Here is a 376,261-nt window from a genome sequence, read left to right as displayed (position 1 = left end):
GCGGCCCTGTTCATGTCCGTGGTCGTCGTATCGGCCGTCGTCGCCGGGGTCGACGTCGGCACGGCGCGGGCCCTGTCCCCCTCCGAGGCCGCGCCCCCCCCCCCCCCCCCAAAACACCCCCCCCCCCCCCCCCCCCCCCCCCCCCCCCCCCCCCCCCGCGCCGCGGGGGGGCCCCCCCCCCCCCCCCCCGCCCCCCCCCCCCCCACCGCCGTTCCCCCCCCCCCCCGGGCCCGGCGCGGCCACCGCGGTCCCCCCCCCGGCCGCGACACCGCCGCCCCCCCGGCCGCGACACCGCCGCCCCCCCGGCCTTGTATGACACCGCGTGCTCCCGACCGGTCCTCCGTTCCGGTCCGGACCGCGGTGTCGCGGTGCGGTCAGCCGTTCGCCAGGGCCTGGACTCGGTCCAGGGCGCCGTTGAAACGGTTGTGGTCGCCGACGATGGGGCCCGTCGAGGTGTACTGCCAGATCGTCTGGAAGCCCCAGCCCGCCGGCAGCTCGCCGATCGTGGTGTCGTAGCGGGCGATCCAGAGCGGGTTCGTGGAGCCGAAGCCGGTGTAGTTGCCGGTGCACGCCTTCCACCAGCTCGTGGCCGTGTAGATCACCGCGTCGCGGCTGGTGCGTGCCTTGTAGGTGGTCAGGAAGTCGCGGATCCAGGCGATCATCTGGTCCTGGGTCTTGCCGTAGCACTGCGCGCCGTACGGGTTCCACTCGATGTCCAGCACGCCGGGCAGGGTCTTGCCGTCGCGGGACCAGCTGCCGCCGCCGTCCACGAAGTAGTTGGCCTGGTTGGCGCCGCTGGAGTCGTTCGGCGTACCGAAGTGGTACGCGCCGCGGATCATGCCGATGTTGTAGGAGCCGTTGTACTGCTGCGTGAAGGAGGGGTTCTTGTAGTAGTTCCCCTCGGTGGCCTTGACGTAGGCCCACTTCACGCCGCTGTTCCACAGGGACGCCCAGTCGACGTTTCCCTGATGGCCGGAGACGTCCACGCCTTCCGTCTGGACGACGCGGTCCGCGCGGGGCAGACCGCCCTGGCCGTCGTGCTCGATGACGCCCATGCCCATGTGGGCCGAGCCGCGTTCGGGGATGCCGGCCGGTGGGTCGGCCGGGGTGGTGGCGCCCGCCGCACCCGGGAGGGTGAGCAGGAGCGCGAGACTTGCGAGGAGAGCGCCGGTCGCGGTGGCGAACGAACGACCGGTCGTTCCGGATCTGTGCACGGGCATTGCGTGCCTCCGAAGACCTCGGTGGGGGGATCTCATGACGGGTCTGACACGTCGACATGCAGTGCAATGGACATGCCAGTATTGACGCTACGCACGTAGACCCTTACGACGGAAGAGCGCCACGCGGCTTCCGTTGGTATAAACCTGCGAAATACTGGCGGAGCTGCGGCAACGGCCGTCGGCGAAAGAAACTTTCAGGAGCGGAAAAGCGCGCGATGGGTGCTGACGTGCACAGAAATGGTACGGCGAAAGATCCCGCCCTCGACGGAAGCAGTGGTGTGGACCACGAATTCCTGGCACTGGAACGGGAACTGGCGGTCTTTTTGCGCCGCGCTCGCGCCAGCTCCGGAGAAATGGCGCGCGAGGTCCACCCCGAGCTGGAGCCCGCCGCGTACGGACTGCTCGTACGGCTGGAGGAGAACAGCTGTCAGCGGGCCACCGAACTCGCCGCCTATTTCGGGGTGGGCAAGGCGACGATAAGCCGTCAGCTGCGCGCCCTGGAGGAACTGGGACTGGTGACGCGCGAGCCCGATCCGGCCGACGGGCGCGCCTCGCTCGTCCGGATCACCGACGAGGGCCGTACCCGCTTCCGGCGTGTGCGCGACGCGCGCCGTGAGCGGTATGTGCGGAAGCTCGCCGACTGGGACCGCGGCGAGGTCGCCGAACTGGCCCGGCTGCTCCACCAGCTGAACGCCCGCGCCGAGAGCTGACCGGGGACGGCGGAGGAGGGGACGGGGAGGAGAAGGCGGCGGAGGAGAGGACGGGGGAGGAGAGGGCGGCGGAGGAGGGGCAGGAGGGGCGAGGGGGGCAGAAGGGGTGCGCGCAGGTGCCCCGCGGGGCGGGCCCCGCGTCCGCGCCCCTACAGCTCCACGTACGTCACCGTCGCGTCATCGCTCGCCTTCCCCCGCCGGAACGCCACTCCGTCCGGGTCCGCCGACTCCGAGGCCCTCACCCGGTCGATCAGCTCCTGCGCGCCGTTCTTGCGCACCAGCGCCAGACAGTCCGCCCAGCCGCCCTCCCGGAAGACCTCCACCCAGCGGGTCGCGCCGTCCGTCAGCGCCAGCAGGGCGCGCACCTCGGCCGCCGGCGTACGGCCCGTCACCGCCCTCGCCGCGACCGCCGGGTCCGCCGCCGCCGTGAAGAAGCCGCCCTCCGTGTTGCGCAGCGCGTCCGCCGTGGTCACCGAGCGCAGCGCCTCGCGCGGGACCCGGTCCAGACGGTCGTCCAGCACCGCGCGCACCTCGCCGTCCGGCGACTCCATCAGCAGCGCCGAGTCGGAGAGCACCAGATGTTCGACGGTGTCCGAACCCCAGCGCGCGAGGACGACGGTCGCCTGAGGAGTGCGTACGTGAGAAAGGTCACAGGTTTCACGATGGGCATCCGCCGTACGCGCGATGGACGCCGCGAGGATCTCTGCCAGTGGCATATCCCGTCGTGAACCGGACAGTTCGGCGAGCGCGCCGCCCAGTCTGGCGGTGAACCAGGGCACGCCGTGTACACATCCGTCGTCCCCGGCCGGGGGCGTCACTCCGTCCAGGACGACCAGCGCACCCCCCTCGCCCCCGGCGGGCAGGACCACGGAAGTCCAGTCCTCATTGGGCCGTACGGCGGTGCCGGGCCTGGTGGCGAGTTCGATACGCATGCGCACCAGTGTGCATGACTCTCCCGGCTATCCGCATGAACTCTTCACGCTGTCTGCACGCCGTGCCGATCGGTCCGTTCCGCCAGGTCAACCGCTCTCATTCGGTCAGAATGAGTCCCGGACGAAGCCGGACGAGGACAGGGAGGGGGCCGCATTGAGGGGACAGGGGAAGCTGCGGGCGCGCATCCTGCCAAAGCGCGCGCGGAAGGTCCACCCGGCACGCCATGTTCACGAGGGCCCCCGAGTGGGAAGAGTTGTTCGTCAACTCCTTCTTGATGTTCACTCGTTCAGGTGGCGGAGCGGCCGATGCGCGCCTTCCTCCCAAGGGCGCTGGAATGGTCGACAGCCGTGCCAGGGGTGGGGGTTCTCATGCAGTGACCGGTCGTCACCTCTGCTTCATGGGCGGACGAATCAAGAATGCGAGCACCGGTGCAGAAGAAGCGGCCTCGGGGTAACGGTGTCGGGCGGGACGAGGCCACCTCGGACACCACGGCCGGGACCAGTTCGACCACTTCGGTCACTTCCTCCTCTCCGGCCACGAAGGCCGGCGCGAAGGCCGGAAAGAAGAAGTCCGGAAAGAAGAAAGCCGGAAACTCTCAGGCCGCGAACGCCACGGCCGGTGAGATGACGGCCCGGAACGCCATGGCTCACCACGCCACAGCACAGAACGCCACGCCCGGGAATTCCATGAACGATGCCGCCAAGGCTCAGGAAGGACGCCGAGTGCGGGTACGCAACCGGCTGGTGGCCGGTGTCGCGGTCCTGGGGGTCACCGTCATCGCGGCAGGCACCCCCGCCGTACTCACCGCCTCCACCGAGCTGAACGATGCCCAGAACCTGGTCGTCCTCGCCGAATTGAACCGGCAGGCCGTGATCCTCAGCCACTCCCTCGCGGACGAGCGCGACGAGGTCATCGTCTATATCGCCGCGGGCCGCGACGAGCAGCCCGGTGGGAGCGGCGGCAAGGGCGACAAGGGCAAGCACACGATCTCGGACACCCGCAGTGCCCGGGTCGACCGGCAGATCGACGAGATGCGGGCCACCGCGTCCGCCTCTCCCGGCCTGCTCCGCGACCTCTCCACCGTCCCCTCCATCCGCCGCACCGCCCTCACCGGCGAGGGCTCCGCGCTGGAGGCGTACCGCGCGTACTCCGAGGTCATCGCCAAGCTCCAGGCCCTCGCCGACGAACTGGCCGAGCGGACTCCGGCCGAGGCCGCCGACGGCACCCGCGCCCCCGGCGCGCTCTCCCGCGCCGTCGAGCAGGCCTCCGCCACCCGCGGACTGCTGCTGGCCGCCCTCGCCGTGCCCGGCCCGACCGACACCGCGCCGCAGTACGACCCGATCACGGGCCTCCCCGTCGAGTCCGGGACCGGCTCGGACAGCGAGAAGAGCGACCAGCTCCGCGACGACCTCAGCGCCGACGCGCAGAAGGCACACGTACGGGAACTGGGCGCGCTCGCCGACTTCGACCAGAGCGCGGACACCCAGGCGCGCGAGTCCCTCACCGGCACCGTCACCGGGCCCGAGATCAAGACCGCCGAGGGGTATCTGACCCGGCTCACCGACCGGCCCGAACTCTCCGACTCCGACCGCGAGGCCGACCAGGAGAAGGTCGAATCCGCGCTCACCGCCAGGATCGACCAGATGCGCGGCGTCGAGTCGGGCCTCGGCACCAGCCAGGTGGAGCGGCTCGAAAAGCTGCGCGACGACGCCGTCACCGGCCTCGAACTGCGGATCGCGCTGCTCGGCGGCTGTCTGCTGATCGCCGTCGGGGTCTCCACCGCCGTCGCCCGGACGCTCACCCGCCCGCTCGCGGTCGTACGGATCGGCGCGGCCCGCCTCTCGGCGGCGCCGGAGACCGAGGAACCGGTCCGGTTCACCGGCCGCAACGACGAGTTCGCGCAGGTCGTACGGTCCCTCAACAGCCTGCACAGCAAGCTCCTCGACCTCTCCACCCGCGCCGGGGAGCTGGACAGGGAGCGGCTCGGCCTGATCGGCGCGCGCGAGAAGATCGTCGCCCAGCGCGCCGAACTCCAGGAGCGCACCGCCGAACTCGCCGCCCAGCTCCAGCGGTTGCGTCACACCGTGCACCACACCTTCGTCAACCTCTCGCTGCGCAACCTCGGACTCGTGGAGCGCCAGCTCGGTGTCATCGAGGGCCTGGAGGAGTGCGAGCAGGACCCCGAGCAGCTCGCGACCCTGTTCAAGCTCGACCACATGGCCACCGTCATGCGGCGGCACAGCGAGAACCTGCTCGTGCTCGCCGGCCACGAGCACGGCCACGGCTCGACCGGGCCCGTACCGCTCGTGGACGTACTGCGCGCGGCCGTCAGCGAGATCGAACGGTACGAGCGGGTCACCATCCAGTCCCTGCCGCCGCACGCGCAGGTGGCCGGGTTCGCCGCGGACGACCTCAGCCATCTCGTGGCCGAGTTGCTGGAGAACGCCACCTCCTTCTCGCCGCCTGAGGCCGAGGTCCAGCTCTCCGGCTGGCTGCTGGAGACCGGCGAGGTGATGCTCTCCGTACAGGACCAGGGCATCGGCATGTCCGCGGACCGGCTCACCGCGCTCAACGCGCGGCTCGCCGACCCGGACGTCCGCGCGGGGGGCGACAGCGCTCCGCGCGAGCCGTACGTGAGCGAGCCGGAGGGCGAGGGGCTCGGCCTGCGCGTCGCCGGGCTGCTCGCGGCGCGCCACGGCGTACGGGTCGAGCTGCGCGAGCACGAGCAGGGCGGCGTGGCCGCGGTCGTCGTCCTGCCGCAGGCGCTGCTGCCGGCGTCCCCGGCCGCCTCGCCGCAGCACCGGGCGGGAGCCGGGGCCGGGTCCCCGGCGCTCCATCTGCCGGGCTCGACCGCGGAGGCCAACTCCAACACGCTCCGGGGCCGTTCGGAGCTGAAGGGCCCGACGGCGGATGCCGGGAGTCCCGCGGATGCCGGAAAGCCCGCGGACGCGGGAACGTCCGCGGACCCCGGGAAGCCCGTGGAACCCGCGGGTCCCGCCGAAGCCGCGGCTCCGGAAGTCGACCCGATGGTGCTGGCCGCCGAGGCGGCGATCCGCAGGGCCGAGGCCGAGGACACCCTTGAGGTGAGCGCGCCGGAGCGCGAACGTACGGCCGACAGCACCAGCGACAGCGGCACCGACAGCGACAGCAGCACCGACTCCGGCGTCGGCACCGGAGTCGTCGCCGCGTACGGGGCGACCACCCCGGACGCGGCCGTCGGTCCGTATGCCATCGGCCCCGACTCCCACGAGCGTGTCCATGACGGCGAGCCGCTGACCACCGGCCCCGACCAGGACACGTTCACGATGCGGCTGCCCCGGCAGCCGCGATCCGCCGAGGCCGAGCCGGACGCGCCGGACGACGAGGACGGACCGGAGAGCATCACCGACAAGGGGCTGCCCAAGCGCACCCCCAAGATCGTCAGACCTGCCGCCGCGCCCACCGCGCGTACCGGCAGTGTGGACGCGGAAGCACTGCGCCGCAGGCTCGGCGGCTTCCACCGGGGGGCGAAGGAAGGCCGGCGCGATGTCGAGGCCGAACTGACCGAGCAGTCGGAGCAGTCGGAGCGGTCTGACCGGGCCGAGCACGCGGAGCCCAGAGCCTCCGCGGCACGGACCGAGGAACATACCGGACAGTCGGGGGAGACAGTCGAGGAGGCACGCAGTTGACTGCGACCGGCACATTCGGACTGAGCAGCGAAGCACGTAATCTGCACTGGCTGTTGAGCAACCTCGTCGAGGAGGTGCCAGGGGTGCACTCGGTCGCCGTCGTCTCGTCCGACGGACTCCTGTTGCTCTCCTCCGACCCGGGGCTGAACACCGAGGCGGCCACTCCCGTGCGCAGAAAGGGCCCTCGCGGCTCCAGCGCCGATCTGGCCACCATCGTCTCGGGCATCGGCAGCCTCACCATCGGAGCGGCGAAGCTGATGGAGGGCGGCGGGGTCAAACAGACCATGGTCGCCATGGAGGAGGGCAGCGTCTTCGTCATGGCGATCAGCGACGGCTCGCTGCTCGGGGTGCACGCCACCCCCGACTGCGACATGAGCGTGGTGGCCTACCACATGGCGCTCTTCGTCGGCCGCGCCGGACACGTACTGACGCCCGAACTCCGCGACGAGTTGCGCAAGTCGATGGAGAGCACGAAGTGACCCCGTCCGCCGAACCCGCGCGCAGGCTGCCGGTGCGCGGCTCCGACCGCAGGCCCGCCCGGGTGCGTCCGTACTCGCTCACGGGCGGACGTACCCGGTTCGGCCATGTCCTGCTGGTCGAGACCTTCGTCGCCGCCCTCGAAGCGGCCGAGGAACGCAGGGAGCTGACGGACGGTTCGGGCGCGTCGCGCGTCATGCCGGAGATGCTCGCCATCGTCGAGCTGTGCCGGCGGATGCGTACCGTCGCCGAGGTGTCGGCGCTGCTCAAGATACCGCTGGGGGTGGTGAGGGTGCTGCTGAGCGACCTCGCCGACCAGGGAAAGATCCGTGTGTACGGGACCGGGCACGACACCGGACAGCCCGACCACGCACTGCTGGAAAGGGTGTTGAGTGGACTCCGCCGCCTCTGACGTCATCGCCGCGTTCGGCGTCGCCGGTTCGGTCGGCTCGGCCGGTTCCGCCGGTTCGACGCGGACCGCCGTCGAAGCCGCACGCGAACCCGAACGTGAAGAGGATCTCAAACCCTGGCAGCTGGACCGTACGCGTGCCCCGATCGCCACCAAGATCGTGGTCGCGGGCGGCTTCGGGGTCGGCAAGACGACCTTCGTCGGGTCGGTCTCGGAGATCCCGCCGCTCCAGACCGAGGCGCTGATGACCCAGGCCAGCGCCGAGATCGACGATCTCAGCGCGACGCCCGACAAGCTCACCACGACCGTGGCGATGGACTACGGGCGTATCACCCTCGACGACGACCTCGTCCTGTACCTCTTCGGTACCCCGGGCCAGAAGCGCTTCTGGTTCATGTGGGACGACCTGGTGCGCGGTGCGATCGGCGCCGTCGTACTGGCCGATACCCGACGGCTGCCCGACTGCTTCCCGGCGCTCGACTACTTCGAGAGCTGCGGACTGCCGTATGTCGTGGCGGTCAACCACTTCGAGGGAACACCGGCGTTCCAGCCGGCGGATGTGCGTGATGCCTTGACGATTCCGCCGAGCGTGCCTGTACTGATCATGGACGCACGCAAACGGAATACGGCCGTCGAGTCGCTGCTCGCGCTGGTGCGGCATGCGCTCGAAACCTCTCCGGAGTAGCCGAGTAGCCTGAGCCGACGTCAGTTATCAGCCACGTCAGCCCACGTCGGTCGTCGGTACGCGCGCGCCGCGTCACCGCGCCGCACGTCGTCTTTCGGCGCTGTCTGTCGCACATGTCGCGTACGTGGCGTACGTCCCCGTAATTCCCCATGCCACCCCCGTCATCCACACTGCACCAGCCGCCACGTACGCCACACCAGGCGCCACACGTAGCATCACGTACGCAAACGGAGAACCCGCCATGCGGAAGATACTCATCGTCGGAGCAGGCCAGTCCGGGCTCCAGCTCGCCCTCGGGCTCCAGTCGCAGGGGTACGAGATCACCCTGATGTCCAACCGCACGGCGGACGAGATCCGGTCCGGCCGGGTCATGTCCACGCAGTGCATGTTCCACACCGCGCTCCAGCACGAACGCGATCTCAAGCTGGGCTTCTGGGAGTCCCAGGCGCCGAGGATCGAGGGCCTCGGCGTCTCGGTCGCCGCCCCCGACTCCTCCCGGGCCGTGGACTGGGTCGGCACGCTGGACGGCTACGCCCAGTCCGTCGACCAGCGGGTCAAGATGGCCGGCTGGATGGAGACCTTCGCGCAGCGCGGCGGCCAGCTGGTGATCCATGGGGCGGCAGTCTCCGACCTGGACTTCTTCTCCCGTACGTACGACCTGGTGCTGGTCTCGGCGGGCAAGGGCGAACTGGTCTCGATGTTCGGCCGCGACGCCTCGCGCTCCCCGTACGACGCGCCGCAGCGCGCGCTCGCCGTCTCCTACGTCCACGGTCTCGGCCCGCGCCCCGAGCACCCGGAGTACGACGCGGTCCGCTGCAATCTGGTGCCGGGTGTCGGCGAGCTGTTCGTGATGCCCACCCTCACCACCTCCGGACGCGCGGACATCCTTTTCTGGGAGGGCATACCCGGCGGCCCGCTCGATGCCTTCCAGGGCATCAAGGACCCCGCCGAGCATCTCTCGCTGACCCTGAAGCTGATGGAACGCTTCACGCCCTGGGAGTACGCGCGCGCCACGAAGGCCGAGCTGACGGACGCCAACGCGACGCTGTCCGGGCGGTACGCGCCGACCGTACGCAAGCCGGTCGGGCGGCTGCCGGGCGGCGGTCTCGTGCTCGGTGTCGCCGATGTCGTCGTCGCCAACGACCCGATCACCGGACAGGGCTCCAACTCGGCCTCCAAGTGCGCCGCTTCGTATCTGGACTCGATCGTGAGCCATGGCGACCGGCCGTTCGACGAGGCGTGGATGCGGTCGGCGTTCGACCGTTACTGGGACACCGCGCGGCATGTCACCAAGTGGACGAACGCGATGCTGGGCGTGCCGCCGGAGCATGTCCTGAACCTGATCGGCGCGGCGGGGCAGTTGCCGCGGGTCGCCGACCGGTTCGCGAACGGCTTCAACGACCCGGCGGACTTCGAGAACTTCTTCTACGAGCCGGAGAAGACGAACGCGTTTCTGGCGGAGGCGGCGGAGGCGGCGGGCTCGGCCTGACGCCGGGCCCGCCGCCCGACTCGGCTCGGTTCAGGCCTCCGGTGCGGCCTCCTCGCCGTAACCGGAGTCCGAGCCGTCCAGCGCGCCCGGGGGCAGTGCGGGCGGCTCGTACACCCCCGGGGCCAGCGCCCCGGCCTCCGGGTCCGGACGCACCGCGCCCAGCAGGGGATTCGCCGCGATGGGGGAGACCTTGACGTTGGTGCCGGGGCGCGGTGCCTGGATCACCATCCCGTCGCCCAGATAGATCGCCACATGCGTGGCCCCCGGGAAGTAGACCACCAGATCGCCGGGGCGCAGCTCGCGCAGCGAGACCTTGGGGAGTTCGCTCCACTGCTCCTGGCTGGTGCGCGGGATGGCGAGACCCGCGCGCGCCCAGGCCCGCGAGGTCAGCCCGGAACAGTCGAACGAGTCGGGCCCCTCGGCGCCCCACTCGTACGGTTTGCCGATCTGCGCGACGGCGTACTCCAGGGCCGCCTGGCCCGCCCGGGAAGGCGCCATACGGACCGACGTGCCGGCCGGACCGCCCGCGCCCTGCGGACCGCCCGCGCCCTGGGGTGTGCCGTCGCCGAGGGCGCCGGAGGCGAGCAGTTCGCGCTGGGCCTTGTCCGTACCGGCCCGTTCGAGAGCGTTGAGCGCCGTGATCTGAGCACGACTGAGGGAGGCGAGCAGCTTCTCGACCTCCTGGAGCCGGGATCTGACCATGTCGCGCTGTCGCTTCTGCTTCGTGGCGAGCGCCTGCTGCCGGGCGAGGGCCTCGCGGGACTCCCGGGCGAGGGCCTGGGCGCGCTGCTCGCCGCCCGTCAGCCGGTGCAGCGTCTCGGCCCTGCCGCGTGCCGCGCGCGCCAGCAGATACGTCTCGTCCAGGGCGCTCTGCGGGTCGCGGGCGAGCAACAGCCGCAGATAGCCGGAGAGACCGGACTGCCCCTGGTACTGCTCACGGGCCAGCCGCCCGGCGTTGACGCGGCTGAGGGCCAGCGCGGAGCGGGTCCGCGCGAGTTCGGCGTCCACCCTCCTGGTCTCCGCGCGCTGCCGGGTCAGCTCGGCGGCGGTGGCGTTGTACTCCTCGGTGGCCTTCTCGGCCTCGCGGTAGAGCTGTTGGAGCCGGGTGAGCATCTCCGCGACGGTACGGGGCGGGGCGTCGTCGGTGACGCCGGGTCCGCCGAGGCCGCCGGGTCCGCCGAGGCCGCCGGGTCCGCCGAGGCCGCCCGGCCCGGCGGAAGCCGACGGGGAGGGGGCGGCCGACGGAACAGCCGAGGGGACGGCCGCCGGGACGGGTGGGGGAGACGGCGACGCCGACGCCGACGCGATCGGCACCGCCGCGAAGACCGTCGCGGCGGCCAGCGCCGCCGTACAGACGGATTGCGACACTCTGCCTGACACGTCATCACCTCCGGTTGCGGGACGGGCAGTCCAGCACTAGGCGATGATGAGGTGATATGGCATGTGAAGAGCGCATTAATGGGCGGAGTGGCGCAACAGCATCATCCTTGTGAGGGACGGTCGCCCTGGTCCGTAGCGCCGCCCCGGTCCGTAGCGTCGCCGGGCTCCGTGCCGTTGTCCCGGTCCGTACGGCCGCCGGGCTTCGACCAGGGCCACTTCAGCGTGTGCCGCTCGCGGCCCTCGGCCACGTACTCGTACTTCCAGCCGCGCTGGATCCCGAGCCGCTTGGTGTAGCCGGCCGGGGCGCGACGGTAGGCGAAGACGGTGGGCGGCCCGCCGTCCGCGTCCGGCACCGGGACCTCGTACCACTTGGGCGGCTGCCCGGTCGGTCCCGTCAGTACGGGCAGTACGCGCCCGTCCAGCGGGCCGCCGACAAAGGGAGTGTCTTCGCTTCTCACGCCCCCAGTCTTATCCACGGGCCCCGTCCCGTCCGCGCGGGGCGCGCGCCCCTGTGAGGCGCGCCCCTATGTGAGATGCGCCCCTACGTGAGGTGCGCCGCCGCGTTGACCAGGGGCAGCACCCGGCGGGCCAGCGCTCCCACCGGTCCGTCCGGGTGTTCGTACGCCACGAGCGCGCCGACGGCCGTCGCCGTGTCCTCGTCGGTGGCGGCCGTGACCACCAGCAGCGCGATCAGATGGTCGACCAGCCAGTCGCGCAGCTCGTCGGCGGCCGGGCGCTTCTCCTCGTCCAGCCATATGAGCGAGGCGGATTCGACGGCCGCGATCCAGGTGCGCACCAGCATCCGCAGCCGCGCGCCGGGCGCCGCAGTGCCGTCGCCCATGCCGTCGCCCGTTCCGCCGCCCGTTCCGAGGTGCAGCAGGATCTGTTCGGCCGCGGCCCGCCGTACCTCGTCGACGATCGCGCTCGTCCGGGACGTCTCGCAGACGCTGCCGCCCCGGAGCAGCGCGCTGAACCCGGTGTCGTGCTGGTCGACGAAGGCGAGATAGCGGTCGAGGACGCGCCCCAGCCGCTCGGTCGGCGGCCCCACCGGGGGCTCGGTGAAGCACCGTTCCAGTTCGTCGGCGGCGGAGCGCAGCGCTTCCTCGTACAACTGCTGCTTGCCGCCGCTGAAGTAGCGGTAGACGAGCGGCCTGGACACCCCGGCCGCCACGGCGACGTCGTCGAGAGAGACCTCCTCCGGCGCCCGGTGCGCGAACAGGCCGAGGGCCGCGTCGAGGAGTTGCGTACGGCGCTCCTCGACGCTGAGCCTTCGGTACGCGGGCGTTGCGGGCGCGGTCATGTCCGCAGCGTAACCGCCGGGCGGCCGGGCCGGATGGGGAATGGCGCGGCAGCGGGCGCGACCGTGGGGAAGCGGCGAGGGAGGCGGCAAGGGAGGCCGGCGGAAGGCGTCGGGGCGGCGGTCAGGCGAGGAGGCCCGAGGACTTCCAGAGCCTGCGCCCCGCCCCGCGCAGCACACCGATGTCGTCCAGGAAGTCGGTGAGCCGCCTGGCACCCGACTGCATCACCTCCCGGCGGTGACCGCTCTCGCGCACCTGCGCGACGGCCTGCCGGCGGTCGAGGCCGACGTTCTCGTACACCTGCGGATTGATGAAGCAGACCGAGAAGACGCGGGCGGCCTCACCACAGCTGAGCCGGGTGAACTCCCGCTCCCAGCGCGGCGCGGTCACCATCTGGCGGCGCAGCTCCTCGCGGGCGTACCGGACATGGCGCGCCTCCTCGATGACATGGATACGGGTCACCCCGCGCACGAGGGTCTGGACCCGCTCGTCCGGGAAGGTCAGCCGCTGCATCCAGTCGAGGATCTCCTCACCGAGGAGCGTGGCGGCGAACGAACCCGGGGTGGTGGAGACGGTCTTCAGGATGCGCGCGAGATTGTGGTAGTAGCGCGGCACGGGATACGCCGGGCCGCCGCCCGTGTTGATGAGCCGCGCGAACATCATCGAGTGTCGGCACTCGTCCGCGATCTCGGTGAGGGCGTAGCGGACGTGGTTGCTGGTCACCGGCTTGTCGTAGATGTGACGGACCAGCAGCTGCATCAGGATGATCTCGAACCAGATACCGAGCGAGGCGAGCGACGCGGCCTCGTGCCTGGCCAGCTCCCTCCGCCGCTCCTCGGACATCGTCCGCCAGAGCGGGGTGTCGTAGAGGGAGACCAGTTCCGGCGGCCAGAACCACTTGCCGTCCTCGACCGGTGCGTCCCAGTCGATGTCCTTGTCGGGGTCGAAGGAGTGCTTGGCGGAGGATTCGAGCAGCCGCTCGGCGACCTGTTCGCGGTCCCGGAGCGGGCCGAGTGCGTCGCGGAGCAGCTGTACGTCGCGTTCGGTCACTGTCGTCATGGCTGAGCGCACCTCATGGCTGGAGTACGGGCTGTGTGTGACGCGCCGGGGCACCGGGCCGGGTCGCCGAGCCGGTGCACGGTCGCCGGGGCCGGGGCACGGTCGCCGGGCCGGGTCGCGGGGGCGGGGCGCCGGGCCAGGGCGCCACGTCGGTTCGCCGGCCGGGTCATCGAGCGGTGTTACCGGCGGTCACCCCTTATGAGACCGCTCGTCAACAAGGGCGTCAATCCCTTGCGCGCGACTTGTTGACATCACGTCTACCAACGGATGGGTCCCTCGGCGGCCGACCGCGGCATGCTCATGGCGGATATACGCCCGAATCCCCCGCGTAACACCGCGCTGCACGGCACGATGGCGCGTATGACCGCCCCACACCCCGGTGCCGACCGCGCAGCCGCCCGCCGCAGCCTCGAAGGACTCGCTCTGGGCGACGCCTTCGGCGAACGCTGGTTCCCTCTCTTCCGCGAACGTCAGCGCGCGTACGCGGAGATCAGGGCCAGGATCACCCCGCCGGAGCTGGAGTGGCACTGGACGGACGACACCGCGATGGCCCTCGCCGTCCAACGCGTCCTCGACGAACGCGGCGCCATCGACCAGGACCGGCTCGCGCTCTGCTTCGCCCTCACGTACGACGCCGATCCGGCCCGGGGCTACGGGCACGGTATGCACATGCTGCTGCCGGCCCTGCTGGCGGAGCCCGCGAACTGGCGCACCCTGGCCCCCGGCCTGTTCGAGGGCGGCAGCCTGGGCAACGGCGCGGCGATGCGGGTGGCGCCGCTCGGCGCCTGGTTCGCGGCCGACCTGGACCGCGTGGCCGAACAGGCCGTGCTGTCGGCCGAGGTGACCCACGCGCACCCGCAGGGCATAGCGGGCGCGGTGGCGGTCGCGACGGCGGCGGCGCTGTCGGTACGGTCCGAGCTTTCCGTGGCGGCGGTGGCGGAGGCCACGCCCGAGGGCCCGGTACGGGACGGCCTGGCGCGGGCGGCGGAGCTGTCCTTCACCACCGAGCCCTGGAAGGCGGCGGATCTGCTCGGCAACGGCCAGCGGATCCGCGCCGACGACACCGTGCCGTTCGCGGTATGGACGGCGGCCCGGCACCGCGACGATCTGGCCGCCGCGCTCTGGTCGACGGCGGAGGGCTTCGGCGACGTCGACACGACCTGTGCGATCACGGCGGGCATCGTCGCCGCCCGCACCGGAACGGGCTCGGTCCCTACGGCGTGGCGCGAGCGCCGGGAGGCGCTGACGACATAGGCGGCTGACGAGCAGGGGCAGGCGCGGGGGCGGGAGCGGGGGCGGAGCCAGAGAGAGGAGGGGGCGGGGCAGGGGCGGGGGCGGGGAAGGCAGGCGCCGCGAGGGCGATGTCGGCGAGCGAGACGTCCGCCCCGCGCGCCGCCACCAGTTGCAGCCCCACCGGACATCCGTCCGCCGTGAAACCGGCCGGAATGCTCGCCGCGGGATGCCCGCTCAGATTGAACGCCCAGGTCAGAGCGGTGGAGTACAGCTCGCCCGGACCTTCGTGCCCATGCGGCCTGTTGGGGGTGACCGGGGTGAGCAGCAGCGGCGTACGGGCGAAGAGCGCGTCGAGCCGCCGGTCGTTCTCCGCCCGCACCCCCGCCGCCTTCTCCGGGCCGCCGCCTCCCCGTATCGCCGTCCAGGCCTCGCGCGGATCCAGCAGCGTGAACGGCCGCCGCGCCGGCACGAGGCGTACGACCCCCGCCGCCACCAGCCGGTCCACCGCCGCGCGTACCACCGCCGCCACTTCCGGGTCCGGCCGCGCGTACCCCAGGTCGGGGGAGAAGACGGCGGGCACCGGGAAGGCGGGCGGCGGCGCCTCGTCACCGCCCACCACACACCGCAGATACGCCCGCGCCTCCGCCGCCGAACGGGCCAGCACCCCCGCCGAGGCCAGGCCGGTACGGTCCGGGGACGGCAGCAGTCCGTTGGTCGTCTTGAGCCCGAACACCCCGCACCAGGCCGCCGGGATCCGGACGGAACCCGCGCCGTCGCTGCCGGTCGCCAGCGGCACCATGCCCGCCGCGACCGCCACCGCCGACCCGGCGGAGGACCCGCCGGGGGTGCGGTCCGCGCGGTACGGGTTGACCGTACGGCCGTGCCTGCCCTGCCCCCAGGTCTGCCAGTACGTGCCGGGCCCCGGCACCGCCGTCGACCCCACCGGCACCGCACCCGCCGCGATCAGCCGCCCCGCCGCGTACGACCGGAGGCCGGACGGTCCCTTCACCGCGAACGGCAGCCCCGCGAGCGGCAGTCGGCGGTCCACCGTCCGCGCCCGTTCCCTGGCTTCCGCGTCCCATACCTCGATGAAGGCGCACAGAGAGGGATCGAGCCGTTCGATCCGCGCCAGCGCCTCCGCGACCCCGTCCACCACAGACATCCCCCAGCCATTCCCCGGCGATTTCCCCGGCCATTCCCCCGGCCGTTCCCTCACCGGACGGCGCTGCTTTCGCAACAGGCCCTAGTCTCGCAGCGCCTCCCGCATCACCGCCCGCGCGATCGGCGCCGCGTCGCCGCCGCCGCTGATGTCCGACCGCTTCGCCTCCGCGGACTCCACGACCACCGCCACCGCGACCGCCGGTCTGCTCGAATTGCCCGCCTGCGCCCAGGCGATGAACCAGGCGTACGGCGTACCGGCGTTGTCCACCCCGTGCTGCGCCGTCCCCGTCTTCCCGCCGACCGTCGCCCCGTCGATCGCCGCGTTCGCCCCCGTCCCGTCCTCCACGACCCCGATCATCATCCGCCGCAGCGACTGCGCCGTGGCGGGTTCCATCGCACGCCGGTAGGAGCGCTCGCCGGTACGGGAGACGATGTCGCCGTCCGCGTCCGTGGTCCGGTCCACCAGGAAGGGGTACTTCAGCTCTCCGCCGTTCGCGACCGCCGACGCGACCATCGCCATCTGGAGCGGAGTGGCCCGCGTGTCGAACTGCCCGATCGACGACAGCGCCAGCTGATCGTCGCTCATGCGGGTGTCGAAGCGGGACGCGGCGACCCCCGAAGGGATCGTGATGCCGGTGTCGTTGAAGCCGAACTTCTCCGCCGTCCCCACCATCGCGGACAGCCCGGTCTTCACCCCGAGCCCGGCCAGCACCGTGTTGCAGGACCATCTGATCGCGTAGTCCAGTGACTCTTTGTCGCACCCGTCGGCCTCGTTGGGCAGTTCGGTCCGTGTGCCCGGCAGGACATACGGCTCGGGGATGTCCGTGGGGGCGTCGACATCGGTGACGGTCCCGGAGTCCAGCGTCGCCGCCGCCGTCACGATCTTGAAGGCGGAACCGGGCGGATACGTCTGCCGGATGGCCCGGTTGAGCAGCGGCTGCGCGTCCGCGCCGGTCAGCCGCGCCCAGGCGTCGTCGACGGCCCCGCCGGTGCCCGACAGCTGCCCGGGGTCGTACGACGGACTGCTGACCAGCGCCAGGATCCTGCCGCTGAACGGCTCGATGGCCGCGACCGCGCCACGTCTGCCGGCCAGTCCGTCGTACGCGGCCCGCTGCATGGACGCCTTGATCGTGGTGGCGACGTGCCCGCCGGGGCGCCGGCCGCGGGTGATCTCGTTCCAGAAGGGGAACGGGGCGAGCATCGGGTCCGTACCGGAGAGGATGCCGTCCTCGGCGTTCTCCAGCAGTGTCGTGCCGTATGTCTGGGAGGCGTAGCCGGTGACGGGCGCGTACAGCGGGCCCCGCGTATAGGTGCGTTCGTAACGCAGCTGCTGTCCGCTGTCCCGGGAGCCGGTGACCGCTCGGCCGCCGATGAGGATGGTGCCGCGCGGCTGCGAGTAACGGGCCACGGTGTCCCGGCGGTTGGCGGGGTTGTGATCGAGGGAGTGCGCCTCGATGACCTGGATTCTGGCCGCGTTGACCAGCAGGGCGAGCAGGAGGAGGAGACAGAAGGCGGCGGTCCGTCGGATATAGCGAGTCACCGTTGCTCTCCTTGTCGGTAGTACTCTCCCTGTCGGTGTGGCTCTTCCTGTCGCTTGTGCCGGGTCACCACTGGTTCCTCCAGGCGTTCCCGTTCTCCTCGGCCGGCGCGATGACACCCGGCTCCGCGTTCTCCGGGCGCGGGCTGCGGGCCGAGTCGCTCAGCCGGATGAGCAGCGCGACCATCACCCAGTTGGTGACGACGGACGAGCCGCCCTGGGCGAGGAAGGGCATCGCCATGCCGGTCAGCGGGATGAGCCCCGTCACCCCGCCCGCGATGACGAAGACCTGGAGGGCGAGGATCGCGGAGAGGCCGACGGCGAGCAGCCGGCCGAAGGGGTCGAGCACGGCGAGGGCGGTGCGGTAGCCGCGGGCGACCAGCAGGGCGTACAGCAGGAAGAGAGCGGTCAGGCCGACCAGGCCCAGTTCCTCGCCCGCCGTGGCCAGGATGAAGTCGGACTTGGCGGCGAAACCGATCAGGATGGACCGGCCGAGCCCGAGTCCGGTGCCGAGCATCCCTCCCGCGGCGAAGGCGAAGAGCGACTGCGCGAGCTGGCCGGGCCCGCGGCCGGCGGCGATGGAGGCGTACGGGTCGAGCCAGTCCTGTACCCGGCTGTGGACATGCGGCTCCAGCGAACCGACGGCGAACGCCCCGAGCGCGGCGAGCAGCAGCCCGACGGCGATCCAGCCGGTGCGCCCGGTCGCGACGTAGAGCAGGATCACGAAGAGCCCGAAGAAGAGCAGCGATGTCCCCAGATCCCGTTCGATGACGAGGACGAAGACGCTGAGCAGCCAGATCGCCACGATCGGGCCGAGCACCCGGCCGGTGGGCAGTTGGAGCCGCCAGACCTTGCGGCCGGTGTAGGCGAGGGCGTTGCGGTTGGCGGCGAGATACGCGGCGAAGAAGACCGCCAGCAGGATCTTGGCGAACTCGCCGGGCTGGAAGGACAGTCCGTCGATCCGGATCCAGATCTTGGCCCCGTTCACGGCGGGGAAGAAGATCGGCACGATCATCAGCACCAGCGCGGTGGCGACCGACAGATAGGCGTACCGCTGAAGCACCCGGTGGTCGACCAGGAACACGACGACGACGATGAACAGCGTGACACCGAGCGTGGACCAGACCAGCTGGGTGGGCGCGGCCTTGTCGCCCGGGGTCTCCAGGTCGAGGCGGTAGATCAGTACCAGACCGAGGCCGTTGAGCAGCACCGCGATGGGCAGCAGCAGGGGATCCGCGTACGGTGCGCGCAGCCGGACGGCGATATGCGCGAGGAGGGCGAGCATGCCCAGACCGGCGCCGTATCCGGCCGCGTCGGGCGGTACGGCGTGGTTCCTGCCGAGGCCGACGGCGATGTAGCCGAAGACGGAGATGAGGACGGCGCAGACGAGGAGGGAGAGTTCGACTCCCCGGCGCTTGGGGCGGCGAATCGCGGGTGGGGGAGCGTCCGCCGTCGTTGCGGTCATGCGTCGAAACGTAGCAAGGTGACGTGCCTTATGTCCGTTTATGTAGGGACGTAAGGCATGCCGGACTCCTCAGGCGGGCTCCCTGCCCGTTCTCGTTCTCCCTCTAGCTCAGCGCTGGTAGGGATTCTGCTGCTGCGGCTGCCCGTACGGCTGGCCGCCGCCCTGCCCGTACCCCTGTCCGCCCGCCTGGCCGGTGCCCTGGGCCATGAGCTGGTCGGCCTGCTCCTTGGTCACCTGCCGCTCCGCGCCGCAGAACGTGCACTGGGTCGCGAATTTGGTGGAGAACGGGAACAGCGGCACGAAGAACAGCGTGAATTTGCTGACGCGCTTGCGGAGCGTGTGCGCCGACGGGTTGCCGCACTGGCCGCAGACCAGCGTCAGTATCGCCAGTTGGTAGAGGTAGCCCTTGGTGCCGAAGATGATCATGAGTGGGTTTCCTTAGGGAGGATCGGCGCGTGCCGAGGGGGCGCGTACTCGCGTACTGAGGGGGCGCGTGCTCGCGTGCTCGCGTACTCGCGTACTCGCGTACTGAGAAGAGTCTGCCGCACGGGGGTGAATTCTGGCCCGCGCTACGGGACGGAATGGTCGGAGAGGCCCGCCGGGGCCGGAGGGTCGCGACCGTGAGGCTGCCGCGGCCGAAGGCTCTTGCCCCCGTGGCCCAGGTGCTGTTCCCATGGTCGTGGGGGTGGTGGGGCATGAGCCGATTACGCGTCACGCCGACGCGCGGGCAGGGCCGGGACCGGCTGTACGTCAGCCTCAGGGACGGTACGACCGTCGCCTGGTACGACAAGGACACCGGCCGGGTGAGTGTGCTCTCCGGGGCGGGGCGCGACGAGGTGCTGTCCGCTCTGGCGCCGTATCTCACCGGCGAGGTGACCGTAGGGCCACCGCGAGTGCCGACGCCGGCGGATCTCGACCGGCTCTCGCTCCACCCCGATGACGACCTGGCTCCGAACCGTCCGGGCGAGGCGCTCCACGCGGAATTGGCGGAGCTGGACGCGCCGTGGACCGGAGGCGCTGCCCGGTCCTCAGGGTCCTCGGGGTTCTCAGGGTCTTCCTCGTCCCCCTCCTTCCTCTCCTCTCCCTCGTCTCCCTTGTGGCGCCGATGGCATCAGGACCCCCGGCAGGCGGAACTGCTGGCCCAGGAGACCGTCGGTGACCGGCTCGACGGGCTGGAGGGCGCGGGCTGGCGGGTGCTGCACTCGATACCGCTCCCCGGCGCCGCCCGCATCGACCATCTGGCGATCGGCCCGGCCGGTGTCCTGGCCGTACGGACGCTCCCGGCCCGGAAGCGCCGGGTCGGTGTCGACGACCCGCTGGTCCGCGTGGGGCGCGCCGCGCCCGCGCCCCATCTCCGCTGGGCCCGCCGCGCCGCGGAACGCGCCTCGCGCGCCCTGGCGGCCGACGTACGCCCCGTACTGGCCGTGGTCGAGCCCGGACGCCTGGACGCCCTGCCGGCGCCGGCGGACGTACGGATCCTGCGCGACACCGAGCTGGCGTCCCTGGCGTCGCTCGGGGGCGTACTGAAACCGGCGGACATCGAGTCCCTGTACGCGACGGCGCGGGACCGCCACAGCTGGCTGCGCGTCTAGGGCGTGTCTCCGAAGCAGCGCCGTCCGCCCGCCCGGCTCAGGGCAGCGGCGCGGCGCTGGCGGGGTCGGTTAGCGGGCCGAGGAGGTCTCCGTACCGCTCCAGCCGCCCCTCGATGTCCCCCAGCCGGAAGACCAGCTGCCCGGCGTCCGTACAGCCCGCGACCTCCCCCCAGGTCAGGGGGGTGGAGACGGTCGGCTCCGCTCTGGCGCGCAGCGTGTAGGGCGCCGCGGTGGTCTTCGCGGCGGCGTTCTGGCTGTGGTCGACGAAGACCTTCCCGGGCCGCAGCGAGCGCCGCATCCGGTGCACCACCAGCTCCGGCATCGCCGCCTCCGCCTCGACGGCCAGCCCCTTCGCGTACGCCGAGACCTCGGCGGACGGGGCGCGCTCCAGCGGTACGAGGAGGTGCAGGCCCTTCGACCCCGAGGTCTTCACGTATGCCTCCAGCCCGTCCGTACCCAGCCGCTCGCGCAGCCAGAGTGCCACCGTGCAGCACTCCACGGCGGTGGCGGGCGCCCCGGGGTCCAGGTCGAGGATGAGCCTGTCGGCGTGCTCGGGTGCGTCCGCGCGCCACTGGTGCGTATGGAACTCCACGACCAGGTTCGCCGCCCACATCAGCGATGCCAGGTCCTCGACCACCACCTGCCGGCCGGTGTCGGCCGTCCGTCTGGGCACCTCGGCGATCCGTACCCAGTCGGGCGTACCGGGCGGTGGGTTCTTGGTGAAGAAGAGCTGCCCGTCGGGCCCGTCCGGATAGCGGAGGAAGGAGACGGGGCGGTCGGCGAGATGGGCCAGCAGAGGGGCCGCCGCACGGGCGTAGTAGTGCAGGACCTCGCCCTTGGTGGTGCCGGTGGCGGTGTACAGGACCTTGTCCAGGTTGCTGAGCGCCAGGCGTCGCCCCTCCACCTCTGTGATCGGCGTCATACGATGAGAATCCCATATATTTCGTGAATCTCAGATGAAAGGGATGGAACGTGCGATCCATATGGAACGGCGCGATATCCTTCGGGCTGGTCAGCATCCCGATCAAACTCGTCAACGCCACCGAGAACCACTCGATCTCCTTCCGGCAGATCCACAAGGCGGACGGCGGCCGTATCCGCTACCGGAAAGTCTGCGAACTGGACGGCGAGGAGGTGTCGACGCCGGAGATCGGCAAGGCGTACGAGGACGGGGACGGGTCCATGATCCCGATCACCGACGACGATCTGGCCGCGCTGCCGCTGCCGACGGCGAAGACGATCGAGATCGTCGCGTTCGTACCGGCGGACTCGATCGATCCGCTCCAGATGGACACGGCGTACTACCTCTCCGCCGCCGGCGTGCCCGCGGCCAAGCCGTACACCCTGCTGCGTGAGGCGCTGAAGCGCAGCCAGAAGGTGGCCGTCGCCAAGTTCGCCCTGCGGGGGCGGGAGCGGCTCGGGATGCTGCGGGTGGTCGACGACGTGATCGCGATGCACGGCCTGCTCTGGCCGGACGAGATCCGCGCCCCGGAGGGCGTCGCGCCGGAGACGGACGTCACCGTACGGGAGGCCGAACTCGACCTGGCCGACGCCCTGATGGACACACTCGGCTCCGTCGACCTGGACTCGCTGCACGACGACTACCGGGAGGCGGTCGAGGAAATGATCGCGGCCAAGGCGGAGGGCGGGCCGGTACCGGAACGCGAGCCGGCGGCGGGCGGGGGAGGGAAGGTCCTCGACCTGATGGCGGCGCTGGAGAACAGCGTGCGGGCGGCGAAGGAGGGCCGGGCCGAGGGCGACGAGGTGGCGGAGGTGACGCAACTTCCGGCGAAGAAGACGGCGAAGAGGGCGCCGGCGAAGAAGACGGCGGCGGCGAAGAAGACCGCGTCCGAGCCGGCGTCGGGCACCACCGCGAAAACCGCGGCGAAGACGACGTCCAAGACGGCGAAGACCTCGAAGACGGCGGCCAAGTCGGCGAAGAAGACGGCCTCGAAGGCCGCCTCGAAGACGGCCTCGAAGACGGCCTCCGGAGCCCGGAAGCGCGCCTCGGCCTGAGCGGTGTCCCCTGAGCGGTGTCCCCGGGCCAGGCGGTGACCCCGGGCCGGGCGGTGTCCCCGACGGCGCCCTCACCCCGGATGGCACACTGCGGGAGTGGACCGAACGCTGCGTATCGTGCTGGCCGAGGACAGCGTGCTGCTCCGAGAAGGCCTGATCGCCCTGCTGGACCGCTTCGGCCACCAGGTCGCCGCGGCGGTGGGCGACGCGCCCGCCCTGCTGACGGCGGTGGCGGAGCACGCCCCGGACATCGTGGTCACCGACGTACGGATGCCCCCGGACTTCCAGGACGAGGGCCTCCACGCGGCCGTCCGCCTCCGCGAGCGCCAGCCGTCCCTTCCCGTGCTCGTCCTCAGCCAGTACGTCCAGCGCACCTACGCGGCCGAACTCCTCGACACGGGCGACGGCTCCGGTGTCGGCTACCTCCTCAAGGACCGCGTGGGCCAGGTGGAGGACTTCGAGGCCGCCCTCCAGTCCGTGGCCTCCGGCGGCACGGTCGTCGACCCGGAAGTGGTCCGCCACCTGCTCCGCCGCCGCAGAGACCCCCTGGAACGCCTGACCCCCCGCGAACGCGAGGTCCTGGCCCTGGTCGCCGAGGGCAAGTCCAACGCGGCGACAGCCCGCCAACTCGTCGTCTCCGAGGCGGCCGTGGGCAAACACATCGGCAGCATCCTCGCCAAACTGGACCTCCCCCCGGCGGACGACACCCACCGCCGCGTCTTGGCGGTCCTCACCTACCTCCGCGCCTGACCCCGTCTCCCGGCCCCGCCGCTGCCCCACACCTGCCTCTGCCCCCGCCCCGCCCCTGCCCCCCTGCCCCCGCCCCACCCGACCTGGAAATACCTGTTCACGGCCACCCCGCCGAAGCTGGTAGGGTTTCCTTCGTCGCCAAGCACCACAGCGAAGCGCCCCCGTAGCTCAGGGGATAGAGCAACGGCCTCCGGAGCCGTGTGCGCAGGTTCGAATCCTGCCGGGGGCACACTGTGCAAGTGTGTCCAAGACCCCGTCACCAGCGGAAACGCTGAGGCCGGGGTCTTCGCGTATGCGCAGCCGTATGCGCCGAACGCAGGCGTTTGCCAGTGATCACGCTGTCATGGCGTTGGGATCGGCCCCGGGCGGGGTGGGGCGGCGGGTACATCGACCACGTCGCGCCCGGCAGCATCCCGACGGCCGCGACATGGCCGTCCCTGGCCGGATACGTCTGGCCGGGACCGTCTGGGCGCGGTTCGTCTTCGGCCGCGCCGTCAAGCGATGAGTGCCGCTGCCCACAAGCCACTTCGCTCCGATGGAACGACAGGTCACGCCGGATCGTGACAGATTCACCGCGCGTGACAGTTCACCTCACCCGGCCGCATCGCGCAGTTCAGCGCGCGTCGCTCTCCACGGAGGACACCATGCAGCACGAACCGTCAACCCGACCCGAGGCCATGAAGACCGCCGAGGCAAGCGCACCCGAGGGGCTTCCCACGGGGCGCTCCGCCAGCTGCCCCTTCGACCCCCCGGCCGGACTGGCGCGACTGCGCGAGGCGAGGCCCCTCGGGACGATGACGTACCCCGACGGGCACGTCGGCCGGCTCGCCACCGGCTACTCCACGGTTCGCGAGATCATGGCCGACCCCCGCTTCAGCTCGCGGTACGAGCTGATCCACTACCCATTCCCCGGTGGGCCCGAGGGGCCGCTGCCGCCCGCCCCCGTCGGGGACATGATCGGCATGGACGCGCCCGAGCACACCCGCCTCCGGCGGCTGCTCATGGGCAGGTTCACGGTCCGCCGGATGCGTCAACTCGCCGAGCGGGTCGAGCAGATCACCATGGAGCACCTGGACGCACTGGAGCGTCAGGGGCCCGGTACGGACCTGGTCGTGGCGTTCGCGCAGCCCATTCCCGCGCTGGTGATCTGCGAGCTCCTCGGTGTGCCCTACGCCGACCACGAGCGCTTCCAGAACTACGCCCACACGCTGACGAACATGGATGTGAGTCCCGAGGAACGGCACGCCGCGATGGCCGGGCTCCAGGAGTACATGGCGGGGCTGGTCGCGGCCAAGCGTGCCGAACCCTCCGACGACCTGCTCGGCGACCTCTCCAGGGACTCGGACCTCACCGACGAGGAACTGGTGGGCGTGGGCGGCTTCCTGCTCGCCGCCGGACTCGACACCACGGCCAACATGATCGCCCACGGGACGTTCGCCCTGCTGAGCAATCCGGCCCAGGCCGAGGCCCTGCGCTCGGAGCCGGACCTCGCCGCCCAGGCGGTCGAGGAGCTGATGCGCTATCTGACCATCGCCCACACCACCGTGAGGTCCGCGCTGGAGGACGTCGAGCTGAACGGCCAGGTCATCAAGGCGGGGGAGAGCGTCACCATCTCGCTGGAGGCCGCCAACCGGGACCCCGAGCGGTTCGCCGAGCCGGACGTCCTCGACCTGCGTCGCAAGGCCACGGGACATCTGGGCTTCGGGCACGGCGTCCACCAGTGCCTGGGTCAGCAGCTGGCCCGCGTCGAGATGGCGGTGGCCCTGCCCGCCCTGTTCACCCGGTTCCCCACGCTGCGGCTGGACGTTCCCGCCGAGGAGGTGCCGCTGCGGACCAACATGAACATCTACGGCGTGCACCGGCTGCCGGTCGCCTGGGACGCGGACTGACCCCTTCACCCCCTTGACGCGCTTGACCTGCTTGACCCGCTTGACGTCCGTGTCGATCGTCTCCGTCGGCGGAGGGCCTCTCACGCGCGTGCGTGATTTCCGGCGTTCCGCCGGGCAGGCTGCCGTGGCCGCCTTCCGGGTGAGGGGAGAACGTTTCGGCGGCTGCCGTTCGAGCGGCGGACCGCTTGATGCGGAAACGGCTGGGCCATGCTGACGGCGCTTTGAACCGAACGAGAAAGGGATCACCTATGCGCCGTATCACCACCGCACTCCTCGGAGCCGTCGCGCTGCTCGGTGTCGCGACCATCACCGCCCCGGCGGCCACGGCCCACAGCGCCACCACTGCTCACAGCACGGCCACTGCCCACAGCACCGCCGGGGTCGCCAAGGGCGGCATCAGCGATGACGGCCTCGGAGAGCTGGGCGACATCATCGGCGACCTCCTCGGCAGCTGACCCGGCCCGGACGACCAGCCCTCCCCACTCGCACGCCCGCACACCCGCACGCCCGCCTGCCCGTACTCGTCTGCCGGCGAGTCGCGGGCGGCGGGCGTTTTTGCTGGTCAGGCGGGTGGCACTGATCTGCCACGGGAGTGCCACTCCACTGCCACAGCCACCGTCCAGCATGAAGTCATCGGCACAACGGCGACATGGACGGCAGGAGGGCAAGTGAACAGTGATGGCTGGTACTTCATCGCGCTTCCGGACTGTGCGGGAGGCGAGCGGGTGGCCCGGCGGGTTGGTTCGGATGCTCAGCTGATCTGCCGTCACGCGTCGGGCCGGCCGCTGCTGCTGGCTCGCGGGCCGGCGCGGCAGCGGGTGGTGGTGGAGGGAGGGGCCGTACAGGTCGCCGTCATCGGGGGATCCTCCGCCACGGAGGAGGGGCTGCGGGGGCAGCTCGGGCGGCCGGGGGGTGTCCGGCTGCTGGAGGAGCTCGGGCACTCCCTGGCCGGCAGCTTCCATCTGGTGGCCGCCGATGGCGAGCGGCTCCGGGTGCAGGGGTCCGCGAGCGGGCTGCGGCGCGTGTTCCACACGGTGATCGACGGGGTGCGTGTGGTGTCCGACCGGGCGGATGTCCTGGCCGGGCTCGGCGGGTTCGCCCTCGATGACACCGCGTTGGCGATCAGGCTCTTGCGGGTGCTTCCGCATCCACTGGCCGAGGAGCCGATGTGGCGGGAGGTCGAGGCCGTACCGCCCGGGTCGGCGTTGCTCGTCGAGGACGGTGGGCGGCGGGTACGTACGGTCGTCTGGTGGCGAAGGCCCGCGCCCGAGCTGTCCAGGCGGGAGGGCGCCGAGCGGTTGCGGGGGGCGCTCGAAGCCGCTGTGGACGTCAGGACCGGCGTCGGCGGGACGGTGCACTGTGATCTGTCCGGCGGTCTGGACTCGACGCCGCTGTGCCGTCTCGCGGCGAGGGGGCCGGCCGAGATCGTCGCGACGACGATGTACAACGACGACCCGGGCGGCCTGGAGGATCTGATCTGGGCGCGTCGCGCCCTGCCGAGCATGCCGAACGTCCGGCATGACGTGGGCCGTCTCGATGACATGCCGCAGTTCTTCGAAGGCATGGGCGATGTCGTGGAGCGGCTGGACGAGCCGTCGCAGGCCTATCTGACCGCGCCCCGCATCCGCTACAGCGTCGAGGCGGCGAAGGCGCGGGGGGCCACGACGTACGTCAACGGTCTGGGTGGCGACCATCTGCTGCACGGGCTGCCGGTGTGGGACCACGCGCTGTTCCGCCGCCGCCCGTTGACGGCCCTGCGGCGCGTCAGAACCACCAGGATGCTCGACGACCGTCCGCTGATTCCCGTACTGCGCGAACTGCTGGACTCCGAGAGCTATCGCGCATGGCTACGGCGGACCGTACGGGAGGCCCGGCGCGTCCGCGAGGTGAAATCGGATCTGCGGATGGAGTGGGACCAGCCCGTCGCCCTGCCGCGCTGGCTGAGCCGGGACGCCGCCGCGGCGCTGCTGGCCAGACTGGGGGAGCTGGCCGCGTCGGCCGAACCGCTCGGCGCCGACCGGGCGCTCCACGCCGAGCTGGCCATGGTGCGGGACGGCAGCAGGATCATCCGTGGCACGCAGCAGTACGCGGCCACTCTCGGAATGCCCTTCGAGGCCCCGTTCTTCGACGACCGCGTGGTGGAGGCGTGTTTCGCCGTACGCCACGAGGAACGCGACTCCCCCATGGAATTCAAGCCGCTGATCAAAGCGGCGATGCGCGGACTGCTGCCCGATGAATTCCTGCGGCGCGGCTCGAAGATGGGCGGAAGTGTCCAGGCGGCACGCGGGCTGCGGGACCACTGGCCCACCCTTCTCGAACTCTGCGAGCAGTCGCCGCTGACCACACGCGGCGTCATCGACTTCGACGCACTCGCCACCGGTGAGTCGCCACAGCACATGGGGACGCGGGACGCGTTCCTCGACGCCACCGTCAATTGCGCGGTGTTCGCCAGGAATCAGCCGGCGGGCGACCGCCGCCATGACAGGGAGGAGCCGGTTCATGGGCCTGCGGCTGCATGACCATGTCTCCACGACCGAGACCGAATACGGACTGGTCGTACTCGACGAACGCACCGGCCGTTACTGGCAGCTCAGCTCCTCCGCGGGGCTCGTGCTCTCCACCCTCGCGCAGGGCGCCTCGGTCGACGAGGCGGTCACCGCGCTCACCGACCGGTACGACGTCGACGAGGCGCGAGCGCGGAGGGACATCGACACCCTTCTGGTCTCGCTGCGTTCCGCCGGGCTGGTGAAGCGATGAGCATCCCCGTACTGCCGGCCGACGCGGTGACGGTGTCCTTCCGGCAGCGGCTGGTCACCCGTGCGGTGGTCGGTGTGGCCCGGGTCCTCGCCCGTCGGCAGCCCCGGCACATCAGGGCCGTACTCCTACGGGTACGACGGGGAGCGCGCCCGGCGACGGTGGCCGAGGCCGGACGCGCACGCGACACCGTCCTCACCGTCAGCCCGCGCTGCTGCGGTGCCCGCGCCTGTCTCGTGCGGTCGATCGCCACGGCCCTGCTGTGCCGTACCCGCTCGGTCTGGCCGACCTGGTGCGTGGGCGTGCTCAAAGCGCCCCCCTTCGCCGCGCACGCCTGGGTGGAGGCGGAGGGCCGCATGGTCGACGAGGCCACGGAAGCCGGTTACTACACCCGGCTCATCACCATCGAGGCTTCTGGCGAACTGCCCGCGCCAGGAAAGGAATACGGACCGCGGAGAGGAGGTGACAACGATGGAGAAGGAGAGCTACGAGGCTCCCGTCGTGATGGAGCTCGGCTCGTTCGGCGAGGAGACCGGGGTTTTCGGTATCCGTAACGGGGACGAGATCACCTGGTTCTTCGACACCTGGCAGTAATCGCCTCCGGCGTGTCCGGAAAACGGGGAGGGGAGGTGACCACCATGGACAAGGAAATGTACGAGGCTCCCGCGCTCATCGAGCTCGGGGAATTCACCGAGGAGACGGGCTTCTTCCGTAACGGAGCGAACGAGGCCTACTTCTTCTTCCAGAACCAGAACGACTGATCTCCAGTCGTCGGGTCAACGGATCACCAGGTGCGGCGAGCGGTCGCGCGAGCGTCCTCGCCGCACCTGGTGGCGACAGAGAGACGGGTTGGGGGGACAGATGCGCGAGAGTGACCGACTGCTGGCCGGAACGGTGAGCCGGGACAAGGGACTGTTCGCCGCGGTGGCGGCGCTGCACCTGTTCCAGAGCGTCGCCGGTCTGCTGCTGCCGCTCGCACTGTCCGGCGCGATCGACGCGGTTCTCGGGCAGACCGGCAACAGCGTCCCGTTCCTGCTGGTGTGCTCCCTGCTGGTGACGATGACGGTCGCCGAGATCGCCGTTCAGATCACCGAGGCCAGGATGCGGGCCACGGCCACCGCACGGCTCAGGCATGACACCTTCTCCCGGATCTTCCGCCTCGGCCTGTCCGCCCGGAGCAGGTTCACGCCCGGGGACCTGCTGAGCCGGTCACTGGAGAGCACCGCCGAGGCCGGTGGGGCGGGGCCGAACCTCCTCAACGCGGCCTTCGCCGCGCTGACCGCCTTCGGCGGGCTGGTCGCGCTGTTCCTCATCGACTGGCGGCTGGTCCTCGTCTTCGTCCTCGGCGTTCCCGCCGTCTGGCTGCTCGCCCGGATGCTCATCCGCAGGACCACCACGCTCACCGGCGAATACCAGCGAGCACACGGGGAGTTGTCCGACCGCTTCGTCGACGCCGTAGGCGGAGCCCGCACCATCCGCGCGTCGGCCACCCTCGACCGGGAGGTGGAGCGCGTGCTCCGCCCGCTGCCCCGGCTGCGAGCCGCCGGAACCGGCTTCTGGGAGGCACAGCGCCGAGCGGGCTGGTACCTGTCGCTGCTCGCGCCCGGCCTGCACATCGGCGTGCTGGCGACGGCGGGATACGGGGTGGTGGCCGGGCGGCTGACTCCCGGCCAGATGCTGGCGGCACAGCTCTACTTGACGTATGCGATGCGGCTCCTGTCGCAGGTCGGCATCTTCGCCGAACTGGGCAGGGCGCGAGGTTCGGCCGAGCGGCTTCAGGAGGTGTTCGCCGCGCCCCTGCCCCGCCAGGGGGACCGGCCCCTGCCGCCGGGGGAGGGGGCCCTCACGCTGCGCGACATCACCGTAAGGGCCGACGACCGGCGCGTACTCGACCGGCTGACGCTCGACATCCCCGCCGGCTCCACCATGGCGGTGGTCGGCGCCTCGGGGTCGGGCAAGACGACGCTGGCGCTCGTCGCCGGGGCGGCGCTGCCACCGGACGGGGGAGAAGTACGACTGGACGGCGCCGACCTCGCCGAGACCGACCGGGGCGAGGTGCGCGACGCCATCGCGTACGCCTTCGAGCGCCCCCATCCACTGGGCGACACCGTGGCCGATCTGATCGGGTACGGCGACCGGCCGGTGACCGCGACCGCCGTACGGGAAGCGGCGCGTGCGGCCCACGCCGACGGCTTCATCAGCCGGCTTCCCCGTGCCTATCGGACACCCGTCGCCGAACTCCGGCTGTCGGGAGGCGAATTGCAGCGGCTCGGGCTGGCGCGCGCGGTCTGCCGGCGGGCCAGGGTCGTGATCTTCGATGACGCGATGTCCAGCGTGGACACGGCGACCGAGAACGAGATCGGCCGGGCCATGGACGAGTCGCTGCGCGGCACCACCCGCATCGTGGTGGCCCATCGGATCACCACCGCCGCCGGCGCCGATCTGGTCGCCTGGCTGGAGCGGGGCCGCGTGCGCGCGGTCGGCCCGCACCGGACGCTGCTGGCAGACCCCGCCTATCGGGCCGTCTTCGGCGCAGGCCGGGACCGACCAGCTCCGGACGGAGACGGCACAGATCGAGACGGCACGGACAGAGGCGGCACGGACAGAGGCGGCAGGAACAGACATGGCCCGGACCGCGACGATCCGGACCGCGAGGGACCGTACGGAGACCGGCCGGACCGCGAGCGGCCGGACGCGGCAGGGCTCGACGTGGCAGGACCGGACCGCGCGGGCGGCAGGGCACGCGACCCGGTAGACGGCCCGGCTCACGGCCCGGCACAGAGCCCGACGCAGGGCCCGGCTCGTGCCAACGGCCGAGAGCGTTCGGGGGCGGCGTGATGGCGTCGGAGACCATGCGGCTCGTACGACCCGTTCTGCGTGCCCATCGCCGCGATCTCGGCGCGCTCGCCGCCTGGTCGCTTGTCGAGACCCTGCCGGTGCTGCTCTCCGGGACCCTGGTGGCGGCGGCCCTCGACCACGGCTTCCTGGACGGCCGCGTCCCGCACGGGCTGCTGCTCCTGCTCGCGTATGGCGTCACCATGGTGATCGGGACGCTCGGGACCAGACAGGCCATGCCGCACACGGCGGCCATGGTGGAATCACTGCGCGACGCGCTCATCGGCCAGGTGGTCCGAGCCGGACTGCACCGCGCCGTCTATCCGGAGAGCGGCGCCGGACACTCCGGCGGACCGATCACCGATGTCTCGACCGTCGCCCGGCTCACCCGGCAGGTGGAGACGGTCCGTCAGATCTCCGGCGGGCTGCTGCTCTCCCTGCGCGGGGTCGTGCTGGCCATGGTGGCGGCCATGATCGGTCTGTGCGCGCTGGATCCGCTGCTCGCGCTGATCACGGGCGGGGCGGTGCTCACGGCGGCCGCGCTGACGGCTCTGCTCTCCCGGGTGCTCAGGCGACGCCATGTCGCCCTGCTCCGGGCGCAGGAGGAGCTGGCGCGGCGGGCCGGTCCTCACCTGACCGGGATCCGGGACGTCGTGACGTGCGGTGCCTGGAAGACGGCGGGGCGGACGGTGGGCACGGGGGTGGATGCCGAAGCCGCGGCGGCCGTGGCCAGTGCCCGCGCGGGCGCCGGGCGCATCGCCGTGGTCGCGGTGGGCACCCGGCTGCCGTTCGCGATCATCCTGCTCTCCTCGCCGTGGCTCGTCTCCTCGGCCGTACTGACACCCGGCGCGCTGGTCGGCGCCATGGTCTATTTGCTCCAGGGAATCGAGCCGGCGCTGCGTGCCATGGTGCAGACGGTGTCGAACATGGGGCTCCAGCTCTCCGTCACCCTGCACAGGCTCACCGATTTCATCGACGTCCCGCCCCGCCCGCCGTCCGGGACCGCCTCGCTCACAGGGGCGGGCGCGGAAGCCGGCGTCGGCAAGGGCACCGACATCGCGCTGCGCGATGTCCTCTTCGCCTATGGGCCGCACACCGAACCGCTCTTCTCCCGTCTCAGCCTCGATATCCCCTACGGCTCGCATCTGGCGATCGTCGGGCCGAGCGGTATCGGCAAGTCCACCCTGGCCTGTCTGGCCGGCGGCCTGGAGCGGGCGCGGCGCGGGGTGGTGACGGTCGGCGGGATACCGGTGCCGGAGCTGGCCGAGGACGAACTGCGCCGACAGGTCGCCGTCGTACCGCAGGAGTCGTACGTCTTCGCCGGCACACTCCGTGAGAACCTCGCCCTCCTGCGCCCCGATGTGCCGGAGAGCGAGCTGGACGCGGCGGCCGTGGCGCTGGGCCTGGGGGAGACCGTGCGCAGGCTGGGCGGTTACGACGCGGTGATCGGCTCACCCGGCGTGCTCTCCCAGGGGGAGCGTCAACTGATCACGCTGGCCCGGGTGTACGTCAGTGAGGCGCGCGTCGTGATCCTGGACGAGGCGACCTGTCATCTGGACCGGACGGGAGAGGAACGGGTCGAGGACGCGTTCATAGCGCGGCCCGGCACGCTGATCGTGGTGGCCCACCGCATCACCTCGGCCCTGCGCGCCGAGCGGATCGCCGTCGTCGGGCAGGACTCACTGACCGTGGGGAGCCATGACGAACTCCTGCGGAAGTCGGCCGAGTACGCCGAGCTGATCGGGTACTGGTCGTCCGCCGGAGAGGGTGCGGAGCCTGCGGGGGAGAGCACGGAGCCCGCCGGAGAGGGTGCGGAGGCCGTCACCTCCCGCCCGTACCCGCTCGTCCGAGGCGAGCGGCCGTACCTGAAGCCCTGAAGCGAGCGCCCGCACCCGGAGCTTCGGCACGGGCGCGGCGGCGCCCACGCGTGCGGTGGCCCCGTTGACGCGGGTTCTCGTGGGTGAAGCGGTCCCGTGTGAGGCGTCGCTCAGGTGACGGGACGTGAGAGGCCATCCGGGGTGGCTATCCCGAGGGGCCACATCCATGCGGATATGGCCACTATGCGCCATGTGGGTCGAATGACCGTCACACCCTCCGGATCGCAAACGGTAAATTTCGTTGTGTCCTGGATGGCGGTGCCGCTGACCCCGGCCCGGCCGTCAGGCAGACGACGTGCGGCCGGCGGCACACGCCGGGTGCACACACAAGGGGGAATACCGAGTGCACAGGATCGATGTGCGCCTGCTCGGCGCATTTGAAGTGACCCACGGGGCCGCACGACTCACCGTATCGGCCGGGCGGCAGCAGACGCTGCTGGCCGCACTGGCACTGCACCACGGGCAGATCGTGCCGGTGGACGACATCGCCGAATGCCTCTGGGGGATCGACCCCCCGGCATCGGCGCGGACAACCATCCGCAGCTATATCAAACGCCTGCGCCGTGTGCTGGACGAGGCTCGCGGCACCGAAGAGTCCGTCATCGAAGCGCAGCGGGGTGGATACCGGCTGAGCCGTGAGCTGGTCTCCGTGGACACCACCGAGTTCCGCGAACGGACCGAACGCGCCGCGGCGGTGGCCGTCACGGCGGGCCCGGACGCCGAGGCCGCGGCGCTCGACAGCGCCCTCGCCCTCTGGCGCGGCCCGGCCCTCTCCGGGATCCATGGCCCGTCGCTGCACCGCGACGTTCTCCCCTCCCTGGAGGAGGCGAGGCTCCGGGCCGTACACCGCAGGATCGCCATCGGACTGGAGCTGGAGGACCCGGGCGACCATATTCCGCTGCTGCGGCGGACGCTGGCCCTGGACCCGCTCCAGGAACGGTTCTGGGCTCAGCTGATGCTCGCGCTCTACCGGACAGGGCGGTCGGCCGAGGCGCTGCGCGAGTACGAGCGGTGCCGTCGCCTGCTGGGCGATCGGCTCGGCGTCGACCCCGGCCCCGAACTGCGCGAACTGCACCAGCAGATGCTGGTCGCGAGCCCTGGTCTCACCGCGTCGACGGGCCGGGCCCGTGCCAGGACCCGTGTCCCGGTCGGAATGCGGGCGGGCGGGCCGAGCCGGTACGTGCCACGCCAGCTTCCGGCGGGCGACGTCCCGTTCACCGGCCGGACGGACGAGCTCGCCATGATCGACGGGCAGTTGCCCGATCTGCGGCGCGACGTACCGGGCTGCGCGGGCAACGTACTGCTGCTGGACGGCCCCGCCGGAGTGGGCAAGACGGCCCTCGCGATCCACTGGGCCAACGGGCGGCAGGAGCGCTATCCCGGGGGCCAGATCTATCTGGATCTCGAAGGGTTCAGCACCCGTGATCCGCTGAGCCCGGCGGATGCCCTGCGCGCCCTGCTGATCGGCCTCGGGGTGGCCGACGACGAGGTGCCCGGCAGCGTCGGTGAGCGCAGTGCGCTGTTGCGCAGTGAACTGGCCGGCCGCCGCACGCTGCTGCTCCTGGACAATGTGATGTGCCCCGAGCAGATCAGACCACTGCTGCCGGGACCGGCGGGCACCGCGCTGGTCACGAGCCGCAATCAGCTGCGGGGCCTGGTCGTCAGGAACGGCGCCCGGCGTCTGACGCTCGCGCCGTTCGACCACGAGCGGTCGGCCGATCTGCTGAACCGGCTGCTGGGCGGCCGGCGCCTGGCGGAACGCGCCGCGCTGGACGAACTCGCCGCGCTCTGCGGCGGTCTGCCGCTCGCCCTGCGCATCCTCGCCGAGCGGGCCGCGCGCCAGCCGGAGGTGAGCCTGCGGCGGTTGGTGACGGACATCCGCGGCGAGCAGCCGCTCAACGCGTTCCGGCTGAGCGAGGACGGCACCGACCTGGACACCGTGCTCTCCTGGTCGCTCAAGGGGCTGACCGAAGCGGCGGCCCGGCTGTACGGAGTGCTCGCGGCGGGCGCGAGCGCGTGGACCCTCGCGGGCATGGCCCCGGGCGCGGAGGAGGAGAAGGGGATCGGACCGGCGGACGCGGCGGCGCTGCTGGGCGTCTCCCGGGAGGAAGCGGTGTGCCTGCTCGATGAACTCGTACAGGTTCATCTGGTGGAGCGGCACGGATCGGATCGGTTCGGGCTGCCGGCGGCCTGTCTGACCCGCGTCCCGCGCGTGCTTGCCGGCGCGTTGCCCGTACCGGCCCTGCCCGTCTCCGTTCCGGGTTCTGTCTCCGTACCCGGTCCTGCCCCCGTACCTGTCCCTGTTCCCGTCCCCGTGCCCTGACGGCGCTGTGCGCGGCCGTACGGACGGTCCCGCGCGCACCCCTGCCCACCCCCATGAGGCAGGTGTGCGCGCGGCCAACGCGACCGCTCCCCCACCTCGCGGAAGCGTCGGCACAGTGACCAAAGAAACGCTATCGCTGGAGCTCTTCGGCATGTGACGGTCAATCGACCGACAAACCGACGAGGCACGGCGACAGGTGGGGCACCGAGTGGCACATGAGCCGGACGATTCTCAGGCCCCGCCCGAACCCGCCGAAAGAACCGGGCCCGCCGGGTCCGCCGGGCGCGCGGGGCCCGCGGAGCGGGAGTTCGTGCGGTTCGCGTACCGCTACGCGTACCGGATCCGGGTGGTGGTGGTCTGCTCCTGCGCGGTTCTGGCCGTACCGGCGATGCCCGCCGACCGCATGGCCATCGCCTCGGTCATCTCCTGTGTCGTGCTCGGCTGGAGCGTTCTGCACTACCGGCTGGGGATGGCGGGGACCCGCCCCGGGCCGCTGCTCGCCGCCGACATGGCGGTGCTGACCGGCCTCTGCCTCACCCAGGAACTGACGATTCCGGACAGCCAGTCCATGTACGGCAGCACCTGGCTGCTGGTGGTGGTCAGCATCGTGGCGGTCGGGTACCAGATGATGTACCCGGCGGGGCTCGCGCTGGCGATGGCGCTGCTGCTCTCCGTCGTGGATCTGGCCGGTGCCATGCTCGACCGCCCCGACGGCTGGGACTACGCGGTGCCCAATGTCAGCTGGCTGCTGGTGCAGAGCCTGCTCGCCCAGGGGCTCTACCGGCTGGTGCTGCGCGCGAGCAGAGCCGCCGACGCCGTCGGTACGCGGGCGGCCGCCGCCCGGCGCCGGCACGAAGTAGCCCAGGCGCAGCACTCGGCGGAGCGCGAGCATCTGGCGACCCTGCACGACACCGCGTGCGCGACGATGCTGATGGTCTCCGCCCACGGTCAGTCCCTCCGGCCGGAAATACTGCGCACCCAGGCGGCCAAGGACCTGCGGCGCCTGGCGTCGGAGCGGGCGACGTCCGGTGAGACGGATGTGGCACAGGAGCTGTTCGCGGAGACCGGCGACCACCGGCTCGTCGTACGCGCCGAGTTCGACGGCTCGCTCGGTCTGATCTGGCGGCCGGCCGTCGAGGCGCTGCGCGGCAGCCTCGGCGAGGCGCTGCGCAACGTCGCGCGCCACGCGGGCGTCAACTCCGCGACCGTGACCGCGAGCCGGGAGGGTGACACCGTCACGGTCGTCATCCGCGACGACGGCGCCGGATTCGATGTGACGCGGGTGCCGCCGCACTGCCAGGGCCTGGCCCGCTCGGTCGTCGAGCGCATGGCCGCCGTCGGGGGCAGGGCGACGGTCGACTCGCGGCCGGGCCACGGCACCGCCGTACGGCTGGAGTGGCCGCATGTGTGACGACCGTCAGCCTTCCGGTCCGCCCGTGCCTGATCCACCGGCGCCCGGTGCGCACCCGCCGGGGACGGATTCGCGACCGTCCGACGTGCATCCGCCCGACTGGCGACCGTCCGACGTGCAGCCGCCCGGCTCGCGCCCGTCCGACGTGCAGCCACCCGACTGGCGACCCTCCGATGTACAGCCGCCCGGCTCGCGCCCGCCCGGCTCGCGCCCGCCCCATTCGAGGCCGCTCGACTCACGACCGCTCGATTCACCACCGCCGGACGCACGACCGCCGGACTCGCTACCGCTCGACTCGGGATCGTCCTACGCGGGGCCGTCCGACTCGGGACCGTCCGACCCCCTCGACGGCGAACGGCCGCCGTCCGATCCGCTGACGGACCGTATCGCCGCCGGCATGCTCGGCGCGCTGCGGCTGGCAGGGCTCGGCATCCTCTCCGCGGTTCACTTCGGACTCGCGCTCCCCGCCCTGCTGTCCAACCTCGACGGTTACCGGCACCCCTGGGTGCAGCTCACCGCGTTCGGCCTGCTGACGCTCATCATCGTGGTCGACGCGCTCCTCGGAATGGCCGGCCGGCGCCGCCCCCGCCGCTGGGTCGCGGCCGGGCTGCTGTGCTCGCTCGCGGCGGCCGTCGTCGCCACCAGCCAGCTCCCCGGCGATCACTTCCTCGCCACCCCGCACTGGACGTTTCTGGAGATCGGCTGGTTCGGCGTCCTGCTGCTGTTCGACGCGGGTCTGAACGCGACGCTGCTCTTCGTCGCGCTCCATGTCGTCGTCACGCTCGGACAGTTGCTGCTCGCCGGGATCCCGTCCCGGCAGGCCGCGGCAGGCATGGCCGTCAGCGCCCTCGCCATCTGCGCGTTCCAGATCGCCGCCGCGGTGATGGCCAGGCTGCTGCGGGGGTGCGCGACCGCGGCCGGTGCCACGGCACGGGAGCAGGAGCGGGTACGCACCGAGGCGGCGGTCTCCGCCCAGGTCCACGCCGACCAGCGGTCGCGCTACCGCGATCTCGGCCGCTCGGTACTGCCGCTGCTGACCGGGCTGGCCGACGGAACGCTCGACCCCGGGGACGAGCGGGTACGCCGCCGGTGCGCCTTCGAGGCCGCCCGGATGCGACGTCTCTTCGCGGAACGGGACCACGCGTCGGACCCGCTGCTCCATGAACTACGCGCGGGTATCGGGGTGGCCGAACGCCACGGAGTGGATGTGCAGCTCGCCGTACGGGGCGCGTCCGCTCCGGTGCCCCGGCATCTGCGCCGCGCGCTGACCGAGCCCGTACTCGCCGCGCTCGCGACCGCCGAGCGCAGCGCGCGGGCGACCGTCGTGCGCGGCGGCGGGCAGGTACGGGTCAGTGTGGTGACGGACGCGCCCGAGACGGACATCCCGGAACCGACCGAGCGCGGTATCCGCCTACGTACGGTGCACAGCGAGGGCCGGCTCCTCGTCGAGGCGTCGTACACGCTGCTCGCGCCGTCACCGTCCGGCGCCGCCCGCCCGCGCGACCACGACACCCCCGAGACCGCCTGGAACGCTCAGAGTTCGTCCAGCGAGGTCAGCCCGTCCTGAATGGCCCTCGCGACCAGATTCGCCTTGGTCGTCGCGGGCCGCCCCGCGTTCGCGTACTTGATCCGTACCCGCTCCAGATACGTGTTCACCGTACGGACGGAGATCCCGAGGCTCTCCCCGACCATCGCCTTGGACTCCGACTGGAACCACTCCAGCAGCACCTCCACCTCACGCGGGGTCAGCGCGGGGCGGCCCTTTCTGGCGTCGCTGCCGAAAGCACCGGCGAGAGCGGGCGGAGTGTAGGGCCGGCAGTCGGCGGCGGCCAGGGTGGCCGCCATGAGGTGCCGCTCGCCCTCGGCCTTCGTCAGATAGGTGAACGCGCCCAGATCCAGACAGGTCAGCGCCGTTTCCTGGCTTTCCTGCATGGTGTAGACGATCACCTGGCGCTCCTGCGCGACCAGGTGTTTCAGCTCGGGGTACGCGGGCACCCCGTGGGACAGCTGGAGATCGAGCACCACCACATCCGCCGCCCGGCCGGGCCCGGTTGTCGCGACGGAGAGATCCGGGCCCTTGGCCGTGACGGTGATCGGCCGTTCCGACGCGGCGTACCAGGATTCGATCCCCGCGAGCACCACGGGATGGTCGTCGATCAGCGCCACGCTCACGGACTCGTTTTCCGGCATACCCGTCATCCTCCCCCCAACCGGCGACGCGCCGCCATACCCCGCTGCACCGCCATACCCCGCTGCGCCGCCATACCCCACCGTGCCCGCTACGCCCCGCTCCCCGCCGGGTGGACGGGCGGACGGGCGGACGGGCAACGCGGGCCCGCTGCCCGCCCGCGGGCTTCGTCGTCCTGCTCCCGCGCCGCCCGTGGCGCACCCCTCCCCGGGCGTCGGAGGATCCCTCCCCGGCCTCAGCGCACCGGAGCCCCTGGGCCCAGGGGGATCCCGAGCAGCCACCAGACGAAGAACAGCGCCGTCCAGGCGACCAGCATCGCCATCGCCACCGGGAGCGTGCAGGAGACGAGCGTGCCGATGCCCGCGCTCTTCTTGCGGGTCTGGAGGAAACCGACCGTCAGCATGAACGTGGTGCTCATCGGCGTGATCGAGTTCGTACAGGAGTCGGCTATCCGATAGAGCGCCATCGTCGTCGCCGGATTGATGTCCAGCAGCATCAGCATCGGCACCAGGACCGGCGCGACCAGGGCCCACAGCGCCTGGCCGCTGGTGATGAGCAGGTTCATGCACGCGACGGCGACGATGAGGACCGCGAAGAGGACGAGGGTCGGCGCGCCCAGGCCGCGGATGGCGTCCGCGCCCGTCACCGCGACCCAGGTCCCGATGTTCGTCCACTTGAAGAGCGCCACGAACTGCGAGACCGCGAAGAAGATCACCAGCAGCGGCGCGATGGAGCGCAGCCCGTCCGCCATGAAGGCCGGCACGTCGTGGTCGGAGACGATCGCGCGGGTGAGCCTGCCGTACAGCACCCCGATGACGAGGAAGAACACCGCGAGGAAGATCGCGATGTTGTCGAAGAGCGGGGATTCGATGATCCCGCCGTCCTCGGCCCGCAGCGGCGAGCCGCCGGGGACCGTGGCGAGGGCGACCAGGGCCCAGTAGCCCAGCGCGGCCCAGCCCGTCACCCGCAGCGCGCGGGTCTCGCGGGGGCCGGGTGCCGGGCGGGCGGTGTCGTCCGTCGCGGCCTCGGGGCCGTGCCGCAGCGTTCCGGGCTCGTGAGGCCGCGCCTCGGGAGTGTCGGGCAGCGCCTCGGGCTCGTCGGGCAGCAGGGTGTGCTCGCGCCGGGCCAGTACCCGTTCGACCACGAAGGTGATGACCAAGGCGAGGACGAGCGCCGACACGGTCGTGAAGTACATGTTGTCCGTCGGACGCACGACCGCGTGCGGCGAGACCGTCTGCGCCGCCTCGGTCGCCATCGCCGCGAACGCCGCGTCGCCCGGCGCGATCAGCGGATTGGCGTCACCGGCCGCGTTGATGGAGACGAAGGCCACGATCATGCCGAGGAGCGGCGAGCGGCCCACCGTTCGGAAGGCGATCGCGCCGAGCGGTATCAGGATGATGTACGCCGAGTCGGAGAGGAACTTCGACAGCGCGCCCGCGAGCGCCACGGCCAGCACCACGTACTTGCCGGGCACCCGGGCCAGGGACTTGCGCGCCAGCGTCTCGAAGAAGCCCGCGCGCTCGGCGACGGCGACGCCCAGCATGACGATCGTGACGGTCCCGAGCGGACCGAAGGTCACGAAGTTCTCCTCGATCATCGAGAGGAACTCGCGGGACCCCGGCACGGAGAGCACCGTCCGCACGGCGACCCGCTCGCCGGTCCCGGGGTCCGTGACCTGGAGCCCGCCCGACGCCATCGCCCAGCTCGCCACCGCCGTGACCGCGAAGAGGATCCAGAAGAGCCAGAAGGGGTGCGGCAACCGGTTTCCGGTGCGCTCGATCACGCCCAGGAATCTGATGAGTCTCGGCGGTACGGGGTCGACGGCTGTGGTGTCCACGGCTGCCATGGGTCCCTCCTTCTGCGGTGCGACTGCTGTGGACGGACGCCTCGTCGACGGGGCGGCCGAGCCGGTGACGGTCTGTGGTGCGGTGACCTTACGAGCAGCCGGGAGAAGTCTGACCAGGGTTACCTGGGGCGCGGTAATCGGGGCCCGGCGGGGCCGCCGGGGCCGCAGTCTCGGCGTATACCGCCGCGCCTCACGCGGCGGCGCCCGGTCACGCGGCGCCCTTCGGCGCCCGTGGCTCACCTCGCACCACGGGAGTCCTCTTGTCCGCTGCCGCCCCCACGCCGCAGTCCCCGCAGTCCCCACACCCAGCGCGGTCCCCGCTGCCCCCACAGCCCGCGCAGCCTGCGCTGTCCCCACAGCCCGCGCCGTCCGTGCGGGGGCTCGCTTCGGAGATCGCCGCGCTGCGCCCGCGCATGGAGCGCGTCAGCCGCGCGATCCACGCCAGACCGGAGCTGAAGTTCGAAGAGGTGCACGCCCAGGAGGTACTGACCGGCTGGCTGGCCGAGACCGGCTTCACGGTGACGGCCGGGGCCGGCGGGATCGGTACGGCGTTCGTGGCGGTCCACGAGGGGAGCGCGCCCGGACCGTACGTCGCCGTGCTCGCCGAGTACGACGCCCTGCCCGGCATCGGCCACGGCTGCGGCCACAACCTGATCGCGGCGGGCGGCGCGGCGGCCGCGATCGCCGCCGTACGCGCGCTGCCCGGCCACCCCGGGACCATCGCCGTGATCGGCACCCCGGGCGAGGAGATGGGCGGCGCGGGGAAGATCAAGCTGGCCGACGCGGGGGTCTTCGACGGCGTGGACGCGGCCGTGATGTTCCACCCGGCGGACCGCTCCCTGACCACCCGGCACGGTCTGGCGGCGGCGCATCTGCGGGTCGCTTTCAGCGGCGTCGGCGCGCACGCCGCCAAGTCCCCGTGGGAGGGCAGGAGCGCGCTGGCGGGCGCGCAGCTCTTCCTCAACGCGCTCGACGCCATGCGGCAGTTCATGCCGCCCACCGCGCGGATCCACGGGATCATCACCGACGGCGGCCAGGCCCCGAATGTGGTCCCGGCCCATGCCGCGGTGGATCTGTATGTGCGGGACCGTACGGCGGAGTCCGCCGAGGCGCTGGTCGCCCGGGTCCGCAAGGCGGCGCAGGGGGCGGCCCTGGCCACCGAGACCGAGGCCGAGGTGTCCGAGACGGGCCCGATGTACGCCGACCGCCGGAACAACACCGTGCTCGCCGAACGTTTCGGCGAGACGGTACGGGCGCTCGGCCTGGACATCGTGCCGGGAGATCCGGCCACCCCCGCGGGCTCCTCGGACATCGGCAACCTCTCACAGCTGCTGCCGGTCATCCATCCGTACGTCCAGATCGCCGAGACGGGCACGCCGAGCCACTCGGAGGCGATGCGCGAGGCCGCGGCGACGGCGCACGCGCACGACCGTACGGCGATCGCGGCGACGGGACTTGCCCGGGTGGTGTGCGACCTCGTCGGCGACCCGGCGTTCCTGGCGGCGGCGCGGGCGGAGTTCGCGGGCGCGTCCGGGGGAGCGTGCGAGGGGCCCGTCCGTACGTAAACTCCCCGTATGTCGGTCGTCATCGTCCTGGAGGGGGCCGGACCCGGCTCCTTCACGGTGGCGGTGTCCCCGCTCGCGGAACTCTCCGCCTGTCTGCACGCGCTGACCGAGACCGCCCACCACCCGGAGCTGCGGGACTGGGGGCGCGCGGTCACCGCGAACGCGTCGGCGGAACTGCGGGCCGGGCTGCGCCGGTTCTCGCCGCTCTGGTCGGCGCTGCGCTGGCGCGGTTTCTATCCCGGGCTCGACGGTACGAGACCCGCGGGCCCCGGCTCCGGCTCCGGCTCCGGCCCCACCTCAGGCCCTGCCCCCGGCCCCGGCGCTGGTCAGGGCTCCGGCGTGGGTCAGGGCTCCGCCCTGGAGGAGCAGCTCCGTACCGTCGCGCGCCTGCCGATCGACCGGTTCGCCGAACTGACCGCCTTCGCCTGTGTCAACGGTTACACCCGCTTCGACTTCTCCCGGCTGCTGCGCTCCGCCGCTCAGCGGGCGGCGCTCGAACACGCCGCCACCGCGCTGTCCGCCGGACGGCGGGAGCTCGCCGCGCAGCTGCTGCGCGACCCCGAGACCTGCCGCGCCGACCTGCTCGCCTTCCTCGACCGCTGCCGGTCGGAGTTCTTCGCGGAAGTGTGGGCCGGGGCCGAGCCCGAACTCACCCGCTCCGCGCTCGCGGTACGCGGACGCCTGGCATCGGGCGCGGGACGGGCCGTCGGCGGCGGCAGCGGAAACAGCCGCCTCCTGAGCGCCGCCCACGCCACTAACCCCACCCACACCACCCACGCCACTCGCACCACCGAAGACCTGGCCGAGGCCCTCGCCTCGCTCAGCCCCGACTCCTCCCGCCTCGGCGCCCCGCCGCGCGTCGTCTTCGACAAGCTGCACCACTCGGTGATCACCCCGGCCCGCACCCCGGTCGTCCTCGTACCCACCCGCTACAACGCGCCGCATCTGGTGGTCAAGAACGAGCCCGGCCTGCCGCCCGTACTGCACTACCCCGTGGACGCCCCCGAGGTCGGCGTCACGCTCGCCCGCAGCCGGATGCTCGCGCTGACCGACCCGCACCGGGTCCGGCTGTGCCGATTGATCGCCAGGGAGCCGATGACCACCCTGGACCTGGCGGCGAGACTCTCCATGACCCAGCCCCAGGTCTCCCGCCATCTGCGGGCGCTGCGCGATCTCGGCCTGGTCAGAGCGGAGCGCAGCGGCCGGTTCGTGCATTACCGTCTCGATCTCGCGGCGGTCGAGCGCATCGGCCAGGACGTCGTGAGAGCGCTCCAGCACTGAGACCGAGGAGGCAGCCAGATGGACGGTACGGACGGTACGGACGCCACGGACCGTACGAACCGCCGGCCGATGGATCTCACGGCGTACGAGGAACGGACCAGGAGCGGCCCCTGCTTCGTCTGCGCGTTCCTCGCCGGGGACCCCGCGTTCCGGCACGAAACGGTGTACGAGGACGAGGACCATGTCGCCTTCCTCGACCGCTACCCCACCCTGCCGGGGAAGCTCCTGGTCGCGCCGAAGGCCCACGTCGAACAGGTCGTCGGCGACTTGGACGAGACCGCGTACATCCGGCTGATGCTGTTCGTACGGACGGTCGCGCTGGCGATGGAGGACGTCCTGGCGCCCGAGCGCACGTATCTGCTCTCACTGGGGAGCGGGCAGGGCAACGCGCATCTGCACTGGCACATCGCCGGGCTGCCGCCGGGGGTGCCGTACGAGCGGCAGCAGTACCACGCGCTCATGGCCGAGAACGGCGTACTGACCGCGTCCCCCGAGCAGAACGCGGCCCTGGCCGAGCGGTTGCGCCACGCGGTGCGGGAAAGGCTGGGGCATGGACCTCGATGACCTCCGGCGCCGCGCCCCGCGCACGAACCGGCCGGTCGCTCAGCGGGCCCGGCCGTCCGCCCCCGCCCCCATTACCGCTTCCGCCCCGGCTACACCGCGTCGTTCGGACGGGACATCCGGAGCGCCAGCTCCCGCAGCAGATCCTCCGAGGTGATGTCCGTACGGCCGCTGTCGTGGACCTCGGCCAGTTGCGCGAAGACATACGTGAACGCGCCGATCAGCTGCATCATCGGCGGCAGCGCCGCCGCGGTCACCGCGTGCGCCGCTTCGAGCGGGGTGGACTCCGGTGAGACCGTGAAGGAGGGGAAGACCTCGGCGAGCAGCGATCCGATCTGCCCCTCGCCCGAGCCCCGCTCGGGCGAGGAGCCCTCCGCGCCGGTGCCCCCGCCCGCCTGCCCGCCCGCCTGCCCGTCCGTCTCCCCGCCCGCGTCCCGGTTGGCGGTCCGGATCCACTCCGCGGACTGCGTGAGAATGCCGATGGCCCTGAGAACGACTTCGCTCTGCTCCATACCCCGAGCCTATGGGGGCGCACCGCGGTCCGTGGCCGGTCCACGGCTCTTCATGGCGCGGTCAAGACGAGGTCAAGGCGCGGGCGCCCGCTCGGGCGCCGTGCTCGCGTCGCCCGCGCGAGGTGGAAGTGGGCAAAACCCGGACGCGACACCGGGTTCGGACCTACCCTCAAGTGGTGTCGGGCGAGTCCGGCCGGGTGCTTGTTGTCGATGACAACAGGGTCATCAGGCAGTTGATCAGGGTCAATCTCGAACTAGAGGGGTTCGAGGTCGTGACCGCGGCCGATGGTGCCGAGTGCCTGGAAGTGGTCCACGATGTGATGCCCGACGCCATCACCCTCGATGTGGTGATGCCCCGCCTCGACGGTGTCCGTACCGCCCAGCGGCTGCGTGCCGACCCCCGCACCAGCGATCTGCCGGTCGCGATCATCAGTGCCTGTACGCAGTACGAGGTGGAGTCCGGCATAGCCGCCGGAGTGGACGCCTTCCTCGCCAAGCCCTTCGAGCCGGCCGAGCTGGTCCGGCTCGTACGGCGGCTGACGCACCGAGAGGGCCCGCCGCCCCTGGACGGCAGACACGGCGCCGGGCGGGCCGGAAGCGCCCGCGGCTGACCGCATCGCGAAACCGGTTCGCGAAGAGGCCCCCCTCCTCCCCTACGCTTGTCCCGTGACCCCCGCCGAGCTCTCCCGAACCGTACGGCGCGCCGTGTGCCGCGCGGTCGAGGACGACGCCCTTCCCGGGCCCGTGCCCGAACGGGTCACGGTCGAACGGCCCCGGCCCGGCGGCCGGGGGGACTACGCCAGCAACATCGCGCTGAAGCTCGCGGGCCCGGCCGGGCGCCCGCCCCGGGAGATCGCCGAGATCGTACGCGCGCACATCCTGCGCTCCGTGACCAGCTCCCTGACCGCCTCCGCGACCGCCTCCGAGGCCGGTTCCCCGACCACCTCCCCGACCGACGCGGCGCCCGGCACCAGCACCAGCCCCGGCATCGACCGCATCGAGATCACCGGCCCCGGCTTCCTGAACTTCACCCTGGCCCGCGACACCCGCACCGAACTGGTCCGTACGATCCTGCGCGAGGGACCGCGCTACGGGCACGGCGACGCGCTCGCCGGTACGACCGTGGCCCTCGCCGCCTCCGACGAGCCGCGGGCCGCCCTCTGGACCGACACGGTCGTGGGGCTGCTCCGCAGCCAGGGCGCGCGGGCGGAGGTCGTGCCCGAAACGGACGGAGCCGACGGAGCGGGCGGAGCGTACGAGAGGCCGCGTCCGCTTCCCGCCCCCGCGGGCGACGATCTCTTCGCCCGGCTGGGCCCCGACGCGGCCCGCTGGGGGCTGCTGCGGCCCGCCGCCCACGACCGCCCGTACACCGGCGCCGAGTTGCTCGTACAGCGCGAGAGCAACCCCCTCTTCCGGGTGCGGTACGCGTACGCCCGTACGCGCGCCCTCGCACGCAACGCGGCGGAACTCGGCATCCCCCCCGACCCGGCCCCCGCCCAGGCCCTCGCCGGCACCCCCGACGGCACCCCCGGGGCCACCGGCCACGACAGTGCCACCGCGCTCCTCCTCACCGCCCTCGGCGACCACCCCGCCGTCCTCGAAGCCGCCGCCCGGCTGCGCGCGCCCGACCGGCTCGCCCGCCATCTCGAACACACCGCGGACGCGTTCCTGCGCTTCCAGGAGAGCTGCCGCCCGCTGCCCCTCGGTGACGAGAAACCCTCGGCCGCCCACCGCTCCCGGCTCGCGCTCGCCGACGCCGCCGGGGCCGTGCTGGCCGGCGGCCTGTCCCTGCTCGGCATCGATGCCCCCGCGTACCTCTGAAGAGATCCAAGAGAGCCAAGAACATGAGCCGTTCCGCACACCCCGCAGGCCCCCGTCACGCGGATGTCCTCCCCGAGGGGCACTACACCGCGCCCGCCGCCGACCTCAACGTCCTCGACGAGAAGGTCTGGTCGCGAACCGTCCGCAGGAACGAGGACGGGGTGGCGACCGTCGCGGGGATCGAAGTGACGCGGCTCGCCGAGGAGTTCGGCACCCCCGCGTACTTCCTCGACGAGGCGGACTTCCGTGCCCGCTGCCGCGCCTGGGCCGACGCCTTCGGCAAGGACGCCGACGTGTTCTACGCGGGCAAGGCGTTCCTCTCCCGGGCCGTCGTCCGCTGGCTCGACGAAGAGGGCCTCAACCTCGATGTCTGCTCCGGCGGTGAACTCGCCACCGCGCTCGCGGCCGGTATGCCCGCCGAGCGGATCGCCTTCCACGGCAACAACAAGTCCGTCCAGGAGATCGAGCGTGCCGTCTCCGTCGGCGTCGGCCGTATCGTCCTCGACTCCTTCCAGGAGATCGTGCAGGTCGCCCATGTCGCGCAGCGCCTCGGCAGGCGCCAGCCCGTCCAGATCCGGGTCACGGTCGGCGTCGAGGCGCATACGCACGAGTTCATCGCCACCGCGCACGAGGACCAGAAGTTCGGGGTCGCCCTCGCCGGCGGCCAGGCCGCCGAGGCCGTCAGGCGGGCCCTCAAGCTCGACGGGCTCGAACTGATCGGCATCCACTCCCACATCGGCTCGCAGATCTTCGACATGGCCGGCTTCGAGGTCTCCGCCCGCCGCGTCGTCCAGCTGCTCGCCGAGGTACGCGACGAGCACGGCGTGGAGCTGCCCGAGATCGATCTCGGCGGCGGCCTCGGAATCGCGTACACCTCCGAGGACGATCCGCGCGAGCCGCACGACATCGCGAAGGCCCTCAACGACATCGTCACCCGTGAGTGTGAGTCCGCCGGGCTGCGCACCCCGCGGATCTCCGTCGAACCGGGGCGCGCGATCGTGGGTCCCACGGCCTTCACCCTGTACGAGGTCGGCACCATCAAGCCGCTCGAAGGGCTTCGTACGTATGTCAGTGTGGACGGTGGCATGTCCGACAACATCCGTACGGCCCTGTACGACGCCGAGTACAGCGTGGCGCTCGTCTCCCGCCGCTCCGACGCCGAGGCGATGCTGACACGCGTCGTCGGCAAGCACTGCGAGAGCGGCGACATCGTCGTACGGGACGCGTTCCTGCCCGCCGACCTGGCGCCCGGCGACCTGATCGCCGTGCCCGCCACCGGCGCGTACTGCCGCTCGATGGCGAGCAATTACAACCACGCGCTGCGACCGCCCGTGGTCGCCGTCAGGGACGGCGAGGCCCGGGTGATCGTCCGGCGTGAGACGGAGGAAGATCTTCTGCGTCTCGATGTCGGTCACTGAAATACATGTCTCGCAATCTGGACGAGGCACAGAAACTCCCGTCCGGTGAGTGAGACTGGTTCGGATTCCTGCTCTAAACAGCTGTGATGGATGAAAGGCGTAAGTCGGATGATGCGTACGCGTCCGCTGAAGGTGGCGCTGCTGGGCTGTGGTGTGGTCGGCTCAGAGGTGGCGCGCATCATGACGACGCACGCCGACGACCTCGAAGCGCGGATCGGCGCCCCGGTCGAGCTGACCGGGGTGGCCGTCCGGCGCCCCTCCAAGGTGCGTGAGGGCATCGACCCCGCACTGATCACCACCGACGCGACCGCGCTGGTCAAGCGCGGCGACATAGATGTGGTGGTCGAGGTCATCGGCGGGATCGAGCCCGCCCGTACGCTCATCACCACCGCGTTCGAGCACGGCGCCTCCGTCGTCTCCGCCAACAAGGCGCTGCTGGCCGAGGACGGCGCGACGCTCTACGCGGCGGCCGAGCGCCACGGCCGGGACCTGTACTTCGAGGCGGCCGTCGCCGGGGCCATCCCGCTGATCAGGCCGCTGCGCGAGTCCCTCGCCGGGGACAAGGTGAACCGGGTCCTCGGCATCGTCAACGGCACCACCAACTTCATCCTCGACCGGATGGACACCGCCGGCTCCGGCTACTCCGAGGCGCTCGACGAGGCCACCGCCCTCGGCTACGCGGAAGCCGATCCGACCGCGGACGTCGAGGGCTTCGACGCCGCCGCCAAGGCCGCGATCCTCGCCGGGATCGCCTTCCACACCCGGGTACGCCTCGACGACGTACACCGCGAGGGCATCACGGAGGTCACCTCCGCCGATCTCGCCTCGGCGAAACGCATGGGCTGCACCGTCAAACTCCTCGCCATCTGCGAGCGCGCCGCCGACGGCCGGTCCGTCACCGCGCGGGTCCACCCGGCGATGATCCCGCTCAGCCATCCGCTCGCCTCCGTGCGCGAGGCGTACAACGCGGTCTTCGTCGAGGCCGAGGCGGCCGGACAGCTGATGTTCTACGGCCCCGGCGCGGGCGGCTCCCCGACGGCCTCCGCCGTGCTCGGCGACCTCGTCGCCGTCTGCCGCAACAAGCTCAACGAGGCCACGGGCCCCGGCGAGTCGGCGTACACGCAACTGCCCGTGAGCTCCATGGGCGAGGTCGTGACGCGCTACCACATCAGCCTCGACGTGGCCGACAAACCGGGCGTACTCGCCCAGGTCGCGACGGTCTTCGCCGAGCACGGCGTATCGATCGACACCGTACGTCAGAAAGGCCGACAGGACGGCGGCGGCGAGGCCGCCCTCGTCGTCGTCACCCACCGCGCGCCGGACGCCGCCCTCTCAGGGACCGTCGAAGCGCTGCGGAAGCTCGACACCGTGCGCGGTGTCGCCAGCATCATGCGTGTTGAAGGGGAGTAAGGGACCCATGACCAGCATCGGCACCCGCCAGGGCACCCACCAGTGGCGCGGCATCATCGAGGAGTACCGGGACCGCCTCCCGGTGACGGAGAAGACGCAGGTCGTCACCCTTCGTGAGGGTGGTACGCCGCTCGTCCCCGCGCAGGTGCTGTCCGAGCGCACGGGGTGTGAGGTTCATCTCAAGGTCGAGGGCGCGAACCCCACCGGGTCCTTCAAGGACCGTGGCATGACCATGGCCATCACCCGGGCCAAGGAGGAGGGCGCCCAGGCGGTCATCTGCGCCTCCACCGGCAACACCTCGGCCTCGGCCGCCGCCTACGCGGTACGCGCCGGAATGGTCTGCGCCGTGCTCGTGCCCCAGGGGAAGATCGCCCTGGGCAAGATGGGCCAGGCGCTGGTCCACGGCGCGCGCATCCTCCAGGTCGAGGGCAACTTCGACGACTGTCTGACGCTGGCGCGCTCGCTGTCCGACAACTTCCCGGTGGCGCTGGTCAATTCGGTCAATCCGGTCCGTATCGAGGGCCAGAAGACCGCCGCCTTCGAAATCGTGGACGCGCTGGGCGACGCCCCCGACATCCATGTGCTGCCCGTCGGGAACGCCGGCAACATCACGGCGTACTGGAAGGGGTACACCCAGTACGCCGCCGACGGCCCCGCCGCGAACACCCCGCGTATGTGGGGCTACCAGGCGTCCGGCTCCGCGCCGATCGTGCGCGGCGAGATCGTCAAGGACCCGCACACCGTCGCCACCGCGATCCGGATCGGCAACCCCGCGTCCTGGCAGTACGCGCTGGCGGCCCGTGACGAGTCCGGCGGCTTCATCGACGAGGTGACGGACCGGCAGATCCTGGCCGCCTACCGGCTGTTGGCCTCCCAGGAGGGCGTCTTCGTCGAGCCCGCCTCGGCCGCCTCGGTGGCCGGTCTGCTCAAGGCCGCGGAGGAGGGCAAGGTCGATCCCGGCCAGCGCATCGTCTGCACCGTCACCGGAAACGGTCTCAAGGACCCGGACTGGGCGGTCGCGGGAGCACCGCAGCCGGTCACCGTGCCGGTGGACGCCGTCGCGGCGGCGCAGCGCCTGGGCCTGGCATAACGGACTGGCATAGGCGCCCGGCACGGTAACGGTCCGGGGAGCCGGCCATGGCGTCGGCGCACAGGAGCCATGCGACACGCATCGTGCGCCTCCTGTGCGCCCTATGTCGCCATGGAACCTTCCTTCGATAGGCTGTACCCAACCCGCCCCGCCGCATATGCCGCGGTGTTGCCCCTGTGGCCCTCGGGTGTTCCGTATGTCCTCGAACGTCTCGCAGCCGCCTCTGTCTCGCAGCCGAATCCCGCAGTCCCGCAAGTCACCACCTCTGTAGTCCTGTCGTCCCGCAGCCACAAGGAGAGTCGTCAGAGCGATGGCCGGTCCCGCGTTCCGCGCCGCCGCCGTACGGGTGCGCACCCCCGCCACCAGCGCCAATCTCGGTCCGGGCTTCGACGCCTTCGGCCTGTCGCTGGGGCTCTACGACGACGTGGTCGTCCGCGTCGCCGACTCCGGCCTGCACGTCGACATCGCGGGTGAGGGCGCCGAGACGCTTCCCCGTGACGAAACTCATCTGCTCGTACGGTCCCTGCGTACGGCCTTCGAACTGCTCGGCGGGCAGCCGCGCGGCCTGGAGGTCGTCTGCGCCAACCGCATCCCGCACGGCCGCGGCCTGGGCTCCTCGTCCGCCGCGATCTGCGCCGGGATCGTGGCGGCCCGCGCGGTGACCATAGGCGGCGACGCCCGGCTCGACGACGCGGCACTGCTCGAACTGGCCACCGAGATCGAGGGCCACCCCGACAATGTCGCCGCCTGCCTGCTCGGCGGATTCACGGTGGCCTGGATGGACGGCGGAGCGGCGCGCGCCATCAGGATGAAGCCCGCCGATTCCATCGTTCCGGTGGTTTTCGTGCCCAGCAGCCCGGTTCTCACCGAGACCGCGCGCGGCCTGCTGCCGCGCACCGTCCCCCATGTGGACGCGGCGGTCAACGCCGGCCGCGCGGCCCTGCTCGTCGAGGCGCTGACCAGGCGCCCCGAGCTGCTGCTGCCGGCCACCGAGGACCGGCTCCACCAGGACTACCGGACACCGGCGATGCCGCAGAGCGTCGCGCTTGTCAACCGACTGCGCGCGGACGGCGTCCCGGCGGTCATCTCCGGCGCGGGCCCCACGGTCCTCGCGCTGGTCGAGGACGGTGCGGCCGACAAGGTCGCACGGCTGGCGGGCGAGGGGTGGGCGGCCAATCGGCTCTCCCTCGACGCCGCGGGGACGAGCGTTCTGCCGCTCGGCTCGTAGCCACAGGAGATTGCCGGTGAGTGAGAGGGGGAATGTTTGTTGGAGCCGGTAGTGTTAACCTCAAGTCTGCTACCGACGTCTTTGCGGCGCGGTGCTTCGTGTCCCGCTTCGGGACCACCCTTCTTCCGGGAGCCTCCCCAACTGCCTGAGCAGCCTGCCTGAGCAGTTTTGAGCACGCACCGGAACCGGCACGACACCCCCCGTTTTTCCCAGCGGTGGGCCGAGCAGGGGGACCTCGGGCCGGACCCATTGCACGTACGCACGTTTGCAGATCTCTCCGCCATACCCGGCGGGACCACCGCCCCGGCACGGTCCACAAGACAGGACCGCAGTCGGACAGCACAACCGGTCGCCGAGCCAGAAGGCCGACGTCCGCTCCAGGGAAGGACCCTTCGTGAGCGACACCACCGATCTGATGGGCGTGACTGCCGACAGCACTGTCGACACGACCGCGCCCGCCGAAGGTGCTGCCACTGGCACCACCGCACGGCGCCGCCGCTCCGGCACCGGCCTCGAGGGCATGGTCCTGGCCGAGCTGCAGCAGGTCGCGTCAGGCCTCGGCATCAGGGGCACCGCGCGGATGCGCAAGAGCCAGCTGATCGAGGTCATCAAGGAGGCGCAGGCCGGGGGCTCGTCCGCCGCCAAGAGCGCCGACTCCGGCAGCGCAGACGCCGAGACCAAGCCGAAGCGGCGCGCGACCTCCAAGGCCCGTACGGGCGAGGCCGCCGAGGAGAAGTCCGGCAAGGCAGAGAAGACCGTGGCCCAGCAGCAGATCGACATCCCCGGTCAGCCCGCCAGTGACGACCAGCCCACGGGCGAGCGCCGCCGTCGCAGGGCCACCGCGCAGGCGGGAAGCCCCGAGACCGCCACGGACGCCAGGGCCGAGGCCCCGGCCGACGTGAAGGTCGAGGCCCAGCCCGACGCCAAGGCCGAGGCGGCCGTCTCCGCGTCCGCCGGCGGCTCGGCGCAGGCCGAGACCGACGGCCGGCGCGGCGAGCGCCAGGACCGCGGCCAGCGCGGCGACCGTGACCGCGGCGAGCGCGGCGACCGCCGTGACCGCCAGCGCGACCGCCGGGGCAAGGGCGACGACCAGCAGGGCGGCCAGGGCGGTCAGCAGCAGGGCGGTGGCCGCCAGCAGCGCGACAACCGCGGCGGCGGCCAGGGCCAGAGCCAGGGCGGCGGCCAGAACACCGGCCCGCAGGACGACTTCGACGACGAGGCGGGCGGCCGTCGCGGCCGTCGCGGGCGCTACCGCGACCGCCGGGGCCGCCGTGGCCGCGACGAGTTCGGGCCCGGCGAGCCGCAGGTCGCCGACGACGATGTGCTGATCCCCGTCGCGGGCATCCTCGACATCCTCGACAACTACGCGTTCATCAGGACCTCCGGCTACCTGCCCGGTCCGAACGACGTGTACGTCTCGCTCGCCCAGGTCCGCAAGAACGGCCTGCGCAAGGGTGACCATGTCACCGGCGCGGTGCGCCAGCCCAAGGAAGGCGAGCGCCGCGAGAAGTTCAACGCGCTGGTCCGCCTCGACTCCGTCAACGGCATGGCGCCCGAAACCGGCCGCGGCCGACCGGAGTTCCAGAAGCTGACGCCGCTCTACCCGCAGGACCGGCTCCGGCTGGAGACCGACCCGGGTGTGCTGACGACGCGGATCATCGACCTGGTCGCCCCCATCGGCAAGGGCCAGCGCGGTCTGATCGTGGCCCCGCCGAAGACCGGTAAGACCATGATCCTCCAGGCCATCGCCAACGCGATCACGGTCAACAGCCCCGAGTGCCATCTGATGGTCGTCCTCGTCGACGAGCGGCCCGAAGAGGTCACCGACATGCAGCGGTCGGTCAAGGGCGAGGTCATCTCCTCGACCTTCGACCGCCCGGCCGAGGACCACACCACGGTCGCCGAGCTGGCCATCGAGCGCGCCAAGCGTCTCGTCGAGCTGGGTCACGACGTGGTCGTCCTGCTGGACTCCATCACCCGTCTGGGCCGTGCGTACAACCTCGCGGCTCCCGCCTCCGGACGCATCCTGTCCGGTGGTGTCGACTCGACCGCGCTCTACCCGCCGAAGCGCTTCTTCGGCGCGGCGCGCAACATCGAGGACGGCGGTTCGCTGACCATCCTGGCCACCGCGCTGGTCGAGACCGGCTCGCGCATGGACGAGGTGATCTTCGAGGAGTTCAAGGGCACCGGCAACATGGAGCTCAAGCTCGACCGGAAGCTCTCCGACAAGCGCATCTTCCCGGCGGTGGACGTGGACGCGTCCAGCACCCGTAAGGAAGAGATCCTGCTCGGCAGCGACGAGCTCGCCGTCGTCTGGAAGCTGCGCCGGGTGCTGCACGCCCTCGACCAGCAGCAGGCGATCGAGCTGCTGCTGGACAAGATGAAGCAGACGAAGTCGAACGCGGAGTTCCTGCTCCAGATCCAGAAGACGACGCCGGGCCCCGGAAACGGCAACGGCAACGACTGACGGGCACCGACCGACGGGAACCGACCGACCTGGCCGGAACAGATCCGACCAGGTCGGATGGACACGGAAACCGCCCTCTCGCTCCGGCGAGGGGGCGGTTTTCCGTCTCCGGGCCCCGGCTTTCGCCGGTGACGGCCGCCGGAGACCTTCGCCACAGCCCCTGGACCGGCCCTGGCCCGCCCGTGAGCGGCCCCGTACGCCGAAGACGCAGGTGACCACGGGTGCCGCCACCCGGTCGGCGCAGCGCCCCGGCAGGCGCCGCCGCCCGTTCCACCGGGCCGGCCACAGCATGCTGTGCAACCCTTCTTGGTGCTTCACTGTCTGTACAAGTGGCGACGAAACGTCCCACATCGCACGGCGGGAGGTCACGGAACCGGCACGACGGACAGAGGGAGACCATGACCGACCGGAGCGACAGCCGAATACGTGGCGGCGGCAAGCGCCGCAAGACCTCGGGCAAGCGCCGGCGCACGACCGCCATCGTGGCGTGGTCGGCGGCGGGGCTGGTCCTCCTCGGCGGATCCGGGCTCGGTTACGTCTACTACAAGCTCAACGGCAACCTCCTGGGCGTCGACATCAACGCCCAGCTCGGCCGCGACCGCCCGGCCGACGCCGACAACGGCTCCCAGGACATCCTCGTCCTCGGCTCGGACTCCCGGTCCGGCGCGAACGCCGCGTACGGCACCGACGGCGGCGGCGCCCGCTCCGACACCGCGATGATCGTCCACGTCTACAAGGGCCACAAGACGGCCAGCGTCGTCTCCATACCGCGGGACACCCTGATCGACCGCCCCGAGTGCACCGACTCCAAGGGCGCCGCCGTGCCCGCCGCGCCGATGGCCATGTTCAACACGGCGTACGAGGTCGGCGGCCCCGCCTGCGCCGTGAAGACCGTCGAGAAGATGTCCGGCATCCGCATGGACCACTACATCGAGGTCGACTTCACCGGCTTCAAGAAGCTCGTCGACCAGCTCGGCGGCGTGAAGATCACCACCACGCAGGCCATCGACGACCCCAAGAGCCATCTGAAGCTGGCGCCCGGCACCCACACCCTCGACGGTGAGCAGTCCCTCGGTCTCGTACGGACCCGCCACAGCGTCGGCGACGGCAGCGACCTGGGGCGCATAGAGCTCCAGCAGGCGTTCATCAAGGCGCTGATCGAGCAGGTCAAGAGCATCGGCGTGTTCAGCAACCCGAAGAAGCTCTACGACCTCGCCGACACCGCCACCCGCGCGATCACCCCCGACACCCAGCTCGATTCGGTCGACGAACTGATCGGATTCGCCGACGGGCTCAAGGACCTCGGGGCCAAGGACGTCAAGATGATCACGCTCCCGGTCCAGTACGACCCCGCCGACCCGAACCGCGTACTGCCCCTCCAGGCCCCCTCCCGGTTGGTCTGGACGGCGCTCAGGCAGGACAAGCCCATCCCCGCCTCCGCGACCAAGGACTCCGCGGGCGACCAGGGCGACGCGAACGGCGTGGTCAGGAACGGCTGACCGGCCCCGCGCCACCCGGCCGGCACCGGCTTTCCACGGGTGTGCGGCGGAATCCGGAATACTTTCCGCCGCACCCCGGTTTTGGGAGATACGGCCGGTCCTGGCAGACTGGTACGTCGGTCCCGGTTCACGCACGCGCACTCCGCACGTGCGACCCGGCGCCATCCCCGCCTCCGCGCGGGGATGTTCCCTAGGAGAACCCCTTGAAGCGCGACATCCACCCCGCGTACGTCGAGACCCAGGTCAGCTGCACCTGCGGTGCGTCGTTCACCACCCGGAGCACCATCGAGTCCGGCACCATCCGTGCCGACCTCTGCTCCGAGTGCCACCCGTTCTACACGGGCAAGCAGAAGATCCTCGACACCGGTGGCCGCGTGGCCCGCTTCGAGGCCCGCTTCGGCAAGGCCGCCGCCTCCGCCAAGAAGTAGCGAGCACCCCGCGCCGGTCCTCGGCGCCCCGCATCCGGGGCGCCGAGACCGGCGCTTTGGCGTCCCGAAGCACCTTACGTACGAAACCAGGAGCCCCCGATGTTCGAGGCGGTCGAGGAACTGATCGGCGAGCACGCCGATCTGGAGAAGAAGCTCGCCGACCCGTCGGTCCACGCGGACCAGGGACACGCGCGCAAGCTCAACAAGCGTTACGCCGAACTCACCCCGATCATCGGCACCTACCGCTCCTGGAAGCAGACCGGCGAGGACATCGTGACCGCCCGCGAGTTCGTGGCCGACGATCCCGATTTCGCCGCCGAGGTCAAGGAACTGGAGAAGCAGCGCGACGAGCTGACCGAGAAGCTCCGCCTGCTGCTCGTACCGCGCGACCCCAGCGACGACAAGGACGTCATCCTCGAGGTCAAGGCCGGCGCGGGCGGCGACGAGTCCGCGCTCTTCGCCGGCGACCTGCTGCGCATGTACCTGCGGTACGCGGAGCGCGTCGGCTGGAAGACCGAGATCATCGACGCCACCGAATCCGAGCTGGGCGGCTACAAGGACGTCCAGGTCGCGGTGAAGACCAAGGGCGGCAACGGCGCCACCGAGCCGGGACAGGGCGTCTGGGCGCGGCTGAAGTACGAGGGCGGGGTGCACCGCGTCCAGCGCGTGCCGTCCACCGAGTCGCAGGGCCGTATCCACACCTCCGCCGCCGGTGTGCTCGTCACGCCCGAGGCCGAGGAGGTCGACGTCGAGATCCACGCGAACGATCTGCGGATCGACGTCTACCGCTCCTCGGGACCCGGCGGCCAGTCCGTCAACACCACCGACTCCGCCGTACGCATCACCCATCTGCCGACCGGAGTCGTCGCCTCCTGCCAGAACGAGAAGAGCCAGCTCCAGAACAAGGAGCAGGCACTGCGTATCCTTCGCTCGCGGCTTCTCGCGGCCGCGCAGGAGGAGGCGGAGAAGAACGCGGCGGACGCCCGGCGCAGCCAGGTGCGGACGGTCGACAGGTCCGAGAAGATCCGGACGTACAACTTCCCGGAAAACCGGATCTCCGACCACCGCGTCGGGTTCAAGGCGTACAACTTGGACCAGGTGCTCGACGGAGACCTGGACGCGGTCATCCAGGCCTGTGTCGACGCCGACTCCGCAGCGAAGCTCGCCGCCGCCCAGTAACCACTCTCGCAGTCCGGAGGAACCAGCGTGCAGCCACTTCCCGGTGGGCACAGCGACCCTCAGCGGCTCCGTCGCGGGCCCGCCGGCCGCGGCAGCCTGCTGCTCGCCGAGGTGGCGCAGGCCACCCAGCGGCTGGCGGACGCGGGCGTCCCCTCGCCGCGCTTCGACGCGGAGGAACTCGCCGCGTACGTGCACGGCGTCAAGCGGGGGGAGCTGCACCACGTCAAGGACCCGGACTTCGACGCACGCTACTGGGAGGCCGTGGCCCGCCGTGAGGCCCGCGAGCCCCTCCAGCACATCACCGGACGCGCCTTCTTCCGCTATCTGGAACTCCAGGTGGGCCCCGGCGTGTTCGTGCCGCGCCCGGAGACCGAGTCGGTCGTCGGCTGGGCGATAGACGCCGTACGCGCCATGGACGTCGTCGAGCCGCTGATCGTCGACCTGTGCTCGGGCTCCGGCGCCATCGCGCTCGCCATGGCGCAGGAGGTGCCGCGCTCGCGCGTACACGCCGTGGAACTGTCCGAGCAGGCCCTCACCTGGACGCGGAAGAACGCGGAGGGGTCCAGGGTCACCGTCCACCGGGGAGACGCTCTGAGCGCCCTTCCCGAGTTCGACGGCCAGGTCGACCTGGTCATCTCCAACCCGCCGTACATCCCGCTGACCGAGTGGGAGTACGTCGCCCCCGAGGCCCGTGACCACGATCCGGAGATGGCCCTCTTCTCCGGCGAGGACGGCCTCGACACGATCCGCGGCATCGAACGCACCGCGCACCGGCTGCTGCGGCCCGGCGGCCTGGTCGTCGTCGAACACGCGGACACCCAGGGCGGTCAGGTGCCGTGGATCTTCAGCGAGGAATCCGGCTGGGCGGACGCCGCCGACCACCCCGATCTGAACAAGCGACCGCGCTTCGCGACAGCCCGTAAGGCCATGCCGTGACAGCGCCGGCCACACCGGGCGCCGCACGGACAGCCGCCGCGAGCGCCGCACGGACAGCCACACCGGGCGCCGCACGGGCGGCCGTCCCGGCGGCGAACCGGGCATCACACCACCGGGCATCACACCAGAGGAGGGCCGGCTAAATGGCACGGCGATACGACTGCAACGACGCGACCGACCGTACGACGGGTCTGCGCGAGGCCGCGTCGGCCGTCCGCCGTGGTGAACTGGTCGTGCTGCCCACCGACACCGTCTACGGGATCGGCGCGGACGCCTTCAGCTCCGAGGCCGTCGTCGATCTGCTGGAGGCCAAGGGGCGCGGCCGCAATATGCCCACCCCTGTCCTGATCGGCTCCCCGAACACCCTGCACGGCCTCGTCACCGACTTCTCCGAGCAGGCCTGGGAACTGGTCGACGCGTTCTGGCCCGGCGCCCTCACCCTCGTCGCCAAGCACCAGCCGTCCCTCCAGTGGGACCTCGGCGACACCCGCGGCACCGTCGCCATCCGGATGCCGCTCCACCCCGTCGCCATCGAACTGCTCACCGAGGTCGGCCCGATGGCCGTCTCCAGCGCCAACCTCACGGGACACCCGGCTCCCGAGGACTGCGACGCCGCACAGGAGATGCTCGGCGACGCCGTCTCCGTCTATCTCGACGGCGGCCCGACACCCGGCAACGTCCCCTCCTCGATCGTCGACGTCACCGGCAAGGTCCCGGTGCTGCTGCGGGCCGGCGCCCTCGACGCGGAGGAGCTCCGCAAGGTGGTACCCGACCTTGAGGTGGCCAATTGACCGCCCCTGAGGGGCGTGGCATAGCGGAGACCGCATTCACCGGCAACACCTTCCGCATCCTCCACGTCAGCACCGGCAACGTCTGCCGCTCGCCCATCACCGAGCGGCTGAACAGGCATGCCCTGACCGTCCGCCTCGGCGAGCGGCTCACCGGCGGCCTGATCGTGGAGAGCGCGGGCACCTGGGGGCACGAGGGCGCCGCCATGGAGGCCAACGCCGAAGCCGTACTGGCCGACTTCGGCGCGGACGCCTCCGGTTTCGTCGGCCGCGAACTGCTCGACGAACACGTCATCCGCGCCGACCTGGTCCTCACCGCGACCCGCGACCACCGCGCCCAGGTGATCTCCATGGGGCACTCCGCGGGACTGCGCACCTTCACGCTCAAGGAGTTCACCCGGCTGGTGCGCGCCATAGACCCGGCGACGCTGCCGGACCCCCTCGACGAGGGGGTCGTCGAACGCGCCCGCGCGCTGGTCCGCGCGGCGGCGGCGCTCCGCGGCTGGCTGCTGGCGCCCACGGCGGAGGCGGACGAGGTCTACGACCCGTACGGCGCGCCCATCACGTTCTTCCGCTCGATCGGCGAGGAGATCCACCAGGCGCTGGACCCGGTCGTGACGGCACTGACGGGAGTCCCGGCGCGGCCGCCTCTTCTTTGAGGGCTCGGTTCGCCTCCGGGGCGCTTTGAGCCAACGTCGACGGTCGACCGTGCTCGATTCGCTCGTTCCTCACGAACCTCCGCGCGCTCTCCCTTACGACGTCGGCGCGCCCCTTCGGCTCACTCGCCGGCGGTCGTGCGTAGCCGGAACGTATGGGCACCCGGGACACTCGGGGCACCGCGCGTCACCCGTCCGTGGGCACCGGGAACGGATCGGTACCCGGGACACCGCGCGTCACCCGTCCGTGGGCACCGGGAACGGACCGGTACCCGGGACACCGCGCGTCACCCGTCTGTGGGCGGCCGGAACGGATCGGTACCCGGGGCACCCGCGTCACCCGTCGCGCATCAGAGGGTCCGCCCGCCTACATTGGAAGGCACGCACCCCCTCCGAGGTCCGGAGCCCGCCATGGCCGTCGTCACCGCCCCCCGAACGACAGCGCCGGACGTCCTGCGGCGGCAGGACCCCGAGATGGCCGAGGTGATCCTCGGGGAGGCGCGACGGCAGGCGGACAGCCTTCAGCTCATCGCCGCGGAGAACTTCACCTCACCCGCCGTCCTCGCCGCCCTCGGCTCCCCGCTCGCCAACAAGTACGCCGAGGGCTATCCCGGCGCCCGCCACCACGGCGGCTGTGAGCTGGTCGACGCCGCCGAGCGGATCGCCGTCGCGCGGGCCAAGGCGCTCTTCGGGGCCGAGCACGCCAACGTACAGCCGCACTCCGGCTCCTCCGCCGTCCTCGCCACGTACGCCGCCCTGCTGCGGCCGGGAGACACCGTGCTGGCCATGGGGCTGCCGTACGGCGGCCATCTCACCCATGGCGCGCCCGTGAACTTCTCCGGACGCTGGTTCGACTTCGTCGGGTACGGCGTCGACGCGGAGAGCGGGATCATCGACTACGCGCAGGTGCACCAGCTGGCGCGGACGCACCGGCCCAAGGCCATCGTCTGCGGGTCGATCTCCTATCCCCGCCATATCGACTACGCCACGTTCCGTGAGATCGCCGACGACGTCGGCGCGTATCTGATCGCGGACGCCGCCCATCCGATCGGGCTGGTCGCCGGGGGAGCGGCGCCCAATCCCGTGCCGTACGCCGATGTCGTGTGCGCGACGACGCACAAGGTGCTGCGCGGGCCGCGCGGCGGAATGATCCTGTGCGGTGAGGAGTACGCGGAGCGCGTCGACCGGGCGGTGTTCCCGTTCACGCAGGGCGGCGCGCAGATGCACACCATCGCCGCCAAGGGGGTCGCCTTCGGAGAGGCGTCGGCGCCCGCGTTCACGGCGTACGCGCACCGGGTCGTCGCCAACGCACGTGCGCTGGCCGAGGCGTTGGCCACGGAGGGTCTCCTCATCACCACGGGCGGTACCGACACGCATCTGATCACCGCCGACCCGTCGCCCCTGGGAGTGGACGGCAGAGCGGCCCGCGGTCGGCTGGCCGCCGCCGGTGTGGTGCTGGACACCTGCGCGCTGCCCCACGCGGACGGGCGGGGCATCCGGCTGGGCACCGCCGCCGTGACCACGCAGGGCATGGGAGAGGCGGAAATGCGCCGGATCGCGGCCCTCTTCGCCGCGGCGCTGGGTGAGGATGTTGCGAAGACGCGGGGGATCCGCGGTGAAGTGCGGAGTCTGACCGGGCGTTTTCCGCCGTATGCAACCCTTTCCTGAATGAAACATCCGGGGGCGGGAAGCCGTGCAACCATCTCGTCCCGTGCGTTGTCCTCGCTCATAAGGCGACTCGGTTTCCATCGGCGGATCCGGAGCGGGCTAGTGTGTGGGGCTGAGATGGCCAGCGATTCCTGTGGGGCAGCCCGTGCGTGATTACCTGCTGACGCTCTGTGTGACGGCTGCGGTGACCTATCTGCTGACCGGCCCGGTGCGGAAGTTCGCCATCGCGACCGGAGCGATGCCGGAGATCCGCGCCCGCGACGTGCACCGCGAACCGACGCCGAGGCTCGGCGGCATCGCCATGTTCTTCGGCCTCTGCGCCGGACTGCTCGTCGCCGACAACCTGCAGAACCTCAACGGGGTCTTCGAACTCTCCAACGAACCGCGTGCACTGCTCTCCGGTGCCGCGCTGATCTGGCTGATCGGTGTCCTCGACGACAAGTTCGAGATCGACGCCCTGATCAAGCTGGGCGCCCAGATGATCGCCGCGGGTGTGATGGTCATGCAGGGTCTGACGATCCTGTGGATCCCGGTGCCCGGAATCGGCATGGTCTCGCTGACCTCCTGGCAGGGCACGCTGCTCACCGTCGCGCTGGTGGTGATCACCATCAACGCGGTCAACTTCGTGGACGGTCTCGACGGGCTCGCGGCCGGCATGGTCTGCATCGCCGCCACCGCCTTCTTCCTCTACACCTACCGGCTCTGGTACGGGTACGGCATCGAGGCCGCCGCCCCCGCCACCCTCTTCGCCGTCATCCTGATGGGCATGTGCGTGGGCTTCCTGCCGCACAACATGCATCCGGCGCGCATCTTCATGGGCGACTCCGGATCGATGCTGATCGGTCTGGTGCTCTCGGCGGGCGCGATCTCCGTGACGGGCCAGGTCGATCTGGACGTCCTGAAGGTCTTCGAGGGCTCGGGGCGCGCGGCCACGCACGCGGCCCTGCCGGTCTTCATCCCGCTGCTGCTGCCGCTGACGATCATCGCGATCCCGTTCGCTGACCTGGTGCTGGCCGTCGTACGCCGTGCCTGGAACGGCCAGTCGCCGTTCGCCGCCGACCGGGGCCATCTCCATCACCGGCTGCTGGAGATCGGCCACTCGCACAGCAGGTCCGTCCTGATCATGTACTTCTGGTCGGCGCTGATCGCGTTCGGAGTGGTCCTGTACTCGGTGCACTCGGCGTCGATGTGGATCCTGCCGGTCGTCGTCGTCCTGAGCGCCGTGGGCCTGGTGCTTCTGCTGCTGCCGCGGTTCACGCCGCGGGCCCCGCTCTGGGCGCAGGCCTTCGTACCGCCGCGCTACCGCCGCCGCAAGCGGGCGGCGGCCGGGCCGGACGGATCGCATGAGGAGATCGTTCCCGAGCCGGTCCCCGAGCCGGTGGGGGCGCAGGGGATGGCGGGGGAGCGTACGCGTGTTCCCGCCGGCGTCAACGGGGCGACTGCCCTCGGCGCTCGTTCGCGTTTTTCCGACAGAAGTAAGGCCGATTCCAGTCGCTGAGCCTGGTGCCATTACACTCGTCGGGGCCTAATACCAGACACAACGCCTGCTGTCCCGCGCACACGCGCGGGGTAACTCTCATGTGTGACAGTCAGCACACCGTCATGGTAAAGACCTCATCAAATAGTTTGTGATACTGTTCACGAGACCCGGCGACAGAGCCGAAGGACCGTAGTGCGACGGTCCGTTGGCCCGAGAAACCCTCTCTCGGACCGGGCCTACGCTCGTCCATGACGACACCATCTGCCCCACCCATTCAGCGGAGCTGCCGCCATGCCGTCCAACGACGTCCGGAACCTCCTTCACACCGCCGTGCCCACTGCTGCCGTCGGCGTTGTCGCCGCTGTGGTCAGCGGTGTGGTCGCGGGAGGCAAGGGAGCTCTGGGAGCCGCCGTCGGCACACTGGTGGTCATCTTCTTCATGGGGATGGGGCTCTGGGTTCTCCAGCGCACGGCGAAGTCGTTGCCGCAGTTGTTCCAGGCGATGGGCCTGATGCTCTACACAGCCCAGCTGTTGCTGGTTCTGATCTTCGTGGCCGCCTTCAAGGACACCACGTTGTTCCATCCGAAGGCGTTCGCTCTCACGCTCGTTGTGACGACCCTCGTCTGGGTCGCCGCGCAGGCTCGCGCACACATGAAGGCCAAGATCCTCTACGTCGACCCCGAGTCCTCGTCGGCCGGTAAGGCCGAGAAGACGGGATCGTCGGCGTGAGAGGTAGGGCCGGGATAAGTGCCCGTTCGGGATCCTGCTATCGTCCGGTGCCAACTGCGGCATTGCGGGCGCGGGCATCCGAGCTGACGCCTGTTCTCACGCGAGGCTCAACGCCCGACCGCCGTCCCCACATCCGTAACACCAGTCCAGTGCCGAACCGCGGCTGCGCGCCGCGCCGACACAACGAGGTTGCCGTACCTATGCGCCATGCTGAAGGAGCCCGCGGTGAGTGCTGACCCGACGCAGGTGCTCGCCTTCGAGACCGACTGCCACATCTTCGCTGACTGTGGCTTCCCGGCACCCGGCCTGCACTCGTTCCTGTTCAAGCCGATCTTCGGCAACGCGGACAGCAACTTGTACTTCAACAAGACGATGCTGCTGGCCCTTCTCGGCTCCATCATCATCGTGGGCTTTTTCTGGGCCGCTTTCCGTAAGCCGAAGGTTGTCCCGGGCAAGCTTCAGATGGTGGCCGAGGCCGGCTACGACTTCGTACGCCGCGGCGTCGTCTACGAGATCATCGGCAAGAAGGAAGGCGAGAAGTACGTACCTCTGGTCGTCTCGCTGTTCTTCTTCGTCTGGGTGATGAACATCTGGTCGATCGTCCCACTCGCGCAGTTCCCGGTGACGTCGATCATCGCCTACCCGGCGGGTCTCGCTCTGATCGTCTACGTGCTCTGGGTGTCGCTCACGTTCAAGAGGCACGGCTTCGTCGGCGCCTTCAAGAACTTCAGCGGCTATGACAAATCGCTCGGCCCGGTCCTCCCGCTCTCGATGGCTATCGAGCTGTTCTCGACCCTGCTGGTCCGGCCGTTCACCCACGCGGTGCGACTCTTCGCGAACATGTTCGCGGGCCACACGCTGCTGCTGCTCTTCACGATCGCGAGCTGGTACCTGCTCAACGGCATCGGCATCGCCTACGCGAGCGTCTCGTTCGTGATGGTCCTCGTGATGACGGTCTTCGAGCTCTTCATCCAGGCCGTCCAGGCGTATGTGTTCGTGCTCTTGACGTGCAACTTCATCCAGGGCGCGCTGGCCGAGAACCACTGAGTCCCCGCCCCCCAGACCCCCAAGACGTCCGGTGGCCAACCCCCACCGGTCCGTGAAAGAGAAGGAAGAACTGGCATGTCCCAGACCCTTGCTGCTGTCACCGGCTCCCTCAGCTCCGTCGGTTATGGCCTTTCCGCCATCGGTCCCGGTGTCGGCGTCGGCATCATCTTCGGTAACGGAACCCAGGCGCTCGCCCGTCAGCCCGAGGCGGCCGGTCTGATCCGTACCAACCAGATCCTCGGCTTCGCCTTCTGTGAGGCGCTGGCCCTTATCGGCCTGGTCATGCCGTTCGTCTACCCGTAAGACGAACCGCGACAGCCAGCTTTACCTAGACGAAAGGCACTGATGTGAACCCTCTGGTTCAGCTCGCGGCGGAGGAGGAAGCGCAGAACCCGCTGATTCCCCCGGTCCCCGAGCTCGTCATCGGCCTGATCGCTTTCGTCATCGTCTTCGGCTTCCTTGCCAAGAAGCTCCTTCCGAACATCAACAAGGTTCTGGAAGAGCGTCGCGAGGCCATCGAGGGCGGTATCGAGAAGGCCGACGCCGCCAAGACCGAGGCGGAGAGCGTCCTTGAGCAGTACAAGGCGCAGCTCGCCGAGGCTCGGCACGAGGCCGCCAGGCTCCGCCAGGAGGCGACCGAGCAGGGCACCGCGATCATCCAGGAGATGAGGGCGGAGGGTCAGCGGCAGCGTGAGGAGATCGTCGCCGCCGGTCACGCCCAGATCGAGGCCGACCGCAAGGCCGCGGCCAGCGCGCTGCGTCAGGACGTGGGCAAGCTCGCCACCGAACTGGCCGGCAAGCTGGTCGGGGAGTCCCTCGAGGACCACGCCCGGCAGAGCCGCACCATCGACCGCTTCCTCGACGAGCTCGAGGACGGCGCTTCGAAGGCAGAGGCCACGCGATGAACGGAGCGAGCCGCGAGGCGCTGGCCGCCGCGCGTGAGCGTCTCGACGCGCTGACCGACAGCACGTCGGTCGACGCGGCGAAGCTCGCCGAGGAGCTGGCCGCCGTGACCGCGCTGCTCGACCGTGAGGTCTCGCTGCGTCGGGTCCTGACCGACCCGGCGCAGGCCGGTGAGGCCAAGGCCGAGCTGGCCGGACGGCTGCTGAGCGGCCAGGTGGGCGGTCCTGCCGCCGATCTGGTCTCCGGCATGGTCCGTTCCCGCTGGTCGCAGCCGCGTGACCTGGTCGACTCGGTGGAGGAGCTCTCGGCGACCGCCGAGCTGACCGCCGCGCAGCAGACCGGTTCGCTGGACGACGTGGAGGACGAGCTGTTCCGGTTCGGCCGGATCGTCGAGTCCAGTCCCGCACTGCGCTCCGCGCTGACCGACAGGTCGGCGACGGCCACCGCCAAGACCGGGCTCCTCGCCGGTCTGCTGGGCGGCCGGGCCAACCCGGCCACCGAGCGTCTGGTTGTGCGTCTCGTGACCCGGCCCCGGGGACGTAGCCTGGAAGCGGGTCTCCAGACCCTGTCCCGGCTCGCCGCGGCGCGCCGGGACCGGATGGTCGCCGTCGTCACCTCGGCCGTTCCGCTCAGCGACGGACAGAAGCAGCGTCTCGGCGCCGCTCTGGCCAGGCTGTACGGCCACTCGATGCATCTGAACCTGGACGTGGACCCCGAGGTCCTCGGCGGGATCTCGGTGCGCGTCGGCGACGAGGTCATCAACGGCACCGTCGCGGACCGTCTCGAAGAGGCGGAACGGCGGCTCGCGGGCTGACCACGAGCGGCGGAGCCGCCCGCGGACGCGGACACAGCGGACGCGGGCAGACGCAGGCAACAGAACAGAGCAACACCAGCGGCCCGGTTGGGCCGTGCAGAGATTGCAGAAGATTCCTGGGGGTCGCCCCCAGACCCGCAGACCCCCAAAGAAACTTCGGGCCCAACAAGGAGAGCAGGGAACCCAGATGGCGGAGCTCACGATCCGGCCGGAGGAGATCCGGGACGCGCTGGAGAACTTTGTCCAGTCGTACAAGCCGGACGCGGCCTCGCGCGAGGAGGTCGGTACGGTCAGCGTGGCCGGTGACGGCATCGCGAAGGTCGAGGGTCTGCCCTCGGCCATGGCGAACGAACTGCTGAAGTTCGAGGACGGCACCCTCGGCCTCGCCCTCAACCTCGAGGAACGCGAGATCGGTTCGATCATCCTCGGCGAGTTCAGCGGTATCGAGGAGGGTCAGTCGGTCACCCGTACCGGCGAGGTCCTCTCCGTCGCCGTCGGCGAGGGCTACCTGGGTCGCGTCGTCGACCCGCTCGGCAACCCGATCGACGGCCTCGGCGAGATCGAGACCGAAGGCCGCCGCGCCCTGGAGCTGCAGGCCCCGGGCGTCATGGTCCGCAAGTCGGTCCACGAGCCGATGCAGACCGGCTACAAGGCTGTCGACGCCATGGTGCCGATCGGCCGTGGCCAGCGTCAGCTGATCATCGGCGACCGGCAGACCGGCAAGACCGCTCTGGCCGTCGACACGATCATCAACCAGCGCGACAACTGGCGCTCGGGCGACACCAACAAGCAGGTCCGCTGCATCTACGTCGCCATCGGCCAGAAGGGCTCCACCATCGCGGGCGTCCGCGGTGCGCTGGAGGAGGCGGGCGCCCTCGAGTACACGACGATCGTCGCCGCCCCCGCGTCCGACCCGGCCGGCTTCAAGTACCTGGCGCCGTACACCGGCTCGGCCATCGGCCAGCACTGGATGTACCAGGGCAAGCACGTCCTGATCATCTTCGACGACCTCTCGAAGCAGGCCGACGCCTACCGCGCCGTGTCCCTGCTGCTGCGCCGTCCGCCGGGCCGTGAGGCCTACCCGGGCGACGTCTTCTACCTGCACTCGCGTCTGCTGGAGCGCTGCGCCAAGCTCTCCGACGACATGGGCGCCGGTTCGATGACGGGTCTCCCGATCGTCGAGACGAAGGCCAACGACGTGTCGGCGTTCATTCCGACCAACGTCATCTCCATCACCGACGGCCAGTGCTTCCTGGAGTCCGACCTGTTCAACGCCGGCCAGCGGCCCGCGCTGAACGTCGGTATCTCGGTCTCCCGAGTCGGTGGCTCCGCCCAGCACAGGGCCATGCGGCAGGTCTCCGGCCGACTGCGTGTGGACCTCGCCCAGTACCGTGAGCTGGAGGCGTTCGCGTCCTTCGGTTCCGACCTGGACGCGGCCTCCAAGGCGTCCCTGGAGCGCGGTAAGCGCATGGTCGAGCTGCTGAAGCAGCCGCAGTACGCGCCGTTCCCGGTGGAGGAGCAGGTCGTCTCCGTCTGGGCCGGCACCAACGGCAAGATGGACGACGTACCGGTCGCCGACATCCGCCGCTTCGAGAGCGAGCTGCTGGAGTACCTGCGCCGTGAGCGCAAGGACCTGCTGACCAGCATCGCCGAGGGCGGCAAGATGTCCGACGACACGATCCAGTCGATCGCGGACGCCATCACCGCCTTCAAGCGGCAGTTCGAGACCTCGGACGGCAAGCTCCTCGGCGACGACGCGCCGGCCGTCAACGTCTCCAAGTGACGACGGAAGGGACCTGACTCATGGGAGCCCAGCTCCGGGTCTACAAGCGTCGCATCAAATCCGTCACCGCGACCAAGAAGATCACCAAGGCGATGGAGATGATCGCCGCCTCGCGCATCGTCAAGGCGCAGCGCCAGGTGGCGGCCTCCACCCCGTACGCGACCGAGCTGACCCGCGCGGTCACCGCGGTCGCGACGGGGTCGACGACCAAGCACCCCCTGACCACCGAGGCGGAGACGCCGACCCGCGCCGCGGTCCTGCTCGTCACGAGCGACCGCGGTCTGGCCGGCGGCTACTCCTCGAACGCCATCAAGGCGGCGGAGCGGCTCACCGAGCGGCTCCGCGGTGAGGGCAAGGAGGTCGACACGTACATCGTCGGCCGCAAGGGTGTCGCCTACTACGGCTTCCGTGAGCGCAAGGTCACGGACTCGTGGAGCGGCTTCACCGACAGCCCGACGTACGCGGACGCCAAGCAGGTCGCGGCGCCGCTGATCGCGGCCGTCCAGCAGGACACGGCCGAGGGCGGCGTGGACGAGCTCCACATCGTCTTCACCGAGTTCGTGTCGATGCTGACGCAGACGCCGGTGCAGCACCGGCTGCTGCCGCTCAGCCTGGACAAGGCGGCCGAGGAGTCGGGCACGAAGGGCGAGATCCTTCCGCTCTTCGACTTCGAGCCGTCGGCGGAGGACGTCCTCGACGCCCTGCTGCCGCGCTACGTCGAGAGCCGTATCTACAACGCGCTGCTCCAGGCCGCCGCTTCCAAGCACGCTGCCACCCGCCGCGCGATGAAGTCGGCGACCGACAACGCCGGGGACCTCATCAAGAGCCTCTCCCGGCTTGCCAACGCGGCCCGCCAGGCCGAAATCACCCAGGAAATCAGCGAGATCGTCGGTGGCGCGAGCGCCCTGGCCGACGCGACCGCGGGGAGTGAAAATTAATGACGACCACTGTTGAGACGGCCGCAGCCACGGGCCGCGTTGCCCGGGTCATCGGCCCGGTCGTCGACGTGGAGTTCCCCGTCGACGCGATGCCGGACATCTACAACGCGCTGCACGTCGAGGTCGCCGACCCGGCCGAGGAGGGCAAGCTCAAGACGCTGACCCTCGAAGTCGCCCAGCACCTGGGTGACGGTGTGGTCCGCGCGGTCTCGATGCAGCCCACCGACGGTCTGGTGCGCCAGGCCCCGGTGACCGACACGGGCAACGGCATCACCGTCCCGGTCGGCGATGTGACCAAGGGCAAGGTGTTCAACACCCTCGGTCAGATCCTGAACGAGCCCGAGGCCGAGTCCCAGATCACGGAGCGCTGGCCGATCCACCGCAAGGCCCCGGCCTTCGACCAGCTCGAGTCCAAGACCGAGATGTTCGAGACCGGCCTGAAGGTCGTCGACCTGCTGACCCCGTACGTCAAGGGCGGCAAGATCGGTCTGTTCGGTGGTGCGGGCGTCGGCAAGACCGTCCTCATCCAGGAAATGATCATGCGTGTGGCCAAGCTGCACGACGGTGTTTCCGTGTTCGCCGGTGTCGGTGAGCGCACCCGTGAGGGCAACGACCTCATCGACGAGATGACCGACTCCGGCGTGCTGGACAAGACCGCGCTGGTCTTCGGCCAGATGGACGAGCCGCCGGGCACGCGTCTGCGGGTGGCGCTCTCCGCGCTGACCATGGCGGAGTACTTCCGCGATGTGCAGAAGCAGGACGTGCTGCTCTTCATCGACAACATCTTCCGCTTCACCCAGGCCGGTTCCGAGGTCTCCACGCTGCTCGGCCGTATGCCGTCCGCGGTGGGTTACCAGCCGACCCTGGCGGACGAGATGGGTGTGCTCCAGGAGCGCATCACCTCGACCCGCGGTCACTCGATCACCTCGATGCAGGCGATCTACGTCCCCGCGGACGACCTGACCGACCCGGCGCCCGCCACGACCTTCGCGCACCTCGACGCGACGACCGTGCTGTCGCGTCCGATCTCGGAGAAGGGCATCTACCCGGCGGTGGACCCGCTGGACTCGACGTCCCGCATCCTGGACCCGCGCTACATCTCGCAGGCCCACTACGACGCGGCCAGCCGCGTCAAGGGAATCCTGCAGAAGTACAAGGACCTCCAGGACATCATCGCGATCCTCGGTATCGACGAGCTGGGCGAGGAGGACAAGCTCGTTGTCCACCGTGCCCGTCGCGTCGAGCGCTTCCTGTCGCAGAACACCCACGCCGCCAAGCAGTTCACCGGCCTGGACGGTTCCGACGTGCCGCTCGACGAGTCGATCGCCGCGTTCAACGCGATCTGTGACGGGGAGTACGACCACTTCCCCGAGCAGGCGTTCTTCATGTGCGGTGGCATCGAGGACCTGAAGGCCAAGGCCAAGGAACTCGGCGTCTCCTGACCCGTCGGCGCATGGAGGGGGGCGGGTACCTCCCGCCCCCCTCCGTCGCTCTTATCGACACCCCATAGAATTGAAGCCAACACCCGGCGATACGGCCGGGTGGTGACCCGAGGAGCCACCCTTGGCTGCTGAGCTGCATGTCGAGCTGGTCGCCGCTGACCGCAGTATCTGGTCCGGCGAGGCCACCCTGGTCGTCGCGCGCACCGCGTCCGGCGACATCGGCGTCATGCCCGGTCACCAGCCGCTGCTCGGTGTGCTGGAGTCGGGCCCGGTGACCATTCGTACGAGTGAGGGCGAAACGGTCGTGGCCGCTGTGCACGGCGGTTTCCTCTCGTTCGCCGACAACAAGCTTTCGCTGCTGGCGGAGATCGCCGAGCTGGCGGATGAGATCGACACCCAGCGCGCCGAGCGCGCGCTGGAACGCGCGAAGTCGGGTGACGACGACGCCGCCGAACGGCGCGCCGACGTCCGACTGCGTGCGGTGGCGGTGCGCTGAGCGCTGCCACCACTGATTTATCCTCAGCCGCGGCTCGTTCCGGATCCCTCCGGACCGGGTCGCGGCTGAGGCGATGCGGCTGCGGTTCCTGTTCCGGTACTGAATGAGGCGAGGAGGTCGGTGTTTGATGGTCCTCGCTCTGCTCATTTGCGGACTGGTCGTCGTACTGGTTGCGGTGGGGCTCTTCGTCTTCGGTCTGCGCCGGCGGCTGATCCAGCGCTCCGGCGGGACGTTCGACTGCAGTCTGCGCTGGAACGTACCGGCGGAGCCCGATCTCTCCGGCAAGGGCTGGGTGTACGGCGTCGCCCGCTACAACGGGGACCGCATCAACTGGTTCCGGGTCTTCTCCTATGCCCCGCGCCCGCGCCGTACGCTGGAACGCTCCGCTATCGAGGTGCTGTCGCGCCGCGCGCCCGAGGGCGAGGAGGAGCTGGCACTGCTCTCCGACGCGGTCATCCTGGGCTGCGCGCACCGCGATGTCCGGCTGGAGCTGGCGATGAGTGATGACGCCCTCACCGGCTTCCTCGCCTGGCTGGAGGCGGCTCCCCCGGGGCAGCGGGTGAACGTGGCCTGAGCCCCGGCGGCCTGGCGGGACCTCAGCGGACGTGAAGACCTCCGCACGTGAAGACCTCGGTGCACGTGAAAAAGGGGGCGGCGCTCGGGCGCCGCCCCCTTCAGTGTGCCGTTCGGGTCACTGTGCCGTTCTGGCTATCCGAGACCGCTGTTGATCGCGGTCACCAGCTCGCCGTTGGCGGTGTCACCCGTGAAGTCCCAGAAGAAGGCGCCTCCCAGGCTCTGCTGATTCGCCCAGGCCATCTTGGACGTGATGGTGGCCGGGGTGTCGTAACTCCACCAGTTGCTGCCGCACTTGGCGTACGAGGTGCCCGCGATGGTGCCGGTGGGCGGGCAGGTGTTCTTGAGGACCTTGTAGTCCTCGATGCCGGGCTCGTACGTACCGGGAGCGGCGCCGGTCGCGGTGCCGCCCGGGGTCGCCTGGGTCACGCCGGTCCAGCCGCGCCCGTAGAAGCCGATACCGAGCAGCAGCTTGTTGGCCGGTACGCCCTGCGCCTTGAACTTGGCTATCGCCTCGGCGGAGTTGAAGCCCGCCTGCGGGATGCCCGGGTACGAGGTGAGCGGGGAGTGCGGAGCCGTCGGGCCCTGCGCGGCGAAGGCGCCGAAGAAGTCGTACGTCATGACGTTGAACCAGTCCATGTACTGGGCCGCGCCCGCGTAGTCGACCTTGTCGATCTTGCCGCCGGCCGAGGCGTCCGCCGTGGTGGCCGCCGTGACCAGGTTGTTGGCGCCGAACTTGGCGCGCATGGCCTGCATCATGTTCTTGAACGACGCCGGGCCGCTGGTGTCACAGGTCAGACCGCAGGCGTTGGGGTACTCCCAGTCCAGGTCGATGCCGTCGAAGACATCGGCCCAGCGCGGGTCCTCCACCAGGTCGTAGCAGGACTGCGCGAAGGCGGCCGGGTTCTGCACGGCCTGGCCGAAGCCGCCGGACCAGGTCCAGCCGCCGAACGACCAGAGGACCTTGATGTGCGGGTACTTGGCCTTGAGCTTGCGCAGCTGATTGAAGCTGCCGCGCAGCGGCTGGTCCCAGGTGTCGGCGACGCCGTCGACGGACTGGTCGGCGGTGTACGCCTTCTCGTAGTCGGCGTAGGAGTCACCGACCGTGCACTTGCCGCCGGTCACATTGCCGAAGGCGTAGTTGATGTGGGTGATCTTGGCGGCGGAACCGGAGGTGTCCAGGTTCTTGACGTGGTAGTTCCGGCCGTAGACGCCCCACTCGGTGAAGTACCCGAGCTTGACCTTGCTGCCGGGACCCGGGCCGGGGCCCGTGTCGCCACCGGTGGTGCGGACCGCGCGGGCGCCGCTGACCGGGCCCGTCTGGTCGGCCGTGTCACGGGCCTGGACGGTGTACGAGTAGTCGGTGCCCGCGGTCAGACCGGTGTTGGTGTACGTCGTACCGGTGACCGTGGCGACCTTCGCGCCGTCCCGCAGGACGTCGTAGTTCTTGATGCCCTTGTCGTCGGTGGCCGCGGTCCAGCTCAGCTTGACCGAGGTGTTGGTGATCTCGCTCGCGGCCGGGGTGCCGGGCGCCGAGGGCGGGTTGTCGCCCGGGACGCTCGGGCCGCCGTCGCACGAGCCGCCATTGAGCTTGCAGCCGGTCGGGGCGCCCGTACCGGTGCCGTTGAAGCCGAAGGTGACGGTCGCCCCGGGGGCGAGCGTGCCGTTCCAGGTCTTGTTCTTGGCGGTCCAGTGGTTGGCCGCTCCGGTGATGTCGGCGTCCCAGCCGGAGGTGACCGCCGTACCGGCGGGGAAGTCCCACTCGACGGTCCAGGAGCTGAGGCTGGTGGTTCCGGTGTTCTTCACCGTCCACTTGCCCTCGAAGCCCGAGCCCCAGTCGGAGGCTTTGGTGTACGTGGCGGTGGCCGAGGTGGCGGCCTGCGCGGGGGTGGCCAGCCCGACGAGCGCGGCGAGAGGCAGCAGCAGCGCGGTGAGACCCGCGACGGCTCTGGATCTGAACCGGGCTCTCGGGAGGGCGGATTGGGAGTTCAAGCGTGCTCCTCAGATGAGTACAGGACAAAACGGGGTGGTCCGTGCACTGCTCACCCTGCGACGGCTCACCGCAGTGTGTGCGGTGAGAGTAGGAAGGTCTGGACCACTCGTCAATAGGTCCAGACCAAAGGTGGGAGTCGCCGGTCAGATTCCCAGCTCCTGCGCGAGGACGGCTGCCTGCACCCGGCTGCGCAGTCCCAACTTGGCCAGCAGCCTGCTCACATGGGTTTTCACGGTCGCCTCGGCCATCGTGAGACGCCCCGCGATCTCGGCGTTCGACAGCCCCTCACCGAGGCACGAAAGCACTTCGCGCTCGCGACGCGTGAGCGGGTTCAGGATCTCCGGACCGGGCGCATCGGCGGCGCGTACGGGGGTCGGCGCAGCGAATTCGGCGATGAGCCTGCGGGTGACCGCCGGGGCGATCAGGCCCTCGCCGCGCGCCACCGTACGGACCGCCGCCAGCAGCTCACCTGCCTCCGCGTTCTTCAGCAGAAAGCCCGAGGCCCCGGCCCGCAGCGCCCCGAAGACATACTCGTCCAGATCGAAGGTGGTCAGCACCAGCACATCGGCCAGCCGCTCCGCGACCACCTTCGCGGTCGCCGACACCCCGTCGAGCCGTGGCATCTGCACATCCATCAGCACCAGATCGGGCCGCAGCTCCCGGGCCAGCGCGACCGCCTCCTCGCCGTCCGACGCCTCCCCGACGACCTCGATGTCCGGCGCGCTGCGCAGAATGAGCACCAGCCCCGCGCGTACCGCCGACTGGTCCTCCGCGACCAGCACTCGGATCGTCATGCTCTCTCCCGCCCTTCCACGACCGGCAGTTCGGCCCTCACCAGCCAGATCTTCCCCCCGTCGGCGCCCGTGACGGGACCCGCCTCGAACTCTCCGTCCAGCAGCTCGACCCGTTCGCGCATCCCGATCAGACCGGCGCCCGACCCCGGTGCGCGCGGCCCCGGCCGGTCACCGAACGGGCTGCGGATCCGTACCGTCAGCGCGCGCTCCGATCCGTCCAGCTCGACGGTGGTCGTCCCGGGGACCGCGTGCTTGAGGGCGTTGGTCAGCGACTCCTGGATGATGCGGTACGCGGCCAGATCGATGGGCGCGGGCAGCGCGACGTCCTCGCCGCGCCGGTCGTCCAGAGTGAACCGCAGCCCGCTGGAGGCACCGTTCGTACGGGCCTGCTCCAGCAGTGTGTCCACCGCCCGCAGTGTCGGCGCCGCGGAGACCGTGCCGGTGTCGCCGCGCTCCCGCAGCAGCCCGATCAGCCGGCGCATCTCGGCCAGCCCCTCGACGCTGTTCTCCCGGATGACACCGAGCGCGTCCCGGGTCGTGCGCTCGTCGTCCAGCGAGAGTGCGGCCGTCGAGTGGATGGCGATCGCCGAGAGATGGTTGGCGACCATGTCATGCAGCTCCCGGGCCATCCGCGCGCGCTCCGCCGCCACCGCCTGGGTCCGGTCCATCTCGGCCAGCAGCGCCGTCTGTTCGGCCCGCAGCCTGGCCGACTCGGCGGCGTCCCGGTGGTTGCGTACGAGAACACCGGTACTGGCCGGGAAGAAGCCGACCAGCGCGGTGACCACTCCGAGCAGCAGCGCCTCGGGCGTACGCAGCCAGGTCACGGACCCGATCGTCACCGCGACCGTGATCAGCCCGGCGGTCCAGGGGATACGGCGGGCGGAGGCCGGTGTCCCGTAGAGCACGGCCGCGTAGATCACATCCGTGAACATCACCACCGTCGCCAGACTGCCCCGCGTGAACTGATCGGCCACCAGCGCGAGCGTGCCGACGACCAGCGCGGTCTGCGGCGCCGACCTGCGCAGCAGCTCCACTCCCGCCATGACGGCCAGCGGCAGCAGCACCCAGGCCCCGGGCAGCAGGCGGCCCCCCTGGGTGTGCAGCCCCACGGCCCACAGGGCGATGCCGCCGGCCAGACCGGCGAGGGCGATCAGCACATCGACGCGGTGCGGCCCGCGGGAGGGGGAGGACCCGGGCCGGCGCGGGGGGACGGACGCGGCAGACCGGGGAGAGGCGATCATCCCTCCATCCAACACGGCCCGTCGGGCACCGTCCTCCCCATCCCGGGCGAGCGCCGGGTACATCGAAGGATGCAGTCGCGGTTCGTCACTGACGACGACGTGTCGTGTCCCCGCCGACGGGAGGCTGGAACCGACAGAAAGGAGAGGCGCCGTGATCGTCACACTGATCGTCGCCTGCGAGGTCGGTTTCTGGGTGCTGCTGGCCGCCGGGCTGACCCTGCGCTACCTGGCCAGGATGCCGAGGCTCGGCGCGGCGGTCCTGCTGATGGAACCGCTGCTGGAGGTCGTGCTGCTGGTGGTCACGACCATCGACCTCAGGAACGGCGCGGAGCCGGACTGGAAGCACGGTCTGGCCGCGATGTACATCGGCTTCACCATCGGCTACGGCCACTACACGATCAAGCGGATCGACGGCTGGGTCGCCCACCGCTTCGCCGGCGGCCCCCCGCCGGTCGCGCCGCCGAAGTACGGCATGGCCCGCGCCCGGCACGAGGGCCGGCTGTGGCTCCGTACGGTCGTGGCCGCCGCCGTCGCGGCCGTCCTGCTCCAGATCGCCATCTGGTACGTGGGCGACGCGGGCAGTACGGACTCGCTGGTGGCGTGGCAGCTCAACGCCGCGCGCGTCGCCGGCATCCACGGCGTGATCGCCCTGACGTACACGCTCTGGCCGAAGAAGCCCCCGGCGGACGCGGAGGAACCCACCCGCGTGGAACGCCATCCGTCCGCCGACGCGCGGGGCTGACCTCAGCGCTCCCCGCCGGGGACCCAGAGCACGTCTCCGACCTCCTTGTTGGCCACGCGGGCCAGGATGAACAGGAGGTCGGAGAGCCGGTTCAGATACGTGGCCGTGAGCGCGTTCATGGTCGCGCCGTGCACGTCGAGCGCCGCCCAGGTGGAGCGCTCGGCGCGCCGGACGACCGTGCACGCCTGGTGCAGCAGCGCCGCGCCAGGGGTGCCGCCGGGGAGGATGAAGCTGCGCAGCTTCTCCAGCTCCGCCAAGTGCTCGTCGCAGTCCGCCTCCAGCTTGTCGATGTACTGCTGCTCGACGCGCAGCGGCGGGAACTCCGGCTTCTCCACCACCGGGGCGGAGAGATCCGCGCCCACGTCGAACAGGTCGTTCTGGACCCGGACGAGGATCTTCACGAGCTCGGGGGACAGCCGCCCCAGGGCGATCGCCGTCCCGATGGCGGCGTTGGCCTCGTTGGCGTCGGCGTACGCGGCGATCCTCAGGTCGGTCTTGGCGGTACGGCTCATGTCGCCGAGCGCCGTCGTGCCGTCGTCGCCGGTGCGGGTGTAGATGCGTGTCAGATTGACCATATGGCCAGAGTAGTTACGCCCCGGCCTTCCGGAAGACCCGCGTACCGACGGTGACGGACACGGCGGTGAGCGCGACCGCCATCAGGACCCCGTGGAGCATGGCCGTACCGGCGTAGTCGCCCACGTAGCCGGCCCGGACCGCGTCCACCAGATAGCGGAACGGGACGAAGTGCGACAGCACGTCCAGCCAGCCCGGCGCGAGCGCCATCGGCAGCATCAGGCCGGAGAGCAGCATCGAGGGCATGCTCACGGCGTTGATGGCGGGCCCGAACTCCTGCGGCGAGCCGACCTTCAGGGCGAGGGCGTACGAGAGCGAGGCCAGCGCGACCGCCAGCACGGCCACGAACACGAAGCCGACGAGGACGCCGGCGAGCGGCGCGCGCAACCCCATCAGCAGCGCGGCCAGTACCAGCAGCACCGCCTGGAGGACGAGCAGCGCGGCGTCCCGCAGCACCCGCCCCAGCAGCAGCGCCAGGCGGCTGACGGGCGTGACCCGCATCCGCTCCACCACCCCGAGCTGCTTCTCGACGATGACCGAGAAACCGGCGAAGAGCGCGCCGAACAGAGCGAGCTGGAGCAGCAGGCCGGGGACGAGGACCTGCCAGGAGTCACCCGCGCCGCCGAGCGGCAGCCCGGTCAGCAGTGGACCGAAGAAGAGCAGATAGAGCAGCGGCATCAGCACGCCGAAGAGGATCTGGAAGCGGGAGCGCAGGGTCTGGCGGGCGTAGCGCCCGAAGACCAGCGCGGTGTCGGACAGCAGCGCGGTCATCACGTACCTCCTGAGGCCGGACGGTGGTGGGCGGAGCGGGGGACGGCGGTCATACGGCCACGGGCGCGGTGTCCCCCGGGGTGATCCCGCGCCCCGTGATCGCGAGGAAGGTGTCCTGGAGGGTGGCGTCGGGGGAGCCCGCGTACGTGTGTTTGAGCGCGCTCGGGGTGCCCTCGGCGGCCACCACACCCCGGTCGACCACGATCAGCCGGTCGGACAGCTCGTCCGCCTCGTCCAGATAGTGCGTGGTCAGGAAGACGGTCGTGCCGTACCGCTCGCGAACGGAGCGGATCAGATCCCACAGGTCGGCGCGGCTGCCCGGATCGAGTCCGGTGGTCGGCTCGTCGAGGAAGAGCACCTCGGGGCGGTGGATGAGCCCCAGCGCGATGTCGAGCCGGCGCCGCTGGCCGCCGGAGAGCGCGCCGCACGGGCGGTCGAGCAGCTCCACGAGGCCGAGATCGCGGGCCAGTTCCCCGGCCCGGTCGACGGCGGCCGGCTTGCCGAGGCGGTAGAGCCGCCCCTGGGTGACCAGTTCCTCGCGTACGGAGATCTGCGGGTCGACGCCGCCGGCCTGGGCGACGTACCCGATCTTCCGCCGGACGGCGTCCGGTTCGCGCTCCAGGTCGAAGCCCGCGACGGTCGCCGCGCCCCCGGTCGGCGGCAGCAGGGTGGTGAGCATCCGCAGGGTGGTGGTCTTGCCGGCGCCGTTGGGTCCGAGGAAGCCGATGATCTCGCCGGTCCTGACGGTCAGATCGATACCGCGAACGGCCTCGACGGGTCCGTTCCTGGTCGGGAAGGTCCGGGCGAGCCCGGCCGTACTGATGATGGGCATGGCCCCAGAAAAACAGAATCTCTTAAAGTTTGCAATGACTCCAAGTTTTCATCGGTTGCGGCGAAGCCTAGGATGGGGGCATGTCCGAGGGCCTCAGGGAACGGAAGAAGCGGCAGACCAGGCAGCACATCTCGGATGTGGCCACGGGTCTCTTCCTGGAACGCGGCTTCGACGCGGTGACGATCGCGGAGGTGGCCGAGGCGGCGGACGTCTCCGTCAACACCGTCTACAACTACTTCGAGGCGAAGGAAGACCTCTTCCTCGACCGCAGCACGTCCATCGTGGACCGGCTCTCCCGCTACGTACGGGGCCGGCGCGGGGGCGAGTCCGCCTCGGACGCCGTCTTCCGCGAGCTGCGCGAACTGGTCGAGGCCGTGTCACCCGTCGTCGGGCTCTCGGAGGGGTACGCGCGCTTCATGGAGGTCGTACACGGCTCGCACGTCCTCGGCTCGCGGCTCGGACTCCTCCAGCACGAAGTCCTCGTCGATCTCGACAGGACGCTGCGGGAGGAGACCGGCGCCGACGAGGACGACACGCTCCCCACACTGGTGGCCGGGCAGCTCTCCTGGGTGCACGGGACGCTCATGGGGCGGATCGCCCAGCGGATGATGGAGGGCGGGAAGCCGGGCCCGGTGTCGCGCGAAGCGCTCGCTCTGCTGGACGACATGGAAGCGGTGCTGGGGGGGAAGGTGCTCAAGTACGCGGTGCGCGACGCCTGATGGTCCCCATCGGTGTGATGTCCGTCATGTGAGACGTGACGCGCATCTCTTCGCCGTCACTTGGCCGTCCGCGACCGCTAACCTCCGGCAGAGAGCTCGCATGTAAACAGGTGTTAAGGCTGAACAGAAGCCGAACAGGAATCGTGGGGTGCGTCGTGGCAAAGAAGCTCGCCGTCATCGGGGCCGGACTCATGGGGTCCGGTATCGCGCAGGTCTCGGCGCAGGCGGGCTGGGACGTCGTCCTGCGGGATGTCACCGACGCGGCGCTGGCCCGGGGCATCGACGGGATCAGGGCCTCGTACGGCAAGTTCGTCGCCAAGGGCAAGCTCGAGGAGGCCGACGCCGACGCGGCGCTCGCCCGGATCACCACGACCACCGACCTGGACGCCGTCGCCGACGCGGACGTCGTCGTCGAGGCCGTCTTCGAGAAGCTCGACGTCAAGCACGAGATCTTCCGTACGCTCGACAAGCTCGTACGGGACGACGCCGTCCTCGCCTCCAACACCTCGGCGATCCCGATCACCAAGATCGCCGCCGTGACCGGGCGTCCGGAGAGCGTCGTCGGTACGCACTTCTTCTCGCCGGTGCCGATGATGCGCCTGTGCGAGCTGGTGCGCGGCTACAAGACGAGCGACGAAACCCTCGCCGCCGCGCGGGAGTTCGCCGAATCGGTGGGCAAGACGTGCATCGTCGTCAACCGCGATGTGGCGGGCTTCGTGACCACGCGGCTGATCTCCGCCCTCGTCGTCGAGGCCGCCAAGCTCTACGAGTCGGGCGTCGCGTCGGCCGAGGACATCGACACCGCCTGCAAGCTGGGGTTCGGGCACGCCATGGGCCCGCTCGCCACCGCCGACCTGACGGGCGTCGACATCCTGCTGCACGCGGCCGGCAACATCTACACCGAGTCGCAGGACGAGAAGTTCGCACCGCCGGAGCTGATGCGCCGGATGGTGGACGCGGGTGACATCGGACGCAAGAGCGGGCAGGGGTTCTACAAGCACTGAGCCGCGTCACACCGGTACCCGCACCGCACCCCTCAGGGTGAATTCGATATCGGTTCGCTTACAGACGGCAACTTCTTGGGCCGCGTGGCAGTCAGTTGTTGGAAGACCGGAACAGACTACGGAGCACGGAAAGCACTCTCGGGGAGCGCATATGCACATCAGGGGCGACCACGCCGAGCTGGTCGTCGGGGGCCGCCTCGACGTACGCAGCGCGGCGGACGCCCGTACGGTCCTGCACTCGGCGGTCGACGACGGAGTCGGCGATCTGGTGCTCGACCTGACCGCACTGGACTCCTGGGACGCCACGGGACTCGGCGTCATCATGGGAGCCCACCGACGCGCGGGGCGGTGCGGCCGTAGGCTTGTGCTGCGCGGTGTCCCGCCGCAGATGCAGCGACTGCTGGTGGCGACCCGATTGCACCGCATTCTCGCCATCGAGGGTGGAATCGCCGCAGAATCGCTCCCTCGGGTCTGACCGTCCCACATCGCACAATTCTCATGAGATCGTGATGTCTTGGACGGCGTGGTACCCCGGCTGGACGCGGATACCCTGCGGAGGTCTAGGGTTCGGCCGTCTGCCGATTGACTGACCCGTAGGCGCAGACACCGGCACCAGAAGCGACAGATGGGCGTGTGAGGCCGGGGGGCATCGCACGCCACGATCTGGGGAGCTTTTCACCATGGACCCGATAGACCGGGGACCGGAAGAGTACGGTCACGACGAACGCGCGGGCGAGAGCGCGGATTCGGCACGTCCGCCGGGCACCGAGATCGTGCCCGCGGCCGTGCCCGCGATCCCTTCCCACACCGGCCCCGCGCACATCACCCCTGCCCAGGTCACCCCGGCCCTCGCGCATCTCAAGGGCGCCGGTCCCGTGACCACCCCACCGCCCGTCCGCACCGTCCAGCTCATCTCCGGCGAGTACCTGCTGACGGTCAACCCCGTCGACGGCAGCGAGATCGAGCTCTGCCCGCCCGGCAGACAGCCCGACGCCCCCACGCGGCGCACCGCCGCCGAACGCGCCGATCTCCAGCGCGCGGGCCGGCCCTCCGTACCGCCGGGACCCGCCGCACCGCCCCTTCCGCTGCTGGAGCGTGGCGCGGAACGGGAGCGGCTGGCGGGGCTGCTGGGGCGCGGCAGGTCCGTACGTCTCACCGGCGCCCCCGGCTCGGGACGTACCGCACTGCTCGAAGCCGTCGCCGCGGACTGCGCGGATCTCGCGCCCGACGGGGTCGTACGCCTCTCCGGCCACCGGCGCACCACCACCGAGCTGTTGTACGAGCTGTACGCGGCCGTTCACCACTCCGCGCGCTGCCGCCCCGACCGCGCGGGACTGCTCGAACTCGTCCATGGCATCGGTGCGGTCGTCGTCCTGGACGATCTGGAACTGGGCGGGGACGCGCTGGACGAACTCCTCGCCGCGACGCCCGAATGCGCCTATCTGCTCGCCGCGACCCCCGACACCGACCCGGCGTCCGCGGACGCGGGCCTGGAAGAGGTCGCGCTCGGCGGCCTCGGCCGCGGCTCCTCGCTGGAACTGCTGGAGCGCGTCGTCGAACGCCCCCTCACCGACGAGGAGGCGAACTGGGCGGGCGACCTCTGGTTCGAGTCCGAGGGCCTTCCCGTGCGCTTCGTCCAGGCGGGCGCGCTGCTGCGACAGCGCGACCAACTGCGCGGCAGCTCCGAGGCCTCCGACGAGTTCGAGCCCTTTGTCCGGCCCTTCGAGCGGGTCTCCGACGACGCGCCTGCGCTCACCGCCGGGACCCCCGACGGCTACGACATTCCGCTGCCCACCCTCGGCGAGGGCGCCGCGCCCGCGGTCCTGCTCGCCTCCCGGCTGACCGAGGCCGCCCGCGCCACCCTGCGCTTCGCCGTCGCGCTCGGCGGTGAGGTCCCGCACCAGGCGCATCTGCCGGCCCTGGTGGGCGACACCCACGCGGACGCCGCGCTCGGCGAACTGATGAGCTGCGGCCTCCTCACCCCGGTCGGCGCGCGCTACCGGCTCGCGCCGGGCGTCGTCACGCAGTTGGAGGCGAAGGGGTACGCGGACGACGCCGTGGCCCACGCGCACACCGCCGCCCAGCACTACGCCTGGTGGGCGGCGCACCCGTCGGTCACCCCCGAACGCGTCGCCGCCGAGGCGGACGCCATCCTCGCGGCGATGGGTCCGCTGGTCCCGGGACAGGAGGCGGGACACCCGAGCGCGGCCGTCCTGCTGGCCCGCAGCGCCGCGCCCGCCTTCCTGGCGGGGCTCCACTGGGGCGCCTGGGAACGCGTCCTGCGGTCCGGCTCCGAGGCCGCCAGGATCGCCGGAGAGGTCGCGGAAGAGGCCTACTTCCACCACGAGTTGGGCGTCCTCGCGCTCTGCGTCGGCAACCTGGACCGGGCCCGCGCGGAGCTGGAGGCGTCGATCGGCATGCGCGGGGCCGTCGCCGACAAGGTCGGCACGGTCGCGGGACGCAGGGCGCTGGCACTGGTCACGGACCGCGAGTCCGGCCGGCCGGGCACGTCCGTGCCGCTGGCGTTGCCACCGGGTGTGGGGCCGGGGTCCGGCCCCGAGGTCTCCTCGGCCCCGGCATCGGGCCCGGTCCCGGCCTCGTTCTCGGACGAGAACGTGACGCTGGTCAGCCGGCAGGAGCCCCCGGCGCCCGGCCCCGGACACAGGACCGTTCCGGTGCCCGTACCGCACCGCCGCCGCCCGGCACTCGGCGCCCGCCGCAACCTGGTCGCGGCGGGAGCGGGCGCGGTGCTCGCGGCCGTCCTGGGCACGGTGGTGACGCTCGGCGCGACCTCGGGCAGCGACAACGCCCCTACGGACGAGGTCCGTACGGGACAGTCCCCGGACGCGGACAACGGCGAGGGCGACCTGCCGGCCGACCAGCCCGTCGACGACGCGCCCCCGAACCCGGACGTCCAACTCCCCGCGCCGAGCACCTCGGGAAGCGCCGTCCCCTCGGACAGCGCGAGCCCGTCCGACTCGGCGTCACCGTCGGGCACACCGTCGGACAGCGCGTCGTCCCCCGACGACACCCCGTCGAAGCCGGGCAGCCCGTCCACACCGCCGTCGAAGCCCCCGACCTCATCGAGCAAGCCACCGACCAGCCCGTCGTCCCCGCCGTCGACCCCGTCGACCCCGCCGCCGAGCGACGACCCGACGGAGGACCCCACGGACACCGCGCCACCACCGTCATCCCCACAGACGACGGTGAGCGGCCCCAACCCATCGCTATCGGAAACGTCCACGGAGCCGACGGTCGCGTAGCGGGTCGCGTTTTGGCTGGGGCCGGTGGTCGGGGTGCGGGTTGTCGCCGGGGTGCGCTCCGGGCCTCGCGCCCGGGACGGCATGCTGTGCTTTCCCCGGGGGACACCCCCGGACCCCCGTACGGCGCGCAGCTGCCCTGACGACGGTTCGGGCGTTCGCGCACGCCACACATCACGCTCTACCTCCCGGACACGCCCCCTGCGCGCGCCCCTTCACTGCCCGCCACCGACGACCCGGCCGTGCGCGGGGGCGACGGCACCGTCCCGCGCCGGCCCGCGGGTCACCCGCCAGAATCGGTGTGCCGTGAGTTGGTAGTACTCGTGGCCGGGGTTGTCGGCGGCGTGGTTCAGCGCCCACGCCTCGGTAATCCGCCGGACGTCGTCCACCGGGTCGGAGGTGTCGTGGCAGTCCTCGCACTCCACCATGAAGCGGGCCGCGGGCTTATCGGAGCTGCTGTCCGATCGCAGTACCAGGGACCCGAGACAGTGGATCACCTTGGGCGGCCGAGGTTCTTCAAGCCGGGGTGTCACAGGTTGCCCAATCCTTCCAAGACGCGCTGCATCAGTGCGGTCTCGACCCTCTCTTTGGCCGGCCCGTCCGGCACGCGCAGGCTGCCCGGCACACGATGCGGTAGAGGCGCGGATTCGGTGAACGGCTCTGGTTGAGGTGAAAGTGTCAGCTCAGCCCAGACGATCTTTCCTCCGGCTGGCGCCCCACAGGTGCCCCAGCGCTTGGCGAATCCCTCTACGAGACACAGGCCGCGGCCGATCTCGGCGTTCGCACTGGGCTCTTTCAGCACGGGGAGAGCCGGGCTGTCGTCCCAGACCTCGACAAGCACGCTGTCGTCAATGATCTGAAGCTGCACCCCGATGATGTGCTTCGCCTCGGTGGCCTGAACAGCGTTCGTGACCAACTCGGAGGTCACGAGTAGGGCTTCGTCGAGGATGTGGGGCGCTCTCCACCATCCCAGCATCACTTTGGTGAACGCCCGCGCGCAGCCCACTGCTGTGGGCAGCGCAACGAGTGTCAGCCGGTCCCAGGCCCGGAGCTGATCACTGGCTGGGCCGCGGTGTTCATCAAGCGTATGCACCTCGGTTGAGAAGCTGAATTCCAGCCGGTCCAACAACGCCCTCCGGAGCGCACCGTTCTCGCTGAGGTGCCCGAGGGACGGCAGGATCACGGTGCCCGCACCAGTGCATCTGAGTACTTCGACCATCTCGTTGAAGGCGTCGAGTGAGCCGCTGACGAATTCGTGGTAGATGCAGCCGAGGTGGAGATCGTTGGCCTCGGCATAGCGCCGCAGGCTTCGCTCCACCTCGTATGCTTCCTGGCCGGTTACATCAGAGAAGACGCGCATATAGCCGTAGGCGAACTTCTTGTCGTCGTTCACTGCTGTGCCCCCTGGATGATCCAGATCCGCGCGCCGATTTCCTGCTCGATGTGTTCTTGCATCGCTCTTTGCAGACCGGGAAGCCGGGCGAAGTGCCAAAGAGACGGCACGATTACGTCGCGGATGCGGCTCGTTCTGAGTGCGTCCGTCAAGCTGTCGAAGGCAGGTTCGTTGGAGCGAAGCTGCTCGATGAAGACTCGCTCCAACGCGAAGCCCTCACGTTCGGCGTGCGCCGCCATCTCGCTTTGCAAGGTGTCGTCTTCGGGGCCGTATTCATCGGACGCGGCCAACCTCATATATCCATACATTCCAAGTCGCATCCATTCCTCCTGGTGGGGCGTGAGGACTCGACCGGCGATGGGTATCCACTGCGCCGTCGGTCGGCCCGATGGTGAGGAAACCGGTTTGACCTGGGGAAATCCACAGCACGATTGCCGCGCGAATGTCGCATCCACGCCGCATCCGACCGACTGGCCTGCGGAGACGTCACTCGATTGGCTAGGCTGTTTCCCGCCCCGCGTCAGTCGGAGGGATGGGCGATGGCCGCGAAGCGGATACGGCTCGTTCAGCGTCGTAAATCGGCAGGCTTCACACAGGAGTCCCTTGCTGAATACCTGGGTGTCGAGCGTTCGACAGTGGGTCGCTGGGAGAGTGCTGAAACAGAGCCGCAGGCCTGGTTACGGCCGAAGATCGCTCGTGCGTTCCAAGTCAGCCGTGACGAACTACAAGCTGCTCTGGATGACGTGACGATCATTCAAGCGCAATCAAGCGAACGTGTGAACTATGCGCTTGAAAACTCGGCTTCGGCCGACCTGCTGGTTGTCGCCTATCTGCACGAGCGCCTGCGACAGGTGGACGAATCCTACGATCAAGCGTCGTCCACCAGCTTGCTGGGCCCCGCCGGTGTCATTCACGGGCAAGTGAGGTTCCTCCGTGAGAACGCCGCCAATCCGCGCGTGCGTAGGGCTCTGTATGAGGTGGAAGCAGACTCGGCGACGCTCATGGGGCAACTGGTCTGGGACGTCAGCCAACGACGCGACCACCGAGCATCGCTCGGCTACTTCGAGGAAGCGGTGAGCGCCGCGCGCCATGTGCGTGATCCCTCGATCGAGTCGTACGCCACGCTGCGCATGAGCTTCGTGGCCCTCTACGGCGAGAAGAAACCAGCACGGGGCGTGCTGCTTGCGCGGCAGGCTGCCGAAGTCGCCGAGCCGGCCAGTCCGTCCCTGACCGGGCTGAGCCTGTTGCACGTTGCCGAGGGGTACGCCATGACCGGCGCGCTCAAGGAGTGCGAGGACGCGCTGAAAAGGGCGGAGGCCCAGTTCGACCGCGTGAACGACGACGATGTGTCGGCCGAGTACTACACGATCAATGAGTTCAACCGTCTCGCTGGATCGTGCTACCTGTTCCTCGACCGACCGGAACTGGCCGAGCCGATCCTCCGTACGACCACCCGTGCGCTGGTCTCCAAGAAGAAGAGTCAGGCCATCGCGCTCGGGAACCTGACGCTCGCACTCCTCCGTCAAGGAAAGCTGGACGAGGCGGCGGGCACCATGCACCGGACGATCGATGCCGTGGAACTGACGCATGGCGGTGGAGGTCTCAACCTGGCGTTCTCGGCCGGTCGGGAGCTTCGGCAGTGGAAGCGAGAGCCGTGGGCGCAGGACATCAACGATCGTCTTCTCGCCCTGATGGCAGCGATGTGAGGACAGGTGGAGCGCGTGCGGAAGATCGACCAGGACAAGCAGGCCGTACGGGAGATGGTGTGGCGTCGTCTCATAGCCGGAGGCGGCGCCCCCGGGGACTCGTACGGCAAGATTCCCGGCTTCTACGGAGCTGAAGCGACGGCGGAAGGGCTCGCCGGGCTGGATGTCTGGCAGCGAGCCGCCACCGTCAAGGCCAACCCCGACTATGCGCAGCTGCCGGTACGTGTCCGCGCGCTGAAGGATGGCAAGCGGGTCTATATGGCCGTGCCGAGGATGGCGACGCTCCAGCCGTTCTACCTGCTCGATTCCGAGTCCCTCGGAATCCCGGCCGAGGAAGCCGCCGGGAAGCAGGGTGCGTCACAGGTCGCTCGTCGCGTCGGTGTTGACGAAATGCGGCCGATCGATGTGGTGGTGTGCGGCAGCGTCGCGGTCAACCGGTCGGGCGCGCGTATCGGGAAGGGGGCGGGGTACTCCGACCTTGAGGTGGCACTTTTGATCGAGGCGGGCCTGGTGACGGATCGAACGGTGATCGTCGCCCCGGTGCACGGGCTTCAGGTGATCGAGGAGGACATCCCGGAGACGGAGCACGACTTCAGCGTCGACTTCATCGTCACGCCCGACGAGGTGATCTCCTGCACCAACCGCCGTCGGCCGCGCGGTCTCGTATGGGGCGACCTGACGCCCGAGAAGATCGCGGCGATCCCGGTACTGGCAGAGCGGCAGCGCACCCAGTAGTACGGCACCCGAGCGCCGACAGACCGATGGCCGGAGGCCCCGGCCCCCGGCCCAGCCACGACAACCGCACACCCCGCCGGAGGCGCACCGCACCGCACCCCGCCCCGGAGGCAGAGGCGACCCGTCAGAACAGACGCAGCTTGTCGTCCTCGATGCCCCTCATGCCGTTGTAGTCCAGCACCACACATCCGATGCCCCGGTCCGTCGCCAGCACCCGCGCCTGCGGTTTGATCTCCTGCGCCGCGAACACCCCCCGTACCGGCGCCAGATGCGGGTCCCGGTTCAGCAGGTCCAGGTAGCGCGTCAGCTGTTCCACGCCGTCGATCTCGCCGCGGCGCTTGATCTCGACCGCCACCGTCACGCCGTCCGCGTCACGGCACAGGATGTCCACCGGGCCGATCGCCGTCGGGTACTCGCGGCGGATCAGGGTGTAGCCCTCGCCGAGCGTCTCGATCCGGTCGGCGAGCAGCTCCTGGAGGTGTGCTTCCACGCCGTCTTTGATGAGGCCGGGATCAACGCCCAGTTCGTGCGAGGAATCATGGAGGACCTCCTCCATGGTGATGATCAATTTCTCGCCCGCCTTGTTCACCACGGTCCACACACCGGCGTCCGCGTCGGCGCCTTCCTTCAGTGTGCAGGGCGGTGACATCCAGTTGAGGGGTTTGTACGCCCGGTCATCGGCGTGGATCGAGACACTGCCGTCGGCCTTGACCAGGATGAGACGGGGTGCGGAGGGCAGGTGGGCGGTGAGCCGGCCCGCGTAGTCGACGGAGCAGCGGGCAATGACGAGACGCATGGTCGGCAACGCTACTCGACTGCCGCCGCCGCGCGCGATTCGCCCCGGAAGCCCCCTTCGTTATTGGCCGGTTGTGTTCCCATTCTGCTGGTGTGGTCCGGACAGCGCGCCTAACGTGGATGCAGGAGGTCGCCGGTCGTGCACGCTGCGTCGTCGTCCCCTCCTTCCCTGCCCGTAAGACCCCGCCTCCCGGGGTCGCGAGAGGAGAACCCATGTCGCTCGACGTCTCACCGGCGCTGTTGGATCAGGCCGAGCGAGGCGAGGTCGACGAAGCGGCTTTCGTCGACTGCGTCCGGACCTCCCTGCCTTACGCATGGGAGATGATCAGTTCTCTGGTGGCACAGCTGAAGGTGGACGGTGGACAGTTCGCCGACAACCAGACGCCCCCGCCGGACGAGCAAGCACGTGGTCAGCTGTTGCGCGCGCTCGCGAGTGATGCCATTCGCGGCGCGCTGCAGCGTCACTTCGGGGTGCGTCTCGCATTCCAGAACTGCCACCGCGTCGCGGTGTTCCCGCTGGACTCCTCGGTCGACGAGCGGCTGACCCGATTCACCTCGGTGCGGGCTCAGTTGCTCAACCAGTCACCCGAACTCCGGGACTGCTGACGCCTCTTGCTGCCGCTCCGCACCGTGTCCGACGGTGTCGGAGCGGCAGCGTCCCTCAGGCGAGTCGGGGCAGTACGTCCGCGCCCAGCCGCCGTACGTTCTCCTCCGTCGTCGCCAGATCGCCCGAGCCCTCCATGAGCAGGGCGAAGCGGGTGATGCCGGTGCGCTCCGCGGTGGCCGCCAGCCGGTCCGCGGCCAGCTCGGGCGGGCCCACCGGATGGAGGTCGCAGAGCAGTTCGGTGTACTCCACCGGGTCGCGCATCGCCCGGATTCTGTCGTCGACCGTGACATGGGCGCCGAGGCCCTGGCGCAGCCAGCCGGGCATGGCCTTGACGAGTGTCTCGCTCGCCTCCGCGCGGCTGTCGGCGATCTGCGCCACCCCGGCCGATACATGCGCGGCGCCGGCGATCTCGTCCGCGGGACGACCCGCCGCGCGGGCGTGCGTACGCCACAGGGCGACCATCTCCGCCTTCTCCTCGTCGCCGCAGTGCATGCCGAGGAGCATCGGCAGGCCGTGCGCGGCGGCCAGTTCGACGCTCCTGGGCGAGGTGCAGGCCATGAGCGTCTCGGGGCCCGTGCTCGGTTCGATCAGTTCGTCGGGGCGCGGTACGACGGCGACCTCGCGGAAGCGGAAGCGTTCCCCCGACGCCCCCACGCGCGGCTCACGCAGCCAGCGCAACAGCAGGGCGAGGGACTCCGGGAAGTCCTCCTCGTAGGCCCGCAGGCCGGTGCCGAAGACCTCCAGATCGACCCAGGGCCCGCCGCGCCCCACGCCGAGCGTGAACCGGCCGCCGGAGACGAGATGCAGCAGCGCCGCCTGCTCGCCGAGCGCCACCGGATGTACGTTCGGCAACACGCTGACCGCCGTACCCACCCGGATGTGGCGGGTCCGGCCGAGCAGCACCCCGGCCAGGGTCACCGCCGACGGACAGACGCCGTACGGCACGAAATGGTGCTCGGCGAGCCAGACCGAGTCGAGCCCGGATTCCTCCGCCAGCTCCGTGGTCCGCACCGCACGGTGCAGTGCCTCCCCTTGTCCCTGGCCCGGGAACTGGGCGGCCAGTACAAAAGCTCCAACACGCATCGCCTTCTGCCTCCTTGCGGCCGACGCGACTCCCCCTACGGGCAACAACGCCTGACACGTGCCAAAGGCACGGTCCGGTCTGGAAATTCTTGCGATTGTCCGGTCAGTGCCTTCCGCGCGCGTGGCGGACTCACGCCGCGAGGTACGTGTACCCCATGTCGTGGGCCGTAGGCTGGAACGGAACCGTGCTGTCTGCCCCGTGAGGTGTCCTGTGTCCCCGCGCCGCAACCGCCCCCGAGGCGGCGAGAACCCGACCGAGCGAGCAGGCGAGGCGGGCGACCGGTACGGAGGCTTCCAACGGTCGGAGCTCTGGCAGGGCGAGAGCTGGTCGGTGCGCCATGTCGCCGGGGCGAGTGCCGCGGGCAAGCGCTACCGCTGCCCCGGCTGCGACCAGGAGATCCCCGCCGCGGTGCCGCATGTGGTGGCCTGGCCCGAGTACGGCGGGGTCGACGACCGGCGGCACTGGCACCAGGCGTGCTGGAACGCGAAGGACCGCCGCACCACGCGGGTGCAGCGGTCCCGTAACGCGCCGAAGTACTGAGCGGCGCCCCGAAGCGGGGACGCGGGACGGCTCAGACGTCGCGCTTGTCCAGCGAGAAGAACGCCGCGAGCATCGCGACCGCCGTCACGCCCAGCAGGATCCACAGCGGCTCCCAGCCCGAGGGCCCGGTGACGCGAGCACTGCTCTCGTAGAACGCCGACAGCTGGTTCGGGACCGAGTAGTCGAACAGCGCCTCGCGCACCGCTGTGAGCGAATCCGAGAACATGAACATCGCCAGCACCAGCGGCACCAGCAGCACCCCGATCATGACGGTGATCGCCCCGGCGGAGTGCCGGATCAGCGTGCCGACCGCCAGCGAGAGCAGCCCGAGTGTCGCCAGGTAGAGGCTGACCCCGGCCGTGGCCCGCAGCCAGTCCGCACCGGCGGGCGACTCCGCGCCCAGGATCGAGAGCTGGAGCGCCGACACCGTCATCGTGATCACCAGTGAGATCACGAAGACCAGCAGGAAGAAGACCAGCGACTTCGCCGCCAGCACCCTGCCCCGGCTCGGGCAGGCCGTGAGGGTCGTACGGATCATGCCCGTGCCGTACTCCGACGTGATCGTCAGCACGCCCAGCGTGATCACGCACATCGAGCCGAGCAGCACGCCGAAGAAGCCGAGGGAGAGCACTTCCTGGCCACCCGGGACCTCCGGCTCGCCCGAGACGGAGGAGACCACCAGGGCTGTGAGCAGTCCGACGCCCAGCATCAGCACGATCATCACGCCGAGAGTCCACATCGTGGACCGCACGGAACGGAGCTTGGTCCACTCGGAGGCCAGGGCGTCGCCGAGATGGGCCCGGCGGGCCGGGATCGGCGAGGTGTAACCGGAGAGACCGTTGCCCTGCCACTGCGGGGCCTGCTGCGGCGCCTGGGACTGCGGAGGCTGCTGATACGGGGTCGTCATCGGGCGTCCTCGTTGGTGTCGCGCTTCGTCATGTCTGCGGCGGGAGCCGTCGCGGGAGCGGCCGGCGGCGCGGCCGCCGGTGCCGGTGCGGCTGCCGGTGCCGGGGCCGCCGGTGTCGGGGCGGCCGGTGCCGGTGCGGCCGTCGGGGCCGCCGCCGGGGGAGCGCCCGCGTACGGGTTGGCCCCGGGCGGCGGCGGGGCGTACCAGCCCTGCTGCGGCACCTCCGGGACGACGGGAGCCACGGGGCCCTGCGGCGGCCCGTAGCCGGGCTGGTGGGGCGGCTCGAAGCCGGCCAGCGCGTCGGCCGTCGAACGGTAGTCCACGGCGTTCTGGGTCATCCGCATGTACGCCTCCTCCAGCGAGGCCTGGTGCGGCGAGAGCTCCCAGAGCCGGACCTCCGCCTCGTACGCCAGATCGCTGATCCGGGACAGCGGCAGCCCCGTGACCCGCAGCGCCCCGTCCGGCTCGGAGAGCACCTGACCGCCCGCCTCGGCGAGCGCCGTGGTCAGCTTCTCGCGCCGCTGCGGATCGGTCTCCGGGGTACGCACCCGCGCGAAGTCCGCCGAGTTGGCCGAGATGAAATCCTTGATCGTCATATCGGCGAGCAGCTGACCGCGCCCGATCACGATCAGATGGTCGGCGGTCACCGCCATCTCGCTCATCAGATGGGACGAGACGAAGACGGTACGGCCCTCGGAGGCCAGCTGCTTCATCAGGTTCCGGACCCAGAGGATCCCCTCGGGGTCGAGACCGTTCACCGGCTCGTCGAACAGCAGCACCTGGGGATCGCCGAGCAGCGCCGCCGCGATACCGAGCCGCTGGCCCATACCGAGCGAGAAGCCCTTGGAGCGCTTCTTGGCCACGTCCTGGAGGCCGACGACCCCGAGCACCTCGTCGACCCGTGAGGCCGGGATCCCGGAGAGCTGGGCCAGCGACAGCAGGTGATTGCGCGCGCTGCGCCCGCCGTGCACCGCCTTGGCGTCGAGCAGCGCGCCCACCTGGCGCGGTGCGTTCGGCAGCTGCCGGAAGGGATGCCCGCCGACCCGTACCTGCCCGGCGGTCGGCCGGTCCAGCCCGAGGATCATCCGCATCGTGGTCGATTTGCCGGAACCGTTGGGGCCCAGGAACCCGGTGACGTATCCGGGCCGCACCTGGAAGGAAAGGTTGTACACGGCCGTCTTGGCGCCGTAGCGCTTCGTCAGGCCGACTGCCTCGATCATTCTCCAGCCCCATCGACAGGTCAGGTCGTCGGGGCAGTGGCCGTTCCTGACCTAAAGCCCCCGTAAGAGTTACGAGGATATCCGTGCCTTGACGGTTCCAGCCAAGTCGTTACGGCGGGGAGTCGCCGGGTGAATTCCTCGTGCGAGGTGCCGCGAAATGCCGCGAACCGCTGTGAAACGCCGCGGGGAGCCGATCCCCTCGCCATGAGCCTACGCGTCCCGCTTCCGCATGACCGCGTAGCCGCCCGCCAGAGCGGCCAGCACCCACAGGGCCATGATCCCGAGACCGCCCCATGGCCCGTAGGGGGCCGGACTGGAGCTCACCGCGTTGGGGACGACCTGGGTGATCTGGCGGCCGGCCTGGTCGGGGAAGTACCGGGCGACTTCCTTGGCGCCGGGAACGGCCGCCAGGATCTGCGAGACCAGGAAGAAGAACGGCATCAGGATGCCGAGCGAGAGGACGGAGCTCCGCAGCATCGCCGCGACCCCCATCGAGAAGAGCGCGATCAGCGTCATGTACAGCCCGCTGCCGATCACCGCGCGCAGCACGTTCGGCTCGCCGATGGTCGTACCGTGCGCGCCGAGCAGCGCCTGGCCCACGAAGAACGCCAGGAACCCGGTCAGCACCGCGACCGCCAGTGCCAGCACCCCGGCCACCAGGATCTTGCAGAAGAGGAACGTGCCGCGGCGCGGTACGGCGGCCAGCGAGGTGCGGATCATGCCCGAGGTGTACTCGGAGCCGACCACCAGCACCCCGAAGACCACCATCGCCAGCTGACCGAGAACCATCCCCGAGAAGCTGGTGTACGTCGGGTCGAAAGTGGCCCGCTCCTCCAGGGAGAGATCACCGAACTGGGAGTTCAGCACGGCGGACAGCGCGGCTCCCAGGGCGACGGTCACCACCAGGGCGCTGATCAGCGTCCAGGTGGTGGAGGAGACCGTACGGATCTTGGTCCACTCGGACCGGAGGACCGCCGGAACCGATGCCATGTCAGGCCCCCTCGCCCCGCCGGTCCTCGCCGTGCGGGCCTGTGCCTCGCGGGCCTGTGGCTCGCGGGTCCGCGCTCCGCCGGTCCTCGCCCCACCGCGGGCCCGCGTGGGCGTGGTACTCCACCGACTCCGCCGTCATCCGCATGAACGCCTCTTCGAGCGAGGCGCGCCGCGAACTCAGCTCGTGCAGCACGATCCCGTGCCGCGCGGCCAGCTCCCCCAGCTCCTCGGTGGACGCCCCGTCGACCTCCAGTACGTCGCCCTCCGCCTCGACGACGGTGAACCCCCCGTCGCGCAGGATGTCTTCGAGCCGCGCGCGCTCCGGCGAACGCAGTCGCGTGTAGCCGCGGGAGTTCTCCCGGATGAAGTCGGCCATCGAGGTGTTCGCGAGCAGCCGGCCCTGGCCGATCACGATCAAATGGTCGGCGGTCAGCGCCATTTCGCTCATCAGATGACTGGAAACGAAGACCGTGCGTCCCTCGCGGGCCAGAGCCTTCATCAGATTGCGTACCCAGTGGATGCCTTCGGGGTCCAGACCATTCACCGGTTCGTCGAACATCAGGATCTCGGGATCGCCCAGAAGCGCCGAGGCGATCCCGAGCCGCTGCCCCATTCCGAGGGAGAAACCTTTCGGCTTCTTCTTCGCCACGGCGCTCAGTCCGACCATGTCCAGCACCTCGGTCACCCGGCTCGCCGGGATGCGATTGCTCTGCGCCAGACAGAGAAGATTGTTGTACGCGGTGCGCCCGCCGTGCATGGCCCCGGCCTCCAGCAGCGCCCCGATGTGCTTGAGCGGCTCGGCCAGCTCGCGGTAGCGCCTGCCATCGATCCGTACCGAACCGCCGGTCGGATTGTCCAGATCGAGCATCATCCGCATCGTGGTCGACTTGCCCGCGCCGTTGGGGCCCAGAAAGCCCGTCACCACCCCCGGTCTCACCCGGAAGGAGAGCCGATCGACCGCCACCGTGCGGCCGAAGCGTTTGGTGAGCCCGTGGACCTCGATCATGCGGACCAACCTAGGACGGCACAAAGCCCCCCGCCACCGGAGTGGCGAGGGGCTGGGCGTGCGTACTGATCACGATCGTCGTCCGGCCGGAAGAACCTTCCCGGCCGGACGGCCGCCGTGGGTCAGCGGGACTGCTGGGCCGGGACGCCGCGCGAGATCGGCTCGTCGTCGGCCGGGGTGCCGGCGGCGGCCACCGCGGCACCGGTCAGCGTGGCCAGCATCTCGCGGACGTTGGTCAGCTGGGCGTTGATCGAGTCGCGGCGGTTGGTGAGCGCCGCCAGCTCGCGCTCCGACTCGCTGCGGATCCGGTCGGCCTTGGCGTTCGCGTCCGCCACGATGTCCTCGGACTGACGCTGGGCCGTCTCGACGGTCTGACGGGCCCGGCGCTCCGCGTCCGTACGCAGCTTCTCGGCCTCCAGACGCAGCTGCTCGGCGCGGTGCTCGATCTCGGCCAGACGCTTCTCGGCCTTCGCCTGACGCGACGCCAGATCGCGCTCCGACTGCTCACGCCGCTTGGCGAGGTTCGTCTCGAAGTCCGCGGCGGCCTGGGCGGCCTTGGCGCGGGTCTCCTCGAAGAGCGCGTCGGCCTCCTCACGCTTGGACTGCGCGTCCTTCTGCGCCTCCGAGCGCAGCGTGGCGGCGTCACCCTTCGCCTTCTCGACGATACGGACGCCCTCGTCCTCGGCCTTGGCCTTGCGCTCCGAGGCGAACGACTCGGCGTCGTTGCGCACCTGCTGCGCCGCCGACTCGGCCAGCTCGCGGTGCTGCTCGGCCGCGCGGCGGGCCTCCTCGCGCAGGTCCTTCGCCTCCTCCTCGGCGAGGCGGAGGATCTTCTCGACGCGGGCGCCGAGGCCGGCGTACGACGGCTCCGCGTCGCTGACCTGGGCCTGGGCGTTCTGCGTTTCGAGGTGCAGCTCCTCGATGCGCTTTTCCAGAGAGGTGATGCGGGCCAGAGCACTGTCACGGTCGGCGACGAGTTTGGTAATGCGGTCGTCCACCTGACCGCGGTCGTAACCACGCCGCACGAGCTCGAAGCCGAATGGGGAGGAAGTGTCGCTCATGGGGTTCCTGTCGAATGAGACCGGTGAGGTGATAGAGGGAATCCTAGGGGCCGAAGCGGCGTGTCATCGAGCCGATGCAGGTTTGATATGGAGAATGTCCAGCCTTTTGAGTGGCCAGTGCCTCTCCCGGCCATGTCGGCCGCGTCGCGGCACTAGCTATCGGAAGATTTTCCACTCGAACGGGTGGTACCCGCCGCCGCACCCGCCTTCACGGGGTTGTCCTTCGCGGGCACGGCAGGTGCCTCGAACGACTCCAACGCTTCGAGTACGTCCTGAACGCGGGAGATCTCGGCCTGGATGTCCTCCCGTCTGCGGACCAGCACGTCGAGTTCGCGTTTGCCCTCGTCGACGGTCTGCTTGGCCTGTTGGGCGGCGTCCGCACGCAACTTCTCGGCTTCCCTGATGAGTTCGGCCTTCTTCAGCTCGGCTTCCTTGAGCAGCCCCTCGGCCTTCTTCACGGCGGCGATACGGACCTTGCTCGCCTCCGAACCGGCCTCGGCCACCAGCTCCTTGGCCTTCGCCTCGGCCTCCGCGCGCTGCTCGTTGGCCGCCTTCATCAGGTTGTCGACGCGCTCGCCCGCGGTTCTCAGCTGCTCGGACGTCTCGCGCCTGGCCCGCTCGTGCAGTTGCTCGATCTCGGCCTCGACGCGCACGCGCAGCTCCTCGGCCCGTTCCCGGACCGCCGTCGCGTCCCTGCGCGCGCCGACGAGCAGCTCGTCCGCGTCCGTACGGGCCCTCTCCACCAGGGAGTTGCCCTCGACGGTGGCGTCCGCGGTGATACGGCCCGCCTCCGTGCGGGCGGCCCCCACCATCCTATCGGCCTGCGTCTCGGCCTCGGTGGCGGCCCGAAGCGCCTCTTCCTGGGCCTTGTTGATGAGCTGGTCGGCCTGTTCGGCGGCGTCCGAGCGGCGCTTGGCCGCGTCCTTGCGCGCCTCGTCCAGGAGCCAGTCCGTCTCCTCCTGGGCCTCGCTCCTGAGCCGTTCCGCGTCGGCCTCGGTCTCCCGCTTGAACTGCTCGGCGTCGATCCGCAGCCGCTCGGCGGCCTGCTGTGCGGCGCCCACCGTCTCGGCGGCCTCCGCGCGCATCCGCTCGGCCTCGCTCGTGGCCTCCCCGATGAGCCGGTCGGCCTGGCCGGCGGCGTCGCCGCGGATCCGGTTGGCGTCCTCGCGGGCCTCGGCACGGGCACGGGCCGCGTCCTGCTCCGCCGAGGCGAGCGAGTCCGACGCCTCGGTCCGTACCCGCTGCGCGTACTCGGCGGTGTCGGAACGCAGCCGCTCCGCCTCCGCGATCGCCTCGCCGACCGTGCGCTCGGCGAGCGCCTGCGCGGCGTCCGCCTCCTCCTGGGCCCGCAGCCGGATCCGGTTGGAGTCCTCGGCGGCGCGCTCCCGCTCGGCGTACGCGTCGGCGCGCAGCCGGTCGGCCTCCTCCTGCGCCTCCGTCCTCGTCCGCTCCGCCGCGTGCTCGGCGGCGGCCCGCAGTCCGGTGATCTCCTGCTCGGCCTGTTCCTGGAGACCGGCGACGGAGTCCCGTACCTGCTGGGCGGTCTGCTCGGCGGCGGCCACCAGTTCCGTGGCGCGGTAGTCCGCCTCCGAGACCAGCCGCTGCGCCTCGGTCTGGGCCTCCTCGACCCGGTTACGGGCCGACGCGAGCAGCTCCTCGCTCTGCTCGCGGGCCCGCTCGCGCTCCTGCTCCGCCTCCGCGCGGGCGGCCGTCAGCGTCTCCTCGGCCTCGCGGCGGCGGCGGGTCGCCTCCTCCTGCGCGGCGGCCAGCGCCTCGGCGGCCTCGGTGCCGACCCGCTCGGCGGCGGCGGCGGCCTCGGTCCTGATCCGGTCGGCGCTCTCCTGTGCCTCGGTCTTGAGCCGCTCGGCCTCCGTGGCGGCCTCGGAGCGCAGCCGCACGGCCGCGGTCTCCGCCTCGGCGCGCGACTGCGAGGCGTCGGCCGCGGCCTCGTCACGCAGCCGCTCCGCCTCCTGCTCGGCCTGCGCCTGGAGCGTACGGATCCGCTCCGCCGCCTCGGCGCGCAGCCGGTCGGTCTCCTCGCCGGCCTCCCGCCGGATCCGCTCGCTCTCGGCGCGCGCGTCGGTGAGCGCCTCCTCGGCGGAGGACAGCCGCTGCTCCGCCTCCGTGTGCAGCCGCGTCAGCTCGCCGGCCGCCTCGGCCTTACGGGACTCGACGCCCCGCTCGGTCTCCTCGCGCAGCTCGGCCGCGGCCTGCTCGGCGGCGGCCGTGGTGGCCGCGGCCTGCTCCTCGCCCTCCGCGCGCAGCCGGTCGGCCTCGGCGCGGGTGCGCTCCAGGGTCTCCTCGGCCTGCCGGCGCAGCGTCGTGGCGCGCTCGATGGCTTCGGTGCGTACCCGCTCGCTCTCGGCGGTGGCGCCCGAGCGCACCTCGTCGGCGTCCGCCTTGGCCTTCGTCAGCAGTTCCTCGGCGGACTTGGCCGCCTCTTCGATCTTCTGGACGGCCTCGCGGCGCGCCTCGCCGCGGATCCGCTCGCCCTCCGCGACCGCCTCGGCCCGCAGCTGCTCGGCCTCGCCGCGCAGCCTGCGCGCCTCCTCCTGGAGCTCGACCGTCTTGGCGCGGTACTCCTTGGTGTCGTCCTTGGCCGCGCCCTTGAGCTGGTCGGCCTGTTCCGCGGCCTCGCCGCGCAGCCGGTCCGCCTCGGCCTCGGCCTCGCGGCGGATCCGCTCGGCCTCCTCGCTCGCGGACCTGGTGGTGGCCTTCGCGTCGTCGGACGCCTTGGTCAGCACCTCTTCCGCGGTACGGGCCGCCTTGGCCAGCTGGGCCGCGGTGTCCTCGGCGGCGACCGTACGGGCCTTCTCCGCGGCCTCCGCGACCAGTTTCTCGGCCTCCGCGCGGGCGTCGGCGAGCGCCTGCTCGGCCTCGGCCTTGGTCGCCTCGGCCTCCTGCGTCGCCTCGCCGACCAGCCGCGCGATCTCCGACTTGGCGGTACGCGTGCGCTGCTCGTTCTGCGACTCGGCGGCGGCCAGCCGCTTGACCGCGGCCTCCTTGGCCTCCGCGGCGACCTTCTCCGCCTCGGCGCGGGCCTCGCGCAGCCGCTCCTGCGCCTCCTGCATCCGCTGCTCGGCCGCGCGGCCCAGCTCGGCGGCCTGCTGGCGGGCCTGGTCGGCCTCGGCGGTGGTGGACGTACGGAGCTGCTCGGCGTGGCTGGTGGCCTCCTGCGCCTGCGAGGAGGCGGCGTTCAGCAGCCGCTCGGCGTCCCTGCGGGCGCGCAGCAGGATCGCTTCGGCTTCCGAGCGGGCCGTCTCGGACTCCGCGCCCAGCCGCCGCCGCGCCTCCTCGGTGACCCGGGCGGCCTCCGCGCGGGCCGCGGCCAGGGACTGCTCCGCCTCGGCGCGGGACTCGTCGAGCAGCCGTCGGGCCTGGGATTCGGTACGGGCACGCAGCTGCTCGGCCCAGGCGACGTTCTCGTTGACATGCGACTCGACGGTCTGCCGGCGCTCCGCCAGCTCCTGGTCGAGCCGCTGCCTGCGCTGGACGGCCTCGGCGTGCAGCTCGGCCTGGAGCCTGGCCTGGTGCTCGGCGTGCTCCTGGAGGATGCGCTGCGTCTGGGCGCGCGCGTCCCGCAGCTCGCGCTCGGCGTCCGCGCGCATCTGCTCCGCCTGCATCTGGGCGTTCCGCAGGTGCTGTTCGGCCTGATAGCCGAGGTCCCCGCTGTCGTACGACGAGGGACGGGTCGCCAGCGTACGGCGTGCCTCGTGGAGCTTGGCGCGCAAGACCTCGACCTGGTAACCGAGGTCCTCGGCGTGCTGGACGGCCTTCTCCCGCGCGGTCTTCAGCCGGTCCATCTCGGCTTCGAACCGCGAGAGGTGGTCGTCGTCAGCTCGGTGGCTCTCCTGGCGTTCGTAGCCCCGCACTGCGCGGTCCCATCCGTCCCCTGGTCGCAACTGCCCAATTGAGCACCGTTCGCGGCGAACGGCCCCCCGGGGAATGGTGACAGATCTTCGGCAGGGGCGCGGCCCCGGCCCGGCCCCGGCCCGGAGCGCCCCACTCTACCGGGCCGGGAATCCTTAAGGTCAGTGCTCCGGGCGGGAGGTGACCAGTTCTGTGAGTACGCCGTGGCAGTCCTTGGGGTGGAGGAACGTGATGCGGGAGCCCATGGACCCGGTGCGCGGCTCGTCGTACAGAACGCGTACGCCCTTGTCACGGACCGACTGGGCGTCACCGTCGACGTCCGCCGTACCGAACGCGATGTGGTGAACGCCCTCGCCGTTCTTCGCCAGCCATTTCCCGACGGCCGAATCCTCCCGGATGGATTCGAGGAGCTGAAGGTACGAAGCCCCGCCGTCGGACGTCTCGTTGATCTTGAGCATGGCCTCCCGGACGCCCTGCTCCTCGTTGACCTCGGTGTGGAAGACCTCGAAGCCGTAGGTCGCCCGGTAGAACTCGACGGTCTTGTCGAGGTCGAAGCAGGCGATTCCGATGTGGTCGATTCGCGTCAGCATGGAGACAGTGCAGCGCCACCACGGTGATTACGCAACGTGCGCGCGATCACACGCGCTGCCTGGTGACCCGTGGGAGAACCGCTCAGTACATTGAAAGTAAACCCTCGTTCACTCCTCAAGCTGTACGCAAAGGGGATCGCGTCTCATGTCGGATACGAACACCACCAGATCTGTGATCGTCGCGGGCGCCCGCACCCCCATGGGGCGGCTCCTGGGCTCGCTGAAGTCCTTCTCCGGTGCGGAGCTGGGCGGCTTCGCGATCAAGGCGGCGCTGGACCGGGCCGGGATCACCGGCGAGCAGGTGCAGTACGTGATCATGGGCCAGGTGCTCCAGGCCGGGGCAGGGCAGATCCCGGCACGCCAGGCCGCGGTCAAGGGCGGAATCCCGATGAGCGTCCCCGCGCTCACCGTCAACAAGGTCTGTCTCTCCGGACTCGACGCGATCGCGCTGGCCGACCAGCTGATCCGCGCCGGCGAGTTCGAGGTGGTGGTCGCGGGCGGCCAGGAGTCGATGACCAACGCCCCGCACCTGCTGCCGAAGTCCCGGGAGGGCTACAAGTACGGCGCCATGGAGATGCTCGACTCGATGGCGTACGACGGACTGACCGACTCGTTCGAGGACATCGCCATGGGCGCCTCGACGGAGAAGCACAACACCCGGCTGGGCATCGCGCGCGCCCCGCAGGACGAGTTCGGCGCGCTCTCCCACCAGCGGGCCGCGGCGGCGCAGAAGAACGGCGTCTTCGAGGCCGAGATCACGCCCGTCGAGATCCCGCAGCGCAAGGGCGACCCCGTGCTCTTCGCACAGGACGAGGGCATCCGCGCCGAGACGACCGTGGAGTCCCTGGCCAGGCTGCGGCCCGCGTTCTCCAAGGACGGCACGATCACGGCCGGCACGTCCTCGCAGATCTCCGACGGCGCCGCCGCGGTCGTGGTGATGAGCAAGGCCAAGGCCCTGGAGCTGGGTCTCGACTGGATCGCGGAGATCGGCGCGCACGGCAATGTGGCGGGCCCGGACAACTCGCTCCAGTCCCAGCCGTCGAACGCGATCCAGCACGCCCTGAAGAAGGAGGGCATCGGCGTCGACGACCTCGACCTCATCGAGATCAACGAGGCGTTCGCGGCCGTCGCGGTGCAGTCAATGAAGGACCTCGGGGTTTCCCCGGAAAAGGTGAATGTGAACGGCGGCGCGATCGCCCTCGGGCACCCGATCGGCATGTCCGGCGCCCGGCTCGTCCTCCATCTCGCGCTGGAGCTGAAGCGGCGCGGCGGCGGGACCGGCGTGGCGGCGCTGTGCGGTGGCGGCGGCCAGGGCGACGCGCTGATCGTGCGGGTGGCCGGGTAGGACCCCGGACGCGGACGGGGACCCGGGCGGGCGGCGACCGGGCGGGGCCCAGCCGGTGCGGGTACGGAGCGGTGCGAGTACGGGTACGGACCGAAGGAACGGAGCTGTGATGCAGGACGTCCCCGAGCTGGTGGCTCAGGCGCGAGAGGGCCGGCCGCGGGCCGTGGCCCGGCTGATCTCACTGGTCGAGGGGGCGTCTCCGCAGCTGCGCGAGGTGATGGCCGCGCTGGCACCGCTCGCGGGCAACGCGTATGTCATCGGGGTGACCGGATCGCCCGGTGTCGGCAAGTCGACATCGACCTCCGCGCTGGTCTCCGCGTACCGGAAGGCGGGCAAGCGGGTCGCGGTGCTGGCCGTCGACCCCTCGTCCCCCTTCTCCGGCGGAGCGCTGCTCGGCGACCGCGTCCGGATGTCCGAGCACGCCTCCGACCCCGGTGTCTATATCCGCTCCATGGCCACGCGCGGCCATCTCGGCGGACTGGCCTGGGCCGCGCCGCAGGCGATCAGGGTGCTGGACGCGGCGGGGTGCGACGTGATCCTGGTGGAGACCGTCGGGGTCGGCCAGTCGGAGGTCGAGATCGCCTCGCAGGCCGACACCTCGGTGGTGCTGCTCGCGCCGGGCATGGGCGACGGCATCCAGGCGGCGAAGGCCGGGATCCTGGAGATCGGCGACGTGTACGTGGTCAACAAGGCGGACCGTGACGGCGCCGACGCGACGGCCCGCGAGCTCCACCACATGCTGGGCCTCGGCGAATCGCGGGGCCCCGGCGACTGGCGGCCGCCCATCGTCAAGACCGTCGCCGCGCGGGGCGAGGGCATCGACGAGGTGGTGGAGGCCCTGGAGAAGCACCGCGCCTGGCTGGAGGAGCACGACGCCCTCGCGCTCCGCCGCGCCCGCCGCGCGGCCCGCGAGGTGGAGACCATCGCGGTCACCACGCTCCGCGAGCGCATCGGCGATCTGCACGGCGACCGGCGGCTCGGCGCGCTGGCGGAGCGGATCGTGGCGGGGGAGCTGGATCCGTACACGGCGGCCGACGAGCTGGTGGCGGGGCTGACGGACGGGGCCTGACGCGCCGGGCCCGACCGGACGGCCCGACGCACCGAACCGCCCGGCCGCGGTGGCCGGGCGGCGGCGCGGGTGGCCGTGCCGGTGGGGCGGCTCGGCCGTCCGGGCGGACGATTCAGTCGTCGTCACGGTCGTCGCCGTGGTCATCGCGGTCGTCATGGCGGTCGCGGCCGTCGTCGTCACCGTGGTCGTCACGGCTGTCGTCGTCGCGGTCCGCGGTGACCTTGCCGGTCGTGGCGTGCACGTTCAGCTCGTGCGTACGGCCGTCCTCGCCCCGTACGTCGATCTCCCAGCGGCCGTCGTGGTCGTCGTCGATCTCGGCGGAGGTCACCGTCCCGGGCACGGACGCGAGGGCGGCGGCCATCGCGCGCCGGACGTCCACGGAGGCGGCGCGCAGCGCGGCGCGGTCGTCGCCGTGGTCGTCGTCCCGATCGTCGTCCCCGTCGTCGTCGCGGTCGACCCGTACCGTGCCGGTGGCCGCGTCGACGCGCAGTTCGTGCCGGCGGTTGTCCTTGCCGAACAGGTCGATCTCCCAGTGGCGGTCACCGTCGTCGTCCCGCTCGACGGAGGCCACGGCGCCCGGGTGCTCCTTCAGGGCCGCGGCGGCGGCCTCGCCCGCGGTCAGCCCCGTACCGCTCCCGCCGGCCGGCTGCCGCTCCACCTGCGCACGGTCGTCCTTCCCGCCGTTCCGGGAGTCGTCCCTGCCGTCGTCCTTCCCGTCGTCCTGGGAGTCGTCGAGGACGTCGTTCCCGGAGTCGTCCGACACCACCCCGAGCTGCGCGACCGGCGCGGGCAGCGACGCCGTACCCGTGGTTCCCCGGCTGTCGTCGCCTCCCATGGCGACCGCCGTGTAGGTGCCGCCGCCGATCAGTGCCGCCGCGGTGATGGCTGCGATGACGAGATTGCGCTTCATGAGGGGTCCTCCCCGAGTCGGTCCGTGTGGAACGACTTCAATGTGGCGGAGGGAAGCTGAAGCCAGCCTGAAGCCACCTGAAGTGATCTTCAGGTTCCGTTTGGGAAGCTGGGGCCATGCGTTTGTTGATCGTGGAGGACGAGAAGCGGCTCGCGGTGTCGCTCGCCAAGGGGCTGCGGGCCGAGGGCTTCGCCGTCGACGTCGTCCACGACGGCCTCGAAGGGCTGCACCGGGCGGGCGAGGGCGTGTACGACCTGGTCGTGCTCGACATCATGCTGCCCGGCATGAACGGCTACCGCGTCTGCGCCGCCCTGCGCGCGGCCGGTCATGACGTACCGATCCTGATGCTCACCGCGAAGGACGGCGAGTACGACGAGGCGGAGGGGCTGGACACCGGCGCCGACGACTATCTGACCAAGCCGTTCTCGTACGTCGTGCTCGTCGCCCGGGTCAAGGCCCTGCTGCGCCGCCGCGGCTCGTCCGGTGCCTCGCCCGTGCTGCGGATCGGCAGCCTCACCGTCGACACCGCCGCCCGCCGCGTCTTCCGGGACGGGACCGAAGTGGCGCTCACCGCCAAGGAGTTCGCGGTGCTCGAACAGCTGGCGGTCAGGGCCGGCGAGGTGGTCGGCAAACCGGAGATCCTGGAGCACGTCTGGGACTTCGCCTACGACGGCGACCCCAACATCATCGAGGTCTACATCAGCGCCCTGCGGCGCAAGCTCGGCGCCGCGGCCATCCAGACGGTGCGCGGCGCCGGGTACCGGCTGGTCGCGTCATGAGCCCGCGCGGGCGCCGGTTCGCGTCCTCCGTACGCGCCAGGGCCTCGCTCGGCGCGACGGCCGTCGTGGCGGTCGCGCTGGTGGCCGCCGGGATCGCGGTCGTCCTCTCGCTCCGCTCGAACCTGACCGACCAGGCCGGCCGGAGCGCCGACACGGCGGCGCGCGAAGTCGCCCTGGACATCGCCTCCCTGGTACCGGACCAGACGTCGTACGCGGGGCTCGACCTGCCGGACGACTCCGGACACCCCGTACAGGTGTCCGACGAGCGCGGCCGGCTGCTCAGGGCGAGCGAGGACCTCCAGCGGATCAGCGGTACGGGGGTGTCCGCGGTGACCCCCGCGAAGAGCCCCGCGGCGAGCCCCGCCCCGGGCGGCACCACCGCCCCGGGCGATGACGAGGACAGTGCCGACGACGACAGCGGTGCGGACGACAACGGGAGTGACGACCACGGGAGTGACGACCACGGGGGCGACGACAAGGGCGGGGACGACGACGCGAGCGGGGACGACGATCCCGCGGTCGGTGAGATCAGCGACGGCACCTCCTACAGCGACGGCAGCGCGACGGTCGACGGCACGACCGGTGACTACCGCTTCGCCGCGGTCGAGGTGACCGACCGCGCGGGCCGGACGGTCGTCGTCCACGCCGGCGCCTCGCTCGCGGACCGGCAGGCCGCGGTCAGCACGACCACCGTCACCATGCTGCTGGGGCTCCCCGTCCTGCTGCTGGTGGTCGGGGGAGTGACCTGGCTGGTGACCCGGCGGGCGTTCCGGCCCGTGGAGGGCATCCGGCGCGAGATGGCGGCCATCACCGCCTCGACGGATCTCTCCCGGCGGGTGCCCGAGCCGGCCACGGACGACGAGGTCGCCAGGCTGGCCCGTACGACCAACGAGACGCTCACCGCGCTGGAGGCCGCCGTCGAGCGCCAGCGCCGCTTCGTCGCGGACGCCTCGCACGAACTGCGCAGCCCCATCGCCTCGCTCCGCACCCAGCTCGAAGTGGGCGACGCCCACCCGGAGTTGCTGGACGTGCCGGGCGCGGTCGCGGACACCGTACGGCTCCAGCAACTCGCCGCGGATCTGCTGCTGCTGGCCCGGCTGGACGCGGGGGAGCGGCCGGGGCGGGCCCGGTTCGACCTGAGCGCGATGGTCCGTGAGGAGGTCTCGCAGCGGACCACGGACCGTGTCCCGGTCACGCTCGATGTCCGGACGGGGCTCGAAGCGGCCGGGTCACGCGGCCAGTTGGCCCGGGTGCTGGGGAATCTGCTCGACAACGCCCAGCGCCACGCGCACGCGTCGGTCACCGCGTCCGTGTACCGGTCGGGCGGTCAGGTGGTGCTCGCGGTCGCCGACGACGGCTCCGGGGTGCCGGAGGCGGAGCGCGAGCGGATCTTCGAGCGGTTCGTACGGCTCGACGACGCGCGCAGCCGTGACGACGGTGGCGCCGGTCTCGGTCTGGCCATCGCGCGCGATGTGGCCGCGCGCCATGACGGCACGCTCACGGTCGGCCGGGCCCCCGAGGGCGGCGCCCTGTTCGAGCTGCGCCTGCCCAGGCCGGACGGCGCGAGCCCCGGCAGCACCGGCTGCACCGACAGCCCAAGCGGCACCGACAGCCCAGGCACCACCAGCAGCCCCGACGCCGGTCACGCCGCCTGAGCCGGGGCGGCCCGCCGGCCGGGCAGCCCGCCCCGCCCCGACCGGCTCAGCTCTTGCCGCGCCGTCCGCGCAACTGCTCGGCCACCGGCGTCAGCGACGCCCGCAGCTCCGCCAGCGCCTCGGGCGTCAGCAGATCGATGAAGTGCTTCCGTACGGACGCGACATGGTGCGGCGCGACCTTCTGCATGGTCTCCATCCCCTGGTCCGTGAGGACCGCGTAGAGCCCGCGCCGGTCCGACTCGCAGTTCTCCCGGCGGACCAGCCCCGCGGCCTCCATCCTGGTGATCTGATGGGAGAGCCGGCTCTTGGACTGGAGCGTGGTGGCCGCGAGGTCACTCATCCGCATACGCCGGTCCGACGACTCCGAGAGGTTCACCAGGATCTCGTAGTCGTTCATGGTCAGGCCGAATGGCTGGAGGTCCTTCTCCAGCTGGTGCGTCAGCAGTTTGTTGACATCCAGATGGGTGCGCCAGGCGCACTGCTCCGCGTCGGTCAGCCAGCGGGTGGCGGTCTCGGTCTCCATGTATGGATTCTACCTAAGAAGTTGAAATCTGTACGAAGCGTCCGGATGTGACACCGCGCACCCGATCACCGGCCGGGGGCGCAGGCGTTCGACGTCACACTCCGCAGACTACCGCTCACAGACCGAAGCGACGCTGGAGATCGCCGAGCTGCCCCGGCATCCGGGGCGTGGACCCCTGCGATCCCTGATGTCCGGAGTGTCCCGGGGAGGCGCCGCCGCCCGGCACCCCGGGCTCCGGCGCGATCGCGCCCAACGGCTGCTCCGCCATCAGCAGTTCCGTCGACTGCAACAGCACCGTCCCGGCCCCGACGAACTCGAACTGGTGCTCCTCGCCCGACGTACCGCCGATCCCCGTCAACGACCTGAGCCCGCCCAGCACTCCGGACATATAGCCATGATCGTAGTGGTGACAGGGGGACGGGCAGTCCGCCCAGCCCACCAGCGCCTGCGGGTCCACCCGCAGCGGCGGCTCCATGAAGACCACGGGCCCGTTGGACGCCGCCACGAACTTCCCCGTACCGATCAGCGTCAGAAAGCCCGGCACGATCGACTGCTTCAGCGCCAGCGTCGGCTGGTACGCCAGCAGATTCCCGGACCGGATCGTCAGATTGCCGTCCTCCAGATCGAACGAGTTGACGTCGAAGGCGCGGTCGGCGAGCAGCATCTTGCCGCTGCCCTCCGCCACCACCCAGTCACTGGCGTGCAGCGGTGAGTGGAAGCTCGTCCGCACCAGCCGCTCGAACCGGCCGTGGCCGATGCCGTCGAAGTTGATCTGCCCGTAGTAGGCGATCATCTTCCCCTTCTGCAGGAACCACTGGCTCCCCTTCAACTCCACACAGAAGGTGTACGCGTTGACGTTGTCGTCGCTCGGCAGCGTCATCGGGTCATGGATCACGGGCGTGCTCACAGCTTCTCCTCCGACGCCTGGACGTACACCGCGCCACTGCCGCTCAGCTCCAGCTGGAACGCCTCGCCGGAGCCGCGCCCGACCATGTCGCGCCAGCCGAGCGCCGTGGACAGCTTGTTCCGTACGTCGCCGTGGTGCGCGACATACGCCTGCGGGTCCACATGGATCTCCCGGCCCGGCGTGATGGGCACCTCGATCACCCCGCCGTGCGCCATCACCGCGACCGCGCCATGGCCCTTGAGGGTGGTGGTGAACAGGCCCTGTCCTGTCACCTGTCCGCGCACCATGCCCATGACGCCGCCCTGCGAGCCCATGAACATCGTGCCCTGCTGGAGGGTCCCGTCGAAGGCGAGCAGCCGGTCCGCCTCGACGTACAGGGTGTCGCCCGCCAGATTGATGACCTGGATGTGATGGCCGCCGTGGCCGAACATGACCGTGCCGCTCCCCTCGACGGTCATCAGCGGGGTCGCCTCATTGGCCACCCGCCGCCCGATCATGGACATCAGACCGCCCTGGCCGCCCTGGATGTTGGGGGTGAAGCCGACATCGCCGCGGTACGCGAGCATCGCGCCGCGCTGGCTGAACATCTTCTGGCCGGGCAGGATCGTCGCCTCGACCATCTTCGAGTTGATCTCGCGGAACGGCATCAGACATCGCCCCCGATCGTGTTCCGCTCGCTGGGCTGGACGTAGACGAGCCCGTCGCCCTCGAAGCGGATCTGGAACGCCTCGCCCGATCCCTCTCCCATGAACGTACGGAAGTTGACGCCGGACTGGAACTTCTGCTGGAGATTGCCCTGATGGGCGATGTACGCGCCGGGGTCGACATGGAGCGGGTACTGCGGCGTCACCCGCAGGATCACCGCCTCGCCGTCCGACATGATGGCGGCCTGGCCCATGCCCTCGACGGTGGTGGTGAACAGGCCGCTCCCGGTCGCCCCGCCCCGCAGACCGGTGAACGACGTGCCGGTGCGCAGCCCCGCGTCCGCGCAGAGCAGATTGCTCGCCTCGACGAAGAGCTTGTCGCCGTGCAGCGAGACGAGGCTGATCTCGCTCGCGCGGTCGGCGAAATAGCAGGTGCCCTCGCCCTTCACCTCCATCACGGTCATCTGTTCGCCGGTGAGCCGGCGGGTCACCATCCCGCGCAGACCCTCACCGCCGCCGGACATCTTCTTGAACGCCATCCGGCCGTCGTACGCGACCATCGAGCCGTTCTTCGCCTTGACGGCGTCGCCGGTCATGTCGACGGCGAGCACCTTGCTGCCTTGCAGTCGGAACTGAGCCACGGATCGAAGGTAACGGGCGGCACCGACAGGGAACAGGGCCCATGGTCCGCGACCGCCCCCGACCCGGACCCTGATAACGGTCGGGCAAAGCCGTGCTGCCACAATGAGACCGCGCTTGTGCACACATTCACAAGATCACGTCTGCCCCCGACGCCGAAGGTGCCTCCCCGTGGACATCAAGACCGCCTCCTCCCTCCATCGCCTCCGTCTGGTCTCCGCCCCGGAGGCCGTGTCGTTCCTGCTGCTCCTCGTCTGCTCGGTGCTCAAGCGCACGACGGACTTCAACGCGGTCCCCGTCATGGGCGCCGTCCACGGTCTGCTCTTCGTGCTGTACGTGGTCTTCTGGCTGGACGCCTGGAACCGCACCAAGTGGTCCTTCGGCACCGCGGCCCTCTACTTCGTGCTCTCGGTCCTGCCGGCCGGCGGCTTCTTCGCCGAGCGCAAGCTCAAGCGCGCCGCCGACGACGCGGTCATCGCCTCCCGCGCGCGCCGCGAGGGTACGGTGAGCGCATGATCGTCGCCTTCTCGGTGAGCCCGCTGGGCGTGGGGGAGGACGTCGGGGAGTACGTCGCCGACGCCGTCCGTGTCGTCCGCGAGTCGGGGCTGCCCAACCGTACGGACGCCATGTTCACCTCCATCGAGGGCGAGTGGGACGAGGTGATGGACGTCGTGAAGCGGGCCGTCGCCGCGGTCGAGGCCCGTGCCGGGCGCGTCTCGCTCGTCCTCAAGGCCGACATCCGGCCGGGGGTCACGGACGGTCTCACCTCGAAGGTCGAGACCGTGGAGCGCCACCTCGCCGGCTGAGCGCCACCTCGCCGGCTGAGCGCCACCTCGCCGGCTGAGCCCCGCCCCTCCCGCGAACCGCGTCGACGCGTACCTCTCGGCGTCAACCCGTGGCGCCCCGCGTCAACCCGTACGCAGTAACCTCCGCGCACAGCACCGCCCGCACGGACGCCTCCAGTCGACACGCCGATCAATGTCCCCTTTTGTGGGGATATCAATCTGGTGCGACAGCTGGAGGCATCCGTGCGGCCGGAGGGTTCCGAGTACGACTACGACTATGACGTCCACAGCTGCCTGGCCGGTCCGCTCACGGAACCGGACCGGGCCGTGGCCTACCGGGTGCGCTACCGGAGTCTGCTCGCGCGGGAACCCCACCGAATAAGAGCCGTCCTGCTGATGGCCCTGGCGCCGCTGCTCTCCGGCGCGCTGCTGGTCTATCTGGTCTGGCCCACCCATCGCACCGAGCGCGAGGGCGGCGACCGCCTGCTGGTGGTCCTCGATCATGTGATGCTCGGCTCGATCGGGCTCATCGCCCTCTTCATGCTCGTCAACGTCACGTCGGTCGCCCACGCCACGATGGTCGCCAGGGACCCCATACCCGTCCCCGCCGAACCCGGCACCCGCGTCGCGTTCCTCACCACGTACGTCCCGGGCAAGGAGCCGCTCGCCATGGTGCGGGCCACGCTCGAAGGAGCCGTACGGCTGCGCCACAGCGGCCCGCTCGACATCTGGCTGCTGGACGAGGGCGACGACACCGCCGCCAGGGCGCTCTGCGAGGAGCTGGGGGTCCGCCACTTCACCCGGCACGGCATACCGGAGTGGAACCGCCGGAAGGGCGTGCACAAGGCGCGCACCAAGCACGGCAACTACAACGCCTGGCTGGCCGCGCACGGCGAGGAGTACGACTTCTTCGCCTCCGTCGACACCGACCACGTACCGCTCCCGAACTTCCTGGAGCGGATGATGGGCTACTTCCGCGACCCGGACACCGCCTTCGTCGTCGGCCCGCAGGTGTACGGCAACTACAGCTCACCGGTCACCAAGGCCGCCGAGTCCCAGCAGTTCCTCTTCCACGCGCTGATCCAGCGGGCCGGCAACCGCTATCACGCCCCGATGTTCGTCGGTACGAACAATGTCGTCCGGGTCAGGGCGGTCCTCCAGATAGGCGGGCTGTACGACTCGATCACCGAGGACATGGCCACCGGGTTCGAGCTGCACCGCACCAGGAACCCCGTCACCGGCCGGTTCTGGCGCTCCGTCTACACCCCCGACGTCCTGGCCGTGGGCGAGGGCCCCGCCTCCTGGACCGACTTCTTCACGCAGCAGCTGCGCTGGTCGCGGGGGACGTACGAGACGCTGCTCACGCAGTACTGGAAGGCGCCGTTCCGGGTGCCGCCCGGACGGCTGCTCAGCTACACGCTGATGCTCGTCTACTACCCGATGACCGCCGTCAACTGGTTCCTCGGCATTCTCAGCTGCGTTCTCTTCCTCTGGTACGGCGCCTCGGGCACCCAGGTCTCGTCCTCGGTCCTGCTGATGCTCTACAGCGATGCCGCCGCGCTCCAGATAGGGCTCTACCTCTGGAACCGGCGGCACAACGTCTCGCCCCACGAGCCGCGCGGCTCGGGCGGTCTCGCCGGAATGGCGATGTCCGCGCTCTCCGCGCCGGTCTATCTCAGGTCGCTGGCCTCGGCGCTCCTCCGTACCCGCGGCCGGTTCGTGGTCACCCCCAAGGGCGGCCGGGCGAGTCCCGACCGGCTGATGACCTTCCGGCTCCATCTCTTCTGGGCCGTGGTGCTGACCGGCTCGCTCGTCGCGTCGGTGGTCCTCGGCCACACGCACGCGGCGATGCGCACCTGGGCGGTCCTGGCGCTGGCGATCGCGCTCGCCCCGGTCGGCGTCTGGTGCTGGACGCTGTGGGCCGGGCGCGCCGGCGACACCGTACCGGCGTCCGTCCGTACGTCCGTGGAAGCCGTCGAGAACCCGGACGCGGACCTGGACGCGGACCTGGACCTGGACCTGGTCCCGGACCTGGATCCGGACCTGGAGCCCGCGTCGGCCTACGCCGCGTCGGCCGTGACGTCTGTGCCATCCGTGACGCCTGCGACGATGACAGGAGGGAACTGACCCATGCCCCAGCGGTACCGGCCGCGCAACAGGCCGTCGGAGAAGTTCAAGAGGACACTGCTCGGCGGCGGAGCACTGGTGGTGCTGGCCGCCCTCAACGCCCCCGCGGCCTTCTCGTTCGCCGAGGAGAAGTACCACGCGTACAAGATCGCGCAGCCGGGCTACAAGCGGCAGTACGGCTCCTGGGAGGTCCTCGACGTCCCGAAGGAATACCGTACGAACGCGATCCACGCGGCCCTGCTGCACACCGGCAAGGTGCTGATCATCGCCGGCTCCGGCAACAACCAGAAGAAGTTCGACGAGGGGTCGTTCGACACGATCCTCTGGAACCCGGCCGACAACTCCTTCAAGAAGATCCCCACCCCGGAGGACTTCTTCTGCTCCGGCCACTCCCAACTCCCCGACGGGCGGCTGCTGGTGGCGGGCGGCACGGCGCGCTACGAGGTCCTCGACGGCGAGGTGGAGCGGGCCGGCGGCCGGATGCGCGTCAAGAACGAGAACCCGGACCGGGCCCACACCTTCAAGAAGGGCACCCGCTTCCGCTCCCCCTCGGGCGTCGAGTTCATCAGCAAGTTCGATGTCACCGTGCCCCGGGCGAAGAAGGAGCTGAAGGTCGGGTACGGCAAGGGCGGCCGGATGCTGCCGTGGCGTACGAAGGTGACGGCCGGCGAGGCGCGGGTGTTCGTGGAGGCGGCCGAGAAGGGGCCGCGGGGACTGACCACCCAGGCCGCGCAGTACGAGATCGTCGGGCTCAAGGGCAAGGACGCGGACAACCTCTACGGCCTGGCGCAGAAACTCACCACGGAGAAGCAGGACTTCCAGGGCATCAGATCCGCGTACGAATTCGACCCCACGGCCGAGAAGTACGTGCCCGTGAACCCGATGAAGGAGGCCCGCTGGTACCCCACGCTGGTGACCCTGGACGACGGGAGGGTGCTCGCGGTCTCCGGCCTCGACGACGTGGGCGCCGTACTCACCGGGGACAACGAGCTGTACGACCCGAGGACCAAGGAGTGGTCCAAGGGCCCCACCCGCTACTTCCCGACCTATCCCGCGCTCTTCCTCACCAAGGGCGGCAAGCTCTTCTACTCGGGCTCCAACGCGGGGTACGGGCCCGCCGACAAGGGCCGGCGGCCGGGGATCTGGGACCTCACGAAGAACACCTTCACCGAGGTCGGCGGGCTCACCGATGCCGACCAGACGGAGACCTCGGCCTCCCTGATGCTGCCGCCGGCGCAGGACCAGCGGGTGATGCTGCTCGGCGGCGGAGGCGTCGGTGAGTCCTCCAAGGCCACCGCGCGCACGGCGATCGTCGACCTCACCCGGGACAGCCCGGCCTTCCAGGAGGGGCCCAGACTGCCCAAGGGCACGCGCTATCTGAGCAGTGTGCTGCTCCCGGACGACACGGTGTTCACCACCGGCGGCTCCTCCGACTACCGCGGGCGCAGCGCCAGCGACATCCTCAAGGCGCAGTTCTACGAGCCGAGGACCAACACCTTCCGGCCGGCCGCCGACCCGACCGTGGGGCGCGACTACCACTCGGAGGCGCTGCTGCTGCCCGACGGGCGTGTGGTCACGTTCGGATCCGACCCGCTCTTCCGCGACGCCGACAACACCAAGCTCGGGACCTTCGAGCAGCGTGTGGAGATCTACACGCCGCCCTACCTCCAGGGCGACGGAGCCGGTGAGAACAGACCGGCGCTGGGGGAGGGGCCGCGGGCGGTCGACGGGAACGGCCGGGCCACCTTCCGCGCCGCCCGTCCCGACCGGATCGCGAAGGCGCGGCTGATGCGGCCGAGCGCCGTGACGCACACGACGGATGTCGAGCAGCGCTCGGTCGAGCTGGCGCTGACGAGGACGAAGGACACGGTGACGGTGGAGGTGCCGAAGGACCGGGCGCTGGTACCGCCCGGCTGGTACATGCTCTTCGTCACCGACTCCGCCGGTGTCCCGTCCGAGGCGAAGTGGGTCCGGGTCGACTGAGCCCGGGGACCTGGCCCTGGGGCCTGTCCCTGGCCGGACAGTCCCTCAAGCGGTGGTGTCCCCGCTTCTGCGGGCGAGGCCCAGCGCGTAGTCGGGCCACCAGGTACCGGCCGCGGGGCCGCCGCGGCACGGGCCGTCCGAGTCGCCGGGGCGCTTGATCCAGAGATAGGCGTCCAGCAGCTCGTTGCCGGTGTTGGTGGTGGGCGCCGAACCGAGTGCCCTGCCCGGCGGGTTGCACCACGCCTCGTCCCTGTCGCCGCGCAGCGGACCCGCGCCGTTCCTGCTGGTGTCGATGGTGAAGTGGATATCGCCCAGCAGTCCGGAGAGCCGCGTGCCGTACGCCTTGACCGCGTCGGTCGTCTGGAAGTTGGACACATTGAGCGAGAAGCCGTCGGCCGTGGCGATCCCGGCCCGCCGGAGCGGCTCGGTGAGCTTGGCGGGGTCGGCGATCCAGTCCGGGTTGCCGGCGTCCAGATAGACCCGGGTACGCGGCTGCCGCTTGAGCCTGCCGATGGCGTGGGCGAGCAGCTCGTACCGCTCGTCGTGGTACTCCGCCGGGGTGCAGCCGTCCGTCAGATGCGGGACGGCGTCCGGCTCCAGGATCACGACGGCCTCGGCGTCGCCGAGGGCCGTGGCGAAGGAGTCGATCCAGCCGCGGTACGACTCGGCGTCGTGCGCGCCGCCCGCGGAGTAGAGCCCGCAGTCGCGGTGGGGGATGTTGTACGCGACGAAGACGGCCGTGCGCTTGGCGGCCTTCGCGCCGCGCACGGCCCGCTGGATCCCGGGCTCGGGGTTGTCACCGGCCGGCCAGTCGGCCACCGCGCGCTCGGAGATCCGCCGCAGCGCCTTCGCGTCGTCCTTACGCCCCTGCTGCTCCCACTCCCTGACCTGGCGGGCCGCGTCGCTCTCCGGATCGACCCAGAACGGCGAGGACGCGGTGGGGACTTCGCCCCGGAGCGCGGAGGGTCCGGTCCGGCCGGCGCGCTCGGCCCGCTCCGTCCGCTCGACGGAGTCCTGACGGGATTCGGGGGAGCAGCCGGCCGCCGTCAGCGCGAGCGCCGCCGCGAGGGCGGCCGAGGCGAGCGGGCACGGGCGGCGGTGTCGTGCGCGCGTGCGGTGCGGTGCGTACGGACGGTGTGGTCTGCGGCCGGACATCCAGCCCCCTCGGAAGACGACTGGGCAACGGGCGACGACGAGAAGGGTAATACCGGCATATCGTTACATAATGTTCAGTCGGTCGCGCTCTGCGACACCGACAGCGCGATACCGAGCGGCGTCCGCTCGTACAGCACCTGATGTCCGTACCGACGCGACGTCAGCAGCCCCGCCCCGCGCAGCGCCGAGAGGTGCGCCGACACGGAGGACGGGGCCAGGCCCAGCAGTCGCGCGAGCGCCGTCGTCCCGGCCGGTTCGTCCAGCGCGCACAGGACGTCCGCCCGCGCCCGGCCCAGCAGCCGGGCCAGCGCCTCGGGCGTACGGTCCGACGGCCGTGTCCACAGGCCGCCGATGCCGCGCGCCGGATAGATCACGGCCGGCTGCCACGGCGGCAGGTAACCGCTGACGACGTTCGGCCAGCAGAACACACTCGGCATCAGGATCAGCCCGTCGCCGCCGAGGACCCGCGTATGGCTGCCGTGCGTCCCCGTGATCGTCAGCGTGGAGCCGTCGGTCCAGCCGAGCTGCGGACTCAGCTCCCCCAGCAGCCCGTGCAGCCCCTTCTCCGCCAACCGCCGCGAGTGGTACGCCACATCGGCCTCCAGCAGGGTGCGCAGCCGGGGCCAGTCGGGCTCGACCAGCTCGTGCCACACCCGCTCCAGCAGCCCGGCGAGCTTCCGCAGGGCCGCTGCCGGATCCGCCGCCATCGCCCGGCCCTCGGGGCTCGCCGCGGCGCCCGGGGTGTCCGCGAGCGCCAGGGTGATGTCCGTCCTGACCAGCTCCGGGTCGGTGGCGCGTACGGCCGCGATCTCCTCCTCGAAGGTGGGGAGCGGGACCGACGGCGGACGGCTGAGGAAGTCCGGGTTGTGCCCGCGCTCGGGCATCAGGAGATGCAGCGGCGCGAGGTCGATCGCCGCCGCCGCGGTCCGGATCCCGCGCAGCCACGGCAGGTGGTAGCCGTGCCGCTCGGGGCGCGCGAGGGTACGGACCGCCTCCTGCGTCTCCCAGAGCGGAGACACGGCGAACCGGCAGCGGAGCAGATCGCTCTCGTCGAAGTGAAGCTGGAACGGCATGGCGCGTACGGCCCCCTGTGCCGAAGATTCGGACTCACCCGAATGTCTGTCCCGGGATCGGCTGTCCCGTCAGTCTGCCTCCATGCCCAAGAACGCTTCCCGGGGGTACGGCGCCGTCTTCGCCGTCCGCGAGTTCCGGTTCGTCTTCGCCGCGCACCTCCTCTCGCTGCTCGGGGTGGTCGTCAGCGAGATCGCGCTGACCTTCCTCGTCTACGACCTCACCGGATCCCCGCTGCTCAGCGCCCTCACCTTCGCCCTCGGCCTGCTTCCGTACCTCGTCGGCGGGACCCTCCTCGCCGGGGTCGCCGACCGCTACCCCGCCCGGCGGGTGCTGGTGGTCTGCGATCTGCTGTGCGCCGCGTGCGTCGGGGTGATGGTGCTGCCCGGCACACCGATCGCCGGGCTGCTGGCCCTGCGCTGCGTCGTCGCCGCGATCGCGCCCGTCTTCACCGGGACGAGGATGGCCGCGCTGACCGACATCCTCGGCGAGGGCGATCTGTACGTACTCGGCCGCTCCCTGCTGCGGATCGTCTCGCAGAGCGCGCAGCTCGCCGGGTTCGGGGTGGGCGGGGTGCTGCTCGCCGTCGTGCCCGCGCGGGGCGCGATCTGCATCACCGTCGGTACGTTCCTCTGCTCGGCCGCGCTGCTGCGCTTCGGGACCCGCGACCGGCCCGCCCGCGCCACCCGTCGGGAGGGCGGGCAGGAGACCGCGCGGGGCGGCGCGCTGCTGAGGGATTCGCTCGGCGGGGCCCGGCTGCTGCTCGGCGACCGGCGCACGCGGGCGCTGCTGCTGCTCTTCTGGGTGCCCGCGATGTTCGTCGTCGCGCCCGAGGCCCTGGCGGCACCGTACGCGGACTCCCTCGGCCTCGGCCCCGCCGCGCTGGGACTGCTGATGTGCGCGATGCCCGTGGGACACATCGTGGCGGAGCTGTACGTCGGTACGGCTCTCTCCCCGAGCGCCCGCTCCCGTCTCGTCCTGCCGGTCGCCGGCTTCGGCCTGCTGCCGCTGCTGGTGTACGGGGCCGAGCCCGGCCTCGGCTGGGCGCTGACCGCGCTCGTCCTGGCCGGGGCGGGGGCCGCGTACGTCATCGGACTCGACCAGTGGTTCGTCGCGGCGGTCCCCGAGGAACTGCGCGGCCGGGCCATGACATTGCTCACGGCCGGTCTGATGACGATCCAGGGACTCGGCATGGCCGCCGCGGGGCTGGCCGCGGAGTTCCTGCCCGTGCATGAGGTCGTCGCGGGGGCGGGCGTTATCGGCACGCTCTGCTGCCTTGTCCTGGTACGGGAGGTCCACCGCTCCGCGCCGCACGGCCCGGAGGGGCGGGCGAAGGATCAGATCGTACGACCGAAATCCGAGACAGGGCCGTCCGCCTGGTGACCTCTGGGTAGGGTCGGAGCCGTGCCGAAACCGCTCAGCCTTCCCTTCGATCCCATCGCCCGCGCCGACGAACTGTGGCAGCAGCGCTGGGGGCCCATGCCGTCCATGGCGGCCATCACCTCGATCATGCGCGCGCAGCAGATCCTGCTGGCCGGCGTGGACGCGGTGGTCAAGCCGTACGGGCTGACGTTCGCCAGATACGAGGCGCTGGTGCTGCTCACCTTCTCCAAGGAGGGCGAGCTGCCGATGTCCAAGATCGGCGAGCGGCTGATGGTCCACCCGACATCGGTCACCAACACCGTGGACCGGCTGGTGAGATCCGGCCTGGTCGACAAGCGGCCCAATCCGAACGACGGCCGCGGCACGCTCGCGTCCATCACGGACAAGGGCCGCGAGGTGGTGGAGTCGGCCACCCGCGATCTGGCGGAGATGGACTTCGGGCTCGGGGCGTACGACGCCGAGGAGTGTGTGGAGATCTTCGCGATGCTCCGCCCGCTGCGGGTGGCGGCCAGGGACTTCGACGACGCGGGCTGAGCCGGGAGCCGGGAGCCGGGAGCCGGGAGCCGGGAGCCGGGAGCCGGGAGCCGGGAACTGCGGGGCGAGGTCTGAGGGCCGGGGGCCCCGCAGGCGCCGGAAGGGCCCGGGATACGCTCGATGCCATGAAACAGAGCGTGCTGTCCCGCTACCGGGTGATGGCGTACGTCACCGCCGTATGGCTGCTGGTCTTCACGGTGGCGATCATCCTGAAGTACGGATTCGACACCGGCGACACGATGCTGATCTCCCAGATCCACGGTGTGCTGTTCATCGTGTACGTCGTCTTCGCCTTCGACCTGGGCACCAAGGCGAAGTGGCCCTTCGGCAAGCTCCTCTGGGTGCTGGCCGCGGGCTGTATCCCCGTCGCGTCGTTCTTCGTCGAGCCGAAGATCACCCGCGAGGCCCGGCCGCTGGTCACGGACCGCGAGCCCGCCACGGCCAAGGCCTGACGGGCCCGCTCGGGCCCCGTTCCGCCCCGCCCGCACGAGCCGCGGGCGGTTTGGCATCGACATTTACTTGGACGTCCTAGTAAATTTGACGGCATGGACGTCATGGAGGAGGGCCGCCGGCGCTGGCAGGCCCGCTACGACAAGGCTCGTAAGCGCGACGCGGATTTCGGCACGCTCTCCGGTGACCCGGTGGAGCCGGTCTACGGGCCCCGGCCCGGCGACACCTACGAGGGCTTCGAACGGATCGGCTGGCCGGGGGAGTACCCCTTCACCCGGGGACTGCACCCCACCGGCTACCGGGGCCGGACCTGGACCATCCGCCAGTTCGCCGGATTCGGCAACGCCCGGCAGACCAATGAGCGCTACAAGAAGATCCTGGCCAACGGCGGTGGCGGGCTCTCCGTCGCCTTCGACATGCCGACGCTCATGGGCCGCGACTCCGACGACCCGCGCTCGCTCGGCGAGGTCGGCCACTGCGGGGTCGCCATCGACTCCGCCGCCGACATGGAGGTCCTCTTCGACGGCATCCCGCTCGGCGAGGTCACCACCTCGATGACCATCAGCGGTCCCGCGGTCCCGGTCTTCTGCATGTATCTGGTCGCGGCGGAGCGCCAGGGCGTCGATCCGGCCATCCTCAACGGCACGCTCCAGACCGACATCTTCAAGGAGTACATCGCGCAGAAGGAGTGGCTCTTCCAGCCCGAGCCGCATCTGCGTCTGATCGGCGATCTGATGGAGCACTGCGCCGCCTCCATCCCCGCGTACAAGCCGCTGTCGGTCTCCGGCTACCACATCCGCGAGGCCGGGGCGACGGCCGCGCAGGAGCTGGCGTACACCCTCGCGGACGGCTTCGGCTATGTGGAGCTGGGGCTGAGCCGGGGGCTGGACGTGGACGCCTTCGCGTCCGGTCTCTCCTTCTTCTTCGACGCCCATGTCGACTTCTTCGAGGAGATCGCCAAGTTCCGCGCGGCCCGCAGGATCTGGGCGCGCTGGATGAAGGAGGTGTACGGAGCGCGGACCGACAAGGCGCAGTGGCTGCGCTTCCACACCCAGACGGCGGGCGTCTCGCTCACCGCGCAGCAGCCGTACAACAACGTCGTACGGACGGCGGTGGAGGCGCTGGCGGCCGTCCTCGGCGGCACGAACTCCCTGCACACGAACGCGCTGGACGAGACCCTCGCCCTGCCGAGCGAGCAGGCCGCCGAGATCGCGCTCCGTACCCAGCAGGTGCTGATGGAGGAGACGGGCGTCGCCAATGTGGCCGATCCGCTCGGCGGCTCCTGGTACATCGAGCAGCTGACCGACCGGATGGAGGCCGACGCCGAGAAGATCTTCGAGCAGATCAAGGAGCGCGGCCTGCGGTCCCACCCGGACGGGCAGCACCCGATCGGCCCCGTCACCTCCGGCATTCTGCGCGGTATCGAGGACGGCTGGTTCACCGGCGAGATCGCCGAGTCCGCGTTCCGGTACCAGCGGGCGCTGGAGAAGGGCGACAAGCGGGTCGTCGGCGTCAATGTCCACCACGGCTCGGTCACCGGCGATCTGGAGATCCTGCGGGTCAGCCACGAGGTCGAGCGCGACCAGGTCCAGGTCCTGGCGGAGCGCAAGGGCGCCCGGGACGACGCCCGGGTCCGTACGGCCCTGGAGGCCATGCTGAGCGCCGCCCGTGACGGTTCGAACATGATCGGGCCGATGCTGGAGGCGGTACGGGCCGAGGCGACGCTCGGCGAGATCTGCGGGGTACTGCGCGACGAGTGGGGGACGTACACGGAGCCGCCCGGCTTCTAGAACCAGAGGGGGTACGCGGGCAGGCGGCCGCCCCCGGCCCAGGCAGAGGGGGGCGGCCGTCCGTCGTTTCCTTCGGGTGCCCTCCTGCTCGCTGCTCGTCGCTCGCCGCTCGCAGATACCTCTGAGTGAGAGCTAAAATGGAGCGGTGGCCACGGAAGAGTTCCCCGACTCGCTCGCCGTCGTCCTCGCGGGCGTCCAGCGGTTGATGCGGCGGCGGCTGCGTGAGGGCTTTCCCGTACCGCCGCTGCGCGGCGCGCAGATCGAGCTGTTGCGGCTGGTCTCGGCCCGTCCGGGGATCCGGGTGTCGGACGCCGCCAAGGAGCTGTATCTCGCCGGCAATTCGGTCTCCACCCTGGTCAATCAGCTCAGCCGGGCCGGATATCTCCTCCGTGAGACCGACCCCGACGACCGGCGTTCCGCGCGGCTGCTGCCCACCCCGGCGGTCGAGGCGCGGCTGGGCGAATGGGACGTCCGCCGCCGCGCGCTCATGCGCGAGCAGGTGGAGCATCTGTCGGACGAGGACCGCGAGGCGCTGGCGGCGGCCCTCCCGGCGCTGCGCAGGCTCGCCGCGAACCTGCGTGAGGAGGGGGGAGCGGCGGCGGAGGGAACGGGGGGACAGGGAGCAGCGGGGGGACAGGGAGTGGAGGGGGGACAGGGAGTGGAGGGAACATGACCGGCACACCGTTCACCGGCGACGCGGGCCCGGACGGCGCGCGGCCCGCTGGGGCCGCTCCTCCGGCGGCCGGCCGCCCGGACCCCGCCGGGCCCGACGCCGTCAGCTGCCGCGGACTGGACTACGCCTTCGGTGAGACCAAGGCCGTCCAGGACCTCGACCTCTCGGTCGCCGCCGGCGAGGTCTTCGGGCTGCTCGGTCCGAACGGCGCGGGCAAGACCACCGCGATCCGCTGCATCACCACCCTGCTGCCCGTCCCGGCGGGCATGGTGCGGGTGTTCGGCCACGACGCGGCGAAGGAGAAGATGGCGGTACGCCGCCTGCTGGGCTACGTCCCCCAGCAGCTGTCCGCCGACGCCTCGCTGACGGGACGCGAGAACGTGACGCTGTTCGCCCGCGTCTTCGACGTCCCGCGCCGCGAGCGGTCCGCACGTGTCGCGCAGGCGCTGGCGGCCGTCGATCTGACCGGCGCGGCCGACCGGATGGCCAAGACGTACTCCGGCGGCATGATCCGCCGGCTCGAACTCGCCCAGGCGCTGGTCAGCGCGCCGAGACTGCTCATGCTCGACGAGCCGACGATCGGCCTCGACCCGATCGCCCGTACCAGCGTCTGGGAGCACATCAACGCCGTACGGCACGCCACGGGCATGACCGTGCTGGTGACCACGCACTACATGGACGAGGCCGATCAGTACTGCGACCGCGTCGCGCTGATGCACCGCGGGCGGATTCACGCGCTCGGCACCCCGGGCGAGCTGCGGGCCGAGCTGCGCGAGCGCCGGGCGGCGGCGGGCACCCCGGGCGGCGCTTCCGGCAACGCGCCGAGCGGTGCTTCAGGCGGCTCCGGCGGTGCTTCCGGCGGTGCTTCCGGTCACGCTTCGGGCGAGAAGGGCGCGCTGCCGACGCTGGAGGACGTCTTCAGGGACGTGGCGGGCAGCGGCCTCGACGAGGAGGGAGGCGACTTCCGTGATGTCAGGAGCACCCGCCGCACCGCGACCCGCGTCGGCTGAGGGGACCGGCCCCGGCCGGCTGGACCTGCTGCTCGTACCGCCCCGTGCCCGTACCGGCTGGCGCGTGCTGCCCGCCAGGGTCGTCGCGATGTGCGTGGTCGAGTTGCAGAAGCTGCGCCACGACCGGACCGAGCTGTACACCCGGGCCGTTCAGCCCGCCCTGTGGCTGCTGATCTTCGGTGAGACCTTCACCCGGATCAAGGCCATCCCCACCGGCGGCATCCCGTACATCGACTTTCTCGCGCCCGGCATCATCGCCCAGTCCGCGATGTTCATCGCGATCTTCTACGGCATCATGATCATCTGGGAGCGGGACGCCGGCATCCTGACCAAACTGCTGGTCACCCCGACCCCGAGAGCCGCGCTCATCAGCGGCAAGGCGTTCGCCTCCGGGGTGAAGGCGCTGATCCAGGCGGTGGTGGTGATCGTCATCGCCGCGGCCCTGGGCGTCGGTCTGACCTGGAACCCGCTGCGGCTGCTCGGGGTGGCCGTCGTGGTGGTCCTCGGCTCGGCGTTCTTCTCCTGTCTGTCGATGACGATCGCGGGGATCGTGCTGACGCGCGACCGGCTGATGGGCATCGGCCAGGCCATCACCATGCCGCTCTTCTTCGCCTCGAACGCGCTCTATCCGGTGGCGATCATGCCCGGCTGGCTCCAGGTGGTCAGCAAGATCAACCCGCTGAGTTACCAAGTCGACGCGCTGCGCGGGCTGTTGCTCGGTACGCCGTCCCATCTGCTGCTCGACTTCGGCGTCCTGGTGCTGGCGGCGGCCGTGGGTATCGCGGCGGCCTCGTCGCTGCTGGGGCGGCTGGCGCGATGACGCGGCACGGGCGCGCCGGACCCCGGCTCGCTCAGCCGTGCGCGCCGGACCCCGGCTCGCTCAGCCGTGCGCGGCGGCCAGTCCGTCGAGCAGCAGGGTCGTGAACGTACGCGCCCACTCCTGGTCGACCGGCTCCGCGCTGACCAGGGCCCGGTGGACCACCGCGCCGGCGATCACGTCGAAGATCAGGTCCGCGGTACGGGACGCCTTCGCGGCGTCCGGCTCGCGGGGGAGTTCACCACGGGCCTGGGCGCGCTCGCGGCCCAGCAGCACCAGCCGTTTCTGGCGGTCGACGATCGAGGCGCGGATACGGGTCCGCAGCGCCTCGTCCCGGGTGGACTCCGCGATCACCGCCATGAGTGCCGTCTTGGTCTCGGGCCGTTCCAGCAGCGCCGCGAACTGGAGCACCACGCCCTCGACATCGGCCGCCAGGCTGCCGCGGTCCGGCAGCTCCAGCTCGTCGAAGAGGACGGCGACCGCGTCCACGACCAGCTCGCTCTTGGCCGTCCACCGCCGGTAGAGGGTGGTCTTGGCGACGCCCGCCCGGGTCGCCACGTCGCCCATCGTCAGCTTGGACCAGCCCAGCTCACCCAGCGCGGCCCGGGTCGCTTCCAGGATGGCGGAGTCGGCATCGGCGCTGCGGGGGCGCCCCTTTCGACTGGACATGACGGCGACCATACCGGCCGGTAAGGCGTGCGCTGTGAGTCAGTTCACCGGAGGGATCTTCCCCGTCGCACCGTCCGGCAGTTACGCTACGAGGCGTAGCGAAAGCGGGGAGCGGCCGTCCCGTCACGCGGTGGTGCGCGTACCGCTTTTCAGAAGTGCGCGCGGAGGGGGGAGGATGTACTCATGCAGCCTAGGAACATGTCCATGAGCGGCGTCGTCGACCTCGCCGCGGTGAAGGCGGCCGGTGAGGCCAAGGCGAAGGCGGAGCAGGCCCGCGCCGAGGCGGCCCGTCAGGGCGGCACCGGTGCCGTACCCCCCTCCAGCCTCGTGATCGACGTCGATGAGGCGGGCTTCGAGCGCGATGTCCTCCAGCGGTCCACCGAGGTCCCGGTCGTCATCGACTTCTGGGCCGAGTGGTGCGAGCCGTGCAAGCAGCTCAGCCCGGTGCTCGAACGACTGGCGCGCGAGTACAACGGCCGGTTCGTCCTCGCCAAGATCGACGTCGACGCCAATCAGATGCTGATGCAGCAGTTCGGGATCCAGGGCATCCCCGCGGTCTTCGCGGTGGTGGCGGGACAGGCGCTGCCGCTCTTCCAGGGCGCGGCCCCGGAGACCCAGATCCGACAGACCCTCGACCAGTTGATCCAGGTCGGCGAGGAGCGCTTCGGGCTGACCGGGATCGCGGTCGACCCCGGCGCGGAGACGGACGCGGCGGACGGCGCCGAGCAGGAGGTCGTCGAACCGGTGGGACCGTACGACGCCCTGCTGGAAGCGGCCGTACGCGCGCTGGACGCCAATGACTTCGCCGCCGCCTCGCAGGCGTACCGCGATGTGCTGGCCGACGACCCCGGCAACTCGGAGGCCAGGCTCGGCCTCGCGCAGGCCGAACTGCTCGCACGCGTACAGGACATGGACCAGGCGCGGGTACGCAAGGACGCGGCGGACAAGCCGGGCGATGTGGCGGCGCAGATCGCGGCGGCCGACCTCGATCTGGTCGGCGGACATGTGGAGGACGCCTTCGGCCGGCTGGTCGAGGCCGTGCGCCGGACGGCCGGGGACGACCGGGAGGCGGCGCGGGTGCGGCTGCTGGAGCTGTTCGAAGTGATCGGCGGGGACGACCCCAGGGTGACGGCGGCGCGTTCCGCTCTGGCGAGGGTCCTTTTCTGATGCGCTGAGGTAGTTGAGGTATTCGCCGTTTTCCCGGTCGCCAACTCCTTGGCGCGCTCGCGGATTCGGTGAAGCGACGATGACAGTGGCCGCGCTTTACCAAAACTTGGTAAAAGCGGCTGCTGTTACTCGCAGTAAATCGCCCCCCTTGTTCTGTCCCGCTATGCGTGACAATCGCCGCTTCTGCCGCACCGTGGGGCCACACCCTGTGTGGCTGCCCGATGCCGGCGGGTCGCCCGCTGGTTATCGGGCCGTTACTAGCCAGTAACGAACCCCCTTGTGTCCCGGGCGCGAATGCACCACGATCGGCGACGCTCGGTCCAATTCCGCACCAGCACGGCAGCCAGCCGCGCGCCGTCGGGTCTGGGTCCCCACCGAGCGGACCGGCGGCAGCGTCCGCCGGCCCGGACAGGGGGGTTCCTGCCTACCCGGCAGGGCCTGTCCAGAGGTTGCGCGAAGGCGTGGCCAGTGGTTGTCGCTCGGGGGTGATCGCCGGTGGTTCCGGACGCGGTTGGCGCCTCGGGCACGGGCGCTCTCCTTCCCGAGGACGTAGCACTTCTCCCATCCCAGGACGGGGTCTCACCCGATCCGGAGATGTACGTCCGAGAAGGAGGAAATTCATGGAGTCCCAAGTACGTGGCGGGACCAGATGGAAGCGGTTCGCGGTCGTCATGGTGCCGAGCGTGGCCGCGACGGCAGCGATAGGTGTCGCCCTCTCGCAGGGGGCGCTGGCCGCGTCGTTCAGCGTGTCGGGGCAGAGCTTCAAGGTGAGGGCCGAGAAGCTGGTCGGCTACAACTTCGTGCAGTACGGGGGCGTTGCCAAGGGGGTCGACTCCAAGGGCAACGAAGCAGTCCACCCCGTGGCTGTCTCCGGGTTCAAGACCGCCGACATCACGAACATGTGCCAGTCCGTGGTGACGCCGCTGCCGTGGGGCAGCAGCGTGACGCTGGTGCTGAAGGCCGGCAACAAGGGCACGGACATCAAGGCGGAGAACCTCTACCTCGACGTCGAATCGCTCGACGCCGACGCGGAGTTCAAGAACATCGACATCGGTGTCGCGGCCGGCTCCACCAAGACCCCCGGCATCCAGCCGGGGACGCAGGCGGACCCGAACGGCTTCGCCCAGCAGGCCGACGAGGCCGTTCTGAGGGACGTGAAGCAGACCGCGTGGGCGACCACCGCGGGCACGTTCAAGCTGCCTGACCTCAATCTGAGGCTCAACATCGGCAACCCCAAGAAATACGAGTGCTACTAGGCACCGCCGGCGGGTGGGCCGGGCGGTCCCCGGACTGTTCGGCCCGCTCGTCCCCCCGTCTCTGATCGCACCACCGCATACCGCTTTCCAGGGAGCTGTTTTCCATGAGCGCCGAGTCCACAGGTTCCCGCGGATTCACGTACTGGCGGCTTCGGTTCCGCGCCTGGCGAGGCGCCCGGCCGTTCTGGGCGGGCCTGTTCACTCTTCTCGGCGGACTGCCGATCGCCTATTTCCCCTACGCCCAACTCCATTTCGGAAACCTGACACTGGCCATGTCCACCACGGCCGGAGCGGGTTCGCTGATCATCGGCGTACTGCTGGTGACCCTGGGCCTGACGATGTGGTTCCAGGCCATCGTCCGGGTCTTCGCCGGTGTCGCCGCCATTCTGCTGGCGCTGGTGTCGATCCCGGTCTCCAACATCGGCGGCTTCCTGCTGGGCTTCCTGCTCGCCATGGTCGGCGGCGCGCTCTCGATCTCCTGGGCCCCTGACAAGTGGGTCAGGCCGGCGCCCGCCGAGCTCGACACCCCCCACGGGGCACCGGAGCCCGACGGCGACGGCGACCCCTTCTTCCCCGGTCCGCGCGACGGGGAGGACCCGAACGTGACGGATACGACTGCCCATGCCAACGGCGGGAGGAACAGTGCGGGGTGACGACACGCAACGAGTCGCGGCCGGAGGCGATGATTCCCGGGTGAGAAGAGGGCCGCGTCACGCGGCCCCGAGAAAGTCGCTCCTGACCAAGCTTCAGATACCCGCGGGCAAGGCGATGGCGCTGGCGGCGATGCCGACGGCCGTCTTCGTGGGCATGGGGCTCACGCCCCGGCTCGCACTGGCCGACGACGGCAAGGACATCCCGTTCGCGCCGGGCCCGTGCGTGACCCGCTCGGACGAGCCGTCCGCGTCGGCGTCCGAGTCGCCCACGTCCACGCCGTCCGCGTCGGAATCGGAGTCGGAGTCGGGGTCCGAGTCGCCGGAGTCGCCGAAACCGAGCGAGTCACCGTCGGCGACACCGGACCCGACGGCGAGCGGGAGTTCGGCACCGGATTCCGGGGATTCAGGTTCCTCGGACACCGGGGCTTCGGACTCCAAGGAGCCCGCCGACGCGCCGTCCGGACCGGCGCCGGCACCGACCTCCACGAAGTCCAGGAACCCGCTGGACCCGCTGGGGCTGGGAGACGCGCTGGGAGACCTCCTCGGCGTACCGGACAAGGACGAGCCGAGCGGCCCGGAACCGAGCGGCTCCACCACGGGGAAGCCGGACGCCGATCCGTCCACGAAGCCGACGTCCGGGCCGGGGAGTTCCGAGCCGGGCGGTTCCGCGGACGGCAAGGGCACGGACGGCAAGGGCACGGACGGCGAGGGCACGGACGACACGGCCGCCGACGGAACCAAGGACGCCATCAGGGAGGCGGCGGGCAAGGTCGGCGCCGAGGTCGAGGAGCTGGACGAGGACGCCAAGGGTCTCGACGCCCGTAAGGACGACGACATCCCCGCGGGCGCGGACGGCAAGGAGCCCTTCCCCTGCCCGACGGCCGACCCCGAGGCCCTCGCCGCGGCGAAGGAGGAGCAGGGCCTCCCGCTCCTGCCCGACGACCCGTGGACGCTGCACAGTTCACTGCTGACCCTGCGGGGCCTGGACTACAAGGGCATCGTCGAGGTGCGGACGGGCAGCGGCAAGGTCAAGAAGGCGCTGAAGTTCACCTCCACCTCGGTGGACATCAAGGACCTGCACCAGACCGTCGTCTACCCCCTGGGCAGGACGGGCCATGTGCAGGCGCGCGAAGGCTCCACGTCCACGATCCGCGACGGCGAGGTGACGATGTACACGGAACGGCTGAAGGGCAACCTCTTCGGCCTCATCCCGATCACCTTCAGCCCGGAGACCCCGCCCCCGCTGAACATCCCGTTCGCCTTCTTCACCGACGTCGAGGTCACCCAGGCGGGCCAGTTCGGCGGCACGCTCACGGTCCCCGGCCTCCAGAACTACCTCACGAACTGACACGGATCCCCGTGAGCCGCGGGAAAGACCGTGGCCCCCGCCAACGAGTTGGCGGGGGCCACGGCCACGTGGTCATCGCGGCGGGCGGAGGACGCCTCAGTCGCGGGCGCCGACGCCCAGGTGGTGGACGCGGACCATGTTCGTGGTGCCGGGGACGCCGGGAGGGGAGCCCGCCGTGATGATCATGGCGTCGCCCTCGTTGTAGCGCTGGAGCTTCAGCAGCTCCTCGTCGACCAGATCGACCATCTCGTCCGTGCTGCTCACCCAGGGCACGATGAAGGACTCCACGCCCCAGCTCAGGGCGAGCTGGTTGCGCGTCGACTCGTCCGTCGTGAAGGCCAGGATCGGCTGGGCCGCGCGGTAGCGGGAGAGGCGGCGGGCCGTGTCGCCGGACTGGGTGAAGGCGACCAGCGCCTTGCCGCCCAGGAAGTCCGCGATCTCGCAGGCGGCGCGGGCCACCGAACCGCCCTGGGTGCGCGGCTTCTTGCCCGGGACCAGCGGCTGGAGGCCCTTGGAGAGCAGCTCCTCCTCGGCCGCGACCACGATCTTCGACATCGTCTTGACCGTCTCGACCGGGTACGCGCCCACCGAGGACTCGGCGGAGAGCATGACCGCGTCCGCGCCGTCCAGGATCGCGTTCGCGACATCGGACGCCTCGGCGCGGGTGGGGCGGGAGTTGGTGATCATCGACTCCATCATCTGGGTCGCCACGATCACCGGCTTGGCGTTGCGGCGGCACAGCTCGATCAGCCGCTTCTGCACCATCGGGACCTTTTCGAGCGGGTACTCGACGGCCAGGTCGCCACGCGCCACCATGACGCTGTCGAAGGCCGCGACCACGGCCTCCATGTTGGCGACCGCCTGCGGCTTCTCGACCTTGGCGATGATGGGGACCCGGCGGCCCTCCTCGTCCATGATCTTGTGGACGTCCAGCACGTCGTGCGCGTCACGGACGAACGAGAGCGCGACCATGTCGCAGCCCATCCGCAGACCGAAACGCAGGTCCTCGATGTCCTTCTCGGACAGGGCGGGGACATTGACCGCCGCGCCCGGCAGGTTGATCCCCTTGTGGTCGGAGATCACCCCGCCCTCGATGACGATGGACTTGACCTGGGGGCCGTCGACCTCGACCACCCGCAGCTCGACGTTGCCGTCGTTGATCAGGATCTGGTCGCCCTTGGAGACATCCCCGGGCAGGCCCTTGTAGGTGGTGCCGCAGATGGACTTGTCGCCGGCGACATCCTCGGTGGTGATGGTGAACTCATCACCGCGCACCAGCTCGACCGGGCCCTCGGCGAAGGTCTCCAGACGGATCTTGGGGCCCTGGAGGTCGACGAGGACACCCACGGCGCGGCCGGTGTCCTTGGCCGCCTTCCGCACGCGGTTGTACCGCTCCTGGTGCTCCGGGTGGCTCCCGTGGCTCATGTTGAGTCGGGCCACATTCATACCGGCCTCGATGAGCGACTTCAGCTGCTCGTACGAGTCGACGGCGGGGCCCAGTGTGCAGACGATTTTGGAACGGCGCATGAGGCGGATCCTATCGGTTTGTTTCGATGCGGAATATTCCGTCTGGTGGAAAGTACAAATGGGCGGGTGGCCGCTCAGGCGTCGACCGTTCGATCCTCGCCGACCAGTGCGAAGGTCTGCCGCGCGATCTCCAGCTCCTCGTCCGTCGGGACCACGGCCACCACGGTCCCCGCCGAGTCCGGCGAGATGATCCGCGGCTCGTCGGAACGTACGGCATTGCGCTCCGCGTCCACCGCCAGGCCCAGACTCTCCAGACCTGCGACGGCAGCTTCCCGTACCGGCGCGGCGTTCTCACCCACACCCGCCGTGAAGGCCACCGCGTCCACCCGCCCGAGCACCGCGGTGTAGGCGCCGATGTACTTCTTCAACCGGTGGATATAGATGTCGAACGCGAGCGCGGCCCGCTCGTCTCCCGCGTCGACCCGGCGGCGGATTTCCCGCATGTCGTTGTCCCCGCAGAGGCCGACCAGACCACTCTTCTTGTTCAGAAGTTCATCGATCTCGTCAACGGACATTCCGGCGACACGCTTCAGATGGAATGTGACCGCGGGATCGATGTCCCCGGAACGCGTCCCCATCACCAACCCCTCCAGCGGCGTCAGCCCCATCGAGGTGTCCACGCACCGCCCGCCCTCGACGGCGGACGCCGACGCGCCGTTGCCGAGGTGCAGGACGATCACATTCACCTCGGACGGATCCCTGCCGAGCAACTCGGCGGTCTTCCACGAGACATACGCGTGCGAGGTGCCGTGGAAGCCGTAGCGGCGGATACGGTGCGCGTCGGCCGTCGCGGTGTCGATCGCGTACCGCGCGGCGTACTCCGGCATCGTCGTGTGGAACGCGGTGTCGAAGACCGCGACCTGCGGCAGATCGGGACGCAGCCGCCGCGCGATACGGATACCGGTGAGATTCGCCGGATTGTGCAACGGCGCCACCGGCACCAGCCGCTCGATCTCCTTCAGCACGTCGTCGTCGATGACCGTCGGCTCGCTGAACCTCAGCCCGCCGTGGACGACCCGGTGGCCGATGGCCGCCAGCCCGGGGGAGTCGATCCCCAGCCCGTCGTGGGCCAGTTCCTCCGTGACGGCCTCCAGCGCCGCCGCGTGGTCGGCGATCCTCCCCGTACGCTCACGCTTCCCGCCGAGCCCGTCGGCCAGCGGGGTGTGCACGAGCCGTGAGGTCTCCTCACCGATGCGCTCCACCAGGCCGGCCGCGAGCCGGGAGCCGTCCCGCATCTCCAGCAGCTGGTACTTCACCGATGAGGAACCGGAGTTGAGGACGAGGACACGGGTGGCGGGGGAGTGCGCGGTCACGGGCTGTCGGCCTTCTGTCGTAGTCATGGAGTCGTGGTCATGGAGTCGTGGTCCTGCGTGGAATCGTGGTCCTGCGTGGGGTCGTCGCGGGAGCGGCGGGGCTCACACGTTCTCGCCCTGCGCCTGGATCGCCGTGATCGCCACCGTATTCACAATGTCCTGCACGAGCGCCCCGCGCGAAAGGTCGTTGACCGGCTTGCGCAGCCCCTGGAGCACGGGGCCCACGGCCACGGCGCCCGCCGAGCGCTGCACGGCCTTGTAGGTGTTGTTGCCGGTGTTCAGGTCCGGGAAGATCAGCACCGTCGCCCGGCCCGCCACCTCCGACTCGGGCAGTTTGGTCGCCGCGACGGACGGCTCGACCGCCGCGTCGTACTGGATCGGCCCCTCGATCCGCAGATCCGGCCGCGCCCCGCGCACCAGCTCGGTGGCCTCGCGCACCTTGTCGACATCCGCGCCTGAGCCCGACGTACCCGTGGAGTACGAGAGCATCGCGATCCGCGGCTCGACCCCGAAGCGGGCGGCGGTGGCGGCGGACTGGACGGCGATGTCCGAGAGCTGTGCCGCGTCCGGATCCGGGTTCACCGCGCAGTCGCCGTACACCAGCACCTTGTCGGCGAGGCACATGAAGAAGACCGACGAGACGATGGAGGCGTCCGTCCTGGTCTTGATGATCTCGAAGGCCGGGCGGATGGTGGCGGCCGTGGAGTGCACGGACCCGGAGACCATGCCGTCGGCCAGTCCCTCGCCCACCATCAGCGTCCCGAAGTAGTTGACGTCCGCCACCACGTCGTACGCCAGCTCCACCGACACGCCCTTGTGGGCCCGCAGTTCCGCGTACCGCTCGGCGAAGCGCTGCCGCAGCTCCGAGGTGGCCGGATCGATCAGTTGCGTCGCCGAGAGATCGATACCGAGGTCGGCCGCCTTCTTCCGGATGACATCCGTGTCGCCGAGGAGCGTCAGCTCGCACACATCGCGGCGCAGCAGCACATCGGCGGCGCGCAGCACCCGTTCCTCGGCGCCCTCGGGCAGTACGACACGACGGCGGTGCGCGCGCGCCTGCTCCAGCAGTTCGTGCTCGAACATCATCGGCGTCACCCGGCCGCTGCGGGCCACCGACATCCGGGCCAGCAGCGCGGAGGTGTCCACATGACGCTCGAACAGGCCCAGCGCGGTCTCCGCCTTGCGTGGCGTCGCCGCGTTCAACTTCCCTTCCAGACCGAAGAGTTCGGCGGCGGTGGGGAAGGAGCGGCCGGGCACCGAGACCACCGGCGTACCGGGTGCGAGCCGCGCGGCCAGGGTCAGTATGGAGTCCCCGGGACGCTCGTCGAGGGTGAGCAGCACCCCCGCTATGGGCGGTGTGCCCGCGGAGTGGGCGGCGAGCGCCCCCACGACCAGATCGGCGCGGTCGCCCGGCGTGACCACCATGCAGCCCGGGGTCAGCGCGCCCAGGAAGTTCGGCAGCATCGCCCCGCCGAAGACGAAGTCCAGCGCGTCCCTGGCCAGACCCGAATCGTCCCCGAGCAGCACCGTGCCCCCCAGGGCCGTGGTGATCTGCGCGACCGTCGGGGCCGCCAGCGCCGGCTCGTCGGGCAGGACGTAGCAGGGGACCGGCAGCTGGGGCGCCAGCCCCTCGGCGATCGCCTCACGGTCCTCGGCGGCCACCCGGTTGACGACCATGGTCAGCACATCGCAGCCCAGCACCTGGTACGCGCGATGGGCGTTGCGCGCCTCGGCCCGTACGGACTCGGCGGTCTGCCCCTTGCCGCCCACCACGGGTATCACGGACGCCCCGAACTCGTTGGCGAGCCGGGCGTTGAGCGACAGCTCGTCGGGCAGCTGCGTCGCCGCGAAGTCCGTACCGAGCACGAGCACGATCTCGTACTCCCGCGCCACCTGGTGGAACCGCTCCACCAGCCGCGAGACCAACTCGTCGGTGCCCCGCTCGGCCTGGAGCGCGGACGCCTCGTGATAGTCGAGCCCGTACACCGTCGCCGGATCCTGTGACAGCCGGTAGCGGGCCCGCAGCAGATCGAAGAGCCGGTCGGGGCCGTCATGGACCAGCGGACGGAAGACCCCCACCCGGTCCACCTGCCGGGTCAGCAGCTCCATGACTCCCAGCTCCACGACCTGGCGGCCGTCCCCGCGGTCGATCCCGGTCACGTACACGCTGCGCGTCACGTGTGCTCTCCCGTCCCTGCTCATGGGACGTCCCGCTCCGACGGGGCGGCCCCGCGGCCGTAGGGAGATCCCGGCTCCTGTGAACTGCAATTCCCGTTAGGGTGGCAATGCCCTCTTGACAATACCTCCGGGGGTGGTTAGGCCGCCCGGGGAGTACGAGATGCCGCCCGGCGCCCGAAAACCGCAGGTCGGACCGGTCCCGCCGGTCGAACGGACCCCCTTGACCGGGTATCCGGGCATCGCCCGGCGAAACCGCCGGAGCCACGATCGCCGCCCGAGCGGTCGGCACGTGACCCCGATCACCCGTGGGAGGATCGGACCGCTCAAGCCCGGGGCTCTCCTTTCCCGGACAAACCCAGCACTGGCGAGCACTAGCGAGCAGGAGACACAGCACGATGCGTATCGGAGTTCTCACCGCAGGCGGCGACTGTCCGGGCCTCAACGCAGTGATCCGTTCGGTCGTGCACCGGGCCATGACCGGGCACGGAGACGAGGTCATCGGCTTCGAGGACGGCTTCAAGGGGCTGCTCGACGGCCACTTCCGGCCACTCGACCTGAACGCCGTCAGCGGCATCCTGGCCCGTGGCGGTACGATCCTCGGCTCGGCCCGGCTGGAGCGCGGCCGGCTCCGCGAAGCGGCGGAGAACTGCGCCGAGTTGGCCCGCCGGTACGGCATCGACGCGCTCATCCCGATCGGCGGCGAAGGCACGCTCACCGCCGCCCGGCTGCTCTCCGACGCCGGGATGCCCGTCGTCGGTGTCCCCAAGACCATCGACAACGACATCTACTCCACGGACCGCACCTTCGGCTTCGACACCGCGGTGACGGTCGCGACGGAGGCGATCGACCGGCTCAAGACCACCGCCGAGTCCCACCAGCGGGTCATGGTCGTCGAGGTCATGGGCCGGCACGCGGGCTGGATCGCGCTGGAGTCCGGGATGGCGGGCGGCGCGCACGGGATCTGCCTGCCGGAGCGGCCCTTCGAGGTCGACAGCCTGGTCAAGATGGTCGAGGCGAGGTTCTCGCGGGGCAAGAAGTTCGCGGTCATCTGCGTCGCGGAGGGCGCGCATCCGGCGCAGGACTCCATGGAGTACGGCAAGGGCGAGATCGACCAGTTCGGCCACGAGCGCTTCCGGGGCATCGGCAACGTACTGGCGGCGGAGCTGGAGCGCCGCCTCGGCAAGGAGGCCCGGCCGGTGATCCTGGGCCATGTGCAGCGCGGGGGTACGCCGACGGCGTACGACCGGGTGCTGGCGACGCGGTTCGGCTGGCACGCGGTGGAGGCGGCCCACCGGGGGGAGTTCGGGCGGATGACGGCGCTGCGGGGGACGGCGGTGGAGATGGTGCCGCTGGCGGAGGCGGTGACACAGCTCAAGACGGTGCCGGAGAACAGGATGTTCGAGGCGGAGTCTGTTTTCTAGGGGCTCGGTTCGCCTCCGGGGCGCCTTGTGCCGGTGCCGACGGTCGACCGTGCTCGATTCGTTCGTTCCTCACGAACCTCCGCGCGCTCTCCCTCTCGGCACCGACGCGCCCCTTCGGCTCACTCGCCCCCGGCACGACCGAGCCCGGAACGGTGGGCACCCCGCGCCCCCGCCGGACGGCGGACCGTCACCCCTTCACCGCGCCTCCCAGCGCGAACCCGCCCCCCAGACGCCGGGAGATCAGCACGTACAGGATCAGCACCGGCGCCGAGTACAGGATCGAGAACGCCGCCAGCTGTCCGTAGATCACCGATCCGTAGTTGCCGAAGAACGTGAAGATCGAGACGGACGCGGGCAGTTGGTCCGGTGTGAGCAGCAGCATGAACGGTACGAAGAAGTTCCCCCACAGCTGGATGAAGGTGTAGATCGTCACCACGGTCACCCCCGGCCCCATCAGCGGCAGCACCACCCGCATCAGCGTCTGGAAGTTCGACGCCCCGTCCGTCCAGGCCGCCTCTTCGAGGACCGTCGGCACCCCGTCCATGAAGTTCTTCATCAGCCAGATGGAGAACGGCAGCTGGGACGTGGCGAGAAAGAGGGACGTGCCGTACGTGGTGTCGATGAGGTCGACCTGGACGAACAGCCCGTACACCGGCACCATGATCGCCGTGATCGGGAGGCAGGTCGTGAACAGGATCGTCAGCAGATACGGCCGGTTGAAGCGCGAGCGGTAGCGGGAGAGCGGGTACGCCGCCAGTGCCGCGCAGACCACGGTCAGGATCGTCGCGCTGCCGCACAGCACCAGGCTGTTGAGCATCGGCGTGAAGGTGATCTCGTCGGTGAGGACCGCGCTGAAGTTGTCGCCGGTGAGCGACGAGGGGACCCGTACGCGCAGATCCGCGTCGGCGTCCACCGAGGCGAGCGTCAGCCAGAGCAGCGGCAGCGCGAACGCGGCGGCGGTCAGGAGCAGGGCGGCGTCCGCCGAGAGGCGGGTGCGGGCGCGTCGGCTCAGCACGTCAGACCTCCACCCTCATCAGGCGCAGATAGACGAGGGAGAAGAGCGAGCCGACCAGCAGGAGGAGCAGCGCGACCGCCGTTCCGTAGCCGATCAGGCTCTTCTGGAACGCCTGGTCGTACATGAAGACCGGGAGGGTCTGGCTGCGGTTGCCGGGGCCGCCGCGCGTCATCGCCCAGATGAGGCCGAAGACGGAGAGGGTGGAGAGCGTGTTGAGCATCAGGTTCGTGCCGATGGAGCGGCGGATCATCGGCAGGGTGATGTGCCAGAGCCTGCGCACCCCGCTCGCGCCGTCGACCTGTGCCGCCTCGGTGACGTCCTTGGGGATCTCGGAGAGCGCGGCGGAGTAGATCAGCATCGAGAACGCGGTGCCGCGCCAGACGTTGGCGAAGGACACCGCCAGGATCGGCAGGGTGTACAGCCAGTTCTGGGAGGGGAGCTGGAGCCAGTCCAGGATCGCGTTGAGTGTGCCCTCGCGGCGGAAGAAGGCGTAGAGCAGGAACGCCGCGACGATCTCCGGCAGCACCCACGCGGCGATGACGAGGGCGCCGGTGAGCGTACGGACCGGGCGGGACGCGGCCCGCATCAGCCCGGCGAGGGCGAGTCCCAGGGTGTTCTGGCCGACGATGGAGGAGACGAAGGTGAACACCAGCGTCAGCCAGACCGCGTTGCGGAAGTTCTCGTCGCTGAAGGCCCGGCGGAAGTTCGCCAGGCCCACGAAGTCCGAGGAGGACGAGCCGGTCAGCTGGGCGTTGGTGAAGGCGATCCAGACGCAGTAGGCGATGGGGCCGGCCAGGAAGAGCACCAGCAGGAGCGTGGCGGGCGCCAGGGGCACCCAGCGCCACAGCCGCCCCTGGCCGCGGCCCGCGTGCGCGGTGCTCACCTGCTGACCACCGCGCCGTCGGTGAGGGTCTTCAGCTGGTCGTCGTACTCCTTCGCCGCCTGTTCCGGCGTGCCGTCACCCGTCGTCACCGTCTCCATCGCCTCGCCGATCGCCGTGGAGACCTGCGGATAGACGGGCAGCGCGGGGCGGTAGTGCGTGAACTCGACCAGCCCGGTGAAGAATTCGATGCCCGGCATGGACGAGAGGTAGCGCGGGTCGGCCGCCACGTCCTTCCGTACGGCGATCTGCGCGCCGACGATGTCCCACTCGGCCGCGTTCTCCCTGGTCTGCTGTGTTGTGACGAACTCCCAGGCGAGATCGGGGTTCTGGGCCTTCGACGGGATCGCCCACGCCCAGCCGCCCGACATCGACACCTTGCCCGGCGCCTGGCCGTGCTGTGTCGGCATCGGTGTCTGCGCGAGATCCTTCGACCAGTCCGGCCACTCCTTGGGGCCCTTGTTGATCCAGTTCTGGCCCATCCAGGATCCGTCCAGCGAGATCGCCAGCTTCCCTTCCGGGAACCACTCCGTGGCGACGCGCGTGCCGAGGTTGGGGTCGAGGGCGTCGGAGACATCCGGGCCGAGTTTCTCGCCGAACACCGTCTGTACGAAGCCCAGCGCGTCCCGGAAGCCCTGGCCGCCCGCCACCCACTTCTTCGCGGAGGCGTCGTAGAGCGGGTCGGCGCCCGTGCCGTACAGGAGCATCTCGAAGCCCTGCATCACCGCGGCCTCGCCGAGGCCCTTGCCGGTGTAGACGTTGAGCGGGATGACCCCGGGGACCTTCCGCTTGACCGTACGGGCCGCGTCCAGGATCTCCGCCCAGTTCCTGGGCTGCCAGTCGGCGGGCAGGCCCGCCTCGGCGAAGATCTCCTTGTTGAACCAGAGGCCACGGGTGTCGGTGCCGTCGGGGACCCCGTATGTCCTGCCGTCCTCGGCCTTGGCCGCCGACTTCGCCGAGTCGACGAACTGGTCCCAGTCGGCCCACTCCGCCAGATAGTCGTCCAGCGGGCGCAGATAGCCGGCCTTGATGTCGGAGTTGATGCGGAAGGTGTCCTCGTAGACCAGATCGGGGGCGGTCTTCGGGGAGCGCATCATCTGCTGCGCCTTGGTGGCGTAGTCGTTGTCCGGGGCCTGGATCGGGATCAGCTCGACCTTCTTGCCCGGATGCTCCTTCTCGAACTGCCGCTTCACGGACTCCAGATAGGTGTCCTTGAAGCGGATCTTGTTGTCCGTGGAGCGGTTGTAGGCGACCTTGATGGTGTCGGGATCGCTTCCTGAACCGCCGCCGCACGCCGTGAGCGAACCGGCGGCGAGCACGGCGACGAGGATGAGCGGGGCGGTGGGGCGCACGGGCACGACCTCCTCTGAGCCACAGTGGGCTGCCCGGCGACCGTAGGACTGGGCCATTACCAAGGTCAATCCCCGTGCAGGGTCGATTAGTTGGCGCCCCGGCGTAACGGTGACGGGGGTGGCTTCCGGTACGGCTCGCGCGGAGGGCGGGTCGGTCAGTGGGTCGCGGGGAGCCAGCGGTACTGGAGTTCCGGGCGCCCGACCTGCCCGTACTGGGGACTGCGCTGCGCCCGCCCGTTGGTGACCAGATGTTCCAGATAGCGGCGCGCGGTGATCCGGGAGATCCCGACCTTGGTCCCGGCCTCGGTGGCGGTGAGTCCGTCGGCCGACGCGCGCAGCGTACGGGTCACCGCTTCCAGCGTGGGGGCGCTCAGCCCCTTCGGCAGCGAGGAGGGCTGCGGCGCCCGGAGCGCGCCGAGCGCGCGGTCCACCTCCTCCTGGCCGCTCGCCTCGCCGGCCGCCGCCCGGAACTCCGCGTACCGTACGAGCCGGTCGCGGAGGGTGGCGAAGGTGAAGGGCTTCAGTACGTACTGGACGACCCCGAGCGACACGCCTTCCCGTACCACCGCGAGGTCGCGCGCCGAGGTGACCGCGATGACATCCGCGTGGTGCCCGCCGGCCCGCAGGCTGCGCAGGAGCTGGAGGCCGTGCCCGTCCGGGAGGTACAGGTCGAGGAGGATCAGATCGATGTCCGTACGCTCCAGCAGCCGGCCGGCCTCCACCCGGGAGTGGGCGACGCCCGCGACGGTGAAGCCGGGCACCCGGCCGACGTACAGCTGATGGGCGTCCGCCGCGACCGGATCGTCCTCGACCACGAGGACACGGATCGCCGTCTCTCCGGGGCCCGTGGGCCCGGCTGGTCCGGCCGGTCCCGAGGGGCCGGCCGAGCCTGGGTGGCCGGTGGGGCCTGTGTGGCCCGGATGGCCGGCCGGAACCGTCGGGTCCGTGGGGCCGGGGCTCACCGCGCCGCCTCGATCCCGTCGTCGGCGGTCCCGGCGGCGACGACCGGCCGCCGCCCGGCCAGCGGCAGCCGTACGGTGAACTCCGCGCCGCCCTCCGGGCCCTCCGCGAGCTTCACCGTCCCGTTCGCGCGGTGCACCGCCTGCCGTACGAGCGCCAGGCCGAGACCGCGCCCGGGGCCCCGGGTCGACCAGCCGCGCCGGAACACCTCGTCCATGTCGCCGGGAGCGACCCCGGCCCCGGTGTCCCGCACGCCCAGGAGCAGCTCGTCGTCCTCCACCAGGGCCGTCACGATGATCCGCGCGCCCTCGCCGCCCTGCGCCGCGTCCATCGCGTTGTCGATCAGATTGCCCAGGATGGTCACCAGATCGCGCGCCGGGAGCGTCGACGGGAGAACGCCGTCGTCGATCCGGCTGTCCTCGGCCAGCTCCAGCTCCACACCGCGTTCATTGGCCTGCGCCGCCTTCCCCAGCAGCAGGGCCGCGAGGACCGGCTCGCCGACCGCGCCCACCACCCGGTCCGTGAGCGCCTGTGCCAGCTCCAGCTCCGCCGTGGCGAACTCCACCGCCTGCTCCACCCGTCCCAGTTCGATCAGCGAAACCACCGTGTGCAGCCGGTTGGCCGCCTCGTGCGCCTGTGACCTCAGGGCCTGGGTGAAGCCCCGCTCCGAGTCCAACTCGCCGGACAGCGCCTGGAGTTCGGTGTGGTCGCGCAAGGTGACGACCGTACCGCGCTGCTCCCCGCCGACCACCGGGCGCGTGTTCACGACCACGATCCGGTCGGCGGTCATATGCGCCTCGTCCACTCTCGGCTCCGAGGCCAGCAGCGCGCCGGTGAGCGGTGCGGGCAGCCCCAGCTCGGCGATGGGACGGCCCACCGCGGAGTCGTCCAGACCGAGCAGCTCGCGCCCGCCGTCGTTCATCAGCGCGATCCTGCGCCCGCCGTCGAGCATCAGCAGCCCTTCGCTCACGGCGTGCAGCGCCGCCTCGTGGTAGTCGTGCATCCGGCTCAGCTCCGCCGCGTTCATCCCGTGGGTGTGCCGGCGCAGCCGCGCGTTGATCACATACGTACCCAGTCCGCCGATCGCCAAGGCCGCGCCCGCGGCCATGGCCAGCACTCTGACCTGCTGGGTGATCTCGTCGGAGATCCGGTCCACGGTGATCCCGACGCTGACCAGACCGGTGATCCGGTCGCCGTCCCGCACCGGGGTGACCGCGCGGACCGACGGGCCGAGCGTGCCGGTGTACGTCTCGGTGAAGGTCTCGCCGCGCAGGGCCGGCGCTCTGCCGCCCAGGAAGGGCATCCCTATCTGCGCCGGATCGGGGTGCGTCCAGCGGATCCCCTCCGGGTTCATGATCGTGATGAAGTCGAGGCCGGTGTCGCGACGCACACGCTCCGCGTACGGCTGGAGTGCGGCGCTCGGATCCGGGGTACGGATCGCCTCGCGTACCGATGGTGAGTCGGCGAGCGCGTGCGCCGTGGCCAGAACCTGCTTGCGTGCGGTCTCGTCCGTATGGGCGCGACCGGTGACGTACGCGAAGACCGCGCACCCCGCGACGACGGCCGCGACCAGCACGACCTGCATCGCGAAGAGCTGGGCGGCGAGACTGCGGGGGCGCGGCAGATGCATGAAACAAGAATGCCTGGCCGGATTCATATGAACGAAATGAACGTAAGGGTGACCGGCGTCACACGGTGGTGGATAGTCACCGGGACCCCTCGGGACAGGGACGGGGGATTCGCAGGAGACGAGTCAAGGAGGACCCGTGGCCGCAAGGCGGGACCGTACCCACTATCTGTACATCGCGGTGATCGTCGCCGTGGCGCTCGGCATTCTGGTGGGCTTCGCGGCTCCTGGTGTGGCCGTCGAGCTGAAGCCGATCGGTACCGGCTTCGTGAACCTCATCAAGATGATGATCTCGCCCGTGATCTTCTGCACGATCGTGCTGGGAGTCGGGTCGGTCAGGAAGGCCGCCAAGGTCGGCGCGGTCGGCGGGCTCGCCCTCGGCTACTTCATGCTGATGTCGACCGTCGCCCTGGCCATCGGCCTGGTCGTCGGGAACATCCTGGAGCCCGGTTCCGGCCTCCACCTCACCGAGGCCACCCGTGAGGCGGGCGCGGCCCAGGCGAGCGGCGCGAGCGAGTCCACCGCGGACTTCCTGCTCGGCATCATCCCGACGACGATCGTCTCCGCCTTCACCGAGGGCTCGGTCCTCCAGACGCTGATGGTCGCGCTGCTGGCGGGCTTCGCGCTCCAGGCCATGGGCTCCTCCGGCGAACCGGTGCTGCGTGGTATCGGACACATCCAGCGCCTGGTCTTCCGCATGCTCGCGATGATCATGTGGGCCGCGCCGGTGGGTGCCTTCGGCGCCATCGCGGCGGTGGTCGGCGAGACCGGCCTCGACGCCCTGAAGTCGCTCGCGATCATCATGATCGGCTTCTACATCACCTGCGCGCTCTTCGTCTTCCTCGTCCTCGGCGCGCTGCTGCGGCTGATCGCGGGCGTGAACATCTTCTCGCTGCTGAAGTACCTGGGCCGCGAGTTCCTGCTCATCCTCTCGACCTCCTCCTCCGAGTCGGCGCTGCCGCGGCTCATCGCGAAGATGGAGCACCTGGGTGTCAGCAAGCCCGTCGTCGGCATCACCGTCCCGACCGGTTACTCCTTCAACCTGGACGGCACGGCCATCTATCTGACGATGGCCTCGCTCTTCATCGCCGAGGGCATGGGCGACCCGCTCTCGATCGGTGAGCAGGTGTCGCTGCTCCTCTTCATGATCATCGCCTCCAAGGGCGCGGCGGGTGTCACCGGCGCGGGTCTGGCGACCCTGGCCGGTGGCCTCCAGTCGCACCGGCCCGAGCTGGTCGACGGTGTCGGTCTGATCGTCGGCATCGACCGCTTCATGAGTGAGGCGCGCGCCATGACGAACTTCGCGGGCAACGCGGTCGCCACGGTCCTGATCGGTACGTGGACCAAGGAGATCGACAAGGGCCGCGTCGACGAGGTGCTGGCCGGACACATCCCGTTCGACGAGAAGACCCTGGTGGACGACCACGGTGGTCCGGCGGACGCGCCGGACGACGTCGCGAAGGACGTGCCCGAGTCCCGCGCCGCCACCCAGACGGACAAGGCCGGGGTCTGATCCCCGCACTCGCACCATGATCCCGGCCGGGGTCACACCCCCCCCACAGCCCCGGCCCCTGAAGACCGGCCGTACGGAGGCGCTTCCGTGCGGCCGGTCAGTTTTGTGTGGGCGGGTGCCTTCCGTACCGCTGCCGTCCGTACCGATGTGATCGGGCACCGGTACGGACGGCAGCGGTACGGACGACTGTCCGGGACCGTGCGGGGTTGTGCGTGCGGGACTGCGGGGGCTTGTGCGACGTGCGGGGCTGCGAGGGCTCTCCGGGGGCGGGAGGGCCGTCTACCAGGCCACCGGCAGCTCGTGCGGGAAGCGCCGGATCGTCTCCGTGTCCCAGCGCAGCTCCTCGGCCGGGACCGCGAGCCGCAGCCCCGGGAAGCGGTCCACCAGACGCCCGATGGCGGCCTCCAGCTCCGCCATGGCCAGGGGAGCGGCGATGCAGCGGTGGCCGCCCCAGCCGAACGTCATGTGCGGAGTGGGCGGACGGTGCGGGTCGATGACATCGGGGTCGGCGAACCGCTCCGGATCGCGGTTCGCCGTCAGATACGAGACATGGACGAAGTCACCGGCCCGGATCCGCACCCCGCCCATCTCCACGTCCTCGGTCGCGACACGCGGAATGCCCACCCCCTTGCGGAACGGGATGTACCGGAGAAGCTCGTCCAGCACCGGCGTGAGCGACTCGCGCCGGCTCCGCACCAGGTCCATCAGCTCCGGGCGGGTGAGCAGGAGGTACGCGATATTGCTGATCTGGCAGGTCGCCGTGTCATGGCCGCTCAGCATGAGCGTCAGCGACATGACCGCCAGGTCCTTGTCGTCCAGGACGTCGTCGCCGTCCTTGGCGGCGGCCAGCGCGCTGATCAGATCGTCCCCGGGGGTGCGCCGCCGCTCCGCCACCAGCCCGCCGAAGTACTCACGCAGCCGCGCCTTGGCGTCCGCGGCGGCCTGACGCGAGTCCGGGGCCGTGGACAGCAGCTGGTGGGCGTACTCCTGCATCCGCGGCCTGTCCGGCGGCGCGATGCCCAGCAGCTCGCAGACGGTGTGCTGGGGGAGCTTGTTCGACAGATGGGCGGCGAGGTCGGCCGGCGGGCCTTCCCGTTCCATCTCGTCGAGGAGCTGGTCGACGATCCCCTCGACGGCGGGCCGCATCCGGTCCACATGCCGCGGCGTGAACGCCTGCGAGGCCAGCCGCCGCAGCCGGCTGCTGATGGGCGGGTCCATCACATTGATCGACTCGGGGGAGACGATCGGTTCCGGGGTCATCCTGGGGTAGTCGTGGCTCATGATGCCCGCGCGGCTGAACCGGGGGTCGGTCGTCACCTGTCGCACCCCGTCGAAATTCGTGACCAGCCACGCGTCCGCCTCGCCGTAGGGCAGCCGGATCCGGGTGACGGGCCCCTGGGACATGAGGTCCCCGAGCGAGGGGTCGAAGTCCAGACCGGTGCTGAAGTCGAACGGACAGGTGGTCGTTTCCCCGATTTCGGTCATCGCGTACTCCCGGACGTGCGCGGACGTGGTGGGCGAGAGATAAGTACCTCGCCCATTTCGGGGATATGCCTACCGCCCGGCAAATGGGTACGGACCGCGCGGGAGCGTGCGCGGGGGTGTCCAGGGGTGTACGGGAGCGTCCGCACGAGGAAGCCTCCGTCGGCGGACCGGGTGGCAGGATGAGCGCAACCATCGGGAAAGGGGCCAGACATGGCTGTCATCCACCGCACCACCATGACACCCGGCAAGCTCGAACTCCTCGCCTCGTGGCTGCCCGCCCAGCCCTGGAACCTCGGCGGCGGGCATGAGCCCCGGCTCGCCAAGGCCGGCGGCTTCCGGCTCGACGACCCGCAGGGCGAGGTGGGGATCGAGTTCATGGCGGTCACCGACGAGTCCGGAGACCGGCCGATCACCTATCAGGTGCCCCTCGGCTACCGCGGAGCACCGCTCCCCGGCGCCGATCACGCGCTCATCGGCACGTCGGAGCACGGCGTGCTGGGGCGGCGGTGGATCTACGACGGGGCCCACGACCCGGTGCTCGTCGCCCAGTTGTTCGCTCTCGTACTCGGCGAGGCCGAACCGCAGGCCCAGAGCGTGGACAACACCCCGGACCCGTCCGTCACCGCCCACTTCGCCGGGGCCGGCCACACGGCCCCGATCAGCTCCGTGGACGTGACCGACGGGCCGCACGGTACGGATCTGCGCCTGATGACCGCCGCCGCGCCCGGGGCGCCGAGTGGACCGGCCAGGCAGCTGACCATCCGGGTGAACCGCGTACTGCGGCCGGAGCCGGCCGAGTCGACCACCCACGCCGCAGGGGTCCGTGGCCATGTCACCGCCGACTGGCTTCTGCCGAACGGCGCCAAGGCGCGCGGCCCGTACGCCGTCGTGCGTGACGGCGCGCCTGAATGACCATGACCAGCCATATGGCCCGGCGGAGCGGCGCCCGGCGGGGGGAGGTCCGGGCATGAGTTTCCGGCTGGCGGCGTACGCCGTGTGCGTCGAGAACGGGCGCGTGCTGCTCGCCCATCACGTCTCGGGAACCTGGACTCTTCCAGGTGGCAGGGTCGAGCACGGGGAGGATCCGTTCGACGCGGTGATCCGGGAGGTCGCCGAGGAGACCGGCTGCGACGCGGTGGCCGAACGCCTGCTGGGCGTGGACTCACGGGTGATCCCCGCCGCCGAACGCACCGTCCCCGGCGGACCGGAGCACCAGAATGTCGGCGTCTTCTACCAGGTCCGCGTCACCGGCGGTCGACTCCGGCCCGAGCCGAACGGTGAAACCGCCGCGTCCGTCTGGACTCCGGTCCCCGACGTCGCCGGTCTGCGCAGATCGTCGCTGGTCGACATCGGCCTCGCTCTGGCGCGGACCCTTCCGGCGACCGGCCACGTCGCTCCCGTCCCGGTCGGCGGCCTGATCCAGCACTGAGGCCGCCGCCGATTCGGGGACGGCCTCCATGGGCTCATCGACGGCGTCCATGGGCCCATCGTCCATGGGCCCATCGTCCATGGGCCCATCGTCCAGGGGACCGTCAGAGAGGCACGCTCTCGTCGGAGGTGCCGGCCGTGCGGGCCCGGACACCCCGCCGTCCTGCCAGCCGGCACCCGCGGCAGTTCGTGTGCCCCTCGCGCGCGGAGCGGTCCCGCACCATGAGTCCCCGCCGGCCGACGCTTCGCGGGTGGGGCGGCTTGCCCCAGCCCGCGAGGTGCAGGCCCCACGTGGCCGGCGCCGCCGCCACCAGGGCTATCAGCCCCCACCAGATTCCCGGGCGCCAGCCGATGACGCCCACACCGATGGCCAGGGACCCGGCCATGGCGACGGCGGACCCGACCCATCCCGCGAGGGTGTGCCCCTCGTCGTGGTGTCCACTCACGTACCTGCCTCCCAGCGCTGCGGGGATATGATGTCTTAGCAAGTGAGGAATTTATCTTACGTACTAAGGAATATCAATGGAGGGCAAGCCGCGCCCCACCGCCTCCGCCGCGGACGCGATCGGCGCGCTGGACGATCTCGTCGCGACGAACCTCGTCGGCCGTCAGGAGTTCGCCCGGAACCTGGGGCTGAGCGTCAAGGACCTCGTCTGCTTCGCGCACGTCATGGAGGCCGAGGGTGCCCTGGTCACCGCCGGTGACCTGGCCGCGCGCGCACAGGTCACGACGGGTGCGGTGACCGGCATTCTCAACCGCCTGGAGCGCGGCGGCTTCGTGGTCCGCCGACCGGACCCCGCCGACCGGCGCCGGGTGCGCGTCACCGCGGTCCCGGACGCCGCCGAGCGGGTGCGCGCCGTCTACGGGCCGTACTACACGCTGCTCGCCGAACTCTGCGCGGACTACTCGCCGGACGAGATCGCCGTACTCACCGACTGGCTCACCCGCGCCGGCGCGCTGGCGCGCACGTACCTGGAGGAGTCCTGTTAGGGCGGGACTTCGAAGACGCGGGGCGCGTCCGCGCCGCGTGAGGCTTCGTCCGGGGCGCGCCCATCGGCGCTGACGGACCCGATCGGGTGGTTGTTGTGCGTTCTCCCGCGCGGCATGGCGCTGTCTGCGATCCAGGGCCGGTACGGATATGGCGGCCCGTACCGGCCTTCTCGCGCCGCGCCGGCTCAGGCGAACGGGATCCGGATCACCGACTGGTTGCCGATGCCCAGCGTGCTCGCGCCGGTGCCGATGGCGTTCCAGACCTCGATCCGTACCTTCCCGTTGACCAGGTCGCCGTGCGATCCGGTGGCCGATCTCAGGCCCCTGGCCTGGGTGTAGTGCTCATAGCCGGGGACGGGGTCGGTCGCGAAGTACGCGTAGGTCTCCGTACGGTCCCAGGTGCCGTCCCCCGTGCGGTCGTAACTCACCCTGACCTGCTGGCCGTTGCCGACCGACGTGCCCGCGTCGACGAACAGGTCGAACTGTGTGGCACCGCCGTTGTACGCACGGGTGATCCCGCTGGAGGTGAAGACCTGCGGGGTGTGCGGTGTGCCGTCGTAGTTGGCGCCGCCCGCCGTGGCGAGGGCGGCCGACGCGGCCGAACCGGCGGAGTCGCCGAGTCCGGCGCCCGTCCGCGCGTACAGCGTCGAGGAGCCCGAGGGCGGCGGATCGGTCGGCGGGTCCGTCGGCGGGTCCGTCGGGGGTGTGCCGCCACGGGTCCATACCGCCACGTAGTCGACGAGCATGGGGCGGCCCGGAACCGTCGCGGCGGTCGGGGTCCGGCCGCCGAGCGCGTCGGGGAACGCGCCGCCGATGGCCACGTTGAGGAGGATGAAGTACCCGGCGTGGTCGGTCATGTTGGCCCAGGTACCGGCGTCCATCTGGTTCTGCCGCACGGTGTGGAAGAGCTGGTCGTCCACGTACCAGCGCAGTTCGTTGGGGGTGACCGCGCGGTCCCACTCGAAGCGGTAGGTGTGGAACGCGGACTGGCAACTGGCGCCGGGGCAGGCGCGGTTGGCGCCGAGTCCGGTGGTCTCGTTGCACGGACCGCCCGGGTTCACACCGCAGTGCAGCACGCCCCAGACGGAGTTGATCCCGTTGACGTTCTCCATGATGTCGAACTCACCGATGCCCGGCCAGTTCCAGTAGTTGCCCCGGTACGGCGAGCCGAGGGCCCAGAAGGCGGGCCAGTAGCCGAGCGCGGCGTCGCCCGTCACGTTCGGCATCTGGATACGGCCCTCGATACGGAGGGTGCCGCCCGCCGGAGCCTTGAAGTCGGCGCGGCGGGTCTCGACCCGGGCCGAGGTCCAGTTGCCCGCGCCGTCCCTGAGCGGGGTGATCCGGAGGTTTCCGTTGCCGTCGAGGCTCAGATTGTCCGGGCTCGCGGTGTAGTTCTGGATCTCGCCCGTGCCCCAGTTGCCCGGCCCGCCGGGGTAGCCGTGGCCGGTGTCGGTCTGCCAGTTGGCGGCGGAGGGCGGAGTGCGGTCCGCGCCGTTGAAGTCGTCGCCCCACTGGAGGTTCCAGCCGGGCGCGGGCGGTATCGCGCCCTGGGCCGTACCGGCGCCGGTCACGCCGACGAACCCGGCCAGTGCGACGGCCATGGCGAGGAACGCGGCGATGAGGGGCGTACGGGGCGTACGGGGCGTGCGGGACGTACGGGGTGTACGGGGCGCGAAACGGGGAGGGGTGGTGCGGGGAGCGGATCTGATGCGACTGGTTCTCAAGGAACACCTCCGGTGCGGATGGTGCCGAGGAGCGGGACGGGAGAGCGGGGACGGAGCCTGGAGCTGGAGCCTGAGAGCGCTCTCAGTACGTCTTGTAACGGCGCCGGGGCACACCGTCAATGCCTCTCTCGTGGCCTTGTCCCCGCGCCTTGACTGCCTCGCCCCGGCTCCCTTGCCTTGACCTGGGCGTCAAGGATTACGGTCGAAGACATGCGAATCGGCGAGCTGGCGGAGCGGGCGGGGACGACCACGCGGACTCTGCGTTACTACGAGTCACGCGGGCTGCTGCCCGCCCGGCGCGCGGTGAACGGCTACCGCACGTACGACGAGAGCGATCTGCGGCTTCTCCGGCAGATCAGGACCCTTCAGGACTTCGGGTTCGATCTGGAGGAGACGCGGCCGTTCGTGGAGTGCCTGCGCGCCGGGCATCCGGCCGGGGACTCCTGTCCCGCCTCGCTCGCCGTCTACCGCCGCAAGCTCGGCGAGCTGGACGGGCTGATCGGTGAGCTCCAGTCGGTACGTGCCCAGGTCGGGGCGCAGCTCGCGCAGGCCGAGGCGGCGCGGGCCGGGCTGGCGGCCCAGGCGGAGGTGCCGGGCGGCCCCGAGCCGCGGTGCGAACTGACACCACACACGAGCGCGCGTGAATTCGGCCGTACCCATCGAGGAGAGACAGAGAAATGATCGTGATAGACGGTGTCGACGCCGTGACGGACACGGACTTCGACGAAGAGGTGCTCAAGGCCGGACTCCCCGTGCTCGTGGAGTTCACGGCCGACTGGTGCGGCCCCTGCCGGCAGCTCGCGCCGGTGCTGAGCGCCGTGGCGGGGGAGCAGGCGGGCCGGCTCAAGGTCGTCCAGCTCGATGTGGACAGCAACCCCGAGGTCACGGCCCGGTACGGGGTCCTCGCGATGCCGACGCTGATGGTGTTCCGCGCGGGCGAACCGGTGAAGTCCATGGTCGGAGCCCGCCCGAAGCGCAAGCTTCTCCAGGAGCTGGAAGAGGTGGTCTGACGCTTCGAGGGGAGCGGGGGAATCCCGTACGGGTCCCACCCCGGCCCCTCCCCAAAGGCGCCGAAGGCGCCACCGCGCCCACGCGGGCTCAGCCGATGGGCGCCGGCATCCGCACCACGTCGTAGGCCAGCTCGATCACGTCACCGGTGGCCGGGTCGCCCAGCTCGACCCGCCAGCGGTCGGCGAACTGGTCCACGCCCTCGGCCATCGGGATCGTGCCGGAGATCAGCACCGTACCGGGCAGCAGATCACCGCGCTCCCGCAGCACCTCGGCCCAGTAGCCCGGGGTGAGCAGCTCCGCCAGCGTGCCGTCCTGGATGACGGTCTCCTTCCCGAAGCCACCCGAGCCCCCGGCGCCGCCCGAGCCATCAGAGCCCGCGCCGTCCCCAGACCCCGCGCCGTCCCCAGACCCCGAGCCGTCAGAGCCCGCGCCGTCCCCAGAGCCCCCGGAGGCGGCGTGGCTCACCCATGCCCGCAGGGTCAGCGTGTCCAGCCGCTCCTGTACGTCGGCCAGCCGCCAGGCGCGCCGAGCGAGGACGTCCGGGCCCGCGTTCTTGCTCCACGCCACACCGTGCACCTCCAGCTCACGGTCGGTGTGGTCACAGGCGGCCGTCAGCAGCAGCTCCCCGTCGCCGTCCACCACCAGAGCCCATTCCGCTTCGCCCGAGGTGCGCCCGTGCTGGACGCTGACCCGGTCGGTGTGCTGGGCCAGATACGGGGAGACCGGGTAGAGCGCGGGCGTCACGGACGGCGCCGGCACCCCCAGCTCGGCCAGCTCCGCCACATGCGCGGCGACATCGTCCTGGCTGCGTCCGGCGTAGCCGGCGTTGAGCACCTGGACGACATCGACGCGCCTGGTGGTGCCGTCGGGCAGTTCGAAGGTCAGCAGCGCCATGGGGTTCTCCACATCGATCGCGGTATCGGCGAGGTTAACTTTGCGCGGAAGGCTTGCGCATACGACCTGTATACAAGAAGTATGCCGGAAGGTCGATAGCGCACCTCAGCAAGGACGGACATCGTGAAGAACAGCACGAACATGGACACGGGCAGGGGTAAGGGAATGGAAACGCAATCGTTCGGCGGGTCCGCGGTCCGCCGCGCCTTCTTCGCCAGCCTCACCGGGACCGCCCTGGAGTGGTACGACTTCGCCATCTACTCCGTGGCCGCCGCGCTGGTCTTCGGCGATGTCTTCTTCCCCTCCGAGGACCCCGCCACCGGCACTCTCCTCGCCTTCTCCACCTACGCCGTCGGCTATGTCTCCCGGCCCCTGGGCGGCTTCGTCTTCGGCCGTCTCGGCGACAAGATCGGCCGCAAGAAGGTCCTCATCGCGACCCTCGTACTGATCGGGGCCGCGACCCTCCTGATCGGTCTGCTGCCCTCCTACGCCACGATCGGTGTGGCCGCGCCCATCGCCCTCGTCATCCTCCGCTTCGCCCAGGGCGTCGGTGTCGGCGGCGAGTGGGGCGGGGCCGTACTGCTCTCCAGCGAGTTCGGCGATCCGCGCCGGCGCGGCTTCTTCGCCTCGGCCGCGCAGATCGGCCCGCCCGCGGGCAACCTGATGGCCAACGGTGTACTCGCCGCCCTCGGCGCCCTGCTGACGGAAGCCCAGTTCACCTCCTGGGGCTGGCGTGTGGCCTTCCTGCTCTCCGGCGTCCTGGTCGTCTTCGGGCTGTGGATCCGCGCGAAGCTGGAGGAGACCCCGGTCTTCAAGGCGATGGAGGCCGAGCAGAAGCGCCCCGAGGCGCCGATCCGCGAGGTCTTCACCACGCATCCCCGCGCGCTGACGGCCGCGATCCTCAGCCGCGTCGCCCCGGACGTGCTGTACGCGCTGTTCACCGTCTTCGTCCTGACCTACGCGACCGGCGAACTGGGCATGTCGCGCGGGTCCGCGCTGGCCGCCGTCCTGATCGGCTCCTCGTTCCAGGTCTTCCTGATCCCGCTGGCCGGCGCCCTCTCCGACCGGATCAACCGGCGTCTGCTGTACGGCGTCTCCGCCGTGGCCGCCGGCGTATGGCCGTTCCTGTTCTTCCCGATGACCAGCGGCGGCAACTGGCCGCTGCTCGCGCTCGGGGTCGTGGTGGCGCTGGCCATCCACTCGCTGATGTACGGGCCGCAGGCCGCCTTCATCGCCGAGCAGTTCTCCGCGCGCCTGCGCTACACCGGCTCCTCGCTCGCGTACACGCTGGCCGGGGTCATCGGCGGAGCCGTCGCGCCGCTGCTGTTCACCGCGCTGCTCGACGCGTACGACTCATGGATCCCGCTGGCCCTCTACGTCGCGCTGACCGCGGTGGTCACGATCGTCGGCCTGTGTCTGGGGCGGGACGGGAACCCCGCCGACGACGAGGACCTGAACGGTACGGAACAGCCCGCCCGCGCGGGGGCGTAGCCCGTACACCGGCACGCACGCACACCCCCCACCCCGGCCCGGCACCCGCCGCCCCCACTCACCGCACCGCACCGGACCCGCGCCAGCACCCGCCACCCTCTGACCCCGCACCCGCACCCGCACGCCGGACCCGCCGCCCCCTGACCCCGCACCCGCACCCGCACCCGCACGCCGGACCCGCCGCCCCCTGACCCCGCACCCGCATCCGCGCCCGAGAAGGGAACCACCTCATGCGCATCGCGCTGAGCCAGCTCACCACCGGCCCCGACCCCGAGCGGAATCTCGCGCTCCTCCGCTCCGAGGCCCACCGCGCCGCCGACGAGGGCGCCCGCGTCATCGTGTTCCCCGAGGCCGCGATGGCCTGCTTCGGCACCCCCCTGGCGCCGCTGGCGGAACCGCTCGACGGACCCTGGGCCACGGCGGTGCGCCGGCTCGCCGAGGAGACCGGACTCGTCGTGGTCGCGGGCATGTTCACCCCGGCCCCGGACGGCAAGGTGGCCAACACCCTGCTCGCCACGGGTCCGGGCGTCGAGGCGTCCTACGACAAGATCCACCTCTACGACGCCTTCGGCTTCGCCGAGTCCGACACCGTCGCGGCCGGCTCCGAGGTCGTCACCATCGAGGTGGACGGGGTCGGGATCGGCCTCGCCACCTGCTACGACGTCCGTTTCCCCGAACTGTTCCGGGCGCACGCCGACGCCGGAGCGGTGCTCTCCGTGCTCCCCGCCTCCTGGGGCGCCGGCCCCGGCAAGCGCGAGCAGTGGGAACTGCTCACGCGCGCACGGGCGTTGGACGCCACGCTCTGGCTCGCCGCCGTGGGCCAGGCCGATCCGGCGGCGTCCGGTACGGGACCGGCGGACGGCGCCGTGACGTCGCCCGCCCCCACCGGGATCGGCCACAGCGCGCTCATCGGCCCCGACGGGACCGTACGCCGGAGCCTCGGAGCCGGCCCGGGGACGCTGCTCGCGGACGTGGATCCGGACGAGGTGGCCGCGGTGCGCCGTGCCATACCGGTGCTGGCCAACCGCAGACTGAACAAGACGAGTTGACGGAAGCGGAAGCGCGTCCGAACCCAACTCGTTTTCGGACGCCTTCCCTTCGGCATGCTTCACTTCGGCGTCCTCTGCCGTCACACTTCACTCAGCGTGTAACTCCCGTCTCCTCCACCCCCCTCGGTATTGGCTGACCCTTCATCGCTCCGACATCCGGCGATGCGCGACGCGTCAACGAGGGCGGGGGAAGGTGATCCGGGCATGTCAACCGGACCGCGTACCCCACGTCGCGGCCGATCAGGAGGACGCAGTGAAGAAAAGCTCGCGCATCCGCAAGGTCTCGCTCATCTTCGGCAGCGCCATCGCGCTGGTCATCGCCGTGCCGGGCAGCGCGCTCGCCGATCCCCCCGGGGCCCTGCCCGGCAACGCGGACGGGATGGAGCAGACGTTCCAGCCGGCCTTCGACTACGACACGGACGGCTGCTACCCCACCCCCGCCATCGGCCCCGACGGGACCATAGCCCCCGGCCTCAACACGACAGGGGCCGTCAACGGTTCGTGCCGCGACTCCTGGGACCTCGACAACACCAACGGATACGCGCGGTCCAAGTGCAACAACGGCTGGTGCGCGATCATGTACGGCCTCTACTTCGAGAAGGACCAGGCCGTGGCCGGCAGCGGGCTCGGCGGGCACCGTCACGACTGGGAGCATGTCGTGGTGTGGGTGCAGAACAACGAGGTGCAGTACGTCTCCACCTCCGCCCACGGCAACTTCAACATCCACACCCGTGACCAGATCCGCTGGGACGGCACGCACGCCAAGGTCGTCTACCACAAGGACGGCATCGGCACGCACGCCTTCCGCGCCGCGAACTCCAACGACGAGCCGCCGGAGAACCACTACGGCACCTGGCGGTTCCCCACGCTGGTCGGCTGGAACGGCTACCCGGCCGGTCTCCGCGACAAGCTGAGCCAGGCCAACTTCGGCAGCGCCGTCTTCGGCCTCAAGGACGGCAACTTCAACGGCCACCTGCAGAAGGCCAAGCCGGTCGGCATCCCGTTCGACCCCAACGCCTGACGGACAACGCCGGACGTACCTAACCGGCGAGCAGGACCTTGAGCGTCGTCTCCAGGTGACCGTCGATCGCGCTGTGCGCGGCCGGCCGGTCACCGGAGGCGATCGCCGCCAGAATCGCGCGGTGCTCGGTCAGTACGGACTCCTGCCGCCCCTGCTGGTTGTAGAGCGCCACCACGCCGGCCCGGATCTGCCGGCTGCGCAGCCCGTCGTAGTGCCGGTTGAGCAGCGAGTTGCCCGCGGCGGCCACGATCGTCGCGTGGAAGAGATGGTCCACCGCGATGAACTCCTTGGCGTGCTCGGGCCCGCTCAGGGTCCGCTGCCGCTCCAGGAGCCCGGTCAGATCGGCCACCAGCGCGTCCCGGTCCCCGGGGACGACCTGCTCCGCGGCGTACCGCTCGACGATGCCGCGCAGCTCCATCAGTTCGGTGATCTCCCGCCCCGACAGCGGAACGATCTGCGCCCCGCGCTTGGGGACCAGCCGTACGAGATCCTCGGCGGCGAGCAGCAGCAGCGCCTCACGGATGGGGGTACGGGAGACCCCGATGCGGTTCGCCAGCTCCTGTTCGGAGAGGAACTCGCCCTGCCTGTCCGGGTCGGTGAGTACGTTCTCCTTGAGGAACGCGTACGCCTTCTCCCTGCCCGACGTCATGACTTCCCCCACAGCGAAGGTTGCATACAACGAGTATACAGATTCCCCCGGCCGCGTGGTGCGCGCGAAAGGGGGTGCGGGGCACACGAAAAGCACACAAAAAAACCCCGGAACCGAATTGACGGCCGGGGTGCTGCTCTGCGTATATTGATTGTTTCCACGTCTTGAAATTAATGACATGGACCAGGTCACTGGAAAGCAGCGTATCGGACAGGGGCTGAATTGTCAACCGAGGAATTGCAGAACGAGCAGCAATTCGTCTCCCTCCTCTATGAGCGCCTCGATGCCTTGAGGGAGCAGGCCGAGACCGCCATGGAGGCGTCGATCGGCCAGGTCAACACGGTGCGGCAGGCCCGCGTCGAGCGCGATATCAGTGTCGCGGAACACTCGGTCCGCTTGTCCGCGCTGAATGCGGTCGAGTCCGGTCTCTGTTTCGGCCGGATCGATCTCGGCGAGGGGACGAACCATCACATCGGACGCATCGGAATGCGAAGGGACGACCCGGAACACACCCCGCTGCTGATCGACTGGCGGGCCCCCGTGGCACGCCCCTTTTATCTCGCCACCGGCCATTCCCCGATGGGGCTGCGCAGACGACGCCATCTCACCACCCAGGGACGCCGCGTCACCGCGCTCCATGACGAGATCATGGACCTCACCGACACCACCCGCACCGGCTACGAGGACCCGGACGGTGACGCCGTCCTGCTCTCCGCGCTGAACTCCGCGCGTACCGGGCGGATGAGCGACATCGTGCAGACCATCCAGGCCGAGCAGGACCGCATCATCCGCGCCCCGCACCGCGGTGTGCTGGTGGTCGAGGGCGGTCCCGGCACCGGCAAGACCGCCGTGGCGCTGCACCGGGCGGCGTATCTGCTCTACGCGTACCGCGAGCAACTGGCCCGCCGCGCCGTGCTGATCGTCGGCCCGAACCCCGCCTTCCTCGGCTATATCGGCGAGGTGCTGCCCTCGCTCGGTGAGACCGGCGTGCTGCTGTCGGCCGTGGGGGAGCTGTTCCCGGGCGTACGGGCCACCGGTCAGGACACCCCCGAGGCGGCCGAGGTCAAGGGCCGGGCCGACATGGCCCGCGTACTGGCCGAGGAACTGCGCGGCCGGCAGTCGCTGCCCCGTCCAGTCATGGAGATCGAGCACGCCGAGTACGGCACGCTCGTGCTCGACCGCGACACGGTGTACGAGGCACGGCAGCGCGCCCGGGACACCGGACTGCCGCACAACCGCGCCCGGCCGACGTTCGCCTTCCGGATCATCGACGCGCTCACCTCCCAGCTCGCCGGCCGGATCGGCGCCGACCCGCTCGGCGGTGCCAACCTCCTCGACCCGGCGGACATCGCCCAGCTCGGCAAGGAGATCGCCACCAGTCCCGAGGTGCAGGCGGCCATCGACACGCTGTGGCCGACGCTCACCCCGGAGCAGCTCGTCTCCGACTTCCTGGCGGATCCGGGCGCCCTGCTCGGCTCACGCGACGCCGCCGCCGTACGCCGCTCCGGGGCCCGGACCGGCACCGACGCCAGGATCGACTGGACCCCCGCCGACGTACCGCTGCTGGACGAGGCGGCCGAACTGCTCGGCGAGGACGACAGCGCGGCCCGCGCCGCCGCCGCGCTGGAGCGCCAGGAGCGGATCGCCTACGCGCAGGGCGTGCTCGAACTGTCCTACGGCTCCCGTACCCAGGAGTTCGAGGACAGGGACGACGACGAATCGGAGGTCCTCGCCGCGCACGACATCATCGACGCCGAGCGGTTCGCGGAGCGGCACGAGGAGGCCGACACCCGCAGCGCCGCCGAACGGGCCGCCGCCGACCGCACCTGGGCCTTCGGCCATATCGTCGTGGACGAGGCACAGGAACTGTCCGCGATGGCCTGGCGGTTGCTGATGCGCCGCTGCCCGAGCCGGTCCATGACCCTGGTCGGCGACCCCGCGCAGACCGGGGACGCGGCCGGCTGCGACTCCTGGCAGCAGATCCTGGAGCCGTACGTGGGGCAGCGCTGGGAGCTGACCAAGCTGGGCGTCAACTACCGTACGCCCGCCGAGATCATGGAGGTCGCGGCCGAGGTACGGCGTCTGACGGACCCGCTCTTCGAGCCGCCGAGGTCCGTGCGCGCGACGGGCGAGGGACCGCTCGTACGCTCCGCGAGGCCGGGGGATCTGGCCCGTACGGCGGCCGGACTGGTGGCCGACCACCCGGGCGAGGGGCGTCTCGCGGTGATCGCCCCGGCCGCGCTGCTGCCCGGCCTCGCGGCCGAACTGCCCGACGCCTCCTGGGGCATCGCGCCCGATCTGACCCGGCCCGTCGTCCTGCTCGACGCCCGGCAGGCGAAGGGGCTCGAGTTCGACACCGTGATCGTCGTCGACCCGGAGAGGATCATGGACGGCTCGCCGCGCGGGACCAACGATCTGTATGTGGCGCTGACCCGGGCGACCCAGCGGCTCGGAATCGTCCGCGACGCGGAGGTCCCGTCCCGGCTGAAGACGGCGACATCGTAGGCCCCCGCTCATGACGCGGGCGGCCCGCGCGCACTGGTGCGCGGGCCGCCCCGTGCGGTCCCTGTTCACCGGAGTCCCGCTCCGGTCACCGCGGCGATGGCCAGATGAAGAGGCCGCTCCTAAAGTGACCCGGATGAGCACTCGCCCCTATCGCTCCTCCGTACGGGACCAGGCCGCCGAGCTGACCCGGACGGCGATCCTCGACGCCGCCGAGCGGCTGTTCGCGGAGCACGGCTACGCGCGGATCACCGTCGCACGTGTCGCCGAGGCGGCGGACGTGGCCGTCAACACCGTGTACGCGGCCTTCGGCACCAAGGCCGGACTGGTCGTCGCCCTGATGGAACGGGGCGCGGCCGAGCCGGCCATCGCCCGCGCGCTCGACCGCGTGAGCACGGCGGCCGACGGCACCGAGGCCGTCCGATGGGCCGTCAGGGGAACGGGCGAGACGGTCCGCCGCCATGTGCGCACGATGACGGTCCTGTACGACAACGAGACGGCCGATCCGCTGATCGCCGAGGCGGCCCGGCGCGCGGACGACCTGGCACGCGCCCGGCTCGCCGAGATCTCCGGCCGGCTGGCGGAGCTGGACGCGCTCCGGGACGGAATCGGCTGTGCCGAGGCCGCCGACATCCTCTGGTACTACCTGAGTCCGTGCTCCTGGCGGCGGCTGCGCCGGATGGGGTGGAGCCGGCAGCGCGCCGAGGAGTGGCTGGCGGGCCAGCTGGCCACCACACTGCTGCGACGATGACACCGCAGCGACCATGACACCGCAGCGACCATGACACCGCTCCGGCCGTGACCGGCGGGCTGTCCGGATTCCGCTCCTGTGAATTCGGTGGAGCAATACCCTGATCAATATGCGGATACTCTTCTCAAGCACCCCTGCCCATGGCCATCTGCTCCCGCAACTCCCCCTCGCCCGCGCGTTCCGTGAGCGAGGTGACGACGTGGTGTTCCTGACCGCGGGCGGCCTCGCCCCCGTACTGGCCCGGGAAGGCTTCGACGTACTGCCGGCGGGACCGACCATGGACGTGATGGTGGCGGACTTCGCGCGCAGGACGGGCCTGACGCCGGGGGGCGAGCCGGATCCGGAAATGGTCGCCGAGCTCTTCGCCGGAGTACGGGTCGACCTCACCGTGGACGAGGCGCTGGCCGCCGCCCGGGACTGGCGGCCCGAGCTGATCGTCACCGAACTCGCCGACTGCGTGGGCCCGTTGGTCGCCGCCGCCCTCGACGTGCCGGTGGCGAACCTCGCGTACGGCCCCGCCCTGCCGGACGACTTCGCCACGGCCATGGACGCGAACGTCGCGAGCCGCTACGCCGCACGCGGTGTGACTCCCCGACCCGCCGCCCACTACCTGGACACCTGCCCGCCCGCGATGCAGCAGGACGGCTGGCGGCCTCCGGCGGGACGGCTGGCACTGCGCCCGGAGCCCCACGGGCAGACACCGGCCGGACAGAGTCCGTCGGACCGGGCCGGGACGGCGGCGCCGGCCGATCCGCAGCGGCGGCCCCGCGTGCTGGTGACCTTCGGCACCGTCTTCTCCGCGCCCGAGGTGCTCAGCCCGATCCTGCGTGAACTGTCCAAGGAGGACATGGAGCTGAGGGTCACCCTGGGCCTCACCGCGTCCGCCGAGGACTTCGACGTCGACCACGACCGGGTGACCTTCGTCGGCTTCACCCCGCTGAGCGAGCTGCTGCGCGACACGGACCTGGTGGTGGCCCACGGAGGCGCCGGCACCACGCTCGGCACGCTCGCCGCGGGCATCCCCATGGTGATCGCCCCCCAGGGCGCCGACCAGTTCATCCAGGCCGACCGCGTGGCCGCCGCGGGCGCGGGACTCGGTCTCCCGGGAGATACGGCCACTCCCGAGGGGGTCGCCAAGGCCGCCTCCGCCGTCCTGGCGGACCAGGGCTTCCGGGCCGCCGCGCGTACGGTCGCCGACCAGATCGCCGCGATGCCGTCCCCCGCCGAGGTGGCCGCGGCACTGGCGGCGGAGCCGGTGCCGGCGGCCTGAGCCGGGGCTTCCGGCCGGAACGTGACGAGGTGGCGCCGCCCGACGTCCCGGGCGGCGCCACCTCGTCATCCGTCGGAACGGCCCGGAGCCGCCCGGGAGAGCCGGGTGTCAGACCGGCCGCAGCCAGACCGTCGCCAGCGGCGGCAGCGTCAGCTGGAGGGACACCGGCCGGCCGTGCGCCGCCACCGCCTCGGGCTTCAGCGGGTCCGCGTTGAGCACATCGCCGCCGCCGTAACGCGCCGCGTCCGTGTTGAGGACCTCCGTCCAGGCGGCGAACTCCTCGGGCACGCCGAGCCGGTACTGATGGCGCACCACCGGTGAGAAGTGCGAGACCGCCAGCAGTGGCGAACCGTCCGCGTCGAACCGCAGGAACGCGAAGACGTTGTCCTCGCCCGCGTCACCGTCCACCCACGCGAAGCCCTCGGGCACGGTGTCCCGCTGCCAGAGCGCGGGCGTCGCGCCGTACACCGCGTTGAGATCGCGGACCAGATCGCGCACCCCCCGGTGGTCGGCCTCCGCCTCGTACGACGGATCGAGCAGCCACCAGTCCGGCCCATGGCCCTCCGACCACTCCGCTCCCTGGGCGAACTCCTGCCCCATGAAGAGCAGTTGCTTGCCGGGGTGGGCCCACATGAAGCCGAGATACGCCCGCTCGTTGGCGCGCTGCTGCCACCAGTCACCCGGCATCTTGGAGACCAGCGCGCGCTTGCCGTGCACCACCTCGTCGTGCGAGATCGGCAGCACGTAGTTCTCGCTGTACGCGTACACCATGGAGAAGGTCATCTCGCCGTGGTGGTACTTGCGGTGGACGGGCTCCTTGGAGACGTAGTCCAGGGAGTCGTGCATCCAGCCCATGTTCCACTTCAGGCCGAAACCGAGCCCGCCGAAGCCGTCGGGGCCGACATGGTGGGTGGCGCGCGTGACCCCGTTCCAGGCGGTGGACTCCTCGGCGATGGTCACCGCGCCGGGACAGCGCCGGTAGACGGTGGCGTTCATCTCCTGGAGGAAGGCGACGGCGTCCGGATTCTCCCGGCCGCCGTGCTCGTTCGGGGTCCACTGCCCTTCCTCGCGCGAGTAGTCGAGGTAGAGCATCGAGGCGACGGCGTCGACCCGGAGTCCGTCGACATGGAACTCCTCGCACCAGTACACGGCGTTGGAGACCAGGAAGTTACGGACCTCCTTGCGGCCGTAGTCGAACTCCAGCGTGCCCCAGTCGGGGTGTTCGGCCCGCTGCGGATCGCTGTGCTCGTACAGCGGACGGCCGTCGAACTGGGCCAGTGCCCATTCGTCCTTCGGGAAGTGCGCGGGCACCCAGTCGACCAGCACCCCGATCCCCGCGCGGTGCAGGGAGTCCACGAGATACCGGAAGTCGTCCGGGGTGCCCATCCGGGACGTCGGCGCGTAGAAGCCGGTGACCTGATAGCCCCAGGAGCCGCCGAAGGGGTGCTCGGCGATCGGCATCAGCTCGACATGGGTGAAGCCGAGGTCCTTGACGTACGCGGGCAGCTGCGAGGCGAGCTGACGATACGTCAGACCGGGGCGCCAGGAAGGCAGATGGACCTCGTACACCGAGAACGGCGCCTCGTGCACGGGACGGTCGGCGCGGTGCGCGAGCCACTCCTCGTCCTGCCAGACATGGTGGGACTCGGTGACGATGGACGCGGTCGCGGGCGGTACTTCCGCGCGCCGTGCCATCGGGTCGGCGCGCAGGGTGTGCGAACCGTCGGGGCGTGTGATGTCGAACTTGTAGAGCGCGCCCTCGCCGACCCCCGGCACGAACAGCTCCCACACCCCGGTGGAGCCGAGCGAGCGCATCGGGAGGCTCGTCCCGTCCCAGTAGTTGAAGTCGCCGGCGATCCGGACGCCCCGGGCGTTGGGTGCCCAGACGGTGAAGCGGGTGCCGGCGACGCCCTGGTGCGTCATGACCCGGGCGCCGAGGGCTTTCCACAGCTCCTCGTGCCTGCCCTCGCCGATCAGATGCAGATCCACGTCCCCCAGCGCGGGCAGGAAGCCGTACGGATCGCGCACCTCCAGCTCGTCCAGCTCCTGCGTGGCGTCGCTGTAGCGGACCCGGAGTGTGTACGAGGGAACCGCGCGCAGTGGCAGCACACCGGAGAAGAAGCCGTCGCCGTCGTCGTTCAGCGTGGCTCTGACCTCGGGCCCCTCGGTGACGACGGTGACGGCGCGCGCGTACGGGCGCAGCGTCCGGAAGACGACGCCGTTCGACACGGGATGCGCCCCCAGCAGCCCGTGCGGATCGTGGTGCGAGCCGGAGAGCAGCCGCTCCCGGTCACCGTCGCCCAGCGGTCGCGCGGCCCGTGCCCGACGGCCGCCACCCGGCTCCACCCGCGGCCGGGGCGCTGTGCGGGCCCCCGGCTTCTTGGCAGCGGGGGAAGCGGTGGTGGCGCCGGCCGGGGCGGGGGAGGCGGCCGGCGCGGGCGCGGTCTGTGATGCCTTGCGGCGCGCGGGCTGCTTCTTCCCCTTCTTCCCGGCGGACTTGCCCGCGCCCGCACCCGCACCGGCGCGCGCCGCGGCCTCGGCGGCGGGCGCCGGGACGGGGAGCGAGGCGGTGGGAAGCTCGGGCGGGGACGAGCTGTCGGACGAACGGTCGGACGGCGTGCGGGGGGTCACGGGGGCTGCCTCCTCGGCTGGGCTTCGCTGCTGGACGGTCGATACGGGTGGAGAGAGCGGGACCATGGGGGACAGAGCGGGAACGGGGCGGGGACGGGGGAGCGGAGAGTCGGGGGAGGCTGCCGGGCTCCGGCCCGGACGCGTCAGGCGCCCTCGGCCAGCCGGCGGATCGCCGCCATCGGGACCGGCAGCCAGTCGGGGCGGTGCCTCGCCTCGTACAGGACCTCGTAGATCGCCTTGTCCGTCTCGTACGCGCGCAGCAACTCGGGCTCCGCGCGCGGATCGGTGCCGGCGGCCGTCGCGTACCCCTCGCAGTACGCGTCCCGGCAGCGCGTCGCCCAGTCCGGGCGCCACGGCTCGTGGGAGCGGGCCGCGTAGTCGAAGGAGCGCAGCATGCCCGCCACATCGCGGACCGGGGGCTGCGGGCGGCGGCGTTCGGCGAGCGGTCTCGCGGGCTCACCCTCGAAGTCGATGACCGACCAGCGGCCGTCCGGCGTCCGCAGGGTCTGGCCCAGATGCAGATCGCCGTGGACGCGCTGCGCGGGCCGGCCGCGCCCCGCCTCGTCGAGTCCGGCGAGCGCGTCGAAGGCGGTCCGCAGTCCGGCGGCGTACGGCATGAGCGAGGGCACCGCGCGCGCCGCCGACTCCAGGCGCTCGGCCATCCCGTCGGCCATCTGCGCGGTCTGCCTGCGGCCCAGCGTCACGGTCGGCAGCGCGGCGGCGAGCGCGGTGTGCACCTCGGCGGTGGCCCGCCCCAGCGCGCGGGCCTCCGCGGTGAACTCCCGGCCGTGGGCGAGCGAGGAGAGCGCCAGCTGCCAGCCGTCCTGGGAACCGCGCAGATAGGGCTGGAGGACGCCGAGTGTGAGCGCGTCACCGCTGCCGGAAGGGTCGGCGGCCTCGAACCAGCCGACCGGCGCGGGCACCCGCTCGCATCCCTCCGCGGCCAGGGCCAGCGGCAGTTCCAGATCGGGGTGCGGGCCGGGGAAGACCCGGCGCAGGATCTTGAGGATGTAGGCGTCCCCGTAGACCAGGGAGGAGTTGGACTGCTCGGCGTCGAGCAGCCGGCCGCTCAGCCCGGCCGGGACGGTGCTCGCCCGGTCGAACCGCAGCGGCCCCAGCGCGCCGGGGGAGCGCAATCGTTCCAGCAGCAGTTCGGCCAGGTGGGGATCGTGCAGGCCCTCGTAGACGGTACGGCCGGCCAGCGGCCCCTGGGTGGCGTGGCCGATCAGCGCGGACGCGAGGCGCGGCGGCAGCGCCTTCCGTACCCCGAGCAGCAGCTGATAGCAGTCACCGGCGGGCGACGAGACGCCGGAGGGCGTGGACGACGGCGAGGAGGGGATCGACAGCGGCGGCCCGGACGGGCCGCGCTGCTCGACCCGTACGAGCAGATGCAGCAGACCCGGACCGCTCGCGTCCACCGGCAGCAGTTCGGTGACCGTCACCGGCACGAAGCCGGTGACCGGACGGCCCTTGCCCGCGAACCAGCGCTGGCGGGGCAGCCAGTCATGGAGCAGCGGGGCGAGCGAGCCGACCAGCGTTCTCGCGTCGGCGGGCGACAGGGCGGGCGACACGGGCGGTGCGACGGGCGGTGCGACAGGCGAAGCAGTTGCGGGGCGCGGCGTAATCCGGGTGGATGCAGCCTTCGACATGGCATCGCGTCCTTTCCCCGGGCACACCACAGGATGCGCAGAGTGTCCCGGATTGCGGCAATGGCTGTCCGGCTGTGCGGGACGTGTCGGGTGAGGATGATCCGTACGGATCGATTCCGTACGAACTCAATACGAATTTGATCGAATCGATCGAACTAGATGTGGAGGAGCGTGCCCCGTGCGGGGCGGTGGAAACCGCCCGGCACGGGACCGCGGTCAACACCGCGTGAACGAGTGAGCGGTGGTGTTACACCGCGGTGTCCTTGCGCAGCCGGAACCAGTAGAAGCCGTGGCCGGCCAGGGTGAGCAGATAGGGCCACTCCCCGATCGCGGGGAACCGCACCCCGCCGATCAGCTCGACCGGATGGCGCCCGCTGAACTCCTTCAGATCCAGTTCGGTGGGCTGCGCGAAGCGCGAGAAGTTGTGCACGCAGAGCACCAGATCGTCGCCCTCGCCCTGCTGGGAGGGTGCCTCACGGAGAAAGGCGAGCACGGCCGGGTTCGACGACGGCAGCTCGGTGTACGAGCCGAGGCCGAAGGCCGGGTTTTGCTTCCTGATCTCGATCATCCGCCGCGTCCAGTGCAGCAGCGAGGACGGCGACGCCATCGCCGCCTCCACATTGGTGACCTGGTAGCCATAGACCGGGTCCATGATCGTCGGCAGATAGAGCCGGCCGGGATCGCTCGACGAGAAGCCCGCGTTCCGGTCGGGCGTCCACTGCATCGGGGTCCGTACGGCGTCCCGGTCACCCAGCCAGATGTTGTCGCCCATCCCGATCTCGTCCCCGTAGTAGAGGATCGGGGATCCCGGCAGCGACAGCAGCAGGGCGGTGAACAGCTCGATCTGGTTGCGGTCGTTGTCCAGCAGCGGGGCGAGCCGGCGCCGGATGCCGATGTTGGCGCGCATCCGCGGATCCTTGGCGTACTCCGCGTACATGTAGTCGCGCTCTTCGTCCGTGACCATTTCGAGGGTCAGCTCGTCGTGGTTGCGCAGGAAGATGCCCCACTGGCAGCTGGTCGGGATCGCCGGGGTCTTGGCCAGGATTTCCGAGACCGGGTAGCGGGACTCGCGCCGCACGGCCATGAAGATCCGCGGCATCACCGGGAAGTGGAACGCCATATGGCATTCGTCGCCGCCCGCCGCGTAGTCGCCGAAGTAGTCGACGACATCCTCCGGCCACTGGTTCGCCTCGGCGAGGATCACCGTGTCCGGGTAGTTGGCGTCGATCTCCTTCCGTACCCGCTTGAGGAACTCGTGGGTGGCCGGGAGGTTCTCGCAGTTGGTGTTCTCCTGCTGGTACAGGTACGGCACGGCGTCCAGCCGGAAGCCGTCGATGCCCAGGTCCAGCCAGAAGCGCAGCGCCGAGATGATCTCCTCCTGCACCGCCGGGTTCTCGTAGTTGAGATCCGGCTGGTGCGAGAAGAAGCGGTGCCAGTAGTACTGCTTGCGCACCGGGTCGAAGGTCCAGTTCGACGTCTCCGTGTCGACGAAGATGATCCGGGCGTCCTGGTACTGCTTGTCGTCGTCGGCCCAGACGTAGTAGTCGCCGTACGGTCCGTCAGGGTCCTTGCGGGACTCCTGGAACCAGTCGTGCTGATCACTCGTGTGGTTCATGACGAAGTCGATGATCACGCGCATACCGCGCTGGTGCGCGGCGTCGACGAACTCCACGAAGTCCGCGAGATCCCCGAATTCGGGGAGCACCGCCGTGTAGTCCGAGACGTCGTAGCCGCCGTCGCGCAGCGGTGACTTGAAGAACGGCGGCAGCCAGAGGCAGTCCACTCCGAGCCACTGGAGATAGTCCAGCTTGGCCGTGATGCCCTTGAGGTCGCCGATGCCGTCGCCGTTGCTGTCCTGGAACGAACGCACCAGGACCTCGTAGAAGACGGCACGCTTGAACCAGTCGGGATCGCGGTCCTTGGCCGGGGTGTCCTCGAACGTGTCGTGGACGGGCTCATTGACGATCATGATGTGGGTGACCCTCCGATCGGCGGGGACGGTCGCAGAACCACGACGTGCGCGGGCGTGACGCCCGGCTCTAGGCGCACGTAGGTGGAGCTGCCCCAGTGATAGGTCTCGCCGGTGAGCTCGTCGCGCACCGGGGCGGTCTCGTGCCGGTCGAGGCCGAGCCGCTCCATGTCCAACGAGACCGTCGCCTCCTGGGTGTGGTGAGGGTCGAGGTTGACGACCACCAGAACGATGTTCGTGCCCGACCGTTTGCTGTACGCGATGACCGCGTCGTTGTCGACGTGGTGGAAGTGGATGTCGCGCAGCTGCTGGAGGGCGGGGTGCCGCCGTCTGATCCGGTTGAGCGTGGTGATCAGCGGGGCGATGGTCCGGCCCTCGCGTTCGGCCGCTTCCCAGTCCCGGGGCCGCAGCTGGTATTTCTCCGAGTCAAGGTACTCCTCGCTGCCGGGCTTCGCGGGGGTGTTCTCGCAGAGTTCGTAGCCCGCGTAGACGCCCCAGGCGGGCGCCATCGTGGCGGCCAGCACCGCCCGTACCTCGAAGGCCGGCCGTCCGCCCTCCTGAAGATAGGCGTGCAGGATGTCGGGCGTGTTGACGAAGAGATTCGGCCGCATGTACGCCGCGGACTCACCCGACAGCTCCGTCAGATAGTCGGTGAGCTCCTGCTTCGTGTTCCGCCAGGTGAAGTACGTGTACGACTGCTGGAAGCCGATCGCGCCGAGCGTGCGCATCATCGCGGGCCGGGTGAACGCCTCGGCCAGGAAGATGACATCGGGGTCGGTGCGGTTGATGTTCGCGATGACCTTCTCCCAGAAGACCACCGGCTTCGTGTGCGGATTGTCGACGCGGAAGACGCGTACACCGTGGGTCATCCAGTAGCGCAGGATCCGGCTGGTCTCCCGGACCAGACCGCGCAGATCGCTGTCGAAGGCGATCGGATAGATGTCCTGGTACTTCTTCGGCGGGTTCTCCGCGTAGGCGATGGAGCCGTCGGCGCGGTGGTGGAACCACTCGGGGTGCTTCGTGACCCAGGGGTGGTCGGGGGAGCACTGGAGCGCGAAGTCGAGGGCGACCTCCATCCGCAGGGCGCGGGCCGTCTCCACGAAGTGGTCGAAGTCCTCGATCGTGCCCAGGCCGGGGTGGATCGCGTCATGGCCGCCGTCGGCCGAGCCGATCGCCCAGGGCACACCGACATCCCCGGCCCCGGGGGTGAGGGAGTTGTTGGGGCCCTTGCGGTGCGTGGTGCCGATGGGGTGGACCGGCGGGAGATACACGATGTCGAACCCCATCGCGGCGACGGCGGGCAGCCGTTCGGCGGCCGTCCTGAACGTGCCGCTCACCGGCGGCTCGCCGTTCTTGACGACCGCGCCCTCCGAGCGCGGGAACAGCTCGTACCACGAACCGAACAGTGCCCGCCTGCGCTCCACCAGCAGGGGAGCGGGGCGCGAGGAGCTGACCAGATCGCGCAGCGGATGGCGGGCGAGGACGGCGTCGACCTCGGGGGCGAGCGCGGCGTCGAGCCGGGCCCGCGCGGGCAGTGTCCCGTCGCGCAGGGTGTCCGCGGCGGCGAGCACGGCCTCCCGGCCGTCACGTTTCGGCACGCCGTCGGCGGCCCGCTCGTACAGCGCGGCGCCCTCCGCGAGGACGAGGGCGATGTCGTGCTCGTCGGCGGCTGCCGGGATCTTGATGCTCGCGGCGTGGCGCCAGGTGGCGACCGGATCGCTCCACGCCTCGACGGTGTAGGTCCAGCGGCCTTCCTCGGTGGGCGTGACCTCCGCGCCCCAGCGGTCTGTGCCGGGGGCGAGTTCACGCATCGGGGTCCAGGGGCCGGGGCGGCCACTGGGGTCCATGAGGACGACGTTCGCCGCGACGGCGTCATGGCCCTCGCGGAAGACGGTCGCGGTGACCTGGAAGGACTCACCGCTCACCGCCTTCGCGGGGCGTCTGCCGCAGTCGACGAGCGGGTGTACGTCCAGGACGGGAATGCGACCAATCAGCGGTTTCACTGGATCACCTGAGGGCTGTGCGGGCGTGACAGGCAGGGCGGGTGGTGCTGACCGATCGGGGTGACCGGGTCGGGTGGGTGGGACCGGTGGATCGGTTGGGGCCGGTGGTGCGAGTGGATCTGGTGGTGCGAGTGGATCTGAGGGTGCGAGCGGATCGGGTGGTGTGGGTTCAGAGGATCTGCTTCCCTCGAAAGATCTGCTGTCTTTGCGAGGTTTTGATGTTCTTTGTAGCTGCTCGGTAGACGACTGGGAGGCTGCGGGCATGGCCGCTCCTGTCCGCGTTCACTCGAATAGCGCTGGAATCGTCCTCAATTGTGTGGGGACGCGCTCGTGTGCGGTGCGATGAGCATGCGTACGTGCCGGCTGTACCGGTGGAGCCTTCCCACTCTTTTCGGGTGGGCAATCCGGCGGATTGTTAAGTCCTGGGGCGTACAAGAACCGCCGGGGCGCACGGTTACTAACGGCAAGGTTCAGGCCACGAATTGGGGGCAGGGCGCGGACACCCCCGGGTGAGTGCGCGTGTGCGCCGTGGTTGCGGAGGGTGAGGTGGGGCTACCGTCAAAGGGACGGCGGGTCGCACAACGTGGTGCGTCCCCTGTGGCTCGTATGTCCCCTGCGAAGGTGGAACACGTGAAGGCAATCCGTCGGTTCACCGTCCGCCCCGTCCTGCCCGAACCACTCCAACCGCTCAGCGACCTCGCCCGCAATCTGCGCTGGTCCTGGCATACCGAGACCCGTGAACTCTTCGAATCCGCCGACCCCGCCGGCTGGCGGGCCACCGGCCGCGATCCCGTACGGCTGCTCGGGGCGGTGTCCGCCGCGCGCCTCGCCGAGCTGGCCGGGGACCGCCCCTTCCTGGACCGGCTGACCGCCGCCGCGGCCGATCTCGACACCTATCTGCACGGCGATCGCTGGTACCAGGAGCGGGTGGGCCAGGGCGCCGAGCTGCCCGCGGCCGTTGGCTATTTCTCGCCGGAGTTCGGGGTCACCGCGGCCCTGCCGCAGTACTCCGGCGGCCTCGGCATCCTCGCCGGTGACCATCTCAAGGCGGCCAGCGATCTCGGCGTACCGCTGATCGGCGTCGGGCTGCTCTACCGGCACGGCTACTTCCGCCAGTCGCTCTCCCGGGACGGCTGGCAGCAGGAGCACTATCCGCTCCTCGACCCCAACGAACTCCCGCTGACACTGCTGCGCGAGCCGGACGGCACCCCCGCCCACGTCGCCCTCACCCTGCCGGGACGGCGCTCGCTGCGCGCCTGCGTCTGGCAGGCACAGGTCGGGCGGGTCCCGCTGCTGATGCTCGACTCGGACGTCGAGGAGAACGGGCCGGGCGAACGCGAGGTCACCGACCGGCTGTACGGCGGCGGCAGCGAACACCGCCTCCTCCAGGAGATGCTGCTCGGCATCGGCGGGGTCCGGGCGGTCCGTACGTACTGCCGGCTCACCGGCCACCCCGCGCCCGAGGTGTTCCACACCAACGAGGGCCATGCCGGATTCCTCGGCCTGGAGCGCATCGGCGAGCTGGTGGCGACCGGCCTCGGATTCGAGGCGTCCCTGGAGGCCGTCCGGGCCGGCACGGTCTTCACCACCCACACCCCGGTGCCCGCCGGGATCGACCGCTTCGACCGCGATCTGGTGGCCCGCCACTTCGGGGACGACGGGGAACTGCCCGGTGTGCCCGCCGAGCGCGTCCTCGGACTCGGCATGGAGACCTACCCGGGCGGCGAGCCGAACCTCTTCAACATGGCCGCGATGGGCCTGCGGCTCGCCCAGCGCGCCAACGGCGTCTCCACCCTGCACGGCGCCGTCAGCCGCCGGATGTTCGCCGGGCTCTGGCCCGGCTTCGACCCCTCGGAGGTGCCCATCACCTCCGTCACCAACGGGGTGCACGCACCGACCTGGGTGGCTCCCGAGATGGCCCGCCTCGGCGACGCCGAGCGTGTCCCGGACGCCGATGTCTGGGCCGTACGGCGCGCCCTGCGCGAGCAGTTGGTGACCGAGGTGCGCACACGCCTGCACGCCTCCTGGCGCCAGCGCGGTGCCGAGGCCGCCGAGCTGGGCTGGATCGACGGCGTCCTCGACCCGGACGTCCTCACCATCGGCTTCGCCCGCCGGGTCCCCTCCTACAAGCGCCTCACGCTCATGCTGCGCGACCGCGAGCGGCTGACGGACCTGCTGCTCCACCCCGAGCGGCCGGTCCAGATCGTCGTCGCGGGCAAGGCCCATCCGGCGGACGACGGCGGCAAGCGGCTGGTGCGCGAGCTGGTGCGGTTCGCCGACGATCCGCGGGTGCGCCACCGCATCGTCTTCCTGCCCGACTACGGGATGGGCATGGCCCAGAAGCTCTATCCCGGCTGTGACGTCTGGCTGAACAATCCGCTGCGGCCCCTGGAGGCGTGCGGCACCAGCGGAATGAAGGCCGCGCTCAACGGCTGTCTCAATCTGTCCGTCCTGGACGGCTGGTGGGACGAGTGGTTCGAACCGGACTTCGGCTGGGCCATCCCCACCGCCGACGGCTCGGCCGCCGACGAGAACCGCCGGGACGAACTGGAGGCGAACGCCCTCTACGAACTGATCGAGGACCGCGTCGCCCCCCGCTTCTACGACCGCGGCGGGAGCGGACTGCCGGACCGCTGGATCGAGATGGTCCGGCGCACGCTGGTGTCCCTCGGGCCCAAGGTGCTCGCGGGACGGATGGTGCGTGAGTATGTGGAGCGGCTCTACGCCCCGGCCGCCGCCGCCCATCGCGCGCTGGACGCCGACACCGCCTCGGAGCTGGCGGCCTGGAAGTACCGCACACGCACGCTCTGGCCGTATGTGTCGGTCGACCATGTCGAGGCGGTCGCGGCGACCGGCGCCGGCGGCGGTGCGGGCGGCGGCGCCGAGCTGGGCTCCACGCTCTCGCTGCGGGTGGGCGTCGGCCTCGGGGAACTGCGCCCGGAGGATGTGGACGTGCAGGCGGTCGCGGGGAGGGTGGGCTCCGACGACACGATCGTGGACGCCCAGACCTTCCCGCTCAAGCCGGCCGGCGGGCCCGACCTGGACGGCCGGTGGGTGTACGAGGGCCCGCTCGCCCTGGACCGTACGGGCCCGTACGGCTATACGGTCCGGGTGCTGCCCGCCCATCCACTGCTCGCGACCAGCGCGGATCTGGGACTGGTCACGCTGCCGACGGAGGCGACGGGGGAGGGCGCGGGCGTGCTGATGCGGTGAGGCGTGCGGACGCGCGCCGGGGCCGGACATCTTCGGGTGTCCGGCCCCTTGCCGTGCGGGCCCGGCGGGTGTCGCGCCGCCGGTGCCCTGCGGGTCCGGCGGGTGTCCCACCGCCGTGCGGTGTCCAATGGTCCAGACCTTGACGTGTCCATGGGATGGTTCTACGTTCCTCACTCAACAACGGGTTCACAGCTCAAGCCCGCATTCATGTGGGTGAATCGAGTTGAGGAACGTCCAGCGACCGGAAGGCACCCCCACATGCGCCCCGGATCCATCCCGAGAGTCCTCGGACTCGCCACCGCTCTCGCCGGCGTACTCAGCGCCGCCTTCATGGCACCCGCCTCCGCCGAGAAGGCGCCGGACGCCGCACCGGCCAAGCCCGCCACCGCCGCGGTCGCCGCCGCGCCCGCCAACTTCACCCACCCCGGGGTGAACCTCAACACCGCCCAACTCGACTTCATCCGCGGCAAGGTGCAGGCCGGGGCACAGCCCTGGAAGAGCGCCTACGACCAGATGATGGCCAGCAAGTACGCCAGCCTCTCGCGCACGGCCAAGCCCCGCGCGGTCGTCGAGTGCGGCTCGTACTCCAACCCCAACAACGGCTGCACCGACGAGCGCGAGGACGCGATCGCCGCGTACACCGACGCCCTCGCCTGGTACATCACGCGCGACGACCGCTACGCGCAGAAGGCGATCCAGCTCATGGACGCCTGGTCCAACTCCATCAAGGACCACACCAACAGCAACGCCCCGCTCCAGACCGGCTGGGCCGGATCCTCCTGGCCCAAGGCCGCCGAGATCATCAAGCATGTGTACGGGAACTGGCCGAACGCCGGCCGGTTCAGCACGATGCTGCGCACGGTCTATCTGCCCGAGATCATCAACGGCTCCAACTCCAACGGCAACTGGGAGCTGACCATGATGGAGGCGGCGGTCAGCATCTCCGTCTTCCTCGACGACGGGGCGAGCTACGACAAGGCGATCAGCAAGTACCTCGTCCGGGTGCCCGCCTACATCTATCTCTCCTCCGACGGCGCGCTGCCCAAGACCGTCCCGAGCCAGAACCTCAACACCCGGGACAAGATCGTCAGTTACTGGCAGGGCCAGGGGACCTTCATCACCGGGCTGACCCAGGAGACCTGCCGCGACTTCGTGCACACCGGCTACGGCATCTCGTCCGTCGGCCATGTCTACGAGACCGCGCGCCTCCAGGGCCAGGACCTGTTCCCGCAGGTCGGCGAGCGGCTGCGGCAGGCGCTGGGCTTCCAGGCCAAGTACGAGCTCCAGGCCGAGCCCGTACCGTCCTCGCTCTGCGGCGGCAGTGTGGTGCGCGGCCTCGGGCCGATCACCGAGGTCGGCTACAACGCGCTCAACACCCGGCTGGGCTACGCGATGACCAACACCCAGCGGCTCACGGAGCAGCAGCGGCCGTCGGGGACGAACAATCTGTTCGTGGCCTGGGAGACGCTGACGAACGCGAGCAACCCCAACTAGGTCCTGCGCTGGGGCCCGCTCGGTGGGCGGTTCTCCTCGTTGTCGACATCGACGACGACCGCCTTGTCCGACAGCCGGCCGTCCGTGAAGCACAGCCGGTACAGCGGAGTCGCGTTCCACTTCTCGGTCCGGTAGTACTCGCAGGTGCCGGCCCCGGCGGGCTCGGGGCCGACACCTTCGGGCCGGCCGTCCACCGTGTAGCCGGGCAGCAGCGTCCGCGTCTGGGCGCGGGTGTCGCCGATCCTCAGCCGGTCGAACTGCTCGCGGTCCAGGACGGAACGCGACGTGGCGTAGAAGTCGAAGGCCACCATCAGCACACCGAGGACGGCGACCGCCGCCACCGGGGCCACGATCGCCTGCCGCAGTCCTCGCCGTACCCGCCGTCTGGCCCGGTCCAACTCCCGCGCGGAGGTGGGCGCCTCGGGCCCGGCGGCGGGTACCGGTGTGTGGCGGGCCGCCAGCGGCAGCCGCGCGCTCACCTCGAAACCGCCGTCGGCGGCGGGGCCGTGGGTGAGTGTTCCGCCGACGAGCCGTACCCGCTCGTCCAGGCCCACCAGACCCGTACCGCCGGAGGCCGGGACCGGCGCTCCCCGCTCGGGGCGCGCGTTGACCACGGCGACCGCGACCGACTCCTCGTCCCGTACGAGCCGTACCGCGACCCGCGTGCCCGGCGCGTGCTTGGCGGCGTTGGTCAGCGCCTCCTGCGTCACCCGGTACACCGCGCGGTCCGTCATCGGCGCGAGCGGCGACCGGGGCCCCGACTCGGTCAGTGTCACCTCCACTCCCGAGTCCGCGGCCCGCTCGACGAGCGCGGCCACCGACTCACCGGCGGGCGAGGTCGGCGCCGCCTCCCCGTCGGCCCGCAGGACGCCGATGATGTCCCGCAGCCGGGCGGTGGCGTCGGCGGCGGCCTGGCGCACCTCCCCCGCGGCCCTCTGCTGGCGGTCATCGAGCACGGGATCGACCTCCAGCGCGGCGGCCCGTACCGCGATCAGCGCCAGATCGTGCCCCAGCGAGTCATGCATGTCCCCGGCGATCCGTGACCGCTCGCGCAGCCGCTCCCGGTCCGCGACCGCCCGCTGCTCGCGCTCCATCCGGTCGGCGAGCTGCCAGCCCGCGCCGACCAGCTCGGCGTACTGCCGTACATACCGGCCCACCAGCCAGGGCACGACGACCGCGAAGAGCAGGGTGCTCAGGAAGGTGAACCAGCTCCACAGACCGTCGTCGGCGACGGACGACAGCAGCAGACCGGCCGCGGCGATCGCCGCGAAGGTGTGCGGCGCGTGCCGGGCCCGCTCCGCACGGCGGCCCGACAGATAGCCGAAGACGACCAGCGCCATGGTGTACGAGACGGTGAACAGCTCCGCGTTCACGGTGGCGCTCAGTGCCACCGCGATACCGAGCGAGACCAGCGGCCAGGCGCGGCAGAGCAGGACGGCGACGCCCAGGAGCCCCACTCCGAGGACGACCGACCAGGGGGAGTGACCGCCGTCCGGATAGCCCTTGAGCAGGACGAAGCCGCTCAGCATCGCCCAGAGGGCCAGGTCGGCGACCCACTGCCGGGTCCGTTCTCTTCGCAGTCTCCTCCGCATGGATCCAGCCTGCCGGAGGCGGGCAGGCGGAGTCCCTGGCCGAAAGTAGGGGGCGGAGGGGCGAGGGCGGAGGAGTACGAGGGGCTTGGGGGTCGAGGGGCTTGGGGGTACGAGGGCCTGAGGTACGAGGCGGGGAGCGCGTGCGCGGTCAGCCGGACTCGGTGGCCCGCGCGTCGTCGACGAGACCGGCTTCGTACGCCAGGATCGCCAGCTGTACGCGGTTCTTGAGCCCGAGCCTGCCGAGGACGGCGCTGACATGGGCCTTGACCGTGCCCTCGACGACATACAGCCGCTGGGCGATCTCCGCGTTCGACAGCCCGGACCCGACCAGGGCCACCACCTCGCGCTCGCGCGCGGTCAGCGGCTCCAGGGTGGCGCGCGCCTCGGCGGCCCGGGAGAGCCGTCCGGTGCCGAGCTGCGTGATCACGCGCCGGGCCACGACGGGGGACAGGAACGCGGCCCCGTCGGCGACCGCCCGCAGGCCCGCGATCAGCTCGCGCGGGTCGCCGGACTTGAGCAGGAAACCGCTGACCCCGGACCCGAGCGCCTGCGTGATGTAGGCGTCCTCGGAGAAGGTGGTGAGCATGACGAGCGCGGTGTCGGGCGCCGTACGCCGCAGCTCCTCGGCGGCGCGCAGTCCGTCGAGCCGCGGCATGCGGATGTCGAGCACCGCCACATCGGGCCGGTGCCTCAGCGTCAGCTCCACCGCCTCGTGCCCGTCGGCGGCCTCGGCGACGACCTCGATTCCGGGGGCCGCGTCCAGGATGGCCCGTACTCCGGCCCGGATCATCGCCTCGTCGTCGGCGAGGAGGACGCGTATCGGCGGGCGCGCGCCGTGGGGATCGGTCATGGGGCCCAGATTAGGACCCGGGCGGACGGCCCACGGATCCGGCGGGCCGACGCGGGGGGAGGCGGAGACGCGGGTATTCGCCGGGATGCGGGCGGCGGGGGGCCACGGATAATGGACGGGGAGGGCGCCGGGGGCAGAAGCCGTGGGCGCCGACCGGGGACACCGGGGGCAGCCGCGCGGGGCCGCGGGCGCGCCGTCGCACGCCGGCGCCACCGCACTCTCGGACGGGAAGTGCACGCCATGACGAAGGCCGGCGGAATCTCGGGTGACAGGCGGCCGTTGTCGCCGCGGGAGCGGGCGGACCGGGGCAGGGCGGCCCGCAAGAAGGCGCCGAGGTCCGGCCACGCCGGGTTCGGTCCCGCCGAGGGACGTCCGGACCCGGTGGACGTGATCGAGGAACAGTCGGCCGCGCGCGTACCGGACCTCATCCCGCTCCGCTACGGACGGATGACGGAGTCGCCGTTCCGCTTCTACCGGGGCGCTGCCGCGATCATGGCCGGCGATCTGGCCACCACCCCCACCTCCGGCATCAGGGCGCAGCTGTGCGGAGACGCGCATCTGGTGAACTTCCGGCTGCTCGGCTCGCCCGAGCGGCGGCTGGTGTTCGACATCAACGACTTCGACGAGACCCTGCCGGGCCCCTGGGAATGGGATGTCAAACGGCTGGCCGCGAGCCTGGTGATCGCGGGACGCGAGAACGGCTACTCGGCCAAGCAGCGGGCGGAGATCGTCCGGGCCGCCGTACGCGCGTACCGCGAGCGGATGCGGCACTACGCGGGGATGGGCCATCTCGCGGTGTGGTACGACAGCGCCGACACGGAACAGCTCCAGCGGCTGGCGGCCAGGCGGCTCAGCGCGAAGGGCCGGGGGCGCGTGTCGAGAACCGTGGCGAAGGCGCGTACCAAGGACAGCCTCCAGGCGTTCGCGAAACTCACCCGGCTCGTCGGCGGCGAACGCCGGTTCGTCGCCGACCCGCCGTTGGTCGTGCCGATCGACGACCTGCTGGCGGGCGCCGAGCGGGACCGGATCTCCCGTGAGCTGCACGCACTCGTCGAACGGTACGGACGCAGCCTGTCCACGGAACGCGCGCATCTGCTCAGGCAGTACCGGGTCGCCGACATCGCGCGCAAGGTCGTGGGCGTGGGCAGCGTCGGTACCCGCTGCTGGATCCTGCTGCTGCTGGGCAGGGACGACGAGGACCCCCTGATCCTCCAGGCCAAGGAGGCCGACCACTCGGTGCTCGCCGCACATGTCGGGGAGAGCGAGTACGACAACCAGGGACAGCGCGTGGTCGCGGGGCAGCGGCTGATGCAGGCCGTCGGCGATGTCTTCCTGGGCTGGGACCGGGTGCTGGGGACCGACGGCCGCCAACGGGACTTCTACGTACGCCAGTTGCGCGACTGGAAGGCCATCATGGTGCCGCAGATCATGGTGCCGAGGGGGATGCGGGTATTCGGCGAACTCTGCGGAGAAACCCTGTCCCGCGCCCACGCCAGGTCGGGCGACCGCATCGCCATCGCCGCCTATCTGGGCAGGGGCGAGGTGTTCGACGCCGCCCTGGCGGAGTTCGCGGAGAGCTACGCCGACCAGAACGAGCGCGACCACCGTGCGCTGGTGGACGCGGTGCGGCGGGGAAGGGTGCGGGCGGAGGCGGGGTGAGGCCGCGGTCCCCGCCCGCCACCGGCCGTGGACGGCCGGTGGCGCGGGGGAGCGGGCTTCGGCCGCGGGTCGGGTGGTCGCGGGTCAGCTGTTCGGCTGGGTGAAGCGGATGCTGTTGCCGAACGGGTCGCGCAGGCCGCAGTCGGTTCCGTACGGGCGCTCCGTGGGTTCGTCGGTGAACTCGACGCCCAGCGCCAGCAGCTTCTCGTACGTCTTGCGGCAGTCGTCCGTGCTGAAGAAGAGCGAGCCGCCCGTCGCGCCCTTGGCCACCAGCTCGCGGACCTGCTGTGCCGTCTCCTCGGACATCGAGGGCGGGCCCGGCTTCTCCAGCAGGATCTGGCGGTCCGGGTGGCCGGGGACGTTCACGGTCAGCCAGCGCATGAAGCCCAGGTCGACATCGGCGTTGACCTCCAGGCCGAGCTTGCCGACGTAGAAGTCGAGGGCCTCGTCCTGGTCGAGTACGTAGATCTGTGAGTGTGTGATCGCGTTGAACATGTGCATCACGCTACCGAGCGAGTCCGGCGAAAACTTATCCAAAACTGCTCAGTCCCGACGCGGGGCGCGAGGCGCCGGATGGCCGGGCGCGGGGCGCCGGACAAGGGGCGCGCGGCAGCGCGAGTGGTCCGTGTGCGGGCGGTCAGGTGTGCGGGCGCGTCCACGCCTTCGTGAAGCACGTCGGTACGTTCGCGGCCGTCGCTTCCTTGCGGTACGCCCTCGGCGACCGGCCGACGATGTCGCGGAACGTACGGCTGAAGGTTCCCGGACTGCCGAAGCCGACCTGGTAGCAGATGTCGGTCACACCGCGGTCGGTCTCCCGCAGCAGGTACATCGCGCGCTCGACACGGCGGCGCTGGAGGTAGCGGTGCGGTGTCTCGCCGAACGTGGCCCGGAAGGTGCGTGTGAAGTGTGCCTCCGACACATGCGCGATCCGGGCCAGGGCCGGGACGTCCAGCGGCTGCGCGTAGGCGCGGTCCATCGCGTCCCGTGCCCGCAGCATGTGGCGGTTGGTCTCCTCCGCGGCGCGGCTCACTCTGCCATCACACCACGGACCCCCGTCGGCCGGTCACTCACGATCGGCCGGTCGCTCACGCGCTCCCGTCCGGCCCCGCCAGCGACGCCACGTCCGTGTTCGCCCCGCACAGCACCACGCAGATCCGTTCGCCCTCGACGGGCCGGTACCCGTACCCCTCACCCTCCACGGTCAGCGCGGCGAGAGCCGTCGCCGCGGCGTGTTCGACCGCGAGGCGGTAGTCCGCCCACAGCGCGCGGCGCGCGCGGATGATCTCCGCGTCCGGCACCAGCACCGAGCGCACGCCGTCGTGCCGCGCGGCGCGCAGCGCGAGCGTGGTGGCGCGGGAGGCGCCCAGGGAGTCCGAGGCCACGGAGTCGACCGGGGTGTCGACCACCCGGCCCGCTCCGAGCGCGGCGTTCAGGGCGCGGCAGTTCTCCGGCTCGACCGCCACCGTCCGGATGCCGTGGTGCCGCGCGGCGGTGGCCACCCCGGCGAAGAGCCCGCCGCCGCCCACCGAGACCACCACGGTGTCCAGCTCCGGGATCCGCTGGTGGATCTCCTCCAGCAGGGTGCCCGCGCCCGCGGCGATCAGCGGGTTGTCGTACGCGTGCGAGGCGAGCGCACCGGTCGTCGCGGCGAAGTCCTGGCAGGCGGCCAGCGCCTCGGCGTACGACGCGCCGGTCAGCCGTACATCGGCACCGTACGAGCGGAGCCGCGCGACCTTCACCCGCGGCGCGGTCTCCGGCAGGAACACCGTGGCGGTCACGTCCTGCTGCCGGGCGGCCCACGCGCAGGCGAGTCCGGCGTTGCCGCCCGAGGCGATGGTCACGCCCGCGTCGGGGAGGGTGCCCTCCTCGCGGTGCGCGCGCACGAAGTTCTGGGCACCGCGCGCCTTGAAGCTGCCGGTGTGCTGAAGGTGCTCCAGGGCCAGCCACACCTGGGCGGCGCCGGGATCGGCGGGCGCGACCGCCACCGGGCGCACATGTCCCGTGATGCGGTCGGTGGCCTGCTTGATGTCGTCGTGGCTGAGTTCTCGCACCGGCTGCTCCTCGTATCGATACGGTGTACCGTACGCTGGCTCGCATGCCCCGGCAATCCGCGTCCCTCGACTCCGCCACCCCCGGCCGCATCGCCGCGACAGCGCTCGCGCTGGTCGACGAGGAAGGGCCGGAAGCCCTGAGTTTCCGTACGCTGGCCGCCCGCCTCGGTGTCGCCCACGCCACCGTCCAGCGCCGCTGCACGGATCTCGCCGGGCTGCTCGACCTCTGCGCCGACCACCTCGCGGCCGATCTGCCGGACATCCCGCCCGGCACCGACTGGGCCCGTGCCACCGAGGCGCGCTTCCGCCGGCTCTACGCGTCGCTGACCGCCCATCCGGGACTGCTCGCCCTGCGCGGCGGCCGGCCGTGGCTCGGGCCTCAGCTGCTGGGGCGGCTGGTGGAGCCACAGCTCGCCGACAGCATCCGGGCCGGCATGACACCCGAGGAGGCGGTCACCGCGTACCGCCGCATGTATCTGCTCACCCTCGGCAGCGCGACCTTCGTCGATCACCGCGATCCCCAGTCCTCGCTGGCGGTGACCCGTAGCGCGCTGGCGGCGCTGGACCCGGACGAGTTCCCCGTGCTGACCGGGCATCTCGCCGCCATCCTGCCCGCCGTCGTGGACCACGAGGTCTTCTACGGCGCGCTGCGCCAGCTCGTCCGCGCCGCCGACCCGGCTCGTCACGACCGGCGGCGGAACGAGCCACGCGCGGACGTGTGACCGGCTCCCCTGCACCGCGAACGCGTCCTCCCCACCTGCCCCACAGCGGCCCCGGACCGCTTCCGTAGGATCGGGCCGTGACAACGAGTACGGACAAGGCCACGGATACGGACACCCGTTGGGCGCCACCGACCGAGACCGAGCGGCTGCTGTACGAGGCGACCGCGCGCGACGACGGGGACGCCGTACTCGACGTGCTCTCCCGTTCCCCGCTCTACGTGCTCGTCGCCCGGCTGCACGCCGACACCCCCGGCTACACCGCGCCGCTCCCGTCACAGCCCGACCCCGCGACAGGCCGCACCCTCGTCCCCGTCCTGACCCCCGGCATGCTGCCGCCCTGGCATCCGGAGTGGGTGTTCCGCCGCACCACCCTCGCCCAACTCGCCGCGTCCTGGCCGGACAACAAGTGGTGGCTCGGGGTCAACCCGGGCACGCCCTGCGCGACGAGCGTCAAGGCCCGGCCGGCCCACCGCAGGGCGTGGCTGAAGGCCGTCGCCGCGTCCGGCGGCCCCCGGCAGAACCGGCTGGTCACACACAGCGGCGGTCCGCTGCACGGGCCGGTCGCGCACGGACTGGCCCTCGGCGCCCATCTCGCCGTCAACAACGGCATCGCCTGGAACCAGCTCGGCGCCGCGTATCTCGACTACGAGACGGACATCGCCCGGCTGTACCGCCCCTGGCACATCGGCAACCGCGCCGCGTACCGGCAGACGCTCGACGCGCTGATGGCCACCCGGCTCATCGGCCGCACCCACGAGTTCGTCCTCCGCACCCGGCTCGGTCTCGTCGGACGGCTGAAGCGGGAGCCCTCGCGGCGGGAGTGGTCCGAGAGCGTCACCGCCGCGCTGAACCGGCGCGGCGCGTCCCAGGCCGAGCTGATGGAGGCCGGTGAGTCCCTGCGGCGCGTCGTCCGGTACGAGGACCGCTTCCGCGCCGACGGCATCCTCGCGCCCGGCGGACGGATCGACACCCTGGCCGCCTTCGACCACGGGCGCGCGGTCAACGTCGTCCGGCTGGCGCTGGGCGCGCGCTACTGCGATCCGCACGAGGCCGAGACGGCCGTTCTGCGGATCGGTGAACTGGCGCGGCGGGCCTACGGATCCTGGGAGGAATTCTCCCTCGGCTACGCGCTGACCCGGCTGATCCACTTCGACGGGGACGACGACTCCGACGTCAGGTACCAGGAGTCGCTCACGCACCACCGCATCCTCGTCCAGGACCCCACCAGTCCCTACCGGAACATCCCCTGGTCATGAGCCCACCTCTCCCTCATCACCCCGGCAGCCCGGCGTACGGCGCCCCGTGGACAGCGCCCTCCGAGACCGAACGCCTGCTGTACGAGGCCGGGGCGCGCGGCGACACCGAGGCACAGCTACGGGTACTGGCCGGCGCGGAGCTGTACATCGGCGCGCCGAGGGCCGAGGTCGACGCGGAGCCCGACCGGGTGCGCTGGCGCCCGCACCGCGACGAGGCGGGACGCAGCTGCAAGCCCGTCCTCACCCGCGGGATGCTGCCGCCGTGGCACCCCGAGTGGGTGTTCCACGGCGTCTCCCTCCAGTGGATCGCCGAGTTCGAGTGGCGGGACCCGCAGCAGCTGCTCGCGGTCAACGCCGGTACCCCGGCGCAGCTTCTGCTGCCCGCCATGCCCCAGCACCGCGCGCTGTGGCTCCGCTACTACGCGGAGAACGACCGCCCGTCCGACGACCGGCTGACCGCCCTCTGGCACGGCCCGCTGCACGGACCGCTCGCCTACGGCCTGGCGTGCGGCGCGCATCTGGCGGTCGGGAACGGTGTGCCGTGGAACGAGGTCGGCACCGCCTACCACGACTACGCCACCGAACGCGCACAGCTCCGCGACTCCTGGGGCATCACCGAACGCACCGGCTGGCAGGGGCAGTTGAACGCACTGCTGGACGCGCGCAACAGCCCGCCCGAGCCCGATTTCACCCTCCGGGTGCGCGAGCAGCTGCGGGCCGGTCTCGGCGGGCCGCCGTCCGCCGACCTGTGGCGCGAGACGGCCGCCGGGCACGCCCAGGACCTCGGGGCCGGCCATGACACGGTCCGGGGCATCGAGGAACTGGTGCGGCGCATCCTCCGGTACGAGGCCCGGTTCCGCGCCGACGGGCTGCTGCCCCCGGACGGCAGGGTGACCACCACGGTCGCCTATGACTACGGGCGTGCGGTGAATCTGGCCCGCTGGGGGCTGTCGGCACGCTTCTGCGATCCGTACGAGGCCCAGCAGGCGATCGTGCACGCCGGAGCGCTGAGCAAGCCGGCCTACCGCTCGTGGGAGGACTTCTCCGCGGCGTACGCGCTCGGCAGGGTGCTGCGTTTCGACGGCGAGGAGTACGGCTCGTTCTACGAGCAGAACGTCGTCGCCCACCGTCTGCTGACGGAGAACGAGGGCAGCCCGTGGCGGAACATTCCCTGGCGCTGAGCGGCGGGGCCCGGCGCTCGGCGGCCGGGCGCGGGACGGCGTGGCGCGGGACGGCGTGGCGCGGGACGGCGGGCGGCGATGCGGACAGGGAACCGCCCGGGGTGTCGTCACACCCCGGGCGGTTCCGCCGTTCGGTCGTGCGGCCGTACGGTCGTACGACCGAACGGCTCGGATCAGCTCGTCGGGAAGGTGAGCTTGAAGCTGTTGATACGGCCCGTGTCCTGCGCCGCGACATCCTGGACCTTCAGCTGCCAGGTGCCGTTGGCCACCTCGGACGACGCGTTCACGGAGAAGGTCTCCGTGACGTTGTCGGCGGAGTCGCTGCCGCTGGAGTTCTTCAGCCGGTACGCGGTGCCGTCCGGGGCGACCAGGTCGATGACCAGGTCACCGCGCCAGGTGTGCGTGATGTCCACGCCGACCAGCAGGTTGGACGGGGCGTTGCCCGTGACTCCGGTGACGTTGACCGACGAGGTCACCGCCGCGCCGTTGTCCGGGATGGCGACCGCTCCGGCGTTCTCGAAGACCGTGCCGCCCCCGCCGCCGCCACCGGGGCGGGTGCCGACCGAGATACCGGCCCAGGCGTTCGCCACGGCCGTGTACTCGGGGCTGGTGGTGCCGTACAGCTCACCGGCGACCGCGAGCGTGCCGGTGCGGGCCGCCGCGTAGTTGGTCGTGGAGGTGAACTTCGTGGTGAGCGCCTTGAACCAGATCTGCTCGGCCTTCGCCCGGCCGATGCCGGTCACCGGCAGACCGTCCGAGGTCGGGGAGTCGTACGAGACACCGTTGACGACCTTGGCGCCGCTGCCCTCGGAGAGCAGGTAGAACCAGTGGTTCGCCGGGCCCGAGGAGTAGTGGACGTCGACGTTGCCGATACCGGAGTACCAGTAGTCCTTGGACGCGCCGTCCTTGCTCGGCTTGTCCATGTAACGCAGCGGGGTGCCGTTGCCGTTGATGTCGATCTTCTCGCCGACGAGGTAGTCACCCGGGTCCTGCGGGCTGTTGGCGTAGAACTCGACCGCCGCGGCGAAGATGTCCGAGGTGGCCTCGTTCAGACCGCCGGACTCGCCGCTGTAGACCAGACCGGCGGTGGCGGCGGTGACGCCGTGGGACATCTCGTGCGCGGCCACGTCGATGGAGGTCAGCGGCTTGGCGTTGCCCGATCCGTCGCCGTACGTCATGCAGAAGCAGCTGTCCTGCCAGAACGCGTTGACGTAGTTGTTGCCGTAGTGGACGCGGGAGTACGCGCCGACGCCGTCACCGCGGATGCCGGTGCGGCCGTGCACGTTCTTGAAGTAGTCCCAGGTCTCCCCGGCGCCGTAGGCGGCGTCGGCGCCCGCGGTCTCCGCGTTGGACGCGGCGCCGTTGCCCCAGACGTCGTCGGGACCGGAGAAGAGCGTGCCGGTGCCGGACGAGCCGCGGTTCAGGTTGTACGTCTTGTGGCTGCCGCGGCCGGTGTCGGTCAGGTTGTACGTCGAGCCCGACTGGACGGAGCCGAGGGTGACCTGACCGCTGTACTGGGTGTTGCCGACACCGTTGTTGACGGCCTGCCACTCGTACAGCTTCTTGCCGGTGGCGGCGTCGGTGACGACATGCAGCTCGTTCGGGGTGCCGTCGTGCTGGAGTCCGCCGACGACGGTCTCGTAGGCGAGGGTCGGCGAACCCTGCGCCATCCAGACCACCTTGCGCGGCGCGCGCTCGGCCTCGGTCTTCTTCGAACCGTCGGCGGCGGCGGCGCTCAGCGCCTGCTTCTCGGCGACGGCCGGCGCGATGTCGGCCGCGGTGGCGACGTTCTTGAGCGCGGACGCGGACGCCTTGCTGACGGACTGGGTCGCGCCCGCCTTCGTCGCCGCGACGATGAGGTCACCGCCGAGGACCGGAAGGCCCTGGTACGTGCGCTCGTACCGGGTGTGCGTGGTGCCGTCGACGTCCTGGACGACATCGCGGACGACGAGCTTCTCCTGTGCCCCGAGGCCGAGTTCCTCGGCGGTGGCCGCCTTGGTCGCGTCGGCCTCGCGTATCAGCGCGGCGCGCTGGGCGGGGGAGAGGGTGCGCGGCAGCGCTCCGGGGTCGGCCTTGCCCGCGACGGGCGCGGCGGGCGCGCTGTCGGGCTGGGCGGAGGCGGTGCCGGCCTGGACGCCGACGGTGAGGAGAGCTGCTGCGGCGATCAGAGCGCCGGTCGCGGTGGCGCGGCGGCTGAGCGTGGGTCTCACGCGAACTCCTTCTGCGAGGGGGGTACCGGGCAGCTCGATGGGCCGTCCGGACAGTGCACGCGGAGCAGAGTGGTGCTGAGAACGGGGGAAGAGTGGCAGGTGTGACGGCTCGCTGTCAGGAGCGCGTCAACAAGTTGGCCGGAATTCGTCCGCTGCCCGAAAGGTCCTGTTCGTTAAGCGGACGTTTCGTGGATCATTGCGGCGGTGTTGCGGGAGGTTCGCACCGGCCGGACCGGGCTGGATCCGGACAGGGTGAGGACAGGGTGCGGCGCTGGGGTGGCCGACTCGCGGCGTTGTGGATTGTGAACGGGGTGTGGTGCGTGGGGCCGCTGTGCCCTGGCCCGGCCGCGGGGGATTGTGGCTCGTTTCGTACCACCGCTTGTACGTGACGGACCCGGCCCGCGGCGCGCGGCGTGTGATGGGCGGCGTGTGGTGCGCGGCGTGCGGCGTGTGGCGTGTGGTGAGCGGCGCGTGGTGCGCGGTCTCCCGTGTGCCGCCCGGACCGCTCCGGCTCAGGCGGGCCGGTACGAGGTGATCAGCCGGGCCAGATGCGTCCCCGCCGTGCGCAGCGGCTCGTCGCTCCTGGACACCTGGGCCGCCAGTTCGGCGCCCTCCAGCGTGCTGATCACCGTATGGCCCAGGCTCCGCGCGTCCTCGTCGGGGATCCCCGCGCGGCGGAGCGCGTCGGTCACGAGCCCGCGCCAGTGCGCGAAGGCCAGCGCGGCGGCCCGCTGGATGTCGGGTGCGCGGCCGGCCGTACCGAGGGCGGTGGCCGTGACCGGGCAGCCGTCGATCCAGTCGGAGGTGCGCAGGCCCGTCGCGAGACTGTCGGCGCAGGCGATGACCGCCTTGGCCGGGTCCTCCTCGCTGTCCAGCACCTCGCGCAGGATCGTGGCGAACTCGCGGTCGCCGTGGTCGATCGCGGCGACGGCCAACTCCTGCTTCCCGCCGGGGAAGAAGTGGTAGACGGAGCCCAGTGTGGCGTTGGCCTCCTGGGCGATCTGCTTGATCCCGGCCCCGTCGTACCCCTGCCGCTGCATCAGCCGTGAGGCCGCCCTGACGACCCGTTCGCGGGTGCTGAGTGCGGCCTGCGGGTCCCGGTCCGAGTGGTGCCGCGCGGTGGTCTTCACCGGGTCAGGGTATCGGATAGAGCGTTCGTTCCAGAAGCGTGCTACGTTCTGCATCGATCGCTGGATAGAGCGTTCGTTCTAGTGACGCGTTCTCGTGACGCGCTGTGACGCATTCTCGTGACGCGTTCTCATGACGCGTTCACGCGACGCGTTGCGAAGATGCCGTTCCGGAGGGGAAGTCCCATGAGCAAGCAGACAGTCACGCCGGGCACGTCGGCCGCACCGGCCACACCGGTCACGCCGACCGCCTCGGCCACGCCCGTCACCGTCATCGGGCTGGGGCCGATGGGCCAGGCCATGGTCGGCGCGTTCCTGGACGGCGGCCATCAGGTCACCGTGTGGAACCGGACCGCGAGCAGAGCCGACGAACTGGTGGCGCGGGGAGCGGTCCGCGCGGCCACGGTCGACGAGGCGCTGGCCGCCCATGAGCTGGTGATCCTCAGCCTGACGGATTACGACGCGATGTACGCCCTCCTCGGGCCCGCCACCGGCGCGCTCGCCGGCCGGGTCCTCGTCAACCTCAGCTCCGACACCCCCAAGAGGGCCCAGGAGGCCGCCGCCTGGGCGGCCGGGCACGGCGCCCGTCATCTCAGCGGCGGGGTGCAGGTGCCGCCCTCGGGCATCGGGAAGCCGGAGTCGGCCACCTTCTACAGCGGCCCCAAGGACGTCTTCGAGGAGCACGCGGCCACCCTCGGCGTTCTCACCGGCACGAACTACCTCGGCGAGGACCCGGCCCTGGCGCCGCTGTACTACCAGCTCCAGATGGACATCTTCTGGACCGCCATGACGAGTTCCCTGCACGCCCTCGCCGTCGCCCGCGCGCACGGCATCTCCGCCGGGGACTTCCTGCCGTACGCCGTCCCCACGCTCGCGTCGCTGCCCGGCTTCCTCGCGTTCTACGCGCCGAGGATCGACCGCGGTGCGTACCCGGGCGATGTGGACCGGCTCGCCATGGGGGCGGCGAGTGTCGACCACGTCCTCCACACCACCCGGGACGCGGGGGTCGACACGACGCTTCCGGCGGCGGTCCTCGACCTGTTCCGGCGCGGGGTGACGGCTGGTCACGCCGCCGACAGCTTCACCAGCCTGATCGAGGTCCTCGCGGACGGACCGGTCACCACGGGGGTGTGACCGGGAGTCAGGCCGTGGGCCGAGCGACCCTGACTCCCGCGGACAGGGGGGATGGGGCGGGAGTCAGGGTCGGGCTCGGCCCATGGTCGGAGGCGCTGTCGGGCCGCCTCGCCTAGCGTCGTCGGCATGAAGCGACTTCACCGTACGGCGACCGCCGCGGCACTCGCGCTCCCGATCGTCGCGGCCGGTACCGCCTCGGCGTTTCCGGCGTCCGTGCCCGTCACCGCGCCCGCCACGCCCGGTTCCCCGGCCAGAGCCGAGGCGCCCCAACTGCCCCGGCCCACCGGCCCGTACGCGGTCGGCCGCCACACGCTGCACCTCACCGACCACTCCCGCCCCGACCCCTGGGTGCCGTTGGCGGGCGCCCGGGAACTGATGGTCACCCTGTACTACCCCGCGCACGCCGGTACGGGCACGCCTGCCCGGTACGCCACCACGGAGGAAATCCGGCTGCTCATCGAGTTCCAGAATCTGGAGGACGCCGCTCCGCCGGAGACGGTGAGCGCGACCGGCGTCCACAGCCGTGTCAACGCCCGCCCCGCAGAACGCGGTCTTCATCCCCTAGTGGTGCTCTCCCCGGGCTTCACCGTCGCCCGCTACACCCTCACCAGCCTCGCGGAGGACCTGGCGAGCCGCGGGTACGTGGTCGCCACGGTGGACCACGCCTACGAGGCCGCCGGCGCCGCCTTCCCGGGCGGCCGGACGCTGACCTGCGCCGCCTGCGACGTGCTCGACGAGTCCGAGGACCACGGCGTCGCCACCGCGGTCCGCGCCCGGGACGTGTCCTTCCTCCTGGACCGGCTGACCGGCAGCCGGCCGGCCTGGCGGTACGCCCATCTGATCGACAAGAAGAAGATCGGCATGGCCGGACACTCGCTCGGGGGCGCGAGCGCGGGCTCCGCCATGGCGGGTGACAGCCGCGTCCGGGCGGGCGTCAACATGGACGGGTCCTTCCAAGGCTCCGTACCCGACCAGGGGCTCGACGGCCGCCCCTTCATGATGCTGGGCAGCGACCGGACCCACCGGCCCGGCGGCGGGGACGAGAGCTGGGACACCACCTGGGACCGCCTGGACGGCTGGAAGCGCTGGCTGACCGTCGCGGGCGCGGACCACTTCACCTTCACCGACGCCCCGTTCCTCGCCGGGAAGCTCGGCCTCCCCGAGCCGGAGGTGCCCGCCACGCGCTCGATCGATCTCACCCGCGCCTATGTCGGCGCCTTCTTCGACCAGCATCTGCGGGGCATTCCACGGCCCCTGCTGGACGGCCCGACGGCGGCCCACCCGGAGGTGCGGTTCAACAACCCCTGACCGGCGCGGGGAGAGCCGAGCCGGAGCGCGTCAGCGGGGGGTGAGCACCATCCGGAAGCGGGCCGCGCCGGAGAGCATCCTCTCGTAGGCCTCGGCCGTCCGGTCCAGCGGAAGGACCTCGGTCATCGGGCGGATGCCGTGCAGGACACTGAACTCCATGGTGTCCTGCACGTCCCGCGCCGTGCCCGCCGGATGGCCGCGGATGATCCGGCCGCGCATCAGCAGCGGGCCCGCGGCGACGCTCAACGGCTCGGGGGCCGCGCCGATGAGGACCAGCTCGCCCCGGTGGGACAACCCGTCGAGGGTCGCCGTCATGGCGTCGGCGTTGGCCGCGGTGGCCAGCACGACCTTGGCGCCGCCGAGCGCCTGGAGCGCGTCCGCGACGGTGGTGTCCGCCGTGCTGTCGATGTAGTGGTGCGCGCCGAGCTGCCCGGCGAAGTCCGCCTTGGCGGCTCCGCGGGCGATCGCCACGGTCTCGAAGCCCATCGCCGCCGCGTACTGCACCCCCAGATGGCCCAGGCCGCCGATACCCAGGACGGCGACCAGGTCACCCGCCCGCGCGGAGCTGCGCCGCAGCCCGTTGTACGTGGTCACCCCGGCACAGGCCATGGGCCCCGCGTCCGTCGCCGCCAGCGCGTCGGGGATCCGGGCCAGGGCGTCGGCCGGGGCGATGACCGACTCGGCGAAACCGCCCTCGTACGTCCACCCGGGGACCTTCAGGTTCTCGCACACCATGAAGTCGCCCTGGCGGCACGGCACGCAGTGGTGGCAGCTGCCGCCGAACCACCCCACCGCCACCCGGTCGCCCACCCGCCAGGCGTCTTCCGTCCCCTCGCCCAGCTCCTCGACACGCCCGGCGATCTCATGCCCGGGGACCACCGGGAACCGTACGCCGGGCAGTTGGGCGTCCACGAAAGCGCTGTCGCTGTGACAGACCCCGCAGGCATCCACCACCACCCGGACCTGCCCCGGGCCCGGCCGCGCGACCTCGCGCTCGACGATCTCGAACGGCCCGCCGGCGGCGGCGACCTGCGCGACTCGATAGCTGCTCATCTGGATCTCTCCGGGGAGGACGGAGGGGTACGGACACGACGCCCCCGGACCAGCAGACCAGCTCGGCCCCGGCCACGCGCGCTGGGTGAAGCAGCCGAGTTCACCCGGCGCGCGTCCCCGTCAGGCCAGGCTGTCGCGCCAGGCGCGGTGGAGGCCCGCGAAGCGGCCCGTGCCGGCGATCAGGTCCTTCGGGGTGCCGTCCTCGACGACGCGGCCGTGTTCCATCACCAGCACCCGGTCCGCGATCTCGACCGTCGACAGCCGGTGCGCGATGACCACCGCCGTACGGCCGCGCAGGACCGTGTCCATCGCGCGCTGGACCGCGCGTTCGCCCGGGATGTCCAGGGAGCTGGTCGCCTCGTCCAGGATCAGGACCGCCGGATTCGCCAGCAGCGCGCGGGCGAAGGCGACCAACTGGCGCTGGCCCGCGGAGATCCGGCCGCCGCGCTTGCGCACGTCCGTGTCGTAGCCGTCGGGCAGGCCGCGGATGAACTCGTCGGCGCCGATGGCCCTCGCCGCGCGTTCGATGTCCTCGCGGGAGGCGTCCGGGCGGCCCAGGGCGATGTTCTCGGCGACCGTGCCGGAGAACAGGAACGCCTCCTGGGTCACCATCACCACCCCGCGCCGGAGCTCGGGGGTGTCCAGCTCCCGCAGGTCGACGCCGTCGAGGAGGATCCGGCCCTCCGTCGGGTCGTAGAACCGCGCCAGCAGCTTCGCCAGCGTGGACTTGCCGGCGCCCGTCGAGCCCACGACCGCGACCGTCTGCCCGGCCGGGATCGTCAGGTCGAAGCGGGGCAGGACCTCGCCGCCCGTACGGTACGTGAAGCTCACCCCGTCGAAGACGGCCTCACGGCCCGGGAACTCGCCGGTGAGCGCGGGCAGCGTCCGGGGGTTCGACGCCTCGGGCACCGAGGGCGTCTGGGCCAGCAGACCCGCGATCTTCTCCATCGAGGCCGCCGCCGACTGGTACGAGTTGAGGAACATCCCCAGCCGGTCGATCGGGTCGTACAGCCTGCGCAGATACAGCACGGCCGCGGCCAGCACACCGAGCGCGAGCGTGCCGTCCGCCACCCGGTAGGCGCCCCACAGGACGATCGCGGCGACGGCGGTGTTGGCGACGAACCGGGAGCCGACCACATAGCGGGCCATCTCCAGCAGCGCGTCGCCGTTGCTGCGTTCATGGCGGTGGTTGAGCGTGTGGAAGTCCGCGTCATTGGCGCGCTCGCGCCGGAACGCCTGCACCGGCCTGATGCCGTTCATCGTCTCCGCGAACTTCACGATCACGGCCGCGATCGCCGTGGAGCGCCGGCCGAAGACCACCCCCGCCCGCCGCTGGTAGATCCGCACCAGCAGATACAGCGGTACGAAGGAGACCACGGCCAGCGACCCGATGCCCACGTCCAGGTAGAGCAGCATCGCCGAGATGTAGACGAAGGCCAGCACCACGCCGATGAGTTCCTGGAGGCCCTCGCCGAGCAGCTCGCGCAGGGACTCCACATCGGTGGTCGACCGGGAGATCAGCCGCCCGGAGGTGTAGCGCTCGTGGAAGTCCAGGCTCAGCGCCTGGGCATGGCGGAAGATCCGGCCGCGCAGATCGAGCAGTACGTCCTGGTTGACCCGGGCGGCGACCCGGATGAAGGCGTACTGGAACGCCCCCGAGCCCACCGCGCAGATCAGGTATCCCGCCCCGACGGCGTACAGCGGCCCGTTGTCGCCGTCGCGGAAGGCGGGCACACCGCGGTCGATGGCGTACGCGACGATCAGCGGGCCCGCCTGGGAGGCGGCCTGCTGGAGCAGCAGGAGCAGCGCGGCCAGCGCGACCCGCCCGCGCCGGACCGTCAGCAGGGACCGCAGCAGAGCGCCGGTCGCGCCCGGGGGCGCGGGCAGGGCGTCCTGGCCGAACGGGTCGTCGGGCGCCGCGGCGAGGGCCTCGGTGGCGCCGGGCTCGGTGGGTGACGCGGGGGAGTCCTTGCCGCCGGGCCCGGACGGGCCGTTCGCGTCCCGGCCGTTCGCGTCCGGGCGCGGCGCGTCCTGGCCCGTGGTGGTCGACGTCGTCATCGGATGCTCTCCTCAACAGCCCCTGAAGCGGCCCCGGCCCCGGACTCCGCCGCGGTCCCGGCTCCGTACTCCGCGGCGGCCCCGGCCCGGGGATCCCGCTCCGCCCCGGACATCAGCCACGCGTACTCCTCGCTGCTCCGCAGCAGCTCCTGATGGGTGCCGACGGCGGCGATCCGGCCGCCCGAGATCAGCGCCACCCGGTCGGCGAGCAGCACCGTCGACGGCCGGTGCGCCACCACCAGCGCCGTGGTCTCCTTGAGTACCTGCCGCAGCGCGGCCTCCACCAGCGCTTCCGTATGCACGTCCAGCGCGGACAGCGGATCGTCGAGCACCAGGAAGCGCGGCCGGCCGACCACCGCCCGTGCCAGCGCGAGCCGTTGGCGCTGTCCGCCGGAGAGGCTGAGTCCCTGCTCGCCGACCTCCGTCCCGGTGCCGCGCGGCAGATGCTCGACGAAGCCCGCCTGGGCCACGTCGAGCGCCCGCCGCAGCGCGTCCTCGCCGGCGTCCTCCGCGCCCATCAGTACGTTCTCCCCGACCGTCGCCGAGAACAGCGTCGGCTCCTCGAACGCCACCGACACCAGCTCCCGCAGCCGCTCGCGCGGCATCAGCGCGATGTCCTCGCCGTCCAGCGTGATCCGCCCGGCGGTCACTTCGTGCAGTCGCGGTACGAGGGCGGTCAGCGTGGTCTTGCCCGAACCGGTGGCCCCGACGACGGCCATGGTCTCGCCGGGCCTGATGTGCAGATCGATCCGCTCCAGGACGGGCGTGGAGCCCGCCTCCGCGTCCGGGTACCGGAACGTCACCCCCTCGAAGCGCAGCCCGCCGCCCGCTTCCTGACCCGAGGTCTCCCCGGACGCGTTCCCCGACGCGTCCTCCGCTTCCTCCGGTACGTCCATCACCTCGAAGAACCGCTCGGTGGCCGTCGCCGACTCCTGGCTCATCGCCAGCAGGAACCCGATCGACTCCACCGGCCATCGCAGCGCCAGCGCCGTCGACAGGAACGCGACCAGCGTGCCCGTCGAGAGTCCGCCGTCCGCGACCTGGACCGTGCCGAGCACCAGCGCGGCGGCGATGGCCAGTTCGGGAATGGCCATGATCAGGGCCCAGATGCCCGCCAGCAGCCGCGCCTTCTCCAGCTCCGTCTCGCGCAGCCGCCGCGTGAGCGCGCGGAACGCGAGGGACTGGCTGCGGTGGCGGCCGAACCCCTTGATGATCCGGATGCCGAGCACGCCCTCCTCGACCACCGTGGTCAGATCGCCCACCTGGTCCTGCGCCCGGCGCGCGACCAGCGCGAACCGCGACTCGAAGAACGAGCAGGCGATCACCAGCGGGACCACCGGGATCATCAGCACCAGCCCCAGCGACCAGTCCTGCATCAGCAGAATCAGGAAACCCACCAGGATCGTTGTGGCGTTCACCAGCAGAAACGTCAGCGGGAACGCCAGGAACATCCGCAACAGCATCAGGTCCGTCGTCCCGCGCGAGAGCAGCTGACCCGACGGCCACCGGTCATGGAAGGCCACCGGCAGCCGTTGCAGATGGCGGTAGAGATCCGCCCGCATCGCCGCCTCCACACCGGCCAGTGGCCGCGCCACCAGCCAGCGGCGGAAACCGAACAGCACCGCCTCGACGATCCCCAGCCCCAGCAGCATCAGCGCCCCGAGCCAGATGCCCCCGGTGTCCCGGTCCGCGACGGGACCGTCCACCATCCACTTCAGTACGAGGGGGAACACCAGCCCGAGACAGGACGCGACGATCGCGACGAAAGCCGCACTGGCCAGCCGTGCGCGCACCGGTCGCACGTACGGCCACAGCCGCAGCAGGGAGCGAACGGAGGACCGGTCCTTGGTGTCTGCATGTGTTTCGGACATCAGGAGCGAGCCTACGGTTCACCACTGACATCGCTCATGTGATTTTCCCGTCACCCCGGCCGTCGCCGCCACCCGGGGGCGGAGCCGTCACCCTCACCCCCGCATCCTCACTCTGACCCCCGCACCCTCACTCTGACCCCCGCACCCTCACCCCTTCACCCGGAACACCAGCACCGCCCGTGCCGGGACCGTGACCTTCGCCCCTCCCTCGTACACCGTGCCCGGCGCCTCCGTCTGCTCCTCCCGCGCGGTGTCGACCACCAGTTCGTACGCCTGCCCCCACGGCGGCCCCGGCAGCGTGAACTCCACTGGCCGGCCATCCGCGTGCAGGACCGTCAGGAAGCTGTCGTCCGTGATCTTCTCGCCACGCGCGTCCCGGCCGGGGATGTCCCGCCCGGACAGGAAGAGCCCGAGCGTCCGGGCGGGCGCGTACCAGTCCTCCTCCGTCATCTCCGAGCCCTGCCGGGTGAACCACGCCAGGTCGCGCAGCCCGTCCGGGGCCTGCGGCCGGCCGGAGAAGAAGGCGCGGCGGCGCAGTACGGGATGGGCGTGGCGCAGGGCGAGCAGCCGGGCGGTCAGCGCGTGCAGCCCCTGCCCGTCGGGGTCCGCGAGCAGGGACCAGTCCAGCCAGCTGACCTCGCTGTCCTGGCAGTACGCGTTGTTGTTGCCGCCCTGCGTACGGCCCATCTCGTCGCCCGCGACCAGCATCGGCACGCCCGTCGACACCAGCAGGGTGGTGAGCAGATTGCGCGACTGCCGCCGCCGCAGGGCGTTGACCGCGGCGTTGTCCGTCTCTCCCTCCACCCCGCAGTTCCAGGCGCGGTTGCCGTTCGTCCCGTCCCTGTTGCCCTCGCCGTTGGCCTCGTTGTGCTTCCGCTCGTACGACACCAGATCGCGCAGCGTGAAGCCGTCGTGCGCGGTGACGAAGTTGATGGAGGCGTACGGCCGCCGGCCGCCCCACGCGTACAGATCGCTCGACCCCGACAGCCGGTAGCCGAGATCCCGCACATCGGGCAGCGCGCCGCGCCAGAAGTCCCGTACGGCGTCGCGGTAGCGGTCGTTCCACTCCGTCCACAGCGGGGGGAACGACCCGACCTGGTAGCCGCCGTTGCCCACATCCCACGGCTCGGCGATCAGCTTCACCCGGCGCAGGACCGGGTCCTGGGCGATCACCGCGAGGAACGGCGAGAGCATGTCGACGTCGTGCATGGAGCGGGCCAGCGCCGCCGCGAGGTCGAAGCGGAAGCCGTCGACACCCATCTCCGTGACCCAGTAGCGCAGCGAGTCGGTGATCAGCCGCAGTACCTGGGGCTGGACCACATGGAGGGTGTTCCCGCAGCCGGTGTAGTCGGTGTATCTGCGCGCGTCGGAGGGCAGCCGGTAGTAGCCGCGGTTGTCGATACCGCGCAGGGACAGCGTCGGCCCCTGTTCCCCGCCCTCCGCCGTGTGGTTGTAGACCACGTCGAGGATGACCTCTATCCCCGCGGCGTGCAGCGCGCGCACCATCCCCTTGAACTCCGCGACCTGCTGCCCCCGGGTGCCGCTCGCCGCGTAGCCCGCGTGCGGCGCGAAGTAGCCGATGGAGTTGTAGCCCCAGTAGTTGCGCAGCCCGCGCCGCAGCAGATGGTCCTCATGGGCGAACTGGTGTACGGGCAGCAGCTCGACCGCCGTCACCCCGAGCCGCCGCAGATGGCCGATGGCCGCCGGGTGCGCGAGTCCCGCGTACGTACCGCGCAGGTTCTCCGGGATCCCCGGGTGGAGCTTGGTGAAGCCCCGCACATGCAGCTCGTAGATGACCGAATCGGCCCACGGCGTCTTGGGCCGGCGGTCGTCGGCCCACTCGTCGTCGGGCGCGCTGTCGTGGACGACGACCCCCTTGGGGACGTGCGGAGCGGAGTCGCGGCCGTCCCGCACGGTGTCGGCCACCTCCCGCTGCGGCCAGTCGCGCACATGGCCGTAGACCTCCGGAGGCAGCCCGAAATCTCCGTCCACCGCACGGGCGTACGGGTCGAGCAGCAGCTTCGCCGGATTCCAGCGGGCGCCCGTCCAGGGGTCCCAGCGGCCGTGGACCCGGTACCCGTAGCGCTGTCCCGGCCGGATGTCGGGCACGAAGCCGTGCCAGATCTCATGGGTCAGCTCGGTCAGCGACAACCGGGTCTCGGCGCCGCTGTCGTCGAACAGACAGACCTCGACCGCCTCGGCGCCGCCCGCCCAGAGGGCGAAGTTGGTGCCCGCCACGCCGTCGGGGCCCACTCGGTAGCGCGCTCCCAGCGGGGTCGGCGTGCCCGGCCAGACCACGGGCCTCGGGGCGCCGGGCTCGCGGCGGTGACCGTTGCCGTCCCGGATCTCCCTCCTCTGCTCCCGCCCCTTCTCCGCGACCTTCTCGGCGACCTTCTCGGCGACCTTCTCGGCGACCTTCTCCGTGTCCCTCCCCTCGCTCTCCTCCTTCCGCTTCTCCTGCACTGCCTTCTGCTCGGCTGCGCTCGCCACTGACCGGCCTCCCGCGGCTCGTCGGCCTCGCGGATCGGGCGCACGACGTCCCGGCCGTGGCTCCCCTCGCGTGGTCCTCCCACCTGTTCTGCCCGCAAGAGGCCCCGCCCTCACGTTTCCCCCGGAGGGGCGTGGTCGTTGGGCGGGACGTGAGACACGTACTGAAGCGGACAGAGCCCAAGCGGGCGGGGACCGGCGCGGTCGCCGTCCTGACATGGGCAGGACTGATGACCGGCCTGCTGGCCGGCCTGGCGGGATGCGCGGGCACCGAATCGTTCACGGAGGGCAAGTCGCGCGCTCCCGGGGACACGATCCGGATCACCCCCGAGGACGGTACGAAGGGCATCGGCCGGTCCGATCCGATCGCGGTGCGGGTGCCGGACGGCCGGCTGGAGCGCGTCAAGGTCGTACAGGTGGAGGACGCGCAACCCACCGAGCTGCGCGGCCGGATCTCCGCGGACGGCCGCTCCTGGACGCCGGAGAGCGGCGCGCGGGTCGCGCTGGCCGCCAAATACAGCGTCGACGCGGTGGCCGTGGACGGCGCGGGCCGCCGCTCGGCACGCCACACCACCTTCATGACGGCGGTCCCCACCGACCGGTTCATCGGCTACTTCTCCCCGGAGAACCGCGCCACCGTCGGCACCGGCATGATCATCTCCTTCCGCTTCAACCGCACGATCCAGAACCGGGCGGCCGTCGAACGCGCCATCACCGTGACGGCGGATCCGCCGGTGGAGATCGCCGGGCACTGGTTCGGCCACGACCGTCTCGACTTCCGGCCCCGCGAATACTGGGAGCCGGGCACGGAAGTGACGATCGATCTGGCCCTGCGCGACGTCCAGGCGGCACCGGGGGTCTTCGGCATCCAGGAGAAGAGGGTCGGCTTCACCGTCGGCCGCTCCCAGGTCTCGCTGGTCGACGCCGAGGAGCACACCATGGAGGTACGGCGCGACGGGGAGCTGATCTCGACCGTCCCGATCACCGCCGGCGCGGCCAAGACCACCACGTACAACGGGAAGATGGTGGTCACCGAGTTGTACGACGTCACCCGCATGAACGGCAGGACGGTCGGCTTCGGCGGTGAGTACGACATCAAGGACGTGCCGCACGCGGTACGGCTCACCACGTCCGGGACGTTCCTGCACGGCAACTACTGGGCGCCCGCGACCACGTTCGGCTCCCAGAACGTCAGCCACGGCTGTGTCGGACTGCGGGACGTGAAGGGCGGCGGCCCCGACACCCCGGCCGGCTGGTTCTTCGACCGGACCCTGATCGGCGATGTCGTCGAGGTGGTCAACTCCCACGACCGTACGGTCGCACCCGACAACGGTCTGGGCGGCTGGAACCTGGACTGGAAGCGCTGGAAGGCGGGTTCGGCGGTCTCGGGCTCCCGCGCCGACTGACGCCGCCGGCCACCCGCCAGGGCTCCCCCGGAGCCCCTCGGCACCCGGCCGTCCCCTCGTACGGCCCGTATGACCTGCACCGTCCCGGCCTGTTGGGACCGAATGGTGACAGACGCGAGATCACCGTAAGGCTTCCGGTGTGATTATCTGTCGCGAGCGCGTGCACTCGACGCGCGGGAGTGCGGGCCGTGGCGGGGCCAGGCCGTGCGAGGGGAGACGACCATAGTGAATGGGCTGCCGATATCGGGGACATCGGCCGGGTCGGGCCGGGCGCCGCGGGGCGAGGGACCGGAACGGCGCACGGGACGACGGGGACACGGGGGAACGGGGCCGCTGGCCCTGATGCTCGGGGGGCTGCTCCTGGTGGTCACGGCGTGCGGCGGAGGCGGTGCTTCCGGCACGGGTGACAGTGGCAAGAACGGCGAGGGCGCGGGGAAGGTGGAGAACGCGGCCTCGGCGGCCGTCGTGACGATCGCTCCGGAGGACAGGGCGAAGGCGGTCGCGACCACGGGCGCCCTCAAGGTCTCGGCCGGCAAGGGCAAACTGACCACGGTCACCGTCCAGGACGACAAGGGCAAGCCGGTCGAGGGCAAGCTGGCCGCGGACGGCGCGAGCTGGGAGCCGCTCCAGCATCTCGCCGGCGCCACCAAGTACAAGGTGCACGCGATCGCCAAGGACGCCGACGGCCGCGAGTCCGCCAAGGACACCACCTTCACCACGCTCGTACCCAAGAACACCTTCATCGGCCACTACACGCCCGAGGACCGTTCCACGGTCGGTGTCGGAATGCCGGTCTCGATCAACTTCACCCGGGGCATCACCGAGCCCGAGGCGGTGGAGCAGGCGATCACGGTCACGGCGGAGCCGTCCGTACCGATCGAGGGCCACTGGTTCGGCAACGACCGCCTCGACTTCCGCCCCGAGAAGTACTGGGCGGCGGGCACGAAGGTGACCGTGAAGCTCAACCTGGACGGCGTCGAGGGCCGGCCGGGCGTGTACGGCGAGCAGGCGAAGTCCTTCACGTTCACGATCGGCCGCAGCCAGGTCTCCACCGTGGACGCGAGCGCCAAGACGATGAAGGTCGTACGGGACGGCAAGCAGATCAAGAACATCCCGATCACCGCGGGCGCCCCGTCGACCACCACGTACAACGGTCAGATGGTCATCAGCGAGAAGTACGAGGTGACCAGGATGAACGGCGCGACGGTGGGCTTCGGCGGTGAGTACGACATCAAGGACGTGCCGCACGCGATGCGGCTGTCCACCTCGGGCACCTTCGTCCACGGCAACTACTGGGCGTCCCCGGGCACGTTCGGCTCCGCGAACGTCAGCCATGGCTGTGTGGGGCTGCGGGACATCCGCGGCGGCGGGAACAACGGCACTCCGTCGGCGTGGTTCTACAACTCCTCGCTCATCGGTGACGTGGTGATCGTGAAGAACTCGAAGGACAAGCAGATCGCCCCGGACAACGGCCTGAACGGCTGGAACATGTCCTGGTCGGAGTGGACCGCGTAGGACCTCCGCCGAGGCCCTCGCAGGGGATACGGGCCCGGTGCGCCGCGACTGAGCGCACCGGGCCCGTCCGCGTCTCCCCGCCGGTACTCCGGGCCCGTACGCGTACCGGCGCCGGAATCCGCACCTGTGCCCGTACCCGTACCCGTGCCCGTACTCGTACCGGAACCCCTGCCCGTACCGGTGCCGGTGTCGCCGTCGGTTAGCGCCGGTTAACCTGCCCGTATGGCATTCGTGAACCTTGAGGTCTCCGGCGGCGTCGGCACGATCCGGCTCGACCGCCCCCCGATGAACGCACTCGACTCCTCCATCCAGGACCGGCTGCGCGAGCTGGCCGACGAAGCGGGCCGGCGCGACGACGTACGGTCCGTGATCCTGTACGGCGGCGAGAAGGTCTTCGCGGCCGGCGCCGACATCAAGGAGATGCGGGGGTGGGACCACGCGGCGATGGTCGCGCGCTCCCGGGCGCTCCAGGAGTCGTTCACCGCCGTCGCCCGTATCCCCAAGCCCGTCGTCGCGGCGGTCACCGGCTACGCGCTGGGCGGCGGCTGCGAACTGGCCCTCTGCGCCGATTTCCGGATCGCCGGGGCCAACGCCAAGCTCGGCCAGCCCGAGATCCTGCTCGGCCTGATCCCGGGCGCCGGCGGTACGCAGCGGCTCGCGCGGCTGATCGGCCCTTCCCGGGCCAAGGACCTCATCTTCACGGGCCGTCAGGTGAAGGCCGACGAGGCGCTGACGCTCGGTCTGGTCGACCGGGTGGTCCCGCCGGAAGAGGTGTACGAGCAGGCGCACGCCTGGGCCGCGCGGCTCGCCCAGGGACCCGCGCTCGCGCTGCGGGCCGCCAAGGAATCGGTCGACGCGGGTCTGGAGACGGATCTGGAGACCGGTCTGACGATCGAACGGAACTGGTTCGCGGGCCTGTTCGCCACGGAGGACCGCGAGCGCGGCATGCGGTCGTTCGTGGAGGACGGCCCCGGGAAGGCCAAGTTCCTCTGAAAGCCGCCCTGTTGGCGGTGGGAACAGGGCGGCGTCAACCCGGCGCCCGGCTTAGCTCAACCTTAAGGGAACCTTAAGATATTTGCCGTGATCGCTCTTGGTGATCATCCAATTGCGGGTCGTCATTGCAGGTCAGGGTGGTTGTGCAAGCCCAAGTTCTGCCCTTGGCATATGCCGTTCGCGCCCCCTGGAATGACTCATTCCGGGGGGTCGATTCACCCGGAACGGCCCCCGGGAGGGGTCTGGGCGGCCATGATGGGGGACATGGCGGGCCTGGAGGGTGTGGAGCAACCGCGGCAGCGCGGCGACGCGGCCGCAGCGCGGTGGATACCGTCCGTCGACGACGAACAGGCGCACAAGGCGCTGGAATTGTTCGGCAATCCGACGGAGGCGGAAGTCCGCCTGCCCTCCCGCCCGGAATCCGCCCTCGCCGCCCGCCGGATCACCCACTGCGTGGTGCTGGAACAGTGGGCGCTCTCACCGCAGACCGCCGAGTACGCCGTACTGCTCGTCTCGGAACTCGTCGGCAACGCCGTGCGGCACACCGGCGCCCGGGTCTTCGGGTTACGGATGCTGCGCCGCCGGGGCTGGATCAGGATCGAGGTGCGGGACCCCTCGCGCGGACTGCCCTGTCTGATGCCGGTGCAGGAGATGGACACCAGCGGGCGCGGCCTCTTCCTGGTGGACCGGCTCTCCGACCGGTGGGGGGTGGATCTGCTGCCACGCGGCAAGAACACCTGGTTCGAGATGCGGGTCTCCGACCGCCAGCTGCCCTGACGGGGGCGACCCGGACGATGCCCCGGCGATGACCTGACGGGGCGACCCCTGATGATCGCCCTGACGGGGCGGCCCTGGCGATCGCTCTCATGGGGCGCCCCCCGAGGATGGCCCTGAAGGTGACGACCCGTAAGGTCACTCAACCGGTCAATCGTCACCTTTCGCCCTCCTTCCCCCTTAAATGGGGGCGTGATTCCGATCGACCGGCGCAGTGCACTGCGCGCAGGAGCCGGTGCGGCCGTGGCGGGCGTCCTCGCCACCGGCTGTACGGACAGCGCCCCCGCCACCCCCACCGGTTCCGTGTCCGGTCCGCCGCGCGGATCCGCCGCCGGATCAGCGGCCGGAACGTCCGCGGGACCCAGCCCGGGGAACGGTCGGCCCGCCGTCCGTACGGCACCCGCGCCGCGCCGGTTCCCCGGGCAGCCCGCCGAGATCGCGCACGGCCCACGCGACCGCGCGCGGGTCGCCCTCACCTTCCACGGGCAGGGCGACCCCGCCACCGCCACCGCGGTGCTGGCGGAGGCGGAACGCGCCGGAGCCCGGATCACCGTCCTCGCCGTGGGCGGCTGGCTCGACGAACACCCGGCCCTCGCCCGCCGGATCCTGGACGGCGGCCACGATCTCGGCAACCACACGCTGCGCCACATCGACATCTCCGACCTGGACGAGGCCGCGGCGTACGCGGAGATCACCGGCTGCGCCCAGCGGCTGCGCAAGCTCACCGGCTCGATCGGCAGCTGGTTCCGCCCCTCCCGTACGCAGTACGCCACCCCGCTCGTCCAGCGGCTGGCGCGGAAGGCCGGCTACCCGCACGTCCTCTCGTACGACGTCGACTCGCTCGACTTCACCTCGCCCGGCGCCGCGGCCGTCACCCGCACCGTCACCGGACAGATCCGCAACGGCTCCGTGGTGAGCCTGCACTTCGGTTACGCGGACACCGTCGCCGCGCTGCCCGCCCTCCTCGACGCACTGGAACGCCGCGGCCTGCGCGCGGTGACGACCACGGAGCTGCTGACCTGATGCTTCCCCCCACACCACGGACCACCGAGCGGCCCGCTCCCAGCACCCCGCGGGCCGCCGGCCGGATCGCCCGGCGCACCGCCGCCCTGCTGGGAACCGCCGCCCTCGCCCTGCTCGCGAGCTGTGCGAGCCAGGACACCGGGCGGCCCGCGCCGAAGGCGACCAAGGCCGCCGCCCGGCCCGTCGTACCCGAGCGGAGCGTGCCGGCCGGACTGCCGGGCATGCCGCCCGTACTCGACCCCAAGGACATCTACGCCGCCGACCGGCCGGGCATGCTCTCGCCCATCGTGAAGGGCTTCCCGTCCCGGGTGTATGTGCCCAACACCCACTCCGACACGGTCTCGGTGATCGACCCCGCGACCTACAAGGTCATCGAGACCATCGACGTCGGCAGACAGCCACAGCATGTCGTGCCCTCCTGGGACCTCAAGACCCTCTGGGTCAACAACAACCGCGGCCATACGCTCACCCCCATCGACCCCGCCACCGGCAAGGCGGGCGAACCGGTCGACGTACACGATCCGTACAACCTCTACTTCACGCCCAACGGCAAGTACGCGATCGTCATGGCCTCGCTCGACCGCCAGCTGGTCTTCCGCGATCCGCACACCATGAAGGTGAAGAAGACCGAGCCGGTGACCTGCGCGGGCGTCAACCACGCCGACTTCTCGGCGGACGGCCGGTACTTCATCGTGTCGTGCGAGTTCTCCGGTGAACTCCTCAAGGTCGACACGGAGCACATGAAGGTCGTCTCCCAGCAGAAGCTGCCCTTCCAGGGCGCCATGCCGCAGGACGTGAAGATCTCGCCGGACGGCAAGACGTTCTACATCGCCGACATGATGGCCCACGGCGTGTGGGTGCTGAACGGGGAGAAGTTCACCACCCCGAAGCTGCTGCCGACGGGCGAGGGCTGTCACGGCCTGTACGTCAGCCGGGATTCGAAGGAGATGTACATCTCCAACCGCGGTGAGGGCACCATCTCCGTCTTCGACTTCGCGAAGAACAAGCTGGCGAAGAAGTGGTATCTGCCGGACGGCGGCAGTCCCGACATGGGCGGGGTCTCGTCGGACGGCAAGGTCCTGTGGCTGGCGGGGCGTTACGACTCCGAGGTGTACGCGATCGACACGCGCAGCGGCAAGGAGATCGCCCGGATCCCGGTCGGCGGCGGTCCGCACGGACTCGCGGTCTATCCGCAGCCCGGCCGTTACTCGCTCGGGCACACGGGGGTCTTCCGCTGACACCGACCGGGCGCGGAGGCGGCGGAGCCGACGCGGAGTTGATGTCAGGCCGACGTCAACTCGTCGTGGGGCGGGCAAGGTTACGGACGACACGCCCCCGGACGGGTGACGGTCCACGGCCCGCCGCCGTACAGCGGGGAGGGTGCATCCCATGATCACCTCTCGCTCGCGGCGGCGGGCCGCCGCCGTCGCCCTGTCCGTCACCGCCGTCCTGATTCCGGCCTCCGCCACCGAGGCCGCGTCCACGCGGTCCCCGGCCGGGTCCGCCCCGGTCATGTCCGCCCCCGCGCACGCCGCCTCCTTCAAGGCCGCCGAAACCTGCCCCCGCGTCGAGGACCCGATGTTCGCGGCGGCGGACCACACGGTCGAGGTGAACCGGATCACCCCGACGCCCGCCTGGCGCACCGACTGCCGGCAGCTCTACCGCGCCGACAGCCGGAAGCCGGAGGTCATCTTCGAGCAGGGCTTCCAGCCCAAGGCGCCGCTGGACGGGCAGTACGACGTGGAGAAGTACGTCCTGGTCAACCAGCCCTCGCCCTATGTCTCCACCAGCTATGACCACGACCTGTACAAGCAGTGGTACAAGAGCGGATTCAACTACTACATCGACGCCCCCGGCGGCATCGACGTCAACAAGACGATCGGTGACACGCACAAGTGGGCCGATCAGGTGGAGGTCGCCTTCCCCGGTGGGATCTCCCGGGAGCGGATCGTCGGCGTCTGCCCGGTCGACAAGGTGAAGAAGACCGAGATCATGTCGGGGTGCCTGGACAATCCGCACTACCAGCCGTGGCGCGGCTGACGGACGTACGCGTTTTCTCCGCCGGGACCGGACGCCCGCACACCGCGGGCGTCCGGTCCCGGCGGCGTTTCCCGGCGGCGTTTCTCCGGGGCGTTCCCGGGCTGCCGCCGTTCGGGTGAACGCGTACGGATAATCTGACTCCGTCAGCAGGCATCACGAAGGGGCGGAACAGTGGCGGACATTGACGAGGCGCGCAAGGCGTTCGAGCGGTTCGACGCGAACGGCGACGGACTCATCACGGCGGCGGAGTACAAGAGCGTGATGGCGCAGCTCGGCGACTTCCATGTGACCGAGACGGTCGCGCAGGCCGTGATCAACGCGCACGACGGCAACGGGGACGGGCTGTTGACGTTCGACGAGTTCCTGGCCTCGCGCAAGGGCTGAGTCCCGGGGCGGTGGTGCGGGTCGGAGCGCCCGGTACGGCCCGGACCATCAGCCGCTCGCCCCGCTCGCGTTGCCGGAAGACGCGCCGGGCAGAGAAGATCAAACGGTGATATATCCGGGTTCGTCCGCCGAGGAAGCCACCGGCTCGGCCGGCCGCAGGGCCGCCCTGATAGCCGGTGGTGTCCTGTTCGCCGTGCTGGTCATACCGCTCGGCCTGGCCATGGTCTCGCGCGGGACCGGTGAGCTGCGCATACCCGGCGCGGGAGGCATCACCGCGCTGCGGTTCGCCGTCTTCGCCGGGCTCGCGCTGCACCTCGGTGAGCTGGCCGGAGCCAGGCTCGCCCGTACCGGCCCCGCGCCCCGCGGCTGGGCCCTCGCCGCCGCGCTGACCGGCGCGGCCGCCTCGGCGGGGCAGATCATCCTGCTCGCGTCCGTGAGCGGCCTCGACATCACCACCGTGTACGGCACCGTCGAGGGCCGTCTGCTGCTCTTCATGGCCAACGGCTTTCTGCTGGCGGCCGGTTGTGTCGCCGTGAACCGACCCCTGGCGGCCCTCGCGCCGCTGGCCGTGGTCGTCGGCGCGGAGGCCCTGCGGGCGCACCCGGAGCCGTACACCCCGATGCTGGGCACCGCCCTCACCACCGTCCATCTGACCGCGGCCTCGCTGTGGACCGGTGGCCTGCTGTACGTACTGCGCACGATGTGGCTGCGCCGGGAGGACCCGGCGGAGGCCCGCCAGGTGCTCGCCCGTTACGCCCGGCTCGCCGGCTGGCTCTTCGCCGCGCTCGCCGCCACCGGAACGCTCTCCACCCTGCGCAGACTCCCCGCCGACGTCGTGTTCAGCACGGCGTACGGCCGTGTGCTGATCGCCAAACTGCTGCTGGTCGCGGTCGTGAGCGGCCTCGCCCTGACCGCCAGAAACCGGCTGCGCCGCGGCGCGGACGCCGGGCCCCCCGCGCGGGCGGAGCTGGCCGTACTGGCAGCGATCGTCCTGCTGTCGGCGATCCTGACGGTGGTCCCCGACCCGCACTGGCTCAGCACCCGGTGACGCGTCACGCGACGGTCTCCAGGGCTGTCCGGCCTACCCGTCCCCACCCGTACGCGGCCCGACCCCGGCCCGCCCGCGCCCGCGTCAGGGGGCGGGGGCGAAGTAGGGGCCGCTGGTGTCGAAGTCGGACTTGTGCGCGAGGACGAACTGTTCGACGGACAGGGGTGCGTGACCGCCGATCCGCTCGACGTTGTCGTTCGTGCCGGCGAACACACCGTTCCGGTAGTCGACGGCGACGTTGCTCAAGTGCTGGACGAGGTGCGTGGGCAGCCCGCGCCGCGTCATGGCCGAGGCGAACTCCTCCACACCGATCGGTTCGTAGCGCACCGGGATGCCGAGCGTCGTGGAGATGGTCCGGGCGATCTCGTGGTGGTTCAGTTCGACCGGGCCGTGCAGGGTGTAGAGCGCGCGGTCGTGCGGCTCGGGGTCGACCAGCAGGGCGGCGATCACCCGGGACTGGTCGGCCGCGGTGATCGGGGCGTGGCGGCCGTCGCCGAACGGCAGCCGCAGGTGGCCCTCGCCGTCCCGCCTCTCCCACCACAGCGTGAGCCACTCGGCGAAGAAGGTCGGCCGGATGTGCACGGTCAGCAGGCCGGTCCGGTCCAGCAGGCGCTCGCACACCCAGTGCTGCCGGGCGGCGTCGCTGGCGGCGTCGCGGCGGGCGGAGATCTGCGACATGTTGACCACGGAGCGGACCCCCGCCTCGGTCGCCGCCTGGGCGAAGTAGGCGGTCGCCTCGATCAGGCCGGGGAGGATCGGATGGCACAGGTACGCGCCGGTGACGCCCCGCACGGCCGCGGCCATGCCGTCGAGGTCGTGCAGGTCCGCCAGGGCGATCTCGGCTCCGGCCTCGGCCAGCGCGCGGGAGCGCTCGTCCTCACGGTGCACCAGGGCGCGGACGCGGTGACCACGCTCCAGCAGCAGATGGACGGTCCCGGCCCCGGTTCTGCCGGTCGCGCCGGTGATCAGGAAAAGCCTGTCGTCGGTGGTCATCCGCATACCTTCCGTAGAACTCCGTGTGCTGTCGGAGGGAGACCGGAGTGAGGAACGGCGCGTCGCCCGGCCGTCGTGCGCGCACCGGGTCGCCGTGCGCACGGCGAAAGGGCCGGGGCCCCGGTCATCCGTGCGCTCCGGTGTCCCGTACGCCCCTGCCGGAGGTGCCGCGGATGCCCCGGACGAAATCCGCCAGCGCGGCACCGACCGGATCCGGGCTGTCCTCCTGGACGAAGTGCGCGCCCGGCACCGTCACCTCGGTCTGGTGGGGCCAGGTGCGGCAGAACGCGCGCGGGCCCCGGATCAGGATCGCGCCCGGGTCCGCGTCGACGAACAGCTTGGGCACCGCGGAGGTGCTGAGCCAGCGGCCGTAGTCGTCGACGATCCGCACCACCTCGGCGGGTTCGCCGTCGATCGGCAGCTGGCGCGGCCAGCTGAGCGTGGGGCGGCGGCTCTCGCCCGGTACGAGGTAGGGAGCACGGTAGACCGCCGTCTCCGCCTCGCTCAGCTCCCGCAGGATCCCCGTCGGCAGCACCTGCTCGACGAACATGTTGTCGGTGAGGACCATCGACTCGCCGGCCGGGGAACGGAGATCCTGAAAGGTCCGCCGGGAACCGTCGCGCCAGTCGTCCCAGCTCATCGGAGCCACGATCGCTTCCATATAGGCGATTCCGGCGACCCGGTCCTGGTGCTGGTACGCCCAGTCGAAACCGAGCGCCGAGCCCCAGTCGTGCAGGACGAACACGACGTTGTCACCGAGGCCGAGGTGTTCCCACAGCGCGAACAGGTACTCCCGGTGCTCCAGGTAGGAGTAGCGGTCCGGGCCGGACGGTGCCAGCCGGCCGGAGTCGCCCATCCCGACGAGATCGCAGGCGATCAGCCGGCCCAGACCCTCCAGATGGGGCATCACGTTGCGCCACAGATAGGACGAGGTCGGATTGCCGTGCTGGAAGACGACCGGATCGCCCTCACCCTCGTCGAGGTAGGCCATCCGCACACCGTTGATCTCGGCGAACTTCTTCTCCGCGTAGGGCCGCTCGTTCATCGTCCTCTCCCACCGGTCGAGGTCACCGCCGGCGGCCGGTACCGGATCGACCGGTCCGGTACCTCGGGTCGTTTCACCATCCCGCCCCTTCTCCGTGCCGTGCCGCCGCTGACGGTTCGGGCAGTTCGGGCAGTTCGGATAGTTCGGTCAATGAACCGTGCTACCGTAACACGGGTCAGTTCAGTGAGCGAACTATCGAGGCGGAGGTGTGACCCGGTATGACCCTTCCCAGCACCTACGCGGACCGCAACTGCTCGCTGGCACGCACGCTGGAGGTCGTCGGAGAGCGGTGGACCCTGCTCATCGTCCGTAACGCGTTCTTCGGGGTCCGCCGGTTCGGAGACCTGGCCGGCCAGCTCGGGATCCCGCGCGCCGTCCTGGCCGGCCGGCTGAAGCTCCTGGTACGGGAGGGTGTGCTCACCCGGGACGACGACGGGGCCGGCACCGTCGAGTACCGGCTGACCGCCAAGGGCATAGCGCTCTGGCCCATCCTGCGCGCCATGATGGCCTGGGGCGACGCCCACTACTCGCCGGCCGGGGCGAAGCGCGACCTGCGCCATGACCGGGACGGCGGTCTGCTCGACCCCGAGGGGCGCTGCGAGGAGTGCGGTGCGGCCCCGCCGGTCCCGGAGATCCGGATCGAGCCGGGCCCCGGGTTCGACGCGGCGCACTCCGGTCCCGATCCCGTATCCGCCGTGCTCAGCGCGCCGCGACGGCTTCTCGAACCGCTCGCGACCTCGCGTACGCGCCAGGCCGGCTGACCGGCCCGCGATACCGGCGCCGGTCGTCAGCCGCGACCGGCACCCCCCTCTGTCAGCCTGTCAGCACTCGATGATGTTCACCGCGAGCCCGCCGCGCGCGGTCTCCTTGTACTTGACGGACATGTCCGCGCCCGTCTCCTTCATGGTCTTGATGACCTTGTCCAGGGAGACCTTGTGGCTGCCGTCGCCGCGCAGCGCCATCTTCGCCGCCGTGACCGCCTTCACCGCGGCCATGCCGTTCCGTTCGATGCACGGGATCTGGACCAGGCCGCCGACCGGGTCGCAGGTCAGGCCGAGGTTGTGTTCCATGCCGATCTCGGCCGCGTTCTCGACCTGTTCGGCGCTGCCGCCCAGGACCTCCGCGAGGGCGCCCGCGGCCATGGAGCAGGCCGAGCCGACCTCGCCCTGGCAGCCGACCTCGGCGCCGGAGATGGAGGCGTTCTCCTTGAAGAGCATGCCGATGGCGCCCGCGGCGAGCAGGAAGCGGACGACGTTCTCGTCCTTCTCCTCCGCCGTGGCGCCGCCGGCCGCGAAGTTCATGTAGTAGTGCAGTACGGCCGGGATGATGCCCGCGGCGCCGTTGGTGGGGGCGGTGACGACGCGCCCGCCCGCGGCGTTCTCCTCGTTCACCGCCATCGCGTAGAGCGTGATCCACTCCATGGCGTGCGTCTGCGGATCGCCCTCGGCGCGCAGCTGGCGCGCCGAATGGGCGGCGCGGCGGCGGACCTTGAGGCCGCCCGGCAGGATGCCCTCGCGGGCCATCCCGCGTGAGACACACGCCTGCATGACCCGCCAGATCTCCAGCAGCCCGGTGCGGATCTCGTCCTCCGTGCGCCAGGCCTTCTCGTTCTCCAGCATCAGCGCGGAGATCGACAGACCGGTCTCGGCCGACAGCCGCAGCAGCTCGTCGCCGGTGCGGAAGGGGTACTTCAGCACGGTGTCGTCGAGCTTGATCCGGTCCTCGCCCACCGCGTCCTCGTCCACGACGAAGCCGCCGCCCACGGAGTAGTAGGTCTTCTCCAGGAGTACGGCGCCTGCCGCGTCGTACGCGAGGACGGTCATGCCGTTGGCGTGGTACGGCAGGGTCTTGCGGCGGTGCAGGACCAGGTCCTCACCGGCGTCGAAGGCGATCTCGTGCATGCCGAGCACATGGAGCCGGCCGCTGCTGCGGATACGTTCCGCCTGATCGTCCGCGCTCTCCACGTCGACGGTGCGCGGCGAGTTGCCCTCCAGGCCGAGGAGCACGGCCTTGGGCGTGCCGTGGCCGTGGCCGGTCGCGCCGAGCGATCCGTACAGCTCCGCCCGGATCGAGACCGTATGGGCGATCAGGCCCTCGTTCTTGAGGCGGCGCGCGAACATCCGCGCCGCGCGCATCGGGCCGACCGTATGGGAGCTGGACGGGCCGATTCCGATCGAGAACAGGTCGAAGACCGAGATGGCCACGGGTGACTCCTTGCTGGTTGGTAGACGCCGTTGTCTGCCGGGGTGGTGCGGAGATGACGGTGACACGCGGGGGTACGTGGTGCGGGGAAACGTGGTGCGGGGCACCGCGCCGCACGGTCCAGTGTGCGCGGTGCCCCGTAACTCAGGCCGTACGGATGGCTACAGGCCCGGGTACAGCGGGTGCTTCTCGGCCAGCGCGGTGACCCGGCCGGCCAGCTCCTCGCGGTCGAAGGAGGGCTTCAGGGCCGCCGCGATGATCTCGGCGACCTCGGTGAAGTCCTCGGTGGTGAAGCCGCGGGTGGCCAGGGCGGGCGTGCCGATCCGCAGGCCCGAGGTGACCATCGGGGGGCGCGGGTCGTTCGGGACGGCGTTCCGGTTGACCGTGATGCCGATCTCGTGGAGCCGGTCCTCGGCCTGCTGGCCGTCCAGCTCCGAGTTCCGCAGATCGACGAGAACGAGGTGTACATCCGTGCCGCCGGAGAGTACGGAAACACCGGCCTCGGTGACGTCCGGACGGCCCAGCCGCTCGGCGAGGATCCGGGCGCCGTCCAGCGTGCGCTGCTGGCGCTCCTTGAACTCGTCCGTGGCCGCCACCTTGAAGGAGACCGCCTTGCCCGCGATGACATGCTCCAGCGGGCCGCCCTGCTGGCCCGGGAAGACCGCCGAGTTGATCTTCTTCGCCAGTTCCTTGGTGGAGAGGATCACACCACCGCGCGGGCCGCCGAGGGTCTTGTGCGTGGTGGTCGTGACGACGTGCGCGTGCGGCACCGGGTTGGGGTGCAGGCCCGCGGCGACCAGACCGGCGAAGTGCGCCATGTCGACCATCAGATACGCGCCGACCTCGTCCGCGATCCGGCGGAAGGCCGCGAAGTCCAGCTGGCGGGGGTACGCCGACCAGCCGGCCACGATCAGCTTCGGACGGGACTCCTTGGCCAGCCGCTCGACCTCGGCCATGTCGACCTGGCCGGTCTTGTCGTCGACGTGGTACGCGACGACGTTGTAGAGCTTGCCGGAGAAGTTGATCTTCATCCCGTGGGTCAGGTGCCCGCCGTGGGCGAGGTTCAGACCCATGATCGTGTCGCCGGGGGAGAGCAGCGCGAACATCGCCGCCGCGTTCGCCTGGGCGCCGGAGTGCGGCTGTACGTTGGCGTGCTCGGCGCCGAAGAGCGCCTTCACCCGGTCGATGGCGATCTGCTCGATCACATCGACGTGCTCACAGCCGCCGTAGTAGCGGCGGCCGGGGTAGCCCTCGGCGTACTTGTTGGTCAGTACGGAGCCCTGCGCCTCCATGACCGCGACCGGAGCGAAGTTCTCCGAGGCGATCATTTCGAGCGTGGACTGCTGACGGTGGAGCTCGGCGTCGACGGCGGCGGCGACGTCGGGGTCGAGCTCATGGAGCGAGGCGTTCAGAAGCGACTTCGAAGACATCACGGTCCCTGGGGTCTCAGTTGCCGGAAAACTGTGTGTACTCATCGGCGGTGAGCAGGTCATCGGGCTCCTGCGCGACACGTACCTTGAACAGCCAGCCGCCCTCGAACGGGGCGGAGTTCACCAGTGAGGGATCGTCCACGACGTCCTGGTTCGTCTCGGTGACCTCACCGGTCACCGGGGCGTACAGATCGCTGACCGACTTGGTGGACTCCAGCTCTCCGCAGGTCTCGCCCGCGGTCACCGTGTCACCGACCTCAGGAAGCTGGGCGAACACGACGTCGCCGAGGGCGTTCGCCGCGTACTCCGTGATGCCGACCGTCGACACACCGTCCTCGGCGGCCGTCAGCCACTCGTGCTCCTTGCTGTAGCGCAGCTGCTGGGGGTTGCTCATGACCTGAATTCTCCTGTACGCGAGGGTGTGGTGCGGAACAGCTGTCTTACGGACCGAGACGGCGCCGAAGCGCGTGCTGACGTCGGTATCACTTCTGGCGCTTGTAGAACGGCAGCGCCACGACCTCGTACGGCTCGTGGGAGCCGCGGATGTCGACCCCGACGCCCGCCGTGCCGGGCGCGGCGTGCGCGGCGTCGACGTACGCCATGGCGATCGGCCTGCCCAGGGTCGGGGAGGGCGCGCCCGAGGTGACCTCGCCCACGACGGCGCCCCCGGCGACCACCTGGTACCCGGCGCGCGGGACCCGGCGGCCCTCGGCGATCAGGCCGACGAGCTTGCGGGGCGGGGCGGACGCGGCGCGCTCGGCGGCGTCCTGGAGGGCCTCGCGGCCGACGAAGGCGCCGCCGTTCGAGGTCTTCTCGAACTTCACGACCCGGCCGAGGCCGGCGTCGAACGGGGTCAGGGCGGTGGACAGCTCGTTCCCGTACAGCGGCATGCCGGCCTCCAGACGGAGGGTGTCGCGGCAGGACAGCCCGCAGGGCACCAGCCCGACGCCCTCGCCGGCCTCGGTCAGCGCCTGCCACAGTCGCGTGGCGTACCGGGGCTCGACGAACAGCTCGAAGCCGTCCTCGCCGGTGTAGCCCGTACGCGCGATCAGCGCGGGGACACCGGCGACGGTGCCCGGCAGGCCCGCGTAGTACTTGAGGCCGTCGAGATCGGCGTCCGTCAGCGACTTCAGGATGCCCGGGGACTCGGGCCCCTGGACCGCCAGCAGCGCGTACGCGTCACGGTCGTCGCGTACCGCCGCGTCGAACCCCTCGGCGCGTGCGGTCAGCGCGTCCAGCACGGTCTGGGCGTTGGAGGCGTTGGCGACCACCATGAAGGTGTCCTCGCCGAGGCGGTAGACGATCAGGTCGTCCAGGATCCCGCCGTCCTCCCGGCAGATCATGGTGTAGCGGGCGCGGCCCACGGCGACGGCGCCGATGTTGCCGACGAGCGCGTAGTCGAGGAGATCCCCGGCCGCCGGTCCCGAGACGGTGATCTCACCCATGTGGGAGAGATCGAACAGACCGGCGCGGGTGCGGACGGCGTGGTGCTCGTCGCGCTCGCTCGCGTACCGCAGCGGCATGTCCCAGCCCGCGAAGTCGGTCATGGTCGCGCCCAGTGCGCGGTGCGTGGCGTCGAGGGCGGTGAGACGCGGGACGCCGGGGGCGGAGGTGCCGGGCGTGCTGGTGCTGCTCGGGGGGACATGGCTCATCGGTGTGACTCCCAGGGCATGACGGCGAGGACGATCCTCCCCATCTGTCATCGGAACCTGAGAGGTTCATCACGGCCACACGTGGGAGCGGACATGACTTGCACCTTGGGTGGAGCCGCAGAGCTGCGGCCCGCTTTTCAGATCTGCCTCATCCACGCGGTACGGGGCCTGAGAGATTCAAGGGAGGGACTTGCTCCTTCGGCGCCCGGCGCACACACGGTGACCGGGACTCTCCCGCGCGGATTCAAACGGCCGGTATGCAGTTGGCGGGCACATCATCGCACGCATCGCCGCCGAACGGGGAGCCCGGTCCTCAACTCGCCGGGCCCCGGAAAAAGCTTGTGGCGCATTACCATTTCTTTACACTTCTTGGGCAAGGGTCATGGACCAGGTCGACTGAGCTGACAGGGGGACGGCGATGATGTCGCAGGGGTCCGGTACGTACACGACGACCGCGGGGGTGCCGCCGCAGACGGCCGCGGCCGCACAGCCCGGCGCACCCGGCCTGGACGCGGCGGTCCTGGACGGCGTGGTCCTGGACGGCGCGGCTCGCGTGGCGCGGGTCGTCCGGGATATGCGGGGGCGGGGGCCCGCGGCCGGCCGGGCGCGGGGCCGCGGCACGAAGGGTCTCGTCTTCGCCGAAGGGGATCTGGTGGTCGTCTCCGGGCTGCCGGGCAGCGGCAAATCCACCCTGATCCGGCGGGCCGCCGAGGCCACCGGCATCGACTCCCAGGACACCAGGGACCGCTGGGCGCGCCGGCTGCCGGGCGCCCTGCCCTACGCCGTCTACCGCCCGCTCGTCCGGCTGGCCCACTACGCGGGGCTGCGGCGCGCGCTCGGCGCGGGCGGGAGCGTCGTCGTCCACGACTGCGGTACGCAGACGTGGGTACGGAGCTGGCTGGCCCGTGAGGCCCGGCGGCGTGGCCGCCGGCTCCATCTCGTCCTGCTGGACGTCCCGCCCGAGGTGGCGCGCGAGGGCCAGCGGGAGCGCGGCCGGGGTGTGTCCGGCTACGCGTTCGCCCGGCACCGCCGCGCGGTCCGCCGTCTGCTCGCCGACGCCGAGACCGGCCGCCTTCCCCGGGGCTGCGCCTCGGCGGTCCTCCTGGACCGGGACGCGGCGGGGGCCCTGGAGCGGATCGCCTTCCCGGCCACCCTGGCGGATTGAGCCACGGCGGGCCCACCGCGGACGGTGTGCCGGCCCGTGGGCCGACCGGTGTGCCCGGCCCCGGGCCAACCGGTGGGCCGGGCGGAGCCGTTCGGTGGCGGCGCCGGGGCCCGGCCTCGGTTTAAGGTGCTGCCGCGGGGGCGAGGGTGGCGAAGGAGAGCACGGTGAACACAGCATGGCCGGGCAACGAGCTGGAAGAGGTGCTCGTGGCCTCGCTCGGTGCCGACGCGGCGGGCGGACGGCTGATAGAGGTCCTGGGACGCAGTGAGGTCTGGGTGCCGCTGCCCCAGGGGGGCGGTCCCGACAGCCCCCATCTCGATCTGCCGACGATGGAGATCGAGGGCCTCCCGTATGTGCCGGTGTTCAGCTCCGAGCAGCAGTTCCTCCAGTGCGTCGGCGCCCATATGGCCTTCGCCGTCGCGCCCGCCCGTGACTTCGCCCGGGGCCTGCCCCCGCAGCTCGGCATCGCGGTGAACCCGGGCGGCGTCGTCGGGATGCCGCTGCCGCCGCCGGCCGTCGCCGAGCTGTGCCGGGCGGGGCGTACGCCGCTCGACGGCCCGGCGAGCGGGGGCCGGGTGCGGCTCTTTGAGCCGGACTGGCAGGAAGAACCGGTCGAGTTCCTCTCCGCCGCCGGGGCCGAGTTCGAGGCGTCCGGCGTGGTGCTCTCCGCCCGCCGCGCGCTCGCCAGCGTCGAGGGCGATCCCCCGGCGCTCTTCATCGGGGTCCAGCTCTCCTCCTGGGAGGCGGCGGACCGCAACGCCCCCATGGACGCGCTCGGCCGGGCGCTGGGGCGGGTGGCGGTGGCCTGGCCCGTGAATCTCATCCTGCTGGACGTGGCCCAGGACCCGGTCGGCGACTGGCTGCTGGAGAAGGTGCGGCCGTTCTATCAGCGCGGCTGACCCGTTCTATCAGCGCGGCTGACCCGTGCCCGCCGCATAGTCCGGGACGGAACGGGCAGTCGCGGGTACGAGCCCGCGGCCACGGGCAGGACAGGGACGGAGACCGGGCCCGCCCGCACCGTCACGGCGGGCGCGCCGGTCGTCAAGTCTGTGTCAGGAAGCCCCTCTAAGCTGGTTTGATGGCTGGACCGTCGCATCGTGTGCCCGGCGGGTCGCCCCTCCCGCGGCGGACCGCGGCGGGCGTGCGGGGACGCGCGGACTTCGGGGGGCTGGACGAGTGGTGGATCGAAGAGGGGCGGGACCCAGAGTGAGCGCGTCAGGCACCGCGGCGGCCGGGCAGGTCGAGCACATGCTGCGCCAGGTGACGCCGGGACGTTACGACGCGTACGAGGCGCTGCTCCAGGCGCTCGCCGACGACAGTGTCTGGATGCTGCTCTGGCACGGCCGCGCCGGAACGCCCGACGCCCAGTACGGGAACATGGAGATCGACGGCCTGGGGTACGCCCCGTGCGTCACCTCCGCCCAGGAGCTGGCGGTCAGTGGCTGGAACCGCGCCCACGAAGTGGTCCCGGGACGCGACATCGCCCGCGCCCTCTACCCCGACCGCTGGGGGATCTGGCTCAATCCGCACGCCCCCGCCGGCGGTGTCGGCATCCCCTGGCTCGATCTGCGCCGGATCGCCACCGGTCTCGACCGGATGCCCGCGGGACCGCTCAGGCTCTCCGAGCCCGCCATCGAACTCCCGCAGTTCTACGCCCAGCTCACCCACAACGCGCACCGCACGCCCGCCGTGCGCTCCCTGCGCCGCGCCTGGGTGCAGCCGTCCCTCGGCGCCCCGTATCTGGCGATCGGTCTCGACCTGTACGACACGGGCTCCGGCTCCGTCGACTCCGTGCACACGATGATGCGGCAGTCGATCGCCGCGATCCCGGACGGACTGCCGGTCTCGACCGTCGCGATGTCCGACGAGTACGACCCGGTCACGATGTGGCTGCGCGCCAACACCAGGCCGTTCTACGACCGCGAGGCGCATGCCGGGCCGGCGCCCGCCACGGGATACGGCTACCCGCCGCCCGCCACCCGCACGTACTGACCGACGCCGTACGGGGCTGTTCACTCTGTGGACAGCCCCGTACGCGTGTCAGGCCGGCGCCGGACGCCGGCCAGGATGCGTCCCCCGGGAAGGACTGGACCAATGGGCGACCGCACATCCTTTTGAGCCGCCCGGACGCGCGTAGAACCGTCCATTACCGGGCAGTTGATGGGTGATGGGCGCTCTGCCCGAGAGACGCCGTATGGGGCATCTCGGTCCCCTCGTCCCTAATGGCAGTCGTCCGTACATGGCTACCCGCCGTCCGGATAACGGAACACCTCTAAGAGCATCACGGTTGAGCATCCATTCACCGGCAGGGCTGGCGGGTGATCACGCACGCGATGAAGACTCCCCGCATGCATGGCCTTTTCGGGCCTCTGTGCGAGTGGCCGGACGTGCGTGACGGAGTCACGGCGTCGCTCGCGATGCTGATGGGAACAGGCCGCTACAGCGGCAAGTGGGGGCCGGTGACCGCCGGTTGAGAGGGGTTCTTGCCACGATGACGGCACCACTGCACGAGCCGACCACGGAAGCGGCCCCGAGCGCGACGGAGGAAGTCGCCGTCGCTCAAGGGGTGTCGGTCCAGGGTCGCTCCCTCGGTCGTATTGCCTGGGAGCGCCTGAAGCGGGACAAAATGGCGCTCGCCGGCGGCTCCGTCGTGCTCGTGCTGATCGTGATCGCGCTCCTGGCGCCACTGATCACGAGCCTGTCCGGGCAGTCTCCCGACGAGTACCACGAGGATCTGATCGACCCGCTCTTCTCGACGCCCATCGGTTCCTGGGGCGGTATCAGTTCGGAACACTGGTTCGGAGTCGAGCCGGTCAGTGGCCGCGACATCTTCGCCCGGATCGTCTACGGCGCGCAGGTCTCCCTGCTCGTCGGCTTCCTGTCCGCCGTGGTCGCGGTCGTCTTCGGCACCGTTCTGGGCGTGATCGCGGGCTACTTCGGCGGCTGGCTGGACGCGCTCATCAGCCGTGTGATGGACATGCTTCTGTCCTTCCCGCAGCTGCTCTTCATCATCGCCCTGGTGTCCGTCATGCCGAACGACATGCTCGGTCTGTCCGGGAGCGGTGTCCGGCTGCTGGTGATGATCCTGGTGATCGGTTTCTTCGGCTGGCCGTACGTCGGCCGGGTCGTCCGCGGCCAGACTCTCTCGCTGCGTGAGCGCGAATACGTGGAGGCGGCCAGGAGCCTGGGGGCCGGGCAGGTATACATCCTGTTCAAGGAGTTGCTGCCCAACATCATCGCCCCGATCATCGTGTACTCGACGATGATGATCCCCACCAACATCCTCACCGAGGCGGCCCTCAGCTTCCTGGGTGTCGGCGTCAAGCCGCCCACCGCCTCGTGGGGCCAGATGCTCTCCTCCGCGGTGAGTTACTACGACTCGGATCCCATGTACATGCTGATCCCGGGTCTGGCCATCTTCATCACCGTGCTCTCCTTCAACCTCTTCGGCGACGGCGTTCGTGACGCGCTCGACCCGAAGGGCTCGCGCTGATTTGCGTGCCGGCTGGTTCGCGTTGCAGCTGATTCGCGTTACATCGGGGCCCGCGTTTCCACGGGCCGCTACTCACACCGGAGGATCCGAGATCGTGACTACCAATCGCACCACTGGGCGGCGTAAGCAGGCCCTGGCCGCTGCTGCCGTGGTCGCGGCGTTGCTGACCACAGCGGCGTGTGGCGGCGGCGGTGGAAGCAAGGACGACAAGAGTGGTGCCCCCGGCTTCGACGCGGGCAACAACAAGGTCGCCAACGCCTCCACGAAGAAGGGCGGCACGCTCAAGTTCGCGGGCGCCCAGGACGCCGACTCGTGGGACACCACCCGTGGCTACTACGGCTTCGCGTGGAACTTCATGCGCTACTACAGCCGTCAGCTGGTCACCAGCAAGACGGAGCCGGGCAAGACCGGTTCGGAGCTCACCCCGGACCTCGCCACCGAGCGCGCGAAGGTCTCGGACGACGGCAAGACCTACACGTTCACCCTGCGTGACGGCATCACCTGGGAGGATGGCAAGCCCATCACCTCCGAGGACGTGAAGTACGGCATCGAGCGCCAGTGGGCGCAGGATGTGCTCTCCGGCGGTCCGGTCTACCTGAAGGACATCCTCGACCCGGAGAGCAAGTACAAGGGCCCGTACAAGGACACCTCCAAGGAGGGTCTGAAGGCCATCGAGACGCCGGACGCGAAGACCATCATCTTCAAGCTGCCGACCGCGAACAGTGACTTCGAGGAGATCCTCGCGCTCACGTCGTCCTCGCCGGTGCGCAAGGACAAGGACACCAAGTCCAAGTACGGTCTGCACCCGTTCTCCTCCGGCCCGTACAAGTTCCAGTCGTACTCGCCGAACAAGTCCCTGGTGCTCGTCCGCAACGAGAACTGGAAGCAGTCCTCGGACCCGGTCCGCAAGGCGCTCCCGGACAAGATCACCCTGAACCTGTTCAGCAACGCCGACGACATGGACAACCGTCTGATCGCCGGCGACTACGACCTGGACATCAACCAGACCGGTCTCTCCCCGCAGGGTCGCAACAAGGCCCTGAAGGAGAACAAGGAGAACCTGGACAACCCGGTCTCCGGCTACATCCGTTACGCGGTCTTCCCGCAGAACGTGAAGCCGTTCGACAACATCGAGTGCCGCAAGGCCGTCATCTACGGCGCCGACCACAAGTCCCTCCAGACCGCGCGCGGCGGCCCGCTCGCGGGTGGTGACATCGGCACCAACATGCTGCCGCCGTCGGTCCCGGGCTCCGAGGGCCAGAAGTACGACCCGTACGGCACGGCGAAGAACGGCGGCGCGCCGGACATCACCAAGGCCAAGGAAGCGCTCAAGGCCTGCGGCAAGCCGGACGGATTCAAGACCACCATCGCGGTCCGTAACAACAAGCCGGTCGAGGTGGCCACCGCGCAGTCGCTCCAGGCGTCGCTGAAGAAGATCAACATCGATGTCGAGATCGACCAGTTCGACGGCTCGCAGACCGGCGGCATCATCGGTAACCCGAAGGTCGTCCAGCAGAAGAACTACGGCATCATCATCATGGGCTGGGGTCCGGACTTCCCGTCGGTCCAGGGCTACGGTCTGCCGCTGTGGGGCAGCAAGTACATCCTTGAGAGCGGAAACAACAACTTCGCGATGATCAAGGACAAGGCGATCGACGCCAACTTCGCCAAGTTCGTCACCGAACTGGACCCCGCGAAGAAGGAGCAGCTCGCCACCGCGATCAACCACCAGGTGATGGAGGGCGCTTACTACCTGCCCTTCGTCTTCGAGAAGTTCATCAACTGGCGCTCCAGCCGGCTGACGAACGTCTACACCACGGACGCGTACAGCGGTCAGTACGACTTCACCAGCCTCGGCGTTGTGAAGTAACACCACCCGGCACACCCGCCGTACGGCACGAAAGGCAGGTGAAGGCCGGCGCGGTGTGACCGTGGGCCACCGGGTGAACCCCGGTGGCCCACGGTCCGCCGCAGGCCGAGAGCAGTGCTCGCATACCTCATCAGGCGGCTCATGGCCGTCGCCGCGATGCTAGTGGTCATCATGCTGGTGGTCTTCTGCATCTTCTTCATCATCCCCAAGTGGGCGGGCGTCGACCCGGCCACGATGTACGTGGGCAAGACGTCCGACGCCGCGGCCGTGGAGGCCATCCGGCAGAAGCTCCAGCTGGGCGACCCGATCTTCGTTCAGCTCTGGGAGTTCTTCAAGGGCATCTTCGTCGGTCGTACGTACTCGGCGGGCGGAGACGTCACGCACTGCTCTGCTCCCTGCTTCGGCTACTCCTTCCGCAGCGAGCAGGCCATCTGGCCGGTGCTCACCGACCGGCTGCCGGTGACCCTGGCGCTGGCGATCGGTGCCGCTGTCCTGTGGCTGATATTCGGCCTCGCCGCCGGTGTGCTCTCCGCGCTCAAGCGGGGCACGCTGTGGGACCGCGGCGCGATGCTGGTCGCCCTGGCCGGCGTCTCGCTGCCCATCTACTTCACCGGTCTGCTCTCGCTGGCGATCTTCAGCTACGGCCTCGGCTGGCTCGACGCCCAGTACGTACCCCTGGAGGAGAGCGTCGGCGGCTGGTTCGGCGGCCTGCTCCTGCCCTGGATCACCCTCGCCTTCCTCTACGCGGCGATGTACGCCCGGATCACCCGGGCCACCATGCTGGAAGTGATGGGCGAGGACTACATCCGCACGGCCAGGGCCAAGGGACTCAGTGAGCCCGTCGTCATCGGCAAGCACGCCATGCGCTCCACGATGACGCCGATCCTCACCCTCCTCGGCATGGACCTCGGCGCCCTCATCGGCGGTGCGATCCTCACCGAGACCACGTTCAGTCTTCCCGGTCTCGGCCAGGCCGTACTCAAGGCGATCAACGATCGCGACCTGCCGGTGATCCTCGGCGTCACTCTGATCACGTCGCTCGCGGTGATCGTCGCGAACCTCGTCGTGGACATTCTGTACGCAGTGATCGACCCCCGAGTGAGGCTCGCATGACCGACCTGAGCAAGAGCGGCGCAGCCCTGGGGGAGCCGGTCGCCGCGGACACCCGCCCCTCCGAGGCGTTCCTGGAAGTGCGCGACCTGCGCGTGCACTTCCCCACGGACGACGGCATCGTCAAGTCCGTCGACGGGCTCAGCTTCCAGCTGGAGAAGGGCAAGACCCTCGGCATCGTCGGCGAGTCGGGCTCCGGCAAGTCCGTCACCTCCATGGGCATCATGGGGCTGCACACCACCGGCCAGTACGGGAAGCGCAAGGCGCAGGTCTCCGGCGAGATCTGGCTGAAGGGCCAGGAACTGCTCACCGCCGACCCGGACACGGTGCGCAAGATGCGCGGCCGCGACATGGCGATGATCTTCCAGGACCCGCTGTCGGCGCTGCACCCGTACTACACGATCGGCAAGCAGATCGTGGAGGCCTACCAGGTCCATCACCAGGTGGACAAGAAGGCGGCGCGGCGCCGCGCCGTCGAGATGCTCGACCGCGTCGGCATCCCGCAGCCCGACAAGCGGGTGGACTCGTATCCGCACGAGTTCTCGGGCGGTATGCGCCAGCGCGCGATGATCGCCATGTCGCTGGTCAACAACCCCGACCTGCTGATCGCCGACGAGCCGACCACGGCTCTGGACGTGACGGTCCAGGCGCAGATCCTGGACCTGATCCGCGATCTCCAGAAGGAGTTCGGCTCCGCCGTCATCATCATCACGCACGACCTGGGCGTCGTCGCCGAGCTGGCCGACGACATCCTGGTGATGTACGGCGGCCGCTGCATCGAGCGCGGCCCCGCGGAGAAGGTCTTCTACGAGCCGCGCCACCCGTACACCTGGGGCCTGCTCGGTTCGATGCCGCGCATCGACCGTGAGGAGACCGAGCGTCTCATCCCGGTCAAGGGTTCCCCGCCCTCCCTGATCAACCTCCCGTCCGGCTGCGCCTTCAACCCGCGCTGTCCCTACGCCGACGTGCCCAAGGGCGGCATCACCCGTACCACGCGCCCCGAGTTGACCCAGGCGGCGGCCGGACACTGGGCCGCCTGCCACATGCCGGAGCCGGACCGGAAGCGCATCTGGACCGAAGAGATTGCGCCCCAGCTGTGAGCGAGGACAAAAGCGAGGACAAAGACGTGACGATTCCCGCCCAGAGCGCCGGTGCCGGCCTTCTCAACAAGGACGCCGCCCCGGGGGAGACGCTGCTCAAGGTCTCCGGCCTGCAGAAGCACTTCCCCATCAGGAAGGGCCTGCTGAAGCGGCAGGTCGCCTCGGTCAAGGCCGTGGACGGCATCGACTTCGATGTGCGTTCCGGTGAGACGCTGGGCGTGGTGGGCGAGTCGGGCTGCGGCAAGTCGACGATGGGCCGGCTGATCACCCGGCTGCTCGAACCGACCGCGGGGCAGATCGAGTTCGAGGGCCACGACATCTCGCATCTGGGTGTGCGGGGTATGCGCCCGCTGCGGCGTGACGTCCAGATGATCTTCCAGGACCCGTACTCGTCGCTGAACCCCCGGCACACCATCGGCACGATCGTCAGCGCGCCGTTCAAGCTCCAGGGTGTGACGCCCGAGGGGGGCGTCAAGAAGAAGGTCCAGAACCTGCTGGAACTGGTGGGCCTCAACCCCGAGCACTTCAACCGCTACCCGCACGAGTTCTCCGGCGGCCAGCGGCAGCGCATCGGGATCGCCCGCGCCCTCGCGCTCAACCCGAAGCTCGTGGTCGCCGACGAGCCGGTCTCCGCGCTGGACGTGTCGATCCAGGCGCAGGTGGTCAACCTGCTGGACGACCTCCAGGACGAGCTGGGCCTGACGTACGTGATCATCGCGCACGACCTGTCCGTCATCCGCCATGTCTCGGACCGCATCGCGGTCATGTACCTCGGCAAGATCGTGGAGCTGGCGGACCGCAAGTCGCTGTACTCGGCGCCGATGCACCCGTACACCAAGGCGCTCATGTCGGCGGTGCCGGTGCCGGACCCCAGGCGCCGCGGCGCCAAGAGCGACCGCATTCTGCTCAAGGGCGATGTGCCGTCGCCGATCTCGCCGCCGACCGGCTGCCGGTTCCACACCCGGTGCTGGAAGGCGACGCAGATCTGCACGACGGTGGACCCGCCGATGCAGATGCTGAAGCCCGGCCAGCAGGTGGCCTGCCACCACCCGGAGAACGCGCCCGACCAGCACCCGGAGGACACGGTGTCGGTGGCGGCGCGGGAGACGGTGGAGCTGGCGGCGGGGACATCGGTCGCCGACGCGGCCTCCGGGGCGCCGTCCGAGGCCACGGAGGCCGAGGCCGCGGAAGGCCCGGCCAAGGAGTAGCGGCGGGTCACCCGTCCCAGGGCTCACGACCCAGAGCCCACGGCCCGGGACCCACGCGCGCATGACCGGGACCGCCGGGGCCTTCCTTCGGGAGGTGCCCCGGCGATCCCGCACAATGTCCGAGTGCTCCACGACCTCTTCACGCCCTCCGTCCAGCATGCGCTCGACCTCGCCGGGATCTTCGTCTTCGCGATATCCGGCGCCCTGCTCGCCGTACGCAAGAACTTCGACGTCTTCGGTATGGCGGTACTGGCCGAGATCACCGCGCTGGGCGGGGGGCTGCTCCGTGATCTGATCATCGGGGCCGTCCCGCCGGCCGCCTTCACCGACCTCGGCTACTTCTCCATGCCGCTGGTGGCCACCGCGCTGGTGTTCTTCCTCCACCCCCAGGTGGAACGCATCCAGGGCGCGGTCAACGTCTTCGACGCGGCGGGACTCGGCCTCTTCTGCGTCACCGGCACCACCAAGGCGTACGAGTACGGTCTCGGCCTCACCGCCTCGGCGGCGCTCGGACTCGCCACGGCGGTCGGCGGCGGTGTGCTCCGTGACGTCCTCGCCAACGAGGTGCCCTCGCTGCTGCGCTGGGACCGTGATCTGTACGCCGTCCCCGCCATCGTCGGCGCCACGATGGTGGCGCTCTGTATCCGCTTCGACGCGCTCAACGGGCTGACCAGCGGGTTCGCCGTGCTGACCGCGTTCGTGCTGCGGCTGCTCGCGATGCGGTTCCACTGGCGGGCGCCCCGCGCCTGGAACCGGCGCTCGGCCGCGGCCGAGGAACCCTCACCTTCGTAAGCTACCGCTTAGTACAATCCTGTTGTACGTTGAGTGTCATGGCACAGGCAACCATCGGGGACAGCGACTTCGACCGCGGCACCGCCGTCACCCTCCGCGAACCGGGCGTCTACGACGCACAGCTCTCCCCGGGCTGGACGATCATGAACGCCGCCAACGGCGGCTATCTGCTGGCGCTGATCGGCCGCGCCCTCGGCGACGCGCTGCCGCACTCCGACCCCTTCGCCGTCTCGGCCCACTACCTCACGCCGTCGACGCCCGGCCCCGCCGTGGTGCGTACCGTCACCGTGCGGACGGGCCGGACGCTCTCCACCGGACAGGCGTCCCTCTTCCAGACCGGCGAGGACGGCCGCGAGGTCGAGCGGCTCCGGGTCATCGCCTCCTACGGGGACCTGGACGCGCTGCCCGACGACGTACGGACGGCCGCGAAGCCGCCCGCCATCCCGCCGCTGGAGCGGTGCGTCGGCACGGACGCGGGACCGCCGCCGCCCGGCGACTTCTCGATGCTCGACCGCCTCGCCATGCGGATCGATCCGGCCACGGTCGGCTGGGCGCTGGGCGCGCCGTCGGGACAGGGCGAGATGCGCGCGTGGTTCAGGTTCGCGGACGGCCGCGACGCCGATCCGTACTCCCTGCTCCTCACCGTGGACGCCCTGCCGCCGACCTCCTTCGATCTGGGGCTGAAGGGCTGGACCCCGACCATCGAACTGACCACGCACGTCCGCGCCCGTCCGGCACCGGGCCCCCTCCGGGTGGCGATCACCACCCGCAATCTGGCCGGTGGCTTCCTGGAGGAGGACGCGGAGGTCTGGGACACCGCGGACCGGCTGGTGGCCCAGTCGCGCCAACTGGCCCGCGCGCCCCGGGAGTGACGGGACCCGGCGCGGGCCCGCGCGCCACCGCCGTTATCGAGCCGTATGCCGGGGGTCCGGGCGGACCGGCTGCGTGCCCGGCCGGTCCCGGCTCGTAGAATCGGGACCACCATGGCTTACCTCGACCACGCCGCGACCACTCCGATGCTGCCGGAGGCGATCGAGGCGATGACCGCCCAGTTCGGCCTCGCCGGCAACGCGTCCTCGCTCCACGCCGCCGGGCGCCGGGCCCGCCGTACCGTCGAGGAGGCCCGCGAGGCACTCGCGGAGGCCCTCGGCGCGCGGCCCAGCGAGGTGGTGTTCACCTCGGGCGGTACGGAGGCCGACAACCTCGCCGTGAAGGGCCTGTACTGGTCGCGCCGCGCCGCCGACCCGGCCAGGACCCGGGTGCTCGCCAGCCCCGTCGAGCACCACGCCGTCCTCGACGCGGTGGAGTGGCTGGCGGAGCACGAGGGCGCGACCGTCGAGTATCTGCCGGTCGACGCCTACGGCCGGGTGCTTCCCGGGACGCTGCGCGAGGCCATCGCGCGCAACCCGCTGGATGTCGCCCTCGCCACCGTGATGTGGGCCAACAACGAGATCGGCACCATCCTGCCGGTCCGTGAACTGGCCGAGGTGGCGGCCGAGTTCGACATCCCGCTGCACTCCGACGCGGTCCAGGCCCTCGGCCAGACGGAGCTGGACTTCGGTGCCTCCGGGCTCGCCGCGATGACCGTCTCCGGCCACAAGGTCGGCGGCCCGTACGGCATCGGCGCCCTGCTGCTCGGCCGTCAGCACACCCCCGTACCGGTCCTGCACGGCGGTGGCCAGGAGCGGCATGTGCGCTCCGGGACGCTCGATGTCCCGGCGATCGCCGCCTTCGCCGTCGCCGGGCGGCTCGCCGCCGAGCGGCGCGAGGACTTCGCCCGCGACATCGGCGCCCTGCGGGACGAGCTGATCGCGGCGGTACGCGCGGCCGTCCCCGACGCGGTCCTCGGCGGCGCCCCGGACCACCGGCTGCCCGCCAACGCGCACTTCAGCTTCCCCGGCTGCGAGGGCGACTCGCTGCTCCTGCTGCTGGACGCCCAGGGCATCGAGTGCTCAACGGGCTCCGCCTGTACGGCGGGTGTGGCCCAGCCGAGCCATGTCCTGCTGGCCACCGGCAGCGATCCGGACCTGGCCAGGGGCACGCTGCGGTTCTCCCTCGGCCACACGTCCACGGCGGCGGACGTGGAGGCGGTGGCGAAGGCCATCGGCCCGGCCGTGGACCGCGCCAGGAGCGCGGGCCTCAGCTGAGCCGGGCCGTTTCGGGTGCGTGGGGGCGGTCCGCCGGCTACGGCAGCCGGCGCTCCAGTGCCATGTCGGCGATGTCCTTGAGTTCGTCGCGGCCGAGGCCGTCGGCGGCCTGGACGGCGATACCGAACGACACCGTCATGACATAGCGGGCGAGCCGCCGGGGGTCGGTGTCGCGCGGAAGATCGCCCTCGTCGACGGCCCGCCGGAAGCGCTCCTCAAGGCGTAGACCCGAATCGTTCCGCCACTCGGCCAGCAGGTCGTGCGCGGGCCGGCCCGCATCGCTCGACGCCAGCGCGCCCTGCACGACCAGGCATCCCGCAGGGCCTCCGGGACGCGTCGTGGTCCGAACCGCTCCGCGGAGAATCGCCTCGGCCACGCCTCGCGCGGTCGGCTCCTCCAGGGCGCGCGTCCCGTAGTCGGCCGGACCCTCGGTGTAGCGCTCCAGCGCTTTGCGGAACAGCTCCTCCTTGTTGCCGAAGGCCGCGTACAGGCTTGGCTTCGTGATGCCCATGGCCTTGGTCAGATCGGTGAGGCTGACCCCCTCGTATCCCCGTTCCCAGAACACCCGCATGGCGCGTTCGAGCGCCTCGTCGATATCGAATTCCCGAGGCCGACCCATGACGGCGCTCCGTGAACCAGCCATGTGTGCAGCGTACTCCCGAGTGGCCGATCCGCAGGACTTCTATACCGATCGGAATAGAAATCTTGTACTCTCGGTTCCTGGCCACGACGGCGGTCACCATGGCGCGTTCATGGAAGGGCGTCGTCGCAGGCCGGTCATCGTCCGCATGCACGCCCCGCGGTTCGGGGCAGGGGAGGGGTCGGCGTGTCCGAGAAGGAAGTACGCGAAGTCTTCGAGCGCTACATCGAGGCGCTCAACGCCCATGAGTTCGACCGGATGACCGAGTTCATTCATGACGAGCTGACCGAGAACGGCAGGCCGGTCACGCGGGACGACGTCATCGCGGAGCTGAAGGGGCACGGGGACGCGGTGCCGGACTTCACCTGGCGGGTACGGGACGTGGCCATCGACGGTGACCGCGTCGCGGCCCGGCTGTTCAACAAGGGCACCCCCGCGAAGGAGTGGTTCGGCGTCGCTCCGACCGGCGAAACGATCGAGTACGCCGAGTACTCCTTCCACAGGGTGCGTGACGGACGCTTCTACGAGATGAACTACCTGATCGACGCCGAGGCCGTACGGCGGCAACTCGGCGTCTGACCTCCGGAAGCGACCCTCGCCCGCGGACCCTCGCCCGCGGCTGAAGTCACCGCACCTCCGAGAGCCCGGCCACCGGCCGGGCTCTCGTTGTGTGCCGGCCATGCCGCGGCTCGGATGTCTCCCGCGGCCCCGGAGGGATGCCGCCTACAGGCGGAAGCCGCCGGTGGCGTCGATGAGCTGGCCCGTGATCCACCGGGCGTCGTGGGAGGCGAGAAGGGCGACTACGTCGGCGACGTCGGCGGGTTCGCCGATGCGGCCGAGGGCGTTCTGTGCGGCGATGGTGGCGATGAGTTCGGAGTTGCCGCGCAACCAGGACGCGTTCATGTCGGTGTCGGTGGTGGCGGGGACGACGGTGTTGACGGTGATGCCGCGGGGGCCGAGGTGCTGGGCGAGGGGCAGGGTGAGGGCGTCGAGGGCTCCCTTGGTCATGGTGTAGCCGATGAGATCGGGGAGGGCGACGCGGGAGGTGCCCGAGGAGATGTTCACGATGCGTCCGCCGTCGGCCAGGCGCGGCAGGGCGGCCTGGATGATCAGGAACGGCGCGGTGGTGTTGATCTGCTGCTGGCGGATGAAGTCCTCGGCGCCGAACTCCTCGATGGAACCGTGCAAAGCGATCCCGGCGTTGTTCACCAGCACCCGCACGGGCGCGTCGCGCAGCGGGCCCGCGGCAGCGTCGTAGGCCGTCCAGAACGCGGTGCCGGTATCGGGTGCGGCCAGGTCGGCGGCGAAGGAGAACGCCGTGCCGCCGGCCGCAGTGATCTTCTCGACGACATCGGCCGCGGCGGCCGAGTCCTGGCGGTAGTGAACCGCGACGGTGTACCCGTCGGCGCCGAGACGGCCGGCGATGGCCGCCCCGATGCCACGGCTGGCGCCGGTGACAACGGCGATGCGGCCGGACTCACGGGCGTCGGGCGTTTCGGTGTCGCGCGGGTCGGTGTCAGACATGATGCCCTTCTGTCGCCCCGGATCGGGCGGTGTTGGGTGCTGGTGACGGGCGACGCCCTCCCGCGCTCTCGTCGCGGTGGCTGTCACGGAGGGGAACCTCGACCCCGCGACTTATATTCCGAGCGGTACATAAGTGGCCGCGTCGGCGACGCGGGTCAGGCCGCCGTCGCCATCGCCTCCACCGCCGGTGTGCGCAGTGTCCTGTGCGCCGTACCGAGAGAGGTGACCAGCGTCGCCGCGGCGGCGACCGCCGTGACCCCCAGCCAGATCCCCGGCCCCTGACCCGGCAGGACCTCGTCGGTACGCACCAGGCTGAACGCCACGCTCCCCGCGAGCCCCGCCACCGTGCCGAAGAACACCCCGGTCAGCGTCAGCGCCAGCCCCTCGACGCCGACCATCCCCAGCACCTGGCCCGGGGTCGCCCCCACGAGACGCTGCTGCCCGAACTCGCGGCGGCGGTACGAGGTCGCCGCGTACAGGCTGTTGATCAGCGTGACGCAGGAGAAGACCACGATGATGCCGACGACCACGAGGTTCACGGTCTCCAGGTTCTTGTCCTCGACGGACCGGGTGAGACCGGACGCCGCGATCGCGTCGTTCTCCAGCGCCTGCATGGTGAGCGTGGCCGTCGCGATACCGGTGAAGAGGGTCAGCGGCATCAGCACACCGGACAGCTGCGCCGCGCGGTGCCGCATGGTGTGCACGGTGAGATAGCCGCTCGCCCCGGTGAGCGCGGAGAGAGGCCGCTCCAGCGCGCTCAGCACGGCCCGCAGCAGCACCGGTGCGAAGAGCGCGAGGCCGACGGCGAGCAGGATGGCGCCACAGGCCGGAGCCGCCATCAGCGCGGGCTCCGTCGGCTCGATCGTGAAGGTGACGCCCACCCCCGCCGTACCGGCGACGAGCGCGGCGGCCCCGGCGGCGTTCCGGCCGCGGCCCCGGGGCTCGGCGGCCCCCGCCAGGGCCCTCGTCGCCCGGCGCACCGCGAGGAACGCGGCGCCCGTCGCCGCCACCAGCGTGATGGCCGGGCCGGAACCGAGCGCGATGGGCCCGAAGACGTACGCGACCTCGTCGGCGACCTGGCCGGTGTCCTGGAACACCCCGAGCAGCGCCCGCCCGCCGAGCATCGCGGGACCGATGGCCAGCACCGCCCCGGCCAGGGCGACCACGGCCGATTCGCCCACGATCATGCGCGTGATCTGCGCCGGGGTGGCGCCGGCGCTGCGCAGCAGGGCGATCTCCGTACCGCGCTGCCGTACGTTCACGGTCAGAGTGGACGCGACGGCGAAGAAGACCAGCAGCGCGCCGTACCCACCGACGACGTTCGCCACCAGCCCGAGCGTCGCCGTGCTGGCGGAGTCGATGCCCCGGGCGCCCGCGGTGTCATGCATCGAGTGGAACGCCATGATGATCGTCGCGCCGAGGAAGGCGGACAGCAGGGTGGCGAGAAAGCGCCCGGGGCGCGTCGCGATGGACCGCATGGCCAGCGAGAACATGGCTCACACCCCGGCCGTCAGGTCGTGGTGCTCCGGGCCCGTGCCGTGATGCACCGCGTCGCCCAGATGCGCGAGCCGCTCGGCGACCGCGTCCACGGTGGGCGCGGTCAGCCGGCCGGCCAGCCGGCCGTCCGCGAGGAACAGCACGGCGTCGGCGTACGAGGCGGCGACCGGGTCGTGCGTCACCATCACGACCGTCCCGCCGTTGACGCGTACGGTCCGCTGGAGCAGCCGCAGCACATCCCGCGCGCTGCGGGTGTCCAGCGCGCCGGTCGGCTCGTCCGCGAAGATCACCGCGGGCTCCGTGACCAGCGCGCGGGCGATGGCGACGCGCTGGCGCTGACCGCCGGAGAGCTGGTCGGGCCGGTGCTCCGCCCGGTCGCCGAGGCCGACCTGGGTGAGGATCTCGCGGGCGCGTGCCCGGTCGACGCGGCGCCCGGCCAGCTTCAGCGGCAGGGTGGTGTTCCGCTCCACCGTGAGCGCGGGCAGCAGGTTGTACTGCTGGAAGACGAAACCGATCCGGCGGCGGCGGAACCTGGTCAGCGCGGTCTCGCTGCCCCCGGTCATCTCCTCGCCGTCCACCATGACCAGCCCGCTGTCCGGCCGGTCGAGCCCGGCCGCGCACTGCAACAGGGTCGACTTGCCGGAACCGGAGGGCCCCATGACCGCGGTGAAGCTCCCGGCCGGAAGGCTCAGCGACACATCGTCCAGCGCGGTCACCGCGTTCCCGGCGGACCCGTAGACCTTGCGGACCTTGACCAGACGCAGCGCCTCGGCGCTCCTGGCGCGCTCAGGTGTGCTCGTACGACGGAACATGGTGTTTCCCTCCCCGTTCGGACGCCTCATGCGTCCATCCATGACGCTACGGACGGGGGAGGGCGGGCACACGGGGCGTAGCGCCCGGACGCGGGGGTGGTGCTGGCTACACCCCGCTGTCCGCCGGTCCGCGCGGGGCTCAGGAGTCCTGTACGAACTTCATGTAGCGGTCCCAGTCCCACTTCGTCCCCGGGTCCGTGTGGTCCGTGCCCGGGACCTCCACATGCCCGATGATGTGCTCGCGGTCGACCGGTATCGCGTACCGCCTGCATATGTCGGCGGTCAGCCGCGCCGAGGAGCGGTACATCGCGTCCGTGAACGACGCGGCGTTGTCCACCCAGCCCTCGTGCTCGATGCCGATGGAGCGTTCGTTGTACTCGCGGTTGCCCGCGTGGTACGCCACGTCCAGCTCGCGGATCATCTGGGCCACATGGCCGTCCTTGCGGACCACGTAGTGCGAGGCCGCGCCGTGGCCGGGGTCGCGGAAGACCTTCAGCGCGATCTGGTAGCTGCCCTGGACGACATGGATCACCACCCGGTCGATCGTGTAGTCGTCCGGCCGGTCCGCCCGGCGCCAGTTCGCGGAGGACGCCGCCACCCACTCGGAGCCCGCGTAGTCCAGCTCACCCTCCTTGCGCGGCTTCGCGACGCCGGGAACGCGGTACCACAGGTGCCCCAGCTCCTCCCGCGCCAGCACGCCCCCGCCGAGCACGGCCGCCGCCCCGCCGATCAGCACGGCCCGGCGGCGGACCTTCGCGCCGTCCGCGGGCGCGCGACGGCTGCCGCCCGCGCGACGGCCCCCGCTCCCGCCCGCGCGGCGGTTTCCGCCACCGCCGCCGCCCGTCGTGCCCTGTGTGTTCTCGCCCATGTGATCGTCAACGCATACGCGCGCGACTGTGGTTCCCCCGGGCCGTACCCTGGTTGAGCTATGACTCAGAATTCCCAGCGCCCTCGCCCTCTTCGCGTGCTCGCCGCCATGTCGGGCGGCGTGGACTCCGCCGTCGCCGCCGCCCGTGCCGCCGAGGCGGGCCATGACGTGACCGGCGTGCATCTCGCGCTCTCCGCGAATCCGCAGTCCTTCCGCACCGGCGCGCGCGGCTGCTGCACCATCGAGGACTCCCGCGACGCGCGCCGCGCCGCCGATGTCATCGGCATCCCGTTCTATGTCTGGGATCTCGCCGAGCGCTTCCGCGAGGACGTCGTCGAGGACTTCGTCGCGGAGTACGAGGCCGGCCGCACCCCGAACCCGTGCCTGCGCTGCAACGAGAAGATCAAGTTCGCGGCGCTGCTCGACAAGGCGCTCGCGCTCGGCTTCGACGCCGTGTGCACCGGCCACTACGCGACGGTCGTCATGGGCCCCGACGGCGCCCGGGAACTGCACCGCGCGAGCGACATGGCCAAGGACCAGTCGTACGTACTGGGCGTCCTCGACGAGCGGCAGCTCGCCCACGCGATGTTCCCGCTCGGCGACACGCTCACCACCAAGGACGAGATCCGGGCGGAGGCCGAGCGCCGGGGCCTGGCGGTGGCGAAGAAGCCCGACAGCCACGACATCTGCTTCATCGCCGACGGCGACACCCAGGGCTTCCTGGCGGACCGGCTCGGCCGGGCGGAGGGCGACATCGTCGACGAGTCCGGTACGAAGGTGGGCAGCCACGACGGCGCGTTCGGCTTCACCATCGGCCAGCGCAAGGGCCTGCGCATCGGCCACCCGGCCCCCGACGGCAAGCCGCGCTACGTACTGGACATCTCCCCGGTCGACAACACCGTGACGGTGGGACCGGCCGCCGCGCTGGACGTCACGGCCCTGACCGCCATCAAGCCCCGCTGGTGCGGCACCGCCCCCACCGGCCCCGGCGACTACACCGCCCAGCTGCGCGCCCACGGCGGGGAGACGCCGGTGACGGCGGAGCCGGTCGACGGCACGCTCCACGTCCGCTTCGAGGAGCCCGTGCGCGGGGTGGCGCCGGGCCAGGCGATCGTGCTGTACGACGGCACGCGCGTGGTCGGCTCGGCGACGATCGCGACGACGGAACGCCGTACGGGAGCCCTGGCCGGCTGACCGGCCGGCCGGGGCCACCGCTCAGCCGGCCTGCTCCCCGGGTGTGAGGTCGAACACCCCGTACGCGAAGCCCTGGGCCGTGATCGTGCGGCCGTCCACCGCCACGCCGTCCACCGCCACGCCGTCCACCGTCACGCCGGAGACTTCGAGCGCGCGTGCGCGCGTGGTGTCGACGGCGTCCGCCGCGCAGGCCGCCGGGGTCGCGCGGGGGTTGACGACGACGAGATGGCGCCCGCCCCGGACGTAGACGAACGGGTAGCCGGAGTGGAGCACCTCGACGCCGCCCGCCGGGCCGAGTTCCGGTGTCGCCCGGCGCAGGGCGATCAGACGGCGTACGAGATGGAGCAGCGAGCCCTCGTCGGCCCGCTGGGCGGCGACCGTGGGGCGGTCCGGGCTCGGGTCGAGGGGGAGGTAGAGGCTGTCCGGGTCGGAGACGGCCGAGAAGCCCGCGTTCGGGCTGTCGTCCCACTGCATGGGGGTGCGGGAGCCCGCCCGGTTGTAGCGCGGGCCCAGCACGCTGCCCTCGGTGTCGGGCAGGCCGGGGAGGAAGCGCATGCCGATCTCGTCGCCGTAGTAGATCGCCGGCAGCGTCGGCCAGGTGAGCTGGAAGGCGAAGGCGGCGGGGAGCTGTTCCGCCGTACGCGCGCCGCAGTTGAGGCGCGCGAAGTCGTGGTTCGCGGTGGGCAGGGCGACATGGCCGCCGTCGCCGATGACGGAGACGGCCTCCCGCCAGGCGTCCACGAAGACGTCCGGTGAGCCCTGGCCGCCGGGGTCGAAGAAGCAGTCGACCGGGTCCCAGCCGTCGTTGTCGGTGCCCTGACGGTTGTTCCACAGGGAGCGCAGCGGACGTCCCTCGGCCGGGCCGCCGAACTGGAGGAAGAAGTCCGTGTGGAACCCGGCGGGGACCGAGACGGCCGGGTCGCCCCACTCCGCGAGCAGGACCGCCTCGGGATGGGCGGCGTCGAGCCAGTGGCGCAGCTCGGTCCAGAGCGCGCGGGTCTCCGTCCGGCCGGGGTCGTCCTTGACGAGCGAGGCGGCCATGTCGACGCGGAATCCGGCCAGTCCGAGACCGAGCCAGTGGCCCATGATCTCCCGCAGGGCGGCGCGGTTGGCCAGGGGCCCCGGGGCGTCGGGGGCCTGGCGCCAGGGCTCGGCCGGATCGCTGCGGGCGTACCCGAAGTTGAGCGCGGGCTGCGAGTCGAAGAAGTTCGGCAGATAGGCACCGGGGCGGGTGCCGGGCGAGGCCACGAACCCGGCGGGCGGCGGCGCGTCCGTCCCGGATCCGGTGTGCGCGGTGTGGGGACCGGCCCAGATGTAGCGGTGGTCCGCCGGGTCGTTCGCGGAGGCGGTGAACCACGGGTGCTGGTCCGAGGTGTGTCCGGCGACGAGGTCGAGCAGGACGCGTATGCCGCGCCTGCGGGCCTCGTCCACCAGCCGGGCGAGGTCGTCGTCGGTGCCGTAGCGGGGCGCGACGGAGAGGTAGTCGCTGACGTCGTATCCGGCGTCGCGGAAGGGCGAGGCGAAACAGGGGTTGAGCCAGACCGTGTTCACGCCCAGCCAGGCGAGATGGTCGAGGCGTCCGGTGATGCCGGCGAAGTCACCGATGCCGTCGCCGTCGGAGTCGGCGAACGACTGCGGATAGATCTGGTAGAAGACGGCGTCGGCCAGCCAGGCGGGGGCGGGGCGGAACGGAGTCACGGGTCGGTACGGAGTCACGGGTCGGTACGGAGTCATGCGTCGGCACGGCCTTTCCCTGGGATGGAGGGCTCTGTCCGTTACGGAAGCGTAACCAGGCGGACTCTTGTGAGGGGTGAAGAGCCTGTCCCAGGGTTCTGTATGCGCATACAGACAGCGCATACATGCTGCCATCCGCTCCGCCGAACCGCCACCCGTTCTCTTCCACCGAGGAAGTACGAGCCATGACGCCTGTCCCCGCACCACGCCGCCGCACGGTCCTGGGCGGCGCCGCCCTCGGCACACTCGCCACCGCGGGCCTCTCCGCGCAGGCCGCCCCGGCCGCGTACGCGGCACAGGCGGCGCGGGGCGCGCCCGCCGGTCCGGCCCCGGCCGGCTCCGTCTCGTACCGGGACAAACAGCTCTTCATCGACGGCGAACCCGCGCTCGTCCTCGCCGGTGAGATCCACTACTTCCGGCTGAAGCGGGCGGACTGGCAGTCACGGCTCGACCGGGCGAAGGCCGCCGGCCTCAACACCATCGCCTCGTACATCCCCTGGATGTGGCACGAACTCCCGGACGGCACCATCGATGTCACCGGCCGCACCCGCCCCGAGCGCGACCTCGGCGCCTTCATCGATCTCTGCCACCGCAACGGTTTCCTCTTCATCGCCCGCCCCGGCCCCTTCACCATGGCCGAACTCAAGGGCGAGGGAGTCCCCGACCGGGTGCGCGAGGACCACCCGGAGATCGTCTCCACCGGCTGGTACGACGCCCCCGCCACCACCCCCACCGTCGACTACCTCGCGCCCGCCTTCCTCCAGGAGGTACGCCGCTGGTACGCGGCGGTGATGCCGGTGCTCGCGCAGCGGCTGCACGGCAGAGGCGGCCCCGTCGTCTCCGTACAACTGGACAACGAGATCGGCATGCTGGCCTGGGTCAGCAACTCGCCCGATCTGACGGACCATCTGACGGCCGACTTCGACGGCTGGCTGCGCGAGGAGTACGGGGACGGGCTGGCGGACCGCTACCCGTTCGCCGGCGCGGACCCGGCCGGGCGGCGCAAGGCCATCCGCCACCCCGAGGACGCGTACGGCGCGGCCCTGATGCACGATCTGGGCCGGTTCATGCGAGGACGCTTCGCGCGGTACGTCACCGAGCTGCGCCGGGCCGCCGAGACGCACGGCGTGACGGGCGTCCCGTTCGTCATCAACATCCACGGGACCTCCGACAGCCGCGCCGAGCCGTTCCCCATCGGCATCAGCCAGCTGATGGAGACCTACGCGGGGGTCGGGGGGACGATCTCCGGCGCGGACTTCTATCTGGGCGATCTGACCTTGCGCAATGTCACCGACCTGTATCTGATCAATGCCTTCATGGACGCGGTCAACGACAAGGACCAGCCCGTCACGGCGCTGGAGTTCGACGCGGGGCACGCCGACTACGGGCAGAACATGGACAGTCAGACCAGCCCGTCCGGAGTCGATCTGAAGACCCGGCTCTGTATCGCACAGGGCGCGAAAATGATCAACTACTACCTGTTCGCGGGCGGGTTCAACCCGAAGCTCGACAAGCCGGCGGGCGACGGGAACGACCGCATCGGCATCACGGGCGAACGGCACGGCTTCGCGGCACCGGTCGATCCGGAGGGCCGGCCGGGGGTCAGCTACGCGTCGACGCGGCGCGCGGTACGTGCCGTGGGCGGGCCGGCCGAGGTGCTCGCGCCGATGCGGACGACCTACGACGACGTGGCGCTCGGGTTCGTCCCCGATCACTATCTGACCGAGTACCACCCGCCGGAGCTGGCATCGGTCCAGCGCGTGCTGGACGAAGCGGTGAACACGCGCGGCGCCGGACCCCGGGGCTCGCTGGCCCGCGCGATGCTGCTCGGCGGCTTCCGCTACCGGAGCGTGAACCTCCAGGCGGGTGACCTCGATCCGGCGCGCGTACCGGTGCTCGCGCTGGCGACGGGCGAGCATCTGGGGGCGGAGCTCCAGCGCCGACTGGTCCGCTATCTCGAAGCGGGCGGGAAGCTGCTGCTGTCCGGCAGGCTCCCGGTCAAGGACATGGCCGACCGGCGGTGCACCGTGCTCGCGGAGGCGCTGGGGCTCACGGCCGGCGAGACGATGACGGACGCGAACCGCTTCTGGCTCTCGGTCACCGCCCACGGCTGGGCGGCGCCGCTCCCGGAAGTACGCCTCTCACGCGCCCAGTTGTGCGCGCCCGCGCGCGGAACGACGGTGCTGCGCGAGCTCTCCACCGGCAAGGGCTGCGGCTTCGACATCCCCGTGGGCCGGGGGCGGGCCGTGGTGATCACCACGGACTACCAGTGCGATCTGACCTTCTGGGGCCGCGCCTTCCGCGCGCTGGACGCCGCCCCCGCCTTCCGGCACAGCGCGACCGACCCGGGGGTCTTCCTGCTGACGACGGCGGACGGCGAGCGCGGACGGCTGCTGCACGCCTTCAACGTCTCCTCCGGCTACGACCAGGACTTCACGGTCACCGAACACGGCAAACCCCTCTTCGGCGGGGAGAAGCTGCGTCTGCCGGGGCGTACGGCGGCGATGCTGCCGCTCGGGCTCACGGCGGGCGGGCTCCGGATCGCGTACGCGACGGCGGAACTGACCGGCGTCGCCGACGGCCGGGCGACCTTCCGCGCGCTGGGCGCGCTCGGCGGGGACGGCGGCGGGGAGCCGGTGGCCGGGGAGTCGGTGGTCGCGGTGGAGGGCAGGGCGGCCTGCGACGGCGCGCGCGTGTCGACGGAGGGCGGACGGACCGTCCTGCGTGTACGGCGCGCCGAGTTCACCGTCCGCCGTGCCTGACGCGCCGCGCGGCCCCGGGGAAAGCCCGGGGCCGCGCGGTCGGAGTGGTCGGAGTGGTCGGAGAGGTTGCGGCGGTCGGTGTGGTCGCGGTAGTCGGAGTGGTCGGGGCGACTGTCGCGACCGGATTCGGACGGACCGCCTGCCGGACCGCCTGCCGGACGACCTACCGGCCCGCTTGCAGGACCGTCTACCGGCCCGTCTACCGGCCCGCCTGGAGCGCCGACCATGTCGCGGGACCGGCTATGCCGTCCGCGGTCAGGCCACGGCCGCTCTGGTAGTCGCGGACGGCCTGCGTCGTGTTCGCTCCGAACTGGCCGTCGATGGACACGGTCCGGCCGAGAGCCGCCGTCAACGCGCGCTGAAGACGCTCCACCACGGGACCCGTGCTCCCCTCCCGCACCACGGAGGCGGTCCCCGCGGCGAGCAGGGCCGTCCAGGTGCGGGCGCCGACAACGCCGTCCGCGGGCAGCCCGCGGCCGTTCTGGAAGGCACTGACCGCGCTCGCGGTCCGTGTGCCGAAGACGCCGTCCGCGGTGCCGGCGTCGTGCCCCTGCTGGTTCAGCAGGGTCTGAGCGGCCGTCACCTGGGGACCGGTGGAACCGCTGCGCAGCGTGTTGTACGAGGGGAAGCCCAACTGGACGTTCCCGCCCCCGCCGCCGGTGCTGCCGCCCACCAGCTGCATGAAGTAGTTCCAGTTCCAGTTCGGTCCCGGGTCGGTGTGGTCGTTGCCCGGCACCTCCGCGTGGCCGACGATGTGCGCCCGGTCCTTGGGGATGCCGTAGCGGTCGCACAGGTACTTGGTGAGGGCGGCGGACGACCGGTACATCGAGTCGGTGAACCAGCTCGGGTCGGCGACGAAGCCTTCGTGCTCGATCCCCAGGCTGGAGGAGTTGGCCGAGCGGGCGTGGTACGCGGTGTCGCTGTCGCGGACCATCTGCGTGACGGCGCCGTCCGAGGAGCGGACCACGTAGTGGGAGCTGACCTGCGAGGCCGGGTTCTGGAACCAGCTGATGGTCCCGGCGTACGAACCCTGCGTGACATGCATGACCACGCTGGTGATCGAAGCCGACCGGCCGGCCGCGTAGTTGGCCGCGTTGGCCGGCACCCACGCCGCGGCCGGGTAGTCGGGGGAGAGCGCGGCGCGCCGCCGGTCCGTCTCCGTGGGCGCGTACGCGCCCCGCTCGGGCTCGACGGCGCGCGGCCGTACGGTGACGCTCTCGCCACCCGCGACGTCCGCGTCGATGCCCTGCGCGAGGAGCGTGTAGACGGTGTCGGCGTAGAGCCGCGCGGTGCGGACGTCGGACGCCCCGCCGTACCGGGCGACCACCGGGTACCACTCGTCGATGCTGCCGCGCTCGGCGGTGTCCAGCCCCAGCCCGTCGGCGTAGGCGCGCAGGACGGCCGCGCCGCCGCGGATGTTCGCCGCCGTGTCCGCGCGCAGCTCGGCGCTCGGCTCGCCGGTCAGCTCGGCGGCCTTCTCCAGGCTGCGGTTCGTGGGGTTGCTCACGAGGTGCATCACGCCGTAGCCATTGGCCTGGCTGGGTTCGCCCCGGTGCCCGTCGAGGTGTGTCTCGCCGTATCCGACGGCCACCAACAGATCGCGGGGGACCTCGAATTCGGCCGCGGCCCGGGTGAAGGCCCGGCTCATGCCGTCCCGGTCCGACGGGGCGACGGGCGCGGCGCCGACGGGGTGGGCCGTGACGAGGAGCACCGTGGCGACCAGGCCACCGAGTGCGGACAGCGCCGTTCTCTTCGACGCCGTTCTCTTCGACACCGTCCTCTTCGACGGTGTGATCTGCCACGGCCTGTTCACCGGCGGTCTGTTCCCCGGCGTCGATCGTCGGTACATGCTTCCTCCTGGCCGTTTCGCGGTCTCCGCCTGAGCGGGTCTGTGGGGGGTCTACGCGAGTTGAACGCACCACTCCTATCGAGTGGTCATGCTCACGTCAAGCCCCACGGTCGCGTACGCCACGCAAGTGACTCATCAGCCAGAAAAGGCGCGTACCAGCGAAAAGCCGTACGCGAACCCCGTCGGAAAGCCCGAAATGCCCTGCGCCGCGAGCCCTGCGCCGTCAAGCCCTGCGCCGCGAAGCCCTACGGCGCGGAGCCTTACGGCGGGAAGCCCTATGCCGCGAAGAACTCCTCCAGGACCGGTGCCAGCACATGGGGCGCCACCTCATGCGTCTGGCCCGTCAGTGTGCGGTGCCTGCCCCGGGGCAGGGCCGTGGCCACCGCGCGCGCCGCGTCCCGCAGCGGCGACGGGCTGGCGCCGCCGTCCACGACCATCGCGCGCGTCCTGATCGCCGCCAGCCGGTCGGCCGGGATCAGCCCCGGCCCCAGGACGGCGTTGTCGTACGCCAGGGTGTGCGCCAGCGCCGCCAGATCCGGCCACATCGGCGACCGGCGCATCCGGGCGATCATCTCGGGCACCATTCCCACCAGCGACAGGAACAGCTCCACCGCCTCGCCCCGCCGCTCCCGCGCCAGCAGGTCCGTGAGCCGCTCGCGGTAGGCGGCCGTCACCGGCAGATCGGCCGGATCGGTCGCGTACGGAGGCTCGTACAGGGCGAATTGGGTGATCGGCAGGCCCGCGGCCGTCGCCTCCAGGACCAGGGCCGCGCCCGAGGACACCCCGTACACGGACGCGCTCCCGCCCGCCTCGTCGAGGAGCGCTGCCAGATCCTCGGTCTCCCGCTCCACGGCGTACGGGCCGCTCTCACCGCTGGCGCCGCGCCCGCGCCGGTCGTAGGTGATCACGTCGAAACGCGGCGCGAGCAGCTTTGCCAGCGGGGCGTCGGATTCGGCGGTGTTGAGCGCGCCCCCCACCAGAATCACCGGCGGGCCGTCCCCCGACCGCCGGTACGCGATCGGGGTGCCGTCCCCCGATGTCACCGTGCACACATTGTTCATACCGACTCAGACCGGTGTGCCCGGCGCAACTCATCGCTCGTGAAGGAAGTTTTTTCTCAGGCCGCGACGACCTCCGGGTCGTAGAAGCAGAAGTGGTCCTTGATCTGGGCGACTTCGGCCTTGGGTGTGGGGTACGCCCAGACGAGATCCGGCGCGTCGGGCAGCGACCAGTACGAGGCGTCGCCCTTGAACGGGCAGTGGGTGGAGGTGTCGGAAGGCGTCAGCAGTTCGGTACGCACGTCCTCCGGCGGGAGGTAGTAGCGGACCGGACAGCCGGTCTCGCGCAGCAGGAGCGGAGTGCGGCTCTCCGCGATGATCTGCCCGTCGTGCACGACGCGTACATGCTCCGTGCCCCGCTCGATCGTGATGTGGTGTCCCGTGCTCACGGTGCTCATGATGGTCTGCCCCTTCGCTGGTGCGGGTCGTCGCCCCGCCCAATACCTCTGCTGCTTCTCTGCTCGGTGCCTCCCCATGTTCAGCAACGGGGCACGGCGTGCTCTTCCCGTCGTACCGTTTGCCTCATGAATATCTGTGTCTTCCTCTCCGCCGCTGATCTCCCCGAGCACTACACGCGGCCCGCCCGTGAATTCGCCGAGCTGATCGGCAAGGGCGGCCACACCCTCGTATGGGGCGGTTCCGACAGCGGGCTGATGAAGGTCGTCGCCGACGGTGTGCAGGAGGCGGGCGGGCGGCTGGTCGGGGTCTCGGTCGGCTTCCTGAGCAGCGTCGCCCGGCCGAACGCCGACGAGATGGTGGTCGCCGAGGACCTAGCCGAGCGCAAGGCCCTGCTGCTCGCCAAGTCCGACGCGGTCGTGATCATGGTCGGCGGTACGGGGACGCTCGACGAGGCCACCGAGATCCTGGAGCTCAAGAAGCACGCCCTGCACACCAAGCCCGTGGTGCTGCTCAACACGGCCGGTTTCTACGACGGACTCAAGCAGCAGTTCCGGCGGATGGACGAGGACGGCTTCCTGCCGCTGCCCCTCACCGACCTGGTGTTCTTCGCCGAGGACGGGGTGAGCGCCCTCGCCTACCTGGAGGAGTCCGCGGGCGTTCAGTGATCGGGGCGCGGTGATGCGACCATGACCGCATGGCTACCCATCTGATCACCGGTGCGGGCTCCGGCATCGGCGCCGCTGTCGCGCGCCGGCTGCACGAGCGCGGCGACGACCTGATCCTGTTCGCCCGTGACGCCGGCCGCGCCAGGGAACTCGGATCCGCGTTCCCCGGCGCCCGTACCCTCGTCGGCGACCTCGCCAACCCGGACCGGCTCTCCTGGGCGCTCGCCCAGCAGACGCTTCCCGACCGGCTCGACTCGCTGCTGCACATCGCGGGCGTCGTCGACCTGGGGCCGATCGGCGACCTGACCCCCAAGACCTGGCACGAGCAGCTGAACGTGAACCTCGTCGCCCCCGCCGAGCTGACCCGGCTCCTGCTGCCCCAGCTCCGGATCTCCCACGGCCAGGTGATCTTCGTCAACTCGGGCGCCGGGCTCAGCGCGCACGCCGAGTGGGGCGCGTACGCCGCGTCCAAGCACGGCCTCAAGGCGCTCGCCGACGCGCTGCGCGAGGAGGAGCGGGACAGCGGTCTGCGGGTGACCTCCGTCTATCCGGGCCGTACGGCGAGCCCCATGCAGGTCAAGGTCCACCAGCAGGAGGGCAAGGAGTACGACGCCGGCCGCTGGATCGACCCCGGGTCCGTGGCGACGACGATCCTCACGGCGCTCGACCTGCCGCGCGACGCGCGGATCGACGACGTGACCGTACGGCCGGGCCGGTGAGCGAGCGGATGGACGCGGCGCGGAACGCATCCCGGGGCGACGCGCGGAACGAGCCGGTCCCGGCACCGCGGGCCGAGCCGGCCGGAAGGGTCTGGGGAGCCGCCACGGGGATCGGCTCGATGCCCGGCGGCGACGCGCGGGAGACCGCCAAGGCCGTCACCGGCAGCTTCGAGGACTTCCCGTATCTGGCCGAGCTGCCCGCCCGTGGCCCCGGCGCCGACATGATCGGCCGGACGGCGGGGCTCCTCGTCGAGGTCTACGCGCGTGTGGAGCCCAGCGGCTGGCGGATCGGCGACCGGCCGGGCCGTGACACCAAACGGGCCTGGTCCTGGATGGGCGAGGACCTGGACGCCCTGGAGGAGTTCACCCAGGGGTACGTGGGTCCGCTCAAGGTCCAGGCCGTCGGGCCGTGGACGCTGGCCGCCTCCCTGGAGCTGCGCAACGGCGAGTCGGCGCTGAGCGACCCGGGCGCGTGCCGGGACCTGACCGGCTCGCTGGTGGAGGGGCTGACCGCGCATCTCGCGGAGGTACGGCGCCGGGTGCCCGGCGCCGTACCGGTGCTCCAGATCGACGAGCCGTCCCTCACCGCCGTACTGCGCGGACACGTGAGGACGGCCAGCGGCTACCGCACCCACCGCGCCGTGGACCGCCAGGTCGTGGAGAGCGCGCTGCGCGAGGTGACCGCGCTGAGCGCGGGGACGGCGGTCGTGCACTCCTGCGCGCCCGACGTCCCCTTCGCGCTGCTGCGTCGGGCCGGCGCCGCCGCGGTCTCGTTCGATGCCGGTCTGCTCACCGAACGTGACGAGGAGACCATCGGTGAGGCGGTCGAGGGCGGAACGAAACTCTTCGCCGGAATCGTGCCGGGCACTGACGGCCCATTGTCGGACCCTGCCGGTAGCGTCATGGGTGTCAGGACGCTGTGGCGCAGGCTGGGGCTGAATCCGGGGACTCTCGCGGAGTCCGTGGTGCTCACCCCGTCGTGCGGGCTCGCGGGGGCCTCTCCCGCGTACGCGCGCGCCGCGATGGCGCACTGCGTCAGGGCCGCGAGATCCCTCGTGGACAACCCTGAGTGACGATCCGGATGCCGGGTCATGGTGAACGGGAGGACGAGACGATGGCTGGCGAACAGCGGACGGCGGTGCCCGCGGAGGCACGGGAGCGGCATGCCCAACTCGCCGAGCAGATCGAGGAGCACCGCTTCCGGTACTACGTGAAGGACCAGCCGGTCATCAGCGACGGCGAGTTCGACAGGCTGCTGCGGTCGCTGGAGGCGCTGGAGGAGGAGTATCCGGAGCTGCGCACGCCCGACTCGCCGACCCAGAAGGTCGCGGGGGCGTACGAGACGGACTTCACCGCGGTCCAGCACCGCGAGCGGATGCTCTCCCTGGACAACGCGTTCGACGACACCGAGCTGGCCGCCTGGGCGGACCGGGTCGCCAAGGACGTGGGCACGCCCGACTTCCACTTCCTGTGCGAGCTGAAGGTCGACGGGCTCGCGGTCAACCTCACCTATGAGCACGGCAGGCTGACCCGCGCCGCCACCCGCGGCGACGGCCGTACGGGCGAGGACATTACGCCCAACGTCCGTACGATCGCCGAGATCCCGCACCGGCTGGCGGGCGAGCGCGTCCCGGATCTGGTGGAGGTCCGCGGCGAGGTCTACTTCCCGATGGAGGCGTTCCAGGAGCTGAACGCGCGTCTGGTGGCCGCGGGGGACAAGCCGTTCGCCAACCCGCGCAACGCGGCGGCGGGTTCACTGCGCCAGAAGGACCCCAAGATCACCGCGACCCGCCCGCTGCACATGGTGGTGCACGGCATCGGGGCCCGCGACGGCTTCGACATCGACTGCCTCTCGCACGCGTACGGCCTGCTGCGCGAATGGGGGCTGCCGACCGCCCGGCACAACAAGGTGGTCGGATCGATCGAGGAGGTGCGGGAGTTCATCGCGTACTTCGGCGAGCACCGGCACTCCGTGGAGCACGAGATCGACGGTGTGGTCGTCAAGCTCGACGAGATCCCGCTCCAGGGCCGGCTGGGCTCCACCTCGCGCGCCCCTCGCTGGGCGATCGCGTGGAAGTACGCGCCCGAGGAGGTCAACACCAAGCTGGTGAACATCCGGGTGGGCGTCGGCCGCACCGGACGTGTCACGCCGTACGCGCAGGTGGAGCCGGTCACGGTCGCCGGTTCCGAGGTCGAGTTCGCCACGCTGCACAACCAGGACGTGGTGAAGGCCAAGGGCGTCTGGATCGGTGACACGGTCGTGATCCGCAAGGCCGGCGATGTCATCCCGGAGATCCTCGGCCCGGTCATCGATCTGCGCCCCGAGGACGCGTACGAGTTCGAGATGCCCGCGGTGTGTCCCGAGTGCGGTACGGAGCTGCGGGCCATGAAGGAGGGCGACATCGACCTCCGCTGCCCCAACGCCCGCACATGCCCGGCCCAGTTGCGGGAGCGGCTGTTCTATCTCGGTGGCCGCAAGTGCCTGGACATCGAGAACTTCGGCTATGTGGCCGCCGCCGCCCTGACCAGACCACTGGAGCCGGAGACACCGCCGCTGCTGGACGAGGGCGATCTCTTCGACCTGACGGTCGAACAACTGCTGCCCATCAAGGCGTATGTGCTCGACCAGGACAGCGGGCTGCCCAAGCGCGACCCGAAGACGGGTGACGAGAAGGTCGTCACGGTCTTCGCCAATCAGGAGGGCGAGCCGAAGAAGAACGCCCTGGCGATGCTTCAGCACATCGCGGCGGCCAAGGAGCGTCCGCTGGCCCGGGTCATCGCCGGGCTCTCCGTCCGCCATGTCGGACCGGTCGCCGCCGAGGCGCTGGCCAGGGAGTTCCGCTCGATCGACCGGATCGAGCAGGCCACGGAAGAGGAGCTGGCGGCGGTCGACGGAGTCGGGGCGATCATCGCCACCTCCGTCAAGGAATGGTTCGAGGTCGACTGGCACCGCGAGATTCTGCGCAAGTGGCGGGCCGCCGGGGTACGTATGGAGGAGGAGGGCACCGGCGAGGACGACGCACCAAGGCCGTTGGAGGGCCTGACGGTCGTTGTCACGGGCACGCTGGAGCGCTACACGAGGGATGGCGCGAAAGAGGCGCTTCAAACCCGTGGCGCGAAGGTGACCGGGGCCGTCTCGAAGAAGACCGGCTTCGTGGTGGTCGGGGAGAACCCCGGTTCGAAGTACGACAAAGCGATGCAACTGAAGGTTCCGGTGCTGGACGAGCAGGGGTTCACCATCCTGCTCGAACAGGGTCCGGACGCGGCCAGGGGGGCCGCTGTCAGGCCCGAAGAGCCATCGGCCACCCCCGAGGAGTAGCGCGAAATCCCCCGGAAAGCGGAGTCCCACACCGTCGAATTCGGGCCGCAAAGCTCACCCGTTCGGCGCATACCAGATGGATACGGATGGGCAGGTCGCATTCGGGCAACAGCTGTAGAGCGCTGCCCGTCGGAGCGTTCCGCGGCCTACTGTTGAGAGGTGCGCCTGTCGTGAACGGCTGAGTGGTGTGATTCCGGCCGTGTGTGCATGACAACGTGACATCGCGTGGCATCGGCTTCGCCGGCTGTGAGAGGGACGGGAATGAAACCGACCGAGAGCGCCGCCCCGGTCTCACCCCCGCGCGGATTCGCGCGCATTGCGGGCCTTGCGGCCAGGACGCCCGCTCTTGTGGTGGGACTCGCCGTCGTCGTCCTGGCGACCGGACTCTTCCATACGGTGCGCGACGGCCACGCGCTCTTCCCCGGTGGCACATCGGGATGGGCGCTGGCCGTGCTGACCGGCATCATCGTGGGCCATCTGGTCGCCCTCGGCCGGGACCGCTGGTGGGGCGGCACGGGCTCCGGCGCCGCCCTCACCCTGGCCGTCCTGCTGCTCTACGGCTGGGTGGCCGCCGGACTGGTCTCCGTCGCCGTCGTGGTGCTGGTCGGGGTGGCCCGCAGGCACCGCTGGCGGCTGGGCGTCCTGCACGGCGCGGCGGACATGCTGGGCATCGCCGCCGCCGCGCTCGTCCTCGCCGCCTTCGATGTGGTCCCCACCGTCGAGGAACCCTGGCAGCCGCTCGACTGGGGGTTCGCCAGCGTCGTCGAGATCGTGCTGGCCGCCTCCGCCCACCTCGTGGTCACCCGGCTGCTGCTCTGGTACGCGCTCTCCCCGCAGGGCGGCGGACTGCCGACCGTCGCCCGAACGGCCCTGTACCGGCAAGGTCTGGTCGCGGTCGCCCTGCTCGGCATCGCTCCGCTGATCTGTGTGGTGGCGATGTCCCTGCCCGTCCTGCTGCCGCTCTTCGCGATCCCGCTGATCGCCCTCGACTCCACGCTGTGGATCGCCAGGGCACGGGCCGAGGAGCAGCTGCGCGACCCGCTGACCAAACTGCCCAACAGGCAGTGGCTGCTGGAGCGCACCTGGTCGGCGCTGGAGGAGGCGGAGGGCCTGGGCGCCAGGGCCGGACTGGTCCTGATCGACCTCGACCGGTTCCGCTCGGTCAATGACACGCTCGGTCACCTCGCGGGAGACCGGCTGCTGTTGCAGATAGCCGACCGGCTCCGGCTGGCCCTGCCACGCGGCGCGGAGGCCGCGCGGCTCGGCGGTGACGAGTTCGCGGTGCTGCTGCCGACCTGCGACTCCACGACCAGCGCCCAGCGGGTCGCCCGCCATCTCGTGGCCGAGCTGTCCTCGCCGCTGGACCTCGACGGGCTGACACTCGTCCTGGAGGCGAGCGCCGGGGTCGCCGTCTACCCCGAGCACGCGGTGGACGCCGAAGGGCTGCTGCGGCGCGCGGACGTCGCGATGTACCAGGCGAAGCGGGACCGTACGGGCGTCGAGGTCTACGAGTCCAAGCGGGACTCCAACACCCCCGACCGGCTCGGCCTGCTGGGCGATCTGCGCCGCGCGCTGGACGCGGGCGAGGTGGAGCTGCACTACCAGCCCAAGGTCCGGTTCGACGGCCAGGTCGCCGGGCTGGAGGCGCTGGTGCGCTGGGTGCACCCGGAGCGCGGCCGGGTCCCTCCCGACGATTTCATCGCGATCGCCGAGTCCTCCGGTCTGATGCCTCATCTCACCGAGTACGTACTGGAGATGGCGCTCGCCCAGGTCGCCCGCTGGCGGGCCCAGGGCCTGATGGTGCCGGTGGCGGTCAATGTCTCCCCGCGGGACGTGCACACCCCCGGTTTCGCGGGCGCGGTGGCGGCGAGACTGGCCCGGCACGGCGTACCGGCCGGCTCCCTCCAGCTGGAGATAACGGAACACGTCCTGCTGGAGGACCCCCAGCGGGCGGCCGACACCCTCGCGGGCCTGACCGGTCACGGCGTGAAGATGTCCCTCGACGACTTCGGCACGGGGTACTCCTCGCTGGTGCACCTGCGGCGTCTGCCGGTCAGTGAGCTGAAGATCGACCGCTCTTTCGTGGCCAGGCTCGCCGTCGACACCGAGGACGGGGAGATCGTCCGCTGCACGGTGGACCTCGCGCACTCGCTGGGCCTGCTGGTCGTCGCGGAGGGCGTCGAGGACGACGAGACCTGGGAGCGGCTGCGGGATCTGGGCTGCGACGCGGTACAGGGCTGGCTGGTGGCCGCCGCGATGCCGCCGCACGAGGCGACGGCCTGGCTGCTGGCCAGGGGCGAGCGCGGCTGGCAGCGCCCGGCGGAGCTGGAGGCGGCGCGCGCCCGCGAGCTGGCCGTCGAGCGCGCGCGGGAGCAGTCGGGCCAGGTCGTCCAGTGACGGCCGCCGGGCCGGCCGTCCGCTGACGGGAACGGCTGATGGGAACGGCTGCCGGAAGGGGAGCGGAGGGGGACGGGGGAGCGGTGGGCGGCGGCCCCCGGGACGGGGTTCCCGGGGCCTCCGGGACCGGGTGAGGGCAACCGTTTCGTGGCCAGGGGCCCCGGCCCCATAGGATTGGGCCACAACCCATCGCACTCACCCCTGAGGATCGCTGCATGCCTGGCATTACGCGCGAGGAGGTCGCCCACCTCGCCCGGCTGGCGCGTCTGGAGCTGAAGGCCGAAGAGCTCGACCACTTCGCCGGACAGCTCGACGACATCATCGGCGCGGTCGCCCGCGTATCCGAGGTAGCCGACCAAGACGTACCGCCGACCTCCCACCCGCTGCCGCTGACCAATGTCATGCGCGCGGACGAGGTCCGTCCTTCGCTCACCCCCGAGCAGGCGCTCTCCGGCGCCCCTGCCCAGGAACAGCAGCGTTTCAAGGTGCCGCAGATCCTGGGGGAGGACTAACAGCCATGACGGTCAACAGCAAGATCGAGAACTGCGTCAAGCTCACCGCCGCCGAGATCGCCGCGAAGATCGCCTCCGGCGAACTCACGGCGGTCGAGGTCACCGAGGCCCATCTCGCCAGGATCGAGGCCGTCGACGAGAAGGTCCACGCCTTCCTCCACGTCGACCGCGAGGGCGCGCTGGCCCAGGCCCGCGCCGTGGATGCGAAGCGGGCGGCGGGCGAGAAGCTCGGACCGCTGGCCGGTGTCCCGCTCGCGCTCAAGGACATCTTCACCACCGAGGGCGTGCCGACCACCGTCGGTTCCAAGATCCTCGAAGGCTGGATCCCGCCCTACGACGCGACGCTCACGAAGCGGCTCAAGGCGGCCGACGTCATCATCCTGGGCAAGACCAACATGGACGAGTTCGCCATGGGGTCGTCCACGGAGAACAGCGCGTACGGCCCCACCGGCAACCCCTGGGACCTGACCCGGGTGCCCGGCGGCTCCGGCGGTGGTTCGTCCGCCTCGCTCGCCTCGTACCAGGCGCCGCTCGCCATCGGCACGGACACCGGCGGCTCGATCCGTCAGCCCGCGGCCCTGACCGGCACGGTCGGCGTCAAGCCGACGTACGGCGGGGTCTCCCGCTACGGCATGGTCGCCTTCTCGTCCTCCCTGGACCAGGGCGGCCCCTGTGCCCGTACGGTCCTGGACGCCGCCCTGCTGCACGAGGCGATCGCCGGACACGACCCGCTCGACTCGACCTCCATCGACGCCCCGGTCCCGCCGGTCGTCGAGGCGGCCCGCAACGGCTCGGTCGCCGGGATGCGCGTCGGTGTCGTCAAGCAGTTCCGCGGCGAGGGCTACCAGGCCGGTGTCGTCCAGCGCTTCGACGAGTCCGTGGAACTGCTCAAGGGGCTCGGCGCCGAGATCGTCGAGCTGGACTGCCCGTCCTTCGACCTCGGACTCGCCGCGTACTACCTGATCGCGCCGTCCGAGTGCTCCTCGAACCTCGCCCGCTTCGACGCCATGCGCTACGGCCTGCGGGTCGGCGACGACGGTACGAGGTCCGCCGAGGACGTCACGGCCCTGACCCGCGAGGCCGGCTTCGGCGACGAGGTCAAGCGCCGCATCATGCTCGGTACGTACGCGCTCAGCTCCGGCTACTACGACGCGTACTACGGCTCGGCACAGAAGGTCCGCACCCTCATCACCCGGGACTTCGAGAAGGCGTTCGAGCAGGTCGATGTGATCGTCTCGCCGACGACCCCGACCACCGCCTTCCCGATCGGCGAGCGCGCCGACGACCCGATGGCGATGTACCTCGCGGATCTGTGCACCATCCCGACCAACCTGGCCGGCAACGCGGCCATGTCGCTGCCCTGCGGTCTCGCGCCGGAGGACGGGCTCCCGGTCGGACTCCAGATCATCGCCCCCGCCATGAAGGACGACCGGCTCTACAAGGTCGGTGCCGCGGTCGAGGCCGCCTTCGTGGAAAAGTGGGGACACCCGCTGCTTGAGGAGGCTCCGTCACTATGACCAGTGCAATGAGCAAGGCCAAGGGCTTCAAGAAGTCCAAGGCCGGCACATATCTGTCGATCGGGTCGAGCGCGTTCGGCGCGATCAGCGTCGTCAAGCAGGCCAGGACGGCCCGCAAGGACAACGACACGCTCCGGCTGGTCGACGCGGTCGTCTCCGCCGCCGCCCTCGTCACGGGCGTCGCTCTGCTCCTGCGGGAGCTGAAGCGCCTGGGCGACGACGACGTCCTGCTGGGCTGACCGGCTGCCGGGGGCCCGCTCAGGGCGGGCTCCCCGGCACCCCACCGCGGCGTTCCGCCGCTGTTGCCACCGTTGCCACGGAAGGAGGTGACCCGGTGATCACCCGCATCGAGATCGACGGCTTCAAGTCGTTCGTCGGCTTCGCCCTGGACGTACGGCCCTGCACCGTGCTGATGGGCGTCAACGGCGCGGGCAAGTCGAACCTGCTGGACGCCCTGGACTTCGTCCGGCGGACGGTCACCATGGGGCTTCCGAGGGTCTTCGACGGCGACAACCCCCGGCTCGCGGCGCGGGATCTCTTCCATCACGCCGACGGGCCCGGCGGCGCTTACACGGCATCCGAACTGACGATCAAGATCGGCATGATCGCGCCGAGCGCCCACGGGCCGCTCCCGCTGGTCGTACGGCTCGTGGTGGACCGCGAGGGCGAACCGTCGGGACCTGTGAAGGCCACGGTCCGCCGTGGGCGCAGCGGGGTGTGGGTGAGCAGCCTCGCGCGCACGGACTGGATGGACCGTCTGGAGCTTCCGCAGCCGCTGCGCACGGCTCTTCTCACCGCGCGGAAGTCGTTCGTGGAGAGCATGGGGATCGACTGGGTCTCCCTCAAGGACAAGGTGCCCTCCACCGAGGGGACGGCAGCGCTGCTCTCGCATCTCCTCCGCGAAATCGAGACCTGGGAACGGATCGCACTCGATCCGGCCGCCATGCGCAGGCCCTTCGGCGGCAGCGACGAACTGACGCTCCTGCCGGACGGGAGCAATCTGGCGGCCGTGCTGGGGCGCCTCGGTCCCGGAGAACTGCGCGACATGGAGGCCGACCTGGCCGCGCTGATCCCGGAGGCGTCCGGGATCAGGCCACTGTTCGACGACCGGCGCGGCGAGTACGACTTCGACGTACGGTTCCGGCACACCGGCTGGACGTCCCCGCCGATGCTGTCCGACGGCACGATGCGCGTCCTCGCTCTCCTGGCGGCCTGGTACGACGACCGGCGGGCCGGGCTGCTGGCCGTCGAGGAGATCGAGAACGGCCTGCATCCGACCCGGATCGCCGAGCTGGTCAGGCGGTTGCGCAGAGACGTGGACGACTTCCCCGGCCTCGCCGACCGGACCACCCGGACGTACGGGTTCCGCCAGCTGATCGCGACCACGCACTCTCCCGTCCTGCTCTCCGCCCTGCGCGACGACGCTTCGGGAAGCCTGGTCTTCCTGGAGCAGGCGTCGCACATCGACCCGGCACGCACCGGCGTCTCGACCGTGACCCGGGCCCGTCCCGTCCGTACGCCCGTGGCGGACGAGGAGCCGGGCGACACGGTCACGGCCGAGCAGGTGAAACGTCTGCTGGAGTCCATGGGACAGGTGGTCGCGTGAGCCGCGTACGCCTGCTCAGGTTCGGGCTGCTCGCCGAGGGGCCGAGCGATCTGCCGTTCCTCGAACGGCTGGTCATCCGGCAGCTGGAGGAAACCCTGCACGCCAGGGCGCTCAAGGCCACCGAGGTACTCACTCCCTGCGAAAAGAGCGAGGTCCACAGCACAGCCGAGCCGAAGGTTCTCCTCGAAGCCGCCACGGAACTGGCCGGCCGGTGCGACGTACTCTTCGTGCACCGGGACCACAAGGAGATTCCGGATGCCCAGGGGCTGCTGGAGGCGCTTTCCGCGCTCCCGAAGCAGTCGGCGGCGCCCGTGCTGCTCGGTCCCCGGGTGATGACCGAGTCGTGGGTACTGGCGGACCGGGCCGCGCTGACCCGGGTGCAGCCGGCCGCCGACCTGTCGGCGCATCCGCATCCGCACCCCGCCGATGTGGAACACGGAAACCCGGCGCCCGGCCATCCCGCTCACCCGAAGCGCGTGCTGGCGAACGTACTGAAGAAGGCCCGGCGGTCCGACCCCGGCGATTACTTCGCCCGCCTCGCCGACGAAGTGGATCTCTCCGTACTCGGAAAGCTGCCGTCCTACCAGCGCTGGCTGGCCGACACCGATGAAGCATTGATGAGGAAGAAGTACCTGTGACCGTCACTGAACTCGTGCCGTACGAGGACGCCCTCGCGACGTACGACCCCGTCATGGGCCTGGAGGTCCATGTCGAGCTCGGCACCAGGACCAAGATGTTCTGCGGCTGCTCGACCGAGCTGGGCGCCGAGCCCAACTCGCAGACCTGCCCGACCTGTCTGGGCATGCCGGGCTCGCTCCCGGTCGTCAACGCGATCGGCGTCGAGTCGGCCGTCAAGATCGGCCTCGCGCTCAACTGCGAGATCGCCGAATGGTGCCGCTTCGCCCGGAAGAACTACTTCTATCCGGACATGCCGAAGAACTTCCAGACCTCCCAGTACGACGAGCCGATCGCCTTCAACGGCTATCTGGACGTCCAGCTGGAGGACGGCGAGATCTTCCGCGTCGAGATCGAGCGCGCCCACATGGAGGAGGACACCGGCAAGTCGCTGCACGTCGGCGGCGCCACCGGCCGGATCCACGGCGCGTCACACTCCCTGCTCGACTACAACCGCGCGGGCATCCCGCTCATCGAGATCGTCACCAAGCCCATCGAGGGCGCGGGCGAGCGCGCCCCCGAGGTCGCCAAGGCGTACGTCGCCGAACTGCGCGAGCTGATCAAGGCGCTCGACGTGTCCGAGGCCCGCATGGAGATGGGCCAGATGCGGTGCGACGTGAACCTCTCGCTGCGCCCGCACGGGCGGGAGAAGTTCGGTACGCGCTCCGAGACGAAGAACGTCAACTCGCTGCGCAGTGTGGAGCGCGCGGCCCGCTACGAGATCCAGCGCCACGCCGCGGTGCTGAACTCCGGCGGCACGATCATCCAGGAGACCCGCCACTTCCACGAGGAGGACGGCTCCACCACCTCGGGACGGGTGAAGGAGGAGGCCGAGGACTACCGGTACTTCCCGGAGCCCGACCTCGTGCCCATCGCCCCGCCCCGTGACTGGGTGGAGCAGCTCAGGCAGGCCCTGCCCGAGCTGCCGCGGACGCGGCGCAACCGGCTCCGCGAGGAGTGGGGCGTCTCCGAGCACGACATGCAGTCGATCCTGAACGCGGGCGCGATCGCCTCGATCGTCGCCACGATCGACGCGGGCGCCCCGGCCGACCAGGCCCGTAAGTGGTGGATGGGCGAACTGGCCCGGCACGCCAACGAGTCGGGCCGCGGGCTCGACGAACTGCCCATCACCCCGCGGCAGGTGGCGCGGGTCGCGGAGCTCGTCACGGCCGGCGACCTCAACGACAAGCTGGCCCGCCAGGTGCTGGAGGGCGTGCTCGCGGGCGAGGGCGACCCGGACACCGTCGTGGAGAAGCGCGGCCTCAAGGTCGTCTCCGACGAGGGCGCGCTCGGCGCGGCCGTGGACGAGGCCATCGCGGGCAACGCGGCCATCGCCGACAAGATCCGCGCGGGCAAGGTGGCCGCGGCGGGCGCGCTGGTCGGCGCGGTCATGAAGGCCACGCGCGGCCAGGCGGACGCGGCCCGGGTGCGTGAGCTGATCCTGGAGCGGCTCGCTCCGGCGGAATGACCGGGCGCGGCGGGCGCGGCGCGGAGAAGCCGGACGTCGAGGGCTGACGCCGGTTCGTGTGGGCGCCCCTCGCCGCCCTTGGACGCCAGTGGGGGCGGCGTACCCGTCGGGTGCGCCGCCCCCGCTTGTTCGTCGCGGCATGGTCCGCGAAGTGCCGGCGGCATCCGACGTATCCGCGGCACCCCGAAACACTCGAAGCAGAGGCCGGCTTTTCCCCGTGAACGTCCCGGAACGTGACCGCCCGTGAACTCCGTCGTCGCCGAGATCGTCTCCGTCGGGCTGCTGCTCGCCGTGCTGGCGTTCGCCGTCGTACGGCCGCGCGGACTGCCCGAGGCGGTCGCGGCCGTGCCCGCGGCGCTGCTGGTCATCGCTCTCGGCGCGGTCTCGCCCGGGGACGCCCGCGCGCAGACGTCCACACTGCTGCCCGTCGTCGTCTTCCTCGCGGCGGTGCTGGTGCTGGCTCAGCTCTGCGACGAGGAAGGGCTGTTCACGGCGGCGGGCGATCTGGTGGCGCGGTTCTGCGGCGGCCGGCCGCGGCGGCTGCTCGGCGGGGTCTTCGCCGTCGCCGCCGTCATCACCGCCGTACTGAGCCTGGACGCCACGGTGGTGCTGCTGACCCCGGTCGTCTTCGCGACCGCCGCGCGGGTCGGTGCCCGGCCCCGGCCGCATGTCTACGCCTGTACGCATCTCGCGAACTCCGCGTCCCTGCTGCTGCCGGTCTCCAACCTCACCAATCTGCTGGCGTTCACGGCGAGCGGGCTGTCCTTCACCCGGTTCGCCGCGCTGATGGCGTTGCCGTGGCTGGCCGCGATCGCCGTCGAGTACGCCGTCTTCCGCCGCTTCTTCGCCGCCGATCTGGCCGCGGGGGCGCATCCCCCGGGCACGGACGAGCCGCGCGAGGTACCGGTGTTCACGCTGGTCGTGCTGGGGCTGACCCTGGCCGGGTTCGTGGTCACCTCGTTCGCCGGGATCGAACCGCTGTGGGCGGCCGTCGCCGGTGCGGCCGTACTGGCGGCCCGCGCCCTGCGGCAGCGGCGGACGACCGTCACGGGGCTGGTCCGGGCCGCCAACCCGCTGTTCTGCCTCTTCGTCCTGGCGCTCGGCGTGGTCGTCAAGGCGGTCGTCGACAACGGCCTGGACACCGGGATCAGCCGGCTGCTGCCGGACGGCTCGTCCCTCTCCTCGCTGCTGGCGATCGCGGCGATCGCCGCCGTACTGTCCAACCTGATCAACAACCTGCCGGCGATCCTGGCGCTGCTGCCGGTCGTCGCGCCCGCGGGGCCGGGACCGGTGCTCGCCGCGCTGATCGGTGTCAACCTCGGGCCGAATCTCACGTATGTCGGTTCGCTCGCGACGCTGCTGTGGCGGCGCATCCTGCACGAGCACGACTCGGCGCCCGCGCTGGGCCACTTCACCCGGCTCGGTCTGCTGACCGTGCCCGCCACGCTCGTCGTCTCGACCGTGGCTCTGTGGGGGACGCTGCTACTCATCGGAGGCTGACCGCTGTGACCGTACCGCCGCCCGGTCCACCGAGGACCGACCCCGCGGGGACCGTGCCCGCGCGGACCGTCGTCGTCTGGATCATCGAATCCACCTGGCCCGCCTGTGTCGACGCGGCGCGCGAGCGCGCTCCGCACGACGACGTGGTGCTGCTCCATGTGGGCGACGACGAGATCGCCGCCGCCGCGCACCAGGCGTATACGGGGCTGCTCGGCCGCGGCCACCGGACCGACCGTGACCCCGGCGCCCGGCTCGAAGCCCTCTCCGGTACGGCCGCGGCCGACCTGCTGGAGGCCGCGGCGCACCGGCTCGGCAGGCCCTGCCAACTGCTCGACCACCACGGGCGCGTGGAGCACGAGGTGGTACGCGCGGCGGCCGGCGCGGCGCTGCTGATCTGCGCGCGCGACGGGGAGCGGGACCGGCCGGGGCCGCACAGCCTGGGCCGGGCGACCCGGTTCGTGGTGGACCACGCGGAGTGCCCGGTGCTGCTGGTGTGGCCGTACGGGGAGTAGGGCGCCGGGGCGGACGCCGGTGTGCGGGGCCCGGTCCTGTGTATGGAGCCCGGTCCTGTGTGTGGGCCGGGTCCTGGCGCCGGGGCCCGGTCCGGTCACTTCCGCAGGGTGGGAGTGCCCAGAGCGACCGTGCCCGCGTCGCAGGTCTCCGTGTCCGTCGCGGTGTACGAGATCACCAGCCGCAGCCCGTTCTTGACGCTGAGGGACCGGTTCCGCGGCTTGCCCAGCTCGATCTTCTCCTCGAACAGGGGCGTTCCGTCGAGGGTGATATGGAGCCGGGCGGTGCCCTCGACGCTGTTGTCCTCGATGCCCGCGACGAGATCGAGGGTCGACCAGGCACGGCCGAGGTTGAACTCCATGTACCCACCGCAGTCGTAGTCGGAGACGAAGGCGTCGCTGTGGTTCTCGCTGTTGATCACCGCCTCTTTCACCGAGAACATGTCGTCCCCGTCGACCTGCGGGAAGCCGGTGAGCGACACGGCGTCGGCGCCGGCCACGCTGCCGGGTTCACCGGACTCGTCGGGGCTTTCGCTCGCGGACGGATCCGGGGCCGGCGGGGCGGCCGTCTCGGTCTCCGTCGCCGTGACGGTCTCGGTAACTGACGGCGCCCCGTTGTTCTCGTCGTCGCCCCCCGCCGACATCCACTGAGCGGCGATCACGGTCAGCGCGCCCGCCAGCGCCACCGCGAGCACGGCGACGGCCGGGCGGCGCTTACGGGCCGGGGCGGGGGTGATCACCAGCGGGCCCGGCCGGAGCCCGGGGGCGTCCCGGCGGGGCGGTACGGCGTCCTGCACGGAGTGGACCGGGGGAGGCGAGGGGCTGGGGGCGGGGGCCGGTGGGGTCCTGACGGGCGGTGGGGCCGCCGCGGCGGGTGGGGTCTTCGCGGGCGGCGGAGGCGGCAGCACCGGTGGGGGCGGCACCGCTGGGGGCGGGACCGGGCGAGCGGAGGTCACGGTCGGGGCGGAGGGCGTGGGGGTGCCCGGGGCGACGGGTGTGGCGGAGGCGGCGGCAGAGGCGGAGGCGGCGGAAGGGGCGGCGGAAGGGGCGGCGAAGGCCGAGGCGGAGGACGTGGACACCACCGCGTCACGCACGTCCTTCAGCCACCCCGCCAGGCTCTCCGGACGCTGCTCCGGAGCCGTCGCGCAGACGGCGAGCACGCGCTCCTTGCGCTCCGGAGGCAGCGACGAGAGCTGCGGCAGCGCCCGTATGGCGTGGCGCAGCTGCTCCGGGGTGTTCGGCGGCGCCTGGCCGCTCAGCAGGAAGTACGCGATCGCCCCGAACGCGTACCGGTCCGTCGCGGGGGTACGCCTGCCGTCGAAGACCTCGGGGGCGGCGTACCCGGGCGTGAACCAGACCTCCGCCGTCTCGTGGTCCGCCGTCAGCTTGCTCAGGCCGAAGTCGACGAGGGTGGCCTGACCGTGGACGTTCACCATGACGTTGCCGGGGGACAGGTCGCCGTGCACGACCACGCGCCCGGAGGTCGTGGCCCGGCCGGAGTGCAGCCAGTCCAGTACGTCGGCGAGCTGGGCGAGCGTCCCCATCACGGCACGCCGCTCGGCGGGCGTCGTGAGGGTCCGCTCGAACCGCCAGTCGCGCAGATCGACGCCCTCGACATGGTTCATCACCAGCGCGAGCGCCCGGCCCGACACGGTGGAGGCGCCGCCCGGCGCGTGGATCGGCGCCCCCTCGAAGTGCTCGCGCACCCCGACGACGCCGGGGCGGTTCGCGAAGCGCAGCAGCTCCGCCTGCTCGTTCCACTTCGCGCTCAGCCGGGCGAACTGCCCGGGACCGAGCGCGGACTTGGAGTCGAGCACCTTGACGACCACCGTCTCAGGCGCCCCGTCCAGCTCGATCTCCGCCCGGTAGAGCACGGCTTCGCCGCCGCGCCCGATGGAGCTGAGCAGCCGGTAGCGGTCCGGCGCCGTGTCCGGTCCGATGTGGTGTGCCGCACTGTTCACCTGTCCCCCCGTCAGAGCGCGTTGCCCGGTAACCGGACGTATCCGGCGTTACGGCCGAACGCCAGTGTTTCCGGCCCCGAACTCCCCGGTCAACGAAGAGCCCGCGCCCGCTCGGCTTCCGCCCGGCAATCGCCCAGATCCCGCCCTGGCGGGGCATTTCGCTGCCTCTCGACGTGCCCTGGAGGGCGTCCGTCGGCGTATCCGCGCGTCGGTGGGCGGACAGGGGTCCGCGCTCGCCGTGACCCACCCCGTCGGCACCCACCCCGTCGGCACACGCCCCGGCTCACCGCCCCGGCTCACCGCCCCGGCTCACCGCCCCGGCTCACCGTCCTTGAAGACGCGGTCCAAGTGGTGTTCCAGGACGGTGGCCGCCGACTCGGGACCGCGCTGGCCGACGAGGATGGCGGTGCCGAGTCCCGCGGACATGGCCAGCAGGCCGGCCGCCTCCAGCCGCGGGTCCACGCCGGGGCGGAGCAGCTCGGCCTCCTGCGCCTGACGGAGGAGTCCGGCCACGGTGTCCTCGGCGGCGTCGGGGTCCTTGATGAAGGGCTGGGCGGCGAGCGCGGCGTCGTTGACGGCCAGCAGGGCGTACGAGGTGAGCACGTAGTGGAACGTGCGGCTCACCTCGTCCGTGGGCAGGGCCACCATCAGCAGCGCCTCGATCGTGGCGCGCGGTCCTGGGCGGTCCCCCGTGGCCTTGAGCCGGGCGGTGACCCGTTCCCCGAACTTCCCCGTCAGATGCTGGAGTCCGAAGAGCAGGAGCTTCTCCTTGGTCTCGAAGTAGTACTGCACCAGCCGCAGTGACACACCCGCCTCGGCCGCCACATCGCGCATCCCCACGGTATGCAGCCCATGCCTCCCGGCGACCCGGACGAGCGCCTCGGCGATCTCCGTACGGCGCTCCGCATGATCCACGCGCTTGGGCATCGGCCTTTTCTCCGTTCGTCGTTCCGCTAGGCGCGTCCCTGCCGGGACCCGTTGATGGTACAGCGGTATCATTATGGTGATACGCTCGTACCGTAAAGGATCCGGACCCGGAGGTGCTTGTGCCCGAAACCGCTGCCCGCCCTCAGGCCGACGTCGGCCGTTATGTGAGCGAAGCCAGGCGTGACCGCCACTTCGCGGCCTGCGACGCCGTCTACGCCCTGGGGGCGCCGGCCCGCGCGGAACGGGACGTGGAGACCTCTTTCGGCACCACACACGTCTACCTGTACGGCCCCACCGACCCCGCCGCCCGGTCCCGCACCCCCGTCGTCCTGGTGCATGGGGCCAGCTCCTGCTCCGCCATGTGGTACCCGAACACCCCCGCGCTCAGCGCCGACCGCCCCGTCTACGCCATCGACACCCCGGGCGACCCCGGACGCAGCGTCCAGCGCGAACCCATCCACCAGCCCGAACGGGCCGCCCAGTGGCTGGACGAGACGCTCGCCGGGCTCGGTCTCGACCGCGTCCATCTCGTCGGCTCCTCGTACGGAGGCTGGCTCGCCGTGAACCAGGCGCACCGCGCACCCGGCCGCCTCGCCTCCGCCACCCTGCTCGACCCCGGCGGCCTGGAGAAGGTGGGCCTGCGCTTCTTCGTCTGGATCTTCGTCAGCCTGTTCGCGACCTCCGCTCCCAAGGCCCTCCGTCCACGACTGGCGGCCTGGCTGGAACAGCCGGTCCTCGTCGTGCCGGAGCTGCGCACCATGATCAGGACAGCCGTCCGCGCCTACCGCGTACGGCGCCCGGCTCCCCGCCCGCTGACCGACGATGAACTGTCCACCATCCGCACCCCGCTCTACCTCGTGCTCGGCAAGCGCAGCCTGCTCGTGCACCCGCGGCGGCAGGTGGAGCGTGTGCCCCGGCTGATACCGGGAACCCGGGCCGAGATCATCTCCGGCACGGGCCACGGACCACAGATCGACCATGCGGACGAGGTCAACCGCCGGATGCTGGAGTTCATGGACTCCGTCGACTGACCAGCGCGGCCGATGAACTGACCAGCGCGGCCGATGAGGCGGGTCGCCCGCCCCGGCCCCGTCGGCCCCGTGGCGTCGGCCGCGGCCCGTGCCCCCGGCCGCGCCCGACGCCCTCGTCCCGGACCCGCGCGCTCCCCTTGGACGTTCACTCCTCGGCCGTTGCGGGGTCTTCTCTCGGACACCGGGCTTCATTACCGTCCCCAAGCATGTCTCCGGAGATATCGCGCAGAAGAATGCTCGCCCTCGGCACCGGCGCCCTGGGAGCAGCAGCGGTGGGGTCGGTGCTGCCGCCGACCCTCCAGGCCGCGCTGGCCGCCGAGCCGGCCGCCGGCGGTTTGCGGGCGATCAAGCATGTGGTGATCCTGATGCAGGAGAACCGCTCCTTCGACCACTACTTCGGCACGCTGCGCGGCGTGCGGGGCTTCGGGGACCGCAACGCCGTCGAGCTGCCGTCCGGGAAGCCCGTCTTCGAGCAGCCGGGGCCGCTGGAGACCGTCCTGCCCTTCCCCATCCGGGACGCGGCCGAGGCACAGCAGAAGGACCTCCAGTACATCGGGGACCTGGACCACTCCTGGAACGGCGGCGCCGCGGCCTGGAACAACGGATGGATGGACGGCTGGGTCTCCGCCAAGACCGCCGCCACCATGGCGTACTACGACCGCCACGACCTGCCGCTGCACTACGAGCTGGCGGACACGTTCACCATCTGCGACGCCTACCACTCCTCCGTCCATACGTCGACGAGTCCCAACCGCAACCATCTGTGGAGCGGCTGGACCGGGTACGAGGCCGACGGACGGCGGGCCGTGGGGAACGACGCGTACGACGAGGCCACCCACCCCGGCTATCCGTGGCCGACCTACGCCGAGCGGCTGGAGAAGGCCGGGCGGAGCTGGCAGACGTACACGGAGTGGGAGAACTTCACCGACAACAACATCGAGTTCTTCACCACCTTCAAGGACATCGCCCGCAAGGCGCTCACCACGGCGCGTGCGCTGCCCGGCCGGCCGGGGGCGGCCGGCTTTACGTACATGGAGGCCTTCTACGCCGCCGTGCGCGACACCGAGGACGCCGCCGAGCGCGAGCGGCTGCTCGCCGCGCTGGACGCGGGCGTCGCCGCGCTGACCCCGCGCGAGCGGTCGCTCTTCGAGCGCGGGCTGCGGCGGGTCGAGAGCGGCACCCTGGCCGAGCGGTTCCGGGCCGACGTGGCCGCCGGGACGCTGCCCGAGGTGTCCTATCTGGTGCCGTCGGCCGTCGACTCCGAGCATCCCGGGTCGTCGTCGCCGATCGCCAGCGCCACGCTCGTCTACAAGGTGCTCGACGCGCTGGGCGCGCACCCCGATGTCTGGAAGCACACCGTCGTACTCATCAACTACGACGAGAACGACGGCTTCTTCGACCACGTACCGCCGCCCGTCCCGCCCGCCGAGGGTCCCTCCGGCTCCGCCGAGCGCTGGCAGGGACGGCCGACCGGGCTCGGTGTGCGCGTCCCGCTGCTGGTCGTCTCGCCCTGGACCGTGGGCGGTTATGTCTGCTCGCAGGTCTTCGACCACACCTCCGTGGTCCGCTTCCTGGAGAAGTGGACCGGTGTGGACGAGCCCAACATCACCGCGTGGCGGCGCAATGTCACCGGCGATCTGACCTCCGCCTTCGACTTCCAGCGCGGGCGCAGGCTGCCCGAGGTCGAACAGCCGGGGGAGATCCCGCCGTTCACCGGCCGCTGGCGGCCCGTACCCCCCGACGAGCAGCGAATGCCCGTACAGGAGAAGGGCGTACGCCCGGCCAGGCCGCTGCCGTACCAGACCGACGCGTACGGCCGGGTCGAGGGGAAGGGCGACGGGCGGGTGTTCAAGGTCGCGCTCAGCAACACCGGGCGCGCGAGCGCGCACTTCGCGCTGTATCCGTACGCCGGGGAGTTCGCGATCCCGCAGCACCGCGATGTAAGGGGCACGGCGCAATGGACGGTGCCCCTTACCGGGCTCACCGGTGACGCGTACCGCTTCACGATCACCGGACCCAACGGTTTCCGCCGCGAGTTCGAGGGACCGGTGGCCGGACACGGCGCGGAGGTCTCCTCGACCGTCGACCACCACGACCGCGATCTCCATCTCGACCTGCGCAACAGCGGCGACCGTCCGATCACGTTCACACTGCGGCCCCTGGGATACGTCGACGAGGCCGACCTCGACGGCTGGACCCGGCAGATCACGGTGAAGCCCGGCCGCAGCAGGACCGTCGTGCACTCGGCGGCGGACGCGCACGGCTGGTACGACATCGAGATCACCACCGACATCGAGATCACCACCGACAGTGACAGCGACAGCGGCGACACCGGCGGTGGCGACGGCACAGGGACGGCGTTCCGGCGCCGTCTGATGGGCCACATCGAGAACGGGCGGGTGAGCGTCTCCGGCTGAGGCGCCGGACCCGCGCGCAGTCCCCACGCGTCTCCGGCGTGCGGAGTTCCCGCGCGCCGCACACTGTGAGTAAACCCACCAAACGGACAATCGATCACTATTCGCTGCGACAGTGAATCTCCCACGAGTGACCCGGAGTGACCCAGGGAGCGGATCCGTTGGCAGCCCTCGCACGGTGGTGCATCAGACACCGTCTCCTCGCCGTTCTCCTCTGGCTGCTCGCCCTCGGCGGTGTCTCGACCGCCGCGGGCGTGCTGGGATCCTCGTACTCCAACGACTACGAGGCCCCGGGCACCGAGTCGGGCCGCGCCGCCCAGCTCCTCGACGACGGCTTCCGGGGGCTCGGCGGCGACGACAACACCATCGTCTGGCACGCGGACCGCGCCTCCGGCACCGGTCCCGGCTTCGGCTCCGTCCGTACGCCCGAGGTCCAGCAGCGCATGGGGGAGATGCTCGACAAGGTCGGGAAGCTGCCCGGTGTCTCCTCCGTCGCGGGCCCCTACGCCCCCGACGGCGCCGCGCAGATCAGCGCGGACGGACGGACCGCCTACGCGCGGATCACCTTCGAGCGGCCGACCGACGACCTCCCCCTGTCGCAGGCGGAAGCGGTCGTCGACACCGCGAGGGCCGCCGCCGACGACGGACTGGACGTGCAGCTCGGCGGCAGCGCCGTCGCGCTCACCGAATCCACCTCGGTGCACACCGCCGAGATCGTGGGTGTGGCGGTCGCCGCCGTCGTCCTCTTCCTCGCCTTCGGCTCGCTCGCCGCGAGCCTGCTGCCCCTGGCCACCGCGCTGGTCTCGGTCGGCACGGCGTACGCGGGCATCGCACTGCTCGGCCATGTGATGACGGTCGCCGACTTCGCCCCGATGCTCGGTCTGCTGATCGGCCTCGGAGTCGGTATCGACTACGCGCTGTTCATCGTGACCCGGCACCGTACGGGCCTCAAACGCGGCCTGAGTGTCCACGAGGCGGCGGTCAACGCGGTCGCCACCACCGGCAGAGCCGTCGTCTTCGCGGGGGCCACCGTCTGTATCGCCCTGCTGGGCATGCTGATCCTGGGGCTGAGCTTCCTCAACGGCGTCGCGATCGCCGCCTCGCTCACGGTCGTCCTGACCGTCGCCGCGTCCGTGACCCTGCTGCCCGCCCTGCTCTCGTACATCGGTCCGCGGGCGCTGAACCGGCGCGAACGCGAGCGGCTCGCCGCGCACGGCCCCGAGCCCGACCGGCCCACGACCTTCGCCGCCCGCTGGTCCCTCTTCGTCGAACGCCACCCCAGGCTGCTCGGCGCCGTGGCCGCCGCGGTCATGCTGGTCCTCGCCCTGCCCACCTTCTCGCTGCATCTGGGCACCTCCGACCAGGGCAACAACCCCGCCTCCTCCACCACCCGGCAGGCGTACGACCGGCTCGCGGAAGGGTTCGGCCCCGGCGTCAACGGCCCATTGACGTTGGTGGCACACCTGGAGGGCGCGGACGACCGGCTCGCCATGGACCAGCTGCCCGGCACGCTGCGTACGACGGAAGGCGTCGCGTCCGTCGGCCCGATCACGTTCAACGGCAGCGGCGACACGGCGGCGCTCACCGTCGTACCGGACTCCTCGCCCCAGTCGAAGGACACCAGCGCCCTGGTCGACCGGCTGCGTACGGACGTCCTGCCCGAGGCCGAGGCCGGCACCTCCCTGGACGTGCACGTGGGCGGGCTCACCGCGAGCTACGACGACTTCGCGGAGATCATCATCGGCAAACTGCCGCTCTTCATCGGGGTCGTCATCACCCTCGGCTGTCTGCTTCTGCTGCTCGCCTTCCGGTCCGTGGGCATCCCGGTCAAGGCCGCGCTGATGAACGTGGCCGCCGTCGCCTCGTCCTTCGGGGTCGTCGTCGCGGTCTTCCAGTGGGGGTGGGGGAGTGAGCTGCTGGGGCTCGGCAGCGCGGGCCCGATCGAACCCTTCCTGCCCGTGATCATGGTCTCGGTGCTCTTCGGGCTCTCCATGGACTACCAGGTCTTCCTGGTCGGCCGGATGTACGAGGAGTGGCTGGAGACGGGGGACAACCGCCGGGCGGTCCGTGTCGGCCTCGCCGAGACCGGGCGGGTGATCAACTCCGCGGCGGTCATCATGATCTCGGTCTTCCTCGCGTTCGTCCTGAGCGGTGAGCGGGTCATCGCCATGTTCGGCATCGCGCTGGCGACGGCGGTGGCTCTGGACGCCTTCGTCCTCCGTACGCTGCTGGTCCCGGCCCTGATGCATATGCTCGGCGGCGCCAACTGGTGGCTGCCGCGCCGGCTCGACCGCTGGCTGCCGCGGATCAGTATCGAGGCGCCCGAACAGCGCGCGGACGCGGAGATCCCCGAGCCGCGCGCCGAGCCGCGCGCCGAGCCGCGCGCCGAGCCGCGCGCCGAGCCGCGCGCCGAGCCGCGCGCTGAGCCGGGCGCGACGGAGAACAGCGGGACCGAGGACAGCGTGCTCGCGCGGTGAACCCCCGCACGTCGCCGGGAAACGCTCTCTCGGCCACGAGTTCCGGCGTTCTCAGGAAGTTCTCAGACTGGGCCCCTAGCGTGCGCCGTATGAACCCGACCCCCGAGACCGAGACCGCCGACCAGACCACCGACCCGAAGACGGCCGGGACCGCCGCCTCCGGCGCCGAGCCGACGGCGGAGACCACCACCGGCCCCAAGGCCGACCTCACGAAGGGGTCCGCCGCCGAGCCCGCCGACAAGGACGCCACCCCGGCCGAAGGCCCGGAGGGCGCCGTGGCGGAGGACGCGGAGGACACCGACGACCTGGACGATGACGAGGCCGCCGCGGTGAGCCGCCCGTCCGGTCTCGGCTCCGCCGCCGCCTCCATCGTCGCCGTCTGCCTCGGGATCGTCGCCCTCACCGGCACCTGGACGAGCCGGGTCCTCGCCGAGCGCCAGGGCCTGGTGGGACAGCTCAAGACCGGCCAGTCCAGCACCGCCGAGCAGCAGATCTCCGCGATCTACGCCGACGGCTGGCACCTCACCGCCGCGGTCAACGGCGGCGTGGCCCTGGTGGCGATGCTCGTCGGAGTGATCGTGCTGGCCCTGCCGCAGCGCACCGGCTGGGTGCGCCCCTTCGCGCTGGCCGGGGCGATCCTCGGCTTCCTGGGGCTGCTGGTCTCCTTCGGCATGTACTTCGACCTCTTCGCGGCCCTGCCCACGCCCCCCGCCGCGCCCGCGCCCACCCCCTGAGCCCGCACGCTCCCCGCGATCCGTCCCCCCTCCCGGTCTAAGGTCCGCCCGGCGTCACAGCCGGGGCCTTAGGCCGTACGTATGTCCGCGCCCCTGTTTCTAAGGCACCGGGGGCCGTCAGGATGCGGCACTCTCCCGATGTGGCCGCACCCCCTGGGAGACGAAGGTGGAGGCATCACCAGACGCCAGACATCTTCATCAGGGGGACCCGATGTTCGCGTACGAACTCCAGAAGATCAACGAGGCCGAACTGATCCGCAGGGCCGAGGAGCAGCGGCTCGTACGGGAGGTCCGCGCCGCCCGCCGGGAGGCCAGGCGAGCGGCCAGGGAAGCACGGGAGGGGCGGGTGAACACATGGCACGACCGGTTCACGCGCGCCGCGTGACCTGACACGTGACGTGAGGTGACGCGATGGCACTCCGCCCGATCACCGGTGCCGCGAGCGGCGGCGCCGCGACCGGCGGCGCCGCCAAAACCGGTGCCGCGAAATCCAGTGCCGCGCTGTCAGACCCCTGTGCGATGCTCGGGCCCGTGGAGACCAGGTCAGTCAGCCCCGTGTTCGTCGGCAGATCCGGCGAGCTCACCGCCCTCACCCAAGCGCTCGCCCGCGCCACCGCGGGCGAGCCGCAGGCGTTGCTCATCGGCGGCGAGGCCGGGGTCGGCAAGACGCGGCTCGTCGAGGAGCTGCACGAAGTGGCCTGCGCCCAGAAGGCCGTCGTCGCGGTCGGCGGCTGCGTCGAAATCGGCGCGGACGGACTGCCGTTCGCGCCCTTCTCCACCGCGCTGCGCTCCCTGCGGCGCCAACTGCCCGACGAACTGAAGGCGGCGGCCGAGGGCCAGGAGGACGAACTGGCGCGGATCCTCCCCGAGCTGGGGCAGTCCGACCGCGGCGCGCTAGGGGAGGACGGCACCGCCCGGCTCTTCGAACTCACCGCGCGGCTGCTCGAACGGCTGGCGGCCGACCGTACGGTCGTGCTCGTCCTGGAGGATCTGCACTGGGCGGACGCCTCCACCCGCCATCTCCTCGCCTATCTCTTCCGCGCGCTGCGCCGCGGCCGGCTCGTCGTCCTCGCCACGTACCGCGCCGACGACATCCACCGCCGCCATCCGCTGCGCCCGCTCCTGGCCGAGCTGGACCGGCTGCGTTCCGTCCGCCGTATCGAGCTCTCCCGCTTCAGCCGCGCCGAGGTACGGAGCCAGCTCGCGGGCATCCTCGCGGCCGAACCGGACCCGGCCGTGCTGGACCAGATCTTCGAACGCTCCGACGGCAACGCGTTCTTCGTGGAGGAGCTGGCCTGCTCCATCGGGACGGGGCGCAGCACCGGTCTGAGCGACTCCCTGCGCGATCTGCTGCTCGTCAGGGTCGAGGCGCTGCCCGAGGACGCCCAACGGGTCGCCAGGATCGTCGCGGAGGGCGGCACGACCGTCGAATACCGGCTGCTGGCGGCCGTCGGCCGGCTCGCGGAGGACGAGCTGATCGAGGCGCTGCGGGCCGCCGTCGGCGCCAACATCCTGCTGCCCACGGCGGACGGGGACGGCTACCGCTTCCGGCACTCCCTGGTGCGCGAGGCGGTCAGCGACGATCTGCTCCCGGGCGAGCGCTCCCGGATCAACCGCCGCTACGCCGAGGTGCTGGAGGCCGATCCCTCGCTCGTACGGGCCGATGAGCGCACCACGCGCCTCGCGAGCCACTGGTACCACGCGCATGACGCCGCCAAGGCCCTCCCCGCCGTGCTGAGCGCCGCCGTGGAGGCGCGCAGGCGCTACGCCTACTCCGAGCAACTGAGGCTGCTCGAACGGGCCATGGAGCTGTGGGACGACACCCCCGAGGAAGTGCGTGGCACGCTGCGGCCACCGGACGACGTCGAGGTCTATCCGCCCTGCGGCGGCGATCCGGCCTCCGCGCCGCTGCGCTATCTGGACCTGATGGCGGAGGCGGCGGTCGCCGCACGCTTCGGCGGTGAACGCGAACGCGCCCTGGCGATCTCCAAGAAGGCCCTGCGGGTCCTGGAGGGCGAGGACGGCGGGAAGGATCCGCTGCGCGCCGCCTGGTTCTGGATCCAGCGCTCCCGGCTGGTGCAGGACCTCACACGCGGCGACGGCTGGCAGGAGCTGGCCACCGCCCAGGAGCTGGTGCGCGGCATGCGGCCGTCCGCCGTGCACGCGGAGGTCCTCGCCACGGTCGCGAGCTGGGGCGCCCTGCACCACCCGGGCCCCGACAGCCTGGCCGCCGCCGACCGGGCCGTGGAGTACGCGCGGCTGGTCGGCGCCGAACTGACCGAGCTGCACGCCCGTCTCACCCGCGGCTGGCTCACCGCCGACGCGGGGGGTGTCGAGGAGGGCATCGCCGAGATCTACGAGGCCCGTGACCGGGCCGTCGAGCTGGGCGCCGCCGGGATCCTGGGGCGGGCCAGTGTCAATCTGCCGTCCACGCTGGAGAGCATGGGCCGCTCAGGGGAAGCGGTGACCGCCGCGGAACAGGGCGTCGCCTTCACCCATCAGCGGGGGCTCGCCGACACGGAGGCCTGGGTGCGGCACAATCTCGCGCACTCCCTCTTCTCCCTCGGGCGCTGGTCCGAGGCGGACGCCGTCCTCGATGACACGGTGGCGCTCGCCCAGTCCCACAAGGCACGCGGTCTGGTCGCCGGACGCCGCGCCGAACTGGCCCTGGTACGCGGCGACTTCGACGAGGCCCAGCGCCAGGTGGAGCTGGCCAGGGGCTTCTTCGGCACCCATGACTTCCAGCCGCAGCACCTCATACCGCCGGCCCGGCTCGCGATGTGTATCGCCGCGCGAAGGGGCGCGCTGGCCGATGCCAGGGCCGAGTTCGAGCGGATCACCGAACACGGCTTCCCGCCGGGCACCCGGCAGTACGCACTGCCGCTGCTGTGCACGGCCGCCTCGATCGAGGCGGACGCCCGGGGGCTGCCGGACGCGGAGGCGGGACGCGCGGCGATCCTCGCGGCCATACGCGTCCACGCCAAGCGGATGCCCACGCTCGTGCCCGTCTGGCAGGCGTACGGCCTCCTGCTCGAAGCCGAGCTGGCGCGGGCGGAGGGCAGGATGGCGCCGGAGCTGTGGGCGCGTGCCGTCGCCGCCTTCGAGGCGACGGAGCGGCCCTTCGAACTGGCTCTCGCACGGCAGCGCTGGGCCGCCGCGCTGCTGGACCATCACGCCGACCGCGGCGAGGCCGCGGACCTGCTCGTCCTGGCCCATACGGCGGCGCGCGGTCTCGGCGCGCGCCCGCTGACCGAGGAGATCGAACTGCTCGCAGGCCGGGCCCGGATCAGCCTTGCGCCGACACCCGCCGGGGTCCGTACGGCCGCCGGCTCCGGCCCGGATCCGGACCCGGCCCGCTCACTGGGCCTGACCCCCCGGGAGCAGGACGTCCTGCGGCTGGTCGCCGCCGGTCACAGCAATCGCGCCATCGCCGAGGAGCTGTACATCTCGCCCAAGACGGCGAGTGTCCATGTCTCCAACATCCTGGCCAAGTTGGGGGTGTCCGGCCGTACGGAAGCGGCGGCCCTCACACACCGGCTGCGCCTTTTCCCCGATGCGGCGGCTTAGCGAAACAGGGCCTGTCCGGTGAACTCCGCGGCCCCGCGGAGTTCACCGGACAGGCCCTGGGCTCGTCACTCCCCGTGCGGGGCGGGCGGCCTTATCGTGACCTTTCCCGAGGCGAGATCTATCGGTCCCCGGCCCGGATCGTTGTCATCGACATCGACCCTGGTCAGTTCCAGCCTCTTCCGTTCCTCGTCGGTGTGCTTGCGGCCCGGGGCGAAAAGCTCCTCGATCAGGTTGAACACGGACTGCCCACCCTCTTCGCTACACGTCGCGGCGCGTATCGCTACGCGACTTCCAGCAGGAGGATCCTGTCGTCCCCCGGCTTCGGTGTGCCCCGGCCATCCGTCGAGCTGGTCATCAGCCACACCTTGTTCCCGCCCGCCGAAAGGACCGTGCGCAGGCGGCCGTACTCCGTATTCAACAACGCCTGGGGAGCAGCCGCGGATTCCCGTCCCGCCAGCGGAATCCGCCAGAGCCGCTCGCCGCGCAGCGCGGCGATCCAGATCGAGCCCTCCGCGTACGCGATACCGCTCGGCGACGCCTCGTCCGTCTTCCACTGCGCGACCGGGTCGACGAAGCCGGGCTCACCGGCCTTTCCCTCCGCGTCGGGCCAGCCGTAATTCTTGCCGGGCTCGATGAGATTCAGTTCGTCCCAGGTGTTCTGGCCGAACTCCGAGGCCCACAGCCGCTTCTCGGAATCCCAGGCCAGACCCTGCACATTGCGGTGGCCCAGGGAATAGACGACCGAATCCGCCTCCGGATTTCCGTGTACGGGCTGCCCGTCCGGAGTCATCCGGAGGATCTTTCCGGCCAGCGACTTCCTGTCCTGCGCGAGGCCCGTCTCACCGGTCTCGCCGGTGCCCACGTACAGCATCTTGTCCGGGCCGAACGCGATCCGGCCGCCATTGTGAATACTGCCCTTCGGAATACCCCGGAGCACCGTGTCCGGCGCCCCCAGCTGCTGTCCGGCCGGCTTCTTCTCGTCGTAGAACATCCGCGCGACGCGATTGTCCCCCTCGGTCGTGAAATACGCGTACACCTGATGGTCCGAGGCGTACGCGGGAGAGAGCGCGATGCCCAGCAGTCCGCCCTCGCCCGCAGGGGAGACCCCGGGCACATCGCCGATCACGGTCTTCCGCCCGCTCTCCGCGTCCACCCGGGTGATCGTCCCCTCGTCGCGCGAGGACACCAGCAGATCACCGTCGGGCAGAGCGGCCAGGCCCCATGGCGACGCGAGCCCTGCCGCGACAGTGGACACCACCCTCACCGAGCCCTTGGCGGGCGCGGCCGACGGGCTGGGCGGCGCGTCCCGCGACGTGGCGGCGGCCGGGGTCGTCGGGGTGCTCCGGCCGGGCACGGCGCCCGTGTCGCCGCCCGAGGAGCATCCCGTCAACACGAGAAGGGCGACAGCGGCCCCCACGGCCGTCACTGCTGAACGTTGCACGGTTCGATCCCTTCGAAGGCTGCGATTCCCCTGTGCTGACTCACTGCGCTGATTCCTGCGCCGATTCCATGGGCTGATCCCCCGCGCCGATCGCTCCGCGCCGATCCGTCCGCGCCGATCCGTCCGCGCCGAATCCCCTGTGCTCCACTGTGCTCCACCGATACCGCACCGCGGCTGTTCCTACCCCACGGGCGCGCTCAGTCCCACGACTCCCGCACCGGCGGCAGCTCCGCGATCTCGGCCAGATCCCGCGCCGTCAGCGTCAGCCCCGCCGCCCGCGCGTTCTCCACCGCCCACCGCTCCCGCTTCGTCCCCGGCAGCGGCACCACATGCCGCCCCCGGCTCAGCACCCACGCCAGCGCCACCTGCGCCGGGGTCGCGCCGTGCCGCGCCGCGATCCGGCGCAGCCCCACCACCAGTGGCTGGTTCGCGGCCATCATCTCCGCAGTGAACCGCGGATGCCGCGCCCGTACGTCGTCCGGCTCGAAGCCCTGCCCCGGCGTGAGCGTGCCGGTCAGGAAGCCGTTGCCCAGCGGCATCGCCGCCAGGAACCCGATCCCGCGCGCCTCGCACCACGGCAGCAGCCGCTCCAGCGCCTCCGGCGACCACACCGAGAGTTCCGCCTCCACCGCGCTCACCGGAAAGACCTGCTGCACCCGCTCCAGCTGGCGGATCGTCGACTCGTGCAGATGCGCCCCCGATCTGCGCCGGGACGCGCGCGCCCCCACCGCGCACAGCCCGAGCGCCCGCACCTTCCCCGCGGTCACCAGCTCCGCCATCGCACCCCAGGTCTCCTCGACCGGTATCTCGGGGTCGGCGCGGTGCAGCTGGTAGAGATCGATCACATCGGTCTGGAGCCGCCGCAGCGAGGCGTCACAGGCCCGCCGCACATAGCCGGGGCGGCCGTTGGCGACGATGTGCTGATCACCGACGAGCAGTCCGCACTTGGTCGAGACGAAGACATCCGCCCGCCGCTGCCCGAGCACCCGCCCCAGCAGCAGCTCGTTGGTGAAGGGGCCGTACATGTCGGCCGTGTCGAGCAGACTCGTACCGGCGTCGAGCGCCGCGTGCACCGTACGGAGCGAACGGTCGCCGTGCTGCTGCGAGCCGGTGTAGGCCCAGTGCATCGGCATACAGCCGAGGCCGATCGCGCCCACTTCGAGCGCCGCCGCACCGATTGTCCTGCGCTCCAACGCCGTACCCCTCCTCATGCCGCCCTCAAGCTAACCCCATCGGTCCGGCGCACTTCGCATAGCCTCCTGACCATGACTTCAGACGTATGGCTCCCCTTCCAGGCCGACGCGATAGAGGGACTTCCCGAGGGACCGCGTTATCGGTTCTGGGACGGCGGCGAGGAGTACCCCGCCGACCCCGCCGACTGCGCCTTCTACGCCGTCCCGTACATGAAGGGACCCGAGGTCGCGGTACGGCCGCTCGCCGCCATGACCTCCGTACGCGTGGTCCAGACCCTCTCGGCGGGCATCGACCATGTGACCCCCGCGCTCGGCACGCTGCCCGCCGGCGTACGCCTGTGCAACGCCAAGGGCGTCCACGAGGCCAGCACCGCCGAACTCACCCTGGCGCTGATCCTCGCCTCCCTGCGCGGCATCCCCGGCTTCGTCACCGGCCAGCAGCGGGAGGAGTGGCGCTCCGGCTTCTACCCGGCGCTCGCCGACAAGTCCGTACTGATCGTCGGGTACGGATCGATCGGCGCGGCCATCGAGGACCGGCTCGCGCCCTTCGAGTGCGCGCGGGTGGTGCGCGTCGCCCGCTCCGCCCGCACGACGGAGCGCGGCGCCGTCCACGCGTTCACCGATCTTCCCGAACTGCTCCCCGGCGCCGATGTGGTGATCCTCTCCACCCCGCTCACCGAGGGGACGAGGGGGCTGGCGGGACCGGAGTTCCTGACGCGGATGAAGGACGGCGCACTTCTGGTCAACGTCGCGCGCGGCGCCGTCGTCGACACCAAGGCGCTGCTCGCCGAGACCGGGAGCGGACGGATCACGGCCGCCCTGGACGTCACCGACCCGGAACCGCTGCCCGCCGGCCATCCGCTCTGGCACACCCCGGGCGTCCTCATCAGCCCCCATGTCGGCGGCTCCACTTCGGCGTTCCTGCCGCGTGCCCACCGGCTGCTGGCCGGCCAGCTCACCCGGTTCGCCGCCGGGGAGGAGCTGCGCAACATCGTCCTCACCACCGGCTGACCCCCGGCCGCGGCACCCCGCCCCACGACCCGGAAGGCACCCCCCGGACACGCTCCGCAGCCGACCGGACACCCTCGTGGCCGACAACTCCCCTGATCGTCACGGAGAGTAGAAGAACTATGTCCCTGAGTGACGAGACTGGTGTATCGTCCCGATCTGGGGGCTGCGGCGCGCCTGGGGCGGCGCAGCGGAGTGAACAGAATGCGAGGGGGGCGACGGGCGATGTACGGCCAATGGACGAACGATCCGACGCAGCAGGGACGCCGGCGGCGGCCTCCGGACATCCCGATCGACAGGCAGGTTCCCCCGGCGGTGACAGCGACACCCCCCGGGGTGCTCCGGTGAGCGCCGACGGAGTGCTCCTCGGCAGGCGGACGGTCACGGGCAGCGGCTCGGGGCTGGTCGCACAGCTCCTGCTCGCCCTGATCTGCGGAGGCTACGCGGCCGGCGCGGCGCTGGGCTGGGGCTCGCACGAACTGGCCTTGTTCATGGGTGACTTCGGTCTCAGCCTGGCCGCCGCGATCGCCGCGGTCTCCTGCTTCTTCTACGCGCGCGGCCGTGGCAGCCGCTTCAAGCCCGCCTGGCTGCTGTTCTCGTTCTCCTCCGCCATGGCCTCGGGAGGGAACGCCGTCTGGGGCTGGTACGAGGTCATCCTCGACGAGCCGGTGCCCAGTCCCTCACTCGCCGATCTCTTCTTCCTCTGCTTCGCGCCACCCGCCATCGTGGGGCTGCTCGTGCTCGCCAAACGCCCGGTCAGCAGGGCCGGCTGGCTCTGTCTGGCGCTCGACTCCTGGCTGATCGGCGGCTCACTGCTCACGCTCTCCTGGAGCCTCGCCCTCGCGCGGACGGCGCATTTCCAGGGCGAGAGCGTGACCCAGGCGGCGCTCTCCCTCGCCTATCCGCTGCTCGACATCGTGCTGGTCAGCATGGTGCTCGCGCTGCACTTCCGACGGGCCACGGGGAGCCGGTCCGCCGTCAACACCGCCATCGCCGCGCTCGCCCTGACGGTGCTGTGCGACGCCCTGTTCACGTCCCCGCTGCTGCGGGAGACCTATCGCTCGGGACAGCTCCTGGACGCCGGCTGGTTCGCCGGCTCGCTGCTCCTGGCGTACGCGCCATGGGGGATGCGCCGGGTCCCGGAGAGCCCTCCACCGCCACGGCACCCCCGTACCCCCAGCCGTCCCATCGCCGGCTCGCTCGCCGCGCTCACGCCGTATCTGGCGGCCGCCGTCTGCACGCTGGGCATCCTCTACAACGTGATCGAGGGGAGGCGGGTCGACCGGGTGGTGGTCCTCACCGGCTGCGCGGTCGTGCTCGCGCTGGTCGTACGGCAGGGCATCATGCTCGTCGACAACATCGCGCTCACCCATGAACTGGCCCAGAAGGAGAACCACTTCCGGTCCCTGGTGCAGGGCTCCAGCGATGTGATCATGATCGCCGCGCCCTCCGGCATACTCCGCTACGTCAGCCCCGCCGCCACGGGCGTGTACGGCCGCGAGGCCGAGGATCTCGTCGGCGCGGAGCTGGCCTCGATCATCCACCCCGACGACCTCGGCAGGGTGGTCCACGAAGTACGGCGCTTCCTGGCCGCACCCCCCTCCGAGGAACCCACCACCCGCATCGAGTGCCGGTTCAGATCAGGCGCCGGTGACTGGCTCAACGTGGAATCCACCGTCAACCGCCACCAGGGCGGGCTGATCTTCAACAGCCGGGACGTCACCGAACGGGTGCGCCTCCAGGCGCAGCTCCAGCACAACGCCGAGCACGACCCGCTCACCGACCTGCCCAACCGCGCCCTGTTCACCGAGCGGGTACGACAGGCCCTCTCCGGCCGCCGTACGACCGATCCGGGCACCGCCGTGCTCTTCATCGACCTCGACGGCTTCAAGGGCGTCAACGACCGCCTGGGGCACCAGGTCGGGGACGAACTGCTGATCCTCGCCGCGCACCGGCTCCAGGACTCCGTACGGGCCGGTGACACCGCCGCCCGGCTCGGCGGCGACGAGTTCGCCGCCATCGTCCTCGGCGACGGGAACGACGATCTGACCGCCCGCGAGCACCAGGTGCACGAGATCGCCGACCGGCTCCGCCTCACGCTCTCGCAGCCGTATCGCATCGACGGCAACGATGTCCGGGTCGCCGCCTCCATCGGGATCGCCTTCGCGGAACCGGGCATAACCCCCACCGAGCTCATGCGCAACGCGGACCTCGCCATGTACCGGGCCAAGGCCGCGGGCAAGAACCGCGTCGAGCTCTACGCGCCCCAGATGCAGGCCGACGTCGTCCGCAAGACCGAGCTGGCGACCCGGCTGCGCACCGCCCTGCACGACGGCGAATTCGCCCTGCTGCACCAGCCCGTGGTGCATCTCACCACCGGCCGGGTCTCCGCCGTCGCCGCCCAGGCCCGCTGGCGCTCCGCCCAGGGCATCCTGTTCACCCCCGCGGAGTTCCTGCGCACCGGCGACGACAGCGACCGCACCGCGGAGCTCGGTCGCTGGCTGTTGGAAGAGGCCGTTTCCCATGCCGTGGAACGGGCGAGAATCGGCCATCCTGTGCCCGTCGCCGTACGGCTCCCGGCCCGCAGGCTGCTCGACAAGTCCCTGCCGCTCGGTTCCATCGAGTCCCTGCTCAGCCGCCATGGGCTGCCGTCGGGGGCCCTGATGATAGAGCTCTCCGACAGCGATCCGCGCGCCTCGCTCGACGAGCTGGAACACCGGCTCATCGCGCTGCGCCGGCTGGGCGTACGGATCGCCCTCGACGGCTTCGGCAGCGGCTACGCCGCGATCAGCGCCCTGCGCAGGCTCCCCGTGGACGTACTGAAACTGGACCGCGGTCTGGTGGAGGGCGTCGTGGAGTCCGCGCGGCTGCACAAGATCACGGCGGGACTGCTGCGGATCGCCGGTGATCTGGGCATGCAGTCCGTGGCCGACGGCGTCGACGTCCCCGAGCAGGTCCTCGCGCTGCGCGCCATGGGGTGTACGCACGGCCAGGGGATGGCCTTCTCCGGGCCGCTGGACGAATACCGGCTGCGCCGCGCCCTGCTGGCAGGCACGTACCCGCTGCCGGACGGTGCGGCCCAGCCCGTGCTGACGGGCAGCGCGCTGCCCGGAAGCGGGCTTCCCGTCAGGTCTTCCCGGCCGTCTCCGGGTGACCGAATCCCACACCCTTCGATGCCCCTCGATCCGCTCAAATAGTGAGACTCCCGTCCCACCCACTTGACAGCCATGGCGCGCCGGAGGGATGGTCAGTGCCATGCGCACCCGAATTCTCGTACTTGGAAAGCGCGTCGGCTGAAGCAGAGCACGAACCGCTCCGCACACCCCACCGACGCGCTCCCCTCGCCTGCCTTATGGCACGAGGGGTTTTTTGTTGCACCGGCACACCCCAAACCCTCGCAAAAACCCTCAGCCTCGAGAAGAGAATGCCGATGACCGAGCAGGCCACCGGGGCCCACCATCCGCAGCCGCGGGCCCGTAACGGCGGACCGTCCCCCGCCTCCGTCGAGCACGTCACGGGCGCGCAGTCCCTCATCCGCTCTCTTGAGGAAGTGGGAGCCGACACGGTATTCGGCATCCCCGGCGGCGCCATCCTCCCCGCGTACGACCCGATGATGGACTCCACCCGGGTCCGCCACATCCTCGTCCGCCACGAGCAGGGCGCGGGCCACGCGGCCGAGGGCTACGCCCAGGCCACCGGCAAGGTGGGCGTCTGCATGGCCACCTCGGGCCCCGGCGCCACCAACCTGGTCACCCCGATCGCCGACGCGCACATGGACTCCGTGCCGCTGGTCGCGATCACCGGCCAGGTGGCGAGCAAGGCCATCGGGACGGACGCCTTCCAGGAGGCGGACATCTGCGGCATCACCATGCCGATCACCAAGCACAACTTCCTGGTCACCAGGGCCGAGGACATCCCGCGCACCATCGCGGAGGCCTTCCACATCGCCTCCACCGGGCGCCCGGGACCCGTCCTGGTGGACATCGCGAAGGACGCGCTCCAGGCGGAGACGACCTTCAGCTGGCCGCCCACCCAGGACCTGCCCGGCTACCGCCCGGTGACCAAGCCGCACGCCAAGCAGATCCGCGAGGCCGCCAAGCTGATCACGCAGGCCAGGCGCCCGGTGCTGTACGTCGGAGGCGGCGTCCTCAAGGCCGGCGCCACCGCCGAGCTGAAGGTCCTCGCCGAGCTCACCGGCGCCCCCGTCACCACCACCCTGATGGCGCTGGGCGCGTTCCCCGACAGCCACCCGCTGCACGTGGGGATGCCGGGCATGCACGGATCGGTCACCGCCGTCACCGCGCTCCAGAAGGCCGACCTGATCGTCGCCCTCGGAGCCCGTTTCGACGACCGCGTCACCGGCAAGCTGGACAGCTTCGCGCCGCACGCCAAGGTCGTCCACGCCGATATCGACCCGGCCGAGATCGGCAAGAACCGCACCGCGGACGTGCCGATCGTCGGCGACGCCCGCGAGGTCCTCGCCGATCTGGTCCAGGCCGTCCAGGCCGAGCACACCGACGGCCACGTCGGTGACTACACCGCCTGGTGGCAGGACCTCAACCGCTGGCGCGAGACCTACCCCCTCGGCTACAGCCAGCCCGCGGACGGCACCCTCTCGCCGCAGCAGGTCATCCAGCGCATCGGCGAACTCGCCCCCGAGGACACCATCTACGCGGCGGGCGTCGGCCAGCACCAGATGTGGGCCGCGCACTTCATCGACTACGAGAAGCCCGCCACGTGGCTGAACTCCGGCGGCGCCGGGACCATGGGATACGCCGTGCCGGCCGCCATGGGAGCCAAGGCCGGGCAGCCGGACCGCACCGTCTGGGCCATCGACGGCGACGGCTGCTTCCAGATGACCAACCAGGAACTCACCACCTGCGCGCTCAACAACATCCCGATCAAGGTCGCGGTCATCAACAACGGCGCGCTGGGCATGGTCCGCCAGTGGCAGACCCTCTTCTACAACCAGCGCTACTCCAACACCGTGCTGCACTCCGGCCAGGACGCGGCCGACGGCCCCACCGGCGGCACCCGCGTGCCGGACTTCGTCAAGCTGTCCGAGGCCATGGGCTGTGTCGCGATGCGCTGCGAGTCCCCGGACGAGCTGGACGCGGTGATCGCCAAGGCCAACGCCATCAACGACCGCCCCGTCGTGGTCGACTTCATCGTCCACGAGGACGCCCAGGTCTGGCCGATGGTCGCCGCGGGCACCTCCAACGACGAGGTCATGGCCGCCCTGGGCGTCCGCCCCGACTTCGGCGACGGCGCGGACGACTGAGCCGCGGAACGAGAGCCCGAGAGACCGAGAGAAGAGACCGACACATGACCAGGCACACGCTCTCCGTTCTGGTGGAGAACACCCCCGGCATCCTCGCCCGGATCGCCGCGCTGTTCTCCCGCCGCGGTTTCAACATCGACTCGCTCGCCGTCGGTGTCACCGAGCACCCCGACATCTCCCGCATCACCATCGTGGTCAATGTCGAGGAACTGCCCCTGGAGCAGGTGACGAAGCAGCTCAACAAGCTGGTGAACGTCCTGAAGATCGTCGAACTCGAGCCCGGCGCCGCGATCCAGCGCGAGCTCGTCCTGGTGAAGGTCCGCGCCGACAACGAGACCCGTTCCCAGATCGTCGAGATCGTCCAGCTGTTCCGCGCCAAGACCGTGGACGTCTCACCCGAGGCCGTCACGATCGAGGCCACGGGATCGAGCGACAAGCTCGACGCCATGCTGAAGATGCTGGAGCAGTACGGCATCAAGGAGCTGGTGCAGTCCGGCACGATCGCCATAGGACGTGGCGCGCGGTCCATCACCGACCGCAGCCTGCGCGCACTCGACCGCAGCGCGTAACCTCCCCGTCCCCGCCCGTACGCACACCCCGTCCGGTTCCGCTCGTATGGCGAGACCGGGAGACCGCAGCGACCGTCCCGCCGTACGGTGGGTGGGACGCGAGCTGCGACATTTTCAAAGCCGCCCGCACCCCAAGCAGCGCACACCAAGGAGAAGACCCAGTGGCCGAGCTGTTCTACGACGACGACGCCGACCTGTCCATCATCCAGAACCGCAAGGTCGCGGTCATCGGCTACGGCAGCCAGGGCCACGCCCACGCGCTGTCGCTGCGTGACTCGGGTGTCGACGTCCGGGTCGGTCTGCACGAGGGCTCCAAGTCCAAGGCCAAGGCCGAGGAGCAGGGCCTGCGCGTGGTGACGCCCGCCGAGGCCGCCGCCGAGGCCGACGTCATCATGATCCTGGTGCCGGACCCGATCCAGGGCCAGGTCTACGAGGAGTCCATCAAGGACAACCTGAAGGACGGCGACGCGCTGTTCTTCGGCCACGGCCTCAACATCCGCTACGGCTTCATCAAGCCGCCGGCCAATGTCGATGTCGCGATGGTCGCCCCCAAGGGCCCCGGCCACCTGGTCCGCCGCCAGTACGAGGAGGGCCGCGGCGTGCCGTGCATCGCGGCCGTCGAGCAGGACTTCTCCGGCAGCGCCTTCGCGCTGGCCCTCTCGTACGCGAAGGGCATCGGCGGCACCCGCGCCGGCGTCATCAAGACGACCTTCACCGAGGAGACCGAGACCGACCTGTTCGGTGAGCAGGCCGTGCTCTGCGGCGGCACCGCCGCGCTGGTCAAGGCGGGCTTCGAGACGCTGACCGAGGCCGGCTACCAGCCGGAGATCGCGTACTTCGAGTGCCTCCACGAGCTGAAGCTGATCGTGGACCTGATGTACGAGGGCGGCCTGGAGAAGATGCGCTGGTCGGTCTCCGAGACCGCCGAGTGGGGCGACTACGTCAGCGGCCCGCGCGTCATCACCGACCAGACCAAGGTCGAGATGAAGAAGATCCTGGCCGAGATCCAGGACGGCACCTTCGCCAAGAACTGGATGGAGGAGTACCACGGCGGTCTGAAGAAGTACAACGAGTACAAGAAGGCCGACAGCGACAGCCTGCTCGCCACCACCGGCGCCGAGCTGCGCAAGCTCATGAGCTGGGTCGACAACGAGGACGCGTAACACCGCGCGCGGGCGGCCCCGGCCAGGGATGAGCCGGGGCCGCCCGTACGGAACGCCGACGCGGGACCGCACGTACGGGTGATCCTGCCGCCGGGGCGGAAAACGCCCCGGTGACAGCACTAGACTGCTCAGCACATACGCGTCAGGCCCACAGCGTCGTGCGTCTTCCACGCGGCCAGAACCCTCCACCGCATGCGGCCGTCGGGACGGCCGTCCGCTATGGGACTTGTGAGGACTCACGTGAGCTCGAAACCTGTCGTACTCATCGCCGAAGAGCTTTCGCCCGCCACCGTCGACGCGCTCGGTCCGGACTTCGAGATCCGGCACTGCAACGGCGCCGACCGCGCGGAGCTGCTGCCCGCCATCGTCGGCGTGGACGCGATCCTGGTGCGCTCCGCGACCAAGGTCGACGCGGAGGCCATCGCCGCCGCGGGCAAGCTGAGGGTGGTCGCCCGTGCCGGCGTCGGCCTCGACAACGTGGATGTCTCCGCCGCCACCAAGGCAGGCGTGATGGTCGTGAACGCGCCGACCTCGAACATCGTCACCGCCGCCGAGCTGGCCTGCGGTCTGCTGGTCGCCACCGCGCGCAATATCCCGCAGGCCAACACCGCCCTCAAGAACGGCGAGTGGAAGCGCTCCAAGTACACGGGCGTCGAGCTGAGCGAGAAGACGCTGGGCGTGGTCGGCCTCGGCCGCATCGGCGTGCTGGTGGCCCAGCGCATGTCCGCCTTCGGTATGAAGATCGTCGCGTACGACCCCTATGTGCAGCCGGCCCGCGCCGCGCAGATGGGCGTCAAGCTGCTGACGCTGGACGAGCTGCTGGAAGTCTCCGACTTCATCACCGTGCACCTGCCGAAGACCCCCGAGACGCTCGGTCTGATCGGCGACGAGGCGCTGCACAAGGTCAAGCCGACGGTGCGGATCGTGAACGCCGCGCGCGGCGGGATCGTGGACGAGGAGGCGCTCGCCTCCGCGCTCAAGGAGGGCCGGGTCGCCGGCGCCGGTCTGGACGTGTACTCCAAGGAGCCCTGTACGGACTCCCCGCTCTTCCAGTTCGACCAGGTCGTCTGCACGCCGCACCTCGGCGCGTCCACCGACGAGGCCCAGGAGAAGGCGGGCATCGCGGTCGCCAGGTCCGTACGGCTCGCGCTCGCGGGCGAGTTGGTGCCGGACGCGGTCAACGTCCAGGGCGGGGTCATCGCCGAGGACGTACGCCCGGGGCTGCCGCTCGCCGAGAAGCTCGGCCGGATCTTCACCGCCCTCGCGGGCGAGGTCGCGGTCCGGCTCGATGTCGAGGTGTACGGCGAGATCACCCAGCACGATGTGAAGGTGCTCGAACTGTCCGCGCTCAAGGGCGTGTTCGAGGATGTCGTCGCCGAGACCGTGTCGTATGTCAACGCGCCGCTGTTCGCGCAGGAGCGTGGCGTCGAGGTCCGGCTGACCACGTCGAGCGAGTCCCCGAACCACCGCAATGTGGTGACCGTGCGCGGCACGCTCTCCGGTGGCGAGGAGGTCTCGGTCTCCGGCACGCTGGCCGGGCCCAAGAACCTCCAGAAGATCGTCGCGATCGGTGAGTACGACGTGGAGCTGGCGCTGGCCGAGCACATGATCGTGCTGCGCTACGAGGACCGCCCCGGCGTGGTCGGCACGGTCGGCCGGATCCTCGGCGAGGCCGGGCTCAACATCGCGGGGATGCAGGTCTCGCGGGCGGAGGAGGGCGGCGAGGCGCTCGTCGTGCTCACCGTCGACGACAACGTACCGCCGGCCGTGCTGGCGGAGATCTCGGAGGAGATCGGCGCGGCCTCGGCGCGCTCGGTGGATCTGACCGACTGATCCGACCGCCCGGGTCCTGTCCGCGCCCGGCCCGTGCGTCAGAGCCGGGTCGCCTTCAGGGCCATATGGAGAAGCAGCCGGTCCTCGCCGTCGTCCAGCTCCAGACCGGTCAGCTGCTCGATCCGGGAGAGCCGGTAGTAGAGCGTCTGACGGTGGATGCCGAGAGCCGACGCCGTACGCCCCGCCTGGCCCGCATGGTCGAGGAACACCTCGGCGGTGTGGGCCAGTTCGGTGTGTACGGGGTCGAGCAGCGGCCGGATCACGGGGTCGGGCTCGGTGGGGAGCGCGGTCAGCAGACGGTACGGGCCGATCGACGTCCACCGCGCCACCGGGCCGAAACGGGGCTGGGCCACCGAGGCACGGGCCGCCGAGACCGCCTCCCGCCAGGCCGCGGGCAGCTCGGCCAGACCGCGGCGCGGCGCGCAGGAACCGGCGGCGGCCCCCGGGCCCGCGTCCTCGCACAGCCGGGCGACGGCCGCGAGGACGGGCGCGAGCGCGTCCGGTGAGCGGAGCCGTACGAGCAGAGCGAGCGTGTCCGCCTCACCCGGGCCGCTCCCCGAGCCGTTCCCCCGGCCGTCCCCCGGGCTCACGGTCCCCGAGCGGCTTCCTCGGCCGGTCGTCGCGCCCGTCGACGAGCCGTTCGGGCGCCCGGCCGCCGGGCCGGCCGCCGGGACCGTCGCCGGGCGGCCCCCGGCCACCGCCCCGTACGGCAGTGTGCACAGCGCCGCCGTCCCCGGCACCGCCCGTACCCGTGGTTCCTCACCGCGCCAGGGCGCCACGCAGAGCACCACATGCGGTCCGTCCGCGCTCGGCCCCAGCGCGGCGCGCAGCGCGCCCAGCGCCATGTCCCGCTGCCAGCCCGGCTCCGCCGTCAGCACGGCGCGCAGCTCGCGGGCCAGATCCGCGCCCGCCCGCACCTCGTCGGCGAGCAGATCGCCGATCCGCGAGGTCACCTCCATGGCCGCCGCGAGCCGGGAGGCGCTCGGCCCCGGATCGGAGTCGTCGAGCAGCCAGACATAGCCGAGCACCGTGCCCCGGTGCCGTACGGGCAGACAGATCCGGCCCCGGAAGACGCCCGCGTCCGGGGCGGCGGGGATACGGACCGGTTCCGTCGCGCGGGTGATGCCGAAGCCCTCGAACCAGGCGCGGACCGCCGGGGTGGACTTCCTGGTCAGGATCGAACGCGTCCTGACCGGGTCCATGGCCGTGTCGTCCTCGCTGTCGTGCGCACCGAAGGCGATCAGTCCGAAGTCCCGGTTCTCCAGCGTCGCGGGGACACCGAGCAGCGCCGAGATCTCGTCGACCAGCTCCTGATAATCGTCCTTCACCCGGACATTCTCCCACTGCTTTCAGACATATGTCTGAGATCCGGGCCACGGATGCGTGACAGCTGTCGATGGCTGCGGAACGGACCGGTCCTTAAATTTCACAGTGGTTCTCCTTGCTGTACTGAACTGATCGATTCTGTTTCGCTGATGTTCGGCGGAGGTTCGGTCGTTCGGTGACGGCTCTCTCGATCTCACCGTGGAGGTGCCCCGTGCTGGGTCCCGTGATCCTCGCCGCGTCGCGGAGCGACGGAATGCGCCGTGTCGTCTCGGCCGCCCCGGTCACCAAGCCCGTGGTGAACCGTTTCATCGCCGGTGAGTCGGTCCAGGAGACGGTCCCGGTGATCAAGAACATGGCCGGCCGCGGTCTGGAGATCACCCTCGACGTCCTCGGCGAGGACATCTCCGACCCGACCGAGGCGCTGGCCGCCCGGGACGCGTATCTGGAGCTGATCGAGGCCCTCGCCCCGCTGGAGCTGGGCGCCCGCGCCGAGATGTCGGTCAAGCTCTCCTCCTTCGGGCAGGCCCTGCCCGGCGGACACGACCTCGCGCTGAAGAACGTCACCGCCGTCGTCGAGGCCGCCGCCGAGATCGGCACCACGGTCACCCTCGACATGGAGGACCACACCACCATCGACTCGACGCTCGCCATCCACGGCGAGCTGCGCGAGCGCTTCCCGCAGACCGGCGCGGTCGTCCAGTCGTACCTCTTCCGCACCGAGGAGGACTGCCGGAGGCTCGCCGAGGCCGGCTCGCGCGTGCGGCTCGTCAAGGGCGCCTACAAGGAGCCCGCGTCCGTCGCGTACCAGGACAAGAGAGAGGTCGACCGGGCGTATGTCCGCTGCCTCGGGATCCTGATGAACGGCGGCGGCTACCCGATGGTCGGCTCCCACGACCCGCGCCTGATCGCGATCGCCCAGCACCTCGCCCGCCGCGCCGGACGTAAGCTCGATGAGTACGAGTTCCAGATGCTGTACGGCATCCGGGAGGCCGAGCAGGACCGGCTGGCCGCCGAGGGACACCGGATGCGTGTCTACATCGCGTACGGCACCGACTGGTACGGGTATTTCATGCGCCGCCTCGCCGAGCGCCCCGCCAACCTCGCGTTCTTCCTGCGTTCGCTGGTCAGCCGCGGCTGAACCGCCGCCACCGAAACCGACCGCCCCTGACCTACTGATGAAGGAGATTCGGCACTCATGGACGCTGTGACCCAGGTTCCCGCGCCGGTCAACGAGCCGGTGCACGGCTACGCCCCGGGCTCCCCGGAGCTGGCCCGTCTTGAGGTCAAGCTCAAGGAGCTGGCCGAGAACCCCGTCGATCTGCCGATGACGATCGGCGGCGAGAAGCGGATGGGCGGGGGCGAGCGCGTCGACGTCGTACAGCCGCACAACCACCGGGCCGTGCTCGGTACGTTCGCGGGCGCCACCCAGCAGGACGCGCGCGACGCGATCGACGCCGCCCTCGCCGCCGCCCCCGGCTGGCGCGCCATGTCCTTCGACGACCGCGCCGCGATCATCCTGCGCGCCGCCGAACTGCTCGCGGGACCGTGGCGCGAGACGCTGGCCGCCGCGACCATGCTCGGCCAGTCGAAGACCGCCCAGCAGGCCGAGATCGACACCCCCTGCGAGCTGGTCGACTTCTGGCGCTTCAACGTCAAGTACGCCCGCGACCTGCTCGCCGAGCAGCCGCCGGCCAACTCGCCCGGCGTCTGGAACCGGCTCGACCACCGGCCGCTCGAAGGGTTCGTCTACGCGATCACCCCGTTCAACTTCACGGCGATCGCGGGCAACCTGCCGACCGCGCCCGCGCTCATGGGCAATGTCGTGGTCTGGAAGCCGTCCCCGACGCAGACCCTCGCCGCCGTGCTGCTGATGGAGCTGCTGGAGGAGGCCGGCCTGCCCAAGGGCGTCATCAACCTGGTGACGGGCGACGGCATCGCCGTCTCCGAGGTGGCCCTGAACCACCGCGACCTGGCGGGCATTCACTTCACCGGCTCGACCAGGACCTTCCAGCACCTGTGGAAGACCGTCGGCAACAACATCGAGACGTACCGCTCCTACCCGCGGATCGTCGGCGAGACCGGCGGCAAGGACTTCGTCGTCGCCCACCCGAGCGCCGACCGCGCGGTCCTCAAGACGGCGCTGACCCGGGGCTCCTTCGAGTACCAGGGCCAGAAGTGCTCCGCCTCCTCGCGCGCCTACGTCCCGGCGTCGATCTGGAACGACGGGTTCGAGGAGGAGTTCGCGACCGAGGTCGACGGGATCGCCATGGGCGATGTCACCGACCTCTCGAACTTCATCGGCGCCGTCATCGACGAGCGCGCCTTCGCCAAGAACAAGGCCGCCATCGACCGCGCCGCCGCCGACCCGACGTGCACGATCGTCGCGGGCGGTACGTACGACGACTCCGTCGGCTACTTCGTCAGGCCGACCGTCATCGCCTGCACCGACCCCGAGAACGAGGTCTTCACGACCGAGTACTTCGGCCCGATCCTCGCGGTGCACGTGTACGACGACGCCGACTACGAGACGGTCCTCGCGCAGATGGAGTCCGTCTCGGCGTACGCCCTGACCGGCTCGATCATCGCCGGTGACCGCGCCGCCGCGGCCGACGCGATGGAGAAGCTGCGCTACGCGGCGGGCAACTTCTACATCAACGACAAGTCGACCGGCGCCGTCGTCGGCCAGCAGCCCTTCGGCGGTGGCCGCGCGTCCGGTACGAACGACAAGGCGGGCGCCCCGCAGAACCTGATGCGCTGGACACTGACCCGCGCCATCAAGGAGACGCTGGTCCCGCCGACCGACTACCGCTACCCGCACATGGGCTGACGGCCCCGCGAACTCCGCCCCCGTACCGGCAACCCCCCTTCGCCGGTACGGGGGCGGCTCCATGCCCGGAGCGTCAGACCCTGCGCCAGCGGGCCATCATGAACGAGAAGATCCCGAACAGCGCCAGCCCCACCGCGACCACCGCGAGCAGCCAGGGCCCCGCCGGGGTGTCGGTGAAGGAGCGCAGGGTGTCGTCGACCCCCTTGGCCTTGTCCGGCTCGTACGCGACGGCCGCCTGGACGACGAACACCCCCAGGGCGGTGAAGAGAACGCCCCGCGCGGCCCCGCCCGCGACGCCGGTCACATCGAGGAACCGCCGTGCCCCGCGGGACATCCGGCCGAGCTTCAGATGCTTGTGGTACTTCCGCAGCACCGCGCGGGCACCGACCCAGAGCCCCGCGGCGGCGATGCCCACCCCGGCGGCCCCCACGATCCACTGCCCGCCCGGCAGTTCCAGCGCCTTGGCGGTGACATCCCGCGACTGACGGTCACCGGACCCGCTGCCGCTGCCCTTGTCACCGGCGGCGAAGGCCAGCACGGAGTAGGCGACGAATCCGTAGAAGACCGCCCGTCCCGCCGACAGCAGCCGCTTGTGCGTCTTGTGGCCGTCGGGTCCCGCCGCGCCGAACAGCGCCTCGGAGAGCCGCCAGAGCGCCATGCCCGCCAGCCCGATGCCCAGGGCCCAGAGGAGGACGACACCCCATGGCTGCCCCGCGATCTCCGCCAGCGCGCCGCCGCGGTCGGCCTCCTGGCCGCCACCGCCGAACGCGACCCGGAGCGCGAGCACGCCGATGAGCAGATAGATCACCCCGCGCGCGGCGAAGCCCCAGCGGGCCGCCCCGTCCATGGCCTGGCTGTTCGCCGCCTTTCGCGCCTTGCCTCGTCCGTTGAGTGACGCCGTGTGTACGTTCATGTGGGCCTCCGCTGCTCGACTGCCCCGGCCCTCCGCCGGGAAACAGCGGGCCCCGTGGCGTGCGCCGGGGACGCGCGGCGGCGGCCGGGTCCTGGGAGAGTGGCGCGTATGACCGAAATCCTGCGCACCGCCCACACCTTCGAGCTGTCCCGAGCCGAACTCGCCGAGATCCGCGCCCTGTTGGACGCCGCCTTCGACGGCGGGTTCTCCGACGAGGACTGGGACCACGGGCTCGGCGGTGTGCACGCCCTCGTACGGGACCCGGACGGCACGCTCCTCGCGCACGGCAGTGTGGTCCAGCGCCGGATGCTGCACGACGGCCGCTCCTACCGCGTCGGCTACGTCGAGGCCGTGGGCGTACGGGCCGACCGGCGCAGACGGGGTCTCGGCGACCGGGTGATGGAGGCGCTGGAGCGCGTGATCGACGGCGCGTACGACGCCGGGGCGCTCTCCGCCTCGGAGGACGGGGCGCGGCTCTACCGGGCGCGCGGCTGGCGGCCCTGGCCGCACCGGATCGAGGTGCTGGCGCCCGGGGGAGTGGTCCGGCTGCCGGACGAGGAGGGCTCCACGTATCTGCGTGCGGCGGCGGGACGGCCCCTCCCGGGACCGGCGTCCCCCGGGGACGGCACGGCGCTGGTCTTCGACTGGCGCGACGGCGATGTGATGTAGGGCGCGTCCGGTGGATCTTCGCGGGCCCACGGGGGATTTCCGCAGGTCGGAGTGATCACCGTCTCAGATAGTAGGAAGTCCGAGTAATCGTGGGGACAGAGCGCCGATCCTCGCTTAGCTTGGAATGAGCCGAACGTCTCGCTCGATCCAGCGAATGGCGGTTGTTGGCACGCGCCCGCACACAGGCAACCCCTGTCGCGTATGCCCCCGCCCCTTCCGGCCGCGCCCCTTCAGGCAGCGCTGACGCACCCCGCGGTTCCGCCGCGTGGCTCAGCTATTCCAAGGAGTCGATCATCATGGCCGAGACGACTGTCCGCCGCCGCGTCCGTCACACCTCCCGCACCAGCGAATCCGACCGCAAGAACGCCGCCGCCGCCCTCCAGCGTGCTCTCGACCGCAGGGACAACGGCGGCTCGACCGGCCACTGACCCGCGCCGTTCACTGACTCGCGCCGGCCACTGACCCGCGCCGGTCACTGATCCGCGCCGGCCACCGGCCGGCGCGGGAGTCAGCGCGTGATGGTGAAGTGGTCCACGCGCTCGCCGCTCTCGGCGAGCGCGGAGACCTTCAGCGCCGGGCGGTGCCCCGTCGTCACCTCGACGGCGAGGAACGAGAACCCGGTGTAGCGCACGCGCGACCACTCCACGGTCTCGGTGACCTTGGCGCCGCCCCGCTCCCAGTGGTACGACGGCACGCTCTCGACCTCGGCGACATGGCCCTCGTAGCTGTCCGGCACCGGGAAGTCGTACAGCGCCTTGCCCGCGCCGCCCGCCGTGACGTACACGATGCCGTCGCGTACCGAACTGACAGACTCGCCGACCGGCACCCGGCGTCCGACGACGCCGCCGCGCAGCGCGTCGGTGCGCTCGTACACATGGTTGTGGCCGTTGACGACCAGATCGACGCGGTGCTTGTCGAAGAGCGGCACCCACGCGTCGCGCACCCCGCCGTCCGAGGCATGGGCGTTCGTGGTCGAGAAGGCGCAGTGGTGGAAGAACACCACGATGAAGTCGACGTCCTCGTCCGCGCGCAGCTCGCCGAGCCGCCGGTCCAGCCAGCGCGTCTGGGCGCCGTCGGTGTAACCGGCGTTGGCCCGGATCTCGTGGGAGACATCGTTCGCGTCGAGGGCGACCACGCCGACATTGCCGTACCGGAACGAGTAGACGCCCGGCGACTTCACCGGGTCGAGCCCGCCGCCCGGCAGGGACCAGCGCGCGTTCTGGCCGCCGTACCCGTCGGGGGAGTACCAGGCCTCCATGTCGTGGTTGCCGGTGGTCACCATCCACGGCACCCGCGAGGCCACCGACTCGGTCTGGGCCAGGAACTGGTCCCAGACCCGCGCGTCGTAGGTGTCCGCGGGCAGCCCCTGGCCGCTGCTGTCCGCGTAGCAGATGTCCCCGGCGTGCAGATGGAAGGCCGGGTTCTGGCCCAGGATCACCTGGTCGTTGGCGAGGGCGTCGTAGGAGACGCCCTGGTCGCCGAAGGCGGTGAAGACGAACGACTCGGCGCGCGCCGGGGCGGTACGGAACGTACCGACCGTGCCCAGGTTGCGCGCGTCCGCCGGGTCGAAGCCCTCGTGGCCCACGCCGTAGTAGTAGGTCGTCCCGGGGCGCAGCCGCTCCAGCGGGACATGCAGGTAGTACTGGTCCACCGCGGGCAGCGCGGCCGACAGCGACGGGGTGTGCAGCGAGCGCACCTCCGCCGTGATCCGCTGGCTCAGGTCCCAGGGCTTCAGGCCCACCCGGACGTAGGGGTTCCGCACCGCGAACGGCACCTGCCACGAGACGGACATCGTGGTCCTCGGGTCGGCGCCGAAGGCCAGGTGCCGGCCGAACGGGGCCACCAGCGATCCGTCGACCCGTACGGCGGCCGACGACGGCAGGAAGGCGGGCGCGGTGGCCGTGGTGCCGCCCGCGGTGGCGGCGCTGGAGCCGAGCAGGCCGGCGCCCGCCACCGTCCCGGCGGCGAACGTGCCCGCCCGCAGCAGGCCGCGTCGGCCGATCTTTTCGCGCAGGTACGCGTGCTGCTCCGGCATGGTCATACGGGAGGCGAGAGGGTCGGGAATCCCGACGCGGGGAGTTTCCATGTGCCGACCGTGACACCAATGGGTGGCGGATGCATGTATCGCGGGCGTCCAGTTGACGACCGATTCGCCATCTGTCCACAGAATGGACACGCGATGTCATGCACTGGGACGAGGGGTAGGGTGCCCCCATGTCTCGCAGCCTCAATCTCGCAGTGATCCCCGGTGACGGCATCGGTCAGGAGGTCGTGGCCCAGGGCCTGAAGGTCCTGCGCGCGGTCCTTCCCCAGGATGTGAAGCTGGAGACCAAGGAGTACGACCTCGGCGCGAGCCGCTGGCACCGCACCGGGGAGACCCTCCCGGACGCGGAGCTGGAGGCCCTCAAGGGACATGACGCGATCCTGCTCGGCGCGATCGGCGACCCGACCGTGCCGTCCGGCGTCCTGGAGCGCGGACTGCTGCTCAAGCTGCGCTTCGCCTTCGACCACTACGTGAACCTGCGGCCGTCGAAGCTCTTCCCCAACACGGCCACGCCGCTGGCGGGCCGCCCGGACATCGACTTCGTCGTCGTCCGTGAGGGCACCGAGGGCCCGTACACCGGCAACGGAGGCTCGCTGCGCACGGGCACGCCCGCCGAGGTGGCCACCGAGGTGAGTCTCAATACGGCGTACGGCGTGGAGCGGGTCGTCCGTGACGCGTACGAGCGCGCCAACTCCCGTCCGCGCAAGAAGCTGACGCTGGTCCACAAGAACAACGTCCTCGTCTACGCCGGCCACATGTGGAAGAACATCTTCGACCGCGTGGGCCAGGAGTACCCCGACGTCGCCACCGACTATCTGCATGTCGACGCCGCGACGATCTTCTTCGTCACCCAGCCCGACCGCTTCGACGTGATCGTCACCGACAACCTCTTCGGTGACATCCTCACCGACCTGGCCGCCGCCGTGACCGGCGGTATCGGCCTGGCCGCGTCCGCGAACATCAATCCGGACCGTACGTTCCCGTCCATGTTCGAGCCGGTCCACGGGTCGGCGCCGGACATCGCGGGCCAGGGGAAGGCCGACCCCACGGCCACCATCCTCTCCGTCGCCCTGCTGCTGCGACACCTCGGCTTCGACGCCGAGGCCGTCCGGGTGGAGGAGGCCGTCGCGGCCGATCTCGCCGGGCGTGACGGTACGGCGGCCACCGCGCGTACGACCGACCAGATCGGTGACGCGCTCGCCGTACGAGTAGCGAGCTGACCCGTCGACTCCTCACAGCCGCCGGGTCTTCGGAGCCCGGCGGCTGTTCTTTTGCGGCCTCCGGGTGCCACCATCATCCAAGGGCCGCTTTCACCCCGTTTCATGCATCCGTCCCGACCCGCGCGATAATCGCCGTGGGCCGCGCACGCGGGAATGCTCGGACGTCCTAGTAGTCGTAGCGACGTGAACGCGGTCCGTCACATCAACCGGTGAAGGACGAGTATTCATGACCACGCCCACGATCGAACTCAAGCCCTCCTCGAACCCGCTGTCCGACGCGGAGCGCGAGGCGATCCTGGCCAACCCGGGGTTCGGCCGCCACTTCACCGACAACATGGTGACGATCCGGTGGACGGAGGGACGCGGCTGGCACGACGCGCAGCTCGTCCCGTACGGGCCCCTCTCACTCGACCCGGCGAACATGACCCTGCACTACGCGCAGGAGATCTTCGAGGGGCTCAAGGCCTACCGCCGCCCCGACGGCTCGGTCGCCACCTTCCGGCCCGAGGCCAACGCCGAGCGCTTCCGGGTCTCGGCCCGCCGGCTCGCCATGCCGGAGCTGCCCGTCGAGACCTTCATCGCCGCGTGCGACGCGCTGGTCCAGCAGGACAAGGGGTGGGTGCCCGCGCACGGCGGGGAGGCCTCCCTCTATCTGCGCCCGTTCATGATCGCCACCGAGGTCGGGCTCGGCGTCCGGCCGGCGAACGAGTATCTGTTCCTGGTCATCGCCTCGCCCGCCGGCGCGTACTTCCCCGGCGGGGTGAAGCCGGTCTCGGTCTGGCTCTCGGAGAACTACGTCCGCGCGGTGCCCGGCGGCATCGGCTTCGCCAAGACCGGCGGCAACTACGCGGCGTCCCTGCTCGCCCAGGCCGAGGCGGCGCAGAAGGGCTGCGAGCAGGTGGTCTACCTGGACGCGGTGGAGCACCGCTGGGTCGAGGAACTGGGCGGGATGAATCTGTACTTCGTGTACGGCGACCGCATCGTCACCCCCGAGCTGACCGGCTCCCTGCTGGCGGGCATCACCCGTGACTCGCTGCTGCGGCTGGCGGCCGACCTCGGCTACAGCTCCGAGGAGGGCCGGATCTCCAAGGAGGACTGGCGCCGCGACACCGAGAACGGGACCCTCACCGAGGTCTTCGCCTGCGGTACGGCCGCGGTGATCACCCCGGTCGGTGTGGTCAAGTCCACAGGCGGCGAGTGGACCCAGTCCGGCGGCGAGCCGGGCGAGGTCACGCTGAGGCTGCGCGAGGCCCTGCTGGACATCCAGACGGGCCGGGCGGCCGACCCCCACGGCTGGATGCACGAGCTGGGCTGACGGCCCCTGCCCCGAGAACGGCCGCCGAGGCCCCGGGCGCGGGTCTCGGCGGCTGTCCCATGGCACACCGTCGTCACACACCGCTCATCTGTCCTGACCGCATCGTGAGACGGGCCTTCCCCCGCGCGCCAGACATGCAAAAATCGCTCTGTGCTCTCGTTCGCCACGATTATTGGCAGCAGGCGCGCCGGTCCGCAGTGATCGCCTCGTACCACCATGTACGGCGCGGCCACCGTGCCCCAGACCCGCGCGCAGACCTCTCGCACCCGCGAGAGGTTTTTTCGTTTTCCGGCCCCATCATCGCCGGAGAGAGGCGCGAGCGATGATGGGGGCAAGTGGAGCCAGTCCTTCCACTCGACAGGAGCTACACACCATGACCACTGAGTCCACTGGGCCCACGGTGCACCACGACAGCTTTCATGTCTTCGACACGACGCTGCGCGACGGCGCCCAGCGTGAGGGCATCAACCTGACCGTCGCCGACAAGCTGGCCATCGCCCGGTACCTGGACGACTTCGGCGTGGGCTTCATCGAGGGCGGCTGGCCCGGCGCCAACCCGCGCGACACCGAGTTCTTCGCCCGCGCCCAGCAGGAGATCGACTTCAAGAACGCCCAGCTCGTGGCCTTCGGCTCCACCCGGAGGCCAGGGGCCAGAGCGGCGGAGGACCCACAGGTCAGGGCGCTGGTCGAGTCCGGCGCCCCGGTGGTCACCCTGGTCGCCAAGTCGCATGACCGCCATGTCGAGCTGGCGCTGCGCACCACCCTCGACGAGAACGTCGAGATGGTCCGCGACACCGTCTCCTACCTGCGTGAACAGGGCCGCCGCGTATTCGTGGACTGCGAGCACTTCTTCGACGGCTACCGCGCCAACCCCGAATACGCCAAGTCCGTCGTACGGGCCGCCACCGAAGCGGGCGCCGATGTCGTCGTCCTCTGTGACACCAACGGCGGCATGCTGCCCGCGCAGATCCAGGCCGTCGTCACCACCGTGCTCGCCGACACCGGAGCCCGGCTCGGCATCCACGCCCAGGACGACACCGGCTGCGCCGTCGCCAACACCCTCGCCGCCGTCGACGCCGGCGCCACCCATGTCCAGTGCACGGCCAACGGCTACGGCGAGCGCGTCGGCAACGCCAACCTGTTCCCGGTCGTCGCCGCGCTGGAGCTGAAGTACGGCAAGCGTGTCCTGCCCGAGGGCGCGCTCGCCGAGATGACCCGGATCTCGCACGCCATCGCGGAGATCGTCAATCTCGCGCCCTCCACCCACCAGCCGTATGTCGGCGTCTCCGCCTTCGCGCACAAGGGCGGACTCCACGCCTCCGCGATCAAGGTCGATCCCGACCTCTACCAGCACATCGACCCCGAGCGGGTCGGCAACACCATGCGGATGCTCGTCTCCGACATGGCGGGCCGCGCCTCCATCGAGCTGAAGGGCCGGGAGCTGGGCATCGACCTCGGCGATGACCGCGATCTGGTCGGCCGGGTCGTCCGCCGGGTCAAGGAGCACGAGCTCAAGGGGTACACCTACGAGGCGGCCGACGCGTCCTTCGAACTGCTGCTGCGCGAGGAGGTCGAGGGCCGGCCCCGCAGCTACTTCCGTACGGAGTCCTGGCGCGCGATCGTCGAGGACCGGCCGGACGGTACGCACGCCAACGAGGCCACCGTGAAGCTGTGGGCCAAGGGCGAGCGGATCGTCGCCACCGCCGAGGGAAACGGCCCGGTCAACGCCCTGGACCGGGCCATGCGGGTCGGTCTGGAGCGGATCTATCCGCAGCTCGCCAAGCTGGAGCTGGTGGACTACAAGGTCCGCATCCTGGAAGGCAGGCACGGTACGGAGTCCACCACCCGTGTGCTGATCACCACGGGCGACGGGGTCGGCGACTGGTCCACGGTCGGGGTCGGCGAGAACGTGATCGCGGCGTCCTGGCAGGCGCTGGAGGACGCGTACACGTACGGACTGCTGCGGGCCGGGGTCGAACCGGCGGAGTAGTCACCCGCTCCGCGCGGTCCGCCCCCGGCCCGTCCGGGCTCCCGGACGGCTGGTCTAGCTCTGGAGCCGCCACTTCTGGTTGGCGGCTCCGGTGCAGGTCCAGATCTGGGCGCGGGCGCCGTTGGCCGGGGAGTTGTCCGTCACATCGAGGCACTTGTCCGCCGCGGTGTTGACGATGTCACCGGTCCCGGCGTTGTACGTCCACTGCTGGGCGCCGCTTCCGTTGCAGTCGTACAACTGCACCTTGGCGCCGTTCGCCGTCGAGGCCGAGGTCACGTCCAGGCACTTGCCGAGTGACCTGATCGTCGAGTCCGTGCCGACCGTCCAGCGCTGGGCCGTCGAGCTGTTGCAGTCGTAGAGCTGGACGGCCGTGCCGTTGGCGCTCGCGCCGGCCGCCACGTCCAGGCACTTGCCGCCGAGCCCGGTGAAGGTGCCCGAGGTGCCGGTGCCGCCACCGCCGGACTGGGTGCCGGACCAGGTGAACGTCGCCGAGGTCTTGCCCGGCAGCGAGTAACTGAAGTTCTGCCCGCCCCAGTTGACCCGCAGCTCACGGGCGGCCGACGCGTCGTTGTACGCGATCAGCGCCTTGGAGCCGTCCGGGTTGCGCCAGGCCACATTGGGCACCGCGGAGCTGGCGGTGGAGGCGATGCGCGCCGCGCCCGGCTTCACGAACTTCGTGAGATGACCCATCGTGTAGTACTCGATGGTGTAGTCGACCTGGCCGTGCCGGCCGTCACCGTTGTGGACCGTGATCAGCCCGTCGCAGGTGCCGCAGCCGCCGTTGTGCGGACCGCGGTTCTGGTCCACCGCCAGCGACCACTTGGTCACCGACTTCGCCCAGTTGCGGGTGTAGTCGATGATGTTCAGCATGTCCTCGCGCTGCTGATTGGCGATCCAGGTGCCGCCGGAGTGCTCGGTCTGGAAGGCGTTCAGCTGCGGATACTGGTTGTGGACGTCCGTCTGCTTCTGGACGTTGCCGCCGTAGCCGTGCCAGGCGACGCCGCCGAAGTTGGGGTGGTCGCGGACGGCCGCGTCGTTCACGGTCTCGGCCGCGTACGCGTCGTACGTGTCCCAGTTCCAGTCGTGCGCGAGCACCTTGGAGGACAGACCCGCGCTCTGGAGCTTGGGCAGCAGCTCGCTCTTGGTGAAGTACGCGAGACCCGAGGCGTTCCAGCTCATCGACGGGTAACCGGCGCAGCAGGTCGGCTCGTTCTGCACCGAGACGTAGTCGACCGGGATGCCCTGGTCGCGGTAGCCCTGGAGATACTTCACGAAGTAGTCGGCGTACGTGCCGTAGTTCTCCGCCTTCAGCCAGCCGCCGTTGAGCTGGCCGTTGTCCTTCATCCAGGCCGGCGCCGTCCACGGCGAGGCCATGGTCGTCAGCGCCGGGTTGAGCTGCTTGGCCTGCTTGGTCAGCGGCAGCACATCGGCCAGATCGTGCGCGAGGGAGAACCGCGCGAGACCGGGGTCGGTCTGGCCCGCCGGGATGTCGTTGTAGGTGTAGCCGAAGCGGGCGAGGTCGGAGCCGCCCATGGGGTTGCGGATGAAGGAGAGCCCGATGCCCTCGGTGGGCGAGAAGAGCTTCTTCATCGTGTCGTCACGGGTCGCCTGGGAGAGCGCGCCGCTGCCCTTCATCAGCCAGGCAGCGGTGTCCGTGAAGGACGCGCCGCCGCCCGTGAAGGTCTGATAGCGGGCGCCCTCGTCGACGCTGACGTTCGTACCGCTGCCGCCGTTGCCCGGCTGGAAGGTGACGGGGGTCTGCTGCTGGAGACCGCGGGTGACATGGCGTCCTCCGCTGTCGTCGGTGGTCGTCAGCCAGATGCTGACCTGCTCGCCGGCGGCTTGCGCCGTACCGGCGGAGAGGCCGGTGAGTCCGGCGGTGGCCAGGGCGCCCGCGAGGAGCGTCCTCGTCAGCCGCCGCCCGATGCCAGTCGATCTCGACATAAGTCTGCTGCCCTTCATCGGCAGTGCTGTGGGGGGTGATGCCGTGCGGCGTGAGTGAACTGCCGTTACGAACGTCCGTCAAGAGGCCGGGTATTCACAAACTGAACGCACAACGCCCCCGCGTCATCCCTGACCTGCGGCCGGCCTGGTACGTAACAAAGGTGCGGACCAATCTCGGTGTGAAGTGTTGACGGCGGTCCTGCGCGCCGGTTAACTCACCGCCGAGCACCGGTACCGGTTCCGGGACCGGTACCGGCCTGTGGGGCCGCGACCGGTTCCCCACCTCTTCGGGGAGGCCACGATGCGTGTCACCATCGCCGATGTGGCCCGTGAGGCCGGCGTCAGCAAGACGACCGTGTCGCGGGTGATCAATACCAAAGGTGAAGTCGACCGGGGCACGGCCGCCCGCGTCCGGGCCGTGATCGCCCGGCTCGGCTACGTCCCCAGCTCGGGCGCCGTCGGACTGGCCCGCGGCAGCAGCCATACGATCGGCATGCTGGTGCCCGCGCTCAGCTGGCCCTGGATGAGCGAGGTCCTCCAGGGGGTCGTGGACACCGTCGAGGCGGCCGGCTACGGCCTGCTGCTCTTCACCTGCAACCGCGGCCCCGAATCGGTGGAGCACTTCGTCACCCAGGTCTCCGCCCGAGCCTTCGACGGACTGCTCGTCGTGGAGCCGGAGAACACCCTCGACACCATCGTCGGACTGCACCGCAAGGGGCTGCCCGTCGTACTGATCGACGACCGGGGCAGCCGCCCCGTGGGCTTTCCGTCCGTGGAGACGACCAACCACGAGGGCGGCGCCTCCGCGGCCCGCCATCTGCTGGCCGGCGGGCGCCGCAGACCGCTCGTGATCACCGGGCCCTCGCACTTCGGGTGCGTACGCGACCGGCTCAGGGGCTTCGTCGAGGTCCTGCCCACCGAACTCGTCATGGTGGGGGACTTCACCGAGCTGTCGGGACGGCTCGCGGTGGAGAGACTCCTCAACAACAAGGTCCGTTTCGACTCCGTGTTCGCGCACAACGACATCAGCGCGGCCGGCGCGCTGCGGGCCCTGCGGGCGGCGGGGCGCAAGGTCCCCGACGATGTCGCGGTGGTCGGCTTCGACAACGTTCCGCTGGCCCGGCACACGGAGCCACCGCTGACCACCGTCCGCCAGCCCACCCAGCGGATGGGGGAGACGGCGGCGCGGCTGCTGCTCGGACATCTGGCCGGGACGTCGTCAGGGCCCGGCGGGCCGGTCGTCCTGCCCACCGAGATCATCGTCCGCGAGTCGGCGCCGTAAGCGCTCGCTTCCGTTGGACCCCGTTCCCGTAGGCGCTCGTTCCCGTTGGACCCCGTTCCCGCAGGCGCTCGTTCCCGTTCCGTCATGTCCTCGCCCGTCCGGTCCGGCCGTACTTCGGGTAGCGTCAATATGTATGAGGACGAGGCTGATTTCCCTTCTGTCCGGGCTGCTTCTCGCCTTTCTCGCCACGGTCTTCCTGGTGGCGCCGGGCGCGGGCGCGGCCACCGACGCCCCGGCCGCCACCGGCCCTCAGGCCGTCGGCGAGGCCCTCAAGAAGAGTCCGGTCTATGTGGACCCACGGGCCGCCGGGCAGCTCTCGGCGTCCGAGGCCGGGGCCCTGGCGAAGAAGATCAAGGACGCGGACAAACCGCTCTTCGTGGCGGTCCTGCCGGCGAACGCCCAGTTCCCGGCGTCGGACGTGCTGAGGAACGTACGGACCGAGACCGGCGTGACGGGGCTGTACGCCATCCGTCTGGGCGACGGGTTCAACGCGGGCGCCGACGCCTCGGTGCTGCCGAGCCGGGCCGTCGGCAATCTCACGGACGCGGTCAAGGCGGGCGGCCCGGTCGACGCCGCGACCGAGCTGAACAACTTCGTCGACCAGGCCCTGCCGCAGATCCGTGGCCAGGCCCCGGCCTCCTGGGACACCGGGTCGGGCTCGGGCGGCGCGGGCAGCTCGTCCACCGGGCTGATCGTGCTCGGCTCCGTCGTCGTGCTGGGCGGCGCGGGCGCGTACACCGTGGCGCGCGTCAACCGCCGCAAGCGTGACGAACGCACCCGTGAGGCGCTGGAGAAGCTGCGGGTCGTCGTGGACGAGGACATCACCGCGTTCGGCGAGGAGCTGGACCGGCTGGACTTCCACCCCGGCGAGCCGGGTGCCGACGACGCGATGCGCGCGGACTACGAACGTTCCCTGGACTCCTACGAGAAGGCCAAGTCCCTGATGGGCGCGGCCGAACGGCCCGAGGACGTACGGGGCGTGACCGAGGCGCTGGAGGACGGCCGGTTCGCACTGGCCACACTGGCCGCCCGCAGGACGGGCGCCCCGCTCCCGGAGCGCCGTTCACCCTGCTTCTTCGATCCGCGGCACGGCCCTTCGGTGACGGACGCGGAGTGGGCGCCGCCCGCCGGTGTCCGGCGTACGGTCCCGGTCTGCGCGGCCGACGCCGCCCGGCTGGCGGACGGTGCGGACCCGCAGACCCGTACGGTCGAGACCGAGCACGGCCGCCGCCCCTACTGGGAGGCGGGACCGGCGTACGGACCGTGGGCCGGCGGCTACTTCGGCGGCGGGCTGCTGCCGGGGCTGCTGGTGGGCACGATGCTCGGCTCCGTGATGGCGACCCCCGCCTATGCCGCGGACTTCGGCGGCGGTGACCCGTCCGGCTTCGGCGGCGGAGACTACTCGGGTTCGGACTTCGACCCGGGCGACTTCGGCGGCGGAGGGGACTTCGGCGGGGGCGGCGGGTTCGACGGCGGCGGCGGGTTCTAGATCCCGCGCGGTCCTGTGGATCGCGGACCTGTCGATCTCAGGCCTTCTTGATGGCGGAGATGTCGAAGCTCAGCTTGACCTTGTCGCTGACCATCACACCGCCGGTCTCCAGCGCGGCGTTCCAGGTCAGGCCCCAGTCGGAGCGCAGGATCGTGGCGCTGCCCTCGAAACCGACGCGCTCGTTGCCGTACACGTCGGTGGCCGAGCCGTTGAACTCCAGGTCGATGGTGAGCGGCCGGGTGACGTCCTTGATGGAGAGGTCACCGGTCAGCCGGTAGGTCTCCGCGTCCAGCTGCTCGACGGCGGTGGAGCGGAAGGACATCTTCGGGAACGTCTCGGCGTCGAAGAAGTCGGCGCTGCGCAGATGACCGTCGCGGTCCGCGATCCCGGTGTCGACACTGGCGATCGCGACCTCGATCAGCGCCGAGGAGGCGGTCGGGTCCGTACCGTCCAGGCTCAGCGATCCCTCGTGCTCCGTGAAGGTGCCCCGGACGTTGGTGACCATCGCGTGCCGGACGGTGAAGCTGATCGTGCTGTGCGCCGGGTCGATGGTGTATTCGCCGGTCAGCGCGGCGAGCGCCGGGTCCACCGTGGCGGTCGCGGTGCCCGCGGAGGCCGAGGTCTGAGCGGAGTCGTTCTTGCGGCCGAAGATTCCCATGACTGCTCCTGAGGTAGTGGTGTGCGGTTGTTGTTTAACGTTCAACGACACTCACCATAGACGGGTCTGGTTCAGATTTCAACAATGTCATCCGATCGAGTTCTCCTGAGGGCGCCGCCCTCTGGCGGACGCGCGTAGACATCGGGCACCATCTCCCTGTTCCACCTGCCCCACCGCCCAATTGGCCCCACCGCCCATCGGCACCATCGCCCATCGGCACCAATCGGCTCCATGGTCTTCAGCAGGAGAGGGAATCCCCCCAATGAAAATCCGCTCGGTTCTCAGCGCGCTCGCCCTTGTGCTCGGCGCGCTCTTCGCCCCCGGATTCGGTGTTCTGAGCGCGGCCACGGACGCACAGGCCGCCACCAAGATCACCCACGCCACCGCCACCTCGATGTTCCGGTCGTCGGCGATCACCTGGTCCTCGTCCGGTGGCTGCTCCGACCGCAACACCCCGACCTGTACGTCGTTCGACCAGCTCAACCTGGACTCGGCCAAGGGGGCGCAGACGCTGAAGAGCGCCAGCGGCTGCGGCCTCAACATCACGGGCGGTACGGAGACCGGCCACGCGGGCGGCACGTACTCGCACTGGAACGGCTACAAGCTCGACTTCGGCAAGGCCACCTGCGTCACCAACTACATCAAGAACACCTTCACGTACATCGGGGTGCGCGGTGACGGCGCTCCGCAGTGGCAGTCCGGCGCCGGCAACGTCTACGCCGACGAGGGCAACCACTGGGACGTGACGTTCTACAACTGCGGCGGCTGCTGACGCCGTTGGCGCTCCGTACACAGGACGGTGCCCCGCCCTCCCGGTCCTGGGAGGGCGGGGCACCGTCGTCGTACGGAAGCTCCCGCGCGGGAGTTCTCCCGCGGGTGCCGGGCCGGAAGGCCGGGTCAGGAACCGACCGACACCGTCCAGCGGCGCGGGTTGCCGTCGTGCGCCGCGCCCGAGACATCCGGCTGGCCGTCCGGCTGCACGTCGTCGTACGGGAAGGCGTAACCGATCGGGGTGTTGGCGTGCACCACCCGGGCGAAGTGGTTGGTGACCGGGTCCTTGTAGTAGTCGGCCGCCGTGGCGCCGTTCGGCTGGTCCGCGTGGCTGAGCACCGTCGAGCGGTTGAAGGCGGCCCCGAGCCGGGCGAGCAGGCCCTTCTTGTCGTCCGAGTCGGCGGGGTTGTTGGCGAACGGCCCGCTGTTGCAGGTGAAGATGTCCATCGAGGTCGGCTTGGCGAAGGTGTGGCCCCCGTTGAAGGTGAGCGTGTCACCGCTGACCCGGCCGGTGAACACGCCGCGCCCGCCCTGGAGATCGATCCGCAGATCCGTGGAGCGGTATTTCTCCCAGACCTGGTCGACATAGCTGTCGAAGACATTCGCGAACGGCGTCTGGCCCGCCAGGTTCTGCGGCGAGATGACCCGCAGGACCCGCCCGTCCCCGCCCCGCAGGACCAGCTGGTCCCAGGGGTGGCCGTCCACGCCCGCCTGGGCGGTGAGCCCGTCCGCGATCCGCTCCAGGGCGCCTTCGGGCAGCGGGGCGACCGTATGGGTGGCGTCGCCATCCAGCGTGATGCCGATGGGCAGGGCCGTCACCAGGTCGACATAGCTGATGTTGGAGAACAGCTGGTCCTGGTTGAAGGTGAACTCGCAGAACGACCAGGTGCGGCCGTAGTTGGGGTCGGAGGGGGTCGCGAAGGCCGGCTCGACCAGGGCCGGGCCCGGGTTGAGGAAGAAGTCCAGCTTGTCGTCGCGTACGAAGTAGACGCGGGCGCCGAACATCCGCGGCAGCGTCAGGACGACCGGCGCGCCGCCCGCGGGGTTCAGCGGGATCGCGCAGTCGACCGGCAGCGGGGTCTGCGGCGCCCCGGGCGACTCCGGCCGGTAGACGCTGCCGTCGGGACGCAGCAGTACCCAGCCGTTGGTGGCCTGGTCGTGGCCGGTGACATACGCGTTGACCGCGCCCGGCAGCGACGTGTTCCGAAGGGCCAGCTCGCAGGTCTCCGGGGCGGCCGACGCCTGGGGGCTGAGAGCGCTTCCCCAGGCGGGATAGGTGAGCGCTGTCGCGGCCGCGGCCGTACCGGTGAGGAACAGTCTGCGGGATATCACGAATGTTCTCCTGAAATGTGGGGGAACGCAGGGAGTAACGCGGTATGTGGGGGCCGCGCCTGCGTGGGCAACCACTCTCGCGACGCGTGGGGAACGCGTCAAGAGTTGAGCTTGAGAGCGCTCTCATAATCTTCCGGTCTTCACAACATGGCGGACACGGACGGTGGTTGGGCACATCCGTCCGCGTGGGGGCGCCAGCATCCGACCGCGTCGGAACCGTTGTAAGTGGCCGCACGTGCTGCTACACCAACGGGCAGCCGGTCTACACCACTTCCGACTCCGACCGCGGGGGTTTCCGTGTCGCTGCTGTCCGCCTGGTCCCGTCGTGCCTTTCTGACCGTCACCGGAGCGGGCGCCCTCTCGCTCCCCCTCCCGCTCGCGCTCTCCCGCCCGGCCGCCGCCGGACAGCGGGCCGCCGCAGACGAGTTCGAGGAGCTGCGGAGGCGCTGGGTGGACCTCCAGCTCGGCACCGGCTACGACCCGGCCGTCGAGCCGTACGCCTCCCGGCTCGCGCGGACCGGTGAACTGGCCGCGCGCTTCCGGCGGTCGATGGCCCCGGCCGCCGCCTCCCTCTGGCCGGACCGCCCCTTCGACCCGCCGTCCGGGATCACCCAGAGCTACAGCAGGCTGTGGACGATGGCCCAGGCGTACGCACAGCCGGGCACCGGGCTCACGGGCGACGCGGCGCTCCTCGCCGAGGTCGTCCGCGGCCTCGGCCATCTCTCCGCGACCGTCTACCGTCCCGCGACCACCCCGTACGGCAACTGGTGGGAGTGGCAGATCGGCTCTCCCCGGCTCCTCATGGATCTCGTGGCCGTCCTGTACGAGCACCTCACCGAGGAGCAGCGGGCCGCGGCCTGCGCCGCCGTCGACCACTTCGTCCCCGACGCGCTGCTCGCCGACTACTCGGGCACCAGCACCGGCGCCAACCGGGTCGACCTCTGCCGCTCCGTCGCCCTGCGCGGGGTGCTCGGCCGGGCCCCCGCCAAGCTCGCCCTCGCCCGGGACGCCCTCTCGCCCGTCTTCCCGTATGTCACGAAGGGCGACGGCCTCTACGCCGACGGCTCCTTCGTCCAGCACACCTGGGTCGCCTATTCCGGTACGTACGGGCAGGTCATGCTGGACGGCCTCGGCCGGCTGTTCACCCTGCTCGCCGGCTCCACCTGGGCCGTCACCGACCCCGGCCGGCAGGTCATCCTCGACAGCGTGGAGCGCGCCTACGCCCCGCTGATCTACAACGGGCTGATGATGGACGGCGTCAACGGCCGGGCCATCAGCCGCGGTTATCTCCTGAGCGACGACCAGGGGGTGATGCGGAGTGATCACTTCCATGGCCAGGGGCTGATCGCGGCGATCCCGCTACTCGCGGGCGGCGCCGCTCCGGCCGAGCGGGAGCGCTGGACCGCCCTGGTCAAGGGGTGGATCGAGCGGGACACCGTCTCACCGGTCCTCACCGCCCGCCAGTTCGACGTCGCCGATCTCGCCCGGCTGCACGCCGTCGCCGCCTCGCCCGTACCCGCCGCCCCCGAGCCGGTCGGCCACACGCTCTTCGCCGCGATGGACCGCGCCGTGCACCGGCGGCCCGGCTGGGCCGCCGCGCTCTCCATGGCCTCCGACCGGATCACGCACTACGAGTGCGGCAACGGCGAGAATCCGCGCGGCTGGCACACCGGCGCCGGAATGCTCTACTGGTGGGGCGCGGAGCGGGGCAACGACCAGTACACGGACTGGTTCTGGCCCACGGTCGACCCGTACCGGCTGCCGGGCACGACGGTCTCCACCAAGCGGCTCGCGGACCGGGCCGGCGGCGAGTGGGGCGCCCCCAAACCGGCCGTACGGTGGGTCGGCGGCGTGACCGACGGGGAGTTCGCCGCCGTCGGCCAGCATCTCAAGGGCCTCGGCTCGACCCTCGAAGCCCGGAAGTCGTGGTTCTTCGCGGCCGACGCCGTCATCTGTCTGGGCGCGGGCATCAGCGCCACCGACGGGGTGCCCGCCGAGACGGTCGTGGACAACCGCAACCTCGGTGAGAACGGCGCCGACGCCTTCACGCTCGACGACGGGCCCCGCCCCCGCTGGGCCCATCTGGAGGGCCACGGCGGCTGGGTCTTCCCCGGCGGCGCCGGCGTACACACCCTCGTGGAGGCACGCACGGGCGCCTGGAGCGATATCAACACCACCAGTTCCACCGAACGGCGTACCCGCCGCTATCGGACTCTCTGGCTGGACCACGGCACCGACCCGGTGGACGCCTCGTACGCCTATCTGCTGCTGCCCGGCGCCTCACGGCGTACCGTGGCGGCCCGCGCCGCCGACCGCCACTGGCTCGGGATCCTCGCCAATACGGCGGCCCGGCAGGCGGTGGAGATCCGCTCACTCGGCTGTACCGCCGCGAACTTCTGGGAGCCGGGGACGGCGGGGCCGCTCACCGCGTCCGCTCCCGCGAGCGTGCTCGTCGTGGTCCGCGGCCGTACGGCGGTGCTCCGCGTGAGCGGGCCCACCCGCACGGGGGAGCCGCTGGAGATCGTCTGGGACCGGCCGGTACGCCGGGTGACCGGCCACGACCCGGCCGTCGAGGTGCTCGCGGCGGGCCGTGGCGTACGTCTGAGGGTCACTCCGGGCACAGCGGGCGCGAGTCATCGCTGTGAGTTTGCCGTGGGCTGACATCTAGGGGAATCCCACAAGAGCCGGGGGTAGCTTGCTGTTCAGGAACCCCGCAACGGGCCGGGTTCTGTCCAGGCCCACCAGGAATACCGCCAGGAGACTGTGTGGAGTCGACGGCGCGATTCCTTGGTGCTCTTCGTAGGGTTGGGACATGACCGTAGTGGACGAGACGCCGGGCGAGCCCGTAGATGCCCGGGGCCGTGTGGCCGAATTGCACGCCCTGCGCGAGGAGGCCCGTCGCGGGCCGAGCGACCGGGCGACCGAGGCACAGCGGGCGAAGGGCAAGCTGACCGCTCGGGAGCGTATCGAGCTGCTGCTCGACGAAGGATCGTTCAAGGAGGTCGAACAGCTGCGCAGGCATCGCGCCAGCGGCTTCGGCCTGGAGGCCAGGAAGCCGTACACCGACGGTGTCATCACCGGCTGGGGCACGGTCGAGGGCCGCACGGTCTTCGTGTACGCGCACGACTTCCGGATCTTCGGCGGCGCCCTGGGCGAGGCCCACGCCACGAAGATTCACAAGATCATGGACATGGCCATCGCGGCCGGTGCGCCGCTGGTCTCGCTGAACGACGGGGCGGGGGCCCGGATCCAGGAGGGCGTGTCCGCGCTCGCCGGTTACGGCGGGATCTTCCAGCGCAACACGCGTGCCTCCGGTGTCATCCCGCAGATCAGCGTGATGCTCGGGCCGTGCGCGGGCGGCGCCGCCTACAGCCCGGCCCTCACGGACTTCGTCTTCATGGTCCGCGAGACCTCGCAGATGTTCATCACGGGCCCCGATGTGGTCAAGGCCGTCACGGGTGAGGAGATCACCCAGAACGGTCTGGGCGGCGCCGATGTGCACGCGGAGACCTCGGGCGTCGCGCACTTCGCGTACGACGACGAGGAGACCTGCATCGCCGAGGTGCGCTACCTCCTGTCGATGCTTCCGCAGAACAACCGGGAGAACCCGCCCACGGTCGCCTCCGAGGACCCGGCGGACCGCCGCTCCGACGTGCTGCTCGACCTGGTGCCGGCGGACGGCAACCGCCCGTACGACATGCACAAGGTCATCGAGGAACTCGTCGACGAGGGCGACTTCCTGGAGATCCACGAGCGCTGGGCCCGTAACATCATCTGCGCGCTGGCGCGACTGGACGGGCAGGTCATCGGGATCGTCGCCAACCAGCCGCAGTCGCTGGCGGGCGTCCTGGACATCGAGGCGTCGGAGAAAGCTGCGCGCTTTGTCCAGATGTGCGACGCTTTCAATATCCCCATCGTCACGCTGCTGGATGTGCCCGGCTTCCTGCCGGGTGTCGACCAGGAGCACGGCGGGATCATCCGGCACGGCGCCAAACTCCTGTACGCCTACTGCAACGCCACGGTGCCGAGGATTTCCCTGATCCTGCGCAAGGCGTACGGGGGGGCCTACATCGTGATGGACTCCCAGTCCATCGGGGCCGACCTGACCTATGCCTGGCCGACCAACGAGATCGCGGTGATGGGCGCCGAGGGTGCCGCCAATGTCATCTTCCGCAAGCAGATCGCCGAGGCCGAGGATTCCGAGGCCATGCGTGCCCGCATGGTCAAGGAGTACAAGGCCGAGCTGATGCACCCCTACTACGCGGCGGAGCGCGGACTGGTCGATGACGTCATCGACCCCGCGGAGACCCGTGAGGTGCTCGCGAGCGCGCTCGCGATGCTCCGCACCAAGCACGCCGACCTGCCGTCCCGCAAGCACGGCAACCCCCCGCAGTAATCCCTGCGGCCCGCGCCCTCCCGCCGAGAAGACGGAGACACGACTCCATGAGCGATATCACGAACGAATCCCTGCTGCGCGTCGAGAAGGGCCAGGCCGGCCCCGAGGAGCTGGCCGCCATCACGGCGGTGCTGATGGCCCGCGCCGCCGCGCAGCCCGAGGCCCCCGCCCACCGGGGCCGCTCCACCGCGGGCTGGCGCCGGCTGGAGCGCACGCCCGGCTTCCGCGCCCCGCACAGCTGGCAGGGCTGAGCACCACGCCGTAGCCCACGCCCTGGCACGGCACCGACGAAGGCCCCCGCACTCCTGGCGAGTGCGGGGGCCTTCGTATGACCGTCACGGTTACCGGAGTCGGGCCATGAGGGCGTGTTCGACGAGGGTGATGAGTCCGCTTTTGGCGTCGGCGCGGTGGCGGGCGTCGGTGGTGATGATGGGGGTGTCGGGGCCGATCTGGAGTGCTTCGCGTACTTCGTCGGGGGTGTAGGGCTGGTGTCCGTCGAAGCCGTTGAGGGCGATGACGAAGGGGAGTCCTGAGTTTTCGAAGTAGTCGACGGCGGGGAAGCAGTCGGCGAGGCGGCGGGTGTCGACGAGGACGACGGCGCCGATGGCGCCGCGGACGAGGTCGTCCCACATGAACCAGAAGCGGTCCTGTCCTGGGGTGCCGAAGAGGTACAGGATGAGGTCTTGGTCGAGGGTGATGCGGCCGAAGTCCATGGCCACGGTGGTGGTGGTCTTGTCTCCGGTGTGGGTGAGGTCGTCGATGCCGGCGGATGCGCTGGTCATGACGGCTTCGGTACGCAGCGGGTTGATCTCCGAGACGGCGCCGACGAACGTGGTCTTGCCCACGCCGAAGCCGCCCGCCACCACGATCTTCGCGCTGGTGGTTGAGCGGGCTGCACCGCCGCTAGAGCTTGCGAAGTCCACTGAGCACCCTTTCGAGCAGTGTCACGTCTGGCTGGCCCCCGACGGCCTCGTCGCCGCCGGGCTGATGGATGGCGACAAGTCCCGCCTCCGCCAGGTCGGCTACGAGGATCCGGGCCACGCCGAGGGGGATGGAGAGGAGCGCCGAAATCTCGGCGACCGATTTGATCTCGAAACACAACTGGCAGATCCGCTGATGCTCGGGCAACTGCCCGTGCAACTGGGACGGATCGGCCGTCGTACTGACCAGCGCCTCGATGGCGAGCTGGTACCGCGGCCTCGTCCGGCCGCCGGTCATGGCGTACGGACGCACCAACGGGTTGTGCGTGCCCATGGGTTCTGGCTCGGGCGTGTGCCGCGGCTGCACCGGCTGGATGCGGGGCCGCTGCGGCTGCTCGTACGGCTGTTGCGGTGGGGGATGGGGCTGCTGCCGCGGCGCGCGCTGTGGTGGGCGCGTACCTTCCTGGTCCCCCTGGCCGACCTGACTGCTCGGCGTCGAGGGAAAGTTGAAGCGGTTCCGGGCATGCTCACCCGGGTACCGCGCGCCATCGTCATAAGGATGTCCGCCTGGGGGTGTAGCCACGTTTCCTCCTCCGACTGCCGGTCGCCGGGCCCTATGGTGACGGACCTGTGGAATCCGCGCCACCGAACCCTAATGGTGCGGCGGCGGCAGCGCACTGTCTGTCAGTTGAGCAGACTTCCCTGGAGCTCGGCGCGGAGGTCCGGGGTGAGGACCGTGCCCGCGCGGTCGACCAGGAGGGCCATCTCGTAGCCCACCAGGCCGATATCGGCCTCTGGGTGGGCGAGGACGGCCAGTGACGAACCGTCCGAGATGGACATCAGGAAGAGGAAGCCACGCTCCATCTCGACAACGGTCTGGTTGACCGCGCCCCCTTCGAAGATCCGGGAAGCCCCCGCGGTGAGCGAGGTCAGACCGGACGCCACGGCCGCGAGCTGATCGGCGCGGTCGCGGGGGAAACCTTCGGACATGGCCAGCAGGAGTCCGTCGGCGGAGACCACCACGGTGTGGGACACCCCAGGGGTGTTGTCCACAAAGTTGGTGATCAACCAGTTCAGATTCTGCGCCGCCTGGCTCATCGGGCTCACACTAACGCTCCTGGTTGTAGGTACTGCCCGAGCCGAAGCCCGGTCCGTTCGTGTCCGCTCCCGCGTTGCGTCCCCGCTGGACACCGCGTCGCAGGTTGCTCAACCTGCCACGAATGTCCTCCGGGGCGCGGGAAACCTGGGTACCGCCCTGCGGGGTCTGCTCCGCCGCCCCCTCGACCAGATTGGCCTTGGGCACGCGGCGGGGGAGACCGGACGAGGTGACTCCGCCGGCTTTGGGCTCACGCAGCTTCTCGGCCCGCTGCCAGCGGTCGTCGTTCGTGGAACGCCAGTCCTCGGAGCCGGCCGCCTCGCTCCGGCCGATGCCGTTGCTGCTGCCGTCGCCGCCCCCGCCGAGCAGCGGGGCCTGACCGGTCCGGCCGGCCTGACCGGTCAGGTTGGACTGACCGGTCTGATTGGCCTGACCAGTCTGATTGGTCTGGCCGCTCTGGTTGGTCTGGCCGGTCGCACCAGTCTGGCCGGTCCGACCAGTCTGGCCCGTCTGTCCTTCGTCCTGTCCTGTGGGTTGCCACCCCTGCGGTTGCTGGCTGCTCCCCCGGCGCGGCAGGCCCGCATCCGTCAGCGCGTGGCTCGCGCTCGGGGAAGGGCCCGGACGGTCGAAGCCTACGCGTTCCCGGGCCTTCTCGGGAGCGCCCCCGGCAGATTCCGTTTCGGTCCGCGACTCGGGTGCGTACGTGCCCTGGTAGCCGTTCTGAGCGGGCCACTCTTCCTGGTGGGGCTGGGCGCCGAAGGCGTTCTCGTACGTTCCCTCGGAGCTCTGCGGAGACTGGTAGGACGCCTCCGTATAAGCCTGCTGCCCAGGGAACGCGCCGGGCGCGCGGTACTCCTCGTAACCGCCGCCCTGGTACGCCGTCCCGTTCTCCTCGGGCCGTGCCGCGTAGCCGGGGTCGTACGACGCCTGCTGGGGCGCGTACCGGCCGTCGACCTCCTCGCGGTACTGGCCGTCGACCTGGTCGGCGAAGAGCGGCTGCGAAGCGTCCTGTGCGCCGCCCAGCGCGGCCCGCCGCTCCTCGCGCCGCAGCGTGCGGTTGACGGGATCCAGCGTGCGGGAGCCGTCCGCCTCCGCATCCGGCTGCCGCTCGTAGCGGGAGTCGTCGAAACCGAGTTCGGCGGCGGTCAGCATCGGAGCGGTCGGGAAGACCTGCTCCTCCGGCGGCGCCGCCGGCTGGTCGGGCATGATCTGCGAGACGGTGAAGTCGTCGGTCACGGCCGGTTCGCCGCCACCGCCGCCGTGCGTGATCGGGTCGGGGAGCATGACCAGCGAGGTCGTTCCCGCCTGCTCGCCCGAGGGGCGCAACTGGACGCGGATACCGTGCCGGTCGGCGAGCCGGCCGACCACGAAGAGCCCCATGCGCTGGGAGACGGCGGCGTCCACGGTCGGCGGGTTGGCCAGCTTGTGGTTGATGTCCGCGAAGTCCTCGGCGGTCAGGCCGATGCCCTTGTCGTGGATCTCGATCATCACCCGGCCGTCGGGCAGCCGGGTCGCGGTGACCCGCACCTTGGTCTGCGGCGAGGAGAACGTGGTGGCGTTCTCCAGCAGCTCCGCCAGCAGATGCACGAGGTCGGTCACGGACTGGCCGTGGATCTCGGTCTCGGGTACGCCGGACAGCTCGATGCGCTCGTACGACTCCACCTCGGAGGAGGCGGCGCGCAGCACGTCCACCAGCGGCACCGGCTGGTTCCAGCGGCGGCCCGGCTCCTCGCCCGCGAGGACGAGCAGGTTCTCGCCGTTGCGCCGCATACGGGTCGCCAGATGGTCCAGCTTGAAGAGGTTCTCCAGCTGGTCCGGGTCGCCCTCGTTGTTCTCCAGATCGGAGATCAGGGACAACTGGCCCTCGATCAGCGACTGGTTGCGGCGCGAGAGGTTCGTGAAGATCGCGTTGACGTTGCCGCGGAGCATGGCCTGTTCGGCGGCGAGCCTGACCGCCTCGCGGTGGACCTGGTCGAAGGCGCGGGCGACTTCGCCGATCTCGTCGCGCGAATCGATCGGGATGGGCTGGACCCGGGTGTCGACCCGGCCCGGGTCGGTCCGGGAGAGCTGGTCGACCAGCATCGGCAGCCGCTGCTCGGCGATCCCGAACGCGGCCGTACGCAGCGAGCGCATCGAACGGCTCATCTGCCTGGCCATCATGCCCGCCAGGATGAACGCGGCCAGCAGCGCGATCACCACGATGGCGCCGTTGGTGATCGCGGCGTTCCTGGCGTCGTCCGAGATCTGCGCGGCGTCGGCGACGGCCTTGTCGACGAGATCCCTCTCGATCACCGTGTAGCCGTCGAACGTGGCGGTGGAGGCGGCCATCCACGCCTCGGGCGTGACCCCGCGCGACGCGAGCCGCTCGGGGCTGTCCCCGGTGGCGATGGCCGCGACCATGCCGTCCAGGACCGAACCGTCCTTGCTCGGCGGCGCCTTGAAGTCCTCACCGGCGGCCATGGCCTGCTGCTGCGCGGTGGCGAGCTTCCTCGCCCCGGCCGCCGCCTGCTCCTTCATCACGTCCTGGAGCTTGACGGTGTCCTCGGCGGTGCCGCCGGACACGTACTCGCCGACGGCGATGTCCTCCAGGTACGCGTACGAGGAGAACGCGACCGACTGGCCGGTCCTGACGTCGTCCTTCTGGCTCGGCCTGACCAGCAGATGCATCCCGATGGAGCGCTGGAGCGACTCCGCGGCCTTGGCGAGCTGGATCGCGTAGACGGTACGGCCGTAGCTGGTGATGTTGCCCGTGCCGAGCCCGAGTTCGTTGGCGAACTCCATGAGGGAGTGCTGCACCAGCACATAGCCCTCCTCGGTCGCCACGGGACCGCCGTTGTCGCCGTTCTTGTCCGGCGTCTCGACGCCCGCGGTGTACGCGGTCTTCCGGATGTTCTCCAGCTTGGGCTCTTCGCCGCGGAACAGGCTGAGCCGGCGCTCCAGGCCCTGCTTCGCGGGCATGTCCCGCACGGCCACGTCGAACTTCTTCTTCGCGGCGTCCGTGGCCGCGCGGGCCCGGACGACGCTCTCGGCGTCGCGCTTGTTGGTCAGCAGCGGCTGCGCGGTGAGGTCGCGCTCGTTGAGGAGGGCCTGGCCGTACTCCGAGGCGGCCCGTACGACGAGCGCCGTCTTCTCGGCGTCCTGCGCCTCCTGCCAGGTGTCGACGGACCCCTTGACCTGGAAACCGCCCATGACGAGGCCGACCAGCACGGGAACGAGCAGAATGGCGTTCAGCCGGGTGGGTACACGCCAGTTGCGCGGCGAGAACCGGCTGGAGCTGCCCGTCACCGGTGGTGAGCCGGTCGCGACCGCAGGCGGCACCGCTGCGCGCGGCGGCGGGGTGAAGTTGCCCCGCGCCTGCTGCTCCGCGGAGCTCGTCTTGCTTCGCCTCACTCGACCAACAACCTCTCGGCGTCGGCACCTACGTTTGTGCCGTGTTCTGTTCAGGGCCGTACTACTCGGGAGTTGTCGAATTCCAGCACGGGGAAGGGTCGCATTCCAAACAGCAGGAATCAGCCATTCCGAGTGGTACAAGCCTCACGTAAAACGGGCATAAAGAACGAGCCCCGTCAAAAGGCGGGGCTGATGTGAGCGCAGCGGCACCGGACGAGTGCGTCGGGTGTCCGGAGACCGTGAATTCTCTGTCGAAATGTTATGAACGTGGAGGCGGGCCGTGTCGAAGAACATAGCCCGCCTCTCAACTCTCCTACGCCAACTACCGTAGCGGGCCGTCTACTTGAGTCGGGCCATGAGGGCGTGTTCGACGAGGGTGATGAGTCCGCTTTTGGCGTCGGCGCGGTGGCGGGCGTCGGTGGTGATGATGGGGGTGTCGGGGCCGATCTGGAGTGCTTCGCGTACTTCGTCGGGGGTGTAGGGCTGGTGTCCGTCGAAGCCGTTGAGGGCGATGACGAAGGGGAGTCCTGAGTTTTCGAAGTAGTCGACGGCGGGGAAGCAGTCGGCGAGGCGGCGGGTGTCGACGAGGACGACGGCGCCGATGGCGCCGCGGACGAGGTCGTCCCACATGAACCAGAAGCGGTCCTGTCCTGGGGTGCCGAAGAGGTACAGGATGAGGTCTTGGTCGAGGGTGATGCGGCCGAAGTCCATGGCCACGGTGGTGGTGGTCTTGTCTCCGGTGTGGGTGAGGTCGTCGATGCCGGCGGATGCGCTGGTCATGACGGCTTCGGTACGCAGCGGGTTGATCTCCGAGACGGCGCCGACGAACGTGGTCTTGCCCACGCCGAAGCCGCCCGCCACCACGATCTTCGCGCTGGTGGTCGACCGGGCCGCTCCGCCGCTAGAGCTTGCGAAGTCCACTGAGCACCCTTTCGAGCAGTGTCACATCCGGCGTGCCGCCGGCCTCTCCGTTACCCGGCTGGTGGATCGCGACCATGCCCGCTTCCGCCAGGTCGGCCACGAGAATGCGCGCGACGCCCAGCGGCATCGTCAGCAGCGCCGAGACCTCGGCCACCGACTTGACCTCACGGCACAGGTGGCAGATCCGCTGGTGCTCGGGGAGCAGGGTGGCGAGATGCGCCGGGTCTGCTGTCGTACTCACCAGCGCCTCGATGGCGAGCTGGTACCGCGGCCTCGTCCGGCCGCCGGTCATGGCGTACGGACGTACCAGCGGCTGATCGCCTTCAGGACCGTACGACGCGTCGACCGAGGCGCCGTACGGATCGTGAGAGGCGGGTGGCGGGGTCATGAATCCTCCGGGCGTGACAGCAGGGTGTCTGCGTGCCGTCTGACTTGGCCGGTGGGGGGCCGGTTGGGCGGCCTGACGGTGATGGGGCTTGGGGCGGTCCTCGGGAGCCTCAGTGCAACAGACTTCCCTGGAGCTCGGCGCGCAGGTCCGGGGTGAGGACCGTACCGGCGCGATCGACCAGGAGGGCCATTTCGTACCCCACCAGGCCGATGTCGCACTCGGGGTGCGCGAGCACGGCCAGGGAGGAACCGTCGGAGACGGACATGAGGAAGAGGAAGCCGCGCTCCATCTCCACCACGGTCTGGTTGACCGGGCCGCCTTCGAAGATCCGGGAAGCCCCCGCGGTGAGCGAGGTCAGACCGGACGCCACGGCCGCGAGCTGATCGGCGCGGTCGCGGGGGAAGCCCTCGGACATGGCCAGCAGAAGTCCGTCGGCGGAGACCACGACCGTGTGGGACACCCCAGGGGTGTTGTCCACGAAGTTGGTGATCAACCAGTTCAGATTCTGCGCAGCCTGACTCATCGGACTCAACTAACGCTCCTGCTGGTGAGAGGTGCCGAGGTTGAAGCCGCTGTTCGTCGGGCCGGTGTTGCCCGCCTGACGACCCTGCTGGATACCCCGACGGAGATTGGTCAGCCGGCCGCGTACGTCTGCCGGCGCACGCGAGACCTGCGGACCGGCCTGGTTGTTCTGTTCCTGCGCGGTCCCCGGCACCAGATTGGCGCGCGGGACCCGGCGGGGCAGACCGGAGGTGGTGATGCCGCCGGCCTGGGGCTTTTTGACCCTCTCGGCCTGGCGCACCAGCTCGTCGTTGGGCGACGTACGCCAGGAGGACGTGATGCCGGCGCCGTTGGTCCCGGAGCCGTTCGCCCCCGGGGCGCCGAAACCGGAACCGTTCGTCCCGGACATCTGGAAGCCGGAGCCGTCGGTGCCCTGGCCGCCCGGCCCCGAACCGTTGGCGGGCTCGCGCCGCGGCATCGGTTCGCGCTGCTGCGCGGGCGGTACGGGGGACTGCGCGGCCGGACCGCGGTCCTGTGGCTGCTGGCCGCCGCCCTGCTGCGAACCGTGGAACCAGTTGGTCTCCAGGGTGTCGTACAGCGGGGTACGGCCGTCACCGGGACCGGCCGGGGGCAGCGCCTCCGGCTGCGGCTGCGGCGGCAGGCTCGGCGGACGGTAGCCGCCCTCGGAACCGGGCGCCGGAGCGGGTGCCGGGGGCCGCGGGGCGTTGAAGCCCTGCTGCGGAGCGCCGTACTCCGACGACGGGTACTCCGCCGGCGGGCGGAAGCCGGACTGCGCGTTCTGGCCCTGCGGTGCGCTGTACTCCCCGGAGCCGTAGCCCGCCGGGGCCGGCGCGTCGAAGTCGGGACGCGGGAACGCGGCCGTGGACGCCGGGTCCTGCGGGCCACCGCGCTGCGCCGGATTCTGGTCGGGCCGGGGCCCGTTGAAGTCCGGGCGCGGGAACTCCGCCGTGGTGCCGGGGCCCTGCTGCTCGGCCGTGGGCCGGGCGAACTGGCCCGTGGACTCGTGCTCCTCGTGACCACGCGGGGTGTCCAGCGAGGGACGCGGCGGGACGGCCTGCTGCTCGCTGCCCCAACTCGTCGTCTGCGAGCGCTGGGACGGGGGCTGCGGGTTGCCGCCGGGCAGCTCGGCGCGCGGTCCGCCGGGCGGCGGGAGCTGCCGGCCGCGGTCGGGGGCGCCGCCCTGCTGGCCCTGGTGGAAGGCGTTCTGGGCGTGGCCGCTGAAGCCGTTCTGACCGCCCTGGCCGGCCCGGACGCCCTGGTCCTGCCCGCTGTTCGGTCCGCTCTGCGCGCCGGGACGGTCCGTACGGCCCTGGCCGCTCTGTCCCTGGCCGCCGTGGCCGGGACCGTTCTGGCCCGGACCGTTCTGCGGCGGCGCGCCGAAGGCGTTCTGGCTGAAGACACTGGGCTGGCCGGAACCGGACCCCTGACGCTGCGGATCCCGCGACCCACCGCCCTGGGAGCCGTCGCCGCGGGACGGCAGCGCGGCGCGCGGGCCCGTACCGGCGCCCACCTGGCCACGCGGCGCACCCGCGCCGAGGAGTCCGCCGCCGGTTCCGGCGGCGAGGCCGGGACGGCTGCCCCCCGCGGCGCCGGGAGCACCGGTCAACTGGCCGCCCGCACCGGCGGGAGCCTGGCCCGCGCCGTTCTGGCCACCGGGACCGACGCCCGCGCCCGGCCGGCCCACCGGGCCCTTCTTGCCGCCATGGGCGACATCGACCGGCAGCATGACCAGCGCGGTCGTACCGCCCGAGTCGGAGGGGCGCAGCTGGATCCGGATGCCGTGACGCAGCGAGAGCCGGCCGACCACGAACAGACCCATGCGGCGCGAGACCGAGACGTCCACGGTGGGCGGCGAGGCGAGCCGCTCGTTGATCGCCGCGAGGTCCTCGGGCGAGAGGCCGATACCGGTGTCGTGGATCTCGACGAGCACCCGCCCGTCGGGCAGCGCGTGACCGGTGACCCGGACCTTGGTCTGCGGCGAGGAGAACGACGTGGCGTTCTCCAGCAGCTCGGCGAGGAGGTGGACGAGGTCGTTGACGACCCGGCCCGCGACCTCGGTCGTGGGAACCGAGGCCAGTTCGATGCGCTCGTACTGCTCCACCTCGGAGGCGGCGGCACGGAGCACGTCGACCAGCGGGACGGGGCGCGTCCAGCGGCGGCCCGGCTCCTCGCCCGCGAGGACGAGGAGGTTCTCGCCGTTACGGCGCATACGGGTCGCGAGGTGGTCGAGCTTGAAGAGCGAGGAGAGCTGGTCCGGGTCCGCCTCGCGGGACTCCAGCTCGGAGATGAGGGACAGCTGGCGCTGGATGAGGCCCTGGCTGCGGCGCGAGAGGTTGGTGAACATCGCGTTGACGTTGCCTCGCAGGAGGGCCTGCTCGGCGGCGAGCCTGACCGCCTCGCGGTGCACGTCGTCGAAGGCCGCGGCGACCTTTCCGATCTCGTCCTTGGAGTGCACACCGACCGACTCGACCGAGGTGTCGACGTCCTGCGGGTCCGAGTCGGAGAGCTGCTTGACCAGCTCGGGCAGCCGGTCCTGGGCGACCCGCGTCGCGGTGTCCTGGAGCCGGCGCAGCGAGCGGATCATGGAGCGGGCCACCACGAAGGCGCCGACCAGCGAGACCCCGAGCACGAGGAGGATCACGGCGGCGTTGATGATCGCGTCCTGCTGCGAACTGGTGCGCAGCTCGCGGGCCTTGCCCTCCATCTCGCCCAGCAGCGTGGCCTCGATGGTCTTCATCGCGTCGATCCGCGTAGAAGCCTGGTCCGTCCAGTCCAGATACGAGCGGTTGGGCTGTGTCTGGAGCCCGTCGGTGGTGCCGAGGACGCGGTCCGCGTACTTCTCGGACGCCTGGATCTCCGGGTTGCCCTGGCCGTTGAGCGGAGCCATCAGCTCTTCGGCGTCGCCGCCCATCGACTCGTAGAGCCGGCTGAAGGAGGTGAGGGCGTTCTTCTCCTTGGTCGCCGCGGCCAGACCGTAGAGGCGGTCGTTGTCGGTGAGCTTGCCCTTGGTCTTCGGGTCGGCCGGCAGCGCGGCGGCGATGATCGCCCGCTGGATCGACGCGTACTCCTTGGCGGACGAGAACGCGGCCAGCGCGCGGGTCCGCTTGATCATGTCCGGGTTGCTGGTCGCCTGCGCCATGTCCTGCGAGAGGCTCAGCAGCGAGTCGATCAGTCCGCTGTACGCGTCGACCGTCAGCGAGTGCGCGTCCGACGTGTAGGCGTCCTTGCGGATCTCGTTGATCTTGTTGACCTGGGTGGCGATCTGGTTGACGTTGGAGCGGATGCTCTCCAGCGCCTGGTCGCCGTCGGTGTTGCCGATGTCGACCGTGGCGTCGAGGAACGCCCTCTTCGCGCGGTCGGTCGAGGTACGGCGGTCCTGGACCTTGAAGTCCTTGGCGTTGACACCGTTGTTGAGCGGACCCGCCGACTCGTCACGCTCCAGCTGGAGCGCGGCGGCCAGGCTGGTCGCCTCCTTGGTCATCTTGGTGAGCAGCTGCATGTGCTCCAGCTGCTGCATGTCGTTCAACGACTCGTTGATCCGGAGTCCACCCAGTGTGGTGGCCGCGACCACGGGGAGGGTGAGCAGCGCCACCAGGCGCGTGCTGATGCGCCAGTTGCGCAGCGCTATTCGTGACCCCGCGTCAGTCGGCGCCGCTGCCTTGGGCGCTGACTGGGGCGTGGCCGGGGCTCCCGCGCCGCCCGGAGCCGTCCCGGGGCGTCCGGCACGTCCGCCGGTCTCGCCGGACGATGCCGGGCCCGGGTTCTGGGTGTGCTGGGGCGAGGAGCCGCGGTCGGTTCCGCCACGGGACTCCTGCTCCGCCGCAGCGCTGCTATCCCTCTTGAAACGTCCCTGCACTAGCGTCGCAACCTCTGGACCAGGCGTCCCCCCGCGAACGGCGGGACGGTGTCGGCGTCGTGGGGCGCTGAGCGCTCCCCATGGCGGTCGTGAGTGACCGGCGCTTGCTCCCCTTCCCCACCGCCACTCGGCGCTGCGTCGCGCCCTTGCGCGCCGGTGCTTGAAACCCGCGGCGGTGGGGGGAATTCCAGCACAGTGCAGGATCTCCAACAAGGGCAGACGGCTGCCCTGTGACCTGAATGACACGGTGTGAGCGGCGCGTCACAAGCCGTAGAAAGGGTTCGCGGAGGAAAGGGACTTTTATTGACGAGCCACTTACGGGTGGGGGGTGTCCCAGACCTGATGATCAGGAGCGGAATGTAACGTTCAGTAACGCATTGTCCGTTTCCTTGACTGGTGACCGCTGCCCGTAATGCGCGAAATGCCGGGTGAGTCGTGAGCAAACTCACACGATGATCGCCGTTGGATGCCCGCCCCGGTGGGGAATTGGCTGTTTAGCCTGACGCTTTACAGGGATGGCATATCCGACAAGCGGCGCCCCGGCGCCCGTACACCGACAGGGTCTGACAGCAGAGATGAAGACGACGATGATCTTCCGCACCACCGCCAACCCCCGGCGCACCACGCTGGCGCATCTGAAGGACGCCGAGGAACTGGTCCCCGTGGAGCACCCGGAGCACGCCGTCGAGCTGCCGAACCGGACCGCCAACCCCCGCCGTACGACTCTCATGGACGCGCCCGTCGCCCAGTAGGTTCCCGCCGGGCCCGAATCCGGCTGATCCACCCGCCCCCTCCTCTCGTCTAGCCTGGAGTATCAGTCTCCAGACCAGCGAGCAAGAGTGAGGGGCGACAGCATCCCGTGCGCATCGCCAGATTCTCCATCGACGGCAATGTCGCCTTCGGCGCGGTCGAGGGCGACGGCAGCGGTGACCCCGCCGGCCTCGTCCTCGACATCATCAAGGGCATTCCGTACGCCGACTTCGAGCTCTCCGGTACCAAGGTCCCGCTGAGCAAGGTCCGGCTCCTGCCGCCCGTGATCGGCAACAAGATCCTGGGCATCGGCCGCAACTACGCCGACCACGCGGCGGAACTGGGCAACGCCGTACCGGAAGTCCCCGTCGTCTTCCTCAAGCCGACCACCGCGCTGATCGGCACCGGCGACGCCATCGAGTACCCCTCCTTCTCCACGGAGGTGCACTACGAGGCCGAACTCGCCGTCGTCATCGGCCGGATGTGCCGCGAGGTCCCGCGCGAGCGCGTGAAGGACGTCATCTTCGGCTACACCTGCGCCAACGACGTCACGGCCCGCGACGCCCAGCGCAGCGAGAACCAGTGGTCCCGCGCCAAGGGCTTCGACACCTCGTGCCCGCTCGGCCCCTGGGTGGAGACCGATCTCGACCCCTCCGACCTCACCCTCCAGTGCACGGTCAACGGCGAGCAGCGGCAACTGGGCCGGACGAGCGAGATGATCCGCTCCATCGAGGACGTGATCGTCCACATCACCGAGGCCATGACACTGCTCCCGGGCGACGTCATCCTCACGGGCACCCCCGCCGGGGTCGGCCCCCTCAGCGTCGGCGACGAGGTCGCCGTCACCATCGAAGGCATCGGCACTCTCACCAACAAGGTGATCAAGCGTGGCTAACGGACCCGTCCGTGTACGTTTCTGTCCCTCGCCGACCGGCAACCCCCATGTGGGACTGGTCCGCACCGCCCTGTTCAACTGGGCGTTCGCCCGTCACAGCGGCGGCACCATGGTCTTCCGTATCGAGGACACCGACGCGGCGCGCGACTCCGAGGAGTCGTACGAGCAGCTGCTCGACTCGATGCGCTGGCTGGGGCTCGACTGGGACGAGGGCCCCGAGATCGGCGGTCCGCACGCGCCGTACCGCCAGTCGCAGCGGATGGACCTCTACCGCGACGCCGCCGGGAAGCTGCTCGCCGCGGGCCACGCGTACCACTGCTACTGCACCACCGAGGAGCTGGACGCGCGCCGCGAGGCGGCCCGCGCGGCCGGCCGGCCCTCCGGGTACGACGGCCACTGCCGCGATCTGACCGACGAGCGCAAGGCGGCGTACGAAGCGGAGGGCCGCACCTCGATCGTCCGCTTCCGGATGCCCGACGAGCCGATCACCTTCACGGACCTGGTCCGCGGTGAGCTGACCTTCACCCCGGAGAACGTCCCGGACTACGGGATCGTGCGCGCCAACGGCGCCCCGCTCTACACGCTCGTCAACCCGGTCGACGACGCGCTGATGGAGATCACCCACGTCCTGCGCGGCGAGGACCTGCTCTCCTCCACCCCGCGCCAGGTCGCGCTCTACAAGGCGCTGATCGAGCTGGGCATCGCCAAGGAGATCCCGGCGTTCGGACACCTCCCGTACGTCATGGGCGAGGGCAACAAGAAGCTCTCCAAGCGCGACCCGCAGGCGTCCCTCAACCTCTACCGCGAGCGCGGCTTCCTGCCCGAGGGGCTGCTCAACTACCTCTCGCTGCTGGGCTGGTCGCTCGCCGCGGACCGCGACATCTTCTCGATGGAGGAGATGGTCGCCGCGTTCGACATCGCGGACGTCAACGCCAATCCGGCCCGCTTCGACCTGAAGAAGGCCGAGGCGATCAACGCCGACCACATCCGGCTGCTGGACGTGAAGACGTTCATCGAGGCGTGCGGCCCCTGGCTGAAGGCCCCGCACGCGCCCTGGGCGCCGGAGTCCTTCGACACCACGGCCTTCGAAGCGCTGGCCCCGCTGGCCCAGACCCGGGTCACGGTCCTCTCGGACATCACCGCCAATGTCGACTTCCTCTTCCTCGACGCGCCGGTGGAGGACGAGGCGTCCTGGGCGAAGGCGATGAAGCCGGGCGCGGACGCGCTGCTGGCCACGGCCCGTACGAAGATCGCCGAGGCCGAGTGGAACGCCGAAGCGCTCAAGAACGCGGTACTCGCGGCGGGCGAGGAGCACGGCCTCAAACTGGGCAAGGCGCAGGCCCCGGTCCGCGTCGCGGTCACGGGCCGCACGGTGGGCCTGCCGCTCTTCGAGTCCCTGGAGATCCTGGGCCGCGAGCGCACGCTGTCCCGGATCGACGCGGCACTGGCGAAGCTGACGTCCTGAGGCGGGGGCCGGGACCGGGAGCCGGGGATCGCCCCGTATCCCCGGCCCGGCCGGCCGCCGCGGAGTACCGTCGGTGCCATGCCGATCCGTGCCGTCCTCTGGGACATCGACGACACCCTCTTCGACTACACCAGCGCGGACCGCGCCGGCATGCACGATCATCTCGCCGCCGAGGGCCTGGCCGACCGATTTCCCACGGTCGACCAGGCCCTCGGGCGCTGGCGGGAGATCACCGATCTGAACTGGGGCCGGTTCGCCGCGGGGGAGACGGACTTCCAGGGCCAGCGGCGCGACCGCGTACGGATGTTCCTCGGGGCCGAGCTGAGCGACGCGGAGGCGGACGCCTGGTTCCAGCGGTACATCGTTCACTTCGAGTCCGCCTGGTCGCTGTTTCCCGACAGCCTCGCCGTGCTGGACGTGCTGGCCGCCGACTACCGGCAGGCCGTCCTGTCGAACTCCAGCCTCCGCAACCAGGACCGCAAGCTGCGCGTCCTCGGGGTACGTGATCACTTCGAGGCCGTGGTCTGCGCGGTCGAGCTGGGAGTCGCCAAGCCCGACGCCGCCGCCTTCCACGCCGCCTGCGACGCGATGGCGCTGGACCCCCGGGAGGTGGCGTACGTGGGCAACGAGCCGGACATCGACGCCGGCGGGGCGGTGGCCGCGGGGCTCGCCGGCGTCTGGCTGGACCGGCACGGGACGGGCGGGCGCCCCGAGCTGGTGCGGATCACCGATCTCGGCCAGCTTCCCGGCCTGCTGCGCGGCGATACCCGTTTTGGAGCGCTGTCCGCGATCGGGTAATGTTCTTCCTGCGCCGCCCAAGAAGACCGAAAGGTCCGGCCGGGAGGCGCAAGCCAGACAAACCCCCGTCCGGGGGTTCAGTTTTGGTGGGCTATGGTGTAATTGGCAGCACGACGGTTTCTGGTTCCGTTAGTCTAGGTTCGAGTCCTGGTAGCCCAGCGCAGATGTTTCTGCAACGCCCCCGTTGTGTAGCGGCCTAGCACGCTGCCCTCTCACGGCAGTAGCGCCGGTTCGAATCCGGTCGGGGGTACAGATCCTTCTCTCCGACGACTTCGGGTCGCACCCGGACACGTCGATGCAGGATCGCTAGGGCCCCCGTTGTGTAGCGGCCTAGCACGCCGCCCTCTCAAGGCGGTAGCGCCGGTTCGAATCCGGTCGGGGGTACTGGTCTAAACCACCTATGGGCTATGGTGTAATTGGCAACACGACGGTTTCTGGTTCCGTTGTTCTAGGTTCGAGTCCTGGTAGCCCAGCTGGACTTCGGTCCATGCCCCCGTTGTGTAGCGGCCTAGCACGCTGCCCTCTCACGGCAGTAGCGCCGGTTCGAATCCGGTCGGGGGTACATCGAGCAGTACGAGAAGGCCCTTCCGTTCGCGGGAGGGCCTTTGTGCTGTCCATGGTTATCGCCGCCGCGCCGTCAACCGCCGCCGCTCGACCTCCTGTTGGACTCCACCGCGCCATCTCCACGGGATGCGCGGGAGTCCGGCCTCGGCCCGGCCGCTGCGGCGCTGGAGCGGCCTGCCGGTGGAGGAACGTACGGAACGGGAAGTGCGGCGGGAGCGTACGGAGAACGGGAGCGTACGGAAGAGAAGGGCCCCGGTGGTGAGGGGCGCCGGATCAGCCGCTGCGGCGCAGGGCCTCGCTCAGCCGGCCCGCCGCGTCGATCACGGCCTGGGCGTGCATCCGGCCCGGGTGCCGGGTGAGCCGCTCGATCGGTCCGGATACCGAGACCGCCGCGACCACGCGGTTGGACGGCCCCCGTACCGGCGCGGAGACCGAGGCCACGCCCGGCTCGCGCTCGCCGATCGACTGGGCCCAGCCCCTGCGCCGCACGCCCGAGAGCGCCGTCGCCGTGAACCTGGCTCCCTGGAGACCGCGGTGCAGCCGCTCGGGCTCCTCCCAGGCCATCAGGATCTGGGCCGAGGAGCCCGCCTTCATCGTGAGCGTGGAGCCGACCGGGACCGTGTCCCGCAGTCCGGAGAGCCGCTCGGCCGCCGCCACGCATATCCGCATGTCGCCCTGGCGTCGGTAGAGCTGCGCGCTCTCGCCCGTCATGTCCCGCAGATGTGTGAGTACGGGTCCGGCCGTGGCCAGCAGGCGGTCCTCACCGGCCGCGGCGGCCAGCTCGGCCAGCCGCGGGCCGAGAATGAACCGGCCCTGCATATCCCTCGCCACCAGCCGGTGATGTTCCAGTGCCACGGCCAGTCTGTGTGCCGTGGGCCGTGCGAGCCCGGTCGCCGCGACCAGTCCGGCGAGGGTGGCCGGACCGGACTCCAGGGCGCTCAATACCAGAGCAGCCTTGTCGAGAACGCCGACGCCGCTAGAGTTGTCCATGAAACGATACTCGCGTCTCACTCTGTGAAACGCAAGTTCAATTTCCCAAGGAACTTGCGAACCTGTATGGACGGGCCCGCGGACCGACGGGTCTCCAGTCGACGTCCGGTGCGTGGGGAACGGACGTGGGCCCACATATCTCTAGGAGTGCCGGCTGTGAGAGCCGGTCGGAGGGAAAGCGATGGGTAGGACACTCGCGGAGAAGGTCTGGGACGATCATGTCGTCCGGCGCGCAGAGGGCGAGCCCGACCTCCTCTTCATCGATCTGCACCTGCTGCACGAGGTGACCAGCCCCCAGGCATTCGACGGCCTCCGGATGAGCGACCGCAAGGTCCGGCGGCTCGACCTCACCATCGCGACCGAGGACCACAACACCCCCACCCTCGACATCGACAAGCCCATCGCCGACCCCGTCTCCCGTGTCCAGTTGGAGACGCTGCGCAAGAACTGCGCCGACTTCGGTGTACGGCTGCACCCGCTGGGCGATGTCGAGCAGGGCGTGGTCCATGTCGTGGGCCCGCAGCTGGGGCTGACCCAGCCCGGCACCACCGTGGTCTGCGGCGACAGCCACACCTCCACGCACGGAGCCTTCGGCGCGCTGGCGTTCGGCATCGGCACCAGCCAGGTCGAGCACGTCCTGGCCACCCAGACGCTGCCGCTGGCCCGCCCCAAGACCATGGCGATCACGGTCGAGGGCGAACTGCCCGCCGATGTCACCGCCAAGGACCTGATCCTCGCGATCATCGCCAGGATCGGCACCGGCGGCGGCCAGGGCTACATCCTCGAATACCGCGGCTCCGCCATCGAGAAGCTCTCGATGGAAGCGCGGATGACCATCTGCAACATGTCCATCGAGGCCGGGGCCAGGGCGGGCATGATCGCCCCCGACGCGACCACCTTCGCCTATCTCGAAGGCCGTGACCACGCCCCCGAGGGCGCGGACTGGGACGCGGCGGTCGCCTACTGGCGGACCCTGCGCACCGACGACGACGCGGTCTTCGACGCCGAGGTCTTCATCGACGCCTCGGAACTGGCCCCGTTCGTCACCTGGGGCACCAACCCCGGCCAGGGGGCGCCGCTCTCCTCGCACGTCCCCGACCCGGCTTCGTACGAGGACGCCTCGGAGCGCCACGCCGCTGAAAAGGCCCTGGAATACATGGGGTTGACCGCCGGGCAGGCGCTGCGCGACATCCGGGTCGACACCGTCTTCGTAGGCTCCTGCACCAACGGCCGTATCGAGGACCTGCGCTCGGCGGCCTCGCTGCTCGACGGCCGCAAAGTCGCCGACGGCGTACGGATGCTGGTGGTCCCCGGTTCGGTACGGGTCGCCCTCCAGGCCGTCGCGGAGGGCCTGGACAAGGTCTTCACCGCCGCGGGAGCGGAGTGGCGGCACGCGGGCTGCTCGATGTGTCTGGGCATGAACCCCGACCAACTCGCGCCCGGCGAGCGCTCCGCGTCCACCTCCAACCGCAACTTCGAGGGCCGGCAGGGCAAGGGCGGCCGTACCCACCTGGTCTCCCCCCAGGTCGCCGCCGCCACCGCCGTGCTCGGCCACCTGGCCTCGCCCGCCGATCTGTCCGACACCGATGCCGGCGCCCGTACGCCCGCTGGAGCGCGATAACCATGGAAGCCTTCACCACCCACACCGGCCGGGCCGTACCGCTGCGCCGCAGCAACGTGGACACCGACCAGATCATCCCGGCCCACTGGCTCAAGAAGGTCACCCGCGACGGCTTCGAGGACGGGCTCTTCGAGGCCTGGCGCAAGGACCCCGAGTTCGTTCTCAACCGTCCCGAGTACGCCGGGGCCACGGTGCTGGTCGCGGGACCGGACTTCGGCACGGGGTCGTCGCGTGAACACGCCGTCTGGGCCTTGCAGAACTTCGGTTTCAAGGCCGTCATCTCCTCCCGGTTCGCCGATATCTTCCGCGGCAACTCGCTCAAGAACGGTCTGCTGACCGTGGTTCTGGAGCAGCCGGTCGTGGACGCCCTCTGGAAGATCACGGAGAGCGACCCCACGGCCGAGATCGCCGTCGACCTGGAGCAGCGCCAGGTGCGGGCGACCTCCCCCGACGGAGCAACGTTGACGGCTGATTTCGAGCTTGACGAGAACGCCCGCTGGAGGTTGCTGAACGGGCTCGACGACATCAGCCTCACCCTTCAGAACGAAGCGGAGATCGCCGCGTACGAGGCCGCCAGGCCGTCCTTCAAACCGCGCACAATTACCGCCTGAGCAGCGCTTTTCCCCTACTGCACCCCCTGCCTCCCGGCAGGGGGTGCAGTTGCTTGTTGAGCCCCCGTCGGGCGACAACTCGCCCCAGATGGCACAATCGGTGCATGGAACGCGACAGCCAACTCAAGCTCTACGGGTTAGTCGCCGAACAACTCAAAGAAGCGCACGCGAGGGTGCGTGCTCTGCAAGTCCCGGATGGCGTACGGATGGCGCTCTCCCGGAAGCTGCTGGTCATCACGGCCGCGGCGAAACATGATCTCCCGGAAGCGGCACGGCGTCTGGACCGCTTGATGAAGGACCTGGACGAGGGTCGATTTCCGGAAGGCGACTGACCTCCGCGGATCTCCGCCAGGTCGACTTCGTTGCGGCACTAGGGTGATTAGCCCGTTTCGTGTTTGATTTGCGGTATATATCTGCCTAACGTGCGAAAAAGCTTGAACACTTTCGTTCTGGCAATGTCTCCGAAGGGGAAGACGTGAACAAGGCGCAGCTCGTAGAAGCGATTGCGGACAAGGTCGGCGGCCGTCAGCAGGCCGCGGACGCGGTCGACGCGGTACTCGACGCGATCGTCCGCGCGGTGGTCGCCGGTGACCGGGTCTCGGTCACCGGATTCGGCTCGTTCGAGAAGGTCGACCGCCCGGCCCGTTACGCCCGTAACCCGCAGACCGGTGAGCGCGTCCGGGTCAAGAAGACCTCCGTGCCGCGTTTCCGCGCGGGGCAGGGCTTCAAGGACCTGGTCAGCGGCTCGAAGAAGCTCCCGAAGAACGATGTGGCCGTCAAGAAGGCCCCCAAGGGCAGCCTCTCGGGCGGCGTTTCCGCCCGGACGACCGTGAAGGCCGCGGCCAAGAAGGCCACCGCCAAGACCGCGGCGGCCCGCAAGACCGCGGCGAAGAAGGCCACCGCCACCAAGAAGACGGCGGCCAAGAAGACCTCCACCGCCAAGAAGGCCACCGCGAAGAAGGCCGCACCGGCGAAGAAGACCGCCAAGACGGCCGCGGCCAAGAAGGCCACGGCGAAGAAGACCGCGCCGGCCAAGAAGGCGACGGCCAAGAAGGCCCCCGCGCGAAAGGCCACCGCGCGCACCACCACCGCGAAGAAGACCGCCGCCAGGAAGAAGTAGGCAGAAGCGGCACAGGGCCACACGCGCCGGGCCGGGCTCCCCTCGGGGAGCCCGGCCCGCGGCGTTGTACCGGCGGCCGGAAGGCCCGCGCGCGACGCGTCAGAGCGTCTGGAGCGTCACCAGCGTGATCCGGAGGGACGCGCCCTCGCCCTCGGTCTCGATCCGCACGCGCTGTCCCGGCCGGAGCAGCCGCAGCCCGCCGGCGTCGAAGGCGGTCGCGTCGAACTCCACCGGGGTGCCGTCGTCCAGCAGCACACTCCCGGCGCGGGTCTCGGAATCGTATGTGTACGAGGTCGCCTGCATCACCGCAGCGTAGCGGTCCTCCGCCGGCCCGCGGAGGCCGCCGGTGCCCGCTGTACGGCCCGCCGGCCACGCCGCGGGCAGCGGCCCGTGCGTCGCGTACCTGCGGGCCGTGTACGGGCCCAGGCCCAGCGCCGCCGCCGCCCGCAGATCATCGCCCGTGTCCACGTCCCGCCGTACGGAATCGACCCCGGTCAGGACTATTTCCACCGCGCCCGAGGACAAATGCCGATGCCGGGAGGGGCCGCCGAAAGCCGGATTCAATTCGGTACCGGGAGCGGCCGTCAGCAATGTCGTGCCGATTTCGGCGGCATCCGCGAGAAAGGCGCGCGGAAATGCGTCCGCGGCGGAGAGCACCCGGGCCAGTTCGGCGGGCCGCAGGGCCGGCAGATCCGCGTTGAGCGCGGCCACGGCCGCCCGCGGCCGTACCGCCCTGACGGCCCGCGCGCCGTGCGCCAGCGCCGCGTTGAGACCGTCCGCAGGGGAGTCGGGCACGATACGGGCTCCCAGTCCGGCCAGTTCCGCGCCCGCCGTCGGGTCGTCCGTGACGACCACCACATCCCGGACGGCGGGGCTGGCCAGCGCGGCTGCCACGGTGTCCTGCGCGAACGCGAGGGCGAGCCGCGGGCGCAGGGCGTCGCCCGCCGTCCCGGCGAGCCTGCTCTTCGCCAGCCGGAGCGGTTTGAGGGGGACGACCAGAGACCAGCGGGCGGTCGGGTCGGTGTTCGTGGCGGACTCTCCGTCCATGCTGTGGCGGCCCAGGTGTATCCGCCCTCTATTGTGGCCCGGCACCGTCCCGGCCCACAGAGGTGGTCCCGGAGGCGAGGCGTACGGTGTTCTCGACAGAGCAGGGGCCCGGGGCCACACTTGACCCCCGGCAGCCGGGCATGAGCCGGGCGAGAAAGAGGAAGGTGTCCGAGTGTCCCGCCGCAGAATCGGCTTCTGGTACCGCCTGGCGGCGGCCATCGCGAAACCGCCGCTGATCGTGCTGCTCAAGCGGGACTGGAAGGGTGCGGAGCACATTCCTGCCGACGGTGGATTCATCACCGCGGTGAACCACAATTCGCATGTCGACCCGTTCGCGTACGCGCACTTCCAGTACAACACCGGCCGTGTTCCGCGCTTCCTCGCCAAGCACAGCCTATTCACCAAGGGATTCATCGGGTCCGTGATGCGCGGCACCGGCCAGATTCCCGTCTACCGCGAGACCAGCGACGCGCTGAGCGCCTTCCGCGCCGCCATCGACGCCGTCGAGCGCGGCGAGTGCGTGGCCTTCTACCCCGAGGGCACCCTCACCCGCGACCCCGGCCTGTGGCCCATGACCGCCAAGACCGGCGTCGCCCGGGTCGCTCTCCAGACCAAGTGCCCGGTCATCCCCATCGCGCAGTGGGGCGCCAACCTGCTGCTGCCGCCGTACGCGAAGAAGCCGCACCTCTTCCCGCGCAAGACGCACCATGTGCTGGTCGGACCGCCCGTGGACCTGGCGCGCTACTACGGCAGGGACATCACCCCCGAATTGCTGCGCGAGGTCACCGAGGTCATCATGGCCGCGATCACGGAACTGCTCTCCGAGCTGCGCGGAGAGCCGGTGCCCACGGCCGCCGCGTACGACCATCGCAAGGCCAGGGCGGAACAGCGGCGCAAGGCCGCGGAAGAGGGGTCGAAGTGACGCGGGTCGCCGTCTTCGGAGCGGGTTCGTGGGGTACGGCGTTCGCCATGGTCCTCGCCGACGCGGGGTGCGACGTGACGGTCTGGGGCCGTCGCCAGGAGGTCGCCGAGGCGATCAACACCTCGCGCACCAACCCGGACTATCTGCCCGGCTTCGAACTGCCCGCCGGCGTACGGGCCACCACGGACCCCGCGGAGGCCGCCCGCGGCGCCGAGTTCACGGTGCTCACCGTGCCCTCGCAGACGCTGCGCGGCAATCTCGCCGAGTGGGCGCCCGTACTGCCCGCGGACACCGTGCTCGTCTCGCTGATGAAGGGTGTCGAACTCGGCACGGCGAAGCGGATGAGCGAGGTGATCGAGGAGGTCGCCAAGGCACCGGCCGAGCGGGTCGCCGTCATCACCGGCCCCAACCTCGCCAAGGAGATCGCCGGACGGATGCCGGCCGCCGCCGTCGTCGCGTGCCGGGACGAGGCCGTCGCGCGACGGCTTCAGTCCGCCTGCCACACCCCGTACTTCCGCCCGTACACCAATACCGACGTCGTCGGCTGCGAACTCGGCGGCGCGGTCAAGAACGTCATCGGTCTCGCCGTCGGCATCGCCGACGGCATGGGCCTCGGTGACAACACCAAGGCGTCCCTGATGACCCGCGGTCTCGCGGAGACCACCCGGCTCGGCCTCGCCATGGGCGCCGACCCGCACACCTTCTCCGGCCTCGCCGGCATGGGCGATCTGATCGCCACCTGCTCCTCGCCGCTCTCCCGCAACCACACCTTCGGCACCAACCTCGGCCGCGGAATGACCCTCCAGGAGACCATCGCGGTCACCAAACAGACCGCCGAGGGCGTCAAATCCTGTGAGTCCGTGCTGGATCTCGCCCGCCGCCACGGCGTCGACATGCCGCTCACGGAGACCGTCGTGGACATCGTGCACAGCGGCAAGCCGCCGCTCGTCGCGCTCAAGGAACTGATGTCGCGCAGCGCCAAGTCCGAGCGCGGCTGACTTCGCGCGACCGGCGCCGACCCGGCCGCGACCAACGCTGACTCGGGCGCTACCACCAGGTACTCTCATCGCGATATGAGCAGCGAGAACTCCCCCCAGAGCCCTGAGCAGCAGCTCCGCAAGCCGCGCGTGGCCGTCGTCTTCGGCGGCCGGAGCTCCGAGCACGCCATTTCCGTGGTCACGGCCGGGGCCGTGCTGCGGTCCATCGACCGGACGAAGTACGACGTCCTGCCCATCGGCATCACCACCGACGGCCGCTGGGCGCTCACCGCCGACGATCCGGAGCGGATGGCCATCGCCGACCGTGTGCTGCCGAGCGTCGACCGGATCGCCGAGTCCACCGACGGCGGCGTCGTCCTCTCCGTCGACCCGGGCAATCGCGAGGTCGTCTACAGCGAGCCGGGTTCCGTGCCCAAGGCGCTGGGCGAGGTCGATGTCGTCTTCCCCGTACTGCACGGCCCGTACGGAGAGGACGGCACCCTCCAGGGCCTGCTGGAACTCTCCGGTGTCCCGTACGTCGGCGCCGGCGTCCTCGCCTCCGCCGTCGGGCAGGACAAGGAGTACATGAAGCGGGTGTTCACCTCGTTCGGGCTGCCCGTCGGCCCGTATCTGGTGATCCGCCCCCGCGAATGGGAGCAGGGCCCCGAAGGAGCCAAGGGCGCCGCCGCCCGCGCGAAGATCACCGGCTTCGCCGCCGAGCACGGCTGGCCGCTCTTCGTGAAGCCCGCCCGCGCCGGATCCTCCATGGGGATCACCAAGGTCGAGGACGCCTCGGGGCTCGACGAGGCGATCATCGAGGCCCAGCGCCACGACCCCAAGATCCTGGTGGAGTCGCTGCTGCGGGGCCGCGAGATCGAGTGCGGGGTGCTGGAGTTCGAGGACGGCCCCCGGGCCAGCGTGCCCGCCGAGATCCCGCCGGTCACGGCGCACGACTTCTACGACTTCGAGGCCAAGTACATCGACTCGGCCACCGGCCTGGTGCCCGCGCCCCTCACCGAGGAGCAGACGGCCGAGGTACAGCGGCTCGCCGTCGAGGCGTTCGAGGCCGCCTCCTGCGAGGGCCTCGTCCGCGCGGACTTCTTCCTCACCGAGGACGGCGAGTTCGTCATCAACGAGATCAATACGCTGCCGGGCTTCACCCCGATCTCGATGTTCCCGCGGATGTGGCAGGAGAGCGGGGTCGGTTACCCGGAGCTGATCGACCGGCTGATCCAGGCGGCGCTGCGCCGGCCCACCGGCCTGCGCTGACCCCCGTATCCGGCCCTCGTCGGAGGCCCCGCAGGACGCGTCCGGTCACGCTCGGTCGCGCCCGGTCACAGACTGGACGGGATCGTCCTGCTGACCGGCGCGGCCAGCTCGGCGAGCGGGGTGGAGTCATGCGTGAACCGCTCGTCCATGGTGACCTCGACATACGTCTTGCGGTACGTGGTGGTGAAGCGGGGCCCCGAGTCCCGTTCCTCCAGCATCCAGTTGACGCCGTTCGCCTCCACCGCGTCCGACTGGGCATCGCTCATCCCCTCGGGCCGGGGGACACCGCAGCGCAGTACGATCGCGGCGTCCCCCCACCCGGCGGTCAGTTCGGAAGAGGGCTCGGGATCAGCCCGGCCCAGGTCGGAGACGGTCTTCGGCAGCTCCTTGTGGAGAGCCCGGCACAGCGCGGCCTCGTCCGCGGGCGGACGGGGAACCTCGACCGACACCTTCGCGTCGGTGGAGGAACAGCCCGCCACCGCCGCCAGCAGAACGACGGCGGACAGGCGGACGAGCGGACGGCCGGATAGCCTGCGGCGGGACGGCGGGCGACAGGAAATGGTCACCGGCCAAGGGTAGACGGGGGCTACAAGTGCACGACCGGGCAGGTCAGGGTGCGGGTGATGCCTTCCACTTGCTGGATTTTCGCGACCACCATGCGGCCCAGCTCATCGACGGTGTCCGCCTGAGCGCGCACGATCACGTCATAGGGACCGGTGACGTCCTCGGCCTGGATAACTCCCGGAATCTTGGCGATGGTCTCGGCGACGGTCGTCGCCTTGCCCACCTCGGTCTGGATAAGGATGTACGCCTGTACCACGGAACCTCCAGGGCGGCCACGAGGATCATGTGGGGGAAAGAGACGCCACGGTATCGCGTCGCCGAGTGCGGCGGGGAGACCCGGGTCCCGGGTGGCGCCCGCAGGGTGGCGTACGGAAGACGAAGTTGACGCGACTCATGACGGTACCGACAGCAGTGAAGGACCGCGACCGCGCGTGCGGCCCGGTGATGAGAGGGGAGACTCGGTGAAGGGAACCGTGGGCGAGTTGGGGGAGTTCGGTCTCATCAGAGAACTCACCTCCCGGCTCACCACCACCCCGGCGGTCCGGCTCGGGCCGGGCGACGACGCCGCGGTCGTGGCCGCGCCCGACCGCAGGGTCGTGGCGAGTACGGACCTGTTGCTGGAGGGGCGGCACTTCCGCCGTGACTGGTCGACGGCGTACGACGTCGGCCGGAAGGCGGCCGCGCAGAACCTCGCCGATATCGCGGCGATGGGCGCGGTTCCCACCGCGCTGCTCCTCGGCCTGGTCGTCCCGGCCGAACTCCCGGTCACCTGGCCCACCGAGCTGATGGACGGCATCCGCGACGAGTGCCAGGTCGCGGGCGCCGCCGTGGTCGGCGGTGATGTCGTACGCGGCGACACGATCACGATCGCCATCACGGCGCTCGGTGATCTCCGTAATCACGAGCCGGTCACCCGGTCCGGTGCCCGGCCGGGCGATGTCATCGCCTACACCGGCTGGTTGGGCTGGTCGGCGGCCGGGCACGCGGTGCTCTCGCGCGGCTTCCGCTCGCCCCGTGCCTTCGTGGAGGCGCACCGCAGGCCGGAGCCGCCGTACCACGCGGGCCCCGCGGCGGCCGGGCTCGGCGCCACCGCCATGACCGACGTCAGTGACGGACTCGTCGCGGACATCGGCCATATCGCCGAGGCCAGCAAGGTCCGTATCGATCTGCGCTCCGGTCTGATCGACATCCCCTCGCAGATGAACGACATCGGCCAGGCGGTCGGGATCGACCCGCTCCAGTGGGTGCTGACGGGCGGCGAGGACCACGCGATCGTCGCCACGTTCCCGCCGGACGTGAAGCTGCCGGCCCGCTGGAAGGTGATCGGGGAGGTGCTCAACCCGTCCGCACTGCCCCAGGTGACGGTCGACGGGGCGCCCTGGACCAGCAAGGGCGGCTGGGACCACTTCGGAGACATCGAGGACGCCCAGTAGATTCGGCACCATGCCGACAGCCGAGAGTGTGACGCCACCGTCCGTACCACCGCGCGTGCTCACCGTCGCCGGATCGGACTCCGGCGGCGGTGCGGGCATCCAGGCGGATCTGAAGACCATGCTGGCGTTCGGTGTGCACGGTATGAGCGTGCTCACGGCGGTGACGGCACAGAACTCCCTGGGCGTGCACGGCGCCTGGGAGCTGCCGGTGGAGGCCGTACGGGCCCAGTACCGCGCGGTCGTCGACGACATCGGCGTGCAGGCCGTGAAGACCGGCATGCTCTCCTCCGCCGAACTGGTCGCGGCCGTCGCGGAACTGCTCACCGGGACCGACGCCCCCGTGGTCGTCGACCCCGTCGGCGTCTCCAAGCACGGTGATCCGCTGCTGGCCGCCTCGGCGCTGGACGGCGTACGGACGAGGCTGCTGCCGGTCGCGACCGTCGCCACCCCGAATCTCGACGAGGTGGCGCAGCTCACCGGCGTACGGGTGGAGGACGAGACGGGGCTGCGGCGCGCGGCCCGCGCGGTCCTCGAATTCGGGCCCCGCTGGGCGCTGATCAAGGGCGGGCATCTGCCGGGGGACGCGGTGGATCTGCTGACCGACGGCAGCGAGGAACACTGGCTGCGGGCACCGCGCCACGACAACCGGCATACGCACGGGACGGGCTGCACCTACGCGTCGGCGATCGCCTCGGGCCTGGCCCGGGGGCAGGGCGTCGTGGCGGCCGTCAGGGCGGCCAAGGAGTATGTGACGGGCGCGATCGCGCACGGCTTTCCGCTGGGCGCGGGGATCGGCCCGGTGGATCACCTGTGGCGTCTTCGCTGACGGTGCCGCGGTGCGGCGCCGTCGCGGGACGGCACGCCCGAGCACGGCAAAAAGCCGGCCCACCGAGGTGGACCGGCTTTTCAAGGCAACCGCAGGGGCTGCGCTACGACGCAGGCGTCAGCGCGAGACCTTGCCGGCCTTGATGCACGATGTGCAGACGTTGAGCCGCTTCGGCGTCCGACCGACCACGGCACGCACGCGCTGGATGTTCGGGTTCCAGCGACGGGGCGTACGGCGGTGCGAGTGCGAAATGTTGTTGCCGAAGCCCGGCCCCTTGCCGCAGACGTCGCAGTTGGCAGCCACGGGTCACTCCAAAGACTTCAGATGCTCGTACAGAGAAATCCGGCGTGCCGGGAATCAGTGACTGATGTGGCGTTGCCGGGGGATTGACCCGACTTTCATCGGGCAACCGCAGCAGCATACAACGCCTGCCTCGGTACAAGAAAACTACCATGACGCGCAGCGGCTCCGTTCCCCCAGGTTGGCCCGCTGTTCGCCTCGCGTCCGCGGGCTACCCTGCGTGCAGCCCGCATCCAGGCCGCTCAAGGAGGACCCTCAGGTGCCGCAGACCCTCGACGCAGCAGCGGTACGGAGCTGGTGCTCGCTGGCGCTGGAGGCCCTCGGCCGGGAGCGCGAGGAGATCGACGCGATCAATGTCTATCCGGTCGCGGACGGTGACACGGGCACCAATCTCTATCTGACCGTGGAATCCGCGGCGCAGGCGGTCGAGGCCGTCTTCGCGGCCCACGAGACCGGCGCTTCCGTGCCCGCGCCCGCCGATGCCGTACGGGCCATGGCGCACGGCGCGCTGATCGGTGCCCGGGGGAATTCCGGGACGATCCTGGCGCAGCTGCTGCGCGGGATGGCGGAGGTACTGGCGGACGCGGACCCGGCGGATCCCGGGGAGACCGGCGGGGAGCGGCTCGCGCCGGCGCTGCGCCGGGCCGCGGGGCTGGCCCGCGAGGCCGTCGCCCACCCCGTCGAGGGCACGATCCTCAGCGTGGCCTCCGCCGCCGCGGACGCGGCGGAACGGAGCGGGCCGGCGGACGCGGGAGTGACCGTACGCGCGGCGTACGCGGGAGCGCGCGCCGCGCTCGCCGCCACCCCCGACCAGCTGCCCGTGCTCGGACGCGCCGGGGTCGTCGACGCCGGCGGGCGCGGGCTGCTCGCCGTCCTGGGCGCTCTGGTGCGCTCCCTCACGGGCGAGACCCCGGCCGCCTTTCCGATGGGCCGGCGCCGGTACGAGGACCCGGCCGAGGTCGAGCCGGCGATCGAGTACTGCGCCCCCGAGGGCGGCCCCGCCTTCGAGGTGATCTATCTGCTGGAGGCGGACGACCGCGCCGTGGCCCGGCTCCGCACCAGGCTCGACGGGCTGGGGGACTCCCTGGTCGTCGTCGGCGGCGACGGGCTGTGGAACGTACACATCCACGCCGACGACGCGGGCGCCGCCGTGGAGGCCGGGGTCGAGGCGGGACGCCCGTACCGCATCCGCATCACCCACTTCGGCGCCGCCGAGGAGGCGCCCGAGCGGGTCCAGCGGGCCGTCGTCGCGGTGGTCCCCGGTGAGGGGCTCGCGGGGGTGTGCGCCGAGGCCGGCGCGACGACCGTCCTCGCGCGCCCCGGGGAGCCGCCCGCCAGCGGCGAGCTGGTCGAGGCGATCCGGCGGGCCCACGCGCGCGAGGTGGTGCTCCTGCCGAACGACGCCGCGCTGCGGCACACCGCCGCCGCGGCCGCGGAACAGGCCCGTACCGAGGGCGTACGGGTCGCCCTCATCCCGACCCGGGCCGCCGTCCAGGGCATCGCCGCGCTCGCCGTGCACCAGCCCGAGCGCCGTTTCGACGAGGACGTGGTCGCCATGACCACCGCGGCCGGCGCCACCCGCTACGCCGAACTGGCCGTCGCCGAACGGCAGTCCTGGACCATGGCGGGAATCTGCCAGGCCGGGGACGTCCTCGGCCTGATCGACGGCGACGTGGCGGTGATCGGCGCCGATCTCGCCGCCACCGCCGAGGCGGTGCTCTCCCGGATGCTCGCGGCCGGCGGTGAACTGGTGACGCTGGTGCTCGGCGACGAGGCGCCGGACGCGCTGGCCGACCGCCTGGAGCGCTACGTACGGGACGGCCATCTGGCCGTCGACACCGTGGTGTACCGGGGCGGCAGGCAGTCCGTTCCGCTGCTCATCGGCGTGGAGTAGCAGCCTGTCAGTGGCGTGGTGTGCAATGGATCGCGTGCCCGCGCTGGATGAATCCCTCAAGAAGACGCTCGGCCCCGCCACCGCGAAGGTGATGGCCGAACACCTCGGCCTGCACACGGTCGGCGATCTGCTGCACCACTACCCGAGGCGGTACGAGGAGCGCGGCCAGCTCACCAAACTGGCCGATCTGCCGCTGGACGAGGACGTCACGGTGGTCGCGCAGGTCGCCGACTCCCGGATCCTGACGTTCAACCACGGCCGGGGCCAGCGGCTGGAGATCACCCTCACCGACGGCAGCGGCCGGCTCCAACTGGTCTTCTTCGGCAGGGGAATCCACAAGCCGCACAAGGAGCTGCCACCGGGCAGCCGCGGGATGTTCGCGGGCAAGGTCTCCGTCTTCAACCGCAAGCTCCAGCTCGCGCACCCCACCTATGTGCCGCTCGGCAGGGCCACCGGCGACGACGAGTCCACGGAGGACACCGCGGAGGCCGTGGACGCCTTCGCGGGCAAGCTGATCCCGATCTATCCGGCCTGCAAGGGGCTGGAGTCCTGGAAGATCACCAAAGCGGTCGACGCGGTGCTGCCCAGAGCCGCGGAGGCCGTCGATCCGCTGCCGCCCGCGCTGCGCGAGGGCCGGGGGTTCTCCTCGCTGCCCGAGGCCCTGCTCAAGGTCCACCGGCCCGAGAGCCGGGCGGACATCGAGTCCGCCAGACAGCGGCTGAAGTGGGACGAGGCGTTCGTCCTCCAGGTGGCGCTGGCGCGGCGGCGGTACGCGGACACGCAGCTGCCCGCCGTGGCGCGCAGACCCGTACGGGACGGACTGCTGGACGCCTTCGACGCCGACCTGCCCTTCACGCTCACCGAAGGCCAGCGGAAGGTCACCGGCGAGATCTTCGCGGACCTCGCCACCGAACACCCGATGCACCGGCTGCTCCAGGGCGAGGTCGGCTCGGGCAAGACGCTGGTCGCGCTCCGGGCGATGCTCGCGGTCGTCGACGCGGGCGGGCAGGCCGCCATGCTGGCGCCCACGGAGGTGCTCGCGCAGCAGCACCACCGTTCGATCACGGACATGATGGGCGAGCTGGCGCACGGAGGGATGCTCGGCGGCGCCGAGCACGGCACGAAGGTCGTGCTGCTCACCGGCTCCATGGGCATGGCCGCGCGGCGTCAGGCGCTGCTCGATCTGGTCACCGGCGAGGCCGGGATCGTGATCGGCACGCACGCGCTGATCGAGGACAAGGTGCGGTTCCACGACCTCGGACTGGTCGTGGTGGACGAACAGCACCGCTTCGGCGTGGAGCAGCGGGACGCGCTCCGCTCCAAGGGCAAGCAGCCCCCGCATCTGCTGGTCATGACGGCCACCCCCATTCCCCGTACGGTCGCGATGACCGTCTTCGGCGATCTGGAGACCTCCGTCCTGGACCAGCTCCCGGCGGGGCGCTCGCCGATCGCCAGCCATGTGGTCCCGGCCCAGGACAAGCCGCACTTCCTCGCACGCGCCTGGGAACGGGTGCGGGAGGAGGTCGGCAAGGGGCATCAGGCGTATGTCGTCTGCCCCCGGATCGGTGACGACGAGGAGGACGACAAGGCGGGCCTGAAGTCCAAGGCGTCCAAGCCGTCCAAGCCGTCCAAGGCGTCCAAGCCGTCCGAGGAGGACGAGGCGGAGAAGCGGCCCCCGCTCGCGGTCGTGGAGGTCGCCGGGCAGCTCACCGAGGGACCGCTCCAGGGGCTGCGCGTCGAGATCCTGCACGGCCGGATGCAGCCCGACGACAAGGACGCCGTGATGCGCCGCTTCGCCGCGGGCGAGGTGGACGTGCTCGTCGCGACCACGGTCATCGAGGTCGGGGTGAACGTCCCGAACGCCACCGCCATGGTGATCATGGACGCGGACCGGTTCGGCGTCTCCCAACTGCACCAGCTGCGCGGACGCGTCGGCCGCGGCTCGGCCCCCGGCCTCTGCCTGCTGGTCACGGACATGCCCGAGGCCAGTCCTGCCAGGGCCCGGCTCGGCGCCGTCGCCGCCACGCTCGACGGCTTCGAGCTGTCCCGTATCGACCTCGAACAGCGCCGTGAGGGCGACGTCCTCGGCCAGGCCCAGTCCGGGGTGCGCTCCTCGCTGCGGATGCTCGCGGTCATCGAGGACGAGGAGATCATCGCCGCCGCCCGCGAGGAGGCCGCCGCGGTGGTCGCCGAGGACCCCGAGCTGACCGGGTCGCCGGAGCTGCGCACGGCGCTGGACGCCCTGCTGGACACCGAACGCGAGCAGTACCTCGACAAGGGCTGACCCGGGTACGGGCACCGGGCCGGGCCCGCCCGGGGCATACGCCATATCGTGGGGTCAGAACCACTCCCCGGGCCCCGCGCGGACCCGTGGCACGCCCCATCGAGCAGCAGACCCGTACACGACCCGTCGAGTACACGACCCCATCGAACCGAGGACCCGACTCCCATGACCCGCGTGATCGCCGGTGCCGCCGGCGGACGCCGTCTCGCCGTACCGCCCGGCACCGGCACCCGCCCCACCTCCGACCGGGCGCGTGAGGGCCTCTTCTCCAGCTGGGAGTCGCTCCTCGGCACCCTCGACGGCATCCGGATCGCCGATCTCTACGCGGGATCCGGCGCCGTGGGCCTGGAGGCGCTCTCCCGCGGCGCCGCGCACGCGCTGCTCGTCGAGGCCGACAGCCGCGCCGCCCGTACGGTCCGCGCGAACGTCACGACGCTCGGACTGCCCGGCGCGGAGGTCCGTACCGGCAAGGCCGAGCAGATCATCACGGGACCGGTCCCGGACACCCCCTACGACGTGGTCTTCCTCGACCCGCCGTACGCCGTCACCGACGACGATCTTCGGGAGATACTCCTCACACTCCGCACAAGGGGGTGGCTCAGCGGCGATGCCGTCGCCACCGTGGAACGCAGCACCAGGGGCGGGGAATTCGACTGGCCGGAGGGTTTCGAGCCTCTGCGGTCCCGTCGCTACGGCGAAGGGACGCTTTGGTACGGTCGCGCCGCCTCTACGAGTGAAGACGCACCATGACCGGACCGGAGAGCGAGGGAATCAAGTTGCGCCGCGCCGTCTGTCCGGGGTCCTTCGACCCCATCACCAATGGACATCTCGACATCATCGCCCGTGCCTCCAAGCTGTACGACGTCGTCCATGTCGCAGTGATGATCAACCAGTCCAAGAAGGGGCTGTTCACGATCGAGGAACGGATCGGTCTGATCCGCGAGGTCACCGCCGAGTTCGGCAACGTGGAGGTCGAGGCGTTCCACGGACTGCTCGTCGACTTCTGCAAGCAGCGCGACATCCCGGCCATCGTCAAGGGCCTGCGTGCCGTCAGCGACTTCGACTACGAGCTGCAAATGGCCCAGATGAACAACGGGCTCTCCGGAGTGGAGACCCTGTTCGTCCCCACCAACCCCACCTACAGCTTCCTCTCCTCCTCCCTGGTCAAAGAGGTCGCGACCTGGGGCGGGGACGTCTCCCACCTGCTCCCCGCGGCCGTCCACTCGGCCCTGTTGGCGCGCCTCGGCGAGCGCTGAGGAACTGACGGCCCGTCATCCGGTGTCGGACGGGCTCGAACTGGCCGTACAGTCGTTGCGTCCGTCTCCAAACCAGCTGAGAGAGTGGCGAGCACACGGTGGACGTACAGAAGAAGCTCGACGAGATCGTCGACTCGGTGGGCAGCGCCCGCTCCATGCCCATGTCGGCGTCCTGCGTGGTGAACCGCGCCGAGCTGCTCGCGATGCTGGAAGAGGTACGGGAGGCGCTCCCGGGCTCGCTGGCCCAGGCCCAGGAGCTGATCGGCGGCCGTGAGCAGCTCGCCGAGCAGGCCCGCCAGGAGGCCGAGCGCATCATCGAGGCGGCGCACGCCCAGCGCTCCGGGCTGATCTCCGACACCGCGGTCGCCCGGCAGTCCCAGGAGGAGGCCGACCGCATCCTCGCCGAGGCGCGCAGGGACGCCGAGGAGATCCGCGCCGAGGCCGACGACTACGTCGACTCCAAGCTCGCCAACTTCGAGGTCGTCCTCACCAAGACCATCGGCTCCGTCGACCGGGGCCGCGAGAAGCTGCTCGGCCGCGCCACCGGCGGTGACGACGACGACGCCCCCGAGTACAGCGACGACCCCGGCACCCTGATCCGGCGGGCCGACGAGTACATCGACGCCAAGTTCGGCGCCTTCGAGGCCGTCCTGTCCAAGACCCTCGAAGCGGTCGGCCGCGGCAGGCAGAAACTCCACGGCCGCACCGACTCGGACGACCTCGGGGCGCACATGGCCGCCCAGGACGCCGCGGGCCCGCAGGGGCGCACCAGCGACGCGGACTATCTGGCGGACCTCGCGGGGAGCCCCCGGGAAGGCGTCCAGGAGCCCGTGGCGGAGCAGCGGCCCCCGGTGCCGGTCCAGCAGCCCTACGCCGAGCCCGCGTACCCGCAGACGCCGCCCCAGGCCCCGCCGCAGCCCCAGTACGCCGAGGCCGGCTACCAGGACCCCGCGTATGCCGCGCAGGGCGGCTACGGCGGTTACCAGCAGCAGGACGCGTACGGCTACCAGCAGGACCCGTACGCGTACCCGCAGCAGGGATACGGCCAGGACCAGGGCCACGGCCAGGCACAGGGGTACGACCCGAACTACGGCTGGCAGCAGCAGCCCGAGGTCCAGCCCCAGCAGCACGCGCTGCCCCCGGCCCACGAGCCGCAGAGCGCCCTCGACGAGACCAGCCTCTTCGACACCAGCATGATCGACCTCGAACAGCTGCGCCGGTACGAGCAAGGGCACTGAGACCGCGCGGCCGGGAGACCGGAGCCGCGCGGGGGACGGGGCGCCGGGACCGCGCGCCCCGTCCGGATCTCCCCCAGGGGCCGGATTGGGCCTACGGCGGCCTGTCCAGTACCCTGGCTCTTCGGCCGCGTGTATGTCCGCGACCCATGCCGCCCGCTCGCCTCCGCGACGGTGGCGGCCCCCCTCACGATCCGAAAGCGGGAAAAGCCCTGAACGCGCGCCTCGACCACCGCGACCCCCTCGTGTTCGACACACACGAGCTGGGGCGGCGTCCTGGTGCGCTCCAGAAGCTCACCCGCTCGGTGCCCGCCCCCAAGGACTTCGGTATCGCGGGGGTGATCGGGACGCCCGAGGAGGCGCCCGTGGAGCTGACCCTCCGCCTCGAATCCGTCATGGAGGGCGTGCTCGTCACAGGCACCGCCCGTGCGGTGGCCGAGGGGGAGTGCGTAAGGTGTCTGGAGCCGCTCAGCCAGGAAGTGGCGGCGGACTTCCAGGAGATGTTCTCGTACCACGACGCCGACGACCGGGGCCGCACCCGTGCGGAGCCGGCCGCTGACGCCGAGTACAGCGAGGACGACGACAGACTCTTCATCGAAGATGGCCTGTTCGACCTCGAACCGGTGCTGCGTGATGCGGTGGTGCTCGCACTGCCGATGCAGCCGGTGTGCCGGGAGACCTGTGCCGGTCTGTGTTCCACATGTGGGATCAGGCTGGACGAGAACCCGGACCACCACCACGACGCCGTCGACATCCGTTGGGCGGCACTGCAGGGACTCGCCGAGACCGTCAAGGACGGCGAGAAGGACAACATGGGCGGCGCCGAAGCGGGCGTCGACGAGAAGCAGGAGAAGTAGCCGTGGCTGTTCCGAAGCGGAAGATGTCGCGCAGCAACACGCGCCACCGCCGGTCGCAGTGGAAGGCTGCGGTCCCCACCCTGGTTTCGTGCGAGCGTTGCCAGGAGCCGAAGCTGCAGCACATCGCGTGCCCGAGCTGCGGCACCTATAACAAGCGCCAGGTCCTCGAGGTCTGAGCGGCTGGTGAGAGGCGCGATGTCTGAACTGTCCCATGCCAAGAAGCAGACAGACAATGTCAGCACAGCCTCGTCCCACACGCTTCTGGAAGGGCGGCTCGGGTATCAGCTCGAGACCGCCCTTCTGGTGCGTGCGCTGACCCATCGTTCGTACGCGTACGAGAACGGCGGTCTGCCCACCAACGAGCGGCTCGAATTCCTCGGGGATTCGGTGCTCGGCCTGGTGGTCACGGACACGCTGTACCGCACCCACCCCGATCTGCCCGAAGGCCAGCTGGCCAAATTGCGGGCCGCGGTGGTCAACTCGCGTGCGCTTGCGGAAGTGGGCCGCGGCCTGGAACTCGGCTCCTTCATCCGGCTCGGCCGGGGCGAAGAGGGCACGGGCGGCCGGGACAAGGCGTCCATCCTCGCCGACACCCTCGAAGCGGTGATCGGCGCTGTCTATCTCGACCAGGGCCTCGACGCGGCGTCCGAGCTGGTGCACCGGCTCTTCGACCCGTTGATCGAGAAGTCCTCGAATCTCGGGGCCGGCCTGGACTGGAAGACCAGTCTCCAGGAGCTGACCGCGGCGGAGAGCCTCGGCGTGCCCGAGTATCTCGTCACGGAAACGGGCCCTGACCACGAGAAGACCTTCACTGCTGCCGCCCGCGTCGGTGGTGTCTCGTACGGCACCGGCACCGGCCGCAGCAAGAAGGAAGCGGAGCAGCAGGCGGCGGAGTCCGCCTGGCGGTCCATCCGGGCCGCGGCGGACGAACGGGAGGCGGCGGGGAAGACCGACGCCGACGGCGACGTTGACGTGGACGACAGCGTCGACGCCGAGGCTGGAGAGGCCGCCGACACCTCTTCCGCCCCGTCGGAGCCGACTCCCGCGGACGCCGCCAACGCCTGAGCGTCCCTGCTCTCTCCTTCGGGTGCGCCCCTCGCGTCGTCGTACGGCGTGAGGGGCGCGTCCCGTTCCGGCCCTCTCACCCCCAGGAGCGTCCCGTGCCCGAGCTGCCCGAGGTCGAAGTCGTCCGGCGTGGACTCGAACGCTGGGTCAGCGGCCGGACCATCGCCGAGACCGAGGTCCTGCATCCGCGCGCGGTACGGCGGCACACCGCCGGCGGCGAGGACTTCGCGGCTCAGCTCAAGGGGCACACCATCGGTACGGCGCGGCGGCGCGGCAAGTACCTCTGGCTGCCCCTCGCCGACACGGACGCCTCGATCCTCGGCCATCTCGGGATGAGCGGCCAGCTGCTGGTCCAGCCCGAGAGCGCCCCCGACGAGAAGCATCTGCGCATCCGGATCCGCTTCGCCGACAGCCTCGCGACCGAGCTGCGCTTCGTCGACCAGCGAACCTTCGGCGGACTCTCCCTCCACGAGAACACCCCCGACGGACTGCCCGACGTCATCGCGCACATCGCCAGGGACCCGCTGGACCCGGCCTTCGACGACGCCGCCTTCCTCACCGCGCTGAAGCTGCGCCGTACGACGGTCAAGCGCGCCCTGCTCGACCAGTCGCTGATCAGCGGTGTCGGCAATATCTACGCGGACGAGGCGCTCTGGCGCAGCCGCCTTCATTACGAACGCCCCACGGCCACGCTGCCCCGGCCGCGCGCCGTCGAGCTGCTTGGTCATGTACGGGACGTGATGAACGCGGCCCTCGACGTCGGCGGCACCAGCTTCGACAGCCTGTACGTCAATGTGAACGGCGAATCGGGGTACTTCGACCGGTCGCTGGACGCGTACGGACGTGAGGACGAGCCGTGCCGGCGCTGCGGCACACCGATACGCCGGCGGCCCTGGATGAACCGGTCCAGCTACTTCTGCCCCCGCTGTCAGAGGGCTCCGCGCGTCGCGTCGTAACGCTCGCGCGCCGAGATCACCTCGGGCATCCGCCCCTCCACCAGCTGGATCAGCCCGAGCAGCCGCTCGGCGACCTCCCGGCCCAGCGGCGTCAGCTCGTAATCCACCCACGGCGGATTGACCGGCCGCGCCTCGCGCACCACCAGACCGTCACGCTCCAGCGTGTGCAGGGTCTGGGAGAGCATCTTCTCGCTCACGCCGTCCACGCGCCGCCGCAGCTCGTTGAAGCGGAGGCGGCTCTCGTACAGGGCGCCGACCGTCAGGCTGCCCCAGCGGCCCGTCACATGCTCCAGCGTGGCGCGCGAGGGGCACTGCCGGGAGAAGACATCGAAGGCGTCCATGGCGGTGACTTTACAACCGAAAGCGCCATCCGGTAGATGGCGCTTTCGTCTGGTAAGTGAATCTCGCCGGGGATCTCTCCGGGGCGGGCCGGGCTCAGAAGCCGAAGTCCTGCGTCCACCACGGGCCGCCGGAGCCGGTGTGGACACCGACACCCAGCCGGGTGTAGTCGCAGTTCAATATGTTCGCGCGATGACCCTCGCTGTTCATCCACGAATCCATCACGGACTGGGCGCTGGCCTGCCCCCTGGCTATGTTCTCGCCGCCCAGATTCTTGACGCCCGCGGTGTCGGCGCGGTCCCAGGGCGTCTTGCCGTCCGGGTCCGTGTGGTCGAAGAACCCGCGCTCCGCCATGTCGTCACTGAAGTTCTGGGCCAGCCTGCCGAGTGAGGCATCGGCCCGCAGCGGGCTGCACCCCACCTTCGCGCGCTCCTTGTTGACCAGGGAGAGCACGGCCGCCTCGGAGGAACTGGAACCGGGAGCCGCGGGTGCTTCCACGGCGCGCTCGGTGGTCTGCTCGGGCGCCGGGGCCTCGCTGGAGCGGGTCGGTATCTCGGTCTTCGGCTTCGGCGGGGCCGCGGCGGGCTTCGTCTTCTTCTCCGGCCGCGCGGCCGTCGACTCGGTCGATTCCTTCGAAGGAGTGACGGACGGCTTCCGCGGAGTGGGCGACGTGGACGCCGACGGCGGCTGGGTCCGCTCGGTGCCACGGCTCGGCGAGGCCGGGCTCTCGCGCGTCGGATCGGCGGACGAGCCGCCCTGCTGCTGAAGCTCCGGAGCACCCTCGGTACGTATCTGCCCGCCGTTGGCGCTGCCGCCGACCGTGAAGTGGTCGCCGCCGCCGGGCAGCAGGCCCGAGGCGACGGCTACGGCTCCGACGGCCATGGCGGCGGAGGCACCCAGCAGACCGGTGCGTACAGGGGTGGCGATCCGCCTCTTCCGGCGCGCACCGTCCACGTGGTCCTCGACGGGCGGGGCGGCGGCTGAGCGGCGGTGGCGTCCCATGTGCCTTCCTCATGCTCTCGACGGCAACGTGTCCGTGTCTCACCCGTACGAGTGAGACTATTGCGACGGGACTGTACGGCATGGTCTGCGGGGGCGCCGGGTACGGGAAGCAATTGGCCGGTTAGCTTGCGTGCATGAAAGATGACGCACGACTGACGGCCTGGGTACGCGGCAGAGTGCAGGGAGTGGGCTTTCGCTGGTTCACCAGGGCAAACGCTCTGGAGATCGGCGGTCTCACCGGATTCGCCCTCAATCTGGACGACGGCAGGGTGCAGGTCGTCGCGGAGGGGCCACGTGAGAATTGCCACCGTCTGCTGGAATGGCTGCGCTCCGCCGACACACCCGGGCGTGTGGACGGAGTCACTGAGATCTGGGACACCCCGCGCGGCGGCTACGAGACCTTCGCGATCCGCTGAGATCGCGCCGCCGGGGGCGCCGCGAGAGGCCCCGGGAATGCCGATGGCACATGCGCGGGTCGGCGGTGACCTGGTGGTTGCCAAGAACCGCCAGTCGTGCCAGGCTGCCCGGACAGGGATGATCTCCACACTCCGGGGACCCCGTGGAAGAGCCGGCGCCGCACCCTTCGCGGGCGCCCGCCGCCGGGCCGCCCGCCCCTGCGGGCTGTGATCGTGTTGACCGTCAAACTTTTTGGTGAGACTCTGGAGTCCCCGCGCACCTTAGCTGTTTGGCAGTAAGAACCGCAGTGAAGAACAAGCACTGCCAGGCACCGCGGGTGCGATTTCCCTCACGACCCACACCGCATTCGGTCGGTCACTCAGTGTGGAGGACCATTCATCATGGCAAAGGCGCTTCTCGGTTATGTCGGCGGCTCCGACCCGCGACTCCTCGCCGAGATGCGACGGCTCCAGCAGCGCGTCCAGGACCTCGAATCCGAACTTGTACGGATCCAGTCCGAGAACGACGTGCTGAACGCCGCCGTCGCACAGCACCCCGGAGAGTCGCTGCTCAATGGCATCGACATTGATGTACCCCAGGCGGAGCCCGCGCTCACCTGACAACAGCCCCCCTCGGGGTCGGGTGAGAAACACTCTCGCAAGATATGCAAGGGACGCTTCGGCGTCCCTTCTTTCTTTCCATCTTCCGCTGTACGAAGCATTGTTGGCGCTGCCACGCCTTTCTTAACGTCTGATGTGCCCTGCGCGTTCGGCGGTGAAACCGGCGAGGGACGATCGGAGCCGGGTAGAGTCCGGCGGCGTGCATCTCAAGGCCATGACCCTGCGCGGGTTCAAATCCTTCGCCTCCGCCACGACGCTGCGCTTCGAGCCGGGGATCACCTGCGTGGTGGGCCCGAACGGCTCCGGTAAGTCCAATGTCGTGGACGCGCTCTCCTGGGTCATGGGCGAGCAGGGGGCGAAATCCCTGCGCGGCGGCAAGATGGAAGACGTGATCTTCGCCGGGACGACCGGACGCCCGCCGCTCGGCCGCGCCGAGGTCTCCCTGACCATCGACAACTCCGACGGTGCGCTGCCCATCGACTACGCGGAAGTCACCATTACGCGGATCATGTTCCGCAACGGCGGCAGCGAATACCAGCTCAACGGCGATACCTGCCGTCTGCTCGATATCCAGGAACTGCTGTCCGACAGCGGTATCGGCCGCGAGATGCATGTCATCGTCGGCCAGGGCCAGCTCGACTCCGTACTGCACGCCGACCCGATGGGACGCCGGGCGTTCATCGAGGAGGCCGCCGGAGTCCTCAAACACCGCAAGCGCAAGGAGAAGGCGCTGCGGAAGCTGGACTCGATGCAGGCGAATCTGGCGCGCGTCCAGGACCTCACCGACGAGCTGCGCCGCCAGCTCAAACCCCTCGGACGGCAGGCGGCGGTCGCCCGGCGGGCCGCCGTCATACAGGCGGATCTGCGCGACGCGCGGCTGCGGCTGCTCGCCGACGATCTGGTCAGGATGCGCGACGCGCTCCGTACGGAGATCGCGGACGAGGCCGAGCTGAAGCAGCGCAAGGAGGACGCCGAGGGCCGGCTCAAGGCCGCCCTGACCCGGGAAGCCGAGCTGGAGGACGAGGTGCGCCGGCTGGCGCCGCGCCTCCAGCGGGCCCAGCAGACCTGGTACGAACTGTCCCAGCTCGCCGAACGGGTACGGGGCACGGTCTCGCTGGCCGACGCGCGGGTGAAGAGCGCGATCGCGGCCCCCACGGACGAGCGGCGTGGCCGCGACCCCGAGGACATGGAGCGCGAGGCCGCCCGCATCCGGGAGCAGGAGGCGGAGCTGGAGGCCGCGCTGGAGGCGGCCGAGCACGCCCGCGAGGACACCGTCGCGCACCGCGCCGAGCTGGAACGGCAACTCGCCGCGGAGGAACGCCGGCTCAAGGACGCCGCACGGGCGATCGCCGACCGCCGCGAGGGCCTCGCCCGGCTGCACGGCCAGGTGAACGCCGCCCGCGGCCGGGCGGCTTCGGCCCAGGCCGAGATCGGCCGCCTCGCCGCGTCCCGTGACGAGGCGCGCGAGCGCGCGGTCACCGCCCAGGAGGAGTACGAACAGCTCAAGGCCGAGGTGGACGGCCTGGACGCCGAGGACCATGAACTGGGCGAACGGTACGACAGCGCACGCGAAGCCCTGTCCGGGGCGGAGGCCGCGCTGACGGCGGCGCGCGAGGCCGCCACCACGGCCGAACGCGAACGCGCCGCCCTCGCGGCCCGCCATGAGGCGCTCGCCCTCGGCCTGCGCCGCAAGGACGGCACCGGCGCGCTGCTCGCCGCCCGTGACAGCCTCTCCGGTCTGCTCGGCCCCGCCGCCGAACTGCTCACCGTCACCCCCGGATACGAGATCCCGGTGGCCGCGGCCCTCGGCGCCGCCGCGGACGCGATCGCCGTCGCCGGTCCGACGACGGCGGCCGAGGCCATCCGGCTGCTGCGCGCACGGGACGCGGGCCGGGCGGCCCTGCTGCTGGCCGGCCCTCCCGGCGAGGAGGAGCCCGGCCCCCCGGTCCGCTCGGGGACGGCCCCCGGTGTGCCCGGCCAGGCGGCGGCGGAGGGACGCGGTACGGACGCCGACGCCGACCGTTCCGTACGTACCGCGACCGCCGTCGGCGCCGTGCCGCACGTCATCGACCTGGTGAGCGGACCCGCCGAGCTGCTGGGCGCCGTACGCCGGCTCGTACGGGACACGGTGGTCGTCGGGACGCTGGAGGACGCCGAGGACCTGGTCGCCGCGCGGCCCTCGCTCACCGCCGTGACCGCCGAGGGCGATGTGCTCGGGGCGCACTTCGCGCACGGCGGCTCGGCGGGCGCGCCGAGCCTGCTGGAGGTACAGGCCTCCGTCGACCAGGCCGCCGCCGACCTGGCGGAACTGGCCGTACGGTGCGAGGAACTGGCGGGCGCACAGCGCCGGGCCACCGAGCGGCGCGCGGAGTGCGCGGCACTGGTGGAGGAGTTGGGGGAGCGGCGCAGGGCCGCCGACCGCGAGAAGTCCGCCGTGTCCGGACAGCTGGGACGGCTCTCCGGGCAGGCCCGCGCGGCGGCCGGCGAGGCCGAGCGTACGACCGCTGCCGCCGCCAAGGCCCAGGAGGCGCTGGAGCGCGCCACCGACGAGGCGGAGGAGCTCGCGGAACGGCTGCTGGTCGCCGAGGAGGCCCCGGTCCAGGAGGAACCGGACACCTCCGTACGGGACCGGCTCGCCGCCGACGGCGCCAACGCCCGGCAGACCGAGATGGAGGCCCGGCTCCAGGTCCGCACCCACGAGGAACGGGTGAAGGGGCTCGCCGGCCGGGCCGACGCGCTCGACCGGGGCGCGCGGGCCGAACGCGAGGCGCGGGCCCGCGCGGAACAGCGGCGCGCGCGGCTGCGCCACGAGGCCCACGTGGCCGGGGCCGTGGCGGCCGGCGCCCGGCAGCTGCTGGCGCATGTGGAGGTGTCGGTCGTACGCGCCGAGGCCGAGCGCGTCGCCGCCGAGGCGGCCAAGGCCGCGCGTGAACGCGAACTGGCCGCCGAACGCAACCAGGGCCGCGACCTCAAGGCCGAACTGGACAAGCTCACCGACTCCGTGCACCGGGGCGAGGTACTCGGCGCCGAGAAGCGGATGCGGATCGAGCAGCTGGAGGCGAAGGCGCTGGAGGAGCTGGGGGTGGAACCGGCCGGGCTGATCGCGGAGTACGGCCCCGATCAGCTCGTACCGCCGTCCCCGCCCGCGGAGGGCGAACAGCTGCCCGAGGACCCGGCGGATCCGCGCAACCAGCCCCGGCCGTATGTACGGGCCGAGCAGGAGAAGCGGCTCAAGGCGGCCGAACGGGCGCATCAGCAGCTCGGAAAGGTGAATCCGCTCGCCCTGGAGGAGTTCGCGGCGCTGGAGGAGCGCCACAAGTTCCTCTCCGAGCAGCTCGAGGATCTGAAGAAGACCCGGGCGGATCTGCTGCTCGTGGTGAAGGAGGTCGACGAACGCGTCGAGCAGGTCTTCACCGAGGCGTACCGGGACACGGCGGAACAGTTCGAGGGGGTCTTCTCCCGGCTCTTCCCCGGCGGCGAGGGGCGGCTCATCCTCACCGACCCCGAGAACATGCTCACCACCGGGGTGGACGTGGAGGCCAGACCGCCGGGCAAGAAGGTCAAGCGGCTGTCGCTGCTCTCCGGCGGCGAACGGTCCCTGACGGCGGTGGCGTTGCTGGTGTCGATCTTCAAGGCGCGGCCGAGCCCGTTCTATGTGATGGACGAGGTCGAGGCGGCGCTCGACGACACCAACCTCCAGCGGCTGATCCGCATCATGCAGGAGCTCCAGGAGAGCTCCCAGCTGATCGTGATCACGCATCAGAAGCGGACGATGGAGGTCGCGGACGCGCTGTACGGGGTCTCCATGCAGGGCGACGGGGTCTCCAAGGTCATCAGCCAGCGGCTGCGCTGACCCCGTATCACCCGCGGATCCGTGCCGGGCACGCGTACAAGTGGTGGCCGGGGGCAAGGTGTGACCCACTGGAAAGGCTCGCCCACCCCACGCCCGGCACAGGCAGCCGGGCGGCACCAGGAGTACACGTGACCGACACAGCGCAGGTACCGCCGTCCGGAGGCCGCGCGGCCTCACCGGAACACCTCGGCCATGTCATCTTCATCACGGCCGCGGCCGCGATGGGCGGCTTCCTCTTCGGCTACGACAGCTCGGTGATCAACGGCGCCGTCGAAGCCATCAGGAGCAGATACGACATCGGCTCGGCGGCACTCGCGCAGGTCATCGCCATCGCCCTGATCGGCTGTGCGATCGGCGCCGCAACGGCGGGCCGGATCGCCGACCGGATCGGCCGCATCCGCTGTATGCAGATCTCCGCGGGCCTCTTCACCATCAGCGCCGTCGGGTCCGCGCTGCCGTTCGACATCTACGACCTGGCGGCGTGGCGGATCATCGGCGGCTTCGCGATCGGCATGGCGTCGGTGATCGGCCCCGCGTACATCGCGGAGGTCTCCCCGGCCGCCTACCGGGGCCGGCTCGGCTCCTTCCAGCAGGCCGCGATCGTGATCGGTATCGCCGTCTCCCAGCTGGTGAACTTCGGCATCCTCCAGCTTGCCGACGGCGACCAGCGCGGCGAGCTGCTGGGCCTGGAGGCCTGGCAGTGGATGCTCGGCGTGATGGTCGTCCCGGCGCTCCTGTACGGCCTGCTCTCCCTCGCGATCCCCGAGTCACCGCGGTATCTGATCTCCGTGGGCAAGGTGGACCGCGCCAAGAAGGTGCTCGCCGAGGTCGAGAACAAGGACGTCGATCTGGACGCCCGGGTCGCCGAGATCGACCACGCCATGCGCCGTGAGCACAAGTCGACCTTCAAGGACCTGAAGGGCAGCCGCTTCTTCTTCCTGCCCATCGTGTGGGTCGGCATCGGACTGTCGATGTTCCAGCAGCTCGTCGGCATCAACGTCGCCTTCTACTACTCGGCGACGCTCTGGCAGTCGGTCGGCATCAACCCGTCCAGCTCGTTCTTCTACTCGTTCACCACGTCGATCGTGAACATCATCGGCACCGTGATCGCGATGGTCCTGGTGGACAAGGCCGGCCGGAAGCCCCTCGCGCTCGTCGGCTCGGCGGGCATGGCGGTCGCGCTCGCCTTCGAGGCATGGGCGTTCTCCGCGCCGCTGGTGAACGGCAAGCTGCCGGCCACGGAGGGGACGGTCGCCCTGATCGCGGCCCATGTGTTCGTACTCTTCTTCGCGCTGTCCTGGGGCGTCGTCGTCTGGGTCTTCCTCGGCGAGATGTTCCCGAACAGGATCCGCGCCGCCGCGCTCGGTGTGGCGGCCTCGGCGCAGTGGATCGCCAACTGGGCCATCACCGCGAGCTTCCCGAGCCTCGCCGACTGGAACCTCTCGGGCACGTACGTCATCTACGCCTGCTTCGCCGTGCTCTCGATCCCGTTCGTGCTGCTGTTCGTGAAGGAGACGAAGGGCAGGACGCTCGAAGAGATGGGCTAGACGGCCAGTCTCTCCTCCTCGGACCGCTCGCCGGCCGGGGCCGTGCTCCGGTCGCGCGGCAGGACGGCGTAGAGAGCCGCCGCCACGACGGTCGTGATGACCCAGCCCAGCCCGTTCTCCCCGGGCCAGGTCCCGGCGAGCGGTCCCGAGAACCAGTCCACCCCGGTGAACAGCAGCCCCACCACCAGCGCGGTGCCCCAGGCGGCCATCGCCGACCACGCGAAGCCGCCCCGGTACCAGTAGGCGCTGGTCCGCGTGGTGTCCATCAGCGCCGCGCCGTCGTATGTACGCCGCCGCAGCATGTCCACCCCGAAGACGCCGATCCACGCCGAGAACGCCACCGCGAGCAGCGTCAGGAACGAGATGAACGAGCCGATGAAGCTGGTGGCCACCACCATCAGCAGGAAGCCGAGGATCAGACTGATCACCGCGTTCACGCTGACCGCCCAGGCGCGCGGCACCTTGATGCCCAGGGTCTGCGCGGTGAAGCCCGCCGAGTACATCGACATCGAGTTGATCAGCAACATACCGACCAGCGCGATCAGCAGATACGGCACCGAGATCCAGGCGGGCAGCAGCTCGCCGATGAACGACACCGGGTCCTGCGCCTTGGCGAGGCCCGGGGTGCCGACCGCCATCACCGCGCCCATCAGCACCATCGGGAGCACCACGATCCCCGCGCCGCCGACGGTCGAGCCGACCATCGCCCGGCCGGAGGCGGACCGGGGCAGATACCGCGTGAAGTCCGGGCCCGAGGGCACCCAGCTGATCCCGCCCGCCGCGACGGTCCCGATCCCCGCGATCATCATCGCCGTCGATCCCGCGGGCCGGCCGAAGACCGCGGACCAGTCCGTGTGGATCACCAGATACACCAGTACCAGCACGCTGAAGGCACCGAAGAGATACGTCGACCACGTACTGCAGACCCGCAGCGCCTTGATGCCCAGCCCCGAGACCAGGAAGGTGCAGGCCACGAAGAGCAGCAACGTGATCACGATCAGCGGAGTGTTGCGCTTGACGCCGAAGAGCAAGTCGAGAACCGTCAGCACGGCATAGGCGCCGGTGACCGCGTTGATCGTCTCCCAGCCCCAGCGGGCGACCCAGATCAGCGTGCCGGGGAAGAGGTTCCCCCGCTGGCCGAAGACAGCCCGGGAGAGCGCCATACCCGGGGAGCCGCCGCGCTTCCCGGCGAGGGAGACCAGCCCCACGATGCCGTACGACACGACGGGCGCCGCGACGGCGACGGTCAGCACCTGCCAGAAGTTCAGACCGTTGAAGACGATCAGACCGGCGCCCATCGTGAGCAGCAGCACGCTGATGTTCGCCGCCACCCAGGTGGGGAAGAGTTGGCGGACATGGCCGGTGCGCTCGTCATCGGGGACGGGTTCCAGACCGCGGGTCTCTATCGCGCCTTCGGAGGCGTGGGGCATGAAGAGGCTCCGTACAGAGGTGGGGGGTCCACAGTGGGGAGTCCGGGCGAACCCAGAACCCCCAGCATCGTACGTTCAGCCCAAAAGGTCCAAATCGTAGCGAGGATCTTCGTGTGATCCTCTGAAGCCAGGGCCGGTCCCGGCCGTGGCCGATACTGGGAGCGTTATGGAAATCGTCATCCTTGTAGTAGTCATCGCCCTGGTCGCGGTCGGCCTGATCAGCGGGCTCGTGGTCGGCAGCCGCAAGAAGAAGAAGCTGCCGCCCGAGGCGCCGTCGAGCACGCCGACCCTCACAGCTCCTCCTGCCGAGCCACATGTCGGTGACGAGGCGGAGGCGCCCCGCGACGAATCCCGCCGCACGATCGAGGAGGTCGGCCTCCCGGGCGCCACGGAGACGCCGGTCGCCGTCGAGGATCCGGTCGTCGCCGCGCCGCCCGCGCCCGCGATCGAGATCCCCGAGCCGTCCGCCGGCCGGCTGATCCGGCTGCGCGCCCGGCTCGCCCGCTCGCAGAACTCCCTCGGCAAGGGACTGCTCACGCTGCTCTCGCGCGAGCACCTCGACGAGGAGACCTGGGAGGAGATCGAGGAGACCCTCCTCATCGCGGACGTCGGTGTCACACCGACCCAGGAACTGGTCGAGCGGCTGCGCGAGCGGGTACGGGTCCTCGGTACGCGGACGCCGGAGGAACTGCGCACGCTCCTCAAGGAGGAGCTGGTCACCCTCCTCGACACGGACTTCGACCGCGCGGTGAAGACCGAGAGCGGTCTGGACACCCCGGCCGTCGTGATGGTCGTCGGCGTCAACGGCACCGGCAAGACCACGACCACCGGCAAGCTGGCACGCGTACTGATCGCGGACGGCCGCTCGGTCGTCCTGGGCGCGGCGGACACGTTCCGCGCCGCCGCCGCCGACCAGCTCCAGACGTGGGGCGAGCGCGTCGGCGCGCGTACGGTACGAGGCCCCGAGGGCGGCGACCCCGCGTCGATCGCCTTCGACGCGGTCAAGGAGGGCATCGCGGAGGGCGCGGACGTCGTCCTCATCGACACGGCGGGCCGGCTGCACACCAAGACCGGGCTGATGGACGAGCTGGGCAAGGTCAAGCGGGTCGTGGAGAAGCACGGTCCGCTGGACGAGGTACTGCTCGTCCTGGACGCCACGACCGGCCAGAACGGGCTGGTGCAGGCGCGGGTGTTCGCGGAGGTCGTGGACATCACGGGCATCGTCCTCACGAAGCTGGACGGCACGGCCAAGGGGGGCATCGTGATCGCGGTCCAGCGGGAGCTGGGGGTGCCGGTGAAGCTGGTGGGGCTGGGCGAGGGAGCGGATGACTTGGCGCCGTTCGAACCCGAGGCGTTCGTGAACGCGCTGATCGGGGACTAGGTCCTGTCCGGTCGATCTTCGTGGATCAGCCCGGGACGTCTGGCGCGGTGGATCGCAAGGCGGAGGATCGGCCTCGTACTGGACGTACTTGGCCGACTCCGACAACGCGGCGAGGCGCCGTGCCAGGCGTTCCGGGCCCACGAAGATCGGCCGGACAGGGCCTAGGGGGCGTTTCGGCGGGGGCCGGTCTCCGGTTTCCGGGTTGCGGTCTCGTTGTCGCGGGCCGGGTCCGGGGGCCCGGAAAGCACGCAGTCCCGGACGCGAGGCCGGAGCGCCACCCGGCCACAACGCGCAGACAGCCAACCGGCCCCAGCCGAACGCACCCCGGACAACGACCCCCCCGCCGGACGCGCACCGCCGGACGGCGGCTCCCGTCAGGCCAGGCGGTGGCAGATATACGCCAGCGTGCCCAGGAGCAGCCGCGCCGGTGGGGGTTCCGCCGCCGTGTCCAGGCAGGGCGGGCGCAGCCATCGCACCGGGCCCAGGCCCGCCACCTCCGACGGCGGCGCCATCACATACGCCCCCGGCCCCAGGCCGTGCAGGTCCAGGTCCGCGTCGTCCCAGCCCATCCGGTACAGCAGCTCCGGCAGTTCCGCCGCCGCGCCCGGTGCCACGAAGAAGTGGGCGCGGCCCGCGGGCGTCGCCATGACCGGGCCCAGCGGGAGCCCCATCCGTTCGAGCCGTACCAGGGCCCGGCTCCCCGCCGGTTCCGCCACGTCGATGATGTCGAAGCCGCGGCCCACCGGCAGCAGTACCGCCGCGCCCGGCACCTCCGACCACGCCTTGGTGACGTCGTCGAGGGTGGCGCCCGCCGACACCTCGGGGCTGAACGCCAGGGGATGGGCGCCCGGCGACGCGCAGCCGGGCTCGCCGCAGGAGCACCGCTCGCCCGAGGCCCGCGCCGCGGGAACCGCCTCGGGAACACCGGGAATCACGTCCCAGCCCCACAGGCCCGTGTACTCCGCCACCGTGGTGCACTCCGTGGTGCGGCCGCGGCGGCGCGCGCCGGACCGCATCTCCCGGATGCCGCCGATCGTGAAGCCCATGCCCCCTCCAACGGGTCGAACTCGCCGGTGGTTACGTCTCGCAGTGTGCCCGTGACACTCCGTCGCCATCGGGGCGGTCGAGGCGGCGCGAAGTGGCATTGGGAGTAGTGGGACCGGATTCGCGCGCCCCGGCGTACAGCGCTTCGGTCCGCTCCGGTCGACGTGCGTCAAGTCAATCGCGCCCCGCCGGGGGCGAGTTCATTCGAAGGGGTGGCGAATGGTGGCGATTGTGGAATCACCCTCGCTGGGGCAGTGATCGTAGGATTACTTTCAGTACACGAACCCGGGGCAGGCACTCCCGTGGGTATGCCAAGGGCAACTCGGTTTCCTGTTCGAAGGGGCGCAACCGGCGGACAGGCACCCCGTGCTCGCGGCATTCTGATACCGGTTCGCGCGACAAATGGCTTCAGCGGATGGGGGCGTTCCAGTGGGCGGCAGTGGCGCAGGCGGTACGCATACCGGCAAGCGCCCGAATGGGCAGCTCGGCTCGTGGTTCCTGCGCAGTGGCTGGTCGAAGGGCGAACTGGCGCGCCAGGTCAACCGCAGGGCACGTCAGATGGGCGCGCACCACATCAGCACGGACACCTCGCGGGTGCGCCGCTGGCTCGACGGCGAGCAGCCGCGCGAGCCGATCCCGCGCATCCTCGCCGAGCTGTTCTCCGAGCGCTTCGGCGCCGTCGTCGCCGTCGAGGAGCTGGGGCTGCGCTCCGCGCACCAGTCGCCCTCGGTGTCCGGGGTCGATCTGCCCTGGGCGGGCCCGCAGACCGTGGCGCTGATCAGTGAGTTCTCCCGCAGCGATCTGATGCTGGCGCGGCGCGGCTTCCTCGGCACCTCACTGGCGCTGGCCGCCGGACCCGCGCTGGTGGAGCCCATGCAGCGCTGGCTGGTGCCCACATCGGCGGGCGGCCAGGAGCAGCCCGACGAGCCCGTCGCCGCCCCGTCCCGCGCCGGCCGGCTCTCCGCGCCCGAGCTGGATCTGCTGGAGTCGACCACCGCGATGTTCCGGCTCTGGGACGCGCAGTGCGGCGGCGGACTCCGGCGCAAGGCGGTCGTCGGCCAGCTCCACGAGGTCACCGACCTGCTCCAGGAGCCTCAGCCCGAGGCCACCTCGCGACGGCTCTTCCGGTGCGCGGCCGAACTGGCCGAGCTGGCGGGGTGGATGAGTTACGACGTCGGCCTCCAGCCCAACGCCCAGAAGTACTTCGTCCTCGCCCTGCACGCCGCGAAGGAGGCCGGGGACAAGCCGCTCGGCTCGTACATCCTCTCGTCCATGAGCCGCCAGATGATCCATCTCGGCCGGCCCGACGACGCGCTGGAGCTGATCCATCTCGCGCAGTACGGCAGCCGCGACTGCGCCACCCCGCGGACCCAGGCCATGCTGTATGCGATGGAGGCGCGCGCGTACGCCAACATGGGGCAGCCGAGCAAGACGAAGCGGGCCGTCAGGATGGCCGAGGACACCTTCTCCGACGCCGGGCTCGACGGCGAGGTGGAGCCCGACTGGATCCGCTTCTTCTCCGAGGCCGAACTCAACGGCGAGAACGCCCACTCGTACCGCGACCTCGCCTATGTCGCCGGCCGCAGCCCCACCTACGCCTCCCTCGCCGAACCCGTCATGCGGCGCGCCGTCGACCTGTTCGCCCAGGACACCGACCACCAGCGGTCGTATGCGCTCAACCTCATCGGCCTGGCCACCGTCCATCTCCTCAAGAGGGAGCCCGAGCAGTCCACGGCCCTTGCGGAGAAGGCCCTCAAGGTGGCGGAGAGCGTCCGTTCCGAGCGGGTCAACACCCGGCTCCGCAAGACGCTCGACACCGCCGCCAGGGAGTTCGGCGATGTCACCGGTGTCGTCGATCTCACCGAGCGGCTCACCGCCCAGCTGCCCGAGTCCGCGGAGGCCGTCTGAGCGGCGGACGTGCCCCGGCCGCCCGGCCGGACCCGCCCACCGCCCCGCCGAAAGCCCCGGCCGCGGCAGTCACCCCGTACAGCCCGACACGGCTCCCCCGCCGCCAGGACACAGGGTGACCGCCGCGGCCGGTTTCCGATGTCCGCAGAGGGTATCCAGGCCGGCGGCCGGGATCCGCCGGTTCATCGGCACGTAACACACAGGACGTCTTCGTCACTGCCGCGAAACATCGAGCGGCATTGGCCGAAACCGCGCTGCGCCAATCTCCTCAGCACAGTCGGCCCACACCTAGCTTGAGCATCCCGCACGGGCCGTTCCGACCACGAGGAGACGCTGGCCTTGAATGGCGCAGATACCGCATTCGTATTGATCAGTGCCGCGCTCGTCATGCTGATGACGCCCGGCCTGGCATTCTTCTACGGCGGCATGGTGCGGGTGAAGAGCGCCCTCAACATGCTCATGATGTCCTTGATCTCGCTCGGGATCGTCAGCGTGCTGTGGGTGCTCTACGGGTACTCGCTGACCTTCGGTGACGACATCGGTGCCGGCCTGCTGGGCAACTTCGACCACATCGGCCTCAAGGGCATCACGGTCGACACCCTGACCGGAGGCACGGAAGGCATTCCGGTCTTCGCCTTCGCCCTCTTCCAGCTGATGTTCGCCGTCCTCACCCCCGCGCTGATGAGCGGTGCCCTCGCGGACCGCGTGAAGTTCAGCGCCTGGGCGCTGTTCATCGCGCTCTGGGTCTCCGTCGTGTACTTCCCGATCGCGCACTGGGTCTGGCAGTCCGACGGCTGGCTCTTCAAGCTCGGGGTGATCGACTTCGCCGGTGGTACGGCGGTCCACATCAACGCGGGTGTCGGAGCGCTCGCCGCGGTCCTCGTCGTCGGCAAGCGGATCGGATTCAAGAAGGACCCGATGCGGCCGCACAACCTGCCGCTCGTCGTCCTCGGCGCCGGACTGCTCTGGTTCGGCTGGTTCGGCTTCAACGCCGGATCGGCGCTGGCCGCCAACGGCACCGCCGCCCTCATGGCCTTCAACACACAGATCGCCACCGGCGCCGCGATGCTCGGCTGGCTGATCTACGAGCGCATCCGGCACGGCGCGTTCACCACGCTGGGCGCCGCCTCCGGCGCCGTCGCGGGCCTCGTCGCGATCACCCCGTCCGGTGCGGCCGTCAACCCCTTCGGCGCCCTGCTCATCGGTGTCGTCGCCGGCGCGATCTGCTCCTGGGCCGTCAGCCTCAAGTTCAAGCTGGGCTACGACGACTCCCTCGACGTGGTCGGCGTCCACCTCGTCGGCGGTGTCATCGGCACCCTGCTCGTGGGTGTCCTCGCCACCGGCGGGGTCGGCGGACTCTCGCAGCTGGGCAAGCAGGCCGTCGGTGCCTTCGCGGTGATGGCCTACTCCTTCGTGGTCTCCTGGATCCTCGCCAAGATCGTCGACGCCACGATCGGCTTCCGGGCCTCCGAGGACGACGAGACGAGCGGCGTCGACATGGCGTACCACGCCGAGTCCGCCTACGACTTCAGCGCGGTCGGGGGTTCGCCGTCGGGCCGTAGTAGCGTCGCCGCCGCCAGCCAGGACGAGAACGTCGCCGTCGCGGCGAAGACCAAGAAGGTGGACGCATGAAGCTCATCACCGCAGTCGTGAAGCCACACCGGCTGGACGAGATCAAGGAGGCCCTGCAGGCCTTCGGCGTCCAGGGGCTCACGGTCACGGAGGCCAGTGGCTACGGCCGCCAGCGCGGCCACACCGAGGTCTACCGCGGTGCCGAGTACACCGTCGACCTCGTACCGAAGATCCGCATCGAGGTGCTGGTCGAGGACGGCGACGCCGAACAGCTCATCGATGTGGTGGTCAAGGCCGCCCGCACCGGCAAGATCGGTGACGGGAAGGTATGGAGCGTGCCGGTCGACACGGCGGTCCGGGTACGGACCGGCGAGCGCGGCCCGGACGCACTCTAGAGATAGGAACGACTGGGTGACGAGCCTCGAAGAGACGACCGAACAGGCAGACTCGGGACCCAGCGGCTACGCGGCGGCCCGGCTGCGCCTCCTCCAGGAGAAGGCGCGGTCCGGGCCGCCGCGCCGTGCCGCGCTGGCCAGACTGACCGACGACTGGCTGAACGCGCTGTTCACCACCGCCGCCAGGGAAGCCGGGGTACGGGGCGCCGCGCTCGTCGCCGTCGGCGGCTACGGCCGGGGTGAACTGTCGCCGCGCAGCGACCTCGACCTGCTGCTCCTGCACGACGGCAGCTCCGGTCCCGCCGCGATCGCCGCACTCGCCGACCGCGTCTGGTACCCGGTGTGGGACCTCGGGCTCGCCCTCGACCACTCCGTACGCACCCCGGCCGAGGCGCGCAGGACCGCGGGCGAGGACCTCAAGGCACAGCTCGGGCTGCTCGACGCCCGGCATGTCGCCGGGGACCTGGGCCTGGTCAGCGGCGTACGCACCGCGATCCTCGCCGACTGGCGCAACAGCGCCCTCAAACGCCTCCCCGAGCTGGACGAACTCTGCCGGGAGCGCGCCGAGCGCCAGGGCGAGCTCCAGTTCCTGCTGGAACCCGACCTCAAGGAGGCCAGGGGCGGACTGCGCGACGCCACCGCGCTGCGCGCCATCGCCGCCTCCTGGCTCGCCGACGCGCCCCGCGAAGGGCTCTACGAGGCCCGGCGCCGGCTCCTCGACGCCCGCGACGCCCTGCATCTGACCACCGGCCGCGCCACCGACCGGCTCGCCCTCCAGGAACAGGACCCGGTCGCCGCGGAACTCGGCCTGCTCGACGCCGACGCGCTGCTGCGGCAGGTGTACGAGGCGGCGCGCACCGTCTCGTACGCCTCCGACGTCACCTGGCGCGAGGTCAACCGCGTACTGCGCTCCCGGGCCGTACGCCCCCGGCTGCGGGCCATGCTCGGCGCCAAGCCGGCCCCGGACCGCAGCCCGCTCGCCGAAGGCGTCGTCGAGCAGGACGGCGAGGTCGTCCTCGCCCGTACCGCCCGCCCGGAGCGCGACCTCGTGCTGCCCCTGCGGGCGGCGGCCGCCGCCGCCCAGGCCGGTCTGCCGATCTCGCTGCACGCCGTCCGCCGGCTGGCCGCCGCCGCGAAGCCGCTGCCCGTGCCCTGGCCCGCCGAGGCGCGCCAGGAACTGATCACCCTGCTCGGCGCCGGCGAGTCGACCGTCCCCGTCTGGGAGGCGCTGGAGGCCGAGGGCCTGATCAGCCAGTTCCTGCCCGACTGGGAGCGGGTCCGCTGCCGGCCGCAGCGCAACCCCGTCCACACCTGGACCGTCGACCGCCATCTCGTGGAGACCGCCGTCCAGGCGTCCTCGCTGACCCGCCGCGTGGGCCGTCCCGACCTGCTGCTGATCTGCGCCCTGCTGCACGACATCGGCAAGGGCTGGCCCGGCGACCACTCCGTGGCCGGTGAGGTCATCGCCCGCGACGTCGCCTCCCGGATCGGCTTCGACCGTGAGGACATGGGCGTCGTCGCCACGGTCGTACGCCACCACCTGCTGCTCATCGACACCGCGACCCGGCGCGACCTCGACGACCCCGCGACCGTCAGCGCGGTCGCCACCCGGGTCGGTTCGCTCGCCACCCTGGAACTGCTGCACGCCCTCACCGAGGCCGACGCGCTCGCCACCGGCCCCGCGGCCTGGTCCTCCTGGCGCGCCTCGCTCGTCGACGACCTCGTCGCGCGCGTGGCCGCCGTCCTCGCGGGCGACGCCGTCACCGAGCCGGAACCCGCCGCGCCCAGCGCCGAGCAGGAACGGCTGGCCGTGGAGGCGCTGCGCACCGGCGGTCCCGTACTGGCGCTGCACGCCCAGGCCGAGGCCCCGCAGGACGACGGCGAACCCGAACCCGTCGGCGTCGAGCTGCTCATCGCCCTCCCCGACCAGCCGGGCGTCCTGCCCGCCGCGGCCGGGGTGCTCGCCCTGCACCGGCTGACCGTACGCGCCGCCGATCTGCGCGCCGTCGAGCTGCCCGCCGAGCTGGGCAAGGACGCGGAACGGAAGGGGACCACCGAGGTCCTGCTGCTGAGCTGGCGGGTGGCCGCCGAATACGGCTCCCTGCCGCAGGCCGCCCGGCTCCGCGCCGATCTCGTACGGGCCCTCGACGGCTCGCTCGACATCCCGTCCCGGCTCGCCGAACGGGAGGCCGCGTATCCGCGCCGCCGGGGAGTCACGGCTCCACCGCCCCGCGTCACCGTCGCGCCGACCGCCTCCCAGCTCGCGACGGTCATCGAGGTACGCGCCCAGGACGCACCGGGGCTGCTGCACCGCATCGGCCGCGCCCTGGAGGAGGCGAGGGTACGGGTGCGCAGCGCGCATGTGTCGACGCTGGGCGCCAACGCGGTCGACGCGTTCTACGTCACGAACGAGCGGGGCCGGCCGCTGCCCGAGAAGGCCGCCGCCGAGCTGGCCGGCGCCGTGGAGGCCGCGCTGCGCTGACGACGCGGCCGGGGGCTCGGCCGAACGGCCGAGCCCCCACAGGGCAGACCGCACCGCGCGCGGCCGGATACCCTGGGGAACGGTCTGTCCTTCATAGCGCGAAGCTGTAGCGGGACAGCCCCCTCATCCGCCCCCGACCTGAGGATCCGCGACCGCCGTGTTCGACACTCTCTCCGACCGCCTCGCAGCCACATTCAAGAGCCTCCGGGGCAAAGGGCGCCTCAGCCCGGAGGACATCGACGCCACGGCCCGCGAGATCCGTATCGCCCTGCTCGAAGCCGACGTGGCGCTGCCCGTCGTCCGCGCCTTCATCGCCAAGGTCAAGGAGCGCGCGGCCGGCGCCGAGGTCTCCCAGGCGCTGAACCCGGCGCAGCAGGTCATCAAGATCGTCAACGAGGAGCTCATCGGCATCCTCGGCGGCGAGACCCGCGTCCTGCGCTTCGCCAAGCAGCCGCCCACCGTGATCATGCTCGCGGGTCTCCAGGGCGCCGGTAAGACCACCCTCGCCGGAAAGCTCGGCCTCTGGCTCAAGGGCCAGGGCCACACCCCGCTGCTCGTCGCCTGTGACCTCCAGCGCCCCAACGCCGTCACCCAGCTCTCCGTGGTCGCCGACCGCGCGGGCGTCTCGGTGTACGCGCCCGAGCCGGGCAACGGGGTCGGCGACCCGGTCAAGGTCGCCAAGGACTCCGTCGAGTACGCGAAGACCAAGCAGCACGACGTCGTGATCGTCGACACCGCGGGCCGCCTCGGCATCGACGAGGAGCTGATGAAGCAGGCCGCGGACATCCGCGACGCCGTCAGCCCGGACGAGGTCCTGTTCGTCGTCGACGCGATGATCGGCCAGGACGCGGTCAACACCGCGGAAGCCTTCCGCGACGGTGTCGGCTTCGACGGCGTGGTCCTCTCCAAGCTCGACGGCGACGCCCGCGGCGGCGCGGCCCTCTCCATCGCGCACGTCACCGGCAAGCAGATCATGTTCGCCTCGAACGGCGAGAAGCTGGACGAGTTCGACGCGTTCCACCCGGACCGCATGGCGTCCCGCATCCTCGACATGGGTGACCTGCTCACCCTCATCGAGCAGGCGGAGAAGACGTTCAGCCAGGCCGAGGCCGAGAAGATGGCCTCCAAGCTGGCGAGCAGCAAGGGCAAGGACTTCACGCTCGACGACTTCCTGGCGCAGATGGAGCAGGTCAGGAAGATGGGCAGCATCAGCAAGCTGCTCGGCATGCTCCCGGGCATGGGGCAGATCAAGGACCAGATCAACAGCATCGACGAGAAGGACGTGGACCGCACCGCCGCGATCATCAAGTCGATGACCCCGGGGGAGCGTCAGGACCCGGTCATCATCAACGGCTCACGCCGGGCCCGGATCGCGCGGGGTTCCGGTGTCGAGGTCAGCGCCGTGAAGAACCTGGTGGAGCGGTTCTTCGACGCCCGCAAGATGATGTCGAAGATGGCGCAGGGCGGCGGGATGCCGGGGATGCCGGGCATTCCGGGGATGGGCGGCGGGCCCGGCCGTGCGAAGAAGAAGACGAAGCAGGCGAAGGGCAAGCAGCGGTCGGGCAACCCGATGAAGCGCAAGGCGGAGGAGCAGGCGGCGCTGGCGCGGCGGGAAGAGGCGGCGAACGGCCTGCCGGCCGGGGGGCAGGACAAGTCGTTCGAACTCCCGGACGAGTTCAAGAAGTTCATGAGCTGACTCCTGGGCGGGGTGCGGTGCGGTGAGCCTCCGGCGGGAGGCGTGGTGCCGTGCGCCGTTGTGGCGGCGGGTGCCGGGGCCGAACCGGCCCCGGCCTCAGCCCGAGACCACCTCGAACCCGCGTACACCGTGGCGAAGCCACGCCCACGCGTCCGCTCCCACGGACGCCAGCGTCCCCGCGTCCGCCCGTAGTTCCGGGCCCGCGCCGTCCGGGCCGTACGTCAGGACCGGGACGTACTCGCGCGTGTGGTACGCGTGGCCGATCGTCGGGTCGTTGCCGTGGTCGCCCGTCACCGTCAGCCGGTCGCCCGCCCCGGACAGCAGCCCGAGCAGCGCCGACAGCCCCGCGTCGGTCTGTTCCAGGATCCGGCCGTAGCGGTCGGTGTCCTGCTGGTGTCCGGCGAGGTCCGTCTCCTGGACGTTGGCGACGACGAGCCCGTCGCCGGGGGCGCGTACCGCCTCCAGTGTGTGGGCCAGGACCTCCGCCGTGCCGACGGCCGGCCGCAGTACGGCGGCATCGCACGCCAGGATGTCCGCCGCCTTGCCGACGAGCGTGACCGGGATGCCCGCGCGGGCCGCCAGGTCCGGGAGCCGGCGGGTGTGGTCGATGTCCGCGCCCAGGTGCTGGACTTCGAGTCCGCCGTTGCGGTAGAAGCCACTGGCCGGGGTGTCCAGGCCGACCGTGCCGCCGTCCCCGTCGCGTACGTACGCGCCGAGGGGCCCGTCCGCGTGGCCGCCGACCGCGATGACGCGGGCGACGGGGGCCACGGTCCGTACCGTACGGGCGATCCCGAGGATCCGGTCGAAGGGCAGGTCGTCCAGGCGGCCGGAGACGTTCCAGTTGATGCCCGGGTCGGCCTCCAGGTTGTCGTGGACCAGGACCGCGCCGTCGACCAGGAGCAGCGGCCGGCCGTCGAGCGGTTCGGCACGGTGGCCGGCCGCGGACAGGGCCGCGATCACCTCGGGGAGGTGGCCGGCCAGCCGGGCCACCGTGACGCGGCTGAAGTCCGCGCCCATCATGGTCTGGTGGCCCGCGTACGTGTCCGCTCCCGGGTAGCCGAGCGCGGCGCGGCCCGCCGTCACCGGCAGCCGGGTGGACCGGGCCAGGTCGGGGTGCGGATGGACGAGGCCGAGGCCCAGCTGTCCCAGCGCGGGCAGCCGCAGCGGGCGGCCCAGGGACGTGCGGCAGTGGTCCAGTACGTGCCCGCAGGTGTCGGCCGCGACATCGCCCGGACGCAGGGCACCCGCGTCCGGCATCGCGCCGATCCCGAATCCGTCGATGACGAGGATGACGGTCTTGCTCACGGTGGCTCCTTACAGGGCCCGGCCCCGCGCGTCGTACAGGCCGGTCAGCCGGGGGTTTCCGGTGGAGAGGCCGGCGACGACCGCGACGGTCGAGCGGGTGACGAAGATCTGCGTACGGAAGGCGAGTACGGCGGTGTCCCCGGCCCGCACCTCGCCGGCGGGGGGCGCGTCCAGCAGCCGGTAGTAGTCGATGTTCTCGGCGGGGGCGTCCTGGACCGGGAGGCGCAGACCGGTGCGGGGCAGCAGGGCGGTGCGGATGCCGGCGCGGCTGTAGAAGCCGCCGCCGTAGAGCGCGGGCCTGCCGTCCGCGAGGGTGTGGGCGACCTCGCTGACGTAGACGTAGGCGGGCTGTTCCGGCTGGTGCGGGTCGATCGCGTGGAGCGGGGTGGTGCCGGTGAGGGAGTGGCCGGGCTCGCCGTGGGTGGCGCCCCGTTCGGCCAGCAGGGGCAGCGTCGCCATGGAGGTGGCGCTGGGGGCGCTGAGCGCGACCGGGTGGTGGCCGCGAGCGGTCAGCAGTTCCCTTGCCTTGAGGGCGAGTTCGAAGTTGGGGGTGGCGGCGGGCAGGCCGGTGGCCGGGTCGCACAGCACGCAGGGGAACGCGGTGACCCCCGCGATACGGATCGACGGCAGCTGTTCGGCGGCGGACGCGAACTCGTCCAGCGCGTCCAGGGGTACGCCGCCTTCCTGACCCGGGTAGACGGAGCCGGGAACGCCTTCGAGACGTACGAACACGTCCTGGACGAAGCCCAGTTCACCGGCGGCCTCCGAGACGGCCCGCGCGTTCGCGAGATCGAAGACGGTCACCGCCTCGGGCCGCCAGGCGAGCAGCTCGGGCAGGTCGCGGCGCGGGATCTGTACGAGATGGCCGAGGTTGCCGGCCCCCGCTCCGGTGGCGTGCAGGGTGCGGGCCTCGGCGGGATCGATCGCGGCGAACCGTGGGATGTGCCGGGCGACCGCCCGGATCAGCTCGGGGTTGCGGCCGAACTGTTTGACCACGAACCACAGCGAGAGCCCGAGCCGTTCGGCCTCGGCCGCCAGCAGCGCGGCGTTGCCCTCGACGGCGTCCGCGTCCATGACGTACGTGTCGGGCGGGATGGCACCGGAGCGGTGCAGCGCGGTCGCCGTGTCGACGAGCGCGGGGTTGCGGGTGAGGACGGTGTCCAGGAACACGATCAGCCCTTCAGGTCGTGCAGCGAACGGCGGAGGATCCCGATCACGAGATCGGCGCCGGCCCGCATGGGGTTGATCCGTACGGTCCAGTCGGCGAGCTCGGGGGAGTCGTCCAGCGACGAGCCGGACATCCGGTAGACGAGCGGGGCGATCTCGTAGCGGGAGTTGGAGCCCACGGGATAGGGCGCGGCGCCGTACCGCGCGGCGACGGCGGGCAGCTCACGGGCGACCGGGCGGTCGAGCCGTACCAGCAGACACCGGTCCTGGGCGTTGGCGATCCGTACCTCGGCGACGCCCGGCACCTCACCGGCGGCGAGCCGCTCCGCGATCTCCGCGCCGACCCGGGACTGGAGCGCCCACAGGACGGGGACGTGGGTGAGGGCGCGGAGCGCGTCGAGGGCCTGGTGGCCCTGGACCTGGCCGCCGCCCGAGTAGTTGTCGGCGCGGACGTGTCCGATGAGATCACGGGAGCCGACGACCGCGCCGACGCCTTCGGGGCCGTGCAGCTTGAAGAGGGAGAAGCAGGAGGCGTCCGCGCCCAGCTCCACCCCGGAGGCGGGTACGCGCATCACCGCGTAGTTGTCGTCGACGACCGTCCGGACCCCGGCGGCGCGGCAGGCCGCGAGGACCTCGCCCGGATCGTAGGAGTCGGCCAGTCGCTGCCGCGTGTGCTGGACGTACGCCCAGGAGAACGCGCCGGACTCCAGGGCCCGCCGGAGCGCCGCCGGGTCGTTGAAGTCGGCCTCGGTGGTACGGACCCCGAGGCCGCGCAGGGTGACGGCGGTCGTCCGGTAGACCGGGGCCCGGTGGATCAGCAGCGGGTCGCCGGGGGAGACGGCCGCGGCGAGCGCGGCGCGGATCGCGCCCGTACCGGCGCCCTGGACGAGCGCCGCGTCCTCGGCGCCGAAGTAGTCGGCGAGTACGGCCTCGACGCGCGCGGTCGTACGGGGGCGGCCGAGGCCCGGTACGACACCGGCGTCCGCCTCGAAGAGCCGTGGTCCCTCGAAGTGCGCGGCGGTGCACTCCAGAAGCCGGAACTGCCGCTGGGCCGCGTCCTCCAGGGTGACGGTCGCCAGCGGGAAGGTCCGCGGGAGCACGGGCATCTCAGATCTCCTCGGTGTCGGTGTCGGTGTCGGTGTCGGTGTCGGTGGCCGGGGCGTCGTCCGCGTCCGCGCCGGTCAGGAAGCGCAGCGGATTGCGCCGGGTCATCAGGTCGATCAGCTCGTCGTCCACGCCCGCCGCGCGCGCCTTGGGCAGGAAGGACCGGAAGAGATGGCCGTACCCCTGGCCGCCCTCCGACTCCAGATAGCCGTGGCGCGAGATGTCGCAGCTGAGCAGGGCGCGGTCCGCGTGACCGGCGTCCAGCAGGGCGAGCAGCAGCCGCAGCCGGGTGTCGTCGCTCTGGTAGGACTCCTTGCCGACGGTGTCGAAGGCGACGTACGCGCCGCTCGCCGCCAGTTCGCGGTGGACGGCGGGATCGTCCAGCAGGTCCTGGTGGCCGAGGCAGATCCGGTGCGGAGCCAGGCCCGTACCGGTGAGCAGTTCGAGCTGGGCGAGTCCGCCGCGGCCGAGCTGGGCATGGGTGGCGACCGACAGACCGGTGGCGACGGCGGCGTGCGCCGAGGCGAGCAGCGCGCGGCTCTCCGGCTCGCTGGGCCGGTCGCCGTGGCTGCCGATCTCGCCGAGCACGCCGGGCCGGATCCCGGTGGAGCCGAACCCGTCGGTGATCTCCTGGACCAGGGTCTCGGTGAGCCGGCCGACGGACGTGCCGCCGATCTCGTCCGGGTGGAACGGCTCGTAGTACCAGCCGGTGGCCGCGACCACCGCGACCCCGGACCTCTCGGCGACGCGGGCCAGGGCGCGCGGGTCGCGGCCCATGCCGCGGCAGGTCAGCTCGATGACCAGGGAGAGCCCGAACCCGGCGCGCAGCGCGGCCAGTTCGGAGGTGACGGCGTCCAGGTGGCGTCCGGCTTCGAGGACAGCGGCGCCGTCGCCCGTACGGTCGAGATCGAGGACGAGATGTTCGTGGGAGAGGGCCGGGCCGCGCACGGCGGAGACGGGCAGCGGCCCGGCGACGGTGGTGAGATGAGGCATGAGCGTGGGGGTGCCTTCCTGGCGGTCCTGTCCGGACCGTCGCGGGGTCAGCCCTTGAGGGGGGTGAACAGGTCCAGCCAGTAGAGGAGGTTGAGGAGCACGCCGCCGACGATGACCGCCGCGGGCGCCGCCGCCATCCGCACCACGGGCCTGCCCATCGCCTCGTTGAGGAGATAGAGCCCGCCGACGATGAGGATCGCGAGTCCGCCGCCCATGACATCGGCCGCGAGCAGTGAGCCGAAGAGGATCGCCAGTTGCAGGGTGTCGGTGATCGCGCTCCGCAGATGCTCGGAGGAGTCCCGCACGCTCGGCAGCCTGCCCAGGACCTTGCCGATGGAGGACAGGGCCAGCACTTCGAGGGCGAAGACCACGGCGCCGACGACGGCCGCCAGGACCGGGTTCGGCAGCAGATAGCCGATGGGGTAGACGAGCGTGAAACCGGCGATGCCGTACGCGCCGGAGGCGAGCGCGGTCGTCGCGATCAGCGGGACGAAGCCGAAGACCCGGTAGAAGTCGACCTGGGCGGCCTCGCTGTACTGGCCCTTGGCGATCAGGAAGCTGGTCGCCTCGCCGCCGCCGAAGATATGCATCTGCGCCAGCACACAGACTCCGGCGCCCAGCACCATGAACAGCGGCAGATACCGGCGCAGACGCTGCGCGCTGGCGCTGAAGAGCGAGGCCATCGGATCGTCTCCGTCCACCGCCTGCCGGCCCGTACCCGAGGTCTCCTCGCCCGCAGCCTTCGCGGCCTCCCGGTCCGCCGTGCGCTGGAGCAGGTCCTTCCGGACGGCGAAGCCGATGAGCAGCAGCACACCGGCCGCCATCGCCAGTGAGCCGGCGAAGACATTGGGCCAGAGCTTCATCGTCATGATCACGAGCGCCAGCTCCAGCACGGCCGCGAGGCCGCCGCGCAGCCGCCCGAACTGCTTGGTGATGGCGAGCACGGGGAAGAGCGTGAACAGGAAGAGGATCGGCGTCGACATCTGCTGCATCGCCGTCAGGAAGTCGACGGGCAGATCGTGCGCGACGTCATTGGCCCCGTTGAGACCGAAGACGACCACGGCGCCCCAGGCGCCGCCGAGCAGCGGCGCGAGCCACTTCCTCGGCGCGAGGATGCCCAGGATGTCGGTGGGGAGGAAGAGCAGCCAGGGGTTGAGCACCCCGCTGGACAGCGCCATCGGGGCGCCGAGGCCGAAGATGAAGCCCGCCGAGAGGCCGAAGGAGACCGCGGTGGTGGCGGTCCGCTTGGAGCGTCCCTGGATGAAGTCGAGCATGAAGGGGCGTACGCCGTCGTTGAACACGGCCAGCGCCATGTGCGCGATGAAGGCGGTCAGCGCGCACAGGGCTATGACGAAAAGCTTCTGCGTCAGCGAGAAGTCCAGACTGGTACTCGCTGCGAGGACGGTGCTGCTCACGGGGTCTCTCCTCGGGTCCTGGCAGGTCTTCGGTCAGCCGCGCGCGGCGATCGCGCGGGCCATGATCGGGGCGATCACATCGATCTGGTCGATGGCGAAGCCGAAGACCTTCTTGCCGTCCGCCAGCAGGGCGGCGACCTCGTCCTCGGTGGGGACGTGGCGGCCGAAGGTGTGGCAGAGCGGCAGGCCCAGGAGGCCGACCAGGATGCCGAGGGAGGCACCGGCGCCGGTGTGACAGGTGCCGAGGTAGTAGTCGGCCTGCCCGGCGCGGAGCTTCATCGCGGCGTCCATGTCGTTGGAGACCGTGATCTCCAGGCCGTCGAGTGCGAGTGCGGAGACGGTGTGCGCGACCTCGGTCTTGCCGACGCCGCCGGTGAGGATCTTCGTCATGGCTGGGTCCTTCGCGCTGCGAGTGAGAGGAGACCTACGTGTGAGAGGAGACCTACGTGTGAGGTGGGATCTGCGAGTGGGGTGGGATCTGCGAGTGGGGTGGGATCTGCGAGTGGGATGGGACCTACGAGTGGGGTGAGGCGGGCGAGTTCTGGGCCAGTACGGCGAGATGCAGGCCCAGGAAGTTGATCTCGGAGTCGGGAAGCGGAGCGCCCAACTCCCGTTCGGCGCGTGCGGAGACCGCGCGGGCGCGGGCCACGGCCTCGGGGTAATCCGCGAGTTCGGCCGCCACCTGCGCGTCGGTCCTGAACTCCTCGATCGGCGCGCCGTCGAGGAGCCGGTCGAGGGCCATCATCAGATGGCTGGTGAGCATCCCCGCCGTGGCCTCGGTGACGGTATGACCCTCGGCGGCCAGGGAGTCCAGCTCCCCGGACACGAACGCGGCGACCTCGGGCCTGACCTGGCCGCTCTCGCGGAACAGCCGGACGCGGAGGGCGAGCTGGTCGTCCATGGGCTTCGGTCTTCCTTTCCTTCGATCCCATTCCTCGGGCCCGGTCCTCGGGTGACGAAGAGACAGTAACCAGGATTTTGTATTTTGAGCCGACGCGTCGGCACGCAGGGGTGTCCTTTCGCGTGGCCGGGGCGGTGGCGGTCAGTACGAGGGCGTGCGCTCACCGCGCAACACCTCGGCCTGGAGGGTGGTGACGACCGACAGATCGAGGGACTCGCGTACGGCGCCGAGCGCCTTCGCCCCCTCCGTCCTGCCGATGACCGCCGCGCTGGAGTTGCGCAGCGACAGATCGCGGGTGACCTCGTCGCCGAGCGGCAGGACGTCCACGCTCATGCCGAGCAGCCCCTGCACCTCATCGAGGTTCCAGACGGTGGCGTCGGCCCGATTGTGTTCGAACAGGTCGCGCAGCTGCATGTACGACGCCTCGATCCACTCGATGTCCGAGCGCCCGGCGAACGCGCGCTCGGCGAGCATCCGCTGATCCTCCGAGGCGTGGTCGACGGCGACGCGCAGCCCCGGGGTCTCCGGGTCCGAGCCGCGCCGCAGCAGCAGGCCGTGCGCCCCGACATAGGTGGCCGGGCCCAGATCCGCGACCAGCTCGACGGGATGGTCCTCGATCAGCCGGTCGGCGGCGAAGCGCGACAGGACGACGAGATCGACCTTGCCTTCGAGGAGGGCGGTCGTACGGGCGCCGGCGCCCCGCATGAAGGTGATCGCGAAGGGCGCGCCGGCCTCCTCGAAGGCGGCGCGCAGCCCCGTCGCCAGCCCCTCGTACCGGCGGGAGTACGGCAACGGCATCGCGGCGAGGAGCGTGCCGAGCCCGGAGAGCCGCCACAGTATGGAGCGGTCCGAGCGGACGAGGAAGGTCCCGAGGTGGCCCCGGGCCGTCGTCTCGATCGCCTCGGCGTTCTCCAGCAGCTGGAGCGCGGCCTGGACGGTGCCGTTCCCCACGCCCAGCTCCACGGCGAAGTCCCGCACGCGCGGCAGCCGGGTCTCCGGCTCATGGTTCAGCAGGAGAACCGCCAGCTGCCGGGCCGCGAGGCCGTTGCGGGTCAGGAAACGCTCGTCGAAGCCAGTCACGGATGCGACAGTAAACAGAATTCCGGATACTGTCCAGGGTCTGGTACCGGTCCGTTATGGGCGGCTCTCAGGGCGTACGGGCGATCAGATACCGGAAGACGTTCGGCATCCAGACCGTGCCGTCACGGCGCAGATGCGGATGGAGCGCCTCGCCGATCTCCTTCTCCACCAGCCGGCGGTTCGTCGTCCGGATCGCGCCGTCGAACACCCCCGTCGACAACAGGCCGCGGACCGCGCTCTCCTGGTCCGCGTACCCGAATGGGCAGGCCACCCGCCCCGAACCGTCCGGCTTCAGACCGGCCCGCGCCGCGACCTCCTCCAGATCGTCGCGGTGCCCCGGCCGCCGGGCGGCCCTGCGCGGGCGGTCGCCCAGCCGGCCCGCGACCCGCAGCACCCCGTCCGTGGCGCAGCGCTCCGGCGGACCCCAGGCCGCGAGCACCACGGGCGTGCCGCGCCGGGCCAGGGGTATCGCCTCGTCGAGCGCCGGCCCCAGCCCCTTCGCGTCGCCCGCCACGGAGCCGATCGGCTGGAAGGCGGTGATCAGGTCGTACGGTGAACGGCCCGGCCCCGGCGCGGCGTCGGCCATCCGGTCCACCGGCAGCAGTGTGCCCGTGTCCGCCGCCCGGTCCGTCCGGCCGTCCCGCTCCAGGTCGGCGCGGAGCCGCTCGCGGGCCAGTGCCAGCCGCTCGTTGTCGGAATCGACGCCGGTCACCCGCGCACCCCGCGCGGCCGCGAGCAGCAGGGCGAGCCCCGAGCCGCAGCCGAGACCGAGCACCCGGGTCCCGCTCCGGACCTCCAGGCGCTCGTACACCGCTTCGTAGAGCGGCACCAGCATCCGTTCCTGTATCTCGGCCCAGTCGCGGGCGCGCGCGCCCGCCTCGGCGGAGACCGCCGGTGCCGTGGCCGTGTTCGAGAGCTGCTGGTGGTGCCGGCCGAGCGTACGTGTCATGGATAGCGCCCCAATCCGCCGAGAGGTCGGTCGTGCCCTGATGGACTCCCCCCGTGTGCATGCGCGCGTTCTTCCCCCGTATGCCAGAGAACTCCGCATCCGTGCCCGCGTCCAGTGGGCGGCGGGCAAAGCGTGTATGCCCCGGGCGTGCGCCCCCGCGCGCATGGCCGGTTCCTTTCGTCCCAGCCCGTACGATGCCCGCCATGGCGAAGGCACCTGTTCTCACGCCCCGGGCCGACGACTTCCCCCGCTGGTACCAGGATCTGATCAACAAGGCCGAACTGGCCGACAACGGGCCGGTGCGCGGCACGATGGTGATGCGGCCATATGGGTACGGTCTGTGGGAGCGGATGCAGCAGGAGCTGGATACCCGCATCAAGGCCGCCGGCGCCTCGAACGCGTACTTCCCGCTCCTCATCCCGCAGTCGTATCTGACCCGGGAGGCGGCGCACGTCGAGGGGTTCGCGCCCGAACTGGCGATCGTCACGCACGGCGGCGGCAAGGACCTGGAGGAGCCGGTCGTCGTACGGCCCACCTCCGAGACGATCGTCAACGCGTACTTCGCCAAATGGGTGCGCAGCTACCGCGATCTGCCGCTGCTGATCAACCAGTGGGCCAATGTCGTCCGCTGGGAGATGCGCCCCCGCGTCTTCCTGCGCACCACCGAATTCCTCTGGCAGGAGGGCCACACCGCCCACGCCACCTACGAGGAGGCCAGGGACTACGCCGCGCACATCCACCGGAACGTCTACGCGGACTTCATGACCGAGGTCCTCGGGATCGATGTCGTCCTGGGCCGCAAGACCGCGCGCGAGCGTTTCGCCGGAGCCGTCAACACCCTCACGCTCGAAGGGATGATGGGCGACGGCAAGGCCCTCCAGATGGGCACGAGCCACGAGCTGGGACAGAACTTCGCGCGGGCCTTCCACACCCGGTACCTGTCGAAGGAGGGCACCGAGGAGCTGGTCTGGCAGACCTCCTGGGGCGCCTCGACCCGGATGGTCGGCGGACTGATCATGTCCCACGGCGACGACGACGGACTGCGCGTCCCGCCGCGCCTCGCCGCCGTACAGGCCGTCGTACTGGCCATCAAGGGCGACGAGCCGGTCCTGGCCGCCGTCCGCGAGACCGCCGACCGCCTCCGGCTCGCCGGCGTCCGGGTCCTGATCGACGACCGCACCGACATCCCCTTCGGCCGCCGGGCCGTCGACTGGGAGCTGAAGGGTGTGCCCGTACGGATCGAGATCGGCCCGCGCGACCTGGAGAACGGCACCGCGATGCTCGTACGCCGGATCCCGGGAGGCAAGGAGCCGGTGGCGGTCGACTCCCTCGCCGGACTGCTGCCCACGGTCCTGGAGGACGACCAGGCGCTGCTGCTGACGGAGTCCAGGGCGCGCCGCGAGGCCCGTACCGCCGACGTCTCCACCGTCGAGGAGGCGGCCGAGGCCGCGGCCGCGGGCGGCTGGGCGCGCATCCCCTGGGCGACGCTGGGCGCCCGGGGAGAGGCGGCTCTCGCCGAACGCGGGGCCTCCGTACGGTGCCTGGTCGCCGAGGACGGGGCGGTGCCGGAAACGGATGATGAGGCGGGTAGTGTCGCCATTGTGGCCCGCGCGTATTGAGCGGATCCGTCACCAGGCGTCCATCGAGTCCCTCCCGCCGGAACCCCTTCCGCGGGGAGCCCCTCTGGAAGGGGAGAAGCCCCTCTTCAAGAGGAAGCGCCGGTGTACGTAGATCGTCTACGCGTCGAAGCGTACGAGACGCTACGTACCACCTTGGTAGGAGCTGTGAGACTTCTCCGCAGATCAGCGCACCCGCCCTCGTCCGGACGCATCAATGGCAACTGACGGGTACGTGCAAATTATTTGGGATGCCCCGTAATGGAACCCGGGAGCGTTCCGGCTCGTTGTTCACGACGTGAGCACGACACCACCTGTTCTCGCCGCAGAGCTGGCGCAGGCGTGGGCCGATATTCAGCGGTCCCACCCCGAGCTGCCGGATCTTGCCGCGCCAGAGTCCCTGATCGGAGAGTCGTCGTCCGCCTGTGGCGCCGAGCTCTCTTTCGAACGACTGCTTCACGAAGCGGTCCATGGCATCGCCGCGGCCAGAGGTGTCCGGGACACCTCGCGGGCCGGCCGCTATCACAACCGCCGATTCCTGGCGATCGCCGAGGAGATGGGCCTCGACCATCCCGAGGAGCCGCATCCCAGCAGTGGTTTCTCCCTGGTCTCGCTCAGCCCCGAGGCGAAGCGGCGCTACCGCCCCACGATCGAGCGATTGCAGCGCGCCCTCAAGGCGCACACGGTCGCGACGGCCGCCGACACCAAGCGCAGCTTCCGCGGCCCGGCCGCCAGACACGGCTCGTCCGGCGGCGGGGTGCGCGTCAAGGCGGTCTGTGACTGCGGGCGGAACGTACGGGTCGTACCGTCGGTCCTCGCCCAGGCCCCGATCGTCTGCGGCGGCTGCGGCAAGCCCTTCCGCATCCCCGAAGTGGTCGGCGCCGCGGGCTGAGTCACCGGCCGGCCCGGACGCTCCCGCCGCCCGCCCGCCACCGGGTCATGCCCGGTCGCGGGCGTATGGCAGAATGGCCAGCTGTACTCGACAGTCGCACAGGACCCCTCTCTCCTCCGGCTGACGCGTCCATCGGGCGGATCGGGTACCGCAACCCCACGCGGCATCCCGTTGTGCCCAACCACGTCAAGACCAGGAGACACCACTCCAGTGGCAGTCAAGATCAAGCTGAAGCGTCTGGGCAAGATCCGTTCGCCTCACTACCGCATCATCGTCGCCGACTCCCGTACCCGCCGTGACGGCCGGGCCATCGAGGAGATCGGTCTGTACCACCCGGTGCAGAACCCCTCGCGCATCGAGGTCGACTCGGAGCGCGCGCGTTACTGGCTGTCCGTCGGCGCCCAGCCGACCGAGCCGGTTCTCGCGATCCTCAAGCTCACCGGTGACTGGCAGGCGCACAAGGGCCTGCCGGCCCCCGCGCCGCTGCTCCAGCCGGAGCCGAAGGCCGACAAGCGCGCCCTCTTCGAGGCCGCCGCGAAGGACGCCGGCGACGAGCCCAAGGGTGAGGCGATCACTCAGAAGGCCAAGAAGTCTGACAAGAAGGCCGACGAAGCCGGGACCGAGTCCTCGGCCGCCGCCGAGTCGACCGAGGCCTGAGCATGCTCGAGGAGGCTCTCGAGCACCTCGTGAAGGGCATCGTCGACAACCCGGACGAAGTGCAGGTGGCCTCGCGCAACCTGCGCCGCGGCCGTGTGCTGGAGGTCCGGGTGCACCCGGACGACCTCGGCAAGGTGATCGGCCGCAACGGCCGCACCGCACGTGCTCTGCGGACCGTCGTGGGCGCCATCGGCGGCCGTGGCATCCGCGTCGATCTCATCGACGTGGACCAGGTCCGCTGAGACAGCAGAACACCGGCAGGGGCCGGGAGGGCCACGGCCTTCCCGGCCTTCGCTGTTCCCGGTGCGTGAGCGTGGACAAGAAGGTGGAGTGTCAGTGCAGTTGGTGGTCGGGCGGGTGGGCCGCGCCCATGGGATCAAGGGTGAGGTCACCGTCGAGGTACGTACGGACGAGCCCGAACTGCGGCTCGGGCCCGGCGCCGTACTCGCCACGGAACCGGCCCAGGCCGGACCGCTGAGGATCGAGACGGGCCGGGTGCACAGCGGCAGGCTGCTGCTGCGCTTCGAGGGCGTACGCGACCGTACGGGCGCCGAGGCGCTGCGCAATGTCCTGCTGATCGCGGAGATCGACCCCGAGGAACTCCCCGCGGACCCCGAGGAGTTCTACGACCATCAGCTGATGGATCTGGACGTGGTGCTCGCCGACGGCACGGAGATCGGGCGGATCACCGAGATCTCGCATCTGCCCTCGCAGGACCTGTTCATCGTGGAGCGGCCGGACGGCAGCGAGGTGATGATCCCCTTCGTGGAGGAGATCGTCACCGAGATCGACCTGGAGGAGCAGCGGGCCGTCATCGACCCGCCGCCGGGACTGATCGACGACAGGGCGGAGATCGCCTCCGGCCGGGACGGCGACTCCGGGGACGGCGGCTCCGGGGGCGCGGGCACCGGCGAGGACGGCGCGGCGGGTACGTCCGGCGAGGACGGCGCGGCCGGTAGGGACGACGGCTGATGCGGCTCGATGTGGTCACGATCTTCCCGGAGTACCTGGAACCGCTGAACGTCTCGCTCGTCGGCAAGGCCCGCGCGCGCGGGCGGCTCGACGTGCACGTACACGACCTCCGGGAGTGGACGTACGACCGGCACAACACGGTCGACGACACCCCGTACGGCGGCGGTCCCGGCATGGTCATGAAGACCGAGCCCTGGGGCGACGCACTGGACGACGTCCTGGCGAGCGGCTACGAGTCGGGCGCCCATGGCCCGGTCCTGGTCGTCCCCACCCCCGGTGGCCGCCCCTTCACCCAGGAACTGGCCGTCGAGCTGTCCGAGCGGCCCTGGCTGGTCTTCACGCCCGCGCGGTACGAGGGCATCGACCGCCGGGTCATCGACGAGTACGCGACCCGGATACCGGTGATCGAGGTCTCCATCGGTGACTATGTGCTCGCCGGCGGCGAGGCCGCCGTACTGGTGATCACCGAGGCCGTGGCCCGGCTGCTGCCCGGTGTGCTCGGCAACGCGGAGTCGCACCGCGACGACTCCTTCGCCCCCGGCGCGATGGCGAATCTGCTGGAGGGCCCCGTCTACACGAAGCCGCCGGAGTGGCGCGGACGCGGGATTCCCGAGGTGCTGCTCAGCGGGCACCACGGCAAGATCGCGCGCTGGCGGCGGGACGAGGCGTTCCGGCGCACCGCCGTCAACCGGCCCGATCTGATCGAGCGCTGCGACCCGGCGTCCTTCGACAAGAAGGACCGCGAGATGCTCTCCATCCTGGGCTGGGCGCCGGAGCCCGGCGGCCGATTTTGGCGCAGGCCCGAGGCCATGGAAGAATAGGCCGCTGCTGTACGTCCGGTGTGCGCCCCTGCCACAGGGGGAACGACGCCCGCCCGACGCGAACGGCACATCGGACTCTCTCTCGATATCCGCTGATGACCTGTGGCATCAGCGAGGAAGCAGACCTTCATGGCCAGCCTGCTCGACGTCGTCGACGCATCGTCGCTCCGCAGCGACCTCCCCGCTTTCCGTCCCGGTGACACCGTGAACGTCCACGTACGTGTCATCGAGGGCAACCGCTCCCGTATCCAGCAGTTCAAGGGCGTGGTCATCCGCCGCCAGGGCTCCGGCGTCCGTGAGACCTTCACGGTCCGCAAGGTCTCCTTCTCCGTCGGCGTCGAGCGCACCTTCCCGGTGCACAGCCCGATCTTCGAGAAGATCGAGCTCGTGAGCCGCGGTGACGTCCGTCGCGCCAAGCTGTACTACCTCCGTGAGCTGCGCGGCAAGGCCGCGAAGATCAAGGAGAAGCGCGACAGGTAAGCCCGCGACGTCCGGGCCGGCCCGGACGCGCACGGGGTCCACAGGGCCGCCGGATAAGATCTGGCCCCGATGGACACCGAAGCACGACAGACGGAGCGCGATCGCTCTTCCGCGTCCCACGACGGGACGGAAGAGGGGTCGCGCTCCGCGTGTTCCCCCCGTTCCTCCCGGCGGCTCGTCCGGCTGCCCGGACTGTCCGCACTGTCCGGGCTCTCCTGGGGGCGAGTGGGGCTGCTCGGGCTCGTCTGCGGTGTCTTCGCGCTGCTCCTCAGCAACTTCGTGGTGCAGCCGTTCCTGATCCCCAGCGGATCGATGGAGCCCACGCTCCAGGTCGGGGACCGGGTGCTCGTCAACAAGTTGGCGTACCGTTTCGATACCGCGCCGGAGCGCGGTGATGTGGTGGTCTTCGACGGCACCGGATCCTTCGTCCAGGAGCCGTCGGGCGAGAACCCCGTCACCGGGCTGTTGCACGGGGCGGCCGCGGCCCTGGGTCTCGCCGAGCCCGCCGAGACCGACTTCGTCAAGCGCGTGGTCGGTGTGGGGGGTGACCGCGTGGTCTGCTGCGACAAGGGGGGCAGGGTCGAGGTGAACGGCCGGGCCGTGGACGAGCGGTATCTGTACGCCGGTGACGCGCCCTCCAGCGTCCCCTTCGACATCGTCGTACCCCAGGGCACCCTCTGGGTGATGGGCGACCACCGCAGCAACTCCCGCGACTCCCGTGACCATCTCGGTGACCCCGGCGGCGGCATGGTGCCCGTGGACAAGGTCATCGGACGGGCGGACTGGATCGGCTGGCCGCTGGGCCGCTGGGCCGTCCTGGAGCCGACAGGGGCCTTCCACGGCGTACGGAGCCCGGGTGGCGAGACAACCCCGGGTGACGAGGCGGCCCCGGCCGCCACAGGAGCCCCTGCCCGGGGCGGTGTCCATGGGTAAGCGGGGGCGCCGCCGCCCTCCCAGCCATGGGGCCGACACCCGGCTGCCCACCGGCTCCCGGCCCACCACCGGCCGGACTCTGCCGGGGCGCGCGGAGCGCCGTAAGCTCGCCCGCCGGGTCAAGCGGCGCCGTCAGAGGTCCGCGGCGAAGGAGATACCGCTGCTCATCACCGTGGCGGTGCTGATCGCGCTCGTCCTCAAGACCTTTCTGGTGCAGGCGTTCGTGATCCCCTCGGGATCGATGGAGCAGACGATCAGGATCAGCGACCGGGTGCTGGTGGACAAGCTCACACCGTGGTTCGGGTCGAAGCCGGAGCGTGGCGACGTCGTGGTCTTCAAGGACCCCGGCAACTGGCTTCAGGACGAGAAGCCGGCGCCGGACAACTCACCCATCGTGATCAAGCAGGTCAAGCAGGCGCTGACGTTCATCGGACTGCTGCCGTCCGCCGACGAGCAGGACCTGATCAAGCGCGTCGTCGCGACCGGCGGGGACACCGTCAAGTGCTGCGACCGCGACGGCAAGGTCACCGTCAACGGCACGCCGCTGACCGAGCCGTATCTGAACCCCGGGAACGCGCCCTCCACGATCCCCTTCGAGGTGCGGGTGCCGGCCGGACGCATCTTCGTGATGGGGGACCACAGGTCCAATTCGGCCGACTCCCGCTTCCACCTCCAGGAGGCGGACAAGGGGACCGTCTCGGAGGACGAGGTCGTGGGCCGCGCGGTCGTCATCGCCTGGCCGGTCGGTCACTGGCGGCGACTGGAGGAGCGGGAGACCTACGCTTCGGTCCCGGATCCGCGCGCCGCGCCGACGACGGCACTGGGGCCGTCCCATAGTCTGTCTTCCCAGGATCTGAACGGATTGATCCGGCTCCCGAGCCCTGCGGAACTCCCGCTCGTTATGGGAGTGGTGGGCCTGTCCCGTCTCCGGGGCAGGCGGTCGCACGGAGTAATCGCACGGAGTGAGGAGTGGATGTGGGGGATGTGGCGGTCGGCGCACGATCCGGACACGATGATCCCGAGGAGGGACACGAGCAGCTCGCCGAGTCGCCCGAGAACGTGACGGACAGGCGGATGGAACGCGGGAGCGGGTCCGGCGGGATCCATGACGGCGACAGGGACGGCGACAGCGACGAAGACGGATCGGACGCGAGGAAACCGCGCTCCTTCTGGAAGGAGCTGCCCCTCCTCATCGGGATCGCGCTCCTGCTGGCGCTTCTGATCAAGACTTTCCTGGTGCAGGCGTTCTCGATCCCCTCGGACTCGATGCAGGACACCCTGCAACGGGGCGACCGGGTGCTGGTGGACAAGCTCACCCCCTGGTTCGGATCCGAGCCGGAGCGCGGCGAGGTCGTCGTCTTCCATGACCCGGGCGGCTGGCTGGACAACACCCAGGCACCCGAGCCGAATGTGGCGCAGCGGTTCCTGAGCTTCATCGGGCTGATGCCGTCGTCCGAGGAGAAGGACCTGATCAAGCGGGTCATCGCGGTCGGCGGTGACACGGTGGAGTGCAAGAAGGGCGAAAAGGTCCAGGTCAACGGGGTTCCGTTGAACGAGACGGACTACATCTACCCGGGCAACACTCCCTGTGACGACAAGCCGTTCGGGCCGATCGACGTGCCCGAGGGCAGCATCTGGGTGATGGGTGACCACCGGCAGAACTCGCTGGACTCCCGCTACCACCAGGAGCTGGCCGGTAACGGCACGGTGTCCAACGACGAGGTCGTCGGGCGCGCGTTCGTGGTGGCCTGGCCGGTCAACCGCTGGTCGCTGCTTCCGGTGCCCGGCACGTTCGACCAGTCCGGGCTGAGCGCGGCGGCGTCGGTGGCCTCGGCCGCGGCTCCGGGAGCGCTGGGCCTGGCCGGAGCGGTGCCGCTCGTACTGTGGCGCCGAAGGAGGCTGACCCGGGGGCGTACCGCCGGGTAGGGTGCCGTCCCGGATCGTCGATCTCCGAGGATCATTCTCCGGAACGGTGAGTGATCGTTCTCCGGAACGGGGGGAGTGCTGGGATGAGCGGATCAGGGCGAGCGGAACGTTCGAACGGCGGCCACGGCCGCCTCGGCAGTGTGCTGTCGGGGCTGGCCGTGGCCGTCGGCTGTGTGCTCTTCCTCGGCGGGTTCGGGTGGGGAGCCGTCGAGTACCTGCCGTACACCGTCCCGACCAATTCGATGGACCCGACCGTGAAGGCCGGGGACCGGGTGCTGGCACAGCGGATATCCGGCGACGAGGTGCGCCGCGGTGACGTGGTGGTCTTCAAGGACGAGGCCTGGGCCAATATGCCGATGGTGAAGCGGGTGGTCGCGGTCGGCGGCGACAAGATCGCCTGCTGTGACGCGGACGGCCGGCTCACCGTCAACGGCACGGCGGTCGAGGAGCCGTACGTGCAGGGAATGATCGGCGGGCGGGCGTCCACGACCGACTTCGACGCGACCGTGCCCGAGGGGAAGCTGTTCCTGCTCGGTGATGAACGAAGCGGTTCGCTGGACTCTCGGATCCATCTGGACGACGCGGGGCAGGGGTCGGTGCCGCGCTCGGCGGTCGACGCGCGCGTCGATGCCGTGGCCTGGCCGCTGGGCGGGGTGATCGAGCGGCCGGCGGGGTTCGCGGCGCTGCCGGGCGGGGTGTCCGGGCCGGGGCCGGTGCGGCTGATCGTGGCGGCGGTGGTGGCCGGGGCGCTGCTGATCTTCGGCGGAGCGGCGTACGGGCCGGTCGCCCGGTGGTTCTCGAAGCCGCGGGCCGGTGGCAGGAGCGGTGAAGGGGTGTCCGCGGGTGTCCGCTGATTCCGCCGGGGCTGCTGGGGCCGCCGGGTCGGGTGAGACCGCAGGTTCGGATGAGACCGCCAGGTCGGGGGAGACCGCCGGGCCGGGCGGGCGAGCGCTGCGGAAGGTGGCGCGGGTGGTGCTGCTGGATCCGGAGGACCGGATTCTGCTCCTGCACGGATACGAGCCCGGTGATCCGGACAACGACTGGTGGTTCACACCCGGCGGGGGTCTGGAGGGCGACGAGACCCGTGAGGAGGCCGCGCTGCGCGAGCTGGCGGAGGAGACGGGGATCACAGAGGTGGAGCTGGGGCCCGTGCTGTGGCGCCGGACCTGCTCCTTCCCGTTCGACGGGCGCCGCTGGGATCAGGATGAGTGGTACTTCCTGGCACGTACGACGCAGACCGAGACATCGCCCGAGGGGCTGACCGAGCTGGAGCTGCGAAGTGTCGCGGGGCTGAGGTGGTGGACCTCCGCCGAACTGTCGGCGGCGCGTGAGACGGTGTATCCGACCAGGCTCGCCGAGCTGCTGCGCACGCTGCTCGACGAGGGTCCCCCGGGTGCGCCGGTGGACCTCGCCCCCGAGAGCGTCTAGGGGCGCGAGGGCCGGAGCACAATGGGGGGACGTACGGCTGAAGGGGAACATGCCATGAGCGCCGAGGACCTCGAGAAGTACGAGACCGAGATGGAGCTGAAGCTCTACCGGGAGTACCGAGATGTCGTCGGTCTGTTCAAATACGTGATCGAGACCGAGCGTCGCTTCTATCTCACCAATGACTACGAGATGCAGGTGCACTCGGTGCAGGGTGAGGTCTTCTTCGAGGTCACGATGGCCGATGCCTGGGTCTGGGACATGTACAGGCCGGCCAGGTTCGTCAAGCAGGTACGGGTGCTCACGTTCAAGGACGTGAATATCGAGGAGCTGAACAAGAGCGACCTCGAACTCCCCGGCGGCTGAAGGGCGTGATCGTGACGGGGCGCGATGGTGTGAGGGTGTGAGGGCGTTCCCGTGTGAGGGGCCTGCCTCCGGGTGCCGGTGTGGGTGCGCTGGGGCGCGCGAGCGTCACGGACGGCTGAGCGCCACGGCTGAGCGCCACGGACGAGTGAGCG

General features: G+C 70.9%; 323 protein-coding genes, 6 tRNA genes, 5 pseudogenes and 1 riboswitch. Of the genes and pseudogenes, 214 read left to right on the top strand and 120 right to left on the bottom strand.

Features of this window, described 5'->3' with window-relative positions:
• Positions 1-374: 374 nt before the first annotated feature.
• The gene (locus ACIOGX_RS31040; protein WP_401917942.1) at positions 375-1,220 is read right to left on the bottom strand and encodes a lysozyme; all 846 of its coding nucleotides are present in this window, start codon (positions 1,218-1,220) and stop codon (positions 375-377) included.
• A 215-nt stretch (positions 1,221-1,435) separates the two neighbouring features.
• Here ACIOGX_RS31040 and ACIOGX_RS31035 point away from each other — a divergent pair, with 215 nt between their 5' ends.
• Positions 1,436-1,930, top strand: a complete 495-nt coding sequence (locus ACIOGX_RS31035) for a MarR family transcriptional regulator (protein ID WP_356512203.1) — start codon at positions 1,436-1,438, stop codon at positions 1,928-1,930.
• A gap of 149 nt (positions 1,931-2,079) precedes the next feature.
• Here the strand turns inward: ACIOGX_RS31035 and ACIOGX_RS31030 are convergent, their stop codons facing one another.
• Entirely contained in the window at positions 2,080-2,862 is a 783-nt protein-coding gene (locus ACIOGX_RS31030; RefSeq protein ID WP_401917940.1) for a protein phosphatase 2C domain-containing protein, read from the bottom strand.
• Between the two features lie 687 nt (positions 2,863-3,549).
• On the opposite strand from ACIOGX_RS31030, the gene ACIOGX_RS31025 reads away from it, so the two are divergent.
• The 5 genes from ACIOGX_RS31025 to ACIOGX_RS31005 all read left to right on the top strand — a co-directional run bounded on the left by ACIOGX_RS31025 (position 3,550) and on the right by ACIOGX_RS31005 (position 9,591).
• Positions 3,550-6,531, top strand: coding sequence for a nitrate- and nitrite sensing domain-containing protein (locus tag ACIOGX_RS31025; RefSeq protein ID WP_401917938.1), 2,982 nt, complete (start codon positions 3,550-3,552; stop codon positions 6,529-6,531).
• Positions 6,528-7,010, top strand: coding sequence for a roadblock/LC7 domain-containing protein (locus ACIOGX_RS31020; protein ID WP_401917936.1), 483 nt, complete (start codon positions 6,528-6,530; stop codon positions 7,008-7,010). Before ACIOGX_RS31025 ends, ACIOGX_RS31020 begins: the two co-directional genes overlap by 4 nt.
• Complete coding sequence (locus ACIOGX_RS31015) at positions 7,007-7,420, top strand: DUF742 domain-containing protein (RefSeq protein WP_356512197.1); 414 nt, start codon at positions 7,007-7,009, stop codon at positions 7,418-7,420. The genes ACIOGX_RS31020 and ACIOGX_RS31015 overlap by 4 nt, the downstream gene beginning before the upstream one ends.
• On the top strand, positions 7,401-8,102 hold the full coding sequence (locus ACIOGX_RS31010) for an ATP/GTP-binding protein (RefSeq protein ID WP_356512195.1): 702 nt from the start codon (positions 7,401-7,403) through the stop codon (positions 8,100-8,102). Before ACIOGX_RS31015 ends, ACIOGX_RS31010 begins: the two co-directional genes overlap by 20 nt.
• 241 nt (positions 8,103-8,343) lie before the next feature.
• On the top strand, positions 8,344-9,591 hold the full coding sequence (locus ACIOGX_RS31005) for a styrene monooxygenase/indole monooxygenase family protein (RefSeq protein ID WP_383971480.1): 1,248 nt from the start codon (positions 8,344-8,346) through the stop codon (positions 9,589-9,591).
• A gap of 30 nt (positions 9,592-9,621) precedes the next feature.
• On the opposite strand, the gene ACIOGX_RS31000 is transcribed toward ACIOGX_RS31005, so the two are convergent.
• The 4 genes from ACIOGX_RS31000 to ACIOGX_RS30985 form a co-directional block, all read right to left on the bottom strand.
• Entirely contained in the window at positions 9,622-10,971 is a 1,350-nt protein-coding gene (locus ACIOGX_RS31000; protein WP_401917934.1) for an NlpC/P60 family protein, read from the bottom strand.
• 101 nt (positions 10,972-11,072) lie between these two features.
• On the bottom strand, positions 11,073-11,429 hold the full coding sequence (locus ACIOGX_RS30995; RefSeq protein ID WP_401917932.1) for a hypothetical protein: 357 nt from the start codon (positions 11,427-11,429) through the stop codon (positions 11,073-11,075).
• A gap of 83 nt (positions 11,430-11,512) precedes the next feature.
• On the bottom strand, positions 11,513-12,271 hold the full coding sequence (locus tag ACIOGX_RS30990; protein ID WP_401917930.1) for a TetR/AcrR family transcriptional regulator: 759 nt from the start codon (positions 12,269-12,271) through the stop codon (positions 11,513-11,515).
• A gap of 121 nt (positions 12,272-12,392) precedes the next feature.
• On the bottom strand, positions 12,393-13,328 hold the full coding sequence (locus ACIOGX_RS30985; protein ID WP_401917928.1) for a diiron oxygenase: 936 nt from the start codon (positions 13,326-13,328) through the stop codon (positions 12,393-12,395).
• A 351-nt stretch (positions 13,329-13,679) separates the two neighbouring features.
• Here ACIOGX_RS30985 and ACIOGX_RS30980 point away from each other — a divergent pair, with 351 nt between their 5' ends.
• Positions 13,680-14,582, top strand: a complete 903-nt coding sequence (locus ACIOGX_RS30980) for an ADP-ribosylglycohydrolase family protein (RefSeq protein WP_383971469.1) — start codon at positions 13,680-13,682, stop codon at positions 14,580-14,582.
• Here ACIOGX_RS30980 and ACIOGX_RS30975 read toward each other — a convergent pair.
• From ACIOGX_RS30975 to ACIOGX_RS30960, 4 genes are all read right to left on the bottom strand, one after another.
• Positions 14,542-15,723, bottom strand: a complete 1,182-nt coding sequence (locus tag ACIOGX_RS30975) for an amidase family protein (protein WP_401917926.1) — start codon at positions 15,721-15,723, stop codon at positions 14,542-14,544. The genes ACIOGX_RS30980 and ACIOGX_RS30975 overlap by 41 nt on opposite strands.
• A gap of 81 nt (positions 15,724-15,804) precedes the next feature.
• Positions 15,805-17,262, bottom strand: coding sequence for a penicillin-binding transpeptidase domain-containing protein (locus ACIOGX_RS30970; RefSeq protein ID WP_401917924.1), 1,458 nt, complete (start codon positions 17,260-17,262; stop codon positions 15,805-15,807).
• A gap of 64 nt (positions 17,263-17,326) precedes the next feature.
• On the bottom strand, positions 17,327-18,724 hold the full coding sequence (locus ACIOGX_RS30965) for an FtsW/RodA/SpoVE family cell cycle protein (RefSeq protein ID WP_383971460.1): 1,398 nt from the start codon (positions 18,722-18,724) through the stop codon (positions 17,327-17,329).
• Positions 18,725-18,832: 108 nt separating this feature from the next.
• Positions 18,833-19,150: a zinc-ribbon domain-containing protein gene (locus tag ACIOGX_RS30960; protein ID WP_356512178.1), complete on the bottom strand. Its 318-nt coding sequence runs from the start codon at positions 19,148-19,150 to the stop codon at positions 18,833-18,835.
• A 269-nt stretch (positions 19,151-19,419) separates the two neighbouring features.
• On the opposite strand from ACIOGX_RS30960, the gene ACIOGX_RS30955 reads away from it, so the two are divergent.
• Positions 19,420-20,316 (top strand): nuclease-related domain-containing protein, encoded by an 897-nt coding sequence (locus tag ACIOGX_RS30955; RefSeq protein ID WP_401917921.1) that lies wholly within the window; start codon positions 19,420-19,422, stop codon positions 20,314-20,316.
• A 37-nt stretch (positions 20,317-20,353) separates the two neighbouring features.
• Here the strand turns inward: ACIOGX_RS30955 and ligD are convergent, their stop codons facing one another.
• Positions 20,354-21,238 (bottom strand): non-homologous end-joining DNA ligase, encoded by an 885-nt coding sequence (ligD, locus tag ACIOGX_RS30950; protein ID WP_401917919.1) that lies wholly within the window; start codon positions 21,236-21,238, stop codon positions 20,354-20,356.
• Between the two features lie 50 nt (positions 21,239-21,288).
• Between ligD and ACIOGX_RS30945 the strand changes: the two genes are divergently transcribed.
• The 15 genes and pseudogenes from ACIOGX_RS30945 (at position 21,289) to ACIOGX_RS30875 (ending at position 37,738) form a co-directional block, all read left to right on the top strand.
• Positions 21,289-22,332, top strand: coding sequence for a Ku protein (locus tag ACIOGX_RS30945; protein ID WP_356512172.1), 1,044 nt, complete (start codon positions 21,289-21,291; stop codon positions 22,330-22,332).
• A 117-nt stretch (positions 22,333-22,449) separates the two neighbouring features.
• On the top strand, positions 22,450-23,082 hold the full coding sequence (locus ACIOGX_RS30940; protein WP_401917968.1) for a response regulator: 633 nt from the start codon (positions 22,450-22,452) through the stop codon (positions 23,080-23,082).
• A gap of 157 nt (positions 23,083-23,239) precedes the next feature.
• Positions 23,240-23,311: transfer RNA gene (locus ACIOGX_RS30935), tRNA-Arg, on the top strand.
• Between the two features lie 415 nt (positions 23,312-23,726).
• Positions 23,727-24,971, top strand: coding sequence for a cytochrome P450 (locus tag ACIOGX_RS30930; protein WP_401917917.1), 1,245 nt, complete (start codon positions 23,727-23,729; stop codon positions 24,969-24,971).
• Positions 24,972-25,219: 248 nt separating this feature from the next.
• Positions 25,220-25,426, top strand: a complete 207-nt coding sequence (locus tag ACIOGX_RS30925) for a hypothetical protein (protein WP_401917915.1) — start codon at positions 25,220-25,222, stop codon at positions 25,424-25,426.
• A 213-nt stretch (positions 25,427-25,639) separates the two neighbouring features.
• Positions 25,640-27,490 (top strand): asparagine synthase-related protein, encoded by a 1,851-nt coding sequence (locus ACIOGX_RS30920; RefSeq protein WP_401917913.1) that lies wholly within the window; start codon positions 25,640-25,642, stop codon positions 27,488-27,490.
• On the top strand, positions 27,471-27,728 hold the full coding sequence (locus ACIOGX_RS30915; protein ID WP_356512160.1) for a lasso peptide biosynthesis PqqD family chaperone: 258 nt from the start codon (positions 27,471-27,473) through the stop codon (positions 27,726-27,728). The genes ACIOGX_RS30920 and ACIOGX_RS30915 overlap by 20 nt, the downstream gene beginning before the upstream one ends.
• Positions 27,725-28,117: pseudogene (locus ACIOGX_RS30910) on the top strand (lasso peptide biosynthesis B2 protein); the annotation flags it as partial. The gene ACIOGX_RS30915 and the pseudogene ACIOGX_RS30910, both read left to right, overlap by 4 nt.
• Positions 28,118-28,196: 79 nt before the next feature.
• Complete coding sequence (locus tag ACIOGX_RS30905) at positions 28,197-28,319, top strand: lasso RiPP family leader peptide-containing protein (RefSeq protein ID WP_240045603.1); 123 nt, start codon at positions 28,197-28,199, stop codon at positions 28,317-28,319.
• A 44-nt stretch (positions 28,320-28,363) separates the two neighbouring features.
• Positions 28,364-28,486: a keywimysin-related RiPP gene (locus ACIOGX_RS30900; protein ID WP_129768991.1), complete on the top strand. Its 123-nt coding sequence runs from the start codon at positions 28,364-28,366 to the stop codon at positions 28,484-28,486.
• A gap of 100 nt (positions 28,487-28,586) precedes the next feature.
• Positions 28,587-30,563 (top strand): ABC transporter ATP-binding protein, encoded by a 1,977-nt coding sequence (locus tag ACIOGX_RS30895; RefSeq protein ID WP_401917910.1) that lies wholly within the window; start codon positions 28,587-28,589, stop codon positions 30,561-30,563.
• On the top strand, positions 30,563-32,437 hold the full coding sequence (locus tag ACIOGX_RS30890) for an ABC transporter ATP-binding protein (RefSeq protein WP_401917908.1): 1,875 nt from the start codon (positions 30,563-30,565) through the stop codon (positions 32,435-32,437). The genes ACIOGX_RS30895 and ACIOGX_RS30890 overlap by 1 nt, the downstream gene beginning before the upstream one ends.
• Positions 32,438-32,780: 343 nt before the next feature.
• Positions 32,781-34,760 (top strand): BTAD domain-containing putative transcriptional regulator, encoded by a 1,980-nt coding sequence (locus ACIOGX_RS30885; protein ID WP_401917906.1) that lies wholly within the window; start codon positions 32,781-32,783, stop codon positions 34,758-34,760.
• Between the two features lie 310 nt (positions 34,761-35,070).
• Positions 35,071-36,171: an ATP-binding protein gene (locus ACIOGX_RS30880; RefSeq protein ID WP_356512152.1), complete on the top strand. Its 1,101-nt coding sequence runs from the start codon at positions 35,071-35,073 to the stop codon at positions 36,169-36,171.
• 397 nt (positions 36,172-36,568) lie between these two features.
• Positions 36,569-37,738: a hypothetical protein gene (locus ACIOGX_RS30875; RefSeq protein ID WP_401917904.1), complete on the top strand. Its 1,170-nt coding sequence runs from the start codon at positions 36,569-36,571 to the stop codon at positions 37,736-37,738.
• On the opposite strand, the gene ACIOGX_RS30870 is transcribed toward ACIOGX_RS30875, so the two are convergent.
• Together ACIOGX_RS30870 and ACIOGX_RS30865 are read right to left on the bottom strand one after the other, a co-directional pair.
• On the bottom strand, positions 37,705-38,361 hold the full coding sequence (locus ACIOGX_RS30870) for a DNA-binding response regulator (RefSeq protein WP_383971435.1): 657 nt from the start codon (positions 38,359-38,361) through the stop codon (positions 37,705-37,707). The genes ACIOGX_RS30875 and ACIOGX_RS30870 overlap by 34 nt on opposite strands.
• A gap of 233 nt (positions 38,362-38,594) precedes the next feature.
• Complete coding sequence (locus ACIOGX_RS30865; protein ID WP_401917902.1) at positions 38,595-40,205, bottom strand: AbgT family transporter; 1,611 nt, start codon at positions 40,203-40,205, stop codon at positions 38,595-38,597.
• Between the two features lie 371 nt (positions 40,206-40,576).
• Here ACIOGX_RS30865 and ACIOGX_RS30860 point away from each other — a divergent pair, with 371 nt between their 5' ends.
• From ACIOGX_RS30860 to ACIOGX_RS30850, 3 genes are read left to right on the top strand one after another with little or no spacing between them, the layout of a single operon-like run.
• Positions 40,577-41,770 carry a M20 family metallopeptidase gene (locus ACIOGX_RS30860; protein ID WP_401917900.1) on the top strand — a complete coding sequence of 398 codons (1,194 nt, stop codon included), beginning with the start codon at positions 40,577-40,579 and terminating at the stop codon, positions 41,768-41,770.
• A 9-nt stretch (positions 41,771-41,779) separates the two neighbouring features.
• Complete coding sequence (locus ACIOGX_RS30855) at positions 41,780-43,051, top strand: DUF5937 family protein (RefSeq protein ID WP_401917898.1); 1,272 nt, start codon at positions 41,780-41,782, stop codon at positions 43,049-43,051.
• An 18-nt stretch (positions 43,052-43,069) separates the two neighbouring features.
• Complete coding sequence (locus ACIOGX_RS30850) at positions 43,070-43,615, top strand: HIT family protein (RefSeq protein WP_356512142.1); 546 nt, start codon at positions 43,070-43,072, stop codon at positions 43,613-43,615.
• 89 nt (positions 43,616-43,704) lie between these two features.
• Here the strand turns inward: ACIOGX_RS30850 and ACIOGX_RS30845 are convergent, their stop codons facing one another.
• Complete coding sequence (locus ACIOGX_RS30845) at positions 43,705-44,124, bottom strand: hypothetical protein (protein ID WP_129768983.1); 420 nt, start codon at positions 44,122-44,124, stop codon at positions 43,705-43,707.
• A gap of 128 nt (positions 44,125-44,252) precedes the next feature.
• Between ACIOGX_RS30845 and ACIOGX_RS30840 the strand changes: the two genes are divergently transcribed.
• From ACIOGX_RS30840 to ACIOGX_RS30720, 25 genes are all read left to right on the top strand, one after another.
• Complete coding sequence (locus ACIOGX_RS30840; protein ID WP_356512140.1) at positions 44,253-44,735, top strand: response regulator; 483 nt, start codon at positions 44,253-44,255, stop codon at positions 44,733-44,735.
• 55 nt (positions 44,736-44,790) lie between these two features.
• The gene (gene nrtL / locus ACIOGX_RS30835; protein WP_401917895.1) at positions 44,791-45,945 is read left to right on the top strand and encodes an ArgS-related anticodon-binding protein NrtL; all 1,155 of its coding nucleotides are present in this window, start codon (positions 44,791-44,793) and stop codon (positions 45,943-45,945) included.
• 23 nt (positions 45,946-45,968) lie between these two features.
• Complete coding sequence (gene lysA, locus ACIOGX_RS30830) at positions 45,969-47,363, top strand: diaminopimelate decarboxylase (RefSeq protein ID WP_401917893.1); 1,395 nt, start codon at positions 45,969-45,971, stop codon at positions 47,361-47,363.
• 108 nt (positions 47,364-47,471) lie between these two features.
• Positions 47,472-48,773 (top strand): homoserine dehydrogenase, encoded by a 1,302-nt coding sequence (locus tag ACIOGX_RS30825; RefSeq protein WP_356512134.1) that lies wholly within the window; start codon positions 47,472-47,474, stop codon positions 48,771-48,773.
• A 7-nt stretch (positions 48,774-48,780) separates the two neighbouring features.
• Positions 48,781-49,863 (top strand): threonine synthase, encoded by a 1,083-nt coding sequence (gene thrC, locus ACIOGX_RS30820; RefSeq protein WP_129771282.1) that lies wholly within the window; start codon positions 48,781-48,783, stop codon positions 49,861-49,863.
• 310 nt (positions 49,864-50,173) lie between these two features.
• Positions 50,174-51,091, top strand: a complete 918-nt coding sequence (thrB, locus tag ACIOGX_RS30815) for a homoserine kinase (protein WP_129771283.1) — start codon at positions 50,174-50,176, stop codon at positions 51,089-51,091.
• Positions 51,092-51,485: 394 nt separating this feature from the next.
• Positions 51,486-53,558, top strand: a complete 2,073-nt coding sequence (rho, locus tag ACIOGX_RS30810) for a transcription termination factor Rho (RefSeq protein ID WP_384772638.1) — start codon at positions 51,486-51,488, stop codon at positions 53,556-53,558.
• 398 nt (positions 53,559-53,956) lie between these two features.
• Positions 53,957-55,057, top strand: a complete 1,101-nt coding sequence (locus tag ACIOGX_RS30805; RefSeq protein ID WP_401761053.1) for an LCP family protein — start codon at positions 53,957-53,959, stop codon at positions 55,055-55,057.
• A 203-nt stretch (positions 55,058-55,260) separates the two neighbouring features.
• Entirely contained in the window at positions 55,261-55,485 is a 225-nt protein-coding gene (gene rpmE / locus ACIOGX_RS30800) for a 50S ribosomal protein L31 (protein WP_066950131.1), read from the top strand.
• A gap of 99 nt (positions 55,486-55,584) precedes the next feature.
• Positions 55,585-56,664 carry a peptide chain release factor 1 gene (gene prfA, locus ACIOGX_RS30795; RefSeq protein ID WP_356512126.1) on the top strand — a complete coding sequence of 360 codons (1,080 nt, stop codon included), beginning with the start codon at positions 55,585-55,587 and terminating at the stop codon, positions 56,662-56,664.
• A 96-nt stretch (positions 56,665-56,760) separates the two neighbouring features.
• Positions 56,761-57,600: a peptide chain release factor N(5)-glutamine methyltransferase gene (prmC, locus tag ACIOGX_RS30790; protein WP_193564082.1), complete on the top strand. Its 840-nt coding sequence runs from the start codon at positions 56,761-56,763 to the stop codon at positions 57,598-57,600.
• 143 nt (positions 57,601-57,743) lie between these two features.
• Entirely contained in the window at positions 57,744-58,391 is a 648-nt protein-coding gene (locus ACIOGX_RS30785; protein WP_356512124.1) for an L-threonylcarbamoyladenylate synthase, read from the top strand.
• Positions 58,388-59,047, top strand: a complete 660-nt coding sequence (locus ACIOGX_RS30780) for a protein-tyrosine-phosphatase (protein WP_401917889.1) — start codon at positions 58,388-58,390, stop codon at positions 59,045-59,047. The genes ACIOGX_RS30785 and ACIOGX_RS30780 overlap by 4 nt, the downstream gene beginning before the upstream one ends.
• A gap of 408 nt (positions 59,048-59,455) precedes the next feature.
• Positions 59,456-60,712, top strand: a complete 1,257-nt coding sequence (glyA, locus tag ACIOGX_RS30775) for a serine hydroxymethyltransferase (RefSeq protein WP_356512120.1) — start codon at positions 59,456-59,458, stop codon at positions 60,710-60,712.
• Between the two features lie 145 nt (positions 60,713-60,857).
• Entirely contained in the window at positions 60,858-62,210 is a 1,353-nt protein-coding gene (locus ACIOGX_RS30770; protein WP_356512119.1) for an MraY family glycosyltransferase, read from the top strand.
• A 273-nt stretch (positions 62,211-62,483) separates the two neighbouring features.
• Complete coding sequence (locus ACIOGX_RS30765; protein WP_401917886.1) at positions 62,484-62,921, top strand: hypothetical protein; 438 nt, start codon at positions 62,484-62,486, stop codon at positions 62,919-62,921.
• A 210-nt stretch (positions 62,922-63,131) separates the two neighbouring features.
• A complete protein-coding gene (gene atpB / locus ACIOGX_RS30760) occupies positions 63,132-63,968 on the top strand; it encodes a F0F1 ATP synthase subunit A (RefSeq protein WP_401917966.1) in 837 nt (278 codons plus the stop codon).
• A gap of 75 nt (positions 63,969-64,043) precedes the next feature.
• Positions 64,044-64,271 (top strand): ATP synthase F0 subunit C, encoded by a 228-nt coding sequence (atpE, locus tag ACIOGX_RS30755; protein ID WP_249953492.1) that lies wholly within the window; start codon positions 64,044-64,046, stop codon positions 64,269-64,271.
• A gap of 44 nt (positions 64,272-64,315) precedes the next feature.
• Entirely contained in the window at positions 64,316-64,873 is a 558-nt protein-coding gene (locus ACIOGX_RS30750) for a F0F1 ATP synthase subunit B (RefSeq protein ID WP_365911286.1), read from the top strand.
• On the top strand, positions 64,870-65,685 hold the full coding sequence (locus ACIOGX_RS30745) for a F0F1 ATP synthase subunit delta (protein WP_129771295.1): 816 nt from the start codon (positions 64,870-64,872) through the stop codon (positions 65,683-65,685). The genes ACIOGX_RS30750 and ACIOGX_RS30745 overlap by 4 nt, the downstream gene beginning before the upstream one ends.
• Positions 65,686-65,872: 187 nt before the next feature.
• The gene (gene atpA / locus ACIOGX_RS30740) at positions 65,873-67,468 is read left to right on the top strand and encodes a F0F1 ATP synthase subunit alpha (protein WP_401761061.1); all 1,596 of its coding nucleotides are present in this window, start codon (positions 65,873-65,875) and stop codon (positions 67,466-67,468) included.
• 20 nt (positions 67,469-67,488) lie between these two features.
• Entirely contained in the window at positions 67,489-68,406 is a 918-nt protein-coding gene (locus tag ACIOGX_RS30735; RefSeq protein ID WP_356512112.1) for a F0F1 ATP synthase subunit gamma, read from the top strand.
• Complete coding sequence (gene atpD / locus ACIOGX_RS30730) at positions 68,406-69,848, top strand: F0F1 ATP synthase subunit beta (protein WP_129771298.1); 1,443 nt, start codon at positions 68,406-68,408, stop codon at positions 69,846-69,848. The genes ACIOGX_RS30735 and atpD overlap by 1 nt, the downstream gene beginning before the upstream one ends.
• 121 nt (positions 69,849-69,969) lie before the next feature.
• Positions 69,970-70,344, top strand: coding sequence for a F0F1 ATP synthase subunit epsilon (locus ACIOGX_RS30725; RefSeq protein ID WP_129771299.1), 375 nt, complete (start codon positions 69,970-69,972; stop codon positions 70,342-70,344).
• Positions 70,345-70,471: 127 nt separating this feature from the next.
• Positions 70,472-70,918 (top strand): DUF2550 domain-containing protein, encoded by a 447-nt coding sequence (locus ACIOGX_RS30720; protein WP_129771300.1) that lies wholly within the window; start codon positions 70,472-70,474, stop codon positions 70,916-70,918.
• A 134-nt stretch (positions 70,919-71,052) separates the two neighbouring features.
• On the opposite strand, the gene ACIOGX_RS30715 is transcribed toward ACIOGX_RS30720, so the two are convergent.
• The 3 genes from ACIOGX_RS30715 to ACIOGX_RS30705 form a co-directional block, all read right to left on the bottom strand.
• The gene (locus ACIOGX_RS30715) at positions 71,053-72,909 is read right to left on the bottom strand and encodes a glycoside hydrolase family 18 chitinase (protein ID WP_356512109.1); all 1,857 of its coding nucleotides are present in this window, start codon (positions 72,907-72,909) and stop codon (positions 71,053-71,055) included.
• A gap of 144 nt (positions 72,910-73,053) precedes the next feature.
• Positions 73,054-73,704 (bottom strand): response regulator, encoded by a 651-nt coding sequence (locus ACIOGX_RS30710; RefSeq protein WP_401761064.1) that lies wholly within the window; start codon positions 73,702-73,704, stop codon positions 73,054-73,056.
• A complete protein-coding gene (locus ACIOGX_RS30705) occupies positions 73,701-74,945 on the bottom strand; it encodes a sensor histidine kinase (RefSeq protein ID WP_383971384.1) in 1,245 nt (414 codons plus the stop codon). Before ACIOGX_RS30705 ends, ACIOGX_RS30710 begins: the two co-directional genes overlap by 4 nt.
• Before the next feature lie 151 nt (positions 74,946-75,096).
• On the opposite strand from ACIOGX_RS30705, the gene ACIOGX_RS30700 reads away from it, so the two are divergent.
• On the top strand, positions 75,097-75,687 hold the full coding sequence (locus ACIOGX_RS30700) for a hypothetical protein (RefSeq protein ID WP_384772664.1): 591 nt from the start codon (positions 75,097-75,099) through the stop codon (positions 75,685-75,687).
• A 2-nt stretch (positions 75,688-75,689) separates the two neighbouring features.
• On the opposite strand, the gene ACIOGX_RS30695 is transcribed toward ACIOGX_RS30700, so the two are convergent.
• From ACIOGX_RS30695 to ACIOGX_RS30685, 3 genes are read right to left on the bottom strand one after another with little or no spacing between them, the layout of a single operon-like run.
• Entirely contained in the window at positions 75,690-76,262 is a 573-nt protein-coding gene (locus ACIOGX_RS30695) for a cob(I)yrinic acid a,c-diamide adenosyltransferase (RefSeq protein WP_356512101.1), read from the bottom strand.
• A gap of 13 nt (positions 76,263-76,275) precedes the next feature.
• A complete protein-coding gene (locus ACIOGX_RS30690) occupies positions 76,276-77,031 on the bottom strand; it encodes an ABC transporter permease (RefSeq protein ID WP_401917881.1) in 756 nt (251 codons plus the stop codon).
• Between the two features lie 49 nt (positions 77,032-77,080).
• The gene (locus tag ACIOGX_RS30685) at positions 77,081-77,863 is read right to left on the bottom strand and encodes an ABC transporter ATP-binding protein (RefSeq protein WP_384772670.1); all 783 of its coding nucleotides are present in this window, start codon (positions 77,861-77,863) and stop codon (positions 77,081-77,083) included.
• An 80-nt stretch (positions 77,864-77,943) separates the two neighbouring features.
• Here ACIOGX_RS30685 and ACIOGX_RS30680 point away from each other — a divergent pair, with 80 nt between their 5' ends.
• The 4 genes from ACIOGX_RS30680 (at position 77,944) to ACIOGX_RS30665 (ending at position 82,849) form a co-directional block, all read left to right on the top strand.
• A complete protein-coding gene (locus tag ACIOGX_RS30680) occupies positions 77,944-78,582 on the top strand; it encodes a TetR/AcrR family transcriptional regulator (RefSeq protein WP_401917879.1) in 639 nt (212 codons plus the stop codon).
• Positions 78,583-78,737: 155 nt separating this feature from the next.
• A complete protein-coding gene (locus ACIOGX_RS30675) occupies positions 78,738-79,586 on the top strand; it encodes a 3-hydroxyacyl-CoA dehydrogenase family protein (RefSeq protein WP_356512094.1) in 849 nt (282 codons plus the stop codon).
• Between the two features lie 151 nt (positions 79,587-79,737).
• Positions 79,738-80,061 (top strand): STAS domain-containing protein, encoded by a 324-nt coding sequence (locus tag ACIOGX_RS30670; protein WP_030351976.1) that lies wholly within the window; start codon positions 79,738-79,740, stop codon positions 80,059-80,061.
• Positions 80,062-80,266: 205 nt separating this feature from the next.
• Positions 80,267-82,849, top strand: coding sequence for an ATP-binding protein (locus ACIOGX_RS30665; protein ID WP_401917876.1), 2,583 nt, complete (start codon positions 80,267-80,269; stop codon positions 82,847-82,849).
• Between the two features lie 212 nt (positions 82,850-83,061).
• Here the strand turns inward: ACIOGX_RS30665 and ACIOGX_RS30660 are convergent, their stop codons facing one another.
• From ACIOGX_RS30660 to ACIOGX_RS30650, 3 genes are read right to left on the bottom strand one after another with little or no spacing between them, the layout of a single operon-like run.
• The gene (locus tag ACIOGX_RS30660) at positions 83,062-83,379 is read right to left on the bottom strand and encodes a hypothetical protein (RefSeq protein WP_401917874.1); all 318 of its coding nucleotides are present in this window, start codon (positions 83,377-83,379) and stop codon (positions 83,062-83,064) included.
• Positions 83,376-84,239 carry an ATP-binding protein gene (locus ACIOGX_RS30655; protein ID WP_401917872.1) on the bottom strand — a complete coding sequence of 288 codons (864 nt, stop codon included), beginning with the start codon at positions 84,237-84,239 and terminating at the stop codon, positions 83,376-83,378. The genes ACIOGX_RS30660 and ACIOGX_RS30655 overlap by 4 nt, the downstream gene beginning before the upstream one ends.
• Positions 84,236-84,535 (bottom strand): hypothetical protein, encoded by a 300-nt coding sequence (locus ACIOGX_RS30650; RefSeq protein WP_401917964.1) that lies wholly within the window; start codon positions 84,533-84,535, stop codon positions 84,236-84,238. The genes ACIOGX_RS30655 and ACIOGX_RS30650 overlap by 4 nt, the downstream gene beginning before the upstream one ends.
• A gap of 243 nt (positions 84,536-84,778) precedes the next feature.
• Between ACIOGX_RS30650 and ACIOGX_RS30645 the strand changes: the two genes are divergently transcribed.
• Both ACIOGX_RS30645 and ACIOGX_RS30640 read left to right on the top strand, forming a co-directional pair.
• Positions 84,779-85,945, top strand: a complete 1,167-nt coding sequence (locus ACIOGX_RS30645) for a helix-turn-helix transcriptional regulator (RefSeq protein ID WP_401917870.1) — start codon at positions 84,779-84,781, stop codon at positions 85,943-85,945.
• A 15-nt stretch (positions 85,946-85,960) separates the two neighbouring features.
• Entirely contained in the window at positions 85,961-86,680 is a 720-nt protein-coding gene (locus ACIOGX_RS30640; protein WP_356512084.1) for a 5-formyltetrahydrofolate cyclo-ligase, read from the top strand.
• Positions 86,681-86,804: 124 nt separating this feature from the next.
• Here the strand turns inward: ACIOGX_RS30640 and nucS are convergent, their stop codons facing one another.
• Entirely contained in the window at positions 86,805-87,476 is a 672-nt protein-coding gene (gene nucS / locus ACIOGX_RS30635) for an endonuclease NucS (protein ID WP_356512082.1), read from the bottom strand.
• 212 nt (positions 87,477-87,688) lie between these two features.
• Between nucS and ACIOGX_RS30630 the strand changes: the two genes are divergently transcribed.
• On the top strand, positions 87,689-88,081 hold the full coding sequence (locus ACIOGX_RS30630; RefSeq protein WP_129769124.1) for an SCO5389 family protein: 393 nt from the start codon (positions 87,689-87,691) through the stop codon (positions 88,079-88,081).
• A gap of 55 nt (positions 88,082-88,136) precedes the next feature.
• Here the strand turns inward: ACIOGX_RS30630 and ACIOGX_RS30625 are convergent, their stop codons facing one another.
• Positions 88,137-89,165, bottom strand: coding sequence for an LLM class flavin-dependent oxidoreductase (locus tag ACIOGX_RS30625; protein ID WP_356512080.1), 1,029 nt, complete (start codon positions 89,163-89,165; stop codon positions 88,137-88,139).
• A 211-nt stretch (positions 89,166-89,376) separates the two neighbouring features.
• Here ACIOGX_RS30625 and ACIOGX_RS30620 point away from each other — a divergent pair, with 211 nt between their 5' ends.
• Positions 89,377-89,706: an ATP/GTP-binding protein gene (locus ACIOGX_RS30620; protein ID WP_356512079.1), complete on the top strand. Its 330-nt coding sequence runs from the start codon at positions 89,377-89,379 to the stop codon at positions 89,704-89,706.
• A 31-nt stretch (positions 89,707-89,737) separates the two neighbouring features.
• Here ACIOGX_RS30620 and ACIOGX_RS30615 read toward each other — a convergent pair whose 3' ends face one another.
• From ACIOGX_RS30615 to mce, 7 genes are all read right to left on the bottom strand, one after another.
• Positions 89,738-90,613, bottom strand: coding sequence for an ABC transporter permease subunit (locus ACIOGX_RS30615; protein WP_356512077.1), 876 nt, complete (start codon positions 90,611-90,613; stop codon positions 89,738-89,740).
• Positions 90,610-91,833: an ABC transporter ATP-binding protein gene (locus ACIOGX_RS30610; RefSeq protein ID WP_401917866.1), complete on the bottom strand. Its 1,224-nt coding sequence runs from the start codon at positions 91,831-91,833 to the stop codon at positions 90,610-90,612. The genes ACIOGX_RS30615 and ACIOGX_RS30610 overlap by 4 nt, the downstream gene beginning before the upstream one ends.
• A 210-nt stretch (positions 91,834-92,043) precedes the next feature.
• Positions 92,044-92,823, bottom strand: coding sequence for an ABC transporter permease subunit (locus ACIOGX_RS30605; RefSeq protein WP_401917864.1), 780 nt, complete (start codon positions 92,821-92,823; stop codon positions 92,044-92,046).
• 1 nt (position 92,824) lies between these two features.
• Positions 92,825-93,829 (bottom strand): ABC transporter ATP-binding protein, encoded by a 1,005-nt coding sequence (locus tag ACIOGX_RS30600; RefSeq protein ID WP_384772700.1) that lies wholly within the window; start codon positions 93,827-93,829, stop codon positions 92,825-92,827.
• A 122-nt stretch (positions 93,830-93,951) separates the two neighbouring features.
• The gene (locus tag ACIOGX_RS30595; RefSeq protein WP_030351964.1) at positions 93,952-94,890 is read right to left on the bottom strand and encodes a cellulose-binding protein; all 939 of its coding nucleotides are present in this window, start codon (positions 94,888-94,890) and stop codon (positions 93,952-93,954) included.
• Between the two features lie 152 nt (positions 94,891-95,042).
• A complete protein-coding gene (gene scy / locus ACIOGX_RS30590; RefSeq protein WP_401917862.1) occupies positions 95,043-98,762 on the bottom strand; it encodes a polarized growth protein Scy in 3,720 nt (1,239 codons plus the stop codon).
• A 159-nt stretch (positions 98,763-98,921) separates the two neighbouring features.
• The gene (mce, locus tag ACIOGX_RS30585) at positions 98,922-99,350 is read right to left on the bottom strand and encodes a methylmalonyl-CoA epimerase (protein ID WP_030351962.1); all 429 of its coding nucleotides are present in this window, start codon (positions 99,348-99,350) and stop codon (positions 98,922-98,924) included.
• Positions 99,351-99,495: 145 nt separating this feature from the next.
• Between mce and ACIOGX_RS30580 the strand changes: the two genes are divergently transcribed.
• Both ACIOGX_RS30580 and meaB read left to right on the top strand, forming a co-directional pair.
• Positions 99,496-100,695: an acetyl-CoA C-acetyltransferase gene (locus ACIOGX_RS30580; RefSeq protein WP_356512067.1), complete on the top strand. Its 1,200-nt coding sequence runs from the start codon at positions 99,496-99,498 to the stop codon at positions 100,693-100,695.
• A gap of 109 nt (positions 100,696-100,804) precedes the next feature.
• Complete coding sequence (gene meaB, locus ACIOGX_RS30575) at positions 100,805-101,764, top strand: methylmalonyl Co-A mutase-associated GTPase MeaB (RefSeq protein WP_384767535.1); 960 nt, start codon at positions 100,805-100,807, stop codon at positions 101,762-101,764.
• A gap of 112 nt (positions 101,765-101,876) precedes the next feature.
• On the opposite strand, the gene ACIOGX_RS30570 is transcribed toward meaB, so the two are convergent.
• On the bottom strand, positions 101,877-102,674 hold the full coding sequence (locus ACIOGX_RS30570; RefSeq protein WP_401917859.1) for a PepSY domain-containing protein: 798 nt from the start codon (positions 102,672-102,674) through the stop codon (positions 101,877-101,879).
• Positions 102,675-102,790: 116 nt separating this feature from the next.
• Between ACIOGX_RS30570 and ACIOGX_RS30565 the strand changes: the two genes are divergently transcribed.
• Complete coding sequence (locus ACIOGX_RS30565; protein ID WP_356512063.1) at positions 102,791-103,453, top strand: response regulator transcription factor; 663 nt, start codon at positions 102,791-102,793, stop codon at positions 103,451-103,453.
• Positions 103,450-105,108, top strand: a complete 1,659-nt coding sequence (locus tag ACIOGX_RS30560; RefSeq protein WP_401917857.1) for an ATP-binding protein — start codon at positions 103,450-103,452, stop codon at positions 105,106-105,108. Before ACIOGX_RS30565 ends, ACIOGX_RS30560 begins: the two co-directional genes overlap by 4 nt.
• A gap of 46 nt (positions 105,109-105,154) precedes the next feature.
• Here the strand turns inward: ACIOGX_RS30560 and ACIOGX_RS30555 are convergent, their stop codons facing one another.
• The 4 genes from ACIOGX_RS30555 to ACIOGX_RS30540 all read right to left on the bottom strand — a co-directional run bounded on the left by ACIOGX_RS30555 (position 105,155) and on the right by ACIOGX_RS30540 (position 107,778).
• Positions 105,155-105,631, bottom strand: a complete 477-nt coding sequence (locus tag ACIOGX_RS30555; protein WP_356512059.1) for a MarR family transcriptional regulator — start codon at positions 105,629-105,631, stop codon at positions 105,155-105,157.
• A 115-nt stretch (positions 105,632-105,746) separates the two neighbouring features.
• Positions 105,747-106,538, bottom strand: a complete 792-nt coding sequence (locus ACIOGX_RS30550) for an AIM24 family protein (RefSeq protein ID WP_356512057.1) — start codon at positions 106,536-106,538, stop codon at positions 105,747-105,749.
• A complete protein-coding gene (locus ACIOGX_RS30545) occupies positions 106,535-107,185 on the bottom strand; it encodes an AIM24 family protein (RefSeq protein WP_356512055.1) in 651 nt (216 codons plus the stop codon). The genes ACIOGX_RS30550 and ACIOGX_RS30545 overlap by 4 nt, the downstream gene beginning before the upstream one ends.
• On the bottom strand, positions 107,185-107,778 hold the full coding sequence (locus ACIOGX_RS30540) for an AIM24 family protein (RefSeq protein WP_240045624.1): 594 nt from the start codon (positions 107,776-107,778) through the stop codon (positions 107,185-107,187). Before ACIOGX_RS30540 ends, ACIOGX_RS30545 begins: the two co-directional genes overlap by 1 nt.
• Positions 107,779-107,992: 214 nt before the next feature.
• On the opposite strand from ACIOGX_RS30540, the gene ACIOGX_RS30535 reads away from it, so the two are divergent.
• The 4 genes from ACIOGX_RS30535 (at position 107,993) to ACIOGX_RS30520 (ending at position 112,716) form a co-directional block, all read left to right on the top strand.
• Positions 107,993-108,337 carry a DUF3817 domain-containing protein gene (locus tag ACIOGX_RS30535; RefSeq protein WP_030351952.1) on the top strand — a complete coding sequence of 115 codons (345 nt, stop codon included), beginning with the start codon at positions 107,993-107,995 and terminating at the stop codon, positions 108,335-108,337.
• On the top strand, positions 108,334-108,627 hold the full coding sequence (locus ACIOGX_RS30530) for an MTH1187 family thiamine-binding protein (RefSeq protein WP_015578763.1): 294 nt from the start codon (positions 108,334-108,336) through the stop codon (positions 108,625-108,627). Before ACIOGX_RS30535 ends, ACIOGX_RS30530 begins: the two co-directional genes overlap by 4 nt.
• A gap of 222 nt (positions 108,628-108,849) precedes the next feature.
• Entirely contained in the window at positions 108,850-110,733 is a 1,884-nt protein-coding gene (locus ACIOGX_RS30525) for a glycosyltransferase family 2 protein (protein ID WP_401917961.1), read from the top strand.
• A 3-nt stretch (positions 110,734-110,736) separates the two neighbouring features.
• Positions 110,737-112,716, top strand: coding sequence for a galactose oxidase-like domain-containing protein (locus tag ACIOGX_RS30520; RefSeq protein ID WP_401917853.1), 1,980 nt, complete (start codon positions 110,737-110,739; stop codon positions 112,714-112,716).
• Between the two features lie 45 nt (positions 112,717-112,761).
• Here ACIOGX_RS30520 and ACIOGX_RS30515 read toward each other — a convergent pair whose 3' ends face one another.
• Positions 112,762-113,871 (bottom strand): glycoside hydrolase family 6 protein, encoded by a 1,110-nt coding sequence (locus tag ACIOGX_RS30515; RefSeq protein WP_401917851.1) that lies wholly within the window; start codon positions 113,869-113,871, stop codon positions 112,762-112,764.
• 74 nt (positions 113,872-113,945) lie between these two features.
• On the bottom strand, positions 113,946-114,944 hold the full coding sequence (locus ACIOGX_RS30510) for a DUF5937 family protein (RefSeq protein WP_356512049.1): 999 nt from the start codon (positions 114,942-114,944) through the stop codon (positions 113,946-113,948).
• Positions 114,945-115,026: 82 nt separating this feature from the next.
• Here ACIOGX_RS30510 and ACIOGX_RS30505 point away from each other — a divergent pair, with 82 nt between their 5' ends.
• The 7 genes and pseudogenes from ACIOGX_RS30505 to ACIOGX_RS30475 all read left to right on the top strand — a co-directional run bounded on the left by ACIOGX_RS30505 (position 115,027) and on the right by ACIOGX_RS30475 (position 121,602).
• Positions 115,027-116,325 (top strand): MFS transporter, encoded by a 1,299-nt coding sequence (locus ACIOGX_RS30505; RefSeq protein WP_401917849.1) that lies wholly within the window; start codon positions 115,027-115,029, stop codon positions 116,323-116,325.
• 21 nt (positions 116,326-116,346) lie between these two features.
• On the top strand, positions 116,347-116,859 hold the full coding sequence (locus ACIOGX_RS30500) for a MarR family winged helix-turn-helix transcriptional regulator (RefSeq protein WP_129769144.1): 513 nt from the start codon (positions 116,347-116,349) through the stop codon (positions 116,857-116,859).
• Between the two features lie 125 nt (positions 116,860-116,984).
• On the top strand, positions 116,985-117,311 hold the full coding sequence (locus ACIOGX_RS30495; RefSeq protein ID WP_129769145.1) for a DUF3817 domain-containing protein: 327 nt from the start codon (positions 116,985-116,987) through the stop codon (positions 117,309-117,311).
• Positions 117,312-117,404: 93 nt separating this feature from the next.
• Complete coding sequence (locus ACIOGX_RS30490) at positions 117,405-119,099, top strand: methylmalonyl-CoA mutase (protein WP_387017626.1); 1,695 nt, start codon at positions 117,405-117,407, stop codon at positions 119,097-119,099.
• Positions 119,100-119,244: 145 nt separating this feature from the next.
• A pseudogene (locus ACIOGX_RS30485) lies at positions 119,245-119,685 on the top strand (MarR family winged helix-turn-helix transcriptional regulator); the annotation flags it as partial.
• Positions 119,686-119,768: 83 nt separating this feature from the next.
• Positions 119,769-120,782: an ATP-binding cassette domain-containing protein gene (locus ACIOGX_RS30480; RefSeq protein ID WP_401917846.1), complete on the top strand. Its 1,014-nt coding sequence runs from the start codon at positions 119,769-119,771 to the stop codon at positions 120,780-120,782.
• Positions 120,742-121,602, top strand: coding sequence for an ABC transporter permease (locus ACIOGX_RS30475; RefSeq protein WP_356512039.1), 861 nt, complete (start codon positions 120,742-120,744; stop codon positions 121,600-121,602). The genes ACIOGX_RS30480 and ACIOGX_RS30475 overlap by 41 nt, the downstream gene beginning before the upstream one ends.
• Before the next feature lie 60 nt (positions 121,603-121,662).
• Here the strand turns inward: ACIOGX_RS30475 and ACIOGX_RS30470 are convergent, their stop codons facing one another.
• Complete coding sequence (locus tag ACIOGX_RS30470; protein ID WP_401917844.1) at positions 121,663-122,268, bottom strand: TetR/AcrR family transcriptional regulator; 606 nt, start codon at positions 122,266-122,268, stop codon at positions 121,663-121,665.
• Positions 122,269-122,451: 183 nt separating this feature from the next.
• Here ACIOGX_RS30470 and ACIOGX_RS30465 point away from each other — a divergent pair, with 183 nt between their 5' ends.
• The 4 genes from ACIOGX_RS30465 to ACIOGX_RS30450 all read left to right on the top strand — a co-directional run bounded on the left by ACIOGX_RS30465 (position 122,452) and on the right by ACIOGX_RS30450 (position 126,692).
• Positions 122,452-123,435, top strand: a complete 984-nt coding sequence (locus ACIOGX_RS30465) for a tetratricopeptide repeat protein (protein ID WP_356512035.1) — start codon at positions 122,452-122,454, stop codon at positions 123,433-123,435.
• A gap of 620 nt (positions 123,436-124,055) precedes the next feature.
• A complete protein-coding gene (locus ACIOGX_RS30460; RefSeq protein ID WP_356512033.1) occupies positions 124,056-124,691 on the top strand; it encodes a DUF6230 family protein in 636 nt (211 codons plus the stop codon).
• A gap of 104 nt (positions 124,692-124,795) precedes the next feature.
• Positions 124,796-125,344 carry a DUF6114 domain-containing protein gene (locus tag ACIOGX_RS30455; protein ID WP_129769153.1) on the top strand — a complete coding sequence of 183 codons (549 nt, stop codon included), beginning with the start codon at positions 124,796-124,798 and terminating at the stop codon, positions 125,342-125,344.
• The gene (locus ACIOGX_RS30450) at positions 125,334-126,692 is read left to right on the top strand and encodes a hypothetical protein (protein ID WP_401917841.1); all 1,359 of its coding nucleotides are present in this window, start codon (positions 125,334-125,336) and stop codon (positions 126,690-126,692) included. Before ACIOGX_RS30455 ends, ACIOGX_RS30450 begins: the two co-directional genes overlap by 11 nt.
• A gap of 96 nt (positions 126,693-126,788) precedes the next feature.
• Here ACIOGX_RS30450 and pyk read toward each other — a convergent pair whose 3' ends face one another.
• The 3 genes from pyk to pta form a co-directional block, all read right to left on the bottom strand.
• Positions 126,789-128,219 (bottom strand): pyruvate kinase, encoded by a 1,431-nt coding sequence (gene pyk, locus ACIOGX_RS30445; protein ID WP_356512029.1) that lies wholly within the window; start codon positions 128,217-128,219, stop codon positions 126,789-126,791.
• Positions 128,220-128,293: 74 nt separating this feature from the next.
• Entirely contained in the window at positions 128,294-129,559 is a 1,266-nt protein-coding gene (locus tag ACIOGX_RS30440; RefSeq protein ID WP_401917839.1) for an acetate kinase, read from the bottom strand.
• A gap of 75 nt (positions 129,560-129,634) precedes the next feature.
• Entirely contained in the window at positions 129,635-131,710 is a 2,076-nt protein-coding gene (gene pta / locus ACIOGX_RS30435) for a phosphate acetyltransferase (RefSeq protein ID WP_383972824.1), read from the bottom strand.
• 395 nt (positions 131,711-132,105) lie between these two features.
• Here pta and ACIOGX_RS30430 point away from each other — a divergent pair, with 395 nt between their 5' ends.
• Positions 132,106-133,131, top strand: a complete 1,026-nt coding sequence (locus ACIOGX_RS30430) for an ATP-dependent 6-phosphofructokinase (protein WP_030351931.1) — start codon at positions 132,106-132,108, stop codon at positions 133,129-133,131.
• Positions 133,132-133,318: 187 nt separating this feature from the next.
• Here ACIOGX_RS30430 and ACIOGX_RS30425 read toward each other — a convergent pair whose 3' ends face one another.
• From ACIOGX_RS30425 to ACIOGX_RS30405, 5 genes are all read right to left on the bottom strand, one after another.
• Positions 133,319-134,146, bottom strand: a complete 828-nt coding sequence (locus tag ACIOGX_RS30425) for a carbohydrate ABC transporter permease (RefSeq protein WP_401917836.1) — start codon at positions 134,144-134,146, stop codon at positions 133,319-133,321.
• A 1-nt stretch (position 134,147) separates the two neighbouring features.
• Complete coding sequence (locus tag ACIOGX_RS30420; protein ID WP_165371898.1) at positions 134,148-135,029, bottom strand: carbohydrate ABC transporter permease; 882 nt, start codon at positions 135,027-135,029, stop codon at positions 134,148-134,150.
• A complete protein-coding gene (locus ACIOGX_RS30415; RefSeq protein WP_356512023.1) occupies positions 135,026-136,378 on the bottom strand; it encodes an ABC transporter substrate-binding protein in 1,353 nt (450 codons plus the stop codon). Before ACIOGX_RS30415 ends, ACIOGX_RS30420 begins: the two co-directional genes overlap by 4 nt.
• 155 nt (positions 136,379-136,533) lie before the next feature.
• Positions 136,534-137,193, bottom strand: coding sequence for a response regulator (locus ACIOGX_RS30410; RefSeq protein WP_383972828.1), 660 nt, complete (start codon positions 137,191-137,193; stop codon positions 136,534-136,536).
• A 143-nt stretch (positions 137,194-137,336) separates the two neighbouring features.
• The gene (locus ACIOGX_RS30405) at positions 137,337-138,968 is read right to left on the bottom strand and encodes an ATP-binding protein (RefSeq protein WP_401917833.1); all 1,632 of its coding nucleotides are present in this window, start codon (positions 138,966-138,968) and stop codon (positions 137,337-137,339) included.
• A gap of 136 nt (positions 138,969-139,104) precedes the next feature.
• Between ACIOGX_RS30405 and ACIOGX_RS30400 the strand changes: the two genes are divergently transcribed.
• The gene (locus ACIOGX_RS30400) at positions 139,105-140,478 is read left to right on the top strand and encodes a cation:dicarboxylate symporter family transporter (RefSeq protein WP_356512019.1); all 1,374 of its coding nucleotides are present in this window, start codon (positions 139,105-139,107) and stop codon (positions 140,476-140,478) included.
• 279 nt (positions 140,479-140,757) lie between these two features.
• Here the strand turns inward: ACIOGX_RS30400 and ACIOGX_RS30395 are convergent, their stop codons facing one another.
• Positions 140,758-141,963 carry a cytochrome P450 gene (locus ACIOGX_RS30395; RefSeq protein WP_356512017.1) on the bottom strand — a complete coding sequence of 402 codons (1,206 nt, stop codon included), beginning with the start codon at positions 141,961-141,963 and terminating at the stop codon, positions 140,758-140,760.
• Positions 141,964-142,173: 210 nt separating this feature from the next.
• On the opposite strand from ACIOGX_RS30395, the gene ACIOGX_RS30390 reads away from it, so the two are divergent.
• Positions 142,174-142,875 carry a 1,4-alpha-glucan branching protein gene (locus tag ACIOGX_RS30390; RefSeq protein ID WP_401917831.1) on the top strand — a complete coding sequence of 234 codons (702 nt, stop codon included), beginning with the start codon at positions 142,174-142,176 and terminating at the stop codon, positions 142,873-142,875.
• A 55-nt stretch (positions 142,876-142,930) separates the two neighbouring features.
• A complete protein-coding gene (locus tag ACIOGX_RS30385; RefSeq protein ID WP_401917829.1) occupies positions 142,931-143,392 on the top strand; it encodes an NUDIX hydrolase in 462 nt (153 codons plus the stop codon).
• Positions 143,393-143,495: 103 nt separating this feature from the next.
• Here ACIOGX_RS30385 and ACIOGX_RS30380 read toward each other — a convergent pair whose 3' ends face one another.
• The gene (locus ACIOGX_RS30380; RefSeq protein ID WP_356512011.1) at positions 143,496-143,837 is read right to left on the bottom strand and encodes an HGxxPAAW family protein; all 342 of its coding nucleotides are present in this window, start codon (positions 143,835-143,837) and stop codon (positions 143,496-143,498) included.
• 76 nt (positions 143,838-143,913) lie between these two features.
• Here ACIOGX_RS30380 and ACIOGX_RS30375 point away from each other — a divergent pair, with 76 nt between their 5' ends.
• Positions 143,914-144,381, top strand: coding sequence for a MarR family transcriptional regulator (locus ACIOGX_RS30375; protein WP_356512009.1), 468 nt, complete (start codon positions 143,914-143,916; stop codon positions 144,379-144,381).
• Between the two features lie 185 nt (positions 144,382-144,566).
• Here ACIOGX_RS30375 and ACIOGX_RS30370 read toward each other — a convergent pair whose 3' ends face one another.
• Entirely contained in the window at positions 144,567-145,982 is a 1,416-nt protein-coding gene (locus ACIOGX_RS30370; RefSeq protein WP_401917959.1) for a glycoside hydrolase family 16 protein, read from the bottom strand.
• A gap of 333 nt (positions 145,983-146,315) precedes the next feature.
• On the opposite strand from ACIOGX_RS30370, the gene ACIOGX_RS30365 reads away from it, so the two are divergent.
• Together ACIOGX_RS30365 and trxA are read left to right on the top strand one after the other, a co-directional pair.
• Positions 146,316-146,786, top strand: a complete 471-nt coding sequence (locus ACIOGX_RS30365; RefSeq protein WP_401917826.1) for a MerR family transcriptional regulator — start codon at positions 146,316-146,318, stop codon at positions 146,784-146,786.
• Positions 146,783-147,115, top strand: coding sequence for a thioredoxin (gene trxA, locus ACIOGX_RS30360; RefSeq protein WP_356512007.1), 333 nt, complete (start codon positions 146,783-146,785; stop codon positions 147,113-147,115). The genes ACIOGX_RS30365 and trxA overlap by 4 nt, the downstream gene beginning before the upstream one ends.
• 88 nt (positions 147,116-147,203) lie before the next feature.
• Here the strand turns inward: trxA and ACIOGX_RS30355 are convergent, their stop codons facing one another.
• Positions 147,204-148,010 (bottom strand): DUF2848 domain-containing protein, encoded by an 807-nt coding sequence (locus ACIOGX_RS30355; protein WP_401917824.1) that lies wholly within the window; start codon positions 148,008-148,010, stop codon positions 147,204-147,206.
• 165 nt (positions 148,011-148,175) lie between these two features.
• On the opposite strand from ACIOGX_RS30355, the gene ACIOGX_RS30350 reads away from it, so the two are divergent.
• From ACIOGX_RS30350 to ACIOGX_RS30340, 3 genes are all read left to right on the top strand, one after another.
• Complete coding sequence (locus tag ACIOGX_RS30350) at positions 148,176-149,501, top strand: MFS transporter (RefSeq protein WP_356512003.1); 1,326 nt, start codon at positions 148,176-148,178, stop codon at positions 149,499-149,501.
• Between the two features lie 230 nt (positions 149,502-149,731).
• Positions 149,732-150,550: a carbon-nitrogen hydrolase family protein gene (locus ACIOGX_RS30345; protein ID WP_401917822.1), complete on the top strand. Its 819-nt coding sequence runs from the start codon at positions 149,732-149,734 to the stop codon at positions 150,548-150,550.
• A 253-nt stretch (positions 150,551-150,803) separates the two neighbouring features.
• Positions 150,804-151,571 (top strand): NPP1 family protein, encoded by a 768-nt coding sequence (locus ACIOGX_RS30340; protein WP_356511999.1) that lies wholly within the window; start codon positions 150,804-150,806, stop codon positions 151,569-151,571.
• 19 nt (positions 151,572-151,590) lie between these two features.
• Here the strand turns inward: ACIOGX_RS30340 and ACIOGX_RS30335 are convergent, their stop codons facing one another.
• Positions 151,591-152,220: a GntR family transcriptional regulator gene (locus tag ACIOGX_RS30335; protein WP_356511997.1), complete on the bottom strand. Its 630-nt coding sequence runs from the start codon at positions 152,218-152,220 to the stop codon at positions 151,591-151,593.
• A gap of 222 nt (positions 152,221-152,442) precedes the next feature.
• Here ACIOGX_RS30335 and ACIOGX_RS30330 point away from each other — a divergent pair, with 222 nt between their 5' ends.
• The 3 genes from ACIOGX_RS30330 to ACIOGX_RS30320 all read left to right on the top strand — a co-directional run bounded on the left by ACIOGX_RS30330 (position 152,443) and on the right by ACIOGX_RS30320 (position 156,743).
• Positions 152,443-154,725: a HelD family protein gene (locus ACIOGX_RS30330; protein ID WP_401917820.1), complete on the top strand. Its 2,283-nt coding sequence runs from the start codon at positions 152,443-152,445 to the stop codon at positions 154,723-154,725.
• Positions 154,726-154,858: 133 nt separating this feature from the next.
• The gene (locus ACIOGX_RS30325) at positions 154,859-155,473 is read left to right on the top strand and encodes a TetR/AcrR family transcriptional regulator (protein WP_401917818.1); all 615 of its coding nucleotides are present in this window, start codon (positions 154,859-154,861) and stop codon (positions 155,471-155,473) included.
• Between the two features lie 109 nt (positions 155,474-155,582).
• Positions 155,583-156,743 carry a glycosyltransferase gene (locus ACIOGX_RS30320; protein ID WP_401917816.1) on the top strand — a complete coding sequence of 387 codons (1,161 nt, stop codon included), beginning with the start codon at positions 155,583-155,585 and terminating at the stop codon, positions 156,741-156,743.
• Positions 156,744-156,851: 108 nt separating this feature from the next.
• Here the strand turns inward: ACIOGX_RS30320 and glgB are convergent, their stop codons facing one another.
• The 4 genes from glgB to ACIOGX_RS30300 all read right to left on the bottom strand — a co-directional run bounded on the left by glgB (position 156,852) and on the right by ACIOGX_RS30300 (position 164,986).
• Entirely contained in the window at positions 156,852-159,374 is a 2,523-nt protein-coding gene (gene glgB, locus ACIOGX_RS30315; RefSeq protein ID WP_401917814.1) for a 1,4-alpha-glucan branching enzyme, read from the bottom strand.
• Positions 159,375-159,517: 143 nt separating this feature from the next.
• Positions 159,518-161,023, bottom strand: a complete 1,506-nt coding sequence (locus ACIOGX_RS30310) for a maltokinase N-terminal cap-like domain-containing protein (protein ID WP_129769180.1) — start codon at positions 161,021-161,023, stop codon at positions 159,518-159,520.
• Between the two features lie 247 nt (positions 161,024-161,270).
• Positions 161,271-162,992 carry a maltose alpha-D-glucosyltransferase gene (gene treS / locus ACIOGX_RS30305; RefSeq protein ID WP_356511153.1) on the bottom strand — a complete coding sequence of 574 codons (1,722 nt, stop codon included), beginning with the start codon at positions 162,990-162,992 and terminating at the stop codon, positions 161,271-161,273.
• The gene (locus ACIOGX_RS30300; protein WP_401761411.1) at positions 162,989-164,986 is read right to left on the bottom strand and encodes an alpha-1,4-glucan--maltose-1-phosphate maltosyltransferase; all 1,998 of its coding nucleotides are present in this window, start codon (positions 164,984-164,986) and stop codon (positions 162,989-162,991) included. Before ACIOGX_RS30300 ends, treS begins: the two co-directional genes overlap by 4 nt.
• Positions 164,987-165,625: 639 nt before the next feature.
• Here ACIOGX_RS30300 and glgP point away from each other — a divergent pair.
• Together glgP and ACIOGX_RS30290 are read left to right on the top strand one after the other, a co-directional pair.
• On the top strand, positions 165,626-168,208 hold the full coding sequence (gene glgP, locus ACIOGX_RS30295; protein WP_401917811.1) for an alpha-glucan family phosphorylase: 2,583 nt from the start codon (positions 165,626-165,628) through the stop codon (positions 168,206-168,208).
• 258 nt (positions 168,209-168,466) lie between these two features.
• A complete protein-coding gene (locus tag ACIOGX_RS30290; protein ID WP_356511158.1) occupies positions 168,467-169,702 on the top strand; it encodes an alginate lyase family protein in 1,236 nt (411 codons plus the stop codon).
• Here ACIOGX_RS30290 and ACIOGX_RS30285 read toward each other — a convergent pair.
• A complete protein-coding gene (locus ACIOGX_RS30285) occupies positions 169,699-171,294 on the bottom strand; it encodes a sensor histidine kinase (RefSeq protein WP_401917809.1) in 1,596 nt (531 codons plus the stop codon). The two genes, ACIOGX_RS30290 and ACIOGX_RS30285, sit on opposite strands and share 4 nt — an antisense overlap.
• Positions 171,295-171,442: 148 nt before the next feature.
• Complete coding sequence (locus tag ACIOGX_RS30280) at positions 171,443-172,144, bottom strand: response regulator (protein ID WP_401917807.1); 702 nt, start codon at positions 172,142-172,144, stop codon at positions 171,443-171,445.
• A 240-nt stretch (positions 172,145-172,384) separates the two neighbouring features.
• Here ACIOGX_RS30280 and ACIOGX_RS30275 point away from each other — a divergent pair, with 240 nt between their 5' ends.
• Positions 172,385-173,803: a DUF2252 domain-containing protein gene (locus ACIOGX_RS30275; protein ID WP_401917805.1), complete on the top strand. Its 1,419-nt coding sequence runs from the start codon at positions 172,385-172,387 to the stop codon at positions 173,801-173,803.
• An 84-nt stretch (positions 173,804-173,887) separates the two neighbouring features.
• On the opposite strand, the gene ACIOGX_RS30270 is transcribed toward ACIOGX_RS30275, so the two are convergent.
• The 3 genes from ACIOGX_RS30270 to ACIOGX_RS30260 all read right to left on the bottom strand — a co-directional run bounded on the left by ACIOGX_RS30270 (position 173,888) and on the right by ACIOGX_RS30260 (position 175,854).
• Positions 173,888-174,298, bottom strand: a complete 411-nt coding sequence (locus ACIOGX_RS30270) for a VOC family protein (RefSeq protein WP_356511167.1) — start codon at positions 174,296-174,298, stop codon at positions 173,888-173,890.
• 142 nt (positions 174,299-174,440) lie between these two features.
• On the bottom strand, positions 174,441-174,833 hold the full coding sequence (locus tag ACIOGX_RS30265; RefSeq protein ID WP_356511169.1) for an AraC family transcriptional regulator: 393 nt from the start codon (positions 174,831-174,833) through the stop codon (positions 174,441-174,443).
• 55 nt (positions 174,834-174,888) lie between these two features.
• On the bottom strand, positions 174,889-175,854 hold the full coding sequence (locus tag ACIOGX_RS30260) for a threonine/serine dehydratase (protein ID WP_401917802.1): 966 nt from the start codon (positions 175,852-175,854) through the stop codon (positions 174,889-174,891).
• Positions 175,855-175,898: 44 nt separating this feature from the next.
• On the opposite strand from ACIOGX_RS30260, the gene ACIOGX_RS30255 reads away from it, so the two are divergent.
• The 3 genes from ACIOGX_RS30255 (at position 175,899) to ACIOGX_RS30245 (ending at position 179,013) form a co-directional block, all read left to right on the top strand.
• On the top strand, positions 175,899-176,576 hold the full coding sequence (locus ACIOGX_RS30255; protein ID WP_401917800.1) for a TetR/AcrR family transcriptional regulator: 678 nt from the start codon (positions 175,899-175,901) through the stop codon (positions 176,574-176,576).
• A 77-nt stretch (positions 176,577-176,653) separates the two neighbouring features.
• Positions 176,654-177,832 (top strand): DUF1266 domain-containing protein, encoded by a 1,179-nt coding sequence (locus ACIOGX_RS30250; protein ID WP_383969556.1) that lies wholly within the window; start codon positions 176,654-176,656, stop codon positions 177,830-177,832.
• Positions 177,829-179,013 carry a DUF1266 domain-containing protein gene (locus ACIOGX_RS30245; RefSeq protein WP_401917798.1) on the top strand — a complete coding sequence of 395 codons (1,185 nt, stop codon included), beginning with the start codon at positions 177,829-177,831 and terminating at the stop codon, positions 179,011-179,013. The genes ACIOGX_RS30250 and ACIOGX_RS30245 overlap by 4 nt, the downstream gene beginning before the upstream one ends.
• A 173-nt stretch (positions 179,014-179,186) precedes the next feature.
• Here ACIOGX_RS30245 and ACIOGX_RS30240 read toward each other — a convergent pair whose 3' ends face one another.
• Together ACIOGX_RS30240 and ACIOGX_RS30235 are read right to left on the bottom strand one after the other, a co-directional pair.
• Positions 179,187-181,223 (bottom strand): M4 family metallopeptidase, encoded by a 2,037-nt coding sequence (locus ACIOGX_RS30240; RefSeq protein WP_356511179.1) that lies wholly within the window; start codon positions 181,221-181,223, stop codon positions 179,187-179,189.
• 512 nt (positions 181,224-181,735) lie between these two features.
• Positions 181,736-182,353 (bottom strand): TetR/AcrR family transcriptional regulator, encoded by a 618-nt coding sequence (locus ACIOGX_RS30235; protein ID WP_401917796.1) that lies wholly within the window; start codon positions 182,351-182,353, stop codon positions 181,736-181,738.
• 183 nt (positions 182,354-182,536) lie between these two features.
• On the opposite strand from ACIOGX_RS30235, the gene ACIOGX_RS30230 reads away from it, so the two are divergent.
• Both ACIOGX_RS30230 and ACIOGX_RS30225 read left to right on the top strand, forming a co-directional pair.
• Positions 182,537-183,484, top strand: a complete 948-nt coding sequence (locus ACIOGX_RS30230) for an NAD(P)-binding domain-containing protein (RefSeq protein ID WP_356511183.1) — start codon at positions 182,537-182,539, stop codon at positions 183,482-183,484.
• A 126-nt stretch (positions 183,485-183,610) separates the two neighbouring features.
• Entirely contained in the window at positions 183,611-184,792 is a 1,182-nt protein-coding gene (locus ACIOGX_RS30225; RefSeq protein ID WP_401761147.1) for an alpha/beta hydrolase family protein, read from the top strand.
• 30 nt (positions 184,793-184,822) lie between these two features.
• Here ACIOGX_RS30225 and ACIOGX_RS30220 read toward each other — a convergent pair whose 3' ends face one another.
• The 4 genes from ACIOGX_RS30220 to glgX all read right to left on the bottom strand — a co-directional run bounded on the left by ACIOGX_RS30220 (position 184,823) and on the right by glgX (position 192,264).
• Positions 184,823-185,845: an alcohol dehydrogenase gene (locus ACIOGX_RS30220; protein WP_401761148.1), complete on the bottom strand. Its 1,023-nt coding sequence runs from the start codon at positions 185,843-185,845 to the stop codon at positions 184,823-184,825.
• 120 nt (positions 185,846-185,965) lie between these two features.
• Positions 185,966-187,903: an ABC transporter ATP-binding protein gene (locus ACIOGX_RS30215; RefSeq protein ID WP_401917793.1), complete on the bottom strand. Its 1,938-nt coding sequence runs from the start codon at positions 187,901-187,903 to the stop codon at positions 185,966-185,968.
• Positions 187,900-189,774 carry an ABC transporter ATP-binding protein gene (locus ACIOGX_RS30210; RefSeq protein ID WP_401917791.1) on the bottom strand — a complete coding sequence of 625 codons (1,875 nt, stop codon included), beginning with the start codon at positions 189,772-189,774 and terminating at the stop codon, positions 187,900-187,902. The genes ACIOGX_RS30215 and ACIOGX_RS30210 overlap by 4 nt, the downstream gene beginning before the upstream one ends.
• A gap of 147 nt (positions 189,775-189,921) precedes the next feature.
• Positions 189,922-192,264 carry a glycogen debranching protein GlgX gene (glgX, locus tag ACIOGX_RS30205; RefSeq protein WP_401917789.1) on the bottom strand — a complete coding sequence of 781 codons (2,343 nt, stop codon included), beginning with the start codon at positions 192,262-192,264 and terminating at the stop codon, positions 189,922-189,924.
• Positions 192,265-192,491: 227 nt separating this feature from the next.
• Between glgX and ACIOGX_RS30200 the strand changes: the two genes are divergently transcribed.
• The 9 genes from ACIOGX_RS30200 (at position 192,492) to ACIOGX_RS30160 (ending at position 201,444) form a co-directional block, all read left to right on the top strand.
• Complete coding sequence (locus tag ACIOGX_RS30200) at positions 192,492-193,667, top strand: Ig-like domain-containing protein (RefSeq protein WP_356511571.1); 1,176 nt, start codon at positions 192,492-192,494, stop codon at positions 193,665-193,667.
• A gap of 225 nt (positions 193,668-193,892) precedes the next feature.
• Complete coding sequence (locus ACIOGX_RS30195) at positions 193,893-195,182, top strand: Ig-like domain-containing protein (RefSeq protein WP_401917787.1); 1,290 nt, start codon at positions 193,893-193,895, stop codon at positions 195,180-195,182.
• A gap of 222 nt (positions 195,183-195,404) precedes the next feature.
• Positions 195,405-196,175 (top strand): enoyl-CoA hydratase/isomerase family protein, encoded by a 771-nt coding sequence (locus tag ACIOGX_RS30190; RefSeq protein ID WP_401761156.1) that lies wholly within the window; start codon positions 195,405-195,407, stop codon positions 196,173-196,175.
• A gap of 252 nt (positions 196,176-196,427) precedes the next feature.
• A complete protein-coding gene (locus ACIOGX_RS30185; RefSeq protein WP_165372033.1) occupies positions 196,428-196,952 on the top strand; it encodes an ATP-binding protein in 525 nt (174 codons plus the stop codon).
• Positions 196,953-197,141: 189 nt separating this feature from the next.
• Positions 197,142-197,972 (top strand): polysaccharide deacetylase family protein, encoded by an 831-nt coding sequence (locus ACIOGX_RS30180; protein WP_356511197.1) that lies wholly within the window; start codon positions 197,142-197,144, stop codon positions 197,970-197,972.
• Positions 197,972-199,210, top strand: coding sequence for a YncE family protein (locus tag ACIOGX_RS30175; RefSeq protein WP_401917784.1), 1,239 nt, complete (start codon positions 197,972-197,974; stop codon positions 199,208-199,210). The genes ACIOGX_RS30180 and ACIOGX_RS30175 overlap by 1 nt, the downstream gene beginning before the upstream one ends.
• 151 nt (positions 199,211-199,361) lie before the next feature.
• Entirely contained in the window at positions 199,362-200,012 is a 651-nt protein-coding gene (locus ACIOGX_RS30170; protein WP_401761159.1) for an ADP-ribosyltransferase, read from the top strand.
• Positions 200,013-200,183: 171 nt separating this feature from the next.
• A complete protein-coding gene (locus ACIOGX_RS30165) occupies positions 200,184-200,396 on the top strand; it encodes an EF-hand domain-containing protein (protein WP_129772289.1) in 213 nt (70 codons plus the stop codon).
• A 106-nt stretch (positions 200,397-200,502) separates the two neighbouring features.
• Complete coding sequence (locus ACIOGX_RS30160) at positions 200,503-201,444, top strand: CopD family protein (RefSeq protein WP_401917782.1); 942 nt, start codon at positions 200,503-200,505, stop codon at positions 201,442-201,444.
• Positions 201,445-201,528: 84 nt separating this feature from the next.
• Here the strand turns inward: ACIOGX_RS30160 and ACIOGX_RS30155 are convergent, their stop codons facing one another.
• On the bottom strand, positions 201,529-202,437 hold the full coding sequence (locus ACIOGX_RS30155; protein WP_401761164.1) for an NmrA family NAD(P)-binding protein: 909 nt from the start codon (positions 202,435-202,437) through the stop codon (positions 201,529-201,531).
• A 124-nt stretch (positions 202,438-202,561) separates the two neighbouring features.
• Entirely contained in the window at positions 202,562-203,482 is a 921-nt protein-coding gene (locus tag ACIOGX_RS30150) for a haloalkane dehalogenase (RefSeq protein ID WP_401917779.1), read from the bottom strand.
• A gap of 218 nt (positions 203,483-203,700) precedes the next feature.
• On the opposite strand from ACIOGX_RS30150, the gene ACIOGX_RS30145 reads away from it, so the two are divergent.
• Complete coding sequence (locus ACIOGX_RS30145; RefSeq protein ID WP_356511208.1) at positions 203,701-204,243, top strand: helix-turn-helix domain-containing protein; 543 nt, start codon at positions 203,701-203,703, stop codon at positions 204,241-204,243.
• A gap of 60 nt (positions 204,244-204,303) precedes the next feature.
• On the opposite strand, the gene ACIOGX_RS30140 is transcribed toward ACIOGX_RS30145, so the two are convergent.
• The 4 genes from ACIOGX_RS30140 to gcvT form a co-directional block, all read right to left on the bottom strand.
• Entirely contained in the window at positions 204,304-205,686 is a 1,383-nt protein-coding gene (locus ACIOGX_RS30140; protein ID WP_356511210.1) for an L-serine ammonia-lyase, read from the bottom strand.
• A gap of 159 nt (positions 205,687-205,845) precedes the next feature.
• Positions 205,846-207,114 carry a serine hydroxymethyltransferase gene (gene glyA / locus ACIOGX_RS30135; protein ID WP_356511211.1) on the bottom strand — a complete coding sequence of 423 codons (1,269 nt, stop codon included), beginning with the start codon at positions 207,112-207,114 and terminating at the stop codon, positions 205,846-205,848.
• A gap of 16 nt (positions 207,115-207,130) precedes the next feature.
• Complete coding sequence (gene gcvH, locus ACIOGX_RS30130; protein WP_356511213.1) at positions 207,131-207,508, bottom strand: glycine cleavage system protein GcvH; 378 nt, start codon at positions 207,506-207,508, stop codon at positions 207,131-207,133.
• A gap of 88 nt (positions 207,509-207,596) precedes the next feature.
• Positions 207,597-208,766, bottom strand: a complete 1,170-nt coding sequence (gcvT, locus tag ACIOGX_RS30125; protein WP_401917776.1) for a glycine cleavage system aminomethyltransferase GcvT — start codon at positions 208,764-208,766, stop codon at positions 207,597-207,599.
• Between the two features lie 147 nt (positions 208,767-208,913).
• Positions 208,914-209,013, bottom strand: a riboswitch (glycine riboswitch).
• A gap of 171 nt (positions 209,014-209,184) precedes the next feature.
• Here gcvT and ACIOGX_RS30120 point away from each other — a divergent pair.
• From ACIOGX_RS30120 to ACIOGX_RS30065, 12 genes and pseudogenes are all read left to right on the top strand, one after another.
• Positions 209,185-209,931: an AAA family ATPase gene (locus tag ACIOGX_RS30120; protein WP_356511217.1), complete on the top strand. Its 747-nt coding sequence runs from the start codon at positions 209,185-209,187 to the stop codon at positions 209,929-209,931.
• Positions 209,932-210,095: 164 nt separating this feature from the next.
• Positions 210,096-210,830: an enhanced serine sensitivity protein SseB gene (locus ACIOGX_RS30115; RefSeq protein ID WP_356511219.1), complete on the top strand. Its 735-nt coding sequence runs from the start codon at positions 210,096-210,098 to the stop codon at positions 210,828-210,830.
• A 307-nt stretch (positions 210,831-211,137) separates the two neighbouring features.
• Positions 211,138-211,923: an enhanced serine sensitivity protein SseB C-terminal domain-containing protein gene (locus ACIOGX_RS30110; RefSeq protein ID WP_401917773.1), complete on the top strand. Its 786-nt coding sequence runs from the start codon at positions 211,138-211,140 to the stop codon at positions 211,921-211,923.
• 356 nt (positions 211,924-212,279) lie between these two features.
• Positions 212,280-212,405 carry a hypothetical protein gene (locus ACIOGX_RS30105; protein ID WP_384767346.1) on the top strand — a complete coding sequence of 42 codons (126 nt, stop codon included), beginning with the start codon at positions 212,280-212,282 and terminating at the stop codon, positions 212,403-212,405.
• A 17-nt stretch (positions 212,406-212,422) separates the two neighbouring features.
• On the top strand, positions 212,423-213,424 hold the full coding sequence (locus ACIOGX_RS30100) for an ABC transporter permease (RefSeq protein WP_129772277.1): 1,002 nt from the start codon (positions 212,423-212,425) through the stop codon (positions 213,422-213,424).
• 94 nt (positions 213,425-213,518) lie between these two features.
• Positions 213,519-215,294, top strand: a complete 1,776-nt coding sequence (locus ACIOGX_RS30095; protein ID WP_356511223.1) for an ABC transporter substrate-binding protein — start codon at positions 213,519-213,521, stop codon at positions 215,292-215,294.
• Positions 215,295-215,408: 114 nt separating this feature from the next.
• Positions 215,409-216,407 (top strand): ABC transporter permease, encoded by a 999-nt coding sequence (locus ACIOGX_RS30090; RefSeq protein WP_129772275.1) that lies wholly within the window; start codon positions 215,409-215,411, stop codon positions 216,405-216,407.
• Positions 216,404-217,504, top strand: coding sequence for an ABC transporter ATP-binding protein (locus tag ACIOGX_RS30085; RefSeq protein WP_356511225.1), 1,101 nt, complete (start codon positions 216,404-216,406; stop codon positions 217,502-217,504). The genes ACIOGX_RS30090 and ACIOGX_RS30085 overlap by 4 nt, the downstream gene beginning before the upstream one ends.
• A gap of 26 nt (positions 217,505-217,530) precedes the next feature.
• A pseudogene (locus ACIOGX_RS30080) lies at positions 217,531-218,709 on the top strand (ABC transporter ATP-binding protein); the annotation flags it as partial.
• Between the two features lie 126 nt (positions 218,710-218,835).
• Positions 218,836-219,504, top strand: coding sequence for a trimeric intracellular cation channel family protein (locus ACIOGX_RS30075; RefSeq protein WP_129772272.1), 669 nt, complete (start codon positions 218,836-218,838; stop codon positions 219,502-219,504).
• 38 nt (positions 219,505-219,542) lie between these two features.
• Entirely contained in the window at positions 219,543-220,376 is an 834-nt protein-coding gene (locus ACIOGX_RS30070) for a thioesterase family protein (protein ID WP_356511229.1), read from the top strand.
• 111 nt (positions 220,377-220,487) lie between these two features.
• The gene (locus tag ACIOGX_RS30065; RefSeq protein WP_383969466.1) at positions 220,488-221,651 is read left to right on the top strand and encodes a cysteine desulfurase family protein; all 1,164 of its coding nucleotides are present in this window, start codon (positions 220,488-220,490) and stop codon (positions 221,649-221,651) included.
• 37 nt (positions 221,652-221,688) lie between these two features.
• Here ACIOGX_RS30065 and ACIOGX_RS30060 read toward each other — a convergent pair whose 3' ends face one another.
• A complete protein-coding gene (locus tag ACIOGX_RS30060) occupies positions 221,689-222,294 on the bottom strand; it encodes a TetR/AcrR family transcriptional regulator (RefSeq protein WP_401917769.1) in 606 nt (201 codons plus the stop codon).
• A gap of 183 nt (positions 222,295-222,477) precedes the next feature.
• On the opposite strand from ACIOGX_RS30060, the gene ACIOGX_RS30055 reads away from it, so the two are divergent.
• The gene (locus ACIOGX_RS30055; protein ID WP_356511235.1) at positions 222,478-222,870 is read left to right on the top strand and encodes an ester cyclase; all 393 of its coding nucleotides are present in this window, start codon (positions 222,478-222,480) and stop codon (positions 222,868-222,870) included.
• A 144-nt stretch (positions 222,871-223,014) separates the two neighbouring features.
• Here the strand turns inward: ACIOGX_RS30055 and ACIOGX_RS30050 are convergent, their stop codons facing one another.
• The 4 genes from ACIOGX_RS30050 to ACIOGX_RS30035 all read right to left on the bottom strand — a co-directional run bounded on the left by ACIOGX_RS30050 (position 223,015) and on the right by ACIOGX_RS30035 (position 226,992).
• Complete coding sequence (locus ACIOGX_RS30050; RefSeq protein WP_356511237.1) at positions 223,015-223,815, bottom strand: SDR family oxidoreductase; 801 nt, start codon at positions 223,813-223,815, stop codon at positions 223,015-223,017.
• Positions 223,816-223,970: 155 nt separating this feature from the next.
• Positions 223,971-225,308: an FtsX-like permease family protein gene (locus tag ACIOGX_RS30045; RefSeq protein ID WP_401917766.1), complete on the bottom strand. Its 1,338-nt coding sequence runs from the start codon at positions 225,306-225,308 to the stop codon at positions 223,971-223,973.
• A gap of 3 nt (positions 225,309-225,311) precedes the next feature.
• Positions 225,312-226,124 (bottom strand): ABC transporter ATP-binding protein, encoded by an 813-nt coding sequence (locus tag ACIOGX_RS30040; RefSeq protein ID WP_401917764.1) that lies wholly within the window; start codon positions 226,122-226,124, stop codon positions 225,312-225,314.
• A 139-nt stretch (positions 226,125-226,263) separates the two neighbouring features.
• On the bottom strand, positions 226,264-226,992 hold the full coding sequence (locus tag ACIOGX_RS30035; RefSeq protein ID WP_356511243.1) for an N-acetylmuramoyl-L-alanine amidase: 729 nt from the start codon (positions 226,990-226,992) through the stop codon (positions 226,264-226,266).
• Between the two features lie 60 nt (positions 226,993-227,052).
• Here ACIOGX_RS30035 and mnmA point away from each other — a divergent pair, with 60 nt between their 5' ends.
• Positions 227,053-228,186, top strand: a complete 1,134-nt coding sequence (gene mnmA / locus ACIOGX_RS30030) for a tRNA 2-thiouridine(34) synthase MnmA (protein ID WP_356511245.1) — start codon at positions 227,053-227,055, stop codon at positions 228,184-228,186.
• A 21-nt stretch (positions 228,187-228,207) separates the two neighbouring features.
• Here mnmA and ACIOGX_RS30025 read toward each other — a convergent pair whose 3' ends face one another.
• A complete protein-coding gene (locus tag ACIOGX_RS30025; RefSeq protein ID WP_401917762.1) occupies positions 228,208-229,884 on the bottom strand; it encodes an alpha-amylase family glycosyl hydrolase in 1,677 nt (558 codons plus the stop codon).
• 221 nt (positions 229,885-230,105) lie between these two features.
• Between ACIOGX_RS30025 and ACIOGX_RS30020 the strand changes: the two genes are divergently transcribed.
• Positions 230,106-232,682 (top strand): beta-galactosidase, encoded by a 2,577-nt coding sequence (locus ACIOGX_RS30020; protein ID WP_401917760.1) that lies wholly within the window; start codon positions 230,106-230,108, stop codon positions 232,680-232,682.
• A gap of 199 nt (positions 232,683-232,881) precedes the next feature.
• On the opposite strand, the gene ACIOGX_RS30015 is transcribed toward ACIOGX_RS30020, so the two are convergent.
• On the bottom strand, positions 232,882-234,456 hold the full coding sequence (locus ACIOGX_RS30015) for a peptidoglycan-binding protein (RefSeq protein ID WP_401917758.1): 1,575 nt from the start codon (positions 234,454-234,456) through the stop codon (positions 232,882-232,884).
• On the opposite strand from ACIOGX_RS30015, the gene ACIOGX_RS30010 reads away from it, so the two are divergent.
• Positions 234,395-234,565 carry a hypothetical protein gene (locus ACIOGX_RS30010; protein ID WP_401917970.1) on the top strand — a complete coding sequence of 57 codons (171 nt, stop codon included), beginning with the start codon at positions 234,395-234,397 and terminating at the stop codon, positions 234,563-234,565. The two genes, ACIOGX_RS30015 and ACIOGX_RS30010, sit on opposite strands and share 62 nt — an antisense overlap.
• 241 nt (positions 234,566-234,806) lie before the next feature.
• On the opposite strand, the gene ACIOGX_RS30005 is transcribed toward ACIOGX_RS30010, so the two are convergent.
• Complete coding sequence (locus ACIOGX_RS30005; protein ID WP_401917957.1) at positions 234,807-235,583, bottom strand: alpha/beta fold hydrolase; 777 nt, start codon at positions 235,581-235,583, stop codon at positions 234,807-234,809.
• A 65-nt stretch (positions 235,584-235,648) separates the two neighbouring features.
• Positions 235,649-235,987: a DUF427 domain-containing protein gene (locus tag ACIOGX_RS30000; RefSeq protein ID WP_356511254.1), complete on the bottom strand. Its 339-nt coding sequence runs from the start codon at positions 235,985-235,987 to the stop codon at positions 235,649-235,651.
• 126 nt (positions 235,988-236,113) lie between these two features.
• Between ACIOGX_RS30000 and ACIOGX_RS29995 the strand changes: the two genes are divergently transcribed.
• The 13 genes from ACIOGX_RS29995 to ACIOGX_RS29935 all read left to right on the top strand — a co-directional run bounded on the left by ACIOGX_RS29995 (position 236,114) and on the right by ACIOGX_RS29935 (position 250,878).
• Positions 236,114-236,653: a TIGR00730 family Rossman fold protein gene (locus tag ACIOGX_RS29995; protein WP_129771548.1), complete on the top strand. Its 540-nt coding sequence runs from the start codon at positions 236,114-236,116 to the stop codon at positions 236,651-236,653.
• 29 nt (positions 236,654-236,682) lie between these two features.
• Positions 236,683-237,372 (top strand): SDR family oxidoreductase, encoded by a 690-nt coding sequence (locus ACIOGX_RS29990; protein ID WP_401761193.1) that lies wholly within the window; start codon positions 236,683-236,685, stop codon positions 237,370-237,372.
• Positions 237,369-238,445 (top strand): methionine synthase, encoded by a 1,077-nt coding sequence (locus ACIOGX_RS29985; protein ID WP_401917755.1) that lies wholly within the window; start codon positions 237,369-237,371, stop codon positions 238,443-238,445. The genes ACIOGX_RS29990 and ACIOGX_RS29985 overlap by 4 nt, the downstream gene beginning before the upstream one ends.
• Before the next feature lie 41 nt (positions 238,446-238,486).
• Positions 238,487-240,691: an NAD-dependent DNA ligase LigA gene (ligA, locus tag ACIOGX_RS29980; protein ID WP_401917753.1), complete on the top strand. Its 2,205-nt coding sequence runs from the start codon at positions 238,487-238,489 to the stop codon at positions 240,689-240,691.
• Between the two features lie 261 nt (positions 240,692-240,952).
• Complete coding sequence (locus tag ACIOGX_RS29975) at positions 240,953-243,088, top strand: bifunctional diguanylate cyclase/phosphodiesterase (protein WP_356511263.1); 2,136 nt, start codon at positions 240,953-240,955, stop codon at positions 243,086-243,088.
• Positions 243,089-243,303: 215 nt separating this feature from the next.
• Positions 243,304-243,600, top strand: a complete 297-nt coding sequence (gene gatC, locus ACIOGX_RS29970) for an Asp-tRNA(Asn)/Glu-tRNA(Gln) amidotransferase subunit GatC (protein WP_010984178.1) — start codon at positions 243,304-243,306, stop codon at positions 243,598-243,600.
• Positions 243,601-243,605: 5 nt separating this feature from the next.
• Positions 243,606-245,117, top strand: a complete 1,512-nt coding sequence (gene gatA / locus ACIOGX_RS29965) for an Asp-tRNA(Asn)/Glu-tRNA(Gln) amidotransferase subunit GatA (RefSeq protein WP_356511266.1) — start codon at positions 243,606-243,608, stop codon at positions 245,115-245,117.
• Positions 245,114-245,356, top strand: a complete 243-nt coding sequence (locus tag ACIOGX_RS29960) for a hypothetical protein (RefSeq protein WP_129771543.1) — start codon at positions 245,114-245,116, stop codon at positions 245,354-245,356. Before gatA ends, ACIOGX_RS29960 begins: the two co-directional genes overlap by 4 nt.
• Positions 245,357-245,451: 95 nt before the next feature.
• Positions 245,452-246,723, top strand: coding sequence for an AAA family ATPase (locus ACIOGX_RS29955; RefSeq protein ID WP_401917750.1), 1,272 nt, complete (start codon positions 245,452-245,454; stop codon positions 246,721-246,723).
• Entirely contained in the window at positions 246,720-247,361 is a 642-nt protein-coding gene (locus ACIOGX_RS29950; RefSeq protein ID WP_356511270.1) for a hypothetical protein, read from the top strand. The genes ACIOGX_RS29955 and ACIOGX_RS29950 overlap by 4 nt, the downstream gene beginning before the upstream one ends.
• On the top strand, positions 247,358-248,866 hold the full coding sequence (gene gatB / locus ACIOGX_RS29945; protein WP_383969423.1) for an Asp-tRNA(Asn)/Glu-tRNA(Gln) amidotransferase subunit GatB: 1,509 nt from the start codon (positions 247,358-247,360) through the stop codon (positions 248,864-248,866). The genes ACIOGX_RS29950 and gatB overlap by 4 nt, the downstream gene beginning before the upstream one ends.
• A 243-nt stretch (positions 248,867-249,109) precedes the next feature.
• Positions 249,110-250,366, top strand: a complete 1,257-nt coding sequence (locus ACIOGX_RS29940) for an SLC13 family permease (protein ID WP_401761200.1) — start codon at positions 249,110-249,112, stop codon at positions 250,364-250,366.
• Positions 250,367-250,419: 53 nt separating this feature from the next.
• Positions 250,420-250,878 carry a universal stress protein gene (locus ACIOGX_RS29935; RefSeq protein WP_401917955.1) on the top strand — a complete coding sequence of 153 codons (459 nt, stop codon included), beginning with the start codon at positions 250,420-250,422 and terminating at the stop codon, positions 250,876-250,878.
• A gap of 95 nt (positions 250,879-250,973) precedes the next feature.
• Here ACIOGX_RS29935 and ACIOGX_RS29930 read toward each other — a convergent pair whose 3' ends face one another.
• Both ACIOGX_RS29930 and ACIOGX_RS29925 read right to left on the bottom strand, forming a co-directional pair.
• Positions 250,974-252,836 carry a serine/threonine protein kinase gene (locus tag ACIOGX_RS29930; protein WP_401917747.1) on the bottom strand — a complete coding sequence of 621 codons (1,863 nt, stop codon included), beginning with the start codon at positions 252,834-252,836 and terminating at the stop codon, positions 250,974-250,976.
• 309 nt (positions 252,837-253,145) lie between these two features.
• Positions 253,146-253,763, bottom strand: coding sequence for a TetR family transcriptional regulator C-terminal domain-containing protein (locus ACIOGX_RS29925; protein ID WP_356511278.1), 618 nt, complete (start codon positions 253,761-253,763; stop codon positions 253,146-253,148).
• A 113-nt stretch (positions 253,764-253,876) separates the two neighbouring features.
• Here ACIOGX_RS29925 and ACIOGX_RS29920 point away from each other — a divergent pair, with 113 nt between their 5' ends.
• The 6 genes from ACIOGX_RS29920 (at position 253,877) to ACIOGX_RS29895 (ending at position 263,986) form a co-directional block, all read left to right on the top strand.
• Complete coding sequence (locus ACIOGX_RS29920) at positions 253,877-254,794, top strand: alpha/beta fold hydrolase (RefSeq protein WP_401917745.1); 918 nt, start codon at positions 253,877-253,879, stop codon at positions 254,792-254,794.
• 206 nt (positions 254,795-255,000) lie between these two features.
• Positions 255,001-257,211: a phosphocholine-specific phospholipase C gene (locus tag ACIOGX_RS29915; RefSeq protein ID WP_401917743.1), complete on the top strand. Its 2,211-nt coding sequence runs from the start codon at positions 255,001-255,003 to the stop codon at positions 257,209-257,211.
• 158 nt (positions 257,212-257,369) lie between these two features.
• Positions 257,370-259,685 carry an MMPL family transporter gene (locus ACIOGX_RS29910; RefSeq protein ID WP_401917741.1) on the top strand — a complete coding sequence of 772 codons (2,316 nt, stop codon included), beginning with the start codon at positions 257,370-257,372 and terminating at the stop codon, positions 259,683-259,685.
• An 89-nt stretch (positions 259,686-259,774) separates the two neighbouring features.
• Positions 259,775-260,419, top strand: coding sequence for a hypothetical protein (locus ACIOGX_RS29905; protein ID WP_383969407.1), 645 nt, complete (start codon positions 259,775-259,777; stop codon positions 260,417-260,419).
• A 211-nt stretch (positions 260,420-260,630) separates the two neighbouring features.
• Entirely contained in the window at positions 260,631-260,804 is a 174-nt protein-coding gene (locus ACIOGX_RS29900; RefSeq protein ID WP_383969404.1) for a hypothetical protein, read from the top strand.
• A 134-nt stretch (positions 260,805-260,938) separates the two neighbouring features.
• A complete protein-coding gene (locus ACIOGX_RS29895) occupies positions 260,939-263,986 on the top strand; it encodes an AAA family ATPase (protein ID WP_401917953.1) in 3,048 nt (1,015 codons plus the stop codon).
• A gap of 65 nt (positions 263,987-264,051) precedes the next feature.
• Here the strand turns inward: ACIOGX_RS29895 and ACIOGX_RS29890 are convergent, their stop codons facing one another.
• The 3 genes from ACIOGX_RS29890 to ACIOGX_RS29880 form a co-directional block, all read right to left on the bottom strand.
• Entirely contained in the window at positions 264,052-264,225 is a 174-nt protein-coding gene (locus ACIOGX_RS29890; protein WP_356511286.1) for a DUF6191 domain-containing protein, read from the bottom strand.
• 41 nt (positions 264,226-264,266) lie between these two features.
• Positions 264,267-265,427: a PQQ-dependent sugar dehydrogenase gene (locus tag ACIOGX_RS29885; protein ID WP_401917738.1), complete on the bottom strand. Its 1,161-nt coding sequence runs from the start codon at positions 265,425-265,427 to the stop codon at positions 264,267-264,269.
• 197 nt (positions 265,428-265,624) lie between these two features.
• On the bottom strand, positions 265,625-266,620 hold the full coding sequence (locus ACIOGX_RS29880; protein WP_356511290.1) for an aldo/keto reductase: 996 nt from the start codon (positions 266,618-266,620) through the stop codon (positions 265,625-265,627).
• Between the two features lie 72 nt (positions 266,621-266,692).
• Here ACIOGX_RS29880 and ACIOGX_RS29875 point away from each other — a divergent pair, with 72 nt between their 5' ends.
• The 6 genes from ACIOGX_RS29875 (at position 266,693) to serA (ending at position 276,474) form a co-directional block, all read left to right on the top strand.
• Positions 266,693-267,631, top strand: a complete 939-nt coding sequence (locus tag ACIOGX_RS29875; RefSeq protein ID WP_401917736.1) for a 2-hydroxyacid dehydrogenase — start codon at positions 266,693-266,695, stop codon at positions 267,629-267,631.
• Between the two features lie 341 nt (positions 267,632-267,972).
• Complete coding sequence (locus ACIOGX_RS29870) at positions 267,973-270,825, top strand: putative bifunctional diguanylate cyclase/phosphodiesterase (protein WP_401917734.1); 2,853 nt, start codon at positions 267,973-267,975, stop codon at positions 270,823-270,825.
• 233 nt (positions 270,826-271,058) lie between these two features.
• Positions 271,059-272,909, top strand: a complete 1,851-nt coding sequence (locus ACIOGX_RS29865) for an acetolactate synthase large subunit (protein WP_356511296.1) — start codon at positions 271,059-271,061, stop codon at positions 272,907-272,909.
• A gap of 44 nt (positions 272,910-272,953) precedes the next feature.
• Positions 272,954-273,478, top strand: coding sequence for an acetolactate synthase small subunit (gene ilvN, locus ACIOGX_RS29860; protein ID WP_030351817.1), 525 nt, complete (start codon positions 272,954-272,956; stop codon positions 273,476-273,478).
• Between the two features lie 161 nt (positions 273,479-273,639).
• On the top strand, positions 273,640-274,641 hold the full coding sequence (ilvC, locus tag ACIOGX_RS29855; protein ID WP_030351816.1) for a ketol-acid reductoisomerase: 1,002 nt from the start codon (positions 273,640-273,642) through the stop codon (positions 274,639-274,641).
• Between the two features lie 240 nt (positions 274,642-274,881).
• Positions 274,882-276,474 (top strand): phosphoglycerate dehydrogenase, encoded by a 1,593-nt coding sequence (gene serA, locus ACIOGX_RS29850; RefSeq protein ID WP_356511298.1) that lies wholly within the window; start codon positions 274,882-274,884, stop codon positions 276,472-276,474.
• Between the two features lie 38 nt (positions 276,475-276,512).
• On the opposite strand, the gene ACIOGX_RS29845 is transcribed toward serA, so the two are convergent.
• A complete protein-coding gene (locus tag ACIOGX_RS29845; protein ID WP_401917731.1) occupies positions 276,513-277,802 on the bottom strand; it encodes a PucR family transcriptional regulator in 1,290 nt (429 codons plus the stop codon).
• A 209-nt stretch (positions 277,803-278,011) separates the two neighbouring features.
• Here ACIOGX_RS29845 and ACIOGX_RS29840 point away from each other — a divergent pair, with 209 nt between their 5' ends.
• Positions 278,012-278,938 (top strand): proline dehydrogenase family protein, encoded by a 927-nt coding sequence (locus tag ACIOGX_RS29840; protein WP_401917729.1) that lies wholly within the window; start codon positions 278,012-278,014, stop codon positions 278,936-278,938.
• 57 nt (positions 278,939-278,995) lie between these two features.
• The gene (gene pruA, locus ACIOGX_RS29835; protein ID WP_356511304.1) at positions 278,996-280,627 is read left to right on the top strand and encodes an L-glutamate gamma-semialdehyde dehydrogenase; all 1,632 of its coding nucleotides are present in this window, start codon (positions 278,996-278,998) and stop codon (positions 280,625-280,627) included.
• A 73-nt stretch (positions 280,628-280,700) separates the two neighbouring features.
• Here pruA and ACIOGX_RS29830 read toward each other — a convergent pair whose 3' ends face one another.
• Positions 280,701-281,540, bottom strand: a complete 840-nt coding sequence (locus ACIOGX_RS29830) for a DUF1206 domain-containing protein (RefSeq protein ID WP_356511306.1) — start codon at positions 281,538-281,540, stop codon at positions 280,701-280,703.
• Positions 281,541-281,648: 108 nt separating this feature from the next.
• Here ACIOGX_RS29830 and ACIOGX_RS29825 point away from each other — a divergent pair, with 108 nt between their 5' ends.
• Both ACIOGX_RS29825 and ACIOGX_RS29820 read left to right on the top strand, forming a co-directional pair.
• Positions 281,649-282,209, top strand: a complete 561-nt coding sequence (locus ACIOGX_RS29825) for a GNAT family N-acetyltransferase (RefSeq protein ID WP_401917727.1) — start codon at positions 281,649-281,651, stop codon at positions 282,207-282,209.
• A gap of 296 nt (positions 282,210-282,505) precedes the next feature.
• Positions 282,506-282,637, top strand: coding sequence for a hypothetical protein (locus ACIOGX_RS29820; RefSeq protein WP_106982032.1), 132 nt, complete (start codon positions 282,506-282,508; stop codon positions 282,635-282,637).
• Positions 282,638-282,717: 80 nt separating this feature from the next.
• Here ACIOGX_RS29820 and ACIOGX_RS29815 read toward each other — a convergent pair whose 3' ends face one another.
• A complete protein-coding gene (locus tag ACIOGX_RS29815) occupies positions 282,718-284,295 on the bottom strand; it encodes a purple acid phosphatase family protein (RefSeq protein WP_401917725.1) in 1,578 nt (525 codons plus the stop codon).
• A gap of 128 nt (positions 284,296-284,423) precedes the next feature.
• Here ACIOGX_RS29815 and ACIOGX_RS29810 point away from each other — a divergent pair, with 128 nt between their 5' ends.
• The 3 genes from ACIOGX_RS29810 (at position 284,424) to cimA (ending at position 288,778) form a co-directional block, all read left to right on the top strand.
• A complete protein-coding gene (locus ACIOGX_RS29810) occupies positions 284,424-285,473 on the top strand; it encodes a 3-isopropylmalate dehydrogenase (RefSeq protein ID WP_129771525.1) in 1,050 nt (349 codons plus the stop codon).
• Positions 285,474-285,699: 226 nt separating this feature from the next.
• Complete coding sequence (locus ACIOGX_RS29805; RefSeq protein ID WP_356511313.1) at positions 285,700-286,788, top strand: branched-chain amino acid aminotransferase; 1,089 nt, start codon at positions 285,700-285,702, stop codon at positions 286,786-286,788.
• Between the two features lie 373 nt (positions 286,789-287,161).
• Positions 287,162-288,778, top strand: a complete 1,617-nt coding sequence (gene cimA, locus ACIOGX_RS29800) for a citramalate synthase (RefSeq protein ID WP_356511315.1) — start codon at positions 287,162-287,164, stop codon at positions 288,776-288,778.
• Positions 288,779-288,832: 54 nt separating this feature from the next.
• Here cimA and ACIOGX_RS29795 read toward each other — a convergent pair whose 3' ends face one another.
• On the bottom strand, positions 288,833-290,722 hold the full coding sequence (locus tag ACIOGX_RS29795; RefSeq protein ID WP_356511317.1) for a ricin-type beta-trefoil lectin domain protein: 1,890 nt from the start codon (positions 290,720-290,722) through the stop codon (positions 288,833-288,835).
• Positions 290,723-291,023: 301 nt separating this feature from the next.
• On the opposite strand from ACIOGX_RS29795, the gene ACIOGX_RS29790 reads away from it, so the two are divergent.
• Positions 291,024-292,004 carry a LacI family DNA-binding transcriptional regulator gene (locus ACIOGX_RS29790; protein ID WP_383962542.1) on the top strand — a complete coding sequence of 327 codons (981 nt, stop codon included), beginning with the start codon at positions 291,024-291,026 and terminating at the stop codon, positions 292,002-292,004.
• Positions 292,005-292,137: 133 nt separating this feature from the next.
• Positions 292,138-293,493 carry a hypothetical protein gene (locus ACIOGX_RS29785; RefSeq protein WP_401917721.1) on the top strand — a complete coding sequence of 452 codons (1,356 nt, stop codon included), beginning with the start codon at positions 292,138-292,140 and terminating at the stop codon, positions 293,491-293,493.
• A gap of 37 nt (positions 293,494-293,530) precedes the next feature.
• Here the strand turns inward: ACIOGX_RS29785 and ACIOGX_RS29780 are convergent, their stop codons facing one another.
• Positions 293,531-294,151 carry a YceI family protein gene (locus ACIOGX_RS29780; RefSeq protein WP_356511323.1) on the bottom strand — a complete coding sequence of 207 codons (621 nt, stop codon included), beginning with the start codon at positions 294,149-294,151 and terminating at the stop codon, positions 293,531-293,533.
• A 262-nt stretch (positions 294,152-294,413) separates the two neighbouring features.
• Here ACIOGX_RS29780 and ACIOGX_RS29775 point away from each other — a divergent pair, with 262 nt between their 5' ends.
• Positions 294,414-294,923 (top strand): hypothetical protein, encoded by a 510-nt coding sequence (locus ACIOGX_RS29775; protein ID WP_129771518.1) that lies wholly within the window; start codon positions 294,414-294,416, stop codon positions 294,921-294,923.
• Positions 294,924-295,048: 125 nt separating this feature from the next.
• Here ACIOGX_RS29775 and ACIOGX_RS29770 read toward each other — a convergent pair whose 3' ends face one another.
• Entirely contained in the window at positions 295,049-296,254 is a 1,206-nt protein-coding gene (locus tag ACIOGX_RS29770; RefSeq protein ID WP_401917719.1) for a glycoside hydrolase family 64 protein, read from the bottom strand.
• 306 nt (positions 296,255-296,560) lie between these two features.
• Here ACIOGX_RS29770 and ACIOGX_RS29765 point away from each other — a divergent pair, with 306 nt between their 5' ends.
• From ACIOGX_RS29765 to ACIOGX_RS29755, 3 genes are all read left to right on the top strand, one after another.
• Positions 296,561-298,915, top strand: a complete 2,355-nt coding sequence (locus tag ACIOGX_RS29765; protein ID WP_401917951.1) for a polysaccharide lyase 8 family protein — start codon at positions 296,561-296,563, stop codon at positions 298,913-298,915.
• A 151-nt stretch (positions 298,916-299,066) separates the two neighbouring features.
• On the top strand, positions 299,067-300,650 hold the full coding sequence (locus tag ACIOGX_RS29760) for an acyl-CoA carboxylase subunit beta (RefSeq protein WP_129771515.1): 1,584 nt from the start codon (positions 299,067-299,069) through the stop codon (positions 300,648-300,650).
• A gap of 47 nt (positions 300,651-300,697) precedes the next feature.
• Positions 300,698-300,901 (top strand): acyl-CoA carboxylase subunit epsilon, encoded by a 204-nt coding sequence (locus ACIOGX_RS29755; protein WP_129771514.1) that lies wholly within the window; start codon positions 300,698-300,700, stop codon positions 300,899-300,901.
• Positions 300,902-300,991: 90 nt separating this feature from the next.
• Here ACIOGX_RS29755 and ACIOGX_RS29750 read toward each other — a convergent pair whose 3' ends face one another.
• The 8 genes from ACIOGX_RS29750 to ACIOGX_RS29715 all read right to left on the bottom strand — a co-directional run bounded on the left by ACIOGX_RS29750 (position 300,992) and on the right by ACIOGX_RS29715 (position 311,743).
• Positions 300,992-301,573 carry an ATP/GTP-binding protein gene (locus ACIOGX_RS29750; protein WP_031229389.1) on the bottom strand — a complete coding sequence of 194 codons (582 nt, stop codon included), beginning with the start codon at positions 301,571-301,573 and terminating at the stop codon, positions 300,992-300,994.
• A complete protein-coding gene (locus ACIOGX_RS29745; protein ID WP_356511330.1) occupies positions 301,554-302,153 on the bottom strand; it encodes a DUF742 domain-containing protein in 600 nt (199 codons plus the stop codon). The genes ACIOGX_RS29750 and ACIOGX_RS29745 overlap by 20 nt, the downstream gene beginning before the upstream one ends.
• Before the next feature lie 101 nt (positions 302,154-302,254).
• Positions 302,255-302,668 (bottom strand): roadblock/LC7 domain-containing protein, encoded by a 414-nt coding sequence (locus ACIOGX_RS29740; RefSeq protein WP_010984131.1) that lies wholly within the window; start codon positions 302,666-302,668, stop codon positions 302,255-302,257.
• Between the two features lie 10 nt (positions 302,669-302,678).
• A complete protein-coding gene (locus ACIOGX_RS29735; RefSeq protein ID WP_401917716.1) occupies positions 302,679-306,056 on the bottom strand; it encodes a nitrate- and nitrite sensing domain-containing protein in 3,378 nt (1,125 codons plus the stop codon).
• A 339-nt stretch (positions 306,057-306,395) separates the two neighbouring features.
• Entirely contained in the window at positions 306,396-306,977 is a 582-nt protein-coding gene (locus ACIOGX_RS29730; protein WP_189282429.1) for an ATP/GTP-binding protein, read from the bottom strand.
• Positions 306,958-307,365 carry a DUF742 domain-containing protein gene (locus tag ACIOGX_RS29725; RefSeq protein WP_030351795.1) on the bottom strand — a complete coding sequence of 136 codons (408 nt, stop codon included), beginning with the start codon at positions 307,363-307,365 and terminating at the stop codon, positions 306,958-306,960. Before ACIOGX_RS29725 ends, ACIOGX_RS29730 begins: the two co-directional genes overlap by 20 nt.
• Before the next feature lie 109 nt (positions 307,366-307,474).
• Positions 307,475-307,888: a roadblock/LC7 domain-containing protein gene (locus ACIOGX_RS29720; protein ID WP_030351794.1), complete on the bottom strand. Its 414-nt coding sequence runs from the start codon at positions 307,886-307,888 to the stop codon at positions 307,475-307,477.
• 9 nt (positions 307,889-307,897) lie between these two features.
• Positions 307,898-311,743: a nitrate- and nitrite sensing domain-containing protein gene (locus tag ACIOGX_RS29715; RefSeq protein WP_401917714.1), complete on the bottom strand. Its 3,846-nt coding sequence runs from the start codon at positions 311,741-311,743 to the stop codon at positions 307,898-307,900.
• Positions 311,744-312,318: 575 nt separating this feature from the next.
• Between ACIOGX_RS29715 and ACIOGX_RS29710 the strand changes: the two genes are divergently transcribed.
• The 9 genes from ACIOGX_RS29710 (at position 312,319) to ACIOGX_RS29670 (ending at position 316,213) form a co-directional block, all read left to right on the top strand.
• Positions 312,319-312,495, top strand: a complete 177-nt coding sequence (locus ACIOGX_RS29710) for a hypothetical protein (RefSeq protein ID WP_165372025.1) — start codon at positions 312,319-312,321, stop codon at positions 312,493-312,495.
• 107 nt (positions 312,496-312,602) lie between these two features.
• Positions 312,603-313,388, top strand: coding sequence for a fumarylacetoacetate hydrolase family protein (locus tag ACIOGX_RS29705; RefSeq protein WP_356511337.1), 786 nt, complete (start codon positions 312,603-312,605; stop codon positions 313,386-313,388).
• The gene (gene gltX / locus ACIOGX_RS29700) at positions 313,381-314,853 is read left to right on the top strand and encodes a glutamate--tRNA ligase (protein ID WP_401917711.1); all 1,473 of its coding nucleotides are present in this window, start codon (positions 313,381-313,383) and stop codon (positions 314,851-314,853) included. Before ACIOGX_RS29705 ends, gltX begins: the two co-directional genes overlap by 8 nt.
• 78 nt (positions 314,854-314,931) lie before the next feature.
• Complete coding sequence (locus ACIOGX_RS29695; protein ID WP_356511341.1) at positions 314,932-315,651, top strand: HAD family hydrolase; 720 nt, start codon at positions 314,932-314,934, stop codon at positions 315,649-315,651.
• A gap of 87 nt (positions 315,652-315,738) precedes the next feature.
• Positions 315,739-315,810, top strand: a tRNA-Gln gene (locus ACIOGX_RS29690).
• 18 nt (positions 315,811-315,828) lie between these two features.
• Positions 315,829-315,901, top strand: a tRNA-Glu gene (locus tag ACIOGX_RS29685).
• 61 nt (positions 315,902-315,962) lie between these two features.
• Positions 315,963-316,035, top strand: a tRNA-Glu gene (locus ACIOGX_RS29680).
• 17 nt (positions 316,036-316,052) lie between these two features.
• Positions 316,053-316,124, top strand: a tRNA-Gln gene (locus ACIOGX_RS29675).
• Between the two features lie 16 nt (positions 316,125-316,140).
• Positions 316,141-316,213: transfer RNA gene (locus tag ACIOGX_RS29670), tRNA-Glu, on the top strand.
• A gap of 275 nt (positions 316,214-316,488) precedes the next feature.
• On the opposite strand, the gene ndgR is transcribed toward ACIOGX_RS29670, so the two are convergent.
• Positions 316,489-317,205 carry an IclR family transcriptional regulator NdgR gene (gene ndgR, locus ACIOGX_RS29665; RefSeq protein WP_030351789.1) on the bottom strand — a complete coding sequence of 239 codons (717 nt, stop codon included), beginning with the start codon at positions 317,203-317,205 and terminating at the stop codon, positions 316,489-316,491.
• 181 nt (positions 317,206-317,386) lie between these two features.
• Here ndgR and leuC point away from each other — a divergent pair, with 181 nt between their 5' ends.
• From leuC to ACIOGX_RS29645, 4 genes are all read left to right on the top strand, one after another.
• Positions 317,387-318,826 (top strand): 3-isopropylmalate dehydratase large subunit, encoded by a 1,440-nt coding sequence (gene leuC / locus ACIOGX_RS29660; protein ID WP_356511343.1) that lies wholly within the window; start codon positions 317,387-317,389, stop codon positions 318,824-318,826.
• Positions 318,827-318,828: 2 nt separating this feature from the next.
• A complete protein-coding gene (gene leuD, locus ACIOGX_RS29655; RefSeq protein WP_356511345.1) occupies positions 318,829-319,437 on the top strand; it encodes a 3-isopropylmalate dehydratase small subunit in 609 nt (202 codons plus the stop codon).
• Between the two features lie 104 nt (positions 319,438-319,541).
• The gene (locus tag ACIOGX_RS29650; RefSeq protein WP_351393619.1) at positions 319,542-319,769 is read left to right on the top strand and encodes a hypothetical protein; all 228 of its coding nucleotides are present in this window, start codon (positions 319,542-319,544) and stop codon (positions 319,767-319,769) included.
• A 143-nt stretch (positions 319,770-319,912) separates the two neighbouring features.
• A complete protein-coding gene (locus ACIOGX_RS29645) occupies positions 319,913-320,557 on the top strand; it encodes an HU family DNA-binding protein (RefSeq protein WP_356511348.1) in 645 nt (214 codons plus the stop codon).
• A gap of 396 nt (positions 320,558-320,953) precedes the next feature.
• Here ACIOGX_RS29645 and cofC read toward each other — a convergent pair.
• Positions 320,954-321,604: pseudogene (gene cofC, locus ACIOGX_RS29640) on the bottom strand (2-phospho-L-lactate guanylyltransferase); the annotation flags it as partial.
• A 172-nt stretch (positions 321,605-321,776) separates the two neighbouring features.
• Between cofC and ACIOGX_RS29635 the strand changes: the two are divergent.
• The 3 genes from ACIOGX_RS29635 (at position 321,777) to ACIOGX_RS29625 (ending at position 324,772) form a co-directional block, all read left to right on the top strand.
• Positions 321,777-322,526, top strand: coding sequence for a lysophospholipid acyltransferase family protein (locus ACIOGX_RS29635; RefSeq protein WP_356511350.1), 750 nt, complete (start codon positions 321,777-321,779; stop codon positions 322,524-322,526).
• Positions 322,523-323,524: an NAD(P)H-dependent glycerol-3-phosphate dehydrogenase gene (locus ACIOGX_RS29630; protein WP_401917707.1), complete on the top strand. Its 1,002-nt coding sequence runs from the start codon at positions 322,523-322,525 to the stop codon at positions 323,522-323,524. The genes ACIOGX_RS29635 and ACIOGX_RS29630 overlap by 4 nt, the downstream gene beginning before the upstream one ends.
• Before the next feature lie 75 nt (positions 323,525-323,599).
• Positions 323,600-324,772 (top strand): D-alanine--D-alanine ligase family protein, encoded by a 1,173-nt coding sequence (locus tag ACIOGX_RS29625; protein ID WP_129772234.1) that lies wholly within the window; start codon positions 323,600-323,602, stop codon positions 324,770-324,772.
• Between the two features lie 65 nt (positions 324,773-324,837).
• Here the strand turns inward: ACIOGX_RS29625 and ACIOGX_RS29620 are convergent, their stop codons facing one another.
• Together ACIOGX_RS29620 and ACIOGX_RS29615 are read right to left on the bottom strand one after the other, a co-directional pair.
• Positions 324,838-325,338, bottom strand: coding sequence for a DUF3515 domain-containing protein (locus ACIOGX_RS29620; RefSeq protein WP_401761242.1), 501 nt, complete (start codon positions 325,336-325,338; stop codon positions 324,838-324,840).
• 20 nt (positions 325,339-325,358) lie between these two features.
• Complete coding sequence (locus ACIOGX_RS29615) at positions 325,359-325,592, bottom strand: Lrp/AsnC family transcriptional regulator (protein WP_030351778.1); 234 nt, start codon at positions 325,590-325,592, stop codon at positions 325,359-325,361.
• A gap of 205 nt (positions 325,593-325,797) precedes the next feature.
• On the opposite strand from ACIOGX_RS29615, the gene ACIOGX_RS29610 reads away from it, so the two are divergent.
• A complete protein-coding gene (locus ACIOGX_RS29610; protein WP_129772233.1) occupies positions 325,798-326,769 on the top strand; it encodes a thiamine-phosphate kinase in 972 nt (323 codons plus the stop codon).
• 10 nt (positions 326,770-326,779) lie between these two features.
• Positions 326,780-327,595 (top strand): bifunctional hydroxymethylpyrimidine kinase/phosphomethylpyrimidine kinase, encoded by an 816-nt coding sequence (gene thiD, locus ACIOGX_RS29605; protein ID WP_356511355.1) that lies wholly within the window; start codon positions 326,780-326,782, stop codon positions 327,593-327,595.
• 117 nt (positions 327,596-327,712) lie between these two features.
• Here the strand turns inward: thiD and rpmB are convergent, their stop codons facing one another.
• Positions 327,713-327,898: a 50S ribosomal protein L28 gene (gene rpmB / locus ACIOGX_RS29600; RefSeq protein ID WP_015036441.1), complete on the bottom strand. Its 186-nt coding sequence runs from the start codon at positions 327,896-327,898 to the stop codon at positions 327,713-327,715.
• A 217-nt stretch (positions 327,899-328,115) separates the two neighbouring features.
• Here rpmB and ACIOGX_RS29595 point away from each other — a divergent pair, with 217 nt between their 5' ends.
• From ACIOGX_RS29595 to mutM, 9 genes are all read left to right on the top strand, one after another.
• The gene (locus ACIOGX_RS29595; RefSeq protein ID WP_401917703.1) at positions 328,116-329,789 is read left to right on the top strand and encodes a DAK2 domain-containing protein; all 1,674 of its coding nucleotides are present in this window, start codon (positions 328,116-328,118) and stop codon (positions 329,787-329,789) included.
• A 25-nt stretch (positions 329,790-329,814) separates the two neighbouring features.
• A complete protein-coding gene (gene recG / locus ACIOGX_RS29590) occupies positions 329,815-332,073 on the top strand; it encodes an ATP-dependent DNA helicase RecG (RefSeq protein ID WP_401917701.1) in 2,259 nt (752 codons plus the stop codon).
• A gap of 165 nt (positions 332,074-332,238) precedes the next feature.
• Positions 332,239-332,823, top strand: coding sequence for a 16S rRNA (guanine(966)-N(2))-methyltransferase RsmD (rsmD, locus tag ACIOGX_RS29585; RefSeq protein WP_383962590.1), 585 nt, complete (start codon positions 332,239-332,241; stop codon positions 332,821-332,823).
• A gap of 26 nt (positions 332,824-332,849) precedes the next feature.
• On the top strand, positions 332,850-333,329 hold the full coding sequence (gene coaD, locus ACIOGX_RS29580; protein ID WP_193564124.1) for a pantetheine-phosphate adenylyltransferase: 480 nt from the start codon (positions 332,850-332,852) through the stop codon (positions 333,327-333,329).
• A 98-nt stretch (positions 333,330-333,427) separates the two neighbouring features.
• Complete coding sequence (locus ACIOGX_RS29575) at positions 333,428-334,567, top strand: ATP synthase F0 subunit B (protein WP_401917699.1); 1,140 nt, start codon at positions 333,428-333,430, stop codon at positions 334,565-334,567.
• 146 nt (positions 334,568-334,713) lie between these two features.
• The gene (locus ACIOGX_RS29570; protein ID WP_356511365.1) at positions 334,714-335,421 is read left to right on the top strand and encodes a DUF177 domain-containing protein; all 708 of its coding nucleotides are present in this window, start codon (positions 334,714-334,716) and stop codon (positions 335,419-335,421) included.
• A gap of 2 nt (positions 335,422-335,423) precedes the next feature.
• Positions 335,424-335,597, top strand: coding sequence for a 50S ribosomal protein L32 (gene rpmF, locus ACIOGX_RS29565; RefSeq protein ID WP_003965982.1), 174 nt, complete (start codon positions 335,424-335,426; stop codon positions 335,595-335,597).
• 19 nt (positions 335,598-335,616) lie between these two features.
• Positions 335,617-336,486: a ribonuclease III gene (gene rnc, locus ACIOGX_RS29560; protein ID WP_356511368.1), complete on the top strand. Its 870-nt coding sequence runs from the start codon at positions 335,617-335,619 to the stop codon at positions 336,484-336,486.
• Positions 336,487-336,581: 95 nt separating this feature from the next.
• A complete protein-coding gene (mutM, locus tag ACIOGX_RS29555; protein WP_383962596.1) occupies positions 336,582-337,442 on the top strand; it encodes a bifunctional DNA-formamidopyrimidine glycosylase/DNA-(apurinic or apyrimidinic site) lyase in 861 nt (286 codons plus the stop codon).
• Here mutM and ACIOGX_RS29550 read toward each other — a convergent pair.
• Complete coding sequence (locus ACIOGX_RS29550; protein WP_129772223.1) at positions 337,415-337,783, bottom strand: helix-turn-helix domain-containing protein; 369 nt, start codon at positions 337,781-337,783, stop codon at positions 337,415-337,417. The two genes, mutM and ACIOGX_RS29550, sit on opposite strands and share 28 nt — an antisense overlap.
• A gap of 94 nt (positions 337,784-337,877) precedes the next feature.
• Positions 337,878-338,783: a CAP domain-containing protein gene (locus ACIOGX_RS29545; protein ID WP_356511373.1), complete on the bottom strand. Its 906-nt coding sequence runs from the start codon at positions 338,781-338,783 to the stop codon at positions 337,878-337,880.
• 134 nt (positions 338,784-338,917) lie between these two features.
• Here ACIOGX_RS29545 and ACIOGX_RS29540 point away from each other — a divergent pair, with 134 nt between their 5' ends.
• From ACIOGX_RS29540 to ACIOGX_RS29525, 4 genes are all read left to right on the top strand, one after another.
• Entirely contained in the window at positions 338,918-339,199 is a 282-nt protein-coding gene (locus tag ACIOGX_RS29540) for an acylphosphatase (RefSeq protein ID WP_356511375.1), read from the top strand.
• Positions 339,200-339,580: 381 nt separating this feature from the next.
• On the top strand, positions 339,581-339,799 hold the full coding sequence (locus tag ACIOGX_RS29535) for a hypothetical protein (RefSeq protein ID WP_030351764.1): 219 nt from the start codon (positions 339,581-339,583) through the stop codon (positions 339,797-339,799).
• 199 nt (positions 339,800-339,998) lie between these two features.
• Complete coding sequence (locus ACIOGX_RS29530; protein ID WP_401917695.1) at positions 339,999-343,652, top strand: AAA family ATPase; 3,654 nt, start codon at positions 339,999-340,001, stop codon at positions 343,650-343,652.
• A 128-nt stretch (positions 343,653-343,780) separates the two neighbouring features.
• On the top strand, positions 343,781-345,199 hold the full coding sequence (locus ACIOGX_RS29525; protein WP_356511379.1) for a sugar porter family MFS transporter: 1,419 nt from the start codon (positions 343,781-343,783) through the stop codon (positions 345,197-345,199).
• Here ACIOGX_RS29525 and ACIOGX_RS29520 read toward each other — a convergent pair.
• The gene (locus tag ACIOGX_RS29520) at positions 345,196-346,629 is read right to left on the bottom strand and encodes a cytosine permease (RefSeq protein ID WP_356511381.1); all 1,434 of its coding nucleotides are present in this window, start codon (positions 346,627-346,629) and stop codon (positions 345,196-345,198) included. The two genes, ACIOGX_RS29525 and ACIOGX_RS29520, sit on opposite strands and share 4 nt — an antisense overlap.
• 166 nt (positions 346,630-346,795) lie before the next feature.
• On the opposite strand from ACIOGX_RS29520, the gene ftsY reads away from it, so the two are divergent.
• Positions 346,796-348,010, top strand: a complete 1,215-nt coding sequence (gene ftsY / locus ACIOGX_RS29515; RefSeq protein WP_356511383.1) for a signal recognition particle-docking protein FtsY — start codon at positions 346,796-346,798, stop codon at positions 348,008-348,010.
• A gap of 374 nt (positions 348,011-348,384) precedes the next feature.
• Here ftsY and ACIOGX_RS29510 read toward each other — a convergent pair whose 3' ends face one another.
• A complete protein-coding gene (locus tag ACIOGX_RS29510; RefSeq protein ID WP_384766528.1) occupies positions 348,385-349,056 on the bottom strand; it encodes a bifunctional DNA primase/polymerase in 672 nt (223 codons plus the stop codon).
• 427 nt (positions 349,057-349,483) lie between these two features.
• On the opposite strand from ACIOGX_RS29510, the gene ACIOGX_RS29505 reads away from it, so the two are divergent.
• The 5 genes from ACIOGX_RS29505 to ffh all read left to right on the top strand — a co-directional run bounded on the left by ACIOGX_RS29505 (position 349,484) and on the right by ffh (position 357,107).
• Positions 349,484-350,962, top strand: coding sequence for a hypothetical protein (locus ACIOGX_RS29505; RefSeq protein ID WP_401917692.1), 1,479 nt, complete (start codon positions 349,484-349,486; stop codon positions 350,960-350,962).
• A 339-nt stretch (positions 350,963-351,301) separates the two neighbouring features.
• On the top strand, positions 351,302-352,594 hold the full coding sequence (locus ACIOGX_RS29500) for an ammonium transporter (protein WP_356511388.1): 1,293 nt from the start codon (positions 351,302-351,304) through the stop codon (positions 352,592-352,594).
• Positions 352,591-352,929 carry a P-II family nitrogen regulator gene (locus ACIOGX_RS29495; RefSeq protein ID WP_030351756.1) on the top strand — a complete coding sequence of 113 codons (339 nt, stop codon included), beginning with the start codon at positions 352,591-352,593 and terminating at the stop codon, positions 352,927-352,929. The genes ACIOGX_RS29500 and ACIOGX_RS29495 overlap by 4 nt, the downstream gene beginning before the upstream one ends.
• 16 nt (positions 352,930-352,945) lie before the next feature.
• Positions 352,946-355,411: a [protein-PII] uridylyltransferase gene (locus tag ACIOGX_RS29490; protein WP_401917689.1), complete on the top strand. Its 2,466-nt coding sequence runs from the start codon at positions 352,946-352,948 to the stop codon at positions 355,409-355,411.
• A gap of 157 nt (positions 355,412-355,568) precedes the next feature.
• Positions 355,569-357,107: a signal recognition particle protein gene (gene ffh / locus ACIOGX_RS29485; RefSeq protein ID WP_356511393.1), complete on the top strand. Its 1,539-nt coding sequence runs from the start codon at positions 355,569-355,571 to the stop codon at positions 357,105-357,107.
• Between the two features lie 96 nt (positions 357,108-357,203).
• Here ffh and ACIOGX_RS29480 read toward each other — a convergent pair whose 3' ends face one another.
• From ACIOGX_RS29480 to ACIOGX_RS29440, 9 genes are all read right to left on the bottom strand, one after another.
• Complete coding sequence (locus ACIOGX_RS29480) at positions 357,204-358,412, bottom strand: phosphopentomutase (RefSeq protein WP_401917687.1); 1,209 nt, start codon at positions 358,410-358,412, stop codon at positions 357,204-357,206.
• Positions 358,413-358,421: 9 nt separating this feature from the next.
• Complete coding sequence (locus ACIOGX_RS29475; RefSeq protein WP_356511396.1) at positions 358,422-359,582, bottom strand: alanine racemase; 1,161 nt, start codon at positions 359,580-359,582, stop codon at positions 358,422-358,424.
• A 2-nt stretch (positions 359,583-359,584) separates the two neighbouring features.
• On the bottom strand, positions 359,585-360,685 hold the full coding sequence (locus tag ACIOGX_RS29470) for an aminotransferase class V-fold PLP-dependent enzyme (RefSeq protein ID WP_401917685.1): 1,101 nt from the start codon (positions 360,683-360,685) through the stop codon (positions 359,585-359,587).
• A 1-nt stretch (position 360,686) separates the two neighbouring features.
• Positions 360,687-361,676: a phosphotriesterase gene (locus ACIOGX_RS29465; protein ID WP_401917683.1), complete on the bottom strand. Its 990-nt coding sequence runs from the start codon at positions 361,674-361,676 to the stop codon at positions 360,687-360,689.
• Between the two features lie 47 nt (positions 361,677-361,723).
• Positions 361,724-363,091, bottom strand: coding sequence for a YhfT family protein (locus tag ACIOGX_RS29460; RefSeq protein ID WP_401917681.1), 1,368 nt, complete (start codon positions 363,089-363,091; stop codon positions 361,724-361,726).
• A gap of 33 nt (positions 363,092-363,124) precedes the next feature.
• The gene (locus tag ACIOGX_RS29455; protein ID WP_356511402.1) at positions 363,125-363,481 is read right to left on the bottom strand and encodes a DUF2620 family protein; all 357 of its coding nucleotides are present in this window, start codon (positions 363,479-363,481) and stop codon (positions 363,125-363,127) included.
• A gap of 124 nt (positions 363,482-363,605) precedes the next feature.
• The gene (locus ACIOGX_RS29450; protein WP_401917679.1) at positions 363,606-363,992 is read right to left on the bottom strand and encodes a PRD domain-containing protein; all 387 of its coding nucleotides are present in this window, start codon (positions 363,990-363,992) and stop codon (positions 363,606-363,608) included.
• Positions 363,993-364,133: 141 nt separating this feature from the next.
• Entirely contained in the window at positions 364,134-365,072 is a 939-nt protein-coding gene (gene yhfZ / locus ACIOGX_RS29445) for a GntR family transcriptional regulator YhfZ (protein ID WP_356511405.1), read from the bottom strand.
• Between the two features lie 67 nt (positions 365,073-365,139).
• Positions 365,140-366,021, bottom strand: coding sequence for a class I SAM-dependent methyltransferase (locus ACIOGX_RS29440; protein ID WP_401761276.1), 882 nt, complete (start codon positions 366,019-366,021; stop codon positions 365,140-365,142).
• 203 nt (positions 366,022-366,224) lie between these two features.
• Here ACIOGX_RS29440 and proS point away from each other — a divergent pair, with 203 nt between their 5' ends.
• From proS to ACIOGX_RS29375, 13 genes and pseudogenes are all read left to right on the top strand, one after another.
• On the top strand, positions 366,225-367,640 hold the full coding sequence (gene proS / locus ACIOGX_RS29435; protein ID WP_401917676.1) for a proline--tRNA ligase: 1,416 nt from the start codon (positions 366,225-366,227) through the stop codon (positions 367,638-367,640).
• Between the two features lie 295 nt (positions 367,641-367,935).
• A complete protein-coding gene (locus ACIOGX_RS29430) occupies positions 367,936-368,529 on the top strand; it encodes a hypothetical protein (protein ID WP_030351743.1) in 594 nt (197 codons plus the stop codon).
• 210 nt (positions 368,530-368,739) lie between these two features.
• Complete coding sequence (gene rpsP, locus ACIOGX_RS29425) at positions 368,740-369,186, top strand: 30S ribosomal protein S16 (RefSeq protein ID WP_129772198.1); 447 nt, start codon at positions 368,740-368,742, stop codon at positions 369,184-369,186.
• A gap of 2 nt (positions 369,187-369,188) precedes the next feature.
• Positions 369,189-369,428 carry an RNA-binding protein gene (locus tag ACIOGX_RS29420; protein WP_030351741.1) on the top strand — a complete coding sequence of 80 codons (240 nt, stop codon included), beginning with the start codon at positions 369,189-369,191 and terminating at the stop codon, positions 369,426-369,428.
• 94 nt (positions 369,429-369,522) lie between these two features.
• Positions 369,523-370,158 (top strand): ribosome maturation factor RimM, encoded by a 636-nt coding sequence (gene rimM / locus ACIOGX_RS29415; RefSeq protein WP_401917949.1) that lies wholly within the window; start codon positions 369,523-369,525, stop codon positions 370,156-370,158.
• Positions 370,158-370,979, top strand: coding sequence for a tRNA (guanosine(37)-N1)-methyltransferase TrmD (gene trmD, locus ACIOGX_RS29410; RefSeq protein ID WP_356511412.1), 822 nt, complete (start codon positions 370,158-370,160; stop codon positions 370,977-370,979). The genes rimM and trmD overlap by 1 nt, the downstream gene beginning before the upstream one ends.
• 129 nt (positions 370,980-371,108) lie before the next feature.
• Positions 371,109-371,459, top strand: a complete 351-nt coding sequence (gene rplS / locus ACIOGX_RS29405) for a 50S ribosomal protein L19 (RefSeq protein WP_129772195.1) — start codon at positions 371,109-371,111, stop codon at positions 371,457-371,459.
• A gap of 69 nt (positions 371,460-371,528) precedes the next feature.
• Entirely contained in the window at positions 371,529-372,392 is an 864-nt protein-coding gene (lepB, locus tag ACIOGX_RS29400; protein WP_401917672.1) for a signal peptidase I, read from the top strand.
• Positions 372,385-373,501 (top strand): annotated as a pseudogene (lepB, locus tag ACIOGX_RS29395) (signal peptidase I). Before lepB (ACIOGX_RS29400) ends, lepB (ACIOGX_RS29395) begins: the two are co-directional and overlap by 8 nt.
• Positions 373,467-374,318, top strand: coding sequence for a signal peptidase I (gene lepB, locus ACIOGX_RS29390; protein WP_401917670.1), 852 nt, complete (start codon positions 373,467-373,469; stop codon positions 374,316-374,318). The pseudogene lepB (ACIOGX_RS29395) and the gene lepB (ACIOGX_RS29390) overlap by 35 nt, the downstream one beginning before the upstream one ends.
• 83 nt (positions 374,319-374,401) lie before the next feature.
• Positions 374,402-375,172 (top strand): signal peptidase I, encoded by a 771-nt coding sequence (lepB, locus tag ACIOGX_RS29385; RefSeq protein ID WP_356511416.1) that lies wholly within the window; start codon positions 374,402-374,404, stop codon positions 375,170-375,172.
• 97 nt (positions 375,173-375,269) lie between these two features.
• Entirely contained in the window at positions 375,270-375,746 is a 477-nt protein-coding gene (locus tag ACIOGX_RS29380; protein WP_356511584.1) for an NUDIX hydrolase, read from the top strand.
• A 54-nt stretch (positions 375,747-375,800) separates the two neighbouring features.
• Entirely contained in the window at positions 375,801-376,109 is a 309-nt protein-coding gene (locus ACIOGX_RS29375; protein WP_014675276.1) for a DUF2469 domain-containing protein, read from the top strand.
• Positions 376,110-376,261: the final 152 nt, after the last annotated feature.

The sequence above is a fragment of the Streptomyces sp. NPDC088147 genome (assembly GCF_044741565.1).
GTDB lineage: Bacteria > Actinomycetota > Actinomycetes > Streptomycetales > Streptomycetaceae > Streptomyces.
This window is presented reverse-complemented; position numbering and strand designations above follow the sequence as displayed.

What these genes read in the sequence shown, in the direction of transcription:
- ACIOGX_RS30200 (WP_356511571.1), top strand. Translation starts at nt 192,492, where the DNA reads ATGACCGGCCTGCTGGCCGGCCTGGCGGGATGCGCGGGCACCGAATCG.
- ACIOGX_RS30475 (WP_356512039.1), top strand. Translation starts at nt 120,742, where the DNA reads ATGTCAGGAGCACCCGCCGCACCGCGACCCGCGTCGGCTGAGGGGACC.
- ACIOGX_RS30610 (WP_401917866.1), bottom strand. Translation starts at nt 91,833, where the DNA reads ATGATCGAGGCAGTCGGCCTGACGAAGCGCTACGGCGCCAAGACGGCC.
- ACIOGX_RS30645 (WP_401917870.1), top strand. Translation starts at nt 84,779, where the DNA reads ATGGCCGCGAAGCGGATACGGCTCGTTCAGCGTCGTAAATCGGCAGGC.
- ACIOGX_RS29755 (WP_129771514.1), top strand. Translation starts at nt 300,698, where the DNA reads ATGAGCGATATCACGAACGAATCCCTGCTGCGCGTCGAGAAGGGCCAG.
- ACIOGX_RS30570 (WP_401917859.1), bottom strand. Translation starts at nt 102,674, where the DNA reads ATGAAGCGCAATCTCGTCATCGCAGCCATCACCGCGGCGGCACTGATC.
- ACIOGX_RS29780 (WP_356511323.1), bottom strand. Translation starts at nt 294,151, where the DNA reads ATGGGAATCTTCGGCCGCAAGAACGACTCCGCTCAGACCTCGGCCTCC.
- ACIOGX_RS30555 (WP_356512059.1), bottom strand. Translation starts at nt 105,631, where the DNA reads ATGGAGACCGAGACCGCCACCCGCTGGCTGACCGACGCGGAGCAGTGC.
- ACIOGX_RS29900 (WP_383969404.1), top strand. Translation starts at nt 260,631, where the DNA reads ATGTTCGCGTACGAACTCCAGAAGATCAACGAGGCCGAACTGATCCGC.
- rnc (WP_356511368.1), top strand. Translation starts at nt 335,617, where the DNA reads ATGTCTGAACTGTCCCATGCCAAGAAGCAGACAGACAATGTCAGCACA.
- ACIOGX_RS30695 (WP_356512101.1), bottom strand. Translation starts at nt 76,262, where the DNA reads ATGGTCAATCTGACACGCATCTACACCCGCACCGGCGACGACGGCACG.
- ACIOGX_RS30460 (WP_356512033.1), top strand. Translation starts at nt 124,056, where the DNA reads ATGGAGTCCCAAGTACGTGGCGGGACCAGATGGAAGCGGTTCGCGGTC.
- proS (WP_401917676.1), top strand. Translation starts at nt 366,225, where the DNA reads ATGGCGAAGGCACCTGTTCTCACGCCCCGGGCCGACGACTTCCCCCGC.
- recG (WP_401917701.1), top strand. Translation starts at nt 329,815, where the DNA reads ATGGATCGCGTGCCCGCGCTGGATGAATCCCTCAAGAAGACGCTCGGC.
- rplS (WP_129772195.1), top strand. Translation starts at nt 371,109, where the DNA reads ATGGCCAGCCTGCTCGACGTCGTCGACGCATCGTCGCTCCGCAGCGAC.
- gatC (WP_010984178.1), top strand. Translation starts at nt 243,304, where the DNA reads ATGCCTGGCATTACGCGCGAGGAGGTCGCCCACCTCGCCCGGCTGGCG.
- atpA (WP_401761061.1), top strand. Translation starts at nt 65,873, where the DNA reads ATGGCGGAGCTCACGATCCGGCCGGAGGAGATCCGGGACGCGCTGGAG.
- ACIOGX_RS30545 (WP_356512055.1), bottom strand. Translation starts at nt 107,185, where the DNA reads ATGCCGTTCCGCGAGATCAACTCGAAGATGGTCGAGGCGACGATCCTG.
- ACIOGX_RS29960 (WP_129771543.1), top strand. Translation starts at nt 245,114, where the DNA reads ATGACCAGTGCAATGAGCAAGGCCAAGGGCTTCAAGAAGTCCAAGGCC.
- ACIOGX_RS30975 (WP_401917926.1), bottom strand. Translation starts at nt 15,723, where the DNA reads ATGTCTGTGGTGGACGGGGTCGCGGAGGCGCTGGCGCGGATCGAACGG.
- ACIOGX_RS29540 (WP_356511375.1), top strand. Translation starts at nt 338,918, where the DNA reads ATGAAAGATGACGCACGACTGACGGCCTGGGTACGCGGCAGAGTGCAG.
- ACIOGX_RS30510 (WP_356512049.1), bottom strand. Translation starts at nt 114,944, where the DNA reads ATGCCGTTCCAGCTTCACTTCGACGAGAGCGATCTGCTCCGCTGCCGG.
- ACIOGX_RS30375 (WP_356512009.1), top strand. Translation starts at nt 143,914, where the DNA reads ATGGAGGGCAAGCCGCGCCCCACCGCCTCCGCCGCGGACGCGATCGGC.
- ACIOGX_RS30980 (WP_383971469.1), top strand. Translation starts at nt 13,680, where the DNA reads ATGGCGCGTATGACCGCCCCACACCCCGGTGCCGACCGCGCAGCCGCC.
- mce (WP_030351962.1), bottom strand. Translation starts at nt 99,350, where the DNA reads ATGCTGACGCGAATCGACCACATCGGAATCGCCTGCTTCGACCTCGAC.
- ACIOGX_RS30085 (WP_356511225.1), top strand. Translation starts at nt 216,404, where the DNA reads ATGACCGACCTGAGCAAGAGCGGCGCAGCCCTGGGGGAGCCGGTCGCC.
- ACIOGX_RS30365 (WP_401917826.1), top strand. Translation starts at nt 146,316, where the DNA reads ATGCGAATCGGCGAGCTGGCGGAGCGGGCGGGGACGACCACGCGGACT.
- ACIOGX_RS29975 (WP_356511263.1), top strand. Translation starts at nt 240,953, where the DNA reads ATGAAACCGACCGAGAGCGCCGCCCCGGTCTCACCCCCGCGCGGATTC.
- ACIOGX_RS30170 (WP_401761159.1), top strand. Translation starts at nt 199,362, where the DNA reads ATGATCACCTCTCGCTCGCGGCGGCGGGCCGCCGCCGTCGCCCTGTCC.
- ACIOGX_RS30630 (WP_129769124.1), top strand. Translation starts at nt 87,689, where the DNA reads ATGTCGCTCGACGTCTCACCGGCGCTGTTGGATCAGGCCGAGCGAGGC.
- ACIOGX_RS29865 (WP_356511296.1), top strand. Translation starts at nt 271,059, where the DNA reads ATGACCGAGCAGGCCACCGGGGCCCACCATCCGCAGCCGCGGGCCCGT.
- ACIOGX_RS30070 (WP_356511229.1), top strand. Translation starts at nt 219,543, where the DNA reads ATGGCACAGGCAACCATCGGGGACAGCGACTTCGACCGCGGCACCGCC.
- ACIOGX_RS30690 (WP_401917881.1), bottom strand. Translation starts at nt 77,031, where the DNA reads ATGACCGCGCTGCTGTCCGACACCGCGCTGGTCTTCGGGCGCTACGCC.
- lepB (WP_401917670.1), top strand. Translation starts at nt 373,467, where the DNA reads ATGGAACGCGGGAGCGGGTCCGGCGGGATCCATGACGGCGACAGGGAC.
- ACIOGX_RS30145 (WP_356511208.1), top strand. Translation starts at nt 203,701, where the DNA reads ATGACCCTTCCCAGCACCTACGCGGACCGCAACTGCTCGCTGGCACGC.
- ACIOGX_RS30210 (WP_401917791.1), bottom strand. Translation starts at nt 189,774, where the DNA reads ATGTCCGAAACACATGCAGACACCAAGGACCGGTCCTCCGTTCGCTCC.
- pruA (WP_356511304.1), top strand. Translation starts at nt 278,996, where the DNA reads ATGGACGCTGTGACCCAGGTTCCCGCGCCGGTCAACGAGCCGGTGCAC.
- ACIOGX_RS30100 (WP_129772277.1), top strand. Translation starts at nt 212,423, where the DNA reads ATGACGGCACCACTGCACGAGCCGACCACGGAAGCGGCCCCGAGCGCG.
- leuD (WP_356511345.1), top strand. Translation starts at nt 318,829, where the DNA reads ATGGAAGCCTTCACCACCCACACCGGCCGGGCCGTACCGCTGCGCCGC.
- ACIOGX_RS30955 (WP_401917921.1), top strand. Translation starts at nt 19,420, where the DNA reads ATGAGCCGATTACGCGTCACGCCGACGCGCGGGCAGGGCCGGGACCGG.
- ACIOGX_RS30540 (WP_240045624.1), bottom strand. Translation starts at nt 107,778, where the DNA reads ATGACCGGCGACGCCGTCAAGGCGAAGAACGGCTCGATGGTCGCGTAC.
- ACIOGX_RS30105 (WP_384767346.1), top strand. Translation starts at nt 212,280, where the DNA reads ATGCATGGCCTTTTCGGGCCTCTGTGCGAGTGGCCGGACGTGCGTGAC.
- ACIOGX_RS29650 (WP_351393619.1), top strand. Translation starts at nt 319,542, where the DNA reads ATGGAACGCGACAGCCAACTCAAGCTCTACGGGTTAGTCGCCGAACAA.
- ACIOGX_RS30405 (WP_401917833.1), bottom strand. Translation starts at nt 138,968, where the DNA reads ATGCATCTGCCGCGCCCCCGCAGTCTCGCCGCCCAGCTCTTCGCGATG.
- ACIOGX_RS30190 (WP_401761156.1), top strand. Translation starts at nt 195,405, where the DNA reads ATGGCATTCGTGAACCTTGAGGTCTCCGGCGGCGTCGGCACGATCCGG.
- ACIOGX_RS30000 (WP_356511254.1), bottom strand. Translation starts at nt 235,987, where the DNA reads ATGAGCACCGTGAGCACGGGACACCACATCACGATCGAGCGGGGCACG.
- ACIOGX_RS30385 (WP_401917829.1), top strand. Translation starts at nt 142,931, where the DNA reads ATGAGTTTCCGGCTGGCGGCGTACGCCGTGTGCGTCGAGAACGGGCGC.
- ACIOGX_RS29450 (WP_401917679.1), bottom strand. Translation starts at nt 363,992, where the DNA reads ATGGACGACCAGCTCGCCCTCCGCGTCCGGCTGTTCCGCGAGAGCGGC.
- ndgR (WP_030351789.1), bottom strand. Translation starts at nt 317,205, where the DNA reads ATGGACAACTCTAGCGGCGTCGGCGTTCTCGACAAGGCTGCTCTGGTA.
- ACIOGX_RS30530 (WP_015578763.1), top strand. Translation starts at nt 108,334, where the DNA reads ATGATCGTCGCCTTCTCGGTGAGCCCGCTGGGCGTGGGGGAGGACGTC.
- ACIOGX_RS30625 (WP_356512080.1), bottom strand. Translation starts at nt 89,165, where the DNA reads ATGCGTGTTGGAGCTTTTGTACTGGCCGCCCAGTTCCCGGGCCAGGGA.
- ACIOGX_RS29695 (WP_356511341.1), top strand. Translation starts at nt 314,932, where the DNA reads ATGCCGATCCGTGCCGTCCTCTGGGACATCGACGACACCCTCTTCGAC.
- ACIOGX_RS30875 (WP_401917904.1), top strand. Translation starts at nt 36,569, where the DNA reads ATGCTCGGCGCGCTGCGGCTGGCAGGGCTCGGCATCCTCTCCGCGGTT.
- ACIOGX_RS30185 (WP_165372033.1), top strand. Translation starts at nt 196,428, where the DNA reads ATGATGGGGGACATGGCGGGCCTGGAGGGTGTGGAGCAACCGCGGCAG.
- ACIOGX_RS29760 (WP_129771515.1), top strand. Translation starts at nt 299,067, where the DNA reads ATGACCGTAGTGGACGAGACGCCGGGCGAGCCCGTAGATGCCCGGGGC.
- ACIOGX_RS30870 (WP_383971435.1), bottom strand. Translation starts at nt 38,361, where the DNA reads ATGCCGGAAAACGAGTCCGTGAGCGTGGCGCTGATCGACGACCATCCC.
- ACIOGX_RS31035 (WP_356512203.1), top strand. Translation starts at nt 1,436, where the DNA reads ATGGGTGCTGACGTGCACAGAAATGGTACGGCGAAAGATCCCGCCCTC.
- mnmA (WP_356511245.1), top strand. Translation starts at nt 227,053, where the DNA reads ATGACTCAGAATTCCCAGCGCCCTCGCCCTCTTCGCGTGCTCGCCGCC.
- gatA (WP_356511266.1), top strand. Translation starts at nt 243,606, where the DNA reads ATGACGGTCAACAGCAAGATCGAGAACTGCGTCAAGCTCACCGCCGCC.
- ACIOGX_RS31030 (WP_401917940.1), bottom strand. Translation starts at nt 2,862, where the DNA reads ATGCGTATCGAACTCGCCACCAGGCCCGGCACCGCCGTACGGCCCAAT.
- ACIOGX_RS29535 (WP_030351764.1), top strand. Translation starts at nt 339,581, where the DNA reads ATGGCAAAGGCGCTTCTCGGTTATGTCGGCGGCTCCGACCCGCGACTC.
- ACIOGX_RS30395 (WP_356512017.1), bottom strand. Translation starts at nt 141,963, where the DNA reads ATGACCGAAATCGGGGAAACGACCACCTGTCCGTTCGACTTCAGCACC.
- ACIOGX_RS30720 (WP_129771300.1), top strand. Translation starts at nt 70,472, where the DNA reads ATGGTCCTCGCTCTGCTCATTTGCGGACTGGTCGTCGTACTGGTTGCG.
- gcvT (WP_401917776.1), bottom strand. Translation starts at nt 208,766, where the DNA reads ATGAGCCATGTCCCCCCGAGCAGCACCAGCACGCCCGGCACCTCCGCC.
- ACIOGX_RS29810 (WP_129771525.1), top strand. Translation starts at nt 284,424, where the DNA reads ATGTCTCGCAGCCTCAATCTCGCAGTGATCCCCGGTGACGGCATCGGT.
- ACIOGX_RS30220 (WP_401761148.1), bottom strand. Translation starts at nt 185,845, where the DNA reads ATGAGCAGCTATCGAGTCGCGCAGGTCGCCGCCGCCGGCGGGCCGTTC.
- ACIOGX_RS30020 (WP_401917760.1), top strand. Translation starts at nt 230,106, where the DNA reads ATGACGCCTGTCCCCGCACCACGCCGCCGCACGGTCCTGGGCGGCGCC.
- ACIOGX_RS30120 (WP_356511217.1), top strand. Translation starts at nt 209,185, where the DNA reads ATGATGTCGCAGGGGTCCGGTACGTACACGACGACCGCGGGGGTGCCG.
- ACIOGX_RS30735 (WP_356512112.1), top strand. Translation starts at nt 67,489, where the DNA reads ATGGGAGCCCAGCTCCGGGTCTACAAGCGTCGCATCAAATCCGTCACC.
- ACIOGX_RS29895 (WP_401917953.1), top strand. Translation starts at nt 260,939, where the DNA reads ATGCTCGGGCCCGTGGAGACCAGGTCAGTCAGCCCCGTGTTCGTCGGC.
- lepB (WP_401917672.1), top strand. Translation starts at nt 371,529, where the DNA reads ATGGACACCGAAGCACGACAGACGGAGCGCGATCGCTCTTCCGCGTCC.
- ACIOGX_RS30930 (WP_401917917.1), top strand. Translation starts at nt 23,727, where the DNA reads ATGCAGCACGAACCGTCAACCCGACCCGAGGCCATGAAGACCGCCGAG.
- ACIOGX_RS30505 (WP_401917849.1), top strand. Translation starts at nt 115,027, where the DNA reads ATGCCCAAGAACGCTTCCCGGGGGTACGGCGCCGTCTTCGCCGTCCGC.
- ACIOGX_RS30175 (WP_401917784.1), top strand. Translation starts at nt 197,972, where the DNA reads ATGCTTCCCCCCACACCACGGACCACCGAGCGGCCCGCTCCCAGCACC.
- ACIOGX_RS30320 (WP_401917816.1), top strand. Translation starts at nt 155,583, where the DNA reads ATGCGGATACTCTTCTCAAGCACCCCTGCCCATGGCCATCTGCTCCCG.
- ACIOGX_RS29710 (WP_165372025.1), top strand. Translation starts at nt 312,319, where the DNA reads ATGAAGACGACGATGATCTTCCGCACCACCGCCAACCCCCGGCGCACC.
- ACIOGX_RS30285 (WP_401917809.1), bottom strand. Translation starts at nt 171,294, where the DNA reads ATGCGGAGGAGACTGCGAAGAGAACGGACCCGGCAGTGGGTCGCCGAC.
- ACIOGX_RS30850 (WP_356512142.1), top strand. Translation starts at nt 43,070, where the DNA reads ATGGACGGTACGGACGGTACGGACGCCACGGACCGTACGAACCGCCGG.
- ACIOGX_RS30960 (WP_356512178.1), bottom strand. Translation starts at nt 19,150, where the DNA reads ATGATCATCTTCGGCACCAAGGGCTACCTCTACCAACTGGCGATACTG.
- leuC (WP_356511343.1), top strand. Translation starts at nt 317,387, where the DNA reads ATGGGTAGGACACTCGCGGAGAAGGTCTGGGACGATCATGTCGTCCGG.
- ACIOGX_RS29625 (WP_129772234.1), top strand. Translation starts at nt 323,600, where the DNA reads ATGAGCAGCGAGAACTCCCCCCAGAGCCCTGAGCAGCAGCTCCGCAAG.
- ilvN (WP_030351817.1), top strand. Translation starts at nt 272,954, where the DNA reads ATGACCAGGCACACGCTCTCCGTTCTGGTGGAGAACACCCCCGGCATC.
- ACIOGX_RS30890 (WP_401917908.1), top strand. Translation starts at nt 30,563, where the DNA reads ATGGCGTCGGAGACCATGCGGCTCGTACGACCCGTTCTGCGTGCCCAT.
- ACIOGX_RS30490 (WP_387017626.1), top strand. Translation starts at nt 117,405, where the DNA reads ATGGACGTCATGGAGGAGGGCCGCCGGCGCTGGCAGGCCCGCTACGAC.
- prfA (WP_356512126.1), top strand. Translation starts at nt 55,585, where the DNA reads ATGTTCGAGGCGGTCGAGGAACTGATCGGCGAGCACGCCGATCTGGAG.
- ACIOGX_RS30045 (WP_401917766.1), bottom strand. Translation starts at nt 225,308, where the DNA reads ATGTTCTCGCTGGCCATGCGGTCCATCGCGACGCGCCCCGGGCGCTTT.
- ACIOGX_RS30905 (WP_240045603.1), top strand. Translation starts at nt 28,197, where the DNA reads ATGGAGAAGGAGAGCTACGAGGCTCCCGTCGTGATGGAGCTCGGCTCG.
- ACIOGX_RS30990 (WP_401917930.1), bottom strand. Translation starts at nt 12,271, where the DNA reads ATGACCGCGCCCGCAACGCCCGCGTACCGAAGGCTCAGCGTCGAGGAG.
- ACIOGX_RS29990 (WP_401761193.1), top strand. Translation starts at nt 236,683, where the DNA reads ATGGCTACCCATCTGATCACCGGTGCGGGCTCCGGCATCGGCGCCGCT.
- ACIOGX_RS30215 (WP_401917793.1), bottom strand. Translation starts at nt 187,903, where the DNA reads ATGACGACGTCGACCACCACGGGCCAGGACGCGCCGCGCCCGGACGCG.
- ACIOGX_RS29725 (WP_030351795.1), bottom strand. Translation starts at nt 307,365, where the DNA reads ATGACCCCGCCACCCGCCTCTCACGATCCGTACGGCGCCTCGGTCGAC.
- glyA (WP_356511211.1), bottom strand. Translation starts at nt 207,114, where the DNA reads ATGTCTTCGAAGTCGCTTCTGAACGCCTCGCTCCATGAGCTCGACCCC.
- ACIOGX_RS31025 (WP_401917938.1), top strand. Translation starts at nt 3,550, where the DNA reads ATGAACGATGCCGCCAAGGCTCAGGAAGGACGCCGAGTGCGGGTACGC.
- ACIOGX_RS30985 (WP_401917928.1), bottom strand. Translation starts at nt 13,328, where the DNA reads ATGACGACAGTGACCGAACGCGACGTACAGCTGCTCCGCGACGCACTC.
- ACIOGX_RS30465 (WP_356512035.1), top strand. Translation starts at nt 122,452, where the DNA reads ATGCAGCCTAGGAACATGTCCATGAGCGGCGTCGTCGACCTCGCCGCG.
- ACIOGX_RS29815 (WP_401917725.1), bottom strand. Translation starts at nt 284,295, where the DNA reads ATGGAAACTCCCCGCGTCGGGATTCCCGACCCTCTCGCCTCCCGTATG.
- ACIOGX_RS30710 (WP_401761064.1), bottom strand. Translation starts at nt 73,704, where the DNA reads ATGACGATCCGAGTGCTGGTCGCGGAGGACCAGTCGGCGGTACGCGCG.
- ACIOGX_RS29375 (WP_014675276.1), top strand. Translation starts at nt 375,801, where the DNA reads ATGAGCGCCGAGGACCTCGAGAAGTACGAGACCGAGATGGAGCTGAAG.
- ACIOGX_RS30600 (WP_384772700.1), bottom strand. Translation starts at nt 93,829, where the DNA reads ATGATCGAGGTCCACGGGCTCACCAAACGCTTCGGCCGCACGGTGGCG.
- meaB (WP_384767535.1), top strand. Translation starts at nt 100,805, where the DNA reads ATGCAGGACGTCCCCGAGCTGGTGGCTCAGGCGCGAGAGGGCCGGCCG.
- ligD (WP_401917919.1), bottom strand. Translation starts at nt 21,238, where the DNA reads ATGACGCCGATCACAGAGGTGGAGGGGCGACGCCTGGCGCTCAGCAAC.
- ACIOGX_RS30580 (WP_356512067.1), top strand. Translation starts at nt 99,496, where the DNA reads ATGTCGGATACGAACACCACCAGATCTGTGATCGTCGCGGGCGCCCGC.
- ACIOGX_RS30290 (WP_356511158.1), top strand. Translation starts at nt 168,467, where the DNA reads ATGCGCCCCGGATCCATCCCGAGAGTCCTCGGACTCGCCACCGCTCTC.
- ACIOGX_RS29545 (WP_356511373.1), bottom strand. Translation starts at nt 338,783, where the DNA reads ATGGGACGCCACCGCCGCTCAGCCGCCGCCCCGCCCGTCGAGGACCAC.
- cimA (WP_356511315.1), top strand. Translation starts at nt 287,162, where the DNA reads ATGACCACTGAGTCCACTGGGCCCACGGTGCACCACGACAGCTTTCAT.
- ACIOGX_RS29875 (WP_401917736.1), top strand. Translation starts at nt 266,693, where the DNA reads ATGACTTCAGACGTATGGCTCCCCTTCCAGGCCGACGCGATAGAGGGA.
- ACIOGX_RS30865 (WP_401917902.1), bottom strand. Translation starts at nt 40,205, where the DNA reads ATGGCAGCCGTGGACACCACAGCCGTCGACCCCGTACCGCCGAGACTC.
- ACIOGX_RS29510 (WP_384766528.1), bottom strand. Translation starts at nt 349,056, where the DNA reads ATGGGCTTCACGATCGGCGGCATCCGGGAGATGCGGTCCGGCGCGCGC.
- ftsY (WP_356511383.1), top strand. Translation starts at nt 346,796, where the DNA reads ATGGAAATCGTCATCCTTGTAGTAGTCATCGCCCTGGTCGCGGTCGGC.
- ACIOGX_RS29995 (WP_129771548.1), top strand. Translation starts at nt 236,114, where the DNA reads ATGAATATCTGTGTCTTCCTCTCCGCCGCTGATCTCCCCGAGCACTAC.
- ACIOGX_RS29720 (WP_030351794.1), bottom strand. Translation starts at nt 307,888, where the DNA reads ATGAGTCAGGCTGCGCAGAATCTGAACTGGTTGATCACCAACTTCGTG.
- ACIOGX_RS30470 (WP_401917844.1), bottom strand. Translation starts at nt 122,268, where the DNA reads ATGTCCAGTCGAAAGGGGCGCCCCCGCAGCGCCGATGCCGACTCCGCC.
- ACIOGX_RS30345 (WP_401917822.1), top strand. Translation starts at nt 149,732, where the DNA reads ATGCGCATCGCGCTGAGCCAGCTCACCACCGGCCCCGACCCCGAGCGG.
- pyk (WP_356512029.1), bottom strand. Translation starts at nt 128,219, where the DNA reads ATGCGCCGTTCCAAAATCGTCTGCACACTGGGCCCCGCCGTCGACTCG.
- ACIOGX_RS30765 (WP_401917886.1), top strand. Translation starts at nt 62,484, where the DNA reads ATGCCGTCCAACGACGTCCGGAACCTCCTTCACACCGCCGTGCCCACT.
- ACIOGX_RS30745 (WP_129771295.1), top strand. Translation starts at nt 64,870, where the DNA reads ATGAACGGAGCGAGCCGCGAGGCGCTGGCCGCCGCGCGTGAGCGTCTC.
- ACIOGX_RS30845 (WP_129768983.1), bottom strand. Translation starts at nt 44,124, where the DNA reads ATGGAGCAGAGCGAAGTCGTTCTCAGGGCCATCGGCATTCTCACGCAG.
- ACIOGX_RS30350 (WP_356512003.1), top strand. Translation starts at nt 148,176, where the DNA reads ATGGAAACGCAATCGTTCGGCGGGTCCGCGGTCCGCCGCGCCTTCTTC.
- ACIOGX_RS30440 (WP_401917839.1), bottom strand. Translation starts at nt 129,559, where the DNA reads ATGACTACGACAGAAGGCCGACAGCCCGTGACCGCGCACTCCCCCGCC.
- ACIOGX_RS30895 (WP_401917910.1), top strand. Translation starts at nt 28,587, where the DNA reads ATGCGCGAGAGTGACCGACTGCTGGCCGGAACGGTGAGCCGGGACAAG.
- ACIOGX_RS30670 (WP_030351976.1), top strand. Translation starts at nt 79,738, where the DNA reads ATGCACATCAGGGGCGACCACGCCGAGCTGGTCGTCGGGGGCCGCCTC.
- ACIOGX_RS29825 (WP_401917727.1), top strand. Translation starts at nt 281,649, where the DNA reads ATGACCGAAATCCTGCGCACCGCCCACACCTTCGAGCTGTCCCGAGCC.
- ACIOGX_RS30965 (WP_383971460.1), bottom strand. Translation starts at nt 18,724, where the DNA reads ATGACCGCAACGACGGCGGACGCTCCCCCACCCGCGATTCGCCGCCCC.
- treS (WP_356511153.1), bottom strand. Translation starts at nt 162,992, where the DNA reads ATGATCGTCAATGAGCCCGTCCACGACACGTTCGAGGACACCCCGGCC.
- lepB (WP_356511416.1), top strand. Translation starts at nt 374,402, where the DNA reads ATGAGCGGATCAGGGCGAGCGGAACGTTCGAACGGCGGCCACGGCCGC.
- ACIOGX_RS30560 (WP_401917857.1), top strand. Translation starts at nt 103,450, where the DNA reads ATGAGCCCGCGCGGGCGCCGGTTCGCGTCCTCCGTACGCGCCAGGGCC.
- ACIOGX_RS30245 (WP_401917798.1), top strand. Translation starts at nt 177,829, where the DNA reads ATGAGCCCACCTCTCCCTCATCACCCCGGCAGCCCGGCGTACGGCGCC.
- ACIOGX_RS29775 (WP_129771518.1), top strand. Translation starts at nt 294,414, where the DNA reads ATGAAAATCCGCTCGGTTCTCAGCGCGCTCGCCCTTGTGCTCGGCGCG.
- ACIOGX_RS29790 (WP_383962542.1), top strand. Translation starts at nt 291,024, where the DNA reads ATGCGTGTCACCATCGCCGATGTGGCCCGTGAGGCCGGCGTCAGCAAG.
- ACIOGX_RS30915 (WP_356512160.1), top strand. Translation starts at nt 27,471, where the DNA reads ATGGGCCTGCGGCTGCATGACCATGTCTCCACGACCGAGACCGAATAC.
- ACIOGX_RS30355 (WP_401917824.1), bottom strand. Translation starts at nt 148,010, where the DNA reads ATGGCGCTGCTGACCTTCGAACTGCCCGACGGCACCACCAGGCGCGTC.
- thrC (WP_129771282.1), top strand. Translation starts at nt 48,781, where the DNA reads ATGACCAGCATCGGCACCCGCCAGGGCACCCACCAGTGGCGCGGCATC.
- ACIOGX_RS30275 (WP_401917805.1), top strand. Translation starts at nt 172,385, where the DNA reads ATGACGAAGGCCGGCGGAATCTCGGGTGACAGGCGGCCGTTGTCGCCG.
- ACIOGX_RS30325 (WP_401917818.1), top strand. Translation starts at nt 154,859, where the DNA reads ATGAGCACTCGCCCCTATCGCTCCTCCGTACGGGACCAGGCCGCCGAG.
- ACIOGX_RS30280 (WP_401917807.1), bottom strand. Translation starts at nt 172,144, where the DNA reads ATGACCGATCCCCACGGCGCGCGCCCGCCGATACGCGTCCTCCTCGCC.
- ACIOGX_RS29830 (WP_356511306.1), bottom strand. Translation starts at nt 281,540, where the DNA reads ATGAACGTACACACGGCGTCACTCAACGGACGAGGCAAGGCGCGAAAG.
- ACIOGX_RS30335 (WP_356511997.1), bottom strand. Translation starts at nt 152,220, where the DNA reads ATGACGTCGGGCAGGGAGAAGGCGTACGCGTTCCTCAAGGAGAACGTA.
- ACIOGX_RS29925 (WP_356511278.1), bottom strand. Translation starts at nt 253,763, where the DNA reads ATGCCCAAGCGCGTGGATCATGCGGAGCGCCGTACGGAGATCGCCGAG.
- ACIOGX_RS30615 (WP_356512077.1), bottom strand. Translation starts at nt 90,613, where the DNA reads ATGACGACCCCGTATCAGCAGCCTCCGCAGTCCCAGGCGCCGCAGCAG.
- trxA (WP_356512007.1), top strand. Translation starts at nt 146,783, where the DNA reads ATGATCGTGATAGACGGTGTCGACGCCGTGACGGACACGGACTTCGAC.
- ACIOGX_RS30225 (WP_401761147.1), top strand. Translation starts at nt 183,611, where the DNA reads ATGAAGCGACTTCACCGTACGGCGACCGCCGCGGCACTCGCGCTCCCG.
- lysA (WP_401917893.1), top strand. Translation starts at nt 45,969, where the DNA reads ATGAGCCGTTCCGCACACCCCGCAGGCCCCCGTCACGCGGATGTCCTC.
- ACIOGX_RS30040 (WP_401917764.1), bottom strand. Translation starts at nt 226,124, where the DNA reads ATGTTCCGTCGTACGAGCACACCTGAGCGCGCCAGGAGCGCCGAGGCG.
- ACIOGX_RS29455 (WP_356511402.1), bottom strand. Translation starts at nt 363,481, where the DNA reads ATGACGAAGATCCTCACCGGCGGCGTCGGCAAGACCGAGGTCGCGCAC.
- ACIOGX_RS29420 (WP_030351741.1), top strand. Translation starts at nt 369,189, where the DNA reads ATGCTCGAGGAGGCTCTCGAGCACCTCGTGAAGGGCATCGTCGACAAC.
- rsmD (WP_383962590.1), top strand. Translation starts at nt 332,239, where the DNA reads ATGACCCGCGTGATCGCCGGTGCCGCCGGCGGACGCCGTCTCGCCGTA.
- ACIOGX_RS31005 (WP_383971480.1), top strand. Translation starts at nt 8,344, where the DNA reads ATGCGGAAGATACTCATCGTCGGAGCAGGCCAGTCCGGGCTCCAGCTC.
- ACIOGX_RS29550 (WP_129772223.1), bottom strand. Translation starts at nt 337,783, where the DNA reads ATGGACGCCTTCGATGTCTTCTCCCGGCAGTGCCCCTCGCGCGCCACG.
- thiD (WP_356511355.1), top strand. Translation starts at nt 326,780, where the DNA reads ATGCCGACAGCCGAGAGTGTGACGCCACCGTCCGTACCACCGCGCGTG.
- ACIOGX_RS30065 (WP_383969466.1), top strand. Translation starts at nt 220,488, where the DNA reads ATGGCTTACCTCGACCACGCCGCGACCACTCCGATGCTGCCGGAGGCG.
- ACIOGX_RS29440 (WP_401761276.1), bottom strand. Translation starts at nt 366,021, where the DNA reads ATGACACGTACGCTCGGCCGGCACCACCAGCAGCTCTCGAACACGGCC.
- ACIOGX_RS30430 (WP_030351931.1), top strand. Translation starts at nt 132,106, where the DNA reads ATGCGTATCGGAGTTCTCACCGCAGGCGGCGACTGTCCGGGCCTCAAC.
- gcvH (WP_356511213.1), bottom strand. Translation starts at nt 207,508, where the DNA reads ATGAGCAACCCCCAGCAGCTGCGCTACAGCAAGGAGCACGAGTGGCTG.
- atpD (WP_129771298.1), top strand. Translation starts at nt 68,406, where the DNA reads ATGACGACCACTGTTGAGACGGCCGCAGCCACGGGCCGCGTTGCCCGG.
- ACIOGX_RS30270 (WP_356511167.1), bottom strand. Translation starts at nt 174,298, where the DNA reads ATGTTCAACGCGATCACACACTCACAGATCTACGTACTCGACCAGGAC.
- nucS (WP_356512082.1), bottom strand. Translation starts at nt 87,476, where the DNA reads ATGCGTCTCGTCATTGCCCGCTGCTCCGTCGACTACGCGGGCCGGCTC.
- ACIOGX_RS30855 (WP_401917898.1), top strand. Translation starts at nt 41,780, where the DNA reads ATGTCGGTCGTCATCGTCCTGGAGGGGGCCGGACCCGGCTCCTTCACG.
- ACIOGX_RS29570 (WP_356511365.1), top strand. Translation starts at nt 334,714, where the DNA reads ATGCCGCCCGCTCGCCTCCGCGACGGTGGCGGCCCCCCTCACGATCCG.
- ACIOGX_RS30595 (WP_030351964.1), bottom strand. Translation starts at nt 94,890, where the DNA reads ATGAGCGACACTTCCTCCCCATTCGGCTTCGAGCTCGTGCGGCGTGGT.
- ACIOGX_RS29820 (WP_106982032.1), top strand. Translation starts at nt 282,506, where the DNA reads ATGGCCGAGACGACTGTCCGCCGCCGCGTCCGTCACACCTCCCGCACC.
- thrB (WP_129771283.1), top strand. Translation starts at nt 50,174, where the DNA reads ATGGCCGGTCCCGCGTTCCGCGCCGCCGCCGTACGGGTGCGCACCCCC.
- ACIOGX_RS30900 (WP_129768991.1), top strand. Translation starts at nt 28,364, where the DNA reads ATGGACAAGGAAATGTACGAGGCTCCCGCGCTCATCGAGCTCGGGGAA.
- ACIOGX_RS30310 (WP_129769180.1), bottom strand. Translation starts at nt 161,023, where the DNA reads ATGTCGAAGGCTGCATCCACCCGGATTACGCCGCGCCCCGCAACTGCT.
- ACIOGX_RS30515 (WP_401917851.1), bottom strand. Translation starts at nt 113,871, where the DNA reads ATGTCCGGCCGCAGACCACACCGTCCGTACGCACCGCACCGCACGCGC.
- ACIOGX_RS29740 (WP_010984131.1), bottom strand. Translation starts at nt 302,668, where the DNA reads ATGAGCCAGGCGGCGCAGAATCTGAACTGGTTGATCACCAACTTTGTG.
- ACIOGX_RS30230 (WP_356511183.1), top strand. Translation starts at nt 182,537, where the DNA reads ATGAGCAAGCAGACAGTCACGCCGGGCACGTCGGCCGCACCGGCCACA.
- ACIOGX_RS30565 (WP_356512063.1), top strand. Translation starts at nt 102,791, where the DNA reads ATGCGTTTGTTGATCGTGGAGGACGAGAAGCGGCTCGCGGTGTCGCTC.
- ACIOGX_RS30665 (WP_401917876.1), top strand. Translation starts at nt 80,267, where the DNA reads ATGGACCCGATAGACCGGGGACCGGAAGAGTACGGTCACGACGAACGC.
- ACIOGX_RS30255 (WP_401917800.1), top strand. Translation starts at nt 175,899, where the DNA reads ATGCCCCGGCAATCCGCGTCCCTCGACTCCGCCACCCCCGGCCGCATC.
- ACIOGX_RS30925 (WP_401917915.1), top strand. Translation starts at nt 25,220, where the DNA reads ATGCGCCGTATCACCACCGCACTCCTCGGAGCCGTCGCGCTGCTCGGT.
- ACIOGX_RS30785 (WP_356512124.1), top strand. Translation starts at nt 57,744, where the DNA reads ATGGCACGGCGATACGACTGCAACGACGCGACCGACCGTACGACGGGT.
- ACIOGX_RS30685 (WP_384772670.1), bottom strand. Translation starts at nt 77,863, where the DNA reads ATGCCCATCATCAGTACGGCCGGGCTCGCCCGGACCTTCCCGACCAGG.
- glyA (WP_356512120.1), top strand. Translation starts at nt 59,456, where the DNA reads ATGGCCGTCGTCACCGCCCCCCGAACGACAGCGCCGGACGTCCTGCGG.
- ACIOGX_RS30155 (WP_401761164.1), bottom strand. Translation starts at nt 202,437, where the DNA reads ATGACCACCGACGACAGGCTTTTCCTGATCACCGGCGCGACCGGCAGA.
- ACIOGX_RS30825 (WP_356512134.1), top strand. Translation starts at nt 47,472, where the DNA reads ATGATGCGTACGCGTCCGCTGAAGGTGGCGCTGCTGGGCTGTGGTGTG.
- ACIOGX_RS30370 (WP_401917959.1), bottom strand. Translation starts at nt 145,982, where the DNA reads ATGGCCGTCGCACTGGCCGGGTTCGTCGGCGTGACCGGCGCCGGTACG.
- ACIOGX_RS30035 (WP_356511243.1), bottom strand. Translation starts at nt 226,992, where the DNA reads ATGGGCGAGAACACACAGGGCACGACGGGCGGCGGCGGTGGCGGAAAC.
- ACIOGX_RS29795 (WP_356511317.1), bottom strand. Translation starts at nt 290,722, where the DNA reads ATGTCGAGATCGACTGGCATCGGGCGGCGGCTGACGAGGACGCTCCTC.
- ACIOGX_RS29915 (WP_401917743.1), top strand. Translation starts at nt 255,001, where the DNA reads ATGTCTCCGGAGATATCGCGCAGAAGAATGCTCGCCCTCGGCACCGGC.
- ACIOGX_RS30480 (WP_401917846.1), top strand. Translation starts at nt 119,769, where the DNA reads ATGACCGGCACACCGTTCACCGGCGACGCGGGCCCGGACGGCGCGCGG.
- ACIOGX_RS30150 (WP_401917779.1), bottom strand. Translation starts at nt 203,482, where the DNA reads ATGAACGAGCGGCCCTACGCGGAGAAGAAGTTCGCCGAGATCAACGGT.
- ACIOGX_RS30520 (WP_401917853.1), top strand. Translation starts at nt 110,737, where the DNA reads ATGCCCCAGCGGTACCGGCCGCGCAACAGGCCGTCGGAGAAGTTCAAG.
- trmD (WP_356511412.1), top strand. Translation starts at nt 370,158, where the DNA reads ATGCGGCTCGATGTGGTCACGATCTTCCCGGAGTACCTGGAACCGCTG.
- ACIOGX_RS29785 (WP_401917721.1), top strand. Translation starts at nt 292,138, where the DNA reads ATGAGGACGAGGCTGATTTCCCTTCTGTCCGGGCTGCTTCTCGCCTTT.
- ligA (WP_401917753.1), top strand. Translation starts at nt 238,487, where the DNA reads ATGGCTGGCGAACAGCGGACGGCGGTGCCCGCGGAGGCACGGGAGCGG.
- ACIOGX_RS29470 (WP_401917685.1), bottom strand. Translation starts at nt 360,685, where the DNA reads ATGCCCGTGCTCCCGCGGACCTTCCCGCTGGCGACCGTCACCCTGGAG.
- ACIOGX_RS30495 (WP_129769145.1), top strand. Translation starts at nt 116,985, where the DNA reads ATGAAACAGAGCGTGCTGTCCCGCTACCGGGTGATGGCGTACGTCACC.
- ACIOGX_RS29465 (WP_401917683.1), bottom strand. Translation starts at nt 361,676, where the DNA reads ATGCCTCATCTCACCACCGTCGCCGGGCCGCTGCCCGTCTCCGCCGTG.
- ACIOGX_RS30705 (WP_383971384.1), bottom strand. Translation starts at nt 74,945, where the DNA reads ATGATCGCCTCTCCCCGGTCTGCCGCGTCCGTCCCCCCGCGCCGGCCC.
- atpE (WP_249953492.1), top strand. Translation starts at nt 64,044, where the DNA reads ATGTCCCAGACCCTTGCTGCTGTCACCGGCTCCCTCAGCTCCGTCGGT.
- ACIOGX_RS30605 (WP_401917864.1), bottom strand. Translation starts at nt 92,823, where the DNA reads ATGGCATCGGTTCCGGCGGTCCTCCGGTCCGAGTGGACCAAGATCCGT.
- ACIOGX_RS29520 (WP_356511381.1), bottom strand. Translation starts at nt 346,629, where the DNA reads ATGCCCCACGCCTCCGAAGGCGCGATAGAGACCCGCGGTCTGGAACCC.
- ACIOGX_RS31040 (WP_401917942.1), bottom strand. Translation starts at nt 1,220, where the DNA reads ATGCCCGTGCACAGATCCGGAACGACCGGTCGTTCGTTCGCCACCGCG.
- ACIOGX_RS30050 (WP_356511237.1), bottom strand. Translation starts at nt 223,815, where the DNA reads ATGTCTGACACCGACCCGCGCGACACCGAAACGCCCGACGCCCGTGAG.
- ACIOGX_RS29495 (WP_030351756.1), top strand. Translation starts at nt 352,591, where the DNA reads ATGAAGCTCATCACCGCAGTCGTGAAGCCACACCGGCTGGACGAGATC.
- ACIOGX_RS30805 (WP_401761053.1), top strand. Translation starts at nt 53,957, where the DNA reads ATGACCGACCGGAGCGACAGCCGAATACGTGGCGGCGGCAAGCGCCGC.
- ACIOGX_RS30680 (WP_401917879.1), top strand. Translation starts at nt 77,944, where the DNA reads ATGTCCGAGGGCCTCAGGGAACGGAAGAAGCGGCAGACCAGGCAGCAC.
- ACIOGX_RS30455 (WP_129769153.1), top strand. Translation starts at nt 124,796, where the DNA reads ATGAGCGCCGAGTCCACAGGTTCCCGCGGATTCACGTACTGGCGGCTT.
- ACIOGX_RS29805 (WP_356511313.1), top strand. Translation starts at nt 285,700, where the DNA reads ATGACCACGCCCACGATCGAACTCAAGCCCTCCTCGAACCCGCTGTCC.
- ACIOGX_RS29905 (WP_383969407.1), top strand. Translation starts at nt 259,775, where the DNA reads ATGAACCCGACCCCCGAGACCGAGACCGCCGACCAGACCACCGACCCG.
- ACIOGX_RS30060 (WP_401917769.1), bottom strand. Translation starts at nt 222,294, where the DNA reads ATGGCTGGTTCACGGAGCGCCGTCATGGGTCGGCCTCGGGAATTCGAT.
- ACIOGX_RS30390 (WP_401917831.1), top strand. Translation starts at nt 142,174, where the DNA reads ATGGCTGTCATCCACCGCACCACCATGACACCCGGCAAGCTCGAACTC.
- ACIOGX_RS30650 (WP_401917964.1), bottom strand. Translation starts at nt 84,535, where the DNA reads ATGAGGTTGGCCGCGTCCGATGAATACGGCCCCGAAGACGACACCTTG.